The sequence below is a fragment of the Amycolatopsis minnesotensis genome, from assembly GCF_039529815.1.
GTDB classification, from domain to species: domain Bacteria; phylum Actinomycetota; class Actinomycetes; order Mycobacteriales; family Pseudonocardiaceae; genus Amycolatopsis; species Amycolatopsis minnesotensis.
Map to the genome: position 1 here is coordinate 1 of NZ_BAAANN010000001.1, position 461,373 is coordinate 461,373.

Consider the following 461,373-nt stretch of genomic DNA (forward strand, 5'->3'; position numbering starts at 1 on the left):
AGCCCACAACTCATCCGGCACCAGCCGCCGGGACAACGCATCAGCCATGGCAACGATCATGCATCATCAGCCACAACATCCATACGAGACACGCTCTTAGTGAGAGAACTGCGTACCGATTCGAGTTGGTGAGCAGGCGAGATCCCGACCTGAGCCTGCTGATCGGCGGGCGGATAGCCGACCGGATCAGCGTCCGCGCGCGGAGATCATGCTCGGGATCGAGGTGGGCTGCCCCTGTCGCCGAGCACGGGCCTGGCGTTTCGGTGCAGGTGGCGACCACCTGCGGCAACCCGGTCGCCGCCGCCTGGACGATGTGCTCGGCCTAGCCGCCGCGATCGCCGTGGTGTTCCTGATCAACGCCAGGCCACAGGATATCCGGTCCGAAGAGGACGAACCGCTTTCGTGGTGACCCGGGCAGCTATGGGCAGCCTGGAGACGAAGTCGACGGCACCTAAGTGGGGCAGGCGCGATGATGAATCGGGTGACAGGGGGAAGCGCCCGGCCTAAAGTAGATTGTCGCTCGGCCGGGCACGGCGGTAAGTCGAAGGTGGCCCGCCGATCGGCCGAGCTGGTGCCGTTTCCTCGTCGGCGCCAGCCGACTCGATGATGTAGGCGATGATCTCGGTCGCCGGGATGCCGATGGCCGCGGCCTCCGTCAGCATCGGGTCCACGAAAGTGGCGTAGAAGAATCGGGGGCGGTCGGCCATGCTGAGCTCCCTTCGGGGAAATCTGGTTCGACATCTCGAAAGAGTAGTCTTGTTCCGCTCGGCTTCTGCCGAACCGCACAGGGGGCAACGCGGGGAATTATTCACGCTGGTGGCAGCGGCACCGAACGTACCCACTCACCCCGGGGTGCGGCGAAACAGTTGTTGTCGATTCGCCACAAAACCATCGTGCACTCTCCGTTCTCCGTGCTCATCCTGGGACAACTTCGTTCACGGCACAGGCTTCTGATATCTCCTCCGGGTGTTGGCCGCCCGGCTCGACGGATACACTCCTTTCGGAGTACCAGTCTTTGGTCCGGGCCGCTAGGGCATCGACGATGCCTGGCGAGAAGGGCGTACTGGTCTCCGGATGTCGCGGGCTCGCTGACCTGAGATGGCTCGCCCTCGCCGCCGATACCGTTGTGCGGAAGGGGGCGGACGAGCCCGCGGAGGCCGTGCCCGACTACTGAATGGCAACTGATTCCGTAGCAGGAGAGGACGGCGACCGTTCCGGCGAACCTCCGTGGCCGAGGCCGGACCCGCGCCGGCCGGGTCAAACTCGACGCACTGTCCAAAGTGGATGTAATGTGACTGCGTGCGGAGTTGCTGGGCCGGGAGGCCGCGACGGCATGCCCGGGTGGAGCAGCGGCCGCGGTGGCGGCCGCACCGCGAGTGCGGCGTGGCCTCGTCACCACCCGTCGACCGCGTCGAAGAACGCAGGTTGCGAGAGGTGAAGCTGGTGGAGCCGTACCCTGCGCCTTCGACCCCGCGCGAACTCGCCGCACGAGTGGCTGCTGGTGCCACATCCGGTCGCGGCTCGTCGCCGCAGGGCACTCCGCACGACGGGGTGCACGGTGTCGACCGTCAGTGCGCCTGGTCTGCTCGGTGTCCTGCCTGCCGGGAGATTCCCGCACGGTACGTGGATCTCGGTTGTCGTCCTCGCCACGGCGTCATCGGCTGGACCGCACGCAAGCCGATCTTTCAGCGACGTGCGGTCCCGCCCGAACTGGTGAAACCGTTCTCGGTAGTGGTTCCGCCCTGCGGCGATGCGCGGTGAGGTTTGCCGCGACCACATGTCGCGGCGCCAGATAACGAAAAGAGCGCCGTCGGCCGCGTCACCCTTCGAGGGACGGTTGCCGGTCGTCCGTGCCGACCTCCGACGAGGGCGGGGCCCCGGGTTCCGGGATGCCGAGCGTTGCCGCCGCCGCCGCGTCGTCCAGGCTGCTGACGATCCAGGTGAGCAGATCCTGTTCGGCGTTCTTGGCCGCCTTCAGCCAGCGTTCCTGCTTATCCGTCGGGAAGTTCACCAGTATCTTGCGCACGGTGACGTCCTCGGTCTTCTGGAGGGAGTTGCGACCGGCCCTGACCCGGTTCCTCAGTTCGTTCCTTGACCAGCCGAACTTCTCGGCGCGGTCGAGCCACTCGTCCTGCTGGTGCTCGGGCAGGCTGGTGAGCTCGGCGTGGTGCTGGAAGCTCAGCGCCGCCCGTCGCCGCGTGGCCGGGTACCTCCTGGCCACCCACGCGTAGTTCCGCAGCGTCTGGTAGTCGAGCTGGGTCTCCATGATCGCGCGCTTGTAGCGGTTCGGGTACTCGGACTGGCCGTAGATGAGCCAGTCGCCCAGCCACCACGCAGACGAGTCCGAGATGACGAAGATCTCCCGCCCGACCCGTCGCCATTCGTCCAGCGACATGCTCGGCGGGAGTTGGAGACTCGTGCGCCTGGTCAACGCCGACCTGTTCGGCGGCTCCGCCGTCGCGCCGTGCACCGGGTGACGGGCGCCATTGGCGACGGGAGCGCCTGTGCTATCGGAGTGTGGTCTGTGATTGACCGGAAAATCCCCCAAATGGCCGATATTAGTGGAATTAGGCTCGTAGTGATTCCTGGATCTATGCACTCTACCTCCCCGGTAACCCTGCGTGCATGTCACGGGAAATGCCACCCGTTCGAACCTCCCCAGGCGGTTGACGATACTGCCAGGGCGGACGGAACGTGACAAGGCGCGCGAAACATGGACGCCATTGGCGTGTCGGTGCACAGTTTTGGTCGGTGTCCGCTGACGTCGACCGATTGCGGATCACTTGGGGCACGGCCGCCGGATCCGGAGTCGTCCGGCGCGGATCGCGCGGCCACATCCTTTTCAATCTTGGGTTAAATGGGGGTGCGGATTCCCGCTAATGCCGGAATTCCTGCGCCGGAAGGGGAGGTCTCCAGCGCAGGAATTCCGCTCGTGACCGGCGCGCCACGAGTATTCAGCGAAGCCGTTACGACCCGTGTCGCGGCCAATCCGCCGAGTCGCTTCGCCTGGCGAGGACCACCATGCCCACACCGGCGGCACGCAGGTCTGGACCACCGTCCGGAGGTTCTCCGAACAGGAAGCGCGTCTTGCCTACCCTCCCGTGCTCGCGGTCGGGTGGCGCGGCGCGCGGCGGATCAGGTACCGCATCGCCACACCGGTGACGGCGGAGGTGATGACGGCGACGAGGACGAGCATCGTGAAGCCGAGCGGGCTGATCAGGCCGTGGCGGAGCCCGATGGTGGCGATGACGAGCTCGGTCACGCCCCGGCAGTTCATCAGCACGCCGACCTGGAGCGCCTGTCCGCGGGGAAGGCCGGCGAGCAGCGCGCCGCCGCCCGCCCCGGCCAGCTTGGTGAGCTGGGCCGCCAGCAGGACGCCGGCGAAGAGCAGCCAGTGACCCGCAGTGCCGCCGAGCAGGCCGATCGAGGTCTGGAGCCCGACCCCGGCGAAGAAGAGCGGGAGCAGGATCAACAGGGTGAAGCCCTGCAGCCGGTGGCTGATGCGGTCGACGGTCGGGGAATCGCGTGGCACCGCGGTGCCGAAGAGGAAGGCGCCGATCACCGGGTGCAGGTGGATGGTCGTGGTGAGCGCGGAGAACGCGATCGCGCCGGCGACGAGCACGACGGTCAGCAGCTGCTCGGAGTGCATCCGCCGGACCAGCACGGCGAGTGCGGGGCGGACGCAGAGATAGGTGACCAGCACCAGTGCCACCGCGAGCGCGGCGACTTCGAGGCCACGCCCGTCACCCTCGCCGGTGCTGGCGAGGATGAAGGTGAGCACCAGCCAGGCGAGGCCGTCCCCGATCGCCGCGGACGAGACCGAGAGGGCGCCGACATCGGTGCGGTCCTGGCCGAGGTCGAGCAGGATCCTGGCCAGCACCGGCAACGCCGTGATGGCGAGCGCGAGCCCGAAGAACAAGGCGTACATCGCCGTCGTGGCACCGTCGCCTGCCAGCGCCGGTGTGGCGGCGAGTGCGATGCCGACACCGGCGGCGAAGGGCAGTCCCATGCCGCTGAGGACGACCGCACCGACCGCGCCCCGGCTCGGGATGCGGTCGGTGCGCAGTTCGCAGCCGAGCAGGAACATGAAGACGACGAGACCGAGCTGCGCGGCCTTGTCCAGGTTCTCGACGACCCCCGCGGGGAACAGCCAGGCTGCCGCCTCCGGCCACACCAGGCCGAGTACCGAGGGACCCAGCACGAGGCCACCGAGGATCTCGCCGAGCACGGGCGGCTGCCGCAGCTTGCGCAGCACCTCGCCGAACAGGTGGCTGACCACCAGGATCACCGCTACGGCGAGCAGGAACCTGGTGGTGAGGTCGACGGGCTCACGGCCTCCGTCGGCGTGGAACAGCGCTGATGCCGGCAGGATCACGGCGGCGGCCAGAATGACCAGACCAGCGCCGATCCGCAACCAGGTACGCCGGCGAGCGGGCGTGGCCCGCCTCGCCGGGGTGCCCGCCTCCGCCGTCATGCCGGGTGCGGCGCCGGGATGCCCGGAGCCGGTCCGCCGTGGAGCCCGGTGCCGTGGTCCGCCGGGCCGGAGAACTCACGCATCCCGTACAGCAACGGGTTTCCCCAGCCGGCCTGGACGCGGGTGACGCGGCCGAACACGACGGTGTGGTCGCCGCAGGACACGGTGTCGGCCACCCGGCATTCGGCGATGGCGCAGGCGTCTTCGGTGAGCCAGGGCAGGCCGGTGCCGGCCGAGGACAGCCAGCCGACGTGGTCGAAGCGGTCGGCCCGCGCCGAGGCGAAGAGCTCCGCGGTGCGCAGCCCTCCGGTGTGCAGAAGGTTCACCGCGAACCCGCCGCTGTCCCTGACCGCGGTGAGCGTTCCGCTGCGGTGGCCGAGGCAGATCAACAGCGTGGGCGGGACGAGGGTGACGCTGGTCAGCGAGTTGCAGGTGAGCCCGTGCGGTCTGCCGTCGCCGTCGATCGAGGTGACCACGGTGACACCGGTGTAGTACGTGCCCATGAACTCCCGGAAGGCCGCGGCGCCGCCGCCTTCCGCGCCCGGCTCCGTCGTCCCGTTTTCCGGGTGGCTCGCGCCGACCCCCATGGTTCCCCCTTCGGTCACGGGCCGCTTCACCAGTCCGCTCAGTCGTTGACGCTGGCGAGGTACTCGTAACAGCTGGGCAGCGTGGCGACCATCTCCGTCGCTTCGGCCCGCAGCCGGGCGAACTCGGCTCGCGCCAGCCCGGCGTCGATGTGCTCGAGGGCCGGTTGCGGGGTGCGGGGAAGATGGCCGAGGCCGAGGTTCATCGTGTTCCACGAGTAGCTCTCGAAACCGTGGTAACGGGGGTAGACGGTCTCTTCGTCGAGCAGGCGGGTCTCGGCGATGGCCATCCGCTCGCGCAGGCCTTCCGGCATCGCGCGCAGTTTCGCTTCCTTCCAGTAAGGCGTGTCTTCGCGCTGCGCTGCCTTGTAATGCAGGACGAGGAACTCCTTCACACCGTCGACCGCGTGCGCGACGCGGGCGTTGTAGGCGCCGACCTGCCGCGGGTCCCACCGCTGGTCGGGGAAGTGCTTGACCAGCTGCTCGATGGCGTGCTGGATGAAGAAGATCCCGGTGGACTCGAGCGGCTCTACGAACGCGCTGGAGAGTCCGATCGCCACGCAGTTGCGCACCCACGACTCTTCGTTGCGCCCGATGCGCATGTGGATGTGGTTGGCCTCGAGCTCGTCCTTGCCGGGGGCGACCGCGGCGCGCAGTTCCTGCTCGGCTTCTTCCGGGGTGATGAACTCGTCGGAGTAGACGTAGCCGTTGCCGTTACGGCGGAACAGCGGAATGGTCCACCGCCAGCCCGCGCTCATCGCGGTGGCCGTGGTGTAGGGGGCCATGTCGGTGGCCTCCTCCCTCGGCACCCGCAGCGCGACCGCGCGGTTGTTGGGCAGCACGTCCTGGAAGGATCGGAACTTCGCGCCAAGCGTCTTGTTGATCAGCAGGCCGCGGAAGCCGGTGCAGTCGATGAACAGCTCACCGGCGATGTCCCCGTGGGAGCCGGTCCGCACGTGGCTGATCCACCCCCGCGAGTCCTGCCCGACCTCCTTGACGTCGTCGACGACGTGCTTGGCGCCCAGCCGGGTGGCATACCCGGCGAGATAGCGGGCGACCTCGTCGGCGTCGAAGTGGTATGCATACGGGAACTGTGCGCGCTGTTCATCCAATGTGGACTTGGCGAGATCGCCGTCGAGACCGGCGACGAACAGCGACCCGTCCATCAGCCGCGGCGCGCGCTTGGCCTCGCAGAGCGCCGAGGTGATGAAGCACGAACGGTCGAACGGCTTGCTCCGGTCGCCCAGCGCCAGCCACCAGTCGGCCAGCGAGAAACCCTGTACCGTCCGCAGCCTTTCGAACGGGTGGTAGAAGTGCTCGCCCTGCCTGCTCCAGTTCTCGAACCGGATGCCGAGCTTGTAACCACCGGCGCACTTCGGCAGCCAGTCGGCCTCGTCCAAGCCGAGGTAGTCGAAGAAGTGCCGCAACGTGCTGAACGTGGCCTCGCCGACACCGATCCGCTTGACCTGGGCCGATTCCACCAGCGTCACGTCAACCCGATCGGCGAACGCCGCCTTCAGGTAGCTGGCGGTCATCCACCCCGCGGTACCGCCGCCGACAATAACCACAGACCGGATCATTCCTGAACTCCTTAGCAGTCCTTTTCGAGCACCCTGGAGCGGGCTGGTTCACGCGATCCGCACTTCGGGGACGTACAGGATCCATTTGCCTTCCGAAACCGGAAGGTCTGCTCCTTGGCCATGTTTCCTCGGCCGGTGCGATGATCGGGGCCGCGTAAATCATCGCACCGGAAAGACTGCCGAAAGAGCAAATCGAATGAAGCGCAAATTGTAGTCAGCGTGGATAAATGTTGTCAACGGGTGGAATTGCCGTGCTTTTGACGGCGGGTGGTTACACCAGTTCGAAGACGACGGTCCCGGCGAGTGCGTCGTTCCTGTGCGTGTTGACGCGGTTCCAGCCGCTCTGGTCGAAGACTTCGTCCCATTCGCCAGCGGTCGGCAGGTACACGCCCATGAGCGCGTGCCCGGTCTCGAAGCCGAGGGTGAACACCGGTATGCCGTCATCGGGCACGTCCACGATGCGAACGGTATCACCGAGCAGGAACCGCTTGACACTGGGAAAAAGTTCGCGCAGGCGGCGCAGTGACCGGACGGCGTCGTCCTTCGGCCACAGGTCGTGTCCCATCATGAAGCAGGTGAGCAGTTCGACCTCGGCGAACTCGGGGCGTGGCAGGAGTTCGCGGACGTCGGCGCGCAGGAACGAGATGGACTCGGCAAGTCCTCGGCGCGCCACTTCGGCGGTGGACATTTCGATAGTCTCCGCCGAGATGTCCAGGCCGAGTCCGCGGACACCGGGATACTCCTGGACGACCTTGATCAGTCGCTCGCCGCTGCCGGAGCCGAGGTCCGCGACGGTGGTGAAGGAACTGCCCGCTCCTGCCATGGCGCGCCAGAAGAGCGGGTCGAAGAACTCGGTGTTGGCTTCGCGGCTGGCACGGCTGATCGCCTGCTGGTCCCGCTGGTGGAACTCGCCTGTCCGGTTCTCGTTGCGCAGCAGGGCGGGCATCCTGGCGAACAGCTCCCATGAGCCCTGGCAGAGCCAGTAGAAGAGCGCTTTCGACCGGTATGCGTCGTCGAAACCGGGGCCGGGCAGGACCTTTCCCGATTCGCGGACGACCACGCCCACCGAGGCCAGTGCGCGGAACATCGCCGTCGTCGCGGCCGGGTCGAGGTCGTTGCCCGTGGCGAAGCCCTCGATGTCCAGCACACCTCGCTGGTGGAGTTGTTCGAGGCCACCGAGTTCCCAGGCCGCACCGATCGCGGTGGCCGCCACGGCGGAGTTGAAGATGTCGGCGGCTGAGTCGCCGTGCCTGCCATTGCCATTGCCGGTGCCGGTGTGGGTGCTCACGTCAGGGCCTCCGTATCTCGGTCGTCGTGGTGCTGACTTCGGTTGCGGACGGCGGGTTTCACCCGGTCGTCGCGCACAGTGCGGTCCGGCTGCGCTCGATGCGCCGCGCGGCGTCCTCGACGATCTCGGCGGCCTTGTTGAAGGCGATCCGCACGAAGTGCTCACCCGCCGGCCGGTCGTGGTAGAGCAGTGTGCCGGGCGCGATCAGCACCCCGGCGTGGTCGAGCAGGAGCTTCACGTAGGAGTCGCAGTCGCCGCTGGTGACCGGCCGGATATCGGCCATCAGGTAGCAGCCGCCCTCCGGCCTGCCGCAGGCGAGCCCGACACCGGTGAACGTTTCGAGCACCCTGTCCCGCAATCGCTGCAACTGGGGCGCAGGCCGCCACGCGCCCTCGGCGAGGATGCCCGACTCGAGCACCGCCCGCTGAAGCGGCGCCGCGGTGCCGCCAGTGGTCGAGATGTGTACCTGCCGGAGGACGCTGGTGTGCGCGGCCGCGGCGCGCAGGAAGCCGATCCGCCAGCCGCTGAGCGCGTGGCTCTTGGAGAGGCTGCCGACCACGATGCTTCGGTCGGCGAGCCCGGGCACCTCGGCGACGGAGAGGTGCCGCCTGCCGTCGAAGGTGTAGGCCGAGTACACCTCGTCGCTGACCAGGGTGACGTTCCACCGGGTGCAAAGTTCGGCGAGCTGGTCCAGTTCCGCGTGGCCGAAGACGCGGCCGGTGGGGTTGTGCGGGGTGTTCAGGATCATCGCCCTGGTCCGCGGGCCGAAGGCGGCGGCGAGCTCAGCCGGGTCGAAACGCCATTCCGGTGCGTGCAACCGGACGAATCGGGGCCGGGCGCCGGTGAGCGCGATGGCGCCGAGGAAGTTGTCGTAGTACGGCTCCGGCACGATGACCTCGTCGCCCGGATCCACAGTGGACAGCAGGGCCACCAGCATCGCCTCGGTCGCTCCCACCGTCACGGTGATCTCGGTGTCCGGGTCGGCGACCGGCCGCAGCGAATCCGCGATCCTCGCCCGGAGCAGGGAGTTTCCGGACGGGTTCTCGTACTGGTTCACGCCGGCGCGCAGGGCGGCGCAGGCCGCCTCGATCGCCTCGTCCGCGGGCAGGGGAGCGGCGGGAGTGCCGGTGGCCAGGTCCAATGAGCCGCGTGCGTGGCCGTCGCGAAGGAGCGCTATGAGGCCGCCTTCCGGTAGCTGCCGGACGCGATCAGCGTACGCCCCCCGAATGCGGCCGGAAAAATCATCACCGAGCCTGTTCATCCGTATGCCTCCATGATGCTTTCCGGAGCCCAAGGCGCCCCATGCTCCCGAATCCGCATTCAGGATGTCCTCGGTGCGGTTGTCGAGCAGCAATTCCTGCGCGTTGCGCCGGGCGAAACCGGTGATTCGGAATTTGGCCAAGCAAACCAGATCTGCGGGCCAAGGACAAAACGTGGTTGGCGGCGGCTGTCCCGCTGGCGGGACAGCCGCCGCCCGACGTGAGGGCACCATCGAACTCGTCCGGTAGCGCCCGAATCGCGAGGTGGTGCCGAGGATCGTCTTCCGCCGCGGCGCTTCGGAGATGACGGCAGTCCCCGTGCTCCTGGTGGCGATGCAGGAGGTCCTCGGGCAGCGAACGCGAGTTGGCAGACGCCGCACGAGAGGACACTCTCGACGATCTCGAACCCGCGGGCGCACCGGCCGCCGGCGCCTCGTATCACCATTTTGATTACGTCGTCATGGTGCGGAGAACATCTCCCGGGTCGCCGCATTTCCGGTGCGACTGCACGATCTGATCATGCGGGCATGCTATATATTCACCCGGCACCGGGGTGCTGCGCTGGCGGAGTCCGCTGATCTTCGATACGCCCATAACCCAGTTTGGTGCAAATCCGGTAAGACGGCCGTGCAATCCGGCCTCCGCCATCCAGCGCGGTGGGAATGGACCCACAAGCTCGCCGTGAACGTAATTATCCGACGTCCCCGCCGGGACATCGGGAGAATCGGGCAGGAATCCGTTGCCTTATGGACAGAGCCTCGGGGGGCGTCGAATGGGGGCGTCCGAGGTCAAAAACTGCGCGGCCTGCGGTGCCTCGATGCGCCATGAGGCGGACTCGGGTAAGCCGGGCGGGCTGTACTGCTCCAACGCCTGTCGCCAACGCGCCTATCGGAGCCGGATGAAGACGACGAGCCTCCGGGGCTCGGTGTCGATCAGCTTGCAGACACAGATGAACAGCAGCTTCGTGGGCAGGGTCGAGGAGCTGGTCGAGGTCACCCGCCTCGTCCGCGAGTCCCGCCTGGTCACGTTGACCGGCCCGGCGGGAGTCGGCAAGACACGACTCGCCGGTGAACTGGCCATGCGGGAACAGCGCGGCGGCCGATGCGAGGTCGTACCGGTCGAACTGGCTTCGGTGCTCGGCGGCGAGCAGGTCCGGCAGCGGATCATGGCGGCGTTACGAGAAGCCGGGCAGCGCGGCTCGATCGCGAACCAGCACGCCGCGGGTCACTATCGCCTGGTCGTGCTGGACAATTGTGAACACGTGCTGGGTGACTGCAGTGCCGCTCTGGTCGGAATACTGGCCGAGTACCCGCAGGTGAGAGTGCTGGCCACCAGCCGCGAGCCGTTGCGCCTGCCCGGTGAGGCGGTCTTTCTGTTGCGGGGCCTGGTTCCCCTGGAACTGGGGGAGGACTCGTCGGTCACGGACCTGATCCGGCTGCCCGCGGTGCGCCTGTTCGTCGATCGCGCTCGGGCGTTGCTGCCGGAATTCCAACTCACCGAAGAGAACGCCGCCCAGGTCGGTTCCGTGTGCACGCGGCTGGACGGTTTGCCGCTGGCCATCGAAATGGCCGCCGGACTGGTCCGCGCGTTCCCGGTGGCCGAGATCGAACGTCGCATGGACGACCGGCTGGATCTGCTGGCCGGTGGCTGGCGGACGGCGGAGCCAAGGCAGCACAGCCTGCGCAGCGCACTGGACTGGAGCTACCACCTGCTGACAGCCGGTGAACAGGCACTGTTCCGTGCCCTGGCCGCGCTACCCGGCGGATTCGGCACGGATATCGCCACGGCGGTCGCCGAGGGCCAGGGCATCCCGATCGGCCAAGTACCGTACCTGCTGGTCGCGCTCGAGTCCAAGTCGCTGATCGTCACCGCGCCGAAGGACCGTGCGGGTGCCCGCTTCCACATGCTGGAATCCGTCCGGTACTACGGTCGCGAGCACCTGCTGACCAGAGGTGAGGAGGACCGCGTCCACGAACTGCTCCTGCACTGGCTGATCAGTGCCACCGGCGAGTTCCCGGAGACGGGCATCCTGACCTTGCCTGCGATCGTTCGCCTGACGCTGGAGGAGGAGACCCTGGCGTTTGAACTGGACCGGTTGCACGGCAGTGCCGACGAGCGCCAACTGCTGCTGGCCGCGGCCGCGGACGTGCTGGGAATGCTCAAGGACTGCCCGCTTCATGGCTCGTGGCGACTGCCCCGTGTGCTCGGCCTGGTCAGCGACGGCTCCGGGTACCGATCGGTCGGACTGGCTACCGAGGCCGCCCTCGCCGCGTGGCGTGGCCAGCACGACGACGCTGAGCGACTGGCCACGATGGTCCTGGCGGACAGCGGAAACGACCATCACGACCGAATGCGGGCCCTGCGCACGCTGATCGGGTTGACGCGGGCCGGCCGGCCCGCGCTCACCGAGCTACGGCGCTGCCTGCACGCCAGCCGGGAGGCCGACGACACCGCCCTGACGGCCTTGTGCCTCTACACGCTGGCCGCGCGATCGGCGCTGTGCGAGGACGAGGACACGGAACAGAGCGAGCGGTCACTCCGGGACGCACTGAGCCTTTCGTCGAGCTGGAACCATCTGTCCGGCCCGTTCCGCGCGTTGCTGCACGCGGCCGGGACGTCGGTGCTGGAGACGGGTGACGGACAGTGCGCCGAGGAGTACTTCACGCACCTGTTGCGGGAATCGGAACACCCGCACCACAAGGCGTTGGCGTTGGAGGGTTTGGCGGTCGCCGCGGTGCACGGGCGGCGCTACGAGCGCGGTCTGCGGATGTTGGCGGCCGCGGAGTCGATCAGTAGTGCGGACAGCTGGCCAGCAGGCCACTTGTGGCGCGAGCGGGTCAAGACCGCGACTGCCAGGGCGCACCAGGCGCTGTCCCCGACGCGATCGGATGCGGCCTGGTCGTTCGGCCGGGCGCTGACCCCGCAGCAGGCGGTCCACTACGCGTTGGGCACTCAGCCGGCGGCGTCGACGAGAGAGCTAGCCGAGGAGACACTGAGCGAGCGGGAATGGAAGGTAGCCGTTCTGGTCTCCCATGGGCTGACCAACCGGCAGATCGCGGCTCGTCTGTACGTTTCGGTTCGCACCGTCGAGACACACGTCCGCAACATCCGTACGGCACTGGGACTCAACACCCGGGCCCACATCGCCGCATGGACCGCCGAGCGACGCAAGCGTGCCGACGACAAAGAGGCCGAAACGAAGTCGGTGGCGGTCTGACTCGAGAGCCCCGCGCTCGCGGCGGGCAGTTCGACGAGGGGACCGTAACTGTGGTGAATGCCGGTGGCGGCGCGGGCCGCACCCACTAACGTCAGCGTGACGAACGAGCGCGAAGGAGCGACGGCATGAACCCCTTCGACGACCCTGACGGCGAGTTCGTGGCACTGGTCAACGACGAGGGCCAGTACTCGTTGTGGCCCACGTTCAGTCCGGTGCCCGCAGGCTGGATCACTGCCTTTGGCCCGGACCGCCGCGACGCGTGCCTGGCCCACATCGAGCGTAGCTGGACCGACATGCGCCCCCACGGCCTCGTGCTGGCCATGGAGCAGCGGGGCTGAGTTTTCGCATCGGTGGACAAGTGGACGCGCTGGGCGATCTGCCGCTTGGAGCCAAGTGCAGCCCTCGCGCGACGGCCACCCGTCGCCTGCCATGTCCGTGCGTAGCGTCCGGCGTCGCGATGAACACGCCGCGGCAGCCGCTACCGCCCGCTTATGACCACCGGCAGGGGACCGGACCGGCCCTGGTTTTTCCGCACTACCGGGGCGGATCCGCCCGCACCTCGGACCTCGTCGACGCGATCACGGCCTTCGCCCCAGCGGCCGGACCAACCGCGCGGCCGGAAAATCGGATCACCGACCAGATTTCCCGCCGCGTGACAGCGCGAGGCTGAGGCCCGACCACCTGCAGGCCGGTGCGCGTTCCCGCAACCATTTCACCGCGAGGCATCGCACCGCCCAATCCGCTCGCGGTGCCGTAACGGCGGGAATTGCGGTCGTGACGGGGCGGCCCGCTCACTCACGATGATCAAGACCGGAATGCGCGTGGACGCGGGAGTAGGGCATGAACCTGATCGATGACCGGGAATCAGCTGCCGACTTGGCCGCCTACGCGGCGTTCTTCGAGATGGCCGAGGCGATCGGTCTCTCCGGGCTGCTGGACGGCGGACGGCCGTTCACCCTCGACGAGGTGGCGGAGCACGGCCGGGTGAGCGGAACGGGAGCCGCGGCCTTCACCGGCGCGCTCCTGGCCGCGGGACTGCTGGAGCCGGGCTCGCATCCACGGGAGTTCGTGCCTGGCGCGGACATGGCGGGCCGCCGCTACCGGGCCGGCTACGTCTCGTGGTCGATGACGGCCAACCGGCCCTACCTCGACCACGCCGCGGAGATCCTGCGTGAGCCCGCGAGCGCCGGGAATCACCCCCGCGATGGGCGCAAGGTGGCGGTGTCGTCGAGGTGGATCGGATCGTACGGCTTCTACCCCGGGGTGGCGGACGAGATTCTGAGCCGCAAACCGCAGCGGGTGGTGGACCTGGGCGCTGGCGCGGGCGCGCTGCTGATCAGGCTGCTGACCGAGCTGCCGGACAGCACCGGCGTCGCGCTGGACCTGAGCGCCGGTGCCTGCGCGGAGGTCACTGCGGCGGCCGGGAGGGCGGGGGTGGGCGACCGGCTCGACGTGGTGCACCGGCCGATCGAGTCGCTCCTCGAGGATGCTTCGCCGGTGCGGGACGCCGACCTCGTGCATGCCGGTTTCGTCATCCACGACACGCTGGCCCAGCCGGAGGTCGCCGAGGGAGTGCTGCGGTCCTGCCGGGAATCGCTCGCCCCGGGCGGCAGCGTGATCATCACTGACGCGGTGCCCTATGCCGGCGGCGCGGAGCGGGCGTTCAGCGCCCTGTTCTCCTATCTGCACTCGGGATCGATGAACGTCGAGCTGCCGTCGGAAGAGCAATGGCGCGCACTGCTGCACCGAGCGGGTTTCGCGGAAGTGACCGTGACGCGGCTGGGCATGCCGGGCGCCCGCATGATGGTGGCGGCCGGATGAGCGCGGAGACCGTCGCGCGGACCCGGGCGAGGGCGCTGCACACCGCCAGGGCGACCCGTACCGCGATCGCGCCCTTCACCGACGAGAACCCGGAGCTGGGCCTGCGGGAAGGCTACGAGATCCAGCGTGAGCTGATCGCCCTGCTGCTCGCCGACGGCGACCGGGTGGTGGGCTACAAGGCGGGCCTGACCTCGAAGCCGATGCAGGCCATGCTCGGGGTCACCACCCCGGACTACGGGCCGGTGCTGGCGTCGACGGTCCACCCGGACGGCGCGCGGATCGACCTCGGTGACTTCATCGCGCCCCGTGTCGAGGCGGAGATCGTGTTCCGGCTGGCCACCCCGCTGCGCGGCCCCGGGGTCACGGTCGAGCAGGCACGCGCGGCGGTCGGCGAGGTCATCGCCGGACTGGAGATCGTCGACTCCCGCATCGCGGGCTGGCGGATCCTGCTCGCCGACACCGTCGCGGACCTGGCGTCGAACGGGGCGGTCGTGCTGGCGGACGCGGTGCCTGCCAAGCCGGACGACGACTACCGGCTGCTCGGCATGGCCTTCTCCCGTAACGACGAGCTGGTCGCCACGGGCGCGGGCGCGGCGGCGCTGGGCGATCCACTGGCGGTGGTCGCCTGGCTGGCGAACACTCTCGGGGAACACGGCGTCGTCCTGGAGGCCGGCCAGCTGATCATGACGGGGGCGCTGCACGCGGCCGTGCCGCTCGCGCCCGGCGACAGCTTCGTCGCGGAGTTCGACCGGCTCGGCACAGTGCGCCTGGACGTCGCGGCAGGGGAGGGCAAGCCGTGACCCCTCCGATGCGCGCGGCGGTGCTCGGCGCCGGCCTGATCGGCGTGGGCCTGGCGGATCTGGTGCACCGCTCGCCGCTGCTGGATTGCGCACTGGTGGTGGCCCGCGATGCCGACGCGGCCGGGCTGCGGAAAGCTGCGGACCTTGGCGTCGCCACGACCGGCGGCGGGATCCGGGCGCTGCTGGAGCACGACGAGCCGCCGCGGATCGTGTTCGACGCGACGGACGCTACCGCGCACGCGGAGCACGCCGACCTGCTGGGCGGCACGGGCACGCTGCTCGTCGACCTGACGCCGAGCAACGTCGGGCACATGGTCGTGCCGGGGGTGAACGACGCCGACGCGCTGGAGCACCCGGACTTGAGCATGATCAGCTGCGGGGGCCAGGCCGTGGTGCCGCTGCTGAACGCGCTAACCCAGGTGAACGACGCCGAATACATCGAGATCGTGACGACGGCGGCCAGCCCGGGGGTGGGCCGCTCGACCCGGCTGAACCTGGACGAGTACGTCGCCACCACGCAGGAGGCGGTCACCCGGTTCGCCGGGGTGAAACAGGTCAAGGCGATGCTCAACATCAGCCCGGCCCGCCCGCCCGCGACGTTCCGGGTGGCGGTGACGCTGGTCGGCGCGGCACTGGACGAGTCTCTTGTGCGCGAAGCCGTTCTCGCCACCGAGCAGCGGATGCGGACCTACGTGCCCGGCTACCGCGTCGCCGCGTGCGTGGTCGGTGCCGAGGAGGCGTTCGTCGCCGTCGAGGTGAGCGCGACGGGCGGGCGCATACCGGCCTACGCCGGGAATCTCGAGATCATCAACTCCGCCGCCGTGCGCGTGGCCGAACTCTATGCGGGGCAGGCATGACCGTCGTCATCTACGACCCGACGCTGCGCGACGGCCACCACGCCGTACGCCACCAGCTCGACGCGGAACAGCTGCGGGAGTACGCGCAAGCGGCCGACACGGCCCGGATCCCCGTCGTGGAAGTGGGGCACGGCAACGGACTCGGGGCCTCCTCACTGCAGGCCGGCCCGGCGAAGCTCTCCGACGAGGAGATGCTGGAGACGGTCCGGGCGGCGCTGCCGAACAGCAAGATGGCGGCGTTCCTGCTGCCGGGCTGGGGCACGACCGCGGACCTGCGGATGGCCGTGGCCAAGGGCGCGGACATCGTGCGGATCGGCGCGCACTGCACCGAGGCGGACATCACGGAGCGGCACCTGGGCTGGCTGCGCGAGCAGGGCGTCGAGGCGCAGGGCGTGCTGATGATGAGCCACATGGCGGACCCGGCCCGGCTGGCGCACGAGGCGGCGAAACTGGTCTCCTACGGCGCTGGGGCGGTCGGGATCATGGACTCGGCCGGGCATTACCTGCCGGAGGACGTGACCGAGCGGATCACCGCCATCCGCGAGGCGGCGGGTGTGCCGGTCCTGTTCCACGGCCACAACAACCTGGGCATGGCGATCGCGAACTCCGTCGCGGCAGTGCGGGCCGGGGCGACCATCATCGACGCCTGTGCCCGCGGTTTCGGGGCCGGCGCGGGCAATACGCAGCTCGAGGTCCTGGTCCCGGTGCTGGAGCGGCTCGGCCACCCGACGGGCATCGACCTGTACGGCCTGCTGGACGCGGCGGACGTCGCAGGCCGGGTGCTCATGCCCGCACCGCCCACGATCGACTCGGTCGGCGTGGTCAGCGGCCTGGCCGGGGTGTTCTCCGGTTTCAAGGCCAGGGTCCTCGACGTCGCGCGTCGCGAGGGCGTCGACCCCCGCGACGTCTTCTTCGAGCTGGGCCGCCGCCAAGCGGTCGCCGGCCAGGAGGACCTCATCGTCGACGTGGCGCTGGCCCTGGCGGGCCGCGGCGCGACCAGCTGAAAAGGAGTTCGGCGTGTACGAGGTGGTCAAGCACATCCTGGTCGGCTCCATGCAGGTCCGGGCCGAGGACATCCGCCCGGCCGCGACCCGCGAGGAGATCGGGCTGGACTCTCTCGCGGTACAAGAACTGGCCGCGCTGCTCGACGCGCGGCTCGGCATCGTGGTCCACGACTGGGAACTGCTGGACACGGTGACGGTCGAGGACGTCGCGCGGCTGGTGGCCGAGCGCAAGGCGGCGGTGTGAACGCGGAGCCGCTGCCACACCTGCGCCGCACCCTGTGCGACCTGCCCGGTTACCAGCCCGCTGAGGGCGTCTACGGCGCGACGCCGCCCCGGCCGCTGTCGGCCAACGAGTCGCCGGAGGCCCCGCCGCGCCAGGCGGTGGACGCCGCGGTCCTGGCAGCGGCGACGGTGCACCGCTACCCCGACCCGGGGTGCACGGATCTGGTGGCCGAGCTGGCCAGGACGTACCGGATCGGGCCGGAGCGGTTCGTGGCCGGCGCCGGGTCGGTGGCCTTGCTGCAACTGCTCTTCCAGGCGGTCGCCGGGCCGGGGGCGGAGGCGGTGCTGGCAACGCCCTCCTTCGAGCTGTACCGGCCCCTTGCCGAGCTGGCCGGGGTGCGGCCGGTCCCAGTGCCGCTGGTCGGGCACATCCACGACCTCGCGGCGATGGCGGAGCGGATCACGCCGCGAACCCGCCTGGTGGTGGTCTGCGATCCCAACAACCCGACGGGTACGACGGTGCCGGCGGCCCAGCTCACCGCGTTCCTGGACCGGGTGCCGCCCGCTTGCCTCGTCGCGATCGACCAGGCATACGCCGAATACGTCCGCGACCCCGCCGCCGCTCCGTGCCTGACGAGCGAGCGGCCGAACGTCGTGGTGTTGCGGACGTTCTCCAAGGCGTACGGCCTGGCGGGGCTGCGGGTGGGCTATCTCGTTGGCGACGCGCGGGTCGTCGGGCAACTGCGCAAGGGCGTCCTGGCGTATTCGGTCAGCACGGTGGCGCAGGCCGCGGCGGTGGCGGCGCTGCGCGAGCCGGCCCGGATGCACGCGGTCACCGACGCCACCGTCGCCGAGCGCACCCGGGTAGGCGACGTGTTGCTGCGCGCGGGCTGGGACGTGCCGCCGAGCCAGGCGAACTTCCTGTGGCTGTGGCTGGGCGACGACGCCGAGCGCTTCGGCGGCTGGTGCGCCGCCCGCCGGATCGCCGTGCGTCCCTTCGCGGGCCAGGGCGTACGCGTGACTGTCGGCACACCCGCGGACAACGACGACTTCCTCGCCGCGGCGGCCGCGTGGCGCAGCGCGCCGAGTCACGAGGAGGCGGTGCCGGCATGACCGCGACCACCGTCGTTCCGGACGGGACGCTCACCCGCGACGTCGTCGTGGCGCCGGGCATGTGCAGCGGCGGCTCCCTGATATTCGGCCGCATCGGCGACTGGACCTGGGCGTCGGTGGCGCAGTCGTGCGGCGTGAACGTCTATGCCGCCCGTACGGTCACCGGCGACCCCGCGTACCTGTCCTTCTACTACTACCGGGTGCGCGGCGGTGCCGTGGTGCACCCGCACGGGTTGACGTTCGGCGACGAGCTGACCGTGACGTCGCGGGTCTTCCAGCTCGGCGGGCAGTCGGTGCTCACCCTGCACCGGCTCGCGCCCGTCGGCCTGTTCCCACCCGGCGAACCCTTGGCGGCGAAGGAGTTCTACGAGCGCCCGCACCCGGACTGCATGTACGCCGAGAACTTCAACCGCTGGCTCGCGCGCGGCACGGCGGGCAGCAACCAGGGGCTGACCCCGTTGGCTCCGCCGGACTTCGCCTACGAGCACCTGCCCGTGCTGCCCAACGAGTACTCGCCGCGTACCGAGGCCGGCCGGGCGCGTGCCGAAGGCGGCTTCCACCCGAGCGGCCCGGAGGGCTTTGCCGAGGTGGGGCAGGCGCGTACCAGCGAGCACGTGCTCGACGTGGTGCGGGACCTGAACGGCGCCGGGCTCATGTACTTCGCGTCGTACTTCTCGGTGTTCGACACGGCATTGCTGGCATCGTGGCGCGCGCTCGGGCGCACCGACGAGCGGTTCCTGCGGCGCAGGGTGATCGACCAGCGGATCGGCTATTTCGGCAACGCGGACCCGGGGACGGTGTTCGCCGTGACCCTGCGGCTGTGGCGCGACGAACGGGACCCGGAACGAGAGATCGCGGACCTGGTCATGCGGGACCGGGCAACAGGCCGGTTCCTCGCGGCGACCGCCATCGAGACCGGAGGCCCGGCATGATTCCCCTGTCGTACGCGCAACAGCGGCTCTGGTTCCTGGAGCGGCTCCAGCCGGCGAGCGCGCTCTACAACACGCCGATCGCGGTGCGGCTGTCCGGCCCGATCGACGCGGCGGCGCTGCGGGCCGCGCTGAGCGACCTCGTCGAGCGGCACGAGAGCCTTCGGACCGTCTACCCCGCCGTGGACGGGCTGCCCGAGCAGCGGATCCTGCCTGCCGGTCAGGTGCTGCCCGAGCTGGCGATCCGGGAGTCCGCCGGGGAGGCGGAGCTGCGGGCGGCGCTGGCGGCCGCGGCCGGGCACGGGTTCGACATCGGCACCGAGATCCCGCTGCGCGCGTGGCTGTTCGGGGTCGGCGAGGAGCACGTCCTGCTGCTGCTCCTGCACCACATCGCCTGCGACGGCGCCTCGCTGGGGCCCTTGTTCGAGGACCTCGGGCACGCGTACACGCAGCGGATCGCCGGGCACAAGCCGGTTCAGGAGCCGCTGCCGGTCCAATACGCCGACTACGCCCTCTGGCAGCGCGAGATGCTGGGCGACGCCGATGAGCCGGGCAGCGTGCTGGCGACTCAGCTCGCCCACTGGCGGTCCACCCTCGACGGCCTGCCCGAGGAGCTGGCGCTGCCGTACGACCGGCCCCGCCCCGCTCGGCCGTCGCTGCGGGGCGGCCGGGTGTCCGCGAGCGCCGGGCACCGCGCGCACGAACGGCTGGTCGCGCTGGCCACGGCCGAGCGGGTGAGCCCCTTCATGCTGCTGCAGGCCGCGGTCGCCGCGCTGTTCACCCGGCTGGGCGCGGGCGAGGACATCGCACTGGGCACCCCGGTCGCCGGCCGGGACGACGAAGCGCTGACTCCGCTGATCGGCTTCTTCGTGAACACCCTCGTGCTGCGCACCCACGCGGGTGGCAACCCCACCTTCGCCGAACTGCTCGGCCGCGTCCGTGCGACGGATCTGGCCGCGTTCGACCACCAGGACGCGCCGTTCGAGGCGGTAGTCGAGCACCTGCGCCCCGCACGGGTGCCTGGCCGCCACCCGCTCTTCCAGACGCTGGTCACGCTCAACAGCCAGACCCCGGTGCCCGGCCGCCTCGGCGACCTGAACTGCCGCGAGGAGGATTTCGACCTCTCCGCCGCCCGCTTCGACCTGATCGTCGACCTCGCCGACGGCGGTGTCGTGACCGTCGACTACGCCACCGACCTGTTCGACGAGGGCACCGCACAGGGCCTGGCCACCCGGCTGGTCCGGCTGCTCCGGGCCGTCGCGGACGATCCGCACCGCCCCATCGGCTCCTTCGACCTGCTGAGCGCCGACGAACGCCAGCAGGTCTTGCGGACCTGGAACGACACCGCCGCCCCGCTCGAGACCGCGACCCTGCCGGATCTCCTCGCGTCCCGTGTGGCCGAGGATCCGCAGGCCACGGCCCTGCTTGGCGACGACGTGCGGTGGACCTACGCCGAGCTCGACGCTCGCGCGAACCGCCTGGCCCGATATCTGGCGGCGGCGGGCGCTGGCCCGGAGACACCGGTCGCGGTGGCGATGGAACGCTCGCCGGAGCAGGTCGTCGCGATCTGGGGGGTGCTCAAGGCAGGCGCGGCGCTGGTGCCGCTCGATCCGGCCCTGCCCGCCGCGCGGGCCGAGAACATCCTGCGGGTGAGCCGCCCCGCCCTGGTCCTGACCTCCGGTCGACCGAACGAACTCGCTTTCCCGGTGCGCCGGATCGCGCTCGACGACCCCGAAGCGGCAGCGGAGCTCGCGTGCCACTCGCCCGACCCGGTACGACCTGCGCGACTGCGCCCCGCGCATCCCGCGTACGTCATCTTCACGTCGGGTTCGACGGGCACGCCCAAGGGTGTCGTCCTGTCCCACGAGGCGCTCGTCAACCATTTCGCCTGGGCACAGGAGCGCTTCCGGCTCGGTCCCGCCGACCGCGTGCTGCAGAAGACGGCATACGGCTTCGACCTCTCGATCAACGAGCTGATCTGGCCGCTGCTGGCGGGCGCGACGATCGTGCTGCCCCGCGCGGGCGCCCAGCGCGACCTCGCCTACCTCGCCGAGCAGGTACGGCGGCACGGCGTGACCGTGCTCCAGTTCGTCGCCTCGGCGCTCGCCGCGTTCGCGCAGGAGCCCCTCGCCGAGTCGATCACGAGCCTGCGCCTGGTCCGCAGCGCGGGCGAGGCGCTGTCCGGTGGCGTGGCCGCACGGGTCGCCCGCGAGCTGGGCTGGGCACTGGTCAACGAGTACGGCCCGACCGAGACCACGATCGTCATGACCTCGCAGCCGGCGTACGAACCGGCGACGGTCCCGGCAGGCGCCGCGATCGCGCCCATCGGCCGCCCGATCCGCAACACCCGCGTCTACCTGCTCGACGACCGCCTGCAGCCCGTACCGCCGGGCATTCCGGGGGAGGCCTACATCGCGGGCGTGCAGCTGGCTCGCGGCTATTTGAACCGCCCCGACCTGACCGCCGAGCGCTTCGTGCCGGACCCGTTCGGCGCACCCGGCGAGCGCATGTACCGCTCGGGCGACGTCTGCCGCTGGGCAGCGGACGGCATGCTGGAGTTCGTCCGCCGCGCCGACCAGCAGGTCAAGGTGCGCGGCTTCCGGATCGAGCTGGCCGAGATCGAGACCGCGCTGGCCGCGCACCCCGCCGTGGCGCGGGTGGCGGTGCTGGCCCGCACCGACGAGCCAGGTGGCACGCGGCTGGTGGCGTATGCGGTCCCTGCGGCAGATGCTCCGCACGGCCTGCCCGCCGCGCTGCGCGAGCACGTCGCCCGGCAGTTGCCGGAGTACATGGTCCCCGCGGCGGTGGTACTGCTGGACGCGCTGCCGCTCACCGTCAACGGCAAGCTCGACCGGGCCGCCCTGCCCGCACCGGACTTCTCGGCCGGAAGCGGCGCGCCGGACCGCCCCCTGACCGAGCTCGAAAAGCGGCTCGGCAAGATCTTCGCCGCCGTGCTCGGGCTCGACCGCGTCGGCGTGGACGACAGCTTCTTCGACCTCGGCGGCCACTCGCTCCTGGCCACCCGCTTGATCGGCCGCATCGCCGCCGAACTCGACCTCGACCTGCCGATCCACGCGCTCTTCGAAGCGCCGACGGTCGCCGGGACAGCACACCGCCTGCGGGACGCCGGCCCTGGCCGCGCACCGCTGACCGCGGTCGCGCGTCCCGGCAGGCTGCCGCTGTCGTACGCCCAGCAGCGCCTCTGGTTCGTCGAGCAGCTCGAGGGGGCCAGCTCCCTCTACAACACCCCGGTCGCCCTGCGCCTGACCGGGGAGCTGGACGCCGGGGCCCTGCGCCTCGCGATCGGCGATGTCCTGGCCAGGCACGAGAGCCTGCGGACGGTCTTCCCCGCCACCGACGGCAGGCCGGAACAACGCATCCTGCCCGCCTTCACCCCGGACCTGACAACCGTCGACTGCGTGACGCGGGAGGAGCTCGCCACGGCGCTGGCCGGCGCCTCGGCGTCCGTATTCGACCTCGCCACCGACATCCCGCTTCGCGCGTGGCTTTTCCGCAGCGGCGGCGAGCACGTCCTGTTACTGCTCCTGCATCACATCGCCAGCGACGGCGGTTCCCTCGCTCCGCTGCTGCGCGACCTCGGGACCGCTTACGTCGCCCGCCGTGCCGGAGAGGCACCCGGCTGGGTGCCCTTGCGCGTTCAGTACGCCGACTACGCCCTGCGCCAGCTACTCGATGACACGTCCCTGCATGCCTGGTGCGAGGCCCTGCGCGACCTGCCGGAGGAACTGCCGCTGCCCTACGACCGGCCCCGCCCCGCAACCCCCACTTACCGGGGCGGGCAGGTGCCGTTCACGCTGGACGCTCGCGTGCACGCCGCGCTCGCCGCGCTCGCCGCCGGGCACCGGGCCAGCATGTTCATGGTGCTGCAGGCGGCCGTGGCGGCCCTGTGGACGCGGCTCGGCGCCGGGCACGACATCCCGCTCGGCACCCCGGTCGCCGGCCGGGACGACGAGGAGCTGCACGACCTCGTCGGCTTTTTCGTCAACACCCTCGTGCTGCGCACGCACACCGACGGAAACCCCACCTTCGCCGAGCTGCTCGACCGGGTCCGCGCGACCGCGCTCGCCGCTTACGACCACCGGGGCGTGCCGTTCGAGTCGCTGGTCGAGCGGCTCAACCCGGCCCGCGTGCCAGGGCGCCACCCGCTGTTCCAGACGGTCGTCACGCACGACAACCTGGCCGAGCCCGCCCTGGACGTCCCGGGCCTGGCCGCCCGCTTCGAACCGCTCGACGGCAACCACGCCCAGTTCGATCTCAACGTCGTCGTCGACGAGCGGCACGGCCCCGGCGGCAGCCCGGCCGGTCTGCACGGCGAGCTGGTCTACGCCGCCGATCTCTTCGACCACCGCAGCGCCGAGGCCATCGCCGGACGGCTCGCCGCGCTGCTGCGGGCGGTTGCCGTCCGGCCGGACCTGCGCTTGGGCGCGATCGACCTCCTCGGCACGGGGGAGCGTGCGCGGCTGCTGCGGCTGGGCCGGGGTGCCGCGGGCGTCCCGCTGCCCCGGCAGACCCTGCCCGGGCTCTTCGCTCTGCAGGCCGCGGCGACTCCCGGCGCCGTCGCCGTGGTCGAGGGCGATACGAGTCTCACGTACGGTGAGCTGTCGGCGCGGGCGGACCGGCTGGCCAGGCACCTCGTCGCCGGTGGTCTCCGCTCGGAAGGGCGCGTCGCGATCCTGTCCGGGCGCTGCGTCGACCTCATCGTGGCGGTCGTCGGGGCGGCGCGTGCGGGCGGCACCTACGTGCCGCTCGACGACCGTTACCCGCTGCCGCGCCTGCGCACGATCCTCGGTGACGCTGACGCCACCGTGCTGCTGGTCGACGGCGCGCACCGCGACCACCCGATCGCCCGCGAGGCCGCCTGCCCGGTGCTCGACCTCGGCGAGGAGCGGGCCGGGATTCACGCCCCGCTCCCGGCCGTTCACCCTGACCAGCTCGCCTACCTCGTTTACACCTCGGGCTCGACCGGCACGCCGAAGGGCGTCGGCACCACCCACCGCGGCCTGGCCGACCTGCTGGCCAACGGCGGGTTCCACACCGGAGCCCATGAGGCCGTCCTGCTGCACTCGCCGATCGCGTTCGACGCGTCCACCACGGAGATCTGGGCGCCGCTGAGCACCGGCGGCCGCATCGTCCTCGCCCTGGAAGGCCCGCTCGACCCCGCCGTGCTCATCCGCACCATCCGCGAGCACCGGACGACGCTCGTGCAGGCGCCCTCGGGGCTGTTCCAGATACTCGCCGCCGAGCACGCGGAGAGTCTCGGCACGGTTCGCGAGGTCTGGACCGGCGGCGACATCGTCCCGGCCGCCGCCGTGCGCACGCTGCTGCGGGCCTGCCCGGGCGTCTCGGTCGTCGCGGTCTACGCCCCGACCGAGGTCACCGCGATCAAGACCTGGCACCGGATGTCCGATCCGGACGAGGTCGGTGCCACCGTTCCGCTGGGACGACCGCTCGACAACGCCCAGGTGCTCCTGCTCGACGACTACCTGCAACCGGTGCCCGAGGGCGTGACAGGCGAGCTGTACCTTGCCGGGCCGGGTGTGGCGCGGGGCTACCTCGGCAGGCCGGGACTGACCGCGGGCCGGTTCGTCGCCGACCCCTACGGCGCGCCGGGCGAGCGCATGTACCGCACCGGCGACCTCGGCCGCTGGGCGCCCGGCGGGGTACTGGAGTTCGCCGGGCGCGACGACGGGCAGGTGAAGATCCGCGGCTTCCGGGTCGAGCCGGGCGAGATCGAGGCCGCGCTGGCCGCCCATCCCGCCGTCAGCCAGGTCGCGGTCGTGGTGCGCGGCACCGCCGACAAACGCGTGATCGCCTACGTCGTTGTTGATGCCGGGGTCGATGCCGGGGCGGACGATCTGCGGGGCTACGCCGAGGAAACGCTGCCCGCCTACCTGGTCCCCGCCGCCGTCGTCGTGCTCGACCGGCTCCCGGTCACCGCGAACGGCAAGGTCGACCGGGCTGCCCTGCCAGAGCCCACGGCGGCCCCGCGGCACTCCGGCAGGGCAGCGCGCACCCCGCGCGAGGAACTGCTCTGCGCGTTGTTCGCCGAGGTCCTGGATTTGCCACGGGTCGGTGTGGACGACAGCTTCTTCGCGCTCGGTGGCCATTCGCTGCTCGCCACCCGCCTGGTCAGCCGTATCCGGGCCGAGCTGGGCGTCGAAATCCCGATCCGGACGCTGTTCGAGCACCCCGACGTGGCTTCTCTGGCTGCCCTGCCCAGCGCGGAAACCCCGGCCCGCCCGCCGATGACCGTGCGGGAGCGCCCCGAGCCGCTGCCGCTGTCGTACGCCCAGCAGCGGCTTTGGTTCCTGGCCCAGCTCGAGGGCACTGGCGCTACGTACAACAGCTCGCTGGCCTTCCGGCTCACCGGCGACGTCGACCGGGACGCGCTGGAAGCGGCCTTCGGCGACGTGATTTCCCGCCACGAGGCCCTGCGCACGATCTTCCCCACCGTCGACGGCACGCCGCGGCAGCTGGTGCTGGGCGGTGCGCAGGCCCGGCCCGGCCTCAGCGCGCTGCCGCCCGCACCCGATGCGGCGTTCGAGCTGACCCGCGACCTGCCGATCCGGGCCTGGCTGACCGGCGACGGGCTGCTCGTGCTGACCCTGCACCACATCGCCAGCGACGGCTGGTCCCTCGAACCGCTACTGCGCGACCTGGGCACCGCCTACGCCGCCCGCCGCGCCGGAGCGGCTCCCGGGTGGGCGCCGCTGCCCGTCCAGTACGCCGACTACACCCTCTGGCAGCGCGAACTGCTGGGCACCACCGCCGTCGGTCAGCTCGGCTACTGGCGGCGGCAGCTCGCCGGCCTGCCCGAATGCCTGGAACTGCCCCTGGACCGGCCGCGCACCACGACCCCCTCGTACGCCAGCGGCGAGGTGGGCCTGCGACTGGACGCGGAGCTGCACCTCGGGGTCGCCCGGCTGGCCGGGGAGGGGCGGGCGACCGTGTTCATGGTGTTGCAGGCCGCCGTGGCGGTGCTGCTGTCCCGCCTCGGCGCCGGGACCGACATCCCCCTCGGCACGGCGATCGCCGGGCGCACCGACACCGCACTCGACGACCTGGTCGGCTTCTTCGTCAACACGCTCGTCCTGCGCACGGACCTGTCCGGTACCCCCTCGTTCAGCGAGCTCCTGGCCCGGGTGCGCGCGACCGACCTGGCCGCCTACGACCACCAGGACGTGCCGTTCGAGCGGCTCGTCGAGGAGCTGAACCCCGCCCGGTCCGCGGCGCACCCGCTGTTCCAGGTGATGCTGACCTTCCAGAACATCGCGGACGGCGAGCTCCGTCTGCCCGGGGTGACCGTGACCGAGGAGGACCTCGGTGGCGGTACGGCCCGTTTCGACCTTTCGTTCGTCTTCGCCGAGCAGTACGGCCCGGACGGCACTCCGGCGGGTGTCGACGGCGTCCTCGAATACGCCGCCGACCTGTTCGACGAGGCGACCGCGCAGGCGATCGCGGACCGGCTCGTCCGGGTGCTGCGGGCCGTCGTGACCGACCCGGGCGCCCGGGTGGACAGGGTGGACGTCCTCGGCGCCGCCGAGCGGCGTGCCCTGGTGGAGGCCGCGGCAGGCGCGGTCGTCCCGGAATTCTTGCCGGTCCCGGACCTCGTCTCCGCGCATGCCACCGCGACGCCGTCGCGGACAGCGGTGGTGGCAGGGGCCGCCAGGGTGACCTACGGCGAGCTGGACGAACGCGCGAACCGGCTGGCCCGCCACCTGATCGGCCGCGGCGTCGTACCGGGCGACCTGGTCGGCGTCGAACTGCCACCCGGTGCGGACCTGGTCGTGGCGCTGCTGGGGGTGCTGAAGGCGGGTGCGGCCTACCTGCCGCTCGACCCCGGCCAGCCCGCCGAACGGAAGTCCCGCGTCCTGGAGGTCGCAGCACCCGCGCTGGTGCTCAGCGGCGGCCTGCCGCTGGTCGCGGAGGACGCCACCGACCCCGGCATCCCACTGCCGCCCGCCGCCGCCGCGTACGTGATCTTCACGTCGGGCTCCGCGGGCGAGCCGAAGGGCGTGGTGGTCGAACACCGTTCGCTGGCTCTCTACCTGGCGTGGGCACGGCACGCCTACCCCGGAATGTCCGGCCGCTCCCTCGTGCACTCCCCGGTCGTGTTCGACCTGACCGTGACCGGCCTCTGGGGCACGCTCACGGCCGGCGGCGAGGTTCACCTGACCGAGCTGGCCGACGCACCGCCCGCCATGGTCGAGCAACCCACCTTCGTCAAGGCCACCCCGTCGCACCTTGGCCTGTTCGGGATCCTGCCGTCCGGGTACGCGCCCACCCGCGACCTCGTTCTCGGCGGTGAGCTGCTGCTCGGCTCGGCGCTGCGCCAGTGGCGGGCACGGCACCCCGGCGTCACCGTGATCAACGAGTACGGCCCGACCGAAACCACCGTGGGCTGCGGCGAATTCCGCATCGAGCCCGGCGACGAGCTGCCCGACGGCGGCATCACCATCGGCAGGCCCATCTGGGACACCCGCTGGTACGTCCTCGACGACAGCCTGGCACCCACCCCGCCCGGCGTCACCGGCGAGCTGTACATCGCGGGCGGTCTGCTGGCCCGCGGCTACCTCGCGTTGCCCGGCCGCACGGCGGGACGGTTCGTCGCCGATCCGTACGGCCCGCCCGGCGACCGCATGTACCGCACCGGGGACCTCGTGCGCCGCCGCGCCGACGGCACCGTCGACTTCGTGGCACGCGACGACGACCAGGTGAAGGTGCGCGGCTTCCGCGTCGAACTGGGCGAGGTCGAGGCGGTGATGGCCGCACTGCCGCACGTGGTGGAGGCGGCGGCGACCGTACGCGGTGAGCGGCTGCTGGCCTACGCCGTCCCGGCCGCTGGCGCGGGGTGGAGACCGGACGAGCTGCGGAGCCGGCTCGCCGGGTTGCTGCCGCCGTACATGGTGCCTTCCGCCGTGGTGGCACTCGACCGGCTGCCCCGCACCACGAACGGCAAGATCGACCGCGCGGCGCTGCTCGAACCAGCGGCCACGGCAACAGCGGGCCGATGGCCGCGTACGGCCACGGAGGCGGCGCTCTGCGAGCTGTTCGAGGCGGCCCTCGGCGCCGAGCGGGTCGGTGTCGACGACGACTTCTTCGCCCTCGGCGGCCACTCGCTGCTGGCTGCCAGGGTGGTCGCGCGGGCCGGCGACCAGTACGGATTCACCCTGCGCATCTCCGACCTGTTCACCGCGCCGACCGTTGGCCGGCTGGCCGCCCTGCTCGACGAGGGCGTGCAGCGGCCCCCTGACGAACTGCTGTGCCTGCGTGCGGGCAGAGCGGGAGTGACCCCCCTGTTCTGCGTGCACCCCGGCGCGGGCATCGGCTGGGTCTACAGCAGCCTGCTCGAGCACCTCGACCCCAGCCGGCCTCTCTACGCCCTGCAGGCCGGGGCCGAGTCACCGGCGACCGTGGCCGAGATGGCCGCCTGCTACGTGGAGCGGTTGCGCGGGGTACAGCCGTCGGGGCCGTACCAGCTGCTCGGCTGGTCCTTCGGGGCGGTCGTCGCGCACGCCATGGCCGCCCGGCTGCAGGAAACGGGCGACAAGGTCACGCTGCTGGCGCTGCTCGACGGCTACCCGGCGGAAGAGGAGGTCGGCGAGCTCACGCCCGCCGAGGCACTGGCCCAGCTGCTGACCTCGCTCGGCCACCGGGTGCCGGCCGACACCGCCGAACCCGTCGATGTCGACAGCTTCGTCGCGCTGGCCACCGCCGCCGGTCCGCTCGCCGGGCTCGGCGCCGACCTGATCGAGCAGCTCTGCGCGACCTTCGTCCGGCACGCCCGGCTCGCCGGCGTGCACGTGCCGCCGTGCTACGAGGGCGACGCGGTCTTCTTCACCGCCGAGCACACGGTCGCGGCGGCGGAAGCCGGGCGGTGGCGGCCGTACCTGACAGGCGACCTCGACCAGCACCGGATCGCGTGCGCGCACGGAGATCTGCTGGCACCCGAGCACGCCGGGCGGATCGCCGCCGTGCTCGAGCCCTTGTTGCGCTGACACCCCACCTGGACACCTGGACTAGGAGTTTCGCATGACCGAAGCGACCATCGAGCTCGCGCCCGGTAGCAACGTCCTCGCGTTGAGCCCCGGCGAGGCAGCCGCGTTCGCGGCAGTCGCCGACCGGCTCGTGACCGCGCACCCGCACGTCGACGAAGCGCTGGTCGCCGGAGCCCGCAGCGCCTGGGATGATCTGCCCGTCGGCACCCGGCGCCGGATCCGGGCGTTCCGCCGCGACTCCGGCGTGTCCGGTGTTCTGGTCGTGCGCGGGCTGCCTCTCGACGTCGAGCTGCCGCCCACCCCGTCGGTCGGCGGCTCGGTCCAGCGCACCACCACCCGCGCCGCCGCCGTGCTGCTGCTGGTCGCCTGCGGCCTCGGCGACCCGGCGGCCTACCGCCAGGAGAAGGGCGGCGCGCTCGTCCAGGACGTCGTGCCGGTGCCCGGCCAGGAGGCGTTCCAGGGCAACGCGGGCTCGACCGAGCTGATGCTGCACAACGAGAACGCGTTCCATGACCACCGGCCCGACTACGTGCTGCTGCTCTGCCTGCGCGCCGACCACGACCGCGTCGCGGGCTTGCACACCAGCTCGGTCCGCGAGGCCTTGGGCCTGCTGCCCGCGACCACCCGCGCGCTGCTCGGCCGCCCGGTCTTCCGGACAGCCGCCCCGCCGTCGTTCGGGTTCGACAGCGCGGGCACACCCGAGCAGGCCGTGCTCACCGGGGACGCCGAGGACCCGGACGTGCGAGTCGACTTCGCGGCCACCACCGCGGTCACCCCGGACGGCCAGGCGGCGCTGGACGAACTGAACCGCGTCCTCGAGGCCGTGGCGCGTACGCGGCGGCTCGAGCCGGGCGTCCTCGCCATCGTCGACAACCACGTCACCCTGCACGGGCGTTCGGCCTTCCGCCCCCGCTACGACGGCGCGGACCGCTGGCTGCAGCGCACGTTCGTGCTCAACGACCTGCGCCGCTCCCGTGACCACCGCCCCGGCGACGGCCACGTGCTGGAGCGCTGATCCCACCCCGTCCGAATCCGCCGACCCCCGAGAACAAGGCTGGAGATCGTCGTGCTGCTGGCTCGTCCCGGTATCCGGCTGTTCCTGGTCGGACAGACGCTGTCCCTGTTCGGCGACGGCGTCGCCCTGATCGCGCTCGGCGTCTGGGCGAAGGTGCTGACCGGCAGCAGCTCGGTGGCGGCACTGGTCATGTTCACCTACATGGCGCCGACGGTGCTGCTGCCTCTCGGCGGAGTGCTCGCCGACCGGGTGCGGCGGCGGCCGCTGTTGATCGTCACGAACCTGGCCGTCGCGCTCGCGTCGGCGGCGCTGCTGCTCGTCGACGGCCCAGGCGACATCGGCGTCCTCTACACCGTGGCTGTCGCCTACGGTGCCGCCTCGGCGGTGCTTGGCCCGGCGCAGAGCGCGCTGCTGCGCTCGATGCTGGTGGAGGAGGCGGAGTTCGGCGCCGCGGCCGGGCTCAGCCAGAGCGTCCGGGCCGGGACGACGTTGCTGTCCCCGGTCGCCGGAGCCAGCGTGTACGGGTGGATCGGCGGTCACGGCATCGCCTTGGTGGCCATGGCCTGCCTGCTGATCGCGGCGCTGGCCTTCGCCACGCTGCCGCATCGCGAGCCCCCCGCGCGCCGGGAACGCACCGGTTGGGCCGCGGAGCTCACCGCCGGCCTCCGCCATGTGCGCCGCTCCGCCACCATCCGGCCGTTGCTGGTCGCGATGATCACCATGACGGCGGTGATCGGCCTGACCTCGCCGATGCTGCTGGCACTGATCGAGCACGGCATGCACCGCCCGCCGACCTTTCTCGGCGTCCTGGAGAGCGTACTGGCGCTCGGCGGCCTTGCCGGCGCGTTGTGCGGCAGCGTGGCGATCAGCCGGTTCCGGCCGCAGCGGCTGGTGGTGGCCGGGGCGCTGGTGTTCGCCCTTGGCACCGCCCTGCAGGCGGTGGTGACCCTGCCCACGGTGATCGCCGGGCTGGTGCTCGCCGGCGCCGCGGGCCCGCTGGCCGTGATCGGACTGGCCACGGTCGCGCAGGCGGCGACGCCCGAACACCTCATGGGCCGCACCCAGGCCGCCGTGAACCTCTGCCTGACCATCCCGCAGGCGGCCGCGCTCGGCGCGGGTTCGGGCCTGGTCGCTCTGCTCAGCTTCCGGCAGGTCATCGCGCTGATGGCGCTCGGCGCGCTCGTCACCGCCGTCGCCCTGTGCCGCCGCGGGCCGGCCCCCGTACCGACTTCCGACGAAGAGAGGCCGACCGTCATGAACGACACGCTCGCCGACGCACCGCCCGTCTCGCGGGAGACACTGCCGCGGCTCTTCGCCCGCGCGGCGCGGCTGTACCCGGAGGTGACCGCCGTGGTGCAGGGGGAGCGGAGCTTGACCTACGCGGGTCTGGCGGAGCACGCGAACCGCCTCGCCCGGCACCTCGCCGGTCTCGGTGTCGGTCCGGAGGTTCCGGTCGGGCTGCTGCTGAACCGTTCGCTGGAGCTTCCGGCAGTGCTGCAGGGCGTGCTGAACGCGGGCGGGGTGTACGTCCCGCTGGACCCGGAGCTGCCTGCCGCCCGGCTGGACCGGATCCTCGCCACCACCCGTGCCCCGCTCGTGCTGACCACTTCGGATCTCGCCGACCGGTTGCCGGCGGGGCAGACCAGCCTGATCCTCGACGACCCGGCGACGATCGCCGCGCTGCGGCGGCACGACGCCCTGCCGCTCGAAGGTGTGGCGTTGCACCCTGAGCACACCGCGTACATCATCTTCACCTCCGGCTCGACCGGTGTGCCCAAGGGCGTGCCGGTGCCGCACCGCGCGATCGTCAACCACCTCGCGTGGATGCAGGACTCGCACGGGATCGGCCAGGCCGACCGAACGCTGCTGAAGACCCCGTTCAGCTATGACGCCTCGCTCATCGAGCTGATCTGGCCGCTGCTGCACGGTGCGACCATGTTCGTGGCCCAACCGGGCGGGCACCGCGACCCGGCGTACCTCGCCGAGCTGATCTCGGAGCACCGGGTGACGATCGTCGAAATGGTGCCGTCGATGCTCGGCCCCCTGCTGCGCGAGCCCGCGGCGGCGCGCTGCGACAGCCTGCGCGTCATGTTCAGCGGCGGCGAGGCGCTCACCACGACCCAGGCCGCGCAGGTGCGCGCCGTTGTCGGCGCGCCCGTGGCCAACCAGTACGGCCCCACCGAGACCACCAACACCGCCACCGAGCACCTGGTCCGCGACGCCGCGGACGCGCCCGGCGCGATGGTGCCGATCGGCAGGGCGGTCTGGCGCACCCGCCTGCACGTGCTCGACGACCGGCTGAGCCCCGTCCCGTCCGGCGTGCCCGGCGAGCTTTACATCGCGGGCGTCCAGCTCGCTCGCGGCTATCTCGATCAGCCGGGCCTGACCGCCGAGCGGTTCGTGCCGGATGTGGACGGCCCACCCGGCGAGCGCATGTACCGCACCGGCGACCTGGTGAAGTGGACCGCGGCCGGGATCCTGGAGTTCGTCGGCCGCGCCGACAACCAGGTCAAGCTCCGTGGCCTGCGGATCGAACTGGGCGAGATCGAGGCGGTCCTGGCCGCACACGGATCGGTCGCGCAGGCGATCGTCACCGTGCGCGAGGACGAGCCCGGCGACCGCCGCCTCGTGGCCTACGTGGTCACGGCGGCGAGCGTCCCGCCAGGCCTGGCCGCCACGCTGCGCGCGCACGCCACCACCGAACTGCCCGAGTACATGGTCCCCGCGGCCATAGTCGTCCTCGACGCGATCCCCGCGACGGTCAACGGCAAGGTCGACCGGGCGGCGCTGCCCCGTCCCGACTACGCCGTCGCCGCCGGGCGCGCGCCCGCGAACCCGCGTGAGGAACTGCTCTGTGCGGCGTTCGCCGAGGTTCTCGGAGTGCCCAGGGTCGGCGCGGATGACAGCTTCTTCGCGCTGGGCGGGCATTCGCTCCTGCTGGTGCACCTGGCGGAGCTGCTGCGCGTGCGGGGCGTGCCCGTGGACGTGCGCACCCTGTTCACCACACCGACTCCCGCCGAGCTGGCCGCGGCGACGGTCACCGGTCCGGTCGTGGTGCCGCCAACGGTCATTCCGCCGGACGCCGCCGCGCTCATGCCCGCGATGGTGCCCCTCGCCGGGCTCACCGAGGAGCAGCTGGCGCTCGTGACTGCGGCCGTGCCCGGCGGTGTCGCGGCGATCGCCGACGTCTACCGGCTCGGGCCGCTGCAGGACGGGTTGTTCTTCCACCACCGGCTGCACGAAGGCCGCGACCGGGACCCGTACCTGCTGCGCCACCCGTTCCGCCTTGCCTCGCGGGAGCGGCTCGACGAGTTCCTCGCCGCGTGCCGCACACTGCTGGCGCGGCACGAGGTCCTGCGCACGTCCCTGGTCTGGGAAGATCTGCCGCACCCGGTCCAGGTCGTCCACCGCACTGCCGAGCTGACGGTCACCGAGGTGACCGTCAGCGGCGACGACGGCGTCCGCGAGCTGCTGGCCGTCTGCGACACCATCATGGACCTGCGCCGCGCACCCCTGATGGACGTGTACGTCGCTCCTGAGCCCCGCACCGGCCACTGGCTGCTCGTCTGGCGCATGCACCACATCACGCAGGACCACACGACGGGCGAGATCCTCCTCGACGAGCTGGCGGAGCTGCTGGCCGGCCAGGGTGAGCAGCTCCCGCCACCCGAGCCCTACCGGAACTACGTCGCCCAGGCACTGCTCGGCATGTCGGCCGAGCAGCACCGGGCCTGGTTCGCCCGGCTGCTCGGCGACATCACCGAGCCGACCGCCCCCTACGGCGTGCTGGAGGTGCACCACGACGGCGGCGACGTCGCCGAGCGGAACAGCCCGCTGGACCCGGAGCTCGCCGCGCGGCTGCGCGTCGTCGCACGCCTCGCCGATACCAGTCCCGCCACGGTGTTCCACGTCGTCTGGGCGCGGGTGCTCGCCGGGCTGGCCGGTCGCGACGACGTCGTCTTCGGCACGCTGCTGTTCGGGCGGATGCGGGCAGGCACCGTCGTCGAACGGGTGCCGGGGCTGTTCATCAACACGCTGCCGGTGCGGGCGGGGACGTACCGTGCCAGTGTCCGGGAAGCGGTCAGGGACATGCACGCCCAGCTCGCCGGCCTCCTGGTCCACGAACACGCGTCGCTGGCGGACGCGCAGCGGGCTTCCGGCGTGCCGTTCCCCGCGCCGCTGTTCACGACCTTGCTCAACTACCGGCACGACACCACGGACGGCGGCACCGACCTGCCCGGTGTGGAGAACTTCGGCGAGCGGGAGCGCACGAACTATCCGCTGGTGGTCTCCATCGACGACGACGGCACCGGCTTCACGTTCGTCGTGCAGGCGGTGCCCGCGATCCCCACGGACGTAGTGCTCGCCGCGCTGCACACCACGACGGCGAACGTCGTGGCCGCGCTGACCGGGCACCCGGAGACGGCACTGCACACCGTGGACGTGCTCGGCGCCGCCGAACGACAACGGGTGCTGATCGACCGCAACGACACGGCCGTCGAGTTCCCCCTGACGTCGTTGCCCGAGCGGTTCGAGCAGCGGGTGGACGACACGCCGCACGCGCCGGCCGTGACCGGGCCGCGGGGCGCGCTGACCTACGCCGAGCTGGACGAGCGGGCCAACCGCCTCGCGCACGTGCTGATCGCGACGGGGGTCCGGCCCGAGCAGCCGGTCGTCCTGCTCCAGCAGAAGTCGGCCGACGTGGTGGTGGCGATCCTTGCCGTGCTGAAGGCGGGCGCCTACTACATCCCGCTGCCCGCCGGGTTCCCGCTCGCGCGCATGCGTTGGGTCGTCGAGAGCACCGGGACACCGGTCATGCTCGCTGACCGGGCCTCGGCCGCGCACCCGCTGCTCGGTGCTGTCGGCGTGCCCGTCGTGTACGCCGACGATCCCATCGCCGGCCCCACGTCGCGGCCTGGGCTGAAGGTGCATCCCGACCAGCTCGCGTACGTCATGTACACCTCCGGGTCGACCGGCGTGCCCAAGGGTGTCGGCGTCAGCCACCGCAGCATCGTCGCCTTCACGGCCGACCGGCGGTGGCGGCCCGAAGACAGGCGGGCGGTGCTGCACCACTCGCCGCACGCGTTCGACCCGTCCACCTACGAGTTATGGCTTCCGCTGCTGTCGGGTGGCCGGGTGGTGCTGCCGCCCGGCCCGCTCGACCGCGCGGCGATGACGGCCGTCGCCGGCGAGGTGACCTCGGCGGTCTTCGCGGCGGCCTTGTTCAACGTACTGGCGGAGGAAGCCACCAAGCCGATGGCGCAACTCGGGCTGGCCTGGTCGGGCGGCGACGTGATCAGCTCGGCGGCGGTGCGCAAGCTGCTCGACGAGGTGCCGGAGATGAGGGTGGCAAACGCCTACGGAGCGACCGAGGCCACCGTCATCTCGACCTGGTTCCCGCTGCACGCCGGGGCCCCGGTGCCGGCCAACGTGCCCGTGGGCGCGCCGATGGACAACACCCGGTTGTACGTGCTGGACCGGGGTTTGCGGCCGGTGCCGGCCGGCGCGCCCGGAGAGATCTACCTCGGCGGGCCGGGACTCGCACGCGGCTACCTCGGCCAACCGGGCCTGACCGCGGAACGGTTCGTGGCCGACGTGGCGGGGCCGCCCGGCGCCCGCATGTACCGCACCGGCGACGTCGGGCGGTTCCTGCCCAGCGGCAACCTGGAGTTCGTCGGCCGCGTCGACGATCAAGTCAAGATCAGCGGCTACCGGGTGGAACTGGCGGAGGTCGTGACGGCGCTGCTCGACCAGCCGGGGGTTGCTCAGGCAGCCGCGATTCTGCGGACGGACGACGGTGTGCCGCACCTAGTCGGCTATGTCGTCCCCGGTGACGTCGAGCCCCAGACAGTGCTGGCAGCGCTGGGGGAGCGGCTGCCGACCTACATGGTCCCGTCGGCGGTGGTGCCCATGGATGCCTTGCCGCTCACCCGAAACGGCAAGCTCGACAAGGCGGCGCTACCCGCGCCCGCGGCGCCGACAGGGGCTGCCACGCGCCAAGTCCGCAACGAGCGCGAGGAGCGGCTCTGCGTCCTCTTCGCGGAGGTGCTTGGCCTCGATCAGGTCGGCGTCGATGACAACTTCTTCTTCCTGGGCGGGCAGTCGTTGCTTGCCTATCGCCTGCTCGGGCGCATCCGAGCTGAGCTGGGCGCGGAATGCTCCCTCCGCGCGATTTTCGACGCCCCGACGGTCGCCGGACTAGCCGTCCACCTAGCCGCGCCGGCCACGCGCCGACCAGCCCTCACCCGCCGCCACTGACGAGGTGACGGTATCGGTGGTCGAGGCTCGGGCACTGTTCGCCGGAACTCAGTGAGGGAGTGGGAGGTATCCGAGCAACCGGCTCATACCCCGTCAGTGGACGAGGCCACGTTCATCGCCGTTCAGCGGATACGTGCCGGGCGACCCACCAAGGACGGCTACGCGTTGGCTGCACGGCCGTCCGGGTTACCGCTGCCGTCACGGCTACACCACGGCCACGCCGCGGCCGGATCATGCGCCGCGCAATGTCTACGTCCGCGAGGAACACCTTCTTGAGACCGTGATTGGTCTACTTCACCAGGACGGACAGGCCGACGGCCATAGTCTGCTCGATGTCGGTGAATGCCCTCGTCTTCGAGGGCTGGAGCTCGTCTGCAGCCATAACAGCCGACAACTCCAACCAGCCGCAGCGCGAAAGATCGTCAGTCTGCCGAGCTCATCCGGCCAGACCACGCTCGCGGTGGACTGGAATCTCCGCACTGGCGACGCAGCGGCCCGCCGAAAGGAGGACGCCAAGGACCGTCGCGGCGTGCACTTGGCAGGCATCGAGAAGCCACTATTTTCGGGACGTGACGTCCATACTTCGAAATAGAATTACCCCACGGGCTATGAGATCTGTGGGGTAAAAGTCTGTCCGAATGGCGAGTTGTACACTAATCACACGTCTACTTCTGGGCCCGTAAGATCGAAGGCCGCCGCATCCCCCTGAGTGACCGATCGTGAGACGTTCCAGCCATCGCAAGTCCAGGTCGCGGGACACCATTTTATCGGTGGAGTAACTTCGGCAGTGTCAACCTTCGACAACTCAACGACCACCCGCTGTCCACGTTTTAGTCAGAAGACTTCGCAAATTAACACCAGGTCAATACCGAAAGTATTCATTTGATTTTAGCCTCGCCGCGATCGACGGAAAGGTAGCACCTGCGATTGCGATTCCTGAGTTCTGCTCACTTTAAATGCGAGACAGCTGCAAATAAAAGTTAACGCCACACTGCGCCTAAAGGGAATGATAAAGATATCGATTCTATGCGGCTGTCGATCGCGCGCCGTCGCACGTGCTAGCGAGATAGGTGCAGTCAGGTCGACTTTATGTCGTAAATGACAATCATTGATCGAGGTGGTAGCGGTAACGAATGCCGTCACCTTCGGCGCGAAACAGACCTTCGGCACGGGCCCCGAATGGATTCGGGAAACGTAGCACCCGACATCGGGCAGGATCGGACACGTACGGGACTACCAGGAGCCGCCAGCGGCCGTTGCGGGCGTGCCGACGGGCTTCACGGATTTCGGAATCCGTCAGTGTGAACATGCCGGGATCGGCTCGGCTTGCTTTCACCTCGAACATGATGGGCCCGCCGGGTCGTTCAACCCGGAAGTCGAAGCCAAGGCTGTCATCGCCGAGGTTGCCTGCGAATATCTTGGCACGGTTGGTGGAAACCCAGCTGGACTCGTTCGCTTCTGCGTAGATCCGGGTGAGCCACTGGTACGCCAGCCATTCGCCGGCGAACCCGAGCGCCTGACGTTGCTCGTCGGACAGCCCGCCCATCGGGTCGCGGCCGACCCGGGCTCCACCGTCTCTGCGACGCGGTTGGATGGCAGACATGGGTCGGAGATCCTTGACCCGGTTGCCTGCCCCGATGACGGCTGGATGGGCGTCCAGGCCGGCTTGAAGCGCATCGACGAGCGCGGTGATATTCGTGGCTCCGATCCCAACGTCGACCGGGTTGTCGCCGATGTGGATCAACCGGCGTTGACGTTCGCGTTCCTGCCTCGCGATGGTCGCAGCCGAATCCGCGGCAGCGAGTTGCTCGGTGGTGACACCTACGACTCCCGGGTCGGTGGTCACGGGCATGCCGGTCGGCCACGAGCCGAGTGCCTCGAGCCAGACGGGTAGGTCGTTTTCGTTCAAACGCCTGAAGTCGAGCACGCCGTTGTTGTCGAACAACGTCAGCATTTCCGTTCCAGGGTCACTGGAGGACAGGGCCCCGACGAGGGTTGCCCGATGTGAAGACGCCCAGGCCCTGGCAAGACGCGCGATGCCGGGAGCGCAACGGGTGACCAGCACTTTGTTGCCGGCAGCGACAGTGCTGAGCGCGGGCAAGGTCGGTCCGCTGGTCGGTGGCCTCTGGCCGAGCCGGGCCTCGGCCGCGCCGGCGACGAGGGCGGCAAGCACGGCGCGCGTGGGCTTGTCGACGGTGGTGCCCCATGTTTCAGGGACGGTCACCCAGGTGAACGAGCGCAGCGAGGGCCAGTCCGGCTGCGGGCGGAAGCCGTCGAAGTCCGCGAGACGAACCCAGCGCAATTGATCGCACAGCTCTTGGTGGCAAAGGGCGAGGTGTTGGCGCAGAGCCTGTTCATGCGCGGCCTGGTACGAGATGGGGGTGTACGCGGGACTGAGACCGGCCAGCGTGGTGTTGAAAGCGGAGAATTCGATGGCAACACTCATCCTCAACTCGTCGATGGACGTTGCGGTTCGAGCGGCCTCGACGAGCTTGCCCGGTCGGACTGGAAGCGACGAGGCAAGCTCCATGAGAGCCGACGGCAACTCAGCCAGATCCGTGGTGGCACGGGCGTTGTCGACGATGGCGTCGGCGGCCGCCCGGCCTGCCCAATGGACGAGCACCGGGTAAATGCGCCCGATGACGGCGTCTAAACCACCGTCAAGCCGGATGCGGGTCGCCTCCACCTGTGCGTTCGTGAGCCGCAACGCGTGTGCGAGATCCGCGTCACTGGGATCTGGCTGCTCGTTGCCACCCAGCTGCAGGCTGAGGACAGCAGCTCGGAGCCGTTCGCGAAGACTGGGAAAGCCGACGGCGACGGCGACCTCTTCGACGAGCGCGACCAACGCCGGACCTCGAAGTTCGGAGGCGGAGGTCGGAGAGAGGATGATCGGATTGACATCGTCAGGTTCGGCGAACAGCCCGTAGCTAGTCCCAGGAAGCTCGGTCGGCCGGTCGAAGAGGCTCAAGCCGAGGCCGGTGTACGTTTCGAGTCGCAAGCGCCGCAAGCCGCGCGCCAGGTCGTCGAAGGCACGCTCCCGCAGGGTGAGGCGGTGACCATAGTTGGCCGCAGCTGCGACGAGCACGGCCATCCAGCGCAGCCGCTCCAGCAAGAGCTCGTTCTCATCAGTACCCCCGGTAGGGGTGACCGTGACCGATGTCTCGTCCGCTATCCGCACCGAGTCGCCGAGCACGCCGGTGAGAACCGCTTGTGCCCTCTCCAGATCGGCATCGACGAGCAGGACGGGAAGCTCGAGTTCGTCGAGAAGGCGCCGGTGTAATCCGTCTCCGGGAGAAGCGAGATACACCGTGACGCCGTCAACGGCCAGTTCCGCAGCGGTGCGGACGCTCAGCCGCGCCCCTTCCTGCAGGACGAAGTGCATATCTTCCATGCCGACGAGGTTCGAACTAGGCCTCTTCGCGACGGTCGACCACGCACGCATGTAAGCGCGCGAGAATTGGTCGCGCTGGTCCTCGCCGACAGCACCTGCCGCCGCTGCTTCTCCGAGGCTGCGAACCAATCGCACCGCATGGGCAGGGTCGGACCAATCACCGAGCCCGGCAGTTTTGAGGGCTGTGAGCACCTGTGGGTTCTTGTCGAGGAACAACCGGGTGGCTCGGCTGGCCAACGGCGCGAAGGCAGGCTCGGCGTCATCGGAGGACAGCGAGAAGTGCCACAACTGGTCGGGCCGAGCGAACGCGGGTCGGCCTGGCCTCGGCGCGGTCGGCAACCATGCGGCAGTGGCCAGGAACGCCGCGAGCGGAGTCGGTACGGTTTGACGATCCTTGTTACCAGGACGGTCACGATCCCAGTTGAGATGAAGGCAATTCGCATGCCAGTTGGCAAGGCCGTGCAAGAAGAGACGGGCGTAGGCCGCGCGGGCAGGATCGGTGAGTTGTTCGGCTATCGCCTGTCCCATCGCCCAGACCGGTTTGCGATCGGCGACGTACTCCGTTTGCGGGAATTCGATGCGACGCGGGGGCATGCTGGCGAGATATGCTAACCATTGTTCGGCGATGGATTCTTGGACGCGGAGGCGAGTGGCGAACCTCGGTCCGCTGAGTGCCCAGCCAACCAGTTTCGGAGTGGCCGCGGACGTGGCGCGCAAGGCAAGTCCGGTGCCGACCCCGATCTTGCTGAGGAAACGTGACCATGCCGTGCGGTCGTCCGTCGGGCGGACCAGGTCTGAGACCGGTTCGACAAGGCCGTCTGCCAGTTCGGCGAAGCCGCTGTCCACCTCGCGGGCGTCCTCGATGACCGTGATCAGGTCGGTGGAGTCGCGGCCATCCCAACCTGACCCGAATGCTGCCTGACTGGCGCGAACCATCTTGCCAGCTGTACTCGGGACGCGCAGATGTAGCTGTTTGAGCGGATATCGAGGCGGAATCTGTCCGTTTTGCTCGAGGCTGAACAAGAACCGGAGCGCGTCGCGATGGGTCCGCTCACTCTTGGTACGAGTCAGGATTGTTCCGACATGGTCAAGGAGGCTCCGGATGTCGTAGCGGTCGGCAAGATCTGCTTCGAGAAGGAGGGTTCGTCCTGCTGACCCGAGCTGTTCGGCGATCGCCGGGTGGAGGTAGAACAAGTCTTTGCGAAGTGATGCGGGAACAGCAATGGGGGTGTCCTCGCGGGCAGGTGGCAAGAATGCGGTGACCCGTCGGCTGCTGCTTCGCTCCGACGGTGGGAGTGATGCGATGTTGGTCGGCCGCAAGTCGCCTGCGTCGTCGACCAACAGTGCTCGGCCGCGCAGAACGTTGGCACCGGATACGGGGAATATGTCGGCAAGGTCGTTGTACATACCTGCCCACAACGTGGCTCGGGAGGCCTCACCGCTTCGCCGTCGGGTTCTGGCCGGCTTCTTGGCGACTTCTCCTTTACGGCCTTTGGTCGGACGAGTGTGGAGTGTGCCGCTCGTGTCGTCGTATGCGGACGGCCGCTCCAAGGTGGCGGCGATCCGCTCGACGAGTTCGGCCAGCGTGCCCTTACCTGGGCTGAGTGACTGATCAAGCAAGTAGGCGAACGCTTCCCAACGATCCACGCGATCGTTGCCGAGCCTGCTATCGAGCAGACAGATTCCGCTTTCGGCGGCCCGGGCCGCGGTGAGCACCGTCAGGTTCTGGCCCGGCCAGCGGTAGGTGTCGGAAAGCGATGCCCAGCCGAGCGGATGATCGGCGGTTACTTCGATCGGGACGAGCCGGCGCTCGGCAAGTGGACCGCTCCCGGTCCGGTCGGCGGCCCGAGCGAGCCGGTCCGTGTGGGGGTCGTCCCAACACATCAGATCGCTGACCCACCGGCGCGCCGCTGTGAGCCCGGACGCCTGCAGAACGGCCGCCGCGGTGAGCGCTGTCTCGGCGGCGACATCGAGTAGCAGGTTGTTCAGTGGATGGCTTGGATCGAGGTCGGCACGGTCGATTTTGGTGAAGAACGGGGCGTTAAGATGCCCGGCAAACGGGGACGAGGCCTTGTTGCCCATCGGCAGAAAAGTGAACATCCGCCCGGTCACTTCACCGTCCGTAGGCACCGCGAGGGACACGACGGCCTCGTCCCAAGTATCCCATGCGGCTGACAGTTTGTTGCCGTGCCGGGCGTCTTGAACGGCTTCGCACAGCCTCGTTGCGGGAACGGCGATGGACGCGATGGTGTAGTCGCCGAGCTCACCGAGGTTCACCTGCGTGAACGACATGTCCGGCGCGGTGATGGCGCTGAAAGTTTGCTGGGTGCGGGTGAGGGACGTTTCGACGGAGTCGCCGTCCTCGTGCCGAACGATGGTCAGCGCGGTGATGCGTTCCAGGAACAAGAGTGTCGGTACGTCGCCGCCGATGAGGTTCGTCGCTTGGGCGAGCGCCGCCATGCGCGCCTCGGACGAATCAAGTGGCAACCGGATGATGGTGACATGCCCGGCGGAGACGAGCTTCCGGACGGCCGCGGGGACCGTGTCGATGGGGACCGGAAGCTGGAACGGCGGGAACTTCTCGTCGGCACGGCGAGCGAGCGTCTCGTCTCCCTGTGCGAGGATTAGCAGGTCAGCGAGATCGGCGAACCGGAATGTGTAACCATCGAGGTTGCCAGGTAGGCCGGCCGGGTCAGCGCTGTAGATCTCCGGCCTGGTGCATACGGGCAGGATGCTGCGGAAACCAACGCCCTTATGACCAATTCCCTGGCCGACCTCTTTCGGACTGCAGGCCAGTTTGCACAGCCCATTCATCGTTTCGTAGGTGAACGGCGTCCCGAAATTGGCGACGTATACAACGCCGTGCAGGCCCTCATCTGCGTCGATGACAATCGTGATGCGTCCGTCGTGCTTGTCCGCCGGATGGGCGTCGTGTGCGTTCTGGAGCAACTCGAGCAGAAAACGGCCAGCGTACTCGTTACCGGCGTGAGCCGAGGCGGCGCGCAACTGCGCGGCAGGGTCCCACAAATCCGTAGCGGCGAACTCCGCGAGTACTTTTGCGGCGTACGCGACGATCTGGTCGCGTGGAGCGGAGGCCGAGTCATACGAGTCACTTCCAAGAGCAGCCACAAACTGAGACTACCGGGTAACCAGCGTAACCGCCTTGACCTACGTGTGTTTGGTCGACTATCCGGGGCAAGTTGCTAACTATCCGCACGGCTGCACCCGCCTAGGCGGGACTCCGAGCACGACAGGACCGGCGAGTCGGCCTAGACATCGCTAGAGAGCATCACCAGGCAAGCTGCTGCTACACGCTGGTCGCCGGACGGAAGGTGCCGACGCTTCGCGCACGGCGAGCCACATGATTCGTAATGACATGGCCAAACTTTACTTGCTCGGCGAGAGATCTATCCGAGCTTAAGAGGCTCGTTGCTCATTCGGTTACCTCCCGGGTTCTGGCCCACCGCACCAGCACGTAACTGCCGGTCTCCTGGCTACCTGATCGAATCTGAAGTCTGGTCTTGAAGCAAGCAACCCAACTTGGAGCGTTCTTCGTCACCGCGTACCGCTTCGGGCTCAATGAGCGTCCTCAGAGGGCGCTATAGAGGTACGGGACGAGATCGTCCGTCACATACCGTCCGAGTTACCTGTCGGCCGTCCCGTCAGACGTGACTACTTTAAAGACCGGCCGACCTGCGGAAACGATGCCAGTGACGGCTGTGACGGCAGTCCTGATGCTCGTCACGATCGCCCTCAAACGACGCTTGCAGGCCAGCATCCGAGACGTCGCTCGTTTGAAGAGGAGTTGTGGCAGTGGCTCAGCGCTGCCCGCCGCGTGAATGCCGACGTCCCGACCCTGCTTCAGGACCAGTTGACCGCGGTGCGCCGTCTTGACCGTCAGCTGGGGGCCTCGACAGCGCACGAAGAGGTTTCGACCAAGGTTCGCCAGATCACGCGCCTGCGGTCGCACAGCCTGACACCGGTGGTTCGGAGCCAGCTCGGAGCCCTGCTCGCCGAGTCGGCACGCTCGCCGGTTGGCAACAGCTCGACATGGGGTTCGTCGGCGACTCCTGGCAGTTCTACGAGCGAGCCAAAGCGGCCGCCCGTGAGTCCGGTGACGCAGCGTTCGAGGTGCACACAATCGCTGAACAGGTGTTTGTGCTGCTCGACGTCGACGAGACGGCATAAGCCGTCGAGCTGATCGGTGCCACCGAGCGAGCGGCGGGCTCAGCGCGTCGGCGGCCGCCTGCTCAGGTCGTGGCTCGCCGCCGCACATGGCGAAGCCCTCGCAGCGGACGGGCAGCGCTCGGCGCGCCTGCGCGCCTTCGACCGCGCCGCGGGGTTGCTGCCAACCGATGTGTCCGCGGTGGACGGTCCTTACGTCGTGCTCGATCCTGTCCATCTGGCGCGCTGGAGCGGCCACGCGCTCGCTCGGATCGGCGAGCCGGACGCGGTTGACTTGCTCTCCACAGCGTTGAGCCGTCTCGATCCGACGTTCACGCGCGCGGAGACGGCGTTGAGAGTGGACCTGGCGCCGGCGTTTCTGGCAATGGGCGAGCGCGTCGAGGGACGCGCGCACGCTCAGCGCGCCCGGGCATTGGCCGTCGAAATCGGTTCTGTCCGGCAGCAACGTCGGATCGCTCGGCTCGGCGGCCCCAGGAACTGAAGGGCGGTACGAGCGGCGGCCGCCAGCCCGTAGGCTCGCGGCGTGGCTGACGAACATGGGTCGTGGAAGACGTTCGGTGAGCGGCTGCTCTACGACAACCGGTGGGTCAAGGTCGGGTTGACCGACGTCGAGGCGCCGAACGGCGAGCGCTGATGAGCGTGCTTGGCGGGATGAGCGAGCCCGAACGGCAGCATGTTCAGGCTCGCGCGCGGGCCGCGATGGACGCTCAGGTGGTCAATGAGGGACAACACCAGGGCGGCCGGGGCGCCGTACGGGTATGTCGTAGTGGACGGCGGATCGCACCCGAACCCGCGAAAGGCAGCAGAGGGATTTCGGTTGCGCCTGCTCGCCCTCGATGAGTCGTGCGCCGCATCTTCGCCGAATACCTCGTCGGCAATGGAGACCGGGCGATTGCCAACGGACTGAACCGACGGCATCCCCTGCCCGTCGGCACGGCGACCGGACCAGAACCGGCACCGCCTCGCCGACGGCTGGCGAGGCAGCACCGTGCGCTCGATCCTGGAGAACCCGCGCTACACCGGCTTCGCGTTCTTCGGACGGTGGGCGCGGCAAGAAATGCTGCTTGATCCTGACGACGTCGCGGCCGGAAACGTCGTCCGTTTCCGTCGCGCCAAGCCGGACAAGGTAGTCCGCTCCCGCAAGCCCGCACATCCCAGGATCATGTCTGTCCAGGACTTCACGCAAACGCAGTTGATGCGGCGAGCCAAAGCGGCTGGTGGACTGCGGACCGCGCGAAAGACCGAGCGCCCTGGCCGGACGGTCAAGTACGCGTACCTGTTCCGTGGACTTATTCGGTGTATTGCCTGCGGACGGAAGATGGAAGGCAGCCCGCAAAAGCACGGCATGTACTACCGCTGCTCGGCAAGAACCCTCACGCCGGGTTCGCCCGCGTTGCTCACGCACCCGCCGACGATCTACCTCAAGGAAGAGCCACTGCGGGACGCGCTGAACGAGTGGATCGGCGGCCTGTTCGACCGGCAGAACATCGCACAGACCGTCGAACAACTCGTTAAGGCTCAGCCGACACCGAAGACGGCGAACGATGGGGCCGCACGGAAGCTACTGGAGGATGCGGAAGCCAGGCTGCAGCGGTTCCAGAACGCCATCTCAGCGGGCGTCGACCCATCGGCGGTCGTCGAGGGGATCAACCGGGCACAAGCCGATCGGGCAGCGGCTCAGGCGGAACTGATGAAGGCCGGCGAGCCAGCGGGGCCCGGCGAGGCCGAGGTCTACGCGATGATCGATTCGCTCGGTGATGTCGGAGCCGCGCTCTCCGGCGGCAGACCGGAGAAGCTGGCGACGCTCTACCGCGAGCTACGGTTGGACCTGCGGTACGACAACGAAAAAGAGACCGTCTGCGCGACGGTCTCTCCTCGGGTGAATAATGTGCGTGTCCGAGGGGGGACTCGAACGCATGTTCGTAGCATCCATGCGCGGGATGCGTGTTCATGCGACGGACCATAGCGTCGCCTGAGGACGAAGCGCCAGGCGCTGTGTGAGTTCGAATCCCTGGTGAGATTCCGGCGGCAATCACACCAATCGTTCTGCCTGACGGACTGCTGATCCGGGTCGACGTGTTGTTGGTGATGGAGCGTCGGCCGCGGGGGAGCGCGCGGTGAACGCGATGCGTAGGTTCGAGTCTTCGGCAGCGCACCACACAGACGGTCCCGCGTCTGAACAGGGGTTTTCCGCGGGGATGCTGCTCATCGAGGGCAGTTTCCGGCTGGACAACCCGGGCGGTGGTTCCTGATGGCTACTCCGGGCCGGACCGCATCACCCGCTTCGGCGACCATCGTCCGAGTCGTCTCGGTGATCATGGGAACGGTCGTCGGGCTCACGTTCATCTTCGGCTTCGACAACGTCCTCAGCCTGGCCCTGCGGCTGGGAGTGCCAGTCTGGGTGGCGCCGCTCGTCGCACCGGCGGTCGACCTCTCGATCCCTCGGCCTCCTGCTCGGCATGAGGCACCTAGCACTCACAGGCGCTTCGCCAGCTGTACTCCGCCCGGCCCGCCGGCTGCTGATCTTCGCCAGCGTGGTCACGCTGGCGCTGAATGTGGCGGAGCCGCTCGTGGCGTGCGAGTACGGGAAGGCCGCGTTCGATGCCGTTGGTCCGCTCCTGTTGATCGGCTGGGCTGAGAAGTCGGTGCTGGCTTGTTGCAGGCGATCCGTGCAGCGAGTCAGGCCCCCGGCCCTAAAGCCGTCGTCGGCCTAGTGGATGCGGCTGAACAGGCACAGGAGAAGTTGGACAGCAAGCGGGCCTGCGGCCGAATGCCCACCGGGCGCCGAACTGGATCGAGTGGCCGGAACACACAACTACGGACAGCGGATTCTCCGAAAGTGGAGGACCGAGGAAGGTTGGCAGCTCAACGATCGCGGGCGCGCAGCGGCGATCAGTCCAGCAACGACGGCGCGACGGTGGTCGTTCGTTCGGGTCCGCCGTTGTGATGCTGATGGGTCGCCGAGAAGTCGTCGAGGCTGCTGGTAAGGCGGTGTGGTCGTGATGCGGCTCACGGAGTGGCTTCCTCTAGACCTTGCATGCGTCTCGGGCAGGGGAACTGGTAAATCAGCAACGGAATACCTTTCTTGCAGCGCGAGTCAGCGCGACGTAAAGCACCCGATCTTCGAAGTGGTCCTGTCTCAGGCCTGCCGACAACTTGGCGGCCTCGCCGTGGGTGAGTCGTATGCCGACGACCGGCCATTCGCGTCCCTTGGCCTGGTGCACGGTCAGTCCGGCAACGAGGTGGGGCTGGTTCATGCGACGGGCCAGGGCCTGTAACCGGCTATGTTGTACCGCCTCTCCCTCCCCTGGAATGCGGCTAAGCCGCCGAGGACTGCCCAACAGCTTGAGGATGGATCTAAGCGTGTCGATCGCCGCCGCTGCGGCCTGCGCGGTTCCCGGTCGAAGTCCTTCGAGGACCGCCCCGAGCAACGCACCGTTGTCGCGGACCTTCGCCGGATCGAGGCCGAGCAGAACGGCGGCTTCTTCGGCGTAGATGGCACCACGCCCGAAGTGCGCCTGGACCAGTCGGTCCAGCAAGAGGGCCACCGCGGCGTCGGTCTGGTTGTCCAGGCGTCCGAATGACAGCGGGAGGACGCAGTCGGGTCCCGACCAGAGCTCGTTCCATTGGTGTGCGAGCACGACATCGCAGGCACCTGCCCCGGGCGCGATGTCCAGCGTGATCGGCTGTCCGGTTCGCGCTGAAGCGGCCAGGCCGGCCATCTCGGGGGTTTCGAACCGGAACGACGCGGTGACGGGGAACTCTTCGAAACCCACGTGGTCCACCAGTTCGGGCACGAGGTCGGGGCGGGCGCCGCGAAAGTCGTACAGCGCTTGCCACGGGTCGCCGATGACCGTCGTGTTTAAACCGGCCGAGGCGGCCAGGCGGACGAGATCGAGGTCGAGCTCGTTCGCATCGAACACTTCGTCGACGATGAAGGCCTTAGTGGTGGCGGAGAGGTAGCGTGCCACCTCCGCACGGAGCTCTGGCCGGCGGAGGACAGCCGCCACGACCTGCCGGACCTCGGTGTGCGTGCACCGTCCCGAGGCAAGATGCTGGTGGAACGGCTCCTTCCTCCCGATCTCGTACCCCGACCTCGTGACCTTCCGGCCGGCGGAACCGACGACGGTGCCCCGCAAGACTGCGATCCGCCGGAAACCCATGTCCGGGGACAGCCAGCGGGCCCCGGTCTGACCCCGCCAGGTGTCGAGCACCGTCAGTTCGGTGTGCTCGCCCGGCCAGGAGATGATCCCGCGGCGCAGGAGAAAGGTCAGGATTTCGCAGTGCAGTGTATCGAGCGTGACTGCCCGGTGGGGCCAGGACAAGGCGTTGCCGCCCCACCGGCGGCGGATCCGGGTGGCCAGTTCGCCACGCGCCGACCTGGTGAAACTCAGCGCCAGGATCCGGCGGAGGTCGGCCGATGAGTCGTAGCGCAGCACGCCGAACCGTTCCGCGGCGACCGTGGTCTTGCCCGAGCCCGGCGCCGCCACGATGAAGGCGCGTGCCGCGGGGCTCGTAGCGGCAGTTCGCTGCTCAGAGGTCAGCGGCGAGCGGGTCGGCATCGGCGGCTTCGTCTTCGTCGGCTGCGTAGAGGAATTCGTACATGTCGGCCACGTGCGCGGGGACCACGATCGCTCCGCCGGCTTCCACCCGGCGGAGCAGTTCGTCGGCGAACTCGAGAGCGAACTCCGCCTTGTGCCGCTTCCCGGCCTTCGTGGCGAAGTACGCGTCGACCGTCCTGGGCGTCAAGGGGTCGGGCGGTGTCAACCTGGCCGCGGTGAAGGCCTGGCGCACTGCCTCCTCGTTGCCCGAGGTGACGGCGGGCTCCAGGGTCGGGGCGTTGTAGAAGCCCCGGACCACGGCGGCGTCGCCGTCGCGGAGCCACGCGGTTTCGGAGAACACGTCGGGTGGCCGGGTGTCCGTATCGGTGAACACGGCAATGCGTCGGGCGATCTCGTGTCCGGGCGCCGCCAGCAGGTCGACCGGCCACTGGCCCGGCCGGCAGCCCATGACGGTGACCGTGAGGGACTCGACGAACCTCCGTTTGAGGTCGTCGGAACCGGCCCAGGCGCGTCCGAACTGCCTGAGAATCGCGCCTTCGGTGACGCCTTCGGTGATGATCATGCGCTCGGCGAACAACGCCGCCGAGCGGGTCGCGTCGAAGTGCAGCCGGGCCATGCGCAGGGTGCGCTTCTTGTCTCGGATGGGCATCGTCGCCAGGACGCGCGAAACGCGTCGGCCGTCCCGCTCGCGCCGGAGGATGACCAGTTCCTCGGGGCGGCAGGCGGAGATGATGTCGCCCGCGTGGCTGCTGATGATCGTCTGGAGTTCCGGTCGTGCGGCCGTGATTTGGCGCAGGTACCTGGTCAGGCCGTGTTGCAGCTGCGGGTGCAGGTGCGCCTCGGGCTCCTCGATCACGATGGTGACGTGGAACCGGTCGGGGAAGAACGCGTCTTCCCGCGACTCGGCTTCGGCGTCGCGCTGGGCCGCGCGTTCGTCCTCGGTGGGCTCGTCGGTTGCTTCGCCGGCGCTCGGCTCGGAAACGTCCGGTCGTTCGCTTCCGTCGGGGTGAGCCAGGTCCGGGATGGCGGCGAGGGTGACGGCGATGTGCAGCAGGTTCACGTAGCCGAGGCCCGAGACCTCGAGTCGTTGGGCGAAGGCCCGGTCGTCGATCGTGCCGAGCAGCAGTTCGAGCACCCTGGCGAGGTAGGCATCGTCGACGACCTGGCCCCCGACGAACGCGAACTGGTGGCTGACGCCCGAAGACAGCGCGCTCAAGTGCCGGCGGACGCGTTGCTCGACGGCTCCGATCAGGCCGGTCGTGGTGAGAGCGTCGAGTAACCGCCCAGCCTGGGAACGGAGATCGACCAAATTCCGGTGACCGCTGCGCGCTTGCTGCTCGGCTCGGAACAGCTCGATCAGCACCTGCGCTTCGCGGCGGGCCAGCTCGTCGAGCGGGTTGCGGTAGGCAGGCAGGTAGATGAGCCGCAACGAGTCGAACTCTTCCGGCTGGTCACCGACTGTCCTCGCCCGGACCCGGCCGAGGTTCCGTTCGAGCTGCCGGGTCCAGAACGGCGCGGGCATGGCCATGTTCTGCAACATCTGCCCGACCGGACCTTCGTCGGCGCCCTCGCCGGAGTCGAACGCGTACCGGACGTCGATCTGCCGAGGCGGAGCGACGCCGAGCGTGGCGACCGTCGGCCGCGAGATCTGGGGGAAGCTATGCGGGTGCGCGAGGTACAACGCGTCGGCGATGGTGCTCTTCCCGGCGTTGTTGGCGCCGACCAAGAGCGAGAAGCGGCCAGGGAACTCGCACACCAGCTCTTCGTCCGCGGCGGCCCGGAACCCGCGCACCGCCACGCGCTGCAGATACATCTATTTCTCCTCCCACTCCGTGATGGAGTTACGCGGCCACGCGGTGCCGGGCGAGTTCGGCCAGCACGACCTGGTTGGCCTCCCAGCCGTCCGGGAACTTCGCCGGTACCGACAGGTGCACGGGGTCGGTCGACGGGTGGCTGTCCAGGAGATCAGTGATGCCCTCGCGGGAGACGACGATGCAGGCCTGCCGGTGGCGGGAGGTCAGCACGCACAACCGCCCGGTCTCCAGGTGGAACGCGGTGGCGTCCCGGCGCCCGGACAGCGGGTGCACGACGATCACGAGCTCGAACTCGCGGCCCTGCAGGCGGTTGGCAGTGTCGACCGCGACACCCGCCGCGTGCGGGCGACCGGTGCGGGCGAGTGCTATCCGGACCAGGTCGGCCTGGTCGCGGTGGGCGACGCCGATCGCGATGTCACGGGCGTCCAGCACGCGGCCGCCGGGGTGGCGTTCGCAGGTGGCGACCGCGCCGCGGTCCAGCGTCCGGACGGCGAGGTCCGCGGCGGCCTGGATCGTCTCGGCATCGGTGCGCGGGACTTGGCGGCGGGGGAGTTCGTGCAGTGCCCAGCCGGTCGAGAACGCCATCGCCAGGGTCTCGTCCAAGGCCGTGCTGCCGAATCCCGCGGTGCCGAAGTCGAGCGCGCGGACGCCTTCTCCGGTGCCCGCGGTAAAGCCGGCGAAGGGGTAGAAGGCCCGGGAGACGGTCGGGGCGGCGGTGGCCGGAAGCCGCCAGGACACGGGCAGCCGGTGCACGGGAGTTCCGGGGTTGTGTTCCAGCATCACGGTGACGCCGTTGCTGGTCGGGTCGTAGGGCAGTCCGATCCACCGTTCGGTGTCCAGGACGGTGAAGGGGTCCAGCTGACCGGGATCCCCGACGAACAGGCCGCGCTCGAACCGCTCCACGGTTTGGAGCAGCACGTCCGAGCGCATCTGGTACGACTCGTCCAGGATCGCCCACCCGAAGACCCCGTCACGGACGGTGGCCCACTTGGCGGCGGTGCCGACGACGATCCGGCAGCCGGCTAGGTCCGCCACCCGGGTCGCGACGACGGCGTTCGCGAGGGCGCCGATGGTCGGCGGCGCGGTGTAGCCAGACCCGCTCAGCCGGCCGATCCTGATGTCTGGGTGTGCCCCGGCCAGACCGGCGACCAGGTCGTCGACCTGGTTGTTGGTCTGGGCGACGACGATCGGGCGCTCGCCGCCCGCGACGAGCTCGCCCGCGGCCCGGACCACGAGCGTGCTCTTGCCGGCGCCGGGCGGTGAGTCGACGACGACCGCCCGCCGGTCGGCTCGCGCGAGGTCGGCCAGGATCGCGGTGGTCGCCGCTTCGGCGGCTGCGGCCGGGTCGAAGCCGGCGTGGTCGTCAGCGGTCATCGCCCCACTCCTCGGTGGCGTCTAGGTCGGCTGTCACGGGGTCGACGGACTCGGAGTCCTCCGGGTCACCGGCGTGCGTCCACGGGATGTGGTCGCGGTCCGGGAACACCGGGGCCGGCCGCCAGCCGGGGTCGGGCAGGTAGGCGATGTGCTGCCCGATGGTCGGCACACTGCCCTGTTTCGGGGTGCCGCGGTTGCCCATTCCGCCGGTGACCTCCACCGTGACCAAGCTCGTCTCGCCGTCACGGACAGTCGACACGATCGCGGCCTTGTGCTGGGGTGGCATCGTCGGGCTGATCAACGTGGTGTCGTCGGCCAGCCGGACGGGATCGAGGGTGTGCACGACGACCCGGGGCCTGGGCACCCGCCGGTTCGCCGGCGTCGTGACGATCCGGCCGGGTTCGGCTTCTACGACCGTTCCGGCGAATGCCTCGCCGAGACTTCGCTGGTCGGCGAGAACGTACGGGTCGTCGAAGGCCATGTCGGCTTCGAAGTCGGCTAGTGCGCGTTCCAGCCGGTTCAGCCGCTGGGCGGCGCGGATTGCGCCGTCCCGCTTGGGCTGCGGCCGGGCGTCATCGGTGGCCAGGTAGTCGGAGTAGTTCGTGAAGGAGTCGCGGTCGCGATCGAAGCGCCTGGCGGCTCGCGAAGCCTCGGGGACTGCGCGCAGTAGCGAGATGGCGTTCCACACCAGCCGCCAGGTCGGGTTGATCTGCTCGGAGATCAGCTCCCGCAGGTCTTCCTGGGCGTCGGCCAGCGCCTGCTGGTCCCCGGCCGCCCGCGCGGTGTCGAACCGCCGCATCGCGGGCGCGAGGTAGGTGTTGTCGAAGTCCGGCGACGTCGCCGGCCCCGCGGGCGGGCACACCGCGGGGTTCTCAGCGTCAGCCATGGCTTGCTGGACGGTCTGCCCGTCCGGGGGTGAGATCCAGGCCATGAGCGAGGCGAGGTTCTGGTCCTCGAGTGAGCTCTGGCCGGTGGCCCAGTGCTCGCTGAGCAGGCCGGTGACCGGCAACAGCATCGAGGTGCCCGCCTGCTCCGCCGTGTCGACGAAGAACGTCAGCCACTTCCCGAGCTCGGGTACGACTTCGGGCACCGGGTACGGGCCGGTCGTGCGGCGGAACCGGCACATGCGGCCCAGGTCGCCCAGCGCCTTGATCCCGCCGGTGTTGGGCACCAGGAGCTGCGGAGCCGTGGTGTAGCGGGTGCGTCGTTCGTCGCCGCGAGAAAGGTCTTCGCGGTTCCCACGGCAGAAGTCGAGGTAGTCCAGCACGATCCGGCCGAGGTCGGCGGCGAACGCGAACCGCTGGTCCCGGTTGCGCGGCTGGTCGACGACCAGCAGGGTTCGCCTCCGTCGGCTATCGCCGACCAGCACCGCCAGCGGCGCACCCGCCTCACCAGCCATCGTCAGCGGCACGACCACCAGCGGCCGATCCGACAGGCGCCGATGCCGGAACCGCGTCAGCGGCATCGCGGTCATCGACTCCATCGCCTCCACGTGCGCCAGCGCGGACACCCGGCTCATGAGGCCGCTCCCGCCGCGCCGGGGAGGTCGAGCAGTTCGGCCCGCAACCGGGCGGCGTGGCGCAACGCGGTGGCCATCTCGACCTGGTCGTCGGCCGGGGTCAGCGTCCCGCGGGCCAGGCCGAGGGCCATGGTCGCGGTGTCGAGGCCGCCGAGGGGCTCGCGCACCGCCGGTCCGAGCACGTCCAGCGACGAGCCGTCCCGCGCGCGGGAGCGGCAGAAGAACGCCATCTCGCAGTGGCTGAGGCAGTCCGGGAAGTAGGTGGCGGGCACCTGGTCAAGCGCCTCGGCCAGTTCGTGGGCGGGCCGCTGCGGACGGCCGGTGTCGTCGGCGGCGAGGTCGAACGTCAGGCCTTCGGGCAGGAGATCCACCAGGTCGCTGATGCGCTCGATCCGGGCCAGTTGCCGGGTCAGGGTGGCGACCTGCTTGCGTGCGTCGACGAACGCCCCGGTCGGGCGGTTGGTGAAGTCCTTCGGCGCGACGAGCACGATCGTTTCGGAAACGGCGCCGGGGCCGACGCCGGCTTCGGCGAGCATGGCCCGCAGCGCGATGATGTACGCGCAGGCTTGGGTCGTCGCCGACCGGACCTGCGCTGGGGCCGCTTGGCCGTCCACGATGGGGAAGCTCTTGATCTCCACGACGTGGAAGCGGTCGCCGATGCGGAAGGCGACGAGATCCGGCTCGAGGAACACCGAGTGGCCGCCGACGACGAGCCGCAGCATCGGGTGGTCGTACAGGGTGTCGGTGCCGTCTCCCCGTGCGGCCGCTGTCAGCAGCTGGGCGGTGCGGGCGTGACGGGTCTGGTTGCTGCCGTCCCCGCCGACGTCGTTGAGGTCCTGGTACCCGACCTCCGGCAGGGTGAGCTCAAGGGTTTCGCGCAGGACGCGAAGCAGCTCCGCACAGCCGTCGGCCTTCACCATCGCCTCGAACATGTTGCCGCGCACGATGGCGAAGCGAGACTGGCCGAAGGGGGTCGGGTAGCCGGCGTGGGCGGCGATCGCGGCCTTGTCGGAGCCGGAGGCGTCCAGCACGGCCCGGAGCGCGCAGCGGGGGTTGTTCTCCAGCGCGGCCAGGGTTCGCGCGTCGTGGCGCTTCCGGGGTGCGCTGCCGCGCAGCGCGTCCAGGCGCTGGTCGGGAGATGTGATCACGGTGTTCGGTCCTTGCGGTGGTGCGACGAGGTGCGGTGGAGCTCGGGGTCAAGCTTCGGCCTGACGACGGGTTGCGTCGTGCAGCGGCGCGCCGAATAGCTGCTCTTCGTCGGTGAGCTGCCTGCGCGCTCGCCGAGCGGATTCGGCGCGGGTGGCGTGGTCGGTGTCGGCGTGCACGTCCAGTTCGGCGTGCGCCGCGTCGATCACCTGGCTCGGTACCGGCGTGCTGTCACCGGTGGCCGGCTTCGTGCTCGTTGCGCCGGGGATGTTCACGGCGAAGCGCCAGAGCAGGCGCAACGCCGCCGGGCTCGGTGCGGCGCCCGGCGAATCGGTAATGGCGCGGATCGCCTCGGCCACGTGGATGGCGCCGGTGAGGAAGGCGGTGCGTGGCGACAACGGGCCGATGATTCGCTGCTCCAGCGGCCAGGTGCTGATCGTGACGAGCGCTCGCGCTGGGGACAGCAGGTCGTGCGTCAGGGCGGGGCACAAGTAGTACGGTCGCGCGCCGGGTGCGGCGCGGTAAGAGCGTTCCTCGTCCCGACGCAGGCTCGAGAGCTTTGACGCGGACAGTTCGCCGGGGAAGAACGCCTCGTGGACGCCGACGATGAGCTTGGGTGCCGCCGGGGTTTGCAGCAGCATCAGCGCCCGGTGGGCGTGCTCGCGCGCCGGAAGCATCGCCCCCTGAACGGTGGGCGGGACCGGCGGGGTGTTAGCCCGCTCGGCGGCCACTGGGTTGACAGCCGGATCGCCGGTGTCGACGAGAGCGCTCCAAGCCCGTTCGGCACGGCGGAGCTGGGCTCGCAATTCGCCGACCCGCTCGGTGTCGCCCGCAGTGGCCGCATCGCGGATCGCGCGGCGCAGCTTGGCGATGTTGTCCTCCAGTGCATCCAGCGGATCGCTCATGATCGCAGCGTACCAGACTTCCAGAAGTCTCCAGACTTTTCCCGAGAAGTCGTGTACGGTGGGCGCTGTCACACCCACAGACGCGGCCTCGGACGTCGCCGTTACTCCCCCAGGGAGGCTTCCCGTGACGGGACGCGTGTTCCACACCTCCGATTGGCACCTCGGCCGCCAGATCGGCCACCACCGGCGCGACACCGAGTTCGACGCGGTCCTGACCGAGATCGTCGAGATCGCGGCAGAGTTTCAGCCCGACCTGATCGTGCACAGCGGCGACCTGTTCGACGGGCCCCGGCCGAGCCTGGACGACATGCGCCGCGCCGCGCACGCGCTGCGGCGGCTCGGCGACATCGCACCGGTGGTCGTCGTGGCCGGCAACCACGACACCCCCTACGTACTGGGGTTCGTCGACTACCTGCTCACCGACATGGGCACTCGAACGGGCGGCCAGGTCCGGGTGCGCTTCGCCACCGAAGCGCGCCCGGACGGGCTCCTGATCGCCGAGTACCCGGCCGACGGCGGAGAGCTGACCCTTCGCGTCGGAGCGCTGCCGTACCTGCACCCGAACCGGTTCGCCTATGACTTCACCGATCCCGCCGCGGCGACCGCGACCTACGCCGAGCGGATCCGCACCGTCCAGGCCGACGTCTACGGCCGCCTGGCCGCCGGCCGAGGCCCGCGTGACGTCCTGGTCTTCGCCGCCCACTTGTTCGTCGAAGGGGCGACGCCGTCCTACTCCGAGCGACCGGTCTCCATCTCCTCGGACTACGCCGCCGGCGCCGCCGACATGCCCGCCGTCGACTACGGCGCCCTCGGTCACATCCACAAGCCCCAGCGCGTCGGCCGTGCGGGCTTTCCCGCCCGCTACGCAGGAAGCCCACTGCAGCTGGACTTCGGTGAGTCGCGTGACACCAAGAGTGTCGTCCTGGTCGAGATCGTGCCGGGCAAGCCGCCGCGGATCGAGCTCGAACCGCTGACTTCCGGCCGCCGCCTGGTCCAGCTGACCGGGACGCTGGAGGAAATCGCGCTGCAGGCCGGGCGCGTCGGCGATGCTTGGGTGAAAGCGCTGGTCGACGTCGACGTCCCGACCACATCCTTGGCGGAGGCGCTCGGCGGGATGCTGCCGGACGCGACGATCGTCGACATCGAAGAACGTCGTCCCGGTGCGGAAAACCGGGTACTGGACCGCACGGCCTCCACCGCGGACCTGCCCGGTGTCGAGGACCTGCTGCGCGAGTACCTTCCCAAACGTGGCACCGCCGGACCCGCGCTGGACCACGTGATGGCGACCTTCGCGGACCTGCGGGCCGAACCGGATCCCGCGGCGCCGGCGCAATTCGCCGAGGAGAAGCTGCTCGCTGCGGCCATCGCGGGAGAGGACCTCGACGGCGTCGGCCTAGCCGGCCTGCTGACCAGCGCCGCAACCCACCGGTCGGAGGTCGCGCGATGATGCCCGTGAAGCTTGAACTGGTGGGTTTCCGCAGCTACCCGAACCCGGTCACCGTCGACTTCACAGGGAAGACTCTCGCCGCAGTGCTGGGCGACACCGGGGCCGGCAAGAGCAGCTTGCTGGACGCCATCACGTATGCCCTGTTCCGCAAGAGTTCCTGGGACGGCAGGGAGGCTCGGCTGCTCGTCGCCGACGGCGCCCAGGCCATGCGCGTCACGTTCACCTTCTTGCACGACGGGCAGCGCTGGCGCGTGGACCGCACGCTCAACGTCGCCAACGTCAACGCCGGGCGGCATCAGCTGACCAACCTGGACACCGGTGAGGAGAGCGATGGCGCCGGTCCGGTCGATGCCCGCATCCGGGCCGTGCTGCAGATGGGCTACGAGACCTTCTTGCGGGTCGGGCTGCTGCCCCAGGGCAAGTTCGACCAGTTGCTCACGGCCGCCGACAAGGAGCGCACCGCGCGGCTGCGGGAACTCTTCGGTACCGACACCCTCGAGACCGTGCAGCATCTCGCCACCCGTCACCGCGACAACCTCAAGGACCTCCTCGCGGAGGCGACGCGCAAGCGGGACCGCATACCGGACGATCCGGCGGAGGTCGCGGTGGCAGCCGGTGCGGCGGCCAAGGCCGCGGAGGCGACCGTCAAGCGCCTGAACGCGGCCGTCACGACTATCACGAAGCTGCGTGGAGAGGCGCTCGGCGCCGCCGCTGCCGTGGACGCCGTCGACCAGGCTGCGCGGTCCTTGGCCGAGAGCGCGGTGCCCGACGCTGTGTCCCTTCTGGACACCCTCGAGACCATCGAGGCCGGCTTCGCCGGCCGCAGGGAAGCCCTGGACCAGCGCGCCGAGGCGGCCGCCGAGCAGGACCGCGAGCTGACCGTGAAGATCAAGGAAGCCGACGAGCGCGGTGAAGGCCAGGACGCGCTTGCGAAGGCCGCCGCGATCGTCGACACGCTCGCAGCCGACGCGGAAGGGCATCGGGCCGAAGGCGATCGCATCGCCGCCCGCGAAGACGAACTCGCGGCCGAAACCGACGCCATCGCTGCTGTTGAGGACGACCTGGCGAAGCGCGCGGAGCAGGCTAAACCCCTGACCGAAGCCGCAGCGGTCGCCGCCCGCGTGAGCAAGCGGCTCAAGGTTGAGTGCGCCACCGCGCGCGTCCGCATCGCGGCGGCCACGGCGGCAGCTCAGCAGGTCGCCCGGGCTGCTCGAGCCGGCCGCGCCGCCGCTGAGGAACTCGATTCTGCCCGCGAGTCGGTCACCCCGCTCGCCGGGGAACTCACTACCACCGACGCCGATCTCATCGCCGCGGAAGAGCGAGCCGACGCCCTTCAACTGCTCGATCGGGCGGCGGGCGTCGCCGCCGAAGTGCATCCGGGCGACGACTGCCCGGTCTGCCGGCGACAGTTGCCCGAAGACTTCGAACCCGTCTCCCCGGCGAGTACGGCCGAGGTCCGGGCCGCGAAAGCCTTCGCGCGCAAGGCGAAGGCCCAGCGGGAACTTGCTGCCGGTGCGGTCGCCCGGGCAGAAGCCACGGTCGTCGCAGCCGAGACATCGGTGACTCGACACGCAGAAGAACACCAGATGGCCCAGGGGGAGGCGAGCCAGGCTCTTGCGGGGGCGGTTCAGGTGCTCGCCGGCCTGGCGTCTCTCGCGGGTGAAGCCGAGGGAACGTTCGACGCCGAAACCGCGTCGGCGACGCTGACCGCGGCCACCGCGGCCTTGGCCACGCCGACGGACACCAGCTCGCCTGATTCTGGGGAGCTCACCGAGCCCGTCGTCCTCGCGCTCTCCGCGTGCGAATCGGCCGCAGCCGACCGCGCCGAGCGGCTGGGCGCCGACGCGATCCACCGCACCGCGGCGATCGAAGCCGAGCGCAGCACGCTGGACGGCCGCAAGAGCACCCATGAGAACGCGATCAAGGACGTGAAGTCGGCGTCAGCGCGGCACACGCTCGCCGTGGACCGCACGACCGCCGGCATCCGTGCCTTGCCCGTCCGGGCGCGGGCGCTCTTGCCGGCCGACGCGATCGACGTCAGCGTTGATGGGACGCACGCCGCGGCCGCCGCGATCGTCGACCTGCTGAAAGAGGTCCAAGGCCTGCTGCACGCCCGGGAAAAGGCACACGAGGAGACGGCCGCGGTCCTCCTCGGGCACCGCGCCCTCGACCAGGAGTCCCGGGCCGAGGTGGACGAGCCGCTGAACACACTGCGCGGCCGCCTGGTCGGCTGGGCGAACGCCGCCGCGGAGGCGGTCGTCCACCTCGACGCCCGTTATGCGGACCTCGTTCCGGAGGTCCCCCAGACCTCGGGAATCGCCGAGATCCGGACGTTCGCCGCGACTCTGTCGGACGCCGCCGCGACGCTGTCCCGCGAGCTGGCCGACGTCGGCACTGCTCACGAGGCGCGCGCGAAGGACGCGAATGCGCGTCTCGGCGAGCACGCCGTGGCGCTGTCCGACGTCGACGGGTTCGACCCGGACGCCGACCTGACGGAACCGCAGGCACTTCACCCCCTCATCGCTGCTTGCGCGACAGCCGCCGAGAAGGCCAAAGTCCAGCGCGAGACGGAGGCCACGGCGCAGGCCCAGATCAAGCCCGCTGCCGATCTGGACTTCGCCATCGCGGCCGGCCAGGCCCGCCTCGACGCGCTCGAAGTCCTGCGCAGCGAGCTCGTCGACGCCAAGTTCCTCCGCCACCTCACCGGGCTGAACACCCGAGCACTCCTCGGTCTCGCCAGCCACCTGCTCGGGCAGTTGACCGACCAGCGGTTCGGCTTCGCTGACAACTTCGAGATCGTCAGCCGCGGCTCCGGCGTCGCGCACACCCCGAACCGGCTCTCCGGCGGAGAAAAGTTCCTGGCGTCGCTCGCTTTGGCGCTGGCGCTGGCGGAACTGCACTCCCGCGGCGGCCCCCGGCTCGGCTCGCTGTTCCTCGACGAAGGCTTCGCGGCTCTCGACACCGCGGCACTGCAGGTCGCTCTCGACGTCCTGCGCGAGCGGGCTGGCAGTGACCGCCTCGTCATGGTGATCAGCCACCTGCACGCCGTCGCGGAAGCGGTCGACGACGTCTTGTGGGTCGAACGCGGCCTCGGCGGGTCGACGGCGCGCTGGCTGACCGCGGCCGAGCGCGACGAACTCGTGCAGTCCGACATTGCCAGCGGGCTGCAGACACTGGCGCAGTAAGGAACAGGAGGTGCGCCGTGCGGAAAGAAGCCCGTCTGCTCAAGGCCAAGTCGCTGAACTCGCTGACCTTGAGCATCGACCACTTCAACCGGCCGTGGGACATCGGCCGGACCGACGCGGTCCTGATGTTGCTGGACCACTCGTTCGAGATGCTGCTGAAGGCGGCGATCCTGCACCGCGGCGGGCGGATCCGGGAACCGGGCGAGAAGAACACCATCGGTTTCGACCAATGCGTACGCCGCGCCCTCTCGACCGGGAAGATCCAGTTCCTCAACGAGGAGCAGGCGTTGACCCTGCAGTCGATCAACGGTCTTCGGGACGCCGCGCAGCACCACCTGTTGGACATCAGTGAAGGACATCTCTACCTGCAGGCCCAGTCCGGGATCACGCTTTACCGGGATCTCCTGAAGCACGGCTTCGGTGAGGAACTGCGCGACGTCCTCCCCGATCGCGTCCTGCCGATCGCGACGATCGCGCCGCTCGACCCCATAGCGCTTTTCACGGAAGAGATCCACGAGGTCGCGCGCCTCCTACAGCCGGGCAGGCGCCGCGGTGCGGAGGTGACGGCCAGGCTTCGCGCGTTGTCGATCGTGGACGGAGCGATGCAGGGGGAGAAGCTGCAACCCGGCGAAGACACGTTGCGGCAGCTCGGCCAGCGGATCGGCAGCGGGATCACCGATCTCGACACGCTCTTTCCCGGGATCGCGGCGGTCAGGTTCGTCACCGAAGGCTCGGGGCCGATGATCAACCTGCGGATCGTGAAGAAGGAAGGAGTGCCGGTAACGCTCGTGCCGGAGGGAGGCTCGGGTTCGAGTGTCGTCGCGGTGAAGCGAGTGGCTGAACTTGACTACTACAACTTGCGATTCACCTCACTCCGCAAGAAGCTCGGCATCACCACCAACCAGACGACCGCACTGATCAAACAGCTGGCCATCAAGGAGAACGAGGACTACGCCAAGCTCATCATTAGTACTTGGTGCTACTCGAGGAACGCCTTGGAGCGACTGAAGAATGCGCTTGACGAAAAGCCTGTCGAAACTTGGTGGCAGGAATACCGGCGTTCGCGGTCGGCCTAATAAGACAGCAGTTGACCCAGTTAGGAAGCCGGCGGATCCGGGGTGGTTACTTGACGATCGCGGCCCTGACGGAGGTGTAGCGCCGGGACTGAGGCCGATCAACTCCCGTCGGTGCTGTCGAACGAGATCTCGTCCGCGGGTGGGACTGCGCGGGAAGACGAGGTGAGGGGTGAAGGGGCGGCCGAGGCGCAGTCATGACGGCGAACGGCAGAGCATAGCCGCTGAGCAGGGTGTGCTTGAGAACCGACTGAGCTTTCGGGCAGGAAAGGAGCCAGGCGTTCGTACCTTTTGCCATCGCGAGCATCACCTCCCCGACAGAGACCACCACTGGGGCTGTGCCGCCTGCGCGCTCCGCAACGCGGTGACGGCGACGTCTGGTACGACTTGAGCACCTACTGGTCCTTTCCTCCCGCCAGAGGATGCATCGGCAAAGGCGCCGTCACAGCCTCCGGGTGGCTGCTGTTCACCGGCACGGTGCCTTTACCGCTCGATTCCTCACGCTGAGGGACAGCTCGCATTCGCGCGGTGTCGGTCCTGAGTGCATGAACCTGTTGCCTCCGTTTGTCATCCGGCGCGATGCGTTCGAGGAGGTGGAGGTGGGGCTCCAACGGCGACCAGTCCACCGCGATCTTCTCGAGGCTTTCGACCAGATCCTTCGTGTAGGAAGCAGTACCCTCAGGCGAATCTGGCCAGGCCATGAGCGGTCGTACTCCGATAGCCAAGTTGCGGGCCTTGACCATGAGGTGGTCGACCTCCGAGGCGACGTCGTGTACGACGACGTAAAGCCGATCCCAGGCCGCTTCGCGATCGGCTTTGGCCGCGACGGTCTCGTTCTTCGCCGACGTTTCCTCCACTAGGGCGTCGGCGAGGGCCTGCTCGGCGAGCCGGAGATCGGTCAGAGGCCGTGCTTCGTGTTCCTCCCGCAGTGCAGCGAGACGGTCGGCCTTCGGGTTTTCGGCGTACAGATGTGCCAGGAAAACCACCCAGGGCAACGCGAAGAACAGCAGCATGAGCACGAGGCTCATGGCCGATCGGAGCGCGTCGTCGCTGGCCGGCGCGGTGCTGAGCCGGGCTGCGGCGGCACGGGCGAACGCGAACGAGGCCATCAGCAGGATCAGACCGGCCAGCGTCGCGACACCGTGCCGTTTCAGCCACTGCGTCACGACTTGCCAGGTCGTGGTCGGGTTGCCCGGCGGCGAGCTCACCATCCCGGCACGTACCCGCGCGACGTGCTCGGCGAGGACGTGCGCGGCCACGATCACCACGATCGGGCTCAGCAGGCCGAGGAACAGGCCGCCGGGCACGCCGACTGCGAGCTGGGCGATCCGCGAGCGGGTCAGGTCCAAACCGGTGATCGTCAAGTACACCTGGAAGAAGAACAGCTCGTCGAAAAGCACGATGACGCCGTCAGCTGTCCGGGCGATCAGCCTCCGATATCGTCGCTTGGCCCTTGTCTGCAGGGCGTCGACGTCGATGTGCTGGTCCGGGTGCAAGTTTTCGGGCGTCGTTCGTTCTGGCGGGTCCGGGTGGGCCGTGAGCGGTGGCTCCTGGTCGGGAAACCCGGGCGCGTCGGCCGGCAGGCCACATCGGTGCCGGTGGTATCGCACGTCCTGGCGACGTCGCCTGACCGTTTCGGATGCCTCGGTCTGTCGGCCTTCCGCGACTTTGGTGCGGGTGTCAGCCTGGTTCAGGTCGGCGTCGGCGGCGGACAACCCAGCCGCGTTCTCTTTGACCAACGGCCAGAATTCCGCCTCGGCGTCTCCGAAGAAGCGGCGGTCGCTGAAGATCGGTTCGTGTTCGGTCCGCCGTGACTCGCGACGAGCCAGTTCACGCCACGCGTCGGTCCGCCATGCCCGCACCCGGCGGGAGTATGGCCGGTTACTTCGCCAGCGGGCGTACCAGGACGGCATCGGAGGTGCAGCCGACTTGGCCGGCTTGGACTTCTGGCGATCGGTCATCATGATCAGCCTCCGCTGGGGATGGTGATGTCGAGGACGATGCGGCGGTTGCGCTGGGCGTTCTGCTCGATCAACGCGCCGTTGGCAGCCAAGTCGTCGACAGCTGGGTCGTCACTGCCGACACCGCGGATGGTCAAGGCTGCCGCCGGTACCTGCTGTGAGGTGAAGAAGTCGGCGACGGCCTGAGCGCGTTCGGTGGAGAGCTTGTACCGGCCGACGATCGGCCCCCAGCTGGCGGTGTGGCCGGTGATCGTGGCGGTTGCCCCCCTCTTGAGCAGGGATTTCAGGTACGGGGCGAGCACGGCTTGAGACGAGAGCATCAACGCCGGCGAGTTCGGCGCGAAGAGCGCCTGGTCGGACAGCGAGACGCGGCCGCTTTCGGTGACGGGCGGCGATGCCGGCGGCGCCGGGCTGAAGGGGGCGTCCGTGGGTGGCTCCGAGGCTGGTCGGTCAGCCGCCGGGCCGACACTTTGCTGCAGGTCGGGATTCGTCACGCCGGCCTTGGTGAGCAGCTTGCGCCAGAGGTCGACGAGCCAGTTCCGCTCACCTTCGCTGAACTGGCGTTTGCCCTCACTCGTCTGGCCGAGCCCCAGGACGTGCACGTCGACGTCCTTCAGCGCCGGGATCTCCCGACCGGCGGTCACCGCGTCGACGACCGACTCGGTGGAGGCATCGCCGGCGATCGGCACCCGCAAGTCCAAGGGCCCGGTGTTGTCGAGACCGTTGGCCAGCGCGACCACCGTGACGGGTCCGTGTCGGGTCCCGATCTGCTGGCCGACCTTCTGCAGCGCGTCCAGGAGACTGCTGTCCGGTACCCGGGGAACCAGGCCGGTCGTCCACTGGTCCAGGCACCCGGCGACCTTGTGCACGTAGCTGTCCCGGTCAGCCGGGACGTCGGTGCGGTAACGGACCACGCGGTTGCTCCGTGCCCAGAAGGAGTTCACATCGGTCCGCCCCTGGATCATCCCGATGTCGACGATGACACGGCCCTCACCGTTGTTCTTGTCCAGCAACTCGTGGACCGTCCGCTCGAGACCGGCCGGGGTGGTGGTGTGCGGCGCGTCCGCGGTGTGATCGGCGAGGATCACGAGCCGGGCGTCCGGGTGGCCGGTGTCCTCGGCGGACGCCTGGTACGGCGCCAGCAAGTCGTCGCAGCCCGGCGGATCGATGCCGCAGGACGCGAGGCTCACGAAAGCCGCTACCAGCGTTACGACGATCGCGGCGACAGCCGCGATCAAGATCCGCACCGGGCGCCGGCTACGCCGTTCAGGTGATGTCATCGGTGTTCTCATTTCATCCGTTCGCTACCCCCGTAGGGCTGGCGGCGATGCTAGGAAGAGCGTCCGAAGACATGGGGTCAGCGGAACGGACTGGAAAATGGGCTTAAGCCAGTGAGCCGAGCGCCGAGCGCGGACGTCGCGGCCGAGCTGGTAGCGGAGCACTACCGAGGCGAGGACTACCGCGATACCCGGCTTGACGTGCTCTGCGAGATCCTGAACCTGAGCAAGGGAGCCTTGAACAACCGATTCGACGGAAAACGTCCGCTATTGATCATGGCGGCGCTCTTCGCATGGCGCCAATGGCCGGGTCGGTCGCCCGGAACGTGCACCTCGATCAGCCGAGCTCGCACGGTGATGCACGACGGAATCCGATCCGTCGCCGAATTCCTCAATCACGAGCGCGCACTGATGACACAGTTGGTTATCGGCCTCGGCGACCTGTCGAACTACGAAAAACGTGGTGGCGAGACGGGCTGGAACTCGGAAAACCTGGGCGATCCGTGGGCCCCGGTCCTCCGCGAAGCTCGGCTGCGAGCTCGCTGGACCGGATTCGCCGGCCTGTTGGGCAGCCACACGGCGGCCGCAGGCCGCGCTGTGGGCCAGCTCGACGCCGCAGATCACGAGTCCACGGGAGCCGCTCTGTCCGATTTGGTGCTGCGCACTTGGTGGCAGAACACTCAAGCCTCTCCGACCACGATCGCGGACCAGCTCGTCGGCTTGTGGTTCGACGGGTGCTTCGCTGCCAAGTTGGGGTCGTGGGTGGGCCGGGCCGACGTCGCCGAGATCCAGGCGCGCCGTTCCCTGCGGCCGGAGCATGCGCCCACATGGCGGGTCGCGAGCCAGGCGGAGCTGGGCACGGCTCTGATGTCCGGCCAGACCTTGTGGCGCCGGGCGATGAAGGAGCTCGACACGGCGCTGGCTGAGCACCGGCGGATGGATCCCGTCCTGCGCGGCCAGCTCAGCCCGTTGCTGATGGCGAGCTTGTACAGCAGGGTGGGCCAAAGTGCTTTCCAGTTCGGCGATTTCGTGCGGGCCGAGGCGAGCCTCGAGCAGGCGCTCACGGCCGCCGAGGCCACCGGAAACGATCAGGATCTCGCGCGGGCGTGTACGAACCTGGCCGACCTGTACCTGAGGACCGACCGCGTAGCCAAAGCCGTCGAGCTCGCTCGCCAGGCCGTGGCGAGCAGACCGTTGCGTCCCCCGTTCTCTTCCCCGGTGCCGCGCCTCTGGGACAACGCCGTGATCAGCAGCGCCGTCCTGGTTCGGTGCGAGCTGGAGGCCGGCCGGGTGATTGACGCCGTCAACCGCGCGCGCGACCTCGTCGCCGTGGTGACCGGGCACGACGGACGGACCGTTGCGCCTTCGGGACCGGCCGCGGCCGCCGCTTGGTCGTGTCAAGGCCGGGCTCTCCTGGCCGCCGGCCATTCGGCGGCCGCGCTGGAGTCGCTGGACAAGGCCGCGACCGTCGCCGACACCGCGGCCGGTGTGAACTCGCTGCCGGCCCGCCAAGCCCGCGTCCTCCGGGCCCGTTGCTTGCTCATGCGCGGCGACGTCGGGGACGCCCGTCTCTTGCTGGAGGCTCTGGCCGAGAACGAGGAGTGGATCGCCGAGAACATGTCGTTCAGGCATGCGCTGGCCGTACGCAGGTGGCTCGGGCTCACCCAGCTCGCGGGCGGCTACCCCGACGCCGGCGCCGAAACGCTCACCGTCGGGTTCGCTCAGCTCGCCGAACACCACCTGCCGACGTCCGATCGCCTGGTTGTCGACTACCGGCGCGCTCTGGCGCAAGCCGCCGTGGCTCAGGGACGTCCCGGAACCGCCGTCGCCGACCTCGCTCAGCTCGTCGACGAACAGCTGTCGGCTCCTCCCTTGCCTCGGCGCCTGAGGCTGCTGGCCGACCTCGGCGAAGCGTATGTCGCGGACGGTGATCCCGACCGAGCGCTCAGAGTCTTCCGCCAGGCTCTGGCCACGACGAAGACCTCCGGAGTCGACGGTAGCCACCCTGCGATCTTGGCCATCGCGGTTGCCCTCGCCGAGCTCTCCGGCGCGGACAGCGATCTCGAAGCACTGCGTCACCTCGTCCGGCCGGCACTGCTGCGCCACGGGCTGCGGACCCTCGAAGAGGGTCATCCTCTGGTCCGGCGAGCGGACGGCCTTCTGGCCCCGGCCGGCAAGGCCGGCCGGGGCCAGAAGCAGCTGCCTCAGTAACCCACGAATCCCACTGATCGCCAGAGTTCGAAGAGCTCTTCGGCGAGCTGATCCGGCACCGTTCGGCAGCGGAATCGGCGTCCGGCCAGAACGAACGGCCCCGCGACGTACGCCCCGGCGAGCGTCGGCAACGTCGAGAACTCAGGGTTGCTCAGCGCGACGGCCTCCGCCATGGACTCGGATTCCGGCATGGCGACGGGACCCCACGTCGCGATCCCGGGTAGCCGCGCGAGCCGTTCGATGAGTCCGGCCTGCAGAACGCTCACCTCGTCTGACTCGGCACTGGCGGCAAATCGGATGATCTCCAAAGCAGTGGCGAGGCCCTCGGCGATCAGCAGACCGCGCCCGAACTGGAGTCCGGCCGGATTCGGGCTTCGGGACAAAAGGTCCAAGTGGGTCCCCACGTGCAAGCCGAACCAGACAGCAAGCTGCGGCCTGCCTACCAGCCGTGGGGTCGCCGTGAACACCGGCCCGTCGTCGGTGGCGAACCACCCGCTCCAGGTCAGCCCGGGCGGCACCCACAGGTTCACGCAGGTGTGGTCCGCCACGGCGGCGGGCCGGACCGGAGACACCCTGTTCAGCTCCGTGCGCAAGGCCGTAGCAGTGGTCACGACACGGGACTCCCGCGCCGCCACCGACGCGCCGACCGAGCGCCCGTCCAGGATCCGGGCCAAGCGCACGGCGGCAGCGCGCACCGTCGGCGAAGCGACCTGCGCGCGTGGCCGGTCCGGCCCGGGCGTCGGTCCACGAAGGGTTGGCAGGTCAAAGGCCGTCTCCGCCAGCGTCCGCAAAGCGTCCAGCCGTTCGGTGAACCGCCAGGTCGCGCTATGGATCGCGCGGGTGGCCCGGATCGCTGAATTCGCCAGCTGATCATCATCGGTGACCAGCGACTGCAGGAGGAGCTCCGCCAGCCCGCGGGCCTGCCAGTCGCGGCGTTCGACGCCGCGGGCAGGCACGTCCATGGCCAGGCCGACCAACTCGGCGACGCGCCGCATCACGCGTCCTCGCCTGGCAGTTCGGGCCCACCCCACAGCCGGACACGCAAGAGAAATCGTCCGGGGTCGGTGAACGCCGTCCGGCCGTGCAGCACCCGGTGGTTGCTGAACACCAGCAGGTCATCGGTACCTAGAGTGACGCGACGCAACCCCGAGGCCGCCTGCAGGTGCGCCTGCCAGGCGTCGGCGACCGGCAGCAGGGCGGCGGCGGCGACCAGGTTATCCCGCCGCCAGCGCACGCGGTCCGGCGCCAAGACCGCGAGGGACTCGGTCGCCGAGCCGCCGAATTCGTCCGGCGGCTGCCAGGTCCACTGCGGCTGCCCCAGCTCTGCCGCGATCTCCGGCGACAGGGCGACCCGCGCGTCCTGGTGGTGCAGCAGCTCGCTGACGCCACCGTCGGACGCCGGCCGAACGCACAAGAGCGCGACCAGGTCTTCCGGGTGGGCTCGATATGCTGCGTCGGTGTGCAACAAGGCGGCCCCCGAGCGGACGCTGAATGTCGCCCCGGGCCGGCCGGTGACCGGCCGGACCGGCCACACCGCCACACCGCCGTCACGCTCCGACAGCCGGCCGAGCGGCGCCAGCAAGCGGCGCACCCGTGCTTCGTCGACGGTCACGCCGTCGGTGAAGCCACACTGGCGAACCACGGCGTACCCAGCGGAGGCCACGCACTGCCGAACGTGCCCCATCGCAATCGGAATTGTCATCGTCAAACCTCGTCGCGCCGTGCGGCCCTGCTTCCCCGAGAAGCAGAGGACAACCACGACGCGCAGATTTGAGCCGTTTTTGCCCGTTTTTGCCTTCTCTCGATTTTCCGTGCGGTGCCGAAAATCGAACTCGGCCGAAACGAGGGCGCGTGCCTGAGGAAGACCCGCTCACGGCAGCCCGCGAACGCCGCGAAGAGGCAGCTCAGGCGGCTAGCGACGCCGAGGACAATCTCCGGCAGGCCAGCATCCGCGCCAAACAGCACCTGATGGCCTCCGATAAAAGCCTGAAAAGCATTTCTGCCGAAATCAATGTTTCCCGGCCCGTTCTCAGCGGCCTCGCGCCAAGTCGCAAAACCGGCGAGTGGAAACCGAATGCACCGGAGATATACCAGGCGGTCGACGCATATACCCGGCGGGCATACAACCTCGCTGCACTGCGAAAGCGATACGACCTCGCTCTGGAGACGCTCGGCCGGGCGAACGCCGACCTCGATCGCATCGAGGCCCGCACCGACGTGGGACGCACAGAACGTCCACCCCACGTCGGTCCGGATCGATTCCCCCTGCCCGACCTGCCGCCGAATTTCGTTCCTCGGCTGGCGAAACGAGCAGAGGTCGTGCGAGGACTGATTGACTTGCGCTCACGTGGCGCCACGGCGCTCGGAATTACGTCGGCTGCCGATCTGCACGGTACGGGCGGTTTCGGCAAGACGACCCTCGCGCTGGATGTCGCCCGGCAGCGTGAAGTGCGGACGGCGTTTCCGGACGGTATCGCCTTCATCGAGATCGGGCAGCAGCCCTCGGTCGCAACGCTCCTGTCCGACTGGGCAGCGCTCCTGGATCCCGCCGTCGGCAGCTCGCGGTTTGGCTCGCTCGACGCGGCGGCCGCGGCGTTTACGCGCGCGCTCGGCGACCAGCGTGTGCTGCTGATCCTGGACAACGTGTGGAAAGCCGAGGACGTCGAGCCGTTCCTCCGCGGCGGTCCACACTGCGTCCGCCTGGTCACCAGCAGGCGCAGCGATCTGCTGCCGACTGGTGTCACCGGTGTCGACGTCGATCGCATGGAGCCCGCGGAGGCCATGGAACTGCTGCTCGCCGACGTCCCAGGCGCCACGTCCGACGATGTCTTCCCGCTCTACGAACGCAGCTCGCGGTGGCCGGTCGTGCTGGGTCTGCTCAACGGTGTTCTGCGCGGTCGCGTGGCCGGAAACGTTCCTCAGTCGCTGACCGAGGTCGTGGCTGCTCTGACCCACCGCCTGCAGCAGCACGGCGTGTTCGCCGCCGACGACCTGGCAAAAGACGACGAGCGAACGGCCTCCGCAGTCCTGGAACTCAGCATCGACGAGCTCGCGACCCGGCGATCCGCGATCGCGCGGGAGAGGTTCGTGTCGCTCGCCGCGTTCCCCTCGAGCTCCTTGATCGACTTCGTCGTGCTCGGGCAGCTGTGGGGCTGCGACCAGCTTGTCGTGGCCACCACCTGCGACGACTTCGCCAACCGGTCACTCCTGGAGACGCGGGACGCCACCGGGGTCCGGCTGCACGATGTCGTCCACGAGCACCTCCTGCGCAGCCGCCTGCCCGAGGTGCGCCGGACCAACACCGATCTCGTCGGCCTCTTCCGGACCCGGTGTCCGGAAGGCCGGTGGGACCTCATCGGCAGACCCGACGAGCACTTCCTTAACCACTTGTCCTATCACTTGATCAACTGCGGTCTGGAAGACGAACTCGACGCGCTGCTGCGCGATCTTCGCTTCCTCGGCCGGCGCATCCTCCAAGGTGGGCCGGCGCAGCTCATGGACGACCTCACCACTGCTGACACCGCGTTCGCCCGGAATCCGTATCGGCTCCGGTTCGAGCAACTGCTCCAGTTCACCGGTCAGCTTCTGGTTCGAGGCAAGGATATCCACAGTGTCGCCGCCACCCTCCACAGTCGAGCGGTCGGTGCTGGCCTCGCGGACTGGCTGACAGAGGAAGCCGAGATTCTCAGGAACGGTCTCGTCGCAACACGTCCGCTGCCAGACGAACGCGACACCCGGCTGCTCGCCATCGCCGTCGGGCACACGGAAGCGGTGAAGAGTTTCTCCTGGCGTACGGACGGCGACCGATTCGCCAGCGGCTCCGCCGACCGGACGGTTCGACTGTGGACTCGATCCGGGAACCCGGTGGGCACTTTCACCACCGAGAACGAGGTGTTCGCCGTGGCTTGGAGCCCTGACCGGCTTCTCATCGCGGCGTTGAGCACGCCGAACGTCGTGTCACTGATCGAGCCGATTCATGGCGAAGTCTCGACCTCGACGCCACCCGCCGGTGAACTGAACTGCCTCGCGTGGTCACCTGACAGCCGCCTGCTCGCGCTGGGTACCGACGGCAGGATTCTGGTGTGGGATCCATGGCGGCGAGTGCTCGACACTGAGCTCGGCTTGCCGAAGCTGGGAAAAATCCGCGCCGTCGCCTGGCACACCACAGGTCAGCTGGCCGCGCTTGCCGGCGATGAGCTCTTCATATGGTCTGATCTCGAATCGTCCGCCGCAGCGCGGCACATCGAGCTGAACATGCCCAGGCTACTGTCCTGGTCGCCCGACGGCTCGGCGATCGCGGTCGCCGGCGCGGATGGTCACGTGATCCTGATCGACGCGGCCGGCACCGCGAGGAGCGACTCGATCGACGGCTGGGTTACCACAGTGGACTGGCGTGCGGACGGAGACGTGCTCGCGGTCGGCAGTGATCAAGGTGCGATCGTGCTGTGGGGACCCCCCGAAACCGGGTCGGTGGACCTCGTGCCCAGCTCAGCGGAGCGCGAGAACTGGGACCGGCGATTCGGCCGGCAAGCGGGAATCGACCTCGGGCGGCACCGGGTGTCGGCTCTGGCGTGGCAGCCCGGCGGTACGCAACTGGCGGTCGGCGCGCACAACAAGGACATCCGCCTCTACGACCCGTCTCTCCTCTACGAGCCGAATCTCCAGAACCAGATGAACTGCGTCGCGTGGCATCCGCGGTTGCCCCTGGTCGCGGCCGGCTCGTACGAAGGTGAGTTGCTGCTGGTTTCGACGACGGAGCCGAACACGAGATGGACGTTCCCCGCTCATCCGGCAGACCTTCGTGGCACCGCCTTCTCCCCCGACGGCCGGCTGCTGGTCACCGTGGCAGACGACGGCGTGGCGTTCTGGCAGCTCGCCGAGGGCCCTGACCTGCAGCCGCTGACGACGAACGTGCGAGTCGACCGACCGAGCGCCGTCTGCTGGGCGCCCTCGGGCGAGCTGGTCGCCATCGGCGGGCACAACGAGGTCGCACTGGTCGACCCGGTGAACTACGCAGTGATCCGCCGCGTCACCACGAACGGCCTCGTGAACAGCGTCGACCTCGACCCGAGCGGAGCCTTGCTGGCCGTCGGGACGGCCAGCAGCACTCTGACGGTGCACAACATCGAAACCGGCGACGTTCACGAACTGGAAGGGCACACAAGTACGCTGGGCGCTGTGCGCTGGGCGGGATTCGACACCAGTCTGATATCGGGCGGTTTCGACGGGCGCGCCCTGCGCTGGACGTTCGACGGAAACAGGTTCTTGCCTGCTGAGCTCGGTGACCACGAAGGGGCGGTCTGGGGGCTCGCCGTCGATCCGGAAACGAAGCGAGTCATCACGGTTTGCACTCCGGGTTCGCTCGGGCTGTTCGATCTCGCGGCAGAGAAGCCGGTGCACACTCTGGTCGTTGACAGCGCAATCGGTTGTGTCGACATCGCACCGGACGGCGTCGGTGTCGTAGCCGGTGGAGCGGCGGGGTTGTATTTCTTCGAGCTGCGTTGACCACGACATCAACTGGAGCCGAGCTTCGTCGACAGGCCAGCCTTCGAGTGAGGCACACGGCGGTGCCTCACGATCCGCCTGTTGGGCGGTACCTGAGCATTGCGCTCGGGTTCGCAGCACCCGATATGACTACCTTGGCCAATCCTCCTTCGCCTCCTCGTCGAAGTGCGTCTCGGGGACCGTCAACTGTGGTGACACGTCAACATCAGGTTGCTCACCGGGACGCCGTCGGCTCCGCGGATCGATGTCGCGATACCGCGAAAGCCCGGATCTTCTGCTCTTGGGAGAACGCGAACCCCTGGTCCCGGATTTGCTGCAGCTCGCGCCGCAAAGCGGCGGCGCTCGGCCCTTCTCTTCGGCTTCGGAAGACGGACCGGCCCGCTCATCCAGCCTGTGGGGGCCGGAAACGCTGTCATGGGTGCTGACCAGCTGGTTCGTGGTATGTGGGCGGGTGGTTGCTGGAGTGACGGTGCCGTGGGTCATGATCACGTGCTGTGATCATGAGGTTGCTGTATCTGCTGGTGGCGCGAGTATTCGGGTGGCTGGTGCTGTGTTCGCGATCTGATGGCGCCAAAGACGTGGAGATCCTGGTGCTGCGTCATCAGCTCGCCGTGCTTCGGCGCCAGGTGGCGCGGCCGCATTTGTCCTGGGCTGATCGCGCGGTATTGGCGGCGTTGGTGCGGCTGGTGCCGAACTGGCGTCGGTTGCGGTTGATCGTGTCGCCACGCACGATCCTGCGGTGGCACGCGACACTGGTGCGACGCCGGTGGACCTACCGGCGTCACCCGGGGCGGCCACGCGCTGACCTAGCGATCCGCAGGTTGGTGGTGGAAATGGCCAGGGACAACCCGTGGTGGGGTTACCGGCGAATCCACGGCGAACTTGTCGGGCTGGGGCACGCGATCGCAGCGTCAACGGTGTGGAAGATCCTCAAGGACGCCGGATTGGACCCCGCGCCGCGCCGATCGGGGCCGACCTGGAAGCAGTTCCTCACGACCCAGGCCAAGGGCATCTTGGCGGTGGACTTCTTCCACGTGGACACGGTGTTGCTGCGCCGGCTGTACGTGTTGTTTGTCGTCGAGCACGACCGTCGCCGGGTGCGCATCGCTGGGGTGACCGCTCATCCGACTGCGGAGTGGGTGGTGCAGCGAGCCCGGAACCTGCTGGTGGAGCTTGATGATCGAGTGGACGGCTTGCGGTTTCTGATCCGCGACCGCGACGCGAAGTTCACTGCCGCGTTCGATGCGGTGTTCGAGTCGGTCGGCATCGACATCCTGCGCTGCCCTGTTCGAGCACCGCGCGCGAACGCGATCGCTGAGCGCTGGGTGGGCAGCGTGCGTCGCGAGTGTCTGGATCGGATGCTCGTCGTCAACCGGCGTCATCTGGAGAAGGTGCTGGCCGAGTACGTCGATCACTTCAACCAGCATCGCCCTCATCGCTCATTGGACCAACGACCGCCCGATCAAGTGCTGGTTCCCGTCCGAATGACTGGCGTCGGGCGGATTCGTCAGCGTGATCGGCTCAGTGGACTGATCCGCGAATATCAGCAGGTCGCATGATGTGACACAGTTTTCGGACCCACACGCAGACGATGTCAGGTACATGCTCGGCGGTGCCTGGAAGAACTGGCCAAAGGAGGAGACGCGCCGAACCGTGGCTGACCCGGTGGACAGCCGACGATCACGAGGTGCATGCCGTACTCGCCGCGTGGCGGCACGAGATCTGAAGCGCCCCGTCTTCGGCGGGTGCCTCACGTTAGGGGTGCTCGGCGCCGCCCGGTGCCTGCTGGAGGCCGAACGCGGCGCACGCAGCGTTGGCTATCTCGCCGAGCAGGTCGGCGACGAAGCGGGACCGTGGGCTGGCCGGCTAAACCGCGTCCGGCTCAGGGGGCCGTGGCAGGTTGCGTCGCAGCTTCTCGATGATTTTCTGAAGGCGGTCTGTCGCATCGGAAAGGTCCGCCGCGGCCTTTCGATAGCCGTGGTGGACCAGGTTGTTCCGGAGATTTCGGAGCGCGTTGAGGTCGTTGCGTTCGGTCGGATCCAGCGGCATCTCGTGCTGTTTAAGGAAGACTAAAATCGGTGATCTGTACCCGACCTGAGCGGAGGACAGCTCGAGGTAAATGCGGATGAGGTTTTCGAGTTCGCTCCAATGGTGGAGGAACAGTCCCACTTCGCGGTGCGCGTCGTCACGGTCCGGCGTGCGCTGCGTATCAAGCCAGTCGGCCCTGTTCTGCACGGTCCGATAGACCTCGTAGTTCTCTGTGTTTTCCGCGAGCACAGCGTCGATGACCTGCTCGGCGAGCGGGCGTGCTTCCAGGTCGCCGTGGAGTACCTCGAGGTAGGGCGCCAGTTTGGCCGGGCCGTTGAGACCCAGCTCCTTCATGAGAGCGAACAGCAGGTCCACCCGACCAAGCCCGGATTCGTCCACCGGCTTTTCCTCGTCCGTCTTGATTTTGGCGAGTAGATAGGCGGCCAGTTCATAGTGGTTCCGGAACTCTCCTCCGCTGTCGGCCACTCGGCGTTTGCCGGCTCGCTGTAGGGTCTCCAGCGCGATCTCGCCGGCGATCACCATTCCGTTAAGCTGGTCGAGAATGGCGTATTCGTCCTCGGAGAGTGCTCCCGCGAGGGGTTTGTACACGAGATCGTGCTCCACTTCGGACCACGCGTGCATCAGCACGGAGGCGACTTGGATCTCGACCTTGGCTGCGGAGTAGCGTTGATCCGAGTCGCTGAGCCCGTTTTTCTTGAGTCGGACGCGGTAGTGCCGCGCGGAATATCCGGAGAACCGCCGTCCGTTGTCGTCATCACGGTTTTGGGGAAATTCTTTCGGGGAGTCGATCAGCTGGAACAGCCGGTGGACGATGGAGTCCACCTGGTCGCGCTCTCCGGGGAAGTACAGCGCGACGCGCACGCCGGCCAAGTCCGCGATGTCCTCGAAAACGTCGTCGGCGCAGGCGTAGTTTCGCTGCAATGCGCGCTGCCGGGCTTTGTCCTCAAGCCGGGTGACGTCTTTGGCTCGGGACGTAACCATGCAGCGTATGCCGGACGTGCGGAGTTCGGTCTCCAGCAGTTGGCGCACCAATCGGGCAGCCTGGTCGTAGAAGTCGTATTCCTTCACATAACGCCTGATGAAGGCTTCAACGACGTCGTCCATCAGTCGTCCGCTCCTGCCCGGCCGACCGGCGGGCGCTGGCTCGCTGTCTTTATGTTGATCGTTCGTCCTCGCGAAGTGTTACACATGGGGTGCTGTCAACGGCCAGGCAGGTACTGGAAGAGCGTGGCCAAATCGATTGCGGGCCGCGCGACCGTTCCCCGTAGACGTACATGCGACCTGCGCACCAGACACCACCGACAGTTCTGACTGTGCCTAGAGCTGCTTGGCTGATCAGGCGATGAACTCGCGGCGACTCATCCAAGCCGCCGCGCCACGCCTTGGCGTGACGGCGGGTACTTCAATCGGACTCCCAGTTCAGCGGCGGCGGCGCAAGAGGAGCGCCGAGAGGCCGGTGGCTGCGGTGAATGCGCCTGCGGTGACGTAGGTCGGTACAGGCAGCATGGCGAGAAGAATTCCTACGCCGATCAGTACCAAGGTGACGCATCCTGCGGCAGTCAGCATGAGCCGGCTGGCTCGCCGGGTCCGCTGATCGCAGTCCAGCACTTTGGCAGTGATCGCGACCAAGGGATGTGGTCGGCGTGGCACGCTCATGAAGTCACCGACCCGGGCATCGCTGGCGGCCTGGGGCTGGGCTCTAGCGTGCGCAGAATGAGCCCGGGTGGTTGTCGAGGCGGGTTCTCTCGCCCGATGTACCGGTCCGGAGTGGTGTGGGTGTCCTGGACGCGGGTGTGGCGTTGTGGTGGGTTCACGATGGAGACAGATCCATCAACGAGGCCGAAGACCGGATCCTCTAGAGCTTCGACGAGGGTGGGGATCGATGGCCCTTGGTCAATTTCGATATGCAGGTCGCGGCCTTCGCCGCCAGTCCAGACGTCGACCGCGTACGCGCAGTTGATCAGGCCGAACCGCCGTAAGAATGCGCTGCCAAGCGCCACCGGGCCGCAGCTGTGCCGGTGGAACTCTATCCCTGCGCGCTCTCCTTGGCTGAGCTGCGGGCTCGTGGTGAGTAGCGGATCGACGCAGCCGCTGTCGTAGTGCACGCCGCCGCGAATTTTGGGCCAGGTCTTGCCCCACCACTTGGCACCTGCGTTTTTGATCACCACCAGCGCGTCGGTGCGCGCTCCGGTGTGATCAAGGATTCGAAGATCGAGCGTATTCTCGTGCGGCACGATGCGCAGCCCAGGGACGCCGTCCTTGCCTCCGTGAGGCTGGACGGGTGTGATCATCGCGTGGAAGAACCACTGCATCGCCTTCTCATGCAACGTGATGATCAGTTTGTCTCGCCGTGGGCTGACTGTGCGAAACACCTGGTTCCCACGATAGGGCTCACCGCGGAGAGGTGACTGGGATTCCCGGATCATCAGCAGCAGCGAGGTTTCCAAGATCCGTTGGGCCGTGGAATGTGCTTCCGCTATGACCTTAGCGTGCGGCGTCGAGGTGACTGCTTTGCGGAGCTTGCCTACGTAATCCGAGTCAGGCTGCAGGTCTTCGCCGGTGTAGCGATTCCACAGCACAGCCAGGTCGAGCTGAACTCCCCGGTCGTCCGCTCGGTAGGTCTTCTGCCATACCTGCCAGTAATCGGGCACAGGCGTGTAGCTCGCGCGAGAGCGCAGGTAACTCTCCCGCGTAATCGAGATCTCTCGGAGCAACAGCTTGCTGCCAGGATCGTTGGGCACCGGCACGGAATCATCGAGGTCGTAGAGCTCGATGTTGTGTCCGCTGTGATCTGGGTACGGGCGAAACCGGCCTGGGGTGAGTTGGACTGCCCTGTGACTCAGCTTCTTCAGCACGTTCAGCCTCGATGGGGCATCTGGCCACTCGACCACCAGTGATTCCGTGCCGCGCACGCTGGACTTGACCCACCACGCGTCGCGGAAGACACCGATGCGGCGCAACAGCCCGCTGGCCAACGAACTCGGCCCGAACACCCGCGGCCGACGCGCCAGCGCTTCGGCCTCCGCTGGAGCCAAGCCGCTGGGGTGAGCGTCTGCCAGCATCAGTGCCGGTGATTGCCCAGCATCGAGGTAAGCCTGGGCCGCCTTCCACGCGTTCACCGAGATCCCCGTGAACACCACGCGAGCCCGCGGGCTGGAGTCCACCAACCACAGCTCGACATACCCCTGGTCGTCCCAGCGCACCCGGGTACCAGCGGTGCCGCTGAGGTCGGCCGGGTCGTCGGGAGAGACGATCGGCAACAGGCCTGCCAGCAGCGGGCCGAGTACGACCGGATGCAGCCGCAGCCGCAATTCGTCCGGATGCGGTCGCACGTCATCAACGAGATGCCCCAATCGGTAATCACGGGCGACCGGATGAGTTTCGAGCAGCCCCATACCCTCCAGTAACGCGTGGAACACGGCGGATTCCAGCTCCTGCTGAGCTCGGTGCACCGCAGCCGGCAGAAGACGTTGACGCACCGCATGCGGCACCGCTGGTGCGTGCTCAACCCGCTCGACCGCGGGAAACGGATCGGCCAGCGCCTCCGCAAGAGCCTGCTTGTCCGACTCGGTCAACTGACCGATCAACCGCTGTGCGAATGTGCTGGCTGTGCGCCGCCGTTGTGTGGTGAGGTCGCTGACGAGCTGAGTGATCTGATCCAGAAGAAACCCACTGGGCACGAAGGACTCCCTGTTCTGCCTCCGGCCTGGCGGACAAGGACGTCACATACAACGATCACACTAATAACGTGTTTCGTTCGCGCGGTGGGCACAACCCTAGGAGACTTACCTCGCCTACTGCCGGTCGTAGGTGATCGTCCACGGTGGCGGTCCGCGCCCGCCGCTGGCGATGCTACACTCCGGCCGGTCCCCTGCGCGGGCCGGCCACGACAACAGTTTTAGTCCTCCGGTCCGACGGGCTCCGCCACTACGACGCGTTGTGTGGGGCGGCGATGACGCCAAAGGCGCGGCGAAGCCCGCATCAAGATCGAGGCTCTCCTGCCACGAGAAGACCGCTGGCTCGGCTAGCTGCAAAGCCCGTTCTGGGGAGAGGCTCGTCATCGCTGACGATGTAACGGGAATCTTCCCGTCGACCTGATGAATGACGTAGGTTCGCCGAGATAGTGCTCGGTGAACAGCAGGCAGCGGCGGAGCTATGGATCGGTCCTGGCGAAGACGCCGGCGCTAGTTTCGTAGATGCAAGCGATGCCGTGACTGGTCAGCAGACTGACGAGGTCGTCAGCCGGTTGTGTGGGGAGGAGGACGGCTTTGCGGTCGTGCTCGACGTAGCGGGCGTAATCCAGTACCTGGCCTAGCGCCATACGCACGTAGCTACGTGCCGCAGTGCCTTTTGCTTCTATCAGCTCGCGGGTGTGCTTGTTGAAGATGTCGGTGTAGTTCGAGCTTGATCGCCCCGGAAGCGGAATCAGGTGCCGGACGGTGAGTTGTCCCTGCTCTGCGAGCCAAGTGACGTAGCGACCAATGAGTGCAGCTTCCCGCCGTTCCGCGCGGGTTGGTCCTGCCGCAGGGTTTGAGGCGAACGAGTCAACATTGCTGGCCTCGACGGGGATCTCCCGAGCGCCAGTCGCGCCAGCGACCGGAGTCGACGCAACCGGTTCGGTCACGTCGCCCACGGGGCGTAAGTGAAAGACCAGGACGCTCCGCATCTCTTCATTGCGATCTGGAGCATCTTCGCGGCGGTATGGCTCTGTCAGATCAGGGGTGAATTGCCCGAGGTATGTCAACACGGTGTCCGCAGTCTCTTTGAACAAGTGCAGTTCGCGCCCACTGTCCAGAACTGCGCTGTTCAGAGCCGTGAAAGTCTGATCGCCCTCGGTGCCCTGCCCGGTGTAGTGGTAGCTACCGCCCGGCTGCCATCCGTCGTAGTTGTAGCCGTAAGCGGCGCCCTCCGGATACTCGAAGAGGAGAACTCGCTTACTCCGGCTTGGCGTCGCGATCCCGCCCTGTTGCTGGCCGCCGAAGCGTTCATGCAAGGTTCGACGTCGGAGCACGTCCCCGGGAGCAAGGTCCCATCCCTCGCCAGTCGGTTCGCGCGTTTGGCACAGGCCTACCCGTCGGAGGAGATCGGCTGCCAAGTCACCCGCGGTGGCAGCTGGGAAGAATCGCTGCAGCAGTAGACCGGTCACTGCTCCGCGTGCTTCTGCATCACCAGCAAGAAGCTCGTACCGATCCCGAGGTAGCCCTCCCAGGGGGTTGTGCTCAGCGAGCCACTGCGATGCCCTGGAACCGTGCGCGGGCGGCGGCTCCTCTGCAGTGCCCTCGAGTTCCCACCACCCCGAACGGTATAGCGCAAGGAACGGGTACTCCGGCGTGGCTTGGTTGCCAGGATTACCGTAGGCGCTCAGCAGCGCTGCGAGCTCTTCCCGAACTAATGACCAGCGGACCATTCGCTGATCTTGGCGGCGAGCTCGACCGAGCGCCCAGAGTAGAAGAATTGCCTGGTGGCGTGTTGGCTGGTCCTTGGGGCCATGCGTTCGCAACCGCCCGACCCACCCGTTGACATCCTCGGCAGCAGGCACCGAACCTCCTCTGTGATCACAGCGCTCACTCTACCGACGGGCGCTGGATCTCTTGAACAGGCAAGCGATGACACTGTCCTCACCAGAAGCGACCACCGAGAACTGCACCTGATCGAGGCCGAGGCGTTCGAGCGCTGACCAAGATGCGCACCTTGGTTGGCTCTTGCGCCAGCCGGCGGTGTTGGCGACCAGTCTCGTGTCACGACTTGATAGGGCAGCCTGGTCGCGCACCGAACTGTGGGTGGACGTGGAGATCCATGATGACGTCGACGGCCTGCCAGCATCAGCGGGCACCGACGTTTCCGGCTGGCTCGGGATGGAAAGTGGGCGTCAGTTCGGCTACATCGATGGCTGGCTGGTTGAAGAAAACGGCAGGGAGTCGATCTTCGAGTGCGCCAGCCGGCAACTACTTTCACTGCGCTGGCTGTTTGCCGTGTGTGGATATTAATGGTAACGATTTGACAGTGCCAGACTCGCAATCTGGCATCACCTCACAACTGCGCCTATAATGTAAAGCGCTGGCCTAGCCAGCTACCTAGCTCAGGTTCATGATGATTAGGGCGATGGTGACAGCAAGTATGACGAGTAGCGTTGCGAGTGTCGTCCCAATGACTTTGGCGCGATTTGGTAATGGCCTCCAATAGCCTCGCGGGTCGCGGGGTTGAGTGCTCCAGCGTCCGACTGAATCTCGGACCCAGTCGGGATGATTGAGGTCGGTAAGTGGCTCTTCGAGTGGGCCCCAGCCTGCGTCATCTGCCTGATAGGTTACGGTGGCTTGTTGGAGCATTCCATTGGGATGTCGTTTCCAGCGTCGACCGGTGCAATCCAGAAAATCGATGGCGGGGGCGGGGACGTGTAAGTTTTCGCCAGAGCGGGCGTGTCCGATGCTGTGGCGAGCGATGGTGCCTGGAGCGATTTTATCCCAAGCCGCGGTGCTATTCAGAGACGTAGCCTTGTTTGCTTCTGATGTTGAAGCTGTAACGTCGTAGATCGGCTGATTGCTGTGGTTGATCACCACCCAGTCCTGCTGGAGGTAGTTGTCGTGTACTCCAGATGGCCTGGTGGATATCGAGGCAAACACACGCGATGCTTGCTGTTTGCGCTTGTCGGCGAGCCGTTCGCGGTCCCGCCGGTTCTCGCGGCGTTGGGTGGCGAGGCTGAATAGCAGAGCGGTCGCCGCCGTCGTGTTGCTGGCAATCATCCCGATGACCTCCGGCCGCATAAGCTCACCATACCCACGTTCCGGATCTCGTCACGTGAGCCGCGCTCCGGCATTGTCGCTTCCGCCGCTGCGGAGTGCCCATGGGCCCGAGGTTGCCTGGCGGCCGGAGAGGGTGACGAGATGGCCGTGGACGAACTGCATACGAGGGCGTCTGATGCAGGCTCATGCGCCGTACTCGAGCACCATCTTGTCGCGTCCAAGCCCCTGGTCTCCGGCCTCGACTCGCCGCAGCATTCGCCGATAACACGGGATGGTGGTATGCGCACGAGCAAGGAGGCATGAATGTTACCGACGGTAGCGTCATTCTACTGATGGCTTGCGGTTGCACGACGTGTGCAGCATGGTCGGTTCCGTTGACGAGGTCGGCTTGAGTGATCGGAGGCGGCGTGGGCATCCAGGAGCAGGCCTTGTACGCAGGGACTCCACTGTCACGGTTCCTCGATGACCAGCTACCGAATCGCGACTCCGTGGTCGAAGCATGGGTCCACGAGGTGACCTCGAACGCCGTCGACGCGACGGCCCCCGTGGTCGGGCGTGACAGCGTCGGGTGGGCCTTCGAACTGTGCATCGGGCTCGACCTGGCGAATACCCCGCCCCGTATGCAGGAGCTGTCGTATCTCCCCACCGACCGGTGCACTGCGACGCTTGCCGCGGCCGGCTTTGACCATCGCCCGAGCCGGGCGCTTGCCGGCCAGGGGACTACTGACCCGGTGCTGCTGCACTGGGAGCGCACACATCACCGTGTCGCGGTGGATGACGCTCAGCGAGGGATCTTTGCCGCGTGTCTGGATCTGGCATCGTTTCGGCAGCCGATGCATCGCTGGGGTAACTCCCGCACGGTCGACCGTCGCCGGTCACTGTTCCTGAGCTTGGCCATGGATGAGGACAGCATGGGCAGAAGCCGCGAGCTGCTCGACATGATGGGCCACTGCTGGGAGCTGTATCTGGCTCGTGGCCGCCGGGCGTTGTTGACCTTGGGGGAGAAGGTCGTGGTCGCACCCGAGTGGGCTACTAGTTTCGGTGTGGCCGATCTGGTGATTGGCCGGACGTTGATCGATGTCAAGCTAGCCGTCGAGCCCACCGCGGACGACGTGGCGACCTGGCTGCGGCAGCTGCTCGGCTACGTGCTCCTGGACCGCCACGACACCTTCCGGATCGATGCGGTGGCGGTGTACAGCGCCTGGCATGGGTGCCTGCTCACCCATCCGCTGGGAGCTTTTCTCGCAACGGCTAGTGCAGGTCCGCTGAGCGACTTGGGGCAGCTGCGAGCTGAGTTTCACCACGCCCTGCGTGACGATGTGGATAGCTACCTGGCGTGGAAGGAACGCCGACGTTACGCGTGAACACTTACTGTTCTCCCGGCACGCTGGCCTGCCGAAGTGCAGGCGGCGTTTTGTTAGCGTCGTTGCAATGCTGTCGGGGCATTTGCTGGACGTCAGCGTCAGTCTGCCGTGTCACACCAGGTGTAGGGCGGGGCCGCGCAGTAAAGAAGATGGTCACTAAGCCACTCCAGCACTTCGACGGGCAAGGTGTCTGGCTGCGTAAGCAGCGTTGAGGCTAGTTCGTCAATCGACTGCCCTGATGGCATCTCGGCAACCGCTTGCGCGCCACGGCCAGCTTCTCCCCAAGCACGGTGCTCGGGATGCGACAGCAGGATCCGGATCCGCTCGACAATAGTTGGCCAACCGGGCATCCCCATATGGCGTCGCCCGTACATGATCGCTTTTGGTATGAGGTATACCTCCAGGGGGTCGTGAACGCAGGTGTGTCTATTCAGGTCTAGGAGAGCGTTTGCTCGTGCTTTGACGTGTTGTTTGTAGTCGCCGAGGAAGCCATATCCGAGGTCGGTTAACGTCCGGCCGCCGGCGCCGGCCCATGGCCGCTCACGGTCCAGGAGGTGCCGTTCAAAGTCGAGGAGGCCGTAGCCGCGTTTTCGGGCAGTAAGTGCCTTGACGGCTTCTTGGTGGAGTGCAGTCGACTCGGCAAACATCGCCGCGTCACTGGGCCCGCGTCGGCTGGCATGCATGTTCTCCACGGGGCCGTTGCGCCAGACTTCGATCACCAGCCCTACTGCCGTTGCCTGCACCACAGCATCTGGACCGATGATGCCTTCCTCCTGGCAGCGGTCGACATGATGCTCGGCACGCTGAAGCAATATCTCGCAGTTGCGTGGATCTCCGCTGCAGTCAAGGGCAGACGCCGGGCTCTCGGACATGGACAACGCTGCACGCTCCTGGACAAACTCGGTTAGCTGACTGTGCTGATCTTCTGACGGACGCGGCCCGCGTCTTCGGTGCGGTGTTGCGACTGAAACAGCTCGAGGGCTTGTTCCCATGCCTCGCGCGCCGCTACCGTGTCCCGATTCTCGAACGCATCCCCGAGGAAGTCGAGTGTGGTGGCTTCGGACGCCGCATCGCCGAGTTCCCGGTAGAGGGACAGGGAGTGCCGGTAGGTGTTGATCGCGTGGTCGGTGTCGCCGGTCTGGTGGGCGATGTAGCCGAGGCTGAGCAGTGTGGTGGCTTCGCCGCTGCGGTCCTGTCGGCTTCGGCATTGTTCGAGGGCGCGAGTGCAGTGGCGGTGTGCGTGGTCGAGATTACCGAGTTTGGCTGTGTACCAGCCGATTTCGTTGAGGGCGTGTGCGCTGCTGACCGGTGAACCCAGCTGCTCGTAGAGGCGAAACGCGCGTTCGGCGTGCTTCAGGGCTTGTTGAGGTTCGCCGCGTTGGTCCCAGGCCACGGCCAGCGCACGATGAGTGTGGGCCTCACCCAGCTGGTCGCTGTGCGCGTGTGCCCAGGAGATACCGTCTTGCAGGTAGCGTAGTGCGTCATCGTGCTGGCCGAGCAGCGCGGCGGCGCGGCCGCAATGGCGATAGGCACGGGTGCGCAGACGAACGTCGGGCAGGTGCGCGGACGCGGCGAGTCCTGTCTTCCAGGCTGCCTGGTTGTCCTGGAGGTGTCCTTGGCGGAGCTGGACGGTGGTCAGGGCCCAGGCGAGTTGCCATACCGCCGAGTCCCAGCCTTTCTTCGCCGCCAGTTGCAGGGTGGCCATCAGATTGACGCGCTCGGTGGTGAGCCAAGCCCACGCGTCGTCACGGTCGGCGAGTGGGCGAGGCGCACAGCCGGGGACCAGTTCGTCAAGCTCGATGGGGGTGTGGCTGGGTGCGATGCACAGGTCGGCGGCGTGCGCGGTGTGGCAGGCGAAGGTCACCAGGCGGCGCAGACCCTGAGCTTCGGCGGTGGGCTCGGTCTGGCGGGCGGCGTAGAGCCGGACCAGGTCGTGCATCCGATAACGCTGGGGCGCGTGTTGCTGGATGAGCGACACGCGTTCGAGCGACCGCAGGATCATGCGGGTCTGAGGTCCCGGTGTGCCGGCGAGGTTGGCGGCGGCGAGCAAGCTGATGTCGGGGCCGGGTGCCGCGCCGAGCAGGGTGAACACGGTGGCCTGTTCGGCGGTGAGGGCGCGGTACGACCAGGACAGCACCGTTTCCAGGCTGGTGGTCGGGGTTCCGTCATCGAGCGCTTGCAGGCGGGTGGCGGTGTCGCGCAGTTCCGCGGCCAGATCTGCCAGTGGAACGTGCGGGTCGAGGATTGCTCGGCCGGCGACGATGCTTAGCGCCAGTGGTAGCCCGGCGCAGCTGCGCACCAGCTCGGCCACCGCGGCAGGTTCTGCTGCCAGCCGAGCATCGTCGAGCCGGCGGGCGAGCAGTGCGTGGGATTGCTGCTCGTCGAGTGCCTCCACGGTGACCGGGAGCGCGCTGTGCTGGCTGATCAGGCCGGCCATGCGGTCCCTGCTGGTCACCAGCACCGTGCACTGGGAACCGCCCGGGAGAAGGGGTGTGATGTGGTCGCTGTCGCGGGCGTTGTCGAGCACGATGAGCATCTGCCGCGTGGCGACCAGGCTGCGGTAGAGCCCGACCTGCGCTGATCGCTCCGAGGGGATATTGTCCGGGGCGACGCCGAGGGCGTCGAGGAAACCGCGGACCGCTTCGTGGGCTGGCATGGGCTCGTCGCTGGGATCGAAGCCGCGCAAGTCGACAAACAGCTGTCCGTCCGGGAAACGCTCCGCGTTCTGATCGGCCCAGTGCAGCGCCAACCAGGTCTTCCCGATCCCGCCAGCGCCAGCAAGCGCCGAGATCACCACCGTGGACCCCTGGCCCAGCTTGTCCTCCAGCGCCGAGGTCAGCTGAGCCAGTTCCGCTTCGCGCCCGGTGAACAGCGGGGACGCTGCCGGCAGTTGCCGCGGCACTGTCGACGGGCGAGCCGGATGCTCGAGGACGACCGTACCGATACCTCTCGCTTGGACGGCGTTGCCGGCCACATCACCGTTGATCAGGTTGTGCCCCTCTGAGGTCCCCACCATGACGGCCAGTGTGCCCGATCGCGTCCCGCGGTCCTTCACCGCTCGCCAGACCCCAGCGGGAGGGGCGGCAATGGCAGGGGGCAGGTGGGCAGGCTGACCGGGTCGTGGCCGTGTGGAGGGCGGGGCGGCCAGACGGTGTCGCCGCGCAGCAGCGGACGCAGTGGTCATCCAGATGTCCCACCGGGACATCTGGATGAACTCGGAGGTTGTTCGATCATGTCGGTGTCCCGCGATACGGTGCAGGGCGAATCTTGGGGAGGATGTCATGGATCTCGGGACGTTGATCACGCAGGTTGCGGATAACTATGACCGCAACGACAGCATGGACAGTGCGGCACAGGTGCTGCTGCGCTCGGCTGGCACCGAGTTGGCGCCACTGGCACGTGGCTACACGATCGTGGGCCGGGGAGGTATGGGCCAGGGCGCCTACGTTCCGTGGATCGCGGTGTTCGACCCGGACGAAACCGAGACCGCAACTCGTGGTCTGTACGTGGTGTACCTGTTCGCCGCGGACATGTCGACGGTCTCGCTGAGCCTCAACCAGGGCGTCACCGACGCACGAAAGCAGTGGGGGAGTAAGGCACGTGGCCGTCTTGCGGACCAGTCCGCCGCGATCCGCGAGCGTCTCGAGCGCTCGTTGATCACGGGGCTGGCGGAGACGATCGATCTCCACAACACCAGCCAGCTGCCGGGCGATTACGAGGCCGGCAACCTCGTGGCCCGCACTTACACGATCGCCAGCATGCTCTCCGAGCAGGAGTTGCGAGCCGACTTGCACCGGTTCATCCAGCTCTACCAGGTCGCGATCGAGGTGCGGGACGGCCTTGCGGTGAGCAACCCCGCGGTGATCGTCTCACCGGGCCCGCAGCCGACGCTGGAATCGCAGGCGGAGTTCAAACCCAAAAACAGCGACGACTACATCCAGACCATCACCGGGCGGACCATCCGCAAGTCACGCAAACATGAAACCTTGGTCAAGGAGTACGGCGAGCACCTGATCGCGACCGGTTTCGACGCCAATACCCGGGTGCATCCCCGCGATCTCGTGGCGACCCGCGACGACGACGAATGGCTGATCGAAGCCAAGATCGTGCGGAAAGGCAACGGCGTCAACGCTGTGCGTGAGGCTATCGGTCAGCTGCTGATGTATCGCAAGTTCGTGTGTCCGAACCCCGATGGTGTGCGCATGCTCGCGTTGTTCAACGAGCCGGTCGGTGAGGCGTGCGTCGAGCTGCTCGAGGAGCTGCAGATCGCTAGCGTGTGGCAGGACAACGATCACTGGGTCGGCTCGCCGACAGCGCACGCGGCCGGCCTCGCGTCAGCCGGCGCGGCCTAACGGGGAGCGACCCCTTGGATCTTCAGGACATGCGAGCGGCACTGGCGGAGTTTGTGGACCAGCGCGAGTGGCGCCAGTTCCACACACCCAAGAATCTAGCGATGGCACTCGCGGGCGAGGCCGGTGAACTCGTCACGCTTTTCCAGTGGCTCACGCCTGAGGAAGCTGAGCGCATCATGGAGGATCCGCAGACCGCGACACAGGTCCGTCACGAGATCGCCGATGTGCTGTCCTATCTCATCCGTCTCGCCGACGTCCTCGACATCGACCTGGCAGCCGTGCTGCAGGAGAAGATTCGGCTCAACGAACAACGCTACCCCGTACACCTCGCCCGGGGCACCGCCGACAAATACGACCGTCTGCCGACGGATGGGGATTGCTGACGGTAATCGAGGTTGTATTGTGCTCTGTCACTCGAGTTGGAGGTTCACCGTGAGCCGACAGGATCGAACAGACAGGGCTGTTTCGTCGAAGACAGGCGGGAAGCGCATGAACCGAGACGCTATAGAAGAAGTCCTGGCGGAGCTCGCTGCGGTCACCGAGGAGGTCCTCGCACAGGCTGATGCTGCTGACGCGCGGATGAACGAGCTGTCGGACGCCCGTGAGGCCCTGCTCGAGCAACGCGCCGCCGATGGCGTATCCCTGTGTAAGCCTGCTCCGCACTACGCGCTCGCAGGTCTGCGGGACACCCTAGCCATGCACGCCGCTCGGGAGCAGCGCGAAGCAGCCCGGGAATTCGCTGCCTGGTGGGCCGACGTGGCGACGCTCGCCGTTCTTGCCGAGGTGAGCGGCCAGCCGGTGTCTCCCACTCGCTTGGCAGCAGCCGACCCGACCCTCTGGATGTCCGAGGAGGATATGCACGACCTTCCCGAGATTCCCGAGAGCACTCGTGTGCTGGCTCGGCTGGGGGCGGTGATGGCGGCCGTCCCGCTGGGGTCTGGGCGGGCCGACCACGACATGGCCGCACAGGCCGAGGACCACGCCGCGCGTGCCGGGCTACGCATCAGCTACGACGACGGGCAGGTCGTGGTGAAGGAGAATGGAGGACCGGAAGCGCGTCGGTGTCGGCTGTGGGGCGGCTTATGGACCGAGGCGCGCGTGCCGGAACTTCCCGCCCCGGACGAACTGGCCGATCTGCTGACCGGCCACGGAACACCGGAATCCAGCACTGCCGCCGCGGTTGAGGCAGCCCGTGCGGTCGACGATGCGGTTATCGCACTGCTGCGGGCGCGTGCACTGGATAACGGTGATCCCCAAGACGAGCCCATCTCCGCCGAAGACATCGACTCCCTGTGGAACCACGCCGACCAGCTCACCAATCTGCTCAGCCACTACGCGCGAACTATCACCAACATGCTGCCCGTTTTGCGGACCGGCGACGAGCCGCAATAGAGAGCAGAGGAAATAGACATCTTCGGAAATTGCAGGCGAGTTGATCCTGTTGTAGCTGTGGCTCAGGTTGAACAGGAGCGCAGGACTGTGCATCAGATCCAGGGTGCTCACTAGGCAGATGCAGAGTGCTTGTTCGCCAGTTCTCTAGCCTTGATGAGGCGTTGGGCAAGCTTCGGCTGCATCTCCCCAGGCCCGCGACGTTCAGGTGGGCAGGCTGCTTCCCAGCGTTCGAGAACGGCTACTTCTTCGCGGTACTCTTTGCGCTTGCGATGCAGGATAGCGGCGCGCCACGTGTACGCGGGTGCGGGTTCGCGGCCGCTGGTCTTGGCTTCCCTTTCGGCGACGACGATCAAGGCATAGACGAGAGGTAGGGCTTTGTTGTCCGCGGGCTCGCCTGCTTTAGCGAGTTCCTCCACGTAGCGAAGCCAGTCCCACATCGGTCTACCCAGGAAGCTGCCGGGCTGGTCCTCGAGGTCTTTGCCGTTCTCAAGGTCGCGGATCGCTTGGTCCAGGTCGACTCCGTCGGCGACGGACCTGACTGATGACAGTTGCTCCGCTTTGGCGCTGGTGTCGCGGATCCGATACCAGGCGCGGGCGATATCTTTGAAGCGCTCACTCTCTGCTGTCGGATGCTGGAGTTCTTCGGCCTTTTTGTACGCGCGCCACCAACTGCTCCCGTGTTGATGCGCGCTGTCTGGGCCGTCGGTCTCTCGGGGTAGTTGGGGTTTGTCGAACCCGGCGGGCAGCGGGGCTGTCGGTGCACTGGTATCGATTCCGGCGACCCAGCGGCAGTGCGCGAGCCAGGTGGTCTCGGCTGCCCGTTCATCGGCGAGCTTCTGTGCCGCCAAGGCTCGCGCTTTTTCGACGTCTGCGCGCGGAACGAGACGAGTGATCGAGGCCAGAGAATCTACGCCAACCTTCTTGACGTAGGAGTTCACGCCGATGGCGCCCACGACGATGGTTGCTGGGCCGTCATGACGGTCCACGAGGGCCCACTGCCCGACAGCCGGAGGCACCGGGAGCGCCCAACGGTAGGCATACGCGTGCTCGGGGTTGAAGTTCCTCAGCGGCTCTGGGGCCGTCAGCTCCCGGAATACGCATAAGACTACGGTGTCTGAATGTTGACGTCGCGGCTGGCGCGACTTCCGCGAGAAGAGGCCCACCGCTGAAGTGTGTCAGACACTGTGGCCGATATGGCAGATTCTCCACGCTCACCGCCCAGGCAGATCAACTTCGTGGCGCAACAGAACACCCGAGTGAGCCTGGCCGTGCGGCCGAAGAGGAGCAACGTGGACTTGTGGCGTTCGCGTGACGCGCTGGTTTACTGCCGTCTGGCGCTGCGCCCTGGCTCTTCTACGGCCATCCAGCAGTGACCTCGGCGTGATGCTCAACTAGCACTTCAAGATCAGGCAGCAGACTGTCGTTGATGGCGAGCTGCTGGCCGGCCAGGCGGGCGTAGTCGGGGAACCGCATCAGGTCTGGGTGAACGAGAACTGTTCGTTCGCGTGGATCGATGGTCATTTGAGCGGTGTCGAACAGGCCGTGGATGTCCGCCCGTAGCAACAGCCCCTCGGTAGGAACGTGCCGCTTGTACTTGGAAAAGGCGCGCAGGTGAGCGGCCTGCAACGCCGCTGCGGGACCGTCGCCGGTCACCGCACAGACCAGCCCGTACCGGTCAATGAGATCCTGCCGAAACCCCGGCTGACCGGTGCGAACCTGGACCAACGCTTTCCGCGTGCCAGCCTTGCGCGAGGTGCCGCGCCGCTTCGCTTTCGACACCGCCACTTTTCGGCCAGCGTGTGTCACGGGAGCGGTAGCCTGAACCAGGTGGAACCGCCAGATACGGAAGCGGTCACCGTTCACCTCCGGCCACATGTCGACGATGTCGAACAATCCGTCGTACCGGTAGCCGGTCTTCGGGGAGTACGTCGGGTCTCCGGACGCTCCGCGGATGACCCGGACCGGGTGCTTGTCCCGGTAGGCCACGGCGAGACCAGCGTTTCCCAAGGTCAACTCCTGGTCGGCGACCTGCCGGCGTGTGGACTCGTCACGGCCACCTTGTCCGGTGTAGATGATCTGGTCGCCGAGATCCAGGTCATCGGGGTAACCGCCGTTGACGACGATGGAGTCCGACCCCTCCTTGCCCCCGGCGATGCCCGCCTGCAACGTCCGATGCAGCCCCACGGCATGCATGTCCCGGTACCTGGCGAACTGGTCCCCCACATTGACGCCGGCCACGGCGCCATACTGCACATTGCTCACAGTTAGGCAGCGTAGTCGTCCGCCCCGTCAGCTCGTGACCAGCAAGCGATGGCGCAATCTGCGGTGCCAGGTGCTGGGCCTCGTCGATGGGGACTGTTCGCGGAACGGCACCGCTCTGCCAACGACCGGACAGACCCCAGCCATCCCCTCAATCGTCCGGAGGGTGCTGCCTTAATTGGGAGCGCAAGGCGTCCGCGTCCTCAGTCTTTCCCAAGACGGCGAGAATCGTCGCTAATTGATCATGAATTTCGTACCGTGTGCTTGGATCGAGATCTGGGATCAGCGTGTCGAAAGCGGCGATGAGGGCCTCCAAAGGAGACAGGATATCGTTGCCGGCCACGATCTTTACCGTACGATTTAGGTGTTCGACGACCGAGCTCAGCGCGGTGATGTCGTGGTTGTGGTTCCGTAGCCACCAGAGTGTCGCCGACGCCGTGTTCTTGAAGACGGTGTTCTTCAGGTAAGTGAGGTCGGCGCGTTCGACCTCGTGCCCGGCGGCGGCGACTTCTCGCTGTCGGAGGTGTTGCGCGTGTTGCTGAGCCAGTTCGAGTTGGTCCGGAGCAACAGTCACGACGACATCTTCCGCCCACACACGAACCGGGGGATCGTCGGACAGCGCTTTGCCTGCTGCCAGGTCCGCTGCTAGTCGGGTTCCGGCGAGGCCTGCGTGGATAGGCGAGTAGTCGTTCAGCAGATTAGCGGCTTGGGCTGCGACCTTCGCACAAGCCTTTTCTTGCCAGGCAGGCGACGCGTTCCAGACCACCGTGCAACACACTTCGAAGTCGAAGCCGGGCAGTTCACTGGGAATCGGGCCCGCGAAGGGTGCGCGCCGGTCGGGTTCATCCTGTGCGAGCCCGACCGGCGTCGTGCGGCGGCGCCAGTGCATGCTCAGGAGTCCTCGTTCCGGAGGGGCTGCGCAGTGAACGGATGCCTGGAGTGCAGTTGCTCCGCCAGCGCCTGGTGCACGGCAAGACGCGGATCGGTGCGGTCATGGTCTTCCCAGTAGCGGGGTATGAATCCGAGCCAGCGGTCGGCAGCCATGCGCACCATCCCGATCCGCTCGACTGGGGCGTCGAATTCCGCCGCGGCTTCGCCGAGCACGCCCAGCAGGAAAACTTGCTGGTCCGAGTCAGTCGCCAGGTCCAGCCAAAATCCGATCGCTTCATAAACGAGCGCGTGGTCTTTCACGGCCAGCAGCGCTCGCCAGACCCGGACCAGCGCCTGCCGGTGAGCCCCGATAAACTCGCCGGCGTCGGCGGAGAGCAGGTCGCGCAGGATCCGCACCGCGACGGCCCGCTGCCGTTCCTTGCCGCTGCGCAGCCACTCGTCGAGCTTCGCCAGCACCTGCGGGAACGCGCCGTTGTCGCGAACGAGGGCAAGCACCGCCGCCACGACCTCGTCGTTGACCTGCCGATCGTTGTGCAGGGCGAGGTTGCCCAGCCGGGTAAGCGCCTTGTCCGTGTGCTTGCCACCGAAGTCTGATTGGCACACGGACAGCACAAGATTGACGAGTTCGGGGGTGAGGTCGGATTTTCGGGCCCACTCGTTGAGCTGACGGTGCACCACCGGAGCGCTGCGATCGTCGAGCGCCCCGGCCGTGACTAGGTCGGCAGCCATGCGGGCGGGCACCGCCGTGCCAGAGCCCGCCCACTTGTCAGCCACCTTCGTGATGAACTTGGCGGCGTCCTGCGACGCGCAGAGATCGAAGAAGCGGCTCACCATGCCGGTCCTGGCATCATCGTCCAGCCGGGGCTGCTGCCCAAGCCCGAGGTCGGTCACCCACTTCACCAATCTGTCGCGGAGTTCGTGATATCCGCGCCAGACGTGCCGCAGGACCGCACGGTCGTAGTCAAGGCGGGCGAACCGCGCCCGGTCGTCGGTGAGGCGGACGCCCTTGAGCTCGGTCAGCCGACCGGCAAAGCCACGGCCTTCCAGCAGCTTCCCGGTGGGAGGTGTGTAGCCGGCGGTGGTGAGCAGCGCGCGTTCCGCCCAGTACTGGGTTTCGGTCGAGCAGCCGCCGAGCAGGGCGACGGTGAGCATCAGGCTGCGTCGGCTCCAGTCCTCTTCCTTGTCGAAGACGGTGATCAGCTCGGTTGTCCAGTTGCCATAGGCCAGAACCGCGTTCTCCGCCAGGGTGTCGATGGCGGCGCCTTCTCCTGCGAGGTGGTGTTCTCGCACGATGAGGTCGGCCAGCCAGGCTGCGTCGGCGGGATGGGCCGACGCGAGCGCGTCGGTGATCTGGGGGTTGGACGCGATCTTCGCGGGGAGCGTGGTCTTCTGCAGGTGGGCGCGCAGCACGTCCCCGGCAGCCGGTTCGATAAGCTGCTTGGTCCGGCCCTGGTAGAGCGACTGCAGTCCGGGCGGTGGCGGTTCGGGCAGGAGCACGACGAGATGCGCCTCCGCGGCTGCGATGGTGCCCAGGAAGCTCTTGAGCTGGCTTTCGGCGTTGTCGAGCACGTCGCTGTCGGTCTTGGTCAGGTCGAGTAGGACGTGGGCTTCCGGTGCGACGCGGCGCAAGTCGAGCTGAGTGTCGTCGTCGAACTCAATGACGTTGATTGTCGGTGTTTCGGCGCTAGATACGGCTTTGAGTGCTAAGACGCCGGCCGTCCACCGTCCGCTGTGCGGGCGGCCGTAGAGGAAGACGACTTTGTTGTCACGCAACGAGTTAACGATTCCGGTGAAGTCGTGCGGCTCGGCGAAGCGGTCCTTTAGCCAGCGGAGGTGGCCAGGGTCGATCTCGTCTCGGACGATCAGGTCCCGGTATCCGCTGCCGTAGACCTGGATCGTGTCCCCCGATTTCTGCAGGTCGATGGAAACATCGCCGGTGACGTCGCCACGCACGGTCACGTTGCCGTCGCCGGTGACCGAGGTGCTGTCGGTGGGGGCGGTGAAGCTGTCCGTGGGGATCTTGGCGAAACATGGGGGTGACGAGATCGCCGATGGCCACCCTGGTCGTCAGTGGCGCCTTGACCTGGCCGATCGTGTGTTGCGGTTCATGACGTACTGGCGGACGCAGAACTGCCGTTCATCTTCCCGGCGCCCGCCTGGACCGAAGGCCAAGGTGTAGCGCCTGTCTGGACCGACGCCGCGAATGTGGCGGGCGCTGCCAACTGCGCATCCCAGCGGTCTCGGGGCAACGGCGTGAAACGTTCCTGCTGCGAGCTACGACTCAAGAAAGCAGTCCTGCGAAGGAGAGGTGCGAAGGTGGATGCTACAGTCGCGGCTCCTCTCGGCGCGAGCAGCTGGGCCGATCGGTACCTCGCGGTGTCGATCGTCACTGCCTGCCGAGCACCTCCTCTGCGACGCGGTGCTCGTCGCGCCGACGCACATCACGCTCGCCGGAATCGACCCGGCCGCAGACCCCTGCGGCGCGGCCGTCGACAGGTACCGGGCGACAAGGCCGAACTGTTACCACCCGCCGCGGAATTCACCAAGACCGCCAAGAAGTCCCGTTCTCACCCCACTGGACGGATTGACCGGTGTTACGTAGGCACGGAGCACCTGGCGCGCCGACGCGACGCTTTCGCTATTCTCGCGCTGCATGACCGCTCCGCAGCCTGTTGCTCTGGAAGAGGGCTGGTCCGGCACACTGTTTTCGACCCAGAAAAATTGAGGAGTGCATGTGAACGAAGTGGACGCGAAGGACATCGACAGCCAGTTGACCCGGATCGGTCTCGGGGCTTGGGCAATGGGTGGACCGTACGAGTTCGGGTGGGGCCCGGTCGACGACGATAGGTCCGTCGCAACCATTCACGCCGCGCAGGAAGCCGGGATCGGCTGGGTCGACACTGCACCGGCATACGGTCTGGGGCACTCCGAGGAGATCGTGGGCCAGGCTCTCCGGAAAAGTTCGGCAAGCGATCCTATTGCCGTTTTCACCAAATGTGGCCGCGTGTGGGATCCAGCTGCTCCGGAAAAGGTCCGAACCGACCTGCGACCGGCAAGCATCGAAGCCGAGTGCGTTGCCAGCCTTCGGCGGCTCGGGGTCGACCACATCGCCGGATATCAGATCCACCGTCCTGATCCGAAGTCGGAAGTACCGCTGGAAGAGTCTTGGGAGGCCCTTGCCAACCTCGCCGATGCGGGCAAGGTCCGGTGGATCGGACTCTGCAATGTGTCGCTGGGCCAATATCACGCATGCTCCGCGGTGCGGCACGTGGACACTGTCCAGGTCGGGTTGAACCTGTTCCGCCCGGCGGATGAGTCCCTCCTCGAAGCCTGTCGGGCCAATGGCACCAGGGTCCTCGCTTTCTCGCCCCTGGCCTCTGGCCTGCTTTCCGGGCATTTCGACAAGAGCAGGCTGGCGGCCGACGACTGGCGGGCACGGTCGCCGAGGTTCGACGGCGAGGAGCTCGCTGCGAAGTTGACCAGGGTAGACGAGATGGCTGCCTTGGCTGGACAGGCGGGTTGCTCAGTTGCGGAGCTTGCTGTTGCCTGGGTCCTTCACCAGAAATGTGTCGACGCCGCGATCGTTGGTGCTCGCCGGCCGGAGCAGATCGATGACTGGATCAACGCGTCGGTGAGGGAAGTCGGCCCGGCAGTCTTGTCCGCCATCGGCCAGTTACGGATCGACTGAGCATGGCGACCGGGTGCTTGCTTGGTGGCGACGCCGGGTCGAGAGTGTTCTACGCATTCGAGAGGCACAGCGGTCACGAACACGAAAAGTCGTCTTTATGAGGCGCTCGTGGTGGCGAAGATTGTTCGGAGCGCCGCTCACCAGATCTCGTGATGACGGGCTCGAACCGGTCCGGGAGGTCGGACGCGTCGTGCTGCCCCCGCAAGTCGGGGTGCGAGTATCGGGTCGAGACAGTGTCGGCGCTGGCGGAGACCTCACGGGCAACGCCATCGGGGCGGGCAGCATCGCAGTCAGAGTGGACAACTTCGTCCTCAAGGCCGGCGCCGTCAATCCACCCGTGGGTTTCGGCGCGCTTCCACCCGCAATGCCCACGGGGTCCACGCCGCGTGCTGAAGTCTGTGCGAAGGTCGTCGACCTCCTGGTCTCGGATGTCCCCGGCCGCGTCGTCGTCCTAGAAGGTGGAGCCGGGTCGGGAAAGACAACGCTGGCCGCGCAGGTGTGCCAGGATGACCGGCTCAGACTGCGGGTTTCATCGCGCATTCTCTGGCTGACTCTCGGTCAATCACGTACGGGCGCCAGCCTTGCGGAGTACATAGGCGACGTATGCGAGGCAGTGGGCGGGCACCGGCCCGCCACGTCCGACCCATTGATAGCGGGTGCAGTCCTCGGCGAGTTGCTGGCCGAAGCGGGACAGTCTGTCTTGGTCGTGGACGACGTCTGGGACCGGGAGCAGGCCCTCCCCTTCCTCCGGGGTGCGAGCGGCTCGCCACGTCTGTTCACCACGAGGAACCGTGCTGTTGTTCCGGCTGGCGAGTCGATGGAGATCGGCCCCATGGTGGCGCATGAGGCGGCTGACGCGCTCTGGGCCGGGCTGAGTCCGCAGAATTCCGACGACGCGGCAGCGCTACTGAAGTTCGCTGCCGGGTGGCCGCTCGTCATCGGACTGATCAACGCGACGATGCGAATCTTCGTCCAAGCCGGTGGACGGGTCGACGAGGTTACCTCGTGGACCCTCCGGATACTCAAGTCCGAGGGAACGAGCTCGATAGCCCACGATCAAGTGGGTAGTCTCGAGCGAGCCGTCGAGACCAGTTTGTCGCTGCTGGAGCCCCAGCAGCGGGAACGGTATTTGGAGCTCGGCATCTTCCGGGACGATGCAGTGGTCCCGGCGTCGATCGCCATGCGGTTGTGGACGCAGTCCGCCGGCCTCTCTCCGGCGGAAGCCGGTGCCCTCATCACCAAGGTCGCAGACCTGCGGTTGGTCGAGCTCTCCTGGCAGGACCGAGAACCGTGCTTCAAGCTCCATGACGTGTTGCGCAACTACCTCCGAGAGTGCCTGGGCCCTTCCGGATTGGTACGGGTCAACCGCGGGCTCGTCGAGGCTTGGCGTAGGGGGTTGCCGACGGAGCGAGCCATGACGGCGTGGTGGAAGCTGAGCACTGACTCCTCCTTCATCGTCGAGCACTTGGTTGTCCACCTTCTCGGCGCCGGACTCGAGCTTGAGTACGAGGCGCTCGTCATCGAACTCCGGTGGATCGAACTGCAGGTTCAAGCCCTGGGATCTGCGCTGCCTGCCGTGGCGGCCCTGGAGGCATCGAATGCGAAGGTCGCGCAGGTCCTGCATCGGTCCCTCGTGGACAGCCTCCAGGTTCTCGTGCCCGAGGATCCGCAGGCGCTCACGGCCACGCTACTCAGCCGCATATGTGACGAGCCCGAGCTCGAGGGGCTCGTCAAAAGGAGGTTGCAAGCCGCAACGTTCCCAATGCTGACACCGCATTGGACACTGCCCGACCGGAACTTCCTCCAGCGCACAGAGCACACCGGCCCGATCGGCGACATCGCCGTGTCTGATGACGGTGTGCACCTGGCCACGGCATCTGACGACGGGCTGATCATCATCTGGGATGCCGCCACGGTGCGCCCGCTGCGTGCTTTGCGGGGCCATCGCCGCAGGGCGCGATCCTGCAGCTTTTCGCCTGACTCCAGGCACCTGGTGTCCACTGGGATGGACGGCACCGTGCGTCTGTGGCGCGTCGAAGACGGTTGCCTGGTGCGGGCAATGGGTGACCGAAGGAGCCGAGTCCTGTGCGCCTGCTGGTCCCACGACGGAACGACAGTTGCTTCCGTCGACACTCTGGGCCGCGTAGCTGTCTGGGACCCCTGGGAAGGTGAGGTACGTCGAAGCTATGTGAGCAGCAGCGGTTACGAGTGGGGCTGTGCGTTCGCTCCAGACAATTCGTGCGTGGTGAGCTGCGGGGAGGATGGCCGCCTCCGGTTCTGGGGGGTAGACGGGCCGAACGCCTTGCGGACGCTAACTCTCCAGTCGAGCCGTATTCGGTGTTGCGTGTTCAACCGCCAAGGGACGCAAATGGCCGCTGCTGGCAACGACGGCCACCTCACGGTAATCGACGTGTCGACCGGCCGGGTGGTTCACCGTCTGGAGGGACACCAAGGGCGTGTAAGGTGGTGCGCCTTCTCAGCGTGCGGCCGCTACCTGGTGTCCGCTGGGGAGGATCGCACCGCACGGCTGTGGGACGCGCGAACCGGTGAGGAAAAGCATTTGCTGTCGGGACACTCCGACTGGGTCGGCGGCTGTGCCTTCGACCTCTCGGGCGCGTTCGTCTACACCTGCGGCGGCGACGCCACCGTGCGCAGGTGGTCCACGACCACAGGCAAGCTGGAATTCAGCTACGTGGGGGAGATCAGTCCTGCCGAGTGCTGCTCGGCGACGGCCGACCAGCAGAGCGTTCTGGCCGGATACGCCGATGGAACGATGGCCCTGATGCGCGCGGCGGACGGTGTCACCGTCAGATCGTGGCCAGCGCACGACGGAAGGGTCTTCGGGGTCCAGGACACCGGGCACGGCCACCTGTCCGTCGGCGGAGACGGGAAAGTACGCCTCTGGTCCAGTCTCGGCCGGAAAATCAGGGACCTAAACGAACCGGGCGGCCGACTCTGGGCGTGCGCATGTAAGGGCGACAGCTACGCGTCCGTTAGCGAAAGCGGGGCTGCTGCAGTTTACGAGGCACGCACCGGCGAGCTGAGGCAGATAGCAGGCGCGCACGCTGCCTCAGCCCTCGGTTGCCAGCTGTCACCGAACGGGGACGTGCTGGCCACCGCTGGAGACGATGGTGCAGTGCGCCTGTGGGCCACGGAATCACTCGGAGCCATAGGGCAGCTCACAGCCGACGAAGACGTCGCTTTCTGGGTGTGTGACTTTTCGCCGGATGGCAAATACCTCGTCGCAGCTGGTGAGCCGGATGGTGTGATGTGTGTCTGGAAGGTCGCCGGTGAAGAGCGGATCTATACCGTTCACGCCGGACGTGGGCGAGTCAGCGGTTGTGCGATTGCGCCGTTCGGTTCGGTGATCGCCACCTGCGGTGAGGACGGATACCTCGGTTTGTGGCGGTTGCGCGACGGGAGCGCGATCACCGGCCTTCGGGTGGCAGCCCCGCTCAGGCGTCTCTCGTGGGTCTCCCACGGTCAGTCGTGGCTGCTCGCCGCGGCGGGTTCTGCTGGAGTCTACGTCTTCAGGCTGAGGGAGGCTGACACGGACGGCCCGTGAGGGCGGAGAGCGCAGCCCGGTAACCAGCATGCGAACCGATCTCGAGCGGTGGCTCGCCGATTTCGATGGCTGCGAGTTGCCCGGCTTGTGCCAGCTCCCGGTGGAGCGCGGCGAATCCGGATCGTACGCCCACCGCCAGCTTCTGGAAGGTCGCCCGGTGAAATCCCGACACGCCGTAGTCTGCGTGGGACAGCTGCCGATGCTCGCCGTGCCAGCTGCGCACGAACTCGGTCACCCTGCCACTTTCGATGAGCGCAGTTGGTTTTGCCGCTCCAGAAGTGACGCGGTATACGGTCAGCATTCCCTGCAGGCCGCTATCCTGCCACAAATCGACAGCAGATGGCAGATCCATGTCCGGAAGCGTGTCGCCGTACAGAGTGAGGAAGGAATCCCCGAGGAGTCCGGCTTCGATTGCGAGTCGCACCGCGCCCGCAGTGCCCAGCGCCTGTTTCTGTTCGTCTGACACTCGCAAGTCCATGACGTCTCTCCAGGGGCACGTCCTCAGATGGGTTACTACGAGATGGGAGAGATGCCCCAGGCAGAACACGACCCGAGCGACTCCCTGCCGGTGAAGCCAATCCAGCTGGTAATCTAGGAATGTTCCACCGGATACGGGTAGCAAGAGTTTAGGTTGCTTTTCGGTGAGGGGTCGCATTCGTGTGCCGCGGCCTCCTGCCAAGATGACGCAAGTCAGCATAGTGTGACATTACCTGACATTACAGCGATGTCCAGTGCATCTTCCGAATATTAGGATCGTGACGACTCTGCGCCTGGGCAGGTAGAACTTCCATGATACAGTGGGAAATCGGCGTCTAGAACGATGGGGGCTAATCGTGTCGAATCCTATTGAGATTGTCGCGGATGATCCTGCGCAGGCTCTCCTGCTGCCCTATTTGCAGAAAACTCAGTCATTGTTCCTGGCAGCGCTGCGCGCTCTCGATCCTTTCGCTGAGTGTCAGATTGTACCTGCCGCTGACTTGGGAATTCCTTACGATGTGCTGCGTCTGAGTGGCGGTTTTGCGACAGGATGTTTCGTAGAATGGAAATGTCGCGTGCCGGTTATCCCCGTCGACACGACGATGAATATTGACACATCTTCGATATTTTGGCTGGACCGTCACCCGGGTGCTACATTTGCTCGCAATGCTATCGAGGATTTGCGTCGGTGGATCGATTTCGACAGTAGTTACCAGTGGAATTTTCATCGAGGAAATCATTTCATCCTGAGTTGCCGTCGCAGCTCTGATGGTCGTTATGCGTTGTTGCTACACAGCAATGAGAAAGAATTCAAGGACCAGTTCAATGGCCTGAGTCCCACCGCCGGGAACTGGTACGAGAAGTCGATCCGGGTCTTCGGCGGCGACCGGCGCATCCGTCTGCTCGTCGGCGACCGGGCGGTGCTCTTCGCGCAGATCGCACAGATGCTTCAGGATTTCAACGTCGTGCGCCACCGTTTCATCGCCACTATGCTGCTCAATGATCGGGTTCGCATCACCGACGAGTATCACAAGCACCACTATTTCATGCCGACTCCGACCTCCGCAGCTATCGGTTGCTACCTGTGTGAACCGGGCGAGGAGGTTCCCGTCTTCAGCTCGGTCGGTCAGCCGATCACCATCTTCCGTCCAGCTGACGGCGGGCTGAACAGAGTGCGTCTGTTGGGCGGAGGGACGCGACTTGTGGTACCCCACGGCTGGGGCACGACAGCCTCACGCGCGCTGCACCTTACGCAGTCCGAAGACCGCCTAGAACTCAACGGTCAGAGTTACAGCCTGAAGCCCGGGATCTCCCTGCTGGATCACGGCGACGTCATCCCCAGGGTGTTCGACGGTGGAATGCAACAGTTCCTCCACCTCATCCGGTCTCACACACCTGGCGAGCCAGTTGCAGACCTGGTCCAGCTCGCCTCATATTCCCGGCACGGGTTTTTGCGGCACGACCAGGAATCCGGACAGCCCGTGTGGTAATCCTGAACGCCGCGGCCCTTATCGTTCGCTGCCATCGCCAATCGCGTTGTCGACGATGTCGCCGCCCGCACTCAAGGCTCTGAGCCCTTCGGCGGAAACGTCGGTCCTGAGTGGGGTCGGGGAGGCGGCTGGAGTCGATGAACTCGACGCGCCCGTTGCCTTGGCGTTCTTGCCGATCGCGTTCCCGCGAATGCTGCCACCCGCCGCAATAGCGCCTCGACCCCTCGAATGGACCTGAGCGGGTGTCGCTGTGGGCGGCTCAACCGGGACCGAAGTCCTGATTAACGTGATCACTGAGACCGCGAGTCCGATGACGGCAGCCACGCCCGCGATCACACTGGACGTGCTGTCACCCACTTGCAGATCGAGCACCGCCGTGATGATCAAGGCGATGATGACCAGTGAAGAAACGATGCCGACCGACCAAGCGCATATCCTGCGAACTCTGGCGGACATTGTGTTCCTTTCGTTGCTGAGAGGGTAGGCTCGCCATCAAGTCTTTTCCAGTCTGATCTTGCAGGTCAGTGTCGGTACGGGTAGGTGCCGTGGAGGTAGGACGGCGTCGGCGCTCAAGCACTTCGGGCAAGTGATGATCTTGATGCCTCCTGCGGTTCTCCGGCGAAGAGGGTGTGTTCCAGTTGGTTCGGTGCGCAGTTGCACTTACGCTCCAGCGCCCGCCCCGACATCCCCGCCCGAGCGTTCCGGCGGATCGCGGCGTAGAGCTCTACCTTTGGCTGTGGAGGCATCGGTGCTCCCTCGTCTAAAGGACACGCATCCTCCCATCGCAACCCCGAGTGCGGTAAAAACGCACGGATACAGACCTGGTAACCACGCACAGTGCGGTCACCGTCCGACACCCCACGCCGTCTGCGGTCCGCGCCTTCGTCGTGGCAGCGGGATGGATATCCGCGTCATAATGTCGTTTAAGTGCGATTTGCTCCAGCAAATTGACCGTCGTCCCGAAAGTCCGATCTGAGTGCGAACAATCGGGCAGTTCTGACGACGATCTGACTTGGCACTGACGGGAAGCAAGGCCATCACGAGTAGTGACTTAACTGGGTTTTAGGTCGGTACGTCCGTGTCATGTGCCTCTCTGAGTACACCAAGTACGACTCGGGCATCGGCCAGTTCTGCAGACCATCGGAACCACGGGTTGCCCTTGAGGCCGAGCACTTCGGACAGTTCGATGAGTCCGTCGTAGGTCTCGCCGTTTGCGTACAGCCGTCCGTCTGGCAGGACTTGCGCCGCGATCTGAGTGGGTCCATCGTCGGCGACGATGGTGGTCCCTGAGGGGAGTACGTCGGTGTCGACGAGGGCGCGGAGTTCGGTGTCAACGCCCTGTTCCGGTGCTGCGGCACCGGCCGGATCGATATATCGCGGCTCGTAGCTCGGGTCGGCCAATCGATTCATGGCGTCTCGTACGACAAGCGCCATGCGCTTACGCCGTGCGGCCAGGAACTCGTCGAACGGCATCCGCTCCCAGCCCTCGGGGAGTGCGTGCCAGTAGATGGTTTGGGCGAGCTTGTGCCCGGTGAGAGCCTTCGCGGCGAGTTGTTCGGGCCAGTAGTTGGCGGGCGCAAGATCGCTGATGGCGATGTTGTCGGACCAGTCGACGAGGGCGAAGTTGGCGATCTGGTTCACGCTCCTGGTGTCCGTGATCCTCAGTGCTGTCTTCAGGTAGCTCTTCGGAAACAGGTGGTGGCGCTCGATCCCCTTCTTGAGAGTGATCGCGGGGTCGAGCCGAGAACGTACCTTGCTGCTGGACAGCAGGATGTCGGCGTCGAGGATGTTGAGTGCGGCGATGTAGGCGAGGAGTGCCGGGGACTTGGCAGCGGAGGTGGCGAGCTGGTTGGGGAGGATGATGGACCAGTAGTCGGCGGTCATCGTGTCGTTGATAACCTGTTCTAAGGTGGTGATGAAGCCGTGGGCGTCGCCAGCAGGCGGCGCTGAGAGACGGGCGACGTCGGCCTCAAAGCGGGTCTCGAATGAGCCGGAATAGCGGCCGGTGGTGTGGGCCATGAAGAACCAGCGGGCAATGACGTCCTTGAGCTGGTCGAGCGGGACCTGGTAGTCGACCCGGCCGATGAGCCAGAGCGCGTAGCTGTACAGGATGGCGTTCTGACCCGAGATCATTTTCGAACCGCGGAACCCGGCACGCTCGAGGCACTGCAGGAATTCATGCCAGTGAAGGAGATTCACCAGGTGGTCTTGGGCCTGCTGCAGCCGGTCGAACTGCTCGTCACGCCGTTCCGGTGTGAATTCGCCAGTTTCGAGGTCCTTGCCACGCAAGATTGAGTATGCGTGCTTGAGGACGGCACGCCGGAATGCCACCGCGACGGCGACGCGCAGGAGTTGGTCGGGCTGTGGCTGGATGTACCAGTTGAATGCGCTCGCACCACCGATAGAGGGTTTCTTGGCGGCGCGAGCGAACTCCTCGAGCTGCTTGCGCGCCTTCTCGCGGAAGACGCTCATCAAGGTCAGGATGAAGTCGGCCTGGTTGAGCGTGATGCCTTCCGAGTTGATGCGGACGAAGACCTCGGCAACGTGTTCCTCGTTCATGGCCGCGTCCAGTTCCACGACCTCGAAGGGGTAGGCGCGCAGATCGCGCACCCGGTCGAACTGGTTGTCGATCTCGTCGCGCATATTTTGGTCGATGGTGCCTCGGGCGGCCTCGAGACGTTTGAGGTAGGTCCGGACGGTGGCCTTGTAGTCCTTCCAGAGCGGCGTGATGTCCGCGAGGTACTCGGGGTCCTTCTCGATCGCCGCATCGGTGACCTCGAATCGCGCGTCCTGGGGTCGGAAGGCGATGCGGATCCGGGATTCCGTGTAGTCCTCGCGCACCACGGGGTGACCGGTGAAAGCCGAGTACAGACTCGTGAGGCGCTGCTGGCCATCGACGATAAGCCACCGGGGCACGGTCTCGTCCTTGGCGTCGACGCCGATCGCGCGGGCGCCGACCTCGGCGCCGGTTGCCCAGAACAGCAGGTAGCCCACGGGAAAGCCCTTGAACATCGAGTCAAGCAGATCTCGGACCTTGCGGTTGGGCCAGACGAACGGGCGCTGGGTGTCGGGCAGGGCAACATCTCCGCGATTGATGTTCTTGACCAGGTGATCGAGGTCGAAGCGCGTGGTGCGAAACAGGGTGCGGCTCATGCGCTGCTCCATTGTTGATCATTGGCTGGTTGCCAGCAGTCGTCTTAATACGTTCGTGGCTTTAAGTTCGGCGATGTGCTCGGCGACTCGGCGTGGGGTGTGTCCTCCGCGAACGAGGAGCCCGGCTTCGATGTTCTTGGCCACGCCGGACTGGGTGAGATTGGCGCTGGAGACCAGCAGAATGCGGCGGTCGGCGACGGCGAGCTTGGCGTGCATCTTGGAGCCTGGTTCGGTGCGCTGCGGGACGGGCCAGTGCCAGAGCTGGACGCCGGGAATCGCGGCGAACGCCGCAGCCGGTTCGGCCCCGGCCAGCGCGCTGCCTGCACCTTGCAGGGTCTCGACGACGGCGGTGATCTCGACGCCGCTTGCTCCGGCGGTGGCGAGGGCCGTGCGGATGTCGGGGTGGGGCTTGGCCGAGTAGGTCATGAGCAGGAGTTCGTGCTGTGCTTGCGTGATGACTTCGGTCAGCGCTTGTGCGGTGGCGCGGACGGGTACGGAGTGGCTGCTGGGTCCGCTCCACACGGTTTCCACACTCACGGCGGCGGTCAGTTGTTCGTGCGCCGCCGCGAGCCCGCGCAGATAGGCAGCGGCCTCCGCGGTGCCGGCGGACTCGTCGCGCGTTGCCAGGACGGGTGCTGCGGTCTCACTCAGGGCGTGGCCGATCCAGCCGAGGATCGCCGTGTCCGGCCAGCCGGATCCGATGCGGTCGGCCAGGCCGCGCAGTGCGACGACTCCCAGTTGGGGAGCCGCCTCGGCGGCGGCCTTCTCGAACGGGTTCATGGCAGGTCGGGGAACAGGGCGAGTTTGGGGTCGTCGATGGGCACTACGAATCGGCGGTCGAGGAAGCGGTTGCCGCGCTCGCAGGTGGTTTCTGAGACGAACAGGCAGACGTGGCAGGCGGCGCCGTGCAGGAAGTCGGCGGGCGGCTGCGGCAGCCTTTCCTTGCACAGCGGGTCGGACGAGCACCGCTTCGCGTCGTGCAGGGCGCGTCGGGTCAGGCGCACAAGCCGTTCGGGCTCGGCCTGGGACACCAGCCCGCCGAGGCTGCCGTCGGCGTCCGGTACGGCGGTGTAGATCAGGATCCCACCGCGGGGGTCATCCTCGTTCCCGGTGTAGATCCGCTCGGACAGGCTCGCCGCGTTGTAGCCGCAGTCGAGCGCGATGGTTCGGATGAGTAGGTGGGACAGGGTGTGCAGTGCGATGAAGCGTGCACCCGGCCAGTGCATCATGGGGTCGAATTGCGCGGGGATACGGTCGGAGTAGCGGGTCTTGCGGAACTCGGCGTAGGCGGCGCGGTGGCAGGACAGCGCGGTCGACTCGGCGACGCGCTGCTCCCACTCGGCCAGCAGTTGTTCGGGGACGCGCAGGAAGATGCCCTCGCCGCGGACCTCGCTGGCGGGCACCCATTTCGGGTCGTCGCGAGACAGTGGCGCGGGCCTGACGAGCTCAGGGTCATCGGGATCGGGGGAGTCGAGCCGGGTGAAGCCGACCAGGGCGCGCACCTCGCGCAGCCGCTCGACCTGGATGACGTCGGCGAAGATGCCCTTCAGCGGGTCCGGGACACCGTCGGGGTCGCGGCGCAGTGCGAAGTCGTCGTTCGGTTCGGGGAGCTGCTGCGCGGAGAAGATCTCCCACTCCGGCGTGCGCAGGTCCGGGTAGCCGGAAGTGGGTTCCTGTGGAGAGCTCTCTTTGATCGCCCGGACGGTAGCGACTGCGGCGTCGATCTCGTCGTCGGTCCATTTAGCGAGCTCTTTGAATGCGGTGACGTTCTCGCGGCCGTAGGTGTACATCGCCTTCGGGAGCCCGGAGATTTGCACCCAGTGCTGCTCGATCTTGGCCTGCAGCTCGTTGGCGCCGCTGCGGGGGACAACGAGCGCGGACAGCGTTTGCGAAAACCATTGGTTGGATGCGCCGACGACCAGGACCTTGGGGTCGCGGTCGCACCCTTGTGGATCGAAGGTGCCGAGGTGGGCGTTGCGGCCTCGACAGCGGGGCAGGTTCTGCTCGTTGCGCTTGCCCATCGCCTCGCGCATGTTGCGGCGCTCACCGCATGCGATGCAGCGGATCTCGACGTTCGCTCCGATGTTGCCGCCGCGGTCCTCCATCTGCAGCCGTGGGTGACTGGCCTTGACGCACGGACCCCCGCGATGCACGTAGTGGCTGTACGGGAACTCATCGAGGTGGCCGGCCGTGCAGGACAGCACGAAGCGGGCGGCGACAGCCAGCGGCTTGCGCCCGGAGCGCTTGCGCCCGCACGAGTCGTGGAAGAAACGGGCCTCGTGCGGGCGTGTCGGCTTCTCGTTCTCGAAGCCGAACACCTGCGAGTCGATCGGGCCGAGTTCGTTGCACACCGTGCAGCGGAGCCACGCGGGGAAGGGAGTGGTCGGCACGCCAATGCGGGACGCCGGGCCGCGCGGGTCGCCGTCCAGCCCTTCCAGCCACGGCGCGGGGCGCAGCTGCTCGACATGTCGCTTGCCGTGCAACGTCTTCACCGCCGCCAGCAGCCGCTCTTCCTTGATCGGCTCCCACTCCGGGATGTTGTCGTAGCGCCAGTCGTCCAGACCCTGCACCAGGACCGAGAAGTTCGGCAGGTCGACGAGGGAGCCGACACCGCTGGTGAACATCAAGTGATTGGGGCGGACGGCGCCTACCCGACGGCTATACTGGGCGCACATCAGGATCCCTGCCTCGTGTCGATCAGGTCTGATTCGCCCATTTCGTCGCCCTCGGGTGCGTCCTCGTCGTCGGTGGCGCCGTCGGGCGGGGTGAAGGACCAGTCGGGTGCGTTGTAGGTGGGCTGGAAGAACTCGCCGCTGCCGGGTAGGAGCAGGTTGATCTCGTTCTCGGTCTCGCGCATGGACATGCCGACCGTGGTGTCGGTCCACTTGCCCTCGCCTGGCTTGGTGAGCAGTCCGACCAGCCGTTGCTTCTTCGACGAGCCGGTCTCGTAGCCGAGTCGGGTGGAGCCTTTCTTGGCCTGGTTCCAGATGTCGGTGAGGCTCTTGATGCGCTCCTCGAGGTAGCCCCGTCCGCGCGCGCCGGCTACTACCTCGGCGCGGGCGAGTAGGCGCATGATGAGGCGGCGCACGAGCGGCTCGTCCAGCCGTACGTCGTACGCGTCGGCGTTTCGTGAGTTGCTTTCGACAATGTTGCGGACCGCGGCGACGAAGGTGCCGGTCGTGCCGCGATCCAGCGCTCGCCGGGTGTAGGGGGTGACGGACAGCGCTTCGACCTGGCGGTAGAAGGTGGCGTGGTAGTGCTCGAAGTCCTCGTAGTGCGCCAGATCGCGGGGCCGGGTCCAGTTGTAGAGCGTCACCACGAGACCGGGGCGCAGCGGGTCGCGGCCGACACGCGAGGATGCCTGGATGTACTCGGCGGTGTTCTTCGGCTGACCGGTCACGACCATCAACCCGAACCGGGACACGTCGACGCCGACCTGCAGCATCGAGGTCGCCAGCACCACGTCGACCGGGACCCGGTCGTCCTTCAGCCGAGCGCTCCGCCGTTCGGCGACCGGGTGGAACTCGGCGCGGTCCTTGCTCTGCGCCGATTTGCCCTTGTTCACTGTGAGCACATCGCCGAAGTTCTGATTGATCGCCCGGCGGCGGGTGCTGGTGTCCAGGTCGGCATCGAAGCCGATCTCCAGGCGTTTGAGCACGTCGCTGATGTCGCCCGAGGAGATCCGCGAGGTCAGCTCCTGGATGGTGAGCATCGTCGTGGCACCGATGATCCGGTCGGACAGTCCCTTGCTGCGGCCGTGGCGGCGGACCCTGGTGGCGACGTCGTCGTCGAGATAGCGCCGCATGCCGGCCAGCTCGCGCGTGGCGTTGAAGTAGCCGACCAGCGTCATGTACGGATCGGCCGCTTCGCCGTGCGCGTCGAACATGGTCTGGCCCGCGATCAGCAGGATCTCGGCGAGCCGGATTTCGGCGGACTTCAGGCGCACGCCGTGTGCGCAGATGCCGAGGTAGCGTCGGCCGGGGTTGGCCGCGGACACTGGAACTTGCCGGGAGAAGAACGTGTCGGTGACGTCGGTGACCTGTGGCGGGAAGATCTCCAAGTCCCGGCCGAACACTCCGCGCACCTGTTCGCGGGCGCGTTTGGTGGTGGCGGTCGAGGCGACGATCTTCGGTCCCGCTTCGCGACCGGACGGGGTGGTCCAGGTGCACAGCTCGTCTACCGCGGCTTCGAACAGCCCGACTATGGTGCCCAGCGCACCGGAGATCAGGTGCAGCTCGTCCTGGATGATCAGATCCGGTGGCCGCAGCCGCACCACCGGTCGACTGGCTACCGTCGGCAGCGCTCCCTTCGCGTTGTGCCGGACGCCGCAACCGGTGCGCGAGTCCAGATCCTCGTGCCGGTACCCGTGCCGGGGGCAATACTGGGAGACGCGCCCGAACAACATCCCCGCGAACCCCCGCCACGGAAGTTGGGCGAGCTTGTCCACTGTGGCGATGACCAGGCTCGGAGCGTAGCGGTAGATCTCCTCATCCACGGTGAGGATCGGCAGGCCCTCAGGCGACTTGGTGCGGGCGAACGGGCAAGCGGTCGCGCCCTCGGCGTTCGGGCAGTACAGGAAGAGCCGCCGCGCGACGGTGTCGACGTGCAGGTCCCGGTGCGCCTCGAGCTTGCTGCCGCACCACGGGCAGGACAGCGTCTGCAGCACGTTCGCCCGCTTGCTCTGACCGGCCTCGCGGGCCTCGGCGATCTGCTCGGAGGCCTGATCGAACCAGTTCGGCGACACCGCCCCACCGACCCACAGCCCGATGCGGAACGGCTCGCCGCCCCACGCGGACTCGTTCGCCCGCCGCAGCACCTCGGCGGCGCAGATCAACGCGGCCGCGCGCTGGAACTGCTGCGCGGTCAGCAGCCGCAGCGTGTAGCGCATCAGCACCGCCACCCCCGCAGCCCCGTTGCGAGCGTCCTCCCCGGTCCCGACGACACCCTGCAGCCGACGGATCGCGAAGGTGTAGGCGGTCAACCCCAGGTAAGCCTCGGTCTTACCGCCACCGGTCGGGAAGAACAACAGGTCCGCGGTCGCGTCCGGGCTCGCCGCCCGTTCGGCGTGGTCCGGATCGGTGATGGCCGGCATGTTGAGCAGCACGAAGGCGAGCTGGAACGGCCGCCACGTCGACACCCTGGCTCGCAGCCTCTTCACGTCCGCTTCAGCGTCGGCGTAGGAGACCAACGGGTCCGCACGGCGCACCGCGATCTCCGTGTGCCGCCGCTGCATCGCCATCGCCTCGTTGGCGAACCGGAACGCACGCAACGCCTCCTTATGGCGCGGTGAATCCGGATCGGTGAGCAGCCTTATGCCCGCGCTGATGCGTCGGTGCGCGATTCGTGCCCGGAACACTGCACCCTCGGCCGGACCGCGCAGCGCTTCTGGCAATGCGACGATCTCCTGCTCGCGCTTGTCGAGCCAGGCGGCGTAGCCATCCGCCAGCGGCGACAGCCCCGCGCACAATGCCTCCGGCTCGGCCGTCGCGAGTGCATCCATCGACAGCTCCGCGCCGGCCAGTGCCGTGTCCGCGCCGACCTGCGCGATGGTGGCCGGCACGTCGTGGGTCGGCAGCCACTGGGTCTCCAGCTTGTGTGCGCGCCGGATCGCCGGCTCGGTGTACGCGTGCACCGCGACGTTCTGCCCGGTGGCGAACTTCAACTGGTCGCGATACAGCAGTCGCAGGTGCAACTCCTCTTGGTCCTCCACGACGGGGTTCGCGTCGGCCATCGGATCGTCGATAGGCACGAAGATCGGCGCGGTGCCGTCCAGCGCCGTGACCGTCAGCTTGGTCTGGAAGATCCACGCTGCGTCCCGATTCGTCGCTGGTTCCTCTTGCGCGTTGATGAGCGTCACCTCGACCGTGCGGGTGTTTCCCGCCGGGCGAACCGCGACCGCCAGCGATACTCCTGGATCACTCGGATCAGCCGCGGTCAGCGGCACGCGGAAGTCCCGCTCGCCGTCGAGTCGGAGCTCAGATTGCAGCTCCATCGGCTCGCGCGCCCACACACTACGCTTGCGCCCCTCGTCGTCCTCGGACTCGTGCTTGAAGTAGTGCCCCCAGCTCGCGGTAACGACCACGACATCGGTGTCCGAGCCTACACAAAAGGACAGACCCATCGACGACGCCCAGATCCGCCCGAGGTTCTGCGGTGTGAGGATGTCGGGCAGTTCGCCACGCTCCTCGCCGTGCGGGTCACCCTGCACTCCGGCTTCGGCATCGGTAACGGCGTCCGCATCGTCCACGGTGGACCTCGGGGTGTGCTTTGGGCCTAACATGCCGATCAAGTAGCGCTCGCGCGGCCCCATCGCACGCGGTTTGAACTGCTCGGCGCCGCCATCCCACGGCCCGAGCAGATCCCGCTCCACCAGGTCGTGGAACTCGTCGCGCACTTTGAAGGAGTTGGTACCGGAGAAGGGCTGCTCGATGTCCAACGGCGAGACCGCCGGTGCCTGCTCGTCCTCGTCGTCCGGGTTCAGGAAGAGACCGTTACTGGTCATCAGAACAACGTCTCCCCGGTGCGCTTGGACTTGCCCTTCTTATCGTGCAGGCCCTGCGCGACCTCCTCGGCGTGCCGCTCGTGATTTAGCTCAAGCAGGCTGTCCAGGATCTCGCGTTGGGCAGCCGGACCGACGGTGTAGCGGGTCTCCCGGCCGACCTTGTGGAATCCGTGAAATAGCCCGCCAACAGCCGCGATCCGGTCCTTCCAGCCGTACGCGCAAATCGTCGCCTCGTCGATCTCTCTGTGGATCCGACGGAGGTCCTCGATGTCGCCGTCGGTGCAGCGCGGGTCGAACACCATGTTGTAGGTCTTTGTCAGGCCGGAGTTCCTGGAAAGCATCACATCGCGGCGGTAGGCGTCCAGCCGGTTACCCAGCTGACGCATCTCGCCCGTGAGCGCGGGCGGCCTCGCGAAGGTCTCGAATACGTCGGACGGCGTGTAGCGGAGATCTGTCTTCATCGACGAGCCCCGCGACTTTGCCCACCAGTAGTGCGGTGCGCTTGATAACAAGGCTAGCATCGCCGGGTCGTCGGTCGCGAAGACCGCGAGCATGTGTGAGAACACCTGCCCAGTAGGTACCATCAGCGGCATCACCGTCTTGCTCACCAGTGCGATAACAATTACTCGGTCTAGCCCTGCAATCGCGCATTTAAGACCTGGTCGGCGCCTCCAATATTGCCACCACGGAGCACTCCTCACGGCCGGACTCTTAGTTTCACGATCAGGTTTGACTAGCAATAGGACTCGCTTGTATGCCTCACCGTAGGTTTTGGCCTTATTTTCCTCCCAGTCATGAAAGCAGATAACCCAACGCGGGCCGAAGCAATCTGGGTTGGAGTTTAGGTCTTGTCCGTTGAGGTACGGGAAGAGTACTTCCTTGTTTTTTGGTTGCCTCTTGATCATTTCTTCGGCAATCTCGAACGGAACAGTGAATCCGGTCCCGCCGATATCGACTCCCTGGTACGCGATGCCAGAACTCGCGGCTAGATGCTTCGGAGGGCCCGCCGTTCGCGATCCTGGATCAAGCGAGGTAGTAATCGCGTTCACGACTTCTCCGTCTAAACGACGCACGGCTTTGTCGTCCAATGAAGCCCGACTGGTCCAAATGACGCAGTACTCGAGGATTGCACTCTTGGAGGGCCAAGGCGAACTCTTCACAGCTTGCCGAATCTCTACGCCTGTGGCTCTAATCTGATCCAGACCGACTTCTCTGGTATCGCCCTGAGCGAGTGTGTTCGTGGCAATCAGGCCGGTCTGCCCGTGTCGGTCAAGTAGAGCGTGCGCGCGCAGCGCAAAGTAGGCAATAAGATCAGTGTTGGTTCCTCGAATATTGTTTGCGACGCAAACACTCAAATATTCGCGATAAAGAAGCCCGAAGGCAGGGCGGAGCTTGGGTCCACCAAGGAAAGGAGGATTGCCGATTACGGCGTCGAATCCGCCTTTGGTGAATACCTCTGGGAAGATGATTGGCCAATGCAAAGGTTTGCGACTGAACCCACTGTCAGGTCGGTCGCTGTTTAGCCATACCTGTGCTTGCTGACACGTCGCTTCTTCGGATATTCTTATGCGTCGTGCGTAGTCGGCTGCGGCGAGAGAGCCGTCGCGGAGCCCATGGTCGCCGCGCTTCGCATATGTGAGGGCGCCGCCAACGCAGAGGTCGGCGAGAAGCTGAGCCCGACCAGTCTTCTGTTCGAGATCGGCGAGAACCTCACGTTTGTGCCCGAGGCCTTCGAGGGTTGTGCCGTCGATATCGGCGACGGTGCGGCGGGCGTCGGCGACGTCGGCGACGAGTTCGCGTACTCCGATGGTGAGATCGAAAAGTCCGCCCTCGTGAATCTGGCGGCCCTTCGCTGGGTCCATGTGCATCCATTCGAGTTGATCGAGGGATGTGATGCCGAGCAGAGAGTCGCCGGTGACGAGTCGGTCGTCAAGGAAGGTAAAGGGCCGGTAGGGGTCCATCGATACGAGCCAGAGGGATAGTTTGGCCATTTCGACGGCCATGGGGTTGATGTCGACGCCGTAGAGGCAGTGCTCGATGATCTGTCGCCGGGCTTCGATGACGACGGGGTCCTGGTCGGCCTCGCGCTCGGCATCGAGGGCGGCGCGGTAGTCGCGCACACGGGAATCGCCTTCAAAGGCCCAAGCCTCGATGAGTTTGCTGGCGAGGTAGCGGGCGGCGGCGACGAGGAACGCGGCAGAGCCCATCGCGATATCGGCAACCTTGAGCGCGAGGATCTTGTCGGAGGACTTGAGCTTCCATTCGTCCTTGTTCGCGGTATGCAGCGGTCCTGGTTCGTAGGCAAGCGGTTCGAGGGCGCCGTCGACGATCTGCTCGGCGAGGGAGCGCGGGGTGTAGTGGGTGCCGGAGTTCTTGCGCAATGGTGACTCGGTAACGAACAGCTCGCCCGGCATGATCACAACGGGTTGTTCACGCAGGTCCTGACGGATGATGCCGAACAAGACCAACAGTTGGTCGGTTAGTGCGGCGTCGCCGCGGGTGACGGCGAGCAGCTTGCGGCGGGCGGCCTCCTTTTCGACTCCTGTGAGCGGCGCGAGCTTCTTCTCCAAAGCGCGCACTGATCCGATACCGGACGACTTGTACCGCTCAGCGAGCGCCGCCGCGAGAGCGGGGACATCCGGGCAGCCTGCGGCCAGGTTCGTCAGGTCGCGCAGTGCGACCTCGTCTTCGAGGCCGGCCTTGCCGATGAGCCCGAGGGTGACGTCGTCAGCGCGGAAGCCGTCGAAGGAGAGCAGGCCCTCGTAGACGTAGCCGATCTGCTCGACGTCCAGCTCGCGGAAGGACAGCTTGCGGCGTTCCTTCGATCGGCCGGTGCCGATCTCGACGTATTGCACGGCGCGGAGCATGTGCAGCACGGTGCGGTCGTCAATGTTGCGCGGCAGCCAGGCGTAATTGAACGGGCCGAACAGCGAGCCGTTGTGGGCATGCATCCGCAGTCTGGGGTGGCTGATGCCGTAGTAGACCGCGTCAAACACCGCGAGCAGCCGGTGCCAGGCGACGTCGCTGTACTCCAGGTCGTCCTCGCTGCCCTCGCGCGCCTGCTGTTCGAGCCGCGCGCACAACCGGCCGGCTGAGTAGGTGCTGGCGTAGAGGGGAGTGTCGGAGGGCAACAGTTTGCGTTCCTCCGCGAAGAGTAGGAAGACGATGCGCATCATCACGGTGACTGCGCCGCGGTAGACCTCGTACGCGCTGACGTCGAGGCCCTTCCCGCCGCGGTCGCGCTGGGCGGTGTCGGCGCGGCCGATCGCGGCGACCAGCAGTTCGACGGCTTGGCGGACCTGCACGCCGAGCGCTTCGGTGATCTCCTCCTGGGAGTCCTCGCTCTTGCGTAACAGCTCGATGAGCTTCTCGTCGTCGTGCACGCCGTAGAACCGCGAGCGTCGCAGCATCGACACGAACGCCCGCACGACATCGATCTCGGCGGCCTCGTTCCAGGCGACCGTGTCGAACACTGCGGTGGTCGTGACCTTGCCACGCGGCGCCGACACTAGGACGCACCAGCGGCCGTCGGTGGCCAGGCCGAGCTGCACCTCGTGGTGCCGGCACAGCTGCGCGAGTCGGTCCACCGTGGTGGCCGCCGAGGCTTCGCCCTTGATCCGCGCGGTCGGCTGGGTGCCCGACGCGCAGATCAGCCCAAGTACCTGGGTGGTGCGAGGTTTGGCGTCCTCACCCGGATCGACCAATGCGAACGCCGGGGTGATGCGGGTGTCGTGCTCGGGAACGTCCATCGACAGGGCGTCGAAATCCTCATCCTCGGCCCAGCGCAAGGCGTCGCCCCATTCAAGGAGTTCGCCGAGGAGATGGTCGATCCAGCCGCGTTGCCCGGACGCGGTGTTCTCCTGCCATGTGGCGTGCGTCAGCCGCAGCTTCTCCTTCGTCGCTCTGTCCAGTGAGTCGAGAGTGGGCCAGGTGGAGCGCAGCACCGGCAGCGACAGGAACGGTCCGCTGACCTCGATGAGACTGAGCCAGTCCCGGTGCTGCTGTGCGCTGTCGGGCGCGTGCGTACGACGGGGTCTCATCGGATCGCCTCTCTCTTCGGCACGACGAACACCACGGCGACCGGGAACCGGTGCGGTTCCTGGTGGTGGTAGCGGGCGGTGATCGCGTCGAGCTCACGTTGCCGCTCGGCGGCCAGCTCGGTCAGCCGCGTTTCCCAGTGCCTGCGGTCGCGCCGGTACTGCTCGCGCTCGTCCTTGGTCTTCTCCACGTCGAGGCGGCTGAAAAGCGCGTCCTCCTGGTCCTCGGCCAAGGCTGAGCGCAGCGAGGCGGCGAATTGATCGATGGTCGTGGTGATGCGCTTGCGCTCGGCGTCCTCACGCTGGCCCAGCGCCCGGCGCAGCGAGTCGAGGCGAGTGGTGGTGCGCCAGTCGATCGCGCGGAGCAGACCGTCGGAGATCCTTGTCCAGCGCTCGGCGATGCGGCGCCGGACCGGTTCGGCGGCGGGCGTGCCGTCAGCGAGAGCGCGGTCCAGGATGTCGGCGAGCAGCCCGAGGTTCTCCACCCGACGGAAGCGTCCCTGCTCGGGGGTCCAGCCGCCGGCGTGTAGGACCTCCTCGTGCAGCCGCACGCCATCGGCGCCCACGATCAGGAAGCGGGAGTATGCGCCGACCAGTACGTCTTCGAGTCGTGGGTCATCGCTGACCACGGCGGTGATGCGGTGCAGGTTGATGTCGTCGTTGGATACCGCCGCGCGCAGCAGCCGGGTGGACATCGCGACCAGTGGGTGGTTCAGGTGCGCGAGCACGATGTCGTCGCGGCCGCGCGCGATCGCAGCGTCGAAGGTGACCGGCAGCTGTTTCGGGAAATCGTTGCGCTTGTACTTCTCCGGCTGGAACTTCTCGATCAGTCCCTCGCTCGCGCGAACCCACGAGCCTGTCAGAGTCGGCACCACGAACGTGCCGTTGGTGTCGGCGGCGCGTAGCGGTTGTTGCCTGGCGAGGGTCAGTGCGGTGTCAACGACCCGCTTTGCGCGCGACGGCGTGATGCCCAGCTCCGCGACCGTTTCGTCGAGGTTGGCGCGCAGCTTGCGGACCTGCTCGCGGACGTTCTGTTCGGCGGGTAGCTGATCCTTTTTCGCGCCGGCCTTGTCGACGTCGAAGTCCTTGAGCTGGCCGAGCATGCGGCGTTGCACCGCGTCGGCGAGCACGGCGTTGACTGACCCGAGGTCGGCCTCCATCCGGGCGATCTTGGTGGCTACGCGGGAGAGGAATTCCAGGTCGGCTTCGTAGGAGTCGACCTTGCTCTCCCAGCCGGTGCCGACGAAGTGCCGGATGTCGGGTGTGTGGGTCTGTCCGTAGCGGTCGATGCGGCCGATGCGCTGCTCGAGCTTGTTGGGGTTGAACGGGATGTCGTAGTTGACCAGGCGGTGGCAATGGCGCTGCAGGTCGATCCCTTCGCTCGCCGCGTCGGTTGCCACCAGGATGCGTACCGGGTGCTCGTTGGGGGCCTTCTGGAACGCCAGCCGCAGCTGCTCGCGCTCCTCGGTGTTCATCCCGCCGTGCAGCTGCGACACACGGTCCCCGCCGAGGCCCTCCTGTCGGAGCAGTTCGACCAGCCAGTGCTGGGTGTCGCGGTACTCGGTGAACACCACGACCCGGTCGTCCTTCCACGTTCTGCCGTCGGGCTTGCAGACCCTTTTGAGGTAGGTGATCAGCACGCGTGCCTTGGCATCGGGCTGTGCGTCGTGCGTGCGTGCCCACCGGTGCATCCGCTCCAGCAGTGACTGCTCATCGTCGTCCGCGTCGGGCTGCATGGGCCGTGAGCGGCCGAGCGCGTCGTCCTCCGCCTCAGCCAGGAGCTCGTCGTCATAGGTGGCGATGTCGTCGAAGAAGTCCTCCATCCACGCCGGGACGTCATCGCCTGCAACATTGAGCGTCCGGGTCTTCGACCGCAGCGTCTCCTGGTAGACCGCGACGGTGTGCGCGAACGCCGCCGGGCTGGAGAACAGCCGCTTCTTCAGCAGCAGGGTGATGAGGTCCGTGGCTTTGCGGCCCCTCCGGGTGGTCAGCTTCTTGCGGCGCAACTCGGCGAACCGGGTCAGCAGCTGGTGGATCTCGCGCTCGCTCGCCGGGTATTCGACGAGGAGTGGTTCGGTCTTGCGCGCGAGGAACCGGGGAGTGCCGTCAGCGTTGGTGATGTCCCGCTTCAGGCGTCGCACCACGGTCTCTTTGACCGCCGAGCGGTCTGGTTCGACGCCGCGGGCGAAGCGCTGGTCGTCGAGGATTTCCAGCAGCGCGGTGAAGGAGGCCGGGTAGCCGTTGTGCGGGGTAGCGGACAGGAACAGCCGGTGGGTGAAGTGTGGCGCGAGCCGGCGGATCAGCTTGGTCTGCTGCGAGTCCACCGCGTATACCTGCTTCGGCGCGGCCGGTGCGACGTGATGGGCTTCGTCCAGAATCAGGAGGTCGAAGGTGCGCGGGAATGTGGGCCCGTCGACGGGTAACACCTCGTCGAGCAGGCGCTGGGCCTTCGCGCCGCGCAGCCAAGGCAGGCTGATGATGCTAAGTGGGTAGACGTTGAACGGGTTGGCCGCGCTGCCGTAGTCGCGGCGAACCTGCGCGCAACGTTCGGAGTCGATGATGGTGAAGTCGAGGCCGAACTTCTCGGCCATCTCGTCTCGCCACTTCATCGTGAGCCCGGCGGGGCACACAATCATGATCCGCTGCGTGCGGTGCCGCAGCAGAAGTTCCTGCGCGACAAGGCCGGCTTCGATCGTCTTGCCCAGCCCAACATCGTCCGCGAGCAGGAGGTTAACCCGGGGTGCGCGGATGGCACGCGCAACCGGCTCGAGTTGGTAGTCCTCGATGGCGACGCCGGAACGGAATGGCGCCTGCAAGGTCCCGACGTCAGCCGAGGTCACCGCAGACCAACGGACAGCGTCTAGGAACGCTGCAAGCTGCTCGGGCGGATCGAAACCCTTGGCGGTGACTGCGGGAAGCGAACCGCTCGGCAGTACCTGCCTGCCGGGCTCGACCTCCCAGATGACCTCCAGTGTCTCTCCGAAACGGCCCTCATCGACGCTCTGCAGCGTTACGAGCGTGCTGGAATCGGCAGGATCGAGGTCGCTGACGACCCATTTCTGGCCACGAACGGAAACAAGCGCGCCAGTGGTCAGTTCTGCATCGGTCGAGATACTGCTCGACATCACGGCCCCCTCATTGATCAGCCTCACTGTCGTTAGATTGCTGTGGTCGAGACGCAACGCGATCGAGCGAACGGCCAGCTTTCTCGGAGCAGACAGCGATCAGTCGTGTTGGGGTCGGGATCCGTTACAGGCCACCTTGTGTGGTTCGACCGCCGGAAATTGCCGACAGCTGCCTAGCTCCAGCGCCGTTTGGATCTTTGAGCCTCTCAGTCTCGAACGTTGGTAAAGTTCAAACCAAGTGCCATAGGTCCCCGAGACGAGAGTATTTCGGCCCTCGAAGACGTGGATCCCGTGCGTGACCAAGAGGACCTCGACGAGATCGCCGGGTCATATCGTGACCTCGAGAGCGTCGACGTTACGGAGCTTGCGGCAAGACACGGCCGTCGCCGACCGCCATTCCTCCACGGCCAGGCGCGGACCGGACAGTGATCAGCCAGCGTTAGCGCGCTCGCCAAAACGTCCGACATCGAAACGCTGATGATCACATCCGTGAGAAGGCGACTGTGAGCTCACGTCAGAATCAGCGGCGTGTGCGAGACCATTAAGCAATCTTCTTGTGGCGCCACCGTTACCCTGCTGGCGCGCACTATTTTGGACGCAACAATCAATGATCTCGAGCTGTCGAAGGTGTCTTACTTGCCCGACGGATGTGGCGGTGTTCGTCGTTGGTCTGTTCGGGCGGTGCTCGGTCGTCTTTCGTCATGTGTATGTACTCGGCGCGGTCTCGGCTCCGGGCAGGCGGAAGGGGCGGAGATGGGCCGGTTGGCTGCGGCGGAGTTTGTGGAGGCTGTGGCGGCTCGCCGTGGTTCGCTGCGAGCTCCTGGCGGGGCGGTAGAGGGTGTGCGGTTTGCGTTCTACGGCCGGATGTCGACCAGCGAATTCCAGGACGCGCAGACGTCGCGTGCCTGGCAACGCGGGGTGTCGGATGAGTTGGTCGATGGCGTCGGTGAAGTCGTGGTCGAGTTTTTCGATGAGGGCCGGTCGCGGCGGTGGTCGTGGCGAGATCGACCGTCGGCGTCTGCGTTGCTGGCAGCTGCGGAGAACCGGGATTGTGAGTTCGATGCTGTGGTGGTGGGGGAGTACGAGCGGGCTTTCCACGGTGACCAGTTTCGCGAGGTGGTCGCTCAGCTGAATGCGGTCGGCGTGCAGGTGTGGTTGCCCGAAGCCGGCGGACCGGTCGAGTTGAACAGTCCGGTTCATCTGGCGTTGATGACGTTGCTGGGGGCGCAGGCGCAGCGTGAGGTGGCACGGGCTCGGCACCGTGTGATGGCAGCCATGCGTGCGCAGACGCGGTTGCAGGGGCGTTTCCTTGGTGGTCGTCCGCCGTATGGGTACCGGTTGGCCGACGGTGGACCCCATCCGAACGCCGTCCACGTGCGATGGGGGCGGCGCCTGCATGTGCTGGAGCCGGATCCGGGGGCTGCGCAGTGGGTGCGATGGATGTTCGCCGAGCGGGCTCGCGGTCGGTCGGTAGCGTCGTTGGTGCGGGAGCTGAACGACCGCGGTGTTCCGTGCCCGTCGAGTGCTGATCCGACGCGGAACTCGCACAGGTCCGGGACGCGGTGGATCGTCCGTACCGTCGGGATGATCTTGGAGAACCCGAGGTGCACCGGACGGCAGGTCTGGAACCGCCAGACCACCAAGGGGCACGGTGTCGGCGGACGTAGCGGTGGTCGAGGCTCGGGCACTGTTCGCCGGAACTCAGTGAGGGAGTGGGAGGTATCCGAGCAACTGGCTCATACCCCGTTAGTGGACGAGACCACGTTCATCGCGGTTCAGCGGATACGCGCCGGGCGACCCACCAAGGACGGCGCTACGCGCGAGTACGCGTTGGCTGGACTGGTGGCGTGTGGGGTGTGTGGTCGTCGGATGGATGCGCATTGGGTGCACGGTCGTCCGGGTCACCGCTGCCGTCACGGCTACACCACGGCCACGCCGCGGTCGGATCATGCGCCGCGCAATGTCTACGCCCGCGAGGAACACCTTCTTGAGACCGTGGTTGGTCTACTTCACCAGGACGGACAGGCCGAGGGCCATAGTCTGCTCGATGTCGGTGAATGCCTTCGTCGTCGAGGGCTGGAGCTCGTCTGCAGCCATAAAGGCCGAGAACTCCAGCTAACCGCAGCACGAAAGATCGTCAGTCTGCCGATCTCATCCAGCCAGACCACGCTCGCCTTGGACTGGAATCTCCGCACTGGCGACGCAGCCGCCCGCCGAGAGGGGGACGCCAAGGACCGTCACAGTGTGCACTTGGCAGGCATCGAGAAGCCACTATCCTCGGGAGGTGACGTCCATACTTCGAAATAGAACTACCCCACGGACTTGGAGATCCGTGGGGTAAAAGAGTGTCCGAGACTCGAACACCTGTTCGTTGCATCCATGTGCAGGATGCGTATTCATGCGAAGGACCGTAGCTGCGCCCAATGATTAAGCGCCAGTCCGGGCCTGCCGCGCAGTGGCGGCCGGTGCGGTGTCAGGGAGCTTTTGCTCCGTTGCTGGCAGAGGCGGATGGGCCGTTGATGTAGATGTTGGGTGAGTCCTTCGCGGTTTGGGCGAACACCTTGGATTCGGCCAAAGCCGCGATATCGGACAGCGAGGTGGACGAGCAACCGGCGTACTGGGTTGCGATCGCCGCGCGCAGAGAATCTTGGACGGCCGGGTTCTCGATCTGGTCAATGACACCAAGTGCGCTGACGAATTGGCGGTCAGCTTCGCGGTCGGTCCGTAGTCGGTCGATCATGGTGACCATCAAATCTCTCGCCTTGTCAGCGCGCTGGAAGAACAGAAACCCGATCGCTTCGTTGACCGCTCCGGCGACTGTGGCGATGATGGCGCCGCCAACCTGGTCCGGGTTACGAAGATAGCTGACTGCCGCAGCAGCAAAGATGGCGAACCCGATGACAGCGAAGGCGATACTGAGCATAAAGCTGATCGAGGCTTGCCGGTGGGCGTGCGCGTAGTACTTGACCATGAGTCGAGCGTTGCCGTCCGAGTACTGGCGTAGCGTCTCAGCAAGGTGTTTGGTCGACGTATTGCGGCTGGAATCGACGTTGACGACGACTGATTGATGCGATGGCTGCTCTCCCTGGTCGACGTTTTCGTCGTGTCGCCCGCCGGTGCTGTCCGACGGGGAACCGACGTCGCATGGCGACGCCTGGTCGACCGGGTCTGGTGAAGGTTCGATATTGAGGTCACGGAGAGTTCTGTTCTCCGTGCTGTGGAAATGGCAGTGTTGCCACGGAAGGCGAACCGACCTTCGACACACGTACCCGCCTCTGGTGGTAGCCCCACACTTCCACCTTGGGCGCAGTAGCCGCAGCAGTCGCATGGGAGAAGCTTGCACCATCGCGCGTGCGGCATCCAGACGGTTCGCGCGAAACTACCATTAGCCATGCGAACGAGTTTCGACGCGCTTCGCGTCAGAGCGGCCCGCCGCACCACCGTGCAGGCCGAGTGGTGCCCCGCCGCTCGCCGGAAGACCGAAGTCGCCAGCCTCGAGCGACGGGGCTACCTTTCTCGTGCGGTTATGCCGCGGCGCCTACGGGCTGGACCACCGGCTGGGCGTCGCCTGGCCTCCCGGAATCCCGTGGAAGTTCAGCCAGACGTACCTGTGCGCCCTGCGCCGACACCTCCTGGATGATCCAGTTGAGGTAGTACGTCGGCTTCGGCATCACAGCATCCGTGGCGCACCGAGGTTCACCGTTCGGCCCTTCGGGACCGCGGCTGACCACGCCGACCACGTTCCAGTCGCCGTCGCGGCCGCGTTGGAGGGCCGGGCTGCCCGAATCGCCGTAGCACTCCCCGGCGGGTTTCGCCGGGTTGGCCGCGTCGCGGCCTTTGCGGACGCAGAGTTCGTCCACGCCGAGATCCGCGCCCCGGCAGTCCGCCGACGTGCGCACCACGCCGGGTGCGTCCGCCTCGTGCAGCCAGCGTGGTGCCGGTCCCTTGCCTACGTCGTCCACCGAGTGCAGGCCCCAGCCGATCTCCCGCAGCGGAAACCGCGGGTTCACCTCAGCCAGGCCCGCCGGGCGGATCGTGGTGATCGGGCGATCCAGGGTCAGGATCACCAGGTCACCCACTTCGCCGCGCGGGGTCTTCTTCAGTTTCGCCCACTCCGGTGGCTTGCTGATCTTGACCACGCCGCGGACCTCGGTGCCATGCAGCCGATCGTGGCTGCCGAACTGCACATGGAACCGGGACGGGTCCTCGAAGTCCGGCGGAGGTTCTGCCGTCGCCGCGCCGAATCGGCGCAGCTTCGACCCGCCCTCGAAGTTGGTCTGGCAGTGCGCGGCCCCGAGCGCGTGCAGTGGCGTGATCAACGTGATTCCACACGTGTGCCAGTCCTTCTCGCCCTTGTGGGGCGTCTGGACCGAGCCGGAGAAGGCGTACTCGTCGCTCGCCGGGATGCCGCCCACGATCGCGTCCGCGGTGGCGGGAGCGACGAGGCTGGCGAAGGCAAACACGAGCGCGAACAGTGCGCCTGTTATTCGCTTGTGCCGCAAATGGATCCCTCTTTTCTGTTGTTCGATTCGGTTTTCTTCTCAACCGGGATGTCCGGTCGTCTGGTGGCACTGCTTCGGACCGCTGGCGGTGGCTGGTCGCCACACGCACCTGGGCCGGAGAGCGTGATCAATCGAGAAGGGGTAGGCCGTCGTCTGGGACGTTGCGGATGTCCTGTTCTAGGAAGGAGGTCACGCGCACGGCCGGGCACTCGGCGCCGCAGTCCTGCAAGCGCCGGATCGCCATCATCATCCCGAGCGCTTTCCCGTGCGCGGCAACGTCGCGCCGCAGCATGGCGGCTTGCATCTCCCGCACGGTGCGGCCATAGGTCATCACCTGGTCGGTGGTCGCGTCCAAGGCGACCATCTCGCGCAGCGAAGGAAACCTTCCAACTCGCCGGCGGTCTCTTCCGCTGCGCGGCGCAGTGCCTCGCTGCCCCGTCCATGTCCTCCATAGCGGCCTACGTCGCCCATGCGCGCACGACCGGGGTCGCGTGCTGCGAACACGCGGCCCTCGCTGTTCTTCGGATACACGGCCAGGCCGTCGCCGTGGGTCAGGTGCACCACGCGCGCACCGGCGACCAACGCGCCGTACACGTCGGCGTCCAGCCGGTCGCCGACGTGAACCACGCGCTCGATGTCCGCGCCGTGGCGCGCGGCGATGGCCTGCCACAGCCACGGCTCGGGCTTCGCTCCGCCGATTTGGTAGCTCGTGTACACCGCGACCAGGTCGCCGCGGTGCGCTGCCTTTACCGCAGCGACCCGCTCCGGCCCGCCCGTGACCGCCATATTGGACAGCGCTACCACGGGCGCGATCCGGCACAGCTCGTCCAGCGCACGACCTGTGTATTCGTACGGGGCGTATCCGCGCTCCCAGGACGTCGGGAACTCGCTGGGCGGAATCAGCAGGCGCTGACACACCTGAGCGGCCAACTCATCGGTCAGCTCGGGCGCGCGGTGCAGCACGCAGCGGACGGTCTCGACGATGCGATGCGGGGCGACCGAAGTCAGCGGGGACAGCGCGCGCAATACCGCGCTGGTCGAGTCGCCCGTGAACCTGCCCGTGGTGTGGCCGAGGTCGACCACGATCAGGTCAACCACGGCAGACCGCCTCACTGCACTCCCGGAACAGCAGGCACTGCGCGACCTCAGCGGTGTCGATGTCCCGCGCTTGGGTCTCGTGCTCGTCGAGCTGGTCGGGCAGCACCAGTCCGTCGAACGGAAACCTGACCGTCATGCTTCGGTGGTGCGAGCATCCCTTGGTCACGCCGCAGGTGGTTACCTCGGCGAGGAAGGTCTTGCGGTCGCGAATCACGAGGCAGTCCAACGTGGCCAGGTCGATGTCGCTGGGTGTGTATGCCTTCCGCTCGAAGTCGATCCAGCCGAAGCTTCCGCGGTAAGTGAAGAAGGCCGTGTTCGCGTCGTGACAGTCCAGAAAGATCCAGTCGCGCGACTCGAACGCCTTGATGATGGCGTCGGTGTGCGGCCCCAGCGGCGGGTGCTGTTCGTCAGGGAGTCGGGTCACGGGCCGGATGTGCATTGACGCTTCGTCCTTTCGTGGCTTGGGATTTCGTTTAGGGCCGGGCGGGGCGGGGAGGCGATGACTGCCCCGCCCGGCAGGGAACCCGGCGGGGGCAGCGGTGCGAGCGATGCGGGAACGCGCACGCGCGCAACTCCACCGGGTATTTGGCTGCCTTACTTCGGCGGAACTTGCTGGTCTTCTGCTGGTTGCCGTTCCCTCGCAGGGAGCAGTCGTTGCTGACCTGTCGGCGATGCGGCGTGCAGGAGCACCCTCAGCCCGTTGTCATGCGCCACGGTGGTCTTCGTGGTCAGCTTCTTGTTGTGCAACGCCGACAGCAGTCGGTAGGTCCCGGCCAGGCTCATACCGGATTGATTGGCGACTTCGCGGCAGTCCATGCCTTGTTCCGATTCGGCGAGGACTTCCAAAATCTTGCGCTCATCGGTTGACAAGGAGCTGTTTTCCTTCATTCTTGCGGGCTCCATTTGGGTGCACTTGGTGAAACCCCGTGACAGAACTGGCGACCAAGGGTGTGCGTTTTCGATTATCGTGTGACTATTTCGCGGGTGGGGCGCACTTATTGCGCGCTCCGCTTGTTGTCGTGGTCGGTATTCAGCGGTTGGTTGGGTGGAATATCGTCATCGGTCGTGGCGGTGCCATCGCCGAGGTAACGGATCTCTGTCGCGGACGGTTTGCCGAGCGCGGCGCGGCGAGCGTTGAGGTCGTCAAGGCGTTCACGGGCGATACGTGCCTGCGGTCCGCTGATGCGTGGGCCTGGGCCGGTCCGTGGTGGTGGGTGTCGGCCGCGGTGGGCGTAGCGCCACGTGCCCAGTAGGGTTGTGACGACGAGTCCGCCCAGCACGGCGAGGATAGTCCAGAGCCACCACATCGCCAGCTAGCCCCCGTGCGGTTCCCGGCCATTTCTTGATGAAATCTCGCCGCCTTGATAATGAGTGCATACGAGATTAGTTCTCGTTTTCCAATCTTGTGATTTTTGCCGCGCGGATCACTTGGCGAAAGTGTTTTCGATGCCTCCCAGTTTCCAACATGAGGTCATAGAGGGCGTTGGGTAGAGATCCTTTGCGGAGTCCCAGGTGGAAGAGATACTCGGAGATGCCGTTGTCCATGTCCGCATGGGTGCACCAGCCTTCGTTCACGAGCTGGAGCCCGAGCATCCCGTAGCTGCTCCCCGAACTCTGGTCGACCCGGAATTTGTCAAGCATTGAGGTTTGGAACCAGAAGAGCCCGAGCAAACCACCGCGGGAGCGCACGGTGGCTCCGCTGGCGACCAGGAAGTCGGCGAGTTCGATGACCGGTTGCAGATCCCGGGTGCGGACGGCACGACGGAACGCCTGGATCAACTCGGTCTCGAAGGCATCGACTGCCTGCTCGGTCAGCGGTTCGGGCTTCCTGGTCATCATCTGCTCCTCGCCGACCTGCTTACTCGGTTTCGTACGTGAGGACGAGCCTGCTGTGGGTCTTGTCGATCACCGGTCCGGGCAGCTCGCTGTCGGGGGTGTCGGCGGGGTAGGCGACGAGGCTGGGCTTGCGTTCGCCCTGTACCGACCAGGCGCGGATCTCCTCGCAGAGGTGGCGGGTGAGATCGGTCGCGGCGGGGCCGTGCCCGGTCGCGCCCAGCTCCCACCGCGTGGTGTCGCCGTCCTCGTGGCGGCGGGAGGTGAGGTAGGCCAGCGAGCTGCCCTCCACCAGCGCGGGTGCGCGACCGGGCGAGATCGGGTCGCAGACCGCGGGTTTGGTGTCGGCGGGGACGTTGATGCGGCACACGCGCGGGTCGGTGACGGTCAGCCGGAGCCATACACCGTCGTGGGGTTCGTCGCCCGCGATGGTGATCCCGGACCATTCGCTGGCACGTGGCCGATCGAGCACTCCGTGCAAGGCGTTGAGGTCGAAGGGCTGGTCGCGGTCCCAGTGCAGCAGGATGGTCTCGTCAGAGGTGATCGGCGCGGACTGTTCGCCTTCGTCCTCGCCGACGAGGTAGACGAAGCCGCACAGTTCGATCGAGTCGGAGACCAGCCGCCCATCCCGGTAGGTGAACGCGACCGAGCGCGCCTGGCCGCGCCACCGCAGCGGCAGCACCACGCGGGCGCCGGGGGCGAGCTGCCGCCACCACGCCCAGGGAATGTCCCACGGGGATACGGTGGCGATCAGCCGGTCGTACGGGCCGTGCTCGGGGACACCGAGCGCGCCGTCGCCGGTGACCACGTGCCCGCCGCCGTAACCGGCGGCGGCCAGGTTACGGGTGGCCTGCTCGGTCACGTCGGGGTCGATGTCGATGGTGACCACGTTCGTGTCGTTGCCGGTCAGCTCAGCCAGCAGGCTGGCGTTGTATCCCGTCCCAGCACCGATCTCGAGGATCTTGTTGCCGGGTTCCACGGCGAGCTGGTCGAGCATCATCGCCACGACGAACGGCGCGGAGGCGCAGGAGAGCGAGGTGCCGTCGGCGAAGCGGTGTGTGATCACTGCCTGCCAGGGGTTGTGCGCGGCGTCCAGGTCGGCTTCGGGTACGAACTCGTGCCGCGGCACCTCACGCAGCACCCGCGCCACCTCGGGGCGCTTCGCGTAGCCCTTCTGCTGGACCTTGGCGAGCATGGTCTCGCGCAGGGTCTCCGGTGAGCTGGCGGTGGTGTCGGTGGTGTTGTTCATCGCTTCCTTTCATTCGTTGAGCAGCAGGCAGGTGTCCCACTGCGTGACCGGTGGCGTGTTCGTGCGGGCGGAGCGCTGGGCCAGCATGACCCCGGCGGTGCCGGTGAGCAGCCCGCGCCGGTCCGGAGGCTGGCGTGTCAGGTTGACGGCGAGGCCGTCGAGCAGGCGCGGGAGCCTGGCGGCGAGTTGGTCGTTGTGGCGGCCGGCGCGCCAGGCAGTGTGCACAACCCCGGCCCATCCGTGGCATAGCGACACGTCACCGAGCCGGGCGAGCTGCTGCTCGTCGCCCAGGCACCAGGCCAGGATGTTCTCGGCGCACCGTCGCCGGGCTCGGTCGCCGAGTACGAGGCCGGCGACTTGTTGCGCGCGGGCGATGCCCGGCGTGCCGTAGCACCAGCTCGGTCTCGATGGTCCGGCCTGGTGCGCAGCGCCGCGCGCGTGGTCGGCCTGGCTGATGGCCTCGGGCCACCATGCTCGTGGCGGAACACCGCAGCGCCAGCGGTCCAGCCACCGGCAGATCCGGTCGATGGCCGCGGTCTGCCCGGACACGACGATGCCGCGGCGCAGCGCGAGCGAGAGCAGCGTCAGCGGCCCGGCGATGCCGTGGGCCATGCCCAGGTTGCCGTGCCCGGTTTGCCAGGCCGGGCCAGGACCGGTGGGACCGTGGCAGGCCCACCAACCGGGCCGCCGGTCCGGGTGCGGCTGGGTCAGACGCACGAGGTAGCGCAGCACCTCGCGCAGCAGGTCGTCGGCGGTGCCGCGGCGCAGCAGGTAGGCACCTAGCCCCGTCAGGCCGCCGATGAGGTCGAACTCGCGCTTGTCGGCCAGCTCGCCGCGGCCCATGCGTTGGTAGGCGGCCTCAAGCCGGGACCGGGTGATCTTCTCGACGTGGTCATCGAGTACGGATAGCGCCCGCCGTTGGTCGGTGGCGACGAGGGTGAACGCGACCGCGGGTGCGCCCTCGAACAAGCTCGCTTCCTCGGGGTAGGCCATCACCGGTTCGGCCACCAAGGCGGCCAGCCAGCGGTGAGCGTCCTGGCCGCGTTCCAGGGCCAACAGCGCCTGCCCGGCGGGGCCGTCGGCCAGCGATTGCGCGGTCACGGCTGCCTCCCGGAAGTGCTGCGCCAAGTTGCGGCGGCTTGGCGCGCCAGCCGCAAGCAAATGGCTTCCCGGTCTCGGTCGACGCCGAGGGCGCGGTTGTGGTGCATGTGCAGCAGAGCATGGAGGCAGGCGTCAAGATCGGCGTCGGCGGGCAGCGCGTGCCGGTACCGGCGTAGCGCCTCGGCGCGAGCGTCCAGCGCCGAGGTGACGTCGGCCGGTTCCGCGGCGTCCCGCCATGCCCGGCTACGGACCAGGCTGGTCACCTGATCAACGTCACCGCGGTCCGGCACCGCCGGAGGCACCTGCCGAGGCAGCCAGTCGGCGGCGCGCTGGTGGTCGCCCAGGAACGCGGCGGCGAGATCGAACAGCGACAGGCCGGTGGCCGCCACCGGCGACGGCCCCGCTGCGGTCCTGTGGGTGAGCCCGGCGAGGACGTAGCGCGAGTCGGTGGCGAACACGGTCTCGGCCTCGTCGATGGCCCGGTAGCGACCGGCCTCCGGGTAGTAGGTGTCGAAGCCCCAGCGGCTGAGTAGCCCGTCGGTGCGCAGCCGCTCGGCCCACGTGGTGATCGCAGCCAGGATCTTGTCGCCGTCGCCATCGGTGCGCACGCGCAGGCGCAGATGATCGGGCTCGTCGCCTTCCCGGGCTTGCGGGTAGCGCACGAACCACCAGTCCCGCTCGCCCAGCTCGGCCAGCAGCTCCGGCAGCTCGTGCACCAGCAGGGGGTCCATCCGGTACTCAGCCAGGTACAGCTTCACGTACAGCCAGCCAGATCGGGGCGAAGCAGGCGGATGCCCGTGCTCGCTGCCGAGAACCGGAAGGGACTGAACGCGCGGGGCGGGCTCGGGCTCCTTCCGCGACACCAGCGGCAGCACGACGAGGTGCGGGTGGCCATCGAGCCAGCCGTCGGCCTCCGGCTCGGGCGCCTCGACCAGGACGGCCTCGTCGTGCTGGCGCAGGTGGTGGAAGAGCACCTCCCGGTGCGCGGGCACGGTCAGGTTCAGCGGGAGCTGCTGGTCGAAGTCGCGCAGCTCGACGCGGTCCGGGCAGCGCCACGTCGCACACCACCGCTCCAGCGCGTCGTTCCAGCCCGTCGGATCGGCGGGCAGGGCTTCGCGGGCAAGCCGCCAGCGGGCCGGAGACAGGATGGCGCGCCGGTAGCGCAGCCGCGGCCGAAACGGCAACTCCGCCGCGGTCGGCCCCCAGTCGAAGCCGGTCCAGCCGCTGTCCAGCGCCCGAGACAGTTCCCCGAGCAGCCGCGCCAGCGGCGGCTGCTGCTTCACCGCGAGCGCGTGCAACACCATCGGCTCGATCACCCGGCGACGGGACAGACTGACCAGGTGCAGGCGGCGGCGGGTCGCTGTGATCGCCAAGTCGTCGATCCCGATCACGCCCTTGGAGTCCCGGTGATGTTCGCCGACCGAAACGACCTCCGGCGTGAACCGCGGCAGGCGGGCAACGTTCTCCGCACTCGCGTACGGCGGCGTGAACGACATCTGCACGGCGAGCGCGCCCTCGACGGTCGTCGGCAGTGCGGAGAACACCGCCGCCAGCTCGGCCTCGGGCACCAGCGGGCTCAACCTCGCCGACAACGTGCCCGCGACCCGGCCCGGCGCCACGGTGAACCGGTACTCACCGCGCTCCAACGCGGCCACGCTCGCAGCGTGGATGCGCGCACCGAGGTCGACGTGCGGCGGAATCGTGTCCGGGTCACCACCCGCGACAGCCAGCGCGTCCACCGCGGCGTCGTCCAGCTCGACTTCGCGCCCGCCGCGGGCTGTCGCCTCCGTGATCCAGGACAGCAGCAGGCGGTCACGCTCGGAGAACACGTGCCGCCCGCTGGCCGCCGGGCTGGACGGGTAGTCGCGCGGCCACCCCAGCCCCGCCGCGGAGTCCACCACCGTACGGACCGGGACGAGGGTTCCGGTGCCGTACCGGTCGCAGAACGCGGTGAAGTAGTCCCGAAAAGCCCGGCTTCCGGTGTGCTCGCGCACCAACCGCGCCAGCACCCCCGCAGTGCGTTCGATCTCCCGCACCACCCGCTGCGGCAGGCGGACGTCGGCATCGAGCCGAAGATCGAGCGACAATGGCCCGCGGGGCGCGGGGACGAGCGTGTGCATCCGGTCGGCCAGCCTCGCCCGCGCCTGCTCGTAAGAATCCTGGTTGAGCGCGTCGAGCGCGCGGCGGATCTCGATCACCTCGGCCGCGAACGCCGAGATCGGCACGTCGTCAAAATCGAGTGACTGCAAGGCATCGGCAAGGAAGCCCAGCGGGTCGCTGACCGTTCCCGGCGCTCGCAGGTTGGTCACCAGAAAACGACGCTCCACTAAGGACAACAACATCGCGGTGGGGTCACCGGCCATCGAGTATTCGGCCGTCAGCGCCTCGACCAACACCGGGAAGCGGACCGGGCTGGCCGCGAGGCGGCGCACGGAGGCGACTGCAGGGGTGTTTCGGATGCTCACCACTTCCGCTTCGGCGAGCGCGAGTCGGTCGCCGCACTCTTCGACGGCGTCGTGGAACACCACCTTCAGCCGCGCCAGCAGCTCAGGGCACGCCTCCAGACGCTGGATCACCTGCCGCAGCCACCGGTTATCGGGGCGTGCCACCACGCGATGCCGGTCGCCGCCGCGCACCTTGGTGTCGCCGCCGATTATGACCGGCCCGACTCCGGCGAACAGACCGAACGGGGTGGAGCGGCCGAACCGCAGCACGTACCGCAGCAGCGCCTCCGTCGTCCGCCGAACCTCCCGCGTCGAGCGCTGACGTCCCCGCAGAATCTCCTCGACACCCGAAGCGAGCACCGGGCTGGCATGCGTCACCGCCGCGGCCACCGTCGGCCAGACCTCATCGAGCCACGCCCGGCAATCGAGGCCGTTGGACAACACCGGCCACCGCGACGGAGCGAGGCGCTGCGCCGACGCGCGCAGCAATCCGGTACCGCAATGGCGGTAGTCCACCGTGGGCATCGCCCGCACCTCCAAGGATCAATCACGAAAACCGCCAAGGGCAGGGGGCGGGCCAGGTATCGGGAACTCTGGCCCGCCCGCCGGTATCACTTCTGCGAGTGACAAGCCGAGATCTCGCAGGTTGAGCCACACCCGTCGTCGGTCTGGCAGGCCATCGCCTCCGGCCGAACCCGGTCGGTCTCCACCTGCACGTCCAACTCGAACACCTGCGGTGCTTCCATCAGAGCCGCGGTCAACGAAATCACCCCCTTCCTTTTCTTTCGTGAATGGGTTCTCCGCTCGCATTCCAGGGAACGCGAAGTTGGCGTTAGTCGGCAGGTTTTTTCGGAGTGCTGGTGTTTTCGAGCAAAAGTCCACGTTTGCGAAGAATTGCCTGGCACGCCTCGCAGCGATCCTTGCCCTCCGGGATCTCGATCACGGTCGCAGGCGCACTGCACACCGCCCACCGGATCCGCAAGCCCCGAAACACCAACGGTGGTGCAGAAGACAGCTCGACCGCATGCAGAGAAGCAGTGAAATATCCGGGATACCAATGGACAGTGTCACCGGGCTCTTCCCGCCCGCGGTCATCCTCCCGAGGTGACCGAGGCGGCGGTTCCCAGGCTTGCAGCCCAGCGAGCAGACGCTCCAGGGTTTCGAGGTTGACCGGACGAAAGTCACCAGGATCCGGGGGCTGGTCGCCCCCTTTCTCGGGCGCGAGAACCGGCGCGGTCATTTTCGAGTCCGTTCACGCTGCTGCGCATCAGTGCCCAACGGACTGGGTCGGTCGAAGAGGAGATACCCAATCCGGATCACGAACACCACCGCGGAGAGAATGACCAATGTCCACTCCCACATGGAGGACTCCTTCACTCGATGACAGAGACCAGCCGAGACAGAACTCGATCGCGCATTTCCCCGAAGGTCGTATTGCCGTTCAGAAGTCAGGCGCGCGAGCTCGGCGCGGCCTGCGGCGGTCAGCTCGACACGAACGCTGATGCCGCCATCCAGAAAGTGGTGCGGCGCCACCACCAGCAATCTCTTGCCGATGAGGCCATGCGGGGTGGGGTTGAGGTAGGACGGCAACGGACGTCCCTCATCAACCACGAGATCGCCGTGCAGCGACAGGCCGCCACGATCCGCGCGGCGGAGAACCTGCCATCGAGCGATGTCGGACTCGGCAAGATCACGCAGCCGTCCAGCAGGCTGGCCACCTGGGTTCTTCACAGCCAACCAACCGCAGAGCCTCATCAGGCCAGCCCTCCGATCGCTCGGTAAATCTCCGTGCATTGCGGACACCGGCGGGCAGTGCCGGACGGCGCTTCTCCGTCTCCGAGCCAGGCACCGCAGGCGGCCACCGGAACGGGGCCGTCGGGGGAAGTAATGAACCGCGGCTGGCCGTCGCATGTCTCGCGCAGGTGCGCGAGGTCGTCGTCGTGGCGGTCGGGCGCCCACGTCGTTGGTTGCGTCAGAACGCGCATTACGCAGCCCTCCGGTTCCGCGGGGTTGAGGGCCGCGCGGCGGGCGGGTGGACCGCGCGGCCCCCGGCGTGGGCTGACGGCGAGTCGGGGGATCGATGCCGCGCGCTCGCCCACGCCTGGGGAGACGCACGGTGGCGAGGAGCGCTCTCGCCAGGCAGGTGATCAGTCCTGCTCGTGCCGTGCGCTGCTGGCGCCACGCCTGCGCACCTCGTTGTGCGCCGCCAGCGGTGGTCGGGGCCGTTGTGGGGTGGCCGCTGCCGGTTGTGACCGAACCGGTCAGCTACGGCGAGGCCGCTCTCCAGGTCTGCTTCCGGCCGGTTCGCCGGGAGCACCACGTCCGGGCCAACGCCTGGTACGTGGCGGGGCCGGGGGCAGACGCGCCCCGGCCCCGCCACGGGCAGAGCCTGGCCAGCCTGCTCGGGGTATCGAACGCCGGACGAGGCGTGCCGTCCCGCGGACGAAGAGCTGGCCAGGGAATCATGGAGCCCATGCAGGAGCTTGCGTACGAAACCAGGCGAACGGTGCCGCGCCGCCCGAGAACTGCGTGCCCCGCGTACCGGTCGCTGACTTCGGCAGGCCCGATCCCGCTGGGCAACGCATCCGGGACACATCGGTAGCGGCGGGGACACCATCGGTGCGGGAAGAATGATCCGGCCGCACAACGCGTGGAAGCCGACGGCCTCGACGGAGCAGATTGCCCGTCCCATGTCGTCGTCGTACACAAGGTGGTCCAGTCCGTCGTCCTGGCAGGTCACCCAGATGGCGTGCTGCACGAGCGGCTCCGGACGAAGGTCGCCGGCCGACTCTTCGTCTTCTCGGTCGCTTGACCGCATGGCGCCTCCCGTCCGTGTGCGTTCGTGTTCGTGCCGTTGATGACCATCGGGTGAAGCAGGGGCGCATTCGCAGGCCAAACCGGGGCCATTACCGGCCGGTTGGGGGCCACCTGTTCGTGCGCCGCTTCTCACCGTGACGCAAGGGCCACTGACCAGGGATGACGTGTTCCGCTTGGCCGGTATGCATCCGGCGCATATCCGGAATTCCCACGGACGCATAAGGTTGGCTACGCTGCGATACGACGTCATCGCTACACGGAGTAAGGCACCTCTGACATGGGAAAACACGGCGGACACCGGTACTGCCGTTGCGGTACGCGCCTAGCTGCGGACAACAGCGGGACGGCGTGTGCTGCCTGCCAGAAGCAGACGCGGGCGGCACTGGCCGAGCCGCCGGTCGTCCCGCTGGAGTTCTGGGAGACCGACCGGATGCAAGACGCTCTGGACGGTTGGCACATCGGCCGGGTCATCCACGCGTACCGAACCCACCCGTGGCATGGTCGGCCCCTGCCGCAAAGCACCGTTGCCGCATGGGTCGGTCTCAACCAAACACAGCTCAGCCGCATCGAGAACGGTCCGCCGACCCAGGACCTCGCCAAGCTCATACAGTGGGCGCGTGTTCTCCGAGTTCCCGCTCGGCTGTTGTGGTTCAAGCTCCCCGCGGACGCAGCCGCCGAGCCTGCACCGGCCGCAACTGTTCAGCCCGCTGCCCCGTCCCCCATGGGTGATGCTGTGAATCGACGCGAACTGCTCCGGGTGATGAGCCTGGCCGGGTCGCTTCTGGCGCTACCGTCGTCAAGCGAACTGGATATCGAAAGACTGACCGCAGCCAACCGTGGCGGCAGCGTCGGCACCGCGACCCTGGACGAATACGGCCGACTGAACAGCCGCCTCTGGCACGAGTTCGCGCGGTCACCCTCGAAACTCCAAGCCTTGCCTATGGTCCGCCGCCAGCTCGACGTGCTGACCGGACACCTCCAGCGATCACAGCCAGCGTCCACCCACCAACGGCTCTGCACGCTGGCCGGAGACCTCTTCCAGTTGTGCGGCGAGATCCTCTTCGACGCCGATTGCTACAGCGAAGCCGCGCAGTGCTACGCCCTGGCCGCCAGCGCCAGCAAGGAAGCCGACGCCCCCGACCTGTGGGCGTGCGCCATGACCAGGCATGCCTTCATCGGTGTCTACGAACGCCGATTCGACCAAGCCGCCCCGCTGCTCGAAGGTGCTGCCCATCTGGCGCGCCGCGGCGACGCTGCTCTGCCGACGCGGCAGTGGGTCGCGGCGGTCCAAGCGCAGACCTTCGCCGGTCTCGGCGATGCGGTCCAGTGCCAACGTGCCCTGGAGACGGCCGCACTCGTCACCGAACTGGATTCGCCTGCAGCAACCGGTTGGCTTCGCTTCACCGACTCGCGGCTGGACGAGGAACGAGGCAGTTGCTTCGTCGAACTTGGCCGCCCGGAGCTGGCGGAGCCATCACTCAACGAGGCGCTGCACCAGCGCTTGTCCGTGCGGCGCCGCGGGGGCGTCCTGGTCGATCTTGCGGCGGTTGGCGCACAACGAAACGACGCTGAACAAACGGTGCTCTACGGCGGAGCGGCGGTCGATGCCGCTCGCCAAACCGGTTCAACCGGCTACGTCGGCCGCAAGTTGAGCATCTTGCAGCCCCAGCTCAAGCCGATGCTCGCCGACCGACACGTCCGCCACCTTGACCGCCAGATCACGAACCTGACCACCGCTAACTGATCAACGTAGAGGAGCCTCCCTGTGTCTTCTGAGCCCGGCCGCATCTTCCGCGACGCCTGGATCGCCGGTGTCAAGCGGCACTACCCCGGCGAGCCTAAGCCGGGTTACGTCGCGCCGTGGGAGGAGACGCCGGACTGGGAACGGCAAAGTGCTGCGGCGGTGTACGAACAAGTGCGAACCTTCGTGGAATTGAGCGACGGGCAGACGGCGAAGCTCACCCGCGAGCAGAAAGGACGCTTCGTCGCCACCTGCTGGATCGCGCAGATCTACAAGCACATCCCAGAGCCGAAGCCAGCCTACGTAGCCGACTGGTCAGATCTTCCCGAATGGCAGCGCGAAACCGACGCGGACATCTTCGAACAGATCGAGCGGTCGCCTCGGTAAACGTGTGGCGATGACGTGTCGGTTGAGACGGACCGGCACCGTCCTCTACACCGCGTCCTTCGAGAGCGGTCCCGGGCCAAACAAGGGCCATTTGAGGCCAGATCGAGGCCACTGGCGCTTGTTGTGCGCGTGAGCGATGGTTGCTGGCTACGGTGACGGGCAGGAGGCACGGGATGGTCGACAGAACACCACGTACGCGGCTGGAGCAACTGCTGTTCGCGCGTCACCTTTCGCTGGGTGACTTCGTGCGTGAGTTTCCCGAGCGCGCCAAGGAGGCCGGGATCCACGCGCATACGTCGGAGCGAACGGCGAAGCGATGGCTCCGGGGTGACCCGGGTACTCCGCGGGCGGAGTCCTGCCGGGTGCTGCAGAGCTGGTTCGACGAACCCGTGGAGGAGTTGCTCGGCCCGCCGAAGGCCGAGATTGCCTCGCACCGCAAGTCCCCTCGGAGTGAACAGGATCTGATCGTGAACGCCGCTCGCCAGTCCGCCGAGCACGCCATCGAGTCGTCCTCGGCCATCGACCCAACCGCGCTGGAACACCTGCACGCGGCAGCCGGGCGTGCCGCCCGCGCGTACTACACCACACCGCCCCTGGAGATGCTGACCGAGCTGGTGCAACTGCGCGACACCGTCTACGACCAGCTCGACCGGACGCACAAACCGCGCCAGCAGGCGGAGCTGTACTTGCTCGCCGGACAGGTGTGCGGGCTGCTGTCGTCGGTGTCCTGGGATCTCGGGCACGCCGACGTGGCCGAGGAGCAGGCGCGGGCTGCCCATACCTACGGCAACGTCGTCGATCACTCGTCATTGCAGGCGTGGGCACGCGCGTTGCAGGTCACCGTCGCGTTGTGGTGCCGTCCGCGCCGGGCGGTGTCCATCGCCGAGGGCGCGTTGGAGACCGCCCCTGCTGGGACGGCCCGGGTTCGCCTGCACAGCGTGCACGCCCGTGCACTTGCCCTGATCGGTGCCCGTGACGAAGCCCAGGCCGAACTCGATTCCGCAGCGACCGAACTCGACCGGGCAGGCGGGGACAGCTTCCTGGATGAGATCGGCGGCGAACTGGCCTTCGACCGCTCGCGTGCAGCGTTGTGCGGTGGCGCGGCCTTCGTCGCGCTCGGCGACGGGCAGCGTGCCGAGTCCGAAGCCAGCCGCGCACTCGCGCTGTTCGACCAGATGCCCGAGTCACAGCGGTGGGGTGCGGGCATGCTGGGTGCTCGTGTTGACCTGGCCACGGCCAGGACGTTGCACGGCGACCTGGCGGGCGCCCAGGACGCGCTGGGGCCGGTATTCGAACTCGAGCCAGCTCGCCGAACCGAGGCGATTGCGCAGCGGCTGCATGGTCTCGGCCGTCTCCTCGGGGCCACCCGCTACCGGGGTGCGGTCGAAGCCGGGCACATCGGCGAGGAGATCGAGGCGTTCACCGCCTCCAGCCTCGCCCGGGTAACCGCTCGCCCAGCCCTGCCGTCCGGGAACTAACCGGTCTCCCGCCCGAGTAGCGCGCTCATTGGCTGCCGCAACGATCGCTTTCCCGCGCGTCCCAGGCGCTCAGGATCGCGGTCTCCTTATCCAGAGCAATCCCTTGCTCGCTGGCGCGTTCGTGTGCAACGGCATCGCCGCCACTGCGCAGCCACGCCCAGGTGTCGGTCGCGGTATCGAGGAACGGCCGGGTAATCAGGCCAGCGTCGCGCGCCTTGGCGGAGTCGACGGCCCAAGCGCCGCGGTAAGTGCGCCACAGAGGCAACTCGGTCCACTGTGCGACGTCCTGTGCGACGAGCCATTCCTCGTCGGTGACCCAGGTGAAGGTCGCGTCCGAGCCGGTCGCCTGCTGGCATGCCGTGAGGAAGTCGCTCATCGTCTCGCGTCCGCTGGCGGTCACGTTGAACGTGCCGACTGGTCCGTCGGCGGTGGCGGTGTGCAGGGCGAACGTGGCCACGTCGCGGACATCGACGGGCTGGATGCTTCGGCGCGGTTGGCCCGGCGCGAGAACCCGGCCCCCACGCGCGATGCGGTGGAGCCACCAGGGCAGACGGCCGACGTACTCGTAGGGGCCAAGGATGACGCCAGGCCGCAGCAGCACAGCGCGGTTGTAGCCGACGACCTCGGTGACGGCGCGTTCGCAGCCTGCCTTGGTGAAGCCGTAGATCGAAGGTCCGGGATTGCCGTCGAAGCCGAAGTCCGGGCCGGCGGTGCTCGGACAATCGAGAACGCTCGACTCTTCGGTCAGCGGTTCGATCGGCCACCCCTCGTACACCGAAACGGTGGAGACCAGTACGTATCGGCCGACCACCGGATCGAGCGCCTTCGCCACCGCATGCGCCTCGCGCGGGACGAAGCTGCTGGTGTCCACCACCGCGTCCCACGGGCCGCCAGCGGCCAGCCGGGCGAGGTCGTCGGGATTCGTGCGGTCACCGCGAACGGTGGTCACGCCAGCCACGTCGTGTCCGGTTTGGCCACGGCGAAACGTAGTGACTTCCCAACTGCGGGCGAGAGCTTCTTCGACGACGGTACGGCCGAGGAACCAGGAGCCGCCGAGGACCAACAAACGAGCCATACCGTCATCCTGGCGAATTCCTCGGGGGTTGCGCTATGCGCCCCGGTGACTGCCTTGTTGTCACCACCTCGCGGTGACAAGCTGCTGATCGGACGTGCCCCGCAGTATGCGGCATGGATGCCAAGCCGAGCAGGATATGCCTTCATCGCTGACAGCTTCAGGGTGGGTAAGGCAGGTTCGACACCGACACACAGACCTGGTAGGACGTGCCCCCAGACGGGTGACGGCGCGAGCCGCGGTTGCCCGATCGGGAACGCTTCGTGGTCGTTACAAGGGGGTGTCGTCGTGCGGAGCACGACATCGAAGTCAAGGGGTCCGCACGGCGTGGGTCAGCGAGCGGAGTCGGCGGAACCTGGTGACCTCCGACGGCAACGACGAGCGAGGTGCGCGAGATGAATGAGGGTCGAGGCGCTGCCGGGCCGACCGCGCAGTTGACGACGGCGGTCTCTGCGTATGCAGTGATCGCTCGCCTGCTTGGTGAAGAGTTCTTGCTGACGCTGCGGCATCGCGACCGACGGTGGCACATGCTGCCCGGCGGCTTGATCCATTCCGGAGAGACCGTCTGCGGCGGACTGCGCGCGCGTCTGCGTGAAGTACTGGGTGCCGAGGTCGGCGACCTCGCCTTCCACACCGCGATCGAGGACGAACCGCAGCCCGAGGGGAACCACATCAACCTGGTGTTCGACACCTCGCTCGTCGGTGCCGATGACGTCGAGGTCGCCAGCCGCAGCCAGCTGTGGGACGCCGTGTGGATCCGGTGGGATGACATCGAAGCCACGGACCTCTACCCGCCGCTAGTGCGGCGGCGGCTTCCGGTAGGCACGCTCCGTGATGAAGCCTGGTGGCCTCCCGAGCTCAGTTCGGCCCCCAACGACGGCGAAGACTGATCTCAGCGCAGCTCACACACTCGCGTCTAGATCAACTACTGAGCGTTAACGCGAGGTCATTTTGTCGGTCTCGTCTGTAGGATTCGGACACACAAGATGATGATGCGGGTTTGTGACCGGCGCCGGTAGCGTGGATGGTTCACCTGTCTCCGCACGTTAAGGGGAACGTGCGATGCGACCAGGCGTGGGGGTTGCCGGGCACCAAAGACCTTGGTGTTCGACGCGGTCACCGCGGTCCCGCTGACGGCTTGGAATCCGGCGTTGGCGGGCAATCAGGGGAGGGCTGATGCGCGCTAACGACTGGACGCTGGCGGTCGACACGTACAACATAGGCAAGCTGTTCCACAGCAACTGGGATCTGGCAGTGCTCGCGTTGCTGCGAGACGGTCCGCGCCGCCCGCGCGACCTCGCGCGGATGGCCGCCGAGTGGCCGTTCCTCGATCGCTGGAACGGCACGAAAGCCACCCTCAGCCCCAGCCGGATCACCGAGGCGCTGCGCGTGCTCACCGAAGAGGGCCTGGTGTACAAGACCACCCTCTCCGAGGGCTGGGATCGCTCGGTCGAGTACGGGCTGACCGACGCTGGCGCCGAGTTGCTTCCCGTGCTGGAGAGCATGCAGGCGTGGCTACGCCGCCACGCCGACCTGTTCGAGAACGCCGACGGCTCCCCGCGGCACCGTCGCGCAGGGAAGACTCGCTCTGCAGGCCCGAAGACTCGCTCCGCGGGCCGCCGACGAGCGTCGAAGTAACGGAAAGCGCACAGGCTTAGTCCGCTTGCCGGTAACTCGACCGCGCTCTGTGACCAAAGTTGCTCCAAACGGGTGGAATTTCCCGTTGACCGGCGCGTCGGTGAACGGGGCGGGGCTGGAAGTTGCTCGCCAGACCGCGTACATGTGGGGTAATCGATTACAACCGCAGGTCAGAGCGCTGGGAGGTGGGGTTATGTCGAGGTTTCCAAGATCGGCGGCGGAACTAGCCGGACTTGTGGCTCCGCTTCGTGAGCCGCTCCCCGACGTGGCCGAGCCCGCTCCGGCCCGGCATGGCGGATCTGGGGGCACCGGTCTGTCGGGGGTCGGTGCCCCCGATCTTCTTCTCGGCGATCGCTGGCCCACTTGCGCTCACTCCGGAGGAGGTGCTCGTGGTGGTCTCGTTGGTGCCGTGGGCAGTCGGAGCGGCGGGCCTGCTGGCCGGGCCAGTGTTGCTGAGGCTCGCGGAGCGGGCGGTCGGCTCGCCGCTGACGGCCCCGGGCCTCACCCGCGCCGTGATGTTCGCGGTGGTGTCGACGGTGACCGCGGCGCTGTGTTGGGCCGGGTGGTTCCGGTTCGGGACGACTCCGGTCTGGCTCGCGTGGTGCTGGGCCTGCACGCTGGGATGCGGACTCGTGCTCACCGACCTGCGTTGTCGGCGACTGCCATTTCCGCTCGTGACGGCCTTCGCGGGCGGGGGCATGGTGGCCTTGCTCGGCGCCGCGGCGATCGAGGAGCGTTGGCCGCAGCTCGGCTTCGCCTGCGGCGCGGCGGTGGTGGTGTTCGCACTAGCCGCGCTGGTGCAGGCGTGGGCGCCCAACCACACGGGAGGCGGGGATACCGCCCTGTACGGGGCACTCGCGTTGTACCTGGGCTGGTTCGGCTTGGAGGGGCTGCTGCGGGGACTCCTGATGGCCAGCGCACTCACCGCGGTGGTCGCGCTCGTGGTCGTGGCCTGCTCCAGACGTATGAATTCGCAGTTTCCCGCCGGGCCGTCCCTGCTGGCCGGGGCCTTGGTCAGCATGCTGTTCGCGTAGCTGGCTAGCCGCGCGCAGCCGGGGGTAGGAAGGTCAGCTCGGACATCAAAATCGGAAGCACAGGGGAGGTACTCGTGATGATCGTCGGCACCCGTCGTTGGTCCCAGCTCGTTGCCCTGGCAGGTGCGGCTCTGTCGCCCATGCTGGTGGCGGGCTGTAGCGGTGGGGATGCTCCGTCACCGACGTCGTCACCGACCCTGTCGGCTCCATCGCAGGTCCCCACGGCACCGACGTCCGGGCAGGACCAGCGGCAGGCGGTCGAGGCCGCCTACACCCAGTTCTGGCCTCAGACCATGCATGCCGACGACAAGCCGGAAGACACCTGGCACGACACGGTGGCCGCGGTTGCGACTGATCCCCAGCTCACGACGACGCTGAACGCGATGCGCTCTCAGAAGCAGGCTGGCATCAAGCTCTACGGCGATGTCACCGTTCGAATCGTGTCGGTCGAAGTCAATGGCGACACCGCGAAGGTGGTCGATTGCCAGGATGCTTCCCGCACCGGCCAGGCAGACGCCAAGACCGGTGACCGGAAAACCGTTGGTGTTCCACGGGATCCGGCCACCGCATCGTTGAAGCGCGACACCAGCGACGGCCGGTGGAAGGTCGCCCAGGTTTCGTTTCCCGGCGGGACATGCTGATGGTGTGGCGTAGAAGCGGGTTGATCACCTCCTTGATCGCCGGGTCACTAGTTGCTGGGTCGATGACCATGTCGCCTTCACCAGCGATGGCAGAAGATCCGCCGAACGACGACGGCCAAGTCATCGTGGTACCGGGCGACCGGTCGGGCCGCTACGCGCCGCCCCAAATCGACATGCAAGCGCTGGAGAAGCGCGGGCAGGCGCCGGTCCGGCCCGGCGGCCCACGACCGAAGTCTGGTCAGGACCGGCCGGTTGGAGCTGGCGGGACCGCGGAGCCCCCGAGCGGCATCCCACCCGGATGCTTCCTCGGCGGGTTCGGCGTTGGCGCTCCACCGGGTGGTGGCCGCCCAGGTGGGAGCGCGTTCGGGATGCGCTGCCTGCCGCCTCTTCCTGCCGAACCCGCGCCAGAGGCGCCGGCCGCTCCACCACTGCCGACTCCGGCAGAGCTGGCGGCGCAGGCGTTCGAGCAGCTTCGCCTTCCTCTGCCCGTGCCGCGGCATTCGCCAGATGTACGCCTGCCCGATGGGCGGGACGCCACGATCGTCGGGGAGAACACCTGGGTGTGGACCGACCGGAGCGCGTGGCATCCGGCGGTGCAGCGGGTGCAGGTCGGTCCGGTCTGGGCCGAGGTGACCGCCACCCCGGTGGGCATGACCTTCAACTCCGGAACCGGCGGCTCGATGTCGTGTGCGGGTCCGGGCACGCCATATGACCGCTCGTACGGATTGCACGCCGCCAGCCCGGACTGCGGGTTCGTCTATACCCGCAGCTCGGTCGGGCAACCGAACGACCAGGCCACGGCGGAGTGGGCGATCCAGTGGTCGGTGAGCTGGGTCGGTTCGGACGGTACGGCTGATGTCGGCGGGGACTTCCCGCAGATGAGTTCCCGGGCCGCAGCCTCGTTCGCGGTCGCCGAGGTGCAGGCGCTGCGCGCGAACTGACGAACAGGACTTTGACAACCGCATTCTGCGAAGTATTCGTTTCTCGCATTCTGCGGAAATAAAGGAAACAACATTTCTGGAACGGGGAAGGAGTTACCCCAGTGGGTACTGCTGTGTCTTTTTCCCGGCCGCCGCAATCGCGCAGCGGCGACTCGGTGGCCGCGGACCAGGCCGAAGGCGGCGATGGCCCGCGGGTGCCCCGGCGGCGGCGCTGGTGGCTGCTCGGCGTCGCGGTGGTGCTGGCCGCCGTGGTGGCGTACGGCAACTACGCGCTGATCGCGGGCCAGGACGAGCGGGTCGACGTGCTGGTGCTGACCCGGGACGTGGGCTGGGGCCAGCGGATCGGCGAAGGCGATCTCGGCGTGGCCAAGGCGGTCCCGGACCAGCGGCTGGCCTCCATCTCCGCCAGCGATCGAGGCGGAGCGGTCGGCCAGGTCGCGCGCTCGACGCTGCCCGCGGGCACCGTGCTCGCCCCCGGCCAGCTGTCCGCCCAACCGATTCCCGGGCCGGGCGAACGCCTCGTCGGGCTTCCGGTCAAGCCGGGGCACTTGCCCGCCCGCGGGTTCGCGCCCGGAGACCTGGTCCAGGTCACCCCGGTCGCGGGCGGCACCGGCACCGACGCGAGCCAATCCACGGCGAGCCCGGCCACGCCGTTCCGAGCGCGGGTGCTTGGTGTTGGCCCGCCGGACTCCAGCGGCGCGGTCACGGTCGATGTCCTGGTCGGCGCGGACACCGCGCAGGCCGCCAGCAGCGCCGCCGCGGGCCAAGTGGTCCTGGTCCAGCTCGGACCCGGCGCCTAGAAGAGCGACTGCTGTCTGGAAGGGCGGTGAGGGTGTTGGCAATGATCACGATCGTCTCCGGCAAGGGAGCACCCGGCGCGACCACTACGCTGGCCGCGTTGGCGGCGGCCTGGCCTGCGCCGGTGCTGCTGGCCGACTGCGACCCGGCCGGGGGCGACCTCGCAGCGGGCTGGCTCGGCCAGTGGGTCGTGGACGGCACGATCCGCACCGACCTCGGTGTGCTCTCGCACGCCACCGCGACCCGGCACGCGATGGCGGGCGACCCGGCCACGCTGCTCGACCACGTGCAGCAGGCGCCTGCGGCCCGGCACGTCGGGCTGCTGGCCGGGTTGAACGTGCCGGGCCAGCACGCCGCGGTCGGCACCGCCGGGTGGACAAGGTTGACCGCGGCGCTGGCCGCGTTCAAGACCACGTCCGGTCACCCGGCCGACGCGCTGGTTGACGTCGGCCGCTACAGCGCGCTCACCCCGTGGCCGCTGCTGCTGGCCGCCGATCTGGTGCTGGTGGCGGTACGCCCGACCCAGCGGCACATCTTGGCCGCGCGCCCGCTGTTGGCCGAGCTCGCCGAGCGGATCGTCCCGCAACGGCTCGGGTTGGCGGTCTGCGCTACGACCCCGGCGGGCAGCCGGGAAGTCCGCGCGGCGCTGGGCCGGGAGGCGGGCGTGCAGGTCGCTGCGGACGCGCGAGCCGCGGCGGTGTTCTCCGACGGCGCCGACGGGGGCACGCTGCCGCGCCGGTCGCCGTTGCTGCGCAGCGTGCGCCGCGCGGCGCGCCGCTTGCACGGCACCTACCACCAGTACACCCCCGCCGAACTGCGCACACCGGCCGCGCCGGTCTCGCCGAGCGTGCTCACCGGGGGTGCTCGATGACGTTGCCGCACAACGGATACCGACCCACCACCGGCCCGACGTCCCTCCACCGTCCGGCCAATCCGTCGCCCCCGTTCGCCGGTACGCCGGGAACCGGGCCAGCAGCGCCGCCAGCGCCCGCAGCACCGCAGGATGGCGGTGCGGGTGGGTTCCTGGATCCGCAGGCCGTGCGGGCGATACGGGAGTCGGTTGCCGCCCGGCTGGAACGGGTTGCCGCCGGGGAAACGCATCTGGACTCGCCATTGTCGGTCGAGGAGCAGCAGGCGCGGATGCGCGCCTACGTGGCCGAGGAAGTCACCGCCTGGGTGCAGCGCCGCGCCGCCGCAGGTCAGGCGCCATTGTCCATTGAGGACGAGAAGCGGCTGGCGCGCGCGGTGGTAGCTGCGCTGTCCGGGCTCGGCGCGCTGGAAGAGCTGCTGGAACGCGAGGACGTGGAGAACATCCACGTGCACGGCTGCGACCACGTCATGCTTGAGCTGGCCGACGGCTCGATCGAACGGTGGCCGCATCCGGTCGCCGACACCGACGCCGAGTTGATCGAGATGCTCGCGGCGATGTTCGCCCGCCAGGGCCAAACGTCGCGCGAGTTCAACGCCGGTCGCCCGCTGGGGAACTTGCGGATTCCTGCCGGTGGCCCGCTCGGGGCGCGGGTCGCGGCCGTGATGGAGGTGTCCGACCGGCCGCGGGTGGCGATCCGCCGCCACCGCTTGGTCGACGTCGTCCTGGACGACCTGGTCGCGGGCGGCACCCTCGACCCGTTGCTCGCCGTGTTCCTGCGCGCCGCAGTCCGGGCCGGGTGCAACGTGATCGTCTCCGGCGGCCCTGCCGCCGGGAAAACCACGTTGCTGCGCGCATTGTGCAGCGAGATCCCCGACGTCGAGCACGTGGTTACGGTCGAGGAGGAATACGAACTCGGCCTGCACATCGGCCCCCGTCCACTAGTGACTCCGCTGGAAGCCCGCCCAGCGAACTCGGAAGGCATCGGCGAGATCACTCTGGACGACCTGCTCAAGCAGACGCTGCGGCACTCGCCGAGCCGCGTGATCGTCGGCGAAGTTCGCGCCGGAGAAGTCACCGCCATGCTCCGCGCCCTCGGAAACGGGGCCACCGGTGGCATGTGCACCCTGCACGCCATCTCCGCATCGGCGGTGTTCGACCGGATCGCCGCGCTCGGGCAACTCGCCGATCCGCCCCTGGCCATCGAAGCTGCCCACCAGTGGACCGCCTCGGCCATCGACCTCGTCGTGCATGTCGCCCGCACCGACCACGACCACCTGGGCAGGCACCGCCGGGAGCGGTTCGTCTCCGAGATCATCGAGGTCGGTCCGGTCGGCGATTCCGGCCGACCGGACACCACCCGGATCTTCGGCCCCTGCACCGAGGACGGGCGCGCTGTGCCCGCCTACGCACCGAGCCGTGACCTGCTGGAGCGCTTGGAGCGCCACGGTTTCGACCGCACCGGGCTCGACACCGCCGGTTCCTGGCAGACCGCGGGTTTCCCGGACCGAGGGGGTCTGCGATGACGGCACTGTGGCCGGGGCTGCTCGGCATCCTTGCCGTAGGCGCGGTTGCCTGCGCGGTCACCGCGTTCCTCCCGCCCGCGACGCGACCGCCAGACGAGTCCGCTCGAGGAATCACGTACCGGGCGCTGGACTGGCGGGCGCTCGCCGCGCGGCTGCCGCTGCTGCGGGTTCTGGTCGCGGTGGCCGCAGGGGTGCTGGTGTGGTGGGCCACGAGCTGGCCGGTCGCCGCCATCCTGGCCACCGCCGGGGTGATCACGGTCCCGATCCTGGCGCGCGGCCACGACGCCCAGCGGCTCATTGCGCGGCTGGATGCGTTGGCGAGCTGGGTGCGGCGCCTGGCCGACGTGCTGGCCTCCGGCGCCGGTGGCCTGGAGCAGGCGATCGCCAGCTCGGCCCGCACCGCCCCCGATGCGCTGGCCACCGAGGTGGAGACCCTGGCTGTGCGGGTGCGCACCCGCGGCCTGGAACCCGCTCTGCGGGCGTTCGCCGAGGACGTCGGCGATGAGGCCGCCGACGAGGTGGTCTGTGCGCTGATCTTGCGCGCCCGTGCGGGCGGCCGTGGCCTGGTCGATGTCCTCGACGCGAAAGCCACGGCTCTCGAACGCGAAGTGGTGGCGCGCCGGGACATCGAGGCCGACCGCGCCAAACCCCGCACCGATGTGCGCGCGATCCTCGGCATCACCGCGGTCATGGTGGCCGGGCTGGTGGTGTTCGCGCGCGAGTTTTTGGCGCCCTTCAACGGTTTGCTCGGTCAGTTGGTGATGGCCGGGATCGGCGGTCTGCTCGGTGCGGCGGGGTGGTGGATGCACATCCTGACCCGCACTCGCCGTCCGGCTCGGCTGCTCGGTACGACCTCGCGCACCCCGGTCGGCGCGCCGAAACCGAAGCGGCGGCTGGCCGCGGTTTCCCAATCCAAGGAGGTGGTGTCGCGATGAGTCCTGGTTTCATCGCCGCCGCGCTGGGCGCGCTCGCCGGGCTCGCGCTGGTGTGCGTGATCCTGGCGCTGGTCCGCCCGGCCCCGCTCAACCTGGCCGCCGCGGTCGCCGAGCTGGACGACCGCACAGCCCGCCGCGCCGAGGGTGCTCCACCACGGAGCCGGTGGTCGACGCGGTTGGAGCGAGTCGCCGGCTACTCGGCTCGGTCGTCGAGCCGCTGGTGGGGCATCCCCACCTCCGACCTCGACGTGCTCGACCACACCCCCGAGCGATATGTCGCTCGCCGCCTGGCCTGGGCCGCCGGAGCCGCCGCGGGCGTCCTCGTCCTGGCGGGGTTGAGCTGGTTCGGCGGCCTCGGCCTTCCTGCCACCGTGGTGGTGCTGACTGCCGTGCTCGCTGCGGTGGCCGGATCGGTGGTGCCGGTGCTGGCCGTGCGGGAGGACGCCGATAAAGCGCAAGAGGAGTTCCGGCGGGCCACCGCCGCCTACCTCGATCTGGTCGCCCAGGAACGCGCGACCGGACGCGCCCCGAGCCAAGCGCTCGCTGAAGCCGCTGCCGTGGCGGACTCCTGGGTTTTCGCGCGGATCAACCGCACGCTCGGCCGGGCCATCCGCGCCGGGCACACCCCGTGGGAAGCCTTATCCCGCTTGGGAAAACGGATGGGCGTGGTCGAACTCGCGGATCTGGCCGACATTCTCGCCACCGCCGCCGACGGGGCCGCCATCTACACCACCCTGATCGCCAAAGCTGGTGCGCTGCGCTCGGCCGCCCTGGCCACGGACAAGGCCGACGCCAACGCCCGCTCCCAACGCCTCGCCCTGCCGGTGGCGTTGCTGCTGGTCGCGTTCCTGCTACTGGCGATCTTCCCGGCGCTCATCCGCCTGCTGGCTGGAGGCACCTAGCCGCAGCTACCGCGAGAAAGACGTTGCGGGACAACGTATCCCGCCACTGGAGCGAAGGAGTTGACCTCGGATGTCCAACACCATCCACCACATCGTCACCAGAGCGCGCCATCACTACGTGCGCCTGGGACTCGTGCTGACCGGGCTCGTGCTCGCGTGCACCAACGCCCTCGACACACGGTGGGCGCGGATCCGCGCCTCCGGGGACCGGGGATCCGAATCCGTGGAGAAGGCCGTGCTGGTGGCCATCGGCCTCGCTGTGGCAGTCGGACTGGGGTTCGCCATCAAAGCCCTGGTCACCTCATTTCAAGGCCAGCTCAAACCTCCCAACCAGCCGTGATCACCCGCGCCCGCTCAACGAATCGGAGGAACCAGGATGGCTACGACTGAGGAGATCGAACGTCGTGTCGCCGAGGCCGACGCCGCCCGCAGCGCGAAGCGATCCGCTGCCGCACAACGGATCGGCGAACTCGCCCAGCACCGGGCAGCAGTCGCGGAGCAACTGGGCGACATCGAGCGGGAACTCGGCGAAGCGCTCGCCGAGGCCAGCGACGTCATCGAGATCGACGAGCTGGCACAGTTCACCGACGTCCCCGCCGCAGATCTCACCGGGTGGCTCAACAGCCGGAAATCCAGCCGCCCCAAGCGAAAGAAGCCGAAGCCCACAGTGAGCGCATCGGGCGCGAAGAACGCCACGAGACGGGGACCATCCACAGGAGAAGCGCACGCGGCGAGCCAGGCATCCACACCCACCGCACCTCCCGCACCTCGCGACGGCACAGCGAACACCTCCGAGCCGGTCACCGCGGAGGTGGGGTGATGCAGCTGCACCTCCCGGGCGGGGACACCGGGTCGGAGTCGGTGGGGCTAGCCGTGCTGTTCCCGATCGTGCTGCTGCTGATCCTCTCGGCCGTGCAGGGCGGATTGTGGTGGCACGCGCACGCCGTCGCTGCCCAGGCAGCCCAAGCCGGAGTCGACGCGGGTCGCCCGGTCGGCGCCACGACCACCATCGCGGCAGAGACCGCGCGCTCGTTCACCACCCGAGCCGGGAGCGGCGTGCTCACCGACCCCGCGGCGCAGGCCACGGTCACCGCGGAAACCGTCCAGGTCACCGTCTCCGGCACCGTGCCGCGCCTGCTGCCCATCCCGGGCCTGGATATCCACACCGAAGCCAGTGCCCAGGCAAGCAAGGAGCGGTTCACCGTTCCCACCCTGGCCGCCGGAGGTGGACCGTGAACTCCCGCCGACGCGGTATTCGGTGGTGGTGGGGTGATGCGGGCTCCGTCAGCGTCGAGGCTGCCGTGCTCGTGCCCGCCGTGCTCTTCGTCGGGCTGCTGATCGTCGCGGGCGCCCGCACTTCCTCGGCACAGCAGGCGGTCGACAACGCCGCCACCGCCGCAGCGCGCGCCGCCTCGATCGCCCGCGGCCCAGCCGCGGCACTGCAGGCTGGAACGCAGGTTGCCCGGGAACGCCTGGCGCGCGAGGGCATCACCTGCCGCGAATCCAGCGTGTCCGTCGATGCCAGCCAGATCGCGGTCGGCCGCGCCGGTCAGGTCCGGGCCAGCGTGACCTGCCGCGTCCCGCTCAACGACCTCGCCCTCCCGATCCCCGGCGACACCCGAGTCACCGGTACCTTCACCAGCCCGGTCGACCCGTACCGAGGCATCCCATGACCGCCCGCGCGCCGATTGCCCGAGCAAGGCCGCGGGATTCCGGGTCGGTCAGCGTGATGGTCGCGGTCCTGGTGCCCGCGCTGCTGTTGGTGTTCGCGCTGGTGGTCGACGGTTCCGCGCGGTTACGGGCGATCTCCCGCGCCGACGCCCTGGCCGCTGAGGGGGCGCGCGCGGCCAACACCGCCGTGGACACGCGCAGCCCGAACGTCGGGGTCGATGCCGCCAGCGCCGCCCGCACCGCCGCCGACTACCTCGCCCGCGCCGGGCACCCCGGCCAGGTCACCATCGTCGGTCCCCGCGCCGTGCGGGTGACGGTCACGGTCACCGAGCCCACCACCATCGGCCTGCTCGGCGGGAGCGCCCAGGCCACCGGCACCGCCCTGGCCCAGCTTGGGGTCGGCACCCGCGACGGCGGCCTGCCATGACTTCGCCCGCGGCACAACGGCTGCGTGGCCTGCTCGCCGCGCTGGCCCTGCTCGCCTTCGTCGTCGGGATACCTTGCGGACTCCTTGCACTCGGCGCCGACCCCGCCCGTCTGATTCCCGACCAGTGGCCGGATCTGGCTCCGATTAGCCAATGGCCCGAACGAATCTGGAACACCCTGCGGTGGGCGTGGCTCACCGGCGACCTCGTCGTCGTGCTCGTGGTCGTCGTGGCGTGGGCGGGCTGGCTGCTGCTCACCTTGTCCGTCACGGCCGAGGTAATCCGCCAGACCAGGCAGGGAGTTCGCACCGCCCGCGGTGTGCTGGCCCGTGTTCCGCGTGGCCGGTGGCTCGCCGGACTCGTCGCCGCGGCGCTGGTACTGATCTCCACCGGCACCGCCACCGCCCTGCCGACCACCAGCAGCCCTATCGTGGCCACCGCCCCGCACCGGCCTCCGCAGCAGACTCACGCCACCGCCGAGCCGGTGTCGAAGCAGACCGACTCGCCGGCACAGCAGAAGCCGAGTCGGACTTGGGTGGACCCGTCCGTACAGCCGGATTGCCCCCGCGTCACAGTCCACCCGGGAGACACGGTGTGGGGGCTGGCCGAATACCACCTCGGCGACGGCCGCCGTTACCACGAGATCGCCGTCCTAAACGCCGATCGCGTCCCCAACGCCCACGAGCTGTACCCGCACGATGTGCTGCTGTTGCCGCCGGACGCGGTGAACCTGCCCGCCGACAGGCCGGAGGCCGGATCCGGCGCGCGGACCGTGCCGGTGGAGCCCGGCGACACCCTCTCCGCCATCGCCGGTCGGGAACTCGGCGACCCCGACGCATGGCCAGCGCTATTCGAGGCCAACCGCGGGCTCCCGCAACCGGACGGGCGCGTCCTGCGCCACCCCGACCAGCTCCTGCCCGGCTGGCAGATCCGACTCCCCGCCGCCGCGGCACAACCAGCGCCGAAACCGCCCGCCGCCCAGCCACCCGGTCACGGCGCACCAGCACCTGCTTCGCCGAGCCAACCGCCCGCGCCGCCCTCCAGCGCCGCCCCGAACCCGGGACACGACGACGGTGCACAGGCTGACCGGGAGGCACCGGTGCAGCTTCCCGGCGGCGGCCTGGTTGGGCTCGGCCTGGCGCTCAGCGTCGCCGTCCTGCTTGTCCTCGCGCGGCGGCGCCGCCGCGCGCGCCGCAACCCGACCGGTCACCTCGCCCCAGCCGAGAAACCCTTGCAGCAGGCCGATCTCGCCCCACCAGGATCCGTGATCGACACCCTCGATCACGTCGCGCAGCGCACTCGGCGCGCAGGCGAGACCACGGTGGACGAGGACCCACCTGCCGAGAATGAGCAGATTCCCGGCGACCTCGGCGCCCACAGCGGCGAGCCCGGCGCCCTCGTGACCGGGCGGCGACGGGTCTGGCCACCGCCCGCGCCGGTGCTGACCACCCACACCGACACCAGCGCGAACACGCTGGACCTGTCGACCACGGTCGGGCTCGCGCTGGCCGGTCCCGGTGCCGTGGCGGCTGTCCGCGCCGCGCTGGCCACCGTGCTGGCGGTCGACGCGCGCTACCCGGCCCAGGCGCTGCTGGCGGACCCTGCCATTGCCGAGTTGATCGCTGGAGGCGATGACCTCGCGCTGCGGCAGGCCCCGGGGGTCGAGGTCACCGACGAGGAGAGCGCGGCGCTGGCGCGGCTGCACACCGAGCTCGCCCGGCGCACTCGGCTGCGCGACGACGACCAGCTCGACGCCGACCTCCACCCTGACGAAGAGCGGCTCGGCGAGATCGCCGAGCCGGTGCCGCCACTGCTGGCGGCAGCCCGCCCGTCACCGCAGTTCCGACGGGAATGGGCCTCGATCGGCAAGCAAGGCCGCGCGGTCGGCATCCACCTCCTGCTCCTGGGCGAGGACCACCTTCACGAGGCCGGCGACTTGACGCAGCTGACCCTCGACGCCGACGGCACCATCGCCGCAGCGCACGGCCCCGGCACTGCCTCGGTGGCCGGAGCGCGTGCCGAAATCCTCAGCCCGGCCGAAGCCGACGAGATCTGGCACCTGCTCGCCGCCGCCCGTACACCCGCGCCTCGCCAATCCCACGACGACGCCACCCCGGATGCGCCTTCGAAGGCGGAGGCTGCCCACGGCGCGGGCATCGCGGACGCCCACGCCCCGCACGACCAGCGATCGCCCGCCTCGGTGGGCGAGGAGGAACCTACGGTGGTGGTGCAACTGCTCGGCGGGGCGCGCGTGCATGCCCACGGCGACCACGTCCGCGGGTTGCGCGCTCGCGCTCGCGAAGTCCTGGCCTACCTCGCCGCCCACCAGCCCGGCAGCACCGCGGACACGCTGCGCGAGGCCGTCCTGCCCGACCAGCCCGCCGCGCGGCTGCACGAGGCCATCTCCTACGCCCGCTCGGCCCTGCGCAAAGCCACCGGCGACAACGACGCGGCGTTCGTGGTCACCGAGTCCGGCCGCTACCGCCTTGACCCCGACACCATCACCGCCGACGTGTGGACGCTGGAGCGCACCTTGACCCGCGCCCGCACCACCAGCGACGCCGACACGCGCCTGGACGCGCTGCGCCAGCTCGCCCGCCTGTGCCGGGCCGGGCCGCCACTGGAGGGCGCACCGTACTCGTGGGCCGAACCCATCGCCGAGCACTGGCGTAGCCAGGCCGTCGACGCCCTCGTCGCCCTCGCCGGGGAAGTCCGTGACCACAACCCTGACGAGGCGCTCGACGCGCTCGCCGTCGCGATCACGTGGGATCCCTACACCGAGGCCCTCTACCGGCGCACCATCGCCCTGCAACGCGACCTCGGCCGCCTCGACGCCGCCCACACCACCTACCGGCGCCTGCAAAGCAATCTGCGCGACATCGATCTCGAACCCGATCCCGAAACCACTGCGCTGCTCGATAAAGCACCCGTCCCGCAGCGCTAAATCCCACCGCTTCCGCTCTACATAAAGGTGTGCTCTCCTTCGGTCCAGACCACCACAAAATACCCAAACACAGGCAACTAGGCCCAGCAATGAGTACGCATAAGTTCCGTCGACACAACCACATCACACCGCATCGGCGGACAGAAAAGGGGCACGCGCCCGCAATTCACCTCGTCGCGACAAGCGCAGGTTTCCCGGCGACCGGTCGCGCCGACAGAAGCCCATTCGTCGGCAGTACGGCCGTCAAGGTCGGTGTCAGTGGGGGGTCATCCGGGACGTCGTCCTGGGCGTCGAAGGCACGTCGTCTTAAGGATGACCCCCCACTGACCCCCTTGCGCTCCCCAACACCGCAGCTCACAGCGCCTTGCGCCGGGTGGCCGACGAGCCAGACTGGTCACGATAACCAGTCCGTACGGGCCTCTTACCTCACATGTTGCTCACCTCTCCGCGGCTTCCGCCGCTGTTTTGTGTCGCAAAATGCGACACAAAACAATTCCGCCGAAAAACGGCGGAACGGCGCCGCAATTCCCGCTATCTGCCGGTTTCCCATGCGCGCGCGGGCGCGCATTCGCGCACGTCACACGCGCGTCGCGGCTAGGAAAAATTCCCCGAAAAAACCCGCGCCGGGCTATTGCGCGCCCTACCGCACCGAGCTAGCTTGGAATTGTCAGCGGGACGGAAACCGCAAAACCCAACAATTCCGCGCCCCGCCCGAAATACGCCCGAACGGTATACGGGAAATCACATGAGCACCTACGCACAATTTCGAACCGGGCTAATCGCCAGCTGGCTCGGCACCCTGCAACGCGATAGCTACCCCGCAGGCGTAGCCGCGGTCGGCCCCGGGCGCCTAGCCCTGACCGCCACCGACCCCGACACCTACCGCGACGCGGTCGAAGACCTCCTGGACGTGTGGGAGGACGACGGGCACGGCGCCGCGATCTACCCGAGCCGCCACGACGAGACCCCGCCCGGTGACGCCGACTACATCTACGCCTTCGTTCTCGACCGGGTCTGGATCCGGCAACCGGACCACACCTGGATACCGGCTACCCGTCACCCCGACGTCAAGGCCGCGCTCGACCACACGTGAGTCCACAGTGGATAGACAGGAGGAATCATGACGGACATCATGTTCGACTACTTCCGGGTACTCGAAGGCTACGAATTCGAGCCCGACGACGACGGCGAAACCTTCCGCAGCCCCGGCGGCCGGGTCACAGTGACGATCACTGACCGCGAAGGCTCACTCGCCGTGACCGCCCTCACGGGCGACCGCGCCCGGCTGGTCCTCTGGCGAATCCACATCGACAACGCGCCCGCCGACGTGCTCGACGCGGTCCTGCGCGCCGCCGAACCCGAACTAGCCACAAGAGTACACAGTGGACAAACGCCGGGGACCATGCCCGCGCGCCCCGGGCGACACTGGACCAACCAAGAAATCAACGCGGCGCTGACACGAATCGCCGACCGCAAGTATCCGCGCGCACACCCTCGTCCACCTGCGAGCCCCACCGGACAGATTTCAGCTCACGGCATCTGACCCCCGGCGCGGTCACCAACACCTAGGAGTGTCCACAATGGATGAAATAATCCTCGGTACCGGTGTTCTCAACTGGCACGCCGACGAACGGCGCATCGACCGGTACGGCACCGTGCACCTCACCCGCAACCCCGACGACGGCACACCGGACTCGGTGCTGTTCGACACCGCCCCGGTCGGCGCACGCGGCCAGCTCGTAGCCGTCATCACGGGCACCCGGCCCGCGTTCCACCTCGGCGACATCGCCCACGGCCTCGGGGTGGACCCGGCCGCGGTCGGCGACAAGATCACGCTCGGTGCCGGAACCCTCTTTGTCGAGTCATCCCGCTACGGCACCACCGAAATCGGCGTATCGCCCGACGACGGCCGCGAGGACAGCTGGCTCGACCCGGCGGCGCTCTACCGGTGCCACGACCAGACCGTCCGACTCGAACTACACCGACTTTAGTCCACAGTGGACTCAATCTAGCGAAAGGAACACCCGCGATGACCGCCACCGACCGCACCACGCCCACCGTGCCCGCCGTCGACTTCGACCGGGACCGGTCCGGCTACGCCGGGTTCTTCACCGGCCGCGGGGACACCTCGACCGCGCACGGCCTCGCAGTTGCCTACACCCCCGACCCGCCACCCGAGCCCGCGACCCTCGCGCTGCTCCCGGTCGGACGGCGGCTGCTGTCCGCGACCACCGAACACGACTACCTCGACGCGCTCGGCGCGTTCGTCACCGGTTGGCGCGCGGCCGGGTGCGGCGACGCCACCAGTGACCACGCCGACCCGCCGCCCGCCTTGGGCACCTGCCCGCCCGCCGACGGCGACCACGGCGGCCATTGGTCCGGCGCGGCCTACACGTTCGACAACGGCGAGGTCCTGTACTACCCCGCGGTGCACGAACGCCCATACCGGCCGGGCAGGGGTCAATGGCACACCATCACCCTCACCGGCGCCCCCGCGGCGCCGCGGGTCGACCTCACCCCGGCGAGCCGCCGCTACGGTAAGTCCTATTTGGACACATGGGCTCTCGATCTTCCTGCTCTGGCCGCGTGGCTCATGGCCGAACTAACCGCCCTCGGCCGCAATGTCACCTCGGCGGTGTGGCCGGACGTGCGCTACGCCGCCGTCGCGAACACCGCCCGCGACGAGATCAAGCTGTACCTCTACGGCCTCGACGACACCCCCGGCACCCGCCGCCCGCCCGGTGACGCCGACCGCCGCGCCTTCGACGAGATCACCGCCCTGGCCGCCGCCCACGGGTGGAGCAATCCGCACGACGACACCGACCGCCGCTTCGGGCTGCTCACCCATGTAGGCACCGCGTACGACGGCCCGGACCTGCGCGCCCAGGGGCGGGGGCCGGGAACGATCACCGTGATCGACGACCCGAACCCGCTCTGGAACTGAACACCACACCCAACCCCGGACCGCGCACTCGTAGCAACCCGAGCCGCCGCGACGCACCGCCACGACAGGAAAGTCCACAATAGACAGATGCACGCCACCGGAGGTGACTCCTATGAAACGCTGCGCCACCATCTACCTGGGCCGAGGCCCGGATGCTATCCCGCTGGCCACCCTGCATGTCGGTCACGACCACCCCGAAAAGGTAGCGGTCCTGGTCGAATCCCTCGACGTGGCTCAGGATGCCCTCGGGGCCACCGACCTCGCCGCCTATCTCACCGCCGTCACCGCCCTGATCGACGAGTGGGCCGAGCGGGGCTACGGCGACGTACACATCCCGGGTGACCCGCTACGGCCCTACGACGCCCGGTCCGCCTACAGCCTCACCTATGCCGCCGGGCGCGCCTGGGTGCGCGACTCCACCAACAGCATCTGGGTAGCGGCGACCACCGCCCGCGGCGGACGCCCGGAGAGCCGCGAGGACCTCCTGCGCGTACTCGCCTTCTTCGAAGGCATCCCCGGCAATGCATGCGGCGTGCTCCTGCTCGAGGAAGCCCAACGCTGATCCGGCGCCCCCTCACCGGCAAGGCCACCCAACACCATTAAGTCCACTATGGATAGAGAGCCATGACATGACGAACTACGCTGCCTTCTATGTCGGCCGAGACGCGGACGCCGAATGGCTCGGCACGGTGCGCGGCTTCGAGTCAGCCGAACTCGACGCCATCCCCGGACCGCACCTGCTCAACGTGACCACCGAAACCGACTACCGCGCCGTGGTCGCTACCCTCCTCACGCTGTGGGAACAGTGGATCGATCACACCTACGTACCCACCGACACGCCGGACCCGAACGACTACGGTGACCTCGCCGACACCTCCTACGCCTTCGACAACGACCGCGTGTAGATCCGCCACACCCGTACCGACCCGTGGGAACGTGCGCCCGCCGACGATCCGGAACGGATCTTCTGCGCCGAGTGCGGAACGTACCGGGATAGCTCCGGGGACCATACGTGCATCCGGTACGACGGCCCGCCATGCCGACAGTGCGCACGCCCCACCGTCGACGCCCAGGTGGCCGCGCCCGGCTACGGCCGGGTCCGGGTCTGCACGGCCGGGCACGAGGAAGAGCTGAGCCCGTGCGGCATCCTCAACCTCGACGACGTCCGCTAAATCGAGCGAGAGCGAGCCGCTGATCGACGAGCTGGCCCGGTCCGCCGATGCATTCCGTGCCCTCGACGGCCGAGCCCGCTTCACCCCGCGCCGAGCAACGCGGCGATACCTGGAGTCCACAATCCATTGTGGACTCCAGGTATCGCCGTGCGTGCCCGGCGCCCTGCCAACCGGTGACCGTCGCGTGGCGTTAGAAGTGCCGCTGCCCCGACGGCCCGCGGTGGGTCGTCGGGGCAGCGGTTCGCCGTCTATGCGGTCCAGGTGAAGCTGGCCGGGGTGGTGCCGTCGTCGGCAGGGGTGATGGTGATCGTCCAGGGCCAGTCGCACCCGACACGGCCGGGCAGCGTGCGGTGGTTGTACCGGCGCCCGCACCACATGGTCAACGGCCGGTCGGGCACCAGCCAGTGGTAGGCCAGCAGCGCGACGTCGACCCAGGTCCGGCACCCGCAGCACGGGTAGGTCAGCACGGCGTAGCGGATCCCGTTGCGGCGCACGAGCACGGCGGGCTCGGTGATGCGGTCTCCGCGCCGGTAGCTGCGGCGGGTCACCGCGGCCATCCCCGCTCGACGGTGGCGTGGGTGATCCACGCGGGCCGGATGTCCTCGACCAGCCGACCGGTCTCGCGGTCGTGCACGCTGATCCGCGACCCGATCCCGATCACCGGCCCGGACACCCGGCGCGGCACGTCGGCGGCGCGGTGGGCCTCGGGAATCACGGCCACGACGGCGAGTTCGTCGCCGCGGGCGGTACCGCGGTGGGCCGCCCGCAACAGGGGCAGCGGGTAGGGCGGGTTGGCCTGCATGGGAAGTCCTCCTTCGGCGGGGTATCGATCGGAATGCCGGACCGGGGCGCCGCCGGGTTGTCGGCGGCGCCCCGGTCCGGGCGGTGGGTCAGTCGGCGGCGAGCTGGTAGCGGCGCGGCTCTTCCTGGACCAGGGCGACGGTGTCCTTCTCGGTGAGCTTGTCCAGGGCGTTGCGCACCGCGCCGGAGGATCGGCCCAGTTTGCGGCCGATCTCGCCCGCGGTGTAGGCGTTGTCTCGCCGGTCGGGCTCGGACAGGAAGTCCTCGACCAGGCCATGCAGCGCGCCCTTGGGCAACCTGCCGGTCGGCGGCGCGTCGGTGACCGACTTCGCCGTGGTGGCCTTGGTGTCGGTCGTGTCGGCCTTCGTGCGCCGCGTCGCGGTGGTGTTGCGCTTGCGGGGCTTCGGGCTGTCGTCGACCGGTTCCGGGGGCGCCCAGCGGGCGGCAGCCTTGCGCCCGCCGTTGTCTTCGCCGGGCAGCCGCACGGCCTGCCCATCGGTCGCCCAGGCCGCGAGGAACTTGGTCGCGGTCGAGCCACCGATGTTCGCCAGCTCGGCCAGTTCGCGGGCGGTCATGCCCGGGTTGCGGCGCAGCGCGGTGCGCAGCCGGTCGGCGGCCGACGGGCCGCTGCTGCCGTTCGTGGCGGCCTTCGCCGTCGTCGCGGGCTTGGTTGTCTTCGTGGTCTTGGTGGTGCGTGGCATGACGATGCACTCCCTTGAATCGGGTGTTGGTTGTGGATGGTCATGCCCCCGGGGGCTGTAGCCCTCCGGCGCGCTACCGGGGTCGTTCGGGCTACGCGTCCATCAACGCTCGATCCCGGGGCGAAGTCAACGGGTCCGTCCAAACAAGACACGTGTCTTTTGTAGCGGCCGTTGCGATAGCTAGTTGACGCGTTTTGCCGTCCGGGAATTTCCCGCGATGGCTTGACAACATCGGCCCTACGGAGCGTCCATATCGACGTACGCCGGACGGCCATCACCCCGCCGTCTGATACCCGACAACACAGGCGGCCGTGCCAATCAGTGCACGCCGAAGCCGGATTGCGAATACGACTATGGCCAACACGGGAAAGCCGCGGGACGACCGCTACAATTGGGAGAGGGCGCGCGGACTGATAAGCGCCTTCGGCGAATCCAAAACATTGACGGCATGGTCGCGAGACTGGCGATGCGTCGTGAGTCGGGAGGCGGTCAGGACCCGCCTCGCGCTCGGATGGGCGACCGAAGACGCCATCACTCGGGCCAAACACGAAAAGCCTCCGCTCGAATTCACCTACAACGGGCGAACCCTGACCTTGCGGGGATGGGCGGAACAGAGCGGCATTAAATACCACACCCTCTATAAGAGGATAACCAAAAGTGGGATGACCTTCGCTGATGCGCTCGCCAAAGGACCCGACGGATCGGATTTCATGGTCGCGGTGACGGCGTTCGGCGAGACAAAACCGCTCTATCGATGGGCGGTCGACGCTCGAGCGAACTGTAGCACCACAACCTTGCGGAAACGGATACTCGCCGGGTGGGATCCGGAACAAGCGATCATAGAGGAACCGGACTCGCGCAATAGACTCGGCAGCGGCGAACCCCTCGCCGCGTTCGGAACCCGAATGAGCCTGGCGGACTGGGCGCGCCGCGCACATATCCCGGCCGAGGCGATCAAAAGCCGCATGGACAACCATGACCTCACCCTGGAAGAAGCCCTGCGCTCGCTCTGCTGGACGCCGCACCAATCGGATACCGACGCCGCACAATCGGATCTGTCGTAGGTCGCCGCCTTGCCGACAAACACGAGCAGGTTCCGCCAACGATGACGGCCGCATCCGTTTTCCGTTGTGCCACTTGACATCCCGGCACGAGTCGAGCGTCCATGTGGACCGCGCGGGAACCGCGCAACACCCACACGGAACGGACACCGCAACCATGTTGGACACCGACCCCGCGACCGCGAACGAGCGGCCCGATGGGGACTACGCGATCGGCGACCACTACGACGACACGGCGACCCTGCCGCTGCCCGACGTGGCGAAACGGCTCGAACGCGACATCCTCGACGTCCAGGGCGATGACCTGATCGCCCGCGAGGCCGAATTCGAGGTCGCGGCCGACGAATCCGGGCCGCAGGGCGTCGTGCGCGTCGCGGTGTCCGGGCTGGCGACACCGCCCGCGCGCACCGGGACCGGTAGCGACGTCATCCGCGACACGATCAGGGTCGTGTTCGAGCTGGCTAGTAACTACAACCGGGTCGAGCTCCTGCGGCCCGAACGGTGCCGGTTCCTCCTCGCGGTCGACGTCATGTCGGACTCCGGCGCCGTTGTCGGCGGGTTCATCGGAACGATGCGTTTCCACGATTGGTGACCCGTCGCCGCGTGCCGGTGGTCGCCGTTCGCCGCGAACGGCGACCACCGGCACGTACGGCCCGCGTTTCGTTGCGGCGCTTGACATTCCGCGCCGAGTCGAGCGTCCATCCGATGGCCGGGCCACCCCGGCACACACCCAACACGGAAGGAACGCCGACCCATGAACGCGCCCCTGTTCGCCACCGTGACGGTGCGCGCCAGCGACTTCGACGTGCACGGCACGTTCGGCTCGCACGGCGACGCCGCGGTGGCCGCCGACTGGCTGACCGACGCCGACACCTTCGCGCGCCCCGTTGCGTTACACCCGCCGGAAACCGACCCGCTCACCACCCGCGCCACCGCCGAGATGAACGGCGACGTGATCGAGCTGCCCGCCCCGGTCGCCGACCGGCTCGCCGCCCACCACACCAACCCGGACACGCCGGGCGCGGTCGTGGTGTCGCTGCTGATCGACCCGCCCGCCCGACGGCTGGCGCTGTTCGTCGGCCCGTTCGCCACCGTCACCGAGGCGCGTGCCTGGATCGCCGAGGCGGCCGGTGCCTCACGGTCGGGCATCTACCGGGCTGGGCTACGGATCCACCCGCTACGCCGTACCGACCTGGTCCCAGTGCCGACCGCCGCCCCCAGGCCCGACACCACGCCGGGCGTCGCCGAGGGGGTGGCCTGACATGACCGTCCGGCTGGATCTCGCCCCCGCCGCACCCGCACCGGAAGACGGCCCGCGCGGTCTCGCGGAGCTGCGGGTCGCCGAGGCGCTGGGCCGCGAGGCCGCGGTGCTGATCGCCGACGGCGCCCTGCAGGCGGTCCCGATGCGGATGCCGCCCGGCGCGTGGGCGCTGCTGGTCACCGCCGCGGACCGGTGGGTCGCCAGCGGCGAGGTGGTGCTGTTCGCCGGGGAATGGTGCGAACACGAGTACCCGGCGACCGGGTGCGACGGCGACCTCGTTCTCCGGCTGGCCCCGCCCGCGGCAAGCGATACCGACGACGAGGCGGTGGCCGTGCGGCTCGCGCTGGCCGACCACGGCCAGTGGATGCCCGCCGGAACGTGGCCGCGCCTCGGCCGCGACTGGCCCGCCGTGGTGACCCCTGTTGCCGCCACCGTCATGGGCACCTATATCGACGCCACGGAAGCCGACCCGCCCGCGCCCCGGCCGATGCCGGTCGTCGGCAACCGATCAGTGGGGCGAATCGGAGTGCGTGACCTGCTCCAAGCGGGCCTGCTGGCCACCGATGACGAGCTGGTCTACCGACGGCCCGGTCTCGGCGTGCACCGCACCGGCCACGTGACCGCGCACGGCATGCTGCAACTGGACGACGGCCGCCTGTTCACCACGCCCTCGGGCGCGACCACCGCGCTCGGCAGCCCGCACCAGAACGGGTGGGGATTCTGGTACCGCGCCCGCGACGGCCGGACACTTCTCGAACTCCGCAACGAATACAGGTCCACTGTGGACGGACGAAATGCCGCCGAGTGAAGTGCCTCGCATGACCCCGGGCGCGGCCTGTCGAGTGTCCACACCGGACGCGAGACGGGCCGTGCTCGCCACCTTCCATAACCCGCACTGGACCGCCCCGGTGTGTGATGCGCCCGGCTTGCTCCGCCATCGGCGCCACGACTGCGAAATTCGGGTGCGTGCCTCCGACAGTGTGGTGTGTTACGTCGCCTTCCACGCCGACACTGAACCCGCCCGCCCGCACCCGGGGTGCCGACGGGCCGCACCGGCACGCCGACGACGACGCGGAGGCGTCGGAACTCTCTGGCCCACCACCTGGCGCGAACTCCGCGCCCGGCTGCGGGCGACCGGGTGTGAGCTGGCCCGCCGCGGAAAGCACTGGCGCGTCGAGTTGCCCGGCGGGCAGACCTACACCCTCCCGTGTACCGCGTCGGACCATCGCTCCTTGCGCAACGCCGCCCACGAGCTGGCCGGACTCGGTGTTGACCTTCGCCGCCCGAGCCAACAACGCCAGCGGCGGGCGGCAGGCTGACTGGTCCCGGTAGACCACGGGTGCTCATCGACGCCCGACCGGATCCCGTCGTGCCACCTACGGGGCACACAACGGCGGCCCGTTCTGCTGCCGGTAGAAGCCAGCCGGGTCCACGGGTTGGCCACCGGGCTCGACTTGGAAGTGCAGGTGCGGGCCGGTGGACTCGCGACGATCGCCGACCTCGGCGATCGGTTGTCCAGTTTGGACTGTCTGGCCGACGGTGACGAGGTTGCGGTTGTTGTGGCCATACGTGGTGATCACCCCGCCCGCGTGCTCGATGCGGACCCACAGGCCGTATCCGCTGGCCGGGCCGGAGGCGATCACGCGCCCGCCGCTGGCGGCCACGATCGGGGTGCCGATCGGTGCGGCGATGTCCTGCCCGCGGTGGAATTCCCCACCCCGTGGCCCGAAGCCGGAGGTGCAGCGCCCCGCGGTCGGCGCGACCCAGCCTCCGCCACTCGATGGCGCTGGGGCCGGGGCACAGGCCACTCCGGTCAGCGCGCCGACGATCTGCCGCGCATCCGGCTCGAATTTGGCATACCGCTCGGGAAACCCGGAGCGCTGCACAGCTTGCGCCGCGGGCGCCAGGCCCATCTGTGGCCAGTTCGGTAACGCGAGCAGGTGCCGGTAAAACTGGCTGGCCGCGTAGGCGGGGTCGGTCACTTGTTGCGCGCTGCCCCAACCCATCGAGGGCCGCTGCTGGAACAGCCCCAGGGAGTCCCGGTCTCCGTAGTTCAGGTTGTGGAGCTGGGACTCGGTGATCGCCGTAGCGACCGCGATCACCCACCCGTACTCGGGGACGTTGAGCTGTTTGCCGACGGCGACGATGGTGGCGGCGTTGGCCATCTGGTCGGGGCCGTATCCGGCCACGCTGCCGGTCGGTGTGCCGATCGTGGAGCAGGCGATGACTCCGCCTGCGCCGCCGCTGGCGCCGTCGGTGCCGAGGACCGCGCCGAGGGTGGCGGAGAGGAGCAGCACCGGCGCGAGGGCCACACAGCCTGCGGCGACGGCGATTTTCACGCTGGCTTTCACGCGGTCCTCCTCATCGGTCGGCGGGGGCTCGGGTACGGGCGAGGTCGGCCAGGCGCTGCCGGTGGCGGGCGTGCAGCGGCAGCCACACCGGCCCGGCCGGGGCGTGCAGGTCGTCGGCGCTGGCGGTGGCGATGTGCCAGCCGACGTCCCCATCAGCCAGCGCGGGGCCGGTGTGGTCGACCGCGGCCAGCCGCTCGCGCAGGTTGGCCTCGCGGGCGGGCGAGTGGAGTCCGAACAGCACCCAGAATCCTTGGTGTTGCTGGGTTTTCCGCGCGGGGTGCGGCCCGCCCGCGCGGGCGAGTTCGGCGTAGCCGTCGAGTTTCTCGACCACGCGGGTGAGCGGTTCGGTGCCGGTGTCGTGCTCGTAGCAGGCCACCAGCTGGGTGCCGTGCTCGCGGTAGACGACCAAGGCGTCGGGGCGCGCTAGGCCGCCGCAGTCGGCCGTGGCGGACCGTTCGCCGTGCCACAGCCGCAGCTCGGCGTCGTCACTGCCGCAGGCGTGCGCGGCGAGTGCGGCGAAGACGTCGTTAATGCCAAGCAGATGGACCAGCCGGGGGTCGGCGGCCAGGCGCAGCACCTGCTCGCGGACGCTGCTCGGCCGGGGCGGGGCGAGCCCGCGCATGGCGGCGAGCACCCCGTGCCCGGCCACCCCGAGGGTGTAGCGCCAGCCGGTGAGCGCCCCGTTCTCGGCGGGGTGCCGGAACCGATCGAGCACGTGCCAGTGCCACAAGGCGAGCAGGCGCCGCTGTGCCCGGTTGAGGTTCGGATACGGCAACAGGTCGGCGATCTGGCCGCTGGTGAGCACGCGGTGCTCGTCCAAGAGCCGCAGCAGGGTCCGGTCCCGTTCGGTCAGCCGGGACGCCAGCTCGACCGGGTCGGCGATTCCGCCCCGGTGGCGAATCCGGCGGCGCGCAGGAGGGCTCGGTGCGGGCGTGTTTCCGTTGTCAGGCATAGGAATCCTCCAGTAACGGCCTGCGGGGTGACGACCAGCGCACCCGTGGGGATGCGTCAGTCGAGGTCGCCGTCGAACTCGACGTCGGTGCCTTCGTGCGGGGCGCGGGTGGCGAAGGTGCGGCGGCTGCGAGCGCGGTCACGAGTGGCCCGGTCGATGCCGTGGGCGCGGGCCGCGGCGCGCAACTCGTCGGCCCGCCCGTCGATCACCGGTGGCGGTGGCAGGGTGCGCAGGGTGAAGCCGGTCGTGTCGCGGTTGTCGACCGACAACCGGCACGCGGCCTGGAATTTGGCCAGCCGGGTGAGATCGCCCGCGTCCAGGTGCGGGCCGACGTGCGCGGCCAAATGCCGCGCGTCGTCCGGGGAGACGCCGAAGAACAGCTTGTTGCGGGCGTTAGCGTCCAGCGCCTTGGCCAAGCTCGGGGTGAGCTGGTCGAGGTGCTGGTGCGCGAGCACCCAGCCGACGTGGTAGCCGCGGGACTCGGCCAGCGCATCCCCGAGCGGGGTGGGCAGGTTCAGGAAGTTTTGCGCCTCATCGATCAGGATGGTCGCGTCGGCGCGGGTGTGCTCGGGTTGGTGCGAGCGGCCGATCGCGGCCTGCCACAGCGACGCCACCAGCAACGATCCGACCAGCCGCGCGGAGTCCTCGCCGAGTTCGCCTTTCGGGAGGCGGGCGAGCAGGATGCCGCCGTCGAGCACGTCGGCCGGAACGAACGAGCTGGTGGCGGTGCCGTAGAGGTCGCCGACGAACCGGCGGGCCGTGACTGCGCGGAGCTTGGACAGCACCGGACCCGCCTGCTGCGCCGCGGCCGAGGGCGTGAGTTTCTCGTAGGCGCTCCAGAACGCCCCGATTCCGGTGGGGTCTTCGCGCCGGATGCGGCGGGTGGCCTCTTTGCGGAAGCGGGAATTGGTGAGCAGCAGCGGAATGTCGGCCAGCGTGGAGCCGGGACGGCTGGTGAGGGTGTAGGCCGCGGCACGCAGGGTGTCCTCGACGCGCGGTCCCCACCACGAGGAGTAGATGCGGTGCAGCGTGGACACCAGGTGCTCGGCAACGGTCTCGCCACCGAGCCCGGCCGGATCGAGCACGTTCAGCGCCGCAGGCGCGACTTCTTCGTCGGGGTCGATGAGCACGAGTCGCTCGCCGGCGTCTTTGGGCATCCGGTCGAGTAGGTCGCGGATGAGGTCGCCGCGGGGCTCGATGACGGCAACGCCGCGTCCGGCCTCGATGTCGGCGAGCGCGAGGTGCAGCAGCTCGGTCGACTTGCCCTTGCCGGTCGTACCAGCGATGTGCAGGTGGTGGCGGGCATCGACCACGGGGAGCACGACTTGACGGGCTGGTCCGGCGTCGGTGATCCCGAGTGGTTTAGGTGTGCGGCGGCGGCGGTCGTTGGCCGGGCGCAGCGTGAGCCGCGCGGGGCCAGCCTCCGCTGCGGCGTCCGTGCGTCGGGCCGTGGATGCGGGCTTTTTGTTGGTGGGCAACGACAACTCCTCTCGCTGCGGGGGAGCTAGAGGCGGCGGGTGGTGTGCTGGGGTGCGGGCACGCTGCGGGCCTGGCCGCTGGCCAGCGCCTCGGTGCGGGCGGGCAGGTGCGCCAGCGCCGCCAGCTCCCCGGCGGATAGCAGCGCGCCGCGGCGCAGCCGCCGCGCCCCGACGGCCGCGCGGGGTTTGGGGAGGCGGTGGCGGGCCAGGGCGTTGCGCCCGGCCAGCAACGCGAAGGCGCCGAACAGGGAGTCGGCGATCCCGCGTACGCGTTCGGCGGCCTGCTGTCCGTGATGCGTGGTGGCGGCGTAGTACTGCAGCGCGACTTCCCACTGCGGTTGCTGCTTTTTCGCCCGGATCTCGCGCAGTTCCTCGGTCTGCTGCGGGTCCAGTCGCCGCGGCGACTGCTCGCTGGTGCCGTGGGTGGCGGCGGTGGACTTGCTGCCGGTGACGATCTCCATCAACTCGCGCACCAGCACCGAAACGAAGCTGGCCAGCGCCGAGCGACGTCCCGGGCGGCCGGAGTGCATTCGATCGACCGTGCGCCGGTAGCGGCGCAACCGGCGTCCGACCGCGGGCCGGGCCAGGATCTGCACCACCGCCGACTCGCCCTCGGCGAGTTGCCCGGCCACCGCTTCCAATGCCCGCAACGGATCGACCGACTCGTCGCGTGCGTCGGGAACACGCAGCGGCAGATGCTCGGGCCGCTCCGGGCGCACGGTGCCACCGGTCACGACCAGCCCCGCCTTACCCGCAGACGTCGACTCACCACTCTGCCCGGACTGGGAGGTGGTGGGGGCGTGGTCGAGGACGAGAGTGCCGGGCCAGGCGGCGCGCAGCGCGGCATCGATCCGGGCGGTGGGCACCGGCCCGGGCAGCCACATCCGGACGGCGAGATCCTCGCCCGCTGCCAGGTGGTACTCGACGGCCAGGTGCGGCACCCCGGCCACGAGGCGTTTCCAGCGGGGCGGGGCGAGGCCGGGCAGGTCCCACCACAACCGCCGCGCCCCGGCCACCGCCGCGGCGGGGTCGAGTCCGGCCGGGGGCAGCACGGTCACCACCCGCGCCCCGGCGTACCAGCGGCGTCGCGTCGCGCGCCGCAGCCTTGCCACGGCGGCGAGGCAGGCGGCGGCGAGCACCGCGAGCACGATCAGCAGCACGAGATGCTGCTGTATCCATGCGCAGGCACGCTCGGCGGCCGTGGTGAGCGCGTCGGCCATCCCGGACGTAGGGTTGGTGATCGAGGCATCGATGTTCGAGGGTGTGCTCATGGTTCGAGGTCGTCCTCTTCGTCGGTCGAGATTCCTGACAGGAACTCCGGGTCAGTGGTGATCAGTTCGTCCTCGGCGTCGGAGGCCAAGGCGTGGAAGGCCACCCGATTCGTGCCGGAGACCAGAAGCGCTTCGCCCGGCCCCGCGGCGAGCAAATAAGCGCGTTCCCCATCGGACAGGCGGAAGGCGTCGGCGATGGTGTCGATGGCCTGGGTGGACTGTCGCAACAGGACTTGCGTCGAGGCGTTCGAGACGATCGCCTTGCCCAGATCGGTGGCGAGGACGTCTCCGGCGTCCTGGGACACGAACGCCAGCGCGGCCCAGTACTTGCGCGCCGACTTCGCCAGCCGGTACAGGAACTTCGCCGCTTCGGGCTGGTGCATCAACAGCCACGCCTCGTCCACCACGACCAGGCGGCGGCGCCGGTGGTGCGGATCGAGCACCCGCCGCCACACCGCATCGAGCGCGATCAGGGTGCCGACCGACTTCAGCTCGTCGGGCAGGTCCCGCAACGAGATCGCCACCAGATGCCCATCCGGTGCGCGCGTGGTCGGGCCGTCGAACAGGCCGGAGAACGAGCCCGACACATACGGCGTGAGCCGCGCCGCGAGATCGGTTCCCGCTGGGTCGCCGGTGGCGGTGCTGTCGTCGTCGAGGGCGTCGGCGAGGTCGGCCAGCAGCGGGGCGGGCCGGGACCACGTGCGGCGGTCGGCGGTGATGCCGACCCGGGCGTAGGTGGCGGTGACCGCCCGGTCGAGCACCGCGGTTTCCTGCGGCGTCAACGGCTCGCCGAACATGACGGCGAGCAGCGTGTGGAGGAACAGCGACCGGCGGGTCAACGCGTCCGGGATCCGTTGCGCACCCGGGGGAAGGTCGAACGGGTTCAGCCGAACGTCGGGTGCGCCGAGGTGGAGATAGGTGCCGCCGACCGCCTCGGTCAGGCGCTGGTATTCGTCTTCGGGGTCGATGACGAACACCTGCACCCCGACCTCGCCCTCTGGCGTGGGCCGGTGCGGATCCGGGTAGAGCGAGCGCAGGGCTTCGAGTTTGGTGAAGTACGACTTGCCCGCGCCGCTTCTGGCCAGGGTGACGGAGTTGTAGTTGTCCTGCCCCCAGCGGTCCCACAACACCAACCCGTTGCTGGAGGCGTTGACTCCGTACAAACGGCCAGTCAACGGCGCGTGCGGCGACGGATCCGCCGCGGGCAAATCCGGCGACGTGAACGGGAAGCTCGCCGCGAGCGCGGGGGTGTCGAGGGTGCGGCGCATCCCCAGCAAATCGACCCCGAGAGGCAAGGTGGAGGTCCAGCCCTGCACTGACCGCCACGCCGCCGGTTGCGCGTCCAGCAGCAGCGAGGACGCCAGCGACCGCACCTCTTCGACCTCGGCATCAAGATCCTCCGCAGTCCGGGCGTGCACCGTGAGATACAGCCCGACGCGGAACAACTTCGACTCGCCACGCGCCAAGGCGAAGGCCATGTCCGCGGCGTCCGCGGCTGCGGCTTCGGTCTCTGGATCGTCCAACTTGCCGTCCCGTGCCGCGGAGCGGCGCGCGGACTCCAACCGTCCCTGCTGCTTGCGCAGCCGCTTCGCCGCGGTCGCCGGATTCAGCGGGTCGACGTGCAGCGCGACATCGAGTCGGCCCGGGTAAGACAGGAGCGGCTCGAGCCACCCGCCGCCGACCTCGGCCGGGTATCCGGTGATGGCCAACGTGGCGGTGTAGCCGTCGCCGACGCGCAACCACCGCGGCCCGACCTCGACCGCGTCCGGCCCCGCCACCGCGCCCGCCCCCGTCCCGGCGGAGCCGGACGAGGAAGTGCTGCCGAGGACGCGACGGGCGGCACGGCGCAGGAGTCCGCTGGTGTTCGGTGAGTTCATCGCTTCTAGACCTCCACGTCCTCGGTCGCGTCGGCGACGGTGTTGCCGTCCTGGTGAAGGAGGGCGGGGTGGGCGGTGACCACGCCCGAGGCGGTGCCCGCGCGAGTGGCCTGCGGTCCGCCGTTGGGGTCGGCGGCAGCACCGAGCACGGCATGGGTCTGGGCGCCGTCGAGCGGGGCGACCACGACTTCGCAGCCCCGCAGTGCACGGGCCGCTTCCTGGGCGCGTCGCGCGACGGTCTGCACGGCCGCGCTCGTGTCGTGGCCGTGCCGTCCGGTGGCGGGTTGCCGGAGGACGACGGTGACGTGGCGGCGCAACAGATCCCGGCTGGCCGACAGCTCGCGCAGGAACTCCACGTGCCCCAGGCAGGCTTGCTCCAGCGCGGGGTGCGGAAGTCCGCCAGCCTCGTCGGCGAGCACATCCAGATACGGCTCCAGGTCAAGCCGCTGGGCGCGCACCACGATCTGGACCGGACCCGACAGCGAGTGCAGCCAGCGGGAGAAGCCGCCGATGAGTGCGTTCTGTTCCCCGGCGGTGCGCAGCCCGAAGTTCACCGTGGAGCAGGCCGCGGCGTGCGCGGTGCCGTGCTGCGGACCGAGGTCGATCGCACCCTCGACCGAGATCGCTTCCGCGGGAAGCCGCAACGGCGCGGGCAGCGGCCCGGCCTTCGCCGCAACCCAGGCCGGGGCGTCGGGCACGGCGTCGCCGCGCACGCTGTCGGCGGGCACCAGCCGCTTCGGACTGCGCCGCTGCTTGAGCGCGGCCAGCAGCCACGCATCCAAGGTGAGCCCGTCCCGGCGCACGGTCACCACCGCGAACGCGAGCCCGGCGATCGGGATCGCCACCGCGGCGAACACGATCGGCGACACCACGCTGTGCGTGGACTGGTACAGCCCCCACAACAGCAGCCCGGTGACACCCAGGATCGCAGCCTGCCGCGCCGTCAACCCGAACACGATCTTGTCCGGCTTCTCCACATCGGCAGGCACCCGCGCCGACATCGGAACTTCCTCATCGCTGCGCATCAGCGACCCCCTTTCCTCGGGTTGCGTGGTTGTGGTTTCGCCGCTCCGGCACGCGGCGCGCCCGGCTGTTGCCGTGCCGCACCGGCGCCCCTGCCGTTGCCCGCGCGTGCGCCGCGGCCTGTCGCGCTCGGGGTAGAGGGCGCGGTACCGGGTGCTTGGAACGTGGGCGCGTGCACATGCGGCGAGGAACTCCGGCGAACCGCCGAGGCCGCGCCCGTGCTGCGAGGCATGGTCCGGTCGCGGGCTTGGCTCGCGGTCGCCGGGCGCGGCGCCCGTGACCCCGCCGACTTCGCTCCCGGTGCGGTGGTGCGGCGCCGGGAATCCGGCGAGCCCCAGCGGGTGGACTCGATCGGCGGAGCCACGCTCGCCGCGGACGGCGTGGTCGACATCGGTGCGGGCACGTACGCCCCGGACGCCGGAGTGAACCCGCCATCGCTGAGCGGCTGCTTGCGTCCCCGGCTCGCGGCGCGCGCGTCGCGGGCCATGCGTGCGGGCGCGGCCCACGCGCGGGCAGCCCGCTCCCGCGCTGCCCGCGCGGCACCGTGGGCCATCCGCTGCGCACCCGCACCGAACGCCGCACCACCGCGACGACGGGGCGCCGCACCACCGGGACGCGGGCCGGTCGGACCCCGACCCCGCGGCCGTGCCGACGCGCCACCGGAACCGCGGCGACCGCCCCGGCGGGCCGCGGCGGCACCGGCACCCTTACCGACGCCGAGCAGCCCGAGGCCCTTGGCCAGCAGCGCGTACTTCACGATCGAGGCGACCTGCGAGCGCCCGCCGAGGCCGACCTGTTGCATCACCCAGGAAGGGATCTTGATCAGGATGAACAACAGGACGACCGAGATGACGAGGTTCATCAGCCCGCCCGAGACACCGAGCAGCTGGCTGGATCCCGGGCCGGAGGTGCCTTGGACAAAGAACACCTTCACGAACACGATCAGCGTGATCGCCTGCAACACCTGGATCGCCAGCACCCCGAACAGCACGCGCCACCAGAGCTTGGCGATGCCCTCGGTGTACGGCGAGGAGTGACAGACCAAGGCGAGTGGCCCGGCGACCACGATGACGATGGTGATGGTCAGCCGCAGCACATACAGCGCGAGCAGCACCACGGCCAGCACCAGGACGACGAGGGCGACCAGGATCATGAAGATCCCGCCCCGTTCGAGTTGGCGGTGGATCTCGTCTTTCACCCCGGTGGTGATGCCGCCGGACGAGTCGCCGGCCAGGATCCCGGTGGCGATCCCGTTCACGAAGCTGATCGCGAGTCCGATCAGCGACAGGCTCGCGTTGACGGCGATGAAGCCGACCACGATCCGCGGCAGCGTCTCCTTCAACGTCACCCGGGTCTGCAACGTCTCGTGCGAGGCGACCACGATCCCGCCGACGACCACGAACAGGATGAACAGCGAGTTCGCCACCCACCGGGTGATGTCCCACAACTGCGAGATCTGCGGGTTGCCCGCCAGGTCCGGGGTGGTCATCGAAGTCCGGCCGACCAGGTCGAGCACCGGGTCCATCGCCGAGGTGACCAGGTTGGTGAACCACTTGTTGATCGCCTGCCCTGCCTTGCACACGATGTCGAGCCACCCGCAATCCGTGGATCCGGACTGCGGCTGCGGCCCCGGCTGCTGCGAGGGCGGTGGCGGCGCCACCGGGTGGTTCGGGTCGACCACGATCGGCGGCGGCTGCACCGAGGACGAGGGCGGCGCAGGCGGCGGGTTCCAGGACGGCAGCGGCTTACCGGGCGTGGGAGGTGGGGGCAGTTCGCTGGGCCAGCCCGGGTCGGGGTTGGGTGGCAGCGGGAGCGGAACCGACGGGTTCACCGTCGGCGGCACCGGCGTCGGCGCGGGCGGATGAGGCGGGAGCGGAATCTCGGGGCCGGGGGTGGCCACGGGCGGCAGCGGCAGCACGGGTGGCTGCGCGTGTGCCTGCCCGGCCGAGGCACCCAGCAGCGCCGCGACGAACGCGCACACCAGTCCCGCCAGGACCGCGACGCGCAACCGTGCAGCAACCCGCCGCGTCCCGAGCCGACGTGCAGTGGTGATGGAGGCGATAGGCGTCGACATGGGTCAGCCCACCAAGCCCTGAAGGATGTTGACGACGAGCGGCGCGAGCATCGCCAGGCCGTAGCCGATCAGCGCGTTGCGCAGACTCTTCTTCGCCCGCTCGACCTCGCCCGGATCCCCGTCCGCGGCCAGGTAGCGGACGCCACCGATGGTCAGGAAGAGGGTGGCCAACCCGACCAGCAGACCGATCAGGAAGTTGCGCAGGTTCGTGATGACCTGATCCAGCGAGCCAGGGGGCGCGGCGACGACGAGTGGGTCGGCCGCCGCGGGGGTGGCGGCAGCGAGGAGCACCGCGAGGACGGCGCCGAGGAGGGTGACGGTGTGTAGCGTGCGTGGGCGCGTGCCGCGCGGGTGGCGCGGTGATCGCAGAGACATCCAGGATCCCTCCCGAGGACACCGGTGGCGGGTGGGCGAGGTGGATGTGAGGGGAACCAGGGAGCCGGTCACCCGCGGTGCGGCCTGCTGTGCCCGGCGGATGCGGCGGTGGCGGGCACCTACCGCGGTGCGCGTCTGCCCGGTTCTCGACCTGATTCCCCTCACAACGCTCTAAAGCGGGGTTCAGGCCGACTTTTTGCAGACGGATTTCGACTTTTTTGGCGGGCGCTCCGCACCGAGCCAAGAAATGAGCGCGGACTCGGCCCTTTCCCGGGCGCGAAGCACGCGGAAATACGAGTCGCCCAGTTCTTCGGCAGCCTCGTACAGGTGCATTTCATCCAGCCGGGTGTCGGCGATCAGGGAGGCTTCGGCCTCGGTGAGCACGCCCTCGCGGACGGCTTCGGCGAGCACCAGCTCGGGGTGGCCCTGGTCGGGCTGGCGCGGCTCGAACGACTCCCAGCGGGGCACCGTGCGGGCGGCGTAGTCCCACTCCGCCGCGCGCAACTTCGCCCCGGCGCGCTGCGCCGCCCACACCAACCGTGGCCCCAGCGATCCCGCGTCCGGATCGATCTCCTTCAACCGACCGGTGAACCCCGCGAGCATCTCCGCGTCGATGTCCTCGACGTCGCCGGTGTAGCCAGTCGCCAGCTCCCCGGCCGCCTTGCGCAACCCGGGCATCGCGACGCCGACCGCGCCGAGCACCCACGCCGGATCCTCGGTCTGTGCGGCCAGCACCAACTGCCGCCACACCGCCTCCCGGGCGGCCTCGGTGGTCGCCCGGTCCAGCAGCACGTCGCGCAGTTCGACCAACGGCACGCGTCGCCGCGGCAGCCCGCGCCCGATCCGCGCGCAGTCGATGGCGAGGGGCGCCGGGCCGGTGCACAACAGACGGAATGCCGACTCCGCGGCGTCCAGCGCCGAGGCGGACTCCACCGACTCGGCGCTGGTGTCACGGTCGCGGTGGCGGACACGGGAGGGTTCGGGGCGGTGGGCACCCGGGTGCATGGACGGCATCGCAGGACTCCCTTGTGCGAGCCGATCCGCGGGAAAGAACCCGGCGGATCGGCGTGGTCGATGACGCCGTCCATGCCGCCGGAGACCGCTTGCGCTTTCCTTCCCTGTTGATCTTGAAAACCGGGGTGCAAGGAAACCGCAAGGGATCACCTCGACCGTTCAACACCGGTTGCCGATCGGACTCGCGTACCGTCTGAACTGCGGTGCAAGGAAATCGTAAGGGGTCGCCGAGCGGTCACTGATCTCGCCGGAAGTTCTCCGAAAAAATCTTGACCACCTGGTTGCTGACCCGCTTGCAGGCTGGTTGCCTGCGCAGGCACCGCAAGGAGCAGGCTGCGGCGAAGTGGGCCGCGGAAGGCCGGACTCGGGGGTGGTGAACGCCGCCGTGAGCGACCGCCCCGACGCGGCCCCGTGGCCACGTCGGAGGCGCTCGCGGTGAAGCCGGGTGATTGCTCCAGTGGCGCCGCGCGGACACGACGCATGGGTTCGCGGAGCCGCGCGCCGCGGCGGGTGTGAGCGGACACCGGAGTCGGTGCGCCGCCGCCCTGTCAGCCCCCGAAGTTCGCGGTGGCTCGACCGTAACGAGGGACGGGCGCGGGGTATCCCGCGCGGCGCGTCTCGCGGTCCGATGACGCTCACGCGCCGGACGCCGCGCACCGCAGGCGAGGCGCTCCGGACAGTCGCTCGTTCGGTCTCGACCCGTGCGCCCGGCGACGCCGGTCGGGCGCCCCATGCGCCGCCCCACCGTGAGCACCCCGGGCACCGAAAGCGAGAGCTTCGCGGGTGAATTCGCGACCGTGACCGACCCGGTCCCTCGGTGCACGCAGGCCGTCCGCGGCGCGCAGCGCGAAGACTCGACCGGGGTGTGCGCGCCCCACTGACCGCGCCTCCTGTCGGGCGTGGACGCAGATACTTCTGGCCGGTGCGTGCACGCCCGGTTGTGCTCGCCAGCGCGGTCGCGACGGTCGCTGCGACCCCCGGGGCAGGGCGTCGCGCCCACAGCGGCACGCCCGCCGAGCAGGGCGCGTCGGGTCGTCCGGAAAAAAAGTTCAAACTCGTCTGCAAAATCCGGCGCACAACCGCGCTTTAGAGCAGTGTCAGAGCCCGCAACCGCGAATTGCGAGGACACTCACGATGAGCGTTGTTCCTTTCTCGCTGGAATCCGCAACAGAAATCGAAGCGCACCCGCAGCCACGGCCGCGGAAAAGCGCAGCCGTGCCGCTGGGAATTTGGTTGTGCGCACCCGCGCTGGCCGACGAGCACGGCCTGCCGCCGCTGATCGAGGGGCTCACCCGCAGCCTCGTCACCCAGGCCGTGACCGCCTTCACCACGCGCGGGAACACGGTCGCGGTGACCGGTCCGGACGCCGCCCGGATCGCCGCGATCGCCGACACCGACGGCGACCGCCGAGTCCTCTGCGTCGACCCCGAGACCGTCACCATCGGTGGCCACCGCGACCGGGTCGGCGGCGGGGCGCGCACCCCGGAACCCGGCTCGGTGGACCTGCTGCTGGCCGCCGAGCTGCCCGCCCCGTGGATCGACACCGACGGCCAGCCCTACACCACCTGGGCGCGCTGGCTAGCGCCCGGCGGAGTGCTCGCGGTCGCCACCCGCAACCCCGCCGGGGCTGGTCGGTTCGCCGACCACACCGGGGCGGTGGTCACCGCCGCGACCAACGCCGGGCTGAGCTACCTCCAGCACATCATCGCCGTGCTCGCCCACGTCCAGGGCGACCGGCTTCTCGTCTCGAGTCCGCCGGCCTCGGTCACGCTGCCCGCCGACGCGGTGCACGCCGATGCCCACACGGACCTGCTCGTGTTCCACACCGACTTCGGAGGCGCCGCCTGATGAGTACCTACGAGCCGATTCCGCAGCAGGCGCTGACCCGCGGCAGCGACGCGTTGGTCGAGCTTCCGGTCACCGTGTGGCCGACCGCGCAGCAGGCGCCGCGCACCCAGCGCGGCACCCGGTACGTGTCCGAGGCAACTGCGCATCCGGCGAAGATGCTGCCCGCCATCGTCCGCCACGCCATCGACACCTTCACCGCACCCGGCGACGTCGTCCTCGACCCCATGTGCGGGGTCGGCACCACCCTGGTCGAAGCCGTCCACAAGGGGCGCGATGCCCTCGGCATCGAGTACGAGAGCCGGTGGGCCGAAGTCAGCGAAGCCAACCTCGCCCTCGCCGCCGACAACGGTGGAACCGGTCGTGGTGAGGTGCACGTCGGCGACGCCCGCCAGGTTCTCCCCGATCTCGCCGACCGCTACGCCGGGCGAGTCGGGTTGCTGGTGACCTCGCCGCCGTATGGGTCCAGCGTTCACGGCCAGGTGCATGCCCCCGGGCACCGTCCGGTGCGCAAGCACGACAACCGGTACAGCCGCGATCGCGCGAACCTCGCGCACCGCAGCCTGCCGATGTTGCTGCGCGGGTTCACCGACATCCTGCGCCGCGCCGTCCCACTGCTGCGGCCCGGCGGAGTCGTCGCCATCACCACCCGACCGTTTCGCATCGACGGCGAACTCATCGACTTCCCGTCACTCACCCTGGACGCCGCGATCAACGCAGGACTCGAACCCGTCCAACGCTGCGTCGGACTTCTCGCCGGGCTACGCGACGGCAAGCTCGTACCGCGCTCGTCGTTCTTCCAACTCGACTACGTACGCAAGCTCCGCGACCGCGGCGTGCCCGCCTGGGTCATAGCGCACGAGGACATCTTGGTTCTCAGGGTCGGCCAGAAGACCGGCACGAGTTCTGTCGTCGAAGCGGCCGACAGGGACCTAGGCAGGACAGTACCCGTCCTGCCGACGAGGCCGTGGTCGCCCGACAAACACCGCGAGCAGTCACGTCGGTAGGTGTCCCAACTCCGTCCCGCGTCCGCAGCGTGCCGAGATGACCGGCGCGCAGGGGACGCGGGACGCGGAGACGCGGACCGGCTCCGCGATGCAGGACACCGCCGTTGCCGCGTAAGAGCTTCCCCTGGCTGTGATGCCGGGCTTTCCCAACCTTCCACGAGGGATTGATGATGCGCGCGAAGGATGCGGAACCGCAGTCCATCGAGGACCACATTCTGTCCACTCGGTCGCCTGGCGCTCCGCAAACACGTCAGCAAACCAAGAGTCTCCCCACTGCGACGCTGCTCGAACCTGCCCAGAGCGGCACGCTCTACTTCGTCGTGACGACGATCGATAGTCGTGGGCGACTGGCAGACCGGTCGCCCTTACGTGTCCTCGGCTGGACGCCAGACTGCACGATCACCATCACGGCGCTGGGGCGCGCGGTCATCGTTGTTACACGATCAGCCGGGCCGGATGCCGTTACCCGCCAAGGACACCTTCGACTACCCGCGCCGATCCGCCATGTCTGCCGCCTCAACACCGGCGCACGTCTGCTCGTCGCGGCGTCACTGGATCGCGACCTCCTGGCTGTCTATCCAGGTTCGTCGGTTGAAGCCAGCTTGTTGGCCTACCACGAGACTCTGCGTCATCGGGATGCGCGATGAATGACGCGGAGATCAGTGCAGCCCGGCTTCTACTCGCTCGGCTCGGAGTAAAACCCGAAGACCTTCTTGCCACGCCCTCCGCCGCCCGTGAGGCAATGCCGCTGATTCGCGACTACGTCACTCGCGTCTCCGACGCCGTTCCCGCCGGAACTCGTCGCGTATACAGCACGTACTGGCGACGGGTAGTCCAGGTGTGGGGAGACCGACGCATCGACGAGCCCACGCCGCTGGAGATCAAGCAACTCGCCGAAGACGTCCGGCACCAGGTCGTGGTCCGCAAGAACTCACGAGGCGGGGCCCGACGCTCGGCTGGCCGAGATCAACCACGCCGCGGGCAGCACCGGCAACGATCCCGAACTCGATCTGCTCCTGCTGCGCCTGCACACTGAGACCGCGTGCCGCCGCGGCGGCGCCCTCGCGCTCCGACCGCAGGACCTTGACCGGGAGCAGTGTCTCGTCCAGCTGAGGGAGAAGGGCGAGACCGTGCGTTGGCAACCGGTCTCGCCCACGCTGATGCGCCACCTGATCAGCCACAACGAACAGCGAGGAGACGGAGATCCGTCAGCGCAACTTCTCCGCTACCGCAACGGCCAGCCGATCACCGCGAGGCGCTACGACCATCTGTGGCAACGCATCGGGAAACAGCTCCCGTGGGTTGCCACCCAGCAAGTCAGCACCCACTGGCTCCGGCACACCACCCTCACCTGGGTCGAGCGCAACTTCGGCTACGCCGTGGCCCGCGCCTACGCAGGGCACGACGGCAAGAGCGACGCCGGGACGACGTCGACCTACGTGCGGGCCGACTTAGCCGAAGTCGCCACTGCGCTCGCCGCGCTGACCGGTGAACCACACCCGCTCGCTCCGGCAGGCAACAGCAGCCGTTGATCTCGGGCCGACCGACGGCCCGGGATCATTTCGACCGCTGCCGTTGGGGGTAGGCGGTTTCCATCTAGATCAGTCACGGCGTGCGGGCCCGCTGCACCCGGCGGTCGCTCCGGGCGGGTGTTGGCCAGCGGCAGGGCGAATCTTGCTCGTCACTGCGCTCGCTCGCACGGTGCCTGGCGTGACCGGTGTTGCCCTGACGGGATGTCCGACCGTCCGGGTTCGATCAAACAGGACGGTGTTTGGCATGCCAGTGGCGCACGAGGATGCGGATGCGGTGCCACGGGGCGTGTTGCAGACGTCGGAGATCGTTCAGGACCTCCCGCGTGGTGAAAACACGTTCCGCGCCGGGCAGCAGGACTGTCCGTAGGGCGCCGGAAAACGAGCCGAGCGCGCTGTACTGGTCACGGAGTTTGCGGTAGCGGGCGTTCAGTTCGGCCACATCGACCGACGGGTGGTAGGTATCCCGCAGGGTGCGGTGGCGGTAGGTGATCCACGCTAGGAGGCTGCCCGCCTGGCCGAACCATTCGCTCGAAACCGACGCGTGGTCGTCGCGCGCAGAACCGGCTATGGCGTGTTCGAGGCTGCTTCTGAGGTCTGACCGGGTCCGGTACGGGCGGACCCCCGCCGCCTGGGTAGGAACCTCCAGCACGTCGAGCAACCTTTTCGCGACCGGTCGGGCGAACCAGGCGAGATCTGGCGTTCGGAGCATGTGTTCGAGAACCCGTCCCTCGGTTTCCGCGAGCACCTGCTTCGCTTCGCCGTCGGCGTGGCGTCGGTGCCAGGTAAGCCACAGGTATGCAGGGACGAGCCGGCCCTGGACCCACCAGGTTGCACCGATGCGTTCCAGCCGTTGGATGCGTTCCTCGGCGGTGGCCGGTCGGACGCGCCGCCAGTACTGCCTGAGATCGTTCCACCGCCCCAGCTCCCACAGAGTGGCGCTGGTCGCGGACCGGACCAGCGCGGGGGACGCCTTGGCGGGCGGTGTGGCGAGCATCTTTCGGACCTGCGTGAACACGCCGATCTCCAGGAACAGTTCGAGCGCGGCGACCTCGCGCAGGGAGTCATCGACCGTGATCACCGGCGGGGACGGGCGTCGTGCCTCGGCGTCGCCCAGCGGTGGAAAGCCCCACCCCCGGCCAAGGAGGTCGAGCACGAAAGACGTGGGGCCGCAGAGCAGGTCGACCTGGGCCCCGGCCCGGCGCAGTCCCGTGACCAGGGGCGGCAAGTCCTTGTCAGCGGTGACGAAGTGCGGCGCGTGCGTGCTGTGCAGCAGCCAGAGGACACGCATCCCGGCGAGGCCGTCCGCGGCGAGGCTATGGACCGCCACGTCCACGTCGAAAAAGTCACTGCCGCTGTACCCGAGTACTAGCAGCGCCGGGCGTGCGCGCAACCCGGTGATGAACCGGTTTGCGAGGTCAGGCGGGAAGCCCTTCTCGATGCGTTCCAGCGTAGCTCCGAGGACCCCACCGCGTGGTCCGGTGGACCCGTGGAAATGCAGGATTCGATCCATGCCTGGGGCGTGGCCGTGTGCCGCGATCGCCTTCTCAATGCACAGGTCGAAATTGGCGGTCAGGTTAATGCCGCCGCGGGCGACGTGGTGGGCGAGGAAGCGGTGCAAGCGGTTGGAGGCTGCGCGGGCGACGTCGGCAACGCTGTCGTCCACGGCCCGTCCACCGTGGGCCCTGGCCACGACGCCGAGCACCGTCTCCAGCCGAGGTGGCCTCGCGTCGGTGCCTGGCGGGTCGTCCGGGCACGGTGGTGTCACGTTCCACCCGATGTCGAGGTGGGCACTCAGCACCCTGTTCAGCGTGCCCGGTGGGAAGTAGGCGGTGAAGATCCGTTCCGTCAACTCCCAGCCGGTCGGAAGGGACGAAGGTCCCTCGACTGAGATCCCCGCGCCGCTGAGCACGGTGACGTCCTCCGGCGCGGTCGAGATCAGCCAGTTCAAGCCGTGATGATGGCTCATCTCGTCCGCTCGTTTCCGGTCAGTCGAAGCTCGCGGCGGAGCGACTTGGCGTGCGGTGTAACGATCCCGCCGGTGGCGAAGACCGACTGTGCCTCGCCGAACCGCTGTTCGGCTTCGCCGCGTGCTCCCCGCCTGAGGTCGAACAGGGCCTGCGTGGTCAACAGCTGCCCTCGTCGCAGCACGCACGTCGATGGCTCCAGTAACCCCCATGCCTCGTCGAGTGATCGCTGCGCTTGGTCCCACTCGATGGTGGTCTGGTTGAGTGCGAGGCGGGCGACGAAGACGTGGCGCGCGATCCGGAGTTCCTGGTGCTCGACCGCCGTGGACGCGGACAACACCCGTCGACGAGCCAGGGCCAGGGCGGCGCTGTCCGCTCCACGTGTTTCGAGGACCCTGGCGGTCCAGAACAGTGCCTCGACCCGTAGCGCGGGATCGTCCAGGTCGTGCACGACAGAACGGGCGTGGGCCAACAAGTTGGTCGCCTGACGCCAACGGCCAGCGTTCATCAGGCATACGACCATGTTCATCGTTGCCCGCGCCGACACATCGACCGCACCCATTGTGGTGGCGTGGGCGCGCAGCCGCCCGAAGACGGACAGGGCATCGGCGGAGTTGCCCGTGTCCCGAAGAGCGATACCCATCGCGTTCAGGAAGCGCGCCGCCGTCCAGTGGTCGGCGGACAGACCGGCCGGTGCGCAGGCGGCCAGGCGTACGCGGGCCTGTTCGGCGAGGGATCGGGACAGCAGGTGCTCAGCGTCTGCCACTGCTGACGCAACACTCTGCGAAGACGGTGAAGACTTGACGACCGCGGAGGCGAACAATCCTGATGTCAGCCCAAGGAACGCACGGCGGCCGTGAGCCCGGGCGGCGGTCACAGCAGGTCAACCCAGCCAAGTTCACCGATCCGTGCGACCAATCTCTTCAAGTCCGCGCAGTGGTCGCGGTCGGTTATGAGGACGGCGTCGCCGGTGTCAACCACGACGAGGTCATCGAGCCCAAAGATTGCGTAACGCCTCCCGCCGACGGCCGGGTCGGCGTACAGCACTGCGCCCTCCGCGTCGACCGCCACCAGGTTCCGGTTCCGCCGGGCAGCGGCCGAGGACCGGTCGGTCCACGCGTTCCACGTACCGATGTCCGCCCAGTCGAATGTGCCGGGAACGACCACGACCGAGCCTGCGGCGGCGGCTGGCTCCAGCAGGGCGTAGTCGATCGCGACGCGCGGGACGCGGGACCAGGCACCAGGATCGACGTGGTCGGGCTCCATCGTCGCAGTCTGAACGCCGGAGAGCACCGCCGACGCGTGGGTCTCCATGTGTTGAAGGAACGACTTCGCTGACCAGGCCATGATCGCACTGTTCCAGAGGTAGCCGCCGACTTGGAGATAGCGCTCGGCGGTGGCGCGATCGGGCTTCTCCTTGAAGGAGGCGACCCGTTGCGGGCCGTGAGACGAGCCGAGAGCCAAGATGTAGCCGTATGCGGTGTCGGGGTGCGTCGGAGATATCCCAACGCAGGCAATGTCCCCGCCGAGGGCGATCTCCAGCATGGTCGACATCGTCGCGGCCCACTGGTTGCGGTCCGTCTCGATCACGTGGTCGGCCGGTGTGCTGATGATCAGCGCTTCGGGCTCCGAACGCGCGATCACCGTCGTGGCGAGGCAGAGCGCGGGCGCGGTGTCCCTGGCCGAGGGCTCGATGATTGTTGAGCCGATGCCCAGTTGCTCGGCGATGGCCCGCGTGTGAGCTTCGTGGCTGGCCCCGGTGACGACGTGCACGCGGTCCGGCGTGGTGAGCAGCAAAGCTCGGCGTAGCGCCGATTCCAAGAGGGATTCACCGCTTCCCAGGTCCAGGAGGAACTTGGGCCTGTCCTGCCTGCTGGCTGGCCACAGGCGGGTGCCACTGCCGCCCGCGAGGACGACGACGTGTGCATTGGTCGTGGTCATGGCACCTCAATCTTCGGGGAATGGATCACTGGTCGGCATGGACGATTGCGACTGCCGGGAGCGGACCGCGTAGAAGCGCACACAGGCGCTCGAAGGTCGCGCGGACGTCGAGTTCGTTGAGGTCCCAATTGTCGATGTGCTTGACCCCGCAAGCGGTCAGAAGGGCGGGAAGGTCGGCTCGCGGCACGGGTTGACCTCCGGTCTGGGCCTGCCGGGCGTTCGCGAGCACGACGGTCAGCACGGGAAGGCCGCCGTTCACCAGTTCCAGCACCGACTGCAACCCGCTGTGCAGCACGGCGTAGTCCCCGATCACGCCGACGGCGCGCAGACCCGTACGCGCGGCGCCTGCTGCCACCGCTACCGCGGACCCAAGACATAGAGCCACCTCCGCGCCCTCGTACGGTGGGTAGCACAGGCGCACAGACGATCCGACATCGGTTGCGACGAAAGCGCCTACCCTGCGAAGCCTGGCCACGGCGTCGAAGAGTGCCGCGTACGTCCCGGGGTCCGCTGGCGCGGATGTCTTCGGTTGCGCCGTCTGCCACGTGCCGGGCTGCGGAGAGGTCAGCGCACGGACGAGCGATTCTGGTGAGATGGAGCCCTCGGGTGGCAGATGGCTCGAACAGCGCCCGATGATCTCGGCCTTGCCCTGGGTGCGCTCGGCGAGGAATCTCTCGACCTGGGGACTGGACTCCTCGACCACCAAGGCCCGACCGTGGGCGAGCGCGAAGTCGACGACCGCCTCCGGTATCGGCCAGCACGCGCGCAGCGTCATCGCGCAACGGACACTGTCCGGCAAGCAATCCGCGACGGCCCCCACGGCGACGACGGCGATGGAGCCGTCACAGGCACAGCGCGTCTCGGTAGCCAACTTCGTTGAGGCTCGCGTGAATGTCGGCAGCGTGACCAGGCGTTGCCATTGCACCCGCCCCAGCTTGGTGAGCCGGTGCGCCACGGCGCCACGGTCGTGGGTCCGATGCTGCGGCGCTTGTCGGCTCGTGCCCCCGAGGCGAGCGGGTGGGACGTCGTCCCCACAGCTCGTGTGCAACCGGGGTGTCACGCGGACTAACACCGGAGTCCTCGATCCCTCGGAGAGAGTCACCGCCATCCGTACCGTGGCCGCGCAATCGCCAGCGCAGGTGGGCTCCAGGACAGGCACGCGAGCGGCAGCGGCGAGCTCGCGGCTGTCCAGGACGCAGGTCGAGTTCGCCGCGTCTGGGTCGTCGCCGACGACGATCACCAGTGCGGCACCGATCGTGTGCACCCCGGCGTTGGCGAGGGTGTCGAGCGCGAAGCCCAGCCCGTTGTGCTTCATGATCACGCAGCTCCGCGCGCCCGCGAAGGAGGCCCCGACCGCGCTCTCCACGGCCACCTTCTCGTTGAGCGCCCAAATGAAGTCCGGGACGTCGCGGTGAATGTGGTCTATCAGGTGGGTGATCGGCTTGCCGGTCACGCCGCTGATCACCGGGAACGTCTCCGCGAGCGCGACGGCCAGGTCCTGGCAGGTCTCCCGCACGCCCACCCCGGTTGCCGCGGTCATCGCTGGCCTCCCGACTCGACGCTTACGATGCCTGGAGCATTCGCCTGCTTCCAGAACTCCTCGAACTGGCGTTGCCAGTACGCATACCACCGGCCACCGGTCTTCCGGGTGATCTCAATGTGCATCCGGTTTTCGGTGGAGACGTTGTGACAACCGTGGAACTCCACGATGATCACGCCCGCCTGGGTCGGGACGTCGATACCAACCAGGCTGAACCCAGGGTTGTACGAGGCCAAACGCCATTCCACGGTGCCCGAGGTGTCCCACGCCGCCAAAGCGGCGAGCCTGCGGATCGTGCTCCTCAACGCGGGCTCGAACTCCTCGGCCGGGAACTCAACCGAATCGTCGAGTTGGCGGCCCGCCAGGACCACGGCGCCCGCCTCATCTGGATTCAGTACAATGACCCGCAGCCGACCATCATTGTGCCGCAGCACGGTTCTCCGGATCGCCTCGCTGTTCGACGCGGACAGTACGTTGGCCGCGGACGGCGCGAGCACCCACACTTGCTTGGCCTTCATGAGCCGGGAGGCGAAGGACACCGAGTGGAAGCGAGACCGGTCGAACAGCCAATCGTCGGCAGCGACCTTGATCGTGTCCTCAGGCAGCGTGACTCGGTAGACGAGCACGCCGACGCCTGCCAACACAGCCGCCCAGCGGACGTTGTCGCTCACCACGTCGTTCACTAGCGACAACGCCGCAAGCACCGCCGCGACCACCGCAATCGCGTACGCCTCAACGTACCTGCGTGTCCGCAGGTTTCGCAGGGCCTCAACCACCCGTTTCCGCATCTGGCACTTCCCTTCGGGTAGCGGACTGAGTGGCCTCATCGTCGGGGTAGGCCGAGCCCATCCATGCCACTTCGGGAGGTACTTCGCGAAAGTGCGACATCACGCAACCGCGTGTACGTCGGGCAACGTGTTCGGCACCGCCGTGCTGCCCGACCTTGATGGGCGCGACGTCACCTGCCGGGCCGCGGATACACCAGCAAGCCGGTCGCCGTCGACGGGACTTGCCCGGGACCGCGCCACGGCCCGGCCAGCCCCGGGACTTCAGGCAGTTCGGCCAGATCTGGAAGTAGGCCGACGGCCGAGCGGATCCGGCTCTGCATGCGGTAGCTGAGATTAGCGAAGCTGCCGATGTGCTCGCTGACGTGAGTGAACCGCGCGAAGTGGGCCTTGCCGGCCTCTTGGTCGCGTTCCCGGATAGCCCACGCCATGCCAAGGTCCGCCGCGGCGAGCAGCCGGTTGGCCGAGGGGTGGACGGCCGCGACAGCGAAGAACTCGTCCTGCGCGCGCAGGAGGGAGCGGTCATGCGCGCGTCCGACTGGCAGCGGCGACAGCGTGTGCTTTGAGGTACTGAAACCGAACTCGACTTCGAATCTCCGCCGAGCCAGGGTGAACTCGACCTCAATCACACCGGCGAGCCCGTCAGCCACTCTTGCCATCCGGTCGAGGACGACCATCGCCGTCTCACGCCGACGCCCGAGCAGGGTCTCCGTCAACGCGATCTGGCCAAGGACGTCATGGAGCGCGATCATCGCCGCGCGGCGATGATGTCCGAACTCGCCGGTCACGGCTACCTGGGCCGCGCTGCGATACAACTCGTTTGCGCTATCCAACCAGCCGAAGATCTGGCAAATGTGCGCTTGGCCAGCCCGTGCCCGCAGCACCGCAAGGTCACGTTCGCCTGGGGACCTCAACGCAGCGGCCTCGGCCTCCCAGGCACGTGCGTAACGCAATGCAACAATGTTCTCGGCGTCGCGGGTGATCGCATAGGCGATCTCCAGCAAGGCCAACCGAACCAGCGGTCCGGCCACGTGAATATCCGGGATCGCACGGTCAGCTTGCAGCAGCAGGAACTCGTAGAGGTTGGCCCGGCCCGCGGCATACGCCTCGGTCAACTGACGTAAGGCGTCGTGCGGGTCGTTGGTCAGCGTCAGCCCGGTGCCTGCGATCGGCCGGGACGGCCGTAACGGTGGCTGCCCTGCCATGGTGAGCAGCCTGGACGGCACGCGCCAGGAGTCCCGGTACCGCTTGTCTTTGTCTCGTGGCAGGCTCGCAGATCGTATCTGCGGCGCCTCGTGCGGCAGGGTTCGGACGGCGAACGCGTCCACGGCCGCAGCGTCCCGCTCGGGTTCGATGGCGCCGACGGCCTCCGCCCGCAGGGCGAGCAGGTTTGTCGCCCTCAGTGGATCACCGGCGGTGTTGGCAAACAGGGGACGCTTCACCGTCAGGATGAGTGCAATGGAAGCGTCGACCGCATCGAGACGTCGTTCCACCGTCCGCCGAGTGACTCCGGCCTCCTCAGCGATCCGGGTGACGGACACGGGATCGGAGGTGAGCCCGGTGGCGTCCCACCACAGCCACAGGTCCTCCGAGGCCAAGCCACCCGACAGCCGGAACCGGACCAGATGCCTGGCCAGGGTCGCCCGCAGGTGTGCGGGGTCGACCCCAGGCGCCAGTCGCTCGATCACCTCGGGCGGTGGTGTGGTCGACGGCAGAATCCGACGCCCCTGAACCGTTCTCGGCGTCCGCATATCGTCCCGCAGATAGAAACGAAGAGCCTTCACGTCGTCGGCCGATATGGATCGGCTCGATTCCACATCGTTCTCGATAGCCACGCTGCCTCCGTCCCGGTAATGCCTCATCGACGCGGTTACGGACTGCTAGTCGATACCGTGGGACGACCGTTACAACCGAGTCATCCAGGTCCAACGCGAACCTCGTTCACGGGCATAGCGCCTGAAACACGTTGCCCCTCAACAGATTGCCGATTCGACCACTCGCACGCCCAGCAGAGCCTCGTTGACGCCTGGCCCTCACCGCGAGGGAAATCAACTGACCGGTTGGCCGTGTGGTTCGTGTTCCGGCGGGATGGTTCGCGCTGGGCCAGCCAAGGAGCTTGAAGATCGTCATACCAACGACGTTTCCGCTCCATTGTGGACTGCAGTTTACGAACCTGGTGGCCGTGGCGAATACGACGGACTTCAGTGCCCAGCTCCGACGGCAACTTGGGCGCGAGGCTGCTACCTGTCTTTGGGTTTGCCGTGCACCGGCACCGTGTTCGGACTGGGCGAGAGCGGCCTTCCTGACACGGAGGTGCTTGACGGGCCGGTCGACGTAGAAGTGTCCTGGAATCGCAAGAAGCCGCTTGATGCGTTGCTCGGCTCTGTGGGCGGCGACGATGGTCCAGATAGTGGTCGGTGCGATCGCAGCCGTGTCCGTGTTTGAGGGTGCGCGATGCGGCCGATGACCCATTGGGCGGCAGGGGTTGGCCGTGGCGCCTGGCCAGATGGTGTTGCCGAGCACGATGCCGTCGTCGTTGTCGATGACCTGGGCCTTGTGGCGAACTCGATGAGCTTGCCGAGACGGTCCCTGCAATCGGACGGGCGTCGGGGCGTGTCCAGCAGCGGGTGCGAACGTTGACCCTGTGGGTAAGCTGCGGCGCCCCTTTCGGGATGGAGAGCTACGCGGCAAGGGGGTGTGGTTCTCCCGTGAGAGCCGCGAGCGCAGCAGCAACTTCGTCTATGTTGGCGCGGACGTAGGTTGTGGTGGTTCCGGCGTCGTTGCCGTGGTCGCTGTGTCCGGCATAAGCGCGGGCCACGGCGTACCCGAAGTTCCGCTCGACCCAGGTCAAGGTGGTGTGGCGCAGCCAGTGGGTGGAGATTTGCTGGGTCGCCACCCAGGGCAAGTGCTTGCCCAGCCGAGTCCAGAGGTGGTCATAGCGGCGGGTAGTGATGGGGCGCCCGTCGGCGTAACGAAGCAGCTGTCCATCGCGGGGAGCCCCTCGCTCATCGGCATGGTGCTGCAGGTGCGCCATCAACGTAGGCGAGACCGGTTGCCAACGCATGGTTTCGCCCTTCTCTCGCAGCCGGACGAGGCACTGGTCCGGATCGAGGTCTTGCGGCCGGAGTGCCAGGGCACCGCCGCGGCGGCACGCGGTCTCGGTGTGCAGCCGCAGGATGAGGGTGTCGAGGGCCGGGTCGTTGCCGGTGGTGGCCGCGGTGTGGTTGATCTCGGCCAGCCGATCGCCCGCAACCGCGCGGCGGGTCGACGGGAGTCGCGCGGGTTTGGCGACCTTGCGGGCCGGGTTGTCGGCGGGGGCGATGAGCTCGTCGTCTTCGGCGTGCTTGTACAGGCAGCGCAGGGCGGCGATCAGGTGCTCGCCCGCGCTGCGCCCGCCGCGGGCATTGCGGCGGGTAACGACCGTAGCCCTGACCTGCTCGACCAGGTGTTTGACTTCCGAGGGGGTCGGCTCGTTCAGACGGCGGTGACCCCAGTGCTCGCAGATCCGGTTCCAGTACGAGGTGTAGACCCGGCGGGTGCCCTCAGAGACCGCCTCGGATACGACGGGGATGTAGTCGGCAAACGTCGGCAGCGGCGGCCCGGTGACCGGCTCGGCAAGCAGCTCTTCGGCGCTGACCCCCATCCGGGCCAGCAGCAGCCGGGCGGCGTCGAGATCGGCAGCCCGGTCCGAAGACACAGCATGCTGCTGCTGATGGCGGGCGGTCATGTGAGATCACCGCCTAGCAGCCTCGCGTGCCGGTCGGCGAGCAACAGGTCGAGCACCGTCGGCGGGTGCACAAGCAGCACGTTGCGCTCGGGGTGGGCGGCGAGCAGCACGCGATCGCCCGAGGCGAGACCGCAGCAGTGTCGTACCGGCGCAGGAAGGCGGAGGTGTCCCTGGCTGGTCATGCCGAACACGCCGCAGGGGTCGGTGCTGATGATCAGCGTTCCGTGGGTGACGCTGATGGCCAGCGGCGTCCCGGCTACCCAGCCCAGCGCGGCGAACACCGTCCGGTCGGCGACCCGTCCGCGGCAGTCGACAGCCGCCATCCCGTACACCGCAGTCTCGGTGCGGGCCGTGGGGACGGTGGGTAACGGCAGCGGCCGGTTCGACGCGGCCGTTGGGGAACGCCCGTCGCGGGCCAGCGAAGCGGGGAAGGCGACCGGGTCAATCACCGCGCCGGTCATGCCGACCACCGCCGCCATAGGCGTCGCGGGGTCCGGCAGAACGCCGGTTCAGGGTGTTGGAGTGCGTTCAAGCACGGGTACGTTGGATGTAGCAGAGATGCCACGAAAGTGTGTCCGAGGGGGGACTTGAACCCCCACGCCCGTTAAGGGCACTAGCACCTCAAGCTAGCGCGTCTGCCATTCCGCCACTCGGACTTGCTGGGAACACACTATACGTCCTCCGTAAGGCGTCATCACCGGGGGTGTGGTCCGGACTGTCCGGCGGGCATGGCAAGATCATTTGGCTGACCAGTCGGGGTGTGGTTCGTTCGGCGCGCAGCGTGCCGAGGTCTTGATCGATGCCGTCGGGCTGGGCATGCGCGATCGTGGGCGTGGGATCGTCCGGGCTTCTCGGGCTCGCAGTGGTAGGAATGCGAGGTGACCGAACCGAACCGCATCGACACCGCCGCTGACGAGGCCGTCACGCTGACCAGCGAGCTCATCCGCATCGACACCACCAACACCGGGGATCCGGAGACGCTCGTGGGGGAGCGGGAGGCGGCGGAGTACGTCGCCGAGAAGCTCACCGAGGTGGGCTACGAGATCACCTACGTCGAATCGGGCGGCAAGAACCGGCACAACGTGGTCGCGCGGCTGGCGGGTGCTGATCCGTCGCGGGGGGCGCTGCTCATCCACGGGCACCTCGACGTCGTGCCGGCGGACGCCTCCGAGTGGTCGGTGCATCCGTTTTCCGGGGCGGTGCAGGACGGGTACGTGTGGGGGCGCGGCGCGGTCGACATGAAGGACATGGTCGGCATGACGCTGGCGATCGCGCGCCACTACAAGCGCGAGGGCATCGTGCCGCCGCGCGATCTGATCTTCGCGTTCGTCGCCGACGAGGAGGCAGGCGGGAAGTTCGGTGCGCAGTGGCTGGTGGAGCACCGGCCCGACCTCTTCGAGGGTGCCACGGAGGCGATCAGCGAGGTCGGCGGGTTTTCCATCACCCTCAAGGATGACGTCCGCGCCTACCTGGTGGAGACGGCGGAAAAGGGCATCCGCTGGATGAAGCTGCGCGTCCGGGGCACCGCGGGCCACGGCTCGATGATCCACCGCGACAACGCGGTGACGAAGCTTTCCGAGGCGGTCGCGAGACTCGGGAACCACCGGTTCCCGTTGGTGCTGAGCGATTCCGTGCGCGAGTTCCTCGCCGGGGTCACCGAGATCACCGGGTGGGACTTCCCCGAGGACGACCTCGACGGGGCGGTGGCGAAGCTCGGCAACATCTCCCGCATGATCGGCGCGACGCTGTGCGACACGGCGAACCCGACCATGCTCACCGCGGGTTACAAGTCGAACGTGATCCCGTCGGTCGCCGAGGCGGCCGTCGACTGCCGGATCCTGCCGGGACGCCTGGAGGCGTTCAACAAGGAGCTCGACGAGATCCTCGGGCCGGACATCGAGAAGGAGTGGATGGAGCTTCCGCCGGTCGAGACCACCTTCGACGGTGCGCTGGTCGACGCGATGTCGGCGGCGGTGCTGGCGGAGGACCCCGGCGCGCGCACGCTGCCGTACATGCTTTCCGGTGGCACGGACGCGAAGTCGTTCCAGACGCTCGGGATCCGCAACTTCGGGTTCGCGCCCCTGAAGCTGCCCGCCGACCTGGACTTCTCCGCGCTGTTCCACGGCGTCGACGAGCGGGTGCCCGTCGACGCGCTGCGGTTCGGCACGCGTGTGCTCGACAGGTTCCTGCGCTCGTCCTGATGGCACAGGTACGTCTCGCGGACGGCACGGCGCTGTGCGTGTCCGAGACGGGTGATCCCGGCGCGCCGGTGACCGTGCTGTTCGCGCACGGCTACGCGCTCGATCTCCGCAGCTGGCAGGCGATCGTGCCGGATCTGGTCTCCGCCGTCGAACGCCCGGTCCGGGTGCTCAGCTACGACCACCGCGGCCACGGGCGCTCGGACCAGGCGACGAGGTCGTCGGCGACGATGAACCAGCTCGCCGACGACCTCGCGGAACTCGTCGAGAAGCTGGTGCCGAGCGGCAAGGTCGTCCTGGTCGGCCACGACATGGGCGGGCTCGCGGTGATGTCCCTCACGCAGCGTCACCCTCGCCTGTTCGCCGAGCGGGTCGGCGGCCTGGTACTGCTGGGCACCTCGGCCGGCGGGCTCACCGCCGAGGCGTCCGCGTCGTGGCCGCAAGCCCTCGGCTGGCTGGTCCGCGACCTCGAGGCGGTGCTCGGGTCCAAGATCATCGGGCTGGTGCGCGATCACACCAGCAAAGCCGTCAGCGCGGGCCTGCGGTGGTGGCTGTTCGGCGACGACCCCGACCCGGCCGCCGTCGAGCTGACCGTCCAGATGATCAGGGGGAACTGGCCGCGCACGGTGTCCCTGTTCCGGCCCGCGCTCGACGCCTTCGCGCGGGAGGCCGCGCTGACCGTGGCCGCGGACATCCCGGTCACGGCGATCGTGGGGGAGCGGGACCGGCTGATCCCCGCGGCGGACGTGGCGCTGCTCGTCCGGCGGGTGCGCCGCGGCACCGCCGTGGTGCTGCCGGGGCTCGGGCACGTGCTGCCGCTCGAAGCGCCCGCGCAGATCCTCCCCAGGATCGTCGGGGTGGTGCACTCGGTGCAGCGCGAACTAGACGATGACGCCGGGTAGTCCCGCGAGCGCCGCGGTCCGCTTGCGGCGCAGCCACACCCGCCTCGTGCCGTCCGAGTACAGCCGGACGGTCGAGAGCTCCCATCCCGCGAACTCGGCGTGAATCGCCAGCTGCGTCGCCGCTGCGCGCCGGGAGACACCGGGCGGCAACTGCAGCCGGCGGTACTCCCAGTCCCCTTCGACCACCGCCTCGTCCACGGTCACGGTGTGATCACCTGAATCCCTTCTCCGGCGGCGGAGCCGACGACCACGCGGGAGGTCGTTTCGTCCACGGCCACCGAGTTCGGCTGGCGAACGGTCGGGAAGCGGTACTTCTCCACCGGCTCGCCACCACGGACGTCGTAGCCGACCACCTGGTTGAGGCCGGTGAGCGTCACCCAGGCGAGTGCCTTCTTGGCGTCGTAGGCGATGCCGTACGCGCCGCCGGGCACCGGGTACCGCTGCCGCATCAGCAGCGGGTCGGTCGAGAACGCGATGAGCGCGCCCGCCTTCACGTCGGTCACGAGCACGCGGCCGAACGAATCGGCGACGGCGTTCGCCACGCCCTCGCCAGCACGGAGACCTTCGCCGACCTTGCCGCCCTGGACGTCGACCGAGAACAGGGCGGTGCGGAGGCGGTCGAGCACCACGGTCTTGTCACCCGTGGTCAGCACGTCGTCGGCGCTGTAGAGGCTGCCACCGATGGTCCTGGCCACCTTGCCGCCCGCGAGAACGGCGATCTCCTTGCGGTCCCGCACCGAAACGAGCGTCTGATCGCCGACGGCGGTGGCCGCGCTCGGCGTGCCCGGCACGGCCAGTTCGGTGACCGTGCCCGCGGGGAGCGCGATCTCGGCGACCTGCCCACTGCCGGGCACACTGGCGAGCAGCCTGCCCGCCGAGGACGTGATCCGCTCCGCGGGGCCGGGCAGTGGGACGGACTTCGGCGGTGCGGTGAGCGCGCCGAGATCGTAGAGCCGCACCGAGGGCGGGGTCTGCAGGCCGACGGCGAGCGTGGTGCCGGTGGTGGCGACCGCCGTCACGTTCCCCGGCGCCGCGAACACCGTGCCCGCGGGCTTCGCGGTCACCGCGGGCGCCGTCGCGGGGACGGCCGCGACCGGGTTCTGCACGATCTGCAGGTCGTCCTTCTGACTCGCGCCGGAAGAGCAGGCCGTCACGGCCAGCGCGCAGGCAAGCGGGATCGCTACCAGCCGCGCGGTGGCGAGCCTACGCACAGTGAAGCCTCCAGGTCGTCGTGCCGTGACTCCAGCATCCCTCACGGACGCCGTGTCGTCACGTGCGTGTCATCCGGTAGTCATCTCGGCCACCGCTCCGGGTAGCCGAATTCGATGGCGCTGACGTCGTCGAGCGCCGATTTGATGGCGGGCGGGAGCGTGATCTCGTCGGCCGCGAGCGAGCCGGTGAGCTGCCCGGTGTCCCGTGCTCCCACGACGGGTGCGACCACGCCCGGCCGGTCGCGGACCCAGGCGAGCGCCACGCAGAGCGGTGACGTGCCGAGCCCGTCGGCAGCCGTCATGACCGCCTGGACGATCCTCGCCGCCCGCTCGGTGCGGTGCTGCTCGACGTAGCCGGCGTAGGTGGCCGACGCGCCGCGGGAGTCGGCGGGGGTGCCGTTGCGGTACTTGCCGGTGAGCACCCCGCGGCCGAGCGGGGCCCAGGGGAGCAACCCGACGCCGTGGTGCTCGGCCGACGGGACGACTTCGCGCTCGACCCCGCGCTGCACCAGCGAGTACTCCATCTGGCACGAAATCACCGAAGAACGGCCAGCGACCGTCGCGAGCTGCCAGCCCGAGTAGTTCGAAGCGCCGACGTATCGGACCTTGCCGCTGGTCACGGCGAACTCGAGCGCGGAGAGGGTCTCTTCGAGCGGGACCGACGGGTCCCACGCGTGCAACTGCCACAGGTCGATGTGGTCGACCCCGAGCCGGCGCAGCGAACCGTCCAAAGCGGACAGCAGGGCGCCACGGGACGCGCCGCCGCCGAACGGGCCGTCGGTGCGCCGCGCGACGGCCTTGGTGGCGAGCACGATGTCCTCGCGCGGCACCAGGTCGCCGAGCAGTGAGCCGAGCACGCGCTCGCTCTCACCCTCGCCGTAGATGTCAGCGGTGTCGACCAGCGTGCCACCCGCGTCGACGAAGGCGACGAGCTGGCTCGCGGCTTCCTCGCCGTCGGTGTCGCTGCCCCAGCTCATGGTGCCGAGGGCCATCCTGGACACGCGGAGTCCCGACCGGCCGAGCTGTCGCTTCTCCATGACGCGCGAGCCTAGCCGCAGCCCCTTCGCGCGCGTGACGAAGGCGAGTCATGTCGCGCGCCGGCACCCCGTTAGTGTCTGCGCCGAACACGCTTCGCAGTGCTTTGCACCCCCAACCGACGGAAGGATCGCGGAACGGATGAAGGTCTTCGGCATGGCGGAGGTCGGCTGAAATGGGCTGGTTCGAAGCACTCGTCCTCGGTCTCGTCCAGGGGCTGACCGAGTTCCTCCCGATCTCCTCGAGCGCGCACCTGCGGATCACCGCGGCGCTCGCCGGATGGGACGACCCCGGCGCCGCGTTCACGGCGGTCACCCAGATCGGCACCGAGCTCGCCGTGATCCTGTACTTCGCGCAGAAGATCGGCCGCGTCATCGTGGCGTGGTTCTTCTCGCTCTACAAGAAGGACTGGCGCGGGCACCCCGACGCGCGGCTCGGCTGGCTGATCATCGTCGGCTCGCTGCCGATCGTGGTGATCGGCCTGCTCTTCCAGGACAACATCGACCACGCGTTCCGGGATCTGCGGATCACCGCGACCATGCTGATCGTGTTCGGCGTGATCCTGCTGATCGCCGACCGCGTCGGCCGGAACTACCGCGATCTCGACCACCTCACGGTCTCGCACGGCCTGATCTTCGGGTTCGCGCAGGCGCTCGCCGTGATCCCCGGTGTCTCCCGTTCCGGCGGCACGACCAGCGCCGGGCTTTTCATGGGCTACAAGCGCTCCGAGGCCGCCGAGTACTCGTTCCTGCTCGCCGTGCCCGCGGTGTTCGGCTCCGGCCTGTACAAGCTGACGGACATCGGCAAGAACGGTGAGACGGCGCAGTGGGGTCCGACGATCCTGGCGACGCTGATCGCGTTCGCGGTCGGCTACGCCGTGATCGCCTGGCTGATGGCCTACATCAAGAAGGGCAGCTTCGTGCCGTTCGTGGTGTACCGGATCGCGCTCGGCGCCCTGCTGTTCGTGCTGATCTTCACCCACGTGCTGGACCCGAACGCGGGGCCGACCGGAACCTGATCGAAACGACGTAGGGTGATCCTCATGGGAGTACCTCGATGAGCACGGTCATCCTGCTGCGCCACGGCCGGTCCACCGCGAACGGCTCCGGCGTGCTGGCAGGCAGGACACCGAAGGTCGGCCTCGACGAGACGGGGCGCGCACAGGCGGAGGCGCTGGTCGAGCGGCTGGCCGGGATCCCAGTCGCCGAGGTCGTCGTGTCCCCGCTGCTGCGGTGCAAGCAGACCGTCGCGCCGTTGGTGGCCGCGCGCGGCCTCGCCAAGCACATCGAGCCGAGACTGTCCGAAGTGGACTACGGCGAGTGGACGAACCGCGAGCTGAAGTCGCTGGTCAAGGAGCCGCTGTGGCGGGTCGTGCAGGCGCACCCGTCGGCGGCGGTGTTCCCCGGCGGTGAGGGGCTCGCCGCGATGCAGGCGCGGGCGGTCGCGGCCGTCCGCGAGCACGACGCGCGGGTCACCGCGGCGCACGGCGACCACGCGGTGTGGGTGCTGTGCAGCCACGGTGACGTGCTGAAGGCGATCATCGCGGACGCGCTCGGGCAGCACCTCGACTCGTTCCAGCGCATCGTGGTGGACCCGGCCGCGGTCTCGGTCGTGCGGTACACCGAGACCAGGCCGTTCGTGCTCAGGGTGAACGACCACGGCGGCGATCTCGCGGGGATCGTGCCGCCGAAACCGCGCAGCGGCAAGAAGAAGGCGAGCTCCGACGCCGAGGTCGGTGGCACGACGGGCCTCCAGGGAAGGAAGGGCAGGAAATGACCGCAGCGGAGCAGCTTTCGCCGGACAACCCGTTCGCGGCGCCGAGCGATCTCCCGTACGGCCTGCCCCCGTTCGACCGCATCGCGGACGAGCACTTCGCACCCGCCTTCGACGCCGGGCTCACCGAGCAGGCGGCCGAGGTCGCGCAGATCGCCGAGAGCCAGGAAGCGCCCACCTTCGAAAACACGGTGGTCGCGCTCGAACGCTCCGGTGCGCTCCTGGCCAGGGTTTCGTCGGTCTTCTTCAACCTCACCTCGTCGGACACGAACCCTGTTCGGCAGCGGCTGCAGGCTTCCATCGCGCCACGGCTGGCCGCGCACCACGATGCGATCTACCTGAACCCGGAGCTCGCGGCCAGGGTCACCGCGGTGTTCGAAGCGCGCGACACGTTCGACCTCGACCCCGAATCGGCCTGGCTGCTGCAGCGCTACCACACCGATTTCCAGCGGGCGGGCGCGGAACTGCCGGACGACAAGCAGGCACGGCTCCGCGAGCTGAACGAGCGGCTTTCCTCGCTGAGCACGCGGTTCCAGGAGAACCTGCTCGCCGACAGCAACGATCTCGCGGTCGTCGTCGCGGATGCCGCCGAACTGGCCGGACTGTCCGAAGGGGAGATCAGGGCAGCGGCTGAGGCCGCGACCGCACGCGGCGAGGACGGCAAGTACGTGCTGAAGCTCGGCCTGCCGACCGGGCAGCCGGTGCTCGCCTCGCTGGAGGACCGGGCGCTGCGCGAGCGGGTCTACCGTGCCGCCACGAGCAGGGGCAACCGGGGGAACGAGCACGACAACAAGGCGGTGCTGGCGGAAATCGCGACGCTGCGCGCCGAGCGGGCCGCCGTGCTGGGCTACGAAAGCCATGCGTCGTACATCATCGCGGACGAAACCGCGCGGACGGCCGAAGCGGCCGTGGGGCTGCTGGAGCGGCTCGCGCCGGTCGCCGTCGCGAACGCGAAGGTGGAGGCGGACGAACTGCGCCACTACCTCGCCGCCGACGAGCCCGGCGCGGAGTTCGAGCCGTGGGACTGGGCCTTCTACGCGGAGCGGCTGCGGCGGGACCGGTTCGATCTCGACGAATCGGCGCTGCGCCCGTACTTCGAGCTGGACCGCGTGGTGGTCGACGGGATCTTCTACGCGGCGTCGCGGCTGTACGGGCTCACCTTCACCGAGCGGCACGACCTGCCGAAGTACCACCCCGGGATTCGGGTGTTCGAGGTCTTCGACGCGGACGGCGCCCCGCTGGGGATCTTCATCGGCGACTACTACACGCGCGATTCGAAGCGCGGCGGCGCGTGGATGAACAACTTCGTCGACCAGTCCGGCCTGTTCGGGTACCGGCCGGTGGTGGTGAACAACCTCAACATCGCGAAGCCGCCGGAGGGCGAGCCGACGCTGCTCAGCCTCGACGAGCTGCACGCCGCGTTCCACGAGTTCGGCCACGCGCTGCACGGCCTCCTTTCCGACGTGCGCTACCCGACGTTCTCCGGTGCCAACGTGGCGCGGGATTTCGTCGAATACCCGTCGCAGGTCAACGAAATGTGGATGTTCTGGCCGGAGGTGCTCGCGAACTACGCGAAGCACCACGAAACCGGGGAACCGCTGCCGCGGGCCGTGGTGGACAACCTGCTGGCCTCGCGGAAGTACGGCGAGGGCTACGCGACCACCGAATACCTCGCCGCATCGCTCCTGGACCAGGCGTGGCACGCGCTCGGCCCCGGCGAAACGGTTGCCGACGTGGCGAAGTTCGAAGCCACCGCGCTGGAAGAGGCGGGCGTGGCGCTCGATACCGTGCTGCCGCGCTACCGCAGCACCTACTTCGCGCACATCTTCAGCGGCGGCTACAGCGCCGGGTACTACTCCTACATCTGGAGCGAGGTGCTCGACGCCGACAGCGTCGAATGGTTCCGTGAAAACGGCGGGCTCACCAGGGAGAACGGCGACTACTTCCGCCGCGAACTGCTGGGCCGCGGCGGAAGCATCGACTCCATGACGGCGTTCCGCGCGTTCCGCGGCCGCGATCCGGAGATCGGCCCGCTGCTCAAGCGCCGCGGCCTCGAAGGATCCTGAGCGCCGCGGAACCGGTCGACCAGCGGCGCGGTCATGAGCCGTCCGAAGTAGACGATGCCGAGCGGCTACTCCGGTGCCTGGAAGCCGCCGATCTTCTGTTCGAGCAGTTCGGCCAGCCGCAGCGGGGTGCGGTCCTCGAACATGGGACCGATGAGCTGCGCGCCGACCGGCAGGCCCTCGGGGGACCTGCCGGTGGGTATGGCGGTAGCGGGCAGGCCGGGCATGGTGGCCAGGCCCGCCCAGACGAGCTGGTCGAGGTCCGGGTACTCGACGCCGTCGATCTCGATGCGCCGTTCCAGCAGATTGGGGCGGTGGTCGTGCGGGAACGCGGGAGTCGGCGTGATCGGGCACAGCACGGCGTCGAACTCGGCGAACAGCTGCCGCCAGCCGTGGCGGTGGACCTCGCGGCCGTTGTTCGCCTCGAGCCAGTCGTGGTGGCTGAACACCATGGCGCGCTGCCGTGTCGCGTCCAGGCTCTGGTCGTCCGCGCTCAGTGCGGCGGCGCGGGCCCGCAGCAGCTCGTACGATTCGATGGGAAAACGCGCGCGGGAGCCCGAAATCAGCAGCTGCATGTAGAGCGTTCCGGCCTCGGTCAGATCGGGCAGCAGCGGACTGTGCCGTTCGACGCGGGCGCCACTGTCGACGAGCGCGGCGGCCACCCGGTTCACCCCCGCCCGCACGGCGGACCCGGTCGGAATGAGCGGATGCTCTTCGAGGACCAAGACCCGGAAGTCGGACAGCCGCTCGTGGCGCGCGGGCGGAAGCGTCAAGTCGTACGCGACGCCGAGCGTCAGCGGGTCCGGTCCGGCCATGACGTCGAGCAGGAGCGTGAGGTCGCGGGCGGTGCGCGCCATGGGACCGACGACGGCGAGGTCGAGGTCGACGGGAAAGGCGGGCGCGTCCGGCGCGACCATGCCGCGGTTGGCTACCAGCCCGAGTGTCGGCTTGTGCGCGTAGACGCCGCAGAAGTGCGCGGGGGTGCGCAGCGAGCCGGCGATGTCGGAACCGATGGACAGCGCGCCGAACCCGCACGCCAGTGCCGCCGCCGACCCGCCGGAGGACCCGCCCGCCGTGCGACCGCGCTCCCACGGGTTGGTGGTGGTGCCGTAGACCTCGTTGAAGCTCTGGATGCCTTGCAGCCCTGACGGCACATTGGTCTTGCCGAGCACCACCGCGCCCGCGTCCTTGAGCCGCGCCACCTGTACCGCGTCCTCGGCAGGCAGGTAGTTCCGGTGCGCCGGCATACCCCAGGTCGTGGGCAGCCCGGCGATGTCGTACGACTCCTTGACCGTCACCGGAACACCGAGCAACGGCCGGTCCTCACCACGCGCGAGTGTCTGGTCCGCATCGTGTGCGGCGGCCCGTGCACGATCGAAGTCCGGCACGCAGATCGCGTTGACCACCTCGTCGTCGCGCTCGATACGGGCGATCGCCTCGTCGGTCAGTTCCACCGACGTCACCGCACCGGCGCGCAACGCGACAACAAGCTCTTCGGCTGACTTGAAGCTCCATTCCATGAATCCGAAGCTATCGGCCCGCCTGTTAAGCCACGAAATTCCGGTTCGCGCAACAGGGCAGCCGAACGGGCCATCTGAATTGGCGAACTCGCGCACTCGATTCGACTGTCTGCGCGGCCCGCCGCAGGTCAGGGCGTCGACAGTGGAGGAATTCCGCTCGCAAAGGCCATGAACTCCCGTTTCGCGCAACAGGATGGACGTCTCACTTTTCGTCATTTCCCACTGAGCGCGGATCAACGGTCACGGCAGTATTTTCGTGGTGAATCCGGCATCGACCAGTCGTGGGTAGCTGCTGAGCACTCCGTCTGGCACCTGCTGCGCGATGGCGAACCCCAGCCGGGATAGCGCCAGATCCGCTGATCGGAGCCGAGGCGCGGACGACTCGCGCGAGAACACGATGTTCTCCCCTGTGCTGGTAGCACGTGGTTCCACCACGATCGCCTCGTCGGGCCCAGCGCGATTGCCGCCGAACACGACCGGAGTGCGTGCAGGAGTTGTCGGTAGTCCCAAATCGCCTGAGCGCCGGACCACTGCTGTGGCGTGCTGGTCGCTGTGTTCACGGACGAGCGGCGGTGGCGGGCCGGGAAGTGCGGCCCGCCACCGAAAACCCGCTGGATCAGACCAGGCCGAGCTTCTTGACGGCGTCGCGCTCTTCGGCGAGCTCCTGGACGGAAGCGTCGATGCGCTGGCGCGAGAAGTCGTCGATCTCGAGGCCCTGCACGATTTCGTACTTGCCGTTCTTCGCGGTGACCGGGAACGAGGAGATCAGGCCCTCCGGCACGCCGTAGGAGCCGTCGGACACGACACCGGCCGAGGTCCAGTCGCCGTCCGCGGTGCCGTTGACCCAGGTGTGGACGTGGTCGATCGCGGCGGAGGCGGCGGACGCGGCCGAGGAGGCACCGCGCGCTTCGATGATGGCGGCGCCGCGCTTCGCGACGGTCGGGATGAACTCGTCGGCGATCCATGCCTGGTCGTTGACGGCCTCGGCCGCGTTCTTGCCCGCGACCTCGGCGTGGAAGATGCTCGGGTACTGGGTGGCGGAGTGGTTGCCCCAGATCGCCAGCTTCTTGATCTCGGAGACCGGCGCGCCGAGCTTCTTCGACAGCTGCGCGAGCGCGCGGTTGTGGTCGAGGCGGGTCATCGCGGTGAACCGGTCCGCCGGGACGTCGGGCGCGTGCGACTGGGCGATCAGCGCGTTGGTGTTGGCCGGGTTGCCGACCACGAGCACCTTGACGTCCTCCGCCGCACCCGCGTTGATGGCCTCACCCTGGGGCTTGAAGATGCCGCCGTTGGCCTCGAGCAGGTCGCCGCGCTCCATGCCCTTCGAGCGGGGACGCGCGCCCACGAGAAGCGCCACGTTGGTGCCCTCGAATGCCTGCTTCGCGTCGTCGAAGATGTCCGTGCCCGCGAGCAGCGGGAACGCGCCGTCTTCGAGCTCGAGCGCCGTGCCCTCGGCCGCCTTGACCGCCTGCGGGATCTCGAGGAGCCGCAGCCGCACCGGCGTGTTCTGGCCGAGGAGCTGACCGGAGGCGATGCGGAACAGCAGCGCGTACCCGATCTGGCCGGCCGCGCCGGTGACGGTGACGTTGACAGGGGCTTGGGTCATTGCGGTACTCCAGCTTGAGACGACTTTGGCTAGTACCGCGAGCCTAGTCCGTCTCCGGTCGCCGTACGGGTGCGCCCAGTCACTCCTGCTTGATCGATCCGGTGATCAGGGGCGTCAACCGCCCTCGTTCGCGACGTTCGTGGCGAGCCGGTGCAGCAGTTCGGCGAGCGTCGCGATTTCGCTCTCGCTAAGGCCTTTTCGCATGCGCTTGTCGTGCGTGATCGCGGCCGAGGCGAGCCGGTGGAACAGCGCTTCGCCGTCCTCGGTGAGTTCGACGAGATGGACGCGCCTGTTCTCCGGGTCGCGCCGCCGGGTGACGAGCCCGGCCGTCTCCATGCCGTTGAGGTGGTGGGTGAGCGTGGCGCCCTGGATCCCGACGGCGTCGGCGAGTTCGCGCTGGTTCGCCACGGGGCTCGTTTTGAGCGAGATCAAGATCTGCCAGACGGGCTGGGAGCCGCCCGCGGCCGCGAGGGCCTGGTCGAAGGCGCGGCTCGCCGTCTTGGCGGTGCGGGAGAGGACGACGCCGATGGGCGCGATGGCGGGTGCTGGCACGCGGAACACCGTACCGCAGAGATCGAGATATCTAAGCCTTTGACATCGAACGATTAGATATCTAATGTTTGTTGGGTCGCATCGCACCACGTCGAACGAAGGGAACATCGATGAGTACCGAAGAGCAGGTCCTCGAACTGGGTCGCCGCTGGGCGGCGGCCGAAGAACGGGGCGACACACCCGTGCTCGACGAGCTGACCACCGACGGCTTCCGGCTGGTCGGACCGCTCGGCTTCGTGCTGGACAAGTCGCAGTGGCTGGAGCGCTACCGCGGCGGCGCGCTCGTCACCGAGTCGCTGGCGTGGGAAGACGTCGAAGTGCGCGACCTCGGGCAGACCGCGATCGCGATCGGGGTGTACGCGCAAGTGGCGTCGCACCAAGGGAATCCCGCCAACGGCCGGTTCCGCGCCACGCACGTGCTGGTGCGCGAAGGGGACCGGTGGCGGCTGGCCGGGATCCACCTGAGCCCGATCGGCGGGCCCCCGCCGTTCGCGAACCAGGGCGGCGCGCGATGACGGTCGAACTGAACCACACCATCGTGTGTGTCTCCGACCGCGAGGCGTCGGCGGAGTTCCTGGCCGGGATCCTCGGCCTCGAAGTGGGTGCGGTCACCGGGCCCTTCGTGCCCATCCGGCTCGCGAACGGCGTGACGCTGGACTACCTCCGGGTCGACGAGGTCACCAGCCAGCACTACGCGTTCCTGGTCGGCGACGCCGAGTTCGACGCGGCGATGACCAGGATCGAGTCGGACGGCGTCCCCTTCTGGGCTGACCCGTTCCACGCCGAACCGGGTCAGCTCAACCACTTCCACGGCGGCAGGGGCGTCTACTTCGCCGATCCGGACGGCCACAACATGGAACTGCTCACCCGAGCCTGAGGAGAAGTCATGCGGTTGAGCATCGGGGTCACGGACTTCTCGTGGCCGGAAAACCTGGCCGGGGAACTGGTGTCGGTGGCCACGGCCGCGGAGGACGCGGGCCTGGACACCGTGTGGGTCGCCGACCACCTGCTGCAGGCCGATCCGCACAGCACGCGGGACTCGGCGATGCTGGAGGCGTACACGGCGCTGGGATTCCTCGCCGCCAGCACGAGCCGGATCGGCCTCGGCACCATGGTGTCCGCCGTGACGTTCCGGCCACCCGCGCTGCTCGTCAAGGCGGTGACGACGCTCGACGTCCTCTCCGGCGGGCGCGCGCGGTTCGGGATCGGTACCGGTCACCACGAAGGCGAAGCGCTGGCGATGGGCCTACCGTTCCCGCCGCTGGCCGAGCGTTTCGAACGGATGGAGGAGACCGTCCAGCTCGCACTGCGGATGTGGGCCGGGGACCAATCGGCGTTCGCGGGCAAGCACTACCGCCTCGATCGCCCGATCGGCGCGCCGCTGCCCGTGCGGCGCCCGCCGGTGCTGATCGGTGGCACGGGGGAGAAGAAGACGCTGCGGATGGTCGCGAAGTACGCGGACGCCTGCAACGTGTTCGACATCCCCGACGGCGGCAAGACGGTTCGGCACAAGCTTTCGGTGCTGGCCCGCCACTGCGAGGACGTCGGACGGCCGTACGCGGAAGTCGAGAAGACCATCAGCACCCGGCTCGCGCCGGGTGAGTCCGCGGCGGAGTTCGCCGGGCGGTGCGCGGAGTTCGCGGAATGGGGGATCGACCACACCGTGGTGATCTCGGCGGGCCCGTGGTCCGTGGCGGGAATCGAGACACTGGGGAAGACCGCGAGCCTGGTCGGCTGATCAGCGCACTGCGGATTGCCTCGGATGCCGCGAAGGGCCCCTTCTCGGCGTTGACGAACCAGGGTTATGCCCGGACTTCTTCAGAAGTTCAGCGCGCCGCGGATCCGGTGGCGTCGACGACGAAGACGCGGCCGAGGGCTATGAGCGCTTCGTCGAGATGGCTCAGGCTGGACAGGACCGCGCGGGTTTCGGCGTGCACGGTGCGGTCGGAGACCGGGGTGCCGTCGTCGCGGACGAGTGTGCCGGGCGTGGACCCGCCGGGCGCGGCGAGCGCGCGGCGGAGCACGTCGATGTTGGCGAGCAGCCTGCCGGTGAACAGGTGCAGCCGGTCGTCGTCGACCCCGGCGAGCTGCCCCGGCTGGGCCCTCGCGGCGACGTGGCGGGCGCGGAAGGCGATGGTGTCCAGCGTGGTGAGGACGTGCCAGCCGTAGTCGCGGCGCGCGGTGCGGAGGTTGATCGGGTGGGTGAGCGGCTCGACCGTCGTGCGAAGTTGCTCGACGTCGCGGTCGAGCTCGCGGCTCAGCTCGATGAGGTTGACGTTTTCGGTGCCTGCCAGCAGTTCCGTCGTCCGCTCCAGGAAGGTGCGGACGTCCTCGAGCGTCGTGTCGACGTCGTCGAGCATGACCGAGCGGGTGTGCACCGGCACGATCACGACGGCGGCCAGCACGCCGGCGGCGCCGCCGATCGCGGTCTCGGCGACCCGGATCCACAGCACCTCGATGCTGAACGTGCCGAGCAGGCTGTACAGCAGCCCGAGCATCGAGGTGATGAAGAACGCCATCACCACCTGGGAAACCCGCGACATGTAGACCATGCCGAACACGCAGACGAGAATCCCGGCGAGGGTGGCCGGGGTGTTGCCGGAGAAGACGAGCGCGAGCAGCATCCCGCCGAAGATGCCGATCAGCGTGCCGGCGAGGCGGCGCGCGCCCTTGACGAACGTCGCGCCGGCGGTGGACGACCCGATGAACACCACGAACACGGTCAGCACCGCCCAGTACCACCGCTGGTGCGAGATCAGCTCACCGCCGAACACCGCGAGCCCGCCGCCGACGACGGCTTGGATCGCGCTGCGGGTCTGGTTGTCGTAGGCGAAGACCTTGGTCTTCTCGTCCTCTTCCTCCGCCACCGGGTGGTCGACCTCGGCGGAGTAGTCGCGCTGCGCGATGCGTTGCGCGTTGACGTCCGCGAGGGCCAGCTCCGCGATCGCCTTGCGGAGCTCGTCGCCGGGCCTCGGCGTGTCGGCGAGGCGGCTGCCCTCGACCAGCATCTTGCTGAACTCGCCGGTCTCGCTGATCAGCGGCAGCTCGCGCGGGTCGCGCTCCATCAGCGCGCGGAACCGCCGCAGGCTGTCGATCAGCTCGTCGCGGGTGGCGGGGATCAGGGGCTCCGCGCAGGTCCGTGTCGTCGTGATCGCGAGCCACTGGACGGCGAGCTCGACCTCGATCGCCCGGCGCCGCAGCGCATCGGCGGCACGGTCTCCGATCACGTCGGTCGCCGCGTCCTCGATCAGCAGCACGACTTCGTGGAGGCGCTCGTTCGCCCGGCGCAGCTGCGCCTTCGTCCGGCCGGAGCCGTTGTTCGCGAGATAGCCTTCGGCCGCGCGGATGACAGCGGCCAGTCGCGCGCGGAAGGCGAGCCTGATCCGGTAGAACTCGCTTTCGGGCTTGTGGCGCAGCAGCACGAACCGGACGAGCGCGTTCGCGCCGAGCCCGACCACCAGCGCGAGCAGCAGTGACGGCACCTGCTTGAGATGGGTCTGCAGGAACATCGAGAAGAAGAACAGGAAGAAGGTGACCGAGCCGAGCGCGATGCCGCGCGGCCCGAACCGTTGCCCGTAGACCGCGACGAAGATGAGCAGCACGAACAGGATGCTGTCCAGCGGTGGCAGCGAGGTGCCGAGGCTCGCGACGGTGAGCGCGGCCGCGCCGGCCACGAGCACCAGCAGCAGCGTGACCGCCTGCTGAGCCGGTTCGGGGTCGTTGACGGTGAACGCCGAGACCATCGCGGAGATCGCGGCCACCAGGATGATCGTCATCGGCAGCCCGAGCGGCGCCAGCACGGCGACCGCGAGCACGATGCCCAGCACCGCCGAGAAGGCGAGGCGCAGCCGGACGAACCCGGGGTCCGAGGCGACGATCCGGTCGCGGGCGGAGTCCCACAGCCGTTTGATCAACGCGCACCGTCCGCGAGGAGCTCCCACTGGGCCAGCCCGAGCCGTCGCCCGGTCACCGCGAGCACGCGCAGGCGGTAGCGGCGGTACGGGCCTGCCTCGGTGATCGTGAAGGGCCGGGTCTGCCGTCGCCATCGGAACGTCTCGTCGTGGCGTTCGTCGAGTGCGTGCCAGGTCTTGCCGTCCGTGGAGCCTTCGAGGATCCAGGATCGCGGGTCGCCCGGCTTCGCGCCGGAGGTCAGCGTGTACATCAGCGCGGTGCGCGGTTCACCGTCCACTGCGAACACTGTGAACTCCACGAGCGGGGTGGCCGACCGGAACCGCACCTCGGTCCTGGTCGTGTCGTCGAAGAGCGCGGTGACGTCGGTGCCGTCCGCGGAGCGCCCGTGCCCGGTCAGATCGCGCAGCGGCCACCGGCGCTGCCCGGCGTCGGCGGTGTCCCCGCCGCGGCCCCAGGCCGTCGGGGTCGGCGACATCGCGAAGTCCAGCACGGCGCCCGCGCTGAGGGTGGCGTGCGAAATGGTGGTCGACCGGTGCGGTTTCCCGTTGACGCGCAGGTCCTCCACGTAGACCGATCCCGGGTTGTTGCCCCGCGCGGTGAGCACGATGTCGTTGCCGTTCTCCAGGTGCACGGTCGCCTTCTCGAACAGGGGCGACCCGATCGCGTAGTGCGGGCTGCCGACCGCTAGTGGGTAGAGCCCGAGCGCGCTGAACACGTACCACGCGGACATCTCGCCGTTGTCTTCGTCGCCGGGGTAGCCCTGGCCGATCTCGCTGCCGACGTAGCAGCGGGCGAGCACCTCCCTGATGACGGCCTGCGCCTTCGACGGCGCGCCCGCGTGGTTGTAGAGGTAGGGAATGTGGTGCGAAGGCTGGTTGGAATGGCCGTACTGCCCGAGCCGGACGTCGCACGCCTCGGTCATCTCGTGGATCACTCCGCCGTACGCACCGGGTGCCAGCCCCGTTTCGGGCGTTGCGAAGAACGTGTCCAAAACGGACTCCAGCTTCGCCGCGCCGCCGTGCAGGCTTGCCAGCCCGTCCCCGTCGTGCGGAGCCGAGAACGCGGTGTTCCACCCGTTGGTCTCGGTGTAGTCGCCACCCCACGGCACCGGGTCGTAGGTGGCGGGGGAGTGCCGCCAGTTCCCCTTCGCGTCGCGTCCCTGGAAGAACCCCACGCGGTCGTCGAAGTGGTTGACGTACTGGAGCGCGCGCTGCCGAAAGTAGGCCGCGTTGTCGCGGTACTCCGTCCGCCTTGGATCGTCGCGTGTGGACTGTTCGTACAGCGCCTGCGACAGGTTCGCGATGCCGAAGTCGTTGACGCAGCCCTCCAACGCCCATGACAGTCCTTCGTGGACGGACGTCGGGGTGAACCCGAGGAAGATCGACTCCGCGAGCCCGCGCCTGCCGACGCTCTTGCTCGGCGGCGTGACGGTCGCGTTCTTGAGCGCCGCGTCGTAGGCGGACTTCACGTCGAAGTTCTTGACGCCCTTGAGGTAGGCGTCGGCGAAGGCGACGTCGGAGCTGGTGCCGGTCATCAGGTTCGCGTAGCCGGGGGAGGACCAGCGCGCGATCCAGCCGCCCTCCCGGTACTGCTGCACGAACCCGTCGATCATCCTGCCAGCCATTCCGGGCGTCAGCAGGGCGTAGGCGGGCCAGGTGGTGCGGTAGGTGTCCCAGAACCCGTTGTTGACGTACAGCTCGCCGGGGAGCACCTTGGCCCCGGTCCGCCGCCGGGTGCTCGGCCACCGGCGCTTGACCACCGGGCTCGCGTGCCGGTGGCCGGTCCGCTCGCCGGTGAACTCGTGCGCCGAGTTCGGGTAGAGGAACAGGCGGTAGAGGCACGAGTAGAACGTGGTGAGCTGGTCCTCGGTCGCGCCTTCGACCTCGATCCTGCCCAGCACGTCCTGCCACGCGCGGCGCGCGTCGTCTCGAACGTGGTCGAACGAAGTGCCCTCGGGGATCTCCTGTTCGAGGTTCCGCTTCGCCTGGCCGACGCTGATCAGCGAGGTGGCGATCCGCATGGTGACCTCGCCCGAATCGAACGCGAGGTAGCCGCTCACCTTGCGCCAGAACGGTTTCCGCAGCCGTCCGCCGTCCAGCGCCGGCCGGTCGAACGTGCCGTAGACGTACATCCGCCGCGCGCCTGCCGACAACCTGCTGCGCACCCGCGTGTGCCCGGTGAAGGTGCCCGCCATCGGGTCGACGCGGAGGCGGCCGCGGTTCGAGGCGTTGTCGAACACGACCCAGCCGGGCAGGCTCGGGAAGGTGAACCGGACGATCGCGGCGTGGTCGGCGGGGGCGATCTCGGTCCGCACGCCGTTGCCGAAGCTCACCGCGTAGTGGTGCGCGAGATCGGTTTCGTCGTCGTGGCGGAACGAGAGCGCGCGCGCCTTGCGGTCCGCGGTCACTTCACCGACACCGGGCATGAAGTGGAACGTGTGCCGGTCGCCCATCCACGGGCTCGGCTGGTGGCTGAGGCCGAACGCTTCGAGCGCCGGGAGGTTCGCGTCGGTGTTGCGCCGGTGGTACTCGTAGAACCAGCTCGTCGAGGACGCGTCGGTGACCGGCGTCCAGAAGTTGAAGCCGTGCGGCACGGCGGTGGCGGGGAAGGTGTTGCCGCGCGAGAACTCCCCGCTCGACTGGGTGCCGCGGGTGGTGCGCACGTAGTCGACGGGCTCGCGCCCGTCCCGCGGGGCCCGCACGCCGATCCGGACGTCGTCGAGCCAGCCGACCGCCTCGCCGCCGGCGGCCGGGGCGTCCGTGGTGAGCACGATCGACCGGACCGCCCTGCCCGCCGCGACCGCGCCGAGATCGCAGCGCACGGCGTTCCACTGGTCCACGTACAGCGCCTTCGACGTGCCCTGCGCCAGCGCGGACATCCCGAACCCGTGCTGGTCCAGACCGCCGAGGCCGGACAGCGTGGTCCCGTCGTCGAACTCGACGTCCACCGCGACGAACGTGGCGCGGTAGCGGTGCTCTCCCGATTCGGGGAAGACCAGGTAGGACAGTTCGGTCAGCTCGGTGACCGGGACCGGCACCTCGAACAGGACGGTCCGGGTGAACCCGGTGACGGCGTAGCGCAGGGAACGGGTCCCGGTGAACCCCACCCCGGTCTTCGCGGTCGGTGACCGTTCCGGTCCGCTCCCGACCCGGATCCGCGTTCCCCCGGGTACGCGCGGCTGCGGATCACCGTCCTCGAAGGAGGAGAAGAACTGGTTTCCGATCACGGGACAACCGTAATCGGCGCCGGTGCCCACCGCTCGCACGGCCGGTGCGCACCGGCGCCACCCCCGGTCTGATCAGCGGAACTCGTCCACGTTGGCCTCGGCCCACTGCGCGTAGGTCCGCGCCGGGCGGCCCAGCATGCGCTCGATCGTCGGCGACGTGGGATGGGGGTGGTCGACCGCGTCGGCGAACCCGCCGACGAGCCATTCGGCCGTGTCCTCGTCGAGGCCCCATCGGGCGTACTGCGCCTTGGCCTCGGCGTGGGTCACCTCTTCGAACCGGATTTCCCGGCCCAGTACCGCGCCGATGGTCTTCACCTGGTCGAACTGGCTCATCGCGCCCGGGCCGGTGATCTCCAGCTTCTGCCCGGTGCAGCTCTCGTCTTCGATCGCCTTGGCCGCGACCGCCGCGATGTCCACGAGGTCGATCGGGTTGACCATCGCCGCACCGTAGGGCGCCCGCACGACGCTTTCGGCGCGGATCGAGTACGCCCAGCCGGTGGTGTTGATCATGAACGCGCCCGGTCGCACGAAGGTCCACTCGAACCCCGCGGCCTCCACCGCCTTCTCGACGGCGTGGTAACCGGGCCCGCTGGAGCCGGGGATCTGGGGGTCGTCATCGGCGTTGGAGCCGCTGAGCGCGACGACCCGCCGTACCCCTGCCGCCTTCGCGTGGCGGGTGAACTCCTCGACGGTAGCCGCGAGCGGGGCGAGGTAGACGGTGTCGACGCCCTCCAGCGCGGCCGGAAGGGTGTGCGGTTTGCCGAGGTAACCCTTCGCCACTTCCACGTCGTCGGGCAGCGCCGCGCGCTCCGGGTTCACGGTCAGCGCGCGCACCTTCGCGCCGGTCGCCACGAGTTCGTCGACGACCAGCCTGCCCACGCTGGCGGTCGCCCCGGTCACCAGGATCGTCATGCTCTCCCCTTTATCGTATGTCGTACGCCTAAATTCAATCGTACAGCATACGGGAATGTAGGATCGCCGCCGTGGCCATGGAACACAGCGGCGGGGGAGACCCCAACCGGACACTCGCCCTGCTCTGGCGCGATCGCGACGCCGAGCCGCCGGTACCCGCGCGCGGCCGCAAACCCCGGTTCACCATCGACGAGGTGGTCGCCGCCGCGGTGAAGCTCGCGGACGCCGAGGGGATGGCCGCGGCCTCGATGCACCGCGTCGCGAAGGAGCTGGGCGTCGGCACGATGACGCTCTACACCTACGTGCCGTCCAAAGAAGAGCTGATCGACCTCATGTTGGACGTCGTCCTGCGTGAGCGCGCGTTCCCGGGGCCAGGCGAGCCGCGGCCGGGCGACTGGCGCGACCAGGTGCGCCTCTACGCCGACCGCACGCGCGCGATGTACCGGCGCCATCCGTGGGTGCAGGAGGTGTCCATGATCCGGCCGAGCCTCGGGCCGGGGATGATGGCGGGCAACGAATACCTGCTGTCCACCATGGCGAACCTCGGGCTGAGCCCGCGCGATCTCGCCGCGGCCGCGAACGCGGTGGCCGGGCTCATCGAGTCCGCGGCGGGCGTGGAAGCAGGGCGCGCGCGGCTGGAACGGCTCACCGGCGAGACCGAGGACACCTGGTGGCAGCGGCGGTCCTCGTTCTGGGAACGCTACTTCGACGTCACCGAGCACCCTACGATCGTGCAGGTCTGGAACGACGGCGGCTACGACGCGACGGACCAGTCCTCGTGCGCCTTCTCCTTCGGGCTCGAACGCATCCTCGACGGCATCGCATCCATTGTGGACTGAGCACCGTCGCATAGCACGTCCTCTTCCGCGAACACGCTGGGACAATCGTCCGCAAAACGGACTGCACAGGCGAAAACGTAAGTACTTTCGTGCCCAAAATCGGCATCGCCGGTCAGGCAAATCGTTCGTGCGCGGTGCGCCGTCACGGGCACGTCAAGATTTCCGTGTCGGCATCGACGAGATCAATTCGACACGGAGGACGAATGCGCCACTGGGCGAGAGTGCTGCGGACCGCCATCGCCGCAGGGGCGGTCCTCACGATGACGAGCACGACATCGGCGGCCGCATCCCCGGCCGAACCGGACGGCACGTCGTGGTCGGTGACGCCGGTGGGTGGTGGCCACCAGGTCACCCTGCACCTTCCCCGGCAACTCGACACCCGCGACGCGGCACCGGAAATCGCCGTGAACGGCAGGTCGGTGGGTGTCGCGCAGGAATCGCCGGACCACCGGACGCTGACCGTCGTCACCGACGACCCCGCCGCCGCCCACCCGAGCACTGTGCGACTGGCGTGGAACGGCGAGACCTCCGGTGCCACGCCGCGAACCACCCAGCGCGGCGCGGCACCGGCGCCCGGCAAACCCACACCCGACCCGACGACCCCCGGCCGGTACCGGACCACCCGCGCCGACTACGACTTCGGTGACACCGCGCTGACGTTGTCGGGGCTGGGCGGCAAGGCCGTCGAGGAACGGGCCGCCGTGTGGATGCCGGTCGCGTCCGGCGAGCGACCTGTCGCGATCTTCCTGCACGGCCGTCATGAGGCCTGCTACGACGCGGCCGCCGGCACGGTCGACAACGACCACTGGCCGTGCGCCAGCGGGTTCGCCCCGGTTCCCAGCTACCGCGGCTACGACCGCGCTGCCGAGGCACTGGCCAGCCAGGGCTACGTCGTGGTGTCGATCAGCGCCGACGGCATCAACGTGTACGACAACCCGTCCCGCAACGACCTGGGTGCGTCCGCCCGCGGTCAACTCGTCCTCGATCACCTGGACCTGCTGGCCAAGGCGAACGCCGGCCGGGCACCCGGCGTGAGCCCGTCGCTGCGCGGCAAACTCGATCTGAACGACGTCGGCCTGATGGGGCACTCGCGCGGCGGCGAGGGTGTGGTGAAAGCGGCGCTGATGAACGCGGCACTGCCGCATCCGTACGGCATCAAGGCCGTGCTGCCGCTGGCACCGACCAACTTCACCAGGGAGGCGCTGCCGGACGTGCCGATGGCCGCGGTCCTGCCGTACTGCGACGGTGACGTGAGCGACGACGAGGGCCAGCACTACTACGACGACAGCCGCTACGCGGGCCGGGACAACGTCATGCGGGCGTCGCTGCTGGTGATGGGCGCGAATCACAACTTCTTCAACACGGAGTGGACACCAGGGTCATCGGCGGCACCGGCACAGGACGACTGGCAGGACGAGAAGGACCCGACGTGCGGCAGCGATTCGCCGACCACGATCCGCCTCACCGGTGCCCAGCAGAACCAGGTCGGCGCGTCCTACATCGCCGGTTTCTTCCGGCTGGTCCTCGGGCACGAGGACGCGTTCCTGCCGATGTTCTCCGGAAACAGCGGCAGCGCCGTCACGGTCGGGGCGGCCACGGTACTGCAGGAGAGCCAGTCGCCCGCGTCGGATCGGCTCGACGTGGCACCCCTCCAGGAGCAGGCGCGCAGCGTGCGGTTCTCCGGTTCGGCAACGGGTGCGTACTGCGCGAGCATGACGGGCCGATCGCCCCAGAGCGGCCTGCCCTCGTGCACGGAATCCCCTGATGCCGACAAGTTCCCGTCGTTGGCGCCGGCCATCTTCGCCGACAACGTGACGGCGACCCCGATGCTGCACCTGACGTGGACGGGCACCGGAACGATGACAGCCGACGTGCCGCGCCACGACGTGTCGCGGTACGCGGCGCTGACGATCCGGGCCGCGATCGATGACGCCAGCCCGTCCGCCGACCTGAAGCTCACGGTGGCCGACGGTGCGGGCCGGTCCCAGTCGACGACGCTGTCCGCGTTGTCCAGCGCGATGACCGCCCTTCCCGGCGCCAACGACAAGCTGCCCAAGACGTGGCTGGAATCGGTGCGCTGGCCGGTGTCGGATCTGACGCAGGTCGACACCCACGACATCCGGAGCGTGGCGCTGTCGACGGCAACGCCGAGCGGTGGGGTGTTCCTGTCCGATCTGGCGTTCCAGACAGCGGCGGTGGGCGCGGGCGGCCCGAGCCGGCTGCCGCGGGTGTCGGTCGAGGACACGACGGCCGACCCCGGCACGACCGCGACGGTCCGGCTCACGCTGTCCGAGGCGAGCCGGGTCCCGGTGGTGGCGAACGTGCAGGCACTGGCCGGTGCGCAGATCACCGGGACGGCGTGGCGCGTGGTGATCCCTCCGGGGCGCACCAGCGCCACGGTGGAGGTCCCGGTGGCCGCCGGACCGGTGAAACCGCCCGCGGCGGACAAGGCCTACCTGGTCTTCCTGGCCGCCACGGAGAACGCGGTGGTCGGCCAGGACTTCGCCCACATCACCGTGCACAACCAACCGGCCACCTGACCACCGCGCAGTCCGGCCGGTGCTCCGTACGGCAAATCGTGTGGTGCGTAGGGGATCGGCCGGACATCATGACGATCATGACCGTGGACATCGTCCCGCCCGCGCGGCTGGGGGAGACGGCACTGCCCGACGGACGGGTGCTCGGCTGGGCTGAATGGGGTCCGCACGAAGGGATGCCGGTGCTGCTGAGCCCCGGTGCCGCGACGAGCAGATGGCTGGGCTGCGGCGCCTTCGGCGGGCTCGGCGTGCGGCTCGTGTCCGTCGACCGTCCCGGTCTCGGTGCGTCCACGGCCGCGCCGGGGCGCACCTTCGCCGACTTCGCCGCGGACATCCGGGCGTTCGCGGCGAAGCGGGAGCTCGGGAACCCCGCGATGGTGGGCAATTCGCAGGGCGGGCCGTTCGCGCTCGCGTGCGCCGGAGCCGGGGTCGTTTCCGCGCTGGCGCTGGTTTCCTGCGCTGACGAGGTCGCGGCGCCGGAGTTCGACGGCCGGATTCCCGCCGAGCTGCGCGACATCGTGACGAAAGCGCGCGAGGACCCGGCAGGCGCCGTGGCCCTGTTCGCCGGGTTCGACGCGGACGCGATGTGGGACATGGTCATCGCGAACAGCCCGGACGTGGACCTCGCCGTTTACCGGGAGCCGTCGTTCGAGGCCGCGTACCGGCGGGCGCTCGCCGAGGCGTTCCAGCAGGGATCGGCGGGCTACGCGCGGGACACGCTGCTCGCGATGAGCCGCTGGCCGTTCCGGCTCGACGGCATCGCCGTGCCGGTCGACGTCTGGTACGGCGAAAAGGATGTGAGCCACTCACCGGACAACGGCGAGTGGCTCACATCCCGGATTCCCGGGGCCCACCGGCACCTCGTACCGGATGCCGGTGGCTCCCTGCTGTGGACGCACGCGGAGGCGATCCTGCGCCGCCTGCTATCTCACATCGAGCGGCACTGACCCGCCACCGGCCCGCGAACGGCGTTGGCGAGGTCGTGGTCCGTCGGCGGCGGCTGGTTCCCGGCACAGGCCAGCGGGCCCTGGACCGTGCTGGCTGTGAGCAGCGGCCCCTTGTTCCCGGTCAGGGTCACCGGCCCCGCGATGCTCGCCCGCTCGATCCAGACCTTGTCCGCACCCGTGATCGCGACCGGGCCGGACACCGCGGTTCCGTTCAGCAGCACCGAATTCGCGCCGCTCGCGGTGACCGGGCCGGTGATCGTGCCACCGGTCGCGATCAGGCTCGCGCCGCGGGCGACGGTCACCGGGCCGCGCACGGTTGCACCGGAAAGGCACACCGTCCCGCTGCTGACGGTCAGCGGCCCGCTCTGGGTACCGGTGACCGTTTTCGAGCAGGTGGCGTCCGGCTGGCCGAGCAGTTCGAACTCGCTCAGCGCGACCGGGCCGCCCGATCCCGCGGTGACCTCCAGCCGGTAGTAGGCGTAGTGCGCCGGGTTGGCGACCTTGAACGCCTTGGTCTGCTGGCGCCAGGCGAAGCTCTGGTCGGTCCGCTGATCCGCGACCGCCCAGTTCTTCCCGTCGTAGGACCCCTTGAGCACCCAGCTCTTCGGTTCGCCCGCACCCTTCGGGGAGGTGAGCGTGTAGTGCGTCGCCACCTCCGCGGACGAACCGAGCTGGTACTGGACACCGGGGTTCGGGCTCGCGAACCTGGCTTCCGTCATCGACGTGTTGTCGAAGACCGGGTTCACGTCCGTGCCGTCGGTGCTGCTCGCCGTGCCCTTCCCCGGCCCGGTGAGATCGTGCAGCGGGGTCGGCACCGCGTCGCCCGTCGTCAGCGACTTCGGCGCGTCACCGGCGCCGGTGCCCCAGTTCGACGGGGTCGCGCCGAGGTCGAAGTCGAGCGTGCCCCCCTTGGCGATCAGGTCGTGCGGCAACGACGTCGACGAGTACGCCTTGCCGTTGACCTTCACCCCCTGCACGTACACGTTCTTCGCGCTGTTCTTCGGCGCGTTGACCACCAGGTCCTTGCCGCCGCCAAGGTGCACGGTCGCCTTCTTGAACAGCGGCGAGCCGATCGCGTAGTCCGGGCTGCCCATCTGCAGCGGGTAGAAGCCGAGCGCGCCGAAGACGTACCAGGCCGACATCTCGCCGTTGTCCTCGTCGCCGGCGTAGCCCTGACCCAGTTCACTGCCGACGTAGAGCCGCGAGAGCGCTTCGCGGACCTTCGCCTGGGTCTTCGACGGCTGCCCCGCGTAGTCGTACATGTAGAGCAGGTGGTGCGAGGGCTGGTTGGAATGGCCGTACTGGCCCATCCGCACGTCCCGCGCTTCCCGCATCTCGTGGATCGTGCCGCCGTAGGAGCCGGGGAAGTTCGCCGTCTCCGGCGTGGCGAAGAACGTGTCGAGCTTCTTCGCCAGCCCGTCCTTGCCGCCGTACAGGTTGGCGAGCCCCTGCCCGTCCTGCGGCACGGTGAACGCCATGTTCCAGCCGTCGGTCTCGGTGTAGTCGCCGCCCCACACGCGCGGGTCGTACTGACCGGGCGGCAGGCGGAACTTGCCGTCGGGCGTCTTGCCCTGGAAGAACCCGACGCTCGGATCGAACAGGTTCACGTAGTTCTGCGCGCGGTTGCGGAAGTACTCGTAGTTCTCCTCGTACTCCGCCTTCTTCGGATCGTTCGGCGCGGCTTCGTCGGCGAGCTTCTTCGACATGTTCGCGATGCCGAAGTCGTTCACGTAGCCCTCGATCGCCCACGACATGCCCTCACCGGTGGCGGTCGAGGTGTAGCCGTTGAAGATCGGCGTGTCGAGACCCTTGCGGCCGATGTCCTGGTTCGGCGGCGTGACGGTCGCGTTCTTGAGCGCCGCGTCGTAGGCGGACTTCACGTCGAAACCCTTGACGCCCTTGAGGTAGGCGTCGGCGAAGGCGACGTCGGAGCTGGTGCCGGTCATCAGGTTCGCGTAGCCGGGGGAGGACCAGCGCGCGATCCAGCCGCCGTCGCGGTACTGCTGCACGAACCCGTCGACCATCTTCCCCGCCATCTCCGGGCTCAGGAGCGAGTAGGCGGGCCAGGTGGTGCGGTAGGTGTCCCAGAACCCGTTGTTGACGTAGACCTGGCCGTCGACGAGCTTCGATCCGGTCTGCGCCGGGGTGTCCTGGCCCGTCTTCGGCGAGACCGGGCTGGCGTAGCGCCACTTCGGCCGCGCGGCGGTGCCGACGTTCTCCGAGCCCGAGTTCGGGTAGAGGAAGAGCCGGTAGAGGTTCGAATAGAGCGTGGTGAGCTGGTCCTGGGTGGCGCCCTCGACCTCGATCACGCCGAGTGCCTTGTCCCATGCGGCCCGCGCCGCGTCCCGAACCGCGTCAAACGAAGTGTTCGGCGCGATTTCCAGCGCGAGGTTCTTCTTCGCCTGCTCGACGCTGACCAGTGACGTCGCGATCCGCATGGTCACCGTGTCGGAGCCGTCGAACTTGAGGTACCCGCGGACGTTGTCCCTGCCCTCGCCGGGCAGCTTCGCGCCGCTCACCGGCTTCCGGTCGAACGTCGCGTAGACGAACATCCGCCCAGCGCCCGCGGAAAGCCCGCTCTTCGCGTCGGTGAACCCGGTGAGCGTGCCCGCCGCCGGGTCCAGCGTCAGACCACCCAGATTGTTCACGTTGTCGAAAATCAAGTTCTTGGCTGTTGTTCCGCCGCCGGGGAAGGTGAACCGGAACATCGCGGCGTGATCGGACGGCGCGATCTCGGTCCTGATCCCGTTGTCGAGCTGGACGCCGTAGTAGTGCGCCTTCGCGGTTTCGTTGTCGTGGGAGAAGGAAAGCTGCCGTGCCGCCCGGTTCGCGTCGGGCACCCCGGCGGCGAGCGACGGCATCACCTGGAAGCTCTGCCGGTCGCCCATCCACGGGCTCGGTTCGTGGCTGAGCCCGAACGCCTGCAGCGTCGGCTTGTTCTCGGTGTTGTTGCCGGAATGGTAGTTGTAGAGCCAGCTCGCCGAACCCGCGTCGGTCACCGGCGTCCAGAAGTTGAACCCGTGCGGTACCGCGGTGGCCGGGAAGTTGTTGCCCCGCGAGAAGGTGCTGTTCGCCAGCGTGCCGCGGGTGGTGCGCACGTGGTCGGACAGGTGCGCGGTCGGCGCCGCCGGTGCCGCGGCGGCGATCTTGACGTCGTCCACCCAGCCCTGGAAGAAGCCGGGGCCGCTGGGATTGTCGTAGCCGAGCAGGATCCGGTCGATCGTCTTACCAGCGGCCACCGTGCCGATCCCGGACCGGATCAGGTTCCACTGGTTGGCGTACAAGGCTTTTCCGGCACCCTGGCCCTGCGGCGACAGCTCGAAGCCGTACTGGTCGGTGGCCTTAAGCCCGCTCAGGTACGTGCCGTCGGTGAACGCGAGGTCGATCGCGGCGTTCGTGCTCGGGTACTTGAGATCGTCCTTCATGAACTCGGGGAAGATCTTGTACGACAGCTCGGTGTCCCCGGCGACCGGGATGTCGACGTCGAAGACCTTGTTGTACGAGTACCCGTGCCCGGTGCCCGGCTGCGAACCCGAGTAGTGGAAGGCGCGCTTGCCGGTGAATCCCACCCGGGGCTTGTTCGTGTACCCGGCGGTGGGGCCGCTGTCGGCGTAGGTGCGCATGTTCGGCAGCGGCGGCGGGGCCGGGTCGTCGTTGGCGAGCAGCAGTTCGGAAAGCTGGAGCAGCGAGTCGCCGTGGTTCGCGGTGACGTCTAGCCGGTAGTAGCGGTAGCTGGCCGGCTTCGGGAGCTTGAACTCCTTGGTCTGGAAGCGTTTGGCGAAGTTCTGCCCGGTCTGCTTGTCCAGCGGGGTCCAGGTGCTGCCGTCGGCGGAGCCCTGCAGCGTCCAGTCCTTCGGGTCGCGCTGGTCGTAGTCGTTGGCCGAGGTCAGCGCGTAGTGCGTGAGCGAGACCGGCTCGGCGAAGGCGAACCGGGCCCACCCGGTCTGGGCCCTCGCCAGCCACTTGGTGTCCGTCGAACCGTCGACGAGGTTCGCGACGACTTCGCCGCCCTCGGTGTTCTCGTTGCTCGCGCTCGACTCGGTGATCTTGCTCCGGACGTCGCCGGGGATGGTGGTGCCGTTCGTGCCGTCGACACCGGAGGAGCGGGGTTTGCCGGACGGGTCGGTGTCGACGGTGTCCGACCAGGTCGGCTGCGGGTCGCCGGTTTCGAACGACGACGAGAAGCTTCCGCCTTCCGGTGCGGCGACGGCGGGCGTGACGGTCATCCCCGCCGCGAGGACCACGGAACTGACAACGACGGACAGGATCTTGCCGGCCGGTGGCCGGGCGCTTCGGGGCATCGTCGCTCCAAGGGGCCGAGGGGACCGCGTTTCCCGCACCGCCGAGCGGCGCCACGGAAGCCAAACCCGCGTGTGACATCGATGTCAAGAAACGGGCCGGATCCTGACCGAAACCGGACAACCCGGAAAGCGCCTCAGCAGTCGCCGAGGAAGCGCCGCAGCACCCGCGTGCCGAAGTGCAGGCCGTCCACCGGCACCCGCTCGTCGACCCCGTGTGCCATGGCGCGGTAAGGGAAACCCGGCGGCAACGACAGCGGCGCGAACCCGTAGCACGCGATGCCGAGCTTCGTGAACGCCTTCGCGTCGGTGCCACCGCCCATGCAGTACGGCACGACGACCGCGTCGGCGTCCTCGCCGCGCAGCGCGGCGGCCATGGCGTCGAACCAAGGCGAGTCGACGGGCGCCTGCACGGGTGCCTGGTGCGCCACGAACTCGCGCTCGACACCGGGACCCAGCAGCCGGTCGATCTCGGCGAGCAACGCGTCCTCGGTACCGGGCAGCACCCTCGTGTCGATCTGCGCGGTGGCGACCGTCGGGATGACGTTCACCTTGTACCCCGCGTCGAGCATGGTCGGCGCGGTGCTGTTGCGGACCGTCGGCAGCACGAGCGAACCGGCGGCGCCGAGCGCGGCCACGGTGGCGTCCACAGTGGACTCGCTGGACAGGTCGACGGGCACGCCGAGTGCTTTTCCCGTCCGTTCGAGGAACGCGCGCACGGTGGGCGTGAGGTGCACCGGCCACCGGTGGCTCGCGAGCCGGTCGACCGCTGCGGCCAGCCGGGACACCGCGTTCTCGTCGTTCGGCCGCGAACCGTGGCCCGCACGGCCGCGCGCGGTCAGCTTGAGGTGCGCGGTGCCCCGTTCGGCGGTGCCGACCGGGTAGAGCCGCACGATCGACCCGTCCGCGGCGGGCACGTGGTACGAGTAACCGCCGGATTCACTGATCGCCGTCGCGCATCCTTCGAACAGCCCCGGATGTTCGGCGACCAGCCAGTGCGCCCCGAAATCGCCCTTGTCCTCCTCGTCGGCGACGAACGCGAGCACGAGATCCCGCCGTGGCCCGCGGCCGGTGCGGGAGAACTCCGCGACGACGGCGAGCACCATCGCGCAGAAGTCCTTCATGTCGGTCGCGCCACGGCCCCAGAGGAATCCGTCGCGGATCTCGCCGGAGAACGGCGGCACCGACCAGTCGGCCGCGTCCGCCGGGACGACGTCGAGATGTCCCTGCACGAGGAGCGCGGGCAAGGACGGGTCCTCGCCGGGCACCCGCGCGATCACGTTCGCGCGCCCCGGCGCCGACTCGATGATCTTCGCGTCGATTCCCGCGTCGGCGAGCACCTTCGCGACGTATTCGGCCGCGTCGCGCTCGCCCTCGGAATCGCCGTTGCCCCGGTTCGTCGTGTCGAACCGGATCAGCGCCGAACACAGCTCGACGGCGTGCTGTTCGGCCTGGACCCGCTCAGCCATATTTCCCCTGTACGGCGCCGCCCGCGATCGCGGTGACCACCTTGAACGCCTTCATCGCCTCGGTCATGTTGGGGGCGTCGAACCCGACCCTGCGCACCCCGATCTGCTCGACGGTCGGGATCACCGCGGTCGCCTGGGCGAGGTGGCTCGCGTCGAACTCGACCTCGATCCGGTGCGAGGCGGGTCGAGGTTCCACGCGTCCCGCCTGTCGCATGCCCAGCGTCGCGGCGTCGGTGAGCAGTTCCGCGGTGCGCGCGGGTGGCAGGCAGATCGCGGCGTAGCGGCTCACGCATTCCTTCACGGTGACCATTTCCGCGACCGGCGCGTAGTCCCGCGCGTCCTCGCACGCCTTGTCGTCGCCGGTCACCACGAGCACCGGCACGCCGTACTCCGCGGCGAGCCCCGCGTTGAGCCTGCCTTCGCTCGCCGGGACGCCGTCCAGCCACACGCCGGTGATCTGGTTCTCCAGGTAGGTGTGGGAGAGCACGCCGTCGAAACCGGCGCCCGCGTGGTAGCCGAGGAACACCACACCGTCGAGGCCGGAGTCGATGCCCTGCATCATCGACAGCGGCTTGTGCCGCCCGGTGAGCATCCGCGCGCGGGGATCCAGGTCCTCCAGCAGCAGGTTGCGCTGCGACGAGTGCGCCTCGTTGACCAGCACGTCGGAAGCGCCGGCGTCGAACAGGCCCGCGATCGTGGCGTTCACGTCGCCGGTGAACAGCCGCCGGAACCGCTGCCACTGCTCGGTACCGGGCACCACGTCGTCGGTCCAGGTGACTCCGGTCGCGCCCTCCATATCGGCCGAGATCATGATCCGCATGGGGCAAGACCGTACTGGGTGCGGCCGGGTGCGGGTGTTTTCACCCTGGTAGTGCCGCCATGGGCGGTCTGCGTGTGGCACGCGACACTTCTAGTTGCCACATACAACCATTGGCCTACCTTGTAACTAAGAGTGCCTGTTGAGCTACGGCTAGTTCCAGTAACGTCCGAACGGGTCAAGGGAGGCAGCGGAATGACGAGCACGCCTGGGGAATGGGACATCGTGACCAGCGTCGGCATCACGGCACTCGGTGTCGCGGCCGCGCGCGCGATCGAAACCCACCGAGAGGATCCGCTCGTCAGTGATCCCTACGCCGCGTCGTTCGTGCGCGCGGCGAACCCGCCGAACCCGATGCCGACCACCCCGGCCGAGGCCGCCGTGCTGGCCGACCACCAGGGCCTGTGGGTGCTGAACTCGGCCTACATGGCGGTCCGCACGCGGTTCTTCGACGAGTACTTCCTCCGCGCGACCGGCGAAGGCGTCCGGCAGGTCGTGATACTCGCGGCCGGACTCGACTCCCGCGCGTTCCGCCTGGCGTGGCCGTCGGGCACCACGATCTACGAGGTCGACCAGCCGAAGGTGCTGGGGTTCAAGCAGGACGTCCTCGACGAGCAGGGCGCCACCGCGCGCGGCACGCGTCGCACGATCCCGGTGGACCTGCGGGACAACTGGTCGGCGGCACTGCTGGGCGCCGGTTTCGTGCCGGGGGAGCCGACGGCGTGGCTCGCCGAGGGCCTGCTGCCCTACCTGCCCCCGGACGCCGAACAGCTCCTGCTCGACACGATCGACAAGTACTCCGGGCCGGGGAGCTGGCTGTCGGTCGAGCAGCCGGTCGACATGGCGCGGATGCTCGATGACGCGCAGGTCGGTGACGTCGCCACGCAGTGGGGGGTCGACATCCGCTCGCTCATCCACGATGACGACCGCCCGGATGCCAAGGACACGTTGCGCTCGCTGGGCTGGGAGATCAGTGACGAGTCCGCGGCGGACGTGGCGCGCCGGTACGGCCGGAACCTCGACGACGAGCTCGACCGGATGTTCGCGGTCAGCCGCTACGTGATCGGCAGGCGGTCGCAGTAGCCTGTGCGGGTGGTGCGCGACGGTGAGCCGGCGGGGGTGTCCGTCGCGGTCCTCTCACCCGAATCGGGCGGCTTTCCCCGGCACAGCCACGACGAGTACGTGCTGAGCGCGAACGTCACCGGCACGGAGAAGGTACGGCTCGACCGCGCAACCTTCGAAGCGGGCACCGAGGACGTCACGGTCTACAACCCGGGGCAGGTGCAGTCGTGCACCACGGAAACCCCCGAAGGCGCGAGCTGGTCGTGCGTCAGCGTCTACCTGCACCCGGACGGCCTCCGCGAACTCACCGGCGGCGCGCTCCCGGAATTCTCGAAACCCGTGGTCCGCGCGCCGGAGCTGCGGGCCGCGCTGCTCAGGGCGGCCCGGCACACCGGTGACGGCGCAGCGCGCGCAGAAGCCCTTTCGACGCTCGTGCTGGGCCTGTTCGATGCCGCGGGCCGGACGCCGCCCGCGGTGTGCGCGCCGACGGATCGCCGGATCGCGGCGGTCGCCGACCGGCTGCGCGCGGATCTCACCGCGGCGCCCCGGCTCGGCGACCTCGCGAACGACGCGGGCCTTTCGCGGGAAGCCCTGATCCGCGCGTTCACCCGCGCGACCGGTTCGCCGCCCTACGCGTGGCACTTGCAGGCGCGGCTGGCGGAGGGCAGGCGGTTGCTGCGAAGCGGACGGCCCGTCGCCGAAGTCGCACACGCACTGGGTTTCGCCGATCAAGCGCATTTCCACAAGCACTTCCGCGCCGCGTACGCCATGACTCCGGGGTGGTACCGGGCCACCGCGGCCTAGCGAAGAACTGCGCCATGCCTTCGGAATACCGGCGCGGAACCCGGGATTACCTCGGCTCACGGGACGATTTCTCCTCGCCGGTTTCCTTGCCGGTTTCCTTATCTTCACCCGGCCCGAGCACCCGCCGCACGCCGGGCACGTCCGGCACCGGATGACCCAGCTCCTCGACGAGGAGAACCCGACGCGGCCGCCGTTCGGCTGAGCGTCAACATCCGACAAGACGGCGCACGGGCCGTCCGCACAGGATCGGCACATGATCGGAGTGTTCTTCCTGGCCGCCGGGCTGGGGCTGCTGTTCAACGCCGCACCGGGCGCGGTCTTCACCGAATCGCTGCGGCGCGGGCTGCGCGGCGGGTTCCGCCCCGCGCTGGCCGTCCAGGTGGGCTCGCTCGTCGGGGATGCGGTATGGACGCTGCTCGGGCTCGCCGGTATCGGCGCCCTGTTCGCGGTGCCCGCGCTCCGCGTGCCGCTGACCGTCGGCGGATGCCTGCTGCTCTGCTGGCTCGGCGTGCGCGGGCTCCGCGACGGGATCTCCCCGGCGCGACGCGCGGATCCGGCGGCGGCGCCCGGACGGAGCGCCTGGTGCGCGGGCGCCGGCATGTCGCTGGGCAATCCGCTCAACGTCGTGTACTGGTCCGGAACGGCGAGCGCGGTGAACGGCGCGCTCGGCGGCGACGCCGGGTTCGCCGGGCTCGCGGTGTTCTTCACCGGCTTCATGATTTCGTCGCTGGCGTGGTGTTTCGTCTGCGCGGGCGGGATCGCGCTCCTGCGCCGCGCACTGCCGCCGGTCGCCGTGCGGGTGGTCGAGGGGCTGTGCGGTGCCGCGCTCCTGTGCCTGGCCGCGGTGGCGCTCGCCGGGCTCGGCTGACTCCACAGTGGACAGGGCACGACACGCCGGTGACGTATCGATTGCGCATCGGTGAACGGGAGCGCGGAAAGCCGCCGAATGCGGCCGATCGGGCGGCCGTACCGGCCAGAAGGGCAGGGCGAGGCCAGCACCTTGTCACCCGTCGCTACGCGGTCTAGACCAAGTGTGACACGAGACAACGGCGAGACAACGATCGGGTACTCACCGGCCCCGACATATATTGCGCGGTTCCACGCGCATGTGGTTACTTTTGCGCCTTGGGGTCAGACCTTCGCGGGACGGGGCCTCCCGGTGACGGGGGCCAAAACACTGATTGAGGTGGTCGTGGTGTTGTTGACCAGGAGAACCGGCCGGGCGACGGCCGCGCTCCTCGGCGCGGTGATGGTGGTCGCGGGTCCGTTCGCGGTACCGGCCGCGCAGGCGCAGCAGGAGGGCAAGACCCTGCGCGTGGCGCTCGTGCAGGAGATCGACCACCTCAACCCGTTCACCGCGGGCTTCGCGTCCAGCTCGATGATCGGCCGGATGAACTACGAGTTCCTCACGCTGCCCTCAGCGGAGGACGCCACGCCCACCGGCGGCATCTCGGACAAGTGGAGCACCTCCGAGGACAAGCTGACCTGGACCTTCCACATCCGGGACGGCATGAAGTGGTCCGACGGGAAGCCGGTGACCGCGAAGGACGCCGCGTACACCTTCAAGCGGATCATGACCGACAAGAAGGCGCAGGAAGCCAACGGCAACTACGTCGAAGGCTTCGTGGACGTGACCGCATCCGACAACTCCACGCTCGTCATCAAGACCAAGGCGCCGCGCGCCAGCATGACCGCGCTCGACGTGCCGATCGTGCCGGAGCACGTCTGGTCGGGCATCTCGGACATGGCCGACCCGAAGACCGACACCCCGGCCGTGGTCGGGGTCGGCGACGGCCCGTTCCTGATCACCGAGTACCGGCCGAACGAGGTCGTCACGCTCAAGGCCAACCCGGACTACTGGCGGGGCAAGCCGAAGTTCGACCAGCTGCAGTTCGTGGCGTACAAGAACTCCGAAGCGGCGGTGAGCGCGCTCAAGAACGGCGAAGTGGACTTCGTCAACCGGCTCACCCCGACCCAGTTCAACGCGCTGCAGGGCCAGTCGAACATCGCCACGAACAAGGCTTCCGGGCGGCGCTACCTGGACCTGCTGATGAACCCCGGCGCGCAGGACGCCGCCCGCCAGCCGATCGGTGACGGCAACCCCGCGCTCAAGGACGTCCGGCTGCGCAAGGCGATCGCTGCCGCGATCGACCCGAAGGAACTCGTCGACAAGGTCCTCGGCGGGTACGGCGAAGTGGCGGGCGGGCTGATCCCCTCGATGTACTCGACCTACCACTACCAGCCCGATCCGGCGAAGGCGTACAAGTTCGACATCGCCGACGCGAACCGCCAGCTCGACGCGGCCGGGTACAAGCGCGGTGGCGACGGCATCCGGACCTCCCCGGACGGCAAGCCGCTGAACCTCCGGCTCACCGCGCGCTCCAGCGAGGACTTCCCGCAGCGCACGTCGGAGTACATCGTCGGCTGGCTCAAGCAGGTCGGCATCAACATCGAGAAGCGCCTGGTGTCCGACGCCGAGGTCGACGAGCAGACCTCGTCCGGCAACTACGACCTCGCGCTGTCGAGCTACAACACCAACCCCGACCCCGACTACACGCTGGCGAAGCAGAGCTGCGGCAACCTGCCGGCGACGCCGGGCAGCGGCAGCACGGCGTCGTTCTTCTGCGACCCCCAGTTCGACCAGGCCTACCAGTCGGAGGCGGCGGAAACCGACCAGGCGAAGCGGTCCGAGTACACCCGGCAGGCGCAGGCCCGCTACTACGACCAGGCGCCCAGTTTCGTGCTCGCCTACCAGAACGTGCTCGAGGCGTACCGCTCGGACAAGTTCACCAACTTCGTGAAGCAGCCGGTCACCAGCGGCCCGATCATGGAGCAGACCGGGTACTGGGGCTTCTACGGCGCGACCCCGGTCGACTCCTCCAGTGCCTCCGGCGGCGGCAACACCGGACTGTGGATCGGAATCGGCGTGGTCGTGCTCGTGGTGCTCCTCGGCGGTGGCACGTTCCTCGCCAAGCGCGGCAAGTCCGCCGACGACCGCGAATAGCCCGCGCCAAGCCACCGATGCAGGAGTAACGCGATTTCCACGACATTCGACCAGCCACAGGCCCTCATCGACCCCGATGAGAACCGCGGTGGCACCGGAACCGGCCGGTTCGTCCTGAGGAAGGTGCTCGAAGGCCTCGTCAGCCTGGTGCTGGTGGTGGTGCTCGGGTTCCTGCTGTTCCGGCTGATCCCCGGCGACCCCATCGCGTCGCTGACCAGGGACCGGCCGACCAGCCCGGAGCAGATCGCCGAAATGCGCCGCCAGCTCGGCGTGGACAACCCGATGTGGCGGCAGTTCCTCGACTACGTCGGCGGGCTGCTGCACGGCGACTTCGGGCTGTCCACGACGTTCCGCCGCCCGGTCGGCGATATGATCGCCGAGCGGGTGGGTCCGACGCTGCTGCTGGTGGGCACGGCGACCGTGCTCGCGGTGATCATCGGGCTGTGGCTCGGCGTCCGCGCGGCCTGGCGCCACGGCAGCGCGTTCGACCGGGCGCACACCGGGATCGCGCTGACGCTGTGGTCGGTGCCGCAGTTCTGGCTCGGCCTCGTCCTGCTGATCGCGACGCAGGGCCTGTTCCCGAGCGCGGGCATGCGCTCACCGGACATCCCGGACGGGTTCTTCCCGCAGGCGCTCGACGTCGCGCACCACCTCGCGCTGCCGTGCGTGACCCTGCTGCTGGTGATCTACGCGCAGTACATGCTGGTGATGCGCTCGTCCCTGCTCGGGGAGATGGGCGCGGACTACCTGACCACGGCACGGGCCAAAGGACTGCGCGACGATCTCGTCCGCAAGCGCCACGCGGTGCCGAACGCGCTGCTGCCGACGGTGACGCTGGTGTTCCTGCAGTTCGGCATGGTGGTCTCCGGCACGGTCACGGTGGAGACCGTGTTCACCTGGCCCGGCCTCGGCCAGCTCCTCGCGCTGGCGCTGCGGGGGCCGGACCTTCCGTTGCTGCAGGGCCTGTTCGTGGTGTTCGCGGGCTCGGTGATCGTGATGAACATGCTCGCGGAACTGCTCTACCGCGTGCTCGACCCGAGGGTGCGTGCCCAGTGACCGAACCGGACAAGGCGCCGCCGAAGGACAGCGCCCGTGCGATGGCCCGGCGGCGACGCCGCGCGTCAGCAGCGGCGATGTGGCGCGAGTTCGCCGCGAACCGCGGCGGGTTGTTCGGCCTGTGCTTGCTCGCGTTGATCGTGCTGCTGGCGTTGCTCGCACCCGTGCTCAGCGACGAAACCGGGCTCGATGTCACGAAGGCGTCGGGCCGTGCATTGCAGGCACCGAGCGGGGACTACCTGCTCGGCACCGACGCCGACGGCCGGTCCGTGCTGCTGCTGACCTACTGGGGTGCGCGGGTCTCGCTTCTCGTCGGGTTCAGTGCGACGATCCTGTCGGTGCTCATCGGTACCGTCGTTGGGATCGCGGCGGCCCACTTCGGCCGCTGGATTTCGGCGCTGCTGCTGAGGTTCACCGACTTCTTCCTGGTGCTGCCCTCGCTCGTGCTCGCGATCGCGCTGTCCAGCGTGCTGCCGCACGGCGTCCCGACGATCATCGTGGCCATCGGCCTGACCTCGTGGCCCACCACGGCCAGGCTCGTGCGCGCCCAGACGATGACCATCGAAAGCAGGCCGTACATCGAGCGGTCCAAGGCGCTCGGCGGCGGGCACCTGCACGTCATCGGCAAGCACGTGTTGCCGGGCGTGATGCCGCTCGTACTGGCCAACACCACGCTCGTGGTCGGCAGTTCGATCATCGCGGAGTCCACCCTGTCCTTCCTCGGTCTCGGCGACCCGTCACTGGCGTCGTGGGGCCAGATGCTCGAACGGGCGCTCAGCGTCGGCGCGGCGACCAGCGGCGCGTGGTGGTACCTGCTGCCGCCCGGCCTGGCGATCGTCGTCGTGGTGCTGTGCTTCACCCTCGTCGGCAGGGCGCTGGAGACGGTGCTCGACCCGCGTCTGAAAGAGGTGCGTTCGTGACCGCGCTGCTGGAGGTCCGCAACCTCGGCATCACCTACCGGACCGCGGGGGGCGACGTACCCGCCGTGCACGGGGTCGACCTGCGCCTCGACCCCGGTGACACCCTCGGTGTCGCGGGGGAGTCCGGCTCGGGGAAGTCCACCGTCGCGATGAGCGTGCTGCGGCTGCTGCCGAAGACCGCGAAGGTCACCGGCGAGATCCTGCTCGACGGCGAGGACGTCACCACGATGAAGTGGGGCAGGCTCCGCGCGGTGCGCTGGGCCGACGCCTCGGTGGTGTTCCAGGGCGCGATGCACGCGCTGAACCCGGTGCGGCGCATCGGCGACCAGATCGCCGAGCCGATCCGGATCCACGCCGCGAGCGGGAACGCGCCGACCGACGCGCAGCTCAAAGCCAGGGTCGCCGAGCTGCTGGAGCAGGTGGACCTGCCGCCCGCGCGCGCCGGGGCGTACCCCCACGAGCTCTCGGGCGGGCAGAAGCAGCGCGTGATGATCGCGATGGCGCTGGCGTGCGAGCCGAGGCTGATCATCGCCGACGAGCCGACCACCGCGCTCGACGTGATCGTGCAGGCCCAGGTCCTCGACCTGCTGAGCAGGCTGGTCGCCGAGCGCGGCATCGGGCTGATCATGATCAGCCACGACCTCTCGGTGCTCGCCGCCACCTGCGCCGAGATCGCGGTGATGTACTCGGGCGAGATCGTCGAGCAGCGGCCGGGCCGCGAGCTGATGGCTTCGCCCCAGCACGAGCACACCAGGGCGCTGGCCGCGGCGTTCCCGACCGTCGGTGATCCGGTGTCGCGGTTCGCGCCCGCGACCAGCACCCCGCTGCCCCCGGAGCCCGAGCACCAGCCGTCCCCGGACGCGCTGCTCGTCGCCGACGACCTCAGGGTCAGCTTCCGGGACCGCAAGGGCGCCATGATCAAGGCGGTCGACGGGGTCGACCTCGAGGTGCGGCGCAACGAGATCGTCGCGCTCGTCGGCCAGTCCGGCTCCGGGAAGACCACGCTCGCGCGCACCATGCTCGGCCTGCAGAAGCCGACGTCGGGCCGCGTGCTCTACGACGGTTCGCCGGTGCCGTCCTCCGGGGCGGGGCTCAAGGCGTACCGGCGCCAGGTGCAACTGGTGCTGCAGGACCCGACGAGCGCCTTGAACCCCCGGCACAGCGTGTACGAAGCCGTCGCCGAGGGCCCGCGCATCCACGGGATGTCCGGCGACGAACGGGACATCGTGCGCGCCGCGCTGGAGGCCGCCGAGCTGCGGCCCGCGGAGCGGTTCATGCCCCGCCTGCCGCACGAGCTGTCCGGCGGGCAGCGGCAGCGGGTGGTCATCGCGGGCGCGCTGGCGCTGCGGCCGAGCGTGCTCGTCGCCGACGAGCCGGTCGCCTCGCTCGACGCGTCCGTCCGCGGCGAGATACTCGGCCTCCTGCTGCGCCTGCGGCGGGAGCTCGGGCTGGCCGGCCTGGTGATCACCCACGACCTCGGACTGGCTTGGAACATCGCCGACCGGGTCGCCGTGATGTACCGCGGCGAACTCGTCGAACTGGGCACCGTGGACGAGGTGCTGCTCGACCCGCGGCACGACTACACCAAGTCATTGCTCGCCGCGCTGCCCGGCGGCACCGCGGCCTAGCCGGACGGCCCGCGGCGGCCTCGAAACCGCCGCTGCCGTCGGGCTCAAGAGCGGCGAAGTGTAATCTCCTACCCCAACATGGCCACCACTATTGACCCCAGTACGGCGGGCTCCGATGCCGAGCAGGCGGAGACGGTCCGTGTTCGCGTCCCCTCCCGTTTCCCGTACCGGACCATCGCGATGGGCACCATCGGCAGCACGCTGCTGATGATCGGCGCGCTCGGCGCGGCGGGCGTGCTCATCCGCGACCCGATCCTCGGGCACGGGCCGATGTCCTGGATCCGCTACGGGCACGGCAGGGCGATCGCCAACGCGTTGCTGTACATCGGGTTCGCCCTCATCGTGTGGGCGTGGGTCCGGCTCGGCCGGTACGCGATCACGCGCCGGATCGGCAGCGGGCCGATCCTGGCCGCGGCCGGCTGCTGGATGGCGCCGCTGCTGATCTCGCCGCCGTTGTTCACCAGGGACGTGTTCTCCTACCTCGGGCAGGGCGCGCAGCTGCTCTACGGGCTCGACCCGTACCAGCACGGGCCCGCCGAGCTGGAAGTACTGCCGAACGTGGTGCAGAACGTGCACCAGGTGTGGCAGACCACGCCCGCCCCGTACGGGCCGCTGTACCTGCTGATCTCCAAGGGCGTCGTCGCGATCACCGGCGACAACCTGATCCTCGGCGTCATCCTCACCAGGGTGGTCCTGCTGGTCGGGCTCGCCATGACGCTGTGGGCGCTGCCCCGGCTCGTGCGCCACCTCGGCGGCAACCTGCCGATCGCGCTGTGGCTCGCGGTGGCCAGCCCGATGATGGTGATCCACCTCTTCGGCGGCCCGCACAACGACCTGATGATGATCGGCTTCCTCACCGTCGGCGTGGTGGCCGCGCTCGAGCGCAAGTACCCGGTCGCGGTCGTGCTCATCACGGTGGCGATGCTGATCAAGGCCACGGCCGCGATCGCGCTGCCGTTCCTGGTGTGGATGTGGGCGAAGGACCTCAAAGGCAGTGAAAACGGGGTCAGGTTCAAGAACTTCGTCAAGGCGGGCGCCGCGTCGGTGGCGATCTTCGCCCCGGTTTTCGTGGCGGGCACCTGGGTGGCGCTCGGCTCGTTCAACCTCGGCTGGGTCGCCGGGTTGAAGGCACCCCAGCTCATCGCGAACTGGCTCAACCCCCCGACCGGGGTCGGCGAGGTGTTCTACACGCTCGTGCACCTCGTGGTGAACGTGCAGTCCTCGCCGTTCGTCACCGTCGCCCGGGTGATCGGCATGGCCGTGCTCGCGGTGTTCGTGGCCAGGCAGTGGTGGCTCGCGCGGGTCGGCGGCACCGAGGCGATCCTGCGCGCCGCGATCAGCCTGCTGTCCGTCTCGATCCTGTTCCCCCCGACGCTGCCGTGGTACTTCACCTGGGGCTTCGTGATCCTGGCCGCGTTCAAGTGGCGGCAGCGGCACCTCGCCGTCGTGGTGGCGGTGTCGGTGTTCCTGGTGCTGGTGTACTACCCGACCGGCGAGCAGGCCCTGTACGACTGGTGGTTCATCGCGGGCGTCGTGGCCGTCAGCGTGTACGCGGCCGCCTCACTGCTGCGGCCCGACCCGCTGGGACTGGTCGCGGCGTTCAAGAAGCAGTCCACTCCTGCCGAAGCGCCGTTCCTCGCCGAACCCGCGAAAGCCGAACACGCCGAATAAGGCCCACCGACGGGCGCGACCGTGTTGAATGCCGTCGAGGGTCCCGATCAGGAAGCGACGGTGTTTTCGATGCGTATCGGTTCACGGTTCCGCCGCGCGGCAGCCGTCGTGCTCGGCTCCGTCACGGTGCTGGCGACGATGGTGGTCCCCGCCGAGGCGGCAGGCTTCGCCTGGACGCCGACGCCAACGGGTTCGGACGCGAGGCTCCGCGGGCTGTCCGCGGTGTCCTCGCAGGTGGCGTGGGCGTCGGGGAGCAACGGCACGATCCTGCGCACGGCCGACGGCGGCGCGCACTGGGCGCAGGTCGCCCCGCCGGGCACCACCGAACTCGACTTCCGCGACATCGAGGCCTTCGATGCTCAGCACGCCGTGGCGCTGTCGATCGGTGAGGGCGAGGCGTCCCGCATCTACCGCACCGCCGACGGCGGCCGCACCTGGGCGGAGTCGTTCCGCACCACCGATCCGAAGGCGTTCTACGACTGCGTCGCGTTCTTCGACCCGTGGCGCGGGCTCGTGATGGGCGACCCGGTGGACGGCAAGATCCAGATACTGGCCACAGTGGACGGTGGGCGGCACTGGCAGCCGATGCCGAAACAGCTCCTGCCCGACGCGCAGCCGAACGAGGCCGGGTTCGCCGCGAGCGGCCAGTGCCTGACCACCCGTGGCCCGTTCGACGCGTGGATCGGCACCGGCGGCGGCGCGACCTCGCGCGTGCTGCACTCGTCGAACGGCGGCCTCACCTGGCGCGCGGCGACCACACCGATCGCGAGCAGTGCTTCGGCAGGCGTGTTCGCCACCGGGTTCACCGATCCCCGGCACGGGCTGGCGATCGGTGGCGACTACGCCGCACCGTCGAACCCCGCGCCCGCGCTCGCGGTGACGCGCGACGGCGGCCGCACGTGGCGCCCGGCCGCGGACGCACCCGACGGCTACCGGTCAGGGCTCGCCTGGCGCGGCCGGAGCACGGTGATCGCGGTCGGCCCGACCGGCACCGACGTCAGCACGGATGCCGGGCAGCACTGGCGGCTCGTCGACGGCGGCAGCTTCGACACCGTCGACTGCGCGCACGGCGCGTGCTGGGCGGCGGGGGAGAAGGGCAGGGCCGCGCGGTCCGCATGACGATGCGCTACCGGCTGGCGGCCGGATTCGTGGGGTTGGTCGCCGGATGCGCCGTGCTGTCCGGGTGCACGACAGGCCTACCCGATCGCACCGAGCAAGTGCGGCGGCTCGAAGCTGAGATCCCCGCGCTGCCCGGCGTGGCGAAATTCCACGTGAGCTACCAGAACGACTTCGAGTCCGGTTCGTCGCTCAGAACCACCGCGTATTTCCCGACCGCGACCGAACCGCAGATCGTGGCCATCGCCCAGCGCATCACGGACCTCACGCACGGACAATTCAACGGATACCAACAGGAGCACGAATTCGTCGTCGGCAATCGGGCCCAGGTCACGACCGGCGCCGAACCGGACCCGCGCGAGGTCGCGGACCGCGTCCGGCGGCTCCGGCAGATCAGCTCGGCGCTTCCGGCTGCCGAGATCACCTGGAACGGCCGCGGACTCGACGTGCACGATGTTCCTGAGGCCGCGGTGTCCTTCGCCGCCGTGCGCGGTGGTCTCGCGGGTAAACCCGCGCGGGTCACGGTCTTCACGCAGGGCGCCGGGCCGTCGTGGGAGGTCGACTTTCCGTTCGACGCCGAGCAGGAACGCCAGCTCGCAGCACAGATGGCCGGATTGCCGGTCGAAGTGACGTTCGTGGCACTCAAGAACGGTTTCCTGTCGAGTATGAACGCGGGAGTACGCGATCCGGCGAAGGCTTATGCGGATCTCGCCGCGGCGATCGCAGCCCTGCATGCGACGCGTGCGCACCCCGTGTACCTGACATGGCATCGGGACGGCGAGAAGGGCAAGGGGCTGAAATTCGCCGGGAACGTGCACGTGGCCGGCTGCCAATATCCCCGCACGGCAGGCGAAGAGGATCCCGGCAGGTACTACACGCCGGAAGCCCTCGAACTCCAACGTCGATTGCGCACCGAGTTCGACGCCTGCCGGTAGGTCACCGGCTGGACCAGCCCCGCCATCGGGTGACCTCGGTACGCACCACGACGCCTTCCGGCGGGCGCTCGCGGTACTGCGCGTACTTTTCGCACAACCAGGCCACGGGTTCGGCGCGGGCGTCCTCGTCGACGATCGACGCGGTGCCGTCGGCACGGACCCACCACAGGTTCGCCCAGTCCTCGTCGTAGGCGTCGGTGAGGAACGCGACGGCGGAATTCTCCGCTATGTTGCGCAACCGCCGCAGATCGGTGCTGCGCTTCGGTTTGTGGTCCACGGCGAACACGATCACGTCGTCGCGGACGGCGAAGGTCACCGGCACCAGGTGCGGGACCCCGGCCGCGTTCGCGGTGGCGAGCCGGGCGACGCGCGCCTCGGCGAACAGTGCGGTGGCGTCCGTCGGCTCCATGACCGTCAGCGTAGTGACGGCTCGCGCCCCATGCGCCGCAACAGTCTGTCCTGCCGAGTGAAACCGGGGGAACCCGTTGGTGGCGCGAAGAACCGGTGCGTCGTGTCCGCGGCGGCGGGGGTTTCCGCGAGCCCGGCGTAGATCCGGTCGAACCCGTCGTCGAGCCAGCCGAGCAGGCCGGCGTCCAGCGTGTCGTCCACGCCGATGGCCCGTGCCAGATCCCAGGTGTGCACGATGCTGTCGGCCGTCCGCACGGCCAGCGCCTGGCTCCCCACGACCCGTCCGAGCGGGTAGTCCAGCACCCGCGCCAGCGCGCCCGGCCTGGCGAAAGCGTCCGCGCAGTCGCGTACGGAACCCCGGAACGCGCCGATCGGGTCGGCGCCGAGCGCGTCCGCGTCCCGCCCGGCGAGGTACCCGGCTGCCGTCCCACCGTCCACAAGGGACACATAGTTGCGGTTGCCACTGGTCATGTGGTTCACCAGGTCGCGCACTTTCCACTCCGCGCACGGCGTCGGCGCGTCCCACTGCGCCGGTCGCACGGCTGCCAGCAGCCGGTCGAAACCGGTGCTGGCGGCGACGAACCGCGGGATGATCCCCTCGAAGGCGTTGTTCATGCGGACGAGCCTGCCGATCGCCGACGCTTCGCGCTGGCGGGTTTCCGACCTCACGCGAAGGCGTCGACCCCGGTCAGCTCCGCGGAAAGCGCCCACAGCCTCGCCGCGGCGGCGGAATCGACGGCGTAGCCGCACACCCCGGTCATGGTGCCGTCGGCCGGTGCCGGTTCGGCGATGTCGCAGTCTTCGAGGTACACCCCGCCCATCCCGTCGAGCTGCGGCGACGTCGCCGCCCAAACCTGGGTCGCCGCGCCTTGCCCGGTGTCCTTCGTCTCGCCGGTCAGCGCGCCGTTCTCGTCGAGCATCCCGCGGGCCACCAACTCGTCGTTGGTGAGGTGCCGCACGAGGTTGGTCAGGATGCGGCCGGGGTGCAGCGCGAACGCCCGCACGCCACGGGCACGGGCGAGATGGTCGAGCCGGACTGTGAACAGGATGTCCGCGGTCTTCGCCTGGCCGTAGGCCTCCCACTTGTCGTACCCGCGCTCGAACTGCGGGTCGTCCCAGCGGATGCCGGAGAAGAAGTGGCCCCGAGAGGACACCGAGACGATCCGCGCGCCGGGGGCGAACGCGGGCCACAACCGGTTGACGAGTGCGAAGTGGCCGAGGTGGTTCGTAGCGAACTGCGCTTCCCAGCCAGGCCCGATCCGCGTTTCCGGCGCGGCCATGATCCCGGCGCTGCCGATGAAGAGGTCGATCCCGCGCCCCGAGGCGATGAAACGCCCGGCGAAGGCGCGGACGCTGTCGAGATCCGCGAGATCGAGTTCGTCGATCTCGACGCCGCCGACACCGGCGAGCGCTTCTTCGGCGCTGGCGCGACGCCTGGCCGGTACCACGACGTGGGCACCGGCGGCGACGAGCGCGCGGGTCGTCTCCAGGCCGATGCCGGAGTAGCCGCCGGTGACGACGGCGAGTTTCCCGGTCAGGTTCACGCCGTCGAGGACCTCGCTCGCGGTGCTCGTGGCGCCGAAGCCCGAACCGATCTTGTGCTGTGCGGTGGTCATGTCCGCGACGCTACGACCTGGAGCGTGCTCCAGCGCAAGTGCCGGAGCCGCCCGGCATGGCGAGGCCGTTCGCGAGGCTTTCCAGCGCCTCGCGCACGATCGGGCCGAGCGGGCCGTCCCCGTCGCCGCGGATCCAGAGTGTCGTGGCGGCGCCGAGCGCGGAGCTGACCGTCGCGGCCACCAGCCGCGGGTAGACGTCGGTCCGCACGTCGGTCCCGGTGCGCGCGGCGATCGCCTCGGCGAGCGACTGCTCGGCGACCGCGACCGCGCGCAGCATCTCGACCTGCAGCGCGGGCTCGGTGATCATGAGCTTCAACCCGGTCATCCACCGCTTGTCCGGCCGGTGTCCCTCGTGGTCGAACTCGTCGAGGACGGCCGCCGTGAGCGCTTCCCACAGCGATTCCTCCGGCGGGCGCGCCCGCAGCACCTCGGCCATCACCACGGCGCGGTCGACCTGCCTCGCCGAGATCGCCTCCGCCTTGCTGGAGAAGTAGTTGTTGAACGTGCGCGGGGAAACCCCCGCCGCGGACGCGATGTCCTCGACGAGCACGTTCTCGAAACCGCGTTCGATCGCCAGCCGGATCGTCGCCCAGCTCAGCGCCGCGCGCGTCTCGCGCTTCTTGATCTCCCGCCGCCCGAGCCCGGGGGTCTTCGGGGCCGCCCCGGAAGCCTGCATGTTCCCGACGCTAGCAGGAAGCCCGGCCCAGGTGGCCTACGCCAGCGCCGGCTCGAGGAGCGTGAGGGCGCCCGCATCGGCGTCCAGTTCGCCCGGCACGCCGAGGGCCAGCGTGGGGGACCGGGGCACGTGCCCGAACCCGCACTCCCACAGCATCGGCACACCGAGCGGGCCGAGCCGGTCGAGCATCAGCGCCCGCACCCTGCCGAGGTCACCGCAGCCGTGCCACGAGCCGAGCGCGATCCCGGCGACGCCGTCGAACCAGCCGGAGCGCAGCAGCTGGGTCAGCAGCCGGTCGAGCCGGTAGACGTCCTCCGTGATGTCCTCGAGCACCGCGATCGCGCCCTCGGCGCCACGGTGCTCCGGGGTGCCGATGCTGGCGGTCAGCAGGCTGAGGTTGCCGCCGACGAGCCGGCCGCGCGCCACGCCCGGCCGGAGGGACTCGACGGACTTCGCCAGCACGGTCGCCCGCTCCGGTTCGAACAGTGTGGCGCGCAGGTGTTCGGCAGCCGTCTGGTCGAACAACGCGCTCGCCGGCATCGGCGAGAACAACGTGGACAGTCCTAAGTGGACGCCTACGGCTTCGTGCAGCGCGGTGATGTCACTGGAGCCCGCGAGCACCTTCGGCCCGGCGGCCGCCAGCGCCGTCCAGTCGACGTGGTCGAGCATCCGCATGCTGCCGTACCCGCCGCGCGCGGCGAACACCACGGAGACCGCGGGATCCGTCCAGGCCGCGGTGAACTCGGCGGCCCGGTCTTCGTCGGTGCCCGACAGGTAGCCGAACCCGGGATGCCGCCCGCGCACGCACGGCCCCGTGCGCACGGTCAGGCCCCAGCCTTCGAGTACGCCGATGGCGGAGTCGAGCAGGTCCGGCGGCACCGGTCCCGCGGGCGCCACGATCGCCATCGTGCCGCCCGCGGTCACCCTCGCCGGTTTCACCGCTGAAGGTCCAGTGCCGCCACACCCGGGGTGTCGAAGCCGAAGACCTGGCCGTAGAACGAAAGCTCGGCCTCCAGCACCGCGACGATCGTCTCCGCCTTGCGGAAGCCGTGCTGTTCGCCGTCGAAGGTCAGGTAGGCGTGCGGGATGTCCTTGCCCCGCAACCCGGCGACGAACCGGTCGGCCTGCTCCGGCGGGCAGATCTCGTCTTCGAGCCCTTGCAGGAACAGCACCGGCCCGGCCAGCGTCCCGGCGTGGTTCATCGGCGAGCGCTCCCGGTAGCGCTGCTCGGCTTCCGGCAGCGGGCCCACCAGCCCGTCGAGGTAGCGCGACTCGAAGTCATGCGTCTCACCGCCGCTGCCCGTCCAGCGGTACAGGTCGAGGATCGGGTACTTCACGGTGCCCGCCCGGTAGGTCCGGACCGTGGTCATCGAGGCGGCCGAGGTGTACCCGCCCGCGCTCCCGCCCCGGATCGCGAGCCGCGCGGGGTCGGCGATGCCTTCGGCGACGAGTGCTTCGGCCACCGCGACGCAGTCGGTCACGTCGACGACGCCCCACTGTTCGCGCAGCCGCTCGCGGAACCGCCTGCCGTAGCCGGTGGACCCGCCGTAGTTCACCGCGACCACGCCGATGCCGCGGCTGGTGAAGAACGAGAAGTCGAGATCGAGCACCGGGAAGTTGCGGCCGGTCGGGCCGCCGTGGACGTGCACCAGGTACGGCGGCAGCTCGCCGTCGGGCCCGGCGTGCTCCGGGTTGGTCGGCGGGTACAGGTAAGCCGGTACCGGCTCGCCGTCCTTCGTGGTGAACACGCGCTCCTGCGGTTCGGGGAGGTAGTCCAGCGGCGGCAGCGCCTTCGCCGACGGCGGCTCGCCCTCACGAGGTGTGATCTCGGTCGTGGTGCCCGTCGCGATGTCGGCGTACATGACCGCGCCCTCCTGCCGCGGCCCGGCGGCGATGCCGACGATCCCGCCGCGGTAGGAGGCCATCGTCGGCGACCACGCCGTGAGGTGGGACGCCGAGGGCACCGCGGTGACGGTCGCGGTGGCTTCGTCCAGGACGGCGAGCCGCCCCGAGTTGAGCACCGCGTGCTTGCCGTCGCCGAGCGGGCTGAACCACCGGGCGCCGACCCGCCACATCGCGCCGCCGAGTTCCTCGGTCACCGGCGCGAGATTCGTCACCGTCCCGTCGAGGCCGATGCGGTGCAGGTTCCACCAGCCGTCCGGGTCGAGCAGCGCGAGCAGGGTGCCGCCGGCCTCCCACTGGACCTGGCACACCGAGACGCCGGGGCCGCCTGCGAGCACGCGGTGCGGCCCGAAGCCGCCGTCGCCGGTCAGTTCGGCGACGCACAGTTCTGTTTCGTCCCACGGCATCGACGGGTGTTCCCAGCCGAGCCAGGCGGCGTGGGTGCCGTCCGGTGACAGCTGCGGCGCGGTCATGAAGTGGTGGCTGGCCGCCAGCACCCGCGGCTCGCCGCCGAACGGGGACAGCGACACCAGGTCGCGGCGGACGTCGGCGCGCCGGACGCCGATGCTGCTCTCGCGGACCGCCCACACCTGGTCACCTGGCCCGTGCCGGAGGTCGCCGTAGCGGACGCCCTGCGGCGACTCCGGCTCGCCGGTGATCGGGGTCACCTGGCCGGTGTCCAGATCGCGGACGTAGACCCGCTGGTCGTCCCAGTGCGTGAACACCAGCGAGCCGCCGACGGCGATCCACGGGACACCGCCGTACTCGTGCAGCCGGTTGCGGGCGTTCCACGGCTGCGGCAACAACTCCTCGACGCGGCCTTCGGCCGACGCGCGGACGACGGCGAGCCGCCCGCCTTCGTCCGGCCTCCCCTCCGCCCACCAGACCTCGCCGTCGATGACGTCGAGCCACTGCGCGGAGCCGCCTGCGGTGGCGACGTCGGCGGCGCTGATCGGGGAGTCCCATGAGCCGTAGGGCATGATTTTCGACACGGCTGCAGAGTAGCGGCAGGTCCGCCACGCCAAGAGCGAACAGCGCGAAGCCGGGGCGGCGGATGCCGATCATGCAGGGGTGGCTTAGGGTCTGTGGTGTCATGGCTCGCGTAATTCACGTCTTCCGTCAACCCGACCGGTTCGTCGCTGGAACCGTCGGGGAACCCGGCGACCGCACGTTCTACCTCCAAGCGTCCGAGGACGTCCGCACGATCAGCGTGACGATCGAGAAGCAGCAGGTAGCGGTCCTCGCCGAACGTCTCGCGTCCCTGCTGGAGGAGGTCGCGAACCGCTTCGGCGCCGAGGTGCCGGAGGAGGTGCCCGACGAACTCCGCGATTCGGAACCTCTCGACGTTCCGGTCGAAGAGGAGTTCCGGGTCGGCACCATGGGCCTCGGCTGGGACGCCGAAAGCAGCGCGGTGGTGATCGAACTGCTCGCCATCACCGAGGGCGAGGTCGACGAGACCGTGGTGCTCGACGACACCGAGGAAGGGCCCGACGCGGTCCGCGTGTTCCTCACACCGGCCGCCGCGCGCGCGTTCGCGGACCGGGCCGACCGGGTCGTCAACGCGGGCCGCAAGCCGTGTCCGCTGTGCGGCGAGCCGCTCGACCCGGACGGCCACATCTGCCCGCGACAGAACGGGTACCGGCGCGACGCCGACCTGACCGAGGACTGAGCGTGACCACCCAGGAGCCAGCCGAACCGTCGGTAAGACCGGACGGTGAGTTCGCCAGGGAACTCGTCGAGCGCGGTTCGCTCGAGGTGGAGGGCAGGCTCGTCGACGCGTCGAACGTGACCCTGTTCTGCGTGATCGAGCTGGACGGCGTGGCCGCGAACGCGGTGTACAAGCCGGTGGCGGGCGAGCGCCCGCTGTGGGACTTCCCCGACGGCACGCTCGCCGGCCGCGAAGTGGCCACGTACCTGCTGTCGGATGGCTCGGGCCTTGGCGCGGTGCCGCCGACGGTGCTGCGCGACGGGCCGTTCGGCCCCGGCATGGTCCAGCTGTGGATCGAGACCACCGACGACGACCTGGTCGACGTGCGGGCGCCGGAGGAACTGCCCGACGGCTGGCGCGTGGTCCTGCACGCGCACGACCGGATGGGCGAGCCCGCCGTGCTGGCGCACGCGGACCGGCCGGAGATGCGCAGCCTCGCGCTGCTGGACATCATCGCCAACAACACCGACCGCAAGGGCGGGCACGTGCTCGGCGGGGTCGACGGCCGCGTGTACGGCGTGGACCACGGGATCTGCCTGCACACCGACCCGAAGCTGCGCACCGTGCTGTGGGGCTGGATCGGCGAGCCGATCGGCGACGAGGCCACCGAAAAGCTGCGCGAGCTGCCCGCCAAGCTGGACGGCGATCTCGGCGAGCAGCTCAAGCCGCATCTCATCGGGCTCGAGATCGGGGCGATCCGCGAGCGCGCCGAGCAGCTACTGGCGGCCGGGGTCTTCCCGGAGCCGGCTGATGACTGGCGCGCCGTCCCGTGGCCGCTCTTCTGATACTCGGGTAGGACGGGGACATGCGCCGTGTGTCCTATCGGGACCGACTCACCGCACCGCTGCCGACCCCGCGCGAGATGATCCGGATCCTGCGCGAAGGCGGGTTCCGCGGCTCCACCGAGCGGGCCGATCGCATTCCGGTCCGCCGGGACGGGCTGCCCGCGCTCGCCGCCGGCGAGTCGAGCTGGACCTGGGTCGGGCACGCGACCTACCTGGTCCGGCTCGGCGGGGTGACCGTGCTGGCCGACCCGGTGTGGTCGGCGAAGATCCCCGGGGTGCCCCGCAGGCTCACCCCGCCCGGTCTGGCCTGGGCCGAGCTGCCGCCGATCGACGTGGTGGTGATCAGCCACAACCACTACGACCACCTCGACGCGCCGACGGTGGACCGGCTGCCGAGGCAGGTTCCGGTGCTCGTCGGCGCGGGACTGGGCCGGTGGTTCCGGCGGCGCGGCTTCACCGAGGTGATCGAGCTGGACTGGTGGGAGCCGGCGGCGGTCGCCGGGCTGAGGTTCGACTTCGTGCCGTCGCACCATTGGAGCAGGCGCGGCCCGTTCGACGCGTGCAGATCGCTGTGGGGCGGCTGGGTCGTCACCGCGCCGGACGGCACGCGCACCTACCACGCGGGCGATTCCGGTTACGGCGGCTGGTTCGCGGAGATCGGCGCGCGTTATCCCGGTATCGACGTCGCGATGATGCCGATCGGCGCCTACGAGCCGCGGTGGTTCATGAGCCCGGTGCACCTGGACCCGGACGAGGCGGTGCGCGCGCTGTCCGATCTCGGCGCGCGCAGGCTCGCGTCCATGCACTGGGGCACGTTCGTGTTGACCAAGGAGCCCGTCGACGAGCCGCTCGACCGGATCAGGTCCGCGTGGTCGGCGGCGGACCGTGATCCCGCCGACCTGTGGGCACTGGCGGTCGGCGAAACCAGGACGCTGCCGTCGCGCCGGGCCCGGCGTGGCGGGGAGACGACGGGTGCCCCGCGCCGATAACGTCCCGCTCCGTGCGCTCTCATTCGTATGACGACGTGCTGTCCGGCCCGCGCAAGCGGAAGATCCCGGAGGTGCCTGCCGAACCGGGCCTCGTGGTGGAGGACCCGGGGAGCGGTTTCTGCGGTGCGGTGGTGCGGCTCGAATACGGCAACGCGGTGCTCGAAGACCGCCACGGCCGTCATCGCGTGTTCCCGCTCGCCCCGGCCGCGTTCCTGCTCGAGGGCAAGCACGTGACGCTGGTCCCGCCGAAGGCCGCGGCCGAGAAGGCGCCGACGCGGTCCGCCTCGGGCTCGGTCCGGGTCGAAGGGCTCAAGGCGCGGGTCGCCCGCGACTCCCGGATCTGGGTCGAGGGCAAGCACGACGCCGAGCTCGTCGAGCGGGTGTGGGGCCACGACCTGCGGGTGGAAGGGGTCGTGGTCGAGCCGCTCGACGGTGTCGACGTGCTCGCCGACCGGATCGCCGAGTTCGGCACCGGGCCTGGCCGCAGGCTGGGGGTGCTGGTGGACCACCTGGTCCGCGGCAGCAAGGAGTCCCGCCTCGTCGAGGGGATCAGGGACGAGAACGTATTGGTGACCGGCCACCCCTACGTCGACGTGTGGCAGGCGGTGAAACCGGCGTCGGTCGGGATCGAAGCGTGGCCGGCGGTGCCGAGAGACGTGGAGTGGAAGGTCGGCATCTGCACCGCGCTGGACTGGGGCGAACCGTGGGAGGGCTGGCAGCGCGTGCTCGCCGGTGTCCGCGGCTTCCGCGACCTGGAAACCCCGCTGATCGGCGCGGTGGAACGGCTGATCGACTTCGTCACCGAACCGGGCGAGGAGTGACTAGGTCACGCCTAGGTCACGTCGAGTTGCCCGAACGGTGCGAACGGTCACTTTCTGAGACGATGGCGGCATGATTCCGGCACTCATCTGGCTGGCCGCGGGCGTCGCGTTGATGGTCGCCGAGGTGCTCTCCGGTGACCTCGTGCTGATCATGCTCGGCGTCGGCGCGCTCGCGGGCGGCGCGTCCGCCTCGATCACCGGCGAAACGGCCATCGACGTCGCGGTGTTCGCCGTGGTCTCGGTCGGGCTGCTCGTGCTCGCCAGGCCCGCGCTGAAGCGCCGGTTCCTGACCGGGCCCTCGGTCAAGACCAACACCGAGGCGCTCGTCGGCGCCGAGGCCGTCGTGACGTCCACTGTGGACCTGGACGGCGGCCAGGTGAAACTGGGTGGTGAGGTGTGGTCGGCCCGCAGCTTCAGTGAGGACCAGCGCATGGAACCCGGCGAACGGGTGACCGTGGTAGAGATATCAGGCGCCACCGCGGTCGTGTCCGCGGCACATCTTCGATAAGGGGAGCAAAGAGTTGACGACCGCAGCGATCATCGTCGTCGCGATAATCATCCTGTTCGTGATCGTCACGGTCGCGAAGGCGATCATGGTGGTGCCGCAGGCACAATCGGCGGTGATCGAACGGCTGGGCCGGTTCCGCACGGTCGCCTCGCCCGGCCTGAACTTCCTGGTGCCCTTCTTCGACAAGGTGCGCGCCAGGATCGACCTCCGCGAGCAGGTCGTCTCGTTCCCGCCGCAGCCGGTGATCACCGAGGACAACCTGACCGTGTCGATCGACACGGTGGTGTACTTCCAGGTCACCGATTCGCGCGCGGCGGTGTACGAGATCTCGAACTACATCGTCGGTGTGGAGCAGCTGACCACCACGACGCTGCGGAACGTGGTCGGTGGCATGAGCCTCGAACAGACCCTGACCTCGCGTGACTCGATCAACAGCCAGCTTCGCGGCGTGCTCGACGACGCGACCGGCCGGTGGGGGATCAGGGTGGCGCGAGTCGAGCTGAAGGCGATCGACCCGCCGCCCTCCATCCAGGACTCGATGGAGAAGCAGATGCGCGCCGACCGGGAGAAGCGCGCGATGATCCTCACCGCGGAAGGTCAGCGGGAGTCCGCGATCAAGACCGCGGAAGGCCAGAAGCAGAGCCAGATCCTCGCCGCCGAAGGTGCCAGGCAGGCGACCATTCTCGGCGCCGAGGCCGAGCGGCAGTCCAGGATCCTGCGCGCACAGGGTGAGCGGGCCGCCCGCTACCTGCAGGCGCAGGGTCAGGCGAAGGCGATCGAGAAGGTGTTCGCCGCGATCAAGGCGGGCCGCCCGACACCGGAAGTGCTGGCGTACCAGTACCTCCAGACGCTGCCGCAGATGGCGCAGGGCGACGCGAACAAGGTGTGGCTGGTCCCGAGCGACTACGGCAAGGCGCTCGAAGGGTTCGCGCGCACGCTCGGCGCACCCGGCGACGACGGCGTCTTCCGTTACGAGCCGCCCAAGGAAGAGGCCGTCGAGCGGCCGGACCTCGACGACGACGAGGTGTCCGGCTGGTTCGACACGAAGAGCGACCCGAAGGTCGCCGAGGCGGTCGCGGCCGCGGAAGCCGTGGCGCGCCAGGAAGTTCCCGGCCCGCTCGGCACGAGCCCGGCACGGACGACACCGCCGCGGCCCCTGCGCTCGGCTGAACCCGAGCCGGAGCCCGAGCCGGAAGGCGAGCCCGCGACGGAGGCTCAGGCACCGGAGCTGCCGAAGCGCCAGCCGTCCGCGCAGATCCCGCCGCACCAGCCGAGCCCGCCGCCGCACCAGGCCCCGGCTCCGCCGCCGTACCCGCAGCAACCGCAGCAGCCCCCGTACGGCGGGCAGTACGGCCAGGGTGGCGGCGCGTACCCGCAGCAGCCACCGCAGGGCCCGTCGAGCGGCCCGTTCCCGCAGCAGGGTGGCCCCCAGGGACCGCCGCGCCAGCAGTAGCACCCGTGCACGTCGAGCGGCCGGGGTCCGGACCTGTGAGGTCCGGACCCCGGCCGCTTTTTCGTGACGTGGATCACTCGAATTGGAGAACCCTGGTGGCGTTCGCGGCGTCTGGCCGGATGTGAAGAGATTCCTCAGTACATCGGCTGCGCGAGGTGAAGCCGATGACGCGGAGCTGGTGCGCCTGGTCGCCAAGGGCGATCGGGCGGCCTTCGAGGAGCTGTACCGGCGCACCAGCCCGTGGCTGACCGTGCGGTTGCGCCGCCGGTGCGCCGACGAGCAGATCGTGGCCGAGGTGCTGCAGGAGACGTTCCTCGCGGTGTGGCGAGCCGCCGACGGGTTTGCCGGTGCTTCCGTGGACGGCAGCGCGATGGGCTGGTTGTGGACCATCGCCGCACGACGGCTCATCGACGCGTTCCGGCGGCGCGCCCGCCACGCGCAGCCTCCGCCTGCCGCGGCGGTCGCGGATCTGGCACCCGCGGCCGAAGAGGAGGCGCTGGCGTCGACCGTCGGTGACGGCGTCGGCGACGCACTCGCCCGGCTGGCGCCCGAACTGCGCCAGGTGCTCCAGGCGATGGTCCTCGACGGGCTGTCCGTCCGTGAGACCGCGCTCCTGCTCGGTGTGCCGGAAGGAACGGTCAAGACGCGGGCGCGCCGTGCGCGCGCGTCGATGCGCGAAACGTTGGAAGCGCTGAAGTTCGGTGATCCGCGATCCCGGGAGGCAGCGACATGGTGAGGCACGAGATGACGGACAGAACGAACGGCGGGCACGTGTCGGAGGTGCTGATCGAGCGGTACGCGCTCGGGCAGCAGGTGTCTCCGGAAGCCGAGTGGGCGGTCGAGGCCCATCTGGAGGGGTGCGCGCTCTGCCGGGCGAAGCTCGCGGAGGTCGTGCGGTCCGATGCGCCCGCGGTCAGCGCGGTCGTGGACTCCGTGTGGTCCCGCGTGGATTCCCTTGTGGACTCCAGTGTGGACGCCGAGGTCGCAAGGAGGCCGAAGGCGTTGGGCCACAACCGGTTCGCCGCCTGGCTGAGCACTTGGGCGCCCCCGGCGATGGTGCCGTGGGTCGGGATGTCGGTATTGGTCACCGCGATCGCGTTGCTGTGCGACCTGACCGGCGCGTTCGGCTTCGACCGGCCGTCGATGCTGTTGCTGCTGTCTCCGGTGCTGCCGCTGTTCGGGGTGGCCGCGGCGTGGACGAGGGGCCTCGATCCCGCGTGGGAGCTGGTGGCGCCGACGCCGCGCTCGGGGTTGTACCTGGTGCTGCGGCGGACGTTGAGCGTGCTGGTGGTGGTGCTGCCCGCGCTGGTGGTCGCCGGGTTGATCGCGGGCACGTCACCGGCGCTCGGCCTGGTGCCGTGCCTGGCGTTCACCGCGGGCACGCTCGCGCTCGGCGGGTTCGTCGGGGTCACGCGGGCGTCGATCGCGCTGGGCGGCCTGTGGTGCCTGTTCGTGGTCGGGCCCGCGCTGGTCCGCACCCGGCTGCCCGCGGCGTTCGAACCGTGGGCGATGCCGATCTGGGGGGCGGTGGCGGTGCTGGCCGCCGCCGCCCTCGTCATGAGGGCTTCGGCCTTCACCAAGCTCACGAGTCAGCGATGACCGGGAAGGAAGACGACATGGCGCGCACGGTGAGCGCGAGCGAGGTCGCACCGACGACCTACGCGTGGGAGATCAAGGCCGAAGGGCTCGTCGTGAAGGCGGGGCGGCGGCGGGCGGTGAACGGGCTCGACCTGTCGATGGGGGTCGGCGTGCACGGCCTGCTCGGTCCGAACGGCGCGGGGAAGACCACGTTCATCAGGGCGCTGGCCACGATCGCGCGCCCGTCGGACGGAGCATTGGAGCTGTTCGGCGAGGACGTGCGGCGGGCACGGGACCTGCGCCAGGTCCGTCGCCGGATCGGGTATCTGCCGCAGCAGTTCGGTTACTACCGGCGGTTCACCGTTCGCGAGTTCGTTGAGTACCTGGCGTGGCTGAAGGAAATGCCGAAGCAGGACGTGCCGGGCGCGGTGCAGCGGGCGATCGAGCGGGTCGGGCTGGCGGACCGGGCGGACGACAAGATGAAAACGCTCTCCGGCGGCATGGTGCGTCGCGCCGGGATCGCGCAGGCGATCGTGAACGACCCGGCGGTGCTGCTGCTCGACGAGCCGACCGCGGGACTCGATCCGGCGCAGCGCATGCAGTTCCGGGAGCTGCTGCACGAACTGCGCGCGGACACCTGCGTCGTGGTGTCGACGCACCTGGTCGAGGACGTCGCGGCCGCCTGCACGGATGTCGCTTTGATCGACGAGGGGCAGCTGGTCTTCCAGGGCACGGTCGCGGATCTCGCCGCGGCGGGCACCGGATCCGACGTGGGTGACAGCGACACCGAACGGGGCTACAGCGCGCTGCTGGCGAATCATCGGAGGCCGGTGTGAAGCGCATCCTCGGTATCGAACTGCGGCGTTCGTCGGCGCTCGTGATCGGTCTGCTGTTCGTGGTCGCCTCGCTGGCGATGCTGTACCTGATGTCCGGGCCGTGGCAGAACGGCAGCGCCGAGTGGACGACCGAGTGGACGGCTTCGGCGATGTGGCAGCGGTACCTGCTGCTGTTCTCGTGGCCGTTCGTGCTCGGCGCCGGGGCGGTGCAAGGACTGCGGGACCACCGGTCGGGTGTCGGCGAGCTGATGGCGTCGGTGCCGAAGCCGCGGTGGCACCGGATCGCCGTGCTCTGCGGCGCGGTCGGGATCGGCCTCGGCTCGGGGGCGCTCGTGACGTTCCTGGTCGGCGCGGTGCAGGTGTCGTTCCACGGCGCGTACTTCTCGTTCGGCTGGCTGCCGATCCTGCTGGTCGGCCTGCTCGCGCTGGTGGCGAGCTTCTGGGCGGGCATGGCGGTCGCGTCGCTGGCGCCGTACCTGCTGACCCCGCCGCTGATGACGGCCTTCGGGTTCGCCGCGGTGATCCTGCTGCTGAGCACGCCCGGCAGCGGGACGGTGGCCGACGGGGCGGTGCCGTACCGGGTCGGGCTGCTCTCTCCCGCCATGAACGGGCCGAGTGACGCGTTCACCACGGTTGCGGCCTCGGTCGACGTCGGGCAGGCGGTGTGGTTCGCCGGGCTCGGGGCGACCGCGTTCGCCCTGCTGGCCGCCCGGTCGGTTCGGGGGCGCCTAGTCGCGTTGCTTCCGGTGCTCGTGGGCGTGGCCGTCGCGTTGCCGATCCTGCCCACCGACAAGGCGACCGCGTACCCGGTCGACGCCGATGCGGCCGCGCCGGTGTGCGCGGAAGGACTGCCGAAGGTCTGCGTCACCACCGTGGAACAGTCGCTGCTGTCCACTGTGGCCGGTCCTGGACGCGCCGCACTGGCGTTGCTCGCGAAACTGCCGGACGCGCCGACGAGCGTGCAGCAGACGACGGTGCACCAGCCGCAGGGTGGCGGTGTGCGCTACGACCCGTCGACGGTTCCGTTCGACAGCAACGACTACCTGTGGAAGCCCGTCAGCGGGCTCACACCACTGACGCCGGAGGAGCTGAAGACCTCGTTCCTGGCGGGTGCGGGAACGAGGACCTGCCTTGGTTCCCGCGAGGAGTGGGACCAGCGGTACGTCCGTGAGCGCGCGGCACGCACTGTCGCGGCGGCGTGGCTGGCGGGCCAGTACCACCCGTTGCCCGGCCGTTCGGCGCAGTACGCCAACGCCGACGTCGACCGGCTCGGTCTGTCGGCGTGGAACGCGCTTCGCGCGCTGCCGGAGCCTGAACAGCTCCGCCGGGTCATGGCGTTGCGCTCAGCCGCGTTGCGGTGCGACGGTGACCTGCTCGACGTGCTCGCCTCCGGCGGCGCGCGATGAGATTCGTGGTGCTTTATGCCCGTTCGCGGGGGATTCCCGCCGCGTTGGCCGCGGTAGTCGTCTCGGTGGCCGCGTTGATGGGGCTGGCCCGTGCCACCGACTCGATCCTCTACTTCGGACTGATCGCGATGGCGATCGCGGCGGGGGCGTGGGGATCGGGGTTCGCCGGAGAGGATCCCGAACTGGACCGCACGGCGTCGGTCCGGTGGCCGGTGTACCGGGCCGCGCACCTGCTGGTGGCCACCGCGGTGGCCGTGGGCGTGGTGCTCGCGCTGTGGTCCACAGTGGACCCACCGCTGCTGCCGCCGGGTGTGGTGTGGCGGGACCTGGCCGGGCTCGCCGGGTTGACCGCGCTCGGCGCGGTGACGATCGGCGGCAGGCTGGCGTGGGCGCCGCCGCTGGGCTGGGCCGCGATCCTGTTACTGGTGCCCCCCGATCCCACCGGCGTCTGGCCGGTGATCACCTGGCTCGCGCAGCCCGAAGGCTCCACCGCCGCGCTGATCACGGCGGTGGTGCTCGGAGTGGCCGGTTTCGCCTGCTACGCGGGCTTCGGACCGCGTCCGGCGCGGTGGTAGGTGCCCTCGTCGTCGATGTCGGCGCGCGAGCGGTCCTTCAGCAGGACACCGCAGATCACGGTGATCACGGCCGAGAGCACGATGTAGCCCGCGATCGCGTACGGCGTGCCGGTGGTGTGCAGGAGCCAGGTCGCCAGCAGCGGCGCGGGCCCACCGGCGAACACCGATGCGAGCTGGTAGCCGATCCCGGCGCCGCCGTAGCGCAGCCGCGTCGGGAAGCTCTCACCGATGAGCGCGGCCTGGGGCCCGTACTGCATGGCGTGCGGGATCATCGCGATCACGATGGCGAAGAAGATCAGCGTCTGCCCGCCGTTCTCCAGGATCGCGAAGTAGGGGAAGCCGATGAGCCCGGTGAGCACCGCGCCGGTGAGGTAGACCCGTTTGCGGCCGACCCGGTCGGAGAGCTGGGAGAACCACAGGATGGTGACGAGTTCGAGCGCGGCCGCGACGAGCACCGAGTTCAGCACGAACGTCTTGCCGATGTGGCGCTGCTCGACGACGTAGACCAGCACGTAGCTGGTGAACAGGTAGAACGGCATCTGCTCGCTGAACCGCAGGCCAGCCGAGAGCAGGATCTCGCGCCAGTGGTGCTTGACGACCTCGACGACGGGACTGGCCGAGGTGCGCTTCTCGGCGACGACCTTGGCGAACATCGGGGTTTCCAGTATCCGGAGCCGGATGACCAGCCCGACCGCGACCAGGATCAGGCTCGCCAGGAACGGCAGCCGCCAGCCCCACGAGTTGAACGCGGCGGGGGACAGGACCGCCGACAGCAGCGTCATGCCGCCGGTGCCGAGCACGAGCCCGACCGGGACGCCGATCTGGGCGAAGCTGGCGAGCAGGCCGCGTTTGCGCTGATCGCCCCATTCCATCGCGAGCAGCACCGAGCCGCTCCACTCACCGCCGATCGCGATGCCCTGGATCAGCCGCAGCGCGACGAGGATGAGGGGCGCGGCGGGGCCGATGGTCTCGGTACCCGGCAGCACGCCGACGAGTCCCGACGCGATGCCCATCGCCAGCAGCGTGACGATGAGGGTGGCCTTGCGGCCGATGCGGTCGCCCCAGTACCCAAAGATCGCCGCGCCGACGGGGCGCGCGGCGAACCCGACGGCGTAGGTGGCGAACGACTGGATGGCACCCGCGTAGCTGCTGGAGGCGGGGAAGAACAGCTGCGGGAAGATCAACGCGGCCGCGGTGTTGTAGAGGAAGAAGTCGTACCATTCGATGGTGGTGCCGATCGCGCTGGCCACCGCCGCGCGCCGGACCTGTGCCGATCGTTCCGTGTCCCTCGCCCTGAGCGCCTTGTTCGCCTCGTCGTTCCCGAGCACCATTCCCGCTACCTCCTGTGACCGCCGTCACCCGATAGGGCAAGATCTCATGCTTGCCTGGCGATCGCCAGCCCGGTGATCACGACCCACCCGAACGCCGAGCCCGGTGCTCACCATCGGCGCCCGTGACCGGATCCAGGCCGCGGCGTACCGACGCGCTCGCGGCGGGCGGCCGGTGCCCTCCGCGCGGACATCGGTGTCGGTGACCTGCTCGACGGGCTCAGGCCAGGCCGTCGACCACCGGAAGCGGCTCCGGCCGCTTCGGCGTGACGGTGTCGCCGGACGACTCGCCCCGTACCCTGCGCTTGATCCACGGCAGCGCGTGCTCGCGCGCCCACCGCAGGTCCTCCGAGCGCCGCGAGCGCGGGTCCGTCGCGGGTACCGGTGCGAGGTCGACCGGCGAGAGCGAATGCGGGGCGTCGAGCACCCGGAGCACCTCGATGGCCACCTCGGTGTGCCCGGCGGAGTTGAGGTGCAACCGGTCGGCCGACCACATCCGCCGGTCGCGCAGCTGCCGCATCGGCCACATGTCCACCAGCAGCGCGCCGTGGCTGGCCGCGATGCCCCGCACTAGCTCGTTGTAGATCGCGGTGCGTCCGCGCATCTTGCGGAACAGCGGATCCTCGACGCCGTCGACACCGGTGAACAGCACCACCGTGGCCCCGGTGGCGCGCAGTGTCGCGACCGCTTCGGCGTACCGTCCGAGCAGCGCGTCGATATCGACCTTCGGGCGCATGAGATCGTTGCCGCCCGCGTAGAGGGTGACGAGATCGGGGGTCATCGCGAGCGCCGGTTCGAGCTGCTCGTCGAGCACCTGGCCGAGAAGCCTGCCGCGGATCGCGAGGTTGGCGTAGCGGAAGTCCGGCACCTCGGCCGCGAGTTGTGCGGCCACGCGGTCGGCCCAGCCGCGGACACCGTTGGCGGCGCGCGGATCGTCGTCGCCGACGCCCTCGGTGAACGAGTCCCCCAAAGCCACTAAGCGCTTGCTCATGACCATCACTCTAGGCCGCGCGCGGCGGCCTGGTGGTGGGGTCCCCGTAGTACTCGGGAAATTTCGGGCGGATATAGCCTGATCAGCGAGAATGCGGTCAGGTAGCTACATTCAGGGCGGCGAAGTCGGCGTTGGCTTGCTCGATCGCCTCGGGGTAGGTCTCCCGCTTGGCGTGCTCGGCCAGGGCTCGGTAGATGCTGGCGATGCTCGGGTTGGCGCCCTTGCGTCTGCCGGCGGGGATGATCAGGTCCGGTTGGATGTCCTCCACTGATTCGCCGTTCGCGAGGCGGCGTAGCACGGTGTGCAGCATGTCGTCGGTGATCACCGGTGGCCTTCCGCCGTGTTTTCCTTTGCGGGCGGCGGCGTTGAGGCATTCGAGGGTTGCTTCGCGGATGTTCTCCCGGTCGGTTTCGGCCATCGCGGCGAAGAACGCGAACAGGATCCTGCCGGTGCCGGTCGGGTCGTAGATCCCGGGCAGTGGCCCGGCGAGCATTTCCAGCACGATCCCGTGCGCGGTCAGGTGATCGGCGAGCGCGGTCAACTCGGCACTATCGCGTCCTAGCCGTTTCATCTCGTTCACGGTCAGGATGACTCGGCAGCGCGGGGCGTGCGCCTTGATCTGGCGGCAGGTCTCCAGCGCGGCCTCGAATCTGGGCCAGACTCGCACGCGGGTGGAGATCTTCTCGGAGAAGATCTTGTCGCAGGGGATGCCGTGGGATGCCAGGGCGACGAGTTGGGATTGGAGTTCCTGGGTCAGGTGCGAGCAGCGGGCGTAGCCGACGCGGATGTCCGCGCTGGGTGTGTGGGCGGGGATCGGTGCCGGTGGCGGGGTGCCCGGCCACCGGCACAGCTGTCCCGGGCCCCGATCCGCCGGTGTCGCCGCTCGGGCGCTCCGCTTCAGCCGGCGGGGGTGCCGATCCTGTCGTGTTCGAGCGCGGTCAGGAGTTGCCGCAGTGTCTGCGCGGCGTCGTGCAGCCGCGCGGGGTCGAGGGCCGTCTGGATGAGCGCGCCGATGGCCCCGAACGTCTCGTCCGCTTCGTGGACGAGTTGCGTGCCGGTGTCGGTGAGTTCCAGTAGCGAGGAGCGGCGGTCGGCGGGATCGGGAACGCGCCTGACCAAGCCGCGCCCTTCGAGGCGGTCCATTCCCTTGCTGGTCGCTCCGACGCCGATGGCGAAGAAGGCCGCGAGGTCCCCGACGCGGGTGTCCGGGTGGTCCCGCAGGTAGCGCAGGAACTCGTACTGCGAGGCCGCGACCCCGTGGCTGCGGCGCATCCGGTCGTTGAGCGCGTTGTATAAGCGGGTCTCGCACCGCACCAGGTCGCTGAAGAACGTGGCCGTCGTCGCACCAGCGCGCTTATATGCCAGGGCATATGTATTATCTTCCACGGCATACAATTTACCGGCAGTGCGCTGAAGGAGAAGATTCAGTGAGCAAGGAACAGCGCGAAGCCATCGCCGCCCTGCTGGGGCAGGGCCCGCAGGGGTTCGAGCCGCAGCCCGTCGAGCAGATGCGGGAGAACTTCGCCCGCATGATGGCCCAGTTCACCGTCCCGCAGGTGCGCACCACCGGCACCGAGCTGGGCGAGCGGCCCGCGGTCCTGGTCGAGCCGGAAGGCGAGCAGCGCCCGGGCACTATCCTGTACTTCCACGGCGGGTCGTTCTCCCTCGGCTCCCCGCAGACGGCGATGGGCCTGACCGCCGGCCTCGTCACCCGCACCGGGTACAGGGCTCTGTCGCTGGACTACCGGCTCGCGCCGGAACACCCCTTCCCCGCCGCGATCGAGGACTGCCTCGCCGCCTACCGGGCGCTGCTGGACGACGGGGCCAGCGCGCAGTCCATCGCCTTCGCCGGCGACTCGGCCGGCGGCGGCCTGACCGTGACGACCACCCTCGCCGCGCGGAAGGCCGGACTGCCGGTGCCCGGCGCCATCGTCGCCTTCTCACCCGGTCTGGACCACACCCGCACCGGCGCCACCATGATGACGAAGGCCGGCATCGACCCCTTCTTCACCCCCGAGGGCATGGCCCATACCGGCGAGATGTACCTCGCCGGCCAGAACCCCCACCAGGAACTGCTCGCCCCGGCCGTCCTGGCCGATCTGACCGGCTTCCCTCCGCTGCTGCTGCAGGTCGGGACGAACGAACTGCTGCTGGACGACTCGGTGCGCCTGGCCCAGCGTGCCCGCGACGCCGAGGTCGACGTCATCCTGGACGTCACGGCCGGCGTGCCGCACGTCTTCCAGGCCTTCACCGGCCAGCTCGACGAATCCGACCAGGCCCTCGCCCGCGCCGCCCTCTTCCTCGCCCAGCGCCTCGACGCCTGAACCAGCGCCCGACCCCGGTTGCCGACGGCCAAGTGTGAAGGCACTGCCCAGCGCCGCGCGTCGGGCTGGCTGATCCACTCCGGCCCGCCGTCGTCGTCCTCGTCCAGCTCAGGCGCATCGACACCACCTGCTCCATGAACGGCAGGCCCCGCCCACCCCGCGGTCTGTTCAGAACAGGGTGTCGCGCACCTGCAGCGGCCGGTATCCGGTGGGCCCGAGCTGCGCCAGTTCGCTTTCGATGTCGACCTCGATGGCGCCGAAGAAGTTGGTGTTCTCACTGTGTGCCGGGGAGATGTGGGGCCAGGACTTCGTCGTCGATCTGCCGCCCGGCCGCGCGCATCTGCTCCACCGCGAGCCCGTAGTACTCGGTGGTCCAGGTCACCACGCCTGCTCGGTCTGCTGGTCGAGGTGGCGGGCGCGGACCATGCCCTCGTGGGCGTAGAGCAGGTCCCGCTTCAGGGCGTGCAGCGACTCACCCTTGTTCAGCTGCCGGGAGATCTTGCGCCGGTACGCCGGGTCCGACAGGTACCGGGCGGCATAGATCGTGCGGCGCAACGCCCCGTACTCCTTCAGCGCCGCCGCCAGTGCGTTCTGCCGGCTCGACGCCGAGAGCTTGCCGACCAGCAGCGAGGCGGTGGCGTGCCCGAACTTCAGCGACCCGGCCAGCCGCAGCAGCTCGTCCCAGTGCTCGGCGATCAGGTCGGTGTTGAGCTCGCGGGTCATCAGCGGCCCGGTCAACGGGAACGCCGACTCCACCTCGGACTTCGATCCGGTCCGATACCGGGTGATCTTGCCCAGATCCCGGATGCGCGGGGAAAGTTGGAGCCCGAAGTTGACCAGAGTGACCCCGTGCGTGTCCGTCGCATGCTCGGTGATGGGAATGTCGGTGGCGTTGCCGAGGATCTCGTCGAGCACGTAGTGGGCTTCGCGTTTCGTCGCCACGATGATCTTCGTGCCGTACGTGGTGTGCTGATCGGTCACGTGCGTGTCCGTCGAGAGCCCCTCATACGCGAAATACCTGCTCAGAGCCCGAGCGGTGATCGACTTGCCACGGGTGGGAAACGTGACCGTCCGAAGAGGACAAGGTGCCGGACCCGAAGACCGGTGAGCAGGTAGGCGGCAGGGTCGGAGTAGCGGCGCGAGCCGGGCACAAACACATCCCCGGTCCGCAGTCCATCGCGCAGCGCCAGCAGGGTGCACAGCTCCCAGTAATGCCGGTACGCGGTGGTGCTGCCCGACTTCGACGCCGTCTCCAGGTAGCCACGCCACCGGGCCGGGACGAACCCTGTCGGCGCGTCGCCGGGGACCTTGCGAGCACTGGTGGCGTTGAGCTCCCGCAGGCTCTCCAACGCCTCCAGCAGTCCCGCCGCCGCAGTGCGACCGCCGAACCGGACGGCGTCAAGCACCTGCGGGGTGAACTGCCGCAGATATCCGTAGGAGCCGTCCAACGCCGCGAGGTGCCCGTGATCACGCGGCAACCGAGGTTTGCCCTGCTCTCGCGCCGATCGCGGACGCGGCCAGCCGATCCGCCCTCCCCGGCTTTGCCGCGCTCGGCCAGCTCTTCTCGCATCTTGTGCGGGGCCTTGCTCTCCCGCGACGACACGGCCTGGTGGAACAGCTGCACAACCTCGTCGAGCACCTCGGTCGCCGACTGCGCCTCCAACGTCAGCAGGATCGGGTACCGCCGCTCCGGCTCACGCCGCTGCAACGCCTGTGCGGTCAACCGGCGGCTCGCCGTCGCCAGAAACCGGCGCCGCTCCGCCGGCAGCACCGCCAGATCCATGGTGTGAGCGTCCAACCCGCGCAGAAACTCCCACTTCGAGCTCTCGGCCTTCACCGCCGCGGGCGACGCCTCCACCGGCCCCTTGCCCAACCACCGCAGCCGGGTCATCCCGATCACCGAATCCACCACCAACAGGCCGTCCAACCCGGTGCGCCGCTCGTCAGTGAACTCGTGCACCAGCCGGTCGAAGGTCTCCTGCCGGGGCACCTCCCGGGCGCGCGACCCGCTCCACCACCGTCTCCGGGCCCGGCCGAATCACCTTCGCCGAGATCAGGTACTCGCACGCCAGCCGAAACAACAGCGTCGGCGAGTCGTGTTCCATCGCCCGCGCCAGCAGGAACTCGTCGAGCTCCTTCAACTCCATAACGTGAAGAACCGGAACAGCTCATCGCGGCCGATCTCAGGGAACCTCCGCAGAGCCTCCAGCTCCTCATCTGTGAACACCGGAGCGACCACCCCAACGACCTCCCGCCAGACCCCAAAGATTCCCTGGTCAGGCGCTTACCCAGACTGGTGAGGTCGCCTATTCAACTGTCGCGAGTTCTTCGCGGTTGTAGCGGTGAGTGATCGCCGGAGGCGTATTGGCTCCAAGTGGCGCCGGCCTGTGCGGCGAGTCGGGTGGCGGTGAAGGGGTGGTAGCCGAGGGCGTCGGCGACGACTGGGGCGGGCATTTCCACGACGTGCTGACGGATCGCACCGGCTCGTGCTGCAACGGTTGGGATACCGATCGCTCTGACCTGGGTGCCGAGCGTTTCGGGACTCATCGGCTGGCCAGCACGTCGGCCAGGGAACAACCATCGCGAGGCGCGGTTGGTGGCGGTGTCCATGTTGCTCCGCTGCTGGATCCACCGCAGCAACAGGTCGGCGACCGGTGCGGGAACTGGGGACGGCGGTTCGCCCAGTCGCAGCAGGACCTGGTCGCCCTCGTGCAGCACGTCGTCGAGGGTGAGCCGGACGATCCGGCTGAGCGGCTGGGCGTAGAGCAAAACGAGCGTGGCCGCGACGCGGGAGCGGAGGGGCTGATCATGCTCGACCAGCAGGCGACCGAGCAGTTCGAGGCGTTGCTGCGACGGTAGCGGCGTCGCAGTGCGGATCACCTGAGCGGGCAAGCGGACACTTCTGATGAGCTTGTTTGCCATGCACCACAACAAAAACGGCCTCACACAGGTGCGGGCGCGGAGGCTATGGCCGACGTGCCAAGCATCGACGTGGGTCTGACCGCAGGTTGCCAGGGTGAGGTCGTGCTGGGCGAGCCAAGTGAGAAACGAGGTCGCATGCTTGACCTGGTCGCCAACGCTTCGGCGGATCGCTGGCGTGAGCGGCTTTCTCTCCGCGCGGGCCCGTAGCCGTGGCAGTACTTCCCATGTGACGAAGCGACGTACCAGTTGCGCGTGCTCAGGGTCGGCGACCGTGGCTAGGTGGATGATCACCCACCGTTCAAATGAGCAGATCTGCTTGTCGACCACAGGCAGGACACCGCAGGCCATCAGCAGTTCCCGCAGATGGGCTGCGGCTCGCCAGGGTTGAAGGGCATGGAACGCCTCATGGGTCAGCTCGACCTCCCCGCGGCCGAGTTCCTGGAGCAGCACCGCCGGCGGCCGGGCCGGGCGATGGGACGGACGCAGCCATGACAGCCCCGACTTCGGGTTGTTCATCGCGAGCAAGTGCTCGGCGAGTGGGACCAGTTCGGGCCGGATGCGGCCGGTGCCGTCGTCGAGGAGTTCGGCGAGCTGATCGGCGAAGGTGCAGCGGGTGCACAACCGTCCGCCGTGCAGCTTGCCCTCTTCCGGACACCGGCTGCACCGGAACGAGGTGGTGAACCCGGCGCAGTCGGTGCAGACCGCGGCCCCGTCGTCGCGCAGCCCGGGGAGCACACGTTCGTCTCCGCAGCCAGGGCACTGACCGCGGACGCGCAGCGCACGATCGTGGCAGGTGCGGCAGACGTGGCCGTCGGGCCAGCTCCCGGCCTTGTGCCGACGGCGGCCGCAGCGGCAGCAGTTGGTGATGAACCAGCGTTCGTACTGCTCGTCGGTGGAGTAGGTGCGGCTCATTCGTCGAGGATTCGGGCGGGCCTGGGCCGCAGCTTGGCGACGGTCGAGGGCGGTGCTGGCTGGTCGTCGGTGGCGGTCTTGCGGACGCCGGCGTTCTCGGCGGTGGTGGTGACCAGGTCAGCCGGGGTGCAGCCGAGGATGTCGCAGAACGCCGACAGAACCTGCAACGAGAGCCGCTCGGGAATGCCGGAGACCAGCCGGTGGACCTGGGAGGCGGACAGGTCGATGCCTCGGTCCTTCAATAGCGGGACGAGTTCGGTGGCGGTGTAGATCTTGCGGGTGGCCATCACTTCCCGCAGCCGCCAGGAATAGCCGATTTTCCGCTTCATGCCTGGGTTTCCTGTCCACCCAGTGCCTCGGCGACCGTCGCGTCGAGGTGACGCCGCAGGGTGCGGCGTCGAAAGTCCGAGGACACGCAGGTGTAGATCGACGTCGTGGAAGCGTGCTCGTGACCGACCTGTTCCTGCACGAACCGCGGATCCCACCCGGCCTCGATCAGATGCGTGACGTAGGAGCGGCGCAGCGAATGGAAATCGACCCCGTCGTCCAGGCCGAGTTCCTTGCGGTAGGCCACGAACCGGGAGTTGAGCCGCTGGCAGCCGACGCGCATCCCGCGCTCGGACGGCCAGGCGGCCGGGTTGCCATCGACGCCGAACAGCGGCCGGATCTCGGTGAACCACTCCTCGAGGATGTCCGGCGTCCACTTCCAGACCGTCATCACGCTGCGCTGTTTGGGCGGCGAGCCTTTCTTCGCCTTGCCGAACCGGACACGGCACAATCCGTACTCGCCGAACTCCGGCCCATCGGCACTCCGGGCGAAATCGAAGGCGTCCAGCATCCTGGTTTCGTTACGCCTCAAGCCAAAGGCGTACGCCGTCTTAAAGATCGTCGCGTCGCGGAACGCGGGCAGCCAGCCCTTCCGGCCGAACGCGCGGATGCGAGCCACCTGGTCGTCGCAATGGGCGAAGAAGTCGTTCAGCTCGTTCTTGGTGAAGGCCCGCTTCTTCGGATCCGCCTCGTTGGCCTGGACATGCGCGGCGGTGTTCCACTCGTGCACCACCTGGATCGGGTGCGTGCCGAAGCGCTGCTCGCAAGTCTGCGACCACTCGTAGGCAGGATCGGTGGCGAAGTGGCAGAACGCCCGGACGGCCTCGGAGTACGAGCGAATCGTGGAGTGCTTCAAGTCCCGCAACGACCGCAGATCGCCGAGCCACTCGTCGACCATTGCCGCCGACCAGCGCCACGGGAACGCGTTCACGTAGTGGGCGAACGCGCGCACCGTGTTCTCCCGGCCCTCGACCGTCGACCGGGCCAAGTTCCGCGCCAGCTGCTGGTTCGCGAACCCCAGCAGCATTGCGTCGAAGACCTGATCTTCGGGTCGCAGCAGCGACACCCCGTCCACCAGGTGCAGGCTCGCCGCCCCCGGCGCCACCCCGATCGGCCTCACCGGCCACCACCCTCCGTCACTCGCGTTGAACGCGATAAAACCGCATCCGATGCGAGTCGGCCGGAAAACCGCAGGACAACCAACCGGACGAGTGACAGCCGCTGGCCTCATCGCCCGGAAGACACGGCGGTAAGGTCGCCGTAATCCAGGGATCTCCCTGCTGGTCAGGCGGCTACTTCGGCGTCCACTGTGGAGCCGGTCCGCAGACTGTCGCGAATTCGCATCTGCTGCAATTGGCGGCAGAAGCCATATCCGCCCGAAATTTCCCGAGTACTACAGGGACCCCGTGGTGACCGGGTTCCGAGGTTGACGCAACTGAGTGGTTGCCATATGGTCGCAACCAACCAGTTGCGAAAGGATGCCGGAACCGAGATGACGACGCAGTCCGACTTCACCACCGAGATCACCGCCGACCGCACACCGGACGACGTGTTCATGGCCGTCGCCGACCTCCGCGCCTGGATCAGCGAAACCATCACCGGCGATTCGACCGGTGTCGGTGCCGAGTTCTCGTTCGCCGACCAGCGCATCACCGCCGCTCCGTGACCGCGCTGAGCCCGAACCGGGCGAAACTGGTCCTGGCGGCCCTGTTCCTCAGCGCCTTCGTCATGGGCGTCACCGAGCTGCTCGTCCCGGGGGTGCTGAACCTGGTCGCCGCCGACCTGGACGTCTCCATCCAAGCGGCCGGGATGCTGGTGACCGCGCAAGCGTTGGGTGTCGCGCTGGGCGGGCCGCTTCTGACCGCGCTGACGATCAGGCTCGGCAAGCGGGCGATCCTGGTCGGCACGATCGCTGTGTTCATCGTGGCGAACCTGGTTCTGGTGGTGAGTACCGACTACGGCCTGGTGATCGCGGCGCGTGCGCTCGGGGGCGCGGTGGGCGGGTTGTTCATCGCCGCCGCGTTCGAAGTCGGCACCTCGATCGTCCCGCCGGAACGGATGGGCAGGGCGATCTCGGTGGTCATCTCCGGCGCCACCGTGTCGGCCGCGCTGGGCGTTCCACTGGGCACGCTGGCCGGTCAGGCACTGGGCTGGCGGGGATCGTTCGTCGCGATCGTGGTGCTGTCCGCCCTGGCGCTCATCGCCATCCTGGTCCTGGTTCCGCGTGTGCCCGCGAGCGGCGGCGGTCTCGGCAGTCAGGCCAGGTACGCGTTCGCTCCGCGCGTGCTCGCCGTGCTTGTCGTGATCGCTCTGGTGTTCGCGTCGCTCTTCGCCGCGCTGACCTACCTCGCGCCGTTCCTGGAACAGGTCACCGGTATCCCGGGCGCGCTGATCAGCGTGTTCCTGCTCGCCTACGGTGTGGCGACCGCGGTTGGCTCGTTCGGCGGCGGCCGGTTCGCCGACGCCAACGCCCCGCGTGCGTTGATCCTCGGCACCGGCGGGCTCGCGGTCTCCCTGCTCGTGCTGTACCTGGCGGGCGCGGTCGCCGCGGTGGTCGTCCTGGCGCTGCTCGCGCTGGGCATGTTCGGCATGGGGACGGCGCCGGTGGTGCAGTACCGCGTGGTGGACCTCGCCGGGCCCGGTGCCCAGCTCGCGCAGTCACTGCCGGCGTCGTCGGCCAACCTCGGTATCGCGCTCGGCTCGGCGGTCGGGGGCGTGGCTGTCGGCAGCTTCTCCGTCGCCGCCACAGTGCTCACCGGCTTCGCCCTCGCCTGCGTTGCCGCCGTTGTCGCCTGGGGCACCAGCTTCCTCAAGCCGCCAACGACAAGCGAGCGCTCGCTCGACGAGGACGAGCCCACACCGGCCCAGTCCTGAACGCGGAGCCGGTTTCGTCGCCGGTGACCGTGACGGCAGGATTCGAGCATGGTGAATCCGATCGAAATGAGTGAGCGCGAGTACTTCGCCGAGTTCGCGAAGCGCCTGGGCATGTTCATCGGGAGGACATCGTTCCGCGGCGCGACCGACTTCATGACGGGATACGACCAAGCCGCCCGCAGGCATGGCGGCCCCGGTTTGACCGGGTGGCGTACGTGGCTGATGGCGAACCACGAGGTCGACGCCAACCTCGTCTGGGAAAGCCAGATCAGGCAGATCGCGACGCCGGAGTGGCATGGCGGGTGGGATCTCACGCCCCAGCAGGAAGAACATCTTCTGAAGGTGCTCTTCGGGTTGCTGGACGAGTTCCTCGCCGAACGGGAAAGGCTTGCCGCACAGCCTTGACGCGGGAGTTCGCCGCTATCCGGCCGCGGCCTCCCGGTCACCGGCGGACGCCACGGCGACCCGTTCGCGATGTTCGGCGACGTGCACCCTGGTCGCGCACCGGGTGGAGCAGAAACGGCGCCTTCCGTTGCGCGAGGTGTCCACGAAGACGGTCTCGCAGCCCTCCCGAGCGCAGCGGCCGAACCGGCCGGGGTCTTCGCACACCAGGTGCGCGAGCCCGCCCGCGGTGTAGGCGCGGATGCGGGCCAGCACGCCCTCGTCCTCGCGGGCGTAGTGCAGATGGGGCCGGAGCCCGTCGTGTCGGGAGACGAACGGCCGGCAGGCCGAGTCGGCGAGCAGTTCGTTGACGAGGTCCACCGCGAGTTCCGATGACGACGCCTCGAAGACCGCGCGGAGCCTGCCCGCCCACGCGACCACTGCGCCCGCGTCGGCGGGCACGATCGCACCCATGGTCGCCCCGTGCTCGCGCAGGACGGTGGCCAGCTCGGCGGCCGTGGCGGGACCGGCGTTGACGAGCGCGGCGGCGATCTGGGCCGCCGCACCACCGTAAGGGTTGAAGTGCACTGAACTATTACAGCACGATCGGGGCATGACCACGAACACCACGTGCCCCCACTGCGGCTGGCCCGCGCGCGACCGTGTCGACACCGGGTCGACGCACCACGTCTCCGACGGCAGGGTCAGCTACCGCCAGTGCCTGTGCGGCAGCTGGCTGATCCTCATCGACGGCGGCGTGACCGCCGTGACCGCGCCGCCTCGCGCGCAGGGCAGCGGTACCGCTCCCGCGCCCACCTCGCTGGCGACCCGGCTCCGGCGTTCCCTGCGACGCCTGGTGTGAGCGGTGGACTGCTCGCGCTCCGTGCGCGCATCGCCGCTCCTGTCGCGACGGTGCGGCACGCGCTCACCGACGTCGGCTCCCTCCGGGTGTGGCTGGCCGAACACGCCGGGCCCGCCATGACGTTCTGGGGCCGCCACACACCGGACGGCGCCGGGCCCCGGCAACACCTGCGCCGGCTCGACGACCGGTGCGTGCGGTTCGACTGGCGGCTGTGGCACGTCGACACCTCCGTCCACATCGGACTCAGCGCCGCTTCCGGCGGCGGCACGGTGCTGTCGCTGTGCCAGACGGAGGTGCCCGACTGGGCCGAGATGGCAGGGGAGGACACCCCGCTGAGCGTGCTGGGCACGTTCTGGTCGCTCGCGCTGGCGAACCTCGCTGACCACCTCGAAGGTCGTCCGCTCACCCCGAAGACGGACTTCGTCTCGCCCGAACTGCACGTGGAGATCCCGCTCGCGGCCACACCGGGTGCCGTGTTCGCCTCGCTGGTGGAGCCTGCCCGGTTCGGCACCTGGTTCGGCACCGTGCTCGAAACCGACGCCCGGATCGGCGGCCCGTGGGTCGTCGGGACGTTCGAGCTGATCGGCCCCGGCGCCACGATCGTCGCGCTGGCGCCGGGGCGGAGGCTGACCGTCGCGGAGAACGGATTCGAGACCGGCTGGGAACTGACCCCGGCCGACTACGGCACCCGGCTTTCTTTGCAGCACACCGGTTTCGACGAGCGAAACCCGCCCTACGCCGGGTGGACGGGCTGGCTCGCCGGGCTCGCCGGGTTGCGGCGCCACCACGACGGCGCGCGGCCGATCTGGCTGCGCCGCGTGCTCCCCGGCGTCCCGGCGACCCTGATCACGGCAGGGCGCGCGGCCGCCGCCGAGCGGTGATCAGGCGCGGCGCATCGCGCGGGTGCCGACGGCGAGCCCGGCGAGCGCCACCAGCGCGGCGGCCAGCAGGCCCCACCCGGTGGCCGCGTTCCAGATCTGGCCACCGAACAGCGCGCGCTCCGCGTCCACGACGTAGGTCAGCGGGTTGGCCTTCGCCAGCGCGCGCAGCCAGCCCGGCCCGCCGTCGAGCGGCAGCAGCATGCCCGCCAGCAACAGCAGCGGGAACGTCAGCGTCTGCTGCACCGCCCAGAACATCCACTCCTGGTTCTTCGACGCCAGCGCCAGCGTGTAGGACAGCGCGCCGAGTCCGACGCAGAACACCCCGAGCAGCGCCAGCCCGAGTACCGCGCCTGCGAGGTGGAGGTGGAATCCGAACGGGATCGTCGCGACGACGAGCAGCGCCGTCTGGGCGAACATCGGCACGATCTCCTTGAGCGCCCTGCCCACGATGAGCGCCGGCCGCCGGAGCGGGGAGACGAGCATCCGCTCGTGCGAGCCGGTTTGCATCTCGTAGAGCAGGTTCGAGCCGGTCGTGGTGGTGCCGAACAGGCACGACATCACCACGACACCGGGCACGAACCACTGCAGCGCGGGCTGCCCTCCCATCGTGCCGGGCAGCAGCGGCGCGAACAGGGCGAGGAAGAACAGCGGCTGGACCATCGTGAAGATCACGGAGAACGGGTTGCGCAGCACGGGCCGCAGTTCGCGGGTGAACACGGTCATGGTGTCGGTGGCGAAGGTGGTGCTCACTGGTCGGTTCCCTTCTCGGGCGTGGTCGTTTCGTCTCGAAGGCTGCGGCCGGTGAGGGCCAGGAACACGTCGTCGAGCGTCGGGCGCGCGACTTCCACGGCGGCGACGGTGAGCCCCGCGTCGTCGAGGCCGCGCAGCAGTTTCGGTGCGAGCGCGGCGCCACCGGCGGTTTCGACCGTCACCACCGGCCCGCGGCGGTCGACGCGCGCGCCCGAGGCGATGCCGAGCCCGGTCCGGACGGCGAGGGTGGCCTCGCGCTCGCCGTCGAAGGTGAGGGTGATCCGGTCACCGGCGTGCTCGCTCTTCAGCTTCGCCGGGGTGTCGTCGGCGATCACGCGGCCGCCGTCGATCACCACCACCCGTTCGGCGAGCTGATCGGCCTCGTCGAGGTAATGGGTGGTCAGCACGACGGTGGTGTCGTGCGCGGCGCGCAGCGCGCGGATGTGCTGCTGGAGGTTGGCCCTGCTCTGCGGGTCGAGCCCGGTGGACGGCTCGTCGAGGAACAGCAGCGCCGGCGCGTGGATGAGGCCCATCGCGATGTCGAGGCGGCGCCGCTGGCCGCCGGAGAGCGAGGACACCAAGCGATCCGCGAGGCCGTCGAGTTCGAGCGAGCCGATCAGCTCGTCCGCGCGCGCCTTCGCCGCGCGTGAGCCCATGCCGTACGCCCTGCCCTGGCTGAGGAGTTCGTCGCGGCCGCGCTGGCTGTGCCCCGCGCCGGTGCCCTGCCCGAGGTAACCGATGCGGTGGCGTACCTCGCGTTGCGCGGTCGTCACGTCGTGGCCAGCCACCGTCGCGGTGCCGCTGGTCGGCGCGAGCAGCGTGGTCAGCATCCGCAGCGTGGTGGACTTGCCGGCGCCGTTGGGCCCCAGCAGCGCCACGAGCTCGCCTTCGCGGACTTCGAGGTCGAGCTCGCGCACCGCGTCGACGGTGGCCTTCCTGGTGGTGAACCGCCTGCCGAGGCCGCTCGTCCGGATCATCGTCTTCGTCATGACGGAGAAGTTAGGATCCGATCCGGCCACTTTCCGACCTGAATCCACGGGAATCTGGAGTCATGGCGAACACGAGCGCACGGATGCTGCGGCTGCTGAACCTGTTGCAGACCCACCGGTACTGGCCGGGCAGTGAACTGGCGGGCAAGCTCGAAGTGAGCGAGCGGACGCTGCGGCGCGACGTCGAACGGCTGCGCGATCTCGGGTACCCGGTCGACGCGAACCGGGGAGTGGCAGGCGGGTACCAGCTCCAGTCGGGCGCCGCGATGCCACCGCTGCTGCTCGACGACGAAGAAGCGGTCGCGATCGCCGTCGGGCTGCGCACGGCGGCCTCCGGCGCGGTCGACGGCGTCGAAGAAACCTCGGTGCGCGCGCTGACGAAGGTCATCCAGGTGATGCCGCCGCGCCTGCGGCGCCGGGTGGACGCCTTGCGCTCGTTCACCGTCCGCACGGCGTGGAACGCCGGCCCCGCCGTCGATTCCGGCGCGCTGACCGTGCTCGCGCAGGCCTGCCGCGACGACGAGCGCCTCCGCTTCACCTACACCGCGCGTGCGGGGGAGCGGACCGAGCGGCTGGTGGAGCCGCACCGGCTGGTGTCGCTGAGCGGGCGGTGGTACCTCGTCGCCTGGGACGCCGAACGCCACGACTGGCGCACGTTCCGGGTGGACCGGCTCGGGGACCCCCGGAGCACCGGTCACCGGTTCCGCCAGCGCGAGCTGCCCGGCGGCGACGCGGGCGCGTTCGTGCGCGATCGGATCTCGTCGGCGTCCCAGCCCCACGAGGTGACCGTGACGTTGCGCGTGGCCGCTGACGACGTGCCTGCCGAAGTGCGGCGGTGGGGCGAGTTCACCGATCTCGGCGGCGGCTCGTGCCGCCTGGCGATGAAGGTCGAGACGTTCGACTGGCCGATCCTGCTGCTCGCCGCGATCGGCGCCGAGTTCGAAGTGGACGGTCCGCCCGAGTTCGCGGACTACGTCAGGGCGGCCGGGGAAAGGTTCGTGCGGGGCACCCGGTGAACCGCTTGCGGTGAGCACTGCCGGGATGCTCTATTTCTCCCGTGACGGACACCGACATCCACCGCGCGGTCGAGGCCGTGTGGCGGATCGAATCCCCGAAGGTCATCGCCGGACTGGCCAGGCTCGTCCGCGACATCGGCGTTGCCGAGGAGCTCGCGCAGGACGCCATGGTCGCGGCACTGGAGCAGTGGCCGGAATCGGGTGTGCCCCGCAACCCCGGCGCCTGGCTGATGACCACCGCGAAGCGGCGCGCGATCGACCTGATCCGCCGCAACGAACGGCTCGAACGCAAACAGGCCGAGATCGCGCGCGATCTGGAGAGCAGGCCCGATGCCGCGGGACCTGATCTCGACGCGCTCGACGCCCCGGTCAGCGACGACCTGCTGCGGCTCGTGTTCATTTCCTGCCACCCGATATTGGCCACCGAAGCGCGCGTCGCGCTGACGCTGCGGCTGCTCGGCGGCCTGACCACGAAGGAGATCGCGCGGGCGTTCCTGGTTTCCGAGGCGACCGTGGCCCAGCGGATCGTCCGTGCCAAGCGCACGCTGTCCGACGCGAAGGTGCCGTTCGAGATGCCTGCCAGCGACGAGCTGGCGGAACGACTGGCTTCGGTGCTCGAAGTCGTCTACCTGATCTTCAACGAGGGGTACGCCGCGACCGCGGGGGACGACTGGATGCGCCCCGCGCTGTGCGAGGACGCCCTTCGGCTCGGCCGGATACTGGCGGAGCTCGCGCCCGCCGAGACCGAGGTGCACGGCCTGGTGGCGCTGATGGAGATCCAGGCGTCGCGCTCGCGTGCCCGCGTCGACCGCAACGGGGACCCGGTGCTGCTGCTGGAACAGGATCGCGGGCGCTGGGACCAGGTGCTGCTGCGCCGCGGGCTGGCCGCGCTGGAGCGCGCCGAGTCGATCGACGACCGGCGTGGCTCCTACTGCCTGCAAGCCGCCATCGCCGCCTGCCACGGGAGGGCGAGGACCGCGGAGGAGACCGACTGGGTCCGGATCTCCGCCCTCTACACCGCGCTCGCCCAGCTCACACCGTCACCGATCGTCGAGCTGAACCGCGGGGTGGCGCTGTCCATGGCGTTCGGGCCCGCGACCGGGTTGCGGCTCGTCGACGCGCTGGTCGACGAGCCTTCGCTGAAGCGGTACCACCTGCTGCCCAGCGTCCGGGGCGATCTGCTGGCGAAGGTCGGCAGGCTCGACGAAGCACGCGCCGAGTTCGAGCGCGCGGCGGAGCTGACCGGCAACGTCCGCGAACAGGCCCTCCTCAAGGCGCGTGCGGCGGCCTGCGAGCAGGGGCTCGCGCCCCAGCGGTAGGTCACGGCGCGCCGCCCCGCAGCACGAGGTCCACCAGCTCGTCGAGGTAGCGGTCACCCGCCTCGCCGGACCGGAGCAGGACGCGAAACCAGATCGCGCCACCAAGCAGGTCCATGATCGCGACCTGGTCGGCGTCCGCGCGCAGCTCGCCCCTGGCCACGGCGCGTTCGAACACGGGCCGCTCCCTGGCCATCCGGTCGGCGAGGAACGCTTGCACGACCCCGCCGAGTTCGGGCCGCCGGGGAGCGGCGGCGAGCGCGGCCGTGACGAGCTGGGCGCTCGGCGGACGGGTGAGCAGATCCCTGATCAGCCCGATGAGCGCGCGCAGGTCGCCGCGCAGCGTGCCGGTGTCCGGCACGGTGAACTCGAGCGCGTTCGAGTCGCGCAGCGCCGCGGCGAGCAGTGCGTCCTTCGACGGCCACCAGCGGTAGAGCGTGGTCTTGTTGACCCCGGACCGGTCAGCCACCACCTCGATCGCCAGCCCGTCGTAGCCGTGTTCGGCGAGCAGCGCGAGTGTGGTCGCGAAGATCTCCTGCGCCTTGCGCGGCCCGCGCCGTGGTGTCGTCATCCTCGGACTGTAACGCAACGCACCGTTGCGTTGCTGTCGACGGCTTGGTTAAGTGGACAACGCAACGGTGCGTTGCGTTGTGCAGAGGAGGAAGCGATGCCCGGACTTCCGATCGTGTTCGTACACGGGATGCGCCTGAGCGGGTCGGCGTGGTCGCCGGTCACCGCGCGGCTGGGCGGGGCGTTTCGCGCCATCGACCTGCCCGGGCACGGCGCCCGCCGCGGCGAGGTCTTCACGATGGACGGGGCGACGGCCGCGGTGGCCGATGCGGTGGCCGACCTCGGTGGCAGGGCGCTGGTGGTCGGGCACTCCCTCGGCGGCTACGTCTCGATGGCCGCGGCGGCCCGGTGCCCGGAGCGGGTGGCCGGGCTCGTCGTCGCCGGGGCGACGGCGGTGCCGGACCGCGGACTCGCGGTGCCGTTCCGGGTGATGCACCGCTTCCTGTCCGCCCGTCCGGACGGGGGCGATCACCTCTCCCGCTGGATCTTCGGCAGGGTGCTGCCGCCGGAATCCCTGGACGGCGTGCTGGCGGGTGGCATCGCCACGGAGGTGATCCCCGATCTCGTGGACGCGGTGATCGGAACCGACGTCCTCGCCGACGTCGCGCGCTTCCCCGGCCCCACGTGGTTCGTCAACGGCGGGCACGACCACTTCCGGTGGCACGAGAACCGGTTCCTCGCCGCCGCGGCGCACGGCAGGCTCATCGTCGTCCCCGGCGCCGGTCACTACCTGCCGCTGACCCACCCGGTGGCGATGGCCCGTCTCGTCTCGGACGCGGCGGCCGCGGTTCGCCAGGACCACGCCGTCGCACCGTGAGGCGCGCGAGATTCCGGGCCGCGCTCAGCCGCCCGAAATCTCGCACACGTGCTGGACACCGGTGTCCAGCACGTCCTCGTACACGGCGACCTTGTGCGTGATCAGGTCGAGGCTCCGGTTGAGCTCGCCGATCTGCGCGTGCACGCGCTCCTGGTGCTCGAGCAGCAGTTCCAGTCGTTCCTTCTCGTTGCCGCCGCCGTCGCGGACCAGTTCGGCGTACCGGCGGATCGAGGGCAACGGCATCCCGGATGCGCGCAGCACCACGCACAGCCGCAACCATTCGACGTCGTCGACGGCGTACATCCGGTTGCCGCCCGCCTTGCGGCGCACCGGGTTCACGAAGAGGCCCTCGCGCTCGTAGAACCGCAGCGCGTGCACGCTCAGCCCCGTGCGTTCCGCGACCTCGCCGATGCTCAGACTCGTTGCGACCTCAGCCATGGGCATCAGCGTAGGCGGGCAATCGGACATTGGCGGCGGTTTCCGCTTGATCTAGAGCCGGGTCTAGTTCCTACCGTCTGCGCCATGACCATGAACTACCGCGCGCTGGGCGGCACCGGCATCAAGGTGAGCGCCCACTGCCTCGGCACCATGATGTTCGGCCACGTCGGCAACCCTGACCACGACGACTGCGCCCGAATCCTGCACACCGCGCTCGACGGCGGGATCAACTTCGTCGACACCGCCGACATGTACTCCGACGGGGAGTCCGAGGAGATCGTCGGCAAGGCCCTGCGCGGGCGCCGCGACGACGTCGTGCTCGCCACGAAGGTGCACTTCCCGATGGGCGGCGAGGGGCCGAACCGAGGCGGCAATTCGCGTCGCTGGATCGTGAGCGCCGTCGAGGAGAGCCTGCGCCGCCTCGGGACGGACTGGATCGACCTGTACCAGGTCCACCGGCCGGACCACGCGACCGATATCGAGGAGACCCTGTCCGCGCTCGGCGATCTCGTGCGGCAGGGCAAGATCAGGGCGTTCGGCTGTTCGTCCTTCCCGGTCGAGGACATCCTCGAAGCCCATTACGTCGCCGAACGCCGCGGCCTGCCGAGGTTCCGCACCGAGCAGCCGCCGTATTCGATGCTCGGGCGGGGCGTCGAACGATCGGTCCTGCCTGCCTGCCAGCGGCTCGGGATGGGCGTGCTGACCTGGAGCCCACTCGCTTGGGGAGTGCTTTCCGGCCGGTACCGCAAGGGGGAGCGGGTCGACCTGACCACCGGGCGCCCCGCGCTGAACCCCGGCCGCTTCGATCCCGCGCTCCCGGAGAACGGGCCGAAGCTGGCCGCCGCGGCGAAGCTCGCCGAGCTGGCGGACGAGATCGGGTGCTCGCTGCCGGATCTCGCCATCGCGTTCGTCGTGGCGCATCCCGCCGTCACGTCGGTGATCCTCGGGCCGCGCACGATGACCCAGCTCGAATCTTCCCTGAAAGGTGCAGCACTGGTGCTGGACGACGAGACGATGGACCGGATCGACGAGATCGTGCCGCCGGGCAAGGACCAGTACCACGTGGACGCCGCGTGGAGCCCGGAGTCGTTGACCGACGTCACCAGGCGGCGCCGTCCGCTGACCGAGCGCGCCGCGGCGTAGTTGCCTCCGGAGTGGTTGTACCTACTAGTATGTACGGTAATCGCAACCATTCCGAAGGAGCACTCCATGCCATTCGTTCGCATCGACGCACTCGGAGCGGGCCCCGACCGGCTCGACGCGCTCGGCCGGGCCGTGCACGACGCGCTGGTCGAGGCGATCGGCATCCCGCCCGACGACCGGTTCCAGGTTCTGACCGGGCACGACGGCACCCGGAGCACGCTGCGCTACGACGACGGCTACCTCGGCGTGCGCCGCGACGACGAACTGGTGTTCGTCGCGATCACGATGCGGTCCGGGCGCACGGCCGCGATGAAGCAGGCGCTGTACCGGCGGATCGCGGAGCTCGCCCACGAGTACGCGGGGACCGAGCCGCGGAACGTCTTCGTCACCGTCACGGAGAACGAGCCGATCGACTGGTCGTTCGGTGACGGGATCGCGCAGTACGCCGAGGGGTGAGCTCGCGTTGCGTCCCAACCTGGCGGCGGGCCCGGCCCTGGCCTGCCGCCAGGTTGGGACGGCGTCCTGATCAGCTCGCGGCCCGCGCCTGTCCCGATTAGGACGGCCGTGGAACTGCTCGACGCGGGCGGCGAAGGCGGGCTGACCTTCCGGGCGCTGACCGAGCGCCTCGCCACCGGGCCGGGCGCGATCTACTGGCACGCGGCGAACAAGGGCGAGCTGCTCGGCGCAGGGCGAAATCCGCGCCGTGGCACTCGGCCTGTTCGACGTGATCGAGGAACATCCGTGGCTCGCCACACGGCTCTCGACGCAGTTCTCCCGCAGCCCCTGGGGCTCGGTGGCGCAGGTGACTCCGTCACGTGCGGACGGACGCGCGCCGACGCCGATGTGCGCAGCGTTCCCCCTTCTGAGCTGCGCGGCTAAGCGGGGGAAGCCCGGCTGAAGATCGTGAGCACGGATCCGTCGGGGTCGCGCATCCAGGCCACCCGGACGCCGGAGGTGTCCGCTGAAACGCCGTCCTCGTCGAGCGCGAAGGGCAGGTCGTCCTTGCCGAGGAACGGAACTCCCCTGGACCGCAGCGCCCGCACCGTCTCCGCGGCGTCGCCGACCCGGATGCTCGCCACCGGCCAGCTCACCGATCCCGCGTCGGGAACGCCCGCGAGCAGGTAGATCACCGTGCCCTCGCCGCCGGTGAGGAGCCAGCCACCCGGGGTCTCCTCGCCGGTCAGGCCCAGTTTTCCCTCGTAGAACTCCCGTGCCCGGTCGAGATCGGTCACGGCGATGACGGGTCCGATGTGCATGAGCGTCCCTCCGGTGCGCGGCAGGCCCGACCGTAGCGGACCAGCCCGTCACGGCGCCGGTTCCGGCCCGTGCCAGGTGTCGGCGACCAGGTCGACCGCGCTGCGCGCCGGATCGCGGGCCGCGTGGTCGTAGGTCTGCTGGGTGGTGTCGATGCTGCTGTGGCCGACGTCCGCCTGGACGTGGGTGAGCTGGGCGCCCGCCTCGACCGCGGTGGTGACGTAGAAGTGGCGCAAGGCGTGGGGGTGCAGGGCGCCGGCGATCACGCTCAGCTCTTCGCCGCCGGCGGCCGCGACACGGCGCAGTAGCTGCCAAATGGCCTGCCGCTGGAAGCGGCGGCCGGTCCTGGTCAGCAGGAGCGGGGTGGTGCCGGCGCCGGTTCCCTGCTGCCGCCTGGTGACGGCGGCGTTCGCGGCCTTCCCGGTGTCGTCGCGGAGCACGAGGTAGCGGGTGAGTGCCGTGTCGGCGGGGCCGCTGAGGTAGACGATCCGGTCCTTACCGCCCTTGCCGTGCACGCGCAGCGCCCGCCTGCCCCTGGTGACGTGCAGGTCGGCGCGGTCGAGCCCGCACAGTTCGCTGACGCGCAGCCCGAGGGTGAACAGGGCGACCACGGCGACCGCGCGGTGGGTGTCGAGCGCGCTGGCGCCCCGGCGCGGGAGTGCGGCGGTGGCGTGGAGCGCGCGAACCTGCGCGCTGGTGAGCGTGACGGTGCTCGACGTACCGGCCGCCGCGGCCGTGAGGCCGAGGCGCCGCCGGTTGAGCGCGGCGGGATTGCCGGTCACCACGCCGAACTCCGCGAGGTAGGCGTAGAGCGCCTTGACGGTGGCGAGCATGCGGTCGCGGGTGGACGGCGCCGCGTCGGCCACGGCCAGCGCGTCGAGCCAGGACTTCACGTGCCGCGAGGTCGCGGCGACGGGGTCGATTCCGGCGGCGGCACACCATCGGAACCAGTGCCAGCGGCGCAGCCGTCCCGGCGCCGCCGGCGGGGGACCGGGACGCCTCGCCTGCGGGCCCTCGGCGAGGCCGATGCGCAGCACTTGGCAGTAGTGCGCGAGCACCGTCGCCCACTCGTCGTCCCGGGCGGCGTGCGCCCAGGTATCGATCTCCGCGGGACGCGTCGGGAGCCCGAGCCCTTCGGCGTAGGTGCGGCGCGTGGCGTGGTTGCCGTAGCCGGCCAGCCAGTCGGCGATGTGCCCGAGCAGCGCGGCGGGGTTCCCGACGCCGGGCCAGAGGTCCACGTCGGCAGTGAGGGCTTGCCCAGTTTTCGCCGGGGGTCCGGCGGCTCCGGCCGTCCCAAGGTTTGCACTCTCAGTCACCAGCTAAGTCACTCTCTGAAGTCGATCCGGTCTGAGTTCAGGTTAGCAACAAAAGACCTGTTCTGTAGCTGACCTGATATCCAGTATTCGTAATCAAAACCTCAGTATTAGCTTACAAAACTCATAAGCTAGGGTCTTGGTCATGCTGGAGCCATCGCTCGCCGAGCCGTCGACGGACCGTGCGCTGTGCGCGTTCCGTCGTTGCCGTCAGCCGCTGCCGCCGCCGGGGCCGAGGGGAGGGCGGCCGGTGGAGTTCTGCCCCGACCGGACCTGGCAGGGCGGCAAGACCTGCAAGCAGCTCGCGGCCGCCGACCAGGCCCTGCGGGAGGCGCTCGGTGATTCGGCGCCGCAGGCGGCCCTGCTGGACGCCACCGCCGCGTTCGCCGACCTTGCCGCCGGCCTGGCCGCGCCGCTGGGGGAGCTCCAGCGGTCGCTGGAAACCGTGTCGGCCGCGGCCGGGGAGGAAGTCGTCGCGGCCCTGAACCGCGCGACCGCGGCCGAGGAACACGCGACCGAAGCCGACGGGCTCCGTCAGGCCGCCGACGACCGGGCCCGGCAAGCGGACGAAGACGCGCGCGCGGCACGGGAAGAGGCGGAGGAACACCAGCGCGTGCGCGAGGCTGCCGAAGAGGCCGAACAGGCGGCGAGGGCCGGCGCCAGGAAGGCCGAGCTGAACCAGGCTCGCGCCGAGGCGTCCGCCACCGCGACCGCCGAACACGCGCGCGCCGCCGCCGAGGAGGCGCGCGCGGAACGTGCCAAGGGGGAGCGGCTCGCCGCGCAGCTCGCCGAGCGCACCGAGCAGCTCGCGGTCACCACGGCCGAACGAGACACCGTCCGGAACGCCCTCGACCGGGAGCGCGCACGAGCCGCCGAGGCCCAGCAGCAGCTCGTCGCCCGGCTCGAACGCAGCGTCGCGGACCTCGACGCCGAACGGGGCCACGCCCGGCAGCTCGAACAGCAGCTACGCGACACCGTTCAGCAGAGCAGAACCGATGCCGCCACCGCGTCGGCGGCGCTGGCTGACGCCCAGAAGCAGGCGCGGGAGCTGGCCACCGAACTCACCGAGCACCGGCGGCAGACCACGACCGTGCTGGTGGAGCGGGACGACGCGCTCGCCCGGCTCGCCCGCGTGCACCGGATCGCGCTCGAAGCCACCGCCGACGACTTCCGGGCCGATCTGCTCGGAGAGCTGCTCGCGCTCCCCGGCACCCCGCCACCGCGGGAGGAGTGATCGAACCGTCCACTGCAGACACCGAACGCCCTGACCGGTGGAAACCACTCCCGGTGCCGCACCGGGCATGGCAGGGTGAATTCCATGGACCGGCTGGCGCACCTGCGGCGCGACGTGCACGCGTTCGAATCGGCGGCCCGCGCCGCCGCCGACGGCAGCGATGCCCCGACCGTGCCGTCCTGCCCCGGCTGGACGGTCTCCGATCTCGTCGCCCATCTCGGCTGGGTGCACCGGTACGTGACCCACATCGTCGCCGATCGCCTTGCCGAGCCGCCGGACGAAGCCGATGCCTCGTTCGTCGGGCTGCCCCCTGACCTGACCGGATGGCCGTCCCTCGACGGCACGCCCAGCGAAGGCCCCGTACCGGCCACGCTGCTCGGCTGGTTCACCGAAGGAGCCGCCGCGCTGGAGTCGGCGTTCCGCGGCGCCCGCGAGGACGAGCGGGTCTGGTCGTGGGCCGACGAGCACACGGTCGGGTTCTGGCTCCGCATCCAGGCGGTCGAAGCGGCCGTCCACCGCTGGGACGTCGAGAACGCCGTCACCACCGCCCGGCCGATCGACGCCGGGCTCGCCGCCGACGCGATCAGCCACAACTTCGAGGTCATGGTTCCGAGACGGCGCGAGGAAGCACCAGCGGAGCCGGGCCGGGGCGAGCGGTACCGCTTCCGCGCGACGGACCGCGCGGCAGCTTGGACGGTGCGTTTCGGCGCCGACGACGTCGCGTTCACCGATGGCGAAGGCGACGTCGAACTCGCCGGGACCGCATCCGATCTGATGCTGTTCCTGTGGCACCGGATCCCCGCCGACCGGCTCTCCGTCTCCGGCGACCAGGCCGTGCTGGACCGCTACTTCGCGCTCGTGCCCCCGGCCTGAAACCGAGCCTGCTCACTGGAACGGCCGCACCTCGATCTTCCGGTCGCAGACCTTCGACGCCTCGGTGGCGAGCTTGAGCGCCGCATCGAGATCGGGGGCCTCCCACACCCAGACGCCGGCGAGGTACTCCTTCGACTCCACGAACGGCCCGTCGCTGAACACCGCCTGCTCGCCCCGGTTGTCGACGACCGTGGCCGCGTCGGTGTCCGCGAGCCCGCCCGCGAAAACCCAGTGGCCCTCGGCGATCAGTCGTTCGTTGAACGCGCTGATGGCAGGCTGCCGGTCCGTGCTGCCGGGATTGCTCTTGTCGTCGATGACAGAAACCAGGTACCGCATCGGAAGATCATCTCCTGTGGTTCGGTGGCCGGGGCCGCGGCCCGGTTACGTCATGCGGCCAGGTCCAGCCATTCCCCGACGGCCAGGACGTGCGCGCGCCGCCCAGTGTGCACGCGGAACTCGTTCTCCGGGTCCGGAACCTCGACGTAGCCCGCGATCTTGTCCGGCTGCCCGGCCTCGTAGTGCATCGGCACCGCGTACCGGGCGTCGAGGATCTCCGCGGCCGTGGCGGCCTGCCTCGGGTCCATCGCGGCGGGCAGCGGGCTCGGCGGCCGCAGGTGCGGCGCGTCGACAACCGCGCCGTTCGCGGGCACGAACACCGCGTCGAGCGGGCTGAACCGGCGTGCGATGAGCCACCAGTAGCCGTGGAACATCGTGTCGCCGCCGTGGAAGACCCGCTGCCCGTCTGCCTGCACCACCCAGTTCAGCTGCGGGTCGCCCAGCCCGTCGACGGCGGGGATCGCGGTGACGCGGAACGGCCCGAGGTCGCGGGTGGACCAGGCAGCCACGACCTCGGCGGCCAGCCGGTGCCCGGTCAGCTCGCGCTCGGCAAGCAGTGTCGTCACGTTGTCCACGTTGTCGCCGTGGCCGGGCGCCGGCCGCAGCACCGGCGCTCCCGGCGTCAGCACGTCCGCGAGCGCGGCCGCGTCGGTGTGATCCCGGTGCAGGTGGGTGATAAGCGCGGCGGTGACCGTCCCGCTCGGCACCACCAGCCCCGCACCGGCCTTCCACCCCGCGAACAGCGGTGAGAGGTCCCGCACGTAGTCGATCACCAGCCGCTCGCCGCCCGCCTCGATCTCCAGTCCGGCCCAGCCCAGCCGTCGCACCCGCATCTCGCACCCCTTCGTCCCGTGTGGTTGCGGCGAAATTTAGCGTACGGCCGTTCGTTAAATCAATAGCGAACGGCCGTACGCTATCCTCGTCGCATGTCACCACGACGCTCAGCGGCCGAGGCGCAGGTAACCAGGGGGCGGATCCTCACCCGTGCCGCCGAGATCGCCTCCGAGGAAGGGCTGGACGGCATCACCATCGGACGGCTCGCCGAGGAGCTGGGGATGAGCAAGTCCGGGGTGCACAAGCACTTCGGCACCAAGGAGACGTTGCAGATCTCCACGCTGGACAAGGCGTTCGTGGACTTCTGGCACCGTGTGGTCGAGCCGGCGCTGGCCGAGCCGCCGGGGCTGCGGCGGCTGCGCGCGGTGTGCGCCGGGTCCGTGGGCTACCTGGAAGCGCCGCTGCTTCCCGGCGGCTGCCTGATGACCGCGGCGCTCACCGAGTACGACGGCCGCCCCGGCCGGGTCCGCGACGCGGTGGCCGAGGTGTGGTCGCGCTGGCGGGAACGGCTGCGGGCGGATCTCGCGGCGGCGGTGGAGAACGGCGAGCTGCCCGCCGGGTTCGACATCGACCAGGCGCTGTTCGAGATCGTCGCCGCCGGGCTGGCACTGAACGCCGCCATGCAGCTCCAGCGCGACCGGACGGCCGCGGACCGGGCCCGCCGCGCGATCGAACGGGCCCTGGACCAGGCCTGACCCGGGGGAGGGGTGCGCGTGAAAGTCGCCGCACCACGGCTGGAAGCGGCCCTCACGGCTGTCCGATGTCCAGAGTGACCTTGGACATCGGACAGCCCACGCACGTCAGGACGTAACCGTCGGTTTCCTGTTGCGGCGTCAGGCAGTTCGGCCCGGTCATCGCGACCTCCCCGCCGCGGAGCCGCACCATGCAGTCGCCGCAGTTGCCGACCGTGCACGAGTACGGCATCGGCAGCCCGGCCGCGAGCCCGGCGTCGAGCAGGGTCTGGCCGGGCTCGACCACCACGGAGCCCACCTCGTGCGCCCCGTCCTCGACGACCATCTCCCGTGGCGCGGTGGTGGCGGGGGTCGTGTCGCCCCCGCTGGTGTAGCGCTCGTGGTGCACGCGGTCGTCCGCCACACCGCGCTCGGCCAGGACGCCCTGGACCGTGTCCATCAGCGCCTGGGGCCCGCACAGGTAGTACTGGGCATCTTCAGACGGCTTCAGGCCGGCGAGCCAGCCGTGCACACCCTCAGCGTCGAGCCGCCCGTGCTCCCGCGTCAGGACGTGGGTGACCGCGAATCGGCCCGGGTTCTCCTTTTCCAGCCTGCGGAGCTCGTCGGCGAAGATGATCTCCTCCGCGCACCGGTCGCTGCAGAGCAACGCGATCCGCCCGGCTGCCCGCGTCGCGAGCAGGGTGCGGATCATGCTCATCATCGGCGTGACCCCGCTGCCCGCGGCGACCAGGACGACCTCGTGCGCCGCCGCCGGATCGGCGTGGAACGCCCCGGACGGACCGCGCACCGACAGCCGGTCCCCGGCACGCAGGTTCCGGTGGACATGGGTCGAGAACCGGCCACCGTCGACCTGCTTGACCGTGACCTCCAGCCGTGGCGCCCCCGGCGCAGACGACGCGGAGTAGGCGCGCCGCACCGGCCTGCCGTCGATGTCGGTGACCAAGGTGAAGAACTGCCCGGCCCGGAAGTCGAAGGAACGCGGGTGGCCGTCGTCTTCCAGCACGAGCGTGACCGCGCTGGGGGTCTCCCGGCGCACCTCGGCGATCCGCACCTCCCGCAACGGGTTCTCCGCCGCGGGCGCTACGACGGGACGCTTCGGTCGCCCGACCTCGACATCGTCGTAGCCCTCCTTCTGCAACCCGAACCGGTAGGCGCGATTCATCACCAGCCGCACCACCCGGCCGACCCCCGGGATCCTCCCGACGACCTTGAGCACGCGCGCGAGCACGCCGTTGCGGGCTTCGGCCATGTTCGCGGCCAGGTGGTCACCGGCCAGCACCATCAGGTCGGGCGCCGTGCCACGCTCGAGATGCGTGGCCGCGGACCACACGCGCGAGCGCGCCACGGCCTCGCTGGCGGTCACCTCGGCGTGTTCGACGTCGATGAGCAGCGCGGCGTGCGGAGGCGACCCGCGCAGCGCCATCGTCTCCAGCAACGCCGGATCATCGGTGATCGAGCCGCGGCCGCTCACGTGCAGCACACCGGTCCGCCCCGGCACCAGCGCGGCGAGCGAAAGCCGGTCGTCCTGCAGCAGGTTGTAAAGGCTGTCCGCGCGCTTGTTGCCCTTGCGGTCCGGGATGACGAGCGTCCGGCCGTCGAGGATTCGCGCGACGGCCCGCCAGTCACCGCGCGGACTGGTGTCACCGCCACCCGATTCGTCCCAAGTGGACAGTGCGAGAAACGGGGCAGCGGCGAGGAACTCGGCGACACCGGGCCCGCACAGCGGGCCATCGCCCTCGATGCCGGGTGCGGGCTCGGCGGGAGCAGGCGGCTGCCACAGGCGCGAGCGGATGACCGCCTGCGCGCAGTGCACATATGCCTCGTCGATGTCGACGAACGTCTCGGCGCCCTTCCGCTTGGCCACGGAACCGTTGACGCGCAACGTTTCCCCGACGCCCGGCAGGAGGAAGACGAACGACACCGGCCCGTGCGCCTCGCCATCGGGCAGGGCGAACGAGATCCGGGTCGGCGAGTGGAGGCGCACGAACCCCGGTGTGCCGCCGATGAACGTCGTGCGGCTGAGACCGTCGGCGTCGCGGTAGCCCACGCCCGCGAGCGGGCAGTGCTCGAGGATGATCCGGCAGCCCTCGTCGAGGGCGCTGATCTGCTTCAGCATGATCATCGACGGCGCCCGTCCCAGGGTCGCCTCGACCTCGTCGACCGTCGTCATGCGGTGGAGGGTGCTCAGCTGCATCGGGGTCCTCCTCGGCCCGGTGCGGACCGGTTCTGCTTCACGAGACATGGCGCGAAGTATTGTTTTCCCAGCTCATGACACTATTATGAGCATTAGCTCAGTTATTGGCTACTCGCTTTCGCCGTCATCGAGGAGGACCAGATTGTCGTCGGCAGACCGCCGCTTGGAGCCACGTCGCAAGCCCCGCCAGGTGCGCGCCGAGCTCACGCGCGAACGCATCCTCACCGCGGCTGCTCACGTTTTCGCCGAGCACGGCTACGCCGCGGGCACCACCAACCGCATCGCCGAGCGCGCCCGCATCTCCATCGGCTCGCTGTACCAGTACTACCCGAACAAGGACGCCATCCTCGCCGAGCTGCTGATCCGGCACGTCGACCGCGGTACCTGGACCGGCGTCGACGAACTCGACTTCTCACCGGGATCGCTGGAGGCGACGGTCCGGGCGATCATCCGCGACGCGATCGACAACCACAGCGACGACCCCCAGCTGCTGCGGGTGATGATCGAGGAGGCGCCGCTGTCCCAGGAACTGCTCGACACGATCGACCGGCACGGCAAACTGCGCACGGCCCAGGTCCGCGACATCATCGTCCGGCACCCCGACATCCGCGTGGGCGATCCCGACCTCGCCGCAGAGCTCATCCTGTTCACCGTGGAGATGAACACGCACAAGTTCATGGCCGCCCCGCGGGCCAACGCCATCGAGACGTTCGAGCACGAACTCGTCGCCATGGTGACCCGCTACCTGCGCGGGGACCGGTAACGGGCACCGGTGTTCCGAGAGGGCGCGCGGACCTGTGTCCCGCTTCCGGCCGGAGTGGAACGCGCCGGTCCGAGGCCCGCGTTGACGTCGCTGAACGGAGCACCCACCCGGAAGACCGGCCCGGTCGAGGACGCGCTCAGCCGACGGCGGCGCCGAACCACCTGGGCAACGCGCCGAGCAGGCCGTCCTGGTCCTCACCGGCCCACGCCACGTGGCCGTCCGGCCGCAGCAGCACCGCGGGCACGTCCAGTTCCTCGCCGACGTCGCCGACGTCGCCGACGTCGGCGACGTGCTCGACCCGATCCGCCCAGCCCGCGACCGAAAGCCCGCCGGTCTGGTCGAGCAGCAGCCCGCGGCCGCCGTGCATCAGCTCGTACAGGCGGCCCCGCTTCAGCGGCATGTCCCGCAGCCGCCTGCCGAGCAGCTCGTGCCCCGCGCCGAAGTCGTAGCGGATCCCGGTCGCGGTGACCTTCTCGACCAGGTACCGGTGCACCTCCTCGAAGTCCATCAGTTCCGAGAACAACCGGCGCACTGCCTGGGCACCCGGCTCGGTGGAGATCAGCACGGCCTGCGCGCGGGTGTTGTCCAGCACGGCGGCGGCCACCGGATGCCGTTCGACGTGATAGCTGTCCAGCAACCCCTCCGGTGCCCAGCCCGCGACCTCCGCGGCCAGCTTCCAGCCCAGGTTGAACGCGTCCTGGACACCGAGGTTGAGGCCCTGCCCACCGAGCGGCGGGTGGACGTGCGCCGCATCGCCCGCCAGCAGCACCCGGCCGGCCCGGTAGCGCTCCGCCAGCCGGGTGGCATCGCCGAAACGGGACAGCCAGCGCGGCGAGTGCACGCCGAAGTCGGTGCCCGCGACCACCCGCAGCCGCTGCTTGAACTCCTCGAAGGTCGGCGGGACCGAACGGTCCTCGGCCACCCCCTCGGCGGGCACGGCACCGCGGTACCGCCCTTCGCCGGATGGCCCGACACCGAACCCCTTCTGGGTCTTGCGGACCTCCGCCACCACGGCGGCCACCTCGTCCGGCGGCACGCCGATCTCCATCTCGGCCAGCAGCCACTCGACGCCGGCGGGCTCGCCGGGAAAACCGACGCCGAGCAGCTTGCGCACCGTGCTGCGGCCACCGTCGCAGCCGACGAGATAACGCGACCGCACCTGGCTCCCGTCGCCCAGCTCGACGGTCACCCCGTCGTCGTCCTGGCTCAACCCGACCAGTTCGCAGTCCCGCCGGAACTCGGCACCGAGCTCGACGGCACGCTCGGTCAGCAGGCGGTCGGTCGTGGTCTGCGGGATACCGAGGACGTACGGATGCGCGGTGTCCAGCCTGGCGGGCGCCGGCTTGCTGATGGCCGCGAAACCACCGACCGGGCTTCGCTTGCCGACCGCGAGGAACCGCTCCAGCAGACCGCGCTGGTCGAGCACCTCGATGCTGCGCGCGTGCAGGCCGAGCGACCGGACCACCGGCGTCGGCTCCGCCAGCTTCTCCACCACGAGCACGTGCACGCCGTGCAGCCGCAACTCGCTCGCCAACATCACACCGGTCGGGCCGCCGCCGGCGATGATCACGTCAATCAAGAGACCCCCGTTGCCCAAGAGCTGCCTGACGAAAGAACCCCGAAGCCGCGCAGGTTCTGGCTTCGGCGGGTGATTGTGCAGCACCGTCCGGGGCTTGCCGCAAGCCCCGGGATGCGTTATATGTTGGAAGTGGCAAGGAGTGCATGACCTCCTTGCCCTTGTTTTTTCGGTCCGCTTTTTCGGTCCGCTTTTCGGTCCGTTGTGGACGGACACCGGGGGAGCTCAGGTTGTCAGGCCCGCGCTGATCAACCAGATGTGCTCGCAGGTCGAAGATGCCTGTCGCAACTTCTCGCGGGATTCCTGCGACGCGTGGTAGAAGGTCCGCTCGATCATCCAGCACAGGGCGCGCGCCATCGCCGACGCCTGCTCCGGTTCGGTGCCAGCCTGAACACCGGCCCGTTCCAGGACAGCGGTGATGGCCGTGCTGAACAGGTCGGCCGTGTGGCTCCACAGCTCGCCGATCTCGGGCACCGTCAACGACAGGTCGATCGCCGTGCGCATGACCAGGCCGTGCTCGTTCCACAGCTCGACCGTGCGCCGCATGGCCGCTGCGATGGCCGGGCGCGGCTCGTCGGTCTCCGCGGCGGCCCGCGACCGCTCCCACAGGTGCTCGACGGTACGGGCCACGAGCGCGGTGACCACTTCCTGTTTGGAACCGAAGTAGAAGTACAGCGCGCCGCGCGTGATGCCGGCGCCCGTGGCGATATCGCCGACGGTCATGGCGTCGTAGCCCTTGTGCGCCAGCAGGGCTTCGCAGGTGTCCAGAATGGACCGCTCACGGACATCGCCCTTGCGCTCGGTGGTGCGGCGGCTCCGCGCCGGGTGGCTGCCGGGCATCAGAGCTGAGCGCCCTCGGCGAAGTCGGTCGTGCGGGACAGCGCCTCCCACGCGCGGATGTCCTCGTCCACGGCCGCGCGCCCGGCGTTGACCAGCCGCAGCGCGTCCGAGCCGAGGACGAGGTGGGCAGGCGGCTGGTCGACCGAGGCGACGTGCACGACGGCTTCCCCGGCCTTGGCCGGATTGCCCAGCTGGTTACCGCTCGCCTTCTGGCGCGCCTCGCGGATAGGGGTGAACAGCTCGTCGTAGTCGTCGATGGACTGCGCGGCGCGCGTCATGGACCGCCCGGCCCAGTCGGTGCGGAAGGAACCGGGCTCGATCGCCGTCACGTGGATCCCGAACCGCGCGACCTCCTTGCCCAGTGCCTCCAGGATGCCTTCCAGCGCGAACTTGCTGCCGCAGTAGGCGGACATGCCGGGTACGGCCATGAGCCCGCCCATCGAGGTGACGGCCATCAGGTGCCCGCGGCGGCGCCGGCGCATCCGGGGGAGTGCCGCCTGCAGGGTGGCCACCGTCCCGAACACGTTGACCTCGAACTGGCGCCGCACCTCCGCCAGCGGGGTTTCCTCGAAGGTGCCCTCCAGGCCGTAACCGGCGTTGGCGATGACGACATCCAGCGGGCCGACGCTCTGCTCCACCTCCGCCACCACGTTCGAGACGGCGTCGTCGTCGGTCACGTCCAGAATGCGGCCGTGCGCGAACCCGGGCGCGAGCCCTTCGTAGGACCTCAGGTCCGCCTCGGTGCGGACCGTGCCGACGACGGTGTGCCCTGCGGCCAGCGCGGCCTGGGCGAAGGCGCGCCCAAGACCGGTGCTGACGCCGGTGATGAGCCAGTTCTGCTTCTGCATTACCCCTCCAAAGCGGATTCGACCAGAGCCAGATCAGCTCCTTGCCACAAACTCTACACCATGTCGATTTTTATCATCACAGTGTAGATCGAGAGATGGTCCTCCCGGCGGCCATGTGTGCCCGGACGTCGTGGCGGACACCCATCAAGATGGCGCTGAACAGCAGCACGTCGGGGTCGTCGGGCTCCCGGTCCGTGGCGGCCGCGAGGCCGTCGATGGATCGCATGTGCGGGCGCTAAAAGGGGACCGGGTCGAAGCACCACGCGATCACCGAGGGCACGGGCACCCCACTGGCGGCCACGAAGCCTTGGTCCCGCGCGACGCGGGTGGCGTCGTGCACGATGCGCGGTGCGACGTCACGTCATTCCAGCCAACCCGACTGGCCTGTTAGGGCAGTTTTCGCTGGATGTGCCGAAGCAGGCGTGGAGAGATGGCTATGGTGGGCATCGTCAGCTGCCAACGGGACATCGCTGCGGGTCGCGGCGCGTGAGCCACCACCTTCCATGCCGAGGTTAGCCACTATGCCGACGCCCGGTTTTCCCCCGAACGCGCTTGACTCCAGGGGAGATCCGATCTGGATCAGCGAGGTCGCCAGCGACGAAGACCCGAACCACACCCTGCACGTCGTGAATGGCCTCGAACCCGCAGAAGCGCTGGAAACGCTGGGCGCCAAACCACGGTTGTTCCAACCCTGCGAGTTACCTGACAGAAAACCAGACAGGTGGACATCCCTGCCTGCTGCCGCTCTCGGTACCGAATCGGGCGCCGCGCTGCTGGCGGGACGCATCGGTGAGTGGACGTTCGTCTACGACGACTCCATGGCCACCGACCACGAGAACACGCCGTCGCTCTCCGCCAACGGCCGCTCAGCGGCCACCAGCATGTTCTCCATTTACGCGGATGCCAGTCTCAACTACGTCGTCAACTCCGAACAACTCGCTTGGATCGACATCCACGACAACCTCGAAGCGGACCTTCCCGGCATGCCCGCCGACCTGCGCGCGGCATTTGACGCGGCTGGCGTCTTCGGGCCCGATGCCGAACCTGGTAAGCACGACGACGCCATTCTCATGCGCGCCGTGTGCGCCTTGGCAGGACTCACGTGCACTTTGAGCGACCTGCGCCGAATCCCGCTCCTGGTTACCGCATTCGGCTGACCTGAACAACATCGCGCTCGTCCCCGTCCGGCTCCCGGCGACAATCCGGTCCAGCGTCGAGAACCCCTTTTCCGAGCCTGGCGAGCGCGGCGGCACTCGGGCTGCCCGGTTCGGCGGTGTACATCACCAGTTGCAGGTCGGTGCCGGGCACCAGCAGCGTCTGGCAGACGACCTCAAGCTCGCCCAGCTCGGGGTGGCGCAGCAGCTTGCGCAGCGTCGGTACCGGCCGCACGTCGTGAGCACGCCAGCCCGCCGCGAACTCGGGGCTGTGCGCGGCGAGTTCGTTGACCAGCTCGCCGAGGACGCGATCGGCCGGGTAGCGGACGGTGGCGGCGCGCAGCTGGGCGGCGTACTGCCGAGCGAACTCGCCCTCCGCACCCGCGGGTGGCCGGCAGTACGTGCCGCCGAGCCGGATGGCCAGCCGCACGGTGTTGCGCTCCTCGGCGGGCAGCAACCCGAAATCGATGATCAACGCCGCCGCCTCGTCGTTCCAGGCCACGATGTCCTGCCGCTCGTCGACCAGGCAGGCGGGTATCGGCGCGATCCGGTCCAGCAGACCGCGGGCCTCCTCGGGCACCGGCCGCCGATCCGCGTGAGCACCTGGCGGGATCTGCCCGGCCAGCCGCGCCAGGTGCTCACGCTCCGCCACGGTGAGCCGCAACGCCGTCCCCAGCGCGGTCAACACCTCCGGGGACGGACGCGGCGCGCGGGCCTGCTCCAACCGCTCGTAGTAGCTGACCGACACCCCGGCCAGCTCGGCCACCTCTTCGCGGCGCAGGCCAGGAGTTCGCCGCGCGCGCCGGCCCGGCGGGTGCGTGGCCGTGGCGGGCACCCGGTCCGGACGGAGCCCTTCCCGCCTGCGGCGCAAGAAGTCGGCCAGTTCACCTCTGCTCACCAGCCAAGGGTGGCACGGGGGCGCCCGGCTTATCCACGGACTGGCGGTCCGGGGCTCAGCCGTCCGTTCCGCGGCGGTAGCCCGGTGGCCACTCTGAACTGGTCACACCTCGTCGAACAGTGGAGGACACCATGACGAGCACTCCCGAAGAAACGTTCCGCCGGATGCTGGACCTGATGCTCGCCAAGAACACGGACGCCGCCGCGGACCTGTGGGCAGCGGACGGGGTCGCCGAGTTCCCGTTCGCAGTGGGAACCTCGCCGCGACGGCTGACCGGGCGGGAGGAGATCCGCGCCTACCTGAGCCGCCTGCCGGAGGTGACGGATCTGCGAGAGATCCCCTCGATCGCCGTGTACCACACCGAGCGGCCGGCCACCGTTGTCGTCGAGTTCACCGGGACCGGCACCACGATCAGCACCGGAGAGCCCTACCGGCTGGACTACATCGTGGTGCTCACCGTCCAGGACGGCCTGATCACCTGCTACCGGGACTACTGGAACCCACTGGCCACCGCGTCGGCGGCCGGGACGCTGCCCGAACTGCTCGGCTCGCTGCACTCCGAGGTCGCCGGATGACCGGCGTACTGGTGACCGGCGGTACCGGGAAGACCGGGGGAGCGCTGGTGGAACTGTTGCGCGGCAACGGGGTTCCGGTTCGCGTGGCCAGCCGCACCCGGTCAGCCGATGACCCGGACGCGGTCCGGTTCGACTGGGCCGACCCGGCCACCCATCCGGCCGCGCTGCGCGGGATGGACCGGGTGTTCCTGGTACCTCCGGTGGAAAGCGTCGATCCGCTGCCGCTGGTCGCGCCGTTCCTGGCCGAAGCGCAGCGTCTCGGTGTGCGCCGGGTGGTGCTCCTCGGGTCCGCGATCGTGTTTCCGGACGCTCCCAGTGCTCTGGAGCTGGCGGCGCGGGTGCGGGCCCAGCCCGGATGGGTCGTGCTGCGCGCGTCCGGGTTCATGCAGAACTTCCTGCCGCCGCACCCGCTGGGGGAGCGGATCCGGTGGCACGGCGAGATCCGCACCGCGGCAGGCGACGGCCGGGTGGGCTGGATCGACGCGCGGGACATCGCGGCCGCCGCCTCCGCTCTGCTGACAGACCCTCGTGCCGATCCCGGCGACCGGCGCGACCACCTGCTCACCGGACCGAAGGCGTTGAGCTACCAGGACGCCGCGGCGATCATCACCAGCCGCACCGGACGGCCGGTGCGGGTGGCGCGCATCGGGATCGGCGAACAGGCGGCCAACTACCGGGCAGCGGGAATACCCGCCGAGTTCGCCGATTCTCTCGCCGCCGTCGAAGCGGACATCAGGACCGGCGGGGCGGATCAGATCAGCACCGCGGTGCTCGACCTGACCGGCCGTCCGCCCCGCGCCTTCGCCGACTTCGTCCAGGAGCACACAGCCAGGTGGTCGAGAGCGGAGCGCGGCCCAGAACGTCTTACTTAACATAATATACATTATCGGCATTCAATATCGCGCGGTCACGGGGTCAGCTGACGCCCGGGATTACGTTGCCGCACAGGCGAACCGCGGCAACGAACTCGCTCGTCGACTCCCGGCTGGCATGGCCGCACCGGACGCGGCACGCTTGTCTCCGGCCACCCTGATTCGATCCTGATCCGGTGACGCGCTCTGGGTGCCGCCGGGAACGATCGAACTCTCCCCTTGATCGCCCACGACCCGGCGTTCTTTCGTCACCGTGACGTTTCTACCGTGTCTGGCTGGACGTCGGGTCAGCGGAGCTGTTCGAGGTCCTTGGCCGCCTCCGCCAGCTCGGCGGCCATCCGCCGGAGCTCGCCGGGCTCGGCACCATCGTCGGCCGCGGTCACCACGTCCTCCGCGGCGCAGCGGAGCTGGAACAGCCGGTCCTGGAGTTCGGCGATCTCGGTGGCGGACAACACCACGGCGTCTTCGGGCAGGCCGGTCCGCTGGACGGCGGTCCGGCGCTCGTAGGCGCGCTGGCGGCACGACTGCCCGCAGTACCGCCTGCGCCTGCCGATGTTCCCGCCCTCCGGCAGGTGCAGGCCGCACCAGCCGCAGTGCCGTCCCGATCGTTTCCGGTTGTGCGCCGTTTCGTCATGTGACGAATCGACGCGTTCTGCCAGTCCTCGCACGGACACGACCCTAACCGGCTACCCTCAGCTCACACCGCGGCCACGCCGACAAGGCACACTGGTCAGGTGACCCAGCCTCATCCGTACCTGGCCGACCCCCACCCGCGCGCCTTCGTGCACCGCGGATGGCACCTCGACGAGTTGGCGGACCTGGAGAACTCGCTGCCCGCGTTCCGGCGAGCCGTCGAAGAAGGCTTCCGGTACCTGGAGACCGACGTGCACGCCAGCGCGGACGGTGTCGTCGTCGTGCACCACGACGCCACGCTCGACCGCACGACCGACGGCAAGGGCACGATCGCGTCGCAGAACTGGGCCGCGCTCAGCAAGGTCAAGATCGCCGGGAAGGCACCGCTCTCGAGGCTCGAAGACCTCCTCGAGGAGTTGCCGAACGCGTGCTTCAACGTCGACGTTAAGTCGAACGCGGCGGTGGAACCGTTCCTGCGCACGCTCGCGCGGACCAACGCCTACGACCGGGTGGCCGCGGCGGCCTTCTCCGACGGCCGCCTGGCGAGGCTCCGCAAGCTCGCCGGGCCGCGCCTGCTGACGTCGATGGGACCGCGATCGGCCGCCGCCCTGTGGGCGAGGGGCCTCGCTCCCCTGCTGCCACTGGGTTTCCTCACCGTGGGCGCGATGGCGCAGGTGCCCGTCCGGCAGGGTTGGCTGACCATTGTGGACAGGGCCTTCCTGCGTGCGGCCGCCCGCGCGGGCATCGAGGTGCACACCTGGACGATCGACGAGGCGCCGGTGATGCGGCAGCTGCTGGATCTCGGCGTGCACGGCATCGTCACCGACCGGCCGGACGTTCTCCGCGACGTGCTCACCGAGCGTGGCGCGTGGCATCCGGCCGGCTGACGCACTCCGCTACCGCGGTGGCTTCCCGTCCCACGCGGCCTTCCAGGTCTTCGGCCCGAGCCGTCCCGAGTCGTTGATCCCGTTCACGCGTTGCAGGTCCAGCACGGCGGTCTTGGTCTTTTCGTAGTAGCACCCGGTGCCGCTGAAGCCGTACCCGAACGCGTTCATCCGCAACTGGAAGGCTTTCAGCGCCGGTGCGCAGTCGCCGTAGGCGTACACCACGCCCGGCCACGCGGGCTTCGGGCCGCCGGGCGGTGCCGGGGGCTTCGGCGCCGGCGGCACGGGCGGTAGCGGCCTGCCGCCGATGTACGCCGATTCGGTGTAGGTCGGCATCCGCTTGGTGCGCGCGTCACGGTCGTTCGAGAAGCCGAGCTTGCCCGCGCACTCCCACGGCTGCCAGCCGCGCATGCGGTACAGGTAGAGCGCGCGGAAGTCCTGTTCGGCCGGGCTGGCCTGGTCGGGGCGCCCGCCGCCGCCCACGCTGCGCCAGGTGGCCAGGTTGAACTGGTAGGCGCCGAAGTAGCCGTTGCCGGTGTTGATGTTGTACCGGCCGCTCGATTCGCACATCCGCAGCTTCGCCCACAGGCCGGCACTGGGGTCGGCCGACGCCGGTGTGCTGACGGCGATCTGGATCCCCAGCACGCCGACGGCGAGGAGAAGAAGCCTCGCCACTCCCCTGGTCACGCCCCCGCGACGGAGTTTGGTCATGTGAGCACACTAAGTATCCGCCCCATAGGCCACAAGAGTCACAGACGTTAAAACCAGCATCACACACCACATGGGGGATACGAAGAACCGACACGCCCGCTTCTGGGACCCGTTTTGCTCGGCGTGGCGACATTTGCCGCCTACCGGACTTATCGGACACATGTGTCGCGAAGCCGGTCCCGAGCGCGGGACCAGCGGGTATGGTCCCGCCCTGAGGTGAACCCCATGCCCCCCACTCCGGAAATCGCGGCCGCCCTGCGCGACGGTCCGTTCAGCATGGCGTTGGAACTGGCGGTGCGCGCCAGCGGGCTCAGCCTCCGCCAGCTGCAGAACCGGCTCTTCGCCAGCGGGGTGAAGGTCAGCGTGGTGACGTTGAGCTACTGGCAGAGCGGGCGAAGCCTGCCCGAGCGGGAGGACTCGCTTCGGGGCGTCGACGTGCTCGAGGAGGTGCTCGGACTGCCGTCCGGTGCGCTGCGCGGGCTGCTCGGTCCCCCGCGGCCACGAGGCAGGGGCGTGCGATCGGACCGGCCGGTCGACCGCCTGTGCCGGGCGTGGGACTACCCCGTCTTCCTGCCGTCGCTGCTCGAAGGGTTCGGAGACCGGGGGTTGCGGGCCGTCACCAGGCTCGGTCTGCGGGAGACCTTGTACGTGGCGTCGGACCGGTGCGCCCGCCGGGTCGTCGTCGAGGAGTTCATCGAAGCCCGCCACGACGGGACAGTGTCGGTCACCATCGCGAACCGGAGCAGGCGGGGCGCACGGCCGCTCCAGGTGACGGCGACGAGCCGCTGTCGGCCGGGCGCGTCCCTCGAACTGGGCGCCGAGGGCTTCTCGGTGACGGAACTGATCCTCGACCGGCCGCTCGCGCGAGGGCAGCGAGCGGCGATCCGCTACCGGATCGAGTACCCCGAGCCGGTGTTCGCCGACCACCACCATCGCCGCGTCGCGGAGCCGGTGGCCGTGTACCGCGGCCGGGTGGTGTTCTCCCCCCGCGAGGCGCCGGTCCGGTGCCAGACGTGGCGGAGGCGCTCGTGCGACGGGCTGCTGAGCGGGCTCTCCGACGTTTCACTCGACGAAGACCACAGCGCGAGCGTGGCACGGGCGAACCTCGGGCTCGGCGCGCACGGTCTGCGCTGGGCGTGGGACGGCGAAAACCCACTGGACGCCGTCCGGGATCCGACATCCTCCTGAAGGCGGGCCGAGTATTCGGTTAACGACCTTCGGCGTGTGGCCGGGCAACCGCTGCGAATGCTAAAAATCGTGTGTCCGATTACCGGCAAGCCACTACACCGGCAGGTTCCCGGAAATCTCCTCTCACGAACGGAGAACAGACATGCGCGCCCGTAGTACCGCAGCCGCCATCGGAATCCTCGGTGCGGCCGTGCTCGCACTGGCCCCCGCGACCGCGTCGGCGAGTGGCCTGCCCAGCTACCAGCAGTGGCAGGCCGACGTGCAGAAGGCCTTGACCGGCGTGAACGAGTACCTCGACGGGGCACGCGCGGAGCACACAGCGATCGTGCTGGACATCGACAACACTGCGCTGGAGACGCACTACCACAAGGGCAGGGCGAACAAGCCGGTGCTCGACGCGGCGCAGCACGCCCAGCAACTCGGGATGGAGGTGCTCATCGTGTCGGCGCGCGCGGTCGGCGGAGAAGACTCGTCGATGCGGCAGCTTTCCGACGCCGGCTACCGGCCGGACCGGATCTGCCTGCGCGAACACGGTGAGGCGAAGGAAGACGGCAAACTGCGCTGCCGGAAGGAGTTCACCGGCGACGGACTGAAGATCACCGCGAACATCGGCAACCGCAGCACCGATTTCCACGGTGGCTACTTCGATCGGAAGTTCCAGTTGCCCGACTACGGCGGCGAGCTGAGCTGATACCGGTTTGGCGGCGCGGGCGCGAACGGCAGGCCGGTGGCCGCCGCGCACCCGCGCCGCGGCGGTGTCCGTTTCCGGGTGCCCGGTATCCGCATCAACGCGAAAATTGCCTCGTCAGTGTGGTGATCGTTTCGTGCCGGGTACGCTGACCGGCGGTTTTCAGACGTGCGCCGCTTCGTAGCGGGAAACGATCTCACTGGAAAGCCTGCCGCGTTCGGCGATGTCGTAGCCGTTGTCCGCGGCCCACTGGCGAATCGCGCGAGTACGCGCGCGCTGGGCGGGGTTCGAGGCCGTGACGACCTTCGGGCCCGTTCTGCGTGCCGCGTTCACGAACCGTTCGAGCGCTCCGCGCAGTTCGGCGTCGTTGTGCTCGGACAGATCGATCTCGTAGCTCCTGCCGTCCAGCGCGAACGTGGTGGTCCGCACCGCTTCCGAACCGTCCATGTCGTCCCTCAGCAGAATCGTGACCTGCTTCGCCATCGACCGCACCTTTCCCCTCAACTACGCACCAGAATCGTGGCGGCCAGTCTATCCCGCACGGCCGACAGTTCCGTGGCACCGACACCGGTTTCCCCGATATCGGCGCGTGATTCGAGTTCGGAAAGGCCAAACGGGCGAACCGAAGAATCAGCCGTTCGTCGTGGCGAGGAGGGCGAGAAGCGGTGCCCCGCTGCCGAGCAGGACGCATACCGCGAGATTCGTGCGCCAGTATTCGGAGAGAAGCGCGACAAATTCTCGAAGGAACGCACTCGGCATGAAGTACGACGCCGTGCGCGCGCCGATCACGTCGAGCGGCAGTTTCAGCCGCCGCGACAGCACCGCGGTGCGGAACACGTGGTAGTTGTTGGTCACCGCGAGCAAGCGGCCGTGCCGTCCGTGCGCCGCCAGCAGGTCCGTGCTGTAGCGGAGGTTCTGATCGGTCGTGGTCGCCTTGTCCTCCAGGAGGATCGCTTCGGCGGGGATGCCCGCGCGGCGGAGGTAGGCGCTCATGGCGTCGGCTTCCGAGGTGTCCTCGTCCTCCCCCTGCCCGCCGGAGACCACCAGTACCAGGTCGGATCCCGCGGCGGTGGCGCGCCGATGGCATTCGGCCGCCTTGTCCAGCCGGGCGGCCAGCAGCGGTGGCACCCGGTCGCCGATCAGCCCGGAGCCGAGCACGATCACGGCGTCGGCGCGCGTTCGCCTGCCCAGCCTGCTGTAGAGGGCCGAGTACAGCACGAACGCGGTGAACAGGACCGCGAAGTAGCCTGCGATCAGGACCATCGAGACGACCGAGGCGAACACCCAGGGGTTGCGGACGAACGCGATCGTGTAGACCGTGGTGACGTACAGCAGGAGCAGCGCGAGCCCGGCGAGCAGCGAGAGCAGGTTCGCCAGGCGGTGGCCTTCCCGCCGCCACATCACCGCGCCGTTGGCGATCAGCGCGAACGGCAGGCCGAGCGTCAGCAGGAGCGCCAGCACCGCGAAGAAGCCGACGACAAGGTCGATCGGGATCGGGGTGTCCCGCAGCCGGGACAGCAGCCACAGCCCGGCGAACCCGAGCGCGACGAGCAGCCAGACCGCGTTGCTCAGCCGCCTCGGTTCCCGGTACACGCGGTACAGGAAGATCAGCGTCACCGCCGCTGCCACCAGTCCGAAGCCCATGATCGCGCGGTTTCCCCGTTCCCCGTCCGTCCACACCGGACCGCATCTGTGCGGCACCGCCGCGTTCGCCGGTGCCGGGTACAGCCTATGGGCGTGCTGGCTAAGATCATCCGGTGCCCCTCGCCACCGCGCCGGACGGCGTTTCCCTGTCCTACGAGGTCCGCGGTGCGGGTGCCGGCGTGCTGGTGCTGCTCGCCGGGCAGGCCAACAGCCGTCATTGGTGGGACGGTGTCCGCGAAGACTTCGACGCGGTGTTCCGCACCATCACCTTCGACTACCGGGGCACCGGGGACAGCGGCAAGCCGCGCACCGAGTCCTACAGCACTCCCGGGTTCGCCGCGGACGTCGTCGCGATCCTCGATCACGCGGGTGTCGAGGCGGCGCACGTCTACGGGACGTCGATGGGCGGCAGGGTCGCGCAGTGGCTGGCCGCGGACCATCCGGACCGGGTGCGGCGGCTGGTGCTCGGCTGTACCTCGCCCGGTGAGCCGCACGGTGTCGAGCGGGACGCGGAGGTCAAACGCGCGCTGGGGCAACGGGATGCGGCCGCGGCGAGGCGCACCCTGCTCGAACTGATGTACACACCGGGGTGGCTCGCCACCCATCCTGGTCCGTACCACACGATCGGGGACCCGGCGATGACGCCGTTCGCGCGCGGGCGGCACCTGCTGGCGAGCGCCCGCCACAACGGGTGGGACGCGCTCCCCCGCATCGCCGCGCCGACGCTCGTCGTGCACGGCACGGACGACGTGTTCAACCCCGCGCGGAACGCTCCCCTGCTCGCCGAACGGATCCCCGGGGCGCGGCTGCGGCTGATTCCCGGTGCCAGGCACGCCTATTTCGAAGAGTTCCGAGCGGTCGCGAGCCCGCTCGTGCTCGATTTCCTCCGCGAGAGCGGTTCCTGACGACCCGCGTCGGTCATCCGTGGAGTGCGAGGTACGGGGCCGCGATCAGCAGGCTCGTGATGAGCGCGTACTTGAGCGCGCGGGCGGGCACGGCGCGGGCGATGACCCAGCCGATGAGCACCCCGGTGAGTTCGGGGATGCCGACGAGCGCGGCGAGCGGCCAGTCGACGGCTCCCGCCGAGACGTAGCCGAGCGTGCCGACGCCCGCGATCACCACGGACTCGACCTGCGCGGCGGCGAGCGCGGAGAGCACGGGGAGGCCCAGCGCGATCAGGACGGGGACGCTGAGCATCGGGCCGCCGACGCCGACCAGGCCGCTGACCACGGCCACCGCGAACCCGACCGCGGCCACGACCCATCGGCGTGGTCGCCGATCCGGTGCGGCGGAACGCTTTTCGCGGTACCACACGAGTGCGGCGACCCCGGTGACGAACACCGCGAGCACGATCCCGAACATCCGCGTCGAGACGGCGCTGTTCGCGAGCACGCCGAGCGGGGTGCCCGCGACGGCCGTGGCGGCCAGTATTCCGGCGGTGGCCCGGGTTTCCGGGTCGCGCAGGTGACCGGACCTGGTGTAGGCGGCGGTGGCGAGCACGCCGGTGGCGATGTGGGTGACGATCGCGGTGCCGGCGACCTGCGCCGGGGGCAGCGCGGTGAGGGCGAACAGGCCGATGGTGGCGAGCACGCCGCCGGGGCCGATGGCGGTGATGCCGATTCCGGCGAGCAGCCCGAACAGGGCCAGCCCGGCGAGCGCGGGCGCGGTGAGGGCGGTCATCGGGATCGTGCCGGTGTTGTCGGGGGAATCGGCATCGGGGGCCTCCAGTCGGGTTCAGGCGTAGCCGCGGCGCAGGGTGGCGCGCAGGACCAGCCGGTCGGCGCGGATGTGGATGGTCTCGGCGTCGACGGCGCGGCCGTCGGCCAGCCTGGTGAGCCGGTCGATGGCGAACACGGCGGCGCCGGCGGGGATGTGCAGGAGCGCGGCGGTGTCCGGGTCGGCGGTGACCGCGTGCACGGTCACTTCGGCGTGGCCGAGGCGGTGTCCGGTGATCTCTTCGAGCACGGCGAACACGTCGCGGTTCGCCAGGTCGCGTTCGAGCAGCGGGCCGCCGATGTCGGTCGGCAGGTACGTGGTGTCCAGCGACAGCGGTTCGCCGTCGAGGCGGCGGAGGCGTTCGAGGTGGACCGCGCCCGCACCCGGCGGCAGGGCGAGCCGTTCGGCCACGGCGCTCGGCGGTTCGGTGACGACGTGGGCCGCGCGCACCTCGTTGGTCACGGTGCCGTATCCGATGAGGGTTTCGGCGAGGCCTGCCAGCCGGTCGAGCCCGTGGCCGTACTTGGGGCGCACCACCGTGGTGCCGACGCCCTGCCTGCGGGTGATCACCCCTTCGGCGCGCAACAGCCCGAGCGCTTCGCGCACGGCGTTGCGGGAGGCGTCGAGTTGCGCGGTGAGCGCGCGTTCGTCCGGTAGCACGCCGTCCGGGAAGGCGTCGCCGCTGATCTGCTGGCGCAGGACGTCGGCGATCCGGCGGGCGCGCTCGGCTCTGGGACTCGACGAGGAGGCCCGGCCGGTGCCCGGATGGAGATCGTTCATGACCGTCAGAGGTACCACGCGCTCGTTACGCCGGAGTTACGCCACCCTGGCTGACCTGCGCGGACGTGTGACCACCGGGTTTTCTCGCCGGTGACGGCGGTTCGCCACCCCCGTGGGGCGGGACCTGGTCTCAGCCGGGGAACTCGCCGGTCAGCGCGGCGGCGGCGAGTTCGACCCTGGAGTGGTAGCCGATCCGGGAGAACAGGCGGGTGAGCTGACCTTCGACGCTCTTCTCGCTGGTTCCCAGCGTCGACGCGACCTCCCGGTTGCTGAGCCCTTCGGCCACCAGGATCGCCAGCAGGCGCTCGTTTTCCAGGGTGGTGATCGCGCGGCCGGGCACCGGCACGCCGCGCTCGCGCATGCGTGCGCGCAACCGCGCGCGCCACAGCAGCGCGTCGACCTCGCCGAAGAGTTCGTAGGCTCGGGGAAGGAGCTGTTTCGGGCGGACTCCCACCATCGCCGCGCGCATGAAGGCGTTGCCGTTCTCGTGCGGCATTTCCGGGCGTTCTTCGGCCAGCCGCACGGCTTCTTCGCCCGCGGTGAGATCGCCGAGGACCTGGGCGCGCGCGAGCAGGTACGCGATCCGCGCGCGGTCGGTGCCCAGCGACTCCGCCAGCCCGCGACCCCGTTCGACCGCCCGTACGGCCGCCTCCCGGTTGCCGAGATTGTGCTCGGCGGCGGCGAGTTCGGCCCACATCTGCTCGGTGCCGAGCACGAAACCGCTGTCGTCGGCCGAGCGGAGCGCGCTTCGGAGCAGGGCCGTCGCCCCCACCTGGTCGCCGCGCACGCGCAGGGTCATCGCCTCGGCGTGGTCGATCAGGTGGGACAGGTGCCGGTGGGCGGCCCTGGCGGAGGCGGCCATCTCGGCGGCCCTGCTCATCCAGCCCTGGCCGCCGAGGATCCGGATCGCCCCGTGCAGCATCTTCACCGGCGCGAGGGGGCGCGCGGAGGTCACGCCGTCGACGATGCTGCGGCGTGCCACCTCCATCGCGTCGCGCCATTCGCCGCGCAGCCACTTCACCATGAACCGGTCGGGGCCCGGCAGGCTCTTCACCGGGGTTCCGGTCGATTCGAGCAGGTGCGTCGCCGCGCCGAGCTCCCCCAGCATCAGGAGCATGTTCGCCTCGTAGCGGATCTGCTCGAACCGGTGCTGGGGCAGGTGGCGTGCCCGCCACAGGCCGGGGTCGTCGAGCATCCGGCGGAGCTGGCGGAGATCGCCGAGCATCACCCCGGCGCCGCCGAGGAACATTTCACCGAAGTCCGCGGTGACCGCGGATCCGCCGCGCCAGACGTCCGCCGTCGCGACGAGGTGGTCCCTGCCCTCGCGCCAGCGGGCCAGCAGCATCAGCGCGAAGGCCTTGTTGACGGCCGCGACCGCGGGCCCGCCGGGCAGCGGGGCGGCGCGCCCGTCCGCGATCTCGCCCAACGCGCGCTCGTCCGCCTCGGCGCACAGTCCGGTCAGGTAGACGATCGCCATCTCGTGGACCTGTTCGGGCGACAGGTGCGCGGCGTGCTCGGTCAGCACGGTCAACGTGGTGGTCGCGGCGCCGGGCCGCTGGTGGACGGCCTTCGCCGCGCTCACGGCCATCAGGCTGTGCGCTTTCATCACGGGGTCGCGGACGCGGTGTGTCGCCGCGTCGAGCCATCGTTCGGCGAGCACGCCGTCGGTGAACAGCATCGCGCCGCCCCTGGCCAGCAGTTCGCCGGAGGAGCGGTCCGGGTCGACGAGCGAGCCCGCGTCGGCGAGCCAGTCGGGCAGCGCGACGTCGGCGAGCTCACCGTCGATGTGCCCGGTGCCGTCCCATACCGCTTCGACGGCGAGCGCGGCGAGCTTCCTCCGGCGGTACGGGGGAAGCCCGGCTTCCAGTGCGGCCCGGAGCAGGGGAAGCCGGAACCGCAGCCGGTTGCGGCCGCCGCGGACGAGCACCCTGGCGTCGACGAGCCGTCGCAGCGCGGTCTGGACCTCTTCCTGGTCGAGGCCGAGCGCCGTGGCGGCGAGCCGTGGCGCCAGTTCGCCGAGTGGCGCCAGCACGGCCGTCGCGCCGGCGACCGCGATGCCGTGGGGTCCCGCGTCGTGCACCGGTCCCAGCAGGGGGTGGTTCTCGGGCAGTGCCAGCGGGTGTGGCCACGGCAGCAGGTACGCGGTCCGGTCGGCCACGCGGATGCGCCCCGACGCCTGGTACCCGGTCACCGCGGTGGTGAGCCCGGACGGGTTTCCCCTGCTTTCCGCCCACAGCTCCCGCACGAGGTCGGTGTCCGGTCGCGCGCGCAGGACGTCCGTGAGCACCTTGGCCGACTGGTGCTCGGTCAGCGGGCGCAGCAGCACCCGCCGCACGAGCCCGTCCTCGGCGAGGTCCGCGAACAGGTCGGCCGCCGGTCGAGGTGCCGAGCCCGACCAGTGCATCGCCGCGACGACAGTGCAGGCGCCGGTGCCGAAGAACCTCGCGAGCTGCCCGAACACCCGCGCGGTGGCGGGATCGAGCCAGTGCGCGTCGTCGATCAGCACCACCGGTGCCTGGTGCCGGACGACCGCGAACACCGCCGTCGCCAGCTCAGCCGCGGTGGCGGAGGATTCGCTCGGCGCGGACTCGGAAAGCTTGGCCACCAGCCTCCGCACCGGCCAGCGGGCGACCGCCGGGCCGTCTTCGAGCGCGCCGAAGCGGGTCAGCACGCGGAACAGCACCGCGTAGGGCAGGTCGCGGTCCGCGCGCGCACACGTGATCGGCACCGCGGTGACGCCGTCGGCGGTCAGCTCCGCTTCCACCGCGCGCAGCAGCGACGTGTGCCCCGCGCCGGCGTCCCCCGTCACGACCGTCAGCGGGGAGGCGGCGTTCCTGGCGCCGTCGGACAGCTCCGTGACGAGATCGTCCCGTCCGGTCATCCGCCACGGCGCATCGTCCACGGCGGCCATTGTGCCGTAGGTGAATGTTCCTTACGAATGCCGTCGATCTCGTGGGTCTTCGCCTACGATGACGGCCTGGGTGGTGGCGGTCACCGGGTGTGAGAGGCGGCGGGAAACGGGGCGATGGCGACGGGGGACGTGCGGGCGGTCGGCCGTTCGGAGGCGCTGACCACGCTGGACGAAGCGATGCGCGTGCGCGGCGCGCTGTGGCTGGTGCGCGGTGACCGCGGTGCGGGGCGGAGCGCGCTGCTGCGCGCGCTGATCGCGCGGTGGCGGCACCGCAAGCGCGTCGTGCTGCCGCTGTGGCTGCCGGGGACCGGCACCCGGCAGGTGATGGCGGCGATCCTGGACACCGTCGCCGCGCACCTGGAACGGCACAGCGGCGCGTTCGACGTGGTGGCCGCCGTCAGCGGGGTGCGCGACCGGGTCAACGGCGACGCGGGCCTGTTGCACTCGATCCACGACGTGGCGGGTGTGCTCGCCAGGCTCGTCCAGGACGAGCCGGTGGTGCTGGTCGTCGACGACCTGCGCGCCGACACCACGGCCGAAGGCGGGGCCGGCCTGCTGGCGCTCGTCGAAGCCCTCCGCGCGGCGGGCGTCGCCACCGTGATCGCCCCGCATGCCGCCCAGAGCGGTCCCGGCCAGCTCGACGAGATCGCGGACGGGGTGCTCGGCCTGCTCCCGATGACCGACGACGAAGTGACCGAGCTGCTCTACGAATGGCGCGGGAACCCGCTGCGCAAGACGCCCGACCCCGCGCTCACGGATGCGCTGCGCCGCGCACTCGGGCCGCTGTGGGGCAATCCCGGCAGTATCGTGTCCACTTTGGACGGACTGGCGGCGGACGGCCGGATCGCCGCCGTCGACGACCACCTGTGCCTGCGGCGCGCCGACCGGCCCGTTCCGCTGCCGGGCGAGCACGAGCTGGTTCGGGCGGTCCGCGAGCACGGGCGCACCGGTGAACGGCTGGCGCGCGTGCTCGCCGAGGCGAGCGCACCGGTGGTGGACGACCTGCCCGCACTGGCCGCGGCGGCGGGGTCCGACCTGGCGCGCGCGGGGCTGGCGCTCGACGGGTTCGTCCGCAAGGGCGTGCTCGGGGTGACCCGTGACGGCACGATGGTGGTGACCGTGCCCGCGCTCGCCGCCAGGCTGCGGCCCGCGGCCCCCTCCGGCGGCGAACCGCCGGACGCGCGGGCGGCCGTCCGCCAGCGACTGGTCACCGGCGACCTCGGTGGTCTCGCCGACGATCTGCGCCGCCTCGGGCGGTCGGCGGGCGCGCTGGACCGTCCCGCGCGAGGCGCGGTCGCGGTGTGCTGGCTCGCCGCGCTCAAGCACGAGCACCGGGTCGACGAAATCCGTGCCACCTCGGCACTTCTGGACACACTCGCACCGGACGGGAGCCCTCGGCTGGGACGGCTCCTGCAGATCGCGGTGCTGCGCTCCGACGCGGTGCTCGCCGCGCACCTGCTGACGGCGCTGGCGGACCGCGGCGACCCGGATACCGCGCTCGGCGGGAAGCTGCTGCTCGGCCTGCTCGCGACCGATTTCAGGACGCTGGCCGCGGCGTGGTCGCACTGGGGCGGCGAGCCGGTGCCGGACGGCGTGGCGGGCACCCTCGCGGAGGCCGTGGCGGTGCACGACCACGCGACCTTCGCGGGCACCGTGCTCGGCACCGCCCATCCCACCGGGACTCCCGCGCTGTACCGGCGTTTGCTCGCCGCCTACTCCGACGGCCACTGGGACGATCTGCTGTCGCTGGCGCGCCGCATGGAGGCCGACCGCACCCGGCGGTCGAGGACGGCGGTCGAGCAGCTGGCGCGCGTGTTCGCCGCCGAGGTGTGCGGCCAGCGCGGCGAGATCGCGCGCGCGAAGGCCTGGCTGGAGGGTGTGTCAGGACGGATTTCGTCGGGGCACATCGCGAGCTGGGTGCGCTGCGGGATCCGGCACAGCGCGCACGAGTTCGCCGCCGCGGTACGAGAAGGATGGCGCGACTACCAGCGCGCCCGCGGACTCGGCCTGGTGTCGGGAGCCGATCGCCTGCTCGGCCGCCTGATCGACTACGCGCACCGCAACGGCGACCGCCGGACCGCCGAGCGGGCGCTGGAAGAGCTGGACGCGCTGCACGACGTCGCGGGCACGGTGGCCACCTTGGAATCGCTGCTCGTCTTCGGCGGGCTCGTCCGCGGCGACCCCGCCGACGTCGAACTCGGCCTCCGGCTGGTCCGCAGGCGGCCGAACCAGTTCCGCGCCGCACGGGCCTGCCTCGCGATGGCGCAGGTCAGCCCGGATCCGAGGCCGTGGCTGCTGGAGGCGCACCGGCTCGCCAAGGAGCTCGGGACGCTGTCGGGCCACGAGATGGTCGTGGAGTACATGCGGGAGCAGGGGCTCGCGGTGCCGCGGCCGAGACGGGCGAAGAACGGCTTCTCCCCCGTCGAACTCCGCATCGTCGACCTGGTCAGCGCCGGGCTCACCAACCGCAGGATCGCCGCCACGATGCGGATCAGCGAGAAGACCGTCGAAAGCCACCTCACGCGGTTGTTCGACCGCACCGGCTGCCGGTCGCGGGTCGAGCTGGCCACGGCGCGCCTGCAGGGCCTCGTCCCCGGCCCTGCCGAGTGAGGCTCAGCCCTGGTGAGCGCTTCCCCGCGGCAACGCGTGCGGGAGGTCGGCGCGGCCGTCGATGCCGAGCTTGCGGTACGCGCTGGTGAGGTGCTTCTCCACGGCTCTCGTGGTGACGCCCAGGTCCGCGGCGATCTCCTTGTTGCGGCGGCCGGTGACGGCGATTTCGGCGATCCGGAGCTCGGCCCTGGTGAGCGGGCTCTTGGCGGTGTGCCGGACTTCGGCCGGTGCGGCGCTGTGGAGCTCCGGCCCGGCCGCGACCGGTGCCCGCCCGCACTGCGCGGCGAGCTTCGAACCGGCGCGCAGGGTCGCGTCGCCCTTCGGGGAGCCGAGCCGCTTTCCCAGTGCCATCAACGACTTCGCCAGCTCCAGCTTGTTGCCGGAGGATTCGAGGATCTGGACGGACTCGTCGAGCAGCCGTGCGCCGGGGGCACCGTCGATCCGCTGCCCGCGCATCCGCAGCACCCTGCCCAGCGCCGAGGGCGCACCCCAGCCCAGCGCCTGCTCGTACTCCGCGGCGATCAGCTCCGCCGCCCGTTCTTTCCTGCCGAGGTGTTCGTACCGCACGGCCAGCCGTAGCCGCCACGGGAACAGCACCGAGCTGGCGAGGCCCACGCGGCGAAGCTGACGTCCGGTGTCGGCGAGGTACTCGGCCGCGGCGGGATCGGCGGAACCCGGTGAGGTCGCGGCGACCGCGGCGTGGTTCAGCGACAGCGCCCACGACGGGCGGTCGGGTCCCCACGCCCGTTCGGCGCGCGAAGCCAGCTCCGGGTCGCGGAGCTCCATCGCCAGTATCGCCAGCAGCGGCGCGCAGGTGCCCACGACCGCGGCCCAGTCCGGCGGCGCCGTTTCCAGCGCCCGCACCGCGCTTTCCGTCGCCACGTGCAGCTGCCCGGTCGCCGACCACAGCAGCGCCTGGCAGGTCCACACCAGTGACGCGGCCAGGTCCGGCGTCTCGCGAACGGTCACGGCGCCGAGCCAGGACTCCAGCCCGTCGGTCGCGTCCGCCGCCACCAGCACCGGCACCAGCAGGGGTAGCGCGGTGTAGAGCTGCGCGGTGCCGCCGGGTTCGCGTTCCAGCACCCGGTGCGCGAGATCGATGATCGCCGCCCTCGGCAGCGTCTCCCCGAGCGTCGCGAAGTAGAGCTGCACGGTCGCGAGCTCCCGCTGGCCGGGATCGTCCATCGCGATGTCCCCGCGCAGCCACGCCGCCGCGTCCTCACCGGCTTCCATCGTGTACGGGGTCCAGATCCGCAGCCTGGCTTCGAGATGACCGGCGAGCGCGGGATCGTCCTCCGGGCCGGCCCGCAGTTCGGTGACGGCGCGGCGCACGAGCCTGGTGTCCGGCCTGCCGTCCGCGGCGGCGAGCGCCGGTGCCAGGCAGAGCGCTTTCGCCCGTTCCACCGGTGTTTCGAGCAGCGGCAGCGCCTGCCGGAGGTGCCGTGCCGCGGCGGCGGTGTCGGTGCCCCGTTCGACCGCGACCAGATCGGCGAGCAGGTCTCCCCGGCGCGCCCCGCCGTGCACGAGCGCGTGCCGCAGGTACCGCGTCGCCATTTCCGGGTCGTCCCGTGCCGAGGCGGCCGAGGCCGCGGCGCGCAGCACGTCGGTGGCCCACGCCTCGGGCTCGCTCGTGGTGCCCAGCAGCCGTTGCGCGATGTCCTCCAGCCGCCCGCCACCGCGGAACAGCACGCCCGCCGCCCGCAGGTGCAGCTCGTCCTGCTCGTCCGCGGACAGCGCGCCCGCCACGGCGTCGGCCACCGCGTCGTCGACGTACCGCAGCGGGCCGTGCTCGGGCACCAGGCCCAGGCGCCGCATCGCGCGCTCGGCCTCGTCGAAGTCGACACCGTCGAGCTGGGCGAGCTTGGCCACGAACGCCGGTGTCGCCGCCTCGCCCAGCGCGGTCATCGCCATCGCGAACCGGGTCACCCGCACCGGCTGGCAGCTCAGGCAGCGCGCGAGCCGGTTCGACGGCTCCGGCGGACGCAACGCCTTCGCCTCGGCGAGCTGGTCGGCGACCGGGTGCACCCCGTCGGCGAGCATGCCGACGGCCAGCGCGCCGAGGAACATCGGTTTGCCGCCGGTGTCCGACCAGCACTCCTTGGCGAACGTTTCGTCGGCGGGTTCACCGCACCGCCTGCTGAAGAACGTCCGCACGCCGGCGACGCTGAGCGGACGCGGGCGCACGGTCGTGGCCGCGGCGCGCACCAGGTCGTCGACGGCGAGCCGGTCGGCGCCGACGTCGCCGTCGAGCACGGTCGCCACCACGGCCACCGGCAGCGCGGAGATCCGGTTGACCAGGTAAGCGAGTTTGTGCAGCGATTCGGGGTCGGCCCACTGCAGGTCGTCGACGAGCAGGGCGAGCGGCCGCTGCGCCGCCAGCCGCCGCCACCGCTGCGGTACCGCGTCCACGCCGTGGTCGGCCAGCGGATCGTCGTGGACCGGTTCCAGCAGCTGCCGCACCACCCCGTCGGCGAACCCCTGTTCGGTCGGCGACGCCCCGGCGCGCAGCACCCGCATGCCCTGGTCCGCGGCGAGGTCGCCGGCTTCGTGCAGCAGCGCGGAGCGGCCGATGCCCAGCGGGCCGCGCACCAGCGACAACGATCCCGAGCCGGCGCAGGCGGCGCGGATGGCCTCGGCCACGGCCGTCAGCTCGGCGTCCCGTTCGATCAGCATGGTTCCCCCGTGAGCACGTGTGCGCGGACCGGGCCCGGCCGTTCGTGGCGCAGCCCCGAGATGGTCATCGGGAACCGCATCATGTCGAACCGCGAGACCCCGGACAGGAAGTCGACCAGCCCCAGCACCGACCGGGTGCCCCACCGCGACGCGAGCGCCGTCTCCGCGGTCACCAGCCGCTCCGCGGCGCGGTGGCGGCCCGTCGCGCGGTGCCCGACCGCGGCCATCGAACGCCACGGCAGCAGCAGCGGGTTCGACCACCCCCTGCCGAGCATGTCGCGGCCGCACTCCTCGAAGTGGCGCACCGCGGCGCCGGGGCGGTCGTGCACGAGTTCGAGCAGTCCTTGGGCGAACCGGAAATGCGCGTCCGGCACCGCGGGCTCGGCGATCCGCGAGGCCGCGTCGATGTCACCCCTGGCCAGGCGCAGGATGATCCGGAAGCCGAGCAGGCTGCCCACCGCGGAGGAGTGCCATTCGGGCGCGGGCAGGATCTCACCGGCACCGTCCACATCGGCCTCGGCCGCGGCCAGGTCCCCGATCCGCAGGTTCACCCTCGCGCGGGCGAGCACGGCGGCGGCGGCCGTCGCTCGCGCACCGCGCCGCCGCGCGTCCGCGATGACGGCTTCGAAACCCGCCTTCGCTTCGATCGGGTTGTCGGTCAGCGTCAGCGTGCGCGCGGCCGCGATCCTCGGCGCGAACAGTCCCGAATTCCCGCGCAGCGCCACCCTGGCCAGCCTGCGCGCGCGCCCGCAGCCGACCCCGCGGCTGGCGGCGAGCCATGCCGCGGCACCGGCCCGGTCGGCGTCCGAGGGGTCCAGTTGCTCCGGAACCCCTGGCACGCCAAGGGATTCGGCACCTTCCGGCGTTTCGGTCGCCAGCCAGTACAACGCGGCGATGCTGTCCTTTTCGGACTGATCGGCCTCGCTGCCGCGGCAGGCCGCGGTCAGCACGCGCACGGCGTTCGCCTTCGCCCCGCCGGCCACCATCAGATCCGCGGCCGCGAGCCGGACCTCGGCGGTCTGGCCGGCGGCGGCGTGCAGTGCGGCCCTGGTCAGCCGCAGCTCGCCGGTGTGCGCCGCCATCGTCGCCAGTTCCACCGTCAGGCGGGTCCGCGCGGAGGCCGACAGCGGTTCCCGCTCGGCGCGGTCGTAGTAGGCGGACGCGAACTCGGCGTCACCCCGTGCGCGGCTGTTCTCCGCGGCGGCGAGCAGCGCCTCGGCGGCCCATCCGGCGCCGATCGGCCTGCTGCCCAGCAGTAGCCGCGCCACCCCGTCCTCGCCGACGGCGTACCGGTGGGCGAGCTCGGCCGCCGCGCCGTACAGCTCCGCCCGCGCGGCCGGGTCCATCCCGGTCAGCACGCAGTTCGCGATCCGGCGGTCGATCGAGCGCCGCCCGCCCGACCAGTGCACGAACCCGGCCGAGGCGAGCGCGCTCCAGGCGCGGGCAACCGACTGCGGCTGCGGCGCGGCGATCCGGCGGAGCTGGTCGAATTCGAGTGTGGGCGAGGCGACCGCGAACGCGCGCAGCAGCCGCAGCAGGTCGTCGGAAAGCCGCCCGAGGTGCCCCAGCACCAGTCCGCGCACGGCGTCGGCCGCGACCCGGTCGAGCTGCTCGGTCAGGCCGGAGGCCGGGGACCAGCCCGCCCGCACCGCGGCGACCACCGCGGGGGTGCCCCCGGTCACGCGCCGCACCTCGGCCGCGGCGGGTGACCGCTCGTCGGTGCCGATCATCGCCGCGACACCGGCCACGGTCAGCGGGCGCAGGCGCAGCACGTGCACGGAATCCCAGTGCAGCCCCGAGGACTGCCACGGCTCCGCGGTTTCGTCGGCGAGGAACGGCACGCCCGCGCCCGCACCGGCGACGACCACCATCAGCGGCGCCTGCCACAGCCTGCGCAGCAGCGCGAGCAGCCAGGTCCTCGACCACGCGTCGGCGAGCTGGATGTCGTCGAGCAGCAGCAGGAGCGGACGGCGCCTGGCGAGCGCGACGAACCGCGCGCACAGCGTCCGCACACCCTCGTCACCGGCCTCCACCGTGCCGCCGAGCCCGGGCGGATCGGTGTCCACAAGGGACGATTCGAGCTGCGAGACGAGACCGAAGGGCAGGCCGGACTCGCTGACCGACCCGCGCGCCGACAGCACCCGGACGCGCCTGCCCTCGCCGATCGCCGCGACCGCGCGCAGCAGGCTCGTGCGCCCGGTCCCCGGCAGTCCGGACACCAGCCCGATGCTCGACTTGCCGTCGGCGAGATCGTCGGCGAGCCGGGTCAGCGCGGCGAGCTCGGTGTCTCGTTCGACCAGGGTCATCTGACCAGCCTCCCGGCGAGCACGGCGGCGAGTTCGGTTCGTCCGGTGACTTCGAGCTTGCGGTAGACGTTGGTGAGATGCGTTTCCACCGTGCGGACGGTGACGAACAACGACTCCGCGATGACGCGGTTGCCCGCGCCCTCCGCGGCGAGATCGGCGACCCGGCGTTCGCTGCCGCTCAGCGTGTCCAGGAGCGAGTCCGCGGCCCGTGTCCGGCCGCCCGCGGTGACCAGTGCCTTCCGCGCGGCGGCCAGCATCAGCCGGTCCCCGCCGCGCAGGCTTTCGTCCATCGCCAGCCGGAAGTGTCTTCGCGCCGCCCTCGGATCGTCCCGGTCGAGGAACGCCTTTCCCAGCAGGTATTCCGCGCGGGTGTGCTCCACGCCCGCGGTGCCGTCGAGCAGGCGCACGGCCTCGGTGAGGAACTCGACGCCGCGGTCGCGGCCCCCGGACAGCCCCCTGGCCACCAGCCCCATCCCGACGGCGCGCCGGGTACCCCACCGCGCCGCCTGTTCCGCGCCGAGTTCGGCCAGTTCGGCGCCCTCGCCGCCGCGGCCGAGTTCGGCCAGCGCGCAGGTGGCTTCGAGCCACCACGGTGCCATCACCGGGCTGCCGATCCCGGACTCGGCAAGGCTCGCGCCGCAGGCGCGGGCGTGGCGCACCGCGGACTCCAGGTCGCCCCGCGCCGCGCTCGCGCGCGCACGGGTGATCAGGAACAGGTGGTGCGACACCGCGAGCCGCTCCAGCCCCGCATGGGTGATCGCGTCGAGCAGGGCGTCGGCGCGATCGGGTTCGCCGCGCTGCACCAGCACCGTGGCCAGCACGATCTGCGGCATCACCACGGTGCCGCCCCACAGCTCCTGGCGGACCAGGTCGAACGAGGTGTGCGCGTCGGCGCCCGCCTCCACCTGGTTGCCCAGCGTGTGCCGCAGCAACGCGCGCGAACTAAGCGCGCGGCAGTACGCCCACGCCTCCCCGGTGCGCTGGGCGTGGGCGATCAACCGGTCCAGCGCCGTCGACGCCGTCGCGCATTCGTCCGCGAGGCACAGCGCCAGCGCCGCGGACAGCACCGCCGAACCGGTCAGCCCCGCCTGGTCGACGCGCAGCGCCCGGCGGGCGTCGGCGGCGACCGAGGCCGAGGATTCGCCGTAGAGCGCACCGGCCTGTGCCCGCATCGCCAGCAACTGGCGTTCGCCCGCGGTGTCACCGGCGGGTGCGATCCGCGCCCGCGCGTTCGCCATCGCGGCGGCCACCGTGCCCTTCTCCTCCAGACCGGTGGCCAGCAGCGCCGATTCCACCGCGGTGCGCAGCGCGGCGCCCTCCGCGTCGGACTCGCCCGCCAGCTCGGCCGCGACCGCGCTGAGCACCTTCATCGCGCGGCTCGCGTCGCCTGCGGTGACCGAGGCGGCACTGAGCTTGACCGCGATCGGCGCGCGGGCACGAGGGCCGTCGACGAGCCGGAGCGCGCGGTCGAGCAGCCCGACCGCCGCCGCGGGCTCCACGAGCGTCAGCGCGTCGGCGAGTTCGAGGAGCACCTCGACGTCACCCGGGTCGAACGCCAACACCCTGGTGAAGTACCGCGCCGCGACGCCGGGCGCTCCCCGCTTGCCCGCGCTCCGGCCGGCCTCACGCAGGATCTCCGCCATCCACGGCTCTTCGATCGCCGGCAGCGGCAGCAGGTGCACCGCGACCTCTTCGGCGGGCACGCCCGCGTCGCTGAGCAACGTCGCGGCCCTGATCCGCAGCCGCGGCACGTCCGCGGGCGGGATCGCGTCGAGCACCTCGGCGCGGATGAGGTCGTGCACGAATTCGAGGCTGTCCGCGCGCAGGATCCCGTTCGCCCGCAGGACTCCGACGGCCGCGGTGACCGCGCGGCGCGGCAACCCGGCGAGGTTGCCGATCAGCGCGGTCTCGCCGACGCCGAGCAGGGCGATCGCGGTCGCGGTGGCCCGCGCCGACGGCGTGCACCGGTCCAGAACCGACCTCGCCAGCACCGCGCGCCCCGACCCGACGATCTCCGAAACCGAGACCGACGGCGGGTCGTCGGTGTCCCGCGCGTGCCGCAGCTCGTCGAGCAGCAGGCGCAGCAGCAGCGGGTTCCCGCCGGTCTCCTCGGCGCAGGTGCGCACGAACAGCTCGCCGGTTTCGCCGAGGTGGGGTGCCACCAGTTCGGACACGGCGTCCAGTGACAGCGGGCCGATCTCGATGATCTCGGTCCCCCGCATCCCCTCGATCTCGACGATCGGTTCGTCGGCGGTCGCGGTCACCCCCGTCCGGCGCGTGAGCACGACCAGCAGCGGCAGGTCCTCGGCGCGGCGCAGCAGGAAGCTCAGCCAGCGCAGCGAAACGTCGTCGCACCATTGCACGTCGTCGACGAAGAGCACCACGGGCCCGTCCCCGGCGAGCGTCACGGTCAGCCAGTACAGGCCGTGCTGCACGGCGTAGGAGCCGCTGGCGATGTACTCGCCGCCCGCCAGCGCGGGCAGCGCGTGCCGCGCACTGCCCGCCAGCAGCGGTGAGCCGGGTTCGAGGCCGAGCGGGGCGAACAGGGACCGTGCCGCGGTGTAGGGGCTCGTCGCGTACTGCTGCTCGCACCGGGCCGTCAGCACCGTCGCCGAGGACGGCACCGAGCGTTCGAGGGCGTCGACGGCGAGGCTCGTCTTGCCGATCCCGGCCGGGCCCCGCACCAGCAGCGCGTGGCCGTGCCCCGCCGTCGCGTGCCGGACGCACGCGTCGAACCGGGCTCGCTCCTTTGTTCGCCCGACCATTTCACCCGTCGGCGCTGACGGCAGATTCCACACGGTCACCACACCGCCCCTCCCACTCGAGCCGGTGCTCCTCCGGTGGTAGCGCCGCCGAGGCTCGAAGTGCGCCCGGCGCTCATTCGATCACGCGCCGCTGTCGCCAGGTAGCCCGAATGCAGGCTGGACAGAAAGATGCAGGGTTATCCCTCACCAATTCCCGGCGGGGTGACCGACTGCACGCTCATCTGAGCGTAGAAAAGGGCACGAAGAAAGGAAGAACGGGCAATACTGGAACATGAACGATTCTCGCCCCGAAAGATTCGTTTTCCGTGCCCGCCGCCGATGACCCGGTGTTTACCGACCGCGCTTGGTGCAGAATGAAGCGGGCGGATGCCCGAGGCACCCGCCCGCCGCGCCTTTCCGCCCGTTCCGCTTTCAGCCGCACCCGCCGGCGTGCCCGGCGTCGGAAACCGCGTGCGCCAGCTCCGGGAACTCCATTCGCTCGTACTCGGCCGCGGTGGGCGACGGATCCGGCATCGGCACCCGCGCGCGCAGCGTCGACACGAACCGGTCGAGCCGGTCGACGCCCCAGAACTTCTCCCGCCCGACCGTGAACAGCGGCACCCCGAACAGCCCGTCGCGCGCCACCTCCTCCAGCACGTCGAGCCCCTGCGCCAGCAGCTCTTCGTCCTCGTGCGCACGGGAAACCAGCTCGGCGCCGAGCCCGATCTCCTGCCCGACCGCACCGATCACGGCCGGATCGGAGATGTTCTCGCCGCGCTCCCAGCGGGCCGCGTAGACCCGGTCGACGTAGGCGCGCGCCGCCCCCGCGCGCGCCGCCGCGAGGTAGCCGACATGGGCGACGTCCCAGTTCGGGGCGTTGTCGATCGGCCAGGTCATCGGCAGGTCGCGGTCCTTCGACAGGCGCCGCACGTCCTGCAGGATGTAGAAGTGCTTCGCCCTCGACATCGGCATCCACGGCATTTCGACGCCGCGTTCGACCAACTGGCCGCGCAACCGTTCACCCGGCTCCCATGCGGGAACCCATTCGATGACATCCAGTACGCCGGGGTCGGTGGCCAGCAGATCACGATAGCAGAGCCAGGAATAGGGACTGCGCAGCGAGAAGTACCACCGCGCTTTCACGCTTTTGGCCATGATGCCTCCAGAATAAGCAACACGCTTGTCCAATCAAATACTCAACACTTTTGTCTAATGCGGCGGGAACGCTCAGACGGTGATCCCGCCGTCGATCTGGAGCACCGACCCGGTGATGTAGGCCGCGCGGTCCGAGGCGAGGAACGAGACCAGATCGGCGACCTCGCCGGCGGCGCCGAACCTGCGCAGCGGGATCGACTTCAGCATCTTCGCCCGCGCCGCCTCGGTCATGGCCTGCGTCATCTCGGTGTCGATGATGCCGGGCGCCACCGCGTTCGCCCTGATCCCGTACCGGCCGACCTCCTTGGCCAGCGCGCGCGTGAACCCGATGATCCCGGCCTTCGACGCCGAGTAGTTCGTCTGCGTCGGGTTGCCGTACACCCCCGACACCGAGGACAGGTTCACCACGCAGCCCGCCTTGCGCTTCATCATCGCGAACACCGCGGGGCGGCACACGTGGAAGACGCCGTCGAGATTGGTGTGGACCACGTCCTGCCACTGGTCGTCCGACATCAGCGCGAGCGGCTGGTCGCGCGTGATGCCGGCCGAGGTGACCACGACCCCGATCTCGCCGAACTCCTCCTCGGTGCGCCGGACCCAGTCGGCCACCTCGCCCGCGTTCGCCACGTCCACCTTGGCGGGCAGCGCGCGCACGCCCTGCTCGCACACCAGCTTCTCCACCTCGGTCGCCGCCTCGGCGTCCGAGCGGTAGCAGAAGCTGACGTCCCACCCGTCGGCCGCGAGCCGGAGCGCGACGGCGCGGCCGATCCCGCGGGACCCGCCGCTGACCAGCGCCACCCGTGCGTGCTCACTCATCGTGCTCTCCTGTTCTCCAGCGTCTCTTCAGCGCGTGGGCGTTCAGCGGGACTCGCCGCCGGGGGCGAGTTCGGACTCCGGCCGGAACGCGAGGACCATCTGCGACACGGTGAGCACCGGCGCCCCGTTGGCCTCGCTCTCCCCGGACACCACCGCGGCGTCGGCGAGTACCTTCTCGACGCGGACGCGATGGGTCACCACGTCGCCGGGGAACACGTCGCGGTGGAAGCGGGCGTCGCTGACCGAGCCGATCAGCGTCACCTGCCCCGTTTCCGAGGTGCCCCCGAGGCCGACGGTCGTGCCGAGGATCCCCGCCGTCTGGGCGAAGGACTCGACCAGGAGCAGCTGCGGGTACGCGAACCTGGCCTCGGCTGCCCCAGCACCGGCCCGCGCATACCACGGTTCGTTGACGGAGATGGCTTTCACCGCGGTGACTTCCCGGCCGTCGACCAGGTCGAGCACCTTGTCCACCAGCAACATCGGGTACCGGTGCGGGAGCAGATCAGCCGCGGTCACGAGCTTTCCTCCGTGTAGTGCAGCCGCGCGGAGGCAGCCTTCCCCCGCCCGGTGGCGACCTTCGCCGCCACCCGCAGGCCAGCGGCTTCCCGGCGCCATTCGAGCGCGATGTCCAGCACGTCACCTGGCAGGACCGCCGACACGAACCGGGCCGAACCCAGTGCCGCGAACCGGAGACCCGCTATCTCGGCCGGCTTCGTCGCCAGCGCCCCGCGGTGCGCGCACTCCACCACGCACACCCCGGGGAAGATCGGGAAACCCGGGTAGTGCCCCGCGAACACCGGCTCCAGCTCCTGTACGGCGAACCTGGCCGCCGAGCGCCAGACACCACCCGAAAGGGCCGCGTGCTCGACCACTTCGATCTCGCCGCGGACCGGGCTCACCCGCGACGGGCTCACGTCTGGACCCCGAAGAGCCGGAACACCGCGCACGCGATCGTCCCGTCGGCGTCCACCGAGGTCACCACGGCGACACCCGGCCGATCGCCTGCCAGCCCGAGCGCGGCCGCCACCTGGAACGACGACGACACCGCGCCGGTGTCCCCGATCAGGCCGGCCACGTCGACCCACTGCGGGCGCACCCGCCCGAACAGGCCGTCGAGCACCTCGCTTTCGTACTCGCCCGCCGCGCCGGTGAAACCCGACGGCGCCACGATCGACACATCCGCCGCTTCCACACCGGCTTCGGTGAGCGCGTCGAGCACGCAGGCGTGCATCGACGAGCGCGGGTCGTCCTCGAGGTACACCCGCGACGAGACCGAGCAGAGCTCCGCCAGCGGCGTCCGGTCCGGGGACACCGAACCGGGGTTTTCGAGCAGGAACAGGCACGCGCCCTCCCCGAGCGGCCCCGGCGCGCCGTCACGGGCGTTGTACTCCAGCCACGACCGGTCGAGAGAGTACTCCTCGACCGAGCCGACGAGCGCGGTGTTCGCCCGCCCGCGGGCCAGCAGCCTGCGCACGTACCGCAGGGCGATCAGCCCGGACGGCCGCCCGTTGGCCAGCGTCGTGTTGGGTCCGGTGAGCTGGTACCAGATCGCGCAGTGCCCGGCGGCGCAGTTCATCACTCCGCCCGGCATCCGGCCCGGTTCGACGTGGTAGGGCAGCTCGGCGAGCATCGAGGTGCGCGTGAAGTCCATCGCGCCCCAGATGCTGCCGGTGGTGGTCCCGAGCACCAGCCCGGTCCCCTCCGGCGCGTTGCCGGGCTCCCCCGCGTCGAAGATCTGGCCGACCGCGGTGATGGTGAGCGCGGCGACCCGGTCCATCATCCTGGTTCCCTTGCGCCCCAGTATTTCCCTGATGGCGAAGTTCGGCACCACGAACCCGTGCTCACCGGGGACGACACCGTCCTCCGGTTTGCTCGTGCTCGCCGCCGGACGGCCGGCCGCCATGCCGTCGAGGAAGTTCTTTCGGTCGGTTCCGAAGGGCGACACCGCGGCCCAAGCCGTGATCACCGGACCCGTTGCGGACATCGGGACACTCCTTTCGCTACGGCAGTCGCCGTCAGGCCGCTACCGGGTACTTGCCGAGGATCACGCTCGCGTTGTTCCCGCCGAACGCCATGCCGTTGTTCTGCACCACGTTCAGGTCCGCGGCGATCGCCTCGTTCGGCACGCAGTCGATCGCGCACTCCGGGTCGGTCTCGACGTGGTTGATGGTCGGGAACACGAACCCGTTGCGGATGGCCAGCGCGCTGGCGATCGCGGCGAGCGCGCTGGCCGCGCCCATGGTGTGCCCGAGCATCGACTTCAGCGAGACCGTGCGCGGCGGCGCCGACCCGTACACGTCGTGGATGGCACCGCACTCGGTGACGTCGTTGGCCTTGGTCCCGGTGCCGTGCGCCGAGATCAGGTCCACCTGCGACGGATCGAGCCCCGCGTTGTCGAGCGCGAGCCGCATGCACTTCGCCACGCCGTCCTGGTTCGGCGCAACCTGGTGGTGCGCGTCGCAGTTGAGCCCGTAGCCGAGCACCTCGGCGTAGATCCGCGCGCCGCGGGCCTGCGCCGACTCGAGCGTCTCCAGCAGGAGCACGCCCGCGCCCTCGCCGTGCAGGATTCCCTTGCGGTCCTTGTCGAACGGGCGGCAGTTGTCCGGCGCGATCGTGCCGAGCCGGTAGAACCCGGTGAACGTCTTGCGGCAGATCGCGTCCGCGCCACCGCACAGCGCGAAGTCCACCTCGCCGCCCCGCACCACGTCGAAGCCGTAGCCGACCGCGTAGTTGCCCGCCGCGCACGCCGTGCCGATCGTCGTCGCCTCGACATCGACGAGCCCGAACTCCCGCGCGATCGCCAGCGACAACCGCGTCGCCGGGATCTTGCGCGCCGCGGTCGCGCTGACCGCGGCGCGCCCGGATTCGAGCTCGACGCCGACCATCTTGTCCAGCTCGTTCGACTCGCCGTCGGTGGTGCCGATCGACACCAGTCCCCGGCGCGAACGCAGCCAGTCGAGGTCGACACCGGCGTCGTTGATCGCCATCCGCGCGCCTGCCACGGCGAACTGCGTCGCCTTGCCGATCGTGTCGATCGGCACCTTCTCGATCCAGTCCTTCGGATCGAAGTCGGGCACCTCACACCCTCGTGCGAAGTCGAACCCGGTGGTGTCGAACGAAGTGATGTCCTTGGCCCCGCTGCGCCCTGCCAGCAGGCCGGCGGTGAACTCGGTCACCCCCATCCCGATACTGGACACGGCGCCGAGTCCGGTGAGGACCACCCGATGCGTCATCGCCACGTCACCAGCCCGCGTTCTCGGCCACGACCTCGTAGACACCGTTCAGCGTCACCATGCGCGGCAGCTCGGACTGCTCGATCGTCACCTTGAACTCCTTCTCCATCCCCGCGAGGATCTCGATCGCCAGCAGCGAGTCGGCCTCGTGGTCCTCGACGAAGTGGCTCGTCTCGGTCATTTCGTCCTCCTCGATCTCGAGGATGTCGCAGACGATCTCCTTGATCCTGGCGATCTTCGACGCGGTCTCGACGGTCATGGGTAGCTCCTGTTCTCCGTTGGTTACTTCAGGTTCTTCGCGATGAGGCTCGCGGGACGGAGGTCCCGCCAGTTCTCCTCGACGTAGGCGAGGCACGCCGCGCGCGAATCCGGTCCGTGCGCGGCCGCCCAGCCATCCGGCAGCTCCGCGAACGCGGGCCACAGCGCGTGCTGTCCTTCGGCGTTGACGACGACGTGGAACGTGCCCGTTTCGTCGTCGAAGGGATTGGTCACCGGTTGCTCCTCTCCTCCGTGTCCTCCTGCTGGGCCAACTGCCGTTCGAGTGCCGTGCCGATCTGCCGCAGCACTTCGCCGTCGGTCATCCCCTCGTGCGTCGACACCACCTCGTGGCACTCGATCGTGCCGTCCACATAGGACTTCCACTGGCCCGCGGACTGGTTGCCGACCTCCTCGGCCGCGACGAAGTGGACCATCGTGCCGCGGAAGACGCCGGGGGTGAACTCGACCTGCAGCGCGAGGTTGTTGCGCCAGGCGGCGAAACAGCGCTTCAGCTGTTCGACGCTGAGATCGGCCATCGGGGTGTCGGTCCCGCGCAGCAACGCGGCAAGGCCGTCGAAGTCGGGCCCCCGCACCGCGGGCTCGTCGCCGCGCAGACCGAAGAACCGCAGCGCGGTCGCCGCCAGCGACTCGTCGTCGATCAGCTCGCTCTCGTCGCCGCCGGGGGCGCTGTCCAGGCTGGCGAGCAGCGCGACCTCCTCCCCCTGCGCCTGCAGCTGGCAGGCGATCTCGTGTGCCACGACACCGCCGAGCGACCAGCCGAGCAGGTGGTACGGGCCGTGCGGGCGCACCACCCTGATCTGGGCCAGGTAGTCCGCCGCCATCTCGCGGACGTCAGCGGGCAGCGGGACGTCCTCGACGATCCCCCTCGCCTGCAGTCCGTAGATCGGCCGGTCCACCAGCGAGCTCGACAGCCCGAGGTAGGACCAGCTGATGCAGCCGGCCGGGTGGACGCAGAACACCGGTGCCCTGCCGCCCTCGCGCCGCAGCGGCAGCAGCACATCGAACGGCGTGCCGTCCCCGAGGCGATCGACCCTGCTCGCCAGCCTCGCGACCGTCGGGTGGTCGAAGAGGTCCTTGATCGTCAGCCGCACGTCGAGCGCGACCCTGATCCGGCTCACCAGCCTGCTCGCCAGCAGCGAATGCCCGCCGCGATCGAAGAAGCTCTCGTCGACACCCAGTTCCGCGGTGCCGAGCACGTCGGTGAACAGCTCGTGCAGCAGGCGCTCCCTCGGCGTGCTCGGCTCGCGCCCGGCGACCACCACCACGTCCCGAACGTCCGGTGTGGACGGACGGGTTTCCCGCCAGCGCGGGAACCTGCGCTCCCACACCTCGTCCGGCGCGGCGACCCCGAGCGCGGGGGCGTCCGGGTCGGCCAGCACGCCGGCGAGCAGGCGCTGGAAGCCGGAAACCAGGGACAGCACGGACTCCCGGTCGAACACCTCGGCGCTGTAACCGATGTTCGCGTCCAGCCCGTCGCCGGTTTCGACGAACTCGCAGTGCAGGTCGAACTGCGCCGCGCCGGTGTCCACCGGCCACGCGTCCACGGCGAGGCCGGGGAACTCCGCGTGGGCGTCCCGGTTGTTCTGCAGCACCAGCATCACCTGGAACAGCGGGTGCCGCGCCTGGCTCCGCGGCGGGTTGAGCGCCTCCACCAGGCTCTCGAACGGCACGTCCTGGTGTTCCTGCGCGGCGAGGTCGGTCTCCCTGACCCTGGCCAGCAGCGCGCGGAAGGACGGGTCGCCGCTCAGGTCGGTCCGCAGCACGAGGGTGTTGATGAAGAACCCGATCAGATCGTCCAGCGCGTCGTCGGTCCGGCCCGCCACCGGGGTGCCGAGCGGGATGTCCGTGCCACCGCCGTGCGCGGCCAGCGTGGCCGCGAGCGCGGCGTGCAGGACCATGAACGCGGTGGTGCCGGTCGACTTCGCCAGTTCCTCGATACCCGCGCGCTGCTCGGCCCCGATCGCGCAGGTGACCATGCCACCGGCGTAGGTGGGCTCCGCGGGGCGCGGGTGGTCGTGCGGCAGCGGCAGCTCGTCGGGCAGCTCCGCCAGCGCGCCGCGCCAGTGGCCGATCTGCTTCGCCAGCAGGCTTTCCCGATCGTCCGCGTCGCCGAGCAGCTCGCGCTGCCAGAGGCTGTAGTCCGCGTACTGCACGGGAAGCGGAGTCCACTCCGGACCGGCGCCGTGCAGGCGCGCGGTGTAGGCCCGTGCCAGGTCCGCGGCCAGCGGCCCCGCCGACCACCCGTCGGTGGCGATGTGGTGCACCGCGAGCAGCAGCACGTGCTCGTCCTCGCCGAGCGCGAACAACGTCGCGCGCAGCGGCGGGTCGACCGTCACGTCGAACCCGGCGCGCACCTCCTCCGCGAGCGCACCGTCCAATTCGGACGCCGGTGTGGCCACAACGGACAGTCCGGTGAACGCCTCGTCCACGCCGAGGATCCGCTGCCGTCCCTCGCCGTCGGACTCGGGGTAGACGGTCCGCAGCACCTCGTGCCGGCCGAGCAGGTCCCGGATCCCGGACGCCAGCGCGTCGGTGTCCAGCTCGCCGCGCAGCCGCACCGCGATCGGGATGGTGTAGGCCGCGTTCGGGCCCTCGAACTGGTTCAGGAACCACAGCCGCCGCTGCGCGTAGGACAGCGGAACGAGCTCGGGCCGCTCACCCGCGACCAGCGGCGGGCGCACCCGCGCGCCGTCGAGGCGTGCGGCGAGCCCCGCGATCGTCGGGTGGTCGAACACGTCGCGCACCGAGACCTCGGCACCCAGCTCGGTGCGGATGCGGCTGGCGAGCCGCGTCGCGAGCAGCGAGTGCCCGCCGTGGTCGAAGAACGCGTCGTCGGCACCCAGCTCGGCACCGTCGAGCACTTCGGCGAACAGCTTCCGCAGAGCCAGCTCGCGCGGGGTGGACGGCGCGCGGCCGGGTTCCACCGCGCTCGCCGACGGCGGCACCAGCGCCTTGCGGTCGACCTTTCCGTTGGGGGTCAACGGAAAGCGGTCGAGCCGGAGGTAGGCCGAGGGCAGCATGTAGGGCGGCACGAGCGAGCCGAGCCGGTCCTTGAGCTCGCCGTCCGAAAGCTCGCCGGTGAGCACGAGGTGCGCGGCGAGCCTGGCCCCCGAACCGTCGTCGTAGGGCTGCACCACGGCGTCCGCCACCTCGGGCAGGCTCCGCAGCGCGGCCTCGATCTCGCCGAGCTCGATCCGGTTGCCCCTGATCTTCACCTGGTCGTCCGCGCGGTGCAGGAAGGTGATCTGCCCGTCCGCGCCCCGCGTCACCACGTCACCGGTGCGGTACATCCGGGCACCGGAGGTCCCGGCGAACGGGTCGGGCAGGAACACGGCCGCGGTCTTGCCCGGCGCGCCGAGGTACCCGCGGCCGACACCGAGCCCGCCGACGTACAGCTCACCCGCGACACCGGAGGGCACCGGGCGGAGCCAGGCGTCCAGCACGTAGAGACCGGTGTTGCGCAGCGCGGTCCCGATCGGGGTGCGCGCCCCCGCCGGCGCCGCCTCGACCGTGGCGTGGGTGACGTCGTCGGAGCACTCCGTCGGGCCGTAGGCGTTCATCACCGGGATGCGCGGATGCCGTTCCAGCCAGCGCGCGCACGACTTCGGCGGCAGCGCCTCGCCGGTGACGACCAGCCAGCGCAGACCGGGGAACTCCGGTGCCGCCCGCTCGATGTCCCAGGTGTCGAGGGTGGCCGCCAGCAGGGACGGCACCACTTCGAGCACCGTGACGCCCTCGCCGGTCACCGTGTCGAACAGCGCGAGCGGATCGCGTGCCGTTTCACCGCTGACCACGTGCGCCCTGCCGCCCGCCACGATCGGCGCCAGCATCTGCCACACCGAGATGTCGAAGGTCACCGGCGCGTTGTGCACCACCACGTCCCGTTCGGTCAGGCCGAGGTCCTCGACCTTCGCGAGCAGGTGGTTGACCATCCCGCCCCGGTGCACCATGGCGCCCTTGGGCTTGCCGGTGGAACCGGAGGTGTAGAGCACGTACGCCAGGTCCAGGTCCGTGCCGGTGGCCGGGTTCCACTCCCCGGTGCGGGTCAGGTCCAGCTCCAGCACCCCGAGGTCGCCTGCCAGCTCGACGGCGAGCGCGCGGTGTCCGCCGTCCGCCAGCAGCAGGGCGGGTCCGGCTTCGTCGAGCAGCCCGCGCGTCCGTCCGGACGGGGCGGCGGCGTCGAGGGGCAGGTAGGCGCAGCCCGCGCCGAGCACCCCGAGCACCGCGGCGACGTAGCCGGTCCCGCGCTCGGCGAGCAGCGCGACGAGCGATCCGGGCTCGACGCGCTGGGCGCGCAGGCTTTCGGTGACCGAACCGGCCGCCGCGGCGAGCCCCGCGTAGTCCATGCGCCCGCGCTCGTCGGACACCGCGACCGCGGACGGCTGGGTCCTCGCCAGCTCGGCGACCCTGGCGACGACATCGGTGATCTCGTTCGGCCGCGCGGTGTCGCCCGGTGTCACGAGCGCGTTGCCCACCTCGTCGGAGCCGAGCACCAGCACCCGGCTCAGCGGCAGGTCCGGATCGGCGAGCGCCTGGTCCAGCAGCCGCACCAGCCCCGAGGCCAGCGACTCCACGGTCCGCCGGTCGAACAGGTCGACGCTGAACTTCACCAGCGACGCGATGCCGGCGCAGGTTCCGCCGTCCTGCTCCTCGATGAACTCGAAGTGCAGGTCGAGGTCCGCGATGTTGGTCCTGATCAGTTCGCTGGTCAGGACCAGCCCTGGCAGTTCGACGTCGGGGGCGTCGTTGTTGTGCACCGTGATCGCGACCTGGAACAACGGGTGGCGTGCCCGCGCACGCGCCGGGTTCAGCGCTTCCACCAGGCTTTCGAACGGCACGTCCTGGTTGCCGTACCCGGCGAGGTCGGTCTCCCGCAGCTGCGCGAGCAGGTGGCGGAAGGACGGGTTGCCGCTGAGATCGGCTCGCAGCACCAGCGTGTTGACGAAGAACCCGACGAGGTCTTCCACCGCGTCGTCGGTGCGCCCGGCCACCAGTGTCCCGAGCGGGACGTCCGTGCCCGCGCCGAACTGCGACAGGGTCGCGGCCAGCGCCGCCTGCAGCACCATGAACGCCGTGGTCCCGGTGTCCTTGGCGAACCGGTCGAGGCGCTCGTGCAGCCCGGCGTCGAGCCGGAAGTCCACGATGTCGCCGCGGTAGGTGGGCTCGACCGGCCGCGGCCGGTCCGCGGGCAGCGGAAGCTCGTCGGGCAGCCCCGCCAGCGCGGTGCGCCAGTACTCGGTCTGCTTCGCCACCAGGCTGCCGCTGTCCGCGATGTCACCGAGCAGCTTTCGCTGCCACAGCGCGAAGTCCGTGTACTGCACCGGAAGCGGCGCCCACTCCGGCGCGCCACCGTCGAGCCGGGCCTTGTAGGCGTCGGCGAGGTCGCGAGCCATCGGTGCCGTCGACCACCCGTCGCTGGCGATGTGGTGCACCAGGAGCAACAGCACGTGCTCGTCGGCGGAGACCTCGAACAGGGACGCCCGCAGCGGCGGGTCCACCGTCACGTCGAACCCGGTCATCGCGGCGGCACGCACGTCCTCGTCGAGGTGCGCGGCGTCCGTCTTCGTCACGGGCAGCTCGCCGACGACCTCGTCCACGTCGAGCACCTGCTGGCGGCCTTCGCCACCGGCGTCGGGGTAGACCGTTCGCAGCACCTCGTGCCTGCCGACGAGATCCCGTACCGCCGCACTCATCGCCGCCCGGTCGAGCGTGCCGGTCAGCCGCACCGCGATCGGGATGTTGTAGGCCGCGCCGGGCCCTTCGAACTGGTTCAGGAACCACAGCCGCCGCTGCGCGAACGACAGGGGCACCACCTCGGGCCGTTCACCCGCGACCAGCGCGGGGCGCACCCGGGCGCCGCCGAGCTTGGCCGCGAGCTTGGCGACCGTCTGGTTCTCGAACACGTCCCTGATCGTCACCGCGGTCTGCAGCGCCGACTGGACCCGCCCGATCAGCTTGCCAACGCGCAGGGAGTTGCCGCCGCACTTGAAGAAGTTGTCGTCGATGCCGATCCGGTCACGGCCGAGCACCTCGGCGAAGAGTCCGCAAAGGATTTCCTCGTGCTCGTTGCGGGGCTCCTGCGGACGGGGTGAGCCGTCCCATTCCTCTTCGGCGTCCTCGGCGGCGGTGGCTTCGGCCGCCACCACGGGCACGACCCGTTCGAACACCTCCGGCTCGCCGTACCGGCTCCACCGGCCCTGCCTGCCGGTGGCGATCATGGCCGAACCCGCCTTGCCGAACGGGTTCGGCACCAGCAGCCCGGACCCACTGGCCTCGTCGGTCAGCTTGATCCGGTCGGCGGCGACGAACCACTGGCCGGTCACCCCCGGCGGGACGAGCGCCATGTGCTCGTCGAGGAGGTACACCTTCGGCCGCGACGGCGGCGTCACGGGCAGGCCGTCGAGCATCGCGGGCACCGCGACCGCGCGCCTGCTCCACTCGCGCAGGATCGTGTCGCGTTCGCCCGCGCCGAGCACGTCCAGCTGCGACAGCGGCGTGGCCGGATCGGCCATCGCCGACTCCAGCAGGCACACCAGCCGGTCGCCGAGGCGCAGCATCGTGTCCTCGTAGAACAGGTCGGTGCTGTACTCGATGCTGCCGTCGATCCCGTCGGGACGTCCCTCGTCGAAGTCCTCGACGAAGTTGAACGCGATGTCGAACTTGGCCGTGCCGTTGGTCGCGAGTTCGAAGTGGCCGCTGAGGCCCGCCATTTCGATGACCGGCTTTTCGTTGTTCTGGAAGGCGATGATGACCTGGAACGGCGTCTTCGTGCCCGCCGAGCGCACCGGGTTCAGGATCTCGAGGATCCGTTCGAACGGCACGTCCTGGTGCCCGTACGCGGCAAGGTCGGTCTCGCGCACGCGGTCGAGCAGATCGGCGAACGCGGGGTCGCCGGAGAGGTCCGACCGCAGCAGCACCGTGTTGATGAACAGGCCGACCAGCGGGTCGAGCAGCGGGTCCATCCGGCCCGCGATCGGACTGCCGAGCGGGATGTCCGTGCTCCCGCCGAGCTTGCCGAGCAGCACGCACAGCGCGGCCTGCACCACCATGAACGGGGTCGCGCCGCGGCTGTTCGCCAGCTCCACGATCTTCTCGTGCAGTTCGGCGCCGATCGGGAAGTACACCGTGTCGCCGTGGTAGGTCCTCGTCGACGGCCGCGGCCGGTCGAGCGGAAGGTTCAGATCGGTGTTGATCCCGGTCAGCTCCGCGCTCCAGTAGGCGAGCTGCTCCGCGATCACACTGTCCTCATCGGACGGATCGCCGAGGAACTGCTCCTGCCACAGCGCGTAGTCGATGTACTGGACCTCCAGCGGCGCCCAGTCCGGCGCGGTGCCGCGCAGCCGGGCGTTGTAGGCGGTGTTCATGTCCGACGCCAGCGCCGCCACCGACCAGCCGTCCGTGGAGATGTGGTGCACCACGACCAGCAGCACGTGGTCGTCCTCGCCGAGCGCGAGCAGGGTCGGGCGCACCGGGATCTCGGCGGACAGGTCGAAGGCGTAGGCGGCCGCGTCCAGTACCGCGTCCTCCAGCTCGTCCTCGTCGATCTCGACGACCTCCATCGGAGGCTGCGCCGCGACCCCCTCCAGCACCACCTGGTACGGCTCGCCGTCGTCGTGGCGGAACACCGTCCGCAGCGTTTCGTGCCGGTCGATCAGGTCCCAGAACGCCCGCTCCAGCGCCACCCGGTCCAGCTTTCCGGTCAGCCTCGCCATCGACGGCACGTTGTAGGTGCCGCTCGGGCCTTCGAGCTTGTCGAGGAACCACATCCGGTACTGCCCCGGGGACAGCGGGATCCGTTCCGGGCGGACACCGCGCGCCAGCACGGGGCGTTCGTGGACCGGGCCGACGAGCAGTGCGGCCAGGTCGCCCGCCCGCGGCGAGCTGAACAGGTCCCGCAGCGTCAGTTCGATCCCGGTCGCCTGCCGCAGCCTGCTCAGCACCCTCGTGCCGAGCAGCGAGTGACCGCCGAGTTCGAAGAACCCGTCGTCCACGCCGACCTGCTCGACGCCGAGCACCTCCGCGTAGACGGCGGTGACCAGTTCCTCGCTGCCGGTCGCCGGAGCGCGGTAGTCCGTCGCGGCGTCCAGCTCGGGGGTGGGCAGCGCCTTGTGGTCGACCTTCCCGTTCGGGGTCAACGGCAGTTCGGGCAGCTTCACGAACGCCGAGGGCACCAGGTAGGCGGGCAGCCTCCGCTCGGTGCCGGCACGCCAGTCCTCCGGCTCGCCCTCACCGGCGAGGTAGGCCACGAGCCGTTTCTGGCCAGCCGAGTCGGTACCGACCACGACCACCGCGTCGGCGACACCGGGCAGGGTCCGCAGCATCACCTCGACCTCGGCGACCTCGATCCGGTGCCCGCGGATCTTGACCTGGCGGTCGCGCCGCTCCAGGAACTCGAGCTGGCCGTCCTCGCGGTACCGCACGACGTCACCGGTGCGGTACATCCGCGCACCGGCGCGCTGGAACGGGTCCGGCAGGAAGGTCACCGCGGTGCGGGCGGCGTCGGCGAGGTATCCCCTGCCGACCCCGGCACCCGCGACGTACAGCTCGCCGGGAACGCCGACCGGCACCGGCCGCAGCCCGTCACCGAGCACGTAGAGCCGCGTGTTGCGGACCGCGTGCCCGATCGGGACCCGCGGCCCTTCGAGCCCGCCCGACGGCGTGATCACCGCGTGCGTCACGTCGTCCGCGCATTCGGTGGGGCCGTAGGCGTTCACCATCGGGATCGCCCCGAACCGCTCGAACCAGCGCACGCACAGGTCAGGCGGCAGCGCCTCGCCGGTCACCACCAGGCTCCGCAGCAACGCGAGTTCCGGGACCTTGCCGCCGTCGTCCCACACGTCCAGTGCCGCGCGCAGCAGCGACGGCACGACCTCGAGGATCGTGACGCCCTCGGACTCGGTGACCCCGAACAGCGCCGACGGGTCGCTCGCGGTATCCCGGTCGACGACCCGCACGGTTCCGCCCAGCAGCAGCGCGTCCATCATCTGCCACACCGAGATGTCGAACGACAGCGGCGCGTTCTGCACGATCCGGTCCTCGCCGGACAGGTCGAGGTCGTCGATCTTGGCGCGCAGGTGGTTGACCATCCCGCCGTGCGTGACCATGGCCCCCTTCGGCCTGCCGGTCGACCCCGACGTGAAGATCACGTAGGCGAGGTCGTCCTCGGTCACCACGACCGGATCCAGCCCGGCACCGCGTTCGCCGTGCGCGGGGATGGCGTACACGGCGTGCTCGCCGTCCAGCTCCCTGCCGCCGCGCTCGTACGGGGCGCCCGCGAGCACCACGGCCGCGCCGCTTTCGGTGAGTACCTGGCTCTGGCGGGCGATCGGCGCCTGCGGATCGAGCGGCACGTAGGCACCGCCCGCCGCCCAAACGCCCAGCACGGCCGCGATGAACCCGGCGCCGCGGTCGTCGAGGACCGCCACCATCTCGCCCTTCGCGAGCCCGGCGCCGGCGAGCTGCCGGGTCACCGCCGCCGCGCGGGCGCACAGCTCGGCATAGCTGGTCTCGCCGTCGGAATCGACCACCGCGACGGCGTCCGGGCGCGCGTCCGCGATCCGCTGCACCGTCGTGGCGACGTCGGTGAAGTCCTGCGACCGCTCGGTGTCCAGCCACTTCCCGAGCACCAGCGCGCGCTCGTCGCCGTCGACGAGATCGATCGTGCCGACCGGGGCCGACGGCGCGCACGAGCCCAGTTCGACCAGGAACCCGCGCAGGCGCCGCACCAGCCGGTCGAGCGCTTCTTCGTCGTAGAGCCGCGGGTTGCCGTCGAAGAGGATCTTGAGGCCGCCGTCCTCCAGGTCGTGCACCGTGATCGACAGGTCGTCGTTGGGCGCCGTGGAGAGGTTGCGGGACCGCACCGTGCACGGGCCGAACTTCAGCTCCTCGATGAACGAGGCGACGTTCAGCTCCGGGCCGAACGGCCGGGTGTCGTCGCGGCCGAGGCCCATCTGCTCGCGCACCCGCTGCCCGCGGCGGCGCTGGTGGCGCAACGTCCTGCTGACCTCCTTGCCCACATAGGACACCAGCTCCCCACGGGTCATCCCCGGGTGGACCGCCAGCGGCAGCGGCAGGACGTTCGCGCGCATGCCGGGGATCGCGCGCATCGCGGGCGTGGTGCGCGCGGTGACCGGCATGGAGACCATGACCTCGGCGGTGCCCGCCATCCGCTGCAGGTAGGCGGCCGTCGCGGCAATCACGAACGTCGGCCACGCCGCCCGCTCCTCCCACGCGACCGCGCGGAGGCGTTCGGTCGTCGCGGCGTCCACCACCGCGCCGGTGCGGAAGAAGCTCTCCGCCGGCACGATCTCCGTGCCGGCCAGCGTCGTGAGCTGCGGCGTCTCGGGGAATCGCGCCGCCCAGAAGTCCCTGTCCTTCTCCGCCTGCTTCGACTCCAGATAGGACGCTTCGTCGGCGAGCAGGTCCGCCAGCGGGGGGAAGGCGCCTTCGCCGGGGTCGCCACCGGTGACCATAGCCGTGTAGATCGCGCCGACCCTGCGCGCGAAAAGGGCCTCGCTGAACCCGTCCCACAGCACGTGGTGCGCGCGCATGAAGAAGGAGGCCGACTCGTCCGCGGTACGGAGCAGCGCCATCGTGTACAACGGCGGCGCCGACAGGTTCGCGGCGGTGCGCAGATCCGCGCGCATCCACTCGTCCGCCGCGGCCGCCGGATCGGCTTCACCGCGGAGGTCGACGATCCGCAACGGCGGCTCCGCCAGCGGTTCGACGATCTGCCGGATCTCGTCACCGTCGGTCTCGAACCGGACCCGGAGGCACTCGGCCTCGGTCACCGCCTGCGTGACCGCGGCCGAGAACACCTCCATCCGCAACGGCCCGGTGATCTCGTGGCACTCCGCGATGTTCCAGATCGGGTTGCCCTCGTCGAGCAACTGCGCGTACCAGACCTCGAGCTGTGCCGCCGACAGCGGCAACGACTCCGGGCTATTCTCCGACATGCTGGCCTTCTCCCAGGGATGTGCGACGTCAGTAGGTGGCGTTCAGCTCGGACAGTGGCTCGGGCAGCGGGGCGGGGCCTTCTCGGTAGGCCGCCTCCGGCCAGTACGCCTCGTCCACCCATTCGTCGTTGTAGACGGTCTCGAGGTACCGCTCGCCGAGGTCCGGCGCGATCGCCACGGCGGTGAGCGAATCGCCCGGCGCGTTGCCGGCGAGCCAGGACAGCGCGCCGCTGAGGACCGTGCCGGTGGACCCGCCGAACAGGAACCCGCGTGCGGCGAGTTCGCGGCAGCGCCGCACCGCGTCCGGCTCGGACACGTGCACCACCTCGTCCACAAAGGACTCGTCGAGGATGGCGGGGCGCACGCTCGTGCCGAGACCGGGGATCAGCCGCCTGCCGGGGGCGCAGCCGAAGGTGACCGACCCGATCACGTCCACCGCGACGATCCGCGTGGTGCGCCCGGAGTCGCGGAAGTACCGCGCGCACCCCATCAGCGTTCCGGTGGTGCCCGCCCCGACGAACAGCACGTCGAGATCGGGGAACTGGGCGGCCACCGACGGCGCGGTGTGCAGGTAGTGCGCCATCCAGTTGTCCGGGTTGCGGTACTGGTTCAGCCACACGAACCGGCTGTCGGCCGCGCACAGCGCCCGCACGTGGGAAATCCTCGCGCCGAGAAAACCACCGTCCGCGGCGGGCTCGGTGATCACGTGCACCTGCGCCCCGAACGCTTCCATCATGTGGCGGGTCGCGTCGTTGCACCTGGCGTCGGTGACGCACACGAACCCGTACCCCCGGTCGGCCGCGATCATGCTCAGCGCCACGCCGAGGTTGCCCGACGACGACTCCACCAGGGTGGCGCCCGGCCGCAGCACCCCGCGCCGCTCCGCGCTCGAAATCATTTCCGCGGCGGCCTTCAGCTTCACCGAACCGGAGAAGTTGAACCCTTCGCACTTGAGGTAGAGCGACCGCCCGAACGCCGTCCGGAGATCGACGTAAAGACTCTCTTCGTTGTATTCCTGAGGAGCCGAAATGATAGGCACGCACAATCCCCTATCCGCGTGTGGCACCGATTTTTACTTGTCGGCCTTGCGATGCCGATCCGTCTCGTGGAAGAAGTCAGGGACAACCGACAGCGCGCCGGACTCGCCCAATTCGTCGTAAACGTGTTTCGCGACCGCGAGGTCCAGCACGCCTAGCCCGAACGGCGAAAACACCAGCGGCCGGTCCCTCGGCAGGTCGACCCTGCCTTCGAGCACATCGAAAAGGGTGCCGGAAAGGAAGCCCCGGTCACCGGTGAGCTGTTCGGCCAGATGCGGCGAGGTGTCCGCCTTCAGGCAGTGGTCGACGTCGTCGACGATGTTCGTCGAAATGAGGATGATCTCCGGCGCCAGGTCGCGCAGCGACACGTTCAGCACCAGGGGGTCGTGCCGGAACCAGTCGACGTCGTGGATGTGCGGCGTACCGGCGACCGTCGCGAGCACCACGAGGTCACTGCCCCTGATCAGGCTCTCCGCGTCGGGGTGCACCGTGATCGTGCCGGTCGTGCCCGCGCCGTCGAGGTAGTCGCGGAACCCGTCGGCCGACTCGGCGTTCAGGTCGTGCACCCCGATCTCGTCGAACTCCCACCCGGTCCGCGCGAGGTAGGTGTGCAGGTACCGCGCGATCAGCCCGGTGCCGAGGAAGCCGACCCGCCGAGGGCGGTCGTGGCCACGGGTCAGCGCCGCCGCGGCCAACGCCGCCGACGCGGCCGTCCGCGCGGCACTGATCACCGAGCTCTCCAGGCAGGCGATCGGGTAACCCGTGTCGTGGTCGTTCAGGATCAACACGGCCGAGGCCCTCGGCACGCCGTTCGCGACGTTGCCGGGGAAGCTCGAAATCCACTTCACCCCGTCGACGCTGTTGTCGCCGCCGACCGAGGCCGGCAGGGCGATGATGCGCGAGGCCGGCCGGTCCGGGAATCGGAGGAAATACGACGGCGGGTTCACCGTGTCACCCTCACCGTGCAACCGGTATGCGGATTCGACGATATCAACGACCTTTTTCTCGTTACCGTCCAGCACGCCGAATACCTGACGTCCCGAGATCACCGAGAAGGGCGGTATTCCATTTCGTTCCGGCATCCGATGCTCCCTGTCCGCCAGCCGGTTGTGTTCCGAAAGTTCTGTTACAGTCGTCGTTCGCCGTGCACACTGGTGCGTTCCGAACGAAGTACGGCAACGCTATCCCGCCCGCCACTGGCATAAGGCCACCTCTACTGGCTCGCGGCCAACGGGGCCACTGCTGGAATGTGGCCACGCGAGGTGTTCTCGGACGGCGCCCGCGCACGGGAAAGGGGTGGCAGGTGACCGCGGCGATCGAAACCGAAGGCCTTCGGAAAAGCTACGGGAAGAACCAGGCGCTGCGCGGGGTCGATCTGCACGTGCCGGCGGGCACCGTGCTCGGCGTGCTCGGCCGGAACGGGGCCGGCAAGACCACGACCGTCCGGATCCTGTCGACCCTGCTCACCCCGGACGCCGGACGCGCCACCGTGACGGGGCTCGACGTCGTGCGGGACCAGGCGCGGGTACGGCGCCGCATCGGGCTCGCCGGCCAGTACGCGGCCGTCGACGAGGACCTCACCGGACGCGAAAACCTCGTGCTGCTGGGAAAACTGCTGCACCTCGGCCGCCGGACCGCGAAAGCGCGCGCCGTCGAGCTGCTGACCCAGTTCGATCTCACCGACGCCGCGGACCGCCAGGCCAGGACGTACTCGGGCGGGATGCGGCGCAGGCTCGACCTCGCCAGCTGCCTCATCTCGCGCCCGCCGGTCATCTTCCTCGACGAACCGACCACCGGCCTCGACCCGTCCAGCCGGTCCGCGCTGTGGGCGGCGATCCGCGCCGAGGCCGCCGCGGGCGCCACGGTTCTGCTCACCACCCAGTACCTCGAAGAGGCCGACAAGCTCGCGGACCGGATCGTGGTCATCGACGGCGGCAAGGTGGTCGCCGAAGGCAGCCCCGACGAGCTGAAGCGCACCGTCGGCGGCGAATGGCTCGAGATCGTCGTCGCGGACCATTGCCGTGCCGGGCAGGCGCGGGAAATCCTTGCCGCGGAAGGCGGTGACGCGGTCGCGGCCGAAGCCGAGGGCGCCCGCGTCCGCGCACCGGTCCCCGGCGGCGTCGGCGGTATCGGCAGGGTGGCCGCGCGGCTCGACGCCGCCGGGATCGCGGTACTCGACTTCGCACTGCGGCGACCGTCGCTCGACGACGTGTTCTTCGCGATCACCGCCTCCGGCGCCGAAGCAACCATGACATCGAACAGTTCGACATCGAATGGTTCGCCGCCACACACTGCGACACCGAAGACTGCGACACCGAACACTGTGACATCGAACGGAAGGGAGTTCGTGGCGTGACGACGCTCGGCGATATCGCGGCACTGGCGGGACGGCGCATCACGGCGATGTGGCGCTCGCCCGCGAAGGTGATCGGCGTGCTCATGATGCCGATCAGCATGGTGCTCGTGCTCGGCTACCTCTTCGAGGGCTCCATCGCGCTGCCCGACGGATTCCGCTACGTCGACTACCTGACTGCGGGCGTCGCGGTGCAGGTCGGGCTCGCGTGCGTGGCCACCAGCGCACTCGGCATCGCCGACGACCTCCGCGGCGGCCTCGCCGACCGGTTCCGCTCGCTGCCGATCCGGCGCTCCGCCGTCCTGTTCGGACACACCCTCTCCGAACTCACGCTCGTCGCCGTCGGCATCGCCGCGACCAGCGGGATCGCCGCGCTCCTCGGCTGGCGCATCCACGCCTCGCCGCTGTCCGCGATCGCCGGGTTCGCACTGCTGCTGCTGTTCTCCTACGGCATGCTGTGGGTCGGTGTCCTGATCGGACTGTGCGTCCGCGGCACCGAGGCGATCAGCTCCACCGCGGCGATGATCATGGTGCTCGGGTCGTTCGTGTCGAACGCGTTCGTACCGCTGCGCGGCCTGCCGGACTGGCTCGCGACCGTCTCGGCGTGGAACCCGGTCAGCTCGGTGGTGGCGGCCTGCCGCACGCTCTGGGGCAACCCCACCGTGGTCACCGGCACCGGTTTCGCGGAACAGCACGCCACCCTCATCGCGGTGGGCGTTCTCGCGCTGGTGCTGGTCGTGACGGTCACCACGAGCAGCCGCGTGTACCGTCGCGCCGTCGCGGGCTGAGCGCCCCGCGACGGCGCCGTCGCAGTCACGGCGCCCGGTGCTGCTGCGGCACTTTCGGGGGCCAGGCGTCCGGGGTCAGCAGGCCGAGCACATAGCACCGCGACACCAGTTCGGCCCGGTTCTTCACCTTCAGCTTCCGCAGCATCCGGTGGATGTGGTACTCCACGCCCTGCCTGCTGAGGTAGAGCTTCCTGGCCATCTCCGCGGTGGTCGTGCCCTCCGCGATCCCCTGCAGGATGCGCGCGTCGAGATCGGTGAGCCTGCCGCCCGCCGCACCACCGTCGGCGCTGGGCCGCCTGCCGCGATGGGGCAGGCACAGCAGGAGCACCGCCGCCTTGCCCTCGGCGTTCTCCGGGAGCGCCGTCGCGACGACGGTCACCGGTGCCGCCGCGGTCCCGGAAACGAGCTGGTGGAACTGGTCGCGGAACACGCGGTCCTTTCGCCGCGCGAGCCGGATCAGCCGTTGTTCCACGCGCTGGGCGACGTAAGGATGCAGCAGTGCGGGAAAGGTCGACCACCGCACCTCGGCCGACGAGCGGCCGACCAGTGCGAGCAGTTCCGGGTTGGCGTCGAGCACGCGCAGTTCGCGGTCCAAGATCGCGAGGGACACACCGGAATTCTCGAAGAACGACGAGAAGATGTGCTCGTACTCACGGGTCAACCCATAGGCGAAATCGACACTGTTCAGTGGTCGATCGGCCACGGCGAGGCCGTGGGGAGCCATCGGAGCAATAGTCATCGGTAGCCTCTGTTCATCATCACGGAAAAGAGTTGCCGGTAATTCCGCTCCACACGGAATCACCGATGCTGGATCACGATGGTTGCCGAGTCACGATGTTTCGGTATCGCGAGTGCCGGATCACTTCCGACGACCATGACTCTATGGAGTCGGTTTTTCACGGTCAACACGACCAGGTGAACCCGCTCTAATCCCGTGGTGCGCGACCGCACTGTTCGGTAGGCCCGCCGACCGAACGGTTCGGTTCGGTCGGCACCCCCCGAACACGCCGGTGCCGCACCCTGGGGAGGGTGCGGCACCGGCGTTTCGAAGGCGATCGGGTTACATCGGGTTACGCGGTGAGCCTCAGGAAGGCATCACGGAGCGTGTTCAACTGGTTCGCCACATGGGGCAACCTCACGGGGTCGGGATCCCGCAGCGCCGCCCATCGCTCGGCCGGGGTCCCGCCGTACAACATGCTGGTCGCGGCGCGGAAGCGCAGGCATCCCGGCACGTCACCGAGGTGGTGGCCGCCGAGCACGGCCACGCCGAGCCGCTCGATCAGGAACTCCTGCAATGATGCCGAATCCGTAACCGACTTCGCGGCCAGCACCGCCCTCACCGGCTCGAAGTCCGGGTACACGTAGAAGCCGCCGGTCGGCTTGCGGCAGACCGCACCGGCCTCGGTGACGATGGTGTGCACGGCCGCCGCGACCGAACCATGCAAGCGCGCACTGGCGCTCAGATGAGCGACGACCTCGTCGGGCTCGGACAGCGCGTGGACGGCCACCTCCTGCATCGGGCCGGCCAGCGTCGACCAGATCTCGCTGCCGACGCCCAGCACCCGCGCCCGCAGCCATCGTCCCTTTTCGGTGTCCGGGAACCGCGCGAAACCGATCCTCCAGCCCCCCAGCGCCAGGCTCTTGCTCAGCCCGGAGGTGACCACCGTCCGGTCCGGGACGAACTCGGCCGGGCTCGTCACGGCGGCGCCGTCCTCGTGGAGGATGTCCCGGTAGATCTCGTCCGAGATGATCAGCAGGTCCTCTTCCTCCGCGATCTCGCACAGCCGGCGCACCACCGCGCGCGACGGGTACGTGCCCGTCGGGTTGTCCGGCAGCGTGAGCAGCAGGATCCGGGGATCTCCGCCTGCCGCCCGGTGCGCGCGGATGGCCTCGGGCAGCCGGTCCGGATCCGGTACGCCACCGCTCTCCGCGGGGATCGGCACCTCCAGGACGCCGCGTCCCGCGAGCCGCGCCTGCGGCTCGTAGGTCACCCAGCACGGCTTCGGCAGGATCACCGATCCCTCGAGCGCGGCCATCAACGCGAACAAGATCGGCTTGCTCCCGGGCGCGAGCACCGTCTGCGCCGCGTAGGTCGCCAGCCCGCGGCGGGTGAAGTAGCCGGCCGCGGCCGCCCTGACGTCCTCGGCTCCGGCGATGGGGCCGTAGGCGTTCCGCTGCGCGCCCGCACTCAAACGAGCAGTGAGGAAATCGGGAACCGGGAGCTGCGACTCACCGAACCCCAGATGAACGAGCGACCGCCCCTCGCTCCGCAGCCGGTTCACCGCCTCGTCGAGCGCCAGGTTGGGCGAGGTCGCGAACACCGCGGTCACCGGTCCTCCTTCGTCTCCAGCTGGGAGCGCACCGCGCCGAGGATGTCGGGCGGGGTGCCCGGCAGCAGGTCCAGCTCGTCGAGCCACGCCGCGTCACGGTCGTGGCGGGCGAAGAACGGACGGCCGGTGAGCGCGGGCTCCCTGCCCTGCAGGAACCTGAGCTGGAGCAGGCTTTCGCCGCCGATCTCGGCCGTGCCGTCCACGATCACCTTCCCCGGCGTCGCCGACATCACCGGGCCGCGGATCGTCCTCGCCAGGCCGGGGAGCTGCCGGTAGGCCGCCGCGAACAGCTCGTACGCGCGGGACAGCGGGACCTTGAAGTAGTCGTGCGGGCCGGTGTCGCGCGCGACGAACAGGTAGTACGGCACCGCGCCCGCGGTGAACTCCCCCGCCCACAGCTCCGCGAGCGCGTCCGCGTCGTCGTTGACGTGCGCGATCAACGGGGACTGGCAGTACATCCGCGCGCCCGTCGACAGGATCCGCTGGATCGCCTGCTGCGCGATGTCGGTGGAAAGCTCGCGAGCGTGGCTGTAGTGCGCCATCACCGCGAGCGTCCGCCCGGAGTCGACGACCTGCTGGTACAGCCGGAGCGTGTCGTCGGCGTCCGCGTCGGTGACGAAGCGCTGCGGCCAGTAGGCGACGGACTTCGTGCCGATCCTGATGGTGCGGACGGTGTCGACGGCCAGCAACGGCTCGAGGTGCACGCGCAGGCGTTCGGCCGACATCACCATCGGGTCCCCGCCGGTCACCAGCACATCGGTGACCTCGGGGTGGGCGTGGAGGTAGCGGACCAGTTCGTCGGCCTCCTTCACCGCGAACCGCAGGTCCTGGTCGCCGACGAACTGCGCCCACCGGAAGCAGTAGGTGCAGTAGGTGTGGCAGGTCTGGCCCTGCTGCGGGAAGTACAGCACCGTCTGCCGGTACTTGTGCTGGAGGCCGCGCAGGTTCTCGCCGTCGAGGCTCGGCACGTTCAGTTCGAGCTGCCCGGACGGATGCGGGTTCAGGCTCTGCCGGATCCGCTTCACCACGGCGGGCAGTTCGGCGCGACGGCCGGGGCCGGTCGCCACCTTCGCCAGCGCGTGCTCGTCGGCCTTCGACAACATCCCGTCCTGCGGGAACACCAGCTGGAAGATCGGGTCTTCCGGCACGCGCGTCCAGTCGATGAGCTCGGAAAGCACGTACTCGTTCACCCGGAACGGCAACACGAGCGAAAAGAGCCGGATGGTCTCCGCCAGTTCCTCCGGCACCGGGAAGCGCCGCAGGATCTCGTCGAGCTTGCTCGGCCCGTACGCCTCGAACCTGCTGCCGATCGGGGTTGGATGCGTTAACAGCTTCACGGGCTTGTTTCCCTTTCCTGCGACTAGCACGCGGGTGAGCCCACTGCACGGATTTGACAATTGATTGGTTCGTCCGCGACGCTACTTCGCACGCGCATGGCAGAATGCTCGAAACATCGGTGCGCCCAAAAAACCCGCCCGAACGCGCGCGGAAATGTCTGGCACCAGGCAACAGGACGCGGCGATAGTTTCGCGACTACTTCCGTTGCGAAAGGGTGAATCCGGTGAGCATGAAGGTTTATTGCTGTCCGTTCGCGGGTGCGGGCGCGTCGGTCTACCGGGAGTGGTCGCCGCCACCGGAGTCCGGCGTCGAACTCCACCCGGTGCAGTTCCCCGGCCGCGAGGAGCTGTTCGACCTCGCCCCGCTCGACACCGTCCCGGAACTGGTCACGCACTCGCTGGCGCAGATCCGCGAGACCGCCGAGCCAGGCGAGGAACTGGCGGTGTTCGGGCACAGCTCCGGGGCCGTGGTGGCCTTCGAGCTGGCCAGGACGATCGCCGCCAGCGGTGAGTTCCGCGTCGCGCACCTGATCGTCAGCGGTGCCCCCGATCCGGTGACTCCGCTCGACCTCGGCCTGCGCGGCCTCTCCGACGACGAGTTCGTCCGCTCCGTGGAGAAGATCGCGGGGTTCAGCCATCCCGCGCTCGCCCAGCCGGAGCTGCGCGTGATCCTGCTGCCGCCGCTGCGCGCCGACATGCTCGCCCGCGACGACTACGTGGCACCGCGCGACGCCGTCGTGCCCGTCCCGATCACCGCGATCCGCGGCGAGCGCGACCAGCTCGTCTCGCCGGAATCCCTTGCCGCCTGGAAGAACCGCACTGCGGCGGGTTGCACCGTCACCGAACTGCCCGGCGAGCACATGTACTTCCTGCCCGACGCTTCGGGCCTGCTCGGGCTCATCGCCGAGACGATCGGCCGCACCGTGACGGAGGCGGCCCGGTGACTTCCTACGAGCAGCCGGCGTGGGCCACGTTCGGACCGCTCGACGGGCGGGGCGGCACGACCACGCTCACCGCACCGGCCGGTGGCGCCGGCACCGCGACGCTGATCGCCGCCGTCGCCGCGGTGCTCGCCCGCTACACCGGCGACGTCCCGCGCATCGCGCTGCACGACGACGGCTGGCAGGCGTGGAGCGTGCCGGTCGACGAAACCCGCACCCGCGCCGAGTACGCGGCGGCAGCCCGCACGAACGCGAGCCAGGTGACCGAGCCCGGCGCGCCGTCGCCCGCGGTCGCCGTCGGGCCGGAGCCGTCGGAGTTCCCGATCACCCTGTATGTCCACAATGGACAGGATCGGCTCGTCTGCCGGTACCGGAACGACCTCGTCGACCCCACCGCCGCCCGCTGGTTCCTGCACTGCGTCGGCACCGCGCTCACCGCGTTTTCGGCACACGGTGCCGACCCCGTCGGCACCATCGACCTCATCGCGGGCCCGCACCCGGCACCGGTGCTGCCCGGCGACGGTGAGCCCGTCCGGCTCGACGGCGACCACACCCTGCACGAACTCGTCGGCGCACAGGTGCGGAAACGGCCGGACGCGATCGCGGTGACCGGCGACCGCTACGCGCTGACCTACCGCGAACTCGACGAGACCGCCAATGCGATCGCCGCGAAGCTCATCGCGCTCGGCGCCCGACGCGGTTCCCGGGTGGGGCTCACCTTCGGCCGGTCGCCGGTGCTCATCGCGGCCATCCTCGCCGTGCTCAAGACCGGCGCGGCCTACGTGCCGCTGGTACCGGGGAACCCGGTCGCCCGCCTGCGCCAGATCGCCGAGGATGCCGACGTCACCCTGCTGGCGAGCGACTCCACCGAACTCGGCGAACTGGGCCTGCCGACCCTGCTGCTCGACGAGACCGCACTGCGGGACAGGGCGGAGCCCGTCACCCCCGCCGGAGCGGCTGACGACGAGGCGTACCTGATCTACACCTCCGGGTCCACCGGCAAGCCGAAGGGGGTCGTGGTCGCCCACCGCCAGGTGTGCGCGCTGCTGGATTCCGCGCGGCGGTACGGATTCGGGTTCGGCGGTGACGACGTGTGGGCACTGTTCCACACCTACTCGTGGGACTTCTCGGTGTGGGAGATCTTCGGCTGCCTCGCCACCGGCGGACGGCTGGTGATCGTGCCCGAAACCACCGCGCGCGATGCCTCAGCGCTGCGGGAGCTGCTCGCGGACGAGGCCGTCACGGTGCTGAACCAGACGCCGTCGGTGTTCACCCAGCTCGCCGAAGTCGACGCCGGGCAGCCGAACCGGCTTCCGGTGCGGCTGCTGATGTTCAGCGGTGAACCGCTGGACATGGCCCTGATGTCCCGGTGGCTGCGGCGCTACCCGAGCGAGCAGTGCCAGGTGGTGAACATGTACGGGATCACCGAGACGACGGTGGCCTGCACATGGCAGCCGGTGACGAGCGAGAGCGCCGCCGTGGCCAGCAGGTCGGTCGGGCACGCGATCCCCGGCTGGCAGGTGGACGTCGTCGACGAGCGCGACCGGCGGGTGCCGCCGGGCGTCCCGGGCGAGATCCTGCTCGGCGGCGCCGGGATCGTCGACGGGTACCACCGCCGCCCCGAGCTCACCGCGGCCAAGTTCCTCCTCGCCCGCGACGGCAAGCCGGGAAACCGGTGGTACCGCACCGGCGACCGCGGCCGGGTGCTGCCGGACGGCGAGCTGGAGTACCTCGGCAGGGCCGACGACCAGGTGAAGATCCGGGGCCACCGGGTGGAACTCGGCGAGATCCGCGAACGGCTGCTGGCCGATCCCGCCGTCACGGCCGCCGCGGTGGTGGCGGGTACCCGCGGCAGCGGCGCGGGTACCGAGGTGCTGCACGCCTACGTGGTCGGCAAGGACATCGACGTGGCGGCGCTCGGCGCGAGCGCGCGCGAGCACCTGCCCGAATACATGGTGCCCGCGACGATCACCGAACTGCCCGAACTCCCGGTCACCCAGAACGGGAAACTGGACGTCGCGCGCCTTCCGGATCCGGTCGGGCCCGCCGAACTCCGGCTGCGCCACGACGACGGTGAGCAGCCGAGCGACCTCGAACACCGGATGGGCGCGCTCTGGGCGGAAACCCTCGGCGTCCCCGTGTCGCTCGACGACGACCTCTTCCTGGTCGGCGGGAACTCGTTGCTGGCGTTCACCATCGTGACCAGGGTCAGGGAGGCCGGGATCGGCGAAGTGTCCGTTGTGGACCTCTACCGGACGCGAACGGTCCGGCGGTTCAGCGAACTGCTCGACCGCGATCCGGCCACCGAAGAACGGCAGCACGCGGCCAGCCGCTGATACCGCACCGACCGCGCGCGAAACCGCCCGCAACCCGGATCCCCCGGCGTTGCGGGCGGTTTCGCTCGATCCTCGGCAACGCCCGCCCACGACTACTCGTGCTGATGGCGGCACTGGCGCTCGTCACCTCGAGCAGCCTGGCCCGTTCGGAAACCCCGCCGTCTCGGGCTCCGCTGCGCTCGAAAAGGCCGCCGGGTGACGACCGGGATGTCAGGCCTGCCAGTGGTGCACGATCGGGGTGTCCGCGGTGAACCGCGGCCACGCGAGGTTCTCGCCGTCCGGCTGTCCACTGTGGACGAAGTCGAGCCAGGAAGCGCGGAGCCGCACGCCGAGGTCCCGCGTCCGCGCCTCGTCGGCACCGGCCAGCATCGGGGCCTGCGCCCAGCTCCGCTCGTCGCCGAAGAGGAAGGGCAGCTCGATGCAGTGGCAAGCACCGAACGGGGATCCTTCCGGGGCGTAGCCGAACCGGTAGGCCCACACCCTCGCACCAGCCCGGCTCAGGTCGAACGCGAGCGCGCGGCTGGCTCGTTCGAACACCATCACACCGGCGGCCCGCGTCGCCGCGTCCGCCAGTGCGGGGCCCAGGAACGGCACGCGGCGCACGCCGCGGAAGACCGGGTTCGTGGTGTGGAACGCCGCCGCCTCCTTCGCGGTGGTACCGATGACGACGTCGAGATCGTCGGCCGCGGCGAGCGCGGTGCGCTGCCAGTCCTTCCAGGCTGGCAGCACGCCGGTCCCGCTGACCGGCATGAACGGCGGGGCGATGGCCAGCCCGAGCCTGCCCCCGGAGGCCACGGCCACTCGCCGTTGCGCGTCGAGGATTTCGGGTACCGCCGCCGTTCGGGGATCGTCACCTAGGAACGCCAGGAAACGCTCGGCCGACCGCTTGGCCTTCCGCCCGTCGCCGAGCCCGAGGCCGAGCGGCACGCTCTGCAGAATCGCGCGCCGGAACAACCGTCGCGCCTCCGGAACGCCGAGCAGGCAGGCCACCGAGTGCGCACCGGCCGACTGACCGGCCACGGTCACCGCCGACGGGTCGCCACCGAACGCGGCGATGTTGTCCTTGACCCACCGCAGGGCGGCGATCTGGTCGCGCAGGCCGAGATTGCCCTCCGACACTCCTGGCGCACGGAGGTACCCGAGCGCGCCGAGGCGGTAGTTGACGCTGACCACCACGATGTCGCCCTGGTTCGCCAGCCGGTGCCCGCCGTACCAGTCCCACGACCCGGCGCCGGTCACGAAGGCGCCGCCGTGGAACCACACCAGCACCGGGCGCGTGCCGTCGACGCCGGGTGTGGTGATGGTCAGGTTCAGGCAGTCTTCGCCGTGGACCGACTCCTCCGGCGCGCCCATCACGGCTTCGAGCCGCGACGGCAGCTGCGGCGCGATCGGGCCGTCGGCCGTCGCATCGCGGACGCCGGTCCAGGGTTCCACCGGCTGAGGACGTTCGAACCGCGCGCTCTCCGCGTAGCGCACACCCCGGAAGACGACCAGGTCGTGCTCGGCACGTCCCCGTAGTTCACCGGCCGTGGTCTTCGCCGTCACCGTCATGGCGCCCCGCCTCGAAAAGTCCGCTCCGTTCGCAAGGTGACTTGCGAACTGCCTCCAGGGAACTCCACCGGGCGGGCATAACGCAACTCGACTTGCGATGATGGGCCCATGACCTCCCGCACACCCAAAGCCCGCCGCGGCGAGACCGTCCGGCGGGCGGTGCTCACCGCGGCCGCCGAGGCGATCGAAGCCGATGGCGTGGCGGGAGCGCGGATAGCGGACATCGCGGCACGGGCGGGCGTCCACGAGACCTCGGTCTACCGGCGCTGGGGAACTCGCGCGAACCTGGTCCTCGAAGCGCTCATGGACCGGCTCGACACCGCACTCCCCTTGCCGGACACCGGATCCACCCACGAGGACCTCACGGCTTTCTTCACCACGCTGGCCTCGTTCCTCGCGACCCCGGCGGGCGAATCGCTCGTGCGCGCCTCCACCGCCACCTCGGACGACCGCGACCAGTTCGACCGGATGCGCCGCGAGTTCTGGGCGGCGCGGCTGGCACGCGCGAAAGTGCTCGTCGACCGCGGCATCGACCGCGGGGACCTGCCCGCCGACGTCGACGCCGAACTGGTGCTCGAGATGCTCGCCGGCCCGATCCAGCTCCGCGTGCTGCTGCGCGGGGAGCGCGTAGGGCGGGAGTACGTGGCGCACCTCGCCGACCTGGCGCTACGAGCGCTGCGGTGAACCGATGACGCGCCGCCGTCTCCCACCGACGCGCAGGTCGAGTTCGACCTCGGCGCGGGTACCGCGGTGCCCGCGCCACCACCTCCCGACCAGCTCCGGCATCGTCCACGCGCGGTAGACCAGGCGCGGAACGGCCTTGAACCTCCGGACGATCAGGATCTGGCCGTCCGCGGGCGAGCGGTCACCCTTTTGCGAGTGGACGGAAATCCTCCACTTCAGTACCTTGGACCTAGAAATGGAAGGTGTTCGTCCGCATACTCAGCGCGAACGAGCACACGCGACGACCTTGAGGGGGCACCACCATGACCACGCTCGAAGAACCCGCCGTCGAATTCCCGGTCGCCCGCGAATGCCCGTTCGCGCCGCCGAAGGAGTACGCCCGGATCCGCGAGGAGGAGCCGGTCAGCAAGGTCGGCCTCCCAGACGGGCGGCAGGCCTGGGTGGTGACGCGGCACGAGGACGTCCGGATGGTGCTCAACGACCGGCGGTTCAGCGCCGACCGGTTCCACCCGAACTTCCCCGCGCTGACCGTGGGCGGCAACTCGTTCCGCCGGGACTCCGACGACCGGACGATGATCGCGATGGACGCGCCGGAGCACGGGCCAGCCCGCCGCGCGGTGCTCGGCGAGTTCACCGTCAAGCGGATGGAAGCGCTGCGCCCCCGGATCCAGCAGATCGTCGACGACCTGATCGACGAAATGCTGGCCGGTCCGAAGCCCGCCGACCTGGTTTCCGCGCTGTCGCTGCCCGTCCCGTCGCTCGTGATCTGCGAACTGCTCGGCGTGCCCTACGCCGATCACGGCCTGTTCCAGACCCACACGGCGGAGCTGCTCAAGCGCACCACCGGCCCGGAGGAGCGGCGCGCGGCGTTCGAAGCCGTCCACGGCTACCTGGACGAGCTGGTCGTCCAGAAGGAATCGGCTCCGGGTGACGACCTGCTCGGCAGGCAGATCACCAAGCTCCGCGAGGAAGGCACCTACCAGCGCGGCCCGCTCGTCGCGCTCGCCTTCCTGCTCCTGGTCGCCGGGCACGAGACCACCGCGAACATGATCTCGCTCGGCACGATCGCGCTACTGGAAAACCCGCGGCAGCTCACCGCGATCAAGGCGGACCAGGACAAGACGGCCCCGGCCGTCGAGGAACTGTTGCGCTACTTCACCATCGTCGACGCGGCGACCGCGCGGCTGTGCGTGGAGGACGTGGAAATCGGCGGCGCCACCATCAAGGCGGGCGACGGAGTGCTCGCGCTCGGCTACTCGGCGAACCGCGACCCGAAGGCGTTCGAGAATCCGGACTCCTTCGACATCGACCGCGGCGCGCGGCACCACGTCGCGTTCGGGTTCGGGCCGCACCAGTGCCTCGGGCAGAACCTCGCCAGGATGGAGCTGAAGATCGTCTTCGACACGCTCTTCGAGCGCATCCCCGCGCTGAAGCTCGCGGCACCCGTCGACGACCTGCCGTTCAAGGACGACGCGGCGATCTACGGCGTGTACCGGCTGCCGGTCACGTGGTAGCGACGGCGAGCATCTCGGCGGGCCGATGACGACCGATCTCCCACCGACGTCACGGCTGTCTTCCGTCTCGCCCGACTACGCGGTAACGCAGATGGGTGGCGTTGCGGCCTTCGAGCCTGCGGACGAGCTCCAGCTCGACGTGGCCGAGCCCGGTCGGCTCGAACAGCCGCCGCCCCTCACCCAGCAGCACGGGGACGAGGTGCAGTTCGAGCTCGTCGAGCTGGCCCGCGGCCAGCAACGCCTGCGCCGCGCCCGCGCCGTGGACCAGCACGGCCCGATCTCCCGCTGCTTCTCGGGCCTCGTCGGCACACGCGTCGACGTCGGTGTAGAACTTCGCGCTGCCCGGTGGCTCGTCGGCCGGGTCGATGTCGTGGGTGAGCACGTGGATCGGCACGCCGTCGTGGTGGTCACCGTGCCATCGCTTGGCCAGCTCGAACGTGCGCCGTCCGGATATCACCGCGCCGGTCGAGCTGGCCTCGGCGTACACCTGCCCGTTGACCCCATCGGACATCCGGTCGTCGAGCCAGTTGAACAGCCGTCCCCCGTCGCGGCCGAGTTCCTGGCCAGGCCGGTCGTCCGGCCCGGTGATGTACCCGTCGACCGACATGGACATGTAAAGCCGCAGTGGCGTCCTACCCATTTTCATTCCCCTTCCGCTGGTAAGTCGGCGGCGGTCATGCCGTCGGTGTGCCCCGCCGGCCACTGGACGAGTTCGATCCGGCGGCCGTCCGGGTCGGCGATGAACGCCGTCCTCATACCGTCATCGCGTTCGTAGCCCGGGGCGACCGGCTCGATCCCGCGGCCTGCCAGCGCATCGAGCGTGTCGGCCATCGACCCGACCTGCACCACGAAGTGGCTCACGCCGGTGCCGCAGTCGACCGGGTTGCCGTCGTGAACCAGCTCCACGGTGACGAACTCGTCGCCGGGGAGCTTGAGCATGGTCAGCCGCCCGATCGGCGTCTCGGGCACACTGCCGACGACCTCGTAGCCGACGGCGGTGTAGAACTCCAGCGACCGCACGAGATCGGTCACCCGCAGTCCGACGTGCAACGTTCTCATGCCAGTACCTCCCAGTGCGTGCGTTGATCATGGTGCGATCGGGTTCTCGCGGCTATCCCCATATTTCTGGGGGGGTCGGCCAGGTTGAGGCATGACCACCGCCGAAGGCGTGCACGACCAGCTCCGCGACACCATCTCGCGGCTGGTCCACCGCGGACTCGGCGTGGAGGACTCTCGACCTCAGCAGGCGTCACCGGGAAGTCCGGCGCCACGGGGGTTACTCCGACGAACTCCGGGTCGTCCTGTCCAGCACCTGCACCTGGGGTGCGCTCACGGTGTTCCGAGAGAAGGACCGCCCGTACTTCTCGCCCTCCGAGGTCCGGCTCGTCACTTCGCTGACCGGTTTGATCTCGGACGGACTGCGCCGGTCGCTGCTGCTCGACGACGCCTGCGCCGGCCGCCACGACACCGGAATGCTCGTACGTCCGGCTGACCCGCCTGGACCTGTTGCACGCCGAGGACAACCCAGCCTCCTGCCGCGTGGCGGAGAACTGCGGTTACCTCCTGCACGACCTGCTACCACCCGCACCACCGACCTTCCCCGCCCGCGGGCACCGGCACGTGCGCACGTCAGGCGGCTGACGTCCCCGACCGCGCCTTCTCGGGAACCCGGTCAGCCGCCGGTGGTGTACGAGGCGATGACACCGCGCGAGAACTTGGTGTCGCCGGGTGCCAGGGCGATGCCGACCGCGCCGACTGCCTGCACCTGCCGGGTACCCGGCACGAGTGTCAGGTCGTGGAGCACGAACAGTTGCTGCCGGTCCTGGTCGGTGGCCTCGCTCCCGCGCCCCGCGACCGGGTCCGGATTCTCGATCCTGGTGGGGTTTCCGTCGCGCGAACGGTGTTGCACGCCACCGATCGCGCAGGACAGCACGAAACCGCCCGCACCGTCGCCGGTCCCCCGCGGACCGGACTGCGATCGGATGCGTGCGCTGGGGTCGGCACAACCGTCCGCGTACTTCCGCCACTCCGAGCCGTTCCAGTTCACCGCGAACGTAGTGGGGCTTCCGGCGGCCGAAGTGAGCTGCCCGAATGCCCAGACGTTGGTGCGGGAGACCGCGAAGATGTCGTGGATCGAGGCCTTCTGCGCCGGTGCCGGTCTTATCGAGGGGATGTCGACCGGTTCCCACCGCTTGCCGTCGTAGTGCATGATCGCGGCCTGGTCGCCGTGAAATCCGGACGCCCACACATCATCGGGACCGGTGGCGGCGAGCGAGTCGAGGTAGTACTCGGCCGGCGACCACCGCTGCTCTGTCCACTTCGTACCGTCCCAGTGCCGCGCCGCGGGCCCGGCCGACGATGCGTCGAGTGCCCACACGTTGTCGGGTGCCAGCACCACGGCGTCGTAGACGGGAAAGGAGACGGAGGTGCGGCTCCACCGCTGCCCGTCCCACCGCACCGCGCCGTTCTGCCGGTCCCGGACGCCCCCGTCCGGCGCCAAGTTGCCGAACTGCCACACGTTGTCCGGACCGGAAGCGGCCAGCGTGCCGAGTTCCGCGCCCTTGTAGGTGTTCAGTGCGGGTGGTGTCGGCGCAGGCCGCCACTCGGCGCCGTCGCGGTGCAGCAGGACATCCGCGCTGTCGCCGTCGCCGTTCTTCTCGGTGGCCACAGCCCAGCCCTCGTTCGGGGACACGGCGACGACGTGTCGCACGTACGCGTCGCGCGAGTCGGTGACGTAGTCGAGCCGCCATCGGGCGGTTTCGGTGTCCTCTGTTCCACAGCCTGCCGCCGACGACACGAGTACCGCCGTCGCGAGCCAGACCCGCCCCCAGGTGACCAGCGCCATGCGGAAACGCTAGTGCGGCCTGCCGGGGACCGGTCCCCACAAGTCAAACGTGAAAACGGCATCTCGGCGGCGCGAACCGCGGTCAGCTGCTGGCGGGTTCGTGCCAGGCCAGGCTGGCGCCGAGCGCTGCGGTCAGACGGGTGATCGTCTGGCGGGTGGTCTGGTCGTTCACGTGCTCGGGGAGCCAGGCGCAGGCGATGTAGGCGGCGGTGATGTCGGCGGTGGCGCAGGCGGCGGCCAGGCATTCCTCGATCTGGGCGAGGGAAGGTCCTGGGCCGGTGGGAAAGCGCGCGCCGGGCAGCTGAGCGCTGTCGATGACGTCGATGTCGAGGTGGAGGTAGACCGGGACGGGGCCGAGCTGGCGGAGGGCGGAGGCGACCGCGGCGGGGTCGGCGGGCACGCGGCGGACGTGACTGGTGGTGAGGGCGTCGCGCTCGGCGGGGTCGAGGTCGCGGGCGTCCGCGAGCACGATGCCGGTGTCGGGGATGGGCCGCAGGTCGAGCGTGTCGTCGAACAGGTTAGGTGTGCGGCCGGTCAGCATGGCCAGTGCCATGCCGCCGAGGTACCCGCTGGCCGATATGGCGGGGGTGTTGAAGTCGCCGTGGGCGTCCAGCCAGAGCACGGCCAGGTCGCGATGGCGGCGCTGCAGCCCGGCTACCGCCGCGCGGGAGGTGGGGCAGTCGCCGGAGAGCACCAGGGGCCGGTCGGCCCGCGTCACCGCGTCGACGGCGGCCCGGTGCAGCAGGCCCATCCGGGCGGAGACGGGGCCGGACGGCAAGACCGGGCGGCTGACCTGAGCCGCGGTGGCGGGGATCGGAAAGGCCGGGATGTGCTCGTCGAGGTGCCAGGGCGTGACGATCAGATTCCACGTGCCATCGGTGCCGTGGTCAGCCACGAGGTGTCTCTCTTTCGTTCCGGTGGGCGAGCAGGTCGAGCAGCCGTTGCAGTTCGGCGGCGCCGGTTCGCAGGTGCGCGGTGAGTTCCGCCCTGGCTTCTTCGGGGCTGCCGTGCAGGGCGTCCAGTAGTCGGCGGTGGTCGTCCGCGGTGCGGCCGAGTTCACGGCGGGAGCGCTCGGCCAGCGCCAGTGCGAGGCGCTGTTCTTGCTGGAGCTGCCCGTGGATGCGGCGCAACCGGGGGCTGCCGGTGGCCTCGACCAGGGTGGCGTGGAAGAGCCGGTCACTGTCGAGCGCGGCGGCGGTGTCACCGCGCTCGAAGGCGTGTTCTATCTGGTCGACCAGCTCGGCGAGGCGCTGGTAGGTCACCGGGTCCCGGTGCGCGGTGAGGGCGTCGGCCGCGGCCAGCTCCACGGCGGCGCGGGCAGCGTAGATGTCGGCGACATCCGGCCCGGTGATGTCCGCGACGACGATGCCGCGGTTCATCTGGTAACTGACCAGGCCCTCGCTTTCGAGGATCCGCGCGGCCTCGCGGAGGGTACTGCGGGAGACGCCGAGCTCGGCGGCGACGGCGGCCTCGCGCAGCGGAGTACCCGGCGGCAGCCGACCGGACAAGATGGCCTGCCGGACGGCCTCGGCGGCCTGCCCGGTGGTGCTCTGCCGCTGGATGCTCGCACCCAGGCCGGAGATCGAACTCGCCACGGTCGCCAACCCCTTCCGCCGAACCCGACCTGACACCCCAAGTTGCCATATTGTCCGGCAATCTGGCAATGCATCCTCTGATGTAACCGGTTGCCGGGTCAACGGCTGTCGCAGGGCCAGTTGAGGCACCCGAAAATCGTTCCACATAGGACAGTGCGGAACGGGCCCTTTCGGGGTCAGGACAGCCTCGTGCAGCGCGAACGGCCATTTCCCGTTGTGCGGGTTCGGCACTCGGGAACTCGGTGATCGAGTTGATCTGGACGGTGAGGCGGCCTTGCTGGACGAGGCCAGTGGGCATGGCAAGTCCTTCGACTGCCTGCGGGCCCCTTCGGGACCGGTCAGGCGCGAGAGGTGGACGCCGTGTTTCGCGACGTCCATGTCAGCGACGGTCACTACCCGGTCCGGGCTTCCGGTGAGTCGCACCAGATCGGGCAGGCAGCCGGATCCGGCGCCTTCGAGGACGGCATCGACCCGGCCTGAGGCGAGAGCGGTGATCCGTTCACCCAGCTCCGCGAGGAACTCGTGGTTGCGCGCGCTGGCGGTCCCGAGATGACCGCGCCGCGCAAGTCCACATCGGACAACGCGATGTCTATATAGGACCGGACGAGCCGCCGGAGCGCTTCGGCGGGGTGGGCGGGCAGCGCAGTGCCGCGTCCAAGGTGTTCATGAGCTGCGCGACGCGGCTCTTGCCGGTCGGCGCGAGGGGATAGCGCGCGAGTACGTCGGCAAGACCAGGTGTCGCGCGCTGACGAGCCCGCTCGATGTGCCGGTCTCCCGTACCCGGTTCGTCGCTGGCGGACAGTTCGACCGCGCGTGCCGCGTGCGCGGCGGCACGCAGGATGTGCCCGACCTGGGTCGCTTTCGCGAGAGGATGCAGGTACGCGGCGGAGGCGGCGTCACCGGCAGCGTGCGCCGCGTGCTTCGCGACTTCAGTGCTCGCGTCCTTGGCTGCCCGGTGGGCATCCATGGCCGTGACCCGCTGCAGTTTCGTCCGGTTGGCACCCGCCGCGAACGTCCACGCCGCTTCGACGGCCGCACGTGGCCTGCGGTCGTCCGGGCGATCCGACTCGAAGAGCCCCAACACTTCTTCGGCACTCTCCACGCAGTAGCGAGCGACCAAGCGCAGCTCCGCCATGCTGAGTTCGATCGTCCGATTCTCGTCAGCCGCGTCCATGACGTCGACCGTATCGTTGAACCGCCGGGTGAAACTTCTCCGCGATCTGCCCAGTACGCGGAGGCGAAACCCTTCAAGCCGGGCCGCGGAGGGATTTTCGTCCCGTCAAGACAAGTTCAGCGCGCCGTTTCGTTGAACGAGCGAGCCGATCAACCGGAGCAGTACGCCGTCCGGAAGCGCTTCCACATCGTCGAGGCCGGCCAGTTCCCAGGTCGGCACCGGCTCCATCGGCCCGCCGACACTGATCACGGGCATTCCGGCCGCGATGGCCGCGCTTACCCCCGCCGGCGCGTCCTCGATGACCGCGCACCACGAGGGTTCGACACCGAGGCGCCGCGCCGCGAGCAGGTAGCCCGCCGGGTCAGGTTTGCCCGCGTCGGTTTGCTCCGCGGTCACCAGCACTCGCGGGATCGGGAGCCCGGCGGCGGCGAGCCTGGCCCGCGCCAGCGGTTCCGTGCATGCGGTGACGATCGCCCAAGGTATGTCGGCCAGCGATGCCAGCAAACGGACTGCGCCGGGCAACGCGCGTACGCCGTCGGTGTCCTTGATTTCGTCGTCGAGCAGTGCGCGGCTGTCCGCGAGGTTCTCGGCTACGGGGCGTTTCGGGAGAATCTGGGCCATCACCTCGTGGCCCGGCCTGCCGTGCGTGCGGTGGAAGAACGACTCCAGCGGGATACCGATGGCGTCGGCCCAACGCTGCCAAGAGCGCCGAACGACGGCTCGGGAGTCCACCAGTGTCCCGTCGAGGTCCAGCAGGAGCGCGCGGACTCGCAGCTCCGCAGCTATTTTGTTCTGCATCAGTACATAATAGGATGGGGGCGAGCCGGAGGAAAGGGGCAATGTGACGGAGCGGTCGGACCCGGGGCAGGTCGATACCGTGAGAGCGGCGGCCGCCGAGGAGGGGGCGAGTCAGGTCGAGGCCCTGCACGTGACGCGCCGCAAGGCACCACCGCACTCGACCGCGCTGCCCGACGCCCACGACACCGCGCCTCGCACGGCCGCGGCACGGCTGTTAGCGCTGCTGCACCACAGCGGGCCGCTGTCGCGCAGCAGCGCCACCTCGGCGCTCGGACTCGCTCGCAGCGCCATGGGTACCGCCCTCGCCGAACTCGACGAGCTGGGACTGGTCCGCACGACGGCCGACACCACCGCGGCCTCCGGGCGCGGGCGGCCGTCGCCGTTGGTCATCCCGGCGCCGACCGCGCCCTTCGTCGTCGCAGCCGTGTTGCGACCGAACTGCCTGAAAGTCGCCACCGGCACCATCGGCGCTCCCATCGCACCACCGCGCCATCAACCTCTCAGCGCACGCGACTTCGAGCCGGAACGGCTGGCCGCCATAGTCGCCGAACAGATCGAGCACGCCATCCGGCGGCAGGACGGTGTTGCTCGCGTGTGCGCGGGCATCACCGTCGCGATACCCGGCGCCATCCGCGAAAGCGATGGGTTCGTGCGCTCCTCGCTGTGCTACGGCTGGACCGACGTGCCGTTCGGGCAACTGATGACACCGCTGCTGCCGAACTTCCCACTGCACTTCGACCGGGACAGCAATCTCACCGCGATGGCCGAGTATCGACGCGGTGCCGCGGCAGGTGCCTCGAACGCTCTGGTACTCACCTGCGACGGCAAGGGCATCGGCGGGGCTTTGATGAACGCGGGAACCCTCTTCACCGGCGGCGGCCACGCGGTGGAAGCCGGACATCTCATGGTCGACTCCCGCGGCGAGGCCTGCCCGTGCGGTTCGCGGGGCTGTCTGGAACGTTACGCCGACGGCACGGCGCTGGCTCGCGCGGCCGCGGTTCCCACCGCCGGGGAAGCCCTCCAGAGCACCACCCCACGGGCAAGGCGCGCCCGGCGGCGCGCCGCGGGCATTCTCGGCTCCGGACTCGCGGGGCTGGCCACCGTCCTGGACCCCGACCGCATCGTACTGACCGGCTTCCTCGCCGACTTGCTGGCGGCCGAGCCGAACGTGCTGCCCCGGGAAATCCACCGAGGCTCGCTCATTGCCCGCACCCGGGGCATCCAACCGGTTCCCGGCGAACTCGCCGAACCGATGCTCACCGGCGCGGTCGACCACGCCTTCGCCCCGTTGCTGCGCGATCCGCAACGGGTCAGACCCACCGGTCGCTGACCGGAACACCCGCACGCGGCGTGCATCTTGACAAGCGCCGCTCGCCGGACAGGCAGCCGCGGATCGTCTCCTGGGGGTTCGGGCGCCCTGCGGGCACGCGGGAATCGACGCCGTGAGATGGCGTTACCGGGCCCACGGAACGTGCACGATGGACTCCGGGCGTAGCGGCCACTCCGCGGCGGTGAGGCTGAGGCGGTCGCCGTAGGGGTACCGGTCATGCTCGTCGGCCGGGAGCGGCGAGCGGACGAAACAGCGGTGCAGCAACAGTTCGCGGCGCTGGTCCAGCGGCTCCACGTCGTGTTCGGGCCGGCCGGCCCGGGGTGCCGGAGGGTCGTCGGCGATGTCGACTTCGCCGTCCCAGTTGAGGTGCAGTCCCTCGTTGTCGGCGTAGAACCGGTTGAAGTGAGTTCGCCACTGCGAGTTCGAACCCCAGCCGTGCGACAGGTCGTCGGTCGGACGCAGGTGACGGCGGAAGGTGAAGTACAGCGTCGAGGTCGTGGCCGCGGTGGCGTCGATGAGGTGCTGCGGGGCCCGTACCCGCACACCGGCCCGGCTGAACAACAGGTCACCGAACCACAAACCGGGCCACAGCACCTCCTCCACGGTCGCGTTCGTCGCGGACGGGTCCGGCACCACGGCGAAGATCTCGTGGTGGAACGGGGAGAACGCCTCGGCGTGGTCGAACGGGGTCAGCCCGATGCCGGAGAAGAACTCCGTGTGCAGCGCGAGCCCGTCGGGCTCGATCCCGCCCGTGACGCCGAGCGGGTCTTCCGGCGAGCAGAACCGTTCGATCAGGTAGTCGCTGACCCGGCTGAGCCCGTACAGCTTCCTGATCCGCCGTGGTTGCTCGTCGTCCCCGGTGTACCCGACGGTGGGTATTCGCTCCCGTTCGCGCAGCGGTTCCAACTCGGCCAAATGGTCGGCCGCCGTCCGCCGCTGACCGCTCAGGTATCCCCGGCGCCCGCTGCCGTCATCGTGATCGAGCAAGCCTTCGTACACCTGACGGAAGTAGCCCCAGTCGAGTTCCACGGCGCGATCATCACCCCTGCTGGTCGCGGCGGCGGGTCAGGTAGGCGGTTTCGGCTGTGTTGCCCGCCAGCTCGATGGCTTTGCCGTAGGCAGCGCGGGATTCCTGGCTGCGGCCGAGCCGGCGCAGCAGATCGGCGCGGGTGGCGTGGTAGGCGTGATAGCCCGACAGCTCGTCCCCGAGACGGTCGACGGCCGCCAGTGCCACTTCCGGGCCGTCGAGCTCGGCGACCGCGATGGCCCGGTTGAGGGCGATGATCGGGGACGGGTCGAGGCGGACGAGCTGGTCGTAGAGGGCGAGGACCTGCGACCATTCGGTTTCGCGGATGTCGCTGGCGGAGGTGTGCACCGCGTTGATCGCGGCGAGGATCTGGTAGCGGCCAGGGGCCACCCCGGCGGCGGCAGCGGCGAGTCGCTGGCGCACGAGCTGGTGTCCTTCGGCGATCAGTGCCGTGTCCCATGCGCCGCGGTCCTGCTCGTCGAGGGCGACCAGTTCGCCGCTGGCCGAGACCCTGGCGGTACGGCGGGCTTCGATGAGCAGCATCAGTGCCAGCAGCCCGGCCACCTCACCGTCCTCCGGCAACAGGGCGCGGATCAGGCGGGTGAGCCGGATGGCCTCGGCGGTCAGGTCGTGCCGCACCGGGTCGGTGCCGGCACCGGTCGCCAGGTAGCCCTCGTTGAACACGAGGTACAGCACGGCGAGCACGCCGGAGACCCGCGCCGGGAGGTCCTCGCCGGACGGCACGCGATAGGGCACGCGCGCCGCTTTGATCTTGGCTTTCGCGCGGGTGATCCGCTGCCCCAGCGCGGGCTCGGCCACCAGGAAGGCGCGGGCGATCTCGGGCACGGTCAGGCCGCCGACCATGCGCAGGGTCAGCGCCAGCCGGGATTCCATCGCCAGCGCCGGGTGACAGCAGGTGAAGATCAGCCGGAGCCGGTCGTCGTCGATGGCGCCGACCGGCTCGGGCGGGTCGTCGGCGTACACCGTCTGAGCCTCCTTGTGCTTGTCGTCGCGCTTGTTCTCGCGCCGGATCCGGTCGATCGCCTTGCGGTTGGCGGTGGTGGTCAGCCAGGCCCCTGGATTGGGCGGCACACCGTCGCCGGGCCACCGCTCGACGGCGGTCGCGAACGCCTCGGCCGCCGCCTCCTCCGCGATGTCGAGGTCACCGAACCGTCTGGTCAGGGTGGCGACGACGCGGGCCCACTCCTCGCGGTGGACCCGCGTGATCACCTCTTCGACGTCGCTCACCGGAACGGTCGCACCTCGATCTTGCGGTTGCAGGCCTTCGACCCGTCCGCGGCGAGCTTGAGCGCCAAGTCGAGGTCGGGCGCCTCGATGATCCAGAAGCCGGCGAGGTACTCCTTGGACTCCAGGAAGGGCCCGTCGGTGACCAGCGCCCGCTCGCTCCGGTTGTCGACGACGGTGGCCGTCTCGGGTGCGGCGAGACCGCCGGCGAAAACCCAGTTGCCCTCGGCCTGGAGCCGCTCGTTGAACACGTCGATCGCGGCGTGCTCCTCCGGGGTGGCGAGGCCGGGTTCGTCGTGGAGCACGGAAATCAGGTACCGCATCTGAAGATCATCTCCTGTGGTGTCAAGACAGTGTGGTCCACCGGGCAGCGTGGTTCGGTGCGCTGCCCGGCCTCACCCCTGCCACGAACACCGCCACCCCGATCCGACACCGTCTCCCGCACTTCTTCGAAAGCTTTCAGTTCCCGAAGGTGCGCCGGTAGGCGGTGGGGGTGGTGTCCAGTACGCGCCGGAAGTGCAGTCGCAGGTTGGCGGCGGTGCCGAGTCCGCAGTCCCGTGCCACGTGGTCCACCGGGTGATCGGTGGTCTCCAGCAGCTCTCGTGCCCGGCCGAGACGGGCGTTGAGCAACCACTGCAACGGGGTCGTACCGGTCTCCTCGGTGAACCGCCGCATCAGAGTGCGCTGTGAGAGGCCCGCGTGCCGGGCGAGTTCGCGTAGTGTGACCTGCTCACCGAGGCGTCGCAGAGCCCATTCGCGAGTGCCGGACAGCGACGCGTCGCCTGCTACCGGGACGGGTGCGGGCACGTACTGGGCTTGCCCGCCTTCGCGGTGCGGGGCGGCGACCAGGTTCCGGGCGATCCGGTTGGCCACCGTCGCGCCGAGGTCGTGGCGCACGATGTGCAGGCACAGGTCGATGCCGCAGCACACCCCTGCCGAGGTGAGGACGTCGCCCTCGTCGACGTAGAGCACGTCGCGATCCACTGACACCGCGGGAAAAGCGCGTTCGAAATCGTCGATGTACCGCCAGTGGGTGGTGGCGTGCAGACCGTCCAGCACGCCGGCCGCGCCCAGCGCGAAGGCTCCCGTGCAGATCGACACCATCCGCGTGCCCCGCTGGTGCGCCTCGGCCAGTGCGGCGAGCACGGCTTCCGGCTGCCGCCGGGGTGGCTCGGTCCCCGGCACGATCACCGTGTCGGCGGCGCGCACCTGTTCCAGGTCTCCCCCGACGACCACCGTGAAGCCCCCGGTGGTGGGCACCTTCGCGGCGAAGGCGCACACGGTCATCTCGTACGGGGTCTCCGGCCGAGTGGAAAAGATCTGCGCCGGGATCGCCAGGTCGAGGGGCATGACCCCGTCCAGCGCCAGGATCGCTATTCGATGAACCGCCATGGCAATATTCTATCGATAGCGGGCAATATTGCCTATCGCCAGGTCAGAATGGTTGCGGCAAGCTGAAGCCATGACCGGAGCTACCCATGAGGCGACCACCGACCTGATCGCGCTGCCCAGCACACCGCTGGCCGAGGCCGTGGTGGAACTGATCCGCCCGGTGGAGACGCCGTCGGTGTTCAACCACAGCGTCCGCAGTTACCTGTTCGCCCGGCTGGTGGCAGGCCGCCTCGGCCTGTCCCCGGGCCGCGACTACGACGACGACCTGCTGTTCTCCGCGTGCGCGATGCACGACCTCGGTGTCGCGCCGGACGGCCCGCACCGCCAGCGGTTCGAGATCGAGGGCGCCGATCGCGCCGCCGAATTCCTCACCGGCCGCGGAGTGTCCACATCGGACGCCGATCAGGTGTGGCAGGCGATCGCCCTGCACACCTCGTCCGGCATCGCGCAGCGCCGCGGCACGTTGTGCGTGCTCGTCCGCGAAGGTGTCGCCCTCGATTTCGGCGGCCCGATGGGAGCCGATCACCTCGACACGATCACCGACGGGCAAGCCGAAGCCGTGCACGCCGTGTACCCGCGGCTGGAGATGATCCGGTCACTCACCGACGCGATCGTCGCGCAGGCCGCGAAGAACCCGGAGAACGCACCCCGCTACACGATCCCCGGTGAGTTCCTCCACGAACGCCAGACCTACGGCCGGACCCGGATGGAGCTCGCCTGCGACTCGTCCCGCTGGGGCAACTGAAACCCACGCTTCACGCGCACTGAAGGGAAAACACCGCCATGACCATCCACAGGGTCGAAATTCCCGATGACTCCGAGGTCTTCGGAAAAACCGTCAGCGCTTTCGCGAACTTCGGCTACTCCGCCGCCGTGCGCTCGCACGGGCACCTGTTCATCGCCGGCACGATCGGCCGCCGTGCCGACGGCACCATCCCCGAAGACATCGAGGAACAAACCGAGATCGCGATCGGGCGCATCGCGGAGATCCTCCGGCTCGAAGGACTCGACCTGTCCGCGCTCGTCGATGTGACCAGCTACCACGTCGACATCCACCAGCACCTGCCCGGCTTTTCCCGTGCCAAGGCGCGCCTGGTCACACCGCCCCACCCGACCTGGTCGCTGATCGGCGTCAGCGGGCTGGCCAGTCAGGGGCTGCTCGTCGAAATCCGCGCCACCGCCGCCTACCCCGACGCGTCCTGACAGTCCCTGAGCCCGCCGTCGTGGCAGGATGGCGGCATGGAACGTGTGCTCGGCATCGGTGGGTACTTCCTGCGAGCCGCCGACCCGGTCGCCCTCGGCGCGTGGTATCGCGACTGCCTCGGCCTGGACGCCGACGAGAACGGGCTGTGGCGCCAGGAAGCCGGGCCGACCGTGTTCGCGGCGTTCGAGTCCGGGACCGGTTACTTCGGGTCCCGAGCCCAGCAGTCCATGCTCAACTTCCGGGTCCGCGACCTGACCGCGATGCTCGCGCAGTTGCGCGCCAAGGGCGCGGACGTCGCCGAGGAGACCCAGGAGATGGCGGGGGTCGGCCGGTTCGGCTGGGTCACCGATCCGGCGGGCAACCGGATCGAGCTGTGGCAGCCCGCCTGATCACGACGGCGAAGGAGACGAATGACCGACCTGGTGCTCGTCGGCTGTTACACCGCCGAGGCGAACGGGAACGGGACGGGTATCTCCGCCTTCCGGCGTGATCCCGCCTCGGGCGGGCTCACGCTCGCCTCGACGCTGCCGATGACGTCACCGTCGTGGCTGGCGAAGCACCCCACGGCACCGATCCTGTACGCCACGAACGAAACGGCGACCGGCGAGGTCTCCTCGGCCGCCGTGGACGCGGACGGCGGGCTCACCGCGCTCGATGCCGCCTCCACCGGTGGCGGGCACCCGTGTCAGCTCGCGGTCACCCCGGACGGCCGGTTCCTGGTGTGCGCCAACTATTCCGGCGGAAGCGTGGCGGTGTTCGCGCTCGGCCCCGACGGTCGTCTCGGCGAGCGGACGGCCCTCGTCCGGCACACCGGGAGCGGGCCTCGGACGGATCGGCAGGAGGCGGCACACGTGCACATGGTGGTGCCGTCCGCGGACAGCAGGGTCGTCAGCGCGGTGGACCTCGGCACCGACGAGATCCGGAGCTACCGCCTGTCGCCGGACGGCGCGCTCGACCCGCTCGCGGTTTCGCCGCTGCCACCCGGCACCGGTCCTCGCCAGCTCGTCCGGCGCGACGGCACCGGTCTCGCCTACGTCGCGGGCGAGCTCTCCGGGAAACTGCTGACACTGCGGGAAACGAGCCCCGGCGCGTTCGAAACGATCCACGTGGCGGACGCGACGGCGGAGCGGTCCGGGACGGAGAACCTGGTGGCGCACCTGGAAGTCACCGGCTCACGGGCGTACCTGTCCAGCCGCGGCCCCGACTGCGTCACCGAGTTCACCACCGACCCGGCCACGCCCGTCGCCGACCAGCCCTGCGGCGCCGGCCCACGCCACTTCGCCCTCGACGGCGGCCACTGTTTCGTAGCCGCGCAGGACGAAGACGCGCTCACCGCGTTCCCCGTGGCCGAGCTGGGCAAGGCCGAGCCGCGACGCCACCCGACCGGCTCCCCCAGCTTCGTGCTGCCGTTGACGGTGGCCTGACTAGCCCGCCTTCAGTGCGAGAATCCGGCGCTGCTGGCGTGACTGGGCGAGCAGGCCGCCGTCCTGGTCCCAGAGATCGGCTTCGTCGACGCACCAGCCGTCGCCGTCGGTCACTGTGCGCTGCACCGCCAGCACGAACCCGTCCACGGGGTGTACGGCGAGATCGCGGTGCAGGTGGACGGACAGCTCGGCGGACACGATCGCGGCTGGCTCGGTGAGCGTCGGGTACAACCCCGGCGGCATCGCGTCCATCATCACGATCGCGATCAGGTCGTCCGTGGGCACCTCGGGCCGCAGCCGCAGCCACGCACCCATCTCCGCGTGCGCCACCCCGCTCATCGGATAGGCGCCACTGGCCTGCCGGATCTCGAACCGCTGTCCGAACGGGACCAGTTCGGGCGGGAACTCGATCTCCTCGCACTCCTCCGGCGGCGGCACAACCGGTGCCCGCACGCGCTGCACCACGGACCCACCGGCGCGGCGCCCGCAGACCACCGAGCTGATCAGCACGGTCTGCTCGTCCTGCGTTCCCCGCACCGTGACGAACTCCGTCGTGCCCCCGGCGCGCTCGACCGTCGCGGTGAAGGAAACGGGCGCGTCGGAGAACTTCCGCACGAACTGGGTATGCGTGGCCATCGGCGTCGCGCCGGGTCCCGTCAGGTCGGCGGCCGCCCGCGCGGCGACGGCGTTGAGCAGACCGCCGAGCGGGCCTGCCCACGATCCCCACGAACGGGGCACCGTCACCACCCACCGTCCCGGTTCGACTCGCGTGGCGTCGGTCGAGTGCAGCAGTGGGTGCGATCCGGTGGTCACGGGGTTCTCGCTCTCGTGGTCGGCGGGGTGCGGCGAGATCAAGTAGATCGCATCGGGCACCCGAAATCCATGACGTGCAAGTGAATGCCCGCCGCCTACTGGCGCCATGCCATATGCCGCGCTGAAACACTTCTTCCAGGCGAAACGCCAGGGCTCGTGGACCCTACCGAGGACGGACGGCATTCCCGGTCCGCCATCAGGAAAGGCCTACATATGTGCGGAATCGTCGGCTGGGTCGACTTCGAACGCGACCTGACGGCCGAAACCGGTGCTGTGCGGCGAATGACGGACACCATGGCCTACCGCGGCCCCGACGACGAAGGTGTCTGGGTGCGACGGCAGATCGCGCTGGGACACCGGCGGCTCGCCGTGATCGACATCGCGGGCGGCCGCCAGCCGATGTGGACACCGGAGCGGTCACCGGACGGCGACCCGCTCGCGGTGCTCACCTACAGCGGCGAGGTCTACAACTTCGCCGAGCTGCGCGAAGAACTCAAGACACTGGGCCACCGGTTCGAGACCAGGAGCGACACCGAGGTGGTGCTGCGGGCCTACCTGCAGTGGGGCACGGGGTGCGCCGCCCGGTTCAACGGCATGTTCGCGTTTGCCTTGTGGGACACCAGGTCCGAGGAACTGGTGCTGGTCAGGGACCGGCTCGGGGTCAAGCCGCTCTACTACTACCCCACCGCACACGGTGCGCTGTTCGGGTCCGAGGCGAAGGCGGTGCTGGCCAATCCGCTGGCCACGGCCGAAATGGACCTCGACGGGCTGCGTGACACGCTCGCGACGGCGCGGGTTCCGGGGCGGACGCCGTTGCGGAACCTGTTCGAGGTCAAGCCGGGGCATATCGTCCGGGTGAGCCGCGGCGGGATCCGCGAGCACCGGTACTGGGCACTGGAAACCCGCCCGCACACCGACGGCGTCGAAGACACCGTCGCCAATGTCCGCGCACTGCTGGAAGACATCGTGGCGCGCCAGATGGTGGCGGACGTGCCGTTGTGCACCCTGCTGTCCGGCGGGCTGGACTCCAGCGCGCTCACCGCGCTCGCGCAACGCGGCCTGACCGCGGCGGGCGCGGGCAGGGTGCGGACCTACTCGGTCGACTTCGCCGGGCAGACGGACAACTTCCGGCCGGAGGAGTTCCGCGAGGCGCCCGATTCGCCGTTCGCCGCGGAACTCGTCGCGCACGCGGGCACCGACCACCGCGAAATCCTGCTCGACACGACCAAGCTCGTCGACCCCGGTGTGCGGGACGCGGTGCGGCGGGCGTGGGACCTGCCCTACGGCATCGGCGACCACGATCCTTCGCTGTACCTGCTGTTCCAGGCGGTGCGGGAAGCGTCGACGGTGGCGCTTTCCGGCGAAGCCGCCGACGAGGTCTTCGGTGGCTACCTGTGGTTCCACGAGCCGAAAGCCGTCGAGGCCAGCACTTTCCCGTGGCACGCGATGAGCCCGGCGCCGGTCGAACTGGTGGCGACCGCGTTCCTGGACCGCGACCTGACCGCCGCACTGGACCTCGGCACCTACATCGCGGACACCTACGCCGACGCCGTGCACCAGGTCGAGCACCTGCCGGGCGAGGATCTGCTGGAACGGCGGATGCGGACTTCCAGCCACCTGCACATCACGCGATGGCTGCAGATGATGCTGGACCGCAAGGACCGGATGAGCATGGCGAGCGGGCTGGAGGTGCGGGTGCCGTTCTGCGACCACCGGCTCGTCGACTACGTCTACAACGCACCGTGGTCGATGAAAACCTTCGACGGCAAGGAAAAGAGCCTGCTCCGCGCGGCGACCGCCGATCTGCTGCCGCGGTCGATCGCCGAGCGCCGCAAGGCGCCCTATCCGTCCACACAGGACATCGGGTACGACACGGCGATCAACTCCGAACTCGGCAAGATCGTCGCCGAACCGGGGTCGCCGGCCTTCGGCCTCCTCGATCTCGACGCGGTCGACGCCCATCTGGCGAAGCCGATCACGAGGGCCTATTCGATGATCGAACGATCGGCTTTCACCGAACCCGTGGTGCGGCTCAACGCCGCGCTGGCGCTGCACGACGTGCGCCTGGTCGGCATGCCCGCTTGAGCGTCGCCGTCGTGCCGTCCGCCAGGCGCGGACTAGCTCCAAGAACAGGTCAGAGCAATTACGGTTTCGAGAACAGGGGGACGCCGTGGTCGAGCACCGCAGCTCCAGTGTCGTCGCACTCTTTCCGGGTCAGGGCGGATTCGACGGGGTGGCGCTGGCCACCGCCGCGGCCCGGCACCAGGAAGTCCGAGCCGTCTTCGAAGAACTCGACGAGGTTTCCCTCGCCGAGACCGGACGCGCGGTGTCGGCGGTCGTGCTCGCGGGCGAACCGCCGACGCTGGCCGGGCTGCTCGCCGACGAGCCGTGGGTGTCCCAGCTCGCCATCTACGGCACCGCCGTGGCGGTGCACCGTGTGCTGCGCGAACGCGGCCTTCGCCCCGTTGTCCTGATGGGACACAGCCTCGGTGAGATCGCCGCGCTGGTCGCCGCCGGGGTCTACACCGTGGCGGAGGGCGCGAAGATCGTGTTCGCCCGCGTCCATGCCCTGCGCGGGCTCGACCTGCGCGGCGGGTACATGGCAGCGGTCTCCGCGGACGCCCGCAAGACGCGGCTGCTCGTCGACGTCGTGGAGCACGAGCACCTGGCCGTAGCGGTGGAGAACCACGACCGGCAGACGGTCGTGTCGGGGCCGGCCGACGCGATGGACACGCTCGGGCGGACGGCAAAGGCACTCGGTGTCTCCTTCGCCAGGCTGGACTCACCGGCACCGTTCCACGGGCCCCTGATGCGCGCGGCAGCCGACGCGCTCACCTCCGCGATCCGCGGCATCCCGGCGCGGCGTCCCGAGGTCGCGGTCTACTCACCGATCCTGGACCGGGCCTACACCGAGGGCGACGACATGCCTTCCTTGCTGGCGAGCCATCTCGTGGCACCGGTCAAGTTCGGCGCCGCGGTGCGCGCGGTGCACGCCGGCGGCGCGCGGTACTTCGTCGAGTGCGGTGCCAGGGCGACCTTGTCGAAGTCCGTATCGGCCACATTGGACGGTTCGGCGCACACCACCGTCGCCTGCCTCCCCGACGGCGACGCCGGGCTCGAGCCCGCGCTCGGCACCCTGCGCGCCGCCGGGCTGCTGGCGGACGGACCGGCTCCCGCCGAGGACGAGTTCGACGCGTTCTGGTCCGTGCACGGGCCGAAGATCATCAACAGGGTCCGGCAGGAGCTGGCGAACCAGCACGGCAGCGGGCTGTTCGCGGACCTGCCCGCTGGCGCGGTCGTCGCCGAGGACGCGCCGCCGCGGATCGGCCACGACGAGGTCGCGGGCCAGCTGCGGGAGCTGTACGCCGAAGCGCTGGAGTACCCGGTCGAGGTGTTCACCGACGAGGTGGAGCTCGAGGCGGAGCTGGGGATCGATTCGGTCAAGCAGATCGAGCTGCTGACGAGGGTGTCCGAGGAGTACGGCCTGCAGTTGCAGGGCTCGGGGTTCCGGCTGACGGAGTACGACACGATGGGCAAGGTCATCGGGCACACCGTGCGAAGGCTGGCCGATCGGGAGTCGGCGGATGTCTGAGCTGACCGGCAAGGTCGCACTCGTCACCGGTGGCGCGCACGGGGTCGGCAAGGCGATCGCCGCCGAGCTGGCCGCACGCGGCGCGCACGTGGTGGTCAACTACTTCCACTCCCACGCCGAGGCGAAGCGCACCGAGACCGAGCTGAGGACCCTCGGCAGCGCCGAGATCTTCCGCGCCTCGGTGGCGCGCCCCGAGCAGGTCGAGCGGATGTTCGCCGAGATCGCGCGGCGGCACGGGCGGCTCGACATCCTGGTCAACGGTGCGGCCTCCGGCGCCTTGGTACCCGACGACGAAGTCACCGACGACCAGCTCGACGCGGGCTGGGACACCAACGTCAAGGGCGCGCTGCGGTGCTCGCGCGCCGCGGCGGAGCTGATGTCCGGCGGCGGCGCGATCGTGAACGTGTCCGCGCTGGGCGGCTCCCGGTTCGTGATGGCCAACTACCTGGCCTGCGCCCCGGCGAAGGCGGCGATGGAGACGCTGACCCGCTATCTCGCCGCGAGGTACGCGGGCGACGGCATCCGGGTCAACACCGCGTCCGCGGCGATGCTCGTCAGCGAAGTCGCCGACGCCTTTCCCGACGCGGCGCGGATGCAGGCGGCGATCGGCGCGGCCACCCCGCTCGGGCGGCTCGGCACGCCGGAGGAGTTCGCGGCCCTGGTCGCGTTCCTCGCCGGCGACGACGCGCGATGGGTCACCGGGCAGGTGCTCCTCGCCGACGGCGGGCTGTCGCTGGGCGTTCCGCTGCTGGCCCCGCCCGCAAGCGAACACGGTGCGGAACTCCCGTCCGATGTGCCCGAGGATGTGCCCGAGGATGTGCCCGAAGAGGACGATCCAGTGGCGGACGCGGTGGCGATCGTCGGGATGGGCATGGCGGTGGCTGGCGCGAACAGCCCGGAGGAGTTCTGGGACCTGCGGCTCGCCGGTGCCGAGCTGTTCGTGCCGGTGCCGGCGGACCGCTGGAGCCAGGCCTCGTTCCACTCCGAGGACGACAGCGCCGAGGACAAGTCCTATCAGGACCGCTGCGTGTTCATCACCGGCTTCCGCCCCACCGAAGGCGCGGAACTGCCTGCCGAAGGGGAGTTCACGACGTCGTGGCTCCGGCACAGCGTGGTGCAGGCGATGCGGGGCGTGGCGACCCAGCCGTCGGACCGCTTCCGGTGCGTGATCGGTTACACGCCGGACGGCAACCAGCACCTCGAAGAGGCCGGGGTCGTCTCGGCGACGCTGGACAAGACCGGCGCGATACTGGACGAGCTGGACCCGGCCGGGGGCGCGGGCCTGCGGGGCGAGGTCGAGCGTGCGCTGCACGACCGCTACCGGCTCCGTGCCGGGGAGGACACCTCCCAGTTCCTGCCGCATCGCGTCGGCAGGCTGGCGATCGAGGGCGTGCTGCCGCCGGACACCGCGGTGCAGATGGTGGACACGGCGTGCTCGTCCTCGCTCTACGCGGTGGACATCGGCGCCAAGGCGCTGCTCGGCGGTGCGACCGACGTGGCCGTGTGCGGTGGCGCGTTCGCGCTCGGCCCGCGCGGCACCGTGCTGTTCTCCAAGCTGCACGGGCTGTCCAAGCGCGGCGAGGTGCGCTCCCTCGACCGCGACGCCGACGGCGTGGTCTTCGCCGACGGTGCCGCGGTGGTGGTGCTCAAGCGGCTGAGCAAGGCCCGCGCGGACGGTGACGAGGTCCTCGGCGTGCTGAGCAGCACCGGTACCTCGTCCGATGGCAGGGGCAAGGCGATCTACGCGCCGAATCCCGCGGGACAGGCGCGCGCGATCGCGAGGGCGCGCGCCGACGATCCCGCGCGGCCGGTCGACTGGATCATCGCGCACGCGACGGGCACCCCGGCCGGGGACATGGCCGAGCTGAACACCGTGCACGAGCACTACGGCGCGTCGGAGATCCCGGTGACCTCGAACAAGTCGCTGATCGGGCACACCGGCTGGGCCGCGGGCGTGGTGTCGCTCATCGAAGCGACGCTCGGCCTCCGCCACGCCACCGTGCCACCGCAGTTCCGGTTCACCGCGCCGCCTGCCGACTTCCCCGCCGAACAGTCCCGCCTGCGCATCCCCACCACGGCGCAGCCGCTGCCCCCGCGGCAGGACCGGGCGCGCACGGTGGCGGTGACCGGGTTCGGATTCGGCGGCACCAACGCCCACCTCCTCGTCTCCGATCCCGTTGCGGCGAAGGCACTTCCCGCCCCGGCGGCAAAACGGGAGCGGATCGCGATCGTGGCGTGGGCGGCCCACCTGCCCGGCCTGGCGGGCCCGGGCGAGGTCGAGGCGTGGATACGCGGGCACGGCAAGGCCCCTGCCGAGACGTTCGGCGAGAAGTACCCGACTCCCCCGTTCGAACGCGTGCGGCTGCCACCGGCGACGGTGCGCACCGTGGACCGCTGCCAGCTGATGATCCTGGAGTGCGGGCACCAGCTCCGCGAGCGGCTCGGCGACGCCTGGACCACCTATTCGGACCGCGCGGGCGTGTTCGTCGGCAACCTCGGGCCCACCCGGGCCGGCATGCTCTACGCCAACCGCTGCTACCTCGACGACGTCGACGCGGCGCTGACCGGGGCACCGGCGCTCGCCGAATCCCCGCTGCTGCCGAAACTCCTGCACGGACTGCGCGAACAGGCCCGCAACCTGGTTCCTCCGTCCAATGAGGACTCGTTCTCCGGGATCATGCCGAACATCATCTCGGCGAGGGTGGCCAACTACTTCGACCTGCACGGCCCCAACCTCACCCTGGACGCCGGGCTGGCGTCCACGCTGTCCGCGTTCGACACCGCGTGCCAGTACCTGCGCGCCGGTGACATCGACCTGGCCTTCGCCGGCGGGATCAACGGCAACGACCTGCCGGAACTGCGGCCCATGCTCGCCGGGCTGCTCGACGGCGAGGCGCCTGCCGACGCCGCCTTCCTGTTCGCGCTGACCACGGAGGACGTCGCGATCGCCGAGGGCATGCCGGTGCTGGCTTGGATCGACGATGGCGCGGAGCCGGGGGAAGGCGCCGCCGAATGCGGGATCGACGCCCCGGCGACAGCGCGCTACCTCGGCGCCGCGGGCGGACTGGCCGTGTTGCGCGAACTGCTCACCGGTGACGGCCGGTCCGCGATCGTGTGCCACGCCGAGCCGGACACCCCGGTGGCACGGCTCGACCTGACCATCCCGCGCTCCACAGTGGACGAACCGGGCACGCTCGACGCGCGGTTCGCCGACGCCGGGTCGTACGCACCGGACCACCGGTGCCAGGTGCGGCGGCACGTGCCCGAACTGGTGCCCGCACCGGCCACGCCGTCGAGCGACGGGCGCCCGTTCCTGCCCTCCGGTGTCGTGGTGCTGACCGACCGGGCCGAGACCGTGGACGCGCTGGGTCCGCTGCCCGACAACGCGCTGGTGCTGTGCTGTGCGCCGGAAATGGTGGCGCGCCCCGGCTGGCACCACCTGCCGGAGCCGGGGCCCGAGGAGGTTCGCGCGGTGCTCGGCGACCGCCGGCCCGGCGACGTGCGCGTCGTGCTCGATCTCGCCGCGTCCGCACCGGCCGAGACCTGCCTCGCCGAGGACACGCCGTCCGTGACGGCCCTGCACGACCTGCTGTTCCTTACGCTGCAGCGCTCCGACGAAGCTTCCGTGATCGCGGTGCTGCTCGGCGGCCTGACCGACGGGATCACCCATCCCTGCACCGGCCTGTTCACCGGGCTGATGAAGGCGGCGCACCTGGAATCGCCCGAGACCGACCGGTTCGCCGTGGTGTCCGACACGCGTGACGCCCGTACGGGAATGCTGGCGGCAGAACGGGAAAGCGCTATCCCACGGACCTTCCCGGTGGTCTACGACCTCGCCGGGCGCCGACATGTCCGCGAACTGGTCGAACGGCCGGTCGCGCTCGCGAAACCGGCCACGCCCCGGCTCACGGCGGAGTCGGTGGTGCTGGCCGTCGGCGGCGCTCGCGGCATCACCGCCGAGCTGCTCAAGGCGCTCGCCGCCGAGTTCCGGCCGAAGGTGTACGTGCTGGGCAGCAATCCCCTCGACAGCTATCCCGATTCGGTCTTCGACGGCGGCGACGAACAGTTCGCGGCCGGGCGAAAGGACTGGCTGCGCCAGCAGTTGCGAGAACGTCCCGGTACGACCGTCGCGAAACTCGACCGCGAGTACAACAGGATGGTCGACGCGCGGGCGGCGCGGGCGAACCTGGACGCGATGGCGGCGGCCTGCGGAACCAGCCGGGTGCGCTACCTCGCCTGCGACGTCACCGACCCGCTCGCGGTCGACCGCGCGGTGCGGGAGATCCACGAGCCGCGGATCGACCTGCTCGTCAACGCGGCGGGCCGGAACAACTCCGCGGTGCTGGCGCGCAAGGACTTCGGCGAGTTCCGCGGGGTGCGCGACCTCAAGCTGCGGTCGCATCGCAACCTCAAGCGCGCGCTCGCCGGTGTCCCGGTCGGGACGTGGTGCAGTTTCGGCTCCCTGCTGGGCTTCTTCGGTCAGGTCGGGGAGGCCGACTACGCGGCGGGCAACGACTTCCTCGCCACCGCGGCCGAGTTCGCGGTCCGCGCGCGGGGCGCCGACGAGGTCACCATCGGCTGGACCCTGTGGGGCGGCACCGGAATGGGCGCGGGCGGCCTGGTCAGCTCCTACTACGAGCGCCAGGACACCTACTCCGCGATGGCCGTGGCCGAGGGGATCCACCACTTCGTCCGCGAACTGCACGCCCCCGACCGGGTCCCGCACTTGGTGCACCTCGGCGACGCCGAGCACCGCACCGTCGGACACTTCTACCCCGGTTATCTGTCCACACCGGACACCACGGACTTCTACCTCCGGCGCACCGTCTCCCATGACGAGGACACCGCGGTCTTCGAGTGTCCGATGGACACCGAAACCGACGCGTTCCTGGACGGCCACACCGTCCGGGGACACGCGACGCTGCCCGGCCTGTTCGTCACCGAGATCGCCGCGGAAGCCGCGCTCTCGCTCCGGCAAGGGCTGGAGGTGATCGGGTTCACCGACCTGACCTTCGAGCGCTTCATCCAGGTCCGCGGCGACCTCTCGTCGCCACCGAAACGGATCCACGCCACCGTTCTCGACGCCACCGACGACCTCACGACGGTGGAAGTGCGGATCACCTCCGACATCGTCGTCAACGGCGTGGTCGCCGCGCGCGACAAGCCGCACTTCACCTGCCGCGTCCTGCTCGCACCCGAGTTCACCACGCCCCGATGGGACGAGTGGGCCCCCGATCCCGGTGAGCGCCCGGTACCGGATCCCTACCACCTTCCGGGTTCGCCGGTGCGCCTCACCGGGCCGTTCGCCTGCACCGAGGGCACCCGCACGCACCCTCGTGGCGCCCGCGCCCGCTTCGCCCCGCCGTTGGCGCCCGCCGACGCGGTGTGGTCGCGGTTCCGCATGCCCGCGCTGCTGCTGGACGGCATGGTCCGGATGGGCGTGCTCCACCCGGAACGCGAGCAGGCCGGGCTGCTGCCGGTCGCGGTCCCGACCGCGATCCGCCGGATCGAGTTGTACCGGCGCGCCAACGACCTCGCCCTCGCCGGCGGCGACGTCGAGCTGTACGCGACACCGGGCGCGTTCGGCGCGGACGGCCCCGCCGCGAACCGGTTCGTCGCGACCGACCGGGACGGCCGGATCCTCGCGCAGGTCAAGGACGTCGCCGCGCGCGTACTGGGCCAGATCGACACCACCACCGGCACCTTCCACCCCAAGGGGGCAGACCAATGACCGAGGCACCAGGACCCGGCGGCGCGATGTCGAGGTTCAAGAGCGACTCGCTCGGGCTGATCACCGATCTGCGGCGGCGCTACGGCGGGATCGTGCGGGTCAAGCTCGGACCCTACGTCGTGCACCAGCTCACCGATCCCGGCGCGATCAAGCACGTGCTGCAGGACAACCCCGACAACTACCGGCGCGGCCGGTTCTACCAGGGGTTCTCGCTGTTCATGGGCCGCGGCATGCTCACCACCGACGGCGCGGAGTGGAAGAAGCGCAAGCAGCTCGGCCAGCCGTTCTTCCAGCGGGCGAGGGTCGAGCAGGCGGCCCCGATCATCACCGGCTGCGTCGAGGACCTGGTCGAGCGCTGGGCGAAGCCCGCAGCCAACGGCGAGGTCGTCGATGTCGTCGACGACCTGATGTGGCTTTCGATGGGCGTGCTCAGCCGCACCCTGTTCGGCGTCGACCTGCGCGAGCGCGCCGAGGAGCTCACGCCCGCGGTGCGGTTCTCGCTCAAGGCGATGATCATCACCGGCAAGGTCGAACAGATGCTCCCGCGCTGGGTCCCCACCCGATACCAGCGGACCCTCAAACGCCACCAAGCCACCCTCAACGCCGCGATGGACGACGTCGTCGCCCGGCACCTGGCAGGGGACGGCGAACCGGGTTCACTGGTCACCGCGCTGCTGGCGGCGACCGAACCGGACACCGGGGAACCGTGGGACGCGCGCGCGATCCGAGCCGAGCTGAAGACGCACTTCATGGCCGGGCACGAAACCACCGGCTGCGGCCTGGCCTGGACGCTGCACGCGATCGCCGCCGACCCCGGTGTGCGCGCGAAACTGGAGTCCGAACTGGACTCCGTGCTCGGCGGGGACACCCCGGCCGTCGAACACCTGCCACGCCTGCCCTACCTGCGTCAGCTCGTCGAGGAGTCGTTGCGGCTGCACCCGCCGATCTGGGCGTTCCCGCGCGGCGCCGTGGAAGACGACGAGATCGGCGGCTACCACATCCCGGCGGGCAGCAGCCTGCTCATCCCGCCGTACGCCGCGCACCGCGACCCCGACACCTGGGACTCCCCCGAAGAGTTTCGCCCGGAGCGGTTCTGCCCCGCGCACGCCAACCCGGCGCGGTACTCCTACCTGCCCTTCGGCGGGGGTGCGCGGCGGTGCATCGGCCACCATCTCGCCACCCTGGAAATCCAGCTCACCGTCGCGATGCTCACCCAGCGGTACCGGTTCACCGTCCCGCAGGGAACCGGCATCCACCCCGTCGGGCTCGTGTCCCTGCGCCCCGCCGGCGGGCTGCCCCTCCGCATCGAACGCGCCACCAAGGCATGACCGGACCAAGCCCATCGGTGCGGCGGTTCGTCTGGCACCCCACACCCTCCACTGTGGACGACCCGGCCGATGTCCCCGGCCGGGTGGTCGCGGTCATCGGCACGCCGGGTCACGCCGTCGACGCGGTGTCGGCCGCGCTCACCGGCGGCGGCGCGACGCTGTGGCACCACGGGGATCCGGGGGTGCCCGACGCCGTGGTGGACCTCACCCTGACCGAGCCGTTCGACCCCGGACGGGCCAACGCCGCCGACGAAGCGCTGGTGCGGACGCTGACCGTGCTGCGGCACTGCTACCAGGACTGGGCCGCGGAGACCGACACCCGGCGGCTGGCGTACCTGGCGGTGACCTATCTGGACGGCCGGTGCGGCTACTCCGGTCACCGCGTCCACCAGCCGCTCGGTGGAATCTGGGCCGGGCTGGCGAAAACGCTGCACCGCGAACTTCCCGTCGTCAGCGCGAAGGTCGTCGACCTCCCCGATCCGGGGCATCCCGGGCTGGCCGGGATCGTGGCCGCCGAGCTCTACCGCGACGGCCCGGCCGAGATCGGCTACCGCGACGGCATCCGCGAGGTGCTGCTCCCCCGCGCCGAGCCCGCCCCGGCGCCCGCCTTCGCCCTCGACGGGGACGACACCGTGCTGGTGTGCGGTGGCGGCACCGGGATCGGGTTCGAACTCGCCCGCACCCTCGCCCGCCGCGGCTGCCGCGTGGCCGTCACCGGTCGCGCCGCGCGGCCGGAGGGTGCCGAACACTGGCTGCGGCTCGACCCGGTCGCGTTCGAGCAGTACCGGCACGACCTCATCCGCGACGCCGCGGGCACGCGCGGTCTGCGCGAAACCCGCCGCCGCATCGGAAAGCTCCAGAACCTGCGCGAACTCGACGCCAACCTCCGCGCGGTCGATGCCGAGGGCCTGCCGCTGCGGTACCGGCCGTGCGATCTCACCGATCCCGCGCAGGCCGCGGCGCTGATCGACGAACTCGGCACCGGCCTCACCGGCATCGTCTACCTCGCCGGTGTCGACCGGCCTGCCCGGCTACCGTCCAAAACGGACACCGATTTCCTGGCGGGGGTCGCGGTCAAGACCACCGGCTTCCTCCGGCTCATCGAGGTCCTCCGCGACCGGAAACCGGCACTGAAGTTCTTCTGCAACAGCGGATCGCTCACCGGACGGCTCGGCGGCATGGTCGGCGAACTCGACTACGCCGCCGCCAACGAGGCGCTCGCCCGGCTCGGGCTCTGGGCCCGCCGGGAAACCGGGATCGAGGTCTTCACCGTCTGCTGGCCGCTGTGGCGCGGCCTGAGCGTGTCCACCAACGTCGACGCGGCGCTCAAGTACATGCCCGCGATGGATCCCGCGGAGGGGTTCGGCAACTGGTGCACCGAACTCACCGCGCCCCACCACGGCGGCGAAGTCGTCTACCTCGGCCCGATCGCGGGCGGCATGGACGTCACCAAGGCGGGGCAGTTCCCGCTCGACCCCGCGCTGCCGGGGTTCGGCGCCGCGCATCCCAAGGTCTTCCACCGCGGCACCCCCGCGCACTGGAAACCCGGCGAGCGCCTCCGGTCCCGGATCCGGTTCGACACCCACACCACGCCCGCCGCCGCCGACTTCCACGTCGACGGCTCCCCCGCGCTGCCGGTGTCGCTCCTCCTCGAAACCGCGCTCCGCACCTGCCACTGGCTCGTCCCCGACCCGCCACACGAACTCACCGACGTGGAGGTCCACCCCGCCGCGCTCCGGCTCGTCGACGGCGCCATCGAACTCGACCGCGTCACCACCGTCCGCGACGGCACCGTCGAGATCGTCATCCGGAACGGCGACGGCCCCGCCGTCGCGAACCTCACCGTCCACACTGGAGAGAGGCCCGCCACCGCGGCTCCGGCTTTCCCCGCCACGGCGGCCAACCCGGTGCTCCCCGCCCCGTCGATGGTGCGGTGGAAGGGCGCCGTCATCCCCCGTGCGCAGTGGCAGCGGCACGCCTGCGGCACCGTCACCGCGCCGCTGCCGCACTGCCCGCCATCCGATCTCTGGACCGCCGAGCCCGCACCCGAGCACCTGCTGCCCGTGGCCGCGCTCGAAAACATCCTCCGCATGGCCTACGCCGGGTACGCCGCCGGACCGCTCCGCATCGAGCGAATCGCCGTGCACCCCGAGCACTCCCACCCGACCCGGCTGCTCGGCACGCCTTCCGGCGAAACCTGGTACGCGGTCGACCACAGCTCACGCGTGGCGCTGGTGCTGCGCCGAGGTGACCACCGACCTGACCCGAGGAGCGCGGCATGGCCGAGCTGACCATGAAGCAGATCTACACCGAAACCGGCGCCGACGACCCGTACCCGCTGTTCCGGCGGATCAGGGAAGCCGACCCGGTCTACTGGGACCCGCACATGGGCGACGACGGCGCCTGGATGGTCACCGGGTACGCCGAGGCGATGAGCGCGCTCATGGACACCCGCCTCAGCGCCAAACGGCCGCACTGGAACCCCGCCGCCCTGCCCGACGACACCGATCCGGGGCACCGCACGGCACTGGCCGCGCTGGACGACCAGGTCGTCGTCGCCGATCCTCCCGAGCACACCCGGCTGCGCCGCCACCTCAACCGCCCGTTCCTGCCGCGACCGGTCCACGACATGGAGGACCGGATCACCGCGACCGCGCGCCACCTGATCGACGCCGCGCTCTCCGGCGGCACCGGCGAATTCGACGCCATGGGCGATTACGGGTTCACCCTGCCTGCCACCAGTCTCGGCCGCGTTCTCGGCATCCCCCGCGACCAGGACTACATCCCGTGGATGCTCAGCCTCGGCCTGCTCATCGACGACGGCCCGGTCAGCAGGGAGCGCACGCCGAAACTGCTCGGCAGCGTGCACGAGTACCTGGAGTTCTTCCGCGGCCAGGTGGCCGAGCGCCGGGGCGGCGGCTACGACGACCTCATGCAGACCCTCGCCGACGCCTACACCAACGGCGAGTTCGCCGACGAGACCGAGCTGTACGCCAACCTGGCGTTCCTGCTCACCGCGGGGCAGATCAGCACCGCGCACCAGATCGGCAGCACGCTCCTGCACCTCCTGCGCCGCCCCGAGATCTACGAGCGGCTCCGCGCGAATCCCGGCCTGGTGCCCGCGGTCTCCCCCGAACTGATGCGCTACGACGCCTCGGTCCAGCTCACGAAGCGCCGCGTGCGCGAACCGCTCCGGCTCGGCGACCACGACCTCGACACCGGCGCCGAGATCTTCGTCTGGATCGGCGCCGCCAACCGGGATCCCGAACGCTTCCCCGATCCCGACCGCCTCGACCCCGACCGCGAGAACGTCACGCACCTCTCGTTCGGCCGCGGCATCCACTTCTGCCTCGGTGCCCAGCTCGGCAAGCTCGTCCACGACACCGCGCTGCAAACCTTCCTCGACCGCGTGCCCAACCCCCGGCTGCTCGTCGACGGCCGGGTCCACCGGTCGGCGATGCCCACGTTCCGCGGCCCGTACCTCCTCCCCGTCGGCTACCGCTGAGAAGGCGTCCGGGGATCACGCGGGAGTCGAGGCTGGGGGGTCAAGTCCCCGAAGGACGCTCCTCTCCACGGTGGGTGATCTGTGCCTGCGCCCCGAAGGGCAACCTTCGGGGCATCAGCATCACCATGCCGCACGCCGCGAAGGGCGATATCGCGGCGTCAGATTCCCTCAAGGCGCCCTTCACGGACCAAGCCCCCATCAGCTCCGCGTTTCCGCCACCCATCGCACCGGAATCGACGCGCACACATCATCACTGTGACCTTCAGGGACCTGGGCGCCGCGAACTCCACCCTCGTAAAGGCTCATACTGCCCCTTCAGGGCCTGCGAGGCCCTGAAGGGGCCCTTGGGGGAATCTCAGACCGTGAAGGGCACCTTCAGGGCATGCGCAGAGCCCCACCGCCTGCTGTGAGGGTGGTGAACGCGGCGTCCAGCGCCCCGAAGGTGACCTTCAGGGACCACAGCGCCTCACGCCGCCGCCACTGAACTCGTCGGGATCACCGCGATCCGCACGCGCGCACCACCGATAGCCCCGGGTTCTCAGACGCCCGTTGAGATCGCGGTCGCCACGCCCGGGGAACCGGGCGTGGCGACCGGGGTCAGCGTCGCGCCGCAGCCTTCGCCGGTTCGGCGGAGCGGCCGTCGGTTTCCTTGAGCCGCCTGAGCGCGGGGCTGTCCCGCTTGCCGATCTTGCGCCGGTAGATCGGCGTGCGGGGGTCCGGGAGCCAGGCCTGCACGGTGAACATCACCCGCAGGCCCGCCCGCACCAGCGCCGCGCCGACCGGGTGCGGATCGTCGAGCCGCATCACGTGCCGCACGTTCTCCGGTATCGCGGTGAGCATCATCGTGCGCGCCACCGGCTTCAGCGGGGCCGGGAACCAGCGGTCGCAGAACTGCTGGATGAACGCTTCGCTGACCGCGTGCCCGTTGTCGGTCTGGCGCCACGGGTGCTGGTCGTAGGCGTCGGCCGAGGCGGCCATCGCGTCGAAGTCGGCGGGGAAATCCGTCACCGGCACGCCGTTCTCGGCGGTCAGCAGCCCGCTGAGGTCGCGCGTCCAGTTGTGCAGGGCGATGCGCAGGTGTTCCGGGAAGCCGGGGAGCCCGACCAGCCGCTGCAGGCGGTGGAACACCAGCGCCAGCAGGCTCATCCCCTGGACGTAGTCGATGTTCTCGGTGAAGCTCCCCGGCGCCGATTTGGCCGCGCCCGCGTGGATGCCGTTCAGCCGCCGCATCGACCGCTTCACCTGGTCCGAATCGGCCGGATAGAGGTACCACGACCAGAAGAAGTACAGGCTGCCTTCGAACCGCTGCTGGGGGTGGTCGAGCGAGGCGCGGCCGCCGTCGACCAGCCCCTTGGCGCCGTGCGGTGGCATCGACACGTCCATGAAGCTCAGCGTGTAGCCGATGTTCAGCAGGAACTCGTTGAGCCGGTATTCCCCGAACAACCGCACGATCTCGTGGTACTGCGTGTGCGGATCGAGTTCGGCGAGTCGCCGGTCGAGCCATTTGTACCCGCGCATCGGTGCTCCTTGTCCTCGGCTGTCTGGCCGGAAACTACCAGCGCGGATATGCGCAGTTCGCCAAAGAAACCGGGCGGTGCCAAGGGGTCCGGCACGCGGCGGAGCAGGGCCGGGCATAGGGTCACCGGCATGGATCTCGACGAGCTGACCGCCCGGCTGCGCGCGTTCGCCGACGCGCGCGACTGGCACCAGTTCCACAACCCGAAGAACCTGGTGATGGCGTTGACCGGCGAGGCGGGTGAGCTGGCCGAGCTGTTCCAATGGCGCACCCCGGACGAGTCCGCCCGCATCATGACCGACCCGGACACCGCGGAACGCGTGCGCCACGAGATCGCCGATGTGCTGGCCTATCTCCTGCGCCTGGCGGACGTGCTCGACGTGGACGTCATCGCGGCGCTCGCCGCCAAGATCGAGGTGAACGAGGCGAAGTACCCGGTGCGTCTGGCCAAGGGCAGCGCACGCAAGTACGACGAGTTGGACTGAGGCTCAGTTCGCGCGCTCCTTGACGAGGTACACGGCACCGCGGACGGCCCCTGGCGCAGTGGTGGGCCGGTAGCCCGCCCGCTCGTACATCGCGATGTTGCGTGCACTTCGGACACCGGTGAAAAGCGAGTACCGGCGGGCTGCCGCGGGCGCCTCGCGTTCGGCGTGGGCGAGCAACCACCTGCCGAGGCCGCGGCCCGCCAGGTCGGGTGCCACCATCAGCCTGCCGATCTCCCACTCCTCGCCTTCGAGGGTGCCCCGCACCGCCGCGATCAACCGGGGACCCAGCCGCACGACCCAGGTCGACCAGGTCTTCGTCCACTCCCGCACGTCTTCGAGGCTTTCGTGCAGCGCTGGAATGTCGAGCGTGTCGTTCACCAATGCTTCCTGCATCCAGCAGCACCGCTGCAACACGAGCAGCTCCGCGCAGTCCTCCGGCGTGGCCAGGCTCAAGTGCGCGCCCGCGAACGGGCCCTTCTCATCGATTCCCACCTCCGACTGTCTACTCAGGAGTGTCCGGGACCGCAAGCGAACGTGACGCGCCCGCCGAGCAGCCTGCTCGGCGGCAGCCCGAACATGCCGTGGAACGCGTCGCTGAAATGCGACGGCGTGGCGAAACCCGCTTCCGTCGCCGCCGTGGTGAGGTCACTGCCCCCGGCGATCAGGTCCGCGGCCGTCAGCATCCTGGCCCACAGCCGGTAGCGCCGGAAGCTGGTGCCCGTCTCGTCCCGGAACAGGTGCCGGAACCGCGAGGTGGACAGGCCGCAGGCGGCCGCGAGCTCACCGGCCGACACCATGCGGTGCGCCTGTTTCCGGAGCACGGCGGCCGCGTCGCTGATCCGCGGATCGCCCGCGGTGGACGACATCGGCGCGGCGAGGTCCAGCCAGGCACCGAGGTCTCCGCCCGCTTCGGCCCGCGCGACCAGTTCCGCTTCGTCGCGATGATGCACGCGAACACCCGCATCGCCGCCGGTCATCCGCCACTCGCAGGCCGGCCGCCGCGTCGAACTGGGATCCAGGTAGCAGAAGAGCATGCGCTCCCCGGCCGCCACCAGCCGGTGCCGCACGCGCGGCGCGATGAGCGCGCTGCGCGCGAGCACCTCCGGATGCCCGTCGCGGTGCACGGTGAAGGAGCCGTCCAGGCCGACCGCCAGGCAGGCGACCGAACCGGAATGCGGGTCGAGCCGCAACGACGGTCCCGTGTAGACGGCATGGCCGGGTCGCAGCCACAACGTGGCATCGGCGTAGCCGTTTTCCGGAAGCGAGGATCCGTCCACACCGGACATCATCCCGTTGGTGGCCGGTACGGCCGGGAAAGGGGTGCGGGACGTGGTGATCACCGTGGCGGTGGCGGTGTTCTTCTTCGGCATGGGCGGTTACGCGCTGGTGGCGCCCGCGGCGCTGGTGAGGCCGTTCGGGCTCGGGGCGGCCACCGCCGACGCGCGCACGGAGATCCGCGCGGTGTACGGCGGGTTCGGGCTCGCGGTCGGGGGTCTGCTGGCCGCGGCGGCGGCCGACGCCGGGGGAATCCGCACGGGCGCGGTGGTCGCCGTCGCGGTGGCGCTCCTCGGGATGGCGGGTGGACGGCTGGTCGCGCGGTGCGTGGAGCGCCCGTCGGCCTTCTACCCGTCGTGGCTCTACTTCTGGGTCGAGACGGTCGCGGGTGTCCTGCTGCTCGTCGCGCGCTGACGGTCGAGCGCCAGGCTCGCGGCGCACGCCAGCACGAAAACCACGGCCTCGTAGCTCAGCAGGTGCGCGAATCCGGATACGTGACCGTCGCGAACGGCGCCCGAGTCACTCGTGGAAGCCGCTGAGTAGAACACCAGGCCGCCCAAGGTGAGCCCGATCGAGCCGGCGGCCTGTTGGACGGTCGTGAGCAACCCCGATGCCGAACCGGTCGCATCCGGTGGGACATGGGCCAGCGCACTCGTGAACGCCGTGGTGGTGAACACGCCGAAGCACGCTCCGCCCAGCGCCATGGGCACGGCCAGTTCCCACGGCCGCGCGTCGGCGCCGCGCGTGACCACGATGGCCGCGAGCACGAGCATCGACAACGCCAGTGTTCCGGTCGCCTTCACCAGGACCGCGCGCCCCAGCCGGGCGGTGAGCGGCGCCGACCAGCGCGACGCGGCGCCGGTGGCCGCGGCGAACGGGAGCTGGGTCAGCCCGGCGACCAGCGCGGAATGGCCGAACCCCGCCTGCAGGTACACCGAAAGGAAGAAGAAGAACGGCGGAACGCCCGCGAAGAAGGCCGCCACGGCCACCAGCCCCGCCCGAAAACCGGGATCGCGCAGCAGGACCAGTTTCAGCAGCGGCCACCGCCCACGGCGCTGCCTGGACAGCTGGTGCGCCACCAAGATCGCGAGTGCCACGGGCGCGGCGCAGATCATGGTGATCAGCCACCACGGCCACCCCGCGGAATGGCCCATCGCGAGCGGGTAGACGAGCAGGACCAGGCCGGCCACCGCCAGCACCGTGCCGATCGGGTCCAGGGTGGTCCGTTCGCGGTGCGGTGAGACGGGTAGCAGCCGCAGGCCCCACAGCGCCGCGATTCCGACGGGCAGGTTGATCGCGAACACCAGCCGCCAATCGAACCCTGGCATCCGCAGCTGGATGAGCAGCCCGCCGAGCACCGGGCCGGTCACGGTGGCGAGACCGATGGCCGATCCGTACGCGGCGAAGAGGCGGCCGCGCTGCTGGGCCGGGAAGGCGCGTTGGATGATCGAGAGGACCTGAGGGGCCATCACTCCGGCACCGAGCCCTTGCAACGCCCGCGCGCCGATCAGCCACGTGATGCTGAACGACAGTGCGCAGAGCGCCGAAGCCAGGGTGAACGTCGCCATGCCGATCGCGTACAGGCGGCGGTAACCGTACCTGTCACCGAGCCGTCCGGCCGCGATCAGCACGCACGCGAAGGTGAGCGTGTAGACCGAGGCCACCAGCTCGACGGATCCGGTGGACGCGTCGAGGCTCTGCCGGATGGCAGGAGAAGCGACGTTGACGATCGAGACGTCGAGGAACACCATGAACGTCGCGCTCAGCAGGGCGGCGGTGGTGGCCGCGCGGTTCGGCATCAGAGGTCTCCACCGTGCAGGACAGCGTCGTGGACGCGCAGGTAGGCGTCCTTGTCGTGGTAGCGACGAGCCAGGTTGTCGCCGTACTCGACCAGTCTGGCGTGCACGAGGCGCCTTGGTTCGTACTGCTGCTCGAGCAAGTGCTCCAGTTCGTTCCCGTCGCGCGCGCCGGCGAGGAGCGCGGCCAGTACCGTCGCGTCCTCCATGCTGTAGCTCATACCCTGCCCGGTCATCGGATGGCAGGCGAACGTGCTGCCGCCGAGCAGCGCCACGTTGCCCCGGTGGTACGGATCGGCGGTGAACGCCGATACCGGTACGCGCTCGAAGTCACCGACGTCGAGCGCGGCGATACCGTCTTCGTCGGTGACGAACGAAGCGAGTTTCCCGCGCAGGTCCACCGAGCGCCGGAGGAACACCGCCTCTTCGAGTTCGGTGGGCACCCCGACGAAGACCCTGGTCAGGTCGGCCGTCACCGAATAGAAGTAGGCCAGCCAGCCGTCGGAGCCGAAGTAGAGCTGACCGCGGGCCTTGGTACCGGGCACCGTGGTCATCCACAGGCCGTGGTCGTAGGTGATCGCATGGCGGCGCGGCCCGACCAGATCGCGCAGTGGTGTGCCCGATCCGCTGGCGTCGACGAAGGCCCGCGCGGTCAGCAGGGTGCCGTCGGACAGCCTGGCCCCGGTGACGGTCGGTCCCTCGGCGCGCACGTCCACCAGAGCGGTGTCGTACCGGATGTCCACGCCTGGCAACTCGGCGCACGCTTCGAGTATCGCGCGGACCGTCTCGGCGTAGGGGACGACGAGGTAGTACCCGAGTTCGGTGTGCTCGGCGAACTCGTAGGACAGCAGCGGCAGGCCGTCGTGGTGGAAGTCGATCGTGGTCCGCCGCAACGCACCCCTTGCCGTCAGCACGTCGAGCAACCCGTGCTCGGCGAGGATGCGCAGACCGCGGGGCTTGAGGAAGTCGGCCCCCTTCGTGGCGATGGCCGGTTTCGCCTCGGCCACGGTCACCCGCAGGCCCTGCCGTCCCAGCAGCAGGGCGAGCAGTGATCCGCTGACACCCGCGCCGAGGATGACGACGTCGACCTCGGATACCGGCGCGCGGCCGCTCACCGGAGGGCCGCGAGGTAGCGTCCGGGCGCGATGATCCCGTCCGGGTCGAAGAGATCCTTGAGACCGCCGAGCGCCAGGTCGTGGTAGTCCGCGGCGCGGGCGGTCAACTCGGAGTGCTGCTGATCGATGTTCGACCGGTAGACCGGGAAACCCGCGCGGGAAAAGGCATCCCTGGCCGCGGTGCGCAGCGCGTGGGCTCGTTCGATGGCGTCCGGTTCCCGGACGAACGGGATCTGCGTGACCATGTTGGTGGAGTGCTGGGAGACCACGTTGAACTCGAGCATGCTCGCCGTTCCGTGCCGCTCGGACTCGGCACGCATCAGGTCGACGGCTGCCACCAGGCTTTCCCGCCTCAGCGGCACGGTCGGCAGGAACATGAGCCATCCCACGGGTGCCTGATCCGCTTGCGCGCAGGTACGGACACGCAGGCCGGCGTGCAGCGCGTCGCAGGTCGGGATGCCGCGCGCGAACCGGGTTCGCGCGTACAGGGGGTCGTCTTCCGCGGTGGTCGCCGTGTCCAGCACACGCACGGACGCGGCGGTGCCGAGGTTCCGGAATTCCGCCAGGACACCGCGTTCGGCGTCCCGCACGGCGGCCAGCGAACCGAGCAGCGGCACCTGGATCGTCGCGGTGCCCGGGTCGGCGCCGGCCGGCACGGCGGCGGCGCCGCGATCCGGGACCACGAAGATCTCCTTGAGCCGCAGCATCCCGTGTTCGGCGACGCGCGACCTGCCGATCCGGACCAGAGCCGCGGTGCCCTCGTCGAGCGCGTCGATGGCCACGGTCGCATGGACCAGCGTGATCGCCTCCGGCCTCGGGATCAGGCTCACCGCCGCGGCTGTCACGATCCCGAGGTTGGACTGCTGGAAGACCCTGGTCAGATCGGGGCCCGCGACCCGGCCGGGACGACGGCCGCGCCGGTCGAGGCCCCCGGTCGTCAGCACCTCGCCGGTGCCCAGCACCACCTCGACACCCAGCAGGTCCTCGGTGCGCCCTCGAATCGTGCCGTCACCTCGTTCGAGCGTGTTGCCCACGATGCTGGCGTCGGCGCAGCCCGCGGTCACGTTCAGCATCCAGGGCGTGCCTTCCAGCAGCGCGGCCAGTTGCCGTTGGGTGACTCCGGGCTCGATCACGGCGTAACCGTCATCGAGGTCCAATGTGCGCACGGTGTTCATCCGGCTCAGGTCGAGCACGGCGCAGCCGTCGACCACCGGGGACCGGGACCCCATGCCCCAGTTGCGTCCGGTGCTCAGGGGGTACAGCGGCGCCTGTTCGGCTCGTGCGTCGAGCACGGCTTGCCTGACCTCGTCGGTACTGGCCGGGAACCGCGTATCCAGTGTCGCCCTCGGACGGTGCTCACCCAGATCCGGCCCGGGGCTCGCGGTCGCGAGGGTTTCTGCCCGTCGCGGTGCCGGGAGTTCGCCGTTTGGTAACATTTCTGCTTCTCCAAGCTCGAAAAGGAGAGCGCTGGCAAACAGCTGCCGCGCTCGTGTTCTGCCCCGGACAACAATTGGCCGACAAGCCACTAACGGTGACTGAACACAAGATTGCGAAAGAGTGCGGCGTACGACTCGACAACGAGTTTCCGCGCCATGAACAACGACTGAAGAATAATTGCACCAAGTTGGTGCGACATTCCCGGCGACAAATCCACGCTATGACGCCATGAGCGACATCCTTGATTTATCCGGCCTTATTGGCGCACTGAAGCTAACATTTTCGATTTTGCGGAACCAGACGCGAAGCACTTTCAGACCGCGGGCATTGGCCCTTCGGGCAGAGTTGCGTCCGTGCTCTTGTCAACGACCGGGTTTCCTTGCGCTCAAGCCGGGTTGAGCGGGCACGATGCCGTCACCGGACCGGGCAGCATCGCGGAGGCAACGAGTGCGCAGCGCCGACATCAGCAGACGCGGAGTGTTCCTCGGCGCGGCAGGGCTGGCGCTCGGCGGGTGCGGCGTTCCCGGCCCCACGCGAACCACCGTGCCGCAGCGGATCGTCGCGCTCGGCTACGGCAAGGACGCCGATGCCGCCGCGGCGCTCGGCGTCCCGCCGGTGGCGGTTCCGCGACCGAGCGAACTGTCCGAACTGGAGCCGTGGACCTCGCAGGCGCTCGCCGGTGCGCGGCCGGAGTTCCTCGACGTCGGAACCGGGTTGCCGTTCGAGAAGATCGCCGCGCTGCGACCGGACCTGATCACCGCCACCGGTCTCTACAGCCTGGAGGCGGGCTACGCCCAGCTTTCGCGGATCGCGCCGGTGCTGGCCTACACCGCGGGGCCGAACCTGGACCGGTGGCAGGACACCACGATGCGCACCGGAACGGCACTGAACCGGGTCGACGCCGCGAAGCGCGCGGTCGGCCGCGTGGAAGGGCTGGTGCGCACCGCCAAGGACCGGTTCCCCCGCCTCACCGGGAAGACCTTCACCTTCACCTCCTACGGCGACGGCACCCGGTTGTGGACGAAGAACGCGCGCGAGGACGTCATCGCGACCACGCTCGCCGGGTTCGGGCTCGCGCTGTCCCCCGCGGTCACCGCCCTGCCTTCTTCGGCCACCAAGGGGCTGTCCGCGATCAGCCTGGAACGGCTCGACGTGCTCGCCGCCGATGTCACGATGATGCTGTTCACTTCGCCGCAGCGCCGTGCCGCGTTCGAACAGAACCCCGCCTTCGCGCGGTTCGCCTCGGCCGGGTCGTACCTGCCGATCACCGTCACCGAAGGGCACGCGATGGCGTTCCCCAGCGCGCTGTCCGTCGAATGGCTCGCGACCGGGTTCGTCGGCAGGATCGCCGAGCTCCTCGGCTGATCCGCGCCAGTTGGCCCGTGGGGACGTACGGGCCCTTGGCGAGCACGCTGGCCAGTTCCTCGCCGGGCAGATCGGGGACCAGGTAGATCCCGCCGACGAGCGGGACCTGACGCCCGGCCACCAGGAGCAGTCCTCGCGCGATGAGGCCCGTCAGCCGGGCGCCGGGCACGGGCCGCAAGGGATCGACTTCGGCGGGCGGAGCCGTGTAGGTGACTGTGACGATGAACGTGCCGCGCATTCCGGCGTCCCCGAAGGCCCGGCGGGTCGTCGTTCCGCGAACCGGTCACCGGGACATCCGTTCACCAGCGTGAATCCGCGAACCCGTGGTGTAGAAAAGGTTTCGGTGACCTTCGACCCCGGGGTGGCGGCTGTGGAGCTTTCTCGACGAGCAATGCTGGGGACGACGGCGGCCGCGCTCACGGTCGCCGGGCCCGCTTCGGCGGAAGCGGCCGAAGCGCCATCCCCCGGTTTCGAAGCCACCGCGGACTACGCGATCGCCAAGCTGCGCGCGGTCGCGCCGGCGGTGACCGCGTTCCCGGTCGGCACGAAGTTCGAGAAGTGGACGTACTCCACCTCCGGTGACTGGGTCGGCGGGTTCTGGCCGGGATCGCTGCTGCTGGCCTGGCTCTACAGCGGAGACGAGCGGTTCAGGACCTACGGGCTCGACTCGGCCCGCAAGCTCGCGCCGCGCCAGCACGACACCGGGACCCACGACCTCGGGTTCCTGTTCACGCCGTCCTGGGTCACCGCGTGGCGGCTGACCGGCGACCCGTTCTGGCGCGACGGCGCGCTGCGGGCCGCGGACTCGCTCACCAAGCGGTACAACGCGAACGGCCACTTCATCCGGGCGTGGGGCGCGCTCGACAGCCAGAAGGACGCGGGCAGGGTCATCATGGACACGATGATGAACCTGGACCTGCTGGCGTTCGCGTCACAGCAGACCGGTGACCGCAGGTACCTCGACATCGCCGTCGAGCACGCCTCCACCACCCAGCGGCACTTCGTCCGCCCCGACGGGTCGACACCGCACGTGTTCGACTTCGACCCCGCCACCGGCGCGCCGATCGGGCCGGACACCGTGCAGGGCTACAGCCCGGCGTCGTGCTGGTCGCGCGGACAGGCGTGGGGGATCTACGGGTTCACCACGCTGCACCGCCGCACCGGCGATCCCGGTTTCCTGGCCACCGCGCGGAACCTGGCCGATTTCGCGCTGTCCTCGCTCACCGCGGACCACGTGCCGGTATGGGACTACCGCGCGCCGCAGGCGCCGGACGACGTCAAGGACGCCTCCGCTGGCGTGATCATGGCCTGCGGGCTGCTCGACCTCGCGAAGGCCACCCGTCAGCCGCGGTACGCCGACCGCGCGCGGCGCATCGTCGACGCGGTGTCCCGCACCTGCCTGACCACCCGATCGACGCGAGCCGAGGCCGTCGTGGCGCGGTGCACCCGCAACCGGCCCGGCGAGGACGGCGTCGAGATTTCGCTCCCCTACGCGGACTACTACCTGTTCGAAGCGCTCATGCGGATCCTGCGCCCGCGCGAGATCGCCGAGGCGCTCGACCTCTGAGCGCCTGTCGGCCCGTCGCGGCGGGCCGACAGGCAACGCCCTTATTCCTTGACGGCCAGTTCGCCCAGTTCCGACCAGTCCTGCTGGTCGACCGCGGTGCTGACGATGCGCGGGGTCTCGACCAGGTATGGCGGCAGTTCCGCCTGCGCGGTCTTGAAGTGGTCCGAGCCGACGTGCGCGGCGCCCGCGTCACCGTCGCGAAAGGCCTCGACCAGGACGTACTCGTTCGGGTCGTCGAGGCTGCGGGACCAGTCGTACCAAAGGCAGCCCGGTTCGGCGCGGGTCGCCTCGGTGAACGCGCGCGAGATCTCCGGCCAGTTCTCCGCGTGCTCCGGCTTGACCCGGAACTTGGCGGTGATGAAGATCATTTTCTCTCCTTCGTCCTAGGTTCGGCTTCCGTACGGCACGGGCTCGGGCAGCTTCGCGTCCACGCGGATGCGCCGTGCTCGCCGTTCGAGCGCCACTCGCAGGGTATCCGGGTCGCCGGCGCGCGGTCCCACCTCGGTCAGCGTGGCCGGCAACCCCAATCGGGTGGTGAACTCGCACCTCCGCGGCGGGCGGGCGACGATCTACCGCACGATGGCCCAGTACGGGATCAAGGCGCGGCGGCGGCTGCGTTCCGGACCGTCAGCCCCGCCATCCGACACGGGTGATCTCGTACTCGACTTCGCCCTCGCCGACGCCGGGAACCGGATCCTCCACCGGCCCGTGGCACGGGAACGCGCGGGCGAAGGTGAGCCCCACCGAGGCCATCGTCGCGCGCGAAGCGACGTTGACCGCCATCGTCTGGGCGAAGATCCGGCACAGCCCCATGTCCTCGAAGCCGTACCGGATCAGCTCGCGCGAACCCTCGCTGGCGTACCCCCGGCGCCAGTGCTCGCTCCGCAGCCGGTAGCCGAGTTCGGCTTCGCCGTCGACCTTCGGCTGGTCCGGGCCGTTGGGCGGCCTCAGCAGCCACCAGCCGACGAACTCGTCCCCGGTGAAGCCGACCCAGAGGCCGAGTCCCGGCAGTTCGTGCGCGGAGGACATCCGGCGGCGGTGGGCCTGTTCCACTTCGGTGCGCGAGGCCGCCCGTCCGGTGAGGTAGCGCATGACGGCGGGGTCGGCGTCCAGTTCGACCTCGAGTTCGAGGTGCTCGTCGGCCAGCGGCACCAGGCGCAGCCGCTCGGTGCGCAGGATCGGCTGGGACGGCGGATCCGCACGGGTGGCCGCCGCACTGGCACTGGCACTGGCACGCTCGCCCGCTGGCCGCACGCTGCTCCCCCTTCGGTCGGATGCCGAAGATAACGTCCTGCCGTCGTGGGCGAAACCGGTTTTCGCCCAGGACGGTGACGGGCGCCGTCAGCCGAACCGGCTCTCCGCAGCGGAATATCGGCTTCCCCCACGGAATAAGCTCGATCCGCCGGACTCATCCCCCGTGCACGGGAAAGGCCCCCGATTGAGCCGCGCCACCCCGCGAAACCATCCATTTTGGACACCGTTCGCGGAATCGTGCCGGTGGACCAGAGCCTCCCCTGCACCATTGCCCACCCCGTGACGGCTCGCGGGAAAGCGTCGAAGACATGGTCCAGACCATTCATGCGGTCGCACCGTAGAGACACCCATCGCCGCGCTGTGGCGTGATGGAGGCGGACCCGCTTGCCAGAGTCGCCTCGGGCTCGGGGTCCGTCCATCCCCGACCCCAGAGGAGCAGGCATGGTCATCAAACGGGTACTGGCGGGTCTGGCCGCGCTCATCGCGGGCGGCACGATGGCGGTCACGGCGGGCGGGCCCGCCGTCGCGTCGCAGGCTCCCGCGGTGAGCCCGTCCGCGTCGTTCATCGTCAGCGAGGCCCAGTTCAACCAGATGTTCCCCAACCGGAACGCCTTCTACACCTACAGCGGCCTCACCGCGGCGCTCGACGCCTATCCCGGTTTCACGAACACCGGCAGCGAAGAGGTGAAGAAGCAGGAGGCCGCGGCGTTCCTCGCCAACGTCAGCCACGAAACCGGCGGGCTGGTGTACATCGTGGAGCAGAACACCGGGAACTACCCGCACTACTGCGACGCGACCCAGCCCTACGGCTGCCCGGCCGGCACCGCCGCCTACTACGGCCGCGGCCCGATCCAGCTGAGCTGGAACTTCAACTACAAGGCCGCGGGTGACGCGCTGGGCATCGATCTGCTGCACAACCCCAACCTGGTGCAGAACGACGCCGCGGTCTCGTGGAAGACCGGCCTCTGGTACTGGAACACCCAGACCGGACCCGGCACCATGACCCCGCACGACGCCATGGTCAACCAGCGCGGCTTCGGCGAAACCATCCGCAGCATCAACGGTTCGATCGAGTGCAACGGCGGCAACCCCGGCCAGGTGCAGTCCAGGGTGGACCTCTACCAGAAGTTCACCTCGGTCCTCGGTGTCGGCCCCGGCGGCAACCTGAGCTGCTGAACGATCTCCGGCATCGCGAGGGCCGGCCGCTCCGGCGGCCGGCCCTCGTCAGCCGAGCACCGCCGTGCGCAGACCTGCCCTGCCGCGGATGCCGAGCTTCCGGTAGGCCCGTGACAGGTGCAGTTCCACGGTCCGCAGCGCGAGGAACAGCTTGCCGGCGATCTCCTTGTTGGAATAGCCCGCTCTCGCCAGCTTGGCGACCGCCGCCTCGCGGTCGGTCAGTGCCGGGCCGCGGGGCGGTTCGGCCAGCTTCCGGCATTCCGCGCGCGCACGGCGAGCCAGCGAGCGGTCCCCCACCTCCTCGGCCAACGACGTCGCCTGCCGCAGGAACCGCGCGGCCGTCACCGGTTCGTTCCGGCCGCGCAGCCGCGTTCCGAGTGCGCACAGGACCTTGACGTGCTCGGCTTTCGCCTGCGCCACTTCCAGAAGCTGCGCCGCCTCGCGGAGCAGCTCGACGTCCCGGTCCCGCCCGTCGACCACGGCCAGCACCGACAGCGCACATCCCATCGTGCGGGGTTCTCCCCAGCCCGCCGCGGCCCGGTACTCCTCCCGCGCGAGCCTGATCGCCAGTTCCGCCCGATCCGCGCGCAGCGCGCTCAGCGCGGCCAGGCCGCGCCAGGAAAGGACGGCAGGGTTCCGCACCCCGCCGGCCGCCAGCAACCGGCCGCTCGCGGTGAACTCGGCCAGTGCGGCCGGGAAATCGCCCCGTGCGTACGAGAGCGCGCCCCGCGCCACCCGCCATGCCGGCAGCCGCACCCCGTCGTCTCGCGTCACGGGGTCGAGTTCCTGTGCCGTCACCAGATCCGCGGCCGTTCGCACCTCGCCCCGCGCGAGCAGCACGCCGACCACCTCGGTGACCGCGAGCATCCGGACCGCCCGATCCGCGCCGGCGCCGGTCACGGTCGCCAGCAGGTCGAGCGCCGCGTCGAAGTCGCCGCGGTGGCGAGCGATCCGGCCGCGGACGACCGCGACCTCGTCGGCGATCCGCCCTCGCGCCGAGGGCTTACCCGCCACCCGCAAGGCGTGCGTCTCGGCGACCGCCAGCTCCCCCGCGCCGACCAGCGTCGTCAGCGCCCGCCACGCACAGGCGGAACTTTCCGCGCAGCAACCGCGTTCGAGCGCCCGCTCGGCAAGGCCGACCGCGTCGACCCAGCCCTCGCCCGCGTAGAACGAGGACATCGCGAGTGCAGCGGGGCACGCTACCGCCACTGTCCATTCCGGACGGGGAAAGTCCCGGTGCACCGTGGCGGCCGGCGGGTCGTGCGCAGGAATCGCCGGGACGCCCACCGGAGCCATCGCCGTCACCGCCATCGCTATTCCGATTAGTGGTCTAGACCGCTCCGGATCAGCCTAGGTGGTTCGTGAACAAAATTCCATCGTTTCCCCGCACCGGACAGTAATTGTCATCGCCTGATCACGGCAGCGGAACGGGAATCGCGGCCAGCTCACCCCGCCCGCTGATACCGAGCTTGCGGTACACGCTCGACAGGTGGAATTCGACCGTCCTCAGTGTCACCGACTGCCGCTCGGCGATTTCCCGGTTTCCCTGCCCCGCCCGCGCCAAGGCGGCGATACGGCGCTCCTGACGCGTCAGCGCGGCACCTGGCCGCGTCACGCGCGCCGCGGCGGATCGCGCCATGGCCGCCCACCGCCGGAATCCCGCTTCCTCGGCGGCCAGCGCGGTTTCTTCCAGCAGTTCACCCGCCTCCGCGCCGGCACCCGAGGCGAGCGCGAGATCGTACCGCGCGCCGAACAGGTCACCGGAGACCTGGCCGTTCGCGAGCAGTTCGGCCGCGTGCCGGAGCGCCTGCGCGTCACCACCCGAAACGACGGCCACCGCGTACGCCGCGATTCCGTTCGCACGGGCGGTGCCCCATCTTCGCGCCGCGACGAGTTCCTGGCGCGCCAGCGCACCGGCCAACCCGTGCCTGCCGAGCGAATGCGCGCTCAGCGCCGCGCGTGAACGCCACGGTGCCACCGCGGGATTCACCACGCCCCGCGCGACGAATTCACGGCCTGCCGCCAGGAAGTCCTCGCAGGCGGCGCCCCAGTCCCCGTTCGCGAACCGCAACGCGCCGCGCGCCGCGACCAGTTCCGGTTCCCCCTCCACCTGGCCGTCGTAGTCCTGGCTCACCAGGAGGTCCTGCGCACCGTCCAGTTCGCCGAGATCCACCAGCGCGGCGAGCCGCCACGCGGTCGCCACCGCGCGCGAAGACGGTGCGACACCGCGGTCCATCGCGTCGCCCAGCAGTGCCGACGCACCGGCCGGATCACCGCGCAACCACGCCAGCCGTCCGTCCAGGAGCGCGAAAGCGCCCGCCCAGCGCCCCGTCGCGCATGATCGCGCGCGATCGCAGTGCCGGGCCGCCTCGTCCACTTCGCCGGCGTAGCCGAGCACGAGCACCGCGGACCACACCGAACCGGGATCGCGCGAAGACGTGAGCACCCGCCGCGCACCCGCGATGGCCGCGGCCCGGTCCATGCCGTGGTTGGCGATGCGGACGGCGTCCAGTGGCGCGCCCGGCCCTGGCAGGTGAACCGCGTCGATCGAGGTGCCACCCATCGCGCACGACACCTCCGTTCCGCGACGTCATCGCCACCCGCACCGGTGATCCGGAGCGGATACGGATGACTGCGGACTGTAAGAACGGGCGCTGACGCTTGTCAACACACCCGGGGATCACCGGGACACCCGTCCACCACGACTGCCCGAATCTCCCAGCGGGTGACCGAAACTCCCAACTGGTCGCGCAGTGTGTTCATCGTGGCTGGTTTCGGTCACTCATCGGGAGGTGGCAAGATGCGTGACCCGGGCCGCCTCGCGTGGCCCGCGTCGCACGCCGACAGGGAAGGTCTTCTTGAGCGCGCACACCACCCAGATGGACGATCTCCGGCTCGTGGCGCAGCCCAGCGCAGTGCCGTGCGCCGAGCTGTTCGTCCGCGTGATCCTCGCCGACTGGTCGCTCCTGCCGATGCTGGACCAGGTCACCTCCGCGACCGGCCGCCTCGTCGGCGCCGTCGTCGACGAAGGAACTCCGTCCGCACCGGCTTTCCTCACCGTCCGGCTCCGGTTGAGAGAGGACGCGCTGGTGATCGAAGTCGACGACGATCTCCCCGATCCCGCGCCGCCCCGATCCCGGCGCGGTGAGCGGATCGGCGTCGTGCCGAACCCCGCGGGCGGCAGGACGACGTGGTGCGAACTGCCGCTGCCCGGCGGGCTCAATGCCGGCGAGGTGCGCCTTCCCCACCGGAAGGAACGCCGCACCCTGGTGGACGAACCGGTGACCGGTGAGCCGGTCGCCGCGGACCCCGCGGTGCTCGAACGGTTGCTGGACCGCATGGGCAACTGGTCCGGCTGAGCGCGGCGCCCGCGGTCGCGTGCCAGGAAGGGATCCTGACCCGCTGCCGCACGAGCGCCCGTTCGTTGTGGACGCTCCCGGAACCGGATCCGTGCGCCGGCAAGAGGGTTTCGACGGCACGGCCCCGGTCGTGCTGGTCGTGCCGGGCCCGGTTCCCCTGGAACTCCCGGTACCGCCGCCCTCGTCGACCGTGCCCGCACAGGACGAAGTGGACGCCGACCGGGTCGCGGTGTGGGCGTTCTCCGGTGGCGGGCTGCTGGCGAGGCAGTGGCTGGCGGAATCACCGGAGTGGTTGCGCTGCCTCGGACTGACCTATCCCGTGCTGGCCACGGAGGCGGGTGAGCCGGTGCCCCAGCCGCACGGCGGGCTTCCGATCGTGCTCACCAGGGCAGGTCTGGAACACCCGCACTACCAGTCCTTTGTGGACGAGATCGCCGGAGCCGCCCCGGTGCACCGCGCTGATCGACGGCCGCCACCCGGCGGCGACGCGCCAGGAGCCCGCGGTGAGGATGACGTCGTCCTGCCCCCAGCTCGGCCACCGCGGGTCGCCGGAACGACCGCCGCGGCGGGTCCGTTACGGGTTCACCGCGACGGCCACGACTCGGCCGCGACCAGCGTCGTGATGGCTTCCTGGTGCGGGAACAGGAAGAAGTGGTCCCCGTCGAACCCGTGCAGGCTCAGCCGGTGGGTGGTCTCGTGCGCCCACCCCTGCACCCGTTCGTACTCCACGTGCGGGTCCGCGTGGCCGTACAGCGCGTGGATCGGCAGGGCCAGCGGCGGCTCTTCGCGGTACTCGTACTGCTCCGCCATGCCGAAGTCCGCCTGGAGCGCGGGATAGAGCAACTCCATGATCTCCCGGTGTTCGAGCAGTTCGGCCGGTGTGCCGTTGTAACCGCGCAGCGCTTCGATGAACTCGTCGTGCGGCAGGCCGTGCAGGTGCCGCTTCACTTCGCGGGTCCGCGGTCCTTCGGCACCGGAAGCCCACAGGACCTGCGGCAGCGGAAGACCACGTCGCCGCAACTCGCGTGTGGTCTCGAAGGCGACGAGCGAGCCGAGGCTGTGGCCGAAGAACGCGAACGGCTTGTCGGTCAGCTTGGCGATCGCGTCGGCGAGGTGCGAGACGAGTTCGGCCATGCTGGTCACGGGCGGGTCGGCGAGGCGGGGACCGCGGGCGGGCAGCATCACGGCCCACACCTCGGTGTCCGGGGCCAACGCCGATCGCCACAGCTTGAACGCGGGACCGTTGCCGCCTGCGAACGGGAAGCAGAACAGCCGTGTGGTCCCGGGGGCGACCGGCGGCTGCAACCAGGGATCGGTGGTCAAGTGTCGGCCTCTCTTCAGTCGGCGCGGGTGGTCAGCAGGTCTCGAACGCGGGCAGCGCCGCGTTCACCGCCTCAGCCACCACCTTCGCGTGGTCCGGCTCCACGATGCCGTAGTGCGTGGTGTCGAGTGTGGTCACGGTGCCGGGAAGAAGTCCTCGCCACGGCTCCGGCCCGGTCACCGGTACCGGTAGCCCGGTCGCGGGCCTGCCCGCGAGCCACACCGCGGCCGCGGTGTGCCGCAGCACGGGCGGGCGGTAGTCCGCCATGGTGGCCAGGTTGGCCCGGCAGCAGCGGGCCAGCCGCTTCGCGTACGCCTCGGTCGCCTCGCCCTGGCTCAGTTCGTTGGCGAACACCGCCTCCAATTCCTCCTCGCCGTAGGCGGCGAGCTGCGGCCCGGTGTCCGGTGCGGGCGGATCGAGCAGGTACAGCCCGTCGACCGCGGTGCCGTCCGCGTCAAGGCCCGCCGCCATCTCGATCGCGACCCAGGCGCCGAACGACCAGCCACCGAGCCGCCAGTCCCAGTCGCCGCGCGGGAACCGCGCTTCGAGCGCCGCCAGGTAGCGGCGCGCCCGCTCCCGGATCGACCATGTCGGCTGGCCCGGCCGCCGGAACGCCGGGTCGGCGATGAGGCACACGGTCAGCCGCGGATCGAGCGCCGACACGAGCGCGCGGTAGGCCTGGATGTCGCCGCCGACCGGGTGCAGCAGGCACAGCAGGTCCCGGCCGGTGCCCTCCTGCCAGACCTCGACCGCCACCGCGTCCCCGGACGGCTCCTCCCCCAGCAACGCGAGCACCTCGGCCAGGCTGACCCGGTGGCTCAGCTGGGAAAGGTCCAGCTCGATCCCGTGCTGCGCCTTGACCTCCGAGATCAGGTCCAGCAGCGTCAGCGAATCGGCGCCGAGGTCGTACAGGGACGCGTCGGGGTCGAGGTCGTCGACGCCGAGCCAGCCGCGCAGGCTGGCCGCGAGCCGTCCCGACGACGATTCGGCGTTGTCCTTGGCCGCGGTGGCCGGTGCCGCGTAGAACTCGCGGGCGCGGGCGAGTGCCGTGGTCGACACCAGCAGTTGCGGCAGGTCCAGCGACAGCGCGCGCTCGAACACCCGCCGCCCCTCCGCGACGGTGAGACCGACCGCGAGGTGAGCCTGGTGCCGGGCGCCGGGGTACGGGGTGTCCCGCGCCATGCCCGCCTCGGCCCAGATTTCCCAGTCGACGACCAGCCGTGCCGTGGTTTCCGCCTCGGCTGCCCGGTAGCGGGCGAACCCGTCGAGCAGCCCGTTCGACGCGGCGTAGTCGAGTTGCCCGGCGCCGCCGTACCACGCCGACATCGACGAGCAGTACACCGCGAACGCGGGCTGGAACCGCGCGATGACCTGTTCCACCAGTAGCGCACCGCGTTCCTTCGCCGCCATGGCGCGGCGCATGCGTACCGGGTCGCGGTTCGCGAGCACGTCGCCCTCGGCCACCTCGGCGGCGTGCACCACGCCGTCGACGCGGTCCAATTCGGACAGGACCTCGTCGAGCGCGACCGCACCGAGATCGGCTTCCAGCAGGTCGACGCGATCGGCCCACGGAGCCAGCTCGGCCGGCAGCCCGGCCCGGCGGGCGAGCAGGACCACCCGGCAGTCGGAGCGCGCCAGCAACCAGGCCGCGACGCTCGCGCCGATGCCGCCGCTACCGCCCAGAACCAGGTGCACGCCTTGGTGCGCGGGCGAATCCCCCGAAGGCGGGGCGACGGGGACGAGCGCCGGATGCCACCAGTAACCCTGCCGCAACGCGAGCCTGCGCGGCAGTTCGGGTTCGCACAGCAACGCCGGCAGGAGCGGTACCCACGCGGCCGGATCACCGCTCGGCAGGTCAAGCCAGTGGCTGTCGGCGCCGCCTTCCTGCGACGCCACTTCGGTGATCCCGGCGAGCAGGCCGAGTTCCGGGCGCCGCACCGGCCCTTCGACGGGCTGCGCCTGCTGCGAAAGCCACCACGTCCGCAAGGTCCGGCCGGTACCCGCGGCGCGCAGGACGGCGGCCGGGGTGTCGACGCAGGCCCAGCGCGCGCGAGCCACCGTGTCCTCCCCGACCGCGCCGTCGACGGACAACGGGAGGGCGTGCACCCACTGGACGACGTCCGCGCCGAGCGCGTCGAACAGCAGCCGCAGCGAATCCGGGTCCGCCGGGTCGACCTGGTACCGGTCGTCCCCGAGGTCGGCGAAGGAATCCGCGGCGGTCACCTGGACGACCCCCGTGCCGAGATCCGGGATCGGTTCGGCCGTCATGACCACGACGGTGCCCTCGACCTCGGCGCGCGCGGGTGTGGCTCGCCGCAACCGCACCCAGTGCGGCTGGTGCAGCCACTCGGCTTCCGGCACCCGCGACGGCCACTCGCTGACGACCGGCCGCGGGGCCACCCGGTCGAAGTCGTAGTCGGCGAGGTCGAACGCGGGCGGTGGGAAGTCCCACGGCGCCTGCGCCGGGCCGTCCGGCCAGCGGACCGTCGCGCCGCCCAGCCACCGGACGACGAGTGCTCCGGTCCGGTGTTCGCCGGCCAGCAGGGTTTCCTCCGTCGGCGTCACCTCGACCCCGGCCACCTTGCGCAGCCACGCGGCCGCGGATGCCGCGCCTGCGTGCACGGCCGCGACGCGCCACCGTCTCGCCGGGCGGCCGGCTTGCAGGTGCCGGAGCACCTGGTCGAACGCCTCCGGCCGCGCTTCCAGGTAGTCCGCGATGCGGGCGGCGTCGGCGCGCAGGCCCGCCGCGCTGGCGCTGGACAGCATCAGGCACGGCGCGGTGGCGACCGGCCCCGTCGTCCGCTCGCATTCGTCCAGCACCACGTGCGCGTTGGTGCCGCCGACGCCGAAGCTGCTCACCGCGGCGACGCGCGGCCGGTCGTCCGGCCACCGCTCCGCCTTGGCGGGAACGAAGAACGGTGCCGCGTCGCCGATCTTCGGGTTCAGCTCGTGGAAGTCCACGGTCGGCGGGATCAGCCCGTGGTGGACGGCCAGCGCCGCCCGCACGAGCCCGACCACACCGGCGGCCGTGCCGAGGTGCCCGATCTGGCTCTTCACCGACGACAGCGCGCACCGGCCGCGCTCGGTGACCCCGAAGGCTTCCCGCAGCGCGCCGACCTCCACCGGGTCGCCCAGCTCGGTCCCGGTGCCGTGTGCCTCGACGTAACCGATGTCGGCTCCGGTGTGCCCGCTGCGCCGCAGGGCCGCGCGAATCACCTCGCGCTGCCCCGCCAGCGAGGGCGCGCTGTAGCTGAGCTTGCCGTCACCGTCGTTGTTGAGCGCGGAACCGCTGATCACCGCGTAGACGGCGTCACCGTCGCGGCGCGCCAGCCGCAGCGGCTTCAACACCACCGTGCCGACCCCGCTGGCGCCGACGGTGCCGCTGGCGTCGTCGCTGAACGGGCGGCAGTGACCGTCCTTCGAGAAGATGTGCTGCGGCCGGTACCGGTACCCGCTGCTCAACCCGGTGTCGATCTGCACGCCACCGGCCAGCATCACCTCGCAGTCCCCCGCACGCAGCATGCCGGCGGCGACGTGGATCGCCACCAGCGAGCTGGCGCACGCGGCCTGCACGGTGAGCGCGGGGCCGCGCAGCCCGAGGTAGTAGGCGACCTTGGTGGCCAGGAAGTCCTTCTCGTGGTGGAACGCGAACTGGAAGCTGTGCGGGAGCCCAGCGGGATCGGCTTCCCGCAGCATCGACTGGAAGTAGGTGTTCTCGCTGCAGCTCGCGACCAGCCCGACGCTCCGCGGGGCCGGATCGGCGATACCCGCGTGGGCCAGCGCCTCCACGGAGTTCATCAACAGGTGCCGCTGCTGCGGGTCCATCAGCGCGGCGTCGCGCCTGCTGATGCCGAACGCGGCCGGGTCGAAGGCCAGCAGGCCCCGCATCTGGCTGCGCGCGCCGACCAGGCCGTCCTCGGCGTCGAAGTGCTCGATGCCGCGCCCGCCCCCTTCGGCCATGGCCCAGAACGCCCCGAGATCATCCGCGCCGGGCAGGCGCACCGCCATGCCGACCACGGCGATCGGCTCGTCGGGCGCGCTCTCGGCGACCGCCACCCGCTCCGCCGGGGTTTGCCCGTCGAGGAACCTGGCCAGGCGGCGGACCGTCACGTGCTCGAACAAGTCCGGAATGGACAGTGGGAGCCCGAGTTCGGCGGTGCAGCGGAGGTGGAAGCGCATCAGGCCGAGGCTCGACGCGCCCGCGTCGAAGAACCGCTGGTCCGGCCCGATGGGCTGGCCGACGACCTCCTCGAACACCGTGGCGAGCTGTGCTTCCCTCGGCGACAGTGCGGTACTCGCCGCTCGCCCCGATCGCAGGTCCAGCCCCGGTGCCGCGAGCGCCCGGCGCCGGTCCACCTTCCCGCTCGGCGTGCGCGGCAGTGCGTCGAGCACGCGGAACCGGTCGATCCTGGCGTACGCCGGGAGCAACCCGCTGAGATGGCGCGACAGCTCGTCGGCCGACGGAAGATCCCCGTGGCAGCGAAGGCACGCGACGAGCTGGTCGCCGTCGCGGACGACCACCGCACCCGCCACCGACTCGTGCGCGAGCAACGCGGCTTCGACCTGGCCCAGCTCCAGCCGGTAGCCGCTCAGCTTGACCTGCTCGTCGTTCCTGCCGAGGAAGTGCAGCAGGCCACCGGAATCGAAGCGGGCCAGATCGCCACTGCGGAAGAAGTGCCCGAGGCCGGGCAGCTCCACGAACCGCGCCCGGTTCAGCTCGGTGTCACCGAGGTAGCACGGCGACACGTGCGGCCCGCCGATGAGCAGTTCGCCGCTCCGGCCAGGTGGCAGGATCTCGCCTGCTTCGTCGACGACGCGCAGCAGCGTGTTGTCGACCGGCTTCCCGATCGCCGGGCGGTCCGGCCAGTCCGCCGGATCGCCGTCGAGGCGCAGGCCGCTGACCACGTGCGTCTCGGTCGGCCCGTAGTGGTTCACCAGGCTGGCGCCGGGCAGGCCCGCGAACCAGCGGCGGATCGCGCCGGTGCACAGGAGCTGCTCGCCTGCCGTGACGACCTCGCGCAGCCGTGACGGATGGATCCCGAGCCGAACGCCGTGCTCGGCCAGAAGCTGCAACGCGACGCAGGGCAGGTGGATCCGTTCGATCCCGGCCGCCTCCAGGTGCGCGAGCAGGGCGGGTGCGTCGTGCCGCCACCCCGGCTCGGCGAGGTGCAGCGTGCCGCCGGTGCACAGCGTGCCGAAGATCTCCTGGAACGACACGTCGAACGAGAGCATCGAGAACTGCTGCGTCGCGGCGGCCGTCCTGCCCTCGGTTTCGAGTTGCCAGTGCAGCAGGTTGCAGAGCAGGCCGTCGGTGACCACGACGCCCTTGGGCGTGCCGGTGGAACCCGAGGTGAACAGCGTGTAGAGCGGGCGTTCGCCTTGGTGCGGCGGCGGTTCCGGTGCGCGCGCCGCCGACAGGGTCACCGGGTGCCGGGGCAGCTCCGCCGGTGCGAACTCGTCGAACGCCGCTTCGGAGCCCGGTGCGAGCAGAACGGTGCACGGGTCCGCCTGGTCCAGGACCTGCCGCAGCAGCGTCGCCGGGTAGGACGGGTCGAGCGGCACGATCGTGAGGTTGAGCCGTGCCAGCGCGAGCAGTGCCACGACATGTTCGACCGAGGCTTCGAAGTAGAGCGCGACGGACGGCCCAGTGGCGGTGCCGAGTTCCGCGGCCAGCGCGTTCGCCTGCGCGTCGAGTTGGGCGTAGCTCAGCGTGCGCCCGCCGACGGCCAGCGCGGGCGCGTCCGGTGTGCGCCGGACCTGGCGGGTGAAACCGCCGGCGATCGTGGTGAACGCGGGCGTCGAAACGGCACCGCGACCCGGATCGGGCAGCGCGCGCCGGTAGGGCGCCACCAGCTCGGCGAGCGTCGCCCCATCGTGGCCGAGTTCGTCGAGGCCGCGCCGGAACAGGTCGGCCATGGCCTCGACCTCGGCGGCGTCGAACCGGTCCGCCGCGAACTCCCACAGGCAGTCCAGCCCGTCCGGACGGTCCACAACGGACATCGTCATCGCGCACTTCGCCTCGTCCTGCACCGTCCATTCCGGACGGACCGTGCAGCCGGGCAGGGTCAGCGCCTCGAAGTCGGTGTTCTCCAGCACGAACAGGTAGTCGAACAACCCACCGTCGGCGGGCAGCGCCAGGTGCGCCAGTGCGACGTCCTGGCGGTCCAGCACGGCACCCGTGTCGGCCGCGTGCCGCCGCAGCAGAGCGCGCAGGCCCTCCCCCGGCACGACCTCCAGCGGGACCAGCACGGTGTTGGCGAACATGCCGACGCTGTCTTCGAACTCCTGCACCGGGCGGTTCGCGACCGGGCTCGCGATGCGCGGGCGGGTGCGGCCGGTGACGCCGTAGACGCTCCACGCGAAGACGCCGAGCAGGAGCTGGAACCGGGTGAGACCCAGCTCCGCACCGAGGCGGTCCGCGGTCGCGCGCTGCCCGGCATCCAGTTTCGTGCACAGCAGGCGCGCCGGCGCACGGGAGCCGGAACGGGCCGAGACGAGATCGTCGCGCTGGTCGTAGTGCGCCTGCAGCTCGGCGCGCTGGGCCTGGTACGCCGGGTTCGCGAACCAGTCTTCCTGCCAGGCCGCGAAGTCCAGCGGTGTCCTGGTTTCCGCACCGTCCACAGTGCCCTCACCGGACAGGTACTCCTCGGAAATCGCGCGCAGCAGCAAGGACACCGACCAGCCGTCGACCGCGATGTGGTGCAGCCGGAGCCGGAGCACGCCGTCGTCCCACCGCGCGCGAAGCTGCCGTGGCCGCGCGAGGTCGAACGGCCCGGTCACCGGATCCCACGGGTCGTACGGGTCAGCCACCAGCTGGTACAGGCCGTCCGCTCGCGCTTCGAACGCGGTGCGCAGCGCCGGATACCGCACCACGAGGCGTCGCACCGCGTGCCGCAATGCCTCGGCGTCCACCGCGCCCGTCACCCGGAAGGCGAGGTCGACGTCGTAGGCACGGGAGTCCGGAGCCTGCTGCTGCAGGAGCCACAGCCGCTGCTGCTCCGAGGTCGCGAGCGCGCTGCGCACCCCGGACGGCGCACCGGCGGGCGGATACGGGCTTCGCGCGCCCGCTTCGACGGCCGCGGCGAGCGCCGCGAAGTCGTCGCGCAGCACCGCCGCCTGCGCCAGCTCGCAACCCCAGCGCCGCCGCACCTCGAACCGCAGCCGCAGCGCCTTGAGCGAATCCCCGCCGCTGGGCACCCACCGGTCGCCAGGCCGCAGCCCGGAGACCCCGAGCACCGCGCCGGCCAGGTCGAGCAGCGCGCGCTCGCGTTCCGTGGCGATCCGGTCGTCGCCGCGGTGCTCCGCGCGCCACGCGGGCAGCTCGCGTGCCAGCAAAGCGGGCTCGTCGACCTTGCCGTTCACCGTCAGCGGCAGCTCGCCGACGAGGTGGATCCGGTGCGGGCGGAGGTAACCGGGCAGGGTCCGCGTGAGGTGGCGGTCGAACTCCGGGAAGCCGATCTCCGCGCCGAGCACGAGATAGGCGACCAGTTCGTGCACGCCGCCGGTCCGGTGCGCGCACACGTGCGCCAGCCTGACCGCGGGATGCCGCAGGAGCTGCCGCTCGACCTCGCCCGGTTCGACCCGGAAACCGCGCACCTTGACCTGGCGGTCGGCCCTGCCGACGAACTCGACCAGCCCGTCGGCGCCCGCGCGCACGAGATCGCCGGTGCGGTAGTAGCGGTCGCCGTCGTACCGGACGAACCGGCTCGCGGTCTCCTCCGGCAGGTTCCGGTACCCGGCGGCGAGGCCGTCGCCACCGAGGTACAGCTCGGCGACCTCACCGGGTTCCGCTGCCCGCTCGCCGTCGACCACCAGCCGCATCGTCGTACCGGGCAGCGGCCGTCCGATCGGCACCACGTCGCCGTCGAACCCGCGCGGAATGGGGTGGAAGAAGGCGTAGGTCGTGGATTCCGTCGGCCCGTAGACGTTGTGGAGCCGCATCGCGCTGCCGGGGTTGTCGCGGTACCACCGCGACATCGCCCCCGCGTCGAGCTGCTCGCCGCCGACGACCATCTGCTTCGCGCCGGCGAAGCAGTGCGGCACCCGGTCGACCACCGCGTTGAACAGGGCCGTCGTCATCCACACGGTGTCGACGCGTTCGCGGAGCAGCACCTCCGCGAGCAGCTCGGGGGTCTGCACCACGTCCTCGTCGAGGATCACGCAGCGAGCCCCGGTCAGCAGCGGCACCCACACCTCGAAGCTGATCGCGTCGAAGGCCGGATTGGACAGGCACGAGAACCGCTCGCCGCGTTCGAGAAAGCCCGGTCTCGCGAGCCGGAGGATTCCGTCGCCGGTCACCTCGACGCCCTTCGGCCGTCCGGTGGTTCCCGAGGTGTAGAAGACGAACGCGACCGGCGCGCTCGCGAACTCCGGAACGCTCCCGGGTACCGCCAGTTCCTCGACGCGGAACGGTTTCACGCTGTCCGGCAGCTCGTCCGGGGTGGCGCCGTCGTGGATCAGCGCCACGCTCCCGGAATCCGCGAGGATGTGGTCCCGCCGCTCGGGCGGGCTCTGCGTGTCGAGCGGCACCACGGTCGCGCCGAGCCGCAGGACGCCGAGCATCGCGCACACGAGATCCGCGGAGCGCGGCACCCTGACCGCGACCGCGGCACCGGGCCGCACGCCGCGCTCGTGCAGTCCCGTCGCGACACGCGCGCTGGCGACGTCGAGTTCGGTGTAGGTCAGGACGCGGTCGCCGTCCACGATCGCGACCGCCTCCGGCGTGCGACGGGCCTGGGTGAGCACCTGGCGTGCCAGGGAAGCCACCATCAAGACTCCAGCCTTTCCAGTTCGCGGCGCGGGATCGCGGCGACCCGCAGCACCTCATCGGTTTCCAGCAGTTCCCAGTGGCCGCAGCCGAGCGTGCGGCACGGTGCGCCGGTTGTGGTTGTTCTCCCAGCTCGCCGCGATCGCGAGCAGGTGCCCGTGCTCGACCAGGACGCCCTTCGGATCACCTGTCGAGCCGGACGTGCAGATCGCGTAGGCGAGGTCGTCGTGACCAGCCGCTTCCGGGTTCCGGTCGTCGCCACCGGTGCCGTCCCAGCCCGGCCCGGCGCCGAGCGTCCGCGGGTGCCGTGCCAGCAGGTTCGCGCGCGCGTTCAGCTCGCCGTAGCGGATCTCACGATCACCGCAGACCACGGCGACCGCGAGCGGATCGCGCGCCACCCGCGCTTCGAACAGCTGGTGCACGGCACGGACCGGCGTGCCGTCCGTGCTGCCGGAACGAGGAAGGAGCCTGCCGCCGGACGCGGTGTGCTTCGCCGACAAGACTCGCCGTTCCCTTTCCGCAGCACCCATGGCAGGTGGGTGATCCCATTCAGCGCACCACGCCCGGCCGGATCCGGACGCGATTCGTGACTTTGCCCCGCACCTCGTGTATCGACCGCCTTATCGGCGCACCGCCACCGTTATCCTTGCCGTACAGACGCCCGTTTACCCGATTGCCGACGAGAAACCACCCCGAATCCGCAACGCGCACTCCTGCACTATCGGCCAGCGGCCAGATCGTGTCAACGTACGGAGGTCGGCACCACGCCGCCCCCTGCACATCTGAGCACCGCCGCATCCTGTCCGATTGTTGTCCCGCCACCCCCTTGACAAACACCCCAATCGCACGTCGGACGAATGCGGCGGGGACCTTTCGCGACCACTTCACCACTGTCCGCGACAAGCGGCGGTTTCACATTTCCGCATTACCGATAACAGGGCAGTCCTGTTGCCCTGGTTCCCATTTATGATTCTTCACAACGAATTGACCGGCGCCGGATCGCCAGGCGACCTCGTCCATCCAAAGTGGACAGACGTGGTGGGTGTGCCTCCCGCGCGGCGACGGCGCGGCGTGCGCGCAGGTGGCGTTGCGGCACGGGATCGCCCATGGGCTTACCCCGGACAGACGGCGGGTGCGGCATAGTGGGTGACAACTGGACTTCGGGCTTCCGATCCCGTGTCCCCGCAAGGGAAACTGGACCGGGAGTCGCCTGCCGCGGCAAGGAGCACACGTGAACGCAACGCCCCTCACCCACGATGACTGCGTACGGCTCGTCCGCTCCCCCGAGCGCTATCGCACGGGGTTGATCTCGGTCGACGGTCATGCGCCGCTCGTGCTCGCGTGCCTTGTCCTCGACGAGGGCGATCTCCTCATCCCCACCGCGTCGGACCGGACGCTGCAACGGACCTCGCGCGGCTGCCCGGTGATCGCGAACTTCACCCACCACGGCCTCTGCACGTCGTGGTCCATCACCGGGTCCGGGCTGGCGCGGCCGCTGCGGGAACACGACCGGCCGAGCCCGATGCCGCACACCCCGCTGTCGCTCGCCGGGTTCTTCGAGAACGGGATCCGCGTGCTGATGGCACGGTTCACCGGCCGGCGGGGCGGTGACGTGCACGTGCCGCGACAGCGAACCATCGCGGGCAGGCGAAGCGCCGCCGAGACCGTGGCGACCGCCCGCTAGCGGAAGTCTTCGACGTGGTCGCGTGCCCACGCGGCGAACGTGCGGGCGGGACGGCCGAGGACGTCGGCGATGGTCGGGCCGCCGTCAGTCGGCTCCTCCCGGTTGCGAGCCATCATCTCCAGCAGGAACGGCGGCACGTCCCGGACCTGCTCCGGCGCCAGTTCGGTCACCGCCAGCTCGCGGCCGAGCGCGTCGCCGATCAGCTCGACCTGCCGCGCCCTGGTCATGCTCTCCGGACCGGCGAGCGAGTAGGCAGCGCCTTCGTGCCCCGGCGAGGTGAGCGCTTCGACGGCGACCTCCGCGATGTCCTGTTCGTGGATCGGTGTGCTGTACGAATCCGGGTACGGCATCGCCACCCCGCCCTCCGCGCGGATCGACGGTGCCCACGCGAGCGCGTTCCCCGCGAACGCCCCCGGGCGCAGGAAGGTCCAGGCGATCCCGGACTCGCGGATCGGGTCCTCCACGAGCAGGTGCCGGTCGGCGAGCACCTTCTGCGTCGGGTCGGTGCTGGTCACGGCGAGCGCGGAGAGCAGGACGATCCGCTCGACACCCGCGTTCTTCGCGGCGTCGAGGAAATCGGCGATGCCCTCGTCGATTGCGTAGAGGAACACTTCCCGGACACCGTCGAGCGCGGGCGGGAGCGTTTCCGGCCTGCTCGCGTCGACGGTCACGGGCTCCACACCGGCGATCGGCCCGCGGCTACCGATGCGTACTTGATGCCCCGCGGCGATGAGGCGGTCGGCAACGGCACGGGCGATCGCCCCGCGCGCTCCGGTGACGAGAACGGTCATCTCGGTACTTCCTTCCCCTGGTCGTACCCCGAGGATCCGCTCGGCCTCGACTTGACTTCCAGGAAACTCCGCTCCAGCGGTACAAGTCTCCAATCAGTACCGTTGGAAGGGTGAACTTCTCTACTCTCGTGCCGCTGGACGGGAAGATCCTCCACGCGCTGACGCTCGACGGCCGAGTGTCCTTCACGCGGCTCGGCCAGGTGCTCGGGGTGTCCGGGCAGACGATCGCGCGCCGGTACTCGGGGCTCCGCACGACGGCGGCGCTCCGCGTGCTCGGCACCATCGACCCGAACGCCAACGGCGAAGCGCAGTGGATGCTCCGGGTGCACACCACACCCGACGCGGCCGAGACGATCGCCACCGCGCTGGCCAGGCGGCCCGACACCGCGTGGGTGCAGCTCACCTCGGCAGGCACCGAGATCATCTGCGCGAGCCGGATCGCCGAAGACCCGGCGGGCGAATCCCCGCTGCTTCGCTCGCTCCCCCGCACGCCGAGGGTGCTCGCGGTGACCGCGCAACGCGTGCTGCACACGTTCGTCGGCGGCGGGCACGGCCTGCTCGACCAGGCGGCGTTCCTCACCGCCGACGAGCGGGCCGCGCTCACCCCACCACCGGCGGAAGGCGAAGCGGTCGCTCTCACCGCCGCCGACCAGCCGCTGCTGCTGGCACTTCGCCGCGACGGCAGGGCGAAGCTCGCCGAACTCGCCGCCGCCACCGGCTGGTCGACGACCAGCGCGCACCGGCGGCTCACCGCGCTGCGCGACGCGGGCGTGCTGACCTTCGACGTCGACTTCGACCGCACGGTCTTCGGCCTGCGCGCGCGGACGCTGCTCTGGACCACGGTGGCCGCGGCCGATCTGCACCGCACCGGCAAGGCGCTGGCCGCGCACCCCGAGACCGTGTTCGCCGGTGCCACCACCGGGCCGACCAACCTGCTCGTCAACGTGCACTGCGAGAACGCCGGCGCGCTCTACACCTACCTGACCGAGCGGATCGCGTCGCTGCCCGAGATCGGCACCGTCGAGACGAGCCCGGTGCTGCGCAACGTCAAGTACCTCTCGGGCCCTTACTGAGCCGCCAGCCTGCGGACCGGCGCGCCCTGCCAGCGCGTGGCACCGGGTACCGACTCCGAGGCCATCACCAGCGAGGCGGCACCGACCGAGGACGCGGCGCCGAGCCTGCTGCCGGGGAGCACGATGCTGTGCGGTCCCAGCGTCGAGCCGTCGTCGAGGCGGACGTGCTCCAGCCGCATGATGCGATCGTGGAACAGGTGCGTCTGAAGCACGCAGCCGCGGTTGACGCTCGCGCCGTCGGCCACGCTGACCAGATCCGTTTCGGGCAGCCAGTGCGTCTCGCACCAGACACCGCGGCCGATGCGGGCGCCGAGGCTGCGCATCCACCAGTTGAGCAGCGGCGTGCCGAGCCAGGTCTGCACGAGCCACGGCACCGCGAGCACCTCGACGAACGAGTCGTACAGCTCGTTGCGCCACACGAACGAGCTCCACAGCGGGTACCGCCGCGCCCGGAACTTCCCCACCAGCAACCATTTCGCGGCCGTCGTCACCGCGCCCGCGGCCAGACCGGCGGCACCGAGCAGCAGCCCGCCGACGCCGATGGCCGTCCACACGCCGTAGGCTTCGTAGACCACGTCGAAGGCGAAGAACAGCATCGTGCTCAGCACTCCCGCGAGCAGCAGCGGGACGAACCGGCACAGCTCGACCGCGGTCCGCGCCACCCTGAGCCGCTTCCTCGGCCGGAAGGTGCGCGCGTCGTCGCCCCGTTCGGCCTGCCTCGGCAGGCGCAGCGGCGGGCGGCCGAGCCAGGACGAATCCTCGGGAACGTCCTCCGGGGTGTCCGAGAGGACCCCGATCAGCGCGCCGTCGCCGACCGTCCGATCGGGGCCGACGATGCCGGAGTTGCCGACGAACGCCTTCGCGCCGACCTCGACCGGGCCCGCGCGCAACCAGCCGTCGCGCAGTTCGTACGGGGCCGCGAGCACGTCGTCCGCGAGAAAGGCTCCGTCGGCGACCCGCAGGAACCCCGGCAGTGCCTGCACGGTCGACGCCTCGACCGAACGCCCGATCCTGGCGCCGAGCAGCCGCAGCCACACCGGTGTGAAAAGGCTGGCGTAGAACGGGAACAGCGTTCGCCGCGCCACCCGGAGCAGATCGTGCACCAGCCACGCGCCCCAGCCGGCCGCGCTGTGCACGGGATGCGTCCCGCGCCGGATCAGGCGCCCGGCGAGCCGGACCGCGGCGATCACGAGCACCGCGTAGCTGACCAGCCCGGCCACCACCATCGCGGGCATCCACACCAGCATGTCCACGATCGCCGTGCGCACCGTCACGTCGGCCGGCAGGACGAGCACCGCGATCACCGCCGAGGGCACCGCGGCGAGCAGCACGACCACCCCGGTGATCGACACGCCGAGCAGGTACAGCCACGACCACAGGCGGCGGCGGGGAGCCCGGTTCGCGGGCCAGGCGGCTCCGTCGGCCGTGCGCGAAGCCGGTGAGCCCGCCCAAACCTGGCCGTCGGGGATCGTCGCGCCGAGGCTCGCTCCGGGAAGAAGCTGCGCACCGTCACCGACCTGGGCGCCCGGCAGCAGCGTCGACCGAGCGCCGACCCGCGCTCCCGCCCCGATCCGGACCTCGCCCACGCGCAGCACGGCACCGTCGAGCCACCAACCAGCAAGATCGGCCTCCGGCTCCACCGCACATCCGGTGCCGAACTTCGCCAGCCCGGTGACCGGGGGCAACGCGTGCAGGTCGAGATCACGGCCCACCTCGCAGCCGAGCAGGCGCGCGTATCGCGCTGCCATCGGGGTGCCCGCGATGGCGCCAGGGCTGAACGCGGCGACGAACCGTTCGGCCGCCCACAGCCGCAGATGCGTCCGGCCGCCGCGGCGGTAGTCGCCAGGGGTCACTCGCCCGCGGAGCAGTCTCGCGCCGCCCGCCGCGACGAACACCCGTCCCGCCGGGCTGAACAGCAGCACCCACGCGGTGCCGAACAGCCACCACGGGATCTGCGGCAGCCACGATTCGGGGAGGAAGAACGACACGATGTTGCCGATCAGCCCGAGCGTCAGCACCCAGCGCAGGCCGACGAACGTCAGCAGCACGAGCTGGAACCCCGCCTGCAACCAGCCCACCACGCGCCCTGCCTGCCGCTCCGGTCTCGCCGTTTCGACGATCTCGTCGGTCGTGCGCAGTCCGCCGCACAACGCGTTCGGGGACGGGGCGCCGTAGAGATCGCTGACCGACACGTCCGGATAGCGTTCGCGCAGCGTCGAAACGAGGCGAGCCGCGGCGAGGCTCGTCCCGCCGAGTGCGAAGAAGTCGTCATCGGGGCCGACCTCGGCGCCCAGCAGCTCCGACCACCTTTCGAGGACCCACACCATCTCCGGATCGAGGTCACCGGTGTCGGCGCGGGTGCCGGGAATCGGCCACGGCAGCGCCGCGCGGTCCACCTTCCCGGAGGAGCGGACGGGGAACTCCGGCAGCACGGCGAGCCGGGGCACGAGCGCGGCGGGCAGCCGTGCCCGCAGGCGTTCCGCCGCGGCCGTTTCGTCGAGCGAGTCCCCCGCCGGGACGACGTAACCGACCAGCACGTCGATCCCGCCGGGTGTGCGGCGGACGACGGCGGCCGCGGCGGCGACTCCCGGCAGGTCCAGCAGCGCCGCTTCGATCTCGCCGAGTTCGACCCGCCGCCCGCCGAGCTTGACCTGGTCGTCCGCGCGCCCGGCGAACACCAGTCCCGCCGGCGTCGCGCGGACGAGATCTCCGCTGCGGTAACCGCGGCGCCAGCCGAAGCAGGGCATCGCGGTGAACTTCTCGGTGTCCTTGACCGGATCCAGGTAGCGCGCGAGCCCGATCCCGCCGATGGCCAGCTCGCCGGTCTCCCCGTCGGGGACCGGCAGCCCCGCCGCGTCGACCACCGCCAGCTCCCACCCGTCGAGCGGGAACCCGATGGTGACCTCGCGCCCGGCCCGCAGCCGCGCCGCGCAGGCGACCACCGTGGCTTCCGTTGGCCCGTAGGTGTTCCAGACCTCGCGCTCGCCGTCGTCGAAGCGGCGGACCACCTCGGGCGGGCACGCTTCGCCGCCCAGCACCAGCAGGCGGACGCCCGCGAGCAGTTCCGGGGCCCAGAGCGCGGCGAGCGTGGGGACGGTGGACACCACGGTGATCGCGCGTTCGGCGAGCCACGGCCCGAGATCCGCGCCGGTGCGCACCAGCGCGCGCGGCGCCGGGACGAGGCATCCGCCGTGCCGCCAGGCGAGCCACATCTCTTCGCACGAAGCGTCGAAGGCCACCGAAAGCCCCGCGAGCACGCGATCGCCGGTGCCGATCGGCTCGCTGGGCAGGAACAGCCTCGCTTCGGCGTCCACGAACGCCGCCGCCGACCGGTGGGTCACGGCGACGCCCTTGGGCTTCCCCGTCGATCCGGAGGTGAAGATGATCCACGCGTCGTCGCTCGGCGCGGGACGCGCCGGCCGTCCGGCGGGCGGCACGGCACCCGCCGCCACCCCGTCCGCACCGATCACCGCGCACACGGCGGCCTCGCGCCACACCAGTTCGGCGCGCTCGTCGGGGTCGTCGGCGTCCACCGGGACGTACGCCGCGCCCGAGGCGAGTACCGCGAGCACGGCGAGGTAGAGGTCCGCCGTCCCCGACGGCACCCTGATCCCGACCCGGTCGCCGACCCCGATCCCGCGTTCCCGCAGTGCTTCCGCCCGGCGCGAGACTTCCTCGCTCAGCGCGGCGTAGGAAAGAACGCGGGCGCCGGAATCGAGCGCGGGTGCGTCCGGATGCGCGGCCGTGGTCGCGTCGAGAACGTCGACAAGAGTGCGCGTCCGTGGCGCGGCGCCTTCGCGAACCAGGGAATTCCCGGTACCGGGAATCCCGCCGCCACCACTGTTCTCCCGCTCGCCGACCGTCACCGCGTCCTCCTTCGCCGATCCGTTGCCCCGCGCCGGAAACAACGTTGCAGGGAAAGCCTGAGAGGACGCTGATGAAACGATGTACCGGAACTGTGCAGCACGGTCAGGAAAGGCGAATAGCGGACGATCCCGACGATATTTTCCGCGTGATCTGCGGCACTTACCACTCCACCGGGTGACGCGATTGTGAAGAGAAGCTGAACTCGCGCCACGGCGGGCAACCTCGGACTCGACACGCCCTTCGCCGCGCTCCTTCGAAGGCGCGCCGATCGGATGCCGTCCCGCGCGGCACAGCGACACGCATACCCTGAAGGATGCTCCTACAGAAGGTCGAGGCGAGGTCCACTGAACATCAGCAGCCCGGTGAGGGCCGAGAACGTGACCCCCGGAGCAGAGAACGCGCACGACAGCCACATCGCTGCCGGAACCCGAGCCCGGCGGCCGCCCTGACAAGTCCTTTATGGACGGTCAAGCGAGCTACCGCGAACCGGACGGCTCCCGCGGCGTGAAACTCGGGTAGCATGCGAAGGATGGCGCCCACGCGAGAATCCGCCGACGGCCAGGCGATCCAGGCCGCGCCGAAACGCCGTGACGCCAGGGCGAACCTGGCGAGGATCATGGCGGCGGCAGCGCGCGTCTACGCGGTGGAGGGTCTCACCGCCACCCTCGCCGATGTCGCGAAGGAGGCCGGTGTCGGTGTCGGCACCGTCTACCGCACGTTCCCCAGCAAGGACGACCTGATTCACGACGTCTACGCGCCGCACCTCGAAGAGATCGAAGAGCGCGCCGCGGAGGCGAGCCGGGCCGAAGATCCCTGGTCCGGTGTCGTGGGATTCCTGGAGCTGTCGATCCCCGAGCTGGCACGCGATCGCGGCTTCCGCGAGTTGCTCAGCGGCGCGTACACCGCCTCGCTCGGCTGGTCCCGGCCGAAGGCTCCGCACCGGCTCCGCGAACTCGTCGCGAGCAGCCACCAGCGCTCCAGCGCCCATCTCGCGGTGCTCGTCCGGCGCGCGCAGGAACGCGGCCAGCTTCGCGCCGACTTCGACACGACCGATCTGCTCGTGCTCGCGATGTCCGTGCAGACCGCCGTCGGCTTCGGCGGCCCAGGCCGTCCTGGCCTGTACCGCAGGGCGATCGGCATCATCCTGGACGGGCTGTGCGTGGCCCGCGACCGGCCTTCCCCGCTGCCCGCTTCCGGGCTCGCCGAGGTCGGCGCACTCGGCACGACGGCGAGCTGATCCCGTCCCGTTCGACTCGCGCGTCCGCGCGAGGTGATCCACGCTGGCGATGGACGAAGACCGCCACGCAGGACGGAACAGATGGACGGACACGAGCTTCTCGGCGACCCGCTGCGCAACCGCGGCACCGCGTTCACCACGGCCCAGCGCGGGGAACTCGGTCTCGACGGCCTCCTGCCCCCGGTGGTCGAGACGCTCGAAGAACAGGCCGACCGCGCGTACCGGGCGTTCCTCGGCTACGCCAAGCCGATCAACCGGCACATCTACCTCCGCCAGCTCCAGGACACCAACGAGACGCTGTTCTACCGGCTGGTGACCGATCACCTCGACGAGATGCTTCCGGTGGTCTACACGCCGACCGTCGGCGAGGCGTGCACGCGGTTCAGCGACATCTACCGCCGCCCGCGCGGGCTCTTCGTCTCCTACCCCGAACGAGGCAGGCTGCGCGAGGTGCTGCGCAACCGGCCGCACCGCGAGGTGGACGTCATCGTCGTCACCGACGGGCAGCGCATCCTCGGCCTCGGCGACCAGGGCGTCGGCGGGATGGGGATCCCGATCGGCAAGCTCGGCCTCTACACCGCGGTCGGCGGGATCCACCCGGCGCGCACGCTGCCCGTGCTCCTCGACGTCGGCACCGACAACGAAGAACTGCTCGCGCATCCGCGCTATCTCGGCTGGCGGCACCACCGCGTCACGGGTGCGGACTACGACGGGTTCATCGACGCTTTCGTGGACGCGGTGCGCGCCGAGCTGCCGGACGCGCTGCTGCAGTGGGAGGACTTCGCGACCCCGCACGCGCGACCGATACTGGCGCGCTACCGAGACCGGCTGCGCACCTTCAACGACGACATCCAGGGCACCGCCGCGGTCGTCCTCGGCGCGCTCACCTCCGCGGTCACCATGACCGGCGGCAGGCTCCGCGACCAGCGGGTGGTGCTGGCAGGCGCCGGATCCGCGGCGATCGGGGTCGCCGACATGATCCGCACCGCGATGGTCGCCGACGGGCTCACCGACGAGGAAGCGGCCCGGAACTTCTGGATCGCCGACGTGGCCGGGCTGCTGGTCGGGTCTCGCACCGATCTCAGCCCGGAACAGCGCAGGTACGCGCGCGACGGCGAGGCGCGCCCGCTCGCCGAGGTCGTCCGCGACGCGACGCCGACCGTCCTCATCGGACTGTCCACCGTGCGCGGGCTGTTCACCGAGCAGATCGTGCGGGACATGGCGGCCGGGACCGACCGGCCGGTCATCTTCCCGCTGTCGAACCCCACTTCGCATTCCGAGGCGGATCCGGCCGATCTCGCGGCCTGGACGGACGGCAGGGTCCTCGTCGCCACCGGATCCCCTTATCCGCCCCTGGAAGTCAACGGCCGATCGGTGCCCGTGGCTCAGTCGAACAACGTCTACGTGTTCCCCGCGATGGGGCTCGCGGTGACAGCGGCGAAGGCGACCAGGGTCACCGACGGCATGCTCGTGGCCGCCGCCACCGCACTCGGCGAGGCCGCGGGTGCCACCGACGCTCCCGTCGCACCGCTCCTGCCGCCCATCGCGGACATGCGCGCGGTCGCCGCCGAGGTCGCGGTGGTGGCGGCCATGGCGGCCGTCGAGGACGGCGTCGCGCCGGAGGCGACGGAAGCCGGACTCCGCGAAGCGGTGCGGAAAACCCAGTGGGAACCCGCTTACCCGGACTGATCAGGCGAACCGGTAGGCCACCGAGCCGAACGCGCACCGCTCGCGGCCCGCGGTGGTGAACACGTCCACGTCGCACCAGAACACCCGGTCGTCGCGGGCGCGGACGGTCCCGCGCGCGGTCACCGCCTCCGCGGGCGGCTGACCGAGGATCTGGGCGTGCAGCGAAATGGTGGCGCCGCCGGTGGACGGCCGCGGCCCGGTCCACGGGGCGCTCGAACCGGCGAGGTCGATCAGGGTCAGCAAGGCACCCTCGTGGAGGCGGCCCTTCTCGTCGAGATTCCGCTCTTCGAGCGCCATCGTGTACTCGACCGCTCCGGTGCCGGTCCCTTCCACCCGCAGGCCGCGGCGGGCGAGGAACGGGACTTCCGCCACCGCACGGGTGAACGCCGCCGGGTCGCCAGGAAGCTCCGGGGGCGCCGGCACCTCGGCCGCTCCCCGCCGCCCGGCGGAAAGCGCGCTCGACGCGACGGCGATCGTCCGGCCAGATTCGTCGGTCACGTCGGTCTGGTAGTAGCCGAGTTCGCGTACGCGGCGGACGGTCGAACTCGGCGCGGCGAAGGCGGTGCCGCGTCCCGCACTGGCGTAGGCCACGTGCAGCGAGGTCGTGCTGGGTTCGAGATCCGGCTCCTCGCGCCGCATGGCCGCCTGCGCGGACACCGCGGCGAGCGCCGCGATCGCACCGCCGTGCAGGGCACCGGTCGTCGTGTGCGGTTCGGTCACCGCCATGACGATCTCGCCGTCGCGCTCCCGCACCCCGAGATCGGCGAGAAACGGGCTCCCGGTCAACCACGTCGTCATGCGCCGACCGTAGCGTCCTGTCGCGGTGCCCAAACTCGGGCGGCAAGTTTCTGCGCGTTGTGCCAGCAGACGCCGACCACGTCGGTGTCGCATCCTGTTTCTGCGACTAACGGGAGGGATTCGCCTCGGCCGCCTACTCGAAAGGGAACTCTCGCAATGAAGCGAACCAAGCGCACACTCGTGGGCGCAGCCGCGCTCACGCTGCTCTTATCCGGTCTCGCCCCGGCCGGTGCCGCACAGGCCCCGTCGCCGACGCCGCCGGCGAACACGGCTGGCGTGCTGCCGCCGGATCAGGACCCGTTCTACCGCCCGCCGTCAGGCTTCGAGTCCAGTCCGAACGGGACGGTGCTGCGTTCGCGGGAGGTCACCGCGCTGGCGATCATCTTCCCCATCCCGGCCAAGGCGCACCAGGTGCTCTACAAATCGGTCGACGGCCACGGCAAGCCGGTCGCCGAGGCCGCGACCGTGCTGACCCCGCTCACTCCCTGGGCCGGCGGCGGCCCTCGCCCCCTCGTGTCGTACCAGCTCGCCGAGGATTCGTTGTCCACCCGCTGCCAGCCGTCGTACACGCTGCGGGTCGGCATCGGCGCGCCGACACCCGCCGCGACCTACGAAATGACGCTGTCGCTCGGCGCGCTGGCCAAGGGGTACGCGGTCGTCTACGCCGACTACGAGGGCCCGAACTCGGAGTTCGCCGCGGGGCCGCAGGCCGCGCACGGCGTGCTCGACGGCATCCGCGCGGTGCAGCACTTCCCCGAGGCGGGCCTGGCACCGAACGGGCCGGTGGCGCTGTGGGGCTACTCCGGCGGCGGGCTCGCCACCACCTGGGCCGCCGAGCAGAAGGAGGCGTACGCACCGGAGCTCAACGTCGTCGGCGCCGCGGCGGGCGGGGTGCCGGCCGATCTGGAGAAGATGCTGAAGTTCAACGACGGGAACCTCGGCGCCGGCCTCGGCCTGATCGGCGTGATGGGCCTGGCGAGGGCGTACCCCGAGGCGGGGATCGACGCGCTGCTCAACGACAAGGGCCGCAAGCTGTTCGCGGACAACCACGACAACTGCACGCTGGACATCGCGCTGCTGCACCCGTTCGACCACCTGGCGAACTACACCACCGTGCCGGCACCGGCGGATTCCCCGGCGGCGCGGCTGCTCTACGAGAAGAACAACACCGGGCAGGCGACGCCGAAGTTCCCGTTCTACAACTACCAGGGCCTCGCCGACGAGTTCGTACCCGTGGCACCCGCCGACGCGCTCGTCGCGAAGTACTGCGCGAACGGCGGCACGGTCGAAAAGTCCCGCATCCCGTTCGCGGGCCACATCGGCGGCGAGATAGCGGGCGATCTACCCGCGCTCGGGTGGTTGTCCGACCGGTTCGCCGGTAAATCGCCCAAAAACGACTGCGCGTGACCTGGTGCGGGGTGGTGTCCTATTCGGACGCCACCCCACGCCGGGCGTCCTTGACCTCCAGCGCGGTCGAGGTGCGAGACTGGGTACATGACCGAAGCGATCCCGGTGACCGGCGTCAACGAAGTGACCCTCGAAACCATCGATCTCCCCCGCGCCGAGCGGTTCTACACCGAGGTGCTCGGGTTCCCCGTCCTCGAACGCTGGGAAGGTTCACACTGGACAGGCCGGGAGGCGGTGTGGGTGCTGGCCGGTTCGACCAGGATCGGCCTGTGGAAGCCCGGGCTGGGCATCTCGCGCGCGCGTCCCGGCGTCCACGTCCACTACGCGATGAGCGTCGCCGCCGACGCCTACGACGACGTGGTCGCCACCCTGCGGTCGCGCGGGGCCGCCGTCGACGAGGTCGAGTTCGGCGGGCGGAAAGCCAGGTCCGCCTACGTCATGGACCCGGACGGGCACGTCGTGGAGTTCTGGACCTGGGACGTGCGCAAGGGCAACCCCGGTCCGCCGGTCGCGGTGAGCGAGAACGTGTTCGGCGTACCCAAGTCACTCTGAGCTCCCTCGCACGCTTGGCTTTCGCGGCTCGCATACCGCGAAGAATGCTCCTAGGGAGGTCAGGGGGAGGTCCGCCGCGCATGCCCTGACGGGAGCCTTCGGGGCATGCCGGGCAGCATCAGGGTAGTTGCCAAATCGGCAAGGTAGTTTGCGCCCGAGGCCACGAGCTCCGCATCATCGCGGTATGACATCGAATCCAACACCGAGCCGGAACGACAGCTTCGACATCGTGGTGATCGGCGGCGGCGCGGCGGGGCTCAGCGGCGCGCTGACACTCGGCCGCGCGCGCAGGTCCGTGCTCGTAATCGACGCGGGCGAGCCCCGCAACGCCCCCGCCGCGCACGCGCACAACTACCTCGGGCGCGAGGGGATCGCACCGCGCGAGCTGCTCGCGATCGGCCGGGAGGAGGTCGCCCGGTACGGTGTCGTCTTCCGGGACGGCCGGGTGACCAGGATCGAGCGCGAGCACGACGGGTTCCGCGTGCGCGTCGCCGACGGGACGACGATGACCGCCCGCCGGGTGCTCGTCGCGACCGGCCTCGCTGACGAGCTGCCGCCGGTGCCCGGCCTCGCCGAACGCTGGGGCCACGACGTGCTGCACTGCCCCTACTGCCACGGCTGGGAGGTCAGGGACCAGGCCATCGGCGTACTCGCTTCGGGCCCGCTCTCGGTGCACCAAGCCCTGCTCTGGCGGCAGTGGAGCGACGACGTCACGCTCTTCCTCAACGACGCGGTCGAGCCGGGTGACGACGATCAGAGGCAGCTGCTCGCGCGGGGCATCACGATCGTCGCCGGGGCGGTCGACCGGCTGGAGTCCAAAGAGGACGAACTGACCGGTGTCGTGCTCGCCGACGGGCGCGTGGTGGCCTGCCGGGCACTCGTGGTCGCACCGAAGTTCTCCGCGCGCGCCGAACCGCTCGCCGCACTCGGTTTGGCCGCGGCCGAGCAGGACCGGGGCGGCACGGTCGTGGGCAGCGCCGTCGTCGCGACCGATCCGACCGGACGGACGGAGGTACCGGGCGTGTGGGTCGCCGGCAACGTCACCGACCTGTTCGACACGGTGGCCACAGCCGTAGCGGCCGGGACGCGCTCGGCTGCCGCGATCAACGCGGATCTCGTCGCGGAGGACACCAGGCTGGCGGTCGAAGCGAGCTGAACGGTCAGCTCGGCGGCGCGGGTGCCGCGCGGTGCAGCGACAGCGCGGCACCGGGCTGAGGGGTGCCCGACCAGCCGCCGCTCTCCGCGGTCCACGTCCTGCCTTCGAAGCTGACCTGGTCCACACCGAACGCGGCGGCGTGCGCGACCAGCCAGCTGCTCAGTGCCCAGCCCCGCGCGCTCGGGTGCGTGCCGCTCAGCGCGGCCGTCCCCAGCTCGTTGTTCGCGGTACTGACGAGATCCGCGGCGGGCGGGCCGAGCTTGAGATCGTGACAGGTCAGCGCGGCGGGATGCTGCCCGGTCAGTGCCGCCGCGGCGGCACGCGCGGTGGGTTCCCACTGGGCGTAGGCGTCCGGGGCGCCGGAGCGCTGCACCGCCTGCGCGGCGACCGTGACCGGGAGATCGGCCCATCCCGGCAACGCGGCGAGCCTCTTGTAGAACGCGGTCGCCGCGTACACCGGGTCCTTGAGCTGGTCCGGCTTTCCCCAGCCCTGGCTCGGCCGCTGCTGGAACAGGCCGATCGAGTCGCGGTCGCCGCCGGGCAGGTTGCGCAGCCCCGACTCCTGCAGCGCGGTGGCCAGCGCGATCGTGGTCGCGTGCTCCGGCATCCCGAGCTTCGTCCCGACGGCCGTGATAGTCGCCGCGTACCCCATGCCGTCCGGGGTGAAGGTGAACTCGGGACGGCCGTCGCCGGGCGCCGCGGTGACCGAGCACCCCGGTGCGGGACGACTCCTGTCCGATGACGTCCACACGATCACGACCCCCGCCACCAGCACGCCGACCAGCACGATCGCGAGCAGACAACCCTTCCGCATCCCAGCCCTTCCGCCAGATCACCTTGGCGCAAGTCTGCCCTCGCGGGGTACGCGGGTGTGTCACCGGGACCCGGTCAGCCCGGCGAAGGTGGACATCGCACCGGCTGGCACGGTGCCGCCGTACTGGGCCGGTCCGGTGGCGAAGCTCGGCAGGATGGTGTGGTGCGATATCCAATCGCCGACCGCGCTCACGATGGTCCTTCCGCCGGGAAGGAACACATCACTGGCGGCCGCGTGCCTTGCCGCCGTTTGAGACAATTGACCTCGAACCATGCGATGTCGCGCACCCGCGAGCAGTTCACCTGAACATATCAATAACCCGGGATCGCGCCTCGATCACGTCGAAACGACAAGGGCCATCGGCCCCGGAGAAAAAGGGACTTTCGCCCCCTCGGTGCCGGGTCAGCCCTTGGTCCGCGGCCCCGTTTCCCCCGTGGTGTAAAGATCTTCGACATCCGGCGCGCGCGTCACAACAGCGGAGGAAACATCGCTGAGACTGCGCCGGTTGTTTCGCGCGAACCGTCGCAGCAACGCGAAAGCCTCCCCCATTTCCACACCGAGGCGCTCGGCGACGAATCCTTTCGCCTGCTCGATGATCACCCTGCTGGTGAGCGCCGTCTCCAGTTGTTCGACGAGCAGTTCGTGGTGCCGGATAGACCTCGCCTGCAGCAACGAGATGGTGGCCACGTCCACCATCGCCTTGGCGGAGCGGAGTTCCTCCGGTCCGAGGTTCCCCGTTGACGAGCGGAACAGGTTCAGCACCCCGATCACCTCGGACCTGAGCTGCATCGGCAGCGCGACCACCGACCTGAACCCGACCGACCACGCCTTGCGGGCGAACTGCGGCCACCGCGTCCCCGCCGAGCTCAGATCCGGCCAGGACACCGCCTTCTTGCCGTGGAACGCCTCCAGGCAAGGTCCCTCGTTGGCCTGGAGCTGGAACACCTCGAGCACCCGCGCGCTCTCGTTCGAGCTGGCCACCAGCTGCAGTTCGCCGCGGGAGCTGGCGAGCAGCAGCCCGGCGGCGTCCACGTCGAGCAGTTCGACGCACCGGTCCGTGAGGACGTGCAGGAAGTCGATGGCGTCGAAGTCATCCGTCAAGGTGTCCGCCAACTCGACGAACGTTTCCATCAAACGCTGCTCGCTCACTGTCAAAACCTCCACGGGACAACCACGAACACAGGCAAAGGATAGGCGTCCGGCACGATCAGCTGGCCCCCAAGTCGATGTCGAACCTCAGCAGTCGCGCGACCACCTCGGCGGCCACCTCGGAGAGCGGGCGCCGGTCGACGAACGCACGTGCACGCAATCGTGCGTACGCATCGTCGAGTGACAGGTCCAGTTGCGCCGCGACCATGCCCGCGGCCTGGTGCACCTGCGGATCGGACAACGTGAACGTGTTCCCCGGCTGCTCGCCGTCCCCGTTCGACAGGCCCGCGTGCTCGTCGAGTATCAGCATCAGCGCGATCTCCCCGAACACCAGTGCGTCGGTCAGTTCGGCGACGTCCAGCGCCACCGGTTCCCGTCTGCAGAGGGTCAGCACGCCCACCCTGACCGCGCCGACGACCAGCGGGAACGCGAAGAAGGCCCGTGCACCCTCCTCGACGGCCAGCGCGGTGTACAACGGCCACCGGCGCGCCGCGGCGACGTTGTCCAGGTCGGATACCAGCACCGGCGCCAAGCTGCGCGAGGCCTCGATCATCGGTCCTTCGCCGACCGTGTTCTCGATATCCGCGAGCCGCGTGCACAGCGACGTGGTCGAATACCGGAGTTCCATCCTGCCGTTGCCGTCGCTACCGGCCAGCAGCCCCACCCCCGCCACTTCGAGGGCGATCGCCGCCGTGTCGCACACCAGCTCGACCGACACAGTCCGGCCTTGTTTCCTGGCGTGCTCGGACATCGGTACCCATAACTGCGCGAGACGTGACTCCTCGGGATTACCGCTCTGGATAAGCGACACGACAGCCCAGGGCCTCCGGCTTGATTGAGTGAACTACCAGGGCTTCTGTGCTCGACCTTCTCTCGCGCGGACCGGATCGGACGTCCGACCGACCGACCCTACACGGGGGCAGTCAGGCAGAGCGCGGCACGCGCCGGACCGCCCGAAGCCGCCTCGCGGGACCTCGGCGTTCCCCGGTACGCCATCCAGAGGCTGGAGGCCGCCACCCGTCCCGTTACTGTCGAATTCCGTGGTGCGCACCGGAATGTCTTGCCCGCACACGAAACCGGTACTGCCGGAGACGGCGTACCGCACGGGAACCGACCGCCGGTGACGACGGGCCAGAACGGGTCACCGCCTGCTCCCCCGGTGTCGAGAGTCCCCTGCCGAGTCGGCGGCCAGCGCCTCTCTCAGCGTGTTCAACGCCCGATGCTGGGTCACCCGCACCGCGCCCGCACTCGGCATGTCGAGCGCGGCCGCGGTCTCCTCGGCGGAATAGCCGAACAGCACCCTCATGGCGAGCACCTCGCGATGCCGCCGGGGAAGCTGCCTCAGCAGCCAGGACATCGACAGCCGCTGGTCGGCCAGCTCGATCCCGTCGCGTCGCGAGTCGATCTGACCGCGGTCGCCGTACCCCTCGCCGAAGTCGGCGACGGGCTCGGTGCGGTCGCCGGCCCTGCGGCGGTAGATGTCCACGATCTTGTGCCCGGCGATGCCGAAGACGAAGGAAAGGAACCGGTCAGCCGGATAGCGGTACCGCGGCAACGCGGCGAGCACCGCGACGAGCACGTCCTGTGTGCAGTCCTCCGCACCGGTGGCACGGTGATCGCGCGCGCCGAGCCGGCGGGCGCAGTACCGGAAGACCACGGGGTGCAAAAGGCGCAAAAGCCCGTCGGCGGCGCCGGGATCACCCCGCACCGCGGCGGTGATGAGTTCGGGCCGCATGCCCGCGAAGGCGCCAGCCCTCTCCCCCGTCTCGGCATCAGCGGAGCGGTTCGCCAGCAGTACGCCTCCGGACATCCCGAGGACTCCCAGATCAGATCAGGTAAGCCGGCACGGCTCCGGCACAAGATCACGTTTGGTCGTCCGGGGTCCGGGGATTCTCAACCGCGTTCACTTCAGCGTGCACCACGTCCCCTCGGGTTGTCCATCGTCCTTTCGGCGACAACGAAGTGACCGATGCGAAAGGAAGATCAGTTCGGTTGAATTGCCTGGCAGGGATATTCGAGAGCGGTCCCGCCGCCCGGCACCCGCGGGGTGGCGGCCCGTAACACCCGCCACCGCACACGCGACATCGTTGACCTAGCGCACCGAGGTGATGACACATGGATGCCGAGCTTGTCGTCGGCACGTTCGTCGAACTGGCCGATGCACTGCCCGGCGGCGCGGGGGTCACCGGGTTCACCCGGCTGGTCGTCGACAGGGTGACCGAACTCGCCGACGCCGACTCCGCCGTCCTCCTGCTCGCCGCGAACGACAGAGCCAGACCCGCGCTGGCCGCCAGCTCGTCACCGCGCGCCCGCGAGCTCGCTCGGCTGCAAATAGAACTCGACGAGGGCCCTTGCCTCCAGGCGCTTCGAGACGGCGTCGTCGCACGGCATTCCGCAGGTACGCGGTGGCCCCGGTTCGCGCGCGAGATCGGCACGGCGGAGCCGCTGTCGCTGGACGCGATACCCGTGCGCCGCGAGGGCGTCACCGGCGCGCTGGGCATAGTCCGCGCCGCGCCCACCGGGCTGGACGAGCCGACGATGGGCATGGCGACGGCGATCGCCGACCTCGCCGCGATCAGCATTGCCAGGCACGGGCGTCTCCACACCGGGCAGCGGCACGCCAAGCGGCTGCGCTCGACGCTGGACGTCCTGATCGTCGTCGAGCAGGCGAAAGGCATTCTCGCGGAAAGGACCGGAACCGACGTCGAGACGGCGCACAGGCTGATGCAAGACTATGCGCACGTGCAGAATGAATCGTTGGATGGAATTGCGCACCGCGTGATCGCCGACGCGGGGAAATCCACCTGAATGGTGGAAGTTCGATAACCCCGTCCTGCACGTTCGGCAAGAAGTGGCTTTCTTGCGGCCGAGCGTCGTACCATTCTCCTGTGCCGCGACGGCGTTCCCTGATCGGTGCGTCGCGCGAAATGCCCTTATTCGCCGTCCCGGCCCCCTGACGGTTTCCGAAACATCCGGCACGGGAGACGTGACATGGACGAGGACCGCCGAGCGGGCAGCGCCGGCGAACCGCTGATCCGCGAGAACGCGAACCTGCTCAGGCTCGACACCGCGACGATTGCCGCGCTCCAAGGGGCGACGCGGGAGTTCCGGGCCCTCGACTACCGCCACGGCGGCAGATCCTGCCTCGACGCCGTAGCGGTACTCCTGCGCTACGGCGAAACCCTGCTGCGCAGCACCGCGACGCGGCAGATGATGGACCTGTTCTGCGGCGCGCTCGCCGATTTGCACAACCTGGCCGGCTGGACCTGCTTCGACACCGGCCATCCGGTGCTCGCGCGCGAGCACTTCGAACGCGCGCTGGAACTGGCCACGGCGGCGGGTGACGACGACCTGGTGGCCAATGTCTGCTACCGGCTCGGCCGGGTTCACCTGCACCACGACGAACTCGGCCTGGCGGCGCGCCAGTTCGACCGCGGGCAGCAGGTCACCGAGCACGCCGGGTCGCCGCTGACCCGGTCCATCCTCTCGGTGAACCAGGCCTGGATCCACGCCCGCGGTGGCGACGGCGCCGAGGCGCTGCGGTTGCTCGGCACCGCGCGGCACCAGTTCGACCTCGCCGCCGAGCACGCGGACGGCGGAACGCCGCCATGGGCCGGTTTCTTCGGCGAGACCGACCTGTCCGCGATGATCGGCACCATCCACAGCGAACTGGCCGTCACCACGAGGACAGGGCACACCGGCGCCGCGATCCCCGCCCTGCAGGCGGCCGTCGACGGCTACGACGCCGGAATGGCCCGCAGCAGGTCGTTCGTCCTCATGTTCCTCGCCACGGACCACGTCCTCGACGGCGACATGGACGAGGCCGTCCTGATCGGCGACCGCGCGATCGACGCGGCGAGCCAGCTCAGCTCCGCGAGGACCAGGGATCGCATCCGGCCGCTGCTCACCGAGACGCTCCGGTTTCCCGGTGACGTGCGTGCGGTCGACTTCGCAGAGCGAATACGGCTGTTCCTGACCGCCCCGGTTGCCTGAACCGCACCACCCGTGTGGTTCTGTCGTCGTCGCGAACACCCGGGCTAGGCTGAATCCTTTGTGGCGCCCCAGACCTCGGCGGCCGTCCCTCTGTTGAGCCGAGTCGATCGGAGCGTCCGAGTGGTGACACCACCGGCTAACGACAGTTTTCACGACCCCTACCCGATCGGGTGGGTCCTCACCTATCTCAGCGCGGGTCCGGTGAACGGCTCGGGGCGGTACCGCATCGGCGTCGTCACCGGGGAATCCGTCCGAGACGCCCGCACCGGCGTCGAGACGATCCCCCTCGCCGAAGCGGGCGAAGACACGAACGGGCAGGTGGTGTGGATCCGCGACGACGACGTCATCGGTATCGAACCACGCCTGCGGTCCCGGCATGGTTGACGACGGAGCTCGCCGGGAGCAGCAGGCCGTCCATCGCCGCGCGGTGCCGAAACGCCACGGCGGCGGTTACCCGCCGGGGTGGCACGTCCGGTACCGCGAACGCGCGTACCCGATGCGCCGGAGGCCCGGTGAACCCAACACCAGGTGGTGCGAAACGACCGGCGTCGTCATCGGGCGGGGTCTTCGCGACGTCCACACCAACACGACCTGGGTGCCGGTGCGCCCGGACGACGCACCGGAGGACACCCCGGCGCGGCTCGTGCGGGCCACCGACATCCTCGACGCGACGCCGCCCGACGCTCCCGGGATCCCGGCCCCACGGGAGTGAGGGCCGTCGTTCCCGACCTGTTCCGCACCTCGGCCAGGCGCCCCTCACACCGCTGAGCCTGCCTAAGGCAACAATCTGCCTATTAGGACGAACGGGTGGGTGGCGTACGCCATTCGCGGGTAGTCAGAACACGGAGCGCCATCGTATGCTACCCGCGAGTAGAGGATCTTGACTTCCTTGACGCGGTGGGAGGCGAGATGGCGACCGACCGCGGCGGTGCCGCCGGGGCCAACCGGCGGGAATCCCTGGAGAAGCTGCTCGAACAAGGCCCCTTCGATGTCGCGCTGCGCGCGGCGATCGTGGCGCGCGGCCTGAGCCTCGACCGCATCCAGGACCGGCTGAGCCGCCAGGGCGTGCAGATCAGCCTGGCCACGCTGAGTTACTGGCAGTCGGGCCAGCGCAGGCCCGAGCGAGCGACCTCGCTGCGCGCGGTCGAGCATCTCGAAGAGGTGCTCGAACTCCCCCGTGACGCGCTGCGCGACCTGCTCGGCCCGCGTCCGCCGCGAGGCACCAAGGACACCGGGCTGCCGGGGCTCGCGGACCTGTGGCCGTCGAAACCCGAGGTGTCCCGGCTGCTCGGCGACGTGCCCGTCAACCCGGACACCTCGTTGCGGCGCCTGACCCTGCACGACCGCGTCATGGTCGGCCCGGACGGGCGGGAAAGCTCGGTGCGCTGCACCCAGGTCATGCGCGCCGAACGCGGCGGGCCGGACCGCGCGCTGCTCGTCTTCGAATGGGACGGCGACGCCAACGATCCGCCGACGGTGAGCGGGCTGCGGAACTGCCGTCTCGGCAAGGTGGTCACCAGCGAGGCGAGTTGCCTGTTCGCCGCCGAACTGCTTTTCGAACGGGCACTGTGCCACGGCGAGACCGTGCTGATCGAGTTCGAAGTGCGCAACCCCCGCCGCGGGCTCGCCGAGCCCGCCGTGACCGAGTCCTACTTCCGCCGGTTCCGCCGGTCCGTGCGGGAGTACCTGCTCGAGGTCTGCTTCGACCCGGCCGCGATTCCCCAGCGATGCCGCCATTTCACCGCGCCGCCGGGCGAGAGCGCCCCGGAGTCGGTGCGGAGCCTCAAGATCGGCGTCTCCGATTCGGTGCTGGTGCTCGCCCGCGACTTCGGGCCGGGGCACTTCGGCGTCCGGTGGCACTTCGACAAGTGAGCGCGCGGCGTGAGAGCGGGACCACAACCGGTCCTTTTCACTTTTCACATCGTGCTGATTCGGCAGGAAGACGGCGATACGCACACCCCCGGCAGCGCAGGACGGGAGGCGAGGACCGCCCTGCCACGCTCGGTGGCGGGTTGCTCACGATCGAGCCTGCCCCTTAGGTGGGGCTTGTACGGGCGTCCCATTGTCTGTTTCTCCCCGAGGTGTACATGAGCCTGCGGCTGGCCGGCAACCCCACCGATCCGGTTCCCCCACGCGTACGAGCGCGCTGGGTGGTGCCCGCGCTCGTGGTTCTCGCGTGGCTCGTCTTCGGCACTGTGACGGCGAGTTTCCCCGGCCGCCTTTCGCAGGTGCAGACGAACGACGGGGCGGCGTTCCTGCCTGCCGGGGCCGAAGCGACCGAGGTGGCGCACCTGCAGGAGCGGTTCGCGGGCGGGAAGATCCAGCCCGCGCTCGTGGTGTACGAGCGGGCGACACCCATCACCGGTGCCGACCGCGCCGCGATCTCAGCGGACGCGGCCGCGATCGGGCACCTCGACGGGCTCGCGGGACCGGTGAGCCAGCCGATTCCCGCGCCGGACGGGAAAGCGGTACAGGTCGTCGTCCCGGTGTCCGGTGTGGACGGATTCGCCGCGGGAGAGACAGTGCGCTCGCTGCGCGACCTGGTGCACGCCGGTCTCCCGGCGGGGCTGACCGCGGAGGTCACCGGGCCAGGCGGGTTCAACGCGGATTTCAGCGAGGTGTTCGGCGGTATCGACGGCAGCTTGCTGCTCATCACCGCGCTCGCCGTGGTCGTGATCCTGGTGCTGGTCTACCGCAGCCCGCTGCTCCCCGTGGTGGTGCTCGCCTCCGCCGGGCTCGCCCTAGTCGCGGCGTCCGCCGTGGTGTACCCGCTCGCTTCCGGTGGCGCGCTCACCCTCAACGGCCAGACGCAGGGCATCCTGTTCATCCTCGTCTTCGGCGCGTCGACCGACTACGCGCTCCTGCTCGTCGCGCGCTACCGCGAAGAGCTGACCAGACAGGAAAGCCCGCGCGCGGCGGTGGTGACGGCGTTGCGCGCGTCCGTCGAGTCCATCGCCGCCTCGGCGGCCACGGTGGTACTCGGGCTGCTGTGCATGCTGTTCAGCGAACTGACCTCCAACAAGGGCCTCGGTCCCGTGGCGGCGATCGGGATCGGCGCCTCGCTGCTGACCTCGCTCACCTTCCTGCCCGCCGCGCTGGCGCTGCTCGGGCGCGCCGCGTTCTGGCCGGTGCGCTCGGCCGCCAAGCACCGGGCCGGGCTGTGGACGCGCGTTTCCGGGCTCGTCGGCCGCCGGTACCGGACCGTGTGGGTGGTCACCGCGCTCGCGCTCGCCGTGCTCGCCGCCTTCGCCCCCACGCTGAAGTCGACCGGGGTCAGCCAGGCGCAGGTGTTCCTCGACCGGGTCGAATCGGTGTCCGGACAGGACACGCTGGCCGAGCACTTCCCCGGTGGCGCTGGTGATCCGGTGATCGTCGTCGCCAAGCGGTCCGAAGCGGACCGGGTGGCCGCGGCGGTGGGCCAGGTACCCGGTGTCGTCGGCGCGCGGGTGAGTTCGGACCCCGGCACCGGTGCGCCGAAGGTGGTGGACGGTCTCGCCGAGATCGAAGCGGTACTCAGCTCGCCCGCCGACTCCGGAACGGCACTGTCCACAGTAGACAAAGTCCGGTCCGCCGTCCGCACCGTGCCCGGCGCCGAGGCGAAGATCGGTGGCCAGAGCGCGGTGCAGCAGGAGATCCGCGCCGCGGCCGAACGCGATCGCGCGGTGATCATCCCGATCGTGCTGCTGGTGATCTTCGGTGTCCTCGCGCTGCTGCTGCGCTCGCTGCTCGCACCGCTGATGCTGATCGGGACCGTGGTCCTGTCGTTCGCGGCCACACTGGGCGTCGGCGCGCTGGTCTTCAACCACCTGCTGGACTTCCCCGGCTCGGATCCGTCCGTGCCGCTCTACGCGTTCGTCTTCCTGGTGGCACTGGGGATCGACTACAACATCTTCCTGATGCACCGCGTCCGCGAAGAGGCGCACGGCCTCGGCACGCGGGCGGGCACGCTCGAAGCGCTGTCGGTCACCGGTGGGGTGATCACTTCGGCCGGCGTGGTTCTCGCCGCGACGTTCGCGGCGCTGTCCGTGCTGCCGATCCTGTTCATGGCGCAGATCGCCTTCCTGGTCGCCTTCGGCGTGCTACTGGACACCCTGCTCGTGCGCTCACTGCTGGTCCCCGCGCTTACTGTCCACATCGGACGTACGCTGTGGTGGCCCGGTGCGCTTCGCAAGGGCGCGGCCTGATCCGCTCATGCCAGGCGACAGACGCACCGCGACCACCGCGCCGACGGCCGTGACCGCCGCGGCCGCGACCGCGGTCGCGGCGAACCCCGCGAGGAACGCGTGATGTGCGTCCTCCGGCGCCACACCTGGTGGTACGGCACCTTGCGTAACCGCCTCGTCGGCGACAATTCCCTTGGCGCGCAAGGACATCACCGCACCGAGCGCGACAATTCCCAGCGCACCGCCGAGCTGGGTGGCGACCTGCTGCAGCGCGGACGCGAGCCCGGACATCGAAACCGGCGCGCCTGCCACGATCAGCTGAGTGGCCGCGATCAGCGCGATACCGGTGCCCGCGCCGAGCACCACCGAAGCCGGCAGTGCGTCGAGCCATCCCGTGCCGCCGTCGAGCCGGGTGAACCCGGCCATGCCGACCGCCACCAGCACCAGCCCGCCCGCCGCGGGAAGGCGCGGCCCGAACCTGCCGGTCAGCACGCCACCGGCCGGGGCGCTGAGGACGACCACCACGGTCACCGGGAGCAACCACATCCCGGCGGCGACCGGGTCGAGGCCGCGCACGTTCTGCAGGTACAGCGTGAGGAAGAACAACAACCCGAACAGCGAGAAGTAGCTCAACGCGGTCAGCACCGCGCCGACCCCGACCCCCGGCGACCGCAGCAGCTTCCGGATCGTGCCCGGCTCCCCCGTCGCCCGCGACTCGCCGATCCTGACGACCGTCACCACCGCGGTGAGCACCGCGATCGGCACGTTCACCAGGAATACCGCCTGCCAGCCCGCCCATCCGACGAGCAGCCCGGCCACGATCGGTCCCGCCGCGATGGCCGCGGCCGACGCGCCGCCCCAGATACCGAGCGCGAGTTCCAGCCGTTCCGGCGGGAACGCCGCCCGGAGCAGTGCGAGCGCGGCCGGCTGCAGCAGCGCGCCGCAGATGCCCTGCAGCGCGCGCAGCGCGACCAGCACCCCGATCGACGAGGTCAGCGCGACCAGCAGGGAAGCGGTCCCGAAGCCGAGCACCCCGGCGAGGAACACCGCCCTGCGGCCGAAGCGATCCGCGAGCCTCCCGGCGGGGAAGAGTGCCGCGGCGAGCGCCAGCAGGTACGCGGTGGTCACCCATTGCAGACCGGACAGCGAAGTCCCGGTGGTACTGGCGATCCCGGGGCCCGCGATGGTCAGCGCGGTGCCGTCGAGCCCGGCCATCATGCCGCCGAGCGACACCGCGGCCAGCGTCCACCACGGCCGATTTCCCGCGACACGGGAGTCCGGCGTAAATTTCATCGCAATAACCTTCCCTGCGCCTTGCCGAGTCACCCGGCGAGGAATGGCGGAGCAGTGCGGGCAAATACACATCGAGTCCGCGGCACGTCGGCTCCAGTGCTTTTACGATAGCGTTACCGCCGGGGTCGGCAAACACGGATCCAGCCCCGACCGGGAAACGCGCCCCAGGATTCGCCGGATCGCATTCCTCCCCCTGCCGGGCTACCCCCGGAAATCCGGTGGCCAACCCTCCGCTTACCCAGGTCGACCTGCGATCATGTCAGTGCCGACCAACCGGTGCCGACCTCCCTCGGCGGCCACGGTGTCCAGCAGGTTAAAGACGGGGCAATTCCAGGTCGGCAGGTGTGAAAAAAGTGAACACCCGACCGGTGTGAATACTGTGAAAAACCGAATCCGCGGGAACCGGGAAGCGTTCGCGCGATTTTCCCCGGACGGTGTCCCGGCTCACAGGCGCAAGTATCTTGCGCAGCGAAAAGTCCGCCCGGTACTGTCCGGACATCTCGCATTGCCGCTGGAATTCCGTTGGAAAATAGCCGATCCGGCGCGGCGTGCGCCGATCGGATTCCCCGCGATCACGCACGTTTGACCAGACACAGTGTGCTGCCAGGCACAGGGTTGGGAGCGTCATGGCTTACCAGGACATCGTATTCTCCGCCGAGTTCGGCCCGTTGACCTCGTCACTGGCGAGCCGCTGGGACTCCGATCGGCCCGCGTTCACCTTCGTCGATTACGGCGAACGCCGCGAAGGCGTGTCCACCACGCTGAGCTGGGCCGAGTTGGACCTGCGCGCCCGCGCACTCGCCGCGCGGCTCGGCGGGCTCACCACACCCGGGGAACGGGTCGCGGTGCTGTGCCCGCAGAACCTCGACTACATCGTCGCGTTCTACGGCGCCCTGTACGCGGGGGTGATCGCCGTACCGCTGTTCGCCCCCGAAGTGAGCGCGCACGGTGAACGTCTCGTCGGGGCGCTCGCCGACAGCGACCCCGAAGTCTGGCTCACCTCGGACTCCGCGGTGGCCGACATCCGCGGCCTGCTCGACGCGCACCCGGTGCCGCGGCCGAAGCACCTGGTCGCGGTGGACACAGTGGACCCCGCGCTGGCGGCAAACTACTCGTCCGTCGAGCTCACCCCGGACCAGCCCGCGTACCTGCAGTACACCTCCGGCTCGACCAGGAAGCCCGCGGGCGCGGTCATCACGCACCGCGCGCTCGCGGCGAACGTCCGCCAGATCGTGGAGGCGTACGGCACCGGCGAGGACAGCACCTGCGCGGGCTGGCTGCCCTTCTTCCACGACATGGGCCTGCTCCAGCTCGTCTGCCTCCCCGTCCACGTCGGCTGCCATTCGGTGTTCACCACCCCGTACGCCTTCACCCGCAAACCACTGCGGTGGCTGCACCTGATGAGCGGGCGCAAGGACGTGATCACCGCCGCGCCCAACTTCGCCTTCTCCTACACCGCGGCGAAACTGGCCGCGGGCGGCGATGCCGGGGGCATCGACCTCAGCGGCGTGCGCGCCGCGATCAACGGCAGTGAGCCGGTCCGCGCCGAAACGATCGACGGGTTCCTCGCCGCGGCGGGGCCGCTGGGCTTCCGCGCCGAGGCGCACCGGCCCTCCTACGGGCTCGCGGAGGCCACCGTGTTCGTCAGCACCACCGCACCGCGCCCTCCTCGCGTAGCGGTACTGGATCGCGTCGAACTCGGTGCCGGGCGCGCGATCGTGGTGGAAGCCGGGCACGACCGCGCGCTGAGCCTGGTCTCGGCGGGGCTGCCGGTCGGCCAGCAGCTGCGGGTCGTCGATCCGGCCACCGGCACGCCGCTGCCGGACGGCTCGGTCGGCGAAATCTGGTTGCACGGCCCCAACATCGCCACCGGCTACTGGCGCCAGGCGACGCGCTCCGCCGAATCCTTCGACGGCACGCTCACCGAAGGCGAACCGCGGTCGGGGTGGCTGCGCACCGGGGACCTCGGCGTCTGGCACGACGGCGAGGTCTACCTCACCGGCAGGCTCAAGGACCTGATCATCATCGACGGGAAGAACCACTACCCGCAGGACATCGAGGCGACCGCGCAGGACGCGCACCCGGCGCTGCGGCGCGACCGGCTCGCCGTGTTCAGCGTGACCCACGACGGGCGCGAGGCGCCGGTGGTGGTCGCCGAGTACTCCAACCACGTCGCCGACGCGGACCGGAACACCGAGGAGATCGAACGCGCCGTCCGCGCGGCCGTCGCCAAGCACCACGACCTGCGGCTGCACGAGTTCGTCCTGGTGCCGCCCGGCACCGTGCTCCGCACCTCGAGCGGCAAGATCGCCCGTTCGGCCACTCGCTCGCACTACCTGTCCGGAGGCCTGTCATGAACAGCACGAGACTGCGCCAGTGGCTCACCTCGAGACTCGCCCAGATCTGCGGAATCGCCGAGTCCGATGTGGACGCCGACTGCCCGCTGCGCGAGTACGGCCTCACCTCTCGTGACGCGGTGATGCTCACAGGGGAGCTCGAAGACGAGCTGGACCGCGACCTGCCGACGCAACTGCTCTGGCAGCACCCCACGATCGCCGCGCTCGCCACCGAGCTCGCCGGTGACGGTGACACCTCGATCTCCTCCGCGGCGTCCGAACCACGGCCGTCGGCCGGCGCCGCCGAGCCGATCGCGGTGATCGGCCTCGGCTGCCGCCTGCCCGGCGGGGTGCGGGGACCCGGCGACTACTGGCGGCTGCTGGTCTCCGCGGAGAACGCGGTCACCCCGCTGCCCGAGGACCGGTGGGAGCAGTTCGGCCACGACACCCCGGAACAGGCGGAGACCCTCGCGAACACCAGCCGCTGGGGCGGTTTCCTCGACTCCGTCGCCGAATTCGACGCCGAGTTCTTCGGCATCACGCCGCGCGAGGCGAGCGCGATGGACCCGCAACAGCGGCTGCTGCTCGAAGTGGCGTGGGAAGCGCTCGAACACGCCGGGGTCGCGCCGGAGCGGCTGCGCGGCAGCTCGGCCGGCGTGTTCGTCGGGATCAGTGGCAACGAGTACGGCGACCTCACCCTCGGCGACGTCAGCCGCATCGACGCCTGGAGCGGCACCGGCTCGGCGCTGAGCATCGCCGCGAACCCGGCTCTCCTACGTGCTCGACCTGCGCGGGCCGAGCGTCGCGGTGGACAGCGCGTGCTCGTCGTCGCTGGTCGCGGTCCACCTCGCGATGCAGAGCCTGCGCGCGGGCGAGAGCGAGATCGCGCTCGCCGCGGGGGCGAACCTGCTGCTGAGCCCCGGCGTCACGGTGACCTTCGACCGGATGGGCATCACCTCCGCCGACGGGCTGTGCAAACCGTTCGACGCCTCGGCGGACGGGATCGCCCGCGCCGAGGGGGCCGGTGTCGTCGTGCTGAAGCCGTTGAGCGCCGCGCAGCGCGACGGTGACCGCGTGCTCGCCGTGCTCCGCGGGTCCGCGGTGAACTCCGACGGCAGGTCCAACGGGCTGACCGCGCCGAACCCCGCGGCACAGCAGGAACTGCTGCGCACCGCCTACACCGCGGCGGGCGTCCAACCGTCCGAAGTGGACTACATCGAAGCGCACGGCACGGGCACGCTCCTCGGCGATCCGATCGAGGCAGGCGCGCTGGGCACCGTGCTCGGTGCCGGGCGGCCCGCCGAGCGGCCACTGCTGCTCGGCTCGGTGAAGTCCAATCTCGGCCATCTCGAAGCGGCGGCCGGGATCGCCGGTCTGATCAAGGTGGTGCTCGCGCTGGCCAACCGGCGCATCCCGGCCAGCCTGAACTTCACCGAGCCCAACCCCCGCATCCCGTTCGACGAGCTGCGCCTGTCCGTGGTCGCCGAGCAGCGGCCGTGGCCGGTGCACGACCGCGTGGCGCGCGCCGGGGTCTCCGGGTTCGGCTTCGGCGGCACGAACGCGCACGTGATCGCCGAACAGGCACCGGCGCTGCCGTTCGAGGAGCCCGTGTCGGGGCGGCCAGGTCAGTACCTGCTCACCGGTGCGTCGCCGGAGCGGACCCGGCGGTCGGCGGCCTGCCTCGCCGACTGGCTGGAGGAGTCCGGCGAGCGGATCCCGCTGCACGACGTCGAACACTCCCTCGCCAGGCGCGCGGGCGGCAGGCACCGCGCGGTCGTGACCGCCGGGGACCACCGCGAGCTGGTGGACGGCCTGCGCGCACTGGCGAACCGCTCCGCCGCGCCAGGGGTGGCCACCGGCCGAACCGGCCAGGCGGGACCGGTGTGGGTGTTCTCGGGGCAGGGCTCGCAGTGGGCCGGTATGGGGCGTCGCCTCCTCGCCACCGAACCCGCCTTCGCGGCGGCAGTGGACGAAGCCGACGTCGCGTTGCGCGCCGAAGGACGGCCGCTGAGGCCGGTCCTCGAAAGCGGCGTCGAACCGACAGGCGTCGCCGAGGTGCAGCCGGTCCTGTTCGGCATCCAGATCGCGCTCGCCGGGCTGTGGCGGCACTACGGGATCGAACCCGCCGCTGTGCTCGGCCATTCGCTCGGCGAGGTCGCCGCCGCGGTCGTGGCGGGCACGATCTCCCTTGCCGACGGCGCGCGGATCGCGGTGCGGCGGTCGGCCCTGCTGGCCACCACCTCCGGTCAGGGGGCGATGGCCCTGCTCGAACTGTCCGCAGTGGACACCGCGGAGCTGGTTCGCGAGTATCCCGGCGTCGACATCGCGGTGTTCCACGCGCCGGGGCAGACCGTCGTGTCCGGCGTCCCCGACGAGGTCGCCGCGCTGGTGGAGCGGGTCGGCGCGCGCGGGCTGCTGGCCAAGAGGATCAATGTGGACATCGCCAGCCATTCACGGCTGGTGGCGCCGGTGGTCGCCGAACTCGGGCGCGAACTCGCCGGCGTCGTGGCGGCGGAGCCGGGGATCACCGTCTACCCGACCGCCGTCGAGGAAGGGACGGCGGCCTTCGACGCCGGCTACTGGATGGCGAACCTGCGCAACCCCGTCCGGTTCACCCAGGCCGTCGCGAAAGCGCTCGACGACGGGTACCGCACGTTCGTCGAGCTGTCGCCGCACCCGGTGCTGCACCACGCCATCACGGAAACCGCGGGCGACCGCGAGGTGTCGGTGCTCGGCACCCTCCGCCGCGACGAGGACGAGAACCGCCGGTTCCACCTTTCGCTCGGTTCCGCGCTCGCGGCGACCAGCACCCGGCCGCGCACGACCGGCCGGCTGCTGGACCTGCCCACCACGCCGTGGCTGCACCGCGAACACTGGGCGCCGAAACCGGCGCCCCGTTCGGCGAGCGGGGCGCATCCGCTCCTCGGCGTGCACGTCGAACTGCCGGACACCGGCACCCACGTCTGGCAGGCCGACGTCGGCACCGAACACCGGCCATGGCTCGCCGACCACCGGATCGGCGGGCGCCCGGTGCTCACCGGCGCCTGCTACGTCGAAATGGCACTGGCCGCCGCGTCGACCGTGCTCGGCCGCCCGCCGCGGCTGCTCGAACTACGGGACGTTACGCTGCACCAGCCGTTGCCGCTCGCCGAGCACACCCGCGTCACCACGACGTTCACCGCGGCCGACCGCACCGTCAAGGTGCACACCCACGACGGGAACGGCTGGATCCTGCACTGCGATCTCACCGTGTCCGATTCGGACACCGCGGACGTCGCATCGCAGTGGCCCTCGGAGGACGAGCCGGCGACACCGCTCACCGCGACCGAGCTCTACCAGAGGCTGAGTTCGCTCGGCGTCGACTACGGTCCCGCGTTCCGGAGCGTGCTCGACGTGCACACCGGTGACCTGGCCGCGCTGGCAACCGTATCGGTACCCGAATCCGCGCCGGCCGCGGGCTACTTCCTGCACCCCGCCCTGCTCGACGCCTGCCTCCAGACGTTCGCCGCCGCATTGGCCACTGTGGACAGTGCGGCCGGGGACGCCTACCTGCCGATGGAGTTCGGTGTCGTGCGGCTGTTCGGCGCGCCGGCCACGGGGGTCACGAGCCAGGTCACCGTCGCACCGTCCGCAAAGGACGCCGGTGGCGTGCTCGGTGCGCTGCGGCTGCTCGACGCGGACGGCGCCGTCGTACTCGAGATGACGGACGTGTTCGCGCGCCGCGTGCGCCGGTCCGAGATCGGCGCACCGCTGCGGGAAACCCTGCTGGCGCACGAATGGGCCCGCACGGACGCCCCGCAGCCCCGGTCCGAGGTGTCCGTCGCGGTGCTCTCGCCGTCCGGGAACCCGCTCGCCCACCGCCTGCGCGATCGGCTCGACGCGGTCGAAATCGTCGCGGGCCCGGCCGAAGCCGGGAACGCCAGCGACGTGGTGCTGATCGTGGACGACGCCGGGGCCGGGCATCCCGACAGCGGGGTGCGCGCCGTCGAGACGGTCGCCGGCCTCGTTCGCACGGTCGCCGAACACGCCGCCCCGCCCCGCGTCTGGCTGGTCACGTCGTCCGCCGCGACGGTGTTACCGGGAGAGACCGGCGAACCCGCCCTTGCCGCACTCCGCGGTCTGGTGCGCGTGCTCGCCTTCGAGCACCCCGCGCTCCGGGTGAGCTGGGTCGATGTGGACGGCGACGACACCGCGCTCGCCGCCGAACTGGCGGGCGGCGCGCTGGACGACGAGGTCGCCTGGCGCGGCGGGCACCGCTACGCCGCCCGCTTGGTACCCGCGGCGGCACCCGCGCGCGGGGAACACCCGGTGGTGCGGTCCGATGGCGGCTACGTGATCACCGGTGGCCTCGGCGGGCTCGGGATCGCGCTCGCGCGCAAGCTGGCCTCGCTCGGCGCCGCCAAGATCGTCCTCAACGGGCGGTCGGCGCCGCGACCGGAGGTGGTGGCCGCGCTCGACGAGTTCGCCGGTTCCGGCACCGTGGTGGAGGTCGTGCTCGGGGACATCGCCGAACCCGGTGTCGCGGAAGAGCTGGTGATCGCCGCGTCGGAGGGCGCGGTGGTACGGGGTGTCGTGCACGCCGCCGCCGTCTTCGACGACCGGACGGTGTCGCGTTTGGACGGTTCGACGATCCGCCGCGCCTGGCTGCCGAAGGCACACGGGGCATGGCGGTTGCACGAAGCGACCGCTGATGCCCGCCTCGACTGGTGGCTCGGCTTCTCGTCGGCGACCGCGCTGCACGGGTTGCCCGGTCAGCCCTCCTACGCCTCGGCCAACGCGTACCTCGACGCCGTGGTCGCGCTGAGGCGGGCCAGCGGCCTGCCCTCGGCGACCGTGAACTGGGGTACCTGGGCCGAGGTCGGCGCCGCCGCCGGACTGGACGTGCCATGGCTGACCCCGATCGACCCGGACGAGGGGCTCGGGTTGATCGAGGACGTCCTGTCCTCCGGCGGCGGCGCCGTTGGCGCGGCCCGGCTCAACACCGGCCGGCTCGCGGCGGCGTTTCCGGACCTCCCACGGCTGCCGTTCTTCGCGGCGCTGCTCGGCGAACACGCCGAAGCGGCCGAAACCGCGGGATGGGCCGGCCCGGCGGCATTGGCCGACCGCTCCCCCGCGGAGGTTCGCGCGCTGGCGGGTCCGCGGCTGCGCGCGGGGATCGCGTCGGTGATGGGGCTGAGCCCCGAAGAACTCCCCGACGACGTCCCGCTCACCGGTCTCGGGGTCGACTCCCTGCTCGCCGTCCGGATCCGCAACGGGTTCCAGCACGATTTCGGGACCGTTCCCGCTGTTTCGCTCCTCCTGCGCGGCGCGAGCCTGGCCGGGCTTCGCGACTGGCTCTTCGACGAACTGGGCGTGGCCGAGACCGCGTCGGCTCCGCTGCCGAGCCCGCGACAGCCCGGCACGGTCCGGGTGCCTCCGCGTGACGAGGCGGAACGGCTGGTCGTCTCGGTGTGGCAGGACGTGCTGGGCACACCGGTCGGCGTCACCCAGGACTTCGCGGACTGCGGCGGAGACTCCTCCGCCGCTGCCAGGATCGCGGAACTGCTGAGCGCGCGGGCCGGTGCCGCGCTGGACCGGGCGACGCTGTTCGAAAAGCCGACCCCGGAGCTGATGGCCGTGCTCGTGCGCGCGGTGATCGCGACGACCGGACCGGTTCGCGTGCTCCGGGAAACCGGTGACGAGACACCGGTGTTCTTCTTCCACCCCGGTGGCGGCGACACCTCGGTGTTCCGGCAGCTCGTCGACCGGTTGCCCGCGAGCGTCCCGGCCTACGGCTTCGACCGCGTGGACGGCACCGGAACGGTCGAAGACCGCGTCGGGACCTACCTGCCGGAACTGCGGCGGCGCCAGCCGTTCGGGCCGTACCGCCTGGTGGGCTGGTCGTTCGGCGGGTTCCTGGCGTTCGAAGCGGCGCGACGGCTCGAAGCCGAGGGCGAAGAGGTCTCGCTGCTCGGCATGGTCGACCCGATCCTGCCGCTGCCGCAGGAACACGGGCTGTCCGAGGTGCGGTTGCTGGAACGCCGGTTCGAACGGTTCGGGGAGTTCCTCGAGACGAGCTACGGCAAACCGGTCGAGCTGCCCTTCGCCGAACTCGCCCGGCTCGACGACGAAGGGCAGGCGGATCTGCTGATCAAGACCATCCTCGCCGCCGGTGTCATCGACGAACGGGTGAGCGGCGCGATCCTCGACCACCAGCGGCGGTCGTTCCTGGACGCGCGCCTGCTCGAGCGGTACCAGCCCTCCGGCTACGACGGGCGGACCGTGTTCTACAGCGCGGAGGTGCCGGTGCCAGGCGGCCTGCGCGACCCGCGTTTCGACCGGAGCGATCCCGCCCGCGGCTGGGACGCGGTGTGCCGGAACCTGGAGGTGGTGACCGTGCCCGGTCACCACCTCTCGGTACTGGACCCGCCGAACGTCGAGGTGATCGCGGCGCACCTCGCCAAGGTGCTCGCCGGGACGAGGGCCGAGGCGCACTGAGCATCGACCGGCCGCAGCGGACCGTCCGGTTCGGGCGGTCCACTGTGGCCACTCCGGAGGTTTTCCGCCGATGCCGGCCCGCGGTCAGGAACGCCGGTGCCGCGCCGTCCGTGCCCGCTCGATGTCGGGGCCTCGGTACAGGCGCTCGGGAATGCTCGCGAGCGTGGACGGGCGCACCTGCGAACCGAGGCCGTACAGCTGCTGGAAGCTCATGATCAGCGGGCGCCAGGCGTCCGGGTCGATCCGGTCGGTGGTGCCCGCCGTGCGGATGTCGTCGTGCACCCCGACCCGCTGGACGCGAACCTCGATGGCGACGATCGAGCCGCGCTGCGCGCCGTCGTCCTCCGCGATCGGGTGCACCGCCTCGACCACGGCCTCCATCACCACGGGGCATTCCGCGACAAGAGGCGCTTCGACGGTTTCGGCCGGGGCCGGGGTCAGCCCTGCCCGGCCGAACTTGTCCTGGACGTGGCGGTATCCGCGTTCCTGCTTGAACACGGGCACGGGATCCGATCCGGTGGTCAGCGCGAGCCTGTCGACGGCGCCCGCCAGCGAGTCCGACGGCAGGTTCAGCACGCATTCACCGGTGCGCAGCATGTTCTGCGCCGTCTTGGACCGCGCGCCGAGGCCGAGCACGGCGCGCCAGCCGAGCCAGAACGCCGAGGACATCGGCGCGAGGTTCGGTGTACCGTCCTCATTGGACGTCGAGATCAGCACGACGGGCGTGCCGAAGTAGAGGATACCGGGTTCGATTCGGGTGTGTGCAGGCGAAATCACGTTCACACCGCGGAGTGTGCCCGCTCGGGGGCACACGGGGCTGGCGGCAATCGGACCTCATGATCCACCACCGCGCCCGCGGCTTCAGGCCACCGCGGCCGCGATCAGGTGGGTCGCGGCGAGCGCCCGCCACGGTCGCCACGCGGCCGCCACGTCCTCGCCGGGATCGAGGATCTCGTTCGCGGGCAATGTGGCGCGGACGTCGCGATCGGCGGCGGGAAAGGCGTCGCCGTAGCCGAGCCGGAGTGCGATCGAGTGCGCGGTGCCTTCCGCGACACCGGGAATCGCGCACAGCGCGCCGACGAACTCCCGCAGCGCCGAGCCGCCACCGAGGATGAACTCGTCCTCGGCGACCGCGACGGCCAGCGCACGCACCGCCCGCGCCGCGGCGGCGGACACCCCCGCGTCGACGAGATCGGCCCCGGCCACCGTCTCCGCCGATGGGAACAGGTGCGTCAAGCCGTGATCGAGCCCCGGCACCGGCCTGCCCAACGCGGTCACCAGACCGGCCTGCTGCCGTCGAACTCGTGGGCGGGCGCTGTACTGGGCGAGGACGGCATCGACGGCGATCTCGAACGAGCCCCAGGCACCCGGCGGGCGCACCCCCGGCCGCGCGGCCACCAGCGGGCCCACCACCGGGTCGCCGGCGAGATCGGCCTCGGCGCGCGCGAGGTCGGCATCGACGCCGAATATCCGGCCGGCGCGGTCGACGACGTGGATCAGCCCCTCCCAGAACGGCAGGTGCGCGCAGAGCACCAGATGGTCCCCTTCCCCGGCCCGCACCTCCAGCAGGCCCGCCTCGCCGTCGAGGCTGATCGTGCGCCGGTACACCCCGTCCCGCACCGATTCCACTCCCGGTACCGCACGTTCCGCGAGGACCGCCAGCATCGCTTCCCAGTTCAGCGGCGGAGAGTACGGGAGCCGCATCGAGAGCCCCCCATCGGCGGCGAGCCGGTCCGCGCGCCGCCTCCGGTCGCGGAGTTCGCCGGGCGCGGCGCGGAACACCATGCGCATGTCCCGGTTGAACTGGCGCAGGCTGCCGAACCCGGAGGCGAACGCGATGCCGGCGACGGTCAGGTCGGTGTCGTCGAGCAGGCGACGCGCGAAATGCGCCCGCCGCGAGCGAGCCAGCTGATCCGGTGTCACACCGAGATGATCGTGGAACAGCCGCCGCAGGTGCCGTGGCGAGACCGCCAGCCGCGCGCCCAGCGCGGCCTCGGTCCCCCGGTCGAGCGCGCCTTCGATGATCAGCTGCACCGCGCGGCACACGAGTTCCGGCGCGTCCGCGGCCACCGGGCCCGCCACGCGGTACGGCCTGCACCGCAGGCAGGCGCGGAACCCGGCCGCTTCGGCCGTCGCCGCCAGCTCGAAGGTGCGCACGTTCTCGGCGAGCGGCTTCGCACCGCAGCCGGGACGGCAGTAGATACCGGTCGTCACCACCGCCGAAAAGGTTGTCATGACCCAGGTTTAGCCGATCGCGCGCGGTGGCACCAGCCAGATCCGGACATGTCCCGCGGGTACCGGTGCGCCGTGGCGATCCTGTCCGGATCTGGCCGGACACCCGCCCGCCGTCCCGCCAGGGTTGTCCTCGAACGGCGGAGCGAACTCCCGCCCCGCACCACGGAAAGGTGATCCCATGCTGACGAAGGTGTTCCCCATCAACCTCAAGCCGGGCAAGCAGGCAGCGGCGGAGTCGATTGTGGACCAGTTCGCGCCACTCGGCCCCGGGCAGGAGACGGGCACCCTCTCCTTCCGCGTTTACCGGGATCCCGCGAAGCCCGACTACCTGTTGTTCGTCGAGCACTTCGCGGACCAGGCCGCCTACGACGCCCACACGGGTTCCGCCGCCTACCGGAAGCTCATCGCGGGCCAGTTCGCGGACCTGATCGTCGAGTTCGTCGAAATCGATCACGAGCTGCTCGTCAGCCTCTGACGCCTCGCTGGCACGTGCCGGACCCGGTCCGGCACGTGCCGGTCGTCATCTCCGGGCGGTGTCAGGCTCGGACGAGCTTGCCGACCGAATGGGCGTCGAGGGCGGCCAAGGCGAGGTAGTCCCAGGACAGGTTCACGAAACCGCCGTCACCCCAGCCGGTTCCCCACGAGTTCTCCACCCGCACCCCTCGGGACGTGTAGCCGACGATGGTGACCTCGTGGCTGCCGTCCGGCCGTTCGCCGTCCTCGGGGAAGTAACTGTAGTCCCGCGCGGTGTCGGCGGACATGTCGCTGAAGGACTGGTAGAAGTCGAACGAGAAGATGACCGGGAGACCCGACGAGATCGCCGATTCGACCTCTGCCCTGAGCGCGTTCCCGGTGTTCAGTGTGTTGTAGCCCGAAATCCGCCATTTACGGGCGTTCGACCGCTCACCCGAATCCGGCAGGGTGCGGTAGTCGTAGTTGCCCTGCCAGTAGTGCGACATGGCGTCGACACCCTGCCCCTGTGCGATGTCCAAAGTGTCGTCGACCGAGGTGCCGACGTTCTGCCCGTGTACGAGCTGCGAATAGGTGTACATCGGCGCGTTCGGGCCGCCGGAAACGTTCTGCTCACTTTCGAGAACGCCCATCGCACTGTAGTCGATCGCCCAGGAAACACACGAGTTGACCGACTTCTGATCGCCGGGAGCCGGTGCGTGACCTTCCAGCGAATAGGAACTCGGCCGCAGCCCGGAAAATCCGGCGTCGTGCAGCGGCACTGCGGTGCGGACCTGCCTGTGCTCATGGAGTGCGGGCACTTTCACGCCCGTGGCGTGGTGATGCCGTGCGACGGGAGCCGACGAACCCGGCTCCGCTGCCGCAGAAGTCGGCGCCACGAGCACCGGCACCGCGGCCAGCGCGACCAGCAGGAAATTTCGGGGAAGGGCGGGGACCATGACCACTCCTTGGCTTCGCTGACAAGAAGGCAGAACCCACAAAACTCGGTTCAGTCGAGAAAGGATTCAAGAGTGCTTTTTCCGGACATCCGATTCCATTGAGGACCGAATATTCGTCTCGATGCGTCCACAATGTTAACGCGGTCACGTGAACCGGGACACCTACCAAAGTAGGCGACGACCCGGTCGAAAATTCTGCCCGCAAAGAAATGCGAAACAAGGCCCGCAGTGGCAGCGGTGCCGGTTTTTGGCGAAACGCGGTGCGGCCGCGACCGCCGAAGGGCGGTCGCGGCTCCCCGCTATTCGGCCCGCGAGAACGGGTTGCGGCCGGAGACGCCCTGGCGGGCCACCACCCAGGACTCCAGCTCGCGAGGCTCGATGGGCAGGGCCGCGGACAGGACCTCGATGCCGCCCTTGGTGACGAGCACGTCGTCCTCGATCCGTACCCCGATGCCCCGCAGCTCGGGCGGCACGGTGAGATCGTTGGGGTGGAAGTAAAGCCCGGGCTCCACGGCGATCGTCATCCCGGCTTCGAGGGTGCCGTCGTGGTACAGGTGCGGCGCCGCGTGCGCACAGTCGTGGACGTCGAGGCCGAGGAAATGGCCGACATTGCACACGATGTACCGCCGGTGGTGCTGGTTCTTCACTTCGAGCGCTTCCTCCGGCGACACCGGGAGAACACCCCAGTCGTGGAGGCCGTTGGCGAGCACTCGCATCGCCGTCTCGTGGAACGCCGAGTAGTTCGCGCCGGGCCGCACCGACTCCAGCGCGGCCCTGTGCGCGGTCAGCACCAGGTCGTAGACCTGGCGCTGGGCCTCGCTGTACGCGCCGCCGATCGGCAGCGTCCTGGTCACATCCGCGGTGTAGAACGAATCCAGCTCCACCCCGGCGTCGAGGAGGAGGACGGCGTTCTCGTCGACGCGGCCGTTGTTCCGCGTCCAGTGCAGCACGGGAGCGTGCTCGCCGGCCGCCACGATCGAGGCGTAGCCGACGCCGTTGCCCTCGTAGCGGGCACGCCGGTCGAAAGTGCCTTCGAGCCAGCGCTCGCCGCCACCGGCCACGGCCGCCGGGAACTCCGCGGCGACGTCGCCGAAACCGCGGATGGTGGCGTCTACGGCGCGGCGCAGTTCTCCGACTTCCCAGTCGTCCTTGACCCGGCGGAGTTCGGCCAGTACGCCCCGCAGTTCGCTCCAGGCCGCACCGGGCACGAGTGCGTCGAGCAACGGGTCGACGCGGGCGGTGGCCAGCACGGCGGGCAGAGTGCCGCGGAAAGCCGGCGCCAGTTCGTCGAGCGGCCGGCACGGCAGCCCGAGCGCGTCGCTCCACTCCCGCAGGCCCGGCGCCGGGCCGGTCCACAGCTCACCGTCGCGCGCGTTGCCGAAGAAGTCGTCCTCCCCGGCGAGCGCGGGCTGCCGCACGAACAGCTCGGCCTCGTGCCCGCCGGAAACCGGCCGCATCACGAGCACGGCGCCTTCGGCGGCGCAACCGGTGAGCCAGGCGAAGTCGCTGTCGGGACGGAAGCCGTAGTCGGTGTCGTTCTCCCGCACCGGAGCCCACCCCGACGCGACGGCGATCCGGCGGCCGGGGAGCGCCTCGCTCAGCCGGCGCCGGTGCTCTTCGGCGGCCTTCGCCGCCCCGGCGGGCAGGGACACCGCGCGGTCGGCCGGACCCCAGCCCTGACGCAGGAACTCGCGGAATCCGGTCGCCTCGCGCAGCCTGGTCGGATCGCGTCGCGCCGGCCGAGTCTCGTTCACGAGGTGCCCTCTCCCCTGCTGTCGAACCCAGTGTCGTTACGTTCATTTCATTGAACAGCAAGCAGGGTAGGTCTGATGCCGGTGAACCGTCAAGTTGCCGCACAACACCCGTTTGCAGCCGCACGAGCACGTTCGTCAAAGTGAACGATTTGTATTGATTGCGTAATCCTACGGACCGTCGCCTCGCTTGTTCGCCCGGTGATCGCACCCCGACAGTGAGGTGCCGTCGCGCCGTCCGACCCAGGGAGGTCGTCCATGCTCGTCCGCCTCGCGATTCCCGCGACCCTCATCGCGTTCGCCGCCGCGACGGCACCCGCCGCCGCGACACCCGGTTCGACGGAGGACGTGCCGGGCTTGGCCGCCATGGCCCTCGCCGGTGCGGTTGATCTCGGACCGGCGACGGGCGAGCAGCACGTCGCGCTCGTGCTGCGCTCCCGCGACGAGGACGGGTTGGACCGGTTCCTCGCCGATCCGCACCATCCATCGCTCACCTCCGCCCAGTACCAGGCGCGCTTCGGCCCGGCCCCGCCGGCGGAACGGGACGTACTCGGCTGGGCGGGTGCCGCGGGGATGCGGGTGCGGCACGAACCGGGCAGCCAGGTGTTCGCACTGGAGGCGACGGCGCCGACGATCGGCCGTGCCTTCCGGACGACCGTGCACCGGTTCCGCGTGCCGGGACTGGACGTCCTCGGCGCGATCCGGCCCGGCGCGCTGCCGCCCGCGGTCGCGGCGGCGACCGCGGGCGTCGTCGGGCTCGCCCCCGCCTACCCCGCCCAGACCGCGCTCCAGCTCACCGGCGACCGCGCCTCCCGGCCGGCCGACGTCCACCCGATGGGGCCTGCCGAGTTCACCAGGTTCTACGATGTCCCCGCCGAACCGTCGGGGCGCGGCCAGAAGATCGCGATCATCGGCTGGACGAACATGGACGGCGTGGTCAAGGACCTCGCCACCTTCCAGGACACCTACCACCTGCCGAAGGCGCAAATGACCGTCGACTACGTCAGCGGCAAGCCGGACGCGGTGAACGACCAGATGGAATGGGACCTCGACACCCAGTACTCGACCGCGATGGCGCCGGGTGTCCGCGAGGTGCACGTGTACGCGGCCAAGTCGAACGAGAACGCCGACCTGACCGTCGCGTTCGGAAAATGGGCCGATGAAAACGCCTACCCGCAGGGCAGTGCGTCACTGGGCGACTGCGAGCGGAACGCGCGGGACTGGGTGGGCGCGCTCGAACCGGTGCTGAAGAAGGCGGAAGCGCAGGGCCAGACCATGCTGGCCGCGAGCGGCGATGACGGCACGAACTGCTTCGGCGGTGTGCCGGACCAGCGCTCCTACCCGGCTTCGAGCGCGCACGCGGTCGCCGTCGGCGGGACCGAGATCACCGATATCAGCGGGCACAAGGTCACCGGCTGGCGCGGCTCGGGCGGCGGCAACAGCGCCATCCTCGGCAAACCGCGCTGGCAGGACGACGCGGGAGGCGCCTTCACCGGCGACAAGCGCGGCCTGCCCGATCTCTCGTTCGCGGCGACCAACTACCAGATCATCGACAACGGCCACGGCAACACCCTGGCAGGCACCTCGGCCAGCACACCGGTGGTGGCCGGGCTCCTCGCACGCGTGCACGAGAAGAACCCGGCGCTCGGTTTCCTCGCCCCGAAGGTCTACTCCATCGCGAGATCCGCCTACCACGACATCACCACCGGGAACAACGGCGCCGCGGCGGGGCCCGGCTGGGACTACGTGACGGGACTCGGCGAACCGGTCGTCGCGAGCTGGCTGGCCGCACTGTCCTGATCGGACTTCGGCTGCCGGTCGGCCCCCACGGGCTCGGTATTGTCGTGGGGGCGGGGTAGAACCAGGTCCCAGACCAGACCGGGACCACCGAAAGCCGGGGAAGACCATGACATCGAGCAGGTACGACGGGGATACCTGGGACCTGGCGTCCAGCGTCGGCGCGACGGCCACCATGGCCGCGATGGTCAGGGCGATAGCGACCCGCGCGGATCGTTCGCTCATCGACGACCCGTTCGCCGAACCGCTCGTCAGGGCCGTCGGCGTCGACATCCTCACCCGGCTGGCGGCAGGCGAGGTGGTTCCCGACGGGTTGGTCGGGCAGATGACGATCGACGTGGCCAAGGTCCGCGCCAAGTTCTACGACGAGTTCTTCCTCGACGCGACGAACGCGGGCATCACGCAGGTCGTGATCCTGGCCTCGGGGCTGGATTCCCGCGCCTACCGGCTCCCGTGGCCGTCCGGGACCGTGGTGTACGAGGTCGACCAGCCGCAGGTCGTGGAATTCAAGACCAGCGCGCTGGCCGGGCTGGGCGCCGCACCCACCGCGGACCGGCGCGTGGCCGCGGTCGATCTGCGCGAGGACTGGCCGGCCGCGCTGCGCGCGGCCGGATTCGACCCGCGCCTGTCCACCGCGTGGAGCGCCGAAGGCCTGCTGGGGTACCTGCCACCCGAGGCGCAGGACAGCCTGCTGGACACCATCACCGAACTCAGCGCGCCGGGCAGCAGGGTGGCCACCGAAAGCAGGCCCAATCCGCGGCCTGGCGAGGAGGACAAGACGAAGGAAAGCCTGGACCGCGTCTCCGAACGCTGGCGCGCGCACGGTTTCGACCCCGGCATGACGAGACTGCGTTATTTCGGCGAGCGCAACGAAGCGGCGCCTTACCTGGCCGACCGAGGCTGGGCGCTGAACGGAACCACCATCCGGGAGCTGTTCGCCGCCAACGGCCTTCCGTCACCGGGGCAGGACGACCTGAGCATGGGCGACTGGCGCTACGTCAGCGGCGCACTACTGGACTAGCAGCTCCTCCCGCGACCACTCGCCGGGTCCCGGAGGACCGCACTGTCCTGTTCGGACTGATCATCCCGTGGTGCCTGCCTCCCGTCGGCAGGCACCACGACGCCCAGATCCGCCAACCGGTTCGCGCCGTCCGCGGTGAGGGTCAGCGACCGGTCACGGGGACGGCGGGTGAGCCAGCCGGCCCCGAGCACCGCCGTCAGCACGGCGGAGCCGAGGCGGCCGGCGAGGTGTGCGCCGCGCTCCGTCCAATCGAGACACCCGCGGACGGCAGGACCCGTGCCGGGGGGAAGGTCGCCGATCGCCAGCGCGGCCAGCAGCGGGTGCTCCAGTGTCCGGAGCACGCCGACGCGGCCAGGAGTGAGCGGTTCGACCGCACCACCGGTGACCAGTTCGTCCGCTAGCGATACCGCGAGCGCGCCGCCGAGGTGGCTGTAGCAAACCCTGGCACGTTGCAACCTGCTCCCGGCCCGTGCCTGGCGCAACGACTCCACCGGCAGCAACGGGGAGATCGCGGCCAGCGCCTCCAACGCCGTGGCGACATCCGGCGACGCGAGTGAATGCAGCTTTCGCCGCCCGCTGACCGTCACCGACACCAAACCGGCCTCGACGAGGTGGCGCAGGTGCGGGCTCGCCGACGAGGGCGAGACACCGGCCGCTTCGGCGAGGTCCCGTGCGCCGTGGGCCTGGCCGTCCAGCAGGCGCAGAAGCATCGCCGCGCGGGCCGGTTCGGCGATCGCGCGCCCGGTGGCGGCGAGGTCGTAGTCGGCGGTGGGCACTCCGCCGACGGTAGCGGACGAACTGTTCGGGCTCGGCTGAACCGTCCCGGTGCGATGCTGCGTCCATGACCTCCGACACCACGAGCACCCGCGCGCTGGGCGCCACCGATTTCACCGCGCCCATCGGCGACCGCCACTTCGAGGACTACACGCCGGGCGCAACTTACGAGTACGGCCATCTCACCGTCGCCGAGCAGGAGATCGTCGAGTTCGCCAGCCGGTTCGACCCGCAGCCGATCCACACCGACCCCGGGTTCGCCGCGACCGGGCCGTTCTCGGGGCTCATCGCGAGCGGCTGGCATTCCGCGGGCCTGCTGATGCGCCTCTTCGCCGACCACTACCTCTCGCGGGTGGCCAGCCTCGCCTCGCCCGGAGTGGACGAGCTGCGCTGGGCGGCACCGCTGCGCCCCGGCGACACGGTCCGGCTGCGGGTCACGACCACCGGCACGCGGCCGTCGAGGTCCAAGCCGGACCGGGGACTGGTGCACACCGACGCCGCGCTGCTCAACCAGGACGACCGGTGCCCGATCAGCTTCAAGGTGACGAACATCCTGCGCCGCCGGGGCGCGGAAGGGTGACTCGCGGAGGCGCGGGGAGCAGTCCGGCGAACCCCCACCCGTCGGACTGCTCCCACTTGCCCGCGTAGCCAACGGAGTGTTGTCAAGAGCAGCTCCGCCGCTGGAGCGAAACAATACAAGATAGATTGGCCGTTTCGCTACGCTGAGACGTAATATAGTTTGAATTGGTCGCGCCGCATTGACGCTGACCTGGGATGGCGCCACGCTGGCAAGTGGGCCAGCAACGCCGAACTGGAGAGCCGACATGACGAACGACCGGGAAAACACCCCTGCGGCGGTGCCGCGCACCTTGGGTGATCGGCTCAATCGTCTGTTCGAGGTACAGCGTCCGCCGACTGCGCCCGACCGGACGTACACCAACCGGGAAGTGGTCACGGCCTGCAAGGCGGCGGGATGGGAGCTGTCGGAGTCCCACCTCAGCGAACTACGGCGCGGGATCAAGCAGAACCCGACCCTGCGCACCCTGCAGGCGGTGGCCTGGTTCTTCGAGGTCCAGGTCGGGTACTTCACCGACTCCGCGGTCGCCGCCGACGTGGAACGCGATCTCGGTGACCGCGAGACGCGGCTGCAGGCCACTCTCGCCGCGAATCGCCAGGCACAGGACGAACTGCAGACGGCCACCAAGGAGCTGCAGCAGGCGATGCGGGAGTCCGGGGTCACGAAGATGGCTCACCGCGGTGCGGCGATCAACGCGAGGACGGCTCGCGAGCAGGCCACGATGATGCGGGCACTGGCGCGTGCGCTGGTCGCCGATGACGAGGAGGACGTCGACGATGACACCAGCTCGCACGAGAGCCGACGAAAGGACTGACGTGTGACCGCCGCCGAGGGGGTGGCGGATCGGCTGAACTGGCTGTTCGAAGTAGTCGCGGCACCCGTGCGCACCACAGACACCGCAGCCGATCGGGAAGACGCCGACGGGCCGTACTGGCGCCCGTACACGAACGCCGAAGTGGGCGACGCGATCGCCCGAGCACTGGGCTCGGACGACCCGGCCGCGGGCCGCGCCGAGGTCGCACGCCTGCGCGCGGGCGGGCAGGGCACCGCCGAGCAGCTCGCGGCGGTCGCGGACTTCTTCGGGATCGCACCCGAGTTCTTCGGCGACGACCAGGCCAGCGTGGACGCCGTCCGCGACCAGGTCCTCGACCTCGCGCTCCGCGAGTCCGGGGTGTCAGGGTACCTGATCTGCCGCGGCCGGGCGCCGTCCGCCGCACACCGCAGGGTCCAATTGCGGAAGGCACTACACACCGTCCGCCCCACGGCGATACCCTCTGTCAATGTCACGCCAAGCCACTCCCGGCGGTCTCCCGAGGACCGGCGCGACGACCAGCCATTACCCGGCGGCGCCAACCAGGACAGCGGACCATCGATGACGGCACCGATGAGCGAAGCGCGGCTACGGGCGCTCTGCCGCGACCTGGTGCACGATCTCGGCCTCGGCACGCCGTTCGACCCGGACGAACTGTGCCGTCGCCTCGCCGACCGCCGCGGCCGCCCGATCAAGGTCCGCGCGATCGATCTCGGCGCGACGACCGGTGTCGGGCACCTCGTGCCCAAGCGCAGGGCGGACCACATCCTGGTCGAGCGCACCGCGCCGGCGTCGCAGCAGGCACTGGTGATCTACCACGAGGTCATCCACCTCGTCCGCGACCACCTCGAGGTCGGTGACACCCTCACCTGCGGGCTCGCCGTCCCCGACAGCGACACCGACGACGACCGTCACGGCGCCTACACCGACTGGCGCGAGCGGGAAGCCGAGATCGGCGCGCGGGCGCTGTCGGCGATGTCCCGCGAACGCCCGCGCCCCAACCGGTTGCCGGTGGCGGCGGGCGCCGCCGATCAGAGCATCGCCGCGGCGTTCGGGTTCGTCGGGCGGTACAAGTCGTCATGAGCCTCGACCTGGCGGTGCGGTGGTTCAAGGGGATCGCGCTCGTCGCCATCGCGATCTGGGAACTCGTCCAGCTCGCTCGCCGTCGCGACGACCTCCCGCTGCGGGTGCTCGCGCCAGGTCTCGTGCTCCTCGCCTTCGCGGCGACCGTCGGCATCAAGACGCCGGCGCTCGCCGCGGTCAAGGCGTTCTTCGGCGCCGCGTGGCCGCACATCATCAACGGCTGCTGGATGGGGATGGCGTACTGCTTCGCCGCCTACTTCCTGCTGGCCGACACCGAACGCGCACTCGCCGTCCGCAAGCGGAAGGCGCTGATCGAACTCGGCGTGCTCGTCGCGGCCATCACCATCATGGTCGTCGTGCACGACACCGCGCCGCCCGCGACCTGGCGCTCCCCCGTTCCCGCGTGGGCGTACCACAGCTGGGAACGCATCGTCTACTACCTCAGCCTCGACGGGTACGCGCTGGTCATCTGGTTCGTCGGGATCAGCCGTGCCAGGGCGCTGCGCCGTCATCTCCACAACCCGTGGGCGCGCGCCGCGTTCTGGCTCGTGATCGTGGGGAGCGCCGGGATGGCGCTCGGCGTCAACGCGATTTCCCTGATCCAGCAAGCCATTCGCGCGTTCAAGCCGCGCGCCGATCTCGAAGCCTTCCACACCATGTACTCGACGGGGCAGCTCGGCGGCCAGATCCTGCTGACGCTCGGCCTAGCGCTCGTCCCGCTGGCTACGGGGGTGGTCGCGCTCCGGGCACGCCACGACCGCGTGCTGAGGGCGCGCTACAGCCGCCGGATGACTCCACTGTGGAGGGTGCTGACCGCGCGGTTCCCGTACATCGCGCTCGAGCACCAGCGCGACGACGACCGGCGCGGCGACCACGAGTTCGAGCGGGTCACGGTGGAAATCACCGACGGGCTCGCCGAACTCGCCCGGGACTGCCCCGAACCCGGCGGCGACATGTCCGATCCCGCCGTCGCGGCCGGGATGGTCGCGACCGCGCTCGGCAGGCACGAGGAGGCGCGGCGGCGGGAGGCGGCGGGCGAGGACGTCGAGGGCGCTGAGCCGCCCTATCCGCGGATCGAGCCCGACTTCCCGGACTGGCAGGCAAGGGCGCGGTGGATGGCCGAACTGAGCGAGGAGCTCACGAACCGCGGTGTGCTCGGGAAGGATGGCGACCATGGCCGGGTGCCGTCGCGCTGACGTGCGTGTTTCCGTGCTGGACACCTCGCCGATCGTGCAGGGCTCCAGCGCTCGCCAGGCGCTGGAGAACACCGTCGACCTCGCCGTGCTCGCCGATCGCCTCGGGTACCACCGGTACTGGGTCCCCGAGCACCACAGCATGCGCGGGGTGGCCAGTTCCGCGCCCGCCGTCGTCGTGGGCAGGCTCGCCGACGCGACGCGGTCCATCCGGGTCGGCGCGGGCGGCGTGCTGCTGCCCAACCACGCGCCGATCGTGATCGCCGAGCAGTTCGGCACGCTGGCCGCGTTCCATCCCGGGCGGATCGACCTCGGCCTCGGCAGGGCGCTGGGTGGCTCCAAGGACACCGCCGAAGTCGTCCGCAGCACGGCCGAGCGCACCGCGAAGGACTTCTCGCAGCAGCTCGAAGAACTGATCCGCTACTTCGAGCCGGACGAGGACCAGGTGGTCAAGGCGGTGCCCGCGATCGGGAACGTGCCACCGATCTGGGTGCTCGGATCGAGCACGGCCAGCGCGCGGCTCGCCGGTTCCCTCGGGCTCGCCTACGCCTTCGCGCACCACCTCAAGCCCGACGCCACGCCGGAAGCGATCCGGCTCTACCACGACTCCTTCGCCCCCACCGGCAGGCTGCGCGAACCGTCCACTTTGGTCAGTGTGTCCGTCATCGCGGCCGACACCGACGAACGCGCCGAATGGCTCGCGGGGTCGACCCGGTTGAAGGTGCTCAGCAGGGTGCGCGGAAACCGGATCCGGCTGCCGAGCCCCGAGGACGCCGCGGCGTACCCGTACACCGCCTCCGATCGCGAGGAGATCGCCGCGCGGTCCGGCAGCGTCCTGACCGGTTCACCGGAAACCGTCCGGAAGCTGCTCCAGGCCGTGCTGGACGACACCGGGGCCGCCGAGCTGATGGTGACCACCCCGGTCTACGAACACCGCGACCGCCGCCGCTCGTACGAGCTGGTCAGCGAGATCGCCAGCCTGCTCCGGCCTTGAGCAGGGCTCAGGATTCCCCGGCGGCTCCGGCTTCTCGCCGAAGAGCGCCATCTCATGGTCGCGACGAAGTCCGGGGCGAGGTGATGGCCGTGGCCTCCTTCGGCGGGCACGTGAACCCCACCGCGGGTTGTTGGTGAACGTCGTAGATCCTGCGACGTTGCGTGTCGAAGTACTGTGCGACGAACATCGGCTGGACTCCCGCGTTGTCGCAGTTGAGGACTCGGACTTTGAGGGTGATCGTGACCGTCTGCCCCGGATCGAGCTGCCCTGGAGCGAAGCACACCGCGTTGTAGATATCTGGGACTTCGTCGTCGATCGGTTCATCGTCGGGGCCGCACGCCGAGTTGACGGCGCCTTCAGGAGCGAGAGCGTTGATGTCGTAATCGAAGATCCCGTAGACCGAATCAGCCGGATTTTCGCCCTCATTGGTCAAGGTCCACACCACGCTGGTGTTGCCGTCCTTGTCCGTGACAGCGGGGTTCGCAACCACTGTTCCCTTGACGACGGGAGGCTTCGGCGGAGGCGCCGGCGGGTGCAGTGGCTTGTTCCGCTGAAAATGGTCGCCGTCCACCCAGAACCCTGATTTGTCCTTGTAGAAGTACTTGTACTCCTTGTTCAGGTCGAGGACCCATACCGTCTGCCACTGGTACAGGGCATCTCGCCGGTACCAGCCCTCCACGACGTCCACCACCTCGATACATTCACCGGGGCGCCAGTTACCGGCGGGTCCCAGTTTAGTCCCGTCGACGGAATTGAACCGGTAACCATCGGACTGGTCGCACGCATCAGCCTGGACGGCGGACGCGGGCGGTGCCGACGTCATGGCCGCCACCAGTAACGCGACAACGCACATGCTGCGAATACCTCTGGCCATGGCCAGTCACCTACCCGCTCATTGAGGAACACGAACGCTTCCAGTAGCCGCGATGCGGGGCGTGGCTGGCAACAACCCAGTGCCGAGACTACCCAAGCGTGTGAGGAACTCTCATGAACGGCGCCACCGAATAGGGCGACATCGTTCACCCCCGCGAGGTCGGCGACAAGCAAGACTGACCTTTGGTCAGAACGACGGCGACTTCGCCCGCATGCGGTACCCGAGCCGCGCAGTGTTCACAGCCCGATGTCGTGGGCACAGCCCGGATAACGAATGCTGGCCCGCTTACGGAGAAATCCGCGATCAGGGGCGCTGTACGCGGTAGCGCGCGAGTACCCGGTCGACGAGTGCGTCCGAGGCGCCGACGTACTCGCGCGGGTCGAGCAGCTTGCCGTCGGCGAGGAGGTCGGCGAGCTCCGGCAGTGCCGCGACGACCGCCGCGAACGGTTTCCCGGTGGAGTCCGCTTCGATCGCGGCGTCGGTGAGCAGCTTCTTGGCCGGCGCCTTGCCCAGTACCGGGGCGAGTGCGACGTTGAGCCGTTCGGCGACGATCGCGCCGCCGGTTCGCGCCAGGTTTTCCGCCATCCGCTCCGGGTGCACGACCAGTCCCGCGCACAGCTCGGCCGCGGTGTGCGCCGCGCCGCCGGTGAGCCGGAGCGCTTCCCGCACCGACTGCCACTCGGCGTGCCACGCACCGCCAGGGCGTTCGTCGTCGGCGAGCATGCTCTGCGCCAGCACGAGCGCGTGGGACGGGACCTGGCGCGCGGCGGACAGGATCAGCGTGGCCAGCACCGGGTTCCGCTTCTGCGGCATGGCCGACGAGGCGCCGCGACCGGTGGCGAACGGCTCGGCCAGTTCGCCTATCTCGGTGCGGCACGACAGCTGGACGTCGAGTGCGAGCTTTCCGAGCGCACCGGTCACGAACTGCGCGACGGCACCGAGATCGGCGATCGGGGCGCGTGCGGTGTGCCAGCAGGTGACCGGTTCGGCGAGCCCGGTCTCCTCGGCGAAGGGCGCGATCAGTTCGGCTCCGCCGAGCGGCAGCGGTGATCCGGCGTCGAGTTCCGCGTACGCCCCGTACGCCGACAGCGTGCCAGCCGCGCCGCCGAGTTCGGCGGGCAACCCGAGTGCCCGCACCCTGGCGAGCGCGTCGAGCACGCCCTGCAGCCAGGTCGCCGCCTTCAGCCCGAAGGTGATCGGCACGGCGTGCTGGGTGAGGGTCCGCCCGGCAAGCACGGTCTCGCGGTGGGACTCGGCGAGCGCGGCGAGGGAGGCGGCGACGGCGGTCAGGTCGTCCTCGATCAGCGCGAATGCGCGTTTCGCCACCAGCATGCACGCGGTGTCCAAAATGTCCTGGCTCGTCGAGCCGCGGTGTACGTACTCCGCGGCGGCCGGGTCGATCTCGCGGACGGCTTCGGTGAACGCGGGCACCAGCGCCACGACGGGGTTCGCCGCGGACCGCGAGCGCACGGCCAGTTCGCGCAGGTCGAGCCGAGCGCTCGCGGCGGCGCTGGTGATCGACTCCGAAGCCGATCCGGGAATCAGGCCGAGCCGTGCCTGCGCCCTCGCCAGTGCGGCTTCGGCGTCGAGCATGGCGCGCAGCCACGCCTCATCGCCGACCACCGATTCGATCGGGGTCCCTGCCCACACCGGGCCGAGGAGACCGCTGTCCGTCATCCGTTCCTCTCCTGTTCTCCCGCGGCAGGCAGCAGTCGAGTGCGGCCCGCGCGATCGCGTCGGCGTCTTCGAGGGTCACCGAGCCGACGCCCGGCCGGATCCCGGCGGCGGTCACCCAGTGCACGCCCTCGGTCGGGATCCCGAACGCGAACCGCGCCGGGTGCGGGCGGCCCCGCCGGTCGACGACCCGGTACGGCCTGCCCGTCACCGCCAGGCCACCGCTTTCGTAGCACCCTGCTTCGCCATCGCGCATACGGTACGGCTGGCAGAGACCGGTCGCCAGCAGGTACCGCAGCAGCGGGTTGTCGCTGCGCCGCAGGTCGACCTCGGGCAGCCGGGCCTCGATGAGACCGGTCACCGGCTCGACACCCGGGTCGGCCGTGCCGGAGCCGACGAGGAAGCACCCGTCCCACGCCGAGGGCGCCACGGTCATCCCGGGGCCGGTCAGCCGCAGCACGCCCGCTTCGACGAGCGCGATCATCTCTTCGATCCTGCGCACCGGCGGGCCGATCGAGGTGAACGCGTTGAGCGGGTTGTACCAGCGTTCCAGCTCGTCGCGGTAGGAGCCGCCGTCGATGCCGCCGTGGTCGACCACGAGCCGCACCTCGTTGCGCAGGTCGCGCAGGACGTCGAGGGCCGCTTTGAGCGGGCTCGCCACGTTTCCGAGCCGCGCTTCGCGCACGTCCTCGCGAAGGTAGCCGAGCAGCCACACCGCGAACTCGTCGGAATCGTCGAAGGTCCTGGCCCCGTACGGGGATTCGATGCGCGCCCAGTCCCAGCGTTCGGCGATGCCGTGCCGCCGCAGGCCCGGCTCCTCGTCGCGGGTGCGGACGAACTCCTCGAGGAACCTCCGCGCGGCCTCCTCCGACACCGCCGAGGCCACCAGCGTCCGGTAGTAGACGGCCTTGACTTCGAGATCGACCAGCGGCCACACGGTTCCGCGGAAGTCGGGCGGGTGACCGGCCGCCGCCCGCCGCCGGAGGTCGTCGATCACCGCGCCGGTCAGGAACAGCGGGACGTGCCTGCCGAACGGGCCCTTCTGGTTTTCCCCTCGGGCGTGATACGGCACGCCGCGCCGCGATCCGGCGATCAGCCTCGGCTCTCGCCCCGATGGCCGGTACCGCAGACCGCCGGCGGCGCGCTCGAACACTCCGCCGCGTCCTTCGGTCAGCAGGTGCAGGTAGTCGAAGAAGGTGAGTCCCAGTCCTCTCAACGCGACCCGCTCCCCCGGTTCGAGCACCGAGAGGTCGACGTCCGCGGGATTCGCTTGCGCGACATAGGTGAGACCGTGCGTCCGCGCGAACCGCGCCAGGCGTTCCCGCTCGCCGCCGCCGGTCAGCGGCCCGTGCCCGACCGCGAGCACCACGGCGTCGAGGCCGGCGAGCGTCGAGCCGTCGCGCAGGACGATCACCTGCCGTCCGTCGCGGGTGTCGTCGAGCGCGACGGCGGCCGTGGTGTGCACGGTGATCCGCACGCACGGCGGTGCGCCGCGGCGCAGCCGGTCGAAGACCCAGCGCAGGTAGTGCCCGTAGAACGCCCGCGTCGGGTAGTCGTCCGGGCCGAGGCCCCGCGCCTCGGCGCGCACTCCGTCCGGGCAGGCGCCGGGAAACGCGCCCGCTGCCACCTGCGTGGCCCATTCGTGCAGGCTCGGCCCCCGCACGATCGGGCCCGCGCACGGCACGCTTTCGTCGGTGAACATGCTGACCTGCGACGCGACGGTGTTCATCAGCAGGCCTTCGTGCTGCCTGGTCCGCCACACCCTGCCGGGGCCCGGCGGGAACTCGTCGACCACGTGCACCGACACCGGCTGACCGTCCACATTGGCCAGCAGGCGTTCGAGCACCGAGGTGCCCCTCGGGCCGGCGCCGATCAGGCCGATCCGCAGCTCAGCGGTCATCGCCCGCGATCCCCCTCCGCCAGGTCGGCCTGGCAGGCTTCCAGTTCAGCGCCTGGCGCGCGCGGTCGTTGGCCGCGCCGCGCAGCGCGGTGAGCTGGTGGGCGCCGAACCAGCCGTGCAGGCGTTCGGCCAGTTCGGCAGGCACCCGGCGCGGCTCCGGCCCGCCGAACGCCCTGGCCAGCTCGGGCGCCCAGACCTCGGCTTCCGCCGGGTCGTCGTCGGTGATGTTGAACGTTCCGCGCACGTCACCGGCGTCGCCGACGGCGGTGACCGCGGCCAGCGCCGCGTCCTCGACGTGCACGAACGACGTGATCCCGCGCGCGACCTCCGGCAGCCGGAAGCGCCCCGCCGCGAGCGCGGCACCGACGGCTCCGCCGGGGTGGTACCAGGTGCCGCGGCCGTAGAGCGTGCCGTACCGCAGCACCACGCCCGCCACGTCCTTCGCGTGGAGCACGAGCCGTTCCAGTTCCGCCACCGCGGAGACGGTGCGCGCCCAGCCCTCGTCCGGGGCGTCGAGGTAGAGCGGCGCGTCCTCGTCGCCGACCGGGTCTCCCACCGGCGCGGTGGCGAACGCGATGCTCTGGGCGACGAACCGGTCGGCGCCCGACTCGCGGGCGGCGGTGAGCAGGTTCGCGGTTCCCTCGGTCCGCAGCCGGGCCGTCGTCTCCAGGTCGTGGCCGCGCAGCGCGGAAAGCTGGTGGACGATCGCGCGCGGTTTCGCGGTCAGCACCGCGGCGTGCACCGCCTCCCGGTCCAGCGCGTCGGCGAGCACCACGTCGTCGGCGCCGATGACGCCGGACGCCGGGTTCCGCACCATCGCGGTCACGTGGTGTCCTCGTGCCCGCAAGAGCGGCACCAGGCTCCGGCCCAGCACCCCGCTCGCGCCCGCGACCAGTACTCGCACCGCTACTCCCCTTTCCGCATCAGGAGACGGCATTCGGCGTCGCCGTGCCGGAGGCAGCTCGTGGCGCAGTTCTCGGTGAGCCGCACGCCGAGCCCGGCGGACCAGCCCGCGTGGATGCCGGTGCACGGGCATTCGTAGCCGTCGAGGGAACCGGCCATCCGCACCATCGTCACCGCGAAGTTGCGGCGCATGGTGAGCTCGACGAGATCGTCGCCCGCCACCGAGATCGCGCCGTCGCGCAGCTCCGCGGGGAACATCGCGTCCGAACAGGACTCGTACCGGTCGCGGAGTTCGTCGATGTCCCCGGGTGGCTTTCCGCCCGCGCGTTTCCGGACGAGCCTGCCGACGTGTTCGGCGACGTACCGCATCGCCTCGGCGTTGATCTCGTTGGCAGCCTCGTGCCCGAAGCGCTTCGCGACGCCCTGGTACCAGCGCGCGTCGTGCAGCCACCACTGCCGGTATACGTCCATAGTGGACACCGTGGACGGCTGCGCGCGGTCGATCGCGGTCATGCCGGGCTCCCCGCGGCGCGCTCGTCGAGCAGGCGTGCCCGGAACCGCTCCCGCATCTCCCGCTTGAGGACCTTCCCGGTGGCGCCCTTGACGACGTCGGCGGCGTCCATCCGAAGTGCCTTGGTCAGTACCGGGAACCCGTACGTCGTCAGCACTTCGTTCACCGTCACGGTCCACGCCGCGTCGTCGCGCACGTCGGTGGCCTCGGCGGCGACCTGGAGCAGGACGTAGGCGTCACCGACCCCGTCGCCGTCCCAGTCCGCGCGCACCCCGTCGGGGGCGACCGCGACGACCGTGCAGTCGGCAAGCTCCGGCAGCTCGCGCAGGAGCAGTTCCTCGGTCCTGGTGCTGAACACGATCCCGGTGCCGGTCCTGATCGCGTCCGGCGCGCGGTCGAGGTGGTAGAACCGGCCTTCTTCGTCCTGGTAGGACAGATCGCCGGTGAGCCAGTAGCCGCCGAGCCGGAGCCGGTGGAAGGTCAGCGAGTCGTTCCAGTACCCGGGTGTCAGCGTCGGTGACTTCACGCCGAGCCTGCCGACTTCACCCGGCGGCAGCGGTTTTCCGTCCTCGGAGAGCACCGCGGCCTGCGCGAAGCTCATCGGCTTCCCGATGCAGCGCCCGTAGGCGGAGCTGCCCGGCTTGTGTCCATTGTGGAAGATCGAATACCCGGTCTCGGACGAGCCGAGGCCGTCGGTGAACACCGAGCCCGCGACGCGGTGCCGCTTCAGGTCCTTGCCGACGGTCTCGAAGCTGCCCTGCGCGATGAGGGCGCGGACGTGCGCTTCATGCGCGGCGTCACCGGTGTTGTACCAGGCCTCCACGGAGGACAGGTCGCGTTCGGACAGATCGTGCGCCGCCATCTCGCCGTAGGTGCCCGCGAACGCGAAGATGGTGGTGGGCTTGAACTCCTCGGCCGCGTCCAGCACGTCCCCGCCGCGCTGGCTGGAGAGCAGGTACACCGGCGACCGCAGCAGCAGGCCGAACATCAGCACCGACATCGCCGCGTTGTGCGAGCCGGGCAGCGCGACGAGCAGGCGGCCCATCGCGGACCCGACGGAAAGCTTGAGCCGGTGCAGCTGCGCGTAGAGCAGGGTCTCGTGGGTGTGCGGCACCGCCTTGGGCATCCCGGTGGTGCCGGAGGAGTGCGAAATGATGATCGGGTCGGTCCGGTCGTGCGAGTACGGATAGCCCTCGGGCAGCGGCTGCCGCGCGTCCGCGCCGATCGCGCCCGCGGTCGTGCCGAAGGTCAGGTTCAGCGCGTCGAGGTAACCGTCGAACACGGGTGCGTGGGCCTGGTCGGTGAGCACGCCGACGGCGCCCTGCCGCCGCACGTACTCGCGGGCGATCTCGGGGCGCAGATTCCCGTTGACAAAGGACGGGATCGCGCCGAGCGAGGTCAGCGCGAGGAAGTTGATCGCGAACTCGGTGCTGGAGTAGGTGTGGATCGCGACCGGGTCGCGCGGGCGCACACCACGGGCGTGGTACCAGCTCGCATAGGTCTCGACCACCTCGTCCAGCTCGCCGAGGGTGAGCACGCCCGGCGAGCCGCCGCCGGGCGCCTGCCAGGTGCCGTCGGTCCAGAGCACCCGCTCGTCCATCGGCCTGCCGTACGCCTTGATCCGGTGCAGCACGTTGCCCGCACCCAGCTCGGTGTCGGCGATGATCCGCGCGCGTTCGTCCTTGCCGATCACGGTTGTCCTCCTTGGTGTCCACGAACTTGCGCGTACTCGCAAGTGTTCGCCATTGCCAGCAGCCCGGGCAGTCCCGCTTCGGGTGGCACCGCGGGCGGCCCGTCGCCGGCCGGCCCCAGCAGCAGTGCCACCGCGACGTCCTCTGCCTGCGGTTCGGTGCCGAGGACGTGGTGCGCGGCGGCCGTCCGCGCGGTGGCGGCCAGTTCGATCCCGATGAGCAGGACCTGGTCCAGCTCGTCGCCGTCGAGCAGCAGTTCGACGAGCTGGAGCGGGTCCTCCGTCGTCGACACGGACAGCAGCGGCCCGGAGATCCCGAACTCCGCGCTGAGGTAGCCGAGGATCGCGTTGGCCGTCGCCTGCATGAACAGCAACGCGTTGTGCGGTTGCCCGCCGACGAGGAGTTCGCTGGCGAGATCGGTGGTGCCGCTGTCGCCGAACACGCTCACCAGCACCATCCCGGTCCGTTCCCCCGGTACCGTGCTCGCGGTGAGGCAGCGCGCGGCGACCTGGTTCACGAGCGGGTTGAACGGTGATTCGATGAACCCGCTGACCTGCTCCGCGCCCGCGTCGCCGATCGCCGCGGCGAGCACCCCCGGTTTCACACCTGCTCCAGCACGAGTGCGGTGTTGGCGCCGCCGAACGCCGCGTTGACGCTCAGCACCCGCCGCAACGGCGCCTCGCGCGCTTCGTTCGGCACGTAGTCGAGGTCGCACGCGGGGTCGGGCTCGGTGAATCCCGCGGTCGGCGGCACGATGCCGGAGCGCAGCGCGGTCAGCGCGATGACGAACTCGACGGCGCCCGATCCTTCGAGCAGGTGCCCGGTGCTCCCCTTGGTCGAGCTGATCGGCACGGCCGCCGCAGCGGGGCCGAACAGCTCGTGGAATCCGCGTGTTTCGGCGATGTCGTTGTGCTTGGTGCCGGTGCCGTGGGCGTTCACGTAGTCCACGTACCGGGCGCCTGCCCGGCGCAGGGCGAGGCGCGACGCCGCTACGAGCCCGCGCGCTTCGGGATGCGGCCTGGCCACGTGGTGGGCGTCGGAGGCCATTCCCCATCCGCTGACCCGCGCGAGCGCGGGCGCGCCCCGGCGGTGCGCGGCGTCGGCGGATTCGAGCACCACGGCCGCCGCGCCGTCACCGAGCAGCAGCCCGGAACGCCCGGCGCTGAACGGGCGGAGCGTGCCGTCCTTCGCCAGTGCCCAGCCGGAGTCGAACTTGGCCTGGTTCTCGACCTCGACGAGGTACCCGCCGGCGCAGATCGCGCTGTCCACCCTGCCGTCCGCGATCAACGCGCACCCGGTGGCGATCGCGGTGGCCGACGCGACGCACGCGTTCGTGAACGCGTACTTCGGCCCTCGCGCGCCGAACCGCGTCGCCAGCGATTCGGCCAGCGCGGCGGGCACGGTGTCCGCCACGCCGTCGGCGTCTTCGCCGCCCGAACGCCAAAACCGGGTCACCGCGGTGAAATCGCCCGCGGTGCCGAGGAGCACGGCCGTTTCGCCCCCGGCGGGCAGGTCCGCCATGCCCACCGCGGCGTCGGCGACTTCGCGGAGCGCGCCCGACAGTGCCGGGGTCTCGGTGTCGTCCGGTACGGCGGCGAACCCGGATCGGAACCCGGTGGTGTCGAACCGCCGAACGCGCCGGAACGAGGTACGGCCCGCGAACACCCCGCCGGTCGCCGCTTCGGGTCCGCTGCCGAAGGCGGTCCGCACGCCGTACCCGGTGACCACGACGTCAGCGGTCATCGCGGTCACCCCGGTGATCCTGTGCCAGCCCTTCGGCGATCCTGGCCGCCGAGGTGGGACCGGTGAAGTACTCAGCGACCGGGTCGGCGGCGATCTCGTGCCGCAGCTCCAGCAGGTGCAGGAACCACACCAGGCCGAGCGAGTCGAGCACGAACTCCACGTCGTCACCGGTCAGCTCGGGGAAGATCTTCGGATCCGACAGCAGATCGCGCACCTGCGCGATGTCCGGCAACGTCCCGGCACGAGCCGTCATGCCGTCGCGCCCCGCTTCGCGACGTCCGCGACCAGTTCGCCGAGGCTCATCGCGCCGAGCGGTTCGATATCGGTTTCGGGGAACTCCACCTGGAACCGGCGCTCCAGGCGCATGGTCAGTTCGATCAGGCTGAGCGAGTCGAGGTCGATCCCGCCGGAGCCGAGTGGCGAACCGTCACCGACCTGGTCCCGGTCGAGCGGCTGTCCCATGTCGGCGGTGATGGTGTCGAGCACGAACGCGCGGATTTCGTCTTCAAGGACAACGGACATCGTGGTTTCTCCTCGGTGGTCGAACGGTCAGGCTGGGACGGCGGCGCGGAGCACTTCGTGGCGGCGGACCACCTTCCCGTTGGAGGTGCGGGGAAGCGCGGCGAGCACCCGGACGCGGCGGGGCAGCTTGTAGTCGGCGAGGCGTTCCCCGCACCAGGTCAGCAGTTCGGGACCGACCACCTCGCCCACGACGTAGGCGTCGATCACCCCGTCGTGCACGACGACCGCTTCGGTCACCCCCGGGTGCGCGCGCAACGCGGCCTCGATCTCACCGAGATCGACCTTGAGCCCGCCGATCACCACGAGCGAATCGCCGCGCCCGCGCAGCCGCACCCCGCCGTCGGCGCCGATCTCCGCGCGGTCGCGGGTGCGAAGCCAGCCGTCCTCATACCGTCCGTCCACTGTGGAGCGCAGGTAGGGTGAGCCGTCGGGGACCATGACCTCCAGTTCGTCCGCGCGCACCCGGATCTCGATACCGGGGGCCGCACGCCCGACCGACGGCCGCATGCGGCCGCTGACGTCCATCGCGATGACGCCGGTTTCCGTGCTGCCGTAAGACTCCCCGACGGCGAACCCGAACTTCCCCTCGAACCGCGCGGCGACCGCGGGATCCATGATCTCGCCGCCGCTGACCGCGCCCCGCAGCGATGGCAGCGACGGCAGTTCGCGCGCGGTGCCGAGCAGTTCGTAGTGGAACGGGGTGCCGAAGAACAGGTGGACGTCGTGCCGGGCGGCGGCGGTGAGCATGTCCTTCGCCGACACCCGGTCCGGGAACACCGCGGTCACGCCGCGCGCGAGCGAGTGCAGGAGCCCGGCGATCAGGCCGAAGCTGTGCGCGGTGGAACTGAGCAGCAGCACCCGTTCACCCCTGGACGGCATGCCCTCGATCCGGGTGAACCGGTCGATCTCGGTGGCGATCGAGGCGGGGGTGCGGCCGATCATCTTCGGCTCGCCGGTCGACCCCGAGCTGAACTGCACCAGCCGGTGCCCGGTGCCAGCCTGCTCCCCGGTGGGATGGTGGCTGGTGCACAGCTCGTATTCGCGCGCGAAAGACGGTGTCGCGCCGGACTGTCCACCCCGGACGGTGAACTGCGGCCTGCCGACGGACCTGATGCCCGCCACCTCGGCGGTCTTGAACCGGTGATCCACCAGCATCACCTGCGCGCCGAGCGACCACAGCGCCAGCAGCGCCTGCACCTGGGTGTAGCTGGGCGGCACCTGCAGCAGCACCGTGCTGCCCTCGCCGATCCCGCACCCGGCGAACACCGCGGCCTCGGCGCGGACCTGCCCGTGCAGGTCCGCGCGCGTGCGCACGTCGTCGCCGTGCGCCAGGTACGGCAGGTCGCCTGGATGGGCGGCGAACAGGTCCTCGATGAGCTGCGCCATCGAACCCGGCATCACGACTCCCGGCAGAACTCGCCGATGGGATAGCCGACGTGGCGCTGGTCGGTCGGCAGGTACCCGAGCAGCTCGTCCCCGAGCTGCAACTCGGTCACGTTGCGCACCTTGGCGCCGGGGCCGAGCACCCGCACGTGCCAGTCGTCCTGCACGGTGAGGCTGACGACGATCCCGTCCGCGGAGTGCGCGGTGATCGTCAGCAGCGGCCGCGACTCCAGCTTGGCGCGCCCGACGACCACGCGCCGGGTCTTCCCGTCCGCGTTGACCGCGAGCGCGGTGCTCCCGGAGCCCAGCTCGCTGAGGTAGTTCGTGCGGTTGTCCGGGCCGAGCACGTAGGAGTGCAGCGCGCCCGCGTTGACGCGGAACGGCCGCGTCGGCATGTAGGGCAGCGGATGGGTTTCGCTGCAGCACAGGATGAACCCGGTCGAGTACGAGCCGACCAGTATCCCTTCGTCCTCGGCGAAATGGGTGCAGGTGTCGACGCACACGCGGTCGCCGAGCCCGTGGTGCTCGATGCGGTCGACGGTGAGCGTGGCGAGGTCGAGCTGGGGTGTCGACGCCTCCAGCAACCGGATCAGGGCGAAGACCTCACCGGCGTCCTTCGGTGCGAGCAGAATCCCCTCCGAGCCGCGCTCGAGCACGTCGACGACGATGCCAGCCTCTTCGAGATCGGCGCAGACGGTCACCAGCCTGCCCGGCGCGCGGTCGGCGGCGGCGAGCACGATTTCCAGCGGGATCTTGGTCGGGTCGGCGAAGTCGACCACGGTGTAGGGCAGCGCGACCGCCGCGTCGCAGGCCAGGCGCAGGGTGCGGTCGTCGACGACCCTGACCAGCGCACCCGCTCCGGTGTCCGATGTGGACAGCCGGGCCAGCTCGTCGGAGGTACCGATCTCGGTGATCTTGATGGTCGCCTCACCGTCACCGACGAGGACGGCGTTGACCGTTGGCGGGAGGGTCTGCAGCAGCGCTGCGTCGTCGGACACCACGCCGTGCGCCTTGGCGTGCACGGCGGCGTCCACCACCGCGGCACGGAGTTCGGGGGCGAGGCCTCGGACGTCGATCCATGCGAACTTCATGCGACACCTGTCGTGACGGAGGAATGGGTGGGGTGGGGAACTTCACCGGACTCGGCCGGCCCGGCGTGCACGACCGCCGCGAGGCGCGCCACCACCGAGGTGGGGTCCGCGGCGGAGAACACCCGGCGGCCGACCGCGAGCCCGGCGCAGCCGGCCAGCATCAGCCCGGCCCCGTACGCGACCACGTTGGCCGCATCGGGTGGCCCGCCCGCGCCGAGCACCGGGATCGGGCAGCTGTCGACCACCTCGGCCATCCGGTCCGCGGTGACCGTGGTGGAGGTCTTCACGAGATCGGCGCCGAGATCGGTGGCGATGTTCACCACGTGCGAGAGCAGCACGGGGTCGCGCGGATCGGTGATGCGCGGACCGCGCGGGTAGATCATCGCGAGCAACGGCATGTGCCAGCGGTCGCAGGCGTCGGCCACGGCGCCGAGATCGGCCAGTTGCCGCGCCTCGGTGTCCGAACCGATGTTGACGTGCACGCTCACCGCGTCCGCGCCCAAGCCGACCGCGCGTTCGACGTCGCCGACCAGTACCTTGGCGTCGACGTCGGCCGCGTGCACGGTGCCCGCGGACAGGTGCACGATCAGCGCGCAGCCGCCGAGCGCGTCCGGCGGGATCGTGCGGGCGCGGCCCTTGTGCACGACGACGGCGTCGGCGCCGCCTGCCACGATCGACCGGATCAGTCCGGCCCAGTCACGACGTCCGGTCACCGGGCCGTCCGAGACGCTGTGGTCGAGCGGCACGAACAGGTACCGTCCGTCACCGGCGAGCGAGAGTCTCCGCAGCCGGAACGACTTCCCGTCGGCGAGCATGGTCACCTCCTGTCACCTCCAGCGGTTTTCTGGGGATGGGCGAACTGCTGTCGGCGCCGAGTCTGCCCGGCGCACGACCGGCCGCACCAATACCGATCGGCCATAATTTTCCGGTTATGCCGCGTTGAGAACCGGCATTTCCCGTGGTCAGGCAGTCGATCGGCGAGCAACGGCCAGTTCGCCCGTTTTGCCTTGCCAGGGGCCACTTCGGCAAGTGGGAGCCGGTTTCTCAATGAAATTGAATTCCGGCACGTTCTGAACTCTTTGAAAGTTATCTCAGGCGCGGCTGCGAAAGTGGCCCCGGACCTGGCAAGCCGTTCCCGAGGAGAGCCACGTGACCCGTTCAGACACCCTCGCCAGGGTCGCCGTCGCCTACCACGGCGGCCGCGGCCACACGGCACGGCTCGCCGATTCGGTCCGGCTCGGCCTGTCGGCCGTCGACCAGGTCGAGGTGACGATGATCGAGGTGGACCGGATCACCACGCCGGACTGGCACGTGCTCGACGACGCGGACGCGATCGTGTTCGGTGCGCCGACCTACATGGGCACCGCGTCCGCGGCGTTCCACGGTTTCGCCGAAGCCAGCAGCCGCCGCTGGTTCACCGGGCGCTGGGTCGGGAAACTGGCGGCGGGGTTCACCAACTCCGGTTCCAAGGCAGGCGACAAGTCCAGCACGCTCGGCTACTTCTCCACGCTGGCCGCGCAGCACGGCATGCTGTGGGTGAGCCTCGGGCTCCCGCCCGGCTGGAATTCCACCAAGGGCGACGAGAACGACCTCAACCGGCTCGGCTTCCACCTCGGCGCCTGCTCGCAGTCCAATGTGGACGAGAAGCCGGAGGCGATGTGCGGGTCGGATCTCGCCACCGCCGAGCACCTCGGCAGGCGCGTGGCCGCCTGCACCCGCCAGTTCGCGGCGGGAAAGCTGGCGCTGCACCCGTGAACACGCTGACCGGGACTCGTGCGCGCGCGACGCTCGCGGTGGCGATCGTCGGGCAGACACTGGTACTGCTCGACAACACGATCCTCAACATCGCCGCCGACATCCTGTCCGATCCGGTGCGCGGGATCGGGGCGAGTTCGACCGAGCTGGCCTGGTCGATCAGCGCCTACTCGCTGATGTTCGCCGCGCTGACCCTCACCGGCGGCGCGCTCACCGACCGGTTCGGCCCGCAGGCGGTGCTGGTCACCGGCCTCACCGTGCTGGCACTGGCCTCGGTCGCCGCGGCACTGGCCACCGCGCCGGTGGTGCTGATCGCCGCCAGGGGTGTGATGGGCGCGGGCGGCGGGCTCGTCACCCCGGCCACCCTCGCGCTCGCCACGTTGGGCGTGCGGCCGGGGTTCCGCGCGAGAGCGATCGCGATCTGGTCCTCGGCCGGCGGGGTCGCGGTCGCGATCGGACCGGTGCTCGGCGGTTTCCTGCTGGCCCGGTTCTCGTGGGGCGCGGTGTTCCTCGTCAACGTCCCGATCGCGGCCGCCTGTGCGCTCGCCGCGCTGTTCCTCGTCCCCAAACTGTCCACATCGGACCGCCGTCCGCTCGATCCCGGCGGGATGGCGTTGTCCGCGCTCGGGCTCGGGGCGCTCGTGTACGGGATCATCGAAGCGGGCGGCACCGCGGGCCCCGCCGCACCGGGGGCGCTGCTCCCCCTGCTCGGCGGCGTGCTGGCACTGGCCGTGTTCGCCTGGCACCAGAAGCGGTCGGCACGGCCGAGCTTCGACGTCACGCTGTTCACGCGCCGCCGCTTCGCAGGCGGCACGCTCGGGCTCCTGCTCGCTTTCGCCGGTCTCGCGGGCCAGCTGTTCTACTGCGCGTTCTACCTGCAGGGCGTGCGGCGGCTCAGCGCCGAACAGGCCGGGTTCGTGATGCTGTCGGCCGCGGCCGGAATCGTGCTGGGCACCCAGCTCTGCACCAGGGTCGTCACCGCCATCGGGTTGCGCGTGACCGTCCTGCTCGGCCTGCTCACCGCGACCGCCACGTTCGCCGTCTACGTGGTCTTCGACGCCACGACCCCGCTGGCCTGGATGGTCGTCGTGCTGTTCGCGCAGGGCGCGGGAACCGGGCTGGTGTTCGCGCCGGTCACCGCGGAGCTGGTGGCCACGCTGCCACCCGGCCGGACCGGGGCGGGCTCGGCGATCGCCACCCTCACCCGGCCGCTGGGCAGCACCATCGGGGTCGCCGCGCTCGGCACCGTGCTCTCCGCCGAGTACCGGACCGCGATCACACCCGCCGTCAGTGGCCTGCCCGCCGAGCTGGCCACCAGGGCCACGGGATCCGCGGAGGGCGCGCGGTCACTCGGCCGCCAGGATCTCGTCGCGGCGGCCGACGACGCCTATCTGCACGCCATGCACGTGACCGCGACGTGGACGGCGGCCGTGTCGCTGGCAGGGTGCCTGGTGATCCTCGGCTGTTTCCGGCCGGAACGGTGAGCGGATGGAACTCGGGCTCCGGCACCTCCAGGTCGTGGTGGCCGTCGCGGACGCGGGCGGCATCAGCCGTGCGGCCGCGGCACTCGGGATCGCGCAGCCGGGGCTGACCGCGCAGCTCAAGCGGATCGAGCAGGACCTCGGCATCGCGCTGTTCCACCGCGGCGCCGACGGCGCGGTCCCGACCGACATCGGGAGCCAGTTCGTCTGCGGCGCGCGGGACGTGCTGGTGCGCTTCGAGCAACTGCTCGCCACCACCCGGTCGCTCGCTTCGGGAACCGGCACCGAGCCGACGGTCCGGATCGGCGCCACCGGCGGGCATCTGCTCGCCGAGGTCACCGCCGTCGTCGGTGACCTGCTCCCCGCGGGCAACCAGTTCGTCCAGGTCCGCGAAGACGCCGACGAGATCGTGGCCTCGCTGCGCGGACGCCGTCTCGACCTCGGTCTGATCACCGAGTACGCCGAACTGCCCGCACCTCGTCTCGGCGGGTTGTCGGGGCACGATCTCGGCGCCGAACCCCTTCCGGTCGCCTTGCCCGCGCACCACCACCTGGCCGGGCGGGGCGCGGTGGAACTGCGCGAGCTGGCGGGCGAGGCGTGGGTGTTCCCCGCCGAGGAACCCGACGACCTGCGTTCGAGCGTCCGGCTCGCCTGCGAGCGAGCCGGGTTCAGCCCGCTGTTCCGGCATTTCGGCGTGGACACCGAAACCGCGGCCACCCTGGTCCGTGCCGGTCAGGCGGTCGGTGTGCTGCCGCGGCGCACCGAGGGCGCCACCCGCGTCTCCCTTTCGGGCGCGCCGCTGTGGCGGCGGACGCGGCTCGTCTGGCTGGGCAGGTCCTCGATCGGCGAGGCGGTCGCCGAATGCGTCGGGAACGCGGACGGCCGCTGATTCGTCCACAGTGGACTAGTCACCGCCGGTCCAGGACAGTCCCTTCGCCACGGTGCGGGTGGTCTCCCAGGTGTGGCGCCAGTCGCGGCCGATCGTGGTCACGATGATCCGGTCGGCGCCGGCGGCGGCATACGCGGCCAGCGTCTCTTCGACGGCGGGCGCCGTGCCCTCGACCACCAGGTCGTCGATCGCCTCCGGCGGCATCCGGTACACCTCGGTGGCCGCCTCGCGGAACCCGGCCAGCGCGGCCTTGTCCTCGGTGTCCCAGATCCTGATCCCCACCGTCACCTCCGGCACAGCGCCCTCCGGCGCCATCTCGCGCAGCTTCGCCGTCGCGGCCGCGAGCTCGTCGGGAGCCAGCAGCGACGGCAGCCAGCCCGCCGACCGCCGGACGGCCCGCCGCATCGCGATCTCGCCCTGCCCGCCGACGAGAATCTCCGGCACCGCCGCCGGCGGCGCCAGTGTGACCGAGGGTTCGCCCGGCAGGTCTTCCAGCACGGTCGGCCGTCCCGGCAGCAGGCCGGCCAGGTGGTCGAGCGCCGCGTCGAGGCGGCGGCCCTTGGCCTCGTCCCGCTTGCCGACGGCCTGCCAGAAGGACGCGGTGGGCGGACCACCGATGCCGACCCCCAGGACGGCACGGTCGTCCGACAACCGCTGCAAGGTCGCCAGCTGTGCGGCGAGCAGGGCGCCGGGCCGTAGCGCGGGCACCAGCACACCGACGCCGAGGCGGATGCGCGAAGTCGCGCCCGCGAGCACCGCCAGCGCGGTGAGCGGTTCGAGCGCGGGTGCGCCCTCGGCGTTGAGGAGATCGGGGATCCACACCGATTCGAACCCGAGTTCCTCGGCGTGCCGCGCGGACGCCACGAGGTCACGGCCGTCGCCGATGCCCGGCAGGGCGACACCGAGCCGAGGTGTGGCCGTCATCGCACTTCCGCCACCGCTCGCGGCGAGTCCCGGATCGGCATCGTTCCTCCTTAAGGTAAAGTACTCCATGTACTTTACACAACGACCCGATCGGCTGCCATGACGTCCACCGAAAAACCCCGGCGCCTTCGCCCGGAGAAGCGGCGCGCGATCGTCGACGCCGCGCGCGCCGCCTTCGGCAAGCTCGGCTACGTCCGCGCGGGCACCGACGCGATCGCCGCCGAAGCCGGGGTGTCCACCCGCACGCTCTACAACCACTTCCCCACCAAGCTCGACCTCTTCCGCTCCGTGTTCACCGAGGGGGCCGCCACCGTCGCGGCCGGGTTCACCGAACGCATCGACGCGCTACCCGGCGGCGCCGACGCCGAGTCCACCGTGCGGGGCATCGCCCGCGCACTGGTCGCGCACCGGCTCGACTTCCCCGAGCACTTCGCGATGGCGCGTTACGCCGACATCGAACGCGAACACTTCCCCGCGGAGACCTTCGACCACTGGCGGACCTCCGGCCCGCAGGCCGTCACCCGCGCCGTCACCGCGCGCCTCGAACGGCTCACCGCCGACGGCCTGCTCGCCACCGCCGACCCTGGCGAAGCGGCCGACCAGTTGATCCTGCTCATCGCGGGCGCGGTCGCGTTCCGGCAACGGCCGGGCGTCACCGTGTCCGAGCACGACGCCGAGCGGATCGTGCGCAGCGGGGTGCGCACGTTCCTCTATGGACACTCACCGCGCTGACCAGGAAGGGCACGAACTCCGTTCAGGACGGCAACGCGGCCTGTTCCTCCTGCACCGCAACGGTTTCCGGTACGTCACTCCGTCTGCGACCACGCCCGCTTCCCGTGCGGTGCCAGTGGTTGGTGCGCTCGCGGAAGGCGAGCTTGCGCGGGTCGGCGGCGTCGAAGATGGAGTACTGGGCGCGGCCCACATCACGGCGGCACGCACGTGTGCCCCGCAGGATGCTCCTGTAGGGGCCGAGGTGAGGTCCGCTGGGCGCATGCCCTGAAGGGGCCCTTGAGGGAATCTGACGCCGCGAAGGCCCCCTTCGGGGCGTCAGCATCACCATGCAGCGCGCCGCGAGGGGCGAGATTGTGGCGCCAGATTCCCCGAAGGCGCCCTTCAGGGTCCAAGCGCCCGGCGGCTCCCCGGGCGAGTCCACGCTTCCGCCACCCCATCGCCTCGGAATCAACGCGCCCAGTTCACCCCGCTTACCCGACGACCGCGGCGGTGACCAGCCCGTATTCGACGGTCACCGTGACCCGGTTGCTGAGCCAGAGCTTCGCCTCGGCTTCGCCGCGCCCGGCGATCCTCGTTTCGTAGCCCTCGTGCGCGAGTTCGAGCAGCGCGCGCTTGACCGGCAGGCCGATGACCTCCTCCGGGCGGAAGCCAGGCCGCCTCGACGGGCCACCGTCCCGGATTCCCTTGTCTCCCACGATGCCAGTGTTCCACGCTGGGCCCCGGCCGGACCGTCGCCGCCCCCTGCGCGAAAACGGCCCGACCGGGTAAGAAGCTTCTTACAGCACCGGCCGGTATCGTGCCACTCATGGGGACGCAGACACGCCAGCGCATCATCGAGGCAGCGGTGCGGCTGTTCGCCGAACGCGGCGTCGCGGCGACCCCGGTGACCGCGGTGGAGGCCGAGGCCGGTCTCAGCGCGGGCAGCGGCGGCTTCTACCGGCACTTCAAGGACAAGGGCGATCTACTCGCCGATGTCGTGACCGCCGAACTGGCCAGGGTGCGGAAGGTTCCGCCACCGAACGAGCCCGCCTCGTCGCCCGCGGGCGCGCTGAGCGCGCAACTGCGCTCCGATCTCGACTTCCTGGCCGAGTTGAGGCCGCTCATCACGATCCTGTTCTGGGAGCGCGGGAAGATGCCCGACATCGCCGAGCGGATCCGGACCACCATGCTCGAACGCGGCATCGAACTCGGGGTGGCCGATCTCCTGCTGCGCTCACCGTCCGGGCCGGTCATCCGCGACCCGGTCGCGGCCGCGGCCGTGATGCAGTCGGCGATGGTCGGGTACTTCCTCGCCATCGAGTACTTCGGGGCGGCACCCGCGGACGTCGACGCGACGCGGTTCACCGCGACGCTCGCCGATCTGCTCACCGCCGCCGAGGCCGGAGCCCGCTAGGAGACCAGTCGGCGGACGGTCTGGATGATCTCCGTGTTCGGCGAGCCCTTGAGGACGAAGTCGGTGATACCGAGCCCGCGCAAGCTCGCGACGGTCTCTCCGTCGTCGTAGGCGGAGAAGGCCATGATCCTGGTGGCCGGCGAACACGCCAGGATGCCGCGCGCCGCCGCCGCGCCGCCACCACCGGGCATGCGCAGGTCCAGCACGGCGACGTCGGGCGTGTGCTCACGGGCGAGCGCGACCGCCTCGTCCGCGTCGCTGGCGACCGCGACGACGGCGAGGTCGGGCTCCTCCTCCAGCACCGCCATCAGCGCTTCCCTGATGGTGTGGTCGTCATCGGCGATCAGCACCGCGAACGGGGCGCTCACGGCCGCGGCTCCGGCATCACGGGCAGCCAGAACTCCACCGTGGTGCCCTCCCCCGGCGTGCTCGCCACCGTCCACCAGCCTTCGGCCGTCTCCGCTCGTTCGCGCATCTCGATCATGCCGAAGTGCCCCTGTTTCGTCTTGGTCCACGCCGCGCCGACCTCCATCCCGATCCCGTCGTCGCGCACGCTCGCGAGCACCCCCTGATCCACTGTGGACAGTTCGATCGCGACGGTGCTCGCCTTCGCGTGCTTGCGGACGTTGGCCAGTGCTTCCTGGCAGATCCGGAACACGGTGATCGCGCACTCGCGGGGCGGCTCGCCGACGAGGTCGTTCCGGAAGGCGCAGCTCAGGTTCCAGTCCGCCACGACGTCGTCGAGGTAGGCGGTGATGGCGTTGCCGAGGCCGAGCTGGTCGAGCGCGGCGGGGCGCAGTTGCGACACCAGCTCGCGCAGCCGCTGCACCGCTTCGTGGACGACGTTGTCGAGAGTGCCGATCTCGGCGATCTCCTCGCGGGGCACCCTGCCGGAGAGCAGTTGGAGCCGCATCCCGACCGAGACCATCGCCTGGATCGCGTCGTCGTGCACGTCCCACGCGATCCGCCTGCGTTCCGCTTCCTGCGCGTCGACGAGGTGGCGCAGCAGCTGGCGCCGTTCGCTCAGCGTCCGTTCGACGTTGCGGCGTTCGGTCATGTCCCTGGTCACCTTGCCGAAGCCGCGCAGCCGTCCATCGGTCCCGAACAAGGCGGTGATCACGACGTTGGCCCAGAACCGCGAGCCGTCCTGGCGGACGCGCCACCCCTCGTCCTCCAGCCTGCCCTCGGCTTCGGCCACCTGCAGCTCCCGGTCGGGCTTGCCCGCGGCGACGTCCTCCGGCGGGTAGAACACCGAGAAGTGCCGCCCGATGATGTCCGCCGCCGAATAGCCCTTGATGCGCTCCGCACCGGCGTTCCAGCTCACGATCACCCCGGTGCGGTCCAGCATGAAGATCCCGTAGTCGAGCACCGCCTCGACCAGCAGCCGGAATTCCGCGTCCTCCGGCGTGGGGTGGCCGCGCTCGATCTCCATGACGCTCATGCTGCCCCATCCGGTGGTGTGTCCGCACCGGGCAGGGCCACGTCAGCGGCTTTCACCGAAGGGCGGTACGTTCGGATCGTCGTCGGCGGGTGGTTCGGTGTCGAGCCCCTCTTCGGCCCTGGTGGGTCCGTTGCCCTTCAGCATGCCCTGGAGCTCGGCCTTCATCTCGTCGTCCGCACGGGGCGAATGCAGATCGCTCTCACGCCGCATACCGGCCTCCTTTCCGCGTGCCATGTCCGGCGATTTACCCAGGCGGCCGATGTCCTAATCGCGCGCCGGGGGCGGTGCGCCGCGCGCCTCGGGCAGAATCGGCGTCCGGACTCCGTTCCCGATCGAAGGACCGCCTGGATGACCTCGCTCGACCGAGCCAAGACCCTGCTGGACTCCGCCGTACTCGCCGACGGGCACAACGACCTGCCATGGGCGTTGCGCGTCAAGGGCGGTCCCGACCCGGTCTCGGCGGTGCGCGCCGCGGATCTCACCGTGCACCAGCCCGATCTGCACACCGACCTGCCGAAGCTGCGGGACGGCAGGCTCGGGCTGCAGTTCTGGTCGGTGTACGTGCCGTGCGGGTTCACCGCGGACAGCGCGGTCACCGCGGTGCTGGAACAGATCGAGGTGGTGTACCAGCTCGCGGCGCGCTACCCGGACCGGCTCGGCCTCGCGACCTCCGCGGCGGAAGCGGAGACGGTGCTCCGCAGCGGCCGGATCGCCTCGCTGCTCGGTGCCGAGGGCGGGCACTGCATCGCGGAATCGCTCGGTGTGCTCCGGATCCTGCGCCGCCTCGGCGTCCGGTACCTGACGCTGACGCACAACTACAACACCCCGTGGGCCGATTCGGCCACCGACGAACCCGCGCACGACGGGCTCACCGGGTTCGGGAAGGAGGTCGTGGCGGAGATGAACCGCATCGGCATGCTCGTCGACCTTTCCCATGTCGCACCGAGCACCATGCACGCCGCGCTGGACACCACCACCGCCCCGGTGATCTTCAGCCATTCCTCGTGCCGGGCGGTCAACGACCACCCGCGCAACATCCCCGACGACGTGCTGGAACGGCTGCCTGGCAACGGTGGTGTCGCGATGATGACCTTCGTGCCCGGCTTCATCGCGCCCGCGGTGTCCGCGTGGGACGCCGAACTGAAGGCCGCCATGGCCGCCGACGGCCAGGACCACCGCGACCTCGGGGCCCGTGAACGGTTCGCGAAGGCGTGGGACGGCCCCGAGAAGCCGAAGGCGACCGTGTCCGACGTCGTAGCGCACATCGAGCACGCGCGCGAAGTCGTCGGCATCGACCACATCGGACTCGGTGGCGACTACGACGGGGTCGGCGAGCTGCCGGTGGAACTGGAAGACGTGTCGGGGTACCCGGTCCTGTTCGCGGCGCTGCTCGACCGCGGGTGGAGCGACGAGGACTGCGTCAAGCTGGCGGGCCGCAACACACTCCGCGTGCTGCGCGACACCGACGTCCCGCTCTGACGCCGCGTCGGTGCACCAGAAATCGTTGCCGGACAAGGGAATCCGGCGGAAGGAACCTCACCGGCCACGGTCGAGACCACCACGCGCTCGATCGAGTCCCCCGCCCGCCGAGCGAGCGTGATTCCGCTTGCGCGCACCTGCTCCGCTCCCGGCGCTCATTCCCTCAAGGGGCCCTTGAGGGAACTTGAGGGAATCCGATGCCGCGAAGGGCGCCTTCAGGGCAACGTGTCAGGAAGCGCCGAGCCGAAGCGGGGCGGATCGGATCGGGGCACGGCCCGGTGATCGGGGCAGAGCCGGGCCTCGCGGGGCGGGCGATCCGGCGGTGCGGGCGAGCAGCGCGACCCCGCCAATTCCCTGAAGGGCCCCTTCGGGGAATCCAACGCCGCGAACTCGCCTCTCGCAGCCAGCCCATCGCCAAGCACACGCCCTGAAGGCGCCC

370 protein-coding genes, 1 tRNA gene and 5 pseudogenes are annotated in these 461,373 nt (G+C 69.8%); 178 read left to right on the plus strand and 198 right to left on the minus strand.

Features of this window, described 5'->3' with window-relative positions; genetic code table 11:
* Positions 1–208 precede the first annotated feature (208 nt).
* Positions 209–409 carry a hypothetical protein gene (locus ABD256_RS00005; protein WP_344411893.1) on the plus strand — a complete coding sequence of 67 codons (201 nt, stop codon included), beginning with the start codon at positions 209–211 and terminating at the stop codon, positions 407–409.
* Positions 410–503: 94 nt separating this feature from the next.
* Here ABD256_RS00005 and ABD256_RS00010 read toward each other — a convergent pair whose 3' ends face one another.
* The gene (locus ABD256_RS00010; RefSeq protein ID WP_344411895.1) at positions 504–707 is read right to left on the minus strand and encodes a hypothetical protein; all 204 of its coding nucleotides are present in this window, start codon (positions 705–707) and stop codon (positions 504–506) included.
* A 335-nt stretch (positions 708–1,042) separates the two neighbouring features.
* On the opposite strand from ABD256_RS00010, the gene ABD256_RS00015 reads away from it, so the two are divergent.
* Positions 1,043–1,174: a hypothetical protein gene (locus tag ABD256_RS00015; RefSeq protein WP_344411897.1), complete on the plus strand. Its 132-nt coding sequence runs from the start codon at positions 1,043–1,045 to the stop codon at positions 1,172–1,174.
* A 645-nt stretch (positions 1,175–1,819) separates the two neighbouring features.
* On the opposite strand, the gene ABD256_RS00020 is transcribed toward ABD256_RS00015, so the two are convergent.
* The 6 genes from ABD256_RS00020 to ABD256_RS00045 all read right to left on the minus strand — a co-directional run bounded on the left by ABD256_RS00020 (position 1,820) and on the right by ABD256_RS00045 (position 9,187).
* Positions 1,820–2,740, minus strand: coding sequence for an LmbU family transcriptional regulator (locus ABD256_RS00020; RefSeq protein ID WP_344411899.1), 921 nt, complete (start codon positions 2,738–2,740; stop codon positions 1,820–1,822).
* A gap of 351 nt (positions 2,741–3,091) precedes the next feature.
* Positions 3,092–4,474 carry a cation:proton antiporter gene (locus tag ABD256_RS00025; protein ID WP_344411901.1) on the minus strand — a complete coding sequence of 461 codons (1,383 nt, stop codon included), beginning with the start codon at positions 4,472–4,474 and terminating at the stop codon, positions 3,092–3,094.
* Positions 4,471–5,079 (minus strand): flavin reductase family protein, encoded by a 609-nt coding sequence (locus ABD256_RS00030; RefSeq protein ID WP_344411903.1) that lies wholly within the window; start codon positions 5,077–5,079, stop codon positions 4,471–4,473. The genes ABD256_RS00025 and ABD256_RS00030 overlap by 4 nt, the downstream gene beginning before the upstream one ends.
* Before the next feature lie 20 nt (positions 5,080–5,099).
* Complete coding sequence (locus tag ABD256_RS00035) at positions 5,100–6,638, minus strand: tryptophan halogenase family protein (protein WP_344411905.1); 1,539 nt, start codon at positions 6,636–6,638, stop codon at positions 5,100–5,102.
* A gap of 271 nt (positions 6,639–6,909) precedes the next feature.
* On the minus strand, positions 6,910–7,926 hold the full coding sequence (locus ABD256_RS00040) for an SAM-dependent methyltransferase (RefSeq protein ID WP_344411907.1): 1,017 nt from the start codon (positions 7,924–7,926) through the stop codon (positions 6,910–6,912).
* A gap of 58 nt (positions 7,927–7,984) precedes the next feature.
* Positions 7,985–9,187, minus strand: a complete 1,203-nt coding sequence (locus ABD256_RS00045; protein ID WP_344411909.1) for a pyridoxal phosphate-dependent aminotransferase — start codon at positions 9,185–9,187, stop codon at positions 7,985–7,987.
* A gap of 947 nt (positions 9,188–10,134) precedes the next feature.
* On the opposite strand from ABD256_RS00045, the gene ABD256_RS00050 reads away from it, so the two are divergent.
* From ABD256_RS00050 to ABD256_RS00105, 12 genes are all read left to right on the plus strand, one after another.
* Positions 10,135–12,402: an ATP-binding protein gene (locus tag ABD256_RS00050; RefSeq protein ID WP_344411911.1), complete on the plus strand. Its 2,268-nt coding sequence runs from the start codon at positions 10,135–10,137 to the stop codon at positions 12,400–12,402.
* A gap of 125 nt (positions 12,403–12,527) precedes the next feature.
* Positions 12,528–12,740 carry an MbtH family protein gene (locus tag ABD256_RS00055; protein ID WP_344411912.1) on the plus strand — a complete coding sequence of 71 codons (213 nt, stop codon included), beginning with the start codon at positions 12,528–12,530 and terminating at the stop codon, positions 12,738–12,740.
* Between the two features lie 502 nt (positions 12,741–13,242).
* On the plus strand, positions 13,243–14,223 hold the full coding sequence (locus tag ABD256_RS00060) for a class I SAM-dependent methyltransferase (protein ID WP_344411914.1): 981 nt from the start codon (positions 13,243–13,245) through the stop codon (positions 14,221–14,223).
* The gene (locus ABD256_RS00065) at positions 14,220–15,023 is read left to right on the plus strand and encodes a 2-keto-4-pentenoate hydratase (protein WP_344411916.1); all 804 of its coding nucleotides are present in this window, start codon (positions 14,220–14,222) and stop codon (positions 15,021–15,023) included. Before ABD256_RS00060 ends, ABD256_RS00065 begins: the two co-directional genes overlap by 4 nt.
* Positions 15,020–15,880 (plus strand): acetylating acetaldehyde dehydrogenase, encoded by an 861-nt coding sequence (locus tag ABD256_RS00070; RefSeq protein WP_344411918.1) that lies wholly within the window; start codon positions 15,020–15,022, stop codon positions 15,878–15,880. Before ABD256_RS00065 ends, ABD256_RS00070 begins: the two co-directional genes overlap by 4 nt.
* Complete coding sequence (gene dmpG, locus ABD256_RS00075) at positions 15,877–16,884, plus strand: 4-hydroxy-2-oxovalerate aldolase (RefSeq protein ID WP_344411920.1); 1,008 nt, start codon at positions 15,877–15,879, stop codon at positions 16,882–16,884. Before ABD256_RS00070 ends, dmpG begins: the two co-directional genes overlap by 4 nt.
* A 13-nt stretch (positions 16,885–16,897) precedes the next feature.
* Complete coding sequence (locus tag ABD256_RS00080; protein ID WP_344411922.1) at positions 16,898–17,128, plus strand: acyl carrier protein; 231 nt, start codon at positions 16,898–16,900, stop codon at positions 17,126–17,128.
* Entirely contained in the window at positions 17,125–18,219 is a 1,095-nt protein-coding gene (locus ABD256_RS00085) for a histidinol-phosphate transaminase (protein ID WP_344411924.1), read from the plus strand. The genes ABD256_RS00080 and ABD256_RS00085 overlap by 4 nt, the downstream gene beginning before the upstream one ends.
* Entirely contained in the window at positions 18,216–19,151 is a 936-nt protein-coding gene (locus tag ABD256_RS00090) for an LnmK family bifunctional acyltransferase/decarboxylase (RefSeq protein ID WP_344411927.1), read from the plus strand. Before ABD256_RS00085 ends, ABD256_RS00090 begins: the two co-directional genes overlap by 4 nt.
* Positions 19,148–29,167 carry a non-ribosomal peptide synthetase gene (locus ABD256_RS00095; protein ID WP_344411929.1) on the plus strand — a complete coding sequence of 3,340 codons (10,020 nt, stop codon included), beginning with the start codon at positions 19,148–19,150 and terminating at the stop codon, positions 29,165–29,167. The genes ABD256_RS00090 and ABD256_RS00095 overlap by 4 nt, the downstream gene beginning before the upstream one ends.
* Before the next feature lie 34 nt (positions 29,168–29,201).
* Entirely contained in the window at positions 29,202–30,182 is a 981-nt protein-coding gene (locus tag ABD256_RS00100; protein ID WP_344411931.1) for a TauD/TfdA family dioxygenase, read from the plus strand.
* Between the two features lie 51 nt (positions 30,183–30,233).
* Positions 30,234–36,440 (plus strand): amino acid adenylation domain-containing protein, encoded by a 6,207-nt coding sequence (locus ABD256_RS00105; protein ID WP_344411933.1) that lies wholly within the window; start codon positions 30,234–30,236, stop codon positions 36,438–36,440.
* A gap of 1,105 nt (positions 36,441–37,545) precedes the next feature.
* Here ABD256_RS00105 and ABD256_RS00110 read toward each other — a convergent pair.
* On the minus strand, positions 37,546–42,960 hold the full coding sequence (locus ABD256_RS00110) for a sacsin N-terminal ATP-binding-like domain-containing protein (RefSeq protein ID WP_344411935.1): 5,415 nt from the start codon (positions 42,958–42,960) through the stop codon (positions 37,546–37,548).
* Positions 42,961–43,881: 921 nt separating this feature from the next.
* Between ABD256_RS00110 and ABD256_RS00115 the strand changes: the two genes are divergently transcribed.
* The 5 genes and pseudogenes from ABD256_RS00115 to ABD256_RS00135 all read left to right on the plus strand — a co-directional run.
* On the plus strand, positions 43,882–44,019 hold the full coding sequence (locus ABD256_RS00115) for a hypothetical protein (protein WP_344411937.1): 138 nt from the start codon (positions 43,882–43,884) through the stop codon (positions 44,017–44,019).
* Between the two features lie 16 nt (positions 44,020–44,035).
* On the plus strand, positions 44,036–44,497 hold the full coding sequence (locus ABD256_RS00120; RefSeq protein WP_344411939.1) for a hypothetical protein: 462 nt from the start codon (positions 44,036–44,038) through the stop codon (positions 44,495–44,497).
* A gap of 42 nt (positions 44,498–44,539) precedes the next feature.
* A pseudogene (locus ABD256_RS00125) lies at positions 44,540–44,647 on the plus strand (NUDIX hydrolase); the annotation flags it as partial.
* A gap of 357 nt (positions 44,648–45,004) precedes the next feature.
* Positions 45,005–45,982, plus strand: a complete 978-nt coding sequence (locus ABD256_RS00130) for a recombinase zinc ribbon domain-containing protein (protein ID WP_344411941.1) — start codon at positions 45,005–45,007, stop codon at positions 45,980–45,982.
* A 285-nt stretch (positions 45,983–46,267) separates the two neighbouring features.
* Positions 46,268–46,691: pseudogene (locus ABD256_RS00135) on the plus strand (hypothetical protein); the annotation flags it as partial.
* A 390-nt stretch (positions 46,692–47,081) separates the two neighbouring features.
* Here ABD256_RS00135 and ABD256_RS00140 read toward each other — a convergent pair.
* The 6 genes from ABD256_RS00140 to ABD256_RS00165 are packed head-to-tail and all read right to left on the minus strand — an operon-like array spanning position 47,082 to position 55,336.
* The gene (locus ABD256_RS00140; protein WP_344411943.1) at positions 47,082–48,578 is read right to left on the minus strand and encodes a UvrD-helicase domain-containing protein; all 1,497 of its coding nucleotides are present in this window, start codon (positions 48,576–48,578) and stop codon (positions 47,082–47,084) included.
* Complete coding sequence (locus tag ABD256_RS00145; protein WP_344411946.1) at positions 48,550–50,391, minus strand: ATP-dependent nuclease; 1,842 nt, start codon at positions 50,389–50,391, stop codon at positions 48,550–48,552. Before ABD256_RS00145 ends, ABD256_RS00140 begins: the two co-directional genes overlap by 29 nt.
* Before the next feature lie 28 nt (positions 50,392–50,419).
* Positions 50,420–51,766, minus strand: coding sequence for an AAA domain-containing protein (locus tag ABD256_RS00150; protein ID WP_344411948.1), 1,347 nt, complete (start codon positions 51,764–51,766; stop codon positions 50,420–50,422).
* Complete coding sequence (locus ABD256_RS00155) at positions 51,756–53,285, minus strand: hypothetical protein (RefSeq protein ID WP_344411950.1); 1,530 nt, start codon at positions 53,283–53,285, stop codon at positions 51,756–51,758. Before ABD256_RS00155 ends, ABD256_RS00150 begins: the two co-directional genes overlap by 11 nt.
* Positions 53,282–54,433: a hypothetical protein gene (locus ABD256_RS00160; RefSeq protein WP_344411952.1), complete on the minus strand. Its 1,152-nt coding sequence runs from the start codon at positions 54,431–54,433 to the stop codon at positions 53,282–53,284. The genes ABD256_RS00155 and ABD256_RS00160 overlap by 4 nt, the downstream gene beginning before the upstream one ends.
* A gap of 48 nt (positions 54,434–54,481) precedes the next feature.
* Entirely contained in the window at positions 54,482–55,336 is an 855-nt protein-coding gene (locus tag ABD256_RS00165) for a hypothetical protein (protein ID WP_344411954.1), read from the minus strand.
* A 124-nt stretch (positions 55,337–55,460) separates the two neighbouring features.
* Here ABD256_RS00165 and ABD256_RS00170 point away from each other — a divergent pair, with 124 nt between their 5' ends.
* The 3 genes from ABD256_RS00170 to ABD256_RS00180 are packed head-to-tail and all read left to right on the plus strand — an operon-like array spanning position 55,461 to position 61,044.
* Positions 55,461–56,783, plus strand: coding sequence for a metallophosphoesterase family protein (locus ABD256_RS00170; protein WP_344411956.1), 1,323 nt, complete (start codon positions 55,461–55,463; stop codon positions 56,781–56,783).
* Positions 56,783–59,968, plus strand: coding sequence for an AAA family ATPase (locus ABD256_RS00175; RefSeq protein ID WP_344412644.1), 3,186 nt, complete (start codon positions 56,783–56,785; stop codon positions 59,966–59,968). The genes ABD256_RS00170 and ABD256_RS00175 overlap by 1 nt, the downstream gene beginning before the upstream one ends.
* Positions 59,969–59,985: 17 nt before the next feature.
* Complete coding sequence (locus tag ABD256_RS00180; protein ID WP_344411958.1) at positions 59,986–61,044, plus strand: DUF3644 domain-containing protein; 1,059 nt, start codon at positions 59,986–59,988, stop codon at positions 61,042–61,044.
* Between the two features lie 392 nt (positions 61,045–61,436).
* Here ABD256_RS00180 and ABD256_RS00185 read toward each other — a convergent pair whose 3' ends face one another.
* Both ABD256_RS00185 and ABD256_RS00190 read right to left on the minus strand, forming a co-directional pair.
* Positions 61,437–63,002, minus strand: a complete 1,566-nt coding sequence (locus ABD256_RS00185) for a hypothetical protein (RefSeq protein ID WP_344411960.1) — start codon at positions 63,000–63,002, stop codon at positions 61,437–61,439.
* Between the two features lie 5 nt (positions 63,003–63,007).
* A complete protein-coding gene (locus tag ABD256_RS00190) occupies positions 63,008–64,249 on the minus strand; it encodes an OmpA family protein (protein ID WP_344411962.1) in 1,242 nt (413 codons plus the stop codon).
* 144 nt (positions 64,250–64,393) lie between these two features.
* Between ABD256_RS00190 and ABD256_RS00195 the strand changes: the two genes are divergently transcribed.
* Complete coding sequence (locus ABD256_RS00195) at positions 64,394–66,490, plus strand: tetratricopeptide repeat protein (protein WP_344411964.1); 2,097 nt, start codon at positions 64,394–64,396, stop codon at positions 66,488–66,490.
* Here ABD256_RS00195 and ABD256_RS00200 read toward each other — a convergent pair.
* Positions 66,484–67,485: a hypothetical protein gene (locus ABD256_RS00200; protein WP_344411966.1), complete on the minus strand. Its 1,002-nt coding sequence runs from the start codon at positions 67,483–67,485 to the stop codon at positions 66,484–66,486. The two genes, ABD256_RS00195 and ABD256_RS00200, sit on opposite strands and share 7 nt — an antisense overlap.
* On the minus strand, positions 67,485–68,192 hold the full coding sequence (locus tag ABD256_RS00205) for a TauD/TfdA family dioxygenase (protein WP_344411968.1): 708 nt from the start codon (positions 68,190–68,192) through the stop codon (positions 67,485–67,487). The genes ABD256_RS00200 and ABD256_RS00205 overlap by 1 nt, the downstream gene beginning before the upstream one ends.
* A gap of 149 nt (positions 68,193–68,341) precedes the next feature.
* Between ABD256_RS00205 and ABD256_RS00210 the strand changes: the two genes are divergently transcribed.
* Complete coding sequence (locus ABD256_RS00210; protein ID WP_344411970.1) at positions 68,342–71,995, plus strand: NB-ARC domain-containing protein; 3,654 nt, start codon at positions 68,342–68,344, stop codon at positions 71,993–71,995.
* A gap of 500 nt (positions 71,996–72,495) precedes the next feature.
* Positions 72,496–73,554 carry an integrase core domain-containing protein gene (locus ABD256_RS00215; RefSeq protein ID WP_344412646.1) on the plus strand — a complete coding sequence of 353 codons (1,059 nt, stop codon included), beginning with the start codon at positions 72,496–72,498 and terminating at the stop codon, positions 73,552–73,554.
* Between the two features lie 307 nt (positions 73,555–73,861).
* Here ABD256_RS00215 and ABD256_RS00220 read toward each other — a convergent pair whose 3' ends face one another.
* The 4 genes from ABD256_RS00220 to ABD256_RS44610 all read right to left on the minus strand — a co-directional run bounded on the left by ABD256_RS00220 (position 73,862) and on the right by ABD256_RS44610 (position 79,583).
* A complete protein-coding gene (locus tag ABD256_RS00220) occupies positions 73,862–75,148 on the minus strand; it encodes a GTP pyrophosphokinase (protein ID WP_344411972.1) in 1,287 nt (428 codons plus the stop codon).
* A 315-nt stretch (positions 75,149–75,463) separates the two neighbouring features.
* Positions 75,464–75,700: a hypothetical protein gene (locus ABD256_RS00225; protein ID WP_344411975.1), complete on the minus strand. Its 237-nt coding sequence runs from the start codon at positions 75,698–75,700 to the stop codon at positions 75,464–75,466.
* Positions 75,697–77,724, minus strand: coding sequence for a hypothetical protein (locus ABD256_RS00230; protein ID WP_344411977.1), 2,028 nt, complete (start codon positions 77,722–77,724; stop codon positions 75,697–75,699). The genes ABD256_RS00225 and ABD256_RS00230 overlap by 4 nt, the downstream gene beginning before the upstream one ends.
* 473 nt (positions 77,725–78,197) lie before the next feature.
* A complete protein-coding gene (locus tag ABD256_RS44610; RefSeq protein WP_486303461.1) occupies positions 78,198–79,583 on the minus strand; it encodes a phosphorothioated DNA-binding restriction endonuclease family protein in 1,386 nt (461 codons plus the stop codon).
* Between the two features lie 241 nt (positions 79,584–79,824).
* Between ABD256_RS44610 and ABD256_RS00240 the strand changes: the two genes are divergently transcribed.
* Positions 79,825–80,031: a hypothetical protein gene (locus ABD256_RS00240; RefSeq protein WP_344411981.1), complete on the plus strand. Its 207-nt coding sequence runs from the start codon at positions 79,825–79,827 to the stop codon at positions 80,029–80,031.
* 87 nt (positions 80,032–80,118) lie between these two features.
* Here the strand turns inward: ABD256_RS00240 and ABD256_RS00245 are convergent, their stop codons facing one another.
* On the minus strand, positions 80,119–80,805 hold the full coding sequence (locus tag ABD256_RS00245; protein WP_344411983.1) for a hypothetical protein: 687 nt from the start codon (positions 80,803–80,805) through the stop codon (positions 80,119–80,121).
* A gap of 386 nt (positions 80,806–81,191) precedes the next feature.
* Here ABD256_RS00245 and ABD256_RS00250 point away from each other — a divergent pair, with 386 nt between their 5' ends.
* On the plus strand, positions 81,192–82,148 hold the full coding sequence (locus ABD256_RS00250; RefSeq protein WP_344411985.1) for a hypothetical protein: 957 nt from the start codon (positions 81,192–81,194) through the stop codon (positions 82,146–82,148).
* A 98-nt stretch (positions 82,149–82,246) separates the two neighbouring features.
* Here the strand turns inward: ABD256_RS00250 and ABD256_RS00255 are convergent, their stop codons facing one another.
* Positions 82,247–83,020 (minus strand): hypothetical protein, encoded by a 774-nt coding sequence (locus ABD256_RS00255; protein ID WP_344411987.1) that lies wholly within the window; start codon positions 83,018–83,020, stop codon positions 82,247–82,249.
* Between the two features lie 32 nt (positions 83,021–83,052).
* A complete protein-coding gene (locus tag ABD256_RS00260; protein ID WP_344411989.1) occupies positions 83,053–85,164 on the minus strand; it encodes an ATP-binding protein in 2,112 nt (703 codons plus the stop codon).
* 265 nt (positions 85,165–85,429) lie between these two features.
* On the opposite strand from ABD256_RS00260, the gene ABD256_RS00265 reads away from it, so the two are divergent.
* The 3 genes from ABD256_RS00265 (at position 85,430) to ABD256_RS00275 (ending at position 87,892) form a co-directional block, all read left to right on the plus strand.
* On the plus strand, positions 85,430–86,500 hold the full coding sequence (locus tag ABD256_RS00265) for an MrcB family domain-containing protein (RefSeq protein WP_344411991.1): 1,071 nt from the start codon (positions 85,430–85,432) through the stop codon (positions 86,498–86,500).
* Between the two features lie 14 nt (positions 86,501–86,514).
* Positions 86,515–86,883 (plus strand): nucleotide pyrophosphohydrolase, encoded by a 369-nt coding sequence (locus tag ABD256_RS00270; RefSeq protein WP_344411993.1) that lies wholly within the window; start codon positions 86,515–86,517, stop codon positions 86,881–86,883.
* 106 nt (positions 86,884–86,989) lie between these two features.
* Complete coding sequence (locus ABD256_RS00275; RefSeq protein ID WP_344411995.1) at positions 86,990–87,892, plus strand: hypothetical protein; 903 nt, start codon at positions 86,990–86,992, stop codon at positions 87,890–87,892.
* A gap of 110 nt (positions 87,893–88,002) precedes the next feature.
* Here ABD256_RS00275 and ABD256_RS00280 read toward each other — a convergent pair whose 3' ends face one another.
* The 4 genes from ABD256_RS00280 to ABD256_RS00295 all read right to left on the minus strand — a co-directional run bounded on the left by ABD256_RS00280 (position 88,003) and on the right by ABD256_RS00295 (position 93,001).
* Positions 88,003–88,878, minus strand: a complete 876-nt coding sequence (locus tag ABD256_RS00280; RefSeq protein ID WP_344411997.1) for a hypothetical protein — start codon at positions 88,876–88,878, stop codon at positions 88,003–88,005.
* 367 nt (positions 88,879–89,245) lie between these two features.
* Positions 89,246–90,154, minus strand: coding sequence for a YDG/SRA domain-containing protein (locus ABD256_RS00285; protein WP_344411999.1), 909 nt, complete (start codon positions 90,152–90,154; stop codon positions 89,246–89,248).
* A gap of 148 nt (positions 90,155–90,302) precedes the next feature.
* Positions 90,303–91,040 (minus strand): hypothetical protein, encoded by a 738-nt coding sequence (locus ABD256_RS00290; protein ID WP_344412001.1) that lies wholly within the window; start codon positions 91,038–91,040, stop codon positions 90,303–90,305.
* A gap of 2 nt (positions 91,041–91,042) precedes the next feature.
* Positions 91,043–93,001, minus strand: coding sequence for a hypothetical protein (locus ABD256_RS00295; RefSeq protein WP_344412003.1), 1,959 nt, complete (start codon positions 92,999–93,001; stop codon positions 91,043–91,045).
* Between the two features lie 64 nt (positions 93,002–93,065).
* On the opposite strand from ABD256_RS00295, the pseudogene ABD256_RS00300 reads away from it, so the two are divergent.
* From ABD256_RS00300 to ABD256_RS00310, 3 genes and pseudogenes are all read left to right on the plus strand, one after another.
* Positions 93,066–93,167: pseudogene (locus ABD256_RS00300) on the plus strand (IS5/IS1182 family transposase); the annotation flags it as partial.
* A 609-nt stretch (positions 93,168–93,776) separates the two neighbouring features.
* Positions 93,777–94,730, plus strand: a complete 954-nt coding sequence (locus tag ABD256_RS00305) for an aldo/keto reductase (RefSeq protein ID WP_344412004.1) — start codon at positions 93,777–93,779, stop codon at positions 94,728–94,730.
* A 295-nt stretch (positions 94,731–95,025) separates the two neighbouring features.
* Complete coding sequence (locus ABD256_RS00310) at positions 95,026–98,295, plus strand: NB-ARC domain-containing protein (protein ID WP_344412005.1); 3,270 nt, start codon at positions 95,026–95,028, stop codon at positions 98,293–98,295.
* Here the strand turns inward: ABD256_RS00310 and ABD256_RS00315 are convergent.
* Positions 98,261–98,992, minus strand: coding sequence for a sugar phosphate nucleotidyltransferase (locus ABD256_RS00315; protein WP_344412007.1), 732 nt, complete (start codon positions 98,990–98,992; stop codon positions 98,261–98,263). The two genes, ABD256_RS00310 and ABD256_RS00315, sit on opposite strands and share 35 nt — an antisense overlap.
* A 136-nt stretch (positions 98,993–99,128) precedes the next feature.
* Between ABD256_RS00315 and ABD256_RS00320 the strand changes: the two genes are divergently transcribed.
* On the plus strand, positions 99,129–100,262 hold the full coding sequence (locus ABD256_RS00320) for a hypothetical protein (RefSeq protein ID WP_344412009.1): 1,134 nt from the start codon (positions 99,129–99,131) through the stop codon (positions 100,260–100,262).
* A gap of 18 nt (positions 100,263–100,280) precedes the next feature.
* Here the strand turns inward: ABD256_RS00320 and ABD256_RS00325 are convergent, their stop codons facing one another.
* From ABD256_RS00325 to drmD, 7 genes are all read right to left on the minus strand, one after another.
* A complete protein-coding gene (locus ABD256_RS00325; RefSeq protein WP_344412011.1) occupies positions 100,281–100,718 on the minus strand; it encodes a hypothetical protein in 438 nt (145 codons plus the stop codon).
* 606 nt (positions 100,719–101,324) lie between these two features.
* Positions 101,325–103,415 (minus strand): GmrSD restriction endonuclease domain-containing protein, encoded by a 2,091-nt coding sequence (locus ABD256_RS00330; protein WP_344412013.1) that lies wholly within the window; start codon positions 103,413–103,415, stop codon positions 101,325–101,327.
* A gap of 18 nt (positions 103,416–103,433) precedes the next feature.
* Positions 103,434–104,195 (minus strand): DISARM system phospholipase D-like protein DrmC, encoded by a 762-nt coding sequence (gene drmC, locus ABD256_RS00335; RefSeq protein ID WP_344412015.1) that lies wholly within the window; start codon positions 104,193–104,195, stop codon positions 103,434–103,436.
* Positions 104,192–106,090, minus strand: a complete 1,899-nt coding sequence (gene drmB, locus ABD256_RS00340; RefSeq protein ID WP_344412017.1) for a DrmB family protein — start codon at positions 106,088–106,090, stop codon at positions 104,192–104,194. The genes drmC and drmB overlap by 4 nt, the downstream gene beginning before the upstream one ends.
* Positions 106,090–109,917, minus strand: a complete 3,828-nt coding sequence (gene drmA / locus ABD256_RS00345; protein ID WP_344412019.1) for a DISARM system helicase DrmA — start codon at positions 109,915–109,917, stop codon at positions 106,090–106,092. The genes drmB and drmA overlap by 1 nt, the downstream gene beginning before the upstream one ends.
* Positions 109,917–113,957, minus strand: a complete 4,041-nt coding sequence (locus tag ABD256_RS00350; RefSeq protein WP_344412021.1) for an Eco57I restriction-modification methylase domain-containing protein — start codon at positions 113,955–113,957, stop codon at positions 109,917–109,919. Before ABD256_RS00350 ends, drmA begins: the two co-directional genes overlap by 1 nt.
* Positions 113,954–117,079 carry a DISARM system SNF2-like helicase DrmD gene (gene drmD, locus ABD256_RS00355; protein ID WP_344412023.1) on the minus strand — a complete coding sequence of 1,042 codons (3,126 nt, stop codon included), beginning with the start codon at positions 117,077–117,079 and terminating at the stop codon, positions 113,954–113,956. The genes ABD256_RS00350 and drmD overlap by 4 nt, the downstream gene beginning before the upstream one ends.
* 528 nt (positions 117,080–117,607) lie before the next feature.
* Here drmD and ABD256_RS00360 point away from each other — a divergent pair.
* Entirely contained in the window at positions 117,608–119,386 is a 1,779-nt protein-coding gene (locus ABD256_RS00360) for a recombinase family protein (RefSeq protein ID WP_344412025.1), read from the plus strand.
* A gap of 166 nt (positions 119,387–119,552) precedes the next feature.
* Here the strand turns inward: ABD256_RS00360 and ABD256_RS00365 are convergent, their stop codons facing one another.
* From ABD256_RS00365 to ABD256_RS00390, 6 genes are all read right to left on the minus strand, one after another.
* Positions 119,553–120,050, minus strand: coding sequence for a TRADD-N-associated membrane domain-containing protein (locus ABD256_RS00365; RefSeq protein ID WP_344412028.1), 498 nt, complete (start codon positions 120,048–120,050; stop codon positions 119,553–119,555).
* A 553-nt stretch (positions 120,051–120,603) separates the two neighbouring features.
* Positions 120,604–121,542, minus strand: a complete 939-nt coding sequence (locus tag ABD256_RS00370; RefSeq protein ID WP_344412030.1) for a S1 family peptidase — start codon at positions 121,540–121,542, stop codon at positions 120,604–120,606.
* Positions 121,543–121,708: 166 nt separating this feature from the next.
* Positions 121,709–121,936 carry a hypothetical protein gene (locus tag ABD256_RS00375; protein WP_344412033.1) on the minus strand — a complete coding sequence of 76 codons (228 nt, stop codon included), beginning with the start codon at positions 121,934–121,936 and terminating at the stop codon, positions 121,709–121,711.
* Entirely contained in the window at positions 121,912–122,679 is a 768-nt protein-coding gene (locus tag ABD256_RS00380; RefSeq protein WP_344412035.1) for an HAD family hydrolase, read from the minus strand. Before ABD256_RS00380 ends, ABD256_RS00375 begins: the two co-directional genes overlap by 25 nt.
* The gene (locus tag ABD256_RS00385) at positions 122,672–123,118 is read right to left on the minus strand and encodes a hypothetical protein (RefSeq protein ID WP_344412037.1); all 447 of its coding nucleotides are present in this window, start codon (positions 123,116–123,118) and stop codon (positions 122,672–122,674) included. The genes ABD256_RS00380 and ABD256_RS00385 overlap by 8 nt, the downstream gene beginning before the upstream one ends.
* Positions 123,119–123,273: 155 nt before the next feature.
* Positions 123,274–123,567: a helix-turn-helix domain-containing protein gene (locus ABD256_RS00390; RefSeq protein WP_344412040.1), complete on the minus strand. Its 294-nt coding sequence runs from the start codon at positions 123,565–123,567 to the stop codon at positions 123,274–123,276.
* A gap of 38 nt (positions 123,568–123,605) precedes the next feature.
* On the opposite strand from ABD256_RS00390, the gene ABD256_RS00395 reads away from it, so the two are divergent.
* On the plus strand, positions 123,606–123,932 hold the full coding sequence (locus ABD256_RS00395; protein ID WP_344412042.1) for a hypothetical protein: 327 nt from the start codon (positions 123,606–123,608) through the stop codon (positions 123,930–123,932).
* A 130-nt stretch (positions 123,933–124,062) separates the two neighbouring features.
* Here the strand turns inward: ABD256_RS00395 and ABD256_RS00400 are convergent, their stop codons facing one another.
* From ABD256_RS00400 to ABD256_RS00430, 7 genes are all read right to left on the minus strand, one after another.
* Complete coding sequence (locus tag ABD256_RS00400; protein WP_344412044.1) at positions 124,063–124,515, minus strand: hypothetical protein; 453 nt, start codon at positions 124,513–124,515, stop codon at positions 124,063–124,065.
* A gap of 22 nt (positions 124,516–124,537) precedes the next feature.
* Positions 124,538–125,761 carry a methyltransferase, FxLD system gene (gene fxlM, locus ABD256_RS00405; protein ID WP_344412047.1) on the minus strand — a complete coding sequence of 408 codons (1,224 nt, stop codon included), beginning with the start codon at positions 125,759–125,761 and terminating at the stop codon, positions 124,538–124,540.
* A gap of 9 nt (positions 125,762–125,770) precedes the next feature.
* Positions 125,771–126,862, minus strand: a complete 1,092-nt coding sequence (locus ABD256_RS00410) for a lanthionine synthetase C family protein (RefSeq protein ID WP_344412049.1) — start codon at positions 126,860–126,862, stop codon at positions 125,771–125,773.
* The gene (locus ABD256_RS00415) at positions 126,859–129,831 is read right to left on the minus strand and encodes a lantibiotic dehydratase (protein ID WP_344412052.1); all 2,973 of its coding nucleotides are present in this window, start codon (positions 129,829–129,831) and stop codon (positions 126,859–126,861) included. Before ABD256_RS00415 ends, ABD256_RS00410 begins: the two co-directional genes overlap by 4 nt.
* Positions 129,832–129,917: 86 nt before the next feature.
* A complete protein-coding gene (locus ABD256_RS00420; RefSeq protein WP_344412054.1) occupies positions 129,918–130,076 on the minus strand; it encodes an FxLD family lanthipeptide in 159 nt (52 codons plus the stop codon).
* 62 nt (positions 130,077–130,138) lie between these two features.
* Complete coding sequence (locus ABD256_RS00425) at positions 130,139–130,546, minus strand: hypothetical protein (protein WP_344412056.1); 408 nt, start codon at positions 130,544–130,546, stop codon at positions 130,139–130,141.
* The gene (locus ABD256_RS00430) at positions 130,543–131,043 is read right to left on the minus strand and encodes a hypothetical protein (protein WP_344412058.1); all 501 of its coding nucleotides are present in this window, start codon (positions 131,041–131,043) and stop codon (positions 130,543–130,545) included. The genes ABD256_RS00425 and ABD256_RS00430 overlap by 4 nt, the downstream gene beginning before the upstream one ends.
* Before the next feature lie 1,357 nt (positions 131,044–132,400).
* On the opposite strand from ABD256_RS00430, the gene ABD256_RS00435 reads away from it, so the two are divergent.
* The 3 genes from ABD256_RS00435 (at position 132,401) to ABD256_RS00445 (ending at position 135,729) form a co-directional block, all read left to right on the plus strand.
* The gene (locus ABD256_RS00435) at positions 132,401–133,867 is read left to right on the plus strand and encodes a helix-turn-helix domain-containing protein (protein ID WP_344412060.1); all 1,467 of its coding nucleotides are present in this window, start codon (positions 132,401–132,403) and stop codon (positions 133,865–133,867) included.
* Between the two features lie 21 nt (positions 133,868–133,888).
* Positions 133,889–134,251, plus strand: coding sequence for a hypothetical protein (locus tag ABD256_RS00440; protein ID WP_344412062.1), 363 nt, complete (start codon positions 133,889–133,891; stop codon positions 134,249–134,251).
* Between the two features lie 173 nt (positions 134,252–134,424).
* Entirely contained in the window at positions 134,425–135,729 is a 1,305-nt protein-coding gene (locus tag ABD256_RS00445; RefSeq protein WP_344412064.1) for an NsdA family TPR-like regulatory protein, read from the plus strand.
* Positions 135,730–135,754: 25 nt separating this feature from the next.
* On the opposite strand, the gene ABD256_RS00450 is transcribed toward ABD256_RS00445, so the two are convergent.
* Positions 135,755–136,804, minus strand: coding sequence for an NAD-dependent epimerase/dehydratase family protein (locus tag ABD256_RS00450; protein ID WP_344412066.1), 1,050 nt, complete (start codon positions 136,802–136,804; stop codon positions 135,755–135,757).
* A gap of 392 nt (positions 136,805–137,196) precedes the next feature.
* Between ABD256_RS00450 and ABD256_RS00455 the strand changes: the two genes are divergently transcribed.
* The 22 genes from ABD256_RS00455 to ABD256_RS00560 all read left to right on the plus strand — a co-directional run bounded on the left by ABD256_RS00455 (position 137,197) and on the right by ABD256_RS00560 (position 154,973).
* On the plus strand, positions 137,197–137,691 hold the full coding sequence (locus tag ABD256_RS00455) for an NUDIX domain-containing protein (protein WP_344412068.1): 495 nt from the start codon (positions 137,197–137,199) through the stop codon (positions 137,689–137,691).
* Between the two features lie 286 nt (positions 137,692–137,977).
* On the plus strand, positions 137,978–138,439 hold the full coding sequence (locus ABD256_RS00460) for a winged helix-turn-helix transcriptional regulator (protein ID WP_344412070.1): 462 nt from the start codon (positions 137,978–137,980) through the stop codon (positions 138,437–138,439).
* A gap of 389 nt (positions 138,440–138,828) precedes the next feature.
* Entirely contained in the window at positions 138,829–139,473 is a 645-nt protein-coding gene (locus ABD256_RS00465; RefSeq protein WP_344412072.1) for an A24 family peptidase, read from the plus strand.
* A 77-nt stretch (positions 139,474–139,550) separates the two neighbouring features.
* Positions 139,551–140,114, plus strand: a complete 564-nt coding sequence (locus tag ABD256_RS00470; protein WP_344412074.1) for a hypothetical protein — start codon at positions 139,551–139,553, stop codon at positions 140,112–140,114.
* Between the two features lie 368 nt (positions 140,115–140,482).
* Positions 140,483–141,055, plus strand: a complete 573-nt coding sequence (locus ABD256_RS00475; protein WP_344412077.1) for a hypothetical protein — start codon at positions 140,483–140,485, stop codon at positions 141,053–141,055.
* Positions 141,056–141,156: 101 nt separating this feature from the next.
* Positions 141,157–141,855, plus strand: a complete 699-nt coding sequence (locus ABD256_RS00480) for an SAF domain-containing protein (protein WP_344412079.1) — start codon at positions 141,157–141,159, stop codon at positions 141,853–141,855.
* A gap of 41 nt (positions 141,856–141,896) precedes the next feature.
* Positions 141,897–142,724 carry a hypothetical protein gene (locus ABD256_RS00485; protein ID WP_344412081.1) on the plus strand — a complete coding sequence of 276 codons (828 nt, stop codon included), beginning with the start codon at positions 141,897–141,899 and terminating at the stop codon, positions 142,722–142,724.
* A gap of 167 nt (positions 142,725–142,891) precedes the next feature.
* Positions 142,892–144,247 carry a TadA family conjugal transfer-associated ATPase gene (locus ABD256_RS00490; protein ID WP_344412083.1) on the plus strand — a complete coding sequence of 452 codons (1,356 nt, stop codon included), beginning with the start codon at positions 142,892–142,894 and terminating at the stop codon, positions 144,245–144,247.
* Complete coding sequence (locus ABD256_RS00495) at positions 144,244–145,182, plus strand: type II secretion system F family protein (protein WP_344412085.1); 939 nt, start codon at positions 144,244–144,246, stop codon at positions 145,180–145,182. The genes ABD256_RS00490 and ABD256_RS00495 overlap by 4 nt, the downstream gene beginning before the upstream one ends.
* The gene (locus ABD256_RS00500; RefSeq protein ID WP_344412087.1) at positions 145,179–146,084 is read left to right on the plus strand and encodes a type II secretion system F family protein; all 906 of its coding nucleotides are present in this window, start codon (positions 145,179–145,181) and stop codon (positions 146,082–146,084) included. Before ABD256_RS00495 ends, ABD256_RS00500 begins: the two co-directional genes overlap by 4 nt.
* 70 nt (positions 146,085–146,154) lie before the next feature.
* Positions 146,155–146,424 (plus strand): hypothetical protein, encoded by a 270-nt coding sequence (locus tag ABD256_RS00505; RefSeq protein WP_344412089.1) that lies wholly within the window; start codon positions 146,155–146,157, stop codon positions 146,422–146,424.
* 36 nt (positions 146,425–146,460) lie between these two features.
* Complete coding sequence (locus tag ABD256_RS00510) at positions 146,461–146,904, plus strand: hypothetical protein (RefSeq protein WP_344412091.1); 444 nt, start codon at positions 146,461–146,463, stop codon at positions 146,902–146,904.
* On the plus strand, positions 146,904–147,320 hold the full coding sequence (locus ABD256_RS00515) for a TadE/TadG family type IV pilus assembly protein (protein ID WP_344412093.1): 417 nt from the start codon (positions 146,904–146,906) through the stop codon (positions 147,318–147,320). Before ABD256_RS00510 ends, ABD256_RS00515 begins: the two co-directional genes overlap by 1 nt.
* Complete coding sequence (locus tag ABD256_RS00520) at positions 147,317–147,757, plus strand: TadE/TadG family type IV pilus assembly protein (protein WP_344412095.1); 441 nt, start codon at positions 147,317–147,319, stop codon at positions 147,755–147,757. Before ABD256_RS00515 ends, ABD256_RS00520 begins: the two co-directional genes overlap by 4 nt.
* Positions 147,754–148,182, plus strand: a complete 429-nt coding sequence (locus tag ABD256_RS00525; RefSeq protein ID WP_344412097.1) for a hypothetical protein — start codon at positions 147,754–147,756, stop codon at positions 148,180–148,182. Before ABD256_RS00520 ends, ABD256_RS00525 begins: the two co-directional genes overlap by 4 nt.
* Entirely contained in the window at positions 148,179–151,124 is a 2,946-nt protein-coding gene (locus tag ABD256_RS00530) for a BTAD domain-containing putative transcriptional regulator (protein ID WP_344412099.1), read from the plus strand. Before ABD256_RS00525 ends, ABD256_RS00530 begins: the two co-directional genes overlap by 4 nt.
* Positions 151,125–151,869: 745 nt before the next feature.
* Complete coding sequence (locus tag ABD256_RS00535; RefSeq protein WP_344412101.1) at positions 151,870–152,217, plus strand: hypothetical protein; 348 nt, start codon at positions 151,870–151,872, stop codon at positions 152,215–152,217.
* Between the two features lie 27 nt (positions 152,218–152,244).
* Positions 152,245–152,667, plus strand: a complete 423-nt coding sequence (locus tag ABD256_RS00540) for a hypothetical protein (RefSeq protein WP_344412103.1) — start codon at positions 152,245–152,247, stop codon at positions 152,665–152,667.
* A gap of 37 nt (positions 152,668–152,704) precedes the next feature.
* The gene (locus ABD256_RS00545; RefSeq protein WP_344412105.1) at positions 152,705–153,115 is read left to right on the plus strand and encodes a hypothetical protein; all 411 of its coding nucleotides are present in this window, start codon (positions 152,705–152,707) and stop codon (positions 153,113–153,115) included.
* A gap of 38 nt (positions 153,116–153,153) precedes the next feature.
* Positions 153,154–154,068 carry a hypothetical protein gene (locus tag ABD256_RS00550; RefSeq protein WP_344412107.1) on the plus strand — a complete coding sequence of 305 codons (915 nt, stop codon included), beginning with the start codon at positions 153,154–153,156 and terminating at the stop codon, positions 154,066–154,068.
* Positions 154,069–154,180: 112 nt separating this feature from the next.
* The gene (locus tag ABD256_RS00555; protein WP_344412109.1) at positions 154,181–154,630 is read left to right on the plus strand and encodes a hypothetical protein; all 450 of its coding nucleotides are present in this window, start codon (positions 154,181–154,183) and stop codon (positions 154,628–154,630) included.
* Between the two features lie 67 nt (positions 154,631–154,697).
* On the plus strand, positions 154,698–154,973 hold the full coding sequence (locus tag ABD256_RS00560) for a hypothetical protein (protein WP_344412111.1): 276 nt from the start codon (positions 154,698–154,700) through the stop codon (positions 154,971–154,973).
* Between the two features lie 515 nt (positions 154,974–155,488).
* On the opposite strand, the gene ABD256_RS00565 is transcribed toward ABD256_RS00560, so the two are convergent.
* The 3 genes from ABD256_RS00565 to ABD256_RS00575 all read right to left on the minus strand — a co-directional run bounded on the left by ABD256_RS00565 (position 155,489) and on the right by ABD256_RS00575 (position 156,742).
* A complete protein-coding gene (locus tag ABD256_RS00565) occupies positions 155,489–155,797 on the minus strand; it encodes a hypothetical protein (protein ID WP_344412113.1) in 309 nt (102 codons plus the stop codon).
* Positions 155,785–156,042 carry a hypothetical protein gene (locus tag ABD256_RS00570; protein ID WP_344412115.1) on the minus strand — a complete coding sequence of 86 codons (258 nt, stop codon included), beginning with the start codon at positions 156,040–156,042 and terminating at the stop codon, positions 155,785–155,787. The genes ABD256_RS00565 and ABD256_RS00570 overlap by 13 nt, the downstream gene beginning before the upstream one ends.
* Before the next feature lie 88 nt (positions 156,043–156,130).
* Positions 156,131–156,742, minus strand: coding sequence for a hypothetical protein (locus ABD256_RS00575; protein WP_344412117.1), 612 nt, complete (start codon positions 156,740–156,742; stop codon positions 156,131–156,133).
* 353 nt (positions 156,743–157,095) lie between these two features.
* On the opposite strand from ABD256_RS00575, the gene ABD256_RS00580 reads away from it, so the two are divergent.
* From ABD256_RS00580 to ABD256_RS00595, 4 genes are all read left to right on the plus strand, one after another.
* The gene (locus ABD256_RS00580) at positions 157,096–157,806 is read left to right on the plus strand and encodes a hypothetical protein (RefSeq protein ID WP_344412118.1); all 711 of its coding nucleotides are present in this window, start codon (positions 157,096–157,098) and stop codon (positions 157,804–157,806) included.
* 154 nt (positions 157,807–157,960) lie between these two features.
* Positions 157,961–158,395, plus strand: a complete 435-nt coding sequence (locus ABD256_RS00585) for a hypothetical protein (protein ID WP_344412120.1) — start codon at positions 157,961–157,963, stop codon at positions 158,393–158,395.
* Between the two features lie 162 nt (positions 158,396–158,557).
* Complete coding sequence (locus ABD256_RS00590; protein WP_344412122.1) at positions 158,558–159,064, plus strand: hypothetical protein; 507 nt, start codon at positions 158,558–158,560, stop codon at positions 159,062–159,064.
* 1 nt (position 159,065) lies between these two features.
* Entirely contained in the window at positions 159,066–159,872 is an 807-nt protein-coding gene (locus tag ABD256_RS00595; protein WP_344412124.1) for a restriction system modified-DNA reader domain-containing protein, read from the plus strand.
* A gap of 568 nt (positions 159,873–160,440) precedes the next feature.
* Here ABD256_RS00595 and ABD256_RS00600 read toward each other — a convergent pair.
* The 9 genes from ABD256_RS00600 to ABD256_RS00640 all read right to left on the minus strand — a co-directional run bounded on the left by ABD256_RS00600 (position 160,441) and on the right by ABD256_RS00640 (position 171,479).
* The gene (locus ABD256_RS00600; protein ID WP_344412126.1) at positions 160,441–161,415 is read right to left on the minus strand and encodes a M23 family metallopeptidase; all 975 of its coding nucleotides are present in this window, start codon (positions 161,413–161,415) and stop codon (positions 160,441–160,443) included.
* A 10-nt stretch (positions 161,416–161,425) separates the two neighbouring features.
* Positions 161,426–162,367, minus strand: coding sequence for a replication-relaxation family protein (locus ABD256_RS00605; protein WP_344412128.1), 942 nt, complete (start codon positions 162,365–162,367; stop codon positions 161,426–161,428).
* A gap of 56 nt (positions 162,368–162,423) precedes the next feature.
* Entirely contained in the window at positions 162,424–163,845 is a 1,422-nt protein-coding gene (locus tag ABD256_RS00610; RefSeq protein WP_344412130.1) for a type IV secretory system conjugative DNA transfer family protein, read from the minus strand.
* A gap of 26 nt (positions 163,846–163,871) precedes the next feature.
* The gene (locus ABD256_RS00615; RefSeq protein ID WP_344412132.1) at positions 163,872–165,116 is read right to left on the minus strand and encodes a hypothetical protein; all 1,245 of its coding nucleotides are present in this window, start codon (positions 165,114–165,116) and stop codon (positions 163,872–163,874) included.
* Positions 165,113–166,993 (minus strand): VirB4 family type IV secretion system protein, encoded by a 1,881-nt coding sequence (locus ABD256_RS00620; RefSeq protein WP_344412134.1) that lies wholly within the window; start codon positions 166,991–166,993, stop codon positions 165,113–165,115. Before ABD256_RS00620 ends, ABD256_RS00615 begins: the two co-directional genes overlap by 4 nt.
* 5 nt (positions 166,994–166,998) lie before the next feature.
* The gene (locus ABD256_RS00625) at positions 166,999–168,018 is read right to left on the minus strand and encodes a PrgI family protein (RefSeq protein ID WP_344412136.1); all 1,020 of its coding nucleotides are present in this window, start codon (positions 168,016–168,018) and stop codon (positions 166,999–167,001) included.
* Positions 168,018–170,024, minus strand: a complete 2,007-nt coding sequence (locus ABD256_RS00630; protein ID WP_344412138.1) for a hypothetical protein — start codon at positions 170,022–170,024, stop codon at positions 168,018–168,020. Before ABD256_RS00630 ends, ABD256_RS00625 begins: the two co-directional genes overlap by 1 nt.
* Positions 170,025–170,093: 69 nt before the next feature.
* The gene (locus ABD256_RS00635) at positions 170,094–170,465 is read right to left on the minus strand and encodes a pilin (protein ID WP_344412140.1); all 372 of its coding nucleotides are present in this window, start codon (positions 170,463–170,465) and stop codon (positions 170,094–170,096) included.
* A gap of 183 nt (positions 170,466–170,648) precedes the next feature.
* Positions 170,649–171,479 carry a hypothetical protein gene (locus ABD256_RS00640; protein ID WP_344412142.1) on the minus strand — a complete coding sequence of 277 codons (831 nt, stop codon included), beginning with the start codon at positions 171,477–171,479 and terminating at the stop codon, positions 170,649–170,651.
* Positions 171,480–172,694: 1,215 nt separating this feature from the next.
* Here ABD256_RS00640 and ABD256_RS00645 point away from each other — a divergent pair.
* From ABD256_RS00645 to ABD256_RS00660, 4 genes are all read left to right on the plus strand, one after another.
* Complete coding sequence (locus ABD256_RS00645; RefSeq protein ID WP_344412144.1) at positions 172,695–173,327, plus strand: hypothetical protein; 633 nt, start codon at positions 172,695–172,697, stop codon at positions 173,325–173,327.
* Positions 173,327–174,331 carry a TRM11 family SAM-dependent methyltransferase gene (locus ABD256_RS00650; RefSeq protein ID WP_344412146.1) on the plus strand — a complete coding sequence of 335 codons (1,005 nt, stop codon included), beginning with the start codon at positions 173,327–173,329 and terminating at the stop codon, positions 174,329–174,331. The genes ABD256_RS00645 and ABD256_RS00650 overlap by 1 nt, the downstream gene beginning before the upstream one ends.
* Before the next feature lie 170 nt (positions 174,332–174,501).
* Positions 174,502–174,978: a hypothetical protein gene (locus ABD256_RS00655; protein ID WP_344412148.1), complete on the plus strand. Its 477-nt coding sequence runs from the start codon at positions 174,502–174,504 to the stop codon at positions 174,976–174,978.
* A gap of 372 nt (positions 174,979–175,350) precedes the next feature.
* Positions 175,351–175,863: a tyrosine-type recombinase/integrase gene (locus ABD256_RS00660; RefSeq protein WP_344412648.1), complete on the plus strand. Its 513-nt coding sequence runs from the start codon at positions 175,351–175,353 to the stop codon at positions 175,861–175,863.
* Between the two features lie 223 nt (positions 175,864–176,086).
* Here the strand turns inward: ABD256_RS00660 and ABD256_RS00665 are convergent, their stop codons facing one another.
* The 9 genes from ABD256_RS00665 to ABD256_RS00705 all read right to left on the minus strand — a co-directional run bounded on the left by ABD256_RS00665 (position 176,087) and on the right by ABD256_RS00705 (position 186,476).
* A complete protein-coding gene (locus ABD256_RS00665; RefSeq protein WP_344412151.1) occupies positions 176,087–177,811 on the minus strand; it encodes an SIR2 family protein in 1,725 nt (574 codons plus the stop codon).
* A 14-nt stretch (positions 177,812–177,825) separates the two neighbouring features.
* Complete coding sequence (locus ABD256_RS00670; protein ID WP_344412154.1) at positions 177,826–178,593, minus strand: hypothetical protein; 768 nt, start codon at positions 178,591–178,593, stop codon at positions 177,826–177,828.
* A 107-nt stretch (positions 178,594–178,700) separates the two neighbouring features.
* Positions 178,701–179,768, minus strand: coding sequence for a mannose-1-phosphate guanylyltransferase (locus ABD256_RS00675; RefSeq protein ID WP_344412157.1), 1,068 nt, complete (start codon positions 179,766–179,768; stop codon positions 178,701–178,703).
* A gap of 25 nt (positions 179,769–179,793) precedes the next feature.
* On the minus strand, positions 179,794–181,308 hold the full coding sequence (locus ABD256_RS00680) for a thiamine pyrophosphate-dependent enzyme (RefSeq protein WP_344412159.1): 1,515 nt from the start codon (positions 181,306–181,308) through the stop codon (positions 179,794–179,796).
* Positions 181,305–182,096, minus strand: a complete 792-nt coding sequence (locus ABD256_RS00685; RefSeq protein ID WP_344412161.1) for a hypothetical protein — start codon at positions 182,094–182,096, stop codon at positions 181,305–181,307. Before ABD256_RS00685 ends, ABD256_RS00680 begins: the two co-directional genes overlap by 4 nt.
* A 170-nt stretch (positions 182,097–182,266) precedes the next feature.
* The gene (locus ABD256_RS00690) at positions 182,267–183,928 is read right to left on the minus strand and encodes a hypothetical protein (protein WP_344412163.1); all 1,662 of its coding nucleotides are present in this window, start codon (positions 183,926–183,928) and stop codon (positions 182,267–182,269) included.
* A gap of 845 nt (positions 183,929–184,773) precedes the next feature.
* Positions 184,774–185,820, minus strand: a complete 1,047-nt coding sequence (locus ABD256_RS00695; RefSeq protein ID WP_344412165.1) for a tyrosine-type recombinase/integrase — start codon at positions 185,818–185,820, stop codon at positions 184,774–184,776.
* Complete coding sequence (locus ABD256_RS00700; protein ID WP_344412167.1) at positions 185,817–186,281, minus strand: AbrB/MazE/SpoVT family DNA-binding domain-containing protein; 465 nt, start codon at positions 186,279–186,281, stop codon at positions 185,817–185,819. Before ABD256_RS00700 ends, ABD256_RS00695 begins: the two co-directional genes overlap by 4 nt.
* A 111-nt stretch (positions 186,282–186,392) precedes the next feature.
* A tRNA-Leu gene (locus ABD256_RS00705) sits at positions 186,393–186,476 on the minus strand.
* 222 nt (positions 186,477–186,698) lie between these two features.
* Here ABD256_RS00705 and ABD256_RS00710 point away from each other — a divergent pair.
* Positions 186,699–188,021, plus strand: a complete 1,323-nt coding sequence (locus ABD256_RS00710) for a M20/M25/M40 family metallo-hydrolase (RefSeq protein ID WP_344412169.1) — start codon at positions 186,699–186,701, stop codon at positions 188,019–188,021.
* Positions 188,021–188,920 carry an alpha/beta fold hydrolase gene (locus tag ABD256_RS00715; protein WP_344412171.1) on the plus strand — a complete coding sequence of 300 codons (900 nt, stop codon included), beginning with the start codon at positions 188,021–188,023 and terminating at the stop codon, positions 188,918–188,920. Before ABD256_RS00710 ends, ABD256_RS00715 begins: the two co-directional genes overlap by 1 nt.
* On the opposite strand, the gene ABD256_RS00720 is transcribed toward ABD256_RS00715, so the two are convergent.
* The 3 genes from ABD256_RS00720 to ABD256_RS00730 form a co-directional block, all read right to left on the minus strand.
* On the minus strand, positions 188,900–189,124 hold the full coding sequence (locus ABD256_RS00720; RefSeq protein WP_215544311.1) for a DUF5703 family protein: 225 nt from the start codon (positions 189,122–189,124) through the stop codon (positions 188,900–188,902). The two genes, ABD256_RS00715 and ABD256_RS00720, sit on opposite strands and share 21 nt — an antisense overlap.
* Positions 189,121–190,131, minus strand: a complete 1,011-nt coding sequence (locus tag ABD256_RS00725; protein WP_344412176.1) for a YncE family protein — start codon at positions 190,129–190,131, stop codon at positions 189,121–189,123. Before ABD256_RS00725 ends, ABD256_RS00720 begins: the two co-directional genes overlap by 4 nt.
* A gap of 80 nt (positions 190,132–190,211) precedes the next feature.
* Positions 190,212–191,168, minus strand: coding sequence for an aldo/keto reductase (locus ABD256_RS00730; RefSeq protein WP_344412178.1), 957 nt, complete (start codon positions 191,166–191,168; stop codon positions 190,212–190,214).
* A gap of 173 nt (positions 191,169–191,341) precedes the next feature.
* Between ABD256_RS00730 and ABD256_RS00735 the strand changes: the two genes are divergently transcribed.
* Genes ABD256_RS00735 through ABD256_RS00745 form a run of 3 tightly spaced genes read left to right on the plus strand, consistent with a single transcriptional unit; the run spans position 191,342 to position 195,005 of the window.
* Positions 191,342–192,184 carry an undecaprenyl-diphosphate phosphatase gene (locus ABD256_RS00735; RefSeq protein WP_344412180.1) on the plus strand — a complete coding sequence of 281 codons (843 nt, stop codon included), beginning with the start codon at positions 191,342–191,344 and terminating at the stop codon, positions 192,182–192,184.
* 38 nt (positions 192,185–192,222) lie between these two features.
* Complete coding sequence (locus ABD256_RS00740; protein ID WP_344412182.1) at positions 192,223–192,942, plus strand: histidine phosphatase family protein; 720 nt, start codon at positions 192,223–192,225, stop codon at positions 192,940–192,942.
* Complete coding sequence (locus tag ABD256_RS00745) at positions 192,939–195,005, plus strand: M3 family metallopeptidase (protein ID WP_344412184.1); 2,067 nt, start codon at positions 192,939–192,941, stop codon at positions 195,003–195,005. The genes ABD256_RS00740 and ABD256_RS00745 overlap by 4 nt, the downstream gene beginning before the upstream one ends.
* A 65-nt stretch (positions 195,006–195,070) precedes the next feature.
* Here the strand turns inward: ABD256_RS00745 and ABD256_RS00750 are convergent, their stop codons facing one another.
* From ABD256_RS00750 to ABD256_RS00760, 3 genes are all read right to left on the minus strand, one after another.
* Positions 195,071–196,522: an amidase gene (locus ABD256_RS00750; RefSeq protein ID WP_344412186.1), complete on the minus strand. Its 1,452-nt coding sequence runs from the start codon at positions 196,520–196,522 to the stop codon at positions 195,071–195,073.
* Between the two features lie 616 nt (positions 196,523–197,138).
* Positions 197,139–198,128 (minus strand): malate dehydrogenase, encoded by a 990-nt coding sequence (locus ABD256_RS00755; protein WP_344412188.1) that lies wholly within the window; start codon positions 198,126–198,128, stop codon positions 197,139–197,141.
* 114 nt (positions 198,129–198,242) lie between these two features.
* The gene (locus tag ABD256_RS00760; RefSeq protein WP_344412190.1) at positions 198,243–198,680 is read right to left on the minus strand and encodes a MarR family winged helix-turn-helix transcriptional regulator; all 438 of its coding nucleotides are present in this window, start codon (positions 198,678–198,680) and stop codon (positions 198,243–198,245) included.
* Positions 198,681–198,790: 110 nt separating this feature from the next.
* Between ABD256_RS00760 and ABD256_RS00765 the strand changes: the two genes are divergently transcribed.
* Genes ABD256_RS00765 through ABD256_RS00775 form a run of 3 tightly spaced genes read left to right on the plus strand, consistent with a single transcriptional unit; the run spans position 198,791 to position 200,418 of the window.
* Positions 198,791–199,195: a nuclear transport factor 2 family protein gene (locus tag ABD256_RS00765; protein ID WP_344412192.1), complete on the plus strand. Its 405-nt coding sequence runs from the start codon at positions 198,791–198,793 to the stop codon at positions 199,193–199,195.
* Positions 199,192–199,557, plus strand: coding sequence for a VOC family protein (locus ABD256_RS00770; RefSeq protein WP_344412194.1), 366 nt, complete (start codon positions 199,192–199,194; stop codon positions 199,555–199,557). The genes ABD256_RS00765 and ABD256_RS00770 overlap by 4 nt, the downstream gene beginning before the upstream one ends.
* A 9-nt stretch (positions 199,558–199,566) precedes the next feature.
* The gene (locus ABD256_RS00775; RefSeq protein ID WP_344412196.1) at positions 199,567–200,418 is read left to right on the plus strand and encodes an LLM class F420-dependent oxidoreductase; all 852 of its coding nucleotides are present in this window, start codon (positions 199,567–199,569) and stop codon (positions 200,416–200,418) included.
* An 88-nt stretch (positions 200,419–200,506) separates the two neighbouring features.
* Here the strand turns inward: ABD256_RS00775 and ABD256_RS00780 are convergent, their stop codons facing one another.
* From ABD256_RS00780 to ABD256_RS00790, 3 genes are all read right to left on the minus strand, one after another.
* Positions 200,507–202,594, minus strand: a complete 2,088-nt coding sequence (locus ABD256_RS00780; protein ID WP_344412198.1) for an FUSC family protein — start codon at positions 202,592–202,594, stop codon at positions 200,507–200,509.
* A complete protein-coding gene (locus ABD256_RS00785; RefSeq protein ID WP_344412200.1) occupies positions 202,591–205,818 on the minus strand; it encodes a GH92 family glycosyl hydrolase in 3,228 nt (1,075 codons plus the stop codon). Before ABD256_RS00785 ends, ABD256_RS00780 begins: the two co-directional genes overlap by 4 nt.
* Before the next feature lie 72 nt (positions 205,819–205,890).
* Positions 205,891–206,730, minus strand: coding sequence for an NAD(P)H-binding protein (locus ABD256_RS00790; RefSeq protein WP_344412202.1), 840 nt, complete (start codon positions 206,728–206,730; stop codon positions 205,891–205,893).
* A 77-nt stretch (positions 206,731–206,807) separates the two neighbouring features.
* On the opposite strand from ABD256_RS00790, the gene ABD256_RS00795 reads away from it, so the two are divergent.
* The 3 genes from ABD256_RS00795 to ABD256_RS00805 all read left to right on the plus strand — a co-directional run bounded on the left by ABD256_RS00795 (position 206,808) and on the right by ABD256_RS00805 (position 211,053).
* Positions 206,808–207,569, plus strand: a complete 762-nt coding sequence (locus tag ABD256_RS00795; RefSeq protein WP_344412650.1) for a TetR/AcrR family transcriptional regulator — start codon at positions 206,808–206,810, stop codon at positions 207,567–207,569.
* Positions 207,570–207,829: 260 nt separating this feature from the next.
* Positions 207,830–210,109, plus strand: coding sequence for a poly(ethylene terephthalate) hydrolase family protein (locus tag ABD256_RS00800; protein ID WP_344412204.1), 2,280 nt, complete (start codon positions 207,830–207,832; stop codon positions 210,107–210,109).
* A 77-nt stretch (positions 210,110–210,186) separates the two neighbouring features.
* Positions 210,187–211,053, plus strand: coding sequence for an alpha/beta fold hydrolase (locus ABD256_RS00805; protein ID WP_344412207.1), 867 nt, complete (start codon positions 210,187–210,189; stop codon positions 211,051–211,053).
* Here ABD256_RS00805 and ABD256_RS00810 read toward each other — a convergent pair.
* The 3 genes from ABD256_RS00810 to ABD256_RS00820 form a co-directional block, all read right to left on the minus strand.
* Positions 211,035–215,354 (minus strand): GH92 family glycosyl hydrolase, encoded by a 4,320-nt coding sequence (locus tag ABD256_RS00810; protein ID WP_344412209.1) that lies wholly within the window; start codon positions 215,352–215,354, stop codon positions 211,035–211,037. The two genes, ABD256_RS00805 and ABD256_RS00810, sit on opposite strands and share 19 nt — an antisense overlap.
* Before the next feature lie 134 nt (positions 215,355–215,488).
* Entirely contained in the window at positions 215,489–216,820 is a 1,332-nt protein-coding gene (locus tag ABD256_RS00815; RefSeq protein WP_344412211.1) for a M20/M25/M40 family metallo-hydrolase, read from the minus strand.
* Positions 216,813–217,640, minus strand: a complete 828-nt coding sequence (locus ABD256_RS00820; protein ID WP_344412213.1) for a M55 family metallopeptidase — start codon at positions 217,638–217,640, stop codon at positions 216,813–216,815. Before ABD256_RS00820 ends, ABD256_RS00815 begins: the two co-directional genes overlap by 8 nt.
* Positions 217,641–217,832: 192 nt before the next feature.
* Between ABD256_RS00820 and ABD256_RS00825 the strand changes: the two genes are divergently transcribed.
* The 10 genes from ABD256_RS00825 to ABD256_RS00870 all read left to right on the plus strand — a co-directional run bounded on the left by ABD256_RS00825 (position 217,833) and on the right by ABD256_RS00870 (position 229,833).
* Positions 217,833–218,720: a class I SAM-dependent methyltransferase gene (locus tag ABD256_RS00825; RefSeq protein ID WP_344412215.1), complete on the plus strand. Its 888-nt coding sequence runs from the start codon at positions 217,833–217,835 to the stop codon at positions 218,718–218,720.
* A 9-nt stretch (positions 218,721–218,729) separates the two neighbouring features.
* The gene (locus ABD256_RS00830) at positions 218,730–219,503 is read left to right on the plus strand and encodes a helix-turn-helix domain-containing protein (RefSeq protein WP_344412217.1); all 774 of its coding nucleotides are present in this window, start codon (positions 218,730–218,732) and stop codon (positions 219,501–219,503) included.
* A gap of 253 nt (positions 219,504–219,756) precedes the next feature.
* A complete protein-coding gene (locus tag ABD256_RS00835; protein WP_344412219.1) occupies positions 219,757–220,371 on the plus strand; it encodes a LysE family translocator in 615 nt (204 codons plus the stop codon).
* A 381-nt stretch (positions 220,372–220,752) separates the two neighbouring features.
* Positions 220,753–222,507, plus strand: coding sequence for an ABC transporter substrate-binding protein (locus tag ABD256_RS00840; RefSeq protein ID WP_344412652.1), 1,755 nt, complete (start codon positions 220,753–220,755; stop codon positions 222,505–222,507).
* 33 nt (positions 222,508–222,540) lie between these two features.
* Positions 222,541–223,563 (plus strand): ABC transporter permease, encoded by a 1,023-nt coding sequence (locus ABD256_RS00845; protein WP_344412654.1) that lies wholly within the window; start codon positions 222,541–222,543, stop codon positions 223,561–223,563.
* Positions 223,564–223,604: 41 nt separating this feature from the next.
* Positions 223,605–224,483: an ABC transporter permease gene (locus ABD256_RS00850; RefSeq protein ID WP_344412656.1), complete on the plus strand. Its 879-nt coding sequence runs from the start codon at positions 223,605–223,607 to the stop codon at positions 224,481–224,483.
* Positions 224,480–226,111 carry a dipeptide ABC transporter ATP-binding protein gene (locus ABD256_RS00855; protein ID WP_344412221.1) on the plus strand — a complete coding sequence of 544 codons (1,632 nt, stop codon included), beginning with the start codon at positions 224,480–224,482 and terminating at the stop codon, positions 226,109–226,111. The genes ABD256_RS00850 and ABD256_RS00855 overlap by 4 nt, the downstream gene beginning before the upstream one ends.
* A 78-nt stretch (positions 226,112–226,189) precedes the next feature.
* On the plus strand, positions 226,190–227,782 hold the full coding sequence (gene mptB, locus ABD256_RS00860) for a polyprenol phosphomannose-dependent alpha 1,6 mannosyltransferase MptB (protein WP_344412223.1): 1,593 nt from the start codon (positions 226,190–226,192) through the stop codon (positions 227,780–227,782).
* A 69-nt stretch (positions 227,783–227,851) separates the two neighbouring features.
* Positions 227,852–228,901, plus strand: a complete 1,050-nt coding sequence (locus ABD256_RS00865; protein WP_344412225.1) for a WD40/YVTN/BNR-like repeat-containing protein — start codon at positions 227,852–227,854, stop codon at positions 228,899–228,901.
* A complete protein-coding gene (locus tag ABD256_RS00870; RefSeq protein WP_344412227.1) occupies positions 228,898–229,833 on the plus strand; it encodes a hypothetical protein in 936 nt (311 codons plus the stop codon). Before ABD256_RS00865 ends, ABD256_RS00870 begins: the two co-directional genes overlap by 4 nt.
* 1 nt (position 229,834) lies before the next feature.
* Here the strand turns inward: ABD256_RS00870 and ABD256_RS00875 are convergent, their stop codons facing one another.
* Genes ABD256_RS00875 through ABD256_RS00900 form a run of 6 tightly spaced genes read right to left on the minus strand, consistent with a single transcriptional unit; the run spans position 229,835 to position 235,427 of the window.
* Positions 229,835–230,242: a TIGR03668 family PPOX class F420-dependent oxidoreductase gene (locus tag ABD256_RS00875; protein ID WP_344412229.1), complete on the minus strand. Its 408-nt coding sequence runs from the start codon at positions 230,240–230,242 to the stop codon at positions 229,835–229,837.
* Positions 230,243–230,247: 5 nt separating this feature from the next.
* Positions 230,248–230,910, minus strand: a complete 663-nt coding sequence (locus tag ABD256_RS00880) for a TIGR03086 family metal-binding protein (RefSeq protein ID WP_344412231.1) — start codon at positions 230,908–230,910, stop codon at positions 230,248–230,250.
* On the minus strand, positions 230,907–231,857 hold the full coding sequence (locus ABD256_RS00885) for an SDR family NAD(P)-dependent oxidoreductase (RefSeq protein ID WP_344412233.1): 951 nt from the start codon (positions 231,855–231,857) through the stop codon (positions 230,907–230,909). Before ABD256_RS00885 ends, ABD256_RS00880 begins: the two co-directional genes overlap by 4 nt.
* A 10-nt stretch (positions 231,858–231,867) precedes the next feature.
* Entirely contained in the window at positions 231,868–232,533 is a 666-nt protein-coding gene (locus tag ABD256_RS00890) for an acyl-CoA-like ligand-binding transcription factor (protein WP_344412235.1), read from the minus strand.
* A gap of 36 nt (positions 232,534–232,569) precedes the next feature.
* Positions 232,570–233,472 (minus strand): S66 peptidase family protein, encoded by a 903-nt coding sequence (locus ABD256_RS00895; RefSeq protein WP_344412237.1) that lies wholly within the window; start codon positions 233,470–233,472, stop codon positions 232,570–232,572.
* Positions 233,469–235,427 carry a prolyl oligopeptidase family serine peptidase gene (locus tag ABD256_RS00900; protein WP_344412239.1) on the minus strand — a complete coding sequence of 653 codons (1,959 nt, stop codon included), beginning with the start codon at positions 235,425–235,427 and terminating at the stop codon, positions 233,469–233,471. Before ABD256_RS00900 ends, ABD256_RS00895 begins: the two co-directional genes overlap by 4 nt.
* 101 nt (positions 235,428–235,528) lie before the next feature.
* Here ABD256_RS00900 and ABD256_RS00905 point away from each other — a divergent pair, with 101 nt between their 5' ends.
* The 11 genes from ABD256_RS00905 (at position 235,529) to ABD256_RS00955 (ending at position 245,094) form a co-directional block, all read left to right on the plus strand.
* The gene (locus ABD256_RS00905; RefSeq protein WP_215544349.1) at positions 235,529–236,104 is read left to right on the plus strand and encodes a DUF3090 domain-containing protein; all 576 of its coding nucleotides are present in this window, start codon (positions 235,529–235,531) and stop codon (positions 236,102–236,104) included.
* Entirely contained in the window at positions 236,101–236,928 is an 828-nt protein-coding gene (locus tag ABD256_RS00910) for an SCO1664 family protein (protein ID WP_425546361.1), read from the plus strand. Before ABD256_RS00905 ends, ABD256_RS00910 begins: the two co-directional genes overlap by 4 nt.
* A 20-nt stretch (positions 236,929–236,948) precedes the next feature.
* Positions 236,949–237,917 (plus strand): MBL fold metallo-hydrolase, encoded by a 969-nt coding sequence (locus ABD256_RS00915; protein ID WP_344412245.1) that lies wholly within the window; start codon positions 236,949–236,951, stop codon positions 237,915–237,917.
* Positions 237,918–237,928: 11 nt separating this feature from the next.
* The gene (locus ABD256_RS00920; RefSeq protein WP_344412248.1) at positions 237,929–238,738 is read left to right on the plus strand and encodes a DUF3097 domain-containing protein; all 810 of its coding nucleotides are present in this window, start codon (positions 237,929–237,931) and stop codon (positions 238,736–238,738) included.
* Positions 238,739–238,808: 70 nt separating this feature from the next.
* Positions 238,809–239,246: an NfeD family protein gene (locus ABD256_RS00925; RefSeq protein WP_344412251.1), complete on the plus strand. Its 438-nt coding sequence runs from the start codon at positions 238,809–238,811 to the stop codon at positions 239,244–239,246.
* Between the two features lie 13 nt (positions 239,247–239,259).
* Complete coding sequence (locus ABD256_RS00930; RefSeq protein ID WP_344412253.1) at positions 239,260–240,699, plus strand: SPFH domain-containing protein; 1,440 nt, start codon at positions 239,260–239,262, stop codon at positions 240,697–240,699.
* 178 nt (positions 240,700–240,877) lie between these two features.
* On the plus strand, positions 240,878–241,435 hold the full coding sequence (locus ABD256_RS00935; protein ID WP_425546360.1) for an RNA polymerase sigma factor: 558 nt from the start codon (positions 240,878–240,880) through the stop codon (positions 241,433–241,435).
* 8 nt (positions 241,436–241,443) lie between these two features.
* Positions 241,444–242,298, plus strand: a complete 855-nt coding sequence (locus ABD256_RS00940; protein WP_344412255.1) for a zf-HC2 domain-containing protein — start codon at positions 241,444–241,446, stop codon at positions 242,296–242,298.
* Positions 242,295–243,113: an ABC transporter ATP-binding protein gene (locus ABD256_RS00945; protein ID WP_344412257.1), complete on the plus strand. Its 819-nt coding sequence runs from the start codon at positions 242,295–242,297 to the stop codon at positions 243,111–243,113. The genes ABD256_RS00940 and ABD256_RS00945 overlap by 4 nt, the downstream gene beginning before the upstream one ends.
* Entirely contained in the window at positions 243,110–244,519 is a 1,410-nt protein-coding gene (locus tag ABD256_RS00950) for a hypothetical protein (protein WP_344412259.1), read from the plus strand. Before ABD256_RS00945 ends, ABD256_RS00950 begins: the two co-directional genes overlap by 4 nt.
* Positions 244,520–244,563: 44 nt before the next feature.
* Positions 244,564–245,094 carry a hypothetical protein gene (locus tag ABD256_RS00955; protein WP_344412261.1) on the plus strand — a complete coding sequence of 177 codons (531 nt, stop codon included), beginning with the start codon at positions 244,564–244,566 and terminating at the stop codon, positions 245,092–245,094.
* Here the strand turns inward: ABD256_RS00955 and ABD256_RS00960 are convergent.
* From ABD256_RS00960 to ABD256_RS00975, 4 genes are all read right to left on the minus strand, one after another.
* A complete protein-coding gene (locus ABD256_RS00960) occupies positions 245,058–246,425 on the minus strand; it encodes an MFS transporter (RefSeq protein WP_344412263.1) in 1,368 nt (455 codons plus the stop codon). The two genes, ABD256_RS00955 and ABD256_RS00960, sit on opposite strands and share 37 nt — an antisense overlap.
* 217 nt (positions 246,426–246,642) lie before the next feature.
* The gene (locus ABD256_RS00965) at positions 246,643–247,413 is read right to left on the minus strand and encodes an SGNH/GDSL hydrolase family protein (protein WP_344412265.1); all 771 of its coding nucleotides are present in this window, start codon (positions 247,411–247,413) and stop codon (positions 246,643–246,645) included.
* 97 nt (positions 247,414–247,510) lie between these two features.
* Positions 247,511–248,314, minus strand: coding sequence for a recombinase family protein (locus ABD256_RS00970; protein ID WP_344412661.1), 804 nt, complete (start codon positions 248,312–248,314; stop codon positions 247,511–247,513).
* Positions 248,311–248,799 carry a MarR family winged helix-turn-helix transcriptional regulator gene (locus ABD256_RS00975; protein WP_344412267.1) on the minus strand — a complete coding sequence of 163 codons (489 nt, stop codon included), beginning with the start codon at positions 248,797–248,799 and terminating at the stop codon, positions 248,311–248,313. Before ABD256_RS00975 ends, ABD256_RS00970 begins: the two co-directional genes overlap by 4 nt.
* Positions 248,800–248,840: 41 nt before the next feature.
* On the opposite strand from ABD256_RS00975, the gene ABD256_RS00980 reads away from it, so the two are divergent.
* Positions 248,841–249,737 (plus strand): alpha/beta hydrolase, encoded by an 897-nt coding sequence (locus ABD256_RS00980; RefSeq protein ID WP_344412269.1) that lies wholly within the window; start codon positions 248,841–248,843, stop codon positions 249,735–249,737.
* Between the two features lie 378 nt (positions 249,738–250,115).
* Here ABD256_RS00980 and ABD256_RS00985 read toward each other — a convergent pair whose 3' ends face one another.
* The 6 genes from ABD256_RS00985 to ABD256_RS01010 form a co-directional block, all read right to left on the minus strand.
* A complete protein-coding gene (locus ABD256_RS00985) occupies positions 250,116–250,778 on the minus strand; it encodes a Tn3 family transposase (protein WP_344412664.1) in 663 nt (220 codons plus the stop codon).
* On the minus strand, positions 250,760–251,215 hold the full coding sequence (locus tag ABD256_RS00990) for a hypothetical protein (protein WP_344412676.1): 456 nt from the start codon (positions 251,213–251,215) through the stop codon (positions 250,760–250,762). Before ABD256_RS00990 ends, ABD256_RS00985 begins: the two co-directional genes overlap by 19 nt.
* A 465-nt stretch (positions 251,216–251,680) precedes the next feature.
* Positions 251,681–251,878, minus strand: a complete 198-nt coding sequence (locus tag ABD256_RS00995) for a DUF4158 domain-containing protein (protein ID WP_344412271.1) — start codon at positions 251,876–251,878, stop codon at positions 251,681–251,683.
* 169 nt (positions 251,879–252,047) lie between these two features.
* Entirely contained in the window at positions 252,048–253,571 is a 1,524-nt protein-coding gene (locus tag ABD256_RS01000; protein WP_344412273.1) for a hypothetical protein, read from the minus strand.
* On the minus strand, positions 253,568–253,900 hold the full coding sequence (locus tag ABD256_RS01005) for a helix-turn-helix domain-containing protein (protein ID WP_344412275.1): 333 nt from the start codon (positions 253,898–253,900) through the stop codon (positions 253,568–253,570). Before ABD256_RS01005 ends, ABD256_RS01000 begins: the two co-directional genes overlap by 4 nt.
* Positions 253,897–255,129, minus strand: a complete 1,233-nt coding sequence (locus ABD256_RS01010; RefSeq protein WP_344412277.1) for a tyrosine-type recombinase/integrase — start codon at positions 255,127–255,129, stop codon at positions 253,897–253,899. Before ABD256_RS01010 ends, ABD256_RS01005 begins: the two co-directional genes overlap by 4 nt.
* A gap of 261 nt (positions 255,130–255,390) precedes the next feature.
* Between ABD256_RS01010 and ABD256_RS01015 the strand changes: the two genes are divergently transcribed.
* The 3 genes from ABD256_RS01015 to ABD256_RS01025 are packed head-to-tail and all read left to right on the plus strand — an operon-like array spanning position 255,391 to position 257,177.
* Positions 255,391–255,564 carry a hypothetical protein gene (locus tag ABD256_RS01015; RefSeq protein ID WP_344412279.1) on the plus strand — a complete coding sequence of 58 codons (174 nt, stop codon included), beginning with the start codon at positions 255,391–255,393 and terminating at the stop codon, positions 255,562–255,564.
* Positions 255,561–256,772 (plus strand): MFS transporter, encoded by a 1,212-nt coding sequence (locus ABD256_RS01020; RefSeq protein WP_344412281.1) that lies wholly within the window; start codon positions 255,561–255,563, stop codon positions 256,770–256,772. Before ABD256_RS01015 ends, ABD256_RS01020 begins: the two co-directional genes overlap by 4 nt.
* Positions 256,773–256,820: 48 nt before the next feature.
* On the plus strand, positions 256,821–257,177 hold the full coding sequence (locus ABD256_RS01025; RefSeq protein WP_344412283.1) for a hypothetical protein: 357 nt from the start codon (positions 256,821–256,823) through the stop codon (positions 257,175–257,177).
* 15 nt (positions 257,178–257,192) lie between these two features.
* Here the strand turns inward: ABD256_RS01025 and ABD256_RS01030 are convergent, their stop codons facing one another.
* Positions 257,193–257,741: a CGNR zinc finger domain-containing protein gene (locus tag ABD256_RS01030; RefSeq protein WP_344412285.1), complete on the minus strand. Its 549-nt coding sequence runs from the start codon at positions 257,739–257,741 to the stop codon at positions 257,193–257,195.
* Between the two features lie 25 nt (positions 257,742–257,766).
* Here ABD256_RS01030 and ABD256_RS01035 point away from each other — a divergent pair, with 25 nt between their 5' ends.
* Together ABD256_RS01035 and ABD256_RS01040 are read left to right on the plus strand one after the other, a co-directional pair.
* Complete coding sequence (locus ABD256_RS01035; protein WP_344412287.1) at positions 257,767–258,015, plus strand: hypothetical protein; 249 nt, start codon at positions 257,767–257,769, stop codon at positions 258,013–258,015.
* Entirely contained in the window at positions 258,012–258,896 is an 885-nt protein-coding gene (locus ABD256_RS01040; RefSeq protein ID WP_344412289.1) for an SRPBCC family protein, read from the plus strand. Before ABD256_RS01035 ends, ABD256_RS01040 begins: the two co-directional genes overlap by 4 nt.
* On the opposite strand, the gene ABD256_RS01045 is transcribed toward ABD256_RS01040, so the two are convergent.
* Entirely contained in the window at positions 258,897–259,646 is a 750-nt protein-coding gene (locus ABD256_RS01045; protein WP_344412291.1) for an ABC transporter permease, read from the minus strand.
* Positions 259,643–260,635: an ATP-binding cassette domain-containing protein gene (locus tag ABD256_RS01050; RefSeq protein WP_344412293.1), complete on the minus strand. Its 993-nt coding sequence runs from the start codon at positions 260,633–260,635 to the stop codon at positions 259,643–259,645. The genes ABD256_RS01045 and ABD256_RS01050 overlap by 4 nt, the downstream gene beginning before the upstream one ends.
* 62 nt (positions 260,636–260,697) lie before the next feature.
* On the opposite strand from ABD256_RS01050, the gene ABD256_RS01055 reads away from it, so the two are divergent.
* Complete coding sequence (locus ABD256_RS01055; RefSeq protein WP_344412295.1) at positions 260,698–261,651, plus strand: helix-turn-helix transcriptional regulator; 954 nt, start codon at positions 260,698–260,700, stop codon at positions 261,649–261,651.
* A gap of 41 nt (positions 261,652–261,692) precedes the next feature.
* Positions 261,693–262,970: an RNA polymerase sigma factor gene (locus tag ABD256_RS01060; RefSeq protein ID WP_344412297.1), complete on the plus strand. Its 1,278-nt coding sequence runs from the start codon at positions 261,693–261,695 to the stop codon at positions 262,968–262,970.
* Between the two features lies 1 nt (position 262,971).
* Here ABD256_RS01060 and ABD256_RS01065 read toward each other — a convergent pair whose 3' ends face one another.
* Entirely contained in the window at positions 262,972–263,538 is a 567-nt protein-coding gene (locus ABD256_RS01065; protein ID WP_344412299.1) for a TetR/AcrR family transcriptional regulator, read from the minus strand.
* A gap of 96 nt (positions 263,539–263,634) precedes the next feature.
* Between ABD256_RS01065 and ABD256_RS01070 the strand changes: the two genes are divergently transcribed.
* Positions 263,635–264,354, plus strand: a complete 720-nt coding sequence (locus tag ABD256_RS01070; RefSeq protein WP_344412301.1) for an alpha/beta fold hydrolase — start codon at positions 263,635–263,637, stop codon at positions 264,352–264,354.
* A 24-nt stretch (positions 264,355–264,378) separates the two neighbouring features.
* Here the strand turns inward: ABD256_RS01070 and ABD256_RS01075 are convergent, their stop codons facing one another.
* Positions 264,379–264,792 carry a MerR family transcriptional regulator gene (locus ABD256_RS01075; RefSeq protein WP_344412304.1) on the minus strand — a complete coding sequence of 138 codons (414 nt, stop codon included), beginning with the start codon at positions 264,790–264,792 and terminating at the stop codon, positions 264,379–264,381.
* A gap of 90 nt (positions 264,793–264,882) precedes the next feature.
* Between ABD256_RS01075 and ABD256_RS01080 the strand changes: the two genes are divergently transcribed.
* From ABD256_RS01080 to ABD256_RS01090, 3 genes and pseudogenes are all read left to right on the plus strand, one after another.
* Positions 264,883–265,935 carry an aldo/keto reductase gene (locus ABD256_RS01080; protein ID WP_344412666.1) on the plus strand — a complete coding sequence of 351 codons (1,053 nt, stop codon included), beginning with the start codon at positions 264,883–264,885 and terminating at the stop codon, positions 265,933–265,935.
* A 66-nt stretch (positions 265,936–266,001) separates the two neighbouring features.
* Positions 266,002–266,391 (plus strand): tautomerase family protein, encoded by a 390-nt coding sequence (locus ABD256_RS01085; RefSeq protein WP_344412306.1) that lies wholly within the window; start codon positions 266,002–266,004, stop codon positions 266,389–266,391.
* A gap of 96 nt (positions 266,392–266,487) precedes the next feature.
* Positions 266,488–266,731, plus strand: a pseudogene (locus ABD256_RS01090) (helix-turn-helix domain-containing protein); the annotation flags it as partial.
* Between the two features lie 79 nt (positions 266,732–266,810).
* Here the strand turns inward: ABD256_RS01090 and ABD256_RS01095 are convergent.
* Both ABD256_RS01095 and ABD256_RS01100 read right to left on the minus strand, forming a co-directional pair.
* Positions 266,811–267,191: a VOC family protein gene (locus ABD256_RS01095; protein WP_344412308.1), complete on the minus strand. Its 381-nt coding sequence runs from the start codon at positions 267,189–267,191 to the stop codon at positions 266,811–266,813.
* Between the two features lie 48 nt (positions 267,192–267,239).
* The gene (locus tag ABD256_RS01100) at positions 267,240–268,427 is read right to left on the minus strand and encodes a tyrosine-type recombinase/integrase (RefSeq protein WP_344412310.1); all 1,188 of its coding nucleotides are present in this window, start codon (positions 268,425–268,427) and stop codon (positions 267,240–267,242) included.
* A gap of 220 nt (positions 268,428–268,647) precedes the next feature.
* On the opposite strand from ABD256_RS01100, the gene ABD256_RS01105 reads away from it, so the two are divergent.
* Entirely contained in the window at positions 268,648–269,736 is a 1,089-nt protein-coding gene (locus ABD256_RS01105) for a response regulator receiver protein (RefSeq protein ID WP_344412312.1), read from the plus strand.
* An 84-nt stretch (positions 269,737–269,820) separates the two neighbouring features.
* Positions 269,821–270,609, plus strand: coding sequence for a maleylpyruvate isomerase family mycothiol-dependent enzyme (locus ABD256_RS01110; RefSeq protein WP_344412314.1), 789 nt, complete (start codon positions 269,821–269,823; stop codon positions 270,607–270,609).
* Positions 270,610–270,621: 12 nt separating this feature from the next.
* On the opposite strand, the gene ABD256_RS01115 is transcribed toward ABD256_RS01110, so the two are convergent.
* Together ABD256_RS01115 and ABD256_RS01120 are read right to left on the minus strand one after the other, a co-directional pair.
* Positions 270,622–270,945 (minus strand): YciI family protein, encoded by a 324-nt coding sequence (locus ABD256_RS01115; RefSeq protein WP_344412316.1) that lies wholly within the window; start codon positions 270,943–270,945, stop codon positions 270,622–270,624.
* A gap of 50 nt (positions 270,946–270,995) precedes the next feature.
* Positions 270,996–271,778 carry an MBL fold metallo-hydrolase gene (locus tag ABD256_RS01120; protein ID WP_344412318.1) on the minus strand — a complete coding sequence of 261 codons (783 nt, stop codon included), beginning with the start codon at positions 271,776–271,778 and terminating at the stop codon, positions 270,996–270,998.
* A gap of 93 nt (positions 271,779–271,871) precedes the next feature.
* On the opposite strand from ABD256_RS01120, the gene ABD256_RS01125 reads away from it, so the two are divergent.
* The gene (locus ABD256_RS01125) at positions 271,872–272,474 is read left to right on the plus strand and encodes a TetR/AcrR family transcriptional regulator (RefSeq protein WP_344412320.1); all 603 of its coding nucleotides are present in this window, start codon (positions 271,872–271,874) and stop codon (positions 272,472–272,474) included.
* Between the two features lie 52 nt (positions 272,475–272,526).
* On the opposite strand, the gene ABD256_RS01130 is transcribed toward ABD256_RS01125, so the two are convergent.
* Complete coding sequence (locus tag ABD256_RS01130) at positions 272,527–274,665, minus strand: 2Fe-2S iron-sulfur cluster-binding protein (protein WP_344412323.1); 2,139 nt, start codon at positions 274,663–274,665, stop codon at positions 272,527–272,529.
* Between the two features lie 142 nt (positions 274,666–274,807).
* Between ABD256_RS01130 and ABD256_RS01135 the strand changes: the two genes are divergently transcribed.
* Entirely contained in the window at positions 274,808–275,428 is a 621-nt protein-coding gene (locus tag ABD256_RS01135; RefSeq protein WP_344412325.1) for a TetR/AcrR family transcriptional regulator, read from the plus strand.
* A 136-nt stretch (positions 275,429–275,564) separates the two neighbouring features.
* Here the strand turns inward: ABD256_RS01135 and rox are convergent, their stop codons facing one another.
* The 4 genes from rox to ABD256_RS01155 form a co-directional block, all read right to left on the minus strand.
* Positions 275,565–277,007, minus strand: a complete 1,443-nt coding sequence (rox, locus tag ABD256_RS01140) for a rifampin monooxygenase (RefSeq protein WP_344412327.1) — start codon at positions 277,005–277,007, stop codon at positions 275,565–275,567.
* Positions 277,008–277,229: 222 nt separating this feature from the next.
* Positions 277,230–277,844 carry a TetR/AcrR family transcriptional regulator gene (locus ABD256_RS01145; RefSeq protein ID WP_344412329.1) on the minus strand — a complete coding sequence of 205 codons (615 nt, stop codon included), beginning with the start codon at positions 277,842–277,844 and terminating at the stop codon, positions 277,230–277,232.
* The gene (locus ABD256_RS01150) at positions 277,844–278,692 is read right to left on the minus strand and encodes an oxidoreductase (RefSeq protein WP_344412332.1); all 849 of its coding nucleotides are present in this window, start codon (positions 278,690–278,692) and stop codon (positions 277,844–277,846) included. The genes ABD256_RS01145 and ABD256_RS01150 overlap by 1 nt, the downstream gene beginning before the upstream one ends.
* Positions 278,693–278,768: 76 nt before the next feature.
* Positions 278,769–278,918 (minus strand): hypothetical protein, encoded by a 150-nt coding sequence (locus ABD256_RS01155; RefSeq protein WP_344412334.1) that lies wholly within the window; start codon positions 278,916–278,918, stop codon positions 278,769–278,771.
* A 295-nt stretch (positions 278,919–279,213) separates the two neighbouring features.
* Between ABD256_RS01155 and ABD256_RS01160 the strand changes: the two genes are divergently transcribed.
* Positions 279,214–279,849 carry a DUF6461 domain-containing protein gene (locus ABD256_RS01160; protein WP_344412336.1) on the plus strand — a complete coding sequence of 212 codons (636 nt, stop codon included), beginning with the start codon at positions 279,214–279,216 and terminating at the stop codon, positions 279,847–279,849.
* On the opposite strand, the gene ABD256_RS01165 is transcribed toward ABD256_RS01160, so the two are convergent.
* On the minus strand, positions 279,833–280,744 hold the full coding sequence (locus ABD256_RS01165) for a helix-turn-helix transcriptional regulator (protein ID WP_344412338.1): 912 nt from the start codon (positions 280,742–280,744) through the stop codon (positions 279,833–279,835). The genes ABD256_RS01160 and ABD256_RS01165 overlap by 17 nt on opposite strands.
* A 131-nt stretch (positions 280,745–280,875) precedes the next feature.
* On the opposite strand from ABD256_RS01165, the gene ABD256_RS01170 reads away from it, so the two are divergent.
* On the plus strand, positions 280,876–281,319 hold the full coding sequence (locus ABD256_RS01170; protein WP_344412340.1) for a nuclear transport factor 2 family protein: 444 nt from the start codon (positions 280,876–280,878) through the stop codon (positions 281,317–281,319).
* Entirely contained in the window at positions 281,316–282,191 is an 876-nt protein-coding gene (locus ABD256_RS01175) for an NAD-dependent epimerase/dehydratase family protein (protein WP_344412342.1), read from the plus strand. The genes ABD256_RS01170 and ABD256_RS01175 overlap by 4 nt, the downstream gene beginning before the upstream one ends.
* Positions 282,192–282,478: 287 nt before the next feature.
* Here the strand turns inward: ABD256_RS01175 and ABD256_RS01180 are convergent, their stop codons facing one another.
* A complete protein-coding gene (locus tag ABD256_RS01180) occupies positions 282,479–282,850 on the minus strand; it encodes a hypothetical protein (RefSeq protein WP_425546362.1) in 372 nt (123 codons plus the stop codon).
* 75 nt (positions 282,851–282,925) lie between these two features.
* Between ABD256_RS01180 and ABD256_RS01185 the strand changes: the two genes are divergently transcribed.
* The gene (locus tag ABD256_RS01185) at positions 282,926–283,711 is read left to right on the plus strand and encodes a glycerophosphodiester phosphodiesterase family protein (protein ID WP_344412348.1); all 786 of its coding nucleotides are present in this window, start codon (positions 282,926–282,928) and stop codon (positions 283,709–283,711) included.
* Positions 283,712–283,720: 9 nt separating this feature from the next.
* On the opposite strand, the gene ABD256_RS01190 is transcribed toward ABD256_RS01185, so the two are convergent.
* Complete coding sequence (locus ABD256_RS01190) at positions 283,721–284,419, minus strand: transglycosylase family protein (RefSeq protein WP_344412351.1); 699 nt, start codon at positions 284,417–284,419, stop codon at positions 283,721–283,723.
* Between the two features lie 225 nt (positions 284,420–284,644).
* Between ABD256_RS01190 and ABD256_RS01195 the strand changes: the two genes are divergently transcribed.
* Together ABD256_RS01195 and ABD256_RS01200 are read left to right on the plus strand one after the other, a co-directional pair.
* Positions 284,645–285,607: a hypothetical protein gene (locus tag ABD256_RS01195; RefSeq protein ID WP_344412353.1), complete on the plus strand. Its 963-nt coding sequence runs from the start codon at positions 284,645–284,647 to the stop codon at positions 285,605–285,607.
* A gap of 142 nt (positions 285,608–285,749) precedes the next feature.
* Positions 285,750–286,298, plus strand: coding sequence for an HAD family acid phosphatase (locus ABD256_RS01200; RefSeq protein WP_344412355.1), 549 nt, complete (start codon positions 285,750–285,752; stop codon positions 286,296–286,298).
* Positions 286,299–286,457: 159 nt separating this feature from the next.
* On the opposite strand, the gene ABD256_RS01205 is transcribed toward ABD256_RS01200, so the two are convergent.
* Together ABD256_RS01205 and ABD256_RS01210 are read right to left on the minus strand one after the other, a co-directional pair.
* Positions 286,458–286,778, minus strand: a complete 321-nt coding sequence (locus ABD256_RS01205; RefSeq protein ID WP_344412357.1) for a histone-like nucleoid-structuring protein Lsr2 — start codon at positions 286,776–286,778, stop codon at positions 286,458–286,460.
* 147 nt (positions 286,779–286,925) lie between these two features.
* A complete protein-coding gene (locus ABD256_RS01210) occupies positions 286,926–287,939 on the minus strand; it encodes a YdcF family protein (protein ID WP_344412359.1) in 1,014 nt (337 codons plus the stop codon).
* A 113-nt stretch (positions 287,940–288,052) separates the two neighbouring features.
* On the opposite strand from ABD256_RS01210, the gene ABD256_RS01215 reads away from it, so the two are divergent.
* On the plus strand, positions 288,053–288,844 hold the full coding sequence (locus ABD256_RS01215; RefSeq protein ID WP_344412362.1) for an alpha/beta fold hydrolase: 792 nt from the start codon (positions 288,053–288,055) through the stop codon (positions 288,842–288,844).
* A gap of 13 nt (positions 288,845–288,857) precedes the next feature.
* Here ABD256_RS01215 and ABD256_RS01220 read toward each other — a convergent pair whose 3' ends face one another.
* The 3 genes from ABD256_RS01220 to ABD256_RS01230 all read right to left on the minus strand — a co-directional run bounded on the left by ABD256_RS01220 (position 288,858) and on the right by ABD256_RS01230 (position 293,337).
* Positions 288,858–289,619, minus strand: a complete 762-nt coding sequence (locus ABD256_RS01220; RefSeq protein ID WP_344412364.1) for a sulfite exporter TauE/SafE family protein — start codon at positions 289,617–289,619, stop codon at positions 288,858–288,860.
* A 54-nt stretch (positions 289,620–289,673) separates the two neighbouring features.
* Complete coding sequence (locus ABD256_RS01225) at positions 289,674–290,435, minus strand: GntR family transcriptional regulator (RefSeq protein ID WP_344412367.1); 762 nt, start codon at positions 290,433–290,435, stop codon at positions 289,674–289,676.
* Between the two features lie 130 nt (positions 290,436–290,565).
* A complete protein-coding gene (locus ABD256_RS01230; RefSeq protein ID WP_344412369.1) occupies positions 290,566–293,337 on the minus strand; it encodes an AAA family ATPase in 2,772 nt (923 codons plus the stop codon).
* A gap of 123 nt (positions 293,338–293,460) precedes the next feature.
* Here ABD256_RS01230 and ABD256_RS01235 point away from each other — a divergent pair, with 123 nt between their 5' ends.
* Positions 293,461–295,956: a helix-turn-helix transcriptional regulator gene (locus ABD256_RS01235; protein WP_344412371.1), complete on the plus strand. Its 2,496-nt coding sequence runs from the start codon at positions 293,461–293,463 to the stop codon at positions 295,954–295,956.
* Positions 295,957–295,959: 3 nt separating this feature from the next.
* Here the strand turns inward: ABD256_RS01235 and ABD256_RS01240 are convergent, their stop codons facing one another.
* From ABD256_RS01240 to sbnB, 14 genes are all read right to left on the minus strand, one after another.
* On the minus strand, positions 295,960–298,629 hold the full coding sequence (locus tag ABD256_RS01240; protein WP_344412373.1) for an AAA family ATPase: 2,670 nt from the start codon (positions 298,627–298,629) through the stop codon (positions 295,960–295,962).
* Positions 298,623–300,935 (minus strand): AAA family ATPase, encoded by a 2,313-nt coding sequence (locus ABD256_RS01245; protein ID WP_344412375.1) that lies wholly within the window; start codon positions 300,933–300,935, stop codon positions 298,623–298,625. Before ABD256_RS01245 ends, ABD256_RS01240 begins: the two co-directional genes overlap by 7 nt.
* The gene (locus ABD256_RS01250; protein WP_344412377.1) at positions 300,932–303,739 is read right to left on the minus strand and encodes an ATP-binding protein; all 2,808 of its coding nucleotides are present in this window, start codon (positions 303,737–303,739) and stop codon (positions 300,932–300,934) included. Before ABD256_RS01250 ends, ABD256_RS01245 begins: the two co-directional genes overlap by 4 nt.
* A 372-nt stretch (positions 303,740–304,111) precedes the next feature.
* On the minus strand, positions 304,112–304,834 hold the full coding sequence (locus tag ABD256_RS01255) for a 2-hydroxychromene-2-carboxylate isomerase (protein ID WP_344412379.1): 723 nt from the start codon (positions 304,832–304,834) through the stop codon (positions 304,112–304,114).
* Positions 304,835–304,906: 72 nt separating this feature from the next.
* A complete protein-coding gene (fabG, locus tag ABD256_RS01260) occupies positions 304,907–305,650 on the minus strand; it encodes a 3-oxoacyl-[acyl-carrier-protein] reductase (protein WP_344412381.1) in 744 nt (247 codons plus the stop codon).
* Positions 305,651–305,692: 42 nt separating this feature from the next.
* The gene (locus ABD256_RS01265) at positions 305,693–306,166 is read right to left on the minus strand and encodes a 3-hydroxyacyl-ACP dehydratase FabZ family protein (RefSeq protein ID WP_344412383.1); all 474 of its coding nucleotides are present in this window, start codon (positions 306,164–306,166) and stop codon (positions 305,693–305,695) included.
* A complete protein-coding gene (locus ABD256_RS01270; RefSeq protein WP_344412385.1) occupies positions 306,163–306,564 on the minus strand; it encodes a 3-hydroxyacyl-ACP dehydratase FabZ family protein in 402 nt (133 codons plus the stop codon). The genes ABD256_RS01265 and ABD256_RS01270 overlap by 4 nt, the downstream gene beginning before the upstream one ends.
* Positions 306,561–307,634 (minus strand): beta-ketoacyl synthase N-terminal-like domain-containing protein, encoded by a 1,074-nt coding sequence (locus ABD256_RS01275; protein ID WP_344412387.1) that lies wholly within the window; start codon positions 307,632–307,634, stop codon positions 306,561–306,563. The genes ABD256_RS01270 and ABD256_RS01275 overlap by 4 nt, the downstream gene beginning before the upstream one ends.
* Before the next feature lie 31 nt (positions 307,635–307,665).
* Positions 307,666–308,883, minus strand: a complete 1,218-nt coding sequence (locus ABD256_RS01280; protein WP_344412389.1) for a beta-ketoacyl-[acyl-carrier-protein] synthase family protein — start codon at positions 308,881–308,883, stop codon at positions 307,666–307,668.
* Positions 308,884–308,890: 7 nt separating this feature from the next.
* On the minus strand, positions 308,891–309,142 hold the full coding sequence (locus ABD256_RS01285; RefSeq protein WP_344412391.1) for an acyl carrier protein: 252 nt from the start codon (positions 309,140–309,142) through the stop codon (positions 308,891–308,893).
* Between the two features lie 23 nt (positions 309,143–309,165).
* Entirely contained in the window at positions 309,166–309,375 is a 210-nt protein-coding gene (locus ABD256_RS01290) for an MbtH family protein (RefSeq protein WP_344412393.1), read from the minus strand.
* Positions 309,372–320,117 (minus strand): amino acid adenylation domain-containing protein, encoded by a 10,746-nt coding sequence (locus ABD256_RS01295; protein WP_344412395.1) that lies wholly within the window; start codon positions 320,115–320,117, stop codon positions 309,372–309,374. The genes ABD256_RS01290 and ABD256_RS01295 overlap by 4 nt, the downstream gene beginning before the upstream one ends.
* Before the next feature lie 28 nt (positions 320,118–320,145).
* Positions 320,146–321,156: a 2,3-diaminopropionate biosynthesis protein SbnA gene (gene sbnA / locus ABD256_RS01300; RefSeq protein ID WP_344412397.1), complete on the minus strand. Its 1,011-nt coding sequence runs from the start codon at positions 321,154–321,156 to the stop codon at positions 320,146–320,148.
* 33 nt (positions 321,157–321,189) lie between these two features.
* Positions 321,190–322,236 carry a 2,3-diaminopropionate biosynthesis protein SbnB gene (gene sbnB, locus ABD256_RS01305; protein ID WP_344412399.1) on the minus strand — a complete coding sequence of 349 codons (1,047 nt, stop codon included), beginning with the start codon at positions 322,234–322,236 and terminating at the stop codon, positions 321,190–321,192.
* A gap of 221 nt (positions 322,237–322,457) precedes the next feature.
* Here sbnB and ABD256_RS01310 point away from each other — a divergent pair, with 221 nt between their 5' ends.
* Positions 322,458–323,510 (plus strand): ATP-binding cassette domain-containing protein, encoded by a 1,053-nt coding sequence (locus ABD256_RS01310; RefSeq protein WP_344412401.1) that lies wholly within the window; start codon positions 322,458–322,460, stop codon positions 323,508–323,510.
* Entirely contained in the window at positions 323,507–324,295 is a 789-nt protein-coding gene (locus ABD256_RS01315) for an ABC transporter permease (RefSeq protein WP_344412403.1), read from the plus strand. Before ABD256_RS01310 ends, ABD256_RS01315 begins: the two co-directional genes overlap by 4 nt.
* A 25-nt stretch (positions 324,296–324,320) precedes the next feature.
* Here ABD256_RS01315 and ABD256_RS01320 read toward each other — a convergent pair whose 3' ends face one another.
* The 3 genes from ABD256_RS01320 to ABD256_RS01330 form a co-directional block, all read right to left on the minus strand.
* Positions 324,321–325,019, minus strand: coding sequence for a helix-turn-helix transcriptional regulator (locus ABD256_RS01320; RefSeq protein ID WP_344412405.1), 699 nt, complete (start codon positions 325,017–325,019; stop codon positions 324,321–324,323).
* Between the two features lie 346 nt (positions 325,020–325,365).
* Entirely contained in the window at positions 325,366–326,625 is a 1,260-nt protein-coding gene (locus tag ABD256_RS01325; RefSeq protein WP_344412407.1) for a pyridoxal phosphate-dependent aminotransferase, read from the minus strand.
* A complete protein-coding gene (locus tag ABD256_RS01330) occupies positions 326,622–327,962 on the minus strand; it encodes a KamA family radical SAM protein (protein WP_344412409.1) in 1,341 nt (446 codons plus the stop codon). The genes ABD256_RS01325 and ABD256_RS01330 overlap by 4 nt, the downstream gene beginning before the upstream one ends.
* A gap of 230 nt (positions 327,963–328,192) precedes the next feature.
* Between ABD256_RS01330 and ABD256_RS01335 the strand changes: the two genes are divergently transcribed.
* Both ABD256_RS01335 and ABD256_RS01340 read left to right on the plus strand, forming a co-directional pair.
* The gene (locus ABD256_RS01335) at positions 328,193–328,906 is read left to right on the plus strand and encodes a thioesterase II family protein (RefSeq protein ID WP_344412668.1); all 714 of its coding nucleotides are present in this window, start codon (positions 328,193–328,195) and stop codon (positions 328,904–328,906) included.
* On the plus strand, positions 328,903–331,239 hold the full coding sequence (locus tag ABD256_RS01340; protein WP_344412411.1) for a non-ribosomal peptide synthetase: 2,337 nt from the start codon (positions 328,903–328,905) through the stop codon (positions 331,237–331,239). The genes ABD256_RS01335 and ABD256_RS01340 overlap by 4 nt, the downstream gene beginning before the upstream one ends.
* Before the next feature lie 210 nt (positions 331,240–331,449).
* On the opposite strand, the gene ABD256_RS01345 is transcribed toward ABD256_RS01340, so the two are convergent.
* Positions 331,450–332,790, minus strand: a complete 1,341-nt coding sequence (locus ABD256_RS01345) for a carboxylesterase/lipase family protein (protein WP_344412413.1) — start codon at positions 332,788–332,790, stop codon at positions 331,450–331,452.
* Between the two features lie 108 nt (positions 332,791–332,898).
* Between ABD256_RS01345 and ABD256_RS01350 the strand changes: the two genes are divergently transcribed.
* Positions 332,899–333,474, plus strand: coding sequence for a TetR-like C-terminal domain-containing protein (locus ABD256_RS01350; RefSeq protein WP_344412415.1), 576 nt, complete (start codon positions 332,899–332,901; stop codon positions 333,472–333,474).
* Here ABD256_RS01350 and ABD256_RS01355 read toward each other — a convergent pair.
* Positions 333,457–333,711: an SRPBCC domain-containing protein gene (locus ABD256_RS01355; protein ID WP_344412670.1), complete on the minus strand. Its 255-nt coding sequence runs from the start codon at positions 333,709–333,711 to the stop codon at positions 333,457–333,459. The two genes, ABD256_RS01350 and ABD256_RS01355, sit on opposite strands and share 18 nt — an antisense overlap.
* 65 nt (positions 333,712–333,776) lie before the next feature.
* On the opposite strand from ABD256_RS01355, the gene ABD256_RS01360 reads away from it, so the two are divergent.
* A complete protein-coding gene (locus tag ABD256_RS01360) occupies positions 333,777–334,988 on the plus strand; it encodes a cytochrome P450 (RefSeq protein ID WP_344412417.1) in 1,212 nt (403 codons plus the stop codon).
* Between the two features lie 49 nt (positions 334,989–335,037).
* Here ABD256_RS01360 and ABD256_RS01365 read toward each other — a convergent pair whose 3' ends face one another.
* From ABD256_RS01365 to ABD256_RS01395, 7 genes are all read right to left on the minus strand, one after another.
* Positions 335,038–335,628 (minus strand): dihydrofolate reductase family protein, encoded by a 591-nt coding sequence (locus ABD256_RS01365; RefSeq protein ID WP_344412419.1) that lies wholly within the window; start codon positions 335,626–335,628, stop codon positions 335,038–335,040.
* Positions 335,629–335,630: 2 nt separating this feature from the next.
* Complete coding sequence (locus tag ABD256_RS01370) at positions 335,631–336,047, minus strand: VOC family protein (protein ID WP_344412421.1); 417 nt, start codon at positions 336,045–336,047, stop codon at positions 335,631–335,633.
* Between the two features lie 613 nt (positions 336,048–336,660).
* Positions 336,661–337,833: a hypothetical protein gene (locus ABD256_RS01375; protein WP_344412423.1), complete on the minus strand. Its 1,173-nt coding sequence runs from the start codon at positions 337,831–337,833 to the stop codon at positions 336,661–336,663.
* Positions 337,834–337,915: 82 nt separating this feature from the next.
* Positions 337,916–338,728, minus strand: a complete 813-nt coding sequence (locus tag ABD256_RS01380; protein ID WP_344412425.1) for an arginase family protein — start codon at positions 338,726–338,728, stop codon at positions 337,916–337,918.
* Entirely contained in the window at positions 338,721–339,428 is a 708-nt protein-coding gene (locus tag ABD256_RS01385; protein ID WP_344412427.1) for a GntR family transcriptional regulator, read from the minus strand. Before ABD256_RS01385 ends, ABD256_RS01380 begins: the two co-directional genes overlap by 8 nt.
* A gap of 589 nt (positions 339,429–340,017) precedes the next feature.
* Positions 340,018–340,602: a putative immunity protein gene (locus ABD256_RS01390; protein ID WP_344412429.1), complete on the minus strand. Its 585-nt coding sequence runs from the start codon at positions 340,600–340,602 to the stop codon at positions 340,018–340,020.
* A gap of 105 nt (positions 340,603–340,707) precedes the next feature.
* Positions 340,708–341,400 carry an HAD-IA family hydrolase gene (locus ABD256_RS01395; protein ID WP_344412431.1) on the minus strand — a complete coding sequence of 231 codons (693 nt, stop codon included), beginning with the start codon at positions 341,398–341,400 and terminating at the stop codon, positions 340,708–340,710.
* A 43-nt stretch (positions 341,401–341,443) separates the two neighbouring features.
* Here ABD256_RS01395 and ABD256_RS01400 point away from each other — a divergent pair, with 43 nt between their 5' ends.
* Entirely contained in the window at positions 341,444–342,730 is a 1,287-nt protein-coding gene (locus ABD256_RS01400; RefSeq protein WP_344412433.1) for an ROK family protein, read from the plus strand.
* 123 nt (positions 342,731–342,853) lie between these two features.
* On the opposite strand, the gene ABD256_RS01405 is transcribed toward ABD256_RS01400, so the two are convergent.
* The 4 genes from ABD256_RS01405 to ABD256_RS01420 all read right to left on the minus strand — a co-directional run bounded on the left by ABD256_RS01405 (position 342,854) and on the right by ABD256_RS01420 (position 346,394).
* Positions 342,854–343,759: a hypothetical protein gene (locus tag ABD256_RS01405; protein ID WP_344412435.1), complete on the minus strand. Its 906-nt coding sequence runs from the start codon at positions 343,757–343,759 to the stop codon at positions 342,854–342,856.
* 10 nt (positions 343,760–343,769) lie between these two features.
* Positions 343,770–345,005 (minus strand): RNA polymerase sigma factor, encoded by a 1,236-nt coding sequence (locus ABD256_RS01410; protein ID WP_344412437.1) that lies wholly within the window; start codon positions 345,003–345,005, stop codon positions 343,770–343,772.
* Complete coding sequence (locus ABD256_RS01415) at positions 345,002–345,325, minus strand: YciI family protein (RefSeq protein ID WP_344412440.1); 324 nt, start codon at positions 345,323–345,325, stop codon at positions 345,002–345,004. The genes ABD256_RS01410 and ABD256_RS01415 overlap by 4 nt, the downstream gene beginning before the upstream one ends.
* A gap of 136 nt (positions 345,326–345,461) precedes the next feature.
* Positions 345,462–346,394, minus strand: a complete 933-nt coding sequence (locus tag ABD256_RS01420; RefSeq protein ID WP_344412442.1) for a GlxA family transcriptional regulator — start codon at positions 346,392–346,394, stop codon at positions 345,462–345,464.
* Between the two features lie 70 nt (positions 346,395–346,464).
* Here ABD256_RS01420 and ABD256_RS01425 point away from each other — a divergent pair, with 70 nt between their 5' ends.
* The 4 genes from ABD256_RS01425 to ABD256_RS01440 are packed head-to-tail and all read left to right on the plus strand — an operon-like array spanning position 346,465 to position 349,022.
* Positions 346,465–347,139: an HD domain-containing protein gene (locus tag ABD256_RS01425; protein ID WP_344412444.1), complete on the plus strand. Its 675-nt coding sequence runs from the start codon at positions 346,465–346,467 to the stop codon at positions 347,137–347,139.
* Between the two features lie 38 nt (positions 347,140–347,177).
* The gene (locus ABD256_RS01430) at positions 347,178–347,597 is read left to right on the plus strand and encodes a Rid family hydrolase (RefSeq protein ID WP_344412446.1); all 420 of its coding nucleotides are present in this window, start codon (positions 347,178–347,180) and stop codon (positions 347,595–347,597) included.
* A 36-nt stretch (positions 347,598–347,633) separates the two neighbouring features.
* Positions 347,634–347,987 (plus strand): VOC family protein, encoded by a 354-nt coding sequence (locus ABD256_RS01435; protein WP_344412450.1) that lies wholly within the window; start codon positions 347,634–347,636, stop codon positions 347,985–347,987.
* A gap of 21 nt (positions 347,988–348,008) precedes the next feature.
* Positions 348,009–349,022: a lactonase family protein gene (locus ABD256_RS01440; RefSeq protein WP_344412452.1), complete on the plus strand. Its 1,014-nt coding sequence runs from the start codon at positions 348,009–348,011 to the stop codon at positions 349,020–349,022.
* Here ABD256_RS01440 and ABD256_RS01445 read toward each other — a convergent pair whose 3' ends face one another.
* A complete protein-coding gene (locus tag ABD256_RS01445) occupies positions 349,023–349,895 on the minus strand; it encodes a thioesterase family protein (protein WP_344412454.1) in 873 nt (290 codons plus the stop codon).
* A 153-nt stretch (positions 349,896–350,048) separates the two neighbouring features.
* Here ABD256_RS01445 and asnB point away from each other — a divergent pair, with 153 nt between their 5' ends.
* The 6 genes from asnB (at position 350,049) to ABD256_RS01475 (ending at position 363,991) form a co-directional block, all read left to right on the plus strand.
* On the plus strand, positions 350,049–351,920 hold the full coding sequence (gene asnB / locus ABD256_RS01450) for an asparagine synthase (glutamine-hydrolyzing) (protein WP_344412456.1): 1,872 nt from the start codon (positions 350,049–350,051) through the stop codon (positions 351,918–351,920).
* Positions 351,921–352,005: 85 nt separating this feature from the next.
* A complete protein-coding gene (locus ABD256_RS01455; protein WP_344412458.1) occupies positions 352,006–353,427 on the plus strand; it encodes an acyltransferase domain-containing protein in 1,422 nt (473 codons plus the stop codon).
* Positions 353,420–359,158, plus strand: a complete 5,739-nt coding sequence (locus ABD256_RS01460) for an SDR family oxidoreductase (protein ID WP_344412460.1) — start codon at positions 353,420–353,422, stop codon at positions 359,156–359,158. Before ABD256_RS01455 ends, ABD256_RS01460 begins: the two co-directional genes overlap by 8 nt.
* The gene (locus ABD256_RS01465; RefSeq protein ID WP_344412462.1) at positions 359,155–360,486 is read left to right on the plus strand and encodes a cytochrome P450; all 1,332 of its coding nucleotides are present in this window, start codon (positions 359,155–359,157) and stop codon (positions 360,484–360,486) included. The genes ABD256_RS01460 and ABD256_RS01465 overlap by 4 nt, the downstream gene beginning before the upstream one ends.
* Positions 360,483–362,777: a KR domain-containing protein gene (locus ABD256_RS01470; RefSeq protein WP_344412464.1), complete on the plus strand. Its 2,295-nt coding sequence runs from the start codon at positions 360,483–360,485 to the stop codon at positions 362,775–362,777. Before ABD256_RS01465 ends, ABD256_RS01470 begins: the two co-directional genes overlap by 4 nt.
* Positions 362,765–363,991, plus strand: coding sequence for a cytochrome P450 (locus ABD256_RS01475; protein ID WP_344412466.1), 1,227 nt, complete (start codon positions 362,765–362,767; stop codon positions 363,989–363,991). The genes ABD256_RS01470 and ABD256_RS01475 overlap by 13 nt, the downstream gene beginning before the upstream one ends.
* 597 nt (positions 363,992–364,588) lie before the next feature.
* Here the strand turns inward: ABD256_RS01475 and ABD256_RS01480 are convergent.
* Positions 364,589–365,509, minus strand: a complete 921-nt coding sequence (locus tag ABD256_RS01480) for a hypothetical protein (protein ID WP_344412468.1) — start codon at positions 365,507–365,509, stop codon at positions 364,589–364,591.
* A gap of 129 nt (positions 365,510–365,638) precedes the next feature.
* Between ABD256_RS01480 and ABD256_RS01485 the strand changes: the two genes are divergently transcribed.
* Positions 365,639–365,992: a nucleotide pyrophosphohydrolase gene (locus ABD256_RS01485; protein WP_344412470.1), complete on the plus strand. Its 354-nt coding sequence runs from the start codon at positions 365,639–365,641 to the stop codon at positions 365,990–365,992.
* 3 nt (positions 365,993–365,995) lie between these two features.
* Here ABD256_RS01485 and ABD256_RS01490 read toward each other — a convergent pair whose 3' ends face one another.
* Both ABD256_RS01490 and ABD256_RS01495 read right to left on the minus strand, forming a co-directional pair.
* Entirely contained in the window at positions 365,996–366,484 is a 489-nt protein-coding gene (locus ABD256_RS01490) for a GNAT family N-acetyltransferase (protein ID WP_344412472.1), read from the minus strand.
* Between the two features lie 14 nt (positions 366,485–366,498).
* Positions 366,499–367,269 carry a helix-turn-helix domain-containing protein gene (locus ABD256_RS01495; RefSeq protein WP_344412474.1) on the minus strand — a complete coding sequence of 257 codons (771 nt, stop codon included), beginning with the start codon at positions 367,267–367,269 and terminating at the stop codon, positions 366,499–366,501.
* A 19-nt stretch (positions 367,270–367,288) separates the two neighbouring features.
* Here ABD256_RS01495 and ABD256_RS01500 point away from each other — a divergent pair, with 19 nt between their 5' ends.
* Positions 367,289–367,681 carry a DUF4345 family protein gene (locus ABD256_RS01500; protein WP_344412476.1) on the plus strand — a complete coding sequence of 131 codons (393 nt, stop codon included), beginning with the start codon at positions 367,289–367,291 and terminating at the stop codon, positions 367,679–367,681.
* Here ABD256_RS01500 and ABD256_RS01505 read toward each other — a convergent pair.
* Genes ABD256_RS01505 through ABD256_RS01515 form a run of 3 tightly spaced genes read right to left on the minus strand, consistent with a single transcriptional unit; the run spans position 367,630 to position 371,614 of the window.
* Positions 367,630–369,066 carry an MFS transporter gene (locus ABD256_RS01505; protein ID WP_344412478.1) on the minus strand — a complete coding sequence of 479 codons (1,437 nt, stop codon included), beginning with the start codon at positions 369,064–369,066 and terminating at the stop codon, positions 367,630–367,632. The two genes, ABD256_RS01500 and ABD256_RS01505, sit on opposite strands and share 52 nt — an antisense overlap.
* The gene (locus ABD256_RS01510; RefSeq protein ID WP_344412480.1) at positions 369,066–370,178 is read right to left on the minus strand and encodes an FAD-dependent monooxygenase; all 1,113 of its coding nucleotides are present in this window, start codon (positions 370,176–370,178) and stop codon (positions 369,066–369,068) included. The genes ABD256_RS01505 and ABD256_RS01510 overlap by 1 nt, the downstream gene beginning before the upstream one ends.
* Entirely contained in the window at positions 370,175–371,614 is a 1,440-nt protein-coding gene (locus tag ABD256_RS01515; protein WP_344412482.1) for an FAD-binding oxidoreductase, read from the minus strand. Before ABD256_RS01515 ends, ABD256_RS01510 begins: the two co-directional genes overlap by 4 nt.
* A 448-nt stretch (positions 371,615–372,062) precedes the next feature.
* Between ABD256_RS01515 and ABD256_RS01520 the strand changes: the two genes are divergently transcribed.
* Both ABD256_RS01520 and ABD256_RS01525 read left to right on the plus strand, forming a co-directional pair.
* On the plus strand, positions 372,063–372,980 hold the full coding sequence (locus tag ABD256_RS01520; RefSeq protein WP_344412484.1) for an ABC transporter substrate-binding protein: 918 nt from the start codon (positions 372,063–372,065) through the stop codon (positions 372,978–372,980).
* A gap of 370 nt (positions 372,981–373,350) precedes the next feature.
* Entirely contained in the window at positions 373,351–374,547 is a 1,197-nt protein-coding gene (locus ABD256_RS01525; RefSeq protein WP_344412672.1) for a glycoside hydrolase family 88 protein, read from the plus strand.
* Between the two features lie 41 nt (positions 374,548–374,588).
* On the opposite strand, the gene ABD256_RS01530 is transcribed toward ABD256_RS01525, so the two are convergent.
* Complete coding sequence (locus ABD256_RS01530) at positions 374,589–374,915, minus strand: putative quinol monooxygenase (protein WP_344412486.1); 327 nt, start codon at positions 374,913–374,915, stop codon at positions 374,589–374,591.
* A 259-nt stretch (positions 374,916–375,174) separates the two neighbouring features.
* Positions 375,175–375,801 (minus strand): GNAT family N-acetyltransferase, encoded by a 627-nt coding sequence (locus ABD256_RS01535; RefSeq protein ID WP_344412488.1) that lies wholly within the window; start codon positions 375,799–375,801, stop codon positions 375,175–375,177.
* A 441-nt stretch (positions 375,802–376,242) separates the two neighbouring features.
* On the opposite strand from ABD256_RS01535, the gene ABD256_RS01540 reads away from it, so the two are divergent.
* Positions 376,243–376,977: a chitinase gene (locus ABD256_RS01540; RefSeq protein ID WP_344412491.1), complete on the plus strand. Its 735-nt coding sequence runs from the start codon at positions 376,243–376,245 to the stop codon at positions 376,975–376,977.
* Positions 376,978–377,025: 48 nt separating this feature from the next.
* On the opposite strand, the gene ABD256_RS01545 is transcribed toward ABD256_RS01540, so the two are convergent.
* Entirely contained in the window at positions 377,026–378,156 is a 1,131-nt protein-coding gene (locus tag ABD256_RS01545; RefSeq protein WP_344412493.1) for a LuxR C-terminal-related transcriptional regulator, read from the minus strand.
* A gap of 235 nt (positions 378,157–378,391) precedes the next feature.
* Positions 378,392–379,540, minus strand: a complete 1,149-nt coding sequence (locus tag ABD256_RS01550; protein ID WP_344412495.1) for a helix-turn-helix transcriptional regulator — start codon at positions 379,538–379,540, stop codon at positions 378,392–378,394.
* 295 nt (positions 379,541–379,835) lie between these two features.
* Here ABD256_RS01550 and ABD256_RS01555 point away from each other — a divergent pair, with 295 nt between their 5' ends.
* Positions 379,836–380,336, plus strand: coding sequence for an ATP-binding protein (locus tag ABD256_RS01555; protein ID WP_344412497.1), 501 nt, complete (start codon positions 379,836–379,838; stop codon positions 380,334–380,336).
* A gap of 582 nt (positions 380,337–380,918) precedes the next feature.
* Here the strand turns inward: ABD256_RS01555 and ABD256_RS01560 are convergent.
* From ABD256_RS01560 to ABD256_RS01570, 3 genes are read right to left on the minus strand one after another with little or no spacing between them, the layout of a single operon-like run.
* Positions 380,919–381,659: a thioesterase II family protein gene (locus ABD256_RS01560; protein WP_344412500.1), complete on the minus strand. Its 741-nt coding sequence runs from the start codon at positions 381,657–381,659 to the stop codon at positions 380,919–380,921.
* A gap of 31 nt (positions 381,660–381,690) precedes the next feature.
* Positions 381,691–390,426 carry an amino acid adenylation domain-containing protein gene (locus tag ABD256_RS01565; RefSeq protein ID WP_344412502.1) on the minus strand — a complete coding sequence of 2,912 codons (8,736 nt, stop codon included), beginning with the start codon at positions 390,424–390,426 and terminating at the stop codon, positions 381,691–381,693.
* A 54-nt stretch (positions 390,427–390,480) separates the two neighbouring features.
* Entirely contained in the window at positions 390,481–390,924 is a 444-nt protein-coding gene (locus ABD256_RS01570; protein ID WP_344412505.1) for an AMP-binding protein, read from the minus strand.
* A 731-nt stretch (positions 390,925–391,655) separates the two neighbouring features.
* On the opposite strand from ABD256_RS01570, the gene ABD256_RS01575 reads away from it, so the two are divergent.
* Positions 391,656–392,108 carry a hypothetical protein gene (locus tag ABD256_RS01575; RefSeq protein WP_344412508.1) on the plus strand — a complete coding sequence of 151 codons (453 nt, stop codon included), beginning with the start codon at positions 391,656–391,658 and terminating at the stop codon, positions 392,106–392,108.
* On the opposite strand, the gene ABD256_RS01580 is transcribed toward ABD256_RS01575, so the two are convergent.
* A complete protein-coding gene (locus ABD256_RS01580; protein WP_344412510.1) occupies positions 392,105–392,899 on the minus strand; it encodes an SDR family oxidoreductase in 795 nt (264 codons plus the stop codon). The two genes, ABD256_RS01575 and ABD256_RS01580, sit on opposite strands and share 4 nt — an antisense overlap.
* A 110-nt stretch (positions 392,900–393,009) precedes the next feature.
* On the opposite strand from ABD256_RS01580, the gene ABD256_RS01585 reads away from it, so the two are divergent.
* Positions 393,010–393,972 (plus strand): Lrp/AsnC family transcriptional regulator, encoded by a 963-nt coding sequence (locus tag ABD256_RS01585; protein ID WP_344412512.1) that lies wholly within the window; start codon positions 393,010–393,012, stop codon positions 393,970–393,972.
* Here the strand turns inward: ABD256_RS01585 and ABD256_RS01590 are convergent.
* The gene (locus tag ABD256_RS01590; RefSeq protein ID WP_344412514.1) at positions 393,966–397,838 is read right to left on the minus strand and encodes a Pls/PosA family non-ribosomal peptide synthetase; all 3,873 of its coding nucleotides are present in this window, start codon (positions 397,836–397,838) and stop codon (positions 393,966–393,968) included. The genes ABD256_RS01585 and ABD256_RS01590 overlap by 7 nt on opposite strands.
* Positions 397,839–398,368: 530 nt before the next feature.
* On the opposite strand from ABD256_RS01590, the gene ABD256_RS01595 reads away from it, so the two are divergent.
* Together ABD256_RS01595 and ABD256_RS01600 are read left to right on the plus strand one after the other, a co-directional pair.
* A complete protein-coding gene (locus ABD256_RS01595) occupies positions 398,369–399,076 on the plus strand; it encodes a TetR/AcrR family transcriptional regulator (protein WP_344412516.1) in 708 nt (235 codons plus the stop codon).
* An 81-nt stretch (positions 399,077–399,157) separates the two neighbouring features.
* Positions 399,158–400,765, plus strand: a complete 1,608-nt coding sequence (locus ABD256_RS01600) for an NAD-dependent malic enzyme (protein WP_344412518.1) — start codon at positions 399,158–399,160, stop codon at positions 400,763–400,765.
* Here the strand turns inward: ABD256_RS01600 and ABD256_RS01605 are convergent, their stop codons facing one another.
* On the minus strand, positions 400,766–401,563 hold the full coding sequence (locus ABD256_RS01605; RefSeq protein WP_344412520.1) for a PaaI family thioesterase: 798 nt from the start codon (positions 401,561–401,563) through the stop codon (positions 400,766–400,768).
* 156 nt (positions 401,564–401,719) lie between these two features.
* Between ABD256_RS01605 and ABD256_RS01610 the strand changes: the two genes are divergently transcribed.
* From ABD256_RS01610 to ABD256_RS01620, 3 genes are all read left to right on the plus strand, one after another.
* Entirely contained in the window at positions 401,720–402,970 is a 1,251-nt protein-coding gene (locus ABD256_RS01610) for a lipase family protein (protein ID WP_344412522.1), read from the plus strand.
* Between the two features lie 87 nt (positions 402,971–403,057).
* The gene (locus tag ABD256_RS01615; RefSeq protein ID WP_344412524.1) at positions 403,058–403,522 is read left to right on the plus strand and encodes a VOC family protein; all 465 of its coding nucleotides are present in this window, start codon (positions 403,058–403,060) and stop codon (positions 403,520–403,522) included.
* 184 nt (positions 403,523–403,706) lie between these two features.
* On the plus strand, positions 403,707–404,678 hold the full coding sequence (locus tag ABD256_RS01620; protein WP_344412526.1) for an NAD(P)/FAD-dependent oxidoreductase: 972 nt from the start codon (positions 403,707–403,709) through the stop codon (positions 404,676–404,678).
* A 4-nt stretch (positions 404,679–404,682) separates the two neighbouring features.
* Here the strand turns inward: ABD256_RS01620 and ABD256_RS01625 are convergent, their stop codons facing one another.
* The 5 genes from ABD256_RS01625 to ABD256_RS01645 all read right to left on the minus strand — a co-directional run bounded on the left by ABD256_RS01625 (position 404,683) and on the right by ABD256_RS01645 (position 408,451).
* Positions 404,683–405,492, minus strand: a complete 810-nt coding sequence (locus ABD256_RS01625) for a hypothetical protein (protein ID WP_344412528.1) — start codon at positions 405,490–405,492, stop codon at positions 404,683–404,685.
* Between the two features lie 60 nt (positions 405,493–405,552).
* The gene (locus ABD256_RS01630) at positions 405,553–405,684 is read right to left on the minus strand and encodes a hypothetical protein (RefSeq protein ID WP_344412530.1); all 132 of its coding nucleotides are present in this window, start codon (positions 405,682–405,684) and stop codon (positions 405,553–405,555) included.
* 210 nt (positions 405,685–405,894) lie between these two features.
* On the minus strand, positions 405,895–406,641 hold the full coding sequence (locus tag ABD256_RS01635; RefSeq protein WP_344412532.1) for an ANTAR domain-containing protein: 747 nt from the start codon (positions 406,639–406,641) through the stop codon (positions 405,895–405,897).
* A gap of 58 nt (positions 406,642–406,699) precedes the next feature.
* The gene (locus tag ABD256_RS01640; protein ID WP_344412534.1) at positions 406,700–407,359 is read right to left on the minus strand and encodes a GAF and ANTAR domain-containing protein; all 660 of its coding nucleotides are present in this window, start codon (positions 407,357–407,359) and stop codon (positions 406,700–406,702) included.
* Between the two features lie 423 nt (positions 407,360–407,782).
* Entirely contained in the window at positions 407,783–408,451 is a 669-nt protein-coding gene (locus tag ABD256_RS01645; protein ID WP_344412536.1) for a sigma-70 family RNA polymerase sigma factor, read from the minus strand.
* Between the two features lie 305 nt (positions 408,452–408,756).
* Between ABD256_RS01645 and ABD256_RS01650 the strand changes: the two genes are divergently transcribed.
* The 6 genes from ABD256_RS01650 (at position 408,757) to ABD256_RS01675 (ending at position 414,818) form a co-directional block, all read left to right on the plus strand.
* Positions 408,757–409,449, plus strand: a complete 693-nt coding sequence (locus ABD256_RS01650) for a GAF and ANTAR domain-containing protein (RefSeq protein ID WP_344412538.1) — start codon at positions 408,757–408,759, stop codon at positions 409,447–409,449.
* Positions 409,450–409,632: 183 nt separating this feature from the next.
* On the plus strand, positions 409,633–410,634 hold the full coding sequence (locus ABD256_RS01655; RefSeq protein ID WP_344412540.1) for a tetratricopeptide repeat protein: 1,002 nt from the start codon (positions 409,633–409,635) through the stop codon (positions 410,632–410,634).
* Positions 410,635–410,757: 123 nt separating this feature from the next.
* The gene (locus tag ABD256_RS01660) at positions 410,758–411,018 is read left to right on the plus strand and encodes a hypothetical protein (protein WP_344412542.1); all 261 of its coding nucleotides are present in this window, start codon (positions 410,758–410,760) and stop codon (positions 411,016–411,018) included.
* Positions 411,011–411,346 (plus strand): hypothetical protein, encoded by a 336-nt coding sequence (locus tag ABD256_RS01665; protein WP_344412544.1) that lies wholly within the window; start codon positions 411,011–411,013, stop codon positions 411,344–411,346. Before ABD256_RS01660 ends, ABD256_RS01665 begins: the two co-directional genes overlap by 8 nt.
* Before the next feature lie 197 nt (positions 411,347–411,543).
* Positions 411,544–412,506 (plus strand): hypothetical protein, encoded by a 963-nt coding sequence (locus tag ABD256_RS01670; protein ID WP_344412546.1) that lies wholly within the window; start codon positions 411,544–411,546, stop codon positions 412,504–412,506.
* 215 nt (positions 412,507–412,721) lie between these two features.
* Positions 412,722–414,818, plus strand: coding sequence for an MMPL family transporter (locus ABD256_RS01675; RefSeq protein WP_344412548.1), 2,097 nt, complete (start codon positions 412,722–412,724; stop codon positions 414,816–414,818).
* Here the strand turns inward: ABD256_RS01675 and ABD256_RS01680 are convergent.
* A complete protein-coding gene (locus ABD256_RS01680; RefSeq protein WP_344412550.1) occupies positions 414,738–416,090 on the minus strand; it encodes an MFS transporter in 1,353 nt (450 codons plus the stop codon). The genes ABD256_RS01675 and ABD256_RS01680 overlap by 81 nt on opposite strands.
* A 626-nt stretch (positions 416,091–416,716) precedes the next feature.
* On the opposite strand from ABD256_RS01680, the gene ABD256_RS01685 reads away from it, so the two are divergent.
* The 3 genes and pseudogenes from ABD256_RS01685 (at position 416,717) to ABD256_RS01695 (ending at position 424,903) form a co-directional block, all read left to right on the plus strand.
* Entirely contained in the window at positions 416,717–418,447 is a 1,731-nt protein-coding gene (locus ABD256_RS01685) for a fatty acyl-AMP ligase (protein WP_344412552.1), read from the plus strand.
* A pseudogene (locus tag ABD256_RS01690) lies at positions 418,444–419,130 on the plus strand (beta-ketoacyl synthase N-terminal-like domain-containing protein); the annotation flags it as partial. The gene ABD256_RS01685 and the pseudogene ABD256_RS01690, both read left to right, overlap by 4 nt.
* A 73-nt stretch (positions 419,131–419,203) precedes the next feature.
* Positions 419,204–424,903 (plus strand): acyltransferase domain-containing protein, encoded by a 5,700-nt coding sequence (locus ABD256_RS01695; RefSeq protein ID WP_344412554.1) that lies wholly within the window; start codon positions 419,204–419,206, stop codon positions 424,901–424,903.
* Positions 424,904–424,987: 84 nt separating this feature from the next.
* Here ABD256_RS01695 and ABD256_RS01700 read toward each other — a convergent pair whose 3' ends face one another.
* Entirely contained in the window at positions 424,988–425,680 is a 693-nt protein-coding gene (locus ABD256_RS01700; protein ID WP_344412556.1) for a flavin reductase family protein, read from the minus strand.
* An 84-nt stretch (positions 425,681–425,764) separates the two neighbouring features.
* The gene (locus ABD256_RS01705; RefSeq protein WP_344412558.1) at positions 425,765–427,138 is read right to left on the minus strand and encodes a bifunctional transcriptional activator/DNA repair enzyme AdaA; all 1,374 of its coding nucleotides are present in this window, start codon (positions 427,136–427,138) and stop codon (positions 425,765–425,767) included.
* A gap of 178 nt (positions 427,139–427,316) precedes the next feature.
* Here ABD256_RS01705 and ABD256_RS01710 point away from each other — a divergent pair, with 178 nt between their 5' ends.
* Positions 427,317–427,613: a putative quinol monooxygenase gene (locus ABD256_RS01710; RefSeq protein ID WP_344412560.1), complete on the plus strand. Its 297-nt coding sequence runs from the start codon at positions 427,317–427,319 to the stop codon at positions 427,611–427,613.
* 61 nt (positions 427,614–427,674) lie between these two features.
* Here ABD256_RS01710 and ABD256_RS01715 read toward each other — a convergent pair whose 3' ends face one another.
* Entirely contained in the window at positions 427,675–428,547 is an 873-nt protein-coding gene (locus ABD256_RS01715; protein ID WP_344412562.1) for a C1 family peptidase, read from the minus strand.
* Between the two features lie 299 nt (positions 428,548–428,846).
* Positions 428,847–430,301: an aminopeptidase P family protein gene (locus tag ABD256_RS01720; RefSeq protein WP_344412564.1), complete on the minus strand. Its 1,455-nt coding sequence runs from the start codon at positions 430,299–430,301 to the stop codon at positions 428,847–428,849.
* Positions 430,302–430,556: 255 nt separating this feature from the next.
* Between ABD256_RS01720 and ABD256_RS01725 the strand changes: the two genes are divergently transcribed.
* Both ABD256_RS01725 and ABD256_RS01730 read left to right on the plus strand, forming a co-directional pair.
* Positions 430,557–432,098: a S53 family peptidase gene (locus ABD256_RS01725; RefSeq protein ID WP_344412566.1), complete on the plus strand. Its 1,542-nt coding sequence runs from the start codon at positions 430,557–430,559 to the stop codon at positions 432,096–432,098.
* Between the two features lie 106 nt (positions 432,099–432,204).
* Entirely contained in the window at positions 432,205–433,116 is a 912-nt protein-coding gene (locus ABD256_RS01730; RefSeq protein WP_344412568.1) for an SAM-dependent methyltransferase, read from the plus strand.
* Here ABD256_RS01730 and ABD256_RS01735 read toward each other — a convergent pair.
* Positions 433,113–433,892 (minus strand): ArsR/SmtB family transcription factor, encoded by a 780-nt coding sequence (locus ABD256_RS01735; RefSeq protein ID WP_344412570.1) that lies wholly within the window; start codon positions 433,890–433,892, stop codon positions 433,113–433,115. The genes ABD256_RS01730 and ABD256_RS01735 overlap by 4 nt on opposite strands.
* Positions 433,893–433,957: 65 nt before the next feature.
* On the opposite strand from ABD256_RS01735, the gene ABD256_RS01740 reads away from it, so the two are divergent.
* The 5 genes from ABD256_RS01740 (at position 433,958) to ABD256_RS01760 (ending at position 438,548) form a co-directional block, all read left to right on the plus strand.
* Entirely contained in the window at positions 433,958–434,470 is a 513-nt protein-coding gene (locus ABD256_RS01740; protein ID WP_344412572.1) for a MaoC family dehydratase, read from the plus strand.
* A gap of 244 nt (positions 434,471–434,714) precedes the next feature.
* Positions 434,715–435,281: a hypothetical protein gene (locus ABD256_RS01745; protein ID WP_344412574.1), complete on the plus strand. Its 567-nt coding sequence runs from the start codon at positions 434,715–434,717 to the stop codon at positions 435,279–435,281.
* A gap of 3 nt (positions 435,282–435,284) precedes the next feature.
* The gene (locus tag ABD256_RS01750; RefSeq protein ID WP_344412576.1) at positions 435,285–436,361 is read left to right on the plus strand and encodes a hypothetical protein; all 1,077 of its coding nucleotides are present in this window, start codon (positions 435,285–435,287) and stop codon (positions 436,359–436,361) included.
* Positions 436,358–437,557, plus strand: coding sequence for an MAB_1171c family putative transporter (locus ABD256_RS01755; protein ID WP_344412578.1), 1,200 nt, complete (start codon positions 436,358–436,360; stop codon positions 437,555–437,557). The genes ABD256_RS01750 and ABD256_RS01755 overlap by 4 nt, the downstream gene beginning before the upstream one ends.
* The gene (locus ABD256_RS01760) at positions 437,535–438,548 is read left to right on the plus strand and encodes an LLM class flavin-dependent oxidoreductase (RefSeq protein WP_344412581.1); all 1,014 of its coding nucleotides are present in this window, start codon (positions 437,535–437,537) and stop codon (positions 438,546–438,548) included. The genes ABD256_RS01755 and ABD256_RS01760 overlap by 23 nt, the downstream gene beginning before the upstream one ends.
* 52 nt (positions 438,549–438,600) lie before the next feature.
* Here the strand turns inward: ABD256_RS01760 and ABD256_RS01765 are convergent, their stop codons facing one another.
* The 13 genes from ABD256_RS01765 to ABD256_RS01825 all read right to left on the minus strand — a co-directional run bounded on the left by ABD256_RS01765 (position 438,601) and on the right by ABD256_RS01825 (position 451,655).
* Positions 438,601–439,422: a hypothetical protein gene (locus ABD256_RS01765; RefSeq protein ID WP_344412583.1), complete on the minus strand. Its 822-nt coding sequence runs from the start codon at positions 439,420–439,422 to the stop codon at positions 438,601–438,603.
* A gap of 303 nt (positions 439,423–439,725) precedes the next feature.
* The gene (locus tag ABD256_RS01770) at positions 439,726–441,099 is read right to left on the minus strand and encodes a class-II fumarase/aspartase family protein (protein ID WP_344412585.1); all 1,374 of its coding nucleotides are present in this window, start codon (positions 441,097–441,099) and stop codon (positions 439,726–439,728) included.
* Entirely contained in the window at positions 441,032–442,996 is a 1,965-nt protein-coding gene (locus ABD256_RS01775; protein WP_344412587.1) for an FAD/NAD(P)-binding protein, read from the minus strand. The genes ABD256_RS01770 and ABD256_RS01775 overlap by 68 nt, the downstream gene beginning before the upstream one ends.
* Entirely contained in the window at positions 442,986–443,900 is a 915-nt protein-coding gene (locus ABD256_RS01780) for an NAD-dependent epimerase/dehydratase family protein (RefSeq protein ID WP_344412589.1), read from the minus strand. Before ABD256_RS01780 ends, ABD256_RS01775 begins: the two co-directional genes overlap by 11 nt.
* 2 nt (positions 443,901–443,902) lie before the next feature.
* Positions 443,903–444,412, minus strand: coding sequence for a hypothetical protein (locus ABD256_RS01785; protein WP_344412591.1), 510 nt, complete (start codon positions 444,410–444,412; stop codon positions 443,903–443,905).
* On the minus strand, positions 444,409–446,103 hold the full coding sequence (locus ABD256_RS01790; RefSeq protein ID WP_344412593.1) for a class I adenylate-forming enzyme family protein: 1,695 nt from the start codon (positions 446,101–446,103) through the stop codon (positions 444,409–444,411). The genes ABD256_RS01785 and ABD256_RS01790 overlap by 4 nt, the downstream gene beginning before the upstream one ends.
* A complete protein-coding gene (locus ABD256_RS01795) occupies positions 446,100–446,705 on the minus strand; it encodes a hypothetical protein (RefSeq protein ID WP_344412596.1) in 606 nt (201 codons plus the stop codon). Before ABD256_RS01795 ends, ABD256_RS01790 begins: the two co-directional genes overlap by 4 nt.
* Entirely contained in the window at positions 446,702–447,844 is a 1,143-nt protein-coding gene (locus ABD256_RS01800) for a beta-ketoacyl-[acyl-carrier-protein] synthase family protein (protein ID WP_344412598.1), read from the minus strand. The genes ABD256_RS01795 and ABD256_RS01800 overlap by 4 nt, the downstream gene beginning before the upstream one ends.
* Positions 447,834–448,097 carry a hypothetical protein gene (locus tag ABD256_RS01805; RefSeq protein ID WP_344412600.1) on the minus strand — a complete coding sequence of 88 codons (264 nt, stop codon included), beginning with the start codon at positions 448,095–448,097 and terminating at the stop codon, positions 447,834–447,836. The genes ABD256_RS01800 and ABD256_RS01805 overlap by 11 nt, the downstream gene beginning before the upstream one ends.
* Entirely contained in the window at positions 448,094–448,366 is a 273-nt protein-coding gene (locus tag ABD256_RS01810; RefSeq protein ID WP_344412602.1) for an acyl carrier protein, read from the minus strand. Before ABD256_RS01810 ends, ABD256_RS01805 begins: the two co-directional genes overlap by 4 nt.
* A gap of 27 nt (positions 448,367–448,393) precedes the next feature.
* Positions 448,394–449,764, minus strand: coding sequence for a class I adenylate-forming enzyme family protein (locus ABD256_RS01815; RefSeq protein ID WP_344412604.1), 1,371 nt, complete (start codon positions 449,762–449,764; stop codon positions 448,394–448,396).
* Positions 449,764–450,840, minus strand: coding sequence for a 3-dehydroquinate synthase II family protein (locus ABD256_RS01820; protein WP_344412607.1), 1,077 nt, complete (start codon positions 450,838–450,840; stop codon positions 449,764–449,766). The genes ABD256_RS01815 and ABD256_RS01820 overlap by 1 nt, the downstream gene beginning before the upstream one ends.
* A complete protein-coding gene (locus ABD256_RS01825; RefSeq protein ID WP_344412674.1) occupies positions 450,837–451,655 on the minus strand; it encodes a 2-amino-3,7-dideoxy-D-threo-hept-6-ulosonate synthase in 819 nt (272 codons plus the stop codon). The genes ABD256_RS01820 and ABD256_RS01825 overlap by 4 nt, the downstream gene beginning before the upstream one ends.
* Before the next feature lie 334 nt (positions 451,656–451,989).
* On the opposite strand from ABD256_RS01825, the gene ABD256_RS01830 reads away from it, so the two are divergent.
* From ABD256_RS01830 to ABD256_RS01840, 3 genes are read left to right on the plus strand one after another with little or no spacing between them, the layout of a single operon-like run.
* Positions 451,990–452,595 carry a flavodoxin family protein gene (locus tag ABD256_RS01830; RefSeq protein ID WP_344412609.1) on the plus strand — a complete coding sequence of 202 codons (606 nt, stop codon included), beginning with the start codon at positions 451,990–451,992 and terminating at the stop codon, positions 452,593–452,595.
* The gene (locus ABD256_RS01835; RefSeq protein ID WP_344412611.1) at positions 452,592–454,079 is read left to right on the plus strand and encodes an MFS transporter; all 1,488 of its coding nucleotides are present in this window, start codon (positions 452,592–452,594) and stop codon (positions 454,077–454,079) included. The genes ABD256_RS01830 and ABD256_RS01835 overlap by 4 nt, the downstream gene beginning before the upstream one ends.
* A 4-nt stretch (positions 454,080–454,083) precedes the next feature.
* A complete protein-coding gene (locus tag ABD256_RS01840; RefSeq protein WP_344412613.1) occupies positions 454,084–454,965 on the plus strand; it encodes a LysR family transcriptional regulator in 882 nt (293 codons plus the stop codon).
* A 15-nt stretch (positions 454,966–454,980) separates the two neighbouring features.
* On the opposite strand, the gene ABD256_RS01845 is transcribed toward ABD256_RS01840, so the two are convergent.
* A complete protein-coding gene (locus ABD256_RS01845) occupies positions 454,981–455,889 on the minus strand; it encodes an LLM class flavin-dependent oxidoreductase (RefSeq protein WP_344412615.1) in 909 nt (302 codons plus the stop codon).
* 99 nt (positions 455,890–455,988) lie between these two features.
* Between ABD256_RS01845 and ABD256_RS01850 the strand changes: the two genes are divergently transcribed.
* Positions 455,989–456,621 (plus strand): TetR/AcrR family transcriptional regulator, encoded by a 633-nt coding sequence (locus tag ABD256_RS01850; protein ID WP_344412617.1) that lies wholly within the window; start codon positions 455,989–455,991, stop codon positions 456,619–456,621.
* A 470-nt stretch (positions 456,622–457,091) separates the two neighbouring features.
* On the opposite strand, the gene ABD256_RS01855 is transcribed toward ABD256_RS01850, so the two are convergent.
* Positions 457,092–457,316: a hypothetical protein gene (locus ABD256_RS01855; protein ID WP_344412619.1), complete on the minus strand. Its 225-nt coding sequence runs from the start codon at positions 457,314–457,316 to the stop codon at positions 457,092–457,094.
* A 110-nt stretch (positions 457,317–457,426) separates the two neighbouring features.
* On the opposite strand from ABD256_RS01855, the gene ABD256_RS01860 reads away from it, so the two are divergent.
* Positions 457,427–458,014: a TetR/AcrR family transcriptional regulator gene (locus tag ABD256_RS01860; protein WP_344412621.1), complete on the plus strand. Its 588-nt coding sequence runs from the start codon at positions 457,427–457,429 to the stop codon at positions 458,012–458,014.
* Here ABD256_RS01860 and ABD256_RS01865 read toward each other — a convergent pair.
* From ABD256_RS01865 to ABD256_RS01875, 3 genes are read right to left on the minus strand one after another with little or no spacing between them, the layout of a single operon-like run.
* Positions 458,011–458,382 (minus strand): response regulator, encoded by a 372-nt coding sequence (locus ABD256_RS01865; RefSeq protein ID WP_344412622.1) that lies wholly within the window; start codon positions 458,380–458,382, stop codon positions 458,011–458,013. The two genes, ABD256_RS01860 and ABD256_RS01865, sit on opposite strands and share 4 nt — an antisense overlap.
* Positions 458,379–459,446, minus strand: coding sequence for a PAS domain-containing sensor histidine kinase (locus tag ABD256_RS01870; RefSeq protein WP_344412624.1), 1,068 nt, complete (start codon positions 459,444–459,446; stop codon positions 458,379–458,381). Before ABD256_RS01870 ends, ABD256_RS01865 begins: the two co-directional genes overlap by 4 nt.
* 51 nt (positions 459,447–459,497) lie before the next feature.
* Positions 459,498–459,665, minus strand: a complete 168-nt coding sequence (locus ABD256_RS01875) for a hypothetical protein (RefSeq protein WP_344412626.1) — start codon at positions 459,663–459,665, stop codon at positions 459,498–459,500.
* A 138-nt stretch (positions 459,666–459,803) separates the two neighbouring features.
* Between ABD256_RS01875 and ABD256_RS01880 the strand changes: the two genes are divergently transcribed.
* Positions 459,804–460,934: a dipeptidase gene (locus ABD256_RS01880; RefSeq protein ID WP_344412628.1), complete on the plus strand. Its 1,131-nt coding sequence runs from the start codon at positions 459,804–459,806 to the stop codon at positions 460,932–460,934.
* The last annotated feature ends 439 nt before the right edge of the window (positions 460,935–461,373 follow it).

Excerpts from the sequence above, each read along its gene's own strand:
- ABD256_RS01460 (WP_344412460.1), top strand. The coding sequence starts at position 353,420 with ATGTCTGAGCTGACCGGCAAGGTCGCACTCGTCACCGGTGGCGCGCAC.
- mptB (WP_344412223.1), top strand. The coding sequence starts at position 226,190 with ATGGCCACCACTATTGACCCCAGTACGGCGGGCTCCGATGCCGAGCAG.
- ABD256_RS01680 (WP_344412550.1), bottom strand. The coding sequence starts at position 416,090 with ATGAAATTTACGCCGGACTCCCGTGTCGCGGGAAATCGGCCGTGGTGG.
- ABD256_RS01070 (WP_344412301.1), top strand. The coding sequence starts at position 263,635 with ATGCCCGGACTTCCGATCGTGTTCGTACACGGGATGCGCCTGAGCGGG.
- ABD256_RS00595 (WP_344412124.1), top strand. The coding sequence starts at position 159,066 with ATGACCGTCCGGCTGGATCTCGCCCCCGCCGCACCCGCACCGGAAGAC.
- ABD256_RS00330 (WP_344412013.1), bottom strand. The coding sequence starts at position 103,415 with ATGAGCCGCACCCTGTTTCGCACCACGCGCTTCGACCTCGATCACCTG.
- ABD256_RS00755 (WP_344412188.1), bottom strand. The coding sequence starts at position 198,128 with ATGACCCAAGCCCCTGTCAACGTCACCGTCACCGGCGCGGCCGGCCAG.
- ABD256_RS00425 (WP_344412056.1), bottom strand. The coding sequence starts at position 130,546 with ATGACCGCGCCGGTTCTCGCGCCCGAGAAAGGGGGCGACCAGCCCCCG.
- ABD256_RS00905 (WP_215544349.1), top strand. The coding sequence starts at position 235,529 with ATGGCTCGCGTAATTCACGTCTTCCGTCAACCCGACCGGTTCGTCGCT.
- ABD256_RS01435 (WP_344412450.1), top strand. The coding sequence starts at position 347,634 with ATGGAACGTGTGCTCGGCATCGGTGGGTACTTCCTGCGAGCCGCCGAC.
- ABD256_RS00675 (WP_344412157.1), bottom strand. The coding sequence starts at position 179,768 with ATGACCACGACCAATGCACACGTCGTCGTCCTCGCGGGCGGCAGTGGC.
- ABD256_RS00015 (WP_344411897.1), top strand. The coding sequence starts at position 1,043 with ATGCCTGGCGAGAAGGGCGTACTGGTCTCCGGATGTCGCGGGCTCGCT.
- ABD256_RS00810 (WP_344412209.1), bottom strand. The coding sequence starts at position 215,354 with ATGCCCCGAAGCGCCCGGCCACCGGCCGGCAAGATCCTGTCCGTCGTT.
- ABD256_RS00215 (WP_344412646.1), top strand. The coding sequence starts at position 72,496 with ATGAGGTTGCTGTATCTGCTGGTGGCGCGAGTATTCGGGTGGCTGGTG.
- ABD256_RS00450 (WP_344412066.1), bottom strand. The coding sequence starts at position 136,804 with ATGGCTCGTTTGTTGGTCCTCGGCGGCTCCTGGTTCCTCGGCCGTACC.
- ABD256_RS00220 (WP_344411972.1), bottom strand. The coding sequence starts at position 75,148 with ATGGACGACGTCGTTGAAGCCTTCATCAGGCGTTATGTGAAGGAATAC.
- ABD256_RS00500 (WP_344412087.1), top strand. The coding sequence starts at position 145,179 with ATGAGTCCTGGTTTCATCGCCGCCGCGCTGGGCGCGCTCGCCGGGCTC.
- drmC (WP_344412015.1), bottom strand. The coding sequence starts at position 104,195 with ATGAACCCGTTCGAGAAGGCCGCCGCCGAGGCGGCTCCCCAACTGGGA.
- ABD256_RS00150 (WP_344411948.1), bottom strand. The coding sequence starts at position 51,766 with ATGACCGCTGACGACCACGCCGGCTTCGACCCGGCCGCAGCCGCCGAA.
- ABD256_RS00960 (WP_344412263.1), bottom strand. The coding sequence starts at position 246,425 with ATGGTGCTCGGGAACGACGAGGCGAACAAGGCGCTCAGGGCGAGGGAC.
- ABD256_RS01395 (WP_344412431.1), bottom strand. The coding sequence starts at position 341,400 with ATGCAGAACAAAATAGCTGCGGAGCTGCGAGTCCGCGCGCTCCTGCTG.
- asnB (WP_344412456.1), top strand. The coding sequence starts at position 350,049 with ATGTGCGGAATCGTCGGCTGGGTCGACTTCGAACGCGACCTGACGGCC.
- ABD256_RS00385 (WP_344412037.1), bottom strand. The coding sequence starts at position 123,118 with ATGCACATCCGGCCCGTGACCCGACTCCCTGACGAACAGCACCCGCCG.
- ABD256_RS00840 (WP_344412652.1), top strand. The coding sequence starts at position 220,753 with ATGGTGGTCGCGGGTCCGTTCGCGGTACCGGCCGCGCAGGCGCAGCAG.
- ABD256_RS01255 (WP_344412379.1), bottom strand. The coding sequence starts at position 304,834 with ATGGCCAAAAGCGTGAAAGCGCGGTGGTACTTCTCGCTGCGCAGTCCC.
- ABD256_RS00350 (WP_344412021.1), bottom strand. The coding sequence starts at position 113,957 with ATGAGACCCCGTCGTACGCACGCGCCCGACAGCGCACAGCAGCACCGG.
- ABD256_RS00640 (WP_344412142.1), bottom strand. The coding sequence starts at position 171,479 with ATGCCGTCCATGCACCCGGGTGCCCACCGCCCCGAACCCTCCCGTGTC.
- ABD256_RS01425 (WP_344412444.1), top strand. The coding sequence starts at position 346,465 with ATGACCGGAGCTACCCATGAGGCGACCACCGACCTGATCGCGCTGCCC.
- ABD256_RS00685 (WP_344412161.1), bottom strand. The coding sequence starts at position 182,096 with ATGCGGAAACGGGTGGTTGAGGCCCTGCGAAACCTGCGGACACGCAGG.
- ABD256_RS00835 (WP_344412219.1), top strand. The coding sequence starts at position 219,757 with ATGATCGGAGTGTTCTTCCTGGCCGCCGGGCTGGGGCTGCTGTTCAAC.
- ABD256_RS00010 (WP_344411895.1), bottom strand. The coding sequence starts at position 707 with ATGGCCGACCGCCCCCGATTCTTCTACGCCACTTTCGTGGACCCGATG.
- ABD256_RS00865 (WP_344412225.1), top strand. The coding sequence starts at position 227,852 with ATGCGTATCGGTTCACGGTTCCGCCGCGCGGCAGCCGTCGTGCTCGGC.
- ABD256_RS00680 (WP_344412159.1), bottom strand. The coding sequence starts at position 181,308 with ATGACCGCGGCAACCGGGGTGGGCGTGCGGGAGACCTGCCAGGACCTG.
- ABD256_RS00145 (WP_344411946.1), bottom strand. The coding sequence starts at position 50,391 with ATGTATCTGCAGCGCGTGGCGGTGCGCGGGTTCCGGGCCGCCGCGGAC.
- ABD256_RS01005 (WP_344412275.1), bottom strand. The coding sequence starts at position 253,900 with ATGAAGCGGAAAATCGGCTATTCCTGGCGGCTGCGGGAAGTGATGGCC.
- ABD256_RS01545 (WP_344412493.1), bottom strand. The coding sequence starts at position 378,156 with ATGTCCTCGTTCTACGCGGGCGAGGGCTGGGTCGACGCGGTCGGCCTT.
- ABD256_RS01190 (WP_344412351.1), bottom strand. The coding sequence starts at position 284,419 with ATGACCAAACTCCGTCGCGGGGGCGTGACCAGGGGAGTGGCGAGGCTT.
- ABD256_RS01485 (WP_344412470.1), top strand. The coding sequence starts at position 365,639 with ATGGATCTCGACGAGCTGACCGCCCGGCTGCGCGCGTTCGCCGACGCG.
- ABD256_RS01530 (WP_344412486.1), bottom strand. The coding sequence starts at position 374,915 with ATGATCTTCATCACCGCCAAGTTCCGGGTCAAGCCGGAGCACGCGGAG.
- ABD256_RS00155 (WP_344411950.1), bottom strand. The coding sequence starts at position 53,285 with ATGAGCCGGGTGTCCGCGCTGGCGCACGTGGAGGCGATGGAGTCGATG.
- ABD256_RS00510 (WP_344412091.1), top strand. The coding sequence starts at position 146,461 with ATGGCTACGACTGAGGAGATCGAACGTCGTGTCGCCGAGGCCGACGCC.
- ABD256_RS00770 (WP_344412194.1), top strand. The coding sequence starts at position 199,192 with ATGACGGTCGAACTGAACCACACCATCGTGTGTGTCTCCGACCGCGAG.
- ABD256_RS00060 (WP_344411914.1), top strand. The coding sequence starts at position 13,243 with ATGAACCTGATCGATGACCGGGAATCAGCTGCCGACTTGGCCGCCTAC.
- ABD256_RS00485 (WP_344412081.1), top strand. The coding sequence starts at position 141,897 with ATGATCACGATCGTCTCCGGCAAGGGAGCACCCGGCGCGACCACTACG.
- ABD256_RS00570 (WP_344412115.1), bottom strand. The coding sequence starts at position 156,042 with ATGCAGGCCAACCCGCCCTACCCGCTGCCCCTGTTGCGGGCGGCCCAC.
- ABD256_RS00650 (WP_344412146.1), top strand. The coding sequence starts at position 173,327 with ATGAGTACCTACGAGCCGATTCCGCAGCAGGCGCTGACCCGCGGCAGC.
- ABD256_RS00715 (WP_344412171.1), top strand. The coding sequence starts at position 188,021 with ATGGCACAGGTACGTCTCGCGGACGGCACGGCGCTGTGCGTGTCCGAG.
- ABD256_RS01540 (WP_344412491.1), top strand. The coding sequence starts at position 376,243 with ATGGTCATCAAACGGGTACTGGCGGGTCTGGCCGCGCTCATCGCGGGC.
- ABD256_RS01755 (WP_344412578.1), top strand. The coding sequence starts at position 436,358 with ATGAGCCTCGACCTGGCGGTGCGGTGGTTCAAGGGGATCGCGCTCGTC.
- ABD256_RS01820 (WP_344412607.1), bottom strand. The coding sequence starts at position 450,840 with ATGAAGTTCGCATGGATCGACGTCCGAGGCCTCGCCCCCGAACTCCGT.
- ABD256_RS00435 (WP_344412060.1), top strand. The coding sequence starts at position 132,401 with ATGGGAAAACACGGCGGACACCGGTACTGCCGTTGCGGTACGCGCCTA.
- ABD256_RS00700 (WP_344412167.1), bottom strand. The coding sequence starts at position 186,281 with ATGACCGGCGCGGTGATTGACCCGGTCGCCTTCCCCGCTTCGCTGGCC.
- ABD256_RS00275 (WP_344411995.1), top strand. The coding sequence starts at position 86,990 with ATGAACCGAGACGCTATAGAAGAAGTCCTGGCGGAGCTCGCTGCGGTC.
- ABD256_RS00200 (WP_344411966.1), bottom strand. The coding sequence starts at position 67,485 with ATGCGGCGCGTCGCCGAGTTGGTCGGCCTGGCCATGGACGTGCCTGCC.
- ABD256_RS01235 (WP_344412371.1), top strand. The coding sequence starts at position 293,461 with ATGGCGACGGGGGACGTGCGGGCGGTCGGCCGTTCGGAGGCGCTGACC.
- ABD256_RS01370 (WP_344412421.1), bottom strand. The coding sequence starts at position 336,047 with ATGAGAACGTTGCACGTCGGACTGCGGGTGACCGATCTCGTGCGGTCG.
- ABD256_RS00535 (WP_344412101.1), top strand. The coding sequence starts at position 151,870 with ATGAGCACCTACGCACAATTTCGAACCGGGCTAATCGCCAGCTGGCTC.
- ABD256_RS00325 (WP_344412011.1), bottom strand. The coding sequence starts at position 100,718 with ATGTCCGCCAGAGTTCGCAGGATATGCGCTTGGTCGGTCGGCATCGTT.
- ABD256_RS01565 (WP_344412502.1), bottom strand. The coding sequence starts at position 390,426 with ATGGTGGCTTCCCTGGCACGCCAGGTGCTCACCCAGGCCCGTCGCACG.
- ABD256_RS00925 (WP_344412251.1), top strand. The coding sequence starts at position 238,809 with ATGATTCCGGCACTCATCTGGCTGGCCGCGGGCGTCGCGTTGATGGTC.
- ABD256_RS01645 (WP_344412536.1), bottom strand. The coding sequence starts at position 408,451 with ATGTCCGGAGGCGTACTGCTGGCGAACCGCTCCGCTGATGCCGAGACG.
- ABD256_RS01770 (WP_344412585.1), bottom strand. The coding sequence starts at position 441,099 with ATGACGGACAGCGGTCTCCTCGGCCCGGTGTGGGCAGGGACCCCGATC.
- ABD256_RS01115 (WP_344412316.1), bottom strand. The coding sequence starts at position 270,945 with ATGCGGTACCTGGTTTCTGTCATCGACGACAAGAGCAATCCCGGCAGC.
- ABD256_RS00540 (WP_344412103.1), top strand. The coding sequence starts at position 152,245 with ATGACGGACATCATGTTCGACTACTTCCGGGTACTCGAAGGCTACGAA.
- ABD256_RS00735 (WP_344412180.1), top strand. The coding sequence starts at position 191,342 with ATGGGCTGGTTCGAAGCACTCGTCCTCGGTCTCGTCCAGGGGCTGACC.
- ABD256_RS01430 (WP_344412446.1), top strand. The coding sequence starts at position 347,178 with ATGACCATCCACAGGGTCGAAATTCCCGATGACTCCGAGGTCTTCGGA.
- ABD256_RS00455 (WP_344412068.1), top strand. The coding sequence starts at position 137,197 with ATGAATGAGGGTCGAGGCGCTGCCGGGCCGACCGCGCAGTTGACGACG.
- ABD256_RS01470 (WP_344412464.1), top strand. The coding sequence starts at position 360,483 with ATGACCGGACCAAGCCCATCGGTGCGGCGGTTCGTCTGGCACCCCACA.
- ABD256_RS01580 (WP_344412510.1), bottom strand. The coding sequence starts at position 392,899 with ATGACCGTTCTCGTCACCGGAGCGCGCGGGGCGATCGCCCGTGCCGTT.
- ABD256_RS01280 (WP_344412389.1), bottom strand. The coding sequence starts at position 308,883 with ATGACGCATCGGGTGGTCCTCACCGGACTCGGCGCCGTGTCCAGTATC.
- ABD256_RS00475 (WP_344412077.1), top strand. The coding sequence starts at position 140,483 with ATGCGCTGCCTGCCGCCTCTTCCTGCCGAACCCGCGCCAGAGGCGCCG.
- ABD256_RS00815 (WP_344412211.1), bottom strand. The coding sequence starts at position 216,820 with ATGGCTGAGCGGGTCCAGGCCGAACAGCACGCCGTCGAGCTGTGTTCG.
- ABD256_RS01515 (WP_344412482.1), bottom strand. The coding sequence starts at position 371,614 with ATGTTACCAAACGGCGAACTCCCGGCACCGCGACGGGCAGAAACCCTC.
- ABD256_RS00025 (WP_344411901.1), bottom strand. The coding sequence starts at position 4,474 with ATGACGGCGGAGGCGGGCACCCCGGCGAGGCGGGCCACGCCCGCTCGC.
- ABD256_RS01595 (WP_344412516.1), top strand. The coding sequence starts at position 398,369 with ATGGCGCCCACGCGAGAATCCGCCGACGGCCAGGCGATCCAGGCCGCG.
- ABD256_RS00885 (WP_344412233.1), bottom strand. The coding sequence starts at position 231,857 with ATGACCACCGCACAGCACAAGATCGGTTCGGGCTTCGGCGCCACGAGC.
- ABD256_RS00800 (WP_344412204.1), top strand. The coding sequence starts at position 207,830 with ATGACGAGCACGACATCGGCGGCCGCATCCCCGGCCGAACCGGACGGC.
- ABD256_RS00765 (WP_344412192.1), top strand. The coding sequence starts at position 198,791 with ATGAGTACCGAAGAGCAGGTCCTCGAACTGGGTCGCCGCTGGGCGGCG.
- ABD256_RS01055 (WP_344412295.1), top strand. The coding sequence starts at position 260,698 with ATGGCGAACACGAGCGCACGGATGCTGCGGCTGCTGAACCTGTTGCAG.
- ABD256_RS01550 (WP_344412495.1), bottom strand. The coding sequence starts at position 379,540 with ATGGGTGGCACCTCGATCGACGCGGTTCACCTGCCAGGGCCGGGCGCG.
- ABD256_RS01170 (WP_344412340.1), top strand. The coding sequence starts at position 280,876 with ATGACGAGCACTCCCGAAGAAACGTTCCGCCGGATGCTGGACCTGATG.
- ABD256_RS01075 (WP_344412304.1), bottom strand. The coding sequence starts at position 264,792 with ATGGCTGAGGTCGCAACGAGTCTGAGCATCGGCGAGGTCGCGGAACGC.
- ABD256_RS00615 (WP_344412132.1), bottom strand. The coding sequence starts at position 165,116 with ATGAGCACACCCTCGAACATCGATGCCTCGATCACCAACCCTACGTCC.
- ABD256_RS01035 (WP_344412287.1), top strand. The coding sequence starts at position 257,767 with ATGACCACGAACACCACGTGCCCCCACTGCGGCTGGCCCGCGCGCGAC.
- ABD256_RS01375 (WP_344412423.1), bottom strand. The coding sequence starts at position 337,833 with ATGGCGCTGGTCACCTGGGGGCGGGTCTGGCTCGCGACGGCGGTACTC.
- ABD256_RS01860 (WP_344412621.1), top strand. The coding sequence starts at position 457,427 with ATGGGGACGCAGACACGCCAGCGCATCATCGAGGCAGCGGTGCGGCTG.
- ABD256_RS00730 (WP_344412178.1), bottom strand. The coding sequence starts at position 191,168 with ATGGAGAAGCGACAGCTCGGCCGGTCGGGACTCCGCGTGTCCAGGATG.
- ABD256_RS01105 (WP_344412312.1), top strand. The coding sequence starts at position 268,648 with ATGCTGGAGCCATCGCTCGCCGAGCCGTCGACGGACCGTGCGCTGTGC.
- ABD256_RS01765 (WP_344412583.1), bottom strand. The coding sequence starts at position 439,422 with ATGGCCAGAGGTATTCGCAGCATGTGCGTTGTCGCGTTACTGGTGGCG.
- ABD256_RS00870 (WP_344412227.1), top strand. The coding sequence starts at position 228,898 with ATGACGATGCGCTACCGGCTGGCGGCCGGATTCGTGGGGTTGGTCGCC.
- ABD256_RS00790 (WP_344412202.1), bottom strand. The coding sequence starts at position 206,730 with ATGACGATCCTGGTGACCGGGGCGACCGCCAGCGTGGGCAGGCTGGTC.
- fabG (WP_344412381.1), bottom strand. The coding sequence starts at position 305,650 with ATGAGTGAGCACGCACGGGTGGCGCTGGTCAGCGGCGGGTCCCGCGGG.
- ABD256_RS00505 (WP_344412089.1), top strand. The coding sequence starts at position 146,155 with ATGTCCAACACCATCCACCACATCGTCACCAGAGCGCGCCATCACTAC.
- drmD (WP_344412023.1), bottom strand. The coding sequence starts at position 117,079 with ATGTCGAGCAGTATCTCGACCGATGCAGAACTGACCACTGGCGCGCTT.
- ABD256_RS00965 (WP_344412265.1), bottom strand. The coding sequence starts at position 247,413 with ATGAGCAAGCGCTTAGTGGCTTTGGGGGACTCGTTCACCGAGGGCGTC.
- ABD256_RS00575 (WP_344412117.1), bottom strand. The coding sequence starts at position 156,742 with ATGCCACGCACCACCAAGACCACGAAGACAACCAAGCCCGCGACGACG.
- ABD256_RS00470 (WP_344412074.1), top strand. The coding sequence starts at position 139,551 with ATGATCGTCGGCACCCGTCGTTGGTCCCAGCTCGTTGCCCTGGCAGGT.
- ABD256_RS00525 (WP_344412097.1), top strand. The coding sequence starts at position 147,754 with ATGACCGCCCGCGCGCCGATTGCCCGAGCAAGGCCGCGGGATTCCGGG.
- ABD256_RS00635 (WP_344412140.1), bottom strand. The coding sequence starts at position 170,465 with ATGTCTCTGCGATCACCGCGCCACCCGCGCGGCACGCGCCCACGCACG.
- ABD256_RS00940 (WP_344412255.1), top strand. The coding sequence starts at position 241,444 with ATGACGGACAGAACGAACGGCGGGCACGTGTCGGAGGTGCTGATCGAG.
- ABD256_RS01025 (WP_344412283.1), top strand. The coding sequence starts at position 256,821 with ATGGTGAATCCGATCGAAATGAGTGAGCGCGAGTACTTCGCCGAGTTC.
- ABD256_RS01080 (WP_344412666.1), top strand. The coding sequence starts at position 264,883 with ATGAACTACCGCGCGCTGGGCGGCACCGGCATCAAGGTGAGCGCCCAC.
- ABD256_RS01345 (WP_344412413.1), bottom strand. The coding sequence starts at position 332,790 with ATGACGGTGACGGCGAAGACCACGGCCGGTGAACTACGGGGACGTGCC.
- ABD256_RS00225 (WP_344411975.1), bottom strand. The coding sequence starts at position 75,700 with ATGAGCGTGCCACGCCGACCACATCCCTTGGTCGCGATCACTGCCAAA.
- ABD256_RS01050 (WP_344412293.1), bottom strand. The coding sequence starts at position 260,635 with ATGACGAAGACGATGATCCGGACGAGCGGCCTCGGCAGGCGGTTCACC.
- drmA (WP_344412019.1), bottom strand. The coding sequence starts at position 109,917 with ATGACCAGTAACGGTCTCTTCCTGAACCCGGACGACGAGGACGAGCAG.
- ABD256_RS01240 (WP_344412373.1), bottom strand. The coding sequence starts at position 298,629 with ATGCTGATCGAACGGGACGCCGAGCTGACGGCCGTGGCCGAGGCCATC.
- ABD256_RS00555 (WP_344412109.1), top strand. The coding sequence starts at position 154,181 with ATGAAACGCTGCGCCACCATCTACCTGGGCCGAGGCCCGGATGCTATC.
- ABD256_RS01625 (WP_344412528.1), bottom strand. The coding sequence starts at position 405,492 with ATGCGGAAGGGTTGTCTGCTCGCGATCGTGCTGGTCGGCGTGCTGGTG.
- ABD256_RS00365 (WP_344412028.1), bottom strand. The coding sequence starts at position 120,050 with ATGGTCAAGTACTACGCGCACGCCCACCGGCAAGCCTCGATCAGCTTT.
- ABD256_RS00415 (WP_344412052.1), bottom strand. The coding sequence starts at position 129,831 with ATGCCCACGGTGGACTACCGCCATTGCGGTACCGGATTGCTGCGCGCG.
- ABD256_RS01825 (WP_344412674.1), bottom strand. The coding sequence starts at position 451,655 with ATGCTCGCCGACGGGAAGTCGTTCCGGCTGCGGAGACTCTCGCTCGCC.
- ABD256_RS00100 (WP_344411931.1), top strand. The coding sequence starts at position 29,202 with ATGACCGAAGCGACCATCGAGCTCGCGCCCGGTAGCAACGTCCTCGCG.
- ABD256_RS00580 (WP_344412118.1), top strand. The coding sequence starts at position 157,096 with ATGGCCAACACGGGAAAGCCGCGGGACGACCGCTACAATTGGGAGAGG.
- ABD256_RS01650 (WP_344412538.1), top strand. The coding sequence starts at position 408,757 with ATGGATGCCGAGCTTGTCGTCGGCACGTTCGTCGAACTGGCCGATGCA.
- ABD256_RS00850 (WP_344412656.1), top strand. The coding sequence starts at position 223,605 with ATGGCCCGGCGGCGACGCCGCGCGTCAGCAGCGGCGATGTGGCGCGAG.
- ABD256_RS01085 (WP_344412306.1), top strand. The coding sequence starts at position 266,002 with ATGCCATTCGTTCGCATCGACGCACTCGGAGCGGGCCCCGACCGGCTC.
- ABD256_RS01875 (WP_344412626.1), bottom strand. The coding sequence starts at position 459,665 with ATGCGGCGTGAGAGCGATCTGCATTCGCCCCGTGCGGACGACGAGATG.
- ABD256_RS00605 (WP_344412128.1), bottom strand. The coding sequence starts at position 162,367 with ATGCCTGACAACGGAAACACGCCCGCACCGAGCCCTCCTGCGCGCCGC.
- sbnB (WP_344412399.1), bottom strand. The coding sequence starts at position 322,236 with ATGCCGGAACGAAATGGAATACCGCCCTTCTCGGTGATCTCGGGACGT.
- ABD256_RS01670 (WP_344412546.1), top strand. The coding sequence starts at position 411,544 with ATGGCGACCGACCGCGGCGGTGCCGCCGGGGCCAACCGGCGGGAATCC.
- ABD256_RS01480 (WP_344412468.1), bottom strand. The coding sequence starts at position 365,509 with ATGCGCGGGTACAAATGGCTCGACCGGCGACTCGCCGAACTCGATCCG.
- ABD256_RS01015 (WP_344412279.1), top strand. The coding sequence starts at position 255,391 with ATGACGACGCAGTCCGACTTCACCACCGAGATCACCGCCGACCGCACA.
- ABD256_RS01010 (WP_344412277.1), bottom strand. The coding sequence starts at position 255,129 with ATGAGGCCAGCGGCTGTCACTCGTCCGGTTGGTTGTCCTGCGGTTTTC.
- ABD256_RS01245 (WP_344412375.1), bottom strand. The coding sequence starts at position 300,935 with ATGACCCTGGTCGAACGAGACACCGAGCTCGCCGCGCTGACCCGGCTC.
- ABD256_RS01335 (WP_344412668.1), top strand. The coding sequence starts at position 328,193 with ATGAAGGTTTATTGCTGTCCGTTCGCGGGTGCGGGCGCGTCGGTCTAC.
- ABD256_RS00805 (WP_344412207.1), top strand. The coding sequence starts at position 210,187 with ATGACCGTGGACATCGTCCCGCCCGCGCGGCTGGGGGAGACGGCACTG.
- ABD256_RS01295 (WP_344412395.1), bottom strand. The coding sequence starts at position 320,117 with ATGTCGGAGAATAGCCCGGAGTCGTTGCCGCTGTCGGCGGCACAGCTC.
- ABD256_RS00820 (WP_344412213.1), bottom strand. The coding sequence starts at position 217,640 with ATGCGGATCATGATCTCGGCCGATATGGAGGGCGCGACCGGAGTCACC.
- ABD256_RS00065 (WP_344411916.1), top strand. The coding sequence starts at position 14,220 with ATGAGCGCGGAGACCGTCGCGCGGACCCGGGCGAGGGCGCTGCACACC.
- ABD256_RS00825 (WP_344412215.1), top strand. The coding sequence starts at position 217,833 with ATGACGAGCACGCCTGGGGAATGGGACATCGTGACCAGCGTCGGCATC.
- ABD256_RS00795 (WP_344412650.1), top strand. The coding sequence starts at position 206,808 with ATGGAACACAGCGGCGGGGGAGACCCCAACCGGACACTCGCCCTGCTC.
- ABD256_RS01220 (WP_344412364.1), bottom strand. The coding sequence starts at position 289,619 with ATGACCGCCCTCACCGCGCCCGCGCTCGCCGGGCTGGCCCTGTTCGGG.
- ABD256_RS00185 (WP_344411960.1), bottom strand. The coding sequence starts at position 63,002 with ATGACCGATCGCCAGAAGTCCAAGCCGGCCAAGTCGGCTGCACCTCCG.
- ABD256_RS00315 (WP_344412007.1), bottom strand. The coding sequence starts at position 98,992 with ATGCTGACTTGCGTCATCTTGGCAGGAGGCCGCGGCACACGAATGCGA.
- ABD256_RS00050 (WP_344411911.1), top strand. The coding sequence starts at position 10,135 with ATGAACAGCAGCTTCGTGGGCAGGGTCGAGGAGCTGGTCGAGGTCACC.
- ABD256_RS01600 (WP_344412518.1), top strand. The coding sequence starts at position 399,158 with ATGGACGGACACGAGCTTCTCGGCGACCCGCTGCGCAACCGCGGCACC.
- ABD256_RS00745 (WP_344412184.1), top strand. The coding sequence starts at position 192,939 with ATGACCGCAGCGGAGCAGCTTTCGCCGGACAACCCGTTCGCGGCGCCG.
- ABD256_RS01710 (WP_344412560.1), top strand. The coding sequence starts at position 427,317 with ATGCTGACGAAGGTGTTCCCCATCAACCTCAAGCCGGGCAAGCAGGCA.
- ABD256_RS01110 (WP_344412314.1), top strand. The coding sequence starts at position 269,821 with ATGGACCGGCTGGCGCACCTGCGGCGCGACGTGCACGCGTTCGAATCG.
- ABD256_RS00890 (WP_344412235.1), bottom strand. The coding sequence starts at position 232,533 with ATGCAGGCTTCCGGGGCGGCCCCGAAGACCCCCGGGCTCGGGCGGCGG.
- ABD256_RS00400 (WP_344412044.1), bottom strand. The coding sequence starts at position 124,515 with ATGACCAGGAAGCCCGAACCGCTGACCGAGCAGGCAGTCGATGCCTTC.
- ABD256_RS00260 (WP_344411989.1), bottom strand. The coding sequence starts at position 85,164 with ATGGTGGGGACCTCAGAGGGGCACAACCTGATCAACGGTGATGTGGCC.
- ABD256_RS01775 (WP_344412587.1), bottom strand. The coding sequence starts at position 442,996 with ATGACCGCTGAGCTGCGGATCGGCCTGATCGGCGCCGGCCCGAGGGGC.
- ABD256_RS01125 (WP_344412320.1), top strand. The coding sequence starts at position 271,872 with ATGTCACCACGACGCTCAGCGGCCGAGGCGCAGGTAACCAGGGGGCGG.
- ABD256_RS01815 (WP_344412604.1), bottom strand. The coding sequence starts at position 449,764 with ATGCCGGGTTCGATGGCGCAGCTCATCGAGGACCTGTTCGCCGCCCAT.
- ABD256_RS00115 (WP_344411937.1), top strand. The coding sequence starts at position 43,882 with ATGGGGTTCGTCGGCGACTCCTGGCAGTTCTACGAGCGAGCCAAAGCG.
- ABD256_RS01655 (WP_344412540.1), top strand. The coding sequence starts at position 409,633 with ATGGACGAGGACCGCCGAGCGGGCAGCGCCGGCGAACCGCTGATCCGC.
- ABD256_RS00445 (WP_344412064.1), top strand. The coding sequence starts at position 134,425 with ATGGTCGACAGAACACCACGTACGCGGCTGGAGCAACTGCTGTTCGCG.
- ABD256_RS01195 (WP_344412353.1), top strand. The coding sequence starts at position 284,645 with ATGCCCCCCACTCCGGAAATCGCGGCCGCCCTGCGCGACGGTCCGTTC.
- ABD256_RS00290 (WP_344412001.1), bottom strand. The coding sequence starts at position 91,040 with ATGCACTGGCGCCGCCGCACGACGCCGGTCGGGCTCGCACAGGATGAA.
- ABD256_RS00095 (WP_344411929.1), top strand. The coding sequence starts at position 19,148 with ATGATTCCCCTGTCGTACGCGCAACAGCGGCTCTGGTTCCTGGAGCGG.
- ABD256_RS00620 (WP_344412134.1), bottom strand. The coding sequence starts at position 166,993 with ATGAACTCACCGAACACCAGCGGACTCCTGCGCCGTGCCGCCCGTCGC.
- ABD256_RS01200 (WP_344412355.1), top strand. The coding sequence starts at position 285,750 with ATGCGCGCCCGTAGTACCGCAGCCGCCATCGGAATCCTCGGTGCGGCC.
- ABD256_RS01675 (WP_344412548.1), top strand. The coding sequence starts at position 412,722 with ATGAGCCTGCGGCTGGCCGGCAACCCCACCGATCCGGTTCCCCCACGC.
- ABD256_RS00255 (WP_344411987.1), bottom strand. The coding sequence starts at position 83,020 with ATGTCCGAGAGCCCGGCGTCTGCCCTTGACTGCAGCGGAGATCCACGC.
- ABD256_RS01840 (WP_344412613.1), top strand. The coding sequence starts at position 454,084 with ATGGAACTCGGGCTCCGGCACCTCCAGGTCGTGGTGGCCGTCGCGGAC.
- ABD256_RS01275 (WP_344412387.1), bottom strand. The coding sequence starts at position 307,634 with ATGTCCGCAACGGGTCCGGTGATCACGGCTTGGGCCGCGGTGTCGCCC.
- ABD256_RS01725 (WP_344412566.1), top strand. The coding sequence starts at position 430,557 with ATGCTCGTCCGCCTCGCGATTCCCGCGACCCTCATCGCGTTCGCCGCC.
- ABD256_RS01505 (WP_344412478.1), bottom strand. The coding sequence starts at position 369,066 with ATGCCGAACCGCGCGGCCACCACCGCCGCCCTGCTGAGCGCGACGTTC.
- ABD256_RS00530 (WP_344412099.1), top strand. The coding sequence starts at position 148,179 with ATGACTTCGCCCGCGGCACAACGGCTGCGTGGCCTGCTCGCCGCGCTG.
- ABD256_RS01810 (WP_344412602.1), bottom strand. The coding sequence starts at position 448,366 with ATGTCCGTTGTCCTTGAAGACGAAATCCGCGCGTTCGTGCTCGACACC.
- ABD256_RS01145 (WP_344412329.1), bottom strand. The coding sequence starts at position 277,844 with ATGCCCGGCAGCCACCCGGCGCGGAGCCGCCGCACCACCGAGCGCAAG.
- ABD256_RS01210 (WP_344412359.1), bottom strand. The coding sequence starts at position 287,939 with ATGGGCTTCGGACTGGTGGCAGCGGCGGTGACGCTGATCTTCCTGTAC.
- ABD256_RS00175 (WP_344412644.1), top strand. The coding sequence starts at position 56,783 with ATGCCCGTGAAGCTTGAACTGGTGGGTTTCCGCAGCTACCCGAACCCG.
- ABD256_RS00560 (WP_344412111.1), top strand. The coding sequence starts at position 154,698 with ATGACGAACTACGCTGCCTTCTATGTCGGCCGAGACGCGGACGCCGAA.
- ABD256_RS01740 (WP_344412572.1), top strand. The coding sequence starts at position 433,958 with ATGACCTCCGACACCACGAGCACCCGCGCGCTGGGCGCCACCGATTTC.
- ABD256_RS00245 (WP_344411983.1), bottom strand. The coding sequence starts at position 80,805 with ATGCGGCCGGAGGTCATCGGGATGATTGCCAGCAACACGACGGCGGCG.
- ABD256_RS01665 (WP_344412544.1), top strand. The coding sequence starts at position 411,011 with ATGGTTGACGACGGAGCTCGCCGGGAGCAGCAGGCCGTCCATCGCCGC.
- ABD256_RS01610 (WP_344412522.1), top strand. The coding sequence starts at position 401,720 with ATGAAGCGAACCAAGCGCACACTCGTGGGCGCAGCCGCGCTCACGCTG.
- ABD256_RS00875 (WP_344412229.1), bottom strand. The coding sequence starts at position 230,242 with ATGGAGCCGACGGACGCCACCGCACTGTTCGCCGAGGCGCGCGTCGCC.
- ABD256_RS01685 (WP_344412552.1), top strand. The coding sequence starts at position 416,717 with ATGGCTTACCAGGACATCGTATTCTCCGCCGAGTTCGGCCCGTTGACC.
- ABD256_RS01705 (WP_344412558.1), bottom strand. The coding sequence starts at position 427,138 with ATGACAACCTTTTCGGCGGTGGTGACGACCGGTATCTACTGCCGTCCC.
- ABD256_RS01360 (WP_344412417.1), top strand. The coding sequence starts at position 333,777 with ATGACCACGCTCGAAGAACCCGCCGTCGAATTCCCGGTCGCCCGCGAA.
- ABD256_RS01390 (WP_344412429.1), bottom strand. The coding sequence starts at position 340,602 with ATGGACGCGGCTGACGAGAATCGGACGATCGAACTCAGCATGGCGGAG.
- ABD256_RS01850 (WP_344412617.1), top strand. The coding sequence starts at position 455,989 with ATGACGTCCACCGAAAAACCCCGGCGCCTTCGCCCGGAGAAGCGGCGC.
- ABD256_RS01800 (WP_344412598.1), bottom strand. The coding sequence starts at position 447,844 with ATGACCGCTGACGTCGTGGTCACCGGGTACGGCGTGCGGACCGCCTTC.
- ABD256_RS00055 (WP_344411912.1), top strand. The coding sequence starts at position 12,528 with ATGAACCCCTTCGACGACCCTGACGGCGAGTTCGTGGCACTGGTCAAC.
- ABD256_RS00545 (WP_344412105.1), top strand. The coding sequence starts at position 152,705 with ATGGATGAAATAATCCTCGGTACCGGTGTTCTCAACTGGCACGCCGAC.
- ABD256_RS01160 (WP_344412336.1), top strand. The coding sequence starts at position 279,214 with ATGCCGACGCCCGGTTTTCCCCCGAACGCGCTTGACTCCAGGGGAGAT.
- ABD256_RS00460 (WP_344412070.1), top strand. The coding sequence starts at position 137,978 with ATGCGCGCTAACGACTGGACGCTGGCGGTCGACACGTACAACATAGGC.
- ABD256_RS00165 (WP_344411954.1), bottom strand. The coding sequence starts at position 55,336 with ATGAGCGATCCGCTGGATGCACTGGAGGACAACATCGCCAAGCTGCGC.
- ABD256_RS01745 (WP_344412574.1), top strand. The coding sequence starts at position 434,715 with ATGACGAACGACCGGGAAAACACCCCTGCGGCGGTGCCGCGCACCTTG.
- ABD256_RS00775 (WP_344412196.1), top strand. The coding sequence starts at position 199,567 with ATGCGGTTGAGCATCGGGGTCACGGACTTCTCGTGGCCGGAAAACCTG.
- ABD256_RS00515 (WP_344412093.1), top strand. The coding sequence starts at position 146,904 with ATGCAGCTGCACCTCCCGGGCGGGGACACCGGGTCGGAGTCGGTGGGG.
- ABD256_RS01730 (WP_344412568.1), top strand. The coding sequence starts at position 432,205 with ATGACATCGAGCAGGTACGACGGGGATACCTGGGACCTGGCGTCCAGC.
- ABD256_RS01805 (WP_344412600.1), bottom strand. The coding sequence starts at position 448,097 with ATGACGGCTCGTGCCGGGACGTTGCCGGACATCGCGCAGGTGCGCGAT.
- ABD256_RS01365 (WP_344412419.1), bottom strand. The coding sequence starts at position 335,628 with ATGGGTAGGACGCCACTGCGGCTTTACATGTCCATGTCGGTCGACGGG.
- ABD256_RS00035 (WP_344411905.1), bottom strand. The coding sequence starts at position 6,638 with ATGATCCGGTCTGTGGTTATTGTCGGCGGCGGTACCGCGGGGTGGATG.
- ABD256_RS00695 (WP_344412165.1), bottom strand. The coding sequence starts at position 185,820 with ATGACCGCCCGCCATCAGCAGCAGCATGCTGTGTCTTCGGACCGGGCT.
- ABD256_RS01150 (WP_344412332.1), bottom strand. The coding sequence starts at position 278,692 with ATGCAGAAGCAGAACTGGCTCATCACCGGCGTCAGCACCGGTCTTGGG.
- ABD256_RS00045 (WP_344411909.1), bottom strand. The coding sequence starts at position 9,187 with ATGAACAGGCTCGGTGATGATTTTTCCGGCCGCATTCGGGGGGCGTAC.
- ABD256_RS01605 (WP_344412520.1), bottom strand. The coding sequence starts at position 401,563 with ATGACGACGTGGTTGACCGGGAGCCCGTTTCTCGCCGATCTCGGGGTG.
- ABD256_RS01870 (WP_344412624.1), bottom strand. The coding sequence starts at position 459,446 with ATGGAGATCGAGCGCGGCCACCCCACGCCGGAGGACGCGGAATTCCGG.
- ABD256_RS00390 (WP_344412040.1), bottom strand. The coding sequence starts at position 123,567 with ATGAAGGAAAACAGCTCCTTGTCAACCGATGAGCGCAAGATTTTGGAA.
- ABD256_RS00740 (WP_344412182.1), top strand. The coding sequence starts at position 192,223 with ATGAGCACGGTCATCCTGCTGCGCCACGGCCGGTCCACCGCGAACGGC.
- ABD256_RS01225 (WP_344412367.1), bottom strand. The coding sequence starts at position 290,435 with ATGAACGATCTCCATCCGGGCACCGGCCGGGCCTCCTCGTCGAGTCCC.
- ABD256_RS00750 (WP_344412186.1), bottom strand. The coding sequence starts at position 196,522 with ATGGAATGGAGCTTCAAGTCAGCCGAAGAGCTTGTTGTCGCGTTGCGC.
- ABD256_RS00915 (WP_344412245.1), top strand. The coding sequence starts at position 236,949 with ATGCGCCGTGTGTCCTATCGGGACCGACTCACCGCACCGCTGCCGACC.
- ABD256_RS01285 (WP_344412391.1), bottom strand. The coding sequence starts at position 309,142 with ATGACCGTCGAGACCGCGTCGAAGATCGCCAGGATCAAGGAGATCGTC.
- ABD256_RS01420 (WP_344412442.1), bottom strand. The coding sequence starts at position 346,394 with ATGGCGGTTCATCGAATAGCGATCCTGGCGCTGGACGGGGTCATGCCC.
- ABD256_RS00945 (WP_344412257.1), top strand. The coding sequence starts at position 242,295 with ATGACCGGGAAGGAAGACGACATGGCGCGCACGGTGAGCGCGAGCGAG.
- ABD256_RS01120 (WP_344412318.1), bottom strand. The coding sequence starts at position 271,778 with ATGCGGGTGCGACGGCTGGGCTGGGCCGGACTGGAGATCGAGGCGGGC.
- ABD256_RS01760 (WP_344412581.1), top strand. The coding sequence starts at position 437,535 with ATGGCCGGGTGCCGTCGCGCTGACGTGCGTGTTTCCGTGCTGGACACC.
- ABD256_RS00625 (WP_344412136.1), bottom strand. The coding sequence starts at position 168,018 with ATGCGCAGCGATGAGGAAGTTCCGATGTCGGCGCGGGTGCCTGCCGAT.
- ABD256_RS01415 (WP_344412440.1), bottom strand. The coding sequence starts at position 345,325 with ATGCGGTACCTGATTTCCGTGCTCCACGACGAACCCGGCCTCGCCACC.
- ABD256_RS00005 (WP_344411893.1), top strand. The coding sequence starts at position 209 with ATGCTCGGGATCGAGGTGGGCTGCCCCTGTCGCCGAGCACGGGCCTGG.
- ABD256_RS01880 (WP_344412628.1), top strand. The coding sequence starts at position 459,804 with ATGACCTCGCTCGACCGAGCCAAGACCCTGCTGGACTCCGCCGTACTC.
- ABD256_RS01155 (WP_344412334.1), bottom strand. The coding sequence starts at position 278,918 with ATGCGATCCATCGACGGCCTCGCGGCCGCCACGGACCGGGAGCCCGAC.
- fxlM (WP_344412047.1), bottom strand. The coding sequence starts at position 125,761 with ATGAACAACACCACCGACACCACCGCCAGCTCACCGGAGACCCTGCGC.
- ABD256_RS01785 (WP_344412591.1), bottom strand. The coding sequence starts at position 444,412 with ATGACCGCGATCGACCGCGCGCAGCCGTCCACGGTGTCCACTATGGAC.
- ABD256_RS01175 (WP_344412342.1), top strand. The coding sequence starts at position 281,316 with ATGACCGGCGTACTGGTGACCGGCGGTACCGGGAAGACCGGGGGAGCG.
- ABD256_RS01095 (WP_344412308.1), bottom strand. The coding sequence starts at position 267,191 with ATGCACATCGGACCCGTCATCGCCGTGACCGATCTCGACCGGGCACGG.
- ABD256_RS01350 (WP_344412415.1), top strand. The coding sequence starts at position 332,899 with ATGACCTCCCGCACACCCAAAGCCCGCCGCGGCGAGACCGTCCGGCGG.
- ABD256_RS00565 (WP_344412113.1), bottom strand. The coding sequence starts at position 155,797 with ATGGCCGCGGTGACCCGCCGCAGCTACCGGCGCGGAGACCGCATCACC.
- ABD256_RS00265 (WP_344411991.1), top strand. The coding sequence starts at position 85,430 with ATGGATCTCGGGACGTTGATCACGCAGGTTGCGGATAACTATGACCGC.
- dmpG (WP_344411920.1), top strand. The coding sequence starts at position 15,877 with ATGACCGTCGTCATCTACGACCCGACGCTGCGCGACGGCCACCACGCC.
- ABD256_RS01845 (WP_344412615.1), bottom strand. The coding sequence starts at position 455,889 with ATGACGGCCACACCTCGGCTCGGTGTCGCCCTGCCGGGCATCGGCGAC.
- ABD256_RS01615 (WP_344412524.1), top strand. The coding sequence starts at position 403,058 with ATGACCGAAGCGATCCCGGTGACCGGCGTCAACGAAGTGACCCTCGAA.
- ABD256_RS01620 (WP_344412526.1), top strand. The coding sequence starts at position 403,707 with ATGACATCGAATCCAACACCGAGCCGGAACGACAGCTTCGACATCGTG.
- ABD256_RS00090 (WP_344411927.1), top strand. The coding sequence starts at position 18,216 with ATGACCGCGACCACCGTCGTTCCGGACGGGACGCTCACCCGCGACGTC.
- ABD256_RS01205 (WP_344412357.1), bottom strand. The coding sequence starts at position 286,778 with ATGGCGAAGCAGGTCACGATTCTGCTGAGGGACGACATGGACGGTTCG.
- ABD256_RS00205 (WP_344411968.1), bottom strand. The coding sequence starts at position 68,192 with ATGACAATTCCGATTGCGATGGGGCACGTTCGGCAGTGCGTGGCCTCC.
- ABD256_RS00590 (WP_344412122.1), top strand. The coding sequence starts at position 158,558 with ATGAACGCGCCCCTGTTCGCCACCGTGACGGTGCGCGCCAGCGACTTC.
- ABD256_RS01475 (WP_344412466.1), top strand. The coding sequence starts at position 362,765 with ATGGCCGAGCTGACCATGAAGCAGATCTACACCGAAACCGGCGCCGAC.
- ABD256_RS00655 (WP_344412148.1), top strand. The coding sequence starts at position 174,502 with ATGCGCGCGAAGGATGCGGAACCGCAGTCCATCGAGGACCACATTCTG.
- ABD256_RS01320 (WP_344412405.1), bottom strand. The coding sequence starts at position 325,019 with ATGGCTCCCCACGGCCTCGCCGTGGCCGATCGACCACTGAACAGTGTC.
- ABD256_RS01000 (WP_344412273.1), bottom strand. The coding sequence starts at position 253,571 with ATGAGCCGCACCTACTCCACCGACGAGCAGTACGAACGCTGGTTCATC.
- drmB (WP_344412017.1), bottom strand. The coding sequence starts at position 106,090 with ATGTGCGCCCAGTATAGCCGTCGGGTAGGCGCCGTCCGCCCCAATCAC.
- ABD256_RS01130 (WP_344412323.1), bottom strand. The coding sequence starts at position 274,665 with ATGCAGCTGAGCACCCTCCACCGCATGACGACGGTCGACGAGGTCGAG.
- ABD256_RS00140 (WP_344411943.1), bottom strand. The coding sequence starts at position 48,578 with ATGCCGACCCGCTCGCCGCTGACCTCTGAGCAGCGAACTGCCGCTACG.
- ABD256_RS01465 (WP_344412462.1), top strand. The coding sequence starts at position 359,155 with ATGACCGAGGCACCAGGACCCGGCGGCGCGATGTCGAGGTTCAAGAGC.
- ABD256_RS01715 (WP_344412562.1), bottom strand. The coding sequence starts at position 428,547 with ATGGTCCCCGCCCTTCCCCGAAATTTCCTGCTGGTCGCGCTGGCCGCG.
- ABD256_RS01440 (WP_344412452.1), top strand. The coding sequence starts at position 348,009 with ATGACCGACCTGGTGCTCGTCGGCTGTTACACCGCCGAGGCGAACGGG.
- ABD256_RS01065 (WP_344412299.1), bottom strand. The coding sequence starts at position 263,538 with ATGACGACACCACGGCGCGGGCCGCGCAAGGCGCAGGAGATCTTCGCG.
- ABD256_RS00585 (WP_344412120.1), top strand. The coding sequence starts at position 157,961 with ATGTTGGACACCGACCCCGCGACCGCGAACGAGCGGCCCGATGGGGAC.
- ABD256_RS00495 (WP_344412085.1), top strand. The coding sequence starts at position 144,244 with ATGACGGCACTGTGGCCGGGGCTGCTCGGCATCCTTGCCGTAGGCGCG.
- ABD256_RS00550 (WP_344412107.1), top strand. The coding sequence starts at position 153,154 with ATGACCGCCACCGACCGCACCACGCCCACCGTGCCCGCCGTCGACTTC.